The organism is Pseudarthrobacter sp. NIBRBAC000502771 (assembly GCF_006517215.1).
GTDB lineage: Bacteria > Actinomycetota > Actinomycetes > Actinomycetales > Micrococcaceae > Arthrobacter > Arthrobacter niigatensis.
The window spans coordinates 3,797,018-4,258,390 of the sequence record NZ_CP041187.1 but is presented as its reverse complement, the minus strand read 5'-3'; the positions used below and the strand labels follow the sequence as shown (position 1 = coordinate 4,258,390).

The window sequence follows — 461,373 nt, the reverse complement described above, 5'->3', positions numbered from 1 at the left end:
AGCAGTGTTTGCCTGCCGGGACTGTCCAGCACAAATAGTGGCGGCCCGGCAGGCTGCGTTTCAGGAGTGTCATGGCTACCCGCCGCCCCAAAGTTCCCAAGGTCGCCCCCACCCGTCCAGCCAAGGAAACGGCCGACGACGGATCCTCCGCCGGCGCCGAGGTCATCCGGGCGGATTTCCGGCCGGCCAAGGGCAGTGCCGCCGCGGCCCCTGCACCATCGACGGACCGGCACGGGCGGACAACCGCCGGGCAGCGCGCTGGGACGGCAGGGGAGGCCAGATCTCCGAAGCCCTCCGCCGCGCGCAAGGGCAGCAGTCCCGTTGACGGCAAGGATCCCGGCCGCGCCGACGAGGAACAGCATCCCGTCCCCGCCAAGGCGTTTTCCGGCCGCATGCTGGCTCTGGCTGTCGTGATGGTGGCCATTACCATCATGCTGGCGCCCACGGTCAAGATTTTCTTCGACAAGAAGGCCGAAATCGACGCCCTGAATGCCGACATCGCTGCACGCCAGGCCGAGGGCGATGCCCTCCGGCAGCAGGTTTCACGCTGGCAGGACCCCAACTACGTCAAGCAGCAGGCCCGTGACCGCATTAACATGGTTATGCCGGGCGAAACCGGCTACTGGGTTTTTGGCAGCGATGAGCCGGCCGGAGAAAGCAGTAGCCCCGCCGGCGCAGCAGCACAAGACCCCGCCGATCTGCCGTGGGTGGATTCCCTGTGGGAGTCCATCAGGCGCGCGGCCACAGACTGAACCGCACAGGAAGGACGGCCCGCGACAGTGGAACACAACACGGCAGCCGCCCGGGACGAATCCCGCCAACCAACAGCACACGACCTTGAAGTACTGAGCAGGCAGCTGGGACGCCCCGTCCGCGACGTCGTGGAGATTCCGGCCCGTTGCGTCTGCGGCAACCCGCTCGTGGCGGCCACCGCACCCCGCCTCAGCAACGGCACACCGTTCCCCACCACCTTCTACCTGACGCACCCGGTGATCACGTCCGCGGTTTCCAGGCTTGAAGCTGCCGGGGTCATGAACAGCATGAACGACCAGCTGGCCGGTGACGACAGGCTGGCCGCGGCCTACAGGGCAGCCCACGAGGAGTACCTGGCCGCCCGCGAAGCCATTGGGCAGCGTTCGGGCATCGGCCCGGTGCCGGAGATCGACGGCGTCTCCGCCGGCGGTATGCCCACCCGCGTCAAGTGCCTGCACGTCCTGGTCGGCCACTCCCTGGCCGCGGGCAGCGGCGTCAACCCCCTGGGCGACGAAGCGATCCGGATGATCAGCGAGTGGTGGACTGCTGACAAGTGCTACTGCGACGGCGCCTGGGACACCGCCGGTGAGGCACCTTCCCGCGACCTGAGCCGCCACGGGCCCCAAGGGCTGCCGGAGATCGTGGGCCGTCCCGCCCCGGTCCGGAATTCCGCCGGAACCACGGGGGTGCCAGAGTGACCCGCGTGGCCGCCATCGACTGCGGCACCAACTCCATCCGGCTCCTGATCGCCGACATCGACCGCAGCAACGGCAGCACGGTCCTTACCGACGTCCACCGCGAAATGCGCGTGGTCCGGCTCGGGCAGGGCGTGGACGCCACCGGCGAGCTGGCCCCGGAGGCGTTGGAGCGCACCCTCGCCGCAACAGCCGATTACGCCCGCCTCATCGAGGAGCACGGCGCAGGGCGGATCCGCTTCGTTGCCACGTCCGCCAGCCGCGACGCGCGCAACCGGGATGTTTTCGTGGACGGCGTCAGGGAACTGCTGGGCGTGGAACCGGAGGTCATCTCCGGGGCCGAGGAAGCGGCATTGTCCTTTGCCGGGGCCAGCAGCGTCCTGCCCGTCCTCGACGGCCAGCAGGTGCTCGTGGTGGACCTCGGCGGGGGAAGCACCGAGTTCGTCCTGGGCACCGCCGCAGGCGTCACGGCCGCCAAGTCCGTGGACATTGGCTGCGTCCGCCTGACCGAACGGCACCTGCGCAACGATCCGCCCACCGCTGGACAGATTGCCGCAGCGGAAGCCGACGTGGACGAGGCCATGGCCCGCGCCGGCCGTGACGTGCCGCTGGAACGCGCCACCGCCGTCGTCGGGGTGGCCGGCTCCGTCACCACCATCACCGCCCATGCGCTCCGCCTGCCGGAATATACGCCGGAGGCCATCCACGGCGTGGCGCTTCCCATTCGGAAGATTGGCGACGCCGCCACCGACCTGCTGGACATGACCCGCGTCGGCCGGGCAGCCCTGCCGTACATGCACCCCGGGCGGGTCGACGTCATCGGTGCCGGGGGACTGGTATGGCGGCGCATCCTGGAACGGATGGGGGAGCTGACCGGCGGAAGGATCACCGCAGCCACGGCAAGCGAGCACGACATCCTTGACGGCATCGCACTGAGCATCGGGTAGTCCATGCATTCCACCCCAGCTTCAACCCCGCTTGTCTCCCGTGCCGTGGCCGCCGCAGTGGCGGTCCTCCTGGCCGCCTGCTGCCTCTGTGCCGGCCTGTTTACCGCCCCGTCCGCGCGTGCCGACGAATGGCGGGACAAGGAGTACTGGCTGGCGGACTCGGGCATCACCAAGGCCTGGGAGGTGTCGAAGGGCGCGGGCGTGAAAGTGGCTGTCATCGACAGCGGCATCGATGCCCAGCACCCGGACCTGAAAGGCTCCGTTGTGGGCGGCTACGACGCGTCCGGCTCGGGCCAGCCGGACGGCCAGAAGAGCGTCGGCTCCAAGCCGGAACACGGCACCCTCGTAGCCACCATGCTGGCTGGGCGCGGGCACCAACCCGCCAGCGCCAGTCCCAGTCCCAGCCCGGGACCGGCCGTTCCTCCGGACGGCATCATGGGCGTGGCACCCGAAGCGCAGCTGCTCTCCGTCTCAACCTGGCTCGGTTCGGCCAACCCGTCCGGCAAAAGCGACCAGGACCAGATTCCGGAGGCGGTGCGCTGGGCGGTGGACAACGGCGCCAAGGTCATCAACATCTCGCTCGGCAGCACCACGCCGCAATGGCCGCAAAGCTGGGATGCCGCCTTCCTTTACGCCGAACAGAAGGACGTGGTCATCGTAGCCGCCGCCGGAAACCGGGTAGGCGGCAACACCCAGGTAGGCGCCCCGGCCACCATTCCCGGCGTGCTCACCGTCGCCGGCCTGGACCGCAAGAACGTGGCCAGCGTGGACGCGTCATCGCAGGGCATCAGCATCGGGGTGGCTGCACCCGCCGAGAACCTCCTCGGCGGCCTCCCCGGCGGCGGCTACGCGGAATGGGCCGGTACGTCCGGATCCACCCCCATCGTGGCCGGCGTGGCCGCCTTGATCCGGTCCAAGTGGCCGGACATGAGCGCCGAACAGGTCATCAACAGGATCGTCTCCACCGCCCAGGACGCCGGGGCCCCGGGCAAGGATCCGTTGTACGGCTACGGGATCCTCAATGCCGAGGCGGCGCTCAAGGCCGACGTCCCGGAGGCCACCGTCAATCCGTTGGGCACCATCGCCGAGTGGATCCGCGTGCACCGGCGCGGCAACGCCGCGCCTGCAGCCCCGCTCCCAACCGCGACGCCAGTGCCCAGCGCCGCACCCACGCTGCCGGAAGCCACCGTTCCCGCCGCCAAGGCCCCGTCACAGCGGGACAGCGCCATTGGCGCCGCCGTCGTGATCGGTTTTGCCGTCCTTTTCGTGGTGATCATCGCGGCCGCTGCCATCCAGCTCCGCAGGGCTGCCCGCAACGGCTCCCTGGCCGTTGAAGAACCGGATACCGGGGTGATGGAAAGCGTGCAAGCACCCCGGAACCAGCAGGTTACGGAGGCGTCCGACGGCTAGTGAAGATTTTCACAAACTCCTGTATCCTTGAACAATGGCAACCACCCCACAGCTCCAGGACCGTCCCAGGGTACTCGTCGTCGGCGGCGGGTACGTCGGCCTGTACGTAGCACTGAAACTGCAGAAGAAGATCGCGAATGCAGGTGGCATCGTCACCGTCGTTGATCCCCTGCCCTACATGACTTACCAGCCCTTCCTCCCCGAGGTGGCAGGTGGCAACATCGAAGCCCGCCACGCAGTGGTCTCCCACCGCCAGCACCTCAAGCAGACCGAGCTCATCCAGGGCCGCGTCACGTCGATCGACCACGTCAACCGGACGGCTGTGGTGGCTCCTGCCGACGGCGGCGAGAACTTCGAGGTTCCCTACTTCGACGTCGTCCTCGCAGCCGGCGCCATCACCCGCACGTTCCCCATCAAGGGCCTGGCGGACAAGGGCATCGGCCTGAAGACCATCGAGGAAGCTGTTGCCCTGCGCAACAAGCTCCTGGAGCGCATCGAGGTTGCCTCCACCATGACGGACCCCGCGGCACGCGCCCGGGCGCTCACCTTCGTGGTGGTCGGCGGCGGCTTCGCCGGCATCGAGTGCATCACGGAAATGGAAGACCTCGCCCGCGCCGCCGTGCGCAACAACCCCCGCATCAAGCAGGAGGAAGTCCGCTTCGTCCTGGTCGAAGCCATGGGCCGCATCATGCCCGAGGTCACCGCCAAGCAGGCCGACTGGGTGGTTGAGCACCTGCGCAGCCGCGGCATCGAGGTCCTGCTGAACACCTCGCTGGACAGCGCCGAAGGCACCCTGAAGCTGATCAACCTTCCGGACAAGACCCCTGCCCAGGAGTTCGAGGCAGACACCCTGGTGTGGACCGCCGGCGTGCAGGCAAACCCGATGGTGCGTTCCACCGACTTCCCGCTCGAGCCCCGCGGCCGCGTCCGCGTCCTGCCGGACCTGCGCATCGCAGGCGACGAAGGCATCGTGGAGAACGCCTGGGCAGCCGGCGACATCGCCGCAGTTCCAGACCTCACGGGCAAGGGCCTGCCGGACGGAACCTGCGTCCCCAACGCCCAGCACGCCCTGCGCCAGGCCAAGCGCCTCGCCAAGAACCTGTGGGCTTCCCGCTGGGACAAGCCCCTGGCGGACTACAAGCACAAGAACCTTGGTGCAGTGGCCGGCTTCGGCGAGTGGAAGGGTGTTGCCAACATCAACCTGCTGGGCCGGATCGGGCTCAAGGGCGGCCTCGCCTGGCTGGCCCACCGCGGCTACCACGGCATGGCCATGCCCACGGTGGAGCGCAAGTTCCGCGTCATCCTGAACTGGATCATCGGCTTCTTCGCCGGACGCGACACCACGCAGCTGATGGACCTGGACAACCCGCGCGGTGCCTTCGTCTCGGCGGCCACTCCCGCCCCCAAGCCAGCCGCTGCGCCCGCAGCAGTGCCGGCTGGCGGCTCCAGCGCCACGGCCACCGCCGCTCCCAAGGAAACCGTGGCGGCCAACGCCAAGTAGCGCATTTGTTCCACCACGCTTGACACCGTCCGACGGCGGCCGTCCCCTTTGCAGGGAACGGCCGCCGTCGGCGTTTCCAGCCAACGCGTCCCGGGCAGGTACCATGGACCCGGCGCCCCAGTAGCCCAATTGGCAGAGGCAGCGGACTTAAAATCCGCGTGTTGTGGGTTCGAGTCCCACCTGGGGTACACCTTGTTCCTTCCGGCGCCCTGAGGGTTTGCACACCGGGAAGCCGCCTGCACAGCAGGCGGCTTCCTGCGTTTAATTCCGCATAGGCAACGACTGTTATAAGGCTGTGACCTCTGTCACTCAGTTTCGCTGCTGTCTATGCACTAGCTTGAACCTAAATCAGGAATTCCTGGTCCCATTCCGGGCGCCGAAGCGCCCCATTGATCCGCACGCGCATCGCATGGCCCTGTTTCGGAAGGCAGACAAATGTACCGAAAGAAAGTCCTCACCTCGTTGGCAGCAGCAGCCACATTCAGCATGCTGCTGTCGGCCTGTGCCAACCAGGCGGGCCCCGGCACCACGGAAAGCTCAGGCTCGTCCGGCAAGGTGAACATCCCCGCCATTTCGAAAGTCGATGTCCCTGCCGGTGCGGTAAAGCCTGCCGGCGACGGGAAGGCGACCTGCCCCTCGACCACCACTCTCGCCTACGCAGGCGCGCAGACCGGCCCCAATGCCCAGCTCGGCGTCAACATCTTCAACGGCATCCAGCTGGCCATCGACCAGCACAACAAGTCCAACCCGGGGTGCCAGGTCCAGTTCAAGAAGTTCGACACTGAAGGTGACCCCAACAAGGCCACCGGCCCCGTTACCCAGCTGGTGAGCGAGTCTGACATCGTGGGTGTGATCGGCCTGCCGTTCTCCGGTGAATCCAAGGCCACGGGCAACATCTTCGAGCAGAAGGGCCTTGTCCACATCACCCCGTCGGCCACCAACCCCGGCCTCACCGGCAACGGCTGGACCACGTTCTTCCGGGGCCTCGGCAATGACGCCGTCCAGGGCCCCGCAGCCGCCAAGTTCCTCACCGGGAAGCTCGGCGCGAAGAAGGTGTACCTGGTCCAGGATGACTCCGACTACGGCATCGGCCTGGGAACCTCCACTTCCGCCGGCCTGGGCAGTGCCCTTGCCGGGACGGAAAAGGTGACCACAGGGCAGAAGGACTTCTCGGCGGTCATCTCCAAGATCATGAATGCCAAGGCAGACGCGGTGTTCTACTCCGGGTACTACGCCGAGGGCGCCCCGTTCGACCAGCAGCTGGTTGGAAAGGGCTTCACCGGAACGTTCGTGGCACCTGATGGCGTCAAGGACGACCAGTTCATCAAGCAGGCCGGTGACGCGTCCAACAACGCGTACTTCACCTGCCCGTGCCTCCCGGGTGAGCTGATTCCGGAATTCGCATCGGCCTACAAGGACGTTTCCAAGGGAGCCGAGCCCGGAACGTACTCCATCGAAGGCTACGACGCCGCAACCGTCCTCCTGTCCGGTATCGACGCCGGCAAGCAGAGCCGTGCTGACCTGCTGGCCTGGGTCAAGGCTTATGACAAGGACGGACTCAGCAAGCACTACAAGTGGGATGCCAAGGGCGAGCTCCAGGCCCCCACGGTTTACGGCTACAAGGTGGAGAACGGAAAGATCGTTCCGGTCGGTCCCATTGGGGACTAGCAACCACGCATGAACCGGCTGTGGGGGCCAGCATCAGCGGGCCCCCACAGCCTTTTCTTCGCTTGGCGCAGCCCAGGACCAAGCAACGTCAATAGACACAAGTCCCACGGCCGGGCCCACAAGGCCGCGTGCAACTGGATCAGGATGTTCCCATGCTTCCCTCTCTTGTCCCACTACTCCCGACGGAAAACGACTGGATCACCTTCGACATACCGTCCCTGGCCCAGAACTTCTGGAGTGCCACCTTTGACGGCCTTACCTTCGGGGCCATCTATGCGCTCGTGGCGCTGGGGTACACCCTGGTTTACGGCGTCCTGAACCTGATCAACTTCGCGCACTCGGAAGTGTTCATCGTTGGCTGCTACGCCGTTTTCTTTACCCTCAGCAGCCTTGGCTTCGGCCCCTCAGCTCCCAGGCTCGACATCTGGGCCATCATCCTGAACCTGCTGTTGGCGCTGGTTCTGGCCATGTTGGCATCCGCCGTAACAGCGTTCCTGCTGGAGCGGATCGCCTACAAGCCCCTGCGGCAACGGAACGCGCCCCGCCTGGTCTTCCTGATCACCGCCATTGGTGCTTCCTTCACCATCCAGTACCTCATTTACCTCTGGCGCGGTCCCAGCCCCGAACTGGCCCTGACCATGTTCCGGCCCACCCCCATTTTCGACGTCTTCGGCACCATCATCGATTCGCAGCAGCTGGTGATCATCATCGCCGCCGTGATCATGATGGTGGGCATCGACAGGTTCATCAGCAAGTCCCGCACCGGCCGCGGCATCCGGGCCGTTGCCCAGGATCCTGACACCGCCACATTGATGGGCGTCAACAAAGAGCGGATCATTATTACCACCTTCGTCATCGGAGGCCTCCTCGCAGGAGCCGCCGCCTTGTTCTACGTCATGAAAATTCCGTCCGGTGTCCAGTACAGCGGTGGCTTCGTCCTGGGCATCAAGGCCTTTGCCGCCGCGGTGCTCGGCGGCATCGGCAACGTCCGGGGGGCATTGCTGGGCGGCCTGCTGCTTGGCCTGATCGGCAACTACGGCCAGATCCTGCTGGGCAACTCGCAGTGGACCGACGTCGTGGCGTTCGTGGTGCTGGTGCTCGTGCTGCTGCTGCGGCCTGAAGGCATCCTGGGCACCTCCCTTGGAAGGAGCAAAGCATGAGTATGACGGACGGCCCCACGCCGCTGCAGACAGCTGCAGCCCAGCAGGCAGCCGAGGAACGTGAAGCTTCCGAGAAAGCCGCAGGCAAGAGCGACCACCGCCCAAGCGGAAAGCGCAGGTCCGGTTACCTTTCGGACCGCTGGCACGCCCTGTCCCGCCAGCAGCAGTGGGCCTTCCTGGTGGTTGTCGTGGTACTGGCCTACCTGCTTCCGCTGCTCAACCCGCCCATCATCACCACGGAGCCCGGCAACAACTTCGCGCTGGCCTGCTTCGATATGGCCCGGTTCGCGCTCATCGCCGTCGGCCTCAACGTGGTGGTCGGATACGCCGGCCTACTGGACCTTGGGTACGTCGCCTTCTTTGCGGTGGGCTCGTACGTTGCCGCCATGCTCACCAGCCCGGATTCGCCCTACCTGCACATCCCTTACCTCTGGACGCTTCCGGTGGCCATGGCAGTCACCATGTTCTTCGGTGTCATGCTGGGCGTGCCTACACTCCGGCTCAGGGGCGACTACCTCGCCATCGTGACGCTCGGCTTCGGGGAGATCATCCGCATCCTGGCCACCATCATTCCTGCGATGAAGGGCCAGGTGGGATTCCAGAACGTCGGCCACCCGCCGGGTGACGGTGCCGACGGAACGCCGATCTTCTCCAACTCAAACGGTGTGCCCTGGTACTGGCTGACCCTGACCATCATCATCATCGTCACCCTCCTGGTGGGCAACCTGGAACGCAGCCGGGTGGGCCGCGCCTGGATTGCCATCCGCGAAGATGAGGACGCGGCGGAAATCATGGGTGTTCCCACCTTCAAGTACAAGGTGTGGGCTTTCGCCATCGGCGCTGCAGTCGGCGGGCTTTCCGGTGCACTCTTCGCCGGGCAGGTGGGGTTCGTCAACAACCAGAAGTTCGACGTCACCACCTCCATCCTGTTCCTCGCCGCCGTCGTCCTGGGCGGTGCCGGCAATAAGGTGGGCGCCATCCTGGGTGGAGCGCTGGTCAGCTACATCCCGTTGAGGTTCACGGCCATCGCCGAGTACAAGTACCTGATCTTCGGGATCGCGCTGGTGCTGATCATGATCTTCCGCTCCCAAGGGCTCCTGCCCGCGCGGCAGCGGCTGCTTGCCTACGGCAGGACGGCGCTGAACAAGGTCACCAGCCGTGAAGGTTCGGCGCCGAAAGACAAACACAATCCACCGGCCGGCCCCGAAGCACCGGTGGCCGGACAGAGAGGAGCGGAGGCATGAGCTCCGAGGAAAGGCACGCGGGCTCCGGCAGGGTCGAGGAGCAGCCGGCGCAGCAAAGCCCGGGCCGGCACAGCGCGGACCAGGCCGGCCAGGTTCAGGAAGATTCGGTGGCACCGATCGCGCCGGAGCTGGACATGGACGCCCTTGCCGAGGCCGGCGTGGACCAGGAACTGGCTGAGAAGGTGGCCCCGGACCGCGACATCGCGGTCAAGGTGGGCGACAACATCGTGGAGGTGCAGAACCTGACCATCAAGTTCGGCGGCCTGGTGGCCCTGGACAACATCAGTTTCAACATCAAGCGCGGTGAGATCCTGGGCCTCATCGGGCCCAACGGCGCCGGGAAGACCACCTGCTTCAATGCCATGACCGGCGTGTACAAGCCCACCAGCGGAAAAGTGGTGCTGGAGGGGCAGGTCCTGAACGGCATCAAGCAGCACAAGATCACCCGGCTGGGCCTGTCCCGCACGTTCCAGAACATCCGGTTGTTCGGTGAGATGACCGCGCTGGAAAATGTGGTGGTGGGCCTGGACGCGCGGCACCGGACCAGCGTCGGCGGAGCGCTGCTGCGCCTGCCCACCCACATCAAGGAGGAAAAGTCGGCCATCGAGCGCGGCATGGCCCTGCTGGACTTCGTGGGCATCGGCAGCCATGCCCATGTCCTGTCCCGGCAGCTGCCCTACGGCTACCAGCGCAGGCTTGAGATTGCCCGGGCCCTGGCAACTGACCCGAAGGTCCTCTGCCTGGACGAGCCCGCAGCCGGCTTCAACCCGGCCGAAAAAGAGGAACTGATGGCCCTCATCCGCACCATCAGGGACGAGGGCTACACCGTGCTGCTGATTGAGCACGACATGAAACTCGTCATGGGCGTGACCGACCGGATCGTCGTGCTGGAATTCGGGAAGAAGATCGCGGACGGACTGCCCCGCGAAATCCGTGAAGACCCGCGTGTTATTGCTGCTTACCTAGGGGAGCCTGAAGATGACGTTGCTTGAACTTGCGGGAGTTTCAGTCCACTACGGCCGCATCCAGGCCCTCAGGGACATCTCCTTCACCGTCGACGAAGGCGAAGTGGTGGCGCTGATCGGTGCCAACGGTGCCGGCAAGACCACCACCATGCGGACCATCTCGGGCCTGCTGAACTGCTCCGAGGGCAGGATCACTTTCGAGGGCCAGGACATTACCAAGATGAAGGCCCACATCCGGGTGGTGCACGGAATCTCCCAGGCCCCGGAAGGACGCGGCATCTTCCCTGGCATGACCGTCATGGAAAACCTCGACATGGGAACGTTCGGGCGGAAGGACAGAAGTGGAGTGCCCAAGGACCTGGACCGGGTCTTCGACCTGTTTCCGCGGTTGAAGGAGCGGGAGAAGCAGTACGGGGGAACCATGTCCGGTGGTGAGCAGCAGATGCTTGCCATCGGCAGGGCCCTTATGTCCAACCCGAAACTGCTGCTGCTCGATGAGCCCTCCATGGGCCTTGCGCCACAGTTCATCCGCCAGATCTTCAAGATCATCAAGGAGATCAACAACCAGGGAACCACCGTCCTTGTGGTGGAGCAGAACGCCAACCAGGCCCTGGCCGGAGCACACCGGGCATTCGTGCTCGAGACGGGGGAGATCACCCACAGCGGCACCGGCAGGCAGCTGTTGGAGGACCCCTCCATCAAGGAGGCGTACCTGGGCGTGGGTTAGCCCTCCTGATGGGGCCCGGGCACCAACCGTGGCAACGGTCACGGTTCGGTTGCAACCGGGCCCCATGGGAACTTTCGCGTCGCCCCCCACGTGGGAATTGGTAGCGTAACAAAAAGCTCATCACCCACACCCACATGGAGGAATCCCGCAATGGCACTTGGCGGCAACCCGATCTTCAACGGAAAGAGTTTCCGTGGAGCCACCCAGGCACCGCCTGTCCCGCAGGCTCCCTATGGCGCTTCCTACGGCCAGCAGCCGTACGGCCAGGTACCCTACGGCCAGCAGCCGTATCCCCAGCAGGGCTGGGGCACCCAGCCGCAGAGCATGACGGACGAACAGCTGCGGCAGATGTACAGCCAGCCGTCGGCAGGGCCCGCGGACACCGGCCGGATGACGTTCGACGACGTCATCATGAAGACCGCCGCCTGCCTCGCCGCGGTGATCGCCGGCGCAGCAGTCACCCTGGTGGTGGCGCAGGGGCTGGCTTCCCTGCTGATGCTCGTCGGTGCCCTGGGCGGGTTCGTCCTGGCACTCGTCAACACCTTCAAGAAGCAGCCCTCGCCGGCGCTGATCCTGGCCTACGCTGCCCTGGAGGGCCTGTTCCTGGGCGGCCTGACCCGGATCCTGGACGGCATGTTCCCCGGTGTCGGGCTGCAGGCCGTGATTGGCACACTCTCGGTGTTCGCCGTGACCCTGGTCCTCTTCAAGAGCGGCAAGGTCCGGGCCACCCCGAAGGCCATGCGGTTCTTCATGATCGCCCTTATCGGCTATGCCGTGTTCGCGCTGATCAACATGGTCATGATGTGGACAGGCGCCGTGCAGAGCCCGTTCGGCCTGCGCACCTCCGTCGAGATCTTCGGCATCCCGCTGGGCGTCTTCATCGGCCTGCTGGCCATCGGCCTCGCCGCCTTCTCGCTGATCATGGACTTCACCAGCATCGAGGCGGGCGTCCGCAGCGGCGCCCCGCAGCGGTTCTCCTGGACGGCAGCGTTCGGCCTCACGGTCACGCTGGTCTGGCTGTACGTGGAGATCATCCGCCTGCTGGCCATCCTGCGCGGCGACGACTAGGCACCCCGGCAACTTCCGCCGTCGTACTCCAAAGGACGTGGGCCCCACCGAACCGGTGGGGCCCACGGCCATTTAACGCGAAGCCCGCCTAGGCGATGCGCATGGCTCCGGCTGCAGGGAAAACCGTGAAGATGTCCGGGACCGCAAACCCGGCGTCCGCGAAAGCCTTCACGACGGCGTCACGCACCTTTTGTTCGGCTTCCACCGGCGTGAGGGCAATGGCTGCCCCGCCGAACCCGCCGCCGGTCATACGGGCCCCGATGGAACCGTTGGCCCGGGAGGTGTCCACGGCCAAGTCCAGTTCAGGGCATGAAATCTCAAAGTCGTCCCGCATGGATGCATGGCTGGCGTCCAGCAGGGGGCCGATGGCGCTTGGGCCGGGGCCGCCCAGCAGCTCCACGGCCTGGAGCACCCGGCGGTTCTCGGTGACCACGTGACGCACCCGGCGGAACGTGACCTCGTCCAGCAGCCCGCTTGCCTCCTCAAGGTCCGCTACCTCCAGGTCCCGCAGGGCCTTCACCCCCATGACCTCGGCGCCGAGCTCGCACGATGCCCGCCGTGAGGCGTAGCCGCCGTCGGCGTGGGAGTGCGACACCTTGGTATCGATCACCAGGAGCACCAGGCCTGCGGGTTCGGTTTCAAACGGGACCAGGCGCGCCGCCTGGTCCCGGCAGTCCAGGAAGACTGCATGGCCCTTTGAGCCGCGCAGGGACGCGGACTGGTCCATGATTCCGGTGGGCGCACCCACAAAGTCGTTCTCCGCGCGCTGGGTCGCCAGCACCATGTCCTCGGCTGCCAGCCCGGCGCCGGTGAGGTCGTTGAGCGCGGTGATGACAGCGCATTCGATGGCGTGCGACGACGACAGGCCCGCACCCAGCGGGACGTTCGAGTCGAGGAGCAGGTCCACGCCCGGGACGTCGAGGCCCCGTTCCCGGAGGGCCCATATGACGCCCAGGGGGTATTTGGTCCATCCCTTGGCGGTTCCGGGCTGAAGTGACTCCAGCGAGGTGGTGACCAGGCCCTGGTCGCCGTAGGTCGACAACAGGCGGACGGCGGAGTCGGGCCGGGCTGCCACGGCCACCCTGGCGGTGCGGTCGATGGCGAAGGGCAGCACGAAGCCTTCGTTGTAGTCTGTGTGTTCGCCGATGAGGTTCACCCGCCCCGGCGCCTGCCACACGCCGTCGGGAGCGGCGCCGAACTCCTGTTCAAAACGGGCCGCCAGCTCCCGTGGCGCGGCGGCTCCGGCATCGGGGTGGTTTTGGGGGCTCACGCATGCACTCCTTCCGTGGTGGCCGCAAGGGCGGCAGCAGGCGTGGACGACGGCGGGACGGCAACGGTGCGCAGCCGTTCCGCCACGATTTCGGGGGTGGTGTCGTTGATGAAGGCGCCCATCGCCGCTTCCGACCCGGCCAGGTACTTCAGCTTATCGGCTGCCCTGCGCGGGGATGTCAGCTGGAGGTGGAGGTAGCCCGCCGGGCGCAGGACCGCGTCCAGCGGCGCCTGGTGCCACGCCGAGATGTACGGGGTGGGGGTGGGATGCAGGGCGTCAACCCGCTTGAGCAGGTCCAGGTAGACATGGGCCAGTTCATCCTTCTCCTCCCCGCCCAATGCGGCGAGGTCGGGGACCTGGCGGTGCGGAACCAGATGGATCTCCAGCGGCCACCGGGCAGCGAAGGGTACATAGGCGCTGAAGTGCTTTCCTTCCACCACCATCCTGCTGCCGTCCTCCCGCTCAGCGCGGAGCAGCGAGCCGGTGAGGGTATCCCGGCCGTCCTTGGCGTCGTAGTACCTCCGGGCCGCGGCACCCAGGACACCGGCGCGCGGCGTGACGTAGGGGTAGGCGTAAATCTGTCCGTGCGGATGGTGCAGGGTCACGCCGATGTCCGCGCCGCGGTTCTCGAACGGAAACACCTGCTGGATGCCCGCCATGGCGCTAAGGGCAGCGGTGCGCTGCGCCCACGCCTCGACCACGGTCCTGGACCGCTCCTGGCTCAGCCCGCTGAAGGCCCCGGTGTGGTCCGGGGTGAAGGACACCACCTCGCAGCGGCCATAGGCAGGGCCCTTGGTTCCCCAGGCGGCATCCTCCGGAATCGGTCCCAGCGCCGGTCCCAAGGAGGGGAACCGGTTTTCGAAGACCACCACGTCATAGTCGGCGGCAGGGATTTCGGAAGCATTCCCGGGGGTGGTGGGGCAGATGGGGCACTGGTCCGCCGGCGGCAGGTGGGTACGGGCCTGGCGGTGCGCTGCGATGGCCACCCATTCGTCGGTCAGTGCGTCGAAACGCACTTCGCCGGGTTCCGCCCGTGGCGGCAGGCCGCGGTGGTCGGTCGTCAAGTGAGCCGCACGTGGGACGCTGGTGCCGGCGTCGTCGAAGTAGAACAGCTCCCGGCCGTCGGAGAGATTGGTGCTGGTGATCCCTGTCATGAAAAAAGTGTGGCATAAACGATCAAGAATGAATAGTTAAGAACAAAAAGTAACAGAGTGGCGGGATGGAGGTACCCGGCCGCCCGTTGTACGGTAATCCCCATGACTGCCTTTTCCGAAGGGGAAGCCACAGCCCCCGCCCCAGCCCGGCCCTGTGCCACAGGCCGGCAATTCGAGCTCCGCCGCGGCGACGCCGTAGCCGTAGTGACCGAACTCGCCGCCGGCCTCCGTTCGTTCAGCCGGGGCGGGGTCCTCCTGACCGAGACCTACGGCGATGACGAGATTGCACCGGGCGGGGCCGGCATCACGCTGGCTCCCTGGGCCAACAGGGTGGAGGGCGGACAATGGTTCCTCGACGGCAAGAAGCAACAACTGGACATCACGGAAGTGTCCCGGAACAACGCCAGCCACGGCCTGCTTCGAAATGCCGGCTACGTCCCGGTCGGGGAATCCCCGCACGCTGTGGCGCTGGAGGCCACCGTGTTTCCGCAGCACGGCTACCCGTTCCTGGTGCGGCACCGGGTGGAGTACCAGCTTTCGGAAGACCTGGGGCTGCAGGTCCGGCAGACACTCACCAATGACGGTGCGGCGGCCGCACCTTTCGTCCTCGGCGCGCACCCCTACCTGCGGGTCGGTGACACTCCGACCGGGGACCTGCAGTTGACAGTGTCTGCCGGGACCCGCCTGGTAACCGATGAGCGCCTCATCCCGCGCAGTGCCGCTCCGGTGGACGGGGACGTTGATTTCCGGGCCGGCCGGCAGATCGCGGACCTTGCGGTGGACGTAGCCCTGACGGACCTCCGCTTTGAGGACGGTGTGGCCAGGCATACCCTGGCCGCGGGTGACGGCAGCAGCGTCTCGCTCTGGCAGGACGAATCCTGCCAGTACGTCCACGTCTTCGTGAGCACGGTCTATCCGGGCCGGACGCGGGCGGTCGCCGTGGAGCCGATGACGGGACCGGCCAATGCCTTCAACTCCGGCGAGGGCCTTCGGTGGCTGGCGCCGGGGGAGTCCTTCAGCATGGAATGGGGAATCGACTACACCCCCGGCACGGCAGGGCAGTAGTTTCCCATTGGAGCGGCGCTGGGGAAGTATTGGTACATGACGCCACAAGAGGACGACGTTACCTTTGCCCATCCAGCACCGGTGCCCCCGGTGCCGGCACCTGCCACCGCCGCGGCCCCCCTGCGGGTCCTCACCGACCGTGAACTGGACAAGGACATCCCGTACGGCATCCGCATCGCCGCCTCCTGGTCGTGGCGGCTGGGCCTGATCCTCCTGATGGCCGGGACGCTGGTGTGGCTGCTCAGCCACATCACCCTCCTGATTATTCCCATCATGGTGGCCGCACTCCTTGCCGGGCTGCTCAGCCCAGTCACGTCATGGCTGAAGCGCCGCGGGCTGCCCGCAGGACTGGCCGTCGCAGTGACCGTGATCGGTTTCATCGGCGTCATCGCCGGCGCGCTGGCACTGGTGGGCAGGCAGCTGGCGGTCGGTTTCGGCGAACTCTATTCCCAAGCCCTCGAAGGCGTCCGGCAGGTCCAGGACTGGCTGTCCAGCGGGCCCCTGCACCTGACCGCCACCCAGATCGACCAGTACGTCAAGGACGCCACCGACGCACTGCAGAACAACAGCAGCAGCATCCTCAGCGGCGCCCTGTCCTTTGGCAGCACTGCCGGACACTTCGCCGCCGGCATGCTGCTCTCGCTGTTCATCCTGATCTTCTTCCTCCTGGAGGGGGACCGGATCTGGGCCTTCCTGGTCAGGATGCTTCCCCGCAAGGCCCGGGCAGCAACCTTCGGTGCCGGCCACAAGGGCTGGGCATCCATGGTCAGCTACGCCCGCATCCAGATGTTCGTGGCCGCCGTCGACGCGCTGGGCATCGGTGTGGGCGCCGCCATCATCGGCGTCCCGCTCGCTCTTCCCCTGGGTGTGCTGGTGTTCCTCGGCTCCTTCATCCCCGTGGTGGGCGCCCTGGTGACCGGCGTCGTAGCCGTCCTCCTGGCCCTGGTGGCCAACGGTCCCGTGAATGCCCTGATCATGCTGGGCATCGTCCTGCTGGTCCAGCAGCTCGAGGGCCACATCCTGCAGCCCCTGGTCATGGGCAAGGCAGTGTCGCTCCATCCGGTCGCCGTGATCCTCAGCGTTGCGGCAGGCTCGTACCTCGCGGGCATTCCCGGCGCGCTGTTCTCCGTGCCGATTCTCGCCGTAGCAAACTCGGCCGTTCGCTACATTGCCGCCAGAACGTGGGAACATGAACAAGTGCCGGTAATCGCCGGGAGGCCCATCACAGCCGGAGCGGGCGGGGACAACACCATCGAGGACGTTGAACCGCCAACTGCATCCGACGCCGGGAACGGCCCGGAAACCGGCACGTCATCCGAGCACCGTGATGCCCGCGCCGCCTCTCCGGAGGGCACCGGGGCAAAACCCAGAGGAGAGTAGTCCGTGAAGATCCTTGAAACCCTTCCCGTCACACTGGACGATGTCCTTGAGGCGCAGAAGCTGCTTGACGGGATCATTGCGCGCACCCCCGTTGAATCGTCCCGGGCACTGGGAGGAATGGTGGGCGGCGACGTCCATTTCAAGTGCGAAAACCTGCAGCGTGCCGGTTCCTTCAAGGTCCGGGGCGCCTACGTCCGCATGGCCCGGCTCTCCCCGGAAGAGAAAAAGCGGGGCGTCGTGGCAGCTTCAGCCGGCAACCACGCCCAGGGCGTTGCCGTTGCCGCCAAAAGCCTTGGCATCAAAGCCCGTATCTACATGCCGCTGGGCGTGGCGCTGCCCAAGCTCGCCGCCACCCGGAGCCATGGCGCCGAAGTCATCCTGCACGGGCACAACGTGGACGAGGCGCTCGCCGAAGCCCAGCGCTACAGCGATGAAACCGGCATGGTCTTTGTCCACCCGTTCGACAATGTGGACGTCGTGGCAGGCCAGGGGACCGTAGGCCTGGAAATCCTGGAGCAGGTCCCCGACGTCGACACGGTCCTCATGGGCGTGGGCGGCGGCGGGCTCCTGGCAGGAGTCGCTGTCGCCATCAAGGCCCGCGCCAGGGAACTCGGCCGGGAGATCCGCATCATCGGCGTCCAGGCGGAGAACGCCGCCGCCTACCCGCCCTCACTCGCCGCTGACGCGCTGGTGCCCCTGAAGAAGGTCTCCACCATGGCGGACGGCATCGCCGTGGGACGTCCGGGACAGCTGCCCTTCAGCATCATCCGCGAACTGGTTGACGATGTGGTCACCGTCAGTGAAGACTCCCTGGCCCGCGCCCTGATCTTCCTGCTCGAGCGGGCCAAGATGGTGGTGGAACCCGCCGGGGCAGTGGGTGTCGCCGCACTCATGGACGGCAAGATTGAAAACCCCGGATCCACCGTGGTGGTCCTTTCCGGGGGAAACATCGACCCGATGCTGATGCTGAAAGTCATCCAGCGCGGCCTTTCCGCAGCCGGACGCTACATGACCGTGCGGATGATGCTCGACGACCGCCCCGGTTCGCTGGCAACCATCGCCCGCATCATCGCCGAAAACGACGCCAACGTCACCGGCCTGGACCACACGAGGGTGGGCGGCTCCATCAGCATGGGCGATGTCTCCATCACCGTAAACCTCGAAACCAAGGGCCACCAGCATGGCGAGCAGGTCCTCAGTGCACTTCGCGCCGAGGGTTTCCAGCCGATTGTCGTGCACTAGGAACGGCCATGGCCGGGCTGGGTAACGGACTGGGGAGCAGCGGGCGCGGCCCGGACCGGCAGACAATCGCGACGCGCGCCAAAGCCGGACTGCTGGTGCTTGGCGGATTCGTGGCACTCCTGTTCGCCATCGAAGTGGTGAACACGATGATGCTGGGCGCCCTTACACGCACCTTCGGGCTGCGGCCCAGGAGCGCCGACGGGCTGCTGGACATCTTCACCTTCCCGCTGCTGCATGCCAACCTGAACCACCTGCTGTCCAACAGCCTGCCCCTGGTCATCTTCGGGTTCCTGGTCTTCCTTTCCGGGCTGCGGGTCTTCCTCACGGCGCTGGCCTTCAGCTGGCTCGGCAGCGGAGTGGCCGTCTGGCTCATCGGCGACGGTGTCACGGTGGGCGCATCCGGGCTTGTCTTCGGGCTCTTTGCCTTCCTCCTGGTCCGTGGGTTCTTCAACCGCAGCTGGCGGCAGATACTGCTCGCAGTTGTCCTCTTCATGGGCTATGGAAGCATCCTGCTGGGCGCCCTTCCCTTTGTAGCGGGCTATGTCAGCTGGCAGGCGCACCTGGGTGGCGCTGCCGGCGGAGTAGTGGCGGCGCTGCTGCTGCGTCCCCGTGTCCCCGTGCTTCCGCGGGAGGCCTGACTCCGGTCCCGCCTCCCCACGGCACACCGTGCGCACATAAAAGCGGCGGCCGTCCCCTGGTGGGGGACGGCCGCCGCTCTCTGCAGGACCGGCTTCGTGCCGGTCCTGGCGGTTTTAGCCGGCGTAGGGCTTGGCGGAGAGAATCTCCACCTTGATGTCCTTGCCGTTGGGCGCAACGTAGCTGAGGGTCTCGCCCTCCTTGTGTCCCAGGATGGCCGCACCGAGGGGAGACTTCTCGCTGAAGACATCCAGGTCAGAGTCGCCCGCGATTTCGCGCGACCCCAGCAGGAACGTCTCCTCATCGCCGGCAATCCTGGCAACCACGATCATGCCGGGCTCCACGATGCCGTCATCGGCAGGCGCTTCACCCACGTGGGCGTCCCGGAGCAGTACCGTGAGCTGGCGGATGCGGGCTTCGATCTTGCCCTGCTCCTCCTTGGCCGCGTGGTAGCCCCCGTTTTCCTTGAGGTCCCCCTCTTGCCGCGCTGCTTCAATCTTCTGGACGATCTCCGCCCGGCCTGCGCCGGAAAGGTGGTCCAGCTCTGCCTTCAGGCGGTCAAAAGCTTCCTGGGTGAGCCAGGCTGCAGATGCGCTGTTGGTGGTAGACACGGACTTCTCCTCTAGTGGTCCTACATGCAAAAGACCCCGCCACGGTGGCCACTTGTGGAACAGTAACCAGCTCAGCGGGGTAAAGGTATCTCTCCATTGTAGTCAATCCTCTGGAGATAACCCAACAAGCAAGCGTCGCGCATCACATCCTTTACGACGCTCCGGCGGGAATCCAGCAGCTGTCCACCACGCCCGACACGGACGCCGACTCCGTACGCAACGTGACGCGCTGGGCCACTGTCCTGCCGCCGTCGGCCGTCCTGTCCGCTGCCGACGGCGGAATGTCCACCACCTTCCAGCCCACCACCGCGAACTTGGAGTCCAGCGCCTTCACGGCACACTTGACGGGGTTGGCCGGTTCCCTGGTGACCTGGAAGTCCACTTCCGCCAGCGTGGCATCGGTGGTGCTGTATCCCACGTCCTTGTACGTCACCCCTGACAGCGAGTTGGAAGTGGTCACCCATGCCAGGAAGCCGATTCCGACAACGAGCGCGGCGCCGATCGCAGTCCGGGCGGCTTTGGGGGAGAGCCGGCGCTTTTTAGCACCATACCGATTGGCTAGGCTAGTGTCTGCGGGCGCGGATTGGGCCGGCTGGTCCGGGGAAGTCACCAGACCAGTTTAGTGCCCTTTCCGCCGGGCTCTTCGCGGCGGCTGCGGCTGCCGCCCGGGCCGATGCACCCCGACCAACAACCATAAGCTGCCACAAGCCGCGCACAACGAATAAGGAGCCGTCCCCTCCATGACAGCGTCCAGCAACTCCCAGGTTCCGCTCCGGCTGCTCGCGGTCCACGCCCACCCGGACGACGAATCCAGCAAGGGCGCTGCGACCATGGCGATGTACGCGTCAGCCGGTGTCGACGTCCTGGTGGCAACCTGCACGGACGGGTCCCGCGGTGACATCCAGAACCCCGCCATGGAAGGCGTACCGCACCCCAAAAGGGACATGGCCGGCGCCCGGAGGCTCGAGATGCAGCAGGCCGCCGCAATCCTGGGCATTAAGCAGCGGTGGCTTGGTTTCGTTGACTCCGGCCTCCCCGAAGGGGACCCGCTTCCGCCGCTCCCCGCCGGATCCTTCGCCACCCTTCCGCTCCAGCAGGCAGCGGCGCCCCTGGTCCGACTGGTGCGGTCCTTCAAGCCCCACGTAATCCTGAGCTATGACGAGAACGGCGGCTACCCCCATCCGGACCACATCATGGCCCACCGGGTAGCCGTGGAAGCGTTCGAGGCAGCGGGCGATCCCGAACGCTACCCCGGGGCGGGGGAGGCCTGGGAGCCAAGCAAGCTCTACTACGACCGTGCCTTCAGCCCGGAAAGGTTCCGGGCGCTGCACTTTGCCCTCGAAGAGGCGGGGCTGCAGTCTCCCTATGCGGAGCGCCTGGCGGCCTGGCTGGAGTCGGATGCGGAGGGCCACACGCCACCCCCTGCCGCGCACCCCACCACCACCCAGGTGGACTGCGGCGACTTCTTTGAAATGCGCGACGACGCACTGCGCGCCCACCGCACCCAGGTGGACCCCCTGGGGTTCTTTTTTGCGGTGTCGCCGGACATGCAGCGCAGGGTCTGGCCCTGGGAGGACTATTCCCTGATCCACTCGCGGGTGCCCTCCGAACTCCCCGAGAAGGACCTGTTCGCCGGGCTAAGATAGACACGCAGGCTATTTCTATCTTGCGTAGAAGACAGGCGCGGCGAGGGGCCGTTTCCTCCGCGACCTGCTGCATCCGTTCCACCAGAAGGTATTTACCGTGCATTCTCTGCTCTTGAGCCTGGCCACCACGCCGAGCCCGCTGCCCACTCCGACGCTCCGGGACGGAATTTCCGAGGACCAGGTGACGCCGGGCCTGCTGGGCTTCATCATGACGGCGTTCTTCGTTGTGGCCACCGCCCTGCTCATCGTGGACATGGTGCGCCGCATCCGCAGGGTCCGCTACCGCGCCCAGGTGGAGGAAGAACGCCTGGCGGCCGCTGCCGAGGCAGACATCGACGCCGCGGACGCGCAGGACGGGCTCGACGGCGGCACGCGCCAGGGAGCGCCGAAGGCCAACGGAACCGGTCCCGCCGACGGGCTTTCACGGCCCCGCGAGTAGGGAAGGCCCGGCGGCGGTTCGGGCGAATCTACGCAAGGACCGCCAGGGCAATCGCCACGAAGTGGGCCGCGAAGGCAAGCACTGTCAAGGCGTGGAACAGTTCGTGGAAGCCGAAGTGGTGGTAACTGAAATTGGGCTTCTTCAATGCATAGAACACAGCGCCCGTGATGTAGAGGACCCCGCCTACGCACACCAGGACGGCTGCCGGCATGCTGGCCTGGAAGAACTGCGGCAGGTAGAAGAGCGCACCGCAGCCCAGTGCGATGTAGATGGGAACGTAGAGCCAGCGCGGTGCGTCGGTCCACAGCAGCCGGAACAGGACGCCGAGGATGGCTCCGGCCCAGATGACCCAGAGCAGCACCACCGCCTGCTGCCGCTCCAGCAGGGTCCAGGCCAGCGGAGTGTAGGTTCCGGCGATCACCAGCATGATGTTGGTGTGGTCCAGCCGCTTCAGGACCAGCTTGACCCGCGGGGACCAATTGCCGCGGTGGTAGACGGCGCTGACTCCGAAGAGCAGGACGCCCGTGGCAGCGTAGATGGCCGTGGTGATCCGCCGGTCCGGGGTGGGGGCAAGGGCAACCAGGAGGATCCCGGCGGCCAGTGCCAGCGGGGCCGTGATCGTGTGGATCCAGCCGCGCCATTTCGGTTTGATCATCAACAGTTCCGCCAGGCGGACCGCGGCGTCATCCACTGCGCTGGGCTCCGGATCTGCACCGGCGTTCCTGTCCTCCGGCCGGGGTGCCGGGGAGGCCTGCGGAGAGTCGCTGTTCATGGCACCAGAATAACTTACGGACCGGTAAGTTACCGCCGGGTAACTTCCTGCGAACCTCTCTCGCTCCGTGCCGCCTGTCCCGGGGGACGGCTGGCGGTAGCCTAGGATGTGGATGTACGTACGGCAGGAAAGTCAGGTGAGTGGACGCGTGGAGTTGCCCGGGTTCCTCTATGGCTATTACGAGCGCCGGCTGCTTAAGGATCTGCCCCGCGACCGCATTCCCCGGCACATCGGTGTCATGGTGGACGGCAACCGGCGCTGGGCCAAGCAGTTCAACGCCCCCACCGCCCAAGGGCACCAGGCCGGTGCGGACAAGATCCACGAGTTCTTGGGCTGGTGCCAGGAGCTGGGCGTCAAAGTGGTGACGCTGTACATGCTCTCCACGGACAACATGAACCGCTCCAGCGAGGAACTGGACCTCCTCATGGGCATCATCGCCAATACCCTCGACAGGCTGGACGAAGACGCCAATATTTCCGTCCATGCCATGGGTGCCCCGGAGCTGCTGCCGGACTACCTGGCCGAGAGGCTGAACAAGCTCACCGCCAGGACCCCGGTCCGGGAAAAAATCCACGTGAACGTGGCCGTGGGGTACGGCGGGCGCCGTGAGATCGTCGACGCCGTCCGGGAACTCCTCCATGATGCCGTGGCCAAGGGCATGGACATCTCCAAGCTCGCCGATGACCTGTGCGTCGATGACATCTCACGCTTCCTCTACACGCGCGGCCAGCCCGACCCTGACCTGGTCATCAGGACATCGGGGGAGCAGCGGCTCTCCGGGTTCCTGATGTGGCAGAGCGCCTACAGCGAGTTCTACTTCTGCGAGGCCTTGTGGCCTGCCTTCCGCAAGGTCGATTTCCTCCGTGCCCTCCGGGACTACGCCGGCAGGCAGCGGCGCTTCGGCGCCTGAAACAGCCGGTTCATCACGAGTTCATAGATCCGCCGGAGAAATCGCCGTCAAATAGTTGCGGAAATGGGCCGCCGTGGATTTACGTTATATCCATCAGCAGGCAAAACCGCCGGCTGATCGGGGAGGCCAATACATGGAGCGGAACATCGCGCCGGTTGTATGGGAGGCCGGACCCGGCCTCGTGGCCGAGCCGCCTCACCAATAACAATTCCGGGCTGGCGCCCGGGGCTGGAGTCGATGTGGCTACTTCTGAACAACTGCCCGAGGTCCTTGTTGGACAGGGCGGAAAAGCTACCTCTCGCGCCGAGCGAGCCACCTCTGAGGCCGGCGCAGCAACTGATGCTGCGGCCGGTTTTGCTGTCTCCGGAAGGGAAGCCGACATCCACACCTTCGTCATTGACACCTCCGTCCTGCTCTCCGACCCGCGGGCACTCCTGCGGTTCGCCGAACATGAGGTGGTGGTCCCCGTCGTCGTCATCACCGAGCTCGAAGCCAAGCGGCACGATCCGGAACTGGGATACTTCGCCCGCAATGCCCTGCGCCTCCTGGACGACCTCCGGGTCAAGCACGGCGGCCTGAACAAGCCCCTTCCCATCGGAGACGAGGGCGGCACCCTCATGGTGGAGCTGAACCACATCTCCGCGGAGGTGCTGCCCTTAGGGTTCCGCAGCGGGGACAACGACAGCCGCATCCTTGCCGTGGCCAAGAACCTGGCCAACGAGGGGCGCAACGTCACGGTGGTCTCCAAGGACCTGCCCATGCGCGTCAAGGCCTCCGCCATGGGCCTCACGGCCGATGAGTACCGCAATGAGCTGGTCAAGGACTCCGGCTGGACCGGCGTCGCGGAAATCGACGCGGACGAACAGGAGATCGCCACCCTTTACGGCCACGAGCCCGTCTTCATCCCCGCCGCCGCCGAACTGCCCGTCAACACCGGGCTGGTGCTGCTCTCCAACCGCGGCTCCGCACTCGGCCGGGTGGGCGCGGACAAACAGGTGCGCCTGGTCAAGGGCGACCGTGACGTCTTCGGCCTCCACGGCCGGTCCGCCGAACAGCGCCTGGCCATCGATATGCTGATGGATCCCGGCGTCGGCATCGTGTCCATCGGTGGCCGGGCCGGCACCGGCAAGTCCGCGCTGGCCCTCTGCGCGGGCCTCGAGGCCGTGCTGGAACGGCGCGAACACCGCAAGGTGATCGTCTTCCGGCCCCTCTATGCGGTGGGCGGCCAGGAGCTGGGCTACCTGCCGGGCTCGGAGTCCGAGAAGATGAACCCGTGGGCGCAGGCTGTCTTTGACACCCTCGGGGCCCTGGTCAGCCAGGAAGTGGTGGAGGAGGTCATGGACCGCGGCATGCTCGAGGTCATGCCACTCACCCACATCCGCGGACGCTCCCTCCACGACGCCTTCGTCATCGTGGACGAGGCCCAGTCCCTCGAAAAGAACGTCCTCCTCACGGTCATGAGCCGCATGGGCCAGAACTCCAAGATCGTCCTCACCCACGACGTCGCCCAGCGCGACAACCTCCGCGTGGGGCGCCACGACGGGATTGCCGCCGTCGTCGAAACCCTGAAAGGACACCCCCTCTTCGGCCACGTCACCCTCACCCGCTCCGAACGCTCGCCCATCGCAGCCCTGGTCACCGAACTGCTCGAAGGGTAGGTCGCTTAGTGAGGGGCCGTGGCCGGGTTCGCCGGGCCGCGGCCCTTCGTGCCTTTCGGTGGCTGGGTACGTCCGCCCCAAGCCCTTCGCCGTCGCTTAGACACCTCCCGGCGCGGTGCTTCGGTCGCTGGGCGACCTGCGCAACGCTCTGGTCGGCGATGCGCTCCTACGCGAAGGACTTGGGCCGGTCTCGTGCAGTCAAGTCACCTTAAGGAACCTTGCCACTGCCTCGTGGCCCTCGACCTGCAGCTCCCAGTCGGGGCGGTTGAAGGTTTCCGGGGTGAGGCGGACGTGCTGGAGTGTTTCGACTTTGGTGCCCCAGGCTCTGCGGGTGGTGCCGTTCAGTTCGTAGCCGAGGGAACGGGAGACGCCCAGGGAAGCGCTGTTCCAGGCCGCGGCTTCGGACTCGGCCACTTCGGCGCCCAGCCTGTCAAAGGCCCAGAGCACGACGGCGGCACGCATCTCCCTGCCCAGCCCGCGGCCCTGGACGGACTGCTTAAGCCACGAGCCGGTGGTGACGGTCTTCCGGACCGCAAACTCCTTGGCACCCACATCCTGGCACCCGATGAACTGCCCCTCATGCCAGATGCCCAGGAGCAGCGTCCAGTCCTCGGGGGTGAACCCGCCGCGGCAGCGCCAGTACCAGCGGGCCATGTTGGGGCCAAGCTCGTCGTCGGGCAGTTCTGTCCACGGCGTGCTGAAAGGGTTCCTGGCGGCCTCGTGGATGCCGCTGCGGGCGGCGGCGACCGCCGCCGGGATGTCCTGGTCAGTGATGGGTCGGAGCTCCAGCCGGGGCGTGGCCAGCCGGAGGTCGAACAGGGGCCAGAGTGTGTTCAGCGTGGTCATCCGCGAAGCCTAGCCGACGGGCGCGGACGGAGCCTGTCACGTTCAGGCCGGTATGTCCCAGCTGATGTGCCGGCGGACATCGGTGAGGTTCATGGACTGGGCCAGGAACAGGTCATCCAGCATGTACTCGTCCACGGCGATGATCCGGATCCAGTGGCCATATCCCTCCGTTTCCGCTTCCAGCGACTGGCTGGACACACAGACGCCGGTGTCCATGTCCACGCGGAGGAGGGACTTGCCGGGCAGGCACAAGGGAGCGGCAGGATCGGCGGGACGGTACGCAGGGTTGGGAACCACCACGGCTTCAAGGACTGGCCTGCCTTCGTGGTCGGCGTACCGCGCCTCCCGGATGTCCAGCGCGTTGCTGCCGGGAAATTCGATGGGCACCGGTGCGTTGCCCGCAAGCTCCACGGGATCCAGGGCGGCCGAGAAGCGTCCGTTGCCGAAGCCGGGCTCGCCGTAGGCTGCCTCGGGGCGGCGCCGCACCAGCCCGCGGTCGTCATAGACGGGCGTGACCAGGTGCGGAGGGAGGAGCCAGGATTTGCGTGTGGCGCTTACATAGAAAACGTCGCGGGAATCGTTAATGCCCGTGGTGCTGTGGAGGATCAGCCGCTCAGGGCTTTCCAGGCGGAGCGCGCCCGGACGTCGCAGCCAGGCGCGGATGAAGGGTGCACCCGGGGCAGGGGCTGAGGCGAAGGCCTGGTCCCAGTACTCGAACCGCAGCGACTGCCACTTCCAGGGGGAGGACCGGCACAGGTTCCGGAACACAGCGGCAAGGTCCGCCGGGGCGGCAGGAGAGTCCGGAGCCGGGCTGCGCCGGGAGTCCCAGGTCGACATATCCACATTTTACGCGGCAGCGCTACGGCGGGAATGGGGGGATCCAGTAGCATCCGAGGGGTGATCGGACGACTCGGTGAACTCTGGCAGCACACCCCGCTTGCCTTCTGGCTGGTTCTGGCGGCCTGCCTCTACTTCGCGGTGATGGCGGTCCGGCTGACCATCATCGACGTCCGGCACCACCTCCTGCCCAACCGGATCGTCTTTCCGTCCTATGGCGTGGCCGGGGTGCTCCTGCTGGCGGCAGCAGCCATCGCCTGGGCCAGCCCGCTTCCGGATGCGGGGGGCGGCACCGGCTTCCTTTCCACCCCGGCCGTGCGCGTGGTGGCGGGGGCAGGAATCCTGTGGCTCTTCTACTTCGTCCTCCGCTTTGTGTACCCGCCGGGCATGGGGTTCGGCGACGTCAAACTGGCAGGAGTGCTCGGCATGTACTTGGGTTACCTGAGCTGGGGGCACCTGTTCGCGGGAACCTTCCTGGCTTTCCTGCTCGGCGGCCTGTGGTCCCTGACCCTTCTGGCAGCCCGGCGTGGGACCTTGAAATCGTCCATCCCGTTCGGACCGTTCATGCTTGCCGGAGCCGCGGCCGCCATGCTGCTTCCCGCATGACCGCGGGGTATGCAGCCCCCGGGGGTTGGATAGGCTGGCCCTATGCCTGCCCCTGAGTATGTCCTGAAGCTGCGCAAGAAGATTGGCAACGATCCCATCTGGGTTCCTGGCGTGCGCGGCGTGGTGGTGGATGACGCCGGCAGGATCCTGCTGGCCCAGCGGGCTGACAACGGCCAGTGGGCCCTGGTCAGCGGCATGCTTGACCCCGGCGAGCAGCCGGCACGCGGGCTGGTCCGGGAGATCTTCGAGGAGACGGCCGTGGTGGCCGAGGCTGAGCGGGTGGTGTCCGTGGGCGCGGTAGGTCCGGTCACGTATCCCAACGGTGACGTCTGCGAATTCCTGGACGTGGTGTTCCTGTGCCGCTACGTCTCCGGAGAAGCCAGGGTCAATGACGACGAATCCCTGGCTGTCGGCTGGTTTACCCTTGACGACCTTCCCGAGCTGATGCCCGGCCACCTCACCAGCATCCGGCAGGCGCTGGCCCCCACAGCAGCGGTCCACTTCGAGCCGTAGCGGCGGGACGCTTAAAGAAACAGGGGCGCCGCAACCCCCAAAGATTGCGGCGACCCTGTTGGTCACTTCCCCCCGCCCAGCGTGCGCCTGGCACACAGCCAGCCGGGGCAAGCGGGGCGTTCGACGCCGTCAGCGGGCCTGGGAAACCAGCTCGCCGTCGTCGTCCTTCACAACGTCCCCGTCACCTGCGGCTTCCACGTCCCCGGCAGTGGTGCCGGGAAGCCCGGCGGCGAGCCGCTCGGCCTCCTCGCCGCCCACGGCCTCACCACGGGCCACCATACCGGCGGTGTCCGACAGCGGGATCTGCTTCAGCGTCAAGGCCAACAGCAGCGCGACGGCGATGAAGGGGAGCAGGTACCAGAACACGGGCGCCAAGGAGTCCGCATAGGCGTTTACTATGGCATCGCGCAGCTGCTCGGGGAGCTGGTTGAGTGCCTGCGGGTCCAGGGTCCGGGTGGACTGCCCGGCCTGCTCGGCGGAGGCTCCCGCGCCGGTAAAGGCGCTGGTCAGGGCCTCGGAGAGGCGGGTGGTAAAGATGGACCCGAAGACGGCCACGCCCATGGCGGCGCCCACTTCGCGGAAGTAGTTGTTGGTGCTGGTGGCGGTGCCGATTTGGTCGGCCGGTACCGAGTTCTGGACCACCAGGACCACCACCTGCATGATCAGGCCCAGGCCGGCTCCGAAAACGAACAGCTGCAGGCAGATGACCCAGATGGGGGTGCTGGCCGCAAGGGTGGTCATCCAGAGCATGGCCGCCATGGTGAAGACGGCGCCCAGGATGGGGAACATCTTGTACTTGCCGGTCTTGGAGATCCTGATGCCGGAGTAGATTGAGGTGCCCATGAGGCCGGCCATCATGGGGAGCATGAGGAGGCCGGATTCTGCAGCGGACGTGCCGGAGGACATCTGCAGGAACGTGGGGACGAACGCGATGGCGGAGAACATGCCCAGGCCCAGGGTGAAGCCGATGGCGGTGGCGTTGATGAAGATCCGGTTCCGGAACAGGCTCAACGGGATGATCGGGTCCTCGGCGCGCCGCTCCACCATGACGAACGCGGCGGCAGAAACCAGCAGGCCCGCGCCAAACGCCCAGGTGAGGGGTGAATCCCAGCCCTCGTCCTTCTTGCCGCCGAAGTCGGTGAAGAAGATCAGGCAGGTGGTGGCGGCGGAGAGCAGGACGACGCCGAGGACGTCGATCCGCTTCTCCGCTTTCTTGTTGGGCAGGGTCAGCGCAAACCAAGCGATGGCAAAGGCGGCAAGGCCAACGGGGATGTTGATGTAGAACGCCCATTCCCACGTCAGGTGGTCCACGAAAAAGCCGCCCAGCAGCGGGCCGGCCACGGCGGAGAGGCCGAAGATTGCACCGAGCGGACCCATGTACTTCCCGCGCTCCTTGGCGGGAACAATATCGGCGATGATCGCCTGCGAGAGGATCATCAGGCCGCCACCGCCCAGGCCCTGGATGGCGCGGAAGATGACGAATCCCCAGAAGTCGGTGGCCAGGGCGCAGCACACCGACGCGAGGGTGAAGAGCGCGATGGCCACCAGGAACAGGTTGCGGCGGCCCAGGATGTCACCGAACTTGCCGTAAATCGGCATCACGATGGTGGTGGCCAGCAGGTAGGCGGTGGTGATCCACGCCTGGTGCTCCACGCCGCCGAGCTTGCCCACGATGGTGGGCATTGCCGTGGAGACGATGGTCTGGTCCAGGCTGGAGAGCAGCATTCCGGCGATCAGCGCGGAGAAGATGATCCAGATGCGTTTTTGCGTCAACAGCAGGGGTCCTGCCGGCGGCTTGGCGGTTGCGGTGCTCATTGGTTTCCTTCTGCGGCGGTGGCCGTGCTGTCGAATGGCTGGGAGAAAAGGAGGCTGGCGGCGGAAATGTTCTCCAGCAGCAGGTCCGGATAGCTGCGGGTATTGCCGTCGGAGAAGTAGGCCATGCTGCTCTTGCGGGCGATGGTGCTGAGCAGGACCACTGCCATCTGCACCACTGGGTGGTCCGGCGCCACGCCCTCACGCCTGGCGACGTCCCGGGCGAACTGGGCTTCGCGCTGTTCCGTGACCCCGATGATTTTCAGGATGAGCTGCGGCTCCTTTTTGACCACCCCGATCAGCTGCCGGGTGTCTTCCTCGGACTCCGTCATGCCCTCGGCCAGGCGGAGGGAGAGCCGGACCAGGTCGCTGAACAGGGTGGGCGAAATTTCGCCGGCGCGGGAGCCGGCGGCACCGGCCACGAATTCCTCGATGGCATCGGCCGGAACGTCGTCCTCGGCGTGGCCGATGATGGCGTCTTCCTTGGTGGGGAAGTAGTTGAAGAAGGTCCGGCGCGAAATCCCGGCCACCTCGCAGACCTCCTCCACGGTGTAGCCGTTGAGGCCTTTTGCGGAGGTCAGGGCGCGGGCGGCAGAGGTGATGGCGGTCCGGGTGGCTGTCCGCTTGCGCTCGCGCAGGCTGTCAGAAGTTGCACTATCAGTCACAAAGTACATTTTTGCACTAAAAGCCATACAGTGCAAACTCGATGGCTGGCGGGCAGTTGCCTTAACGAGCGACGGCGGCCGGCGCCTTTCGTGCGAAAGGTGCCGGCCGCCGTCGGGCGTTCCCGAAGTGGTGGCGGGGTTAGGCCTTGTGGGCCGGGGCCGTCATGGTGGTGACGTCCAGTGCCTTGTCGAGGTCGGCCTCGGAGACCTTGCCGTCGCCTTCGCCGACAAAACCGAGCTGCTCGGTGGCCTGGCGGATGGTCAGGCCCTCCTTGACGGCGGTCTTGGCGATCTTGGCGGCGTTCTCATAGCCGATGTACTTGTTCAGCGGGGTGACGATCGAGGGGGAGGCTTCGGCCAGGAAGCGGGCGCGCTCCACATTCGCGGTGATGCCGTCGATCATCTTGTCTGCCATGACGCGGCTGGTGTTGGCCAGCAGGCGGATTGACTCGAGCAGGTTGGCAGCCATCACGGGAATGCCGACGTTCAGTTCGAAGGCGCCGTTGGTGCCGGACCAGGCGATGGCGGTGTCGTTGCCAATGACCTGGGCAGCGACCATGATGGACGCCTCGCAGATGACCGGGTTGACCTTGCCGGGCATGATGGAGGAGCCGGGCTGCAGGTCCGGAATCGCGATCTCGCCCAGGCCCGTGTTGGGGCCCGAACCCATCCAGCGGAGGTCGTTGTTGATCTTCATGAACGAGATGGCGATGTTGCGCAGCTGGCTGGAGGCTTCGATCAGGCCGTCGCGGTTGGCCTGTGCCTCGAAGTGGTCGCGGGCCTCGGTCAGCGGCAGTCCGGTGTCGGTGGCCAGCAGCTCGATGACGCGCTCCGGGAAACCGGCGGGGGTGTTGATGCCGGTGCCCACGGCGGTGCCGCCCAGCGGAACCTCGGCGACGCGGGGGAGCGAGGCGTTGATGCGCTCGATGCCGTAGCGGACCTGTGCGGCGTAACCGCCGAACTCCTGGCCCAGGGTGACCGGGGTGGCATCCATGAGGTGCGTGCGGCCGGACTTGACCACGTCCTTGAACTCAACGGCCTTGCGCTCCAGCGACTCTGCCAGGTAGCCCAGGGCGGGGATGAGGTCGTTGATCAGGGCGGACGTGGCGGCAACGTGCACGGACGTGGGAAAGACGTCGTTGGAGGACTGCGAGGCATTGACGTGGTCGTTGGGGTGGACCACCTTGTCGCTGCCCGCGGCCTTCAGCGCACGCGTGGCCAGCTCTGCCAGGACCTCGTTGGTGTTCATGTTCGAGGACGTGCCGGAGCCGGTCTGGAAAACGTCGATCGGGAAGTCGCCGTCGTACTTGCCGGCAGCCACCTCATCGGCAGCGTCTGCAATCGCCTTGGCCAGCTCGCCGTCGAGCACACCCAGTTCAGCGTTGGCCTGGGCGGCAGCCTTCTTGACCCGTGCCAGCGCCTCGATGTGGGTGCGCTCCAGGGTCTTGCCGGAGATGGGGAAATTCTCTACTGCCCGCTGCGTCTGCGCGCGGTACAGTGCGTTCACGGGGACGCGGACCTCGCCCATCGTGTCATGTTCAATGCGGAACTCTTCAGTGGAAGTCATGGGGCTAGCTTATGGCTCCCGGGCGCCCCATCGAAAACCGTTAAGGGAGCCATGCCGGCGGCCCGCCGGGCCGCCGGCACGGAGTTCTCAGAGCTCGCCGATTCCAGAAACAAGGTCGGCGCGGCCCTCTGCCAGGCGGTAGGAGAGGCCAATGACCGCGGTGCGGCCTTCCTCGATTGCGGTGGAAATCACACGCGAGCTGTCCGCGAGGCGCTGGGACATCTGCTTGACGTTCTCCACCACCATGTCGTTGACCTCGGGCTGGTTGTTCCGCAGGGAGGTCAGGACGGAGGGGGTGATGCGTTCCACGAGGTCGCGGATGAAACCTGCCGGCATTTCGCCGGTCTCCACGGCGTCCCTGGTAGCGGTGACCGCGCCGCAGTTGTCATGCCCCAGCACCACGATCAGCGGCACCCCCAGCACGGCGACGCTGTATTCGAGCGAGCCCAGGACGGCGTCGTCGATCACCTGCCCGGCGGTCCGGACCACGAAGACGTCGCCCAGGCCGACGTCGAAAATGATCTCAGCGGCAAGCCGGGAGTCGGAGCAGCCGAAGATCACCGCGAACGGATTCTGGGTTTCCACCAGCGACGAGCGCCGTGAAGCGTTCTGGTTCGGATGCGAGGACTCGCCGTTGACAAAACGTTCGTTGCCTTCGCGCAGGCGGCGCCAAGCCAGGGCAGGGGTGAGGTTAGTAGCCATGCTTACCAGATTAAGGCGCGGCAGGGCTGGAAGGGGAAACTGTGACGGCCGGGCCGGCGTCCAGGGAGCCCACGACGGCGGCCGCCAGTGTGGCGAATTCGTCCAGTTGCGCTGCGCCCGAGAGGACCACGGTGCTGCCGCGGTAGTTCAGGACCATCGACTTTTCGCCCTTGCCGGTGTCCCGCAGTTCCCATTCCCGGCCGCCGGCATTCCGCGAGCCGGTAACGGGGGCGTTCTTGGTCTGCTGGAGCAGCCAGGTGGGGTTGGCCTGCGTGGTCTGCACCAATGCGATGAACGAAGTCTTGGGGGTGACGTAGCCAACCTCCCAGGTGGGAACCCCGCTGCCCGTCCCTGCTTCCCACCGGGCATAATTCACGCGGAAGGCGTTGCCGGTATCCGGTGCAACGGGTGTGAATCCCGCCACATCAGCCGCGTTCCGTGCCACGGACGCCACATCGATGTCCGGGCGGTAGCCCTCGCTCTTCGGCTGCGGGTTCATGAGCACAACCGGCAGGAACGCCGCGATGCTCAGCACCAAGGCAATGATCATGCCGATCACCGAAGCGTTGGCGCGCTTGGCCGCCGCCGCCGGAATGACGGGCTTCACGGGGGTGTCAGCGCTGCTGTCCGCGGCGCGTGGCCGGCCGCTGGGGCGGGCCGGGCCGGAGCTGGGACTGGTGGCTTCCTGCATGTCGTTCACCCCTCTATAGTCGCCTATCCCGGAGCCCGACTTCCATTCGGTCCCGGCCGGCAGTCCGCCCCGGGCTGCCGTCCACATTGCGGGGTTGCGTCACGGGCCGCCCCCGTCGCGGCGCCGCGACTATGATCGGTAACAGAGGAATCACCGTTCTGCTGCACCGGCGGGCGGGTTCAATGATCGCCACTCGAAGAAGAGGTTCACGTGTCACCAGCGTCCATGACCCAGAAGTACTCCACGATTTCGCCGTCGCTTGCCGTGGGCCACGACGAGCCGGACCGCAACCTTGCCCTTGAACTTGTCCGCGTCACCGAAGCCGCGGCCATTGCCGGCGGCCACTGGGTTGGCTTCGGCGACAAGAACACCGCCGATGGTGCCGCCGTCGACGCCATGCGCTCCTTCCTGCAGACCGTCCACTTCAACGGCGTCGTGGTGATCGGCGAGGGCGAGAAGGACGAAGCGCCCATGCTGTTCAACGGTGAGCGCGTGGGGGACGGCACCGGCCCTGAGGTGGATGTCGCCGTCGACCCCATCGACGGAACCCGCCTGACCGCCCTGGGCATCAACAACGCACTGGCAGTACTGGCCGTTGCCGAGCGCGGCTCCATGTTCGATCCCTCCGCCGTGTTCTACATGGAAAAGCTGGTTACCGGCCCCGAGGCCGCCGACATGGTTGACCTGCGCCTGCCGGTCAAGCAGAACCTGCACCTGATTGCCAAGGCCAAGGGCGTGAAGGTCAACCAGCTCAACGTCATGATCCTCGACCGCGACCGCCACCGCCCGCTGGTGGAGGAAATCCGCGAAGCCGGTGCCCGAACCAAATTCATCATGGACGGCGACGTCGCCGGCGCCATTGCCGCGGCCCGCTCCGGAACCGGCGTTGACGCGCTGATGGGCATCGGCGGCACCCCCGAAGGCATCGTGGCGGCCTGCGCCATCAAATCCCTGGGCGGCGTCATCCAGGGGCGGCTGTGGCCCACCAGCGACGAAGAGAAGCAGAAGGCCATCGACGCCGGGCACGACCTCGAGCGGGTGCTTTCCACCAACGACCTCGTCTCCAGCGACAACTGCTACTTCGCCGCCACCGGCATCACGGACGGCGACCTGCTCAAGGGCGTCCGCTACTCCAAGGACAAGGTCCTGACCCAGTCCATCGTGATGCGTTCCAAGTCCGGCACCATCCGCTTCGTGGACGGCGAACACCAGGCCAGCAAGTGGGAAGGCTACGCCCGCAAGAACTGACCCGCGGCCCCCGCTGACCGAAAGCCCCTGGCGCACCACGCGCCGGGGGCTTTGGCGTTAAAGCCTTGGTATAGGGTTTAAGCCATGATTCCTGCTGTTGTGCCCTGTACTGACCGCGCCCTCTGGGACGAGCACGTTGACCGGTTCCAGGCGCATCCGCAGCAGCTGTGGGGCTGGGGCGAGACCAAGGCGGCGCACGGCTGGTCCGTGGACCGGGTCCTGGTCAAGGACGGCGACGAAACCATCGGCTGCGCCCAGCTCCTGGTCCGCAGGCTTCCCGTCCCCTTCCGCGCCCTGGTCTACATTCCCCGGGGCCCGATGTGCTCGCCCGGCAACGCGCAGGTGGTCCTGAACCGGCTGGCAGAGCATGCCGCACTCCGCCACCGGGGCGTTGCCCTGAGCATCGAACCGGACTGGGACAAGGACTCCGCCTTTGCCGGCGCCGTGGCCGCCGCCGGTTTCCGCGAGTCCACCAACACCGTCCTCATCCCGCGCACGCTCATCCTGGACCTCACCCGGTCCGACGACGAGCTGATGGCGGAGATGTCCAAGTCCACGCGGGCCAACATCCGCAAGGCCATGCGCAGCGACGTTGAATTCCGCAAGGTCAAGAACGAAGCCGAGCTGGAGCAGGTGCTGGCCATCTACCACCAGACGGCCGAGCGGGCAGGCTTTGGCATCCACGAGGACCAGTACTACCGGGACATCTTCCGGAACCTGGGCGACTCTTCCCCGATCATCGCCGCGTTCGACGGCGAGCAGATGCTGGCCTTCACCTGGCTTTCGCGCAGCGCAGCCACCGCGTTCGAGCTCTACGGCGGCGTCTCCGCCGAAGGGCAGAAGCAGCGGGTGAACTACGGAGTGAAGTGGGCGGCACTGCAGGCCATGCGGGAAGACGGCTGCAGCCGGTACGACTTCAACGGCCTCCTGAACGACGGCATTTCCGATTTCAAGAAGCAATTCGCAAAGCACGAAAACATGCTCCTGGGAACGTGGGAAAGGCCGCTGTCGCCGTTCTACCCTGCCTACGCCAAGGCCATGCCGCTCGCCCGCAAGGGTCTCCAGCAGGCGCGCCGGCTGCTGAAAGGCGCAGCCGGGCAGGTCCGCCCATTGGTTCGAAAGTTGCGTCCGGGCAACTAGCCGCGGCAATTGGCCCGGTCAAAGCCAAAGGGCGACGACGGCACTCACCAGAGTGCCGTCGTCGCCCTTCCTGCTGCTATGGCGCCGGACTAGAGTCCGGTGGTCACCGCGAAAGCCAGGGCCGGTCCGGTGCTGCCGGCCACCCGGTGGACGTTGACGGGCGCCTCGGCCGCGGCAATGAACGCACTGCCCCCCTGCTCCAGCTCCAGGTCGCCCTTGGGGGAGTCGAGGTACACGGCGCCGGCCACCACGATGACCACTGCCGCGCCTGCCTGCGCCAGCGGGACGGGACCGGAGTCCGGCCCGAGCTCAATGCGCTGCAGTTGGAACTCCCCGAACGGGGGCCGGAACAGTTCCTGGTCCAGCACGGAAGTTTCCGCGGTGAGCATCGGAACGGCCACCGGGTGGAAGTCGATGGTCTTCAGGAGCTCCGGCACATCGATGTGCTTGGGGGTCAGGCCGCCGCGCAGGACGTTGTCCGAGGACGCCATGACCTCCACGCCCAGGCCGTGCAGGTAGGCGTGCACGTTTCCGGCGGGAAGGTAGACGGCTTCCCCCGGCTTCAACGAAATCCTGTTCAGCAGCAGCGAGATCAGGACGCCGGGGTCGCCGGGATACTTTTCGTTGAGGCTGATGACGGTGCCCAGCTCTGCCTGGAAGGGCTCGAGGGAAGCACCGGACACCAAGGCCGCCACCACCAGCGCTGTTTCCTCTGAAACATCCTGGCCGCCGGTGATCAGCCGCTCAAAGGCGCGCCGGAGTCCTGCGCCTTCGTCCGAGGCGGTGAGATCCTCAAGGAGGGCCTGGAGCAGCGCAGGGACCTGCGCGGGCCCGGGAAAGGCATCCGCGATGTGCTGCAGGATCACGCGGGTTTCGGCGGCGGGCCGGAACCCACAGAGGGCCTCGAACGGAGTGAGCGCGAAGATCATCTCCGGCTTGTGGTTGTCGTCCTTGTAGTTACGGTGCGGCGTGTGCGGATCCACTCCGGCTGCGTTTTCCCGGGCGAACCCCTCACGGGCCTGTTCCAGGCTCGGATGCACCTGGAGGGAGAGCGGCTGCGCGGCTGCCAGGACCTTGGCCAGGAAGGGCAGCCGGGGCCCGAAAGCGGCCACGGAGTCCGCGCCCAGGAAATGCTCCGGATCGGAAGCGATCAGGGAGTCGAGCGGGCTCCGGGTTCCGTCCTCGGGCAGGTGCGCCACCGACGGCGAATCAGGGTGCGCACCGATCCACAGTTCGGCCTCCGGACGCCCCGACTCAGGGCGTCCCAGCAGCGAGGCGATGGCCGTCGTCGAACCCCAGGCGTAGTCACGCAGGACGTTCTCAATCTCGTACAAAACCGTTCCATTCCTTGGTGGGTGGGAGCTGGCGGGCGGCCGCTACAGCGGGGCGCACTGCCCGTTGGTGGCCACGAGTTGGCGGATGGCCTCTTCGTTGCCCTCCAGCTTGAGCTGGGTCAGCATCTCTTCGGTGATCGGCTCACCGTCGGACGTGGTGGTCACAGGCGTAAAGTCCGACGGCGAGGGCTGCTGGACGGCGTTTCCCGCGGCCGGCAGGGTGGCCGGGACGGTCCCGGCGGCCTGGACGTGTCCGGCGCCTGCCTGGGGAAGGGCCATTATGTCGTCGGCGATGCCGGCCGACTGTGCACCCTTGGCGGAAGCCGATGCCAGCAGCTGGTCCACGCGTTCGTGGATCTGGTCGAAGTCGGGGTTCGTGGAAAACGACGCGTCAAAGTCAGGCGGCCCGATGGTCAGCCGCTTGACGTCCTTGCCCCTCGCCTTGATGGCCAGGTCAAGGAAACTCCCCAGCTGGGCGGAGGAAATGTTGGACTCCACCACCTTGGTCCCGGCGCCGGCGATGTCCTCGAACTTGGACAGCAGGGTGGCCGGATCCAGCTGTTTCAGCATGGCCTGCTGGACACACTGTTGGCGCTGGATGCGGGAGTAGTCGTCAACGTATTCGCGCGACCGGCCGTACCAGAGGGCCTGGGCGCCGTTGAGGGTCTGGTCCCCGGCGGGAATCCAGCCCAGTGGCATGCCGTGGGTCTTGGTGGCCTCGTCAAAGTAGCCGCTCATGGGAACCCAGCCGCCGGCCTTGATTTTGATGCCGCCCATGGCATCGATCAGGGTGGAGAATCCCTCCATGTCGACCAGGACATAAGCCTGGATCTGCATGCCCAGGGTGCCGGAGACGGCTTCCATGGTGGCCTGCGCGCCGGGGTCTGCCACGCCCGGATACAGGTCCGCGTGTTCGTTGGTGACCTCGGTGTTGATGGCGTTGATCAGGCACTCGTCACCGCAGTTGTAGCCGTCCGGGTAGAGGGCACGCATGGGGGAGCCTTCGCTGAACTGGGCGTTCTGGAAGTTCCTGGGCACGGAGATGATGGCGGTCTGGCCCGTTTGGGCATCCACGCTGAGGATGGAGAGGCTGTCTGGCCGGCGGCCGGTGCGGTCATCGCCGGCATCGCCCCCCATCATGAGGAAGTTGTAGCGCCCTTCCACCGGCTCGATGGCCGGCCCGGATGAAAAGATGTCGCCGATCGCATTGCGGCCCACGTTCAGCAGGTAGGCGGCGTACCCCATCGAGCCACTGCCCAGGACCAGGGCCAGGACCAGGGCAATGCCGACGGCGGGCCGGGCCCGCGGTGCCAGCAGGACAGGGCGGATGAGCCGCAGGGTATTCAGGAACAGGAAGGCCCAGCCGAGGGCCAGCGCGGCGAGCACCACTACCAGCAGCAGCGACGTGATGGGGTTGGTCACGATGTTGATGACCAGGCTCCGGTTCAGCAGCAACAGGACCAGGGCCAGGAGCAGGACCGCCCATACGGCGAGCGTGACGCGGAGCGCCGTCCGGCCAAGCTTGCGGTCGCCTGCCACGAGCTGGGCGCTCCCGGGCACCAGCAGCGTCAGCAGGACCAGGACGAAAGCCCGCTTGGTGCGGACTTCGGGAGACGCACTGACCGGGTAGCGCACCGGGTCCGACAGCGACGGGCCGGAGCCGGTGTGGAGGACGCTGCTGCTGGCCATGCCGGGCGCCCTAACGGCTGCCCCGGAGGGGGCTGGACCCGCCGGGGAAGACTTCGCTGACCTTTTGGCGAAGGTTCGCACCCTTTCGGGTCGCCACTGCGTTCAGGTCGGCGGCGAAGTCGATCAGGTCCGCCCGCAGCGAGTCGGCGAGTTCATCGGTGCCGGAGGCCAGCATCCGCACAGCCAGGAGCCCGGCGTTCCGGGCTCCGGCGATGGAGACTGTGGCTACCGGGACGCCTGCCGGCATCTGGACGATGGAGAGCAGGGAGTCCATCCCGTCGAGGGTCTTCAGCGGAACGGGGACGCCAATCACGGGCAGTGGCGTGACGCTGGCGAGCATTCCGGGCAGGTGGGCTGCGCCGCCCGCCCCTGCGATGATGACCCGAAGGCCACGCTCGTGCGCCGTCTGGCCGTACCGGATCATCTCGGTGGGCATCCGGTGGGCGGAGACGACGTCCGCCTCGAAGGGAATGCCGAATTCGGCCAGGGCGTCCGCCGCGGCCTCCATGACCGGCCAGTCTGAATCGGAGCCCATGACCAGGCCCACCAGGGGGCCCGCGGCGGTACCAACTGCTGGGGTGGCTTCGGCGCTCATGCGTTCTCCTCGAAAATCGCGGACGGTTCGTCTGTTGTGACCCGCCCGTCGCGGATGATGCCGGCCACGGCCGTGGCGCGGCGGCGGACCGAATCAACCTCTGCCGTGGAACCGCCTGTCAGGTTGACGTGGCCAATCTTGCGTCCCGGCCGCACCGACTTGCCGTAGCAGTGGACCTTGGCCGCGGGTTCGGCGGCCAGTGCCATGGGGTAGGCGGCGTACAGGTCCTGGTTGTCGCCGCCCAGGAAATTCTTCATGACGGTAACGGGAGCCAGGGCATCGGTGGCGCCCAGCGGCAGGTTCAGGACCGCGCGAAGGTGCTGCTCGAACTGGCTGGTGATGGAACCGTCCTGGGTCCAGTGGCCGGTGTTGTGCGGCCGCATGGCCAGTTCATTGATCAGGAAGCCGGCACCTGAACCAGGGGTTTCGAACAGTTCCACGGCGAGCACGCCGGTAACGTCCAGCTCGGCGGCGATGCGCAGTGCCGCATCCTCCGCGGCGGCGGCGACCTCCAGGGGGATCTCGAGCGCGGGCGCAATCACCTCATCGCAGACGCCATCGACCTGGATGGTGTGCACCACGGGCCACGCCCGTGCCTCGCCATCCGGAGTCCGCGCCACGAGCGCGGAGAGTTCGCGGGTAAATTCGACCTTCGCTTCGGCCAGCAGCGGGCTCATGGAGGCAAACCAGTCCGCGGCCTCCGCGGCCTCTTCCGCAGATGCGACGATTCGCACTCCCTTGCCGTCGTAGCCGCCCCTGGGGGTCTTGAGCACCACGGGCCAGCCTGTCCCGTCGCCGAAGCGGACCAAATCATCAACGTCAGCCACCGACGCCCATGCCGGGTTGGGCAGTTCCAGCCGGTCGATGGCGGCACGCATCACCAGCTTGTCCTGGGCGTGGACCAGGGCGTCCGGCCCGGGCTGGACGTTGACCCCCGCGTCCTGCAGGGCGCGGAGGTGGCCGGTCGGTACGTGCTCGTGGTCGAAGGTCATGACGTCCAGGCCTTGGGCGAAGTCCAGGAGCGTCTGCAGGTCCTTGTAGTCGCCCACTGGAGTGGCGGGTACGGCCGACACCGCCGACACGTCCTCGCCCTCGGCGAGGACACGGAGTTCAAAGCCGAGTGCTGTAGCGGCAGGGGCCATCATTCGCGCGAGCTGGCCGCCGCCAACCACGCCTATCACTGGAAAAGTCACATGTGCCAGCCTACCGAAGACGGGCCCAATCCCGCTTTTGCAACCCGGCATGCCACCGCGGTTTCCGCCCCGCAGAGCCCAGGGTGACCAAGTTCTCCCGGGCAGCTCAAAGGTTTGGGGGCTAAAATGGAGCTTTGGCCACGTGGCCCACAGTTCGTCAGGCCATGGAGGGTCATGTTTAGCTCACTTGCAGATCGTATCCGGGGGCTCGCCTCACTTTTTTGGCGCGAGGTGGCCAAGTTCGGGGCGGTGGGCGGTGTGGCGTTCGTCATCGACAACGGCTTGACCTACTACCTCATGCACGGCCCCATGTCGGACAGCGAGGCGAAGGCACGTTTTGTCGGCGCCACCGTTGCCACCATCTTCTCGTGGGTGGCCAACCGTTTCTGGACCTTCCGCCACCGCCGCCAGGCCAACGTGCTCCGCGAGTTTGTCATGTTCGTCATCATCAACGGCATAGGCATCGGCATCTCCACCGGTTTTACGGCGTTGGCCAAGTACGGAATGGGAATCGACAACAAGAACCTGCTGTTCCTGGCGGGCGTGGCTGGCATCCTGGTAGCCACGGTTGTCCGTTTCTTTGCCTACCGCTTCCTGGTCTTCAACCAGGAGCTGGACCAGGAGCCGGAGTTCTCCCACGACCACGAGATCATCGAAGCCCATCCGCACCGCGAGTCCGCCCGCGCCGCGGAGCGTCCAGCTTCCACCACCGTGGACGGCGGCCCGCAGGCCTAGCAGGCGTACGTGGAGGTCAGCTGCCGTGGATGCGTTCGTCCGCCCGCAGTTTGTCGGTAAGCGCCACTCCGGGATGGGTCAGCACCACGGAGCCGTCCCGCTGCCAGGCCCCCAGCGCACTGGACAAAGCTGATTCGAGCCCGCGGTCCGCGGGGACATGCACCCTGGCACCCTCCTCGTGTGGAACGGCAAAGCCGGTCAACAGCTCCCGGTGGGGGACAGTACGCCCTTCGCTGGTGCGGACGGCGCATCCTTCCGGATCCGGGTCGGTGTGCGCCATGAACACGTCCCCGTGGGAACGCACCTCGGCAGCATAGTCAAGGCAGCCGGCGGGAAGCTCCCCGGGCCACCGCATGGCCAGTGCCGGGAGTGCAACGGCAATGACGGCGGCGTCCTCTCCCGTGGCCCCGGAAGGGTCGTCCGTGGCGAGGAAGTCCGCCGGACCGCCGTCGAGGACTGTTTCCAGGCCAAGCTGCCAGGACGCCAGCGCCCACACGATCGCTTTCCAGTGCGCCGGAAGGGCGAGGCGCAGCCGCATGCCGGGTTCGGCGTCCAGCTCATCCTGCAGAAGGTTGCTGGTCTTTGCCACCCAGTTGTCCAGGACCCGTCCCGAGAGCTCCACCCGCTCTGCATCGGGTCCGTACCAGGTGAGCCGTGGTGACGTTGAGTTGCCTGAGCGCAGGGTGCCCATTAGGTCAATTGCGGGGGTTGTCGTCATGGGTTCATCCTGCCACTCCGCAATGACAGGATCATCCGGCGATGGCTTCGGTTGCATGCCGCGGAAGCGTGAGTGATGTTAATCACTACAGGTGCTAAGTTTGCTTGCTATTTTGCCGGAGGCCGGGTATTTTCCCCGCCAGCACTGCGTTTTGACGGGTTTTTGTACACCTTCGGCCGGTTGCGGCCCGCGCCACGCCCGGGCCGGCAAGAATCCCGGGCGTGGCGTGCGCAAACTTCTGAACAAGGACTGTCTATTATCCCGGCAACGGCTTGACTAGCCCTAGTTACACACGTGTAATTAGGTAACTAAAGCAATTGCGTAAATACCGGCACACAACCGAGTGTCCACGTATCCAGGCAATGGCTGAAACATCAGGAGGGTCGCCGTGGGGCAAGCAGAGCGTATCCAGGAAGATGCCGTCGTGGCCGGCCAGGCAACGGCAAAGTACCGTGCGCGGGGGGTGCCCAGCGACTGGTACGTGGATCCCGCAGATCCTGATGCTGCGGAGAGGTACACCAGGAATTCCACCAGTGTCCTCGAGGACCAGGCCACCGCGTTCCTCGCGGCGCATGAAGCCCTGTTGGACGGGGGCGCCGAGCCGGAGGAGGATCTGGATCCGCCCATGGAGTTGGCCGCCGGGACTGTCCAGCCGGTATGGATTGGACTGCCGCTGCAGCAGGACTTCGATGACGAAGGCGAGCTCGGCTGGCAGACTGACGCCTTGTGCGCCCAGACCGACCCGGAAGCATTCTTTCCCGAAAAGGGCGGCTCAACGCGCGACGCCAAGAAGGTTTGCGGCGCCTGCAACGTAAGGTCCCAGTGCCTCGAATACGCGCTGGCCAATGACGAACGGTTTGGCATTTGGGGAGGCCTTTCCGAGCGCGAGCGCCGGCGGCTTAGGAAGCGAGCAATCTAATTCTTCAGGATGTCCATGTCACTGCCGTTGTGGTTGCCCACAACGGCAGTGCCTATCTGCCCAGAACCCTTTCGGCACTGGCCGCCCAAACGCGCCTGGTTGACCGCGCTGTCGGCGTTGACGCTGGCTCCGGCGACGATTCCTACAGCCTCCTCAGCCGGGCCTTGGGGGAGGCCGCCGTTGTCAGCCATTCGCGGGGCAAGGGCGGCATGGGTTCCGCTGTCTCCGCAGCGCTGGCAGCGCTCGTGCCCTTCGATGGAGATGCCGGTTCCGGCCGGACGGAGTGGATCTGGCTCCTGCACGACGACGCGGCGCCGGCGCCGGAAGCCCTCGCGGAACTCCTGGGCGCCGTGGAGCGGGCCCCATCTGTTACGGTCGCGGGCTGCAAGCAGCTGGACTGGCATTCGCCGCGGAAATTGATGGATGTGGGTCTTTCCACCAGCCGCTGGGCCGAGAGGCTTACCCTCATCGACGCGGACGAGATGGACCAGGGCCAGTACGACGGCCGCACGGACACGTTCGCGGTGAATTCCGCCGGCATGCTGGTGCGGCGGGATGTCTGGGAAGAGTTGGGCGGCTTCGACCCCGCACTGCCGGGCAGCGGAGACGACGTCGACTTCTGCTGGCGGAACCGACTTGCCGGCCACCGCGTAGTAGTGGTTCCTGCGGCCCGGATGTTCCACGTGGCGCACCGGCCCCATGCCCTGGGGAACCCGTCAGCCGCCCGAAAAGCGCAGGTCCACCTCCGCCTGAAGCACAGCCCGCTCTGGATGGTGCCCGTCCACGGCATCGGCGCGTTGCTCGGCAGCCTCTTCAAGCTGCTCCTGAGCATCGTCGTCAAAGATCCCGGACATGGCATTTCCCAGCTCCTCGCCACCTGCGCGGCGCTGGGCAGGCCCCGGGCCGTGGCCAAGGCCCGCAGGGCGGCCAAACGCACGCGGCGCATCCGCCGGTCGGTCATCCGCAAGCTCCAGACGCCCCGCCGGGAGGTGTGGAGCCACCGCCGGTCATTGATGGAGGCGCTGGGATCGGACGGGTCAGGCGCGGACCACCTTGTCCAGGACCCGCTCGCACACCAGCCCACCGGCGACGCCGCGGACGACTTCGCGGCCCTGGCCACCAGCAAGCGCGGCTGGGTGGGCAATGGCGCCCTGGCCGCCGTCATCATCGCGTCAGTGGCCTCGCTGCTGGCGCTGGCAGGACTGTTCCGTGCCGCCGCCGTCTCCGGCGGTGCCCTGATCCCGGTCTCCGCAGGCCTCGGGGATATCTGGCACAACGCCTCCAGCTGGTGGATCAGCCTCGGAGCGGGCCTTCCCGGCCGCGGCGATCCCTTTGACTACGTCCTCTGGATTATCGGCCTCGCGGGCGGAGGCGATGCCAACGCTGCCATGGCCTGGCTGCTCCTGCTCGGTGCCCCGCTGTCCGGACTCACCGCGTGGTTCGCCGCTGGCGGAGTCACCGAACGCCGGCGGCTCCGTTTCGCAGCCGCCCTCTTCTGGGCTGCGGCGCCGGCACTCCAGGCCGCGCTGAACCAGGGCCGGGCAGGTGCCCTGATTGCCCACATCATGCTGCCGCTGGTGGTCCTGGGCCTGCTGCGGGCCACGGGTTCGGCCATTGGCCACGGACGGTTCGGCGCCACTACGGCGCCCGGCTACCCGGCCGGTGAGCAACTCCCGGCGAAGGCGGGCATCAACGGTGTGCCGTCGTGGACGGCCGCTGCTGCTGCGGGCCTGGCGCTGGCGGTCACCACCGCCTCGGCGCCCTCCCTTCTTCTTCCCGCGACCCTGGTCATCGTGCTGTGCGGCGTCCTGCTGGGACGGCGCGGACGGACCGTGTGGTGGGCCCTGCTGCCCAGCGCGGCCCTGTTCGTCCCGTTCGCGCTGTCCACCCTCGACAGGCCACGCGCGCTCCTGGCAGACCCGGGCCTCCCGCTGGGATTCGAGGCAGCGCCTCTGTGGCAGCAGTTCATGGGCCAACCCCTGTCGTTCAACCCCGCCGGTGGCCTCCATGGACTGTCGGCCTTCGCGGGCGGCCCGGTGCCATGGGCCCTGCTGCTCGCCGTGCTCATTGCCGGGCCGGTGCTGGTCCTTGCCGTCGTGGGAATCTTCAGCGCAGGACGCCGGGCGCGGACTGCCAGGTGGTTCTGGACCGCGGCGATCATCGCCCTGGCCAGCGGCTGGTTCGCGGGCCACGTTGCCACGGGACTGAACTCGGATGTCATCGTGGCGCCGTTCCCCGGACCTGCCGTGTCCGCTGCTTCCTTTGCCCTCCTTGCAGCGGCACTGCTCGGTTGGGAGCAGCTCCTGGCCGCTGCGGACCGGACCTCCGGTGCCGGGGCGGGAACCAGGACTGCGGCCCGCGCCGGCCTGGCCGTTGCCCTGGTGCTGGTGCTGGCTGGCCCGCTGGCAGGGATGGCCGCCTGGTCCGCGCAGAACCTGCTGCGTCCGGCCACCCCGGCAGCTGCCGCACCGGCAGCGCAGGGCCCTGCAGCCGGCACAACCCCTACCGCTTCGGCGGACGGGGGAGCGCTGGGCATTCCGCGGCTCGTGGAGGCTGCCACCGGCCGCTCCCTTCCCGCCACCGCTGTTGACCGCGGTACCGGACCCGAGCAAACGCGGACCCTCCTCCTCGGCACCGGTGACGACGGGACCTTCAACGCCTCGCTCATGCGCGGGGCAGGCACCACGCTGGACAGCCTCTCGGCCATCGCCTCCGCCAGGAACATCATTGGCGGACCCGGTTCCGAAGAAATACGCGACGACGACGACGTCACCGCAGCCGTCCGCCGCGTTGTGGCCACCATGGTGGCCGGGCAGGGCGTGGACCCCCGTTCCGACCTCGAACAACTCGGCGTCGGCTTCGTGGTCCTGCGCTCCGCCGACACCGCAGCCCAGCTGACCGCAAGCCGCATGGACGCAGTCCCGGGCCTGGTGGCCGTGGGACAGACTGACGTCGGTTGGCTGTGGCGCATCAGCCCCCTGAACCAGCGCGGCACCCAGGCCGCTGATGTGGCCCACCGGGTCCGTATTGTCGACGCAGGCGGTACGGCCACGGCATTGGTGGCATCAAATGCTGAAGGCGTCGATACCGCCGTGTCCGCCGGGCCGGAGGGCCGGCTGGTGGTCCTCGCCGAGCGTGCCGATCCCGGTTGGACAGCCTGGCTCGACGGCCGGAAACTGACCTCCACCACCTCAGGCTGGTCACAGGCCTTCACCCTGCCTGCGTCCGCCGGCCAACTGACGGTCCGCTACGAGAACCCTTGGTCCCTTTGGGCTGCAGCCGGTCAAATCACGGTGATCGGGCTGACCGTCATCCTGGCAATCCCCATGCCGGCCCGGCGGCCACGGACCGGCCTCTCACGGGACGAGGGCTCCCTGCGTAAGGAACACCAACATGCATGAGCACACCCCACCTGCCGGCAAGGCCAATGCCAACGCCGACGCCGGAATCCGGGACACCGGAATCCCGCACACCGGCACGCCAGGGACCGGGACACCGGAGACCGGGACGCCGGACGCTGCTGGGCAGCCCCTGGCCGGCGGGCAGGCGGCGGCAACAGAAGAGCCCGGTCTTGGCGGCAAACCCAGCGCGGGCGTGCACAGAACCGGGAAGGGGCCGAGAGGCCCCGGCCGCGGCGCTACGCGGCTGCCGGGCGGGAAAGGCCGGGCGGCCTCGATCGCCGGGGTGGCCGCAGGCGTGCTGATCCTCGCCGGCGCCGGGGCCGTGGTCACGGCTGGATCGCTGGTGGCGGAACCTGCATCCAGCCGCACAGTGCCAGCAGCCAAAGCAGCCGTCCCTGCGGGGGCCAGCCTCGGCGTATGCCCCGGCCCTGCGCGGTTGCTGGAAGGCACGGACGCGGGGACGGACGCCCAGTTCCGGCCGGAGTCGGCCACGGCCGCAACCAGGGTCAGCGCCGCAGTGCTCAGCGCCGGCGGCGTGCTGCCTGGCAGCCGGCTGGCGCACCTGGACGGAACGGCCGCCGTCGAAATTGCCAAGGATCCGGGGCCAGCCCCGACTGCCGCAGCCCCGCAGGAACTCCTCGCCGGAGTGGTGGCAGACCGGACTGTGGACCAGGTGAACGTCGTGAGTGCCAACGCCGTCGCGAACCAGAACGCGTCGGCCGCCGGGGCCATGAAATATACAGCCACAGACGGTGACCTGCAGAGCAGTGCTGCCGCAACCTGCGGGCAACCTTCGAATGACCAGTGGCTTGCTGGTGCCAGTACCACGGTGGGCCGCACCTCCGTGCTCGCCCTGACCAACGCCTCCAGCACACCAGCTACCGTGAGCCTCGAATTGTTCGGGGGCCGCGGCCAGATCCAGGCGCCCGGCAGCCGTGGCCTGCTGGTTGCCCCCGGCACCACCCGCAGCGTGGTCCTCGCCGGGCTCGCCCCCAACGAGTCCCAGCTCAGCGTCCACGTCCGCAGCGCCGGTGGACCGGTCGCAGCCTCCATCCAACAGAGCTTCCTGCGCGGACTCACTCCCGGCGGCGTGGACTACATCAGCCCGGGGACTGCCCCAGGGGTACGCCAGGTGATGACGGGAGTGGATATCCAGGACCCTGCCGGGCTGGCTTCCCTGACGGCACAGCCCGGCTACCGGGATGCAGGCCCCGCCCTGGAACTGACGGTGCCCGGCGCTTCTGACGCCGTGGTGGAGATCAAGCTGTACGGACGCGACGGCCAGCACGCGCTTCCGTCCGGCGGCGTCATCACCGCAAAGGCCGGTTCAACAACTGAGGTTTCCCTGGCAGGGGTACCCGCCGGCCAGTACACGGTTGCTGCCTCTTCCGACGTCTCCTTCCTTGCCGCCGCCCGGATGACCCGCGGCCTCCAGGCCGGTCAGCCCTCGGATGTGGCCTGGGCAGCATCAGCCGTTCGGCTGGGCAGCCAGCACGTGGTCCCGGTTCCCAAGGGCGGCCAACGCCAGCTGGTGTTCGGCGTCCTGGACTCCAGGGCCACTATCACGTATTCGCCCATCACAGCCGATGGAAAGGTACGCGCCGCGGCCACTGCGGACATCGCCGGGGGAACCACAGCCTCCATCAGCATTCCCGACCAGGCCGGCGGGGCCGACGTCGTTGGCTACGTGGTGTCGGCGTCCGGGGATGCCGCCTACGGTTCGGTGCTCGTGGGGCAGGAAGGCCGCAACGACGTTTCCTCCCTGGCCTTCCTGGCCGCTGCAGCCGGGCAGGAAACCGTCCCGGTCAGCCTGGGCTACTAGTAAAGGCGACTCAGGCAGCCCGCCGTGCGGGCCGGCTCCTCAGTAGCGGCGGCGGTAAACCGGGTCCAAAGTTTCCGGCGCCACGCCAAGCATCTCCGCCGTGTGTTCCACCACCACGTCGTGGACCAGGTCCTGGAGTTCTTCGACGCTGGAGCACGCCTGCTCCACCACCCGCCGGTACACCGTAATCGTGGGGCCGTCCCCGTCCGCGGCCGGCGTGTAGGAGCCCATGGGCGGGGTGGACGCAGTCGCCGCCAACTGTTCCAGCTCCGGCGGGATTTCGTCCACGCCGAACCGCACGCCGTCCAGCGTCTTGCCCCAGATGTCGTGCAGCCGCTGGGCCGAGTCCAGCACCATGTCGTCAAAGCGGTCGGCGCGGGTCCGGTAGCCGGGATGGGTTGGCAGCATCACCTCGCCGCGGAGGCCGCGCCCGTGGCGGTTCCGGCGCCGCCGGGAGAAGCTCCTGCCACTGGTTTCCGCACCCATCGCCGCGGTGGCATCCGGGTCAGCCAACCGGACCGAAAAACCTGATTCATGGTTCGATGACTGCATACATCGACTGTAAACCCGGGGGAGGATTTACGCGATACATCCGCTGTGCCCCGCGGGCGCGTCGGCCGGAGCGGCAATGCGCGGCTTTTCGCCGGCGAAGGGGTAGTCTGTGATGTCGTGGGAGCTATCCGTCAATGTTCAAGGTCTGCCTGCCGCCAGTCGGCGGTAGCCACCCTGACGTACGTGTATGCCGACTCCACCGCCGTCCTGGGTCCGCTGGCCACCTACGCCGAACCGCACTGCTACGACCTCTGCGAGCAGCACGCTGATTCGTTGACAGTTCCCCGCGGCTGGGAAGTACTGCGGCTGGCCATGCCGTCCACCCCGCAACAACCTGGTCCCGACGACCTGCTGGCCCTTGCCAACGCCGTCCGCGACGCCGCCGCCCTCCCCGCGGAGCCGCAGGCGCCCGCCCAGCGGGCACACCACTCCGCCCTGGAAGCGCCAGCCGGCACCGAAGGCGCACGCCGTGGACACCTGCGGGTCCTTCGGGAACCGTCCTGAACCCCATCTGGCGGTAGGCTGGAACCTGCACATCTTTTCCGCCACCGGCGCGAGCGCGCCCGCCAGGGGAGCATGAACAAATGCCAAAGATCAGTCCCGAGCTGTTGTCCGTCCTGCGTTGCCCCGTGACCGGCTCGCCCCTGGTGCAGGAGGGGGACGAACTGGTGGGCACCGCCGCCGGGGACACGGGCATCAGGAACCGGTACGCCATCGAGGACGGGATCCCTTTGCTGCTGCCTCCGGAGCTGCTGGCGGCAGCCGCCTCCGCAGGTTCGGACCAGCATGATCCCGCTGCGGCAGGGCTCTAGTTCACCTGCCTCCGCACGCACAAACACAGCAGCACGGGGACTGGACCAGGACCCGGACCAAGCAAAGGACCACCCATGACTTTTGACTACAAAGTTGCCGACATCTCCCTGGCCGAAGCCGGCCGGCACCAGATCCGCCTTGCCGAGCACGAGATGCCGGGCCTGATGTCCCTCCGCGAGGAGTTCGGGGCCTCCCAGCCGCTCAAGGGCGCACGGATTGCCGGCTCCCTGCACATGACGGTCCAGACCGCTGTCCTGATCGAGACCCTCACTGCGCTGGGCGCCGAGGTCCGGTGGGCGTCCTGCAACATCTTCTCCACCCAGGACGAAGCCGCCGCAGCCGTGGTGGTGGGCAAGGGCACCGTCGAGGATCCCCAGGGCGTGCCCGTGTTCGCCTGGAAGGGCGAGACCCTTGAGGAATACTGGTGGACCGCCGAACAGATCCTCACCTGGCCGGGCGCCGAGGCCAACCCCGAGCTTGGCCCCAACATGATCCTGGACGACGGCGGCGACGCCACCATGCTGGTGCACAAGGGCGTGGAGTTTGAAGCCGTGGGCACTGTTCCCTCCACAGACCCCGAGGACTCGGAGGAATACGGTATCTTCCTTGACGTTCTGCGCCGCTCCCTGGCTGCAGACCCGCAGAAGTGGACCCGCACCGCCGCCACGATCAGGGGCGTCAGCGAAGAAACCACCACCGGCGTCCACCGCCTCTACCAGCTCGCAGACCAGGGCAAACTGCTCTTCCCCGCCATCAACGTCAACGACTCGGTGACCAAGAGCAAGTTCGACAACAAGTACGGCATCCGCCACTCCCTGCCCGACGGCATCAACCGGGCCACGGACGTGCTCATGGGCGGCAAGGTCGCCGTCGTCTGCGGCTATGGCGACGTCGGAAAGGGCGCCGCCGAGGCTCTTCGCGGCCAGGGCTCGCGCGTGATCGTCACCGAGATCGACCCCATCTGCGCACTGCAGGCAGCCATGGACGGCTACCAGGTGGCCAGGCTGGAGTCGGTCCTGGCGCAGGGCGATATCTTCATCACCACCACCGGCAACAAGGACGTCATCCTCGCCGAGCACATGGCCGGCATGAAGAACAAGGCCATCGTGGGCAACATCGGCCACTTCGACAACGAAATCGACATCGCGGGCCTTGCCCGGATCCCCGGCGTGAAGAAGGTTGAGATCAAGCCGCAGGTCCACGAGTGGGTCTTCGATGAGGGACAGGATGCCGAGCGCTCCATCATCGTCCTCTCCGAAGGCAGGCTGCTCAACCTCGGCAACGCCACCGGCCACCCGTCGTTCGTCATGAGCAACTCGTTCGCCAACCAGACCATTGCCCAGATCGAACTGTGGACCAAGCGGGACCATCACGAGTACGACAACAAGGTCTATGTCCTGCCCAAGGTCCTTGACGAGAAGGTGGCCCGGCTGCACCTTGACGCACTGGGAGTTGAACTCACTGAGCTGAGCAAGGACCAGGCGGAATACATGGACATTGACGTCGCAGGCCCCTACAAGCCCGAGCACTATCGTTACTGAGACGTAAGGGCCCGGGCGCGCAACGTGCCCGGGCCCGTTATTTTCTGCACGTAGGATCGAAAACATGGAGCCTGATGTAAAGCCCCGCCGCCGGGGGACTGCCAAGAAAATCATTGCCGTGGCTGCCGTTTGTATCCTGGCTGCCGTGGGCGGGGTTTTTGCCGCCGTCGCTCCCGGACTCGCAGGCGGGCCCCTTGAATCGGAAGCAGGCTCCGCGCTGCGCACATCCCCGGGCATCGCATCGCCCGTTGTCCCGCCGGTAAAGGTCGACGCCGCACCCGCCGACGGCGCCAAGCAGGTCAACCCCGCCGCGCCGGTTTCCCTGAAGGTGGGCAACGGGACCATTCAGCGCGTCACCCTGGCCAGCATCGCGGGGAAGAGCATCGACGGAAGCATCGACGCCGGCGGGACCTCATGGTCCGCTACCGCGCCTCTGGAATTCAACACCGGGTACAGCTACACCTATGTTGTCAAGGACAGTGCAGGGCGGGAGACCAGCACCACCCAGTCCTTCAACACCGTCTCCAGCTCACATGAGGCGGATGCCGCCATCTACCCCCTGAATGGCATGAAGGTGGGCGTCGGCCAGCCCCTCCAGATCATCTTCAGCGAGCCGGTGACCAACCGCGCCGCCGTGGAAAAGGCCATCAAGATCACCACCACGGCGGGACAGACCGGGGCGTTCCACTGGTACAGCGACACCATGGTCCGGTACCGTCCCGAGAACTTCTGGGCGGCGAACTCCACCGTCACCATGGACATGCAGCTCTTCGGCGTCGACCTTGGAAACGGCCAGATCGCCAACTTCAATAAGAAAGTCAACGTCAATATTGGGGACAAGAAGGTGGCCATCGCGGACGCCACGGCCCACACGTTCACGCTGAGCGTCAACGACCAGCCCGTCAAGACGCTGCCCGTGAGCATGGGGGACAAACGCTTCCCCTCCGCCAAGGGATATGCCGTGCTCATGGAGAAAAACCGCTTTGACCACTTCAGGGCGGCAAGTATCGGCCTGAAGCCGGACGATCCCGCGTACTACGGTGAGGCCGACGTCGAATACACCATCCGCCTGACCCTCAGCGGGGCCTACATCCACCAGGCACTGGAGTCCGCTTATCCGTATATCGGCAACGCGAATGTGTCCCACGGCTGCATCGGGTTCCTTCCGGACGGGGCAGCCTGGGTGTTCGACAATATGGGAACCGGCGACGTCGTCCAGATCATCAACACGGAGGGTGACTACGCGGCGAACACCGACGGATATGGCGACTGGAACATTCCGTGGAGTGAGTACGACAACTGAGTCACTCGGCGAACGGCAACCGTTGCAGCCGCTGTCCCATCTCCGTGTTCCGCCGGCGTGACTGGGACAACCTGGTGAACTCCCTGTTCCGTCGTTCAGCGACGACGGCGGCCAGGTAGTCATCCGGGCCCGTCCCCGGCGGTGGCGGCGGGGCCACATGGGCTGACAGTTCCCCGGCGATCGCCTGCGCCATGCCGGCCCTCGAAAGCGGAGCCATCCGGCCCGCCTGGCGGATGAACTGGGCAGCCCTGCGCGCCGTGGCGTCAGGGATCCGCCCGATGTCCGCCGCGGCCGCCCACGCCTGAAGGTAGGGCGGCACGAAAACCCGGAGGGCCGCTTCTGCATGAACCCTGCTTCGCACGGCGTACGTGCCGGCGAGCAGGTCGCCGAGCCGCTTGGATTTGTCGTTGAAGAGTGCGACGGCGAGGGCAAGCCCCCCGAACGTCAGGTAGATTTCAAGGAATCCGGTGAGGCCCCGGATCACGGCATGCCGGAACCGGATGGCACCGCCGTCCTCACGCACCACCCGCAGACCCGTGGCCAGTTTCCCCAGCGACCGGCCCCGGGTCAGGGTTTCGATTCCCACGGGCACCACCACCAGGCAGAAGACGACGGCGGCCAGGCCAAGGGCGCGCGCGGCCGCGCCGTCCAGGTCCCTGCCGGCGGCGGCCAGGCCAAGCATGATCAGCACGAGCAGGACCACGTGGAAAACGGCGTCGATGGCCAGGCCCAGTGCCCGGGCCGCAAAGCCCGCGGGCCGAAGCTCGAGGACCACGGCCTCGCCGGTGATGATCTGGCTCATACTGCGTCCTTTCCCTCCGCGGCTGATGATGTGGACCATCCGACGGTGCGGACGGTCAAAGTCTAGTGCGGCCGCTAGGCTGTAGCCGTGGACATGGATGCCTTCGCCGCCGTTAATGCGGACAAGTGGGCGCGGCTGCAGGAGCTTGCGGGCAAGCGGAGGCTCACCGGCGCCGAGTCGGACGAGCTGTTGACCTTGTACCAATCAGCGTCCGGCCACCTGTCGCTGGTCCGCTCCATGGCCCCGGAGGGTGGCCTGTCCGCTTCCCTCTCTGCCACCTTGGCGCAGGCGAGGACACGCTTTACCGGGGCGCGGTCCAACGCGATGGCCGACCTCGCCAGGTTCTTTGTGGTGGCGCTGCCCGCCGCGCTGTACCGGCTCACGTGGCTCACCCTGGCGTGCGGAACGGCTTTCGTGCTCATCGCCGCCGCGTACGCGGCCTGGATCGGGACGTCGCCGGACGCCCTCAGGGCCGTGGCGTCCGAGACCGCGGCCGCCCAGTACGTGGACCAGGACTTCATCAACTACTACTCGGAAAACCCGGCAGCGTCCTTTGCCGGCGCAGTGTGGACCAACAACGCGTGGATCAGCGCACAGGCCGTGGCCCTGGGGATCACCGGGGTCTGGGTACCGATGATCCTGTTCGGGAATGCCCAGGGAGTGGGCGTTGCTGCCGGAATCTTCGCCGCCGCTGGTAAGTCCGACATTTTTTTCAGCTACATCCTGCCTCATGGGCTGATGGAGCTGACCGCCGTGTTTGTCGCCTCTGCGGCGGGACTGCGGATCTTTTGGGCCATGGTCTCGCCTGGTCCGCAGACCAGGGGACGGGCGGTGGCCGAAGAAGGCAGGTCGCTGGTAACGGTGGCCCTTGGACTGGTCCTGGTCCTGTTCGTCTCGGGGCTGGTGGAAGGGTTTGTCACCCCCAGCCCGCTCCCTGCCTGGGCCCGGATAGGCATTGGCGCGGCGGTCCTCGGGGCGTACTGGACATACGTCCTGGTGTGGGGCAGGCGCGCTTTCCTCGCGGGGGAACGCGGAGACCTCCGCCGGGAAGATGCCGGGTACACGGAAATCGCTGCCTGAATCGTTGTAATCCAGCCGGGGTGGTTCCTCGCCCAGCGGAAGTTCCGGACGGTAGGCTCGTCAGCAGAATGAATCGCGTCGGCGGAATGGAACCGGCGCGGAACCCAACGGAAGTGACGCTGCTGTGAATGACGAAACACCGGTCCGCGCCAAAAGCGCTGCGCCGCAGCCGGAGCCTTTGCTGGATACGTCCGGGGATTCCGACGAGCCCGCGTTCTCCTGGCTGACGCCTGCTGACGCGGACACGAACAGTGGGGAAGAGCCCCGCGGGGACAAGCTTGGTGGGGAAGAAGCCGGCATGGACAAGGCGGCCCGCCAGGAACCTGCGGCAAAGGGCAAAACCCCGCAGCCGGAAACCCGGGCCCACCGCAAGGCCGCCGAAGCCGCCGTCGAATCCTCCGCTCCCGGAAGCAACACAGCCGGACGTCCGGGCGCCGCATCGTCGGCTGCCGCCTCTTCAGCGGATGAGCCGGCCGGCAGCCCCGGTTCGCCGGTGTTCAAGGAACCCCTTCCTACTTCTGCGCTCCACGTCCGTCCCCCGAAGAGGAAGTGGAGCGCCGCAACGCCCAGCGTGAAAGCGCAGCGAACGCCAAGCCTGTGGCGCCGCGCTTCATGCAGGTCCTGCTCGCGATCATCTACCCGTTCATCCTCCTGATCGTGGCCGTCCGTGCGGTCACCACCCCGCTCTTCCTTTGGGTGGAGTACAACCGTCCAGGGTTCCCGGGCGACGGCTACGGATTCAGCACCGACGACAGGATGACCTACGGCTCCTACGCCGTGGATTACCTCCTCAACTGGGCCGGCCCCAGGTACCTGGGCGACCTGGTGCAGCGGAGCGGGGAAAAGCTCTTCAAGGACGGCGAAGTCAGCCACATGGCTGACGTCAAGGCCGTCATCCTCTCCACCGTCGGCGCGGGTGCGCTGCTGCTGCTCCTGGCGTTGATCGCCATCCTGTACCTGCGCAGGCGCAGCACCGGCGGGGTCCGGCGAGGGCTCTTCGCAGGCTCCATCATCACGCTGGTCCTGATCCTGGGCCTGGGCACACTGGCGGCCCTGGGCTGGCAGCAGTTCTTCACCGAATTCCACCGCGTCTTCTTTGCCGACGGGTCCTGGACCTTCAGCCTGGACGACACGCTGATCAGGCTGTTCCCGAGCCAGTTCTGGATCGACGCCGGCATCGCCATTGCGGGCCTGGTTCTCCTGGCGTCCCTCGTGACGCTGGTGCTCACGTGGCCCACCCGGCGCCGCCGCGGCGTTGCGCCGGAGGCCCGGGAGGCGTTGGCGGAGCAGGAATTGGTGGATCAGCCGTAAATTTTGGCGATTTCCGCCTGGTACTCCGTCACCACGGCGGACCGCTTCAATTTGAGCGACGGCGTCAGGTGCCCGGACTCCACAGTGAACTCGGCGTCGAGCAGCCTGAAGGTCCGCACCGACTCGGCCTTTGACACCGTCCGGTTCGCAAGGTCCACCGCCTCCTGGAGGGCGGCCAGTATCAGGGGGTCACCGGCAGCTTCCGTGAGGGGGAGCGGGGGCAGGCCCCGCTCTAACCGCCAGTTGGCAACCCCTTCCGGGTCCAGGGTCAGCAGGGCTGAGATGAAGGGCTTGCCGTCGCCCACCACCACCGCGTGGCCTACCAGCTGGTGGGTGCGGATCTTCTCCTCCAGGGGTCCAGGCGCTACGTTCTTGCCGCCGGCGGTCACCAGCAGGTCTTTCTTCCTGCCCGTGATGGTCAAAAAGCCGTCCTTGTCCAGTGCGCCCAGGTCACCGGTGCGGAAGAACCCGTCCACGAACGATTCAGCATTGGCTGCCGGGTTGTTGTGGTAGCCCTTGAACACGCCAATTCCCTTGACCAGGATTTCGCCGTCCTCGGCCACCCGGATGGTGGTCCCGGGCACGGGGATCCCCACTGTTCCCACTTTGGTCCGGGACGGGGTGTTGGCTGTGCAGGGCGCTGTGGTTTCGGTCAGCCCGTAACCTTCGAGGACGGGAATGCCTGCGCCGCGGAAGAAGTGTGCGTCATCGGAGGCCAGGGGGCTGGCGCCGGAGACGGTGTATCCAACCTCTCCGCCCAAAGCCTGGCGCAGGCGGGGATACACCAGGCGGTCATACACGGCGTGCCGGGCCCTGCTGAGCAGGCCGGGGCCCGGACCGTCGCCCCGGCTCTGCCGGTCCTGTTCCCGGGAGTACCCGATGGCGGCGGCCGCCGCGGCATCGAACAACTTTCCCCTGCCTGCGACGGCGGCCTTGTGCGCGGCCGTCGCCCGGACCTTTTCGAAGATGCGGGGCACCACCAGCAGGAAAGTGGGCCGGAACGACCCAAGGTCTTCCAGGAGCTGCGCCGCGCCAGGGGTGTGCCCCAGGGTTGCCCCCGCTGCGAGGCACACCACCTGGACGGCCCGGGCCAGCACGTGGGCCAGCGGCAGGAACATCAGGGTGCGGGCCTGGTCCTTCTGCAGGATTTCCGGCAGGAACGCAACGATGTTCCTGGCCACCAGGGCGAAGTTACCGTGCGTGATCTCGCACCCCTTGGGTTTGCCCGTGGTGCCGGAGGTGTAGACGAGCGAGGCGAGATCGGCCAGCCCTGCGCGGCTCCGCTGGCGCTCCAGCTCGGCGTCGCTGACGCCCGTGCCCGCAGCGGCGAGGCTGGCAAGGTCCGGGGCCTCGCCGTCGTAATCCATCCGCACCACGTTGACCAGGCGGTCGCTGAGCTCGGCGGAACCTGCCACCACGCCGCTGACGAGCTGTACAATGGCGCGGTCGCCGGCGAACACGCGGCGGACTCCTGCGTCCTGGATGATCCACTGCACCTGGCTTGCGGAGGACGTTTCGTAGATAGGTACGGTGACGCCGCCGGCAAACCAGATGGCAAAGTCCACCAGAGTCCACTCATAGGAAGTTCGGGACATGACCGCCACGGTGTCGCCGGGCTCCAGGCCGCCGGCGATCAGGCCTTTGGCCAGGGCGCTGACGTCCTGCAGGAATTTCTGCGCGGAAATGTCCACCCAGCCGTTGGGCCCCTTCCGCCGGTACAGGGCGTGGGCCGGGTTGGCGGCGTGCTGCTCCAGCAGCAGGTCAGTCACGTTGCTGTTGGCGTCAAGCTCAACCAGCAGTTCCGTGCTCGCTTCTCTCACAGCAGGTCTCCGTTTCCGCTGCCACGCCGCGGCAGCGGCTCCTTCAGGTCTCCCTTGCCATCCTGCCCTAGATCCAGGATGGCATCCACATCCGCACCTTCCAGTCGACGTACGGGATCACTTCGGCGGTCCAGATCGGGTAGAAAAATGCCGACAGCAGGACTGCCGCCGCCAGGAACAGCACCACCAGGTACAGTCCCGAGCGCCGGCGCCACGGGGGATCCGAGGACCGGCCCAGGACCAGGCCGAGGCAATATACCAGGGCAAGGACCAGGAAGGGTTCGAAGGACACCGCGTAGAAGTAGAACATGGTCCGCTCGGGATACATGAACCACGGCAGGTAGCCCGCGGCGACTCCGGCGAGCACCGCCCCGGCACGCCAGTCCCGGCGTCCGGCCCACCAGAACAGCAGGACCAGCAGGGCAATGGCGGCTGGCCACCAGACCAGCGGGTTTCCCACGGACAGGATGGCAGAGGTGCATTTCTCCACATTGCAGCCGGGGGTGCCCTGGGGCGGGGACTCATAGAAGAAAGACGTGGGCCGCCCCATCACCAGCCAACTCCAGGCGCTGGCCTGGTAGGGGTGCTCGGAGCTCAGGCCCTGATGGAATTTGTACGCTTCCAGGTGGTAGTGGATCAGGGACCGTACGGAGTCCGGGAGCCAGCTCCATTCCGCCGCCGGGTTGCTTTCCGCCCAATGGCGGAAGTAGGCGTTGTCCGACAGGAACCAGCCTGTCCAGGTGGCCGAGTAGACGATCCCTGCCACGGGGACCATCCCCAGGAAGGCCGGGATCCCGTCCCGGATAGCTCCGCCGCTGATCCAGCCGCGGATGCCCGCCACACGCCTGGCATTGAGGTCCCACAGCACCGTGAGGATGCCGAACCCGGCCAGGAAGAACAGGCCCGACCATTTTGTTCCCACGGCCAGTCCCATGCAGACCCCGGCGGCAACCCGCCACCAGCGCACGCCCAGCCATGGTCCGGCCAGCAGCGCCGCGGCCGGGGGCTGGCCGCCGTTCGCGGCAGCGGCGCGGGCCAGCCGGTGGGCCAGGCGGCGGCGCCCGTCATCGCGGTCCATCAGCAGTGCCCCAAAGGCGGCGAGGATCCAGAACGTGAGGAAGACATCCAGCAGGGAGGTGCGGGACATGACCAGGTGGTGGCCGTCGACGGCGAGGAGCAGCCCTGCGGCGCCGGCCAGTGGAAGCGAGCGGAACAGTTTCAGGGCGATCAGTGAGACCAGCAGCACGGTCAGGGTGCCCGTGAGGGCCGCCGCGAAGCGCCAGCCAAAGGGGTTCTCCGGCCCAAAGAGCCACATGCCGGCCGCGATCATCCATTTGCCCACCGGCGGGTGGACCACGTATTCGGGGGTGTTCAGCAGGACGTCCGGATTTCCGGCGTTAAAGGAATCGTTGGCCTTGTCCGGCCAGCTGCGTTCGTAACCGCTGATGAGGTAGGAGTAGGCATCCTTGACGTAGTACGTCTCGTCGAAGACCAGCTTGTGCGGCACTTCCAGGCGGACGAAGCGGAGGAGGCCGGCGACTACCGCCGTGAGGCCCGGAACCAGGATGAACCAGAGCCGGAGTGATGCCGGATAGTCGCGCCACGAGGTGGCGGTGCCGATGAGCCTCGCCTTGAGCGCTTCGACGGTGAACGCTTCGTCCGGCCGGCTGATCCAGGCCCGGGAAGTCGTCCCGGCCGTCTCTTCCGCAGTGGCGCCGGTTCCGGTGGAGGATGCCGCCGGGCTGGGTTTCCCGGCCCCGGCGGGCCGCGTCGAGGTCTGCGTCACGAGCCCCATGCTACCTTTTGCGGCTGGAAGACCCGGCAGCAGTAGGCTTGGTGGGTGGACCCGAACCCCAGCACCCTTCCCGAGCCCGGCCCTGCGACGGCGGGGCGGATTGTCCTTGCCGCCACTCCCATCGGGAACACGGGCGATGCCTCCGCCCGGCTGGTGGAACTGCTGGGAACGGCGGACATCGTGGCGGCCGAGGATACCCGGCGCCTCCACCGCCTGGTCCAAAGCCTGGGTGTCGCGGTTGCCGGCCGCATCATCAGCTACCACGAGCACAACGAGGCCACCCGGACCGCCGAGCTGCTGGACCAGGTACGTGCAGGCAGCACGCTGGTGATGGTGACCGACGCAGGGATGCCTGCGGTCTCGGACCCCGGGTTCCGGTTGGTGGAGGGGGCCATCGCAGCCGGACTCCCCGTCACCGCTGTTCCTGGGCCATCCGCCGTGCTCACCGCCTTGGCGCTCTCCGGCCTGCCCACGGACCGGTTCTGCTTCGAAGGATTCCTGCCCCGCAAGGCAGGCGAGCGGGCCTCCCGCCTGGCTGACCTGGCGGGGGAGCGGCGCACCATGGTGTTCTTCGAGGCCCCGCACCGGCTCGAGGCAATGCTGCGGGCCCTGCGGGAAAGGTTCGGCCCGGACCGCCGGATCGCAGTGTGCCGCGAACTGACGAAAACCTATGAGGAAGTCATCCGCGGCACGGTGGGCGAACTCCTCCAGTGGGCCGAGGACAACGAGGTCCGCGGCGAGATTGCCGTGGTCCTGGGCGGCGCCCCCGAACAGGCGGCAGGCACCCCGGAAGACCATGTGGCGGCGGTCAACGAACTGGTGGCCCAGGGCATCCGGCTGAAGGAGGCGGTCGCCGCCGTCGCCGAAGACGTCCGCGTCAGCAAGCGGGAGCTCTACTCAGCGGTCCTCGCCGCCCGCTAAGGCCCTAACAGGACGCCCGGCAGCCAACTCTGGAAGCATGGTGCCGTGCTGTGCAGCTGCACAGCACGGCAGCGAATCCGCAGTGCGCAACGGCGTAGACCATGGCAGGGCCCCGCAGTAGTCTGGCTGTTAATCAGCCCCATGATCCCGGTCACTCCGGCCGCGGCGACGGGCTGCCACAACCCTACCGACGAGGGAGTCATCGTGACTGTCACTGCACAGCCGGCCGTTACCGCCGAGCGCGAAACCCGGCTTTTGGCCTCCGTTCCCACCGGGCTGCTCATCAACGGTGAGTGGCGCGACGCCGCTTCAGGCAAGACGTTCGACGTCGAGGATCCCGCCACCGGGAAGGTGCTGCTGAGCATCGCCGACGCCGGCCCCGAGGACGGTGCGGCGGCCCTGGACGCTGCCGCAGCAGCCCAGGAGTCCTGGGCCAAGGTCCCGCCCCGCGAACGCGGCGAAATCCTCCGCCGGGCCTTCGACCTGGTGACGGAGAGGGCCGAAGACTTCGCCCTCCTGATGACCATGGAAATGGGCAAGCCGCTGGCCGAAGCACGCGGCGAAGTGACCTACGGCGCTGAATTCCTGCGCTGGTTCTCCGAGGAAGCAGTGCGTGCCTTTGGCCGCTACTCCGTTTCCCCCGACGGCAAGTCCCGCCTCCTGGTCACCAAGAAGCCGGTGGGTCCGTGCCTGCTGATCACCCCGTGGAACTTCCCGCTGGCCATGGCCACCCGCAAGATTGCCCCCGCCGTCGCGGCCGGCTGCACCATGGTGCTGAAGTCGGCGAACCTTACCCCGCTGACCTCCCAGCTGTTCGCCGCAGTCATGCAGGAGGCCGGCCTGCCCGCTGGTGTCCTCAACGTCATTCCCACCTCCACGGCCGGGGCTACCACCGGACCCCTGATCAAGGACTCCCGCCTCCGCAAGCTGTCCTTCACCGGGTCCACCGAAGTTGGCCGCCGCCTGCTGGCCGATGCCTCCGAGAACGTGCTGCGCACCTCCATGGAGCTCGGCGGCAATGCCCCGTTCCTGGTCTTCGAGGACGCCGACCTGGACGCCGCCGTTACCGGCGCCATGGCGGCGAAGCTCCGCAACATGGGCGAGGCCTGCACCGCTGCCAACAGGTTCATCGTCCACGAGTCCGTCGCGGCCGAATTCGCGGAGAAGTTCGCCGCGAAAATGAAGGAGATGACCACGGCCCGCGGCACTGAGCCGGAATCCAAGGTGGGGCCGCTGATCGATGCGAAGAGCCGGGACAAAGTCCACGAACTGGTCTCCGACGCCGTCGCTTCCGGCGCCAAGGCCGTCCTGGGCGGCGGACCGGTGGAGGGGCCGGGCTACTTTTACCAGCCCACCATCCTGTCCGGAGTCGCCGAGGGAACGCGCATCCTGTCCGAGGAAATCTTCGGCCCGGTGGCCCCGATCATCACCTTCGGCAGCGAAGACGAAGCTGTCCGCCTGGCCAACAACACCGAATACGGACTGGTGGCCTATGTCTTCACCAAGGACATCAACCGGGGTATCCGGATGGGCGAAAAGCTGGAGACCGGCATGCTCGGGCTGAACGCCGGCGTCATCTCCAACGCTGCGGCGCCGTTCGGCGGCGTGAAGCAGTCAGGCCTGGGCCGTGAAGGCGGGCTGGAAGGCATCGAGGAGTACCTCTACACGCAGTACATCGGTATCGCCGACCCATACGCCGGCTGATTCCGGCTGGAGACCAGCACAGTGCCGGCCGGGAAATTTCCCGGCCGGCACTGTGCGTTCAGCCGCCGCGGGACCTGCTGCCGGCGTCGTCCGTTACTGGCTCCGCCCGCCCCCCGGGACGCGGCAGGTTCCGGATGGTACGGCCCGCTGCGCTGAACGGCATTCCCAGCAGCAGCCCCAAACGGCGCATGACGGACCGGGGGAGCCAGGAGGCCGCCCACCGCCTGGACCGGGTAGCGTTCGCCTGGAGGGACTCCTCCACGGCGGCAACCCCGGCAGCAAAGTCCTCGCCCGCCGGCCCTTCACTGCCGGGACGGCCGTACCTGTGCTGTTCGAAGGCCGCGGTAAGGGATGCCACCGCCACGTGGGCGTCCCGGTCCATACCGTCCGGCTCGCCCAGCAGCGCGCTGCGGAACCGGGCCGCATAGGTCCTCGGCGTCTCGCTCTCTCCGGGCGGCAGCCCATAGTCGGTGCCGAGGTCCCTCAGTTCGCTCCACGCCAGGGGGACTGCCAGGTCCGGACGCTTGGGGTGCAGCCGTCGCGACCGGGTGCCGGCGCGGACCATATGCGGGGCGCCGGCCAGGAGCAGCAGGGCGCCGGCTCCGGCCGTGCCGAGGAGCCAAGGCAGCAACTGCGGGCCGTCGCCGGTGCCGCTGCCGCCTGCACCGGGCACGGGCTGCGCAGTTGCCGTGCCGGCCGGTGAGGGCACCGGGGCAATATCAGGAATGAGTCCGTCGTTGTTGCCCAGGGACTCGGCACCGGATGATGCCGAAGCCTCGGTGGCGTAATCGGGAACAACTCCGCGGGAGGGCGTTGGTTCGAACGCCACCCAGCCAAGCCCCTGGAAGTACAGCTCGGGCCAGGCGTGGGCGTCGCGCGCATCCGCCTCGTACTCCGGGAGCGAACCCTGCCCGGCCACCGTGATGCTGGCCCCGGTCAGCCTGCCCGGCGCGTAACCCACGGCAATCCTGCTCGGAATGCCTTCCAGCCTTGCCATTACCGCCATCGCGGAGGCGTAGTGGATGCAGTACCCGCTCTTTTGCTGCAGGAAGTCGGCCAGGACCGAGAGCCCGTTGCCGTCGTAGCCGCCCTGCACCGGTGATTGGAGCGAGTAAGTGAACTCGGAGGACCGGAGGTACTTCTGGATGGCCATGGCCTTCTGGTATGGAGTCCCCGCGCCTCCAGCTACGCTCTGCGCCGTGGCTTTCACAATGTCCGGCACATTGCCCGGGACCCTGGTAAACACATCGGCGATGCCCCGGGCCTGACCCGAGGACTGGGCCAGCAGGGCTGAAGTGAGCTTGGGCACCGCCGAGGTCACCAGGTACTCCTGCCGCCGGGTGGTGGTGTCAGTGCCCTTGATGCTCAGCGTGGCGGGATCCCAGGTCCACTGGCCGCCCAGGCCGCTGACGGTTTCCGGCGCATAGGGGACCGGGAGGTACGGGCTCGTGAAGGACCCGGCGTCGATGGCGGTGACAAGGCGCACCTGCTCGTCGGTGAGGACCGGATAGCCGGGGTCGATCCGGCCGTCCAACGGCACCCTGGAGCCGGTACGGTCATCCGGGCCCCAGGAGTCGCCGTCGAAATTCTCCACCGTCACCGAGCGAAGGTAGAGAGGTACGGGCGAATTGGTGGCGTACGTGATCCTGCCGCTTCCGTCAGGGGTGCGCAGGCTGCTGCCCAGCGTGATCATCGGGTTGAGGCCGGTGGAGCTGCCCCACGGGTTCAGCCGTGATCCCTGCGGGAAGGTGCCACGGTCGAAGCCGGGAATGGCCAGGGGCAACACCAGGGTGGCGGCCAGGGCTACGGCGCCGGTGACGGCAGCCCGCCGCATCAGCCCCGGGCTGCGTGCCGACCCGCCCTGCACCCTGCCGTCCGGTGCGAACCACTGGCTGCAGGCAAGGATCAGCAGGTACCCCGCCGCCGTGGCAACGAAACTCCAGGCGCCCACACTCTGGGGTTTGATCATGGCCGGGACCACCAGCAGGGCCAGCAGCCCGACGCCGGAAGCCGCGGGCATGCCCAACGGCACCGCGAGGGCATCGACCAGGATGACGGCCAGGCCGAGAATGGCGCAGACCACCATGACAATTCCGGCGTTCGGCGCCACGGGCGCTGTCTCGGCCAGGACTGTTTCGCTGGCGCGCTGGATCAACTTGTCCAGCTCAGGCAGTGAGGCTCCGGTGGGGAAGACCCAAAGGAAACTGGAACTGCGGAAAAACGTCAGGGTCAGCACCCCGCCCAGGGCCACGAACCCGCCGGCGGTCACCAGCAGGGGCTGGGCGCGGACGGAACGGAGTGCTGCCATGGTGAAGGCCACCGCCACTACCGTGGTCATGGCGGCCCAGTACCAGTTCCAGCCGCGAAGGACGCCGTTCAGGGACAGGGCAGCGCCGCAGGCCGCCGCCGCAATGGCTGCCGCCATGGCCCAGGGATAGGCCCCCGGGCCCGTTCGCCGGGCAGGCACCCCGGGATTGTCGTGCGCTTGCTGCCCCTCACCCGTTGGCCGGGCCGGTGCCATGGTCATTTGGCCACCCCCGCTCCCCGGCGGACCTCCGACGCCGGCGCCACCGGGAGGGCCGGCTCCTGCCCGAACTGGCCCCACACCGCAGAAAGCCGGGTGTTGGGCCCCGCGGCCACTGCCCGCCAGCCGCCCTGCCGGAGTACCTCCAGGACATGCTGGAACTCCGCGGGACGTTCCACCGCCAGGAGGGCGAATGCGTCCGTGCCATATGCGGCAGCCGGAGCCAGGGCCGCCGCTTCCTCGCCGGTAATCCGGCCCAGCACTGCAATCAGCGGCCCCCGCATCCGGTGGGCGGAGAGCTTGTCCATCAAGTGGTCGTCAAACGCCGGCGGCCCCTGGTCGATGCCCGGATGCGGCCGCGTTCCCGCGGCCCGGTGCTCCGCGGCACGCCCGCCTTTGTCCGGGAGTACGCCGTCCCGCCGTGGGTGGAGCGGGCCGGAGAGGTGGATCGCAGCCAGGCTTTCGGCGATCGACTGCAGGCCGGACGGGCCGCTGTACTCCTCGGCCGCCGGCTCGGGGGAAGAGGGCGAGTGCAGGAACGCTGGTTCGCCTCCGGCATCCAGCAGGCGAAGGCCGTAATTGCGTTCGGCCAGGTGCGCGCTGACGGATATGGCAGCAACAACCGACCATTCATACGTGTCGCTGGTGGCCGGCGCATGCCCGTCGTGGCCCCGCAGCCCCGGGGACGAGGTGCCCGGCCCACCTGCGAACGCACCGGAACGGTGGTCCAGGATAATGGTCGCCTCCGGCGTGGTCACGGATTCCTCCTGCCGGACCATCAGGGCCCCGTGCCTGGCCGTGGCAGCCCAGTGGACCCTCCGCATCGGGTCGCCGTGGCGGTATTCGCGGGTCATGACGTCGTCATCGCTCGGGTTCGCCCGGACCCGCGTGGCGGTGACGCCGTCGTTGCCCCGGGCTCCTGCCAATCCAGTGGCAGGCAGGACGACGGCGGCAGGCGTCACGGTGAGGACGTCGCCGTCGTCAATGGACCGCCGGTGCAGCGACAGACCGAAGGGGTCGGTGAACTCGGCCGTGACCGGTCCAATCCTGAACTGCCCGCGATACCTGGACGTGAGGTGGTATTCGTAGCGGCTGGTGCCGCCGGTGGCGGCGCGGGACGGGAACCGGAAGGCGGGCGGGTGGCCGAACTGCGCCGGGAGCCGCTCCTCCATGACCACCCGCCCGCTGCCCGGGCCGGTCCTGGCCACCGCGAGGGAGACCACCGCCGGCGCCGAGGTTTCCACCGGGGAGGGGTTGAATTCCCGGTAGACCCGGAAACGCGGTTTGACGAGGCGGACGCCGGCAAGGGAGACAAGGGGCAGCAGAAGCAGCAGCAGTGCCAGGGTCAGGAGGTCACGGCGTCCCATGACCTGGGCCGCAGCGAGCGCGAAGGCGCCTGCTGCCAGCATGCCCCACCCGCGCCTGGTGAACAGGTGCCGCGGGAGCTTGTCCAGGAGGGCCATGGCATCCGCCTAGCGGTTCCTGCTGCCGGCGGCGGCCCCGGCCCGGTCGGGCTGCCCGGCGGCAGCCTGCGGCACGGGCAGCCTGGACAGGATGCCCCGCAGGACGCTGTGCGGTGTTTCGCCGGCGCCGGCAGCCTTCCGGTCAAGGATGATCCTGTGCGCCAGGACTGCCTCTGCCACGTCGCCTACATCGTCCGGAAGGACAAAATTGCGTCCGTCCAGGGCTGCTGTGGCCTTGGCGGCGCGCAGCAGCTGCAGCATGGACCGGGGACTCGCGCCGAGCCGCAGCAGCGGGCTTTCCCTCGTGGCCCTGCCCACTGACACCGTGTATTCCTTCACCGGCCCGGACACGAACACCTGCTGGACGCTGGCAATCATGGCGGCGACGTCGCCGGCTGTGACCACGGGGGAGACGTTCGCCAGCGGCGAGACCGCCTGATGGGTCTCGAGCATCTCGATCTCGGCGTCCATGTCCGGGTAGCCCATGGAAATCCTGGCCATGAAGCGGTCCCGCTGTGCCTCGGGCAGCGGATACGTCCCTTCCATTTCGATGGGGTTCTGGGTGGCCACCACCATGAACGGCTCATCGAGTTTGTAGGAGGTGCCGTCCACCGTCACCTGGTGCTCCTCCATGCATTCCAGGAGTGCGGACTGGGTCTTGGCGGATGCCCGGTTGATTTCGTCGCCGATAACAATGTTGGCGAACACTGCACCGGGCCGGAATTCGAAGAGCCTGGAGGCCTGGTTGTAGATGGACACCCCCGTGACGTCGGAGGGCAGGAGGTCGGGGGTGAACTGGATGCGGTTGACGGTGCAGTCAATGGTGCGGGCAAGGGTTTTTGCCAGCAGGGTCTTTCCGACGCCGGGCACGTCCTCCACCAGCAGGTGGCCCTGGGCGAGGAGGACAGTGAGCGCCAGCTTGGCGGCATCGGATTTGCCGTCGATGACCGTGTTGACGGTGGTCAGGATGCGTTGCGCGGCTGCGTGGAAGGCCCCGGACTCCATGGGTGCCGGCCTGTGGCCGTTCAGGTGGCTGACGGGATCGGCGACGCCGGCCAGGTTGAGGTTCGGTGCGCTTCCATTGTTGGCAGTGCGTCGGTGGGGTTCCATCGGCAACCTTTCAGCCCGGGTTTCACCTGGACGTGACAGCAAGCCTGCCTTCGCCCCTCGGTGGGCGTGCGCGTGTGTTCGTTCCAGACTACTAACACAACTGCCCTGCCTGACAGAGAGTTCCGGCAAATATGGGGGAGTCATGTGGCCGCTAGGCTGATTGGATGTGCGAATCGTCCATTCCCCCCGCCTACCGGGCGCCTGCCGCAGATGCAACCACGGATCCCGGCCCAGGACGCCGCAGGAATTTCCCGCCGGCGCCGGAACCGTTGCCGGTCCCGGTCATGGACAACCACACCCACCTGGACTTCCCGGAAGGAAAGGGCCCGGTAGGGGTCAAGGCTGCCCTCGACGCAGCAGAGGCCGTCGGGGTGCTGGGTGCTGTGCAGGTTGGCTGCGACCTGGAGTCCTCGCGGTTCACAGTGGAAGCGGTGGACCTGGACGAACGGCTCCTGGGAGCGGTGGCACTGCATCCCAACGATGCCCCGCAGTACGCGGCCCGGGGTGAACTGGAAGCGGCCCTTGCCGAGATCGAACAGCTCGCCGCGCATCCCCGCATCAGGGCCATCGGCGAAACCGGGCTGGACTTCTACCGCACGGAAGGGGCGGGGCTGCGGCACCAGGAGTACTCGTTCCGGCGCCACATCGATATCGCAAAGCGGCTGGACCTGACCCTGCAGATCCATGACCGGGACGCGCACGGTGACGTGGTCCGGGTACTCCGGGAGGAAGGGGCGCCGGAACGGGTGGTGTTCCATTGCTTCTCCGGGGATGAAGACCTTGCCAGGACGTGCAATGAGCAGGGCTGGTGGATGTCCTTCGCCGGCACCCTGACGTTCAAGAACGCTGCAAACCTGCGGGCCGCGCTCGCGGTCGCTGACCGGGAGCTTGTCATGGTGGAAACGGACGCCCCGTTCCTCACGCCGCACCCGCACAGGGGGCGTCCGAACGCGAGCTACATGGTCCCTTACACCGTGCGGGCCATGGCAGAATTGACAGGCTCCGACCTTGCCGCCCTGTGCACCGCAATCAGCGAAAATACCGTACGGGCATACGGATCCTGGTCCTGATCGCTGCCTGCCGCACCACCGCCGGCCGTATACCTGGTATGCAAAAATGTTGGCTGCTTTATAACGCTACGGTTACAGTGGACAACTATTAGCCGGGGTCGGGGAAGGCCAACGGGTAATTTCACTCCACTTGCAGCCGGCCCGGCTTGACCAATATCCGGCCATTCAGCTGTGCGGAGTGTGGCGGCGCACCGGTGCCCGGACCCTCCTTTCTTTCGAGGTTGCTCCGGGAATTTTATTGCGCATTCCCCGTGCCCGGATGGACCGAGAGTTACGGGCAATCGTGATCAAGTTCTTCACATCGGACGGCAAGTTCAGCTTTATTAAGGTTGGCGCCCAGCTGCTGGTGCTTTGCGGCCTGGTCGCAGGCCTCGTAGCCTTCGTGGGCAATAACAAAACAGTCACGCTCAACGTGGACGGCCAAGCGTCGTCCGTGCAGTCCTTTGGTGGAACAGTGGCACAGGTGGTCAAGAGCGCCAACCTGGACCTGAAGCCCGGCGACCGCGTCTCGCCCTCCCTGGACGCCACCGTTCAGGACGGCACCATCATCAACATCAACCAGGCCAAGGAAGTCAAGGTCAGCCTTGACGGGGCCGAGAAGACGGTCAACACCACGGCGCAGGACGTCGAGGACCTGGTGACCGAACTCGGTGTGGCCAGCGCCTCCTCCGTGTCGGCGCCGAAGGATGCCACCCTTGCGCTGGCTGGTTCCTACGTCGCCATTTCCACGCCCAAGACCGTCAGCATCGTTGCGGACGGCAAGGTCAACACGGCCACCACCACCGCCCCCACGGTGGGCAAGGTCCTTGAAGACTCCGGAGTGACCCTCGGCGCCAACGACCGCACCTCGCAGCCGGCCAACGCCAACGTGGTGAACAACATGGTCATCAAGGTTTCCCGGGTGGACACCGGCCAGACCGCGGTCACCAGCGAGGACGTCCCCTTCGATACGGTCACGGCCGAAAGCGCTGACATGCTTAAGGGTGAGAAGCAGGTGACCCAGGCCGGGACCGCTGGGAAGATCGAGCGCACCTTCAAGCTGGTGCTTGTGGATGGCCGGGAGGCCTCCCGCACCCTGGTGTCGGAGAATGTCGCAGTCCAGCCCGTCACCGAGAAGGTCACCGTGGGCACCAAAGCCAAGCCGGCCGTCCAGGCCGCGGCGGCCCCCGCCGCTGCAGGTGCCAACACCGGCGCGGCAGCACCGGCCATGATGAACGAGGCCATGTGGGACAAGATCGCCCAGTGCGAGTCCACCGGCAACTGGAGCATCAACAGCGGCAACGGTTATTACGGTGGCCTGCAGTTTGACATCCAGACCTGGATCGGCGCCGGCGGCGGCGCTTACGCCCCGAATGCGAGCCTCGCCACCAAAGCCCAGCAGATCGACATCGCCAACCGCGTCTACGCTCAGCGCGGCCTGTCGCCGTGGGGCTGCGGCTGGGCAGCCAGCCGCTGATCCGCACGGCACAAGCGCAGCTGACGGCAATGGCCGGCCCCGGGTACTCCGGGGCCGGCCATTGCCGTTAGCCGGAAGGGCCGGCGTGCCGCGCGGGATAGGATACCTAGGTGACTGAACCGATCCCCGCCGTGCCCGCACCGCTGTTCGGTGCCTCCGACATTCGGCGGATGGCAGCGGAAATCGGGGTCAGGCCCACCAAGACCCTGGGCCAGAACTTTGTCATCGACGGCAACACGATCCGCCGCATTGTTGCGGCCGCGGGCGTGCGGCCGGACGAAACGGTGCTTGAGGTCGGTCCTGGCCTCGGCTCCCTGACGCTGGGCCTGCTCGATGCCGCAGCGGCGGTCGTCGCCGTCGAGATCGATCCTGTCCTCGCCGCAAAGCTCCCCGAGACCGTGAAGGAATGGCGGCCCGCCGCCGCCAACGCCTTCCACCTGGTGCACGCCGACGCCATGAAGGTCACCGAACTGCCGGTGGATCCCACCGCCCTGGTGGCCAACCTGCCGTACAACGTGGCCGTTCCCGTGGTGCTGCACCTGCTGCAGCATTTCCCCAGCCTGAAGCACGGACTGGTGATGGTGCAGGACGAGGTAGCGGACCGCCTGGCCGCCGGGCCGGGATCCAAGACCTACGGTGTGCCGTCCGTCAAGGCCGCCTGGTACAGCCAGATGCGCAAGGCTGGTGTGATCGGCATGAACGTCTTTTGGCCGGCCCCGAAAATCCACTCGGGCCTGGTGGCCTTCACCCGCCGCGAACCACCGGCCACCACTGCCACGCGCGAGCAGGTGTTTGCCGTGGTGGATGCTGCGTTTGCGCAGCGGCGCAAGACGCTCCGTGCGGCACTGGCCGGCTGGGCCGGCGGAGCACCGGAAGCCGAACGCTGCCTGCTCGCGGCGGGCGTGGACCCCACCGCCCGCGGCGAAGTCATCGACATCGCCGCATTCGCCCGGATCGCCGAAGCCAGGGAAAACCGCCCGTGAGCGCGGCAGGGCGTTTCGCTGCCAGGACCGTCCGGGTCAAGGCGCCCGGCAAGGTCAACGTGTCCCTGGCAGTGGGGCCGCTGCGGGCGGACGGCTACCACTCGGTGGCCAGCGTCTATCTCGCGGTGTCCCTGTACGAGGAAGTGGCCGCCACCAGTACCGCTGCCCCCGGCATCACCATCAGCCTCAGTCCGGAAAGCACCCTGGACCTCGACGACGTCGACATCCCCCTGGACAGCAGCAACCTGGCCTACAAGGCGGCCGCCATCATGGCCGACGTCTCGGAACACGCCACCGGCGTGCATTTGGAGATCACCAAGCGGGTACCGGTGGCCGGCGGCATGGGCGGTGGTTCCGCCGACGCCGCTGCCACGCTCCTGGCCTGCGACGCCCTCTGGAACAGCGGGCTGTCCCGCGAGGAGCTGGCCCACCTCGCAGGGGAACTGGGCGCTGACGTTCCGTTCTCGCTCCTGGGCGGAACCGCCGTCGGCCTCGGCTTGGGGGACGAACTGTCTCCGGCCCTGGCCAAGGCGCAAACCCACTGGGTGCTGGTAGTGGCGGATTACGGCCTCTCCACGCCCGAGGTGTACCGGACCCTGGACCGCCTGCGCGGGGCCGGGGGAATCGACGCCGAAGAACCCACCGGGGTTGATCCGCAAATCCTTGCGGCCCTGCGGGGCGGCGACGCCGAGTCCCTGGGCCGCGTACTGGTGAACGACCTGCAGCGTGCCTCCATTGAACTCGCGCCTGCGCTGCGCGATACGCTGGGAATCGGTGAATCCCATGGCGCCATCGCGGGCATGGTCTCCGGATCCGGTCCCACCGTGGCGTTGCTGGCCGAGGACTCCGTTGCGGCCGCTGCCCTGGCAGAGGACCTGCAGCGCTACGGCCTGACGGCGCTCCCTGTCCACGGCCCGGTCCCGGGCGCGCGCATCATCTCCGACACCCTCCTTTAATACTTCCAGTCCGGCAGCAGAAAGCAGTTCCCTTGGCACACCTTCTTGGCGGCGAGAACCTCACGGTTTCCTACGCGACCCGCACCGTCCTGGACGGCATCACCCTGGGATTGGAGGAAGGGGACCGGATCGGCATGGTGGGCCGCAACGGTGACGGCAAGTCCACCCTGATGCGGCTGCTGGCCCTGCGCTCCACGCCCGACTCCGGCCGGGTCACCAAGCGCGGTGACGTCAATGTCGGGTACCTGGACCAAAGCGACGTCCTCGACGGCGACCTGACCGTCGGCGCCGCGATCGTGGGCGACCAGGCGGATTATGAGTGGGCGCGGAACCCGCAAATCCGCGAGATCATGGGCGGGCTGGTGTCCGACGTCGACTGGCACGCCAACGTGCACGCCCTCTCCGGCGGCCAGAAGCGGCGCGTGGCCCTGGCAAAGCTCCTCATCGAGGACCACGACGTCATCATGCTCGACGAACCCACCAACCACCTCGACGTCGAAGGTGTTGCCTGGCTGGCCCGGCACCTGAAGACGCGCTGGCGGCCCAACCAGGGCGCCTTCCTGGTTGTCACCCACGACCGGTGGTTCCTCGACGAAGTCTGCACCAAGACGTGGGAGGTGCACGACGGGATCGTGGACCCCTTCGAAGGCGGTTACGCCGCCTATGTGCTGGCCAGGGCCGAACGGGACCGGATGGCCTCCGTGGTCGAAGGCAAGCGCCAGCAGCTGGTCAAGAAGGAACTGGCCTGGCTTCGCCGCGGCGCCCCGGCCCGCACCGCCAAGCCGAAGTTCCGGATCGAGGCAGCCAACGCGCTCATCGCGGACGTTCCGGCTCCGCGCGACTCGATGGCCCTGAGCAAGATGGCCACCGCGCGCCAGGGCAAGGACGTCCTGGACCTTGAGAACGTGTCCCTGAACTTCCAGGGCGATGAGGGCAGGAAGCTCTTCGACAACATCACCCTCCGCCTCGCACCGGGGGAGCGGCTGGGCCTGGTGGGCGTCAACGGCGCCGGCAAGACCACCCTCCTGAAGCTGCTCAACGGCGAGATCACGCCCGACGCCGGCCGGCTGAAGCGGGGAAAGACCGTGGTCACCGCGGTCCTCACCCAGGAAGTCAAGGAGCTCGACGACGTCGCTGACCTGCGCGTCATCGAGGTCATCGAGCGGGAAAAGCGTTCGTTCAACGTGGGCGGCAAGGAATTCACGGCCGGCCAGCTGGTGGAGCAGCTCGGATTCACCAACCAGAAGCAGTGGACACCAGTGCGCGACCTCTCCGGCGGTGAGCGGCGACGCCTGCAGCTCCTCCGGCTGTTGGTGGGCGAACCCAACGTGCTGATGCTCGATGAGCCCACCAACGACCTCGACACCGATACCCTGGCCGCAGTGGAGGACGTCCTGGACGGCTGGCCGGGCACCTTGGTGGTGGTCAGCCACGACCGCTACCTGCTGGAGCGCGTCACCGACCACCAGATGGCCCTGCTCGGCGACGGAAGGCTCCGCGGCCTTCCCGGCGGCGTGGACCAGTACCTCGAACTGCGTGAAGCGGCATTGGCCGGTTCAACCGTCACGGGCGGCGGAAACCCCGTCACCAGTGCAGCCCAGGCCGCGGCAGCAGCGACTGGCACAGGCCCCTCCGAGGCGGAGAAGCGGGAGGCCCGCAAGGCCCTCAACCGGATCGAACGGCAGCTCAAGAAGCTCGACCAAGACGAAAAGAAGCTTCACGACCTGATGCTGAAGACCACCGAAGCCGGCGACTTCGACAAGCTCGCCGACCAGAACAAGCAGCTCAAGGACCTTACGGACGAAAAGGACGCCCTGGAGCTGGAGTGGCTGGAGTCCTCCGAGCTCCTGGGGGACTAGATCACCTTGGGTGCCGGAGACGGCCCTGCGCCGCGAAGGTGACCAGCGCCTAGAACTCTGACTGCAGCTCCGGGTCCTTTTTCAGGCCGGTGAGGCCGTTCCAGGCGAGGTTGACCAGGTGGGCGGCCACGGTGTGCTTGTCCGGCTGGCGGCTGTCCTGCCACCACTGGCCGGTCATGGCCACCATGCCCACGAGCATCTGGGCGTACATGGCGCCGTCCTCGCCGCTGAGGCCGCGGCGGGAAAACTCGTCGGAGAGGATGTGCTCCACGCGGGCAGTGACGTGGGAGAGCAGGGTGGAGAACGCGCCCTCGGGCTGCGACGGGGGAGCGTCGCGCATCAGGATACGGAAACCCTCCGTGCGCTCCTCGATATAGGTGAGCAGGGCCAAGGCGGCCCGTTCGACGAGGACGCGCGGTTTGGCCTGCTCGGTCAGGGCGGCGTTGACGGCGTCCAGCAGGATGTGGAATTCGCAATCCACCACTTCGGTGTACAGCCCTTCCTTGGAACCGAAGTGTTCGTAGATGACCGGTTTGGACACTCCCGCGCAGGCGGCGATTTCCTCAATGGTGGTTCCATCCAGCCCCCGGGCAGCGAAAAGGCCGCGGCCGACGTCGATCAGCTGGCTTCGGCGCTGCAGGCCAGTCATCCGCATCCGCGGAAGGTTGTTGCTCACCTTCCCATCATGCCCCACCGCCGGCGGCGGGATTCAGCCGGACGGGCGGCGGCCGAACGCCCCGTGTCGCGCAGGGCCCTGAACCCGTGGCAAAATAGGGACTTGTGCCCGGGGCTTGAGACTTCCGGCACGGTCCGCTCTGGTGTAACGGCAGCACCCCGGCCTTTGGAGCCGTGGAGTATAGGTTCGAATCCTATGGGCGGAACTGCTGCGCGGGGCGCGATCATGAGGATGGCACCCGGTGCCCGGCGGCTTGGCCCGCCGGGCACCGCCAAGCGCCAGCACAACGAAGCAAGGAGAGCCCGTACGTGATCCCCGAGAATGCCGGCCCGGCCGCTGTAATTGTTCTGGCAGCAGGCGCCGGTACCCGGATGAAATCGCGTACCCCCAAAATCCTGCATGAAATCGGCGGCCTGTCCATGGTGGGCCACGCCCTCCGCGCCGCCCGCAGCATCGCCCCCCAGCGCCTTGCCATCGTGGTGCGCCATGAACGCGACCTGGTGGAAGCGCACGTGGCGGCGCTGGATCCGCAGGCAGTGATCGTGGACCAGGATGATGTCCCGGGCACGGGCCGGGCCGTTGAAGCCGCGCTTGAGGCGCTGCACGCTGACCAGGACCTCACCGGCACCGTCGTGGTGACCTATGGCGACGTGCCGCTGTTGTCCGGCGGGCTGCTGACGGAACTCGTTGCCACCCATGAGCGCGACGGCAACGCCGTTACGGTCCTCACCGCGGTCCTGGATGACGCCGCCGGCTATGGCCGCATCCTCCGCGGAGAGGACGGCTCCGTCACCGGCATCCGCGAACACAAGGATGCCTCCGAGGCCGAACGGCTGATCCGTGAGGTCAATTCCGGGATCTACGCCTTCGACGCCGCCGTGCTCCGTGACGCGCTGGCCAAGGTGACCACGGACAACGCCCAGGGCGAGAAGTACCTCACCGACGTGCTGGGACTGGCACGCGAGGCAGGCGGCCGCGTGGCCGCCGTCGTCACCGCCGACCGCTGGCAGGTGGAGGGCGCCAATGACCGCGTCCAGCTGGCCGCCCTCGGTGCAGAGCTGAACCGCCGCACCGTGGAAGCGTGGATGCGTGCCGGCGTGACCGTGGTGGACCCTGCCACCACGTGGATCGATTCGTCCGTCACCCTGGACCAGGACGTCCGGCTCCTGCCCAACACCCAGCTTCACGGCACCACCACGGTGGCCAGGGACGCCGTCGTGGGCCCCGACACCACCCTGACCGACGTCGAAGTCGGCGAGGGCGCCACGGTGGTCCGCACCCACGGCTCCGGCTCGGTGATCGGCCCGCGCGCCGCCGTCGGCCCCTTCACGTACCTTCGCCCCGGCACCGTGCTTGGTGAAAAGGGAAAGATCGGCGCCTTTTACGAAACCAAGAACGTCACCATTGGCCGCGGCTCCAAGCTGTCCCACCTGGGATACGCCGGGGACGCGGAAATCGGCGAGGACACCAACATCGGCTGCGGCAACATCACGGCCAATTACGACGGCGAGAAGAAGCACCGCACGGTGATCGGCTCAGGTGTCCGCACCGGCTCCAACACGGTCTTTGTTGCCCCGGTCACCGTGGGGGACGGTGCCTACAGCGGCGCCGGCGCGGTGATCCGCAAGGACGTACCGGCCGGCGCCCTTGCCCTGAGCATCGCCGCCCAGCGCAACACCGAAGGCTGGGTCCCGGCGCACCGCCCGGGGACCCGCTCCGCCGAGCTGGCCCAGGCGGCCACCCACGACTCCTCAAGTACCCCGGCATCTACAGAAGAGGGCAAGTAACAATGAGCGAAATTACGGCGCACGGCGAGAAGAAGCTGGTGCTCGCCTCCGGGCGGGCACATCCTGAGCTGGCAAGGGAAATCGCCAAGGAGCTCGGCACCGAACTCCTCCCGCTGGATGCCTACGACTTCGCCAACGGTGAGATCTACGTCCGGGCCGGTGAAAGCGTCCGCGGTACCGACGCCTTCGTGATCCAGGCCCACCCCGCCCCGCTGAACAACCACCTCATGGAACAGCTGATCATGATCGATTCGCTGAAGCGTGCCTCCGCCAAACGGATCACCGTGGTTTCGCCGTTCTACCCCTATGCCCGCCAGGACAAGAAGGGCCGCGGCCGCGAGCCGATCTCCGCCCGGCTGGTGGCGGACCTCTACAAGACCGCCGGTGCGGACCGCATCATGAGCGTGGACCTGCACACCTCCCAGATCCAGGGCTTCTTCGACGGCCCGGTTGACCACCTGATGGCCATCCCGCTGCTGGCCGACTACATCCGCACCCGGGTGGGTTCGGACAACATCACCGTGGTGTCGCCGGACACCGGCCGCGTCCGTGTCGCCGAACAGTGGGCCGAACGGCTGGGCGGCGCGCCCCTGGCCTTCGTCCACAAGAGCCGCGACCTCACCGTCCCCAACCAGGCCGTCTCCAAGACCGTCGTGGGCCAGATCGAGGGCCGCACCTGCGTCCTGATCGACGACATGATCGACACCGGCGGAACCATCTCCGGGGCCGTCACCGTCCTGAAGAACGCCGGCGCCAAGGATGTCATCATCGCGGCCACCCATGCCGTGTTCTCCGAGCCCGCGGCCCGGCGCCTCTCCGAGTCCGGTGCCCGCGAAGTGGTGGTCACCAACACGCTGCCGCTGAATTCGTCCCAGCGCTTCCCGCAGCTCACGGTGCTTTCCATCGCGCCTTTGATTGCAAGGGCCATCCATGAAGTGTTCGACGACGGTTCGGTCACCAGCCTCTTCGACGGCAAGGCCTAGGACAGTACTTGACGAAACCCCGCCGGCAGGGTTCCCTGGGCGAGCTTGCGGGCTCAGGGGGCCGGTGGGGATTTAAGGAAAAGGTCCCCGTACTGGTAGTCTCTTAGGCGATACCTTGGCGAGGGAGGGCATAGCCTCCGTTATCGACTGGGTCTGCAGGTCCTTTCGCAGGGACCGCCTTCTTGAAGGGCCGCCTCCGGGCCGCCCGGCGTTGAAGGTCACACCAGACCTCCGCCCTTGCTGAACACCGTTTAGTCTTCAAGGAGTTTTCCATGTCTGAGCAGAAGCTCGCAGCAGAACTGCGCACCGAATTTGGCAAGGGCTACGCCCGCCGCGCACGGATGGCCAACCTGATCCCCGCCGTCATCTACGGCCACGGCGCAGAGCCCATCCACGTCACCCTCCCGGCCAAGGCCACCACCCTCGCGGTCCGCACCGCCAACGCCCTGCTGTCCCTGGACATCAACGGCGAAGGCCACCTGGCCCTGGTCAAGGACATCCAGCGCGATCCCGTAAAGCAGATCATCGAGCACATCGACCTCCTGACCGTCCGCCAGGGCGAAAAGGTCACGGTTGACGTTCCGGTCCACGTTGAAGGCGAAACCGCCCCCGGCACCGTCCACAACCTGGAACTGACCGTCGTGTCCCTCGAAGCCGAGGCCACCCACCTGCCCGAGTCCGTCGTCGTCAGCATCGAAGGCCGCGGCGCCGGCGAGCACATCCACGGCTCCGACCTGGTCCTGCCCAAGGGCACCGTCCTGCTGACCGACGCCGAGGCACTGGTCATCAACATCTCCGAGGCCGTTGAAATCGCCGAGGAAACTGAAACCGAAGCTGCCGCCGAGGGCGCAGCAGCGGAAGCTCCCGCAGCAGAAGAAGCCGCAGCAGAGTAACCACTCCGCACTTCCCGCAGTGGCCGGACCCCTCCCGGGGCCCGGCCACTGCCATGTCCGCAGCCCGGCGTCCCTTCGGTCTGCCATCCTGTCCACGCCGTCCCCCTAGGATTGAATCCATGACTGACACCTGGCTGATCGTTGGCCTCGGCAACCCCGGCACGCCGTACCACGGCAACAGGCACAACGTCGGCCAGATGGTGCTCGATGAACTCGCCGGCCGCATCGGTGCCGGCTTCAAGACCCACAAAGCCCGCGCCCAGGTCCTCGAAGGCCGGCTGGGCATCGGCGGCCCCAGGGTGGTCCTCGCGAAGCCAATGACCTACATGAACGTATCCGGTGGCCCCGTGTCCGCCCTGGCCAACTTCTATGGCATCCCCGCAGTCCATGTTGTCGCGGTGCATGACGAAATCGATATCCCCTTCAACACGGTCAAACTCAAACTCGGTGGCGGCGAAGGCGGCCATAACGGGTTGCGGGACATCTCCAAGGCGCTCGGCACCAAGGACTACCTCCGGGTACGCGTAGGGGTGGGACGGCCGCCCGGACGGATGGACACTGCCGACTTCGTTCTTCGCGACTTCGGCACCGCGGAGCACAAGGAATTACCCTTCCTGCTGGACGATGCCGCCGACGCCGTGGAGACCCTGCTCCGTGAGGGGCTCACCGCCGCGCAGCAGAAGTTCCACCCGGCCAAAACGGAAATACGCCCACCGGAATCGTAAAAGTTCCCTCCGGCCCTGTTTCCCTGTCTGTGGCACGGGGTACTCTTCTTCCTATGCGGGGGAGCAATGGGGCTACATCCCGCTATTGCAGGATGTAGGGGAAAAGTTCATGTCAATCGAGCCACTCAGCTGGGGACGTGGGTCAACGCCGCAAGGTGACGGGCTGCCCACGCCAACCTCCGGGGCCCCGGAGGGCCAGCAATGGTCCATGCCTGCACGAAGCGCCCACCTCGACGCCGTCCGCACCGCCCTGACCAGCGAAAACTCCCTGGGCGTGGTGATCACCGGCCCCAGGGGAGTGGGCAAGTCCTCCCTTGCCCGCGCTGCCGTGGCGGACCTTGGCCCCGATATCTGGTCCCTGCAGCTTCGGAGCGGGCCTTCGGGATCCGCCACCCCCTACGGTTGCCTGTCATTCCTGCTGGCACGGCTGCCGCAGGCCTACATGGGGTCGCCCACCGCCATCCTCAGGGGCATCACCTCACTGATCCGCAGCGACGCCGCCGGCAGGCCGTGCGTCATTACGCTGGACACCTCAGCCTGCATCGACGACATGAGCGCGGGCGTACTGCTGAACGTCCTGCTGACCGGCACTGCGAAAATCGTTGCCGTCGCCCCCAACTCCAGCGACCTCCCCGCTGACTTCCACTGGCTGCTGACGGACCGGAAGCTGACCGAAGTACGGCTCAGCAACCTCAACGAGCTCCAAACCAGGCAGGTGCTGCTGTCGCTGCTGGGACACCGGGTCGCTTCCTCCCTGGTCAGCACCTACCACCAGATGGTGGGCGGAAATCCGCTGCTGCTCAAAGCCCTTGTCACCGAACAGCAGCTCTCCGGAAACCTGGTCCTCTCCGATTCGGTCTGGACGCTGCGGGACAAGGTGGTGCTCGACGGCGCCGCCAGCCTTGATGACATCGTCCGCTCCCGCTGGTCACGGGAAACTCCCGAAGCCCGGGAGGTCATCGAGATGCTCTCCTGCGCCCGGCGGGTGGAATTGTCGAGCCTCACCGCGATCTATGGCGCGGATGTGGTTGCGGACATGGAGGACGGTGCGCTGCTCGAGATCGACGACTCCGAGAACCGCTGGGTGTCGCTGCGGGAGAAATACATCGGGGACGTTGTCAGGACCTGGCTGAGCATCTCCCGGCGGCGCGAGCTTCGCAACGTACTCCTGGGCGGCAGGGAGCCGGACCCGGCAACCATGACGGTGGATGAACTGATGTCGTTCGCTGCCTGGACCCACGAGTGCGAGGCCGAACTGGCTCCTGCGCTGGCGCTGGCAGCCGCCGAGGCCGCAGTCCAGCTCTTCGACCCCCGGTTCGCCCTGACTTATGCGGAGATGGTGCAGCGGACCGATGCCGGATGGGCGTCCGCGCAGCGGCAAAAGGCTGCGGCATACCTGCAGCTGGACATGCCGGACCAGGCCTTGGCAGCCTTGGAAAGTATTTCCTGGCCCGAGCTCGAGGCCCTCGATCCCGAAGAGTATGCCCAGGTGGTCGCCGCCAAGGCGCGGGTGATGCGCTACATCCCTGAGCATGAGGGCAAGGTCCCCGAACTGCTGGCCACCGCCAGGGAATGGCTTGACAGGACGGCGCAGCATCCGGTCTGGCCTGCACCGGCAGCCGTGGCAACCAACCGCATCTCCTTGAGCGAATTCGAATACCAGGCCCATACCGGCGATTACGCTGCCATGATTCCCGCGCTGGAACGGGCGGCCGATCCCGCGGCCAACCCGGACACCGCGTTCCGGTTCCAGTCAGCCATCACCCTCATGAGCGCCCTGGCGCTGACCGGGCGGGAGATGGACGCATTGAGCCTCATGCGCCAACTCGGCGGCCAGCTCACTGACGCCTCGCACGTCGTTGGGCTCCGTGAGCGCTACACAAGGGAGGCCTACTTCGTCCTGCTGGTGGCGGGCCAGTGGCGGCGCTGCATCGACCTCCTCAGCCCCTTCAGCACCGGGCAGCCCCACCGGCTGCCGTACCGGAGCGCCGCCACCGAACTCGCGGCCGGGGTGGCTTTCGCTTTCTCGGGTCGGGGCGAGGCGGCCCTTGAACCCCTGATCTCCGCCGCTGCGCAGCTGGAGCTGCAGCCGGTCCAGGCGGCCCTGCGAACGGCGTACGCTGCCACGGCCTTGGCCTATGCGCAGACCGGGAACGCCGCTTTTGCCCGCAAGTACCTGGCCAAGCTGCAAAGGACAACCGGCAAGGCAGGGTTCGCGACCGAGAGCATCATCGAGTTCTGCGCCCTCGTCGCCGGGCGCTGGCTGGGCGACTCCGAGGCCGTGGCCGGACTGAAACAGGGTGCCCGCCGCAACCTGGAAGCAGGCAGGCACACCCTGGGCGGCATGTACCTGTTGGCTGCAACCGTGAATGGCAGCGATACCGACTTCCGCCTCCTGGAAGACATCGCAGGCCACCGCCAGGGTCCGCTGGCCGAAGTTTCACGGCTGATTGCCCTCGGGAGCAGGACGAAGGATGCCAAGGCGCTGCTTGCCGGCGGCGAACTCGCAGCGACCCTGGAGCTGGATGCCGTTGAAGCCCGGTGCATGGCGTTGGCGGTTGATTTCGCCCGGCAGGACGGGGACGCCCTCTCGGCAAGGACTGCGCAGGCGCGGCTCGACATCCTGGCCGCCACCGTGTCCAACCTGCCCATCGTGCCCAGCAGCGGGAGCCCCCTGTTGACCAGCCGGGAACGGCAAATTGCCCGGATGGCCGGCCGCGGCGCCTCAAACCGTGACATCGCCATGGAAATGGGCGTGTCGGTCCGCACCGTGGAAGGCCACCTGTACCAGGTCTTCACTAAGCTGGGCGTGACTTCAAGGGGTGATCTGACTGGACTCGTCTAACGGGCACAAGCCGGCGGCTGCGCACCGGCTCCTTACCGGCCGCCGGGAGCCGGTGGAACGGATCTGCAACCTGGTCCGGAACGGCACGCACCAGGCGGTGTTCATCATGGCCGGCCCCGGCATCGGAAAGTCTGCCGTGACGAATGCCGTGACGGATCGGCTCGCAGGAACGATGAGCATCCTGCGCATCCATGCCAGTTCTGCCCTGGCTGGGGTGCCGTTCGGGGTGCTGACCCCCTACACGGGGGACCTCACCGCTGAAGAGTCCGTCTCACCTGTGGCAGTGCTCCGCTCCATGTGGTCCTATTTCGAGAAGCTCAAGGGCACCAGCAGCTCGCCGGTGCTGCTGGTGGTGGACGATGCCCACCACCTGGATGACGCCTCCGCGGGCGTTCTCGCCGAGGTGATTTCGGCCGGATGGGCAACGGTGGTGGCCGCCGCCCGCCCTCGGCCGGGCCTGCCGCAGCCCCTGGACCAGCTTTGGTATGACGGCCTGGCCGAGCGCGTGGACCTCCGTCCCCTCAACCATGAACAGATCGAGGAAGTCCTGGCCCACATCCTTGATGGGGCAGTGCCGGGTGCCACCGTGGATGCCATCTGGAATGCTTCCGGGGGAAATCCCCGGTTGCTTGATGCCCTTCTCCATGACGCCGCTGAAGCGGGCGTGCTGGCCAAGCGCAACGGAATCTGGATGCTGTTGGGTGAGCTGCCCGCGGACGGTGCCCGGCTCGCAGCAGTGGTGGCCAAAGACCATCTCCGGCGGGGGCCCGAGGAACAGGAAGCCCTGAAGCTCATTGCCTTGGCCGGGCCGGTGGGCCGAAAGGTCATCGAAGATATCAGCGGGGCAGCAGTGGTCCGTTCCCTGTTGGACCAGCAGATGATCGTGGAAGCTCCTGGCATCCCCGCTGAACTTTCCATGTGGAACGGGCTTTTCGCCGGGGCCATCCGGAACACCGTTTCCGTCTCCCGCAGCCTCCAGTTACTCGAAAAGGTCAAAGCCCACCAGAATCCCACCCTGCTGCAGGGGGAGGGCCGGCTGCGGTCGGTGGAATGGGCCCTGGAGTGTGGCATCCGGGTCAGCGACGAGGAAATGCTGGCGGCAGCGAAAGAGGCCTTGCTGAGGTTCCGCAACCACAGTGCGCGTTCCATTGCCGCCCGCATCCACCACCCCCCGCTGGTTCCGCTGGCCCAGGCCATCCAGGCCCGGGCGCTGTACAACGAAGGGGCGTATGCTGACGCAGCGGCACTCCTGGACGGATGCTGGCTTCCGTTGGCAGATGACACCGAGGGGCCGGCCGTCCTGATGCTCAGGGTTTCGGCGCACCAAGCCCTTGGCCGTTCCGTGGGTGTTGTGGCAGATGACGTCGAAAGACACCCAGCACTGTCCGGCGGTGAGGACAGTTGGCAGGAAGAGCTCCTGCACCTTCTGCATCTCGGCGCCGACGTGAATGTCGCGGCCTTGGAGGACGCCGTCAACGGGATGCGGACGCGCCGCACCGGAACAGCGGGGGAACCGCTGCGGGCCCTGGCTGAGGGGCTCCTTGCCCATGCCCTGGCCTCCGCCGGGCGTCCCGTGGAGGGTCTCGAGGCGGCCCTGCTGGCCGCCTCGGAGCTGCCACCGCTGGAAGGCAGCCTGTTCTTCTTCCCTGAATTCGTGCTGGGGAGGCTCGTCTCCGACTACCTGGCCATGGGCGAATGGGAGTCGGCGGAGCGGGAGATTAACCATTACGCCGCGGCCAACAGCCCGGGGGCAGCAACCTTCAACGGGAGCCTGCAGCTGCTCCAGGGCTACTCGCTGCTCCGCCAGGGGAGGATGGAGCGTGCCTACCAGGTCCTGCTGCCGGCCGTGGAGGCGCTGAGGCTCAACGACCCCCTGCAGCTGTACCGGTTTGGCAGTGCCCTGGGCTTCTATGCAGCAGCCCGGCTTGGGGATGCCGAACAGGCGCGGCGCCTGGAACAGGACCACAAAGACGCCGCAGCCGGCTGGCCCGCCCACGATCTCCTCGCCGAGGCCTATGTGGCAGCCGCCGCCGAGTACCTGGCCCGTGACGGCAAGGGCCTGGCCGCACTGCAGACCCTGATGACCACCACGGAGGCTTCCGCGCGCACCGGCAACCTCCTCGAAGTCCTGGCCATGTGCTGGGAGCTGGGGGATCCCTCGGTGGTGCCCATGGTGCAGGCCGCCGCCCGTGGCGTGGAAGGCCGGTGGGCGGAAGCCCTGCTGACCCTGGCCACCGCCTGGGAGGGTGCAGACGGCGATACCCTGATGGCAACGGCTGCCTCGCTGGAGGAGGCAGGCTTTGTGAACCTGGCCCGGGAAGCCTATGCCCGTGCCAGTACCGTGCTGGAGCAGGCCGGAGAACGGCGCAGGTCCCGGCAGGCCGTTGCCCAGCGGGAGAAGTGCGACCACGAACTGGGTGAACGGTTCCGGGAAGGCCGCTTCATTGCAGCGGCGCCGGCCGTCCGCCTCACCCGGCGTGAGCAGGACATCGTGGAGCTGGCAGTACAGGGCCTGACGGACCGGGAGATCGCCCAGCGGCTCATGGTCTCCGTCCGGACGGTGGAAGGCCACCTCTACCGGACCTACGTCAAGCTTGGCGTCCGGAGCCGCGACGAGCTCGAGTCGGCCCTGCCCAAGTAGAGTCCCGGCCAGGTCCTGTCCGCCCTGCCGCTGTTCCGCGCCTCTTCAGTCATTCCAGGGACCGTTATCAGTGCTGCCCCAGGCGTTTCGCCGCGCCATCGAGAACCGGCGGGTAGCCGCAGGGCGCCCCCGTAGTACTGCCTGGTGGATTCGAGTACTGCCTACTCGTGTACGGAAGGGCGCCGCGGGATTTACTTAAGGAGGCAAAGCAAAGCGGCCGGCTGGACGCCGCGGAGCAGCCGACAGGACATTGAGGCCCACTCAACTTCCGGCCCGCAGGGGCCGGGCTTAGACGGGGCCGGCGACGTCAGAGTCTTCTGAGACCGAGACTCTCCCCCCAGCCGTCGCCGGCCCTCTGCTCCCTCGGCTGAAGCCCGGGGCAGCGGTGGCGGCTGCCCCTCCCGGGCGGCCGCCACAGCCGTGTGTGGGACAATTGGGTGTCAGCCATTGGCAGCCCAAGGAGTTCGTTTTGGCCGTAGTATCAACGCCAGCCACGCTGGAACGTGCCGTCCCGGCCATGGATAACGCCGAGGTGCTGCGCATCCGCAACGACTTCCCGGTCCTTGACCAACTGGTCAACGGGCAGCCGCTGGTGTACCTGGACTCGGGGGCCACCTCGCAGAACCCGTTGAGCGTCATCGAAGCCGAGCAGGAGTTCTACGAACAGCGGAACGCCGCCGTTCACCGGGGTGCCCACCACCTGGCGGTGGAGGCAACGGAAGCCTTCGAGGATGCCCGGCAGACCATGGCCGACTTCATCGGCGCCGACTACGTGGAAACCATCTGGACGTCGAACGCCACCGAGGGCTTGAACCTGCTGTCCTACGCACTGTCCAATGCCGGGCTGTGGGCGGCCCAGGGGCGCGGGGACCAGGCGCTGAAGGGATTGGCGCTGAAGCCCGGCGATGAGATCGTGGTGACGGAAATGGAGCACCACGCCAACCTGATTCCGTGGCAGGAACTGGCATTCCGCACCGGGGCCACCCTCCGCTTCATACCCATCGCGGATGATGGCAGCCTCCGCATGGACCAGGCCGCGGCCATAATTGGCCCACGCACCAAGGTCCTTGCCTTCACCCACGCCTCCAACGTCCTGGGAATTATCAACCCGGTGCAGGAACTGGCGGCCCTGGGGCACGACGCCGGCGCCCTGGTGGTCCTGGACGCCTGCCAGTCCGCGCCGCACTTGCCCCTGGACGTCAACGAGCTGGACGTGGACTTCGCGGTCTTCTCCGGCCATAAGATGCTTGCCCCCACCGGAATCGGGGTGCTGTACGGCCGGCAGGAGCTCCTGGACATCCTGCCGCCGTTCCTCACTGGCGGATCGATGATCACCACGGTCACCATGGAACGGGCGGAGTACCTTCCGGCGCCCCAGCGTTTTGAGGCCGGGACCCAGCGCATTTCCCAGGCAATTGCCCTCGCGGCCGCCGCCAACTACCTGACCGAAACGGGGCTGGACCGCATCCACCGGTGGGAGGCAGACCTTGGCCAGCGCATGGTGGCGGGCCTGGAAGGCATCCCCGGTATCCGGGTCCTGGGCCCGGCCGCTGGGAAGGAACGGATTGGCCTTGCCGCGTTCGACGTCGAAGGTGTCCATGCCCACGACGTGGGGCAGTTCCTGGACTCCCGCGGCATTGCCGTCCGAGTGGGGCACCATTGCGCCCAGCCGCTGCACCGGCGCCTTGGCCTGACCGCCACCACCCGCGCCAGCGCCTACCTCTACAACACCACCGACGACGTGGACCGCTTCCTTGAAGCCGTGGCCGGCGTCCGGGCCTACTTCCGCGCCTAGCGGAGAACACGAAAGGTGACATCATGAGCCTTGACCAGCTGTACCAGCAGATCATCCTTGACCACTCAAAGGCCCGCCACGGCAGCGGCCTGGCCGCCACGGAAGCGCCGGAGGGCACGTCCACCGGGCAATCCCACCAGCTTAACCCGGTGTGCGGGGACGAGGTCACGCTCCGGCTTGCGGTCCAGGAGGGCAAAGTGGCCCAGATTGCCTGGGACGGGGCCGGCTGCTCCATTTCCATGGCGTCCGCATCTGTCCTGTCCGACCTCGCCGAAGGCATGACGGTGGCCGAACTCCATGAAGTTATCGACAGCTTCCGGGAAGTCCTGCGCTCCAGGGGCAAGGTCCACGCCGATCCCGAACTGCTGGGGGACGCCGCCGCCTTCGAGGGAGTGGCCCGCTACGCGGCCCGGGTCAAGTGCGCCATGATTTCCTGGGTGGCAGCCGAGGACGCGCTCAACCAGGCAGCGTGAGCCGGACAGCAAACAGCCCGGGCTTTCCCCGCTCAGGAGGGAAGCCCGGGCTGTTTCGTGCCAACACGGGTTGCAGCGGGGTCAGCCAAGCAGGCTGAGGACCCCGATCACGGCGGTGGCCAGCCCGAGCACCATGGAGATGCCCACCAGCACCACGTGCACGGTCAGGAACTTCGTTGCCTTGCCGGCGGCATCACGGGCGCGCGGATCCTTCATGACGCGGCGCAGGAACTGCGGCCACACCACCAGCGACCAAACGCCGGCAACAATGAGGACGAGCGCGGCGAAGACGGGAAGCTGCACGGGCTAGTGGCTTTCCAGCCAGGCCTGCGCCTGGGCGGCCTGCAGGTTCAGGGCCTTGGCCACCATGGGCTCGGCGGCGTCGGCGATCTTGCCGCCGAGGAACGGCACGGAGGACTTCACGGCGCCCTCAAGTTCCACGCGGGTTCCGCCGGCGTCGGCCACCAGCCGCTGGACGGCGGTGACGTCCACGGGAGCGCCGGCGATCTTCAGCGAGATGTTGCTCTGGCGTGACCCGTCCGCCGCGGGTGCTTCCCAGTTCTCCACCTGGGTCACCTTGAGGTTTTCGCCAACGAACTTCCGGGCGATTTCGGGCAGCCGGGTGGTGGGCAGGGTGCGTACGGAGGTGGTGTTGAAAGCCCCGGCGATGTCGCCGTCCACGGTGAAGGACTCGAGGCTGCCACCCACCAGCTGGCTGACGTGGCGCTGGAAATCCTCGTTCACCAGCACAGCGGCAACGCTGTCAACGGGGTGCGGAAGGGTGGTGGTTGCGCTCAGCGCCATGGGTCCTCCTGGGACGTGGGGAACGGATTAAGCCTCCAACATCCTACGGGGTGGTGGCCGCGGGCTCCGCATCGGCCAGTTTCCGGGCGGTGGTGGTGATGTTGCGGGCCATGGCCGGGAAGATCAGGCTGTGGAACGGCAGGACGGCGAGCCAGTACAGCCTGCCGCTCAGTCCCTTGGGGAAGAAGATGGCGCGCTGCCGGTAGCGGCTGCCCGTCCCGTCAGGTTCCACGGAGAGCTCCAGCCAGGCACGTCCGGGGGCACGCATTTCGGCGCGCAGCCGGAGCAGCCTGCCGCGCTCGATCCGTTCCACCCGCCACCAGTCCACTACCTCTCCCGCGGCGAGGGTGTGGGGATGCCGGCGCCCGCGCAGCAGCCCGGCCCCGCCGGTCAGCTTGTCCAGCCAGCCCCGGACCTGCCACGCCAGCGGCAGCGAGTACCAGCCGTTGCGCCCGCCAATGCCTTCGATGACCGTCCACACGTGGGCCGGGTCCACGTCGCCGTGGAACGTCCGTTCGTCGATGTACACCTTGTGTCCGGCCCACTCCGGGTCACTGGGCAGGGGGTCGGAATCCGCGCCGGCATTGGCCCAGGTGGTCTCCACCTGTCCGTCCCGCTCCTTGCCCAGTGCCAGGGCCACGGCGGTCCGGTACGGGGTCAGGCCGCCGTCGGGCAGCGGGATGTACTGGTCGATGTCGTGCTCGTTGGACACCGCGTCGTGCTGGAGTGACTGGACCAGCGGGACCGCCATGGACCACGGGATGGGCGTGGTCAGCGCCACCCAGATGCCTGCCAGCTTGGGCGCAGGGATGGGCAGCGCCAGCACCACCCGGTAGGGCAGGCCTGCTTCCGCAGAGTATTCCTGCATCATCCTGGCGTAGGTCAGCACCTGCCGGCAGCCGATATCGAACGTCCTGTTGATGGTGCCCTCCAGGGACGCGGCAGCAACCAGGTAGTACAGGACGTCGCGGACGGCGATGGCTTCGATCCGGTTGCGCACCCAACTGGGCGCCGGCATCAGTGGCAGCGTTTCGGAGAGGTGCCGGATCATCTCGAAGGAGGCGGAGCCGGAGCCGATCACCACGCCTGCCTGGAACACCACGGCGTCCACCGGGCTGTCCAGGAACACCTTGCCTACGGCCTCGCGCGAGCGCATGTGGGTGGAGAGTTCCACCCCTTGAGGGTGCAGGCCGCCCAGATAGACGATCCGTTGCACTCCCGCGGCAGCGGCAGCGTCCGCGGCGGTCCTGGCCATCGCCTTTTCCTTCGCTTCGAACCCGGCCCCGGCCGCCATGGAGTGGACCAGGTAGTAGAAGACGTCGACGCCGGACAGCGCTTCGCGGAGGGCGTCGCCGTCGTCGAGGCTGCTTTGCACCACCTCCACTTTGTCGCGCCAGGGGACGCCGGCGATCTTGTCGGGGGAGCGGACCAGCACCTTCACCGTGTGGCCGGCTTCGAGCAGCTTGGGCACAAGCCGGCCGCCGATGTAGCCGGTGGCCCCGGTAACGAGGACGGTCCTGGGTGTTGGCGTGGCACTCATTGCGGTCATGCTGGCTCCTGTTCGTCCCTTGGAATTCGCAGCGGCTGCCCTTACGGACTGCTGCGCTGCGGGAAAAGGCTGCGGAAATGGCTCGACGTTGCCAGCCTAGATCCATTCCCGCGCAGATGGTTCCGTGCCGGCAGGCCGTTCCTGCGCGGTAGGCTGGAAGCTCCCCGGGATTCGCAGCGAATTTCGGGTTTTCGCGTTGCCTGCTTGCTTTCGCTGAACACCACAGGAGCTTCTGCCATGAGTCTTCCCGGCCAGTCCGCCGCCGGCACATCCAGCACCGGAACGTCCGGCGCGGCCCCGTCGCTGGACGGGCTGCGCCGCGCTCTGGAACCGGACCAGACGTTCGCCCGTGTCGGGGCGGAGGCAGCGCGGGGCTTCGCCGTGCGCAGCCAGGACTACCAGGTCAGCGCCCCCGCCGGCCTGCGTCCGGTGCTGCTGGCGGAGATGGCGGACGGGCTCGCCGCCGCCGTGGCAGGACAGGCCGACGCCGCGGGGCCGGGCGTCGTGCTCGCTGTCACCGCCACGGGCCGTGAAGCGGAGGACCTGTCCGCAGCCCTGCGCGCCTACCTGCCCGCGGATTCGGTGGCCGAGTTTCCCAGCTGGGAGACCCTCCCGCACGAGCGCCTTTCCCCGCGTTCGGACACCGTGGGGCGCCGGCTGTCAGTGCTGCGCCGCCTGGCACATCCGGAAAGTTCGACGGCGGCCCGGCTGCGCGTCGTCGTCGCTCCCGTCCGCGCCGTGGTCCAGCCCGTGGTGGCCGGCCTGGGCGACCTGGTCCCCGTCACCCTCAAGGTGGGCCAGGATGTTCCGTTCACCAGCGTGGTGAAGAGCCTCGCCGACGCTGCCTACGCCCGGGTGGACATGGTGACGCACCGCGGCGAGTTCGCGGTCCGCGGTGGCATCATCGACGTCTTCCCGCCCACGGAGGACCACCCCATCCGGGTGGAGTTCTTCGGCGATGAAGTGGACCAGATGCGCTGGTTCGCCGTGGCCGACCAGCGCTCGCTGTCCGCCCCGGGCATCCACCACCCCACCGAACTGCACGCCCCGCCCTGCCGCGAAATTTTGATCACACCCTCCGTAATGTCCCGCGCCGCCACGCTGAAATCCCAGCTTCCAGCCGCCGCGGACATGCTGGAGAAGATCGCCGGCGGCATCGCGGTGGAAGGCATGGAGTCGCTGGCGCCGGTCCTGGTGGACGCGATGGTGCCGTTCGTGGACCAGCTGCCGGCCGATTCCATCGCCGTGGTGATTGAACCGGAGAAGGTGCGCACCCGAGCCCACGACCTCGCCGCCACCAACGAGGAATTCCTCGAGGCAGCCTGGTCCACCGCGTCCGACGGCGGGGCCGCACCTTTGGACCTCAGCTCCCAGGCCAGTGCGGCGCTTCATTCGGCGAGCTTCCGGTCGCTGGCCGAAACCCGAGGCTCGGCCCTGGCGCACGGCGTGTCCTGGTGGTCCATTACCTCACTGGCTCAGGATGCGGAACTGCTGCCGGAGATCGATGTCCTGAACCTGCACGCCCGTGAACCCCGCGGCTACCAGGGCGACGTTGCGGAGATGATGGACTTCATCGGATCGCACGTCCGTGACCAGTGGCGGATCGTGGTGGCCACTGAGGGCCCAGGGCCCGCGCAGCGCCTGGCGGAACTCTTCCACGAAAACGACATCCCCTGCGCCCGCGTCGACCGCCTTGACCACGAGCCCCAGGCTGGCATCATCGAGGTGACCACCGCCGCCGTCGGACGTGGCTTTGTCCTGGACGGGCTCAAACTTGGCCTGCTCACCGAAGCCGACCTGCTGGGCCGGACCTCCGCCGGGTCCACCAAGGACATGCGCCGGATGCCCTCCAAGCGGCGCAACGCCGTGGACCCCCTGCAGCTGGTCGCGGGGGACCACGTGGTCCACGAACAGCACGGCATCGGCCGGTTCGTGGAACTCATCCAGCGCAAGGTGGCGGGCGGCGGCGACGGCGTCCGGGAATACCTGGTGCTGGAATACGCACCCGCCAAGCGCGGCGCGCCCGGCGACCGCCTGTTCGTCCCCACGGACCAGCTGGACCAGGTGACCCGCTATGTCGGTGGCGACACCCCGGTCCTGAGCAAGATGGGCGGCGCCGACTGGGCCAGCACCAAGTCCAAGGCCCGCAAAGCCGTCAAGGAGATCGCCGGTGAACTGATCCGGCTGTACTCAGCCCGCATGGCCTCCCGCGGCCACGCCTTCGGCCCCGACACCCCCTGGCAGCGCGAACTGGAGGAAGCCTTCCCCTACGTGGAAACTCCGGACCAGCTGACCACCATCAACGAGGTCAAGGCGGACATGGAGCGGGAGATCCCCATGGACCGGCTGGTATCCGGCGACGTGGGCTACGGCAAGACCGAGATCGCGGTGCGCGCTGCGTTCAAGGCCGTGCAGGACGGCAAGCAGGTGGCCGTGCTGGTGCCCACCACGCTGCTGGCCCAGCAGCATTACGAGACCTTCACCGAACGGTTCTCCGGCTTCCCCCTCCGCGTCAAGCCGCTGTCCCGGTTCCAGTCTGCGAAGGAGTCCAAGGAAACCGCCGAGGGCGTCAAGAGCGGCGCCGTGGACGTGGTGATCGGCACCCACCGGCTGCTCTCCAAGGACTTCGAATTCAAGGACCTTGGCCTGGTGATCGTGGACGAGGAGCAACGGTTTGGCGTGGAACACAAGGAAGCGCTCAAGAAGATGCGGACCAACGTGGACGTCCTGGCCATGAGCGCCACCCCGATTCCCCGCACCCTGGAGATGTCCCTGACCGGCATCCGGGAAACGTCCACCCTGGCCACCCCGCCGGAGGAACGGCACCCGGTGCTGACCTATGTGGGCCCGTACACGGACAAGCAGACCTCCGCCGCCATCCGCCGCGAACTGATGCGCGAGGGACAGGTGTTCTTCGTCCACAACCGGGTCTCCACGATTGAGCGCACCGCCGCGAAGATCCGCGAACTGGTGCCTGAGGCCCGGGTGGAGGTGGCGCACGGCAAGATGTCCGAGAGCCGGCTGGAGCAGATCATCGTGGACTTTTGGGAGAAACGGTTCGATGTCCTGGTCTGCACCACCATCATCGAGACCGGGCTGGACATCTCCAACGCCAACACTTTGATCGTGGACGGCGCGGACAAGTACGGCCTGTCCCAGCTGCACCAGCTCCGCGGCCGCGTGGGCCGTGGCCGTGAACGCGCCTATGCCTACTTCCTGTATCCGTCAGAGAAACCTTTGGGCGAGGTGGCGCTGGAACGGCTCAAGGCCGTGGCCGCGCACAACGAACTGGGCGCCGGCATGCAGCTGGCCATGAAGGACCTGGAAATCCGCGGTGCCGGCAACCTGCTGGGCGGGGAGCAGTCCGGCCACATCCAGGGGGTTGGCTTCGACCTGTACATCCGCCTGGTGGGCGAGGCCGTGGCGGACTTCCGCGGCGAAGCCGAAGAGAAGGCCGCGGAAATGAAGATCGAGCTGCCGGTCAACGCGCACCTGCCGCACGACTACGTTCCCGGTGAACGGCTGCGCCTGGAGGCGTACCGGAAGCTCGCCGCCGCCCTCACCAACGAGTCCATTGACGAGGTCCAGGCGGAGCTCGTGGACCGCTACGGCGAGTTGCCGCTGCCCGCGCAGAACCTGGTGGAAGTGGCACGGTTCCGTGTCGCCGCCCGCGAGGCTGGCCTCTCCGACGTGGCCCTGCAGGGCAACTTCATCAAGTTCTCCCCGGCATCGCTCCCGGAGTCCAGGACCATGCGGCTGAACCGGATGTATCCGGGGTCGCAGTCCAAGCCGGCCATGGACGCCATCCTCATTCCCAAGCCCAAGACGGCACGGATCGGCGGCAGGGACCTCCAGGACGCCGAGATCCTGGAATGGGCCAACGGCGTCATCCGGAACATCTTTTCCGACGCCCCGCTGGCGGTGGGTTAGCACTTGATGGGAGGACACCACGCCGCGTCGGGAGCCGCGGCGTGGGTAGCTGTTGCGTCCACCGGCCCATACACCCTGGGCTGGTACCCGCTGGACCCCACGGGCATCCTTATCGGCGGCATGGCCACGGCCGGCACCGCGCTGGTGTGCGACTGGGACCACCGGTCCAGCACGGTGGCCCATTCGCTGCCGCCGCTGTCCAACGTGATCGCCCGGGGCATTGAGAACGCCAGCGGCGGCCACCGGCAGGGCACGCATTCCATCCTGGGGGCGGCGTTCTTCGTGTTCCTCGCCGGCCTGGCATCGCAGGTCCACCTGGACACCGGCTGGGGACGGCTGTCCATTGGCGCCGGGCTGCTGTGCATGTTCCTGATCAACATCGCGGCCAAGGCTCTGAAGCTCTTTCCCAAGAGCGGCTTCATCTCCAACTGGATCTTCGCCCTGGTCATGGCTGGCCTGGTCACGGCCTATGCACCGGAACAGTGGACCTGGCTGCCCACGTCCATGCTGATCGGGGTGGTGGTGCACATCGTCGGGGACCTCATCACCACCGGGGGAGTGCCGCTGCTGTGGCCACTGGTGGTCCGGTCGCCGAAGATGCTGCGCCGGCTGCCCTTGTTGCGGAGTGTCTGGCGTGCCAACGGCGCGCTGTCCGTTCCACTGCTGGGCCGGGCGGGTTCCAAGCGGGAATGGCTGGTGCTGATCCCGGTCAGTGCCTACGCCATGGTGGGGATGTCCGTGGCCGGCTGGGCCATCGCCCAGCACCACTGGGGCCGGGTAGCGGCGGCCGCGGGGGCGTGGATCAAGCTTTGGTTCTAGCCGCCGGAACCAGGCCCCAGCAGATAAGGGAGGGACCCCGGACAGTGTCCGGGGTCCCTCCCTGTGCTGCGTCCAGGGTCTTTAGTGCTCGCCGGCGGAGTCCGAGCGGCCAAAGATGGTCTGCGGAAGCCAGAACGCGAGGGCGAAGAGGAGCAGGCACACGGCCATGGGCCACGGGTTGTCCAGGGTGAGGAAGGACAGCGAGTAGATGGCGCCGAGGAACAGGGCGAAGCAGACCACGAACAGGATCACGCTGGTGGCGAGGTTGTTTTCGTTCTGCGGGGTCCGGACGGTCTCCTTGTTGGACGCCGTGTCCCTGCTGGACGCGTTGATCTGGCTGGACATGTGTTCCTCCTCGGCCCTAAAGGGCATGATCTGTGGCGGCTTCCGGCCAAGGTCAGTAAGCGGCTGAACCCTGTTCACCCTTGACGATGGCAATTCCGGAGCTGGCACCAATTCGTGTTGCACCTGCTGCAATCATAGCCTGAGCATCTGCCAGGGACCGTACGCCGCCGGAGGCCTTGACTCCCACGTCCGGGCCCACGGTCCGGCGCATCAGGGCCACATCCTCAACCGTCGCGCCCCCGCCGTTGAAGCCCGTTGAGGTCTTCACGAAGTCGGCGCCGGCCTCCACGGCCGCTTGGCACGCCAGTACCTTCTGCTCGTCGGTCAGGAGGGCTGTTTCGATAATGACTTTCAGGATGGCGCCGCCCGCGTGGACCGTCTCAGCCACCGCGGCGATGTCCTCGACGAGGGCGCCCTTGTCACCGGCCCGCGCGGCAGCGATGTTGATCACCATGTCCACCTCCGCCGCGCCGTCCAGGACCGCGCCGCGGGCTTCGAATGACTTCACATCCGTGGGTGTGGCCCCCAGGGGGAAGCCCACCACGGAACAGGTGAGGACGCCTGAACCCCGAAGTGCCGTGGTGACCGTCTTGACCCAGACCGGATTGACGCAGACCGACTTGAAGCCATATTCGGCGGCTTCCGCGCAAACCTTCAGCACATCGGCTTCAGAGGCTTCGGGCTTGAGCAGCGTGTGGTCGATGTAGGAGGCGATGTCCGCGGGCCGGCCCGGATCGGCGGTGCCTGCGTGAACGGTGGCTTCGTTGCTCATGATGGTCCTCTCGGAGGGCCTTGTGGGCCCGGCGTTGACTCGGTTTCGGGAACCATCTTGTCACAGCGGGCCGCGCCGCAGCAGGCCCCACGCAGGAGGCCCGCAGGCGGGCATGGGCGCTCAGGCCGCCTGCAGGGCCGGGGCCTCCGCCGCGGCACTCAACAACTGGGTGGCGCAGGCACCTGCCGCCGAAGCCGCCGCCACCAGCAGCCCCAGCCGCACGCCGTCGAACGCCGCCGCATCCCCAATCGCCCAGATCCCCTGGACGGACGTGCGGTAGTCCCGGCTGATCACGATGCCGCCCCCGGGTGCAGTCTGCAGCCCCGCGCTGGCGGCCAGGCCGTCGCGGGACACCCGCTCCTCCGCCATCACCACCAGGTCGCCGGTCATGCTGCTGCCATCCTCGAAGACGACGGCGGACGCGGCCTGCCGGGCGGATGTGCCGGACACAACGGCGGGGATGATGGCGGCGGGGCGGGCAGTGGTGCGAATGGGCCGCACGCCTTTGGCGCGCAGCACGGCTTCGGCCTGCCCGGCTGCCGCGCCGGTGCCCACCAGGATTCCCACCGGACGCCGTCCCAGCTCCCGGGCCACCTTTTGCACACCCTTCGCGACCCGCGGTGCGTCGTCGATGGTGGCATAGTTCAGGCATTGCGCGGCACCGTCCACCGGGCCTGCCACCGGGGCCGATCCGGTAGCGATGACCAGGTGGTCGTAGGCGAACTCCATGCCGTCGGCAGTGGCTACGGTGCGGTTGGCAGGGTCGATGTGGCTGGCAGGCTGGCCAAACCGCACGGACACCTGGGGCAGCATGGCAAGCTCCAGCAGCTCTTCGGGGGTGTCATCGCGGTTGCTCAGCACGGTGACGGTCCCGGTGAACCGGGCGCGGTCCAGCTGCGCTACAAGGGCCTGGGCCGCGGGGCCGGCACCCGCAATGACAATGCGGGTTGCGGTGGAGGTGGACGTTGAGGATGCCGGAGCGGACATGTGCTGGCCCTTTCGCTGGCGGCCGGTAAGCGGCCGGAACTTCGTGATGGAACACAGCGTAGGCCCGCGTCTTTTCCGGGGTGTTTCCCCGCAGTTGCTGTTCAGCGGGCCCGTGTTCGCCAGTATTTACCGGCCGGTAACAGAACCCGTGACGCATCTCTCATTCATCAGCCCGCCGACACAAAAGCCCTGGCCCCGGTCACCTAGACCCGGATCCGGTACCCGCGCTTCACCACGGTTTCAATCAGCTTGCCGTCCGGCAGCGAGGACCGCAGGCGGCTCACGGTCATGTCCAGGGCGTGCACCGAGCCGCGCAGCTCCAGCAGGTCGGACAGCGATTCGCGGGACAGGACCGCGCCGCCCGCGCCCAGCAGTGCACGCAGGAGCAGCAGGGGAGCGGGCGCCAGTTCCACCTGCTGGCCGTCGATGCGCAGGCTGCGTCCCCGCAGTTCGATGCTTCCGGAGCGGGTATCCAGCCGCCGGACGTGGTTCAGCGCCAGGTGCTCGCACACCAGCCGGATCAGCGCACCCATCCGGAAGCGCTCCGGGATCAGCGGCGTTATGCCCGCGTCCAGCAGGGGCTGGGCCGTGACGGGACCCACCACGGCCGTGGTGACATTCAGTTTCAGGCTCTCCACCAGCTGCTTGTAGAGCCCCATCTCATGGGCCGTGCTCCACATGGCGTCCACGGCGGGGGCGCTGGTGAAGGTCAGGACGTCCAGGTTCCCGGTGCAGGCGGCGTCGATGAGCCGCGGAAGCCGGTCCTCGCCGTCGGGCTTGACCCAGCGGTAGGGCGTGACGGTCAGGACGGTGGCGCCGGACATCCGCAGCCGTTCGATCTGGCGGACGTCGGTGTAGCCATGCAACTGCATGGCCACAGTCTTGCCCCGGACGCCTTCAGCCAGGAGCATGTCCACCAGGGTGGAGGTGGTTTCGTCGCTGCTGATCCCGACGTCGGCAAGGCCGGCAGCGCGCACCGCACCGCGGGCCTTTGGTCCACGGACGAACATGCGGCAGCTGCCCAGCGTTTCCAGCAGTTCGTCGCCAATTCCGAAGGAATCCGCGGCCTCGCACCAGCGGCGCATGCCATACGCCGTGGTCGCGATGCAGAGATCGGGCTTGGCGGCGATGATGGCCCGCGTGTCCTCGATGAGGCGCATGTCCTCCTGGACCGGGGCGATCTTCAGCGCAGGGGCGTGCAGCACTTCGGCGCCGCGCCGCTCCAGGGCTTCGATGAGGTCGCGGGAGCGCCGGTCCGAGGTGACGCCGATGCGGAATCCCTCCAGCGGCGACTCCGCGGCGTCAGTGGCTTCTTCAGCCTGCGTGGGTTCGGCCGGTGCAAGTGCAGTCATGGGGGTCAATCCTTTCATGATCCCAGCAGCGAGGCTGCCAGCCTGTCCAGGTCGGCTGCCGCACCGGCGTGCTGCCGGTTGGCTTCCGCCACCCGCACCACTTCGCCGATGACCAGTACGGCCGGGTTGCTGCAGCCGGCCGCGGCCGAGGTGATGGTGCCGAGGTCTGCGATGGTGGTGCGCTGGCCCGGCCGGTACCCGCGTTCCACCACGGCCATGGGCATGTCCGGGCGCATGCCGGCGCGGCGCAGCCCTGCCGCAAGCTGGTGGAGGGTGCCAATGCCCATCAGCACCACGATGGTGCCGCCCAGCCCGGCAAGGTGGTGGTGCTCCTCTTCGGTAAGCGGTGCATGCCCGGAAACCACAGTGAACATGTGGCTGACTTCCCGGTGGGTGACCGGGATGCCGGCCGCGGCCGGGACGGAGATGGCGCTGGTAACGCCGGACACCACGTGCACTTTGACGCCGGCGGCCACGCACGCGGCAACTTCCTCTCCGCCCCGGCCGAAGACGTACGGGTCCCCGCCCTTGAGGCGCACCACGTTGTTGCCGGCCAGGGCGCTTTCGACCATCAGTTTTTCGATGTCCGACTGGCTGACTTTGTGGTGCCCGGGCTTCTTTCCGACGTCCACGAGTTCGCCGGAGGTCAGCAGCGGCAGTTCCTGGTACGGGGCCAGCCGGTCGTAGAAGACGACGTCGGCATCGCGGAGTGCCTTGACCGCAGCCACGGTGAGCAGGTCACCGGTGCCGGGGCCGCCGCCCACCAGGGTGACGTGGCCGGCCGGGCCGGCGGCGGGCTCGGCAGCGACAGGGATGCCGGCGTGCCGGCAGCGGTCCAGGAAGGCGTCCCAGCCGTGCTGTCCGTCCTCGACGGCGGCGACCAGGAACAGCCGCTCCGGCACGTGGACGAGCCGCGCCTCGGCGGGGCTTCCAAGGCGGTGGACGACGGCGCCCGCGGCTTCGTACCGGCGTACCGCCTGCCGCGCGGCATCAGGGGCGCCGGCCACCAGGACGTTCCGGCCGGTGAGGTCGATACTGAGCTGCATGGTTATGCCTCGTTTCCAGGGGTTTCCGTGGTGGCGGAGCGGACCGGGATGGAAGCACCGATCAGGACCTTGCCTTTTTCCTCCGGGGTGGCGGGGCGCATCTGGCCGCGCTCATCCGGGACGAAGGTGATGGAGTCGTCCTTCTGGTCGGGTGCATTGACGAAGGAACGGAACCGGCGCAGGCGTTCGGGGTCCTTGAGGGTGTCGGCCCATTCATCCACGTACGTGTCCACGTGCTTGGCCATCGCGGCTTCCAGGTCCTCGGCGATGCCCAGGGTGTCCTTCACCACCACGTCCTCGACGTGCTTGATGCCGCCGTCGAGCTCTTCCTGCCAGCGGGCCGTGCGCTGCAGGCGGTCGGCCGTGCGGATGTAGTACATGAAGTAGCGGTCGATGTACTTGATCAGGGTTTCGTCGTCCAGGTCCTTGGCCAGCAGCTGGGCGTGGGCGGGGGTGGCCCCGCCGTTGCCGCCGACGTAGAGGTTCCAGCCGTCGGCGGTGGCGATGACGCCCACGTCCTTGCCGCGGGCCTCGGCGCATTCGCGGGCGCAGCCGGAGACGCCCATCTTGAGCTTGTGCGGGCTCCGCAGGCCGCGGTAGCGCAGCTCCAGCTGGATGGCCATGGCCACCGAGTCCTGGACACCGAACCGGCACCAGGTGGACCCGACGCAGGACTTCACGGTGCGCAGGCTCTTGCCGTAGGCCTGGCCGGATTCAAAACCGGCGTCCACCAGTTCCTTCCAGATCTCCGGCAACTGCTCCAGCCGGGCACCGAACATGTCGATCCGCTGGCCGCCGGTGATCTTGGTGTACAGGTTGTATTTTTCGGCGACGGCGGCGATGACGCCGAGCTTCTTCGGAGTGATCTCGCCGCCGGCGATGCGGGGGACCACCGAGTAGGTGCCGTCCTTCTGCATGTTGGCCAGGGCGCGGTCGTTGGTGTCCTGCAGCGTGCCGCGGCCGGCGTCCAGGACGTAGGCGCTGTTCTGGCTGGCCAGGATGTTGGCGATGGTGGGCTTGCAGATGTCGCAGCCCGCGCCGGTGCCGTACTTGGCCATGATCTCCTCGAAGGAGGTCAGCTCCAGGACGCGGATGGCATCGAACAGCTCCTGCCGGGACAGTTCAATGTGCTCGCACAGGGCCTTGGAGACCTCGACGCCGGACTTGGTCAGCTCGGTTTCCAGCAGCTTCTTCAGCATCGGCACACAGGAGCCGCACTGGGTGCCGGCGCGGGTGCAGCCCTTCAGCTCACCGAGTTCCTGGACGGGGGCATTGCCCTCGCAGGCGCCGCAGCCGTTGATGGCGTCGCGGATGGTCCCCGCGGTGACGTTGTTGCAGGAGCACAGGGTGGCGTCGTCGGGAAGCTCGGTTTCGGGAGCCTCGCCGCCGCCCGCCGCGGAGAGGAAGGCGCCGGGCTCGGCCGGAAGTTCGCGGCCCAGGAGCGGGCGCAGGCTCATGTACGGCGAGGCGTCGCCGACGAAGATGCCCCCCAGGAGGGTTTTGGCGTCATCGGTGGTGACGATCTTCTGGTAGACCCCGCGGGCGGGGTCGGCGTAGACGATTTCCAGGGCGCGTTCGGTCCGGGCGAAGGCGTCGCCGAAGCTCGCAACGTCCACGCCGGAGAGCTTGAGTTTGGTGGCGGTGTCGAAGCCGGGGAACGTGGCGTCGCCGCCGTGGAGCCGGTCGGCCACGATCTCGGCCATGGTGTTCGCGGGGGCCACCAGGCCAAGGCACATGCCGCCGAAGTTGGCCACCTCGCCGATGGCCCAGATGCCCGGTACTTCGGTGGCGCAGAAATCGTTGATGACCACCCCGCCGCGGGGGCCCAGGCTGAAGAGCTGGTCTTCGCCCTCAGCGGCGCGGAAGAGTTCGTCGCGGGGTTTGACGCCGACGGCGACAATCACCAGGTCTGCCGGGATGACGCGCTCGTCAGCCATCAGGACTCCGGTGACCTGGCCGTCGTCATCCGTCAGAATTTCGGACGGGAACACGCCGCCGTGGACTTCGAAGCCCTTGGCCGCGATGAGCCGGCCCAGGGCCTGGCCGGCGCCCTCGTCCAGCTGCGTGTTCATGAGCCAGGGCGCACCGTTGATGACCACGGGGGTGGCGCCGAGCTGCTCGGTGCCGGCGGCCGACTCGAGGCCCAGGAGCCCGCCGCCGATGGTCACCGCGTTGATCTTGCGGCCAAGCTTTGCCGTCAGTTCGGCAATGGCTTTGTTGATGGCCCACACGTCCTCGAGCGTCCGGTACACGTGGGCGTGCTCACCGCCGGGGATGGGCAGGCGCACAGCGTCCGAGCCCGTGGCCACCACCAGTTCGTCATATTCGTACGTGTTGCCGGCGGCCGTCTCCACGGTCCTGGCGTCGGCGTTGACCTTCACGACGCGCTCGCCGGTCTTCAGGGCCAATGACCCGTGGTCCCACATGGAAGCGGTACCCAGGGTCAGGTCCACGCCGGCATCGGTGAGGGCCTTGGAAAGTGCCACCCGGTCGTAGGGGAGGTGCGCTTCCTCGGTGAGGACCGTGACATGCCAGCCGTCGAGGCCGCGGGCATGCATGGCGTCCGCAAAACGGTGGGCCGCGGGGCCGCCGCCGGCGACGACGATGCGGCGCGGTGTCTCTGTGCTTGAAGTCTGTTCGGTCACTGTGGGCCTTTCGCATGGGCCGCAGACGGTGCTCTGCAGCTTGTGCCTCCAGCCTAGGAAGGGGCAGTTTCGCCTCAGTTTCCCATTTGTTTCGTCAACTTAACTTCTGCATCACGAACGCATTTCCGCCCGCGTTAGGTCTCTTTTACGCGCCGGACACATTCACCGCACCCCTTTGAAACACCCGGACCATAGCGTGGGACACGGCCGCAAAAGCTGCCAATGCAAGGGACAACAGGCACAGGGAAAGGAGCCGGACATGACGGCAACACTTGAACTTGGGGCGCTCGCCGCCGAATCAGACACCGCCGGGTTCGGGACCGGCTGGCACCGTGTCTGCATGGTGGATGACCTCGAACCGGCATGGGGTGAGGCAGCACTGGTGGCAGGCCGCCAGGTGGCGCTCTTCCGCACCGGCCCCAGCGAAGTCTTCGCCGTGGCGCACCAGGACCCGGCCACGGGAGCCCACGTCATGGCCCGCGGCATCCTCGGTTCCAAGGGGACCCGCCCCACCATCTCCTCACCGTTGCACAAGGAGGTCTACGACCTCGAAACCGGTGAATGCTTCACGGCCCCGGGCCTGCGGCTGGCAGCCTTCGGCACCCGGGTCAGGGACGGCGTCGTCGAGGTGCAGCTCTGACGCAGGGGAACCCATAAAAACAAAGGAGCAGGTGCCGGGCGTGCAGGAAGCCCGGCACCTTTTGGTAGCTGGGGCCGGCTACAGGCCCAGTGCCTCGCTGACGTCGTGGCGGACCTCATCCAGCGACGCGCGTGCCGCCTGGCGTGCCGCCGGCAGCTCCGCCGCGGAACCCACCTGGTGGATGACCTCCAGGTAGCACTTGAGCTTCGGTTCGGTGCCGCTGGGCCGGATGATCACGCGGGTCAGGTTCCGGGTGATGTAGAGCAGGCCCTCCGTGGGCGGCAGCTGCGCGCTGCCTTCAGCCAGGTCCGTGAAGACCTCCACGGCCGACTGCCCGAACGACTCCGGCGGGGAAACCCGCAGGCGGTTCATCATGGCGTCCAGCAGTCCCAGGTCGGCGACCCTGATGCTGAGCTGGTCGCTGGCGTGCAGGCCGTGCTGGAGGTACAGCTCGTCCAGGGTGTCGAAGACCGTCTTGCCTGCGGCTTTGGCGGTGGCTGCGAGTTCGGCAATCAGGACTGCGGCGGAAATGCCGTCCTTGTCCTTGACCTGCTCCGGCGCCACACAGTAGCCCAGCGCCTCCTCATAGCCGTAGACCAGCCCGGGGACCCGGGAAATCCACTTGAATCCGGTCAAAGTCTCCTCGTGGGCCAGCCCGGCCGCCGCGGCGATCCGTGCCAGCAGGCGCGAGGAAACAATCGAATTGGCGAACACGCCGCGGCCGTCCGTCTCCACTGCGGTGTCACCGTCGGCGAGCCGGGCCACCATGTGGGCGCCCAGCAGGGAGCCCACTTCGTCGCCCCGGAGCATGCGCCACGCCCCGGTATCGGGGTCCTTTGCCGCCACGGCAGCCCGGTCCGCGTCGGGGTCGTTGGCGATGACGAGGTCGGCGTCCAGCCGTTCCGCTGCTTCCAGGGCAAGGTCCAGTGCTCCGGGTTCCTCCGGGTTGGGGAAGCTGACCGTGGGGAAATCGGGGTCCGGGTCGGCCTGTTCGGCCACCACGGTGACGTCCGTGAAACCTGCCGCCTTCAGCACTTCCTGCGCTGTTCCGCCGCCCACGCCGTGAAGCGGTGTCAGGACAATCCGGAGGTCCCGTGCCGGAAAGCGGCCGGGCATGGCGAGTGCCGCCGTCGACCGCTGGTAGTTGGCGGCGAGCGAACTGTCCAGGACAGTCCAGCCATCTGCTGCCAGCGCGATGGAGTCCAGGGTCCCCACGGCGCTGATGCGCGCGGCGATTTCGGCGTCGTACGGTGCCACGATCTGGGCGCCGTCGCCATCTGCCGGCACGGCGTGCCGCCCCAAGTACACCTTGTACCCGTTGTCCTGCGGCGGATTGTGGCTGGCGGTGACCATGACGCCGCCGTCGCAGTCCAGGGCGCGGACGGCAAAGGCCAGCAGGGGAGTGGGGAGGGCTGCCGGCAGCATGAACGTCTCGATGCCGGCAGCGGTGAAGATCGCGGCGGTTTCGGCCGCAAAGATGTCCGAGTTGTGGCGGGCGTCATAGCCGACGACGGCGCGCGGCCGGGTGCCCGCGGCAGCCTTGGATACGGCGTCCACCAGGAACGCCGCGAGTCCGGCAGCTGCGCGGCGGACCACCACCCGGTTCATCCGGTTCGGCCCTGGGCCCAGCGCGGCCCGCAGTCCCGCGGTGCCGAACTGCAGTGTGCCGCGGAAGCTGTCTTCCAGTTCCTGCCGGGCCGCCGGATCGCCGTCCTCCGCAAGGCGGACCAGCTCGAGGAGCGATGCCTTCGTTGCGGGGTCCGGGTCCTGGGCAGCCCAATCGCGGGCTTCGGCGAGCAGGCGAAGTTCGGCATCGGAAGACGTCATGGGCATAACGCTATCGTCATTGCCCGCCCACGTGGCGCACCCCGGGCGGCTGGCCCGCTAGAGCCGGGCGATGATGCCGGCCAGCAGCCTGGAAATGCGCGGGCCCGCCGCCTGGCCGGACTCGATGACTTCCTGGTGGCTGAGCGGCTGGGGGCTGATGCCTGCCGCAAGGTTGGTGACCAGCGAAATGCCGAACACTTCCATGCCGGCATGACGCCCCGCGATGGCCTCCAGCGCCGTCGACATCCCGATCAGGTCCGCGCCGATCCGCTTGGCGTACTGCACCTCGGCAGGGGTTTCGTAGTGGGGGCCGGGGAACTGTGCGTAGACGCCCTCGTCCAGGGTGGTGTCCACTTCCCGGGCCAGCCCGCGGATCCTGGGCGAATAGAGGTCCGTCAGGTCCACGAAGGTGGCGCCTTCCAGCGGTGAGGCGGCGGTGAGGTTGATGTGGTCACGGATCAGGACCGGCGTGCCGGGCGTCCAGTCCTCGTTGAGGCCGCCGCAGCCGTTGGTCAGGACCAGGGTGCTGCACCCGGCGGCGGCTGCGGTGCGGATACCGTGCACCACGGCGCGGACGCCCTTGCCCTCGTAGTAGTGCGTGCGGGCGCCCAGGACCAGTGCCCGTTTTCCTTCCTTCGTCAGGATGGAACGGATGGTGCCCACATGGCCCTCCACGGCCGGGGCGTGGAAGCCGGGGACTTCCTCTGCTGACAGGGTGGCGGTGGTCTCGCCGATCAGGTCGGCGGCTTCGCCCCACCCGGAGCCAAGGACCAGGGCGGTGTCGTGGCGGTCCACGCCCGTTTCTTCCGCGATGTAGTCCGCGGCGGCGCGGGCGGCGGCGAACGGGTCGGTGTTCAGGAAGTCTGTTGTACTCACCAGTACAAGTTATCCTGCCGCCCCTGTTGCCCCGGTCACGGCAGGCCCGGAAAGCACCCTGATTTCTTGGTGGTCGGGCCGTCAATGGGAGAGAATGGATGACTGTGACTACGCATCCAGATTTCAGTTCCCCCCGGATCGCAATCCTGGGAGGTGGTCCCGGCGGATACGAAGCTGCCATGGTGGCCGCCTCGCTGGGGGCAACGGTCACCGTGATCGAGCGTGCCGGGCTCGGCGGATCCGCGGTGCTGACCGACGTAGTCCCCTCCAAGACCCTCATTGCCACGGCTGACCTGATGACCCGGGTTGCAGAGGCCGGCGAGCTGGGAGTGAAGTTCGACGTCGACGGCGGCGACTTCGTCCCGGTGATGCACGCCGACCTCAAGCACATCAACCACCGCCTCCTGAACCTCGCCCGCAACCAGTCCCGGGATATCCGCGACGGCCTGGAGAAGCAGGGCGTGCGGATCATCGAAGGCTCCGGACGGCTCCTTGACAGCCACCGGATCGAGGTCCTGACCGCTGACGGTTCCGAGACCGTCGAGGCCGACACCATCCTGCTGGCCGTCGGTGCGCACCCCCGCGAGCTGGAAACGGCACGTCCGGACGGTGAACGGATCCTGAACTGGACCCAGATCTACAACCTTGACGAGCTGCCCGAGGAGCTCATCGTGGTGGGGTCCGGCGTCACCGGCGCCGAATTCGCATCCGCTTACAACGGCCTGGGCTCGAAGGTCACGCTGGTTTCCAGCCGCGACCGCGTGCTGCCCGGCTCGGACGTCGACGCCGCCGTCGTCCTGGAAGAAGTCTTCGAACGCCGCGGTGTGCGGGTCCTGTCCCGCTCCCGTGCCCAAACCGTGGAACGCACGGACGACGGCGTGGTGGTCACCCTCTCCGACGGCACCAAGGTGACGGGCAGCCACTGCCTCCTGTGCCTTGGCTCCATCCCCAACACCGCGGGGATCGGCCTGGAGGAGGCGGGCGTGGCCGTCAGCGAAAGCGGCCACATTAAGGTCGACGGCGTCTCCCGCACCACGGCCCCGAACGTCTACGCCGCCGGTGACTGCACCGGCGTCCTGCCGCTCGCCTCGGTTGCTGCCATGCAGGGACGCATCGCGGTGGCACACTTCATGGGCGACGGCGTCACCCCGCTCAAGCTCCACCAGGTGGCCTCCAATATCTTCACGTCACCGGAAATCGCGAACGTGGGCGTCTCCGAGGCCGAGATCGAGTCCGGTAAGTACCAGGCCGACGTCATCAAGCTCTCCCTGCGCAGCAACGCCCGCGCCAAGATGCGCAACGCCAAGGACGGGTTCGTGAAGATCTTCGCGCGGAAGGGTTCGGGCACTGTGATTGGCGGCGTGGTGGTGGGCCCCAACGCCTCGGAGCTGATCTTCCCCATCTCCATTGCCGTCAAGCAGAAGCTGCACGTGGACGACGTCGCAAGCACGTTCACGGTGTACCCGTCGCTCACCGGATCCATCTCCGAGGCAGCCCGCCGCCTGCACGTCCACATGTAAGGGCCGAAGGGCCCGCATTCGGTGCGCGTTCCGTTGTTACACTCTGCGCATGATTGGGCTTCCCCTGGCGGGAAATGCGCTGGTGCATGCGGGCATGGTGGGGCTGGGCATCGGTGCAGCCCTCTTGTTCTACGCCTATGAGAAGCGCCGCCGTGGCCTCGCCGACCCCCGCTTGTGGCCCATCGCCGGTTTCGCCGTGGCGTTTGGCGCCATCGGGTCGCGGGTCCTCACGTGGGACATCTCGCGGCAGGTTTCCCTGGCCGACTGGTGGGGCAACGGAGACAGGAGCATCCTTGCCGGCCTGGTGGGTGCCTGGTTCGGCGTCCACCTTGGCAAGCGCCTCACCGGTTACAAGGAGTCCACGGGAGACCTGCTGGCGCCCGCAGTGGCCCTTGCAATGGTTATCGGGCGCGTGGGCTGCCTGCTCACCGAACTCCCGGGCACCCCTACCGGCGGTGCCTGGGGGATTGTCCTCACCCCTGCCCAGGCTGCGTTGGCCGGCGCACCGGCGGGAGTGGCCCTCCATCCGTCCTTCGCCTACGAGATCGCCTTCCACTTGGCCGCTTTTGCCCTGATGTGGCGTTACCGGGACGCCCTGCCCCATCCCGGTGACCTCTTCATTTGTTTCGTCAGCGCCTACGCCGTCTTCAGGTTCTTCGTGGAATTCGTCCGCGGAAACGAGGTCCTCTGGCTTGGCCTGAGCCGGCCCCAACTGTTCCTGCTGGCGGTCCTTCCGTTGCTGGCCTGGCGCGTCCGGCGCGTGTTCCGGAAGCCGGTCCGCGCCGAACTGGAAGGAACCGTGGCATGAGCGAAGAAACCCCCGGTGGGCAGCCTCCTCTTCCGCCGCCGGACATCCAACCACGGGGTGGGTCCCTGGGTTTGGGAGCCCTGGTTGGCGCCGTGGTCCTATACGCGGTTTATGTGCTCGGAACGATGGCCCAAGGGCCTTATGCCTGGTCTGTGACCTTCCTCGCCGTGCCCGCCGCCTTCATTCCCATCGTCCTGTACCTCGCAGTGGCGATCGTGCTCGCAGTACGGCGCCGGACGTCCCTTTGGGGGGCGGGGCTGCTGATCGGCCTGGGCGCTTTTGTCCTGCTCGGCGGGGGCCTCTGCATCAGCTTCCTTGTCCAGGTCCGGGCTTGAAAATGGACAACTACAGGGACGAGCCGCCACCGGCGAAGGAGCCCCCACCGCCCGGGCAGCGGGAACCGCGGCATGGCTACCTGGGGGCCGGAACCGTCTTCGGCGCCCTGGCGCTGTACATCCTGTACCTGTGGGCAACAATCGGCATCGGAGCACCAACCATCAGTCCACCGGTGGCATGGGGAAACAGCATCTTCGCGGGCCCCGCCGCATTCGTCCCCATCGCCGTGTACCTGGGAGTGGCAATTGTCCTTGCCGTCAGTCACCGCACTGCGTTGACCGGGGCGGGGATGCTGCTTGGGCTGGGCATCTTCCTGTTGCTCGGCGGGGGACTGTGCGTGGGTGTCCTTGCACAGGCCCGAATCTGAGAAGAGGAGCGCTGATCAATGAGGTCGAGAGAGCTGCCAGGGCCAGGCCAGCCGCTGCGGGGTGACCGGATCCACCGGTACGTCACGGCGTTCTGCCCCCGTTGCCACGAAACCAACCCTCCGCTCAGCGAGGTCCGCCGGCTGTCCGGGGCGCTGCTGATCCGCGACGGGCGGGTATGGCTTGAACGCGGCTGCCCGGACCACGGATTGGTCCGCACGCTCTACGACGAGTCCCCGGAGATCCTCAGCTACCTGGAGAAATGGCAGGCCCCCACCAAGCAGCACGTTCCTGACCGGGCAGGCAATTTCCGTCCCGTCCCCGAGGCGTATGCCTACGGGCTTCCCGCCATGCAGACCCAGCACACCTGCATCCTGCTCCAGGACATCATCGAGCACTGCAACCTGAAGTGCCCCACCTGCTTCACCGCCTCCGGACCGCAACTGCAGGGCGTGGCTCCGCTGGAGGAGGTGCTGGCCAATATCGATACCCGCCTGGCACGTGAGAACGACCGCCTCGATGTGCTGATGTTGTCCGGCGGTGAACCAACGCTGTACCCGTACCTGGCGGAACTGCTGGACGAACTCATGGCCCGGCCGATCGTGCGGATCATGGTGAACAGCAACGGCATGCTGATTGCCACTGACGACGAACTGCTTGCCCTGTTGGCGCGGCACCGTGACCGCGTGGAGGTGTACCTCCAATACGACGGCTCTTCCAGGGAGGCCTCAATCCACCACCGGGGCGGCGACCTGACCCGCTACAAGGACGCGGCCATCTCCCGGCTGTCCGCGGCCGGGATCTTCACAACCCTGACCATGACGGCATCCCTGGGCGTCAATGACAGTGAGATCGGTGACGTGGTGATGCGTGCGCTGGAGACCCCGTTCGTAGGCGGCGTTGCGCTGCAGCCCGTGTTTGGTTCCGGGCGCGGGCACGGCATCGATCCCCTGGACCGGCTCACGCACACAGGCGTCCTGGACAGGCTTGAGTCACAGACCGGGGGCGTGGTCTCGTGGCGCGACCTCACGGCACTGCCGTGCTCCCATCCGCACTGCGCATCGGTGGGCTACATGCTCAAGGATGACGCCGGTACCTGGCGTTCCCTGGCAGCCCTCATCGGCCACGACCAATTGCTGGCGTGGCTCGAACTCAATCCTGACAGCATCGCCAACAGGATTGCTGACAGCGCCATTCCGCTGGAACTGCGGAACCTGATGAAAACCTCGCTGCTGGACCTGCTGAGCGAGCAGTCGTCCCTGTCGCACCCACGGACCATGGATCTTTGGAAGAACATCTGCACGCAGTGCGATCTTGGCATCGGAACGCTGACCACCCTGGCCGCCGGCAAGCTGCCCGGCCAGCAGCAGCGCCTGCGCCGGCTCCTCGCCGAGCGGGTCACCAGGATCATGGTCAAGCCCTTCATGGACATGTCCACCATGATCGAGGAACGGCTTACGCAGTGCTGCGTCCACGTCGGCACCAAGGGCGACGACGGGGAGCACCAGTGCGCGCCCTTCTGCGCCGTCCAGGCATGGCCGGCGCTGGCGCAGCAGCGGATGAGCACGGCGACCGGAGTCCGGCTGCTCCCCGTGCGCCAGGCCTAGGGAGGATCCATGGACCAGGCCTCTGATGCCCGGCGCATTGCCGGCGGACTCCAGCCGTCCCAACTGGTGCGCAGGCACGCCGCAGCACACTCCACCCCGCAAGGTCCGGGCACCGCCGCACCCACCGGCCAGGCACCCTACGATCCGCTCCGGCTGTGCATCTTTGCCACCATTGCGCTGCTGGGGTGGCTGGCCGGTCCCGTCGCGCTCGTTGCCTTTGCCGCCCTCGGATTCGCCGGCTACTGGAAGGCAAGACGGCGGGGCCTGGCACGGTCCAAATGCTTCCTGCGCGACACGCGGCTCGTGCTCGCCTATCTGGGCGTCCTCCTGGCGGCGGGTCTCTACGGAACCTATCTCGTGGCGGGACGGCTCTTCGGCGTCTGAATGTGTGTATGCCGCACCCCGCCGTCGGCACCGTTCCTTGTCCGGTACTTTGGACCCTTGGGGCTGGCGGCGTGCACCGCCACACTGATGCCATGGTTGCTGTGCGGATATTGGTGGGCCGGCTCAGACGGCTCAGAATCGCGGTCGCGGTTGCTGTGCTCGGGCTGGTCCTCGCCTCCTGTGCCGGACCGTCCACCCCGGACAACCCGACCCAGGGGCCGTCCCCTGAACCAGGCAAGGGCAGCCCGGCCTGCAACCTCATCACCCCGGAGATCGCCGCGAAGGTGGATCCCGGGCTGGTGCCGATGGGCCAGAACAGCGAGCAGCGGCCCCCGGGAAGCAAGGCCTACCTGTGCACCTATTCGAACAAGTCGGCTGAGCGGGGCATGACCGGCCTTTCGGTTGCACTGACGTCCCCGGCCGTGGCCGCGGACATCGACAAAGCGAAGGCAACCTCCGACTGTTCACCCGTCATGGGCATCGGCGACTTCGCCTGCCTGCAGTGGACGGGGTACTTCCGCGGCGAGGCCGGCGGTGCCTCCGCGAACGTGGTCCTGACCGCCGTCCGGGGCAGCGAGGTCCTTGAAATGCCTTACGTCACCGGGCCGCCCATGAACGGAGGCACGGCGCCCGACGGCGACGCAATGGCCCGTACGCTGTCGCAGGCTGTTGTGGACGCCGGCTGGGGCAACGGAACAGAACTCAAAGTTCCGGCCGCTCCGCCGGTGGGTCCACCGGCCACAACCAACAATGCAGTCTGCGCCCTGCTCGATCCCGGCCAGGTCAAGCAGGCATTCGGGGCAACCACGGAGCCGCAGCTCCTGCCGGGTGAGGCCAGCTGCCGCTATACGTTTGCCACCCCTGGCACGCCGGGCCCGGACTCGATGGTCTTCTCGATCGAAGTCCTCAAGGCTGCGGGAACGGTACTGGGCATCCCGGGCAGGGGAGGCGAGGTGATTGATGGCATCGGCGACAGGGCAACGTTCTTCACGGGTACCGAACAGGCCGGTCCCAAGTCGCTGCGTCCGGCCGGAGATGTGCCCATTACCATCCTGTCCCTCCAAGTGGTCAGGGGACAGAACCTGGCCACTTTCACCGCGCAGGTCCTCATCTCCCCAACCGGGCCATCGGCGGCGCAAACGAAGGAACAACTCATCGGCCTGGTACGGGGCGTTGTGTTCTGACGCCGCCCAACGCCGGGGCACGCACAGGGTGCCGGGAACGCAGAAGGCCTGCTCCTAGAACGGGTAGGGGGCAATGTCCGGCCGCATGGTGAGCCACTGGATCTCGGTGAAAGACTCCATGTTGGCGTGGTGGCCGCCGATCCGCGAGCCGTTGCCGGAGTTCTTCGTGCCGCCGAAGGGCGAGTTCGCCTCGTCGGAAACGGTCTGTTCGTTGATGTGGACCTTCCCGGAGTCCAGCCGGTCGGCGATGGTCATGGCCAGTCCGACGTCGCCCAGGATCCCGATCGAGAGGCCGTACTCATTATCGTTGGCCAGCGCCACGGCCTCGTCCACGGTGGAGAACTTCATCACCGGGGCTACCGGGCCGAAGATTTCGTCCTTCCAGGCGGGGCTGCCGGTGTCCAGGTCAACCAGCACTGCCGGCTGGTAGAACCGGCCATCGTGGGTGCCGCCGGCGGCCAGCCGGGCGCCGGCCCGCACCGCATCCTGGACGATTCCGTCCACCCGCTGCAGTTGCCGTTCGTCAATCACCGGCCCCAAGGCCACGGTGCCGCTCTTCGGATCGCCCACAGGCAGGTGGGCGGCCTTCTCCGACAGCGCGGCGACGTAGTCGTCGTAGATGTCCTCATGCACGATGTGGCGTCCGGCGGCCATGCAGATCTGGCCCTGGTGCATGAAGGAGCCGAACGCCGCCGCAGAGGCCGCCTTGGCCAGGTCGGCGCCCGGGAGCACAATGAGCGCGTTGTTGCCGCCGAGCTCAAGGTGGGCGCGCTTCAGCAGCCGCCCGGCCGTTTCACCGATCTTCCGGCCGGCCGCCGTCGAGCCTGTAAAGGCGATGACGCGGACTTCGGGAGCTTCGACGACGGCGGCCCCGATGTCCGCGCCGCCGGGCAGCAGGGAAAGCAGGCCTTGCGGAAGGCCGGCCTCCTCGAAGATACGCATCAGGGTCACGCCGCCGCAGACCGCTGTCCGGGGGTCTGGCTTGAGCAGCACGCCGTTGCCGAGCGCCAGGGCAGGGGCCACGGCGCGGATGGAAAGGATCAAGGGGAAGTTGAACGGCGCGATGACGGAGACGACGCCTACCGGACGGCGACGGGCAAAGGACCAGCGGTTTTCGTTGGACGTGAGGACGTTCCCGGCAGGGAGCGAGGGCAGCGCCGACGCGTCATAGCATTCGTTGGCTGCGATATGCGTTTCCAGCGCTGCCTTGGGCGGAATGCCGCCGGATTCGCGCACGATCCAGTCCTGGACCTCGGCTGCGTGCTCTTCCCAGAGCTGCCCGGCGCGGCGCAGCACCGCGGCCCGGTCCTCGGGGTTGCGGGCGGCCCATTCCTTTTGTGCCTTCGCGGCAGCGGATGCGGCTTCGCGGACGTCCGCGACGGACGCGATGCCGTAACTGCCCAGCTGCCCACCGGTAGCCGGCTCCATGCTGGTGCCGGTACCGCCGCCGCCCGCCCGCCAGCCGTTGAGGTAGATCTTGCCTTCCCAGAGGGCGGGGTCGAGCAGGGACATGGGTGGGTCCTTTCGTTTGTTCCGAACGGCAGGCGTCCGGCCCGGAGGACGGGCGCGGGCCAGTCCCGTCCATCACATGCTGTGCGGACGCCGCCGTCAAGAGCCAGTCGGCGGTTCCCGGGCCGCGGGGGCGCCCGGAGAATGCCTAGGCTGGGACTGACCGGGCTTTCCGGGGTTCCGAACCCGGCCGGGCCAGCCGTGCGGCCAACAGGTAGGCAAAGCCGCTGATCACCGGGACCACACCTGCCGCCGCAAGCGAGGCCGCAGGCCCTGACCGGGCCAGGAGCGTGATGACTAATGGCAACGCGCCCAATACCAGCAGCAGCCAGCCAGCTGCGCCGGTCCGCTTCAATCCCAGAACGGAGGCCGGGAAGGCCAAGGCGACAACGCCGACGGCCACCACCGGCCCGTTCGAGTCCTGGATGCTGCGGGCCGCCGCCGGATCGAGGGCGAACCACACGCAGACCGCGACGAGCAGCGCGGCCAGCGCCACCAGGAGGAGAGAAGCCCCGGCCGGCCGGAACCAGGCGAGGGCCGCAAGGACCACCATTGGAGCAAACCAGGACAGGACCGCCATTAGCCCCGCCATCCCGCCGGGCTGATCCAAGGCGTCGCCGCTGATGAAAGCCACGGCGGCCACGGTGAAGACAGTCATCAGTGCCGCGCCTATTTTCACCAGTGCACCGGCCCGGCGTTGCGGATCCTTCTCCCGGGCCAGGACCGCTCCGGCCACGGCGGCGGCCACCACGGCGGCGAGGGCCAGGATGATGGGCAAGGACGTCGGTGCCTCCTGCTGACAGTGGAATCCTGGGACCATTCAAGCCCTGTGGAATCCCGACGCCAAGGGGCCAAAGCCCCGCAGCTGCCAGGCCGCGGCCGCCTGGGGCCGCGGCCGTCGGGTTCCCTGGCCGAGTTTGCGAGGTTAGGGCAAGGCTGGGGAGAAGTGCTGTTCGATGAGCCCCTTGATGTCCTCATGGCAGCCGCCGCAGCCGGTGCCCGCGCGGGTGGACTTGGAAACGTCCGCCACGGTGGAGCAGCCGCCGGTTGCGGCGGCAGCGATGGCCGCCCCGCTGACCCCCGCGCACCGGCAGACGGTGCCCGCGGGATCGGCAGCCCCGCCCCCGGGCAGCTGGTCCGGTCCATCCAGGCGCAGGAGCAGTGACCGGTCGGCGGGAAGCTCGGCACCCCGCTCAAAAAGCCCCACGAGTTCGGCGGCGGTCCGGGGCATGCCCACCGCCACCAGGCCTTCCAGCACGCCGCCGCGGGTGGTCATCTTGACGTACCGGCCGTGCTCCGGATCCGCCCACTGGGCGATCTGCAGGCGCGGCCTGCCGTTGACCGCTCCGGCCGTGAGGGCTTCCTCGTCCCACGGTTCGGCGGCGTTGTCCCCGGCCACGGCCAGGTTCATGCCCCGGGCTTTCAGGACCACGACGCCGGGCTGTTCGGGAGCCAGCGCGGGGAGCACGTCGGCTTCCGCTTCCGCCCCTTCGGCCAACAGGGTGAGGTAGCCGGCCAGCCATTCGGCCTGCCGCCATCCAGGACCCACCAGGCCGGAGGGACCCTTGGCGTTGCGGCAGGCTGCGCAGCGGGGATCCGGGCAGCGCACCTCTGCGCAGTCGCCAATGGCGAAGATATGCGGCTCGTGGTGGGCCCGCAGCCGGTGGTCCACCAGGATCCCGGTGCCGGTGGACAGCCCGCACCCCTCGGCCAGCTCCGTCCGCGGACGGACGCCGCAGGAGATGACCAGGAGGTCGCCGTCGATCGCTGAGCCGTCGTCGAGCAGCAAAGCCGAGAACCCGCCGTCGGGCGCGTTGTGCTCAACGCCGGTGGACCGGGCGTTGCCGGCCACGCGGACGCCGCAGCGGCGCAGCCCCGCAGCCAGGACGGCCCCGCCGCCGCGGTCGATGCTGCGGCCCAGCGGGTGCGGGCCGTTGTGGAGCACGGTGACCGTGGCGCCTTCCTCCGCGGCGGCCAGCGCCGTTTCCAAGCCGAGGACGCCGCCGCCCAGGACCACCACGCGCTTGCCGCCCGCCACGGCCTGCCGCAGCACTTCCGCGTCGCGCAGGTCGCGCAAGGCCGTGACGCCGGCAGGCAGCACGGGGGAGGAGGGGTCCGGATTGATGCCGGTGAGGTTGGGGATCACGGGCCGGGATCCGGTGGCAAACACCAGCCGGTCGTAGTGCACGGACGCGCCGTCGGACAGAGCCACCTGCTGCCGTGCCCGGTCCACGCGCTTAACCCGGACGCCCAGCCGGACGTCCACGCCCTCCGCAACCAGCTCTGCGCTGTCGGCGAGGGCGAGGGCGTCAGCGGTGGTCCGGCCCACGCCCAGGTCGGCCACCAGGACGCGGTTGTAGGCGGCCTCCGCTTCCTGGCCCACCACCGTGAGCCTGGCGTGTCCGCTGCGCACGGCGGGCAGGAGCTCGTCCACCAGCCGGGCGGCCACGGGGCCGAATCCCACAATGACAATCTGCTCGCTCATGAGGCCTCCGTCGTTTGCAGCATGCGGGCGGATTCGGGCGCGGCCACGGGCCGGACCCATACGGTGTTGAACTTGAACTCGGGCATCCCGGAGACCGGATCTGTCGTGGCTTCAGTCAGCCGGTTGGCGCTTTCGGCCCCGGGAAAGTGGAAGGGCAGGAAGACCGTCTCGGGGCGGATGGCGGTGCTGAGCTCCGCCCGGCACACCACCTCTCCGCGCCCGTTGGACACCGACACCAGCGTTCCGGCGCCGATGCCCATGGCGTCGGCCGCCCCGGGGTGGAGCTGCATCCTGGCCTCGGGCTGCGCGGCGGCCAGCTCGGGGACCCGGCGGGTCTGGGCCCCGGATTGGTAGTGCTCCAGGAGGCGGCCGGTGATGAGGGTCATGGCTGTGCCGGCGGGTTCCGTTGCGTGCCCGGCGACTTCAGCTGCGGGAGTACGACGGCGGTGCGGCGCCACCGGGACCATGACCGCCTTGCCATCGGGGTGCGCGAAGCCGTCCCTGAACAGGCGGGGCGTTCCGGTGCCGCCCGCAGGGTAGGGCCAGTAGGCGGCCTCGCCGCGGTCCAGCATGGCGTAGTCGATGCCGGAGTAGTCGGCCAGGCCGCCCGCGGAAGCCAGGCGGAGCTCCTCGAAGACAGTTTCCGGGTCCTCGCTGTAGGTGGAGGGGGCGTCCAGGCGCTCGGCCAGGCGGGCCATGATCCAGAGCTCGCTGCGGGCGCCGGCGGGAGGGGAGATGGCGCGGCGGCGGCGCAGCACCCGGCCTTCCAGGTTGGTCAGGGTGCCTTCCTCCTCGGCCCACTGGAGGACTGGAAGAATGAGGTCTGCCTCCGCAGCGGTTTCCGACAGGAAGAAGTCGCACACCACCAGGAAGTCGAGGCTCCGCAGCCCCTTGATGACGGCGTTGGCGTCGGGTGCCGCCACCGCAATGTTGGAGGCGTGGACAAAAAGGCACCGGACGCCGTCGGGCTGGCCCAGTGATTTCAACAGCTGGACTGCGGGCAGGCCCGGCCCCGGGATTGTCTCCTCCGGAACGCCCCAGACTGCGGCGACGTGTGCGCGGGCGGCGGGGTCTGTGATCTTCCGGTAGCCGGGCAGCTGGTCCGCCTTCTGGCCATGCTCCCGGCCGCCCTGGCCATTGCCCTGGCCGGTGAGGGTGCCGTAGCCGCTGCGGGCGGAGCCGGGCAGGCCCAGCAGGAGGCTGAGGTTGATGGCCGCGGTGGCGGTGTCCGTGCCGTCCACGTGCTGTTCCACGCCGCGGCCGGTGAGGATGTAGCTGCCGCCCGCGCGGGCACCGGCGGCGAGCAGGCGGGCGGTTTCGCGGATGAGGTCCGCCGGGACACCGGTGATGGACTGGACGCGTTCGGGCCAGAAGGCGTTCACGCTGCGGACCACGGCGTTGTAGCCCGAGGTGCGCTCCTGGATAAAGGCGGCATCCGCCAGGTTTTCGTGGATGACCACGTGGGAAAGGCCCAACAGGAGGGTGAGGTCGGTGCCCGGGAGGGGCTGGAGGTGGAGCCCGGCGCCGTCGGCCGTGAAGGCCGCGGTGGCGGAACGCCGCGGATCCACCACCACCAGGCCGCCGGCGTCGCGGGCCCCCTGCAGGTGCTGGACGAACGGCGGCATGGTCTCGGCGACGTTGGAGCCGAGCATCAGGATGGTGCTGGCGGTGTCCAGGGCTTCGAGCGGGAAGGGCAGGCCGCGGTCCACGCCGAAAGCGCGCATTCCCGCCGCGGCGGCTGAGGACATGCAGAACCTGCCGTTGTAGTCGATCCGGGAGGTGCCCAGGGCCAGCCGGGCGAACTTGCCCAGCATGTAGGCCTTTTCGTTGGTGAGGCCGCCGCCGCCGAAGACACCGACGGCGTCGGCACCGTACCGGGCGCGGGCGTCCTTCACTGCCGCGGCGGCGAGGTCCAGGGCCTGGTCCCAGCCGATGGGCCGGTGGACGCCGTCGGCGCCTTTCAACAGGGGTTCGGTGATCCGGCCCGCGTGGTTCAGGAGGCTGGCCGAGGTCCAGCCCTTGCGGCACAGGCCGCCTCGGTTGGTGGGGAAATCCCGGCCGGCAACCTCCAGTGCGGGCGCGGGATCCGGTGCAGGCACGGGGCCCGGCCCCGGCTGTGAAACCGGGGCCAGGTCCACCGGGGACGTGAGCGTCATGGCGCACTGCAGGGCGCAGTAGGGGCAGTGCGTGGCGGCGCTTTTGGCCATGTTAGACGTGTCCCATCGCGTTCCGGCCGGCGTTGCGGATGTAGCAGGTCCAGCAGACCACCAGCATGAGGACGTAGGCGCCGACGAACCCGTAGAAGGCCGGAGTGTAGGAGCCGCTGGCGGTGCTGGAGGCATTGAGCACCTGTGGGATCACGAAGCCGCCGTAGGCGCCGATCGCCGAGATCAGGCCGAGGGCGGAGGATGCGAGCCGCTGGGTGGCCACGGAGCTTGCACCCTGGCGCGCAGCCCGGCTGGACGTGGCGAAGATGACCGGAATCATCCGGTACGTTGCACCGTTGCCGAAGCCGCTGGCAGTGAAAAGCATCAGGAAGAGGACCAGGAAGAGCAGGAAGTTCTTGAGCGGAAGTGTCCAGATCATGGTCAGCGTGATTACGGCCATGGCGGCGAAGGCGGATACAGTCATCCGGGCTCCGCCCATGCGGTCCGCCATGCGTCCGCCGTAGGGGCGGGCCAGGGATCCCACCAGGGGGCCGAGGAACGCCAGGGACAAGGCCACGCTGCCCACGGCGATGGAGGAGAACGCGGGGAAGTAGTCCTTGATCAGCTTGGGGAACACGCCGGCGAAGCCGATGAAGGAGCCGAAAGTGCCGATGTACAGCAGCGCCATGATCCACAGGTGCGGTTCCTTCAGCGCCGCGACCGAACCGGCTACGTCGCCTTTGGCGCTGGTGAGGTTGTTCATGTACTTGAAGGCGCCGAAGGCTGCGAGCAGGATGAGCGGGACCCACATCCAGCCGGCCATCGGAAGGTTGACGGTGCCGGCGGCCAGCAGGGTGATGACGATGGGAACGGCAAGCTGTGCGACGGCGGCGCCCAGGTTCCCGCCGGCGGCGTTCAGGCCCAGCGCCCAGCCTTTTTCCCGGGCCGGGTAGAAGAACGTGATGTTGGCCATCGAACTGGCGAAGTTGCCGCCGCCGAAGCCGGCCAGGGCAGCCACCAGGAGCATGACGCCGAACGGCGTGCCCGGATTCGAGACGCAGAGGGCCAGCCCGGTGGAGGGGATCAGGAGCAGCAGGGCGGACACGATAGTCCAGTTGCGGCCGCCGAAGCGGGGGACCATGAACGTGTAGGGAATGCGGAGGGTGGCGCCCACCAGGCTTGGCATGGAGATGAGCCAGAAGATTTCCGAGGTGGAGAAGGTAAAGCCTGCAGCGGGGAGCTGGACCACCACGATGGACCACAGCTGCCAGACGACGAAGCCGAGGAACTCGGCGAAGATGGACCAGTTCAGGTTGCGGCGGGCGATGGCCCGGCCTGCGGCCTCCCACTGCTCCTTGTTCTCGGCGTCCCAGTTGGCGATCCAGCGGCCGGGGCGAAATTCAAGGGCAGGGGCGTCAGTAGTGCGGGTAGGGCCGGGCTGTGCGCTGGCGGATACGGCATCAACGGTGCGGTCAACAGTCACGGGTTACCTCCTTCGGGGGATGTTGTTCCTCCAAGGTAGGGACGGCTCGTTTCGCGGACGGTCGAGGTTTGTTAACGCGCTGTGACTTTTGCCTATCCGGGGCGGCCGGACGGCGTGAGGCGCCGGCGGGGGTCCGGCATATGGGATCCACAACACAGGTCCGCATTGTGGACGTTTCGTCCATTGACTGGACGTTGGGAAGTAAGATCAAACTCTAACTATTCGAGCCGGGAGGCAGTACTGCCTGCGCCCGGCCGGTCACACGAAAGCGTTTACCCATGTCATCCACCGATACCACCAAGGTGCCTGGTTCGCATCAGCCGGTGAACTCCCGCGGCCGCGTCATCGTGGCAAGCCTGATCGGCACCACCGTGGAGTTCTACGACTTCTACGTCTATGCCACGGCCGCCGTGCTCGTGTTCCCGAAGCTCTTCTTCCCGGGCGCGAACGAAACCACCCAGCTGCTGAGCTCCTTCGCCGTCTTCGGCGTGGCCTTCATCGCCCGCCCCCTCGGCTCGATTGTCTTCGGGCACTTCGGCGACAAGTTCGGCCGCAAGGGAACCCTTGTTGCGTCGCTGCTGACCATGGGCATCGCCACCTTCCTCATCGGCTGCCTTCCCACGGCGCTGGTTCCGGGCTGGGAGTTCTGGGCTCCGGCCATGCTGGTGGTCATGCGCTTCGCCCAGGGCCTGGCCCTCGGCGGCGAGTGGAGCGGCGCGGCCCTGCTGGCCACCGAGAACGCCCCGGCCAACAAGCGCGCCGTCTACGGCACTTTCCCGCAGCTCGGCGCCCCCATTGGCTTCATCATCGCCAACGTCATCTTCCTGGTGGCAAGCTACACGCTGACACCGGAGGCCTTCGCGGCCTGGGGCTGGCGCGTGCCGTTCCTGCTCAGCGCCGCCATGGTGATCCTGGGCCTCTACGTCCGGCTCAAGTTGATCGAAACCCCCGCCTTCACCAAGGTGGTGGAGTCCAACGAGGTAGCCAAGCTGCCGCTGGGACGCGTCTTCAAGTCCAGCTGGCGCCAGCTGATCCTGGGCACCTTCATCATGCTGGCCACCTATGTGCTGTTCTACCTGATGACCACGTTCACGCTGACCTACGGCACCAAGCCCACCCTGGCCGGCGCACAGGCGGCCGCAGAAAAGGCCGGCAAGCCCATGTCCGAAGCCGCCGCCGCAGCGTTCGTTCCCGGCCTGGGCTACTCCCGCAACGACTTCCTCTGGATGCTGATTGCCGGCGTCGTCTTCTTCGGCATCTTCACCCTGGTTTCCGGCCCGCTGGCCGAGAAGTACGGCCGCCGCAAGATGCTGATGGCCGTCACCGCCGGCATCTTCGTGTTCGGCCTGCTGTTCGTCCCCCTGTTCAGCGGCGGCTTCGTGGGCACCATGGGCCTGCTGATCCTCGGTTTCTCCCTCATGGGCCTGACCTTCGGGCCCATGGGGGCGCTGCTGCCGGAACTGTTCCCCACGAACGTCCGCTACACCGGCTCGGCCATCAGCTACAACTTCTCCAGCATCCTGGGTGCCGCGGTGGCCCCGTTCATCGCAGTGGCCCTGTGGGAAGCCGCCAAGGGCAGCCCGGTGCTGGTGGGCATCTACCTGACGTCCATGGCCGTGCTGACCCTGATCGCGCTGTTCCTGACGCGCGAGACCCGCGACCTTGACTACGAGAACAACGTGGCCTGATTCTCCAACGCCACAATGCCCGGCGCGGCCATCCGGCCCGCCGGGCATTTTCATGCTCACCGGGCGTAGCGGGCCACGAAGTTCTTCAGCACCGCCATGGGCTCGGTGATCGTGAATTGCCGTGCCGCGGCCATGAGCTCTTCAGCTGATTCCGGCGGAAAGTACCCGGCGTCCCGGTAGATATCGATCCGCGTCACCAATCCGTCGGCGTCCAGCTCCGGGTGGAACTGGGTGGCATAAAGGTTGGTCCTGACGCGGAACATGTGGACCGGGCAGGTGGCGGCCCGTGCCAGCAGGACGGCGTGCGGGGGCAGTGAGCGGACGGCTTCCTTGTGCCCGGTCAATGCCGTGAAGGTTTGGGGTACGCCCTGCAGGATGGGGTCCTGGAGGCCTTCGGCGGTCAGTTCCACCTCCACCGCGCCGAGGGGCTCGCCATAGGTCCGGTCGATCACGGCGCCCTGGTGGCTGCCCAAGGTGCCCACCCCGTAGCAGGCGCCAAGGAACGGAAAGTCGCGGGCCACCAGCTGGTCCAGCAGGGCGGCAAGCTCCCGCTCCACCCGGTGCTGGACCGGGGTCTTTTGCTCCGGCGGATCGCTGGAGGTGAACGGGCTGCCGCCGACGATGACGCCGGAATAATCCGCAAGATCCAGCGCGGGCAGGGGAGTGGCCTCAAGCCTGACCCGGCGGAGCTCCCGTTCCTCAAGCCCGCCGTACCTCAGGTAGGCGGCGTATTCATCCTCCGCGGCAGCATTTTCAGCACGTGATGCGAGGAGGAGGAATGGCAGCATGAGCTAAGTCTGCATCCTGGCGGCGCCGCCTGCCAGCACAGCCGTGCGCGTGGCAGCGCCGCATAGGTGGATGTCTAGCCGGGGCGGATGGTAGGCCCGGCGAACGCTCAGCCTGTGGGCTGCGCCAGGGAGCGGCGGGACTGGGACCGGGCCGCAGGGTCGGCGTGGCGGTGCACCAGCTTCCAGTAGCCCTCCTCGCGGCGGAAGATGCTGGTCACGCGCAGCGCGAACTCCTCGGTGGCGGCAGCGCCGTCCAGGCGGGCCCGGAAGTGTTCGGTCTCCACCAGGTACGCGGTGTCGCGGGCCGTGTAGGAGGTGACGGTATCGAAGCCGAGCATCTCGCCGTCGCGGAACTGCCGCGCCGCCTGGTCCAGCCGGGCCTCCACCTGGGCCCAGCCGCGGGCTATCCCGCCGAACGGGTTGGCCAGGGTGACGTCGTCCAGCCGGGAGTACAGTTCCTTGATCGGGGCGGTGTTGCCCCGGGTGATCTCGGGAACCGCCTGGTGGTAGCGGGCCACTTCTTCCTGGAAACTTGGTGCCAGCATCCGGCTTCCTAGTCTTCGATCGTGGCGATGATGGCGCCCGCGGACACCGTTTCGCCGGCGGTTGCCGTCAGGCCCGTAATGGTGCCGGACCGGTGCGCGGTGAGGGGCTGCTCCATCTTCATGGCCTCCAGGACCACCACCAGGTCGCCCTCGGACACCACGTCACCGTGCGAAACGGCGACCTTCACGATGGTTCCCTGCATGGGGGAAGTGAGGGCGTTGCCCGTGGCGGCAGCGGGACCTGCGGAACGTGAGCGCTTCTTGGACTTGCCGGGCTTGCCGGCGGCTGCGGCGGTGCCGGGGGTGCCCAGGGATGCCGGGAGCACCACTTCCAGGCGCTTGCCGCCCACCTCGACGACGACGCGCTGGCGTTCGCCGGCGTCGGCCTCTTCTTCCGCGGTGCCGCTGGGTGTCCAGGCGGGGATGTCGTTGACGAAGGCGGTCTCGATCCAGCGGGTGTGGACCTTGAACGGGCCGTCCGCGGGGGCGAAGTCGGGGTTGCTGACCACGGCGAGATCGAACGGGATGACGGTGGGAATGCCCTCGACCACCATTTCCTCCAGGGCCCGCCGGGAGCGCTGCAGTGCCTGGGTGCGGGTGGCGCCGGTAACGACCAGCTTCGAGAGCATCGAGTCGAAGTTGCCGCTGATGACGTCGCCCTGCTCCACGCCGGAGTCGATCCGCACGCCGGGCCCGGTGGGGTTCTTCAGGACACTGATGGTGCCGGGGGAGGGCAGGAAGTTCCGGCCCGGGTCCTCGCCGGTGATGCGGAACTCGATGGAGTGGCCGCGGACCTCGGGGTCGCCGTAGCCGAGTTCCTCGCCGCGGGCCAGCCGGAACTGCTCGCGGACCAGGTCGATTCCAGTGACTTCCTCGGAGACGCAGTGCTCCACCTGGAGGCGGGTGTTGACCTCAAGGAAGGAAATGGTGCCGTCCTGGCCCACCAGGAACTCGCAGGTCCCCGCGCCCAGGTAGCCGGCTTCCTTCAGGATGGCCTTGGAGGATTCGTAAAGCCGCTGGTTCTGTTCCGGGGTGAGGAACGGGGCCGGGGCCTCCTCCACGAGCTTCTGGTTGCGGCGCTGCAGGGAGCAGTCGCGGGTGGAGACCACCACGACGTTGCCGTGTGCGTCGGCGAGGCATTGGGTCTCAACGTGCCGGGGAGCGTCCAGGAAGCGCTCGATGAAGCACTCGCCGCGGCCGAAGGCGGCCGTGGCTTCACGGACGGCGGACTCGAAGAGCTCGGGGATTTCCTCGCGGGTGCGGGCCACTTTGATGCCGCGTCCTCCGCCGCCGAAGGCCGCCTTGATGGCCACGGGCAGGCCGAACTTGTCCACGAATTCCAGGATTTCCTCGGCGGATTCCACGGGGTCTGCGGTGCCGGGGACCTGCGGGGCGCCGACCTTCTCGGCGATGTGGCGGGCCTGGACCTTGTCGCCCAGGGCGGAGATGGCCTCGGGGGAGGGGCCGATCCAGGTGATGCCGGCGGCGATGACCTTGGCGGCGAAATCTGCGTTCTCCGCCAGGAACCCATAGCCGGGGTGGATGGCGTCGGCGCCGGACTGGCGGGCGGCATCAATGATCTTGTCCATCACCAGGTACGACTCGGCGGCCGTGGTGCCACCCAGGGCATAGGCCTCGTCAGCGAGCCGGACGTGCAGTGCGTCGCGGTCCGGGTCGGCGTAGACAGCCACGGAGGCGATGCCTTCGTCCCGGGCCGCCCGGATGATCCGCACGGCGATTTCGCCGCGGTTGGCGATCAGCACCTTTGTGAGGCTGGGCTGCGTGGTTCCTGCGGACTGCTCCAAATTTGCTGACAAGGCGTCTCCTTCTTTCCTTCAGGGAGCCTAGCGCGGTTTTGGAGGTTCCGCCGATATTACTTGCGGAATCCGCGTGTAAAGCAGCCGTCCTTTGTAGGGAAGCTACAAGGGTGCCTAAAAAAGCACACGCCTACCGCGGCGGCCAGAGATCCGTGATGCGCACATTGGCGGCGGCGAGCAGGCCCCGCAGGGTGGAGACGGAAAGGCCGACGACGGCGTGCGGGTCGCCGTCGACCTTGCGGATGAAAGCACCACCCAGGCCGTCGATGGTGAAGGAACCTGCGCAGTGCAGCGGTTCACCGGTGGCGATGTAGGCGTCAATCTCCTCCGGGGCCATGTCCAGGAAGGAAACCTCGGCGGAGGCGACCGCCCCGAGCGTGGCGCCCGAGCCGCGGCCGCCGCCGGCGTCGTCCGTGTCCCGGCAGTCCACCAGCCAGTGCCCGGTGTGCAGCACCCCCGCGCTGCCGCTCATGCGGAGCATCCGCTCGCGCGCGACGTCGGCCGTGTACGGCTTGCCGTGCGCCTCGCCGTCGAACTCGAAGACGGAGTCGCAGCCCAGCACCAGGGCGCCCTCCGCTTCGGGCAGGGACGCCACGGCCTCGGCCTTGGCCCGGGCCAGCAGCAGTGCGGTGTCGTGCGGGTCCGTCACGCCGTACCGTTCCTGGACGGCCGCCTCGTCGACGTCGGAAACCAGCACGGTGTGCCGGATGCCGGCCTCGGCCAGGAGCTTGGTGCGGGCGGGGGACTGGGACGCGAGGATCAGATGGAGCACGGTCCCAGCCTAGTGGACCAGTTCGCCGGGCACCGGCGTCCCCTGGCCACGGTTGAGCCTGGCACCTTCCACGTCCACATCCGGCAGGATCCGGTCCAGCCAACGCGGCAGCCACCAGGACCTGGCACCCAGCAGGTACATCACGGCCGGAACGATGGTCATCCGGACCACGAACGCGTCAAGCAGGACGCCAAAGGCCATTGCGAAGCCCAGCGGCCGGACCATGGTGAGGTGGCTGAAGATGAAGCCCGAGAACACGCTGACCATGATGATCGCGGCGGCGGTGACCACGGCGGCTGCGTGCCGGAACCCCACCCTGACCGCTTCCTTGGCGGATGATCCGTGCATGTAGGCCTCGCGCATGCCGGAGGCGATGAACACCTGGTAGTCCATGGCGAGGCCGAACAGCACGCCGATCAGGATGATGGGCAGGAAGCTCAGCACGGCGCCGGGGTTGGCCACGTCGAAGATATTCCCCAGCCAGCCCCACTGGTAGACGGCCACTACGGCGCCGAAGGCGGCCGACAGGGACAGCAGGAAGCCGCCCGTGGCCAGCAGCGGCACCACGATGGAGCGGAACACCAGCAGCAGCAGGACCAGGGACAGTCCGACGACGATCGCCAGGTAGGGCGGCAGGGCGTCGCCGAGCTTGGTGGAGACATCCACGTTGCCGGCAGTCTGGCCGGTCAGGCCCATGGCGACGTCGTAGTCGGCCTTGATCTCCCCGTTCAGGCCGCGGAGTTCGGCGACCACCTTGACCGTGCTGGCGCTGGCGGGACCTTCCTTGGGGATGACCTGGAAGACGGCGGTGCGGCGGTCTTCGCTGAGGGCCACCGGCACGGCTGCCACCACGTTGTCCACGGCACGGAGCTTGTCCGCGATGTCGTACTGCAGCTTCTGCGCCTGCGCCGCATCCAGGTTCGCGGGGAACTCGCCCACGGCCACGATGGGGCCGGTGACGCCCTCGCCGAAGCTGCGTGCCGTCAGGTCGTAGGCCTGGTAGGCCTCGGACTCCACGGGCTCGGATCCGCCGTCAGGCAGTGCCAGCTGGAGCTGGATGGCAGGCAATGCCAGGGTGCCCAGCAGGAGGACGCCGGCGACGAGCGCAATCCAGGGGTGCTTGGTGACCAGGCCGCCCCACCCGTGGGTGCTTCGTTCGCGGTCGGTGGCAAGGTCCGCCGCCTCGTGGCCCGGTTCGGCGTTGTGGGCCTCGGACTTGGCCCATGCCCGCCTGGAGATGATGCGGCGGCCGATCAGGGACAACATGGCGGGGGTCAGGGTGATGGCGACCAGTACCGCCACCGCCACGGTTCCTGCGGCTGCCAGCCCCATGACGGTGAGGAACGGCAGACCGGGGACCACCAGGGCGGCGAGGGCAATGATCACGGTGAGGCCGGCGAAGACGACGGCGTTGCCGGAGGTTCCGTTGGCCCGGGCCACGGATTCTTCAGGGTCCATGCCGCCCAGGAGCTGGGTCCGGTGCCGGTTGACGATGAACAGCGAGTAGTCGATGCCGACAGCCAGGCCCAGCATGAGGGCCAGCATGGGGGAGATGGAGCTCATGTCGAACAGGCCGGAGAGGGCAAAGGTGATGCCTACGCCCACACCGACGCCGATGATGGCCATCAGCAGCGGCAGGCCCGCCGCGATCAGCGTTCCCAGCATGAGGATCAGGACCAGGGCCGCGACGGCGATGCCGACGATTTCCGCTGTGCCGAACAGGGCCGAGATGTCTTCGGTGATTTCCTTGCTGGCAAAGGCCTTGACGCCTGCGGAGGACGTCTCGTGGGCGATTTCCTGTACCTGCTTGCGGACCGAGGGGGCCAGGCCGTTGATGGAGGTGTTGAACTGCACCTGGGCCACGGCGGCCTTGTTGTCCGCGGACACGAACCGGATGGCCGAGGCCGCCTGGGCCTGGCGCTTGCCAAGTTCCAGCTTCGCCTTGTTGGCCTGCAGTTCCTGTGCGCCGGCGTCGAGTTTGGCCTGGCCGGCAGCCAGCGCTGCCTTCTGCTGGCCCAGTTGTGCCTCGACCACGGCCGCGGGCGCACCGGCGGAGGTGAGCTGCTCTTCAGCCGCTGCCAGCTGCGCCTTGCCCGCCTCCAGCTGGGCGCGGGAGGCATCCAGCTGCGCCTGGCCGGCCGCCAGTTGCTGTTCGCCGTCGGTGATGGCCTTGCCGGCCTGGTCCACCTGGGCCTGGGTGGCGAACGGATCAACCGTGCCGCGGACCTCGGGGAGGGCTTGCAGCTTCTTCAGCGCATCCGTCACGGCCGCCCGGCTCCCGGCCGTGAATCCGCCGTCGGGGGCTTCGAAGACGATCGTGGCGCTTCCGCCCGAGGCTGCGGGCAAATCCTGCTTGAGCTTGTCCGCGATCCGCTGGGTCTCGGTGCCCGGGATCTGGAAGTTGTTGGACAGCGTGCCGTGGAAAGCCGCGGCGGAACCGCCGACGGCCACCAGGACGGCAAGCCAGAGGGAAATGACAAGCCAGCGCCGGCGGTACGAGAACTTGCCGAGGCGGTAAAGGAGGAGTGCCATGCGGGAGGACCGATCTGATCAGGAGGAACGGGTGGCGGATGGGAAAGCGGTGGTGGTGAAGCCGGCGCCCAGCAGGGCCATGGCATCGATGAGCAGTTGGCGGAGTTCGGCAAGGGAGGCGGGTGAGAGGTCCGGGCCGCGCCGGCTGAACCAGACCTCCATGGCGGCCTTTCCGCAGGAGATGATGGAGCCGGCCAGGGCGTGGACGTACAGTTCGTCCCGCTCGCCGGGGGTTCCGGCGAGGCGTTCGCGGGCCACGGTGAAGACCTGGGCCCGGCAGTGGTCCCACGCCTCCAGTTCCGTGTGGGACATCAGCGGACTCTGCTGGGTCAGCGAGAACAGTTCCGCGAGCGGGGCGATGGCCTTGGGGTCCGCCAGGGCCACCAGGGCGGCCTGGGCCGACTCCAGCATGGGTTCGCCCGCCGGCCGGAGGCGCAGCTGCTGGATGGCGTTGTCCAGGAAGCCGTGGACGATGGAGGCCAAGGCGGCGTCGGTGCTGCTGAAGTAGTTGAAGAAGGTACGGCGGGAGATTCCTGCGGTGTCGGCGATGTCCTCCACCGTGAAGTTTCCGGGGCCTTTGGAACGCAGGAGGCCCAGCGCGGCGTCGGTAATGGCCTGGCGCGTGGCGGCCTTGTTCAGCTCGCGGCGGGAAGGGGCGGCGGGCACGGCGTCCTGCGGGGTCTCCGGGGAGGAAAGCGGATCTGGCACAGGCTTACACTACGTGCAACTTTGCACTCTATGCAACTAATTTCCCGGGCGTAGTGATCTGGATTCACAGGAGAACGAAAGGTTCCCGACAGCCTTTCCTGAACCTGGTGGACGATGCTGGAAATGTCCCGCCGCGAGGCGTATCACCAGCAGCCGTCAGGCGACGGCGAATGAGGAGACAGAGAAATGACCCGCACGAAGAAGATGACCCTGGGCCTGTCAGCCGCGGCGCTGGCGCTCGGTGCAGGAATCGGCGTGGCCGGCATGGCATCGGCCACCACCACTGCGCCCACTCCCACCCCGAGCGCGAGTTCCAGTGCCTCGGCCGACGGCGCCGCCGGAACCGACCACGGCGGCATGGGCAGGCACGGCGGCCGCGGCGGCAACGGCATGGAGCAGGCATCTGCCCTGGCGGCGAAGCTAGGCGTGGACGAAGCCAAGGTGACGGACGCCTTGAAGGCCTTCCGCGAAGCCAGCAAGCCCACCACGCCGCCCGCCGACGGCCAGAAGCCGGATCCCGCGGCCCGCGAAGCCGCCCTCGCCAAATCGCTGGCGGCCTCGCTGGGAATCGACGAGGCCAAGGTGACGGCAGCCCTCCAGGAGATCCGCAGCGAGGAGCAGTCAGAACACGCTGCCGAACTCAAGACCCGCCTGGACAAGGCAGTGACGGACGGCAAACTCACGCAGGCCGAAGCCGACGCCGTGACCAAGGCGGTCCAGAACGGGGTGATTGGCGGACGCTGATTGTTGCCCGCCTGTTGCGGGCTGGGGCGAAGTCCTTAAGCAAAGACGTCCCCGGGAGCATATCCCGGGGACGTCTTTTTGCTGGCGCGTTATGCGTTGGCATCCTGCAGCTCGCGGGATGCGGTCCCGGCGCTGGTGCCGTCCGTTGCGGAACCATCGGCGGGAGCATCGCTGTCATCCACGAACGGGGTGCCGTTGCGGGGTGCGTTGTACAGCGATTCGTCCAGGATGCCCTGGCGCTTGGCCACGATGGTGGGGACCAGGGCCTGGCCTGCCACATTCACCGCGGTGCGGCCCATGTCGAGGATGGGGTCGATGGCCAGCAGCAGGCCGACGCCGGCCAGCGGCAGGCCGAGCGTGGAGAGCGTCAGGGTGAGCATCACCACGGCGCCGGTGGTGCCGGCGGTTGCGGCGGAGCCAAGGACGGAGACCAGGGCGATCAGCAGGTACTGGCTGAAGTCCAGGTGGATGCCGAAGAACTGGGCCACGAAGATCGCGGAGATGGCAGGGTAGATGGCTGCGCAGCCGTCCATCTTGGTGGTGGCGCCCAGCGGTACGGCGAAGGAGGCGTACGCGCGGGGCACTCCGAGGCTGCGTTCAGTCACGCGCTGGGTCAGCGGCAGGGTGCCCACTGAGGAGCGGGAAACGAAAGCCAACTGCACGGCGGGCCATACGCCGGAGAAGTACTGCTTGATGGACAGGCCATGGCTGCGGACCAGGATCGGGTACACCACGAACAGCACGAGCACCAGGCCGGCGTAGATGGCCACGGTGAACTTTCCCAGCGAGCCGATGGTGTCCCAGCCGTAGACGGCCACGGCATTGCCAATGAGGCCGACGGTTCCCAGCGGTGCGATGCGGATGATCCACCAGAGCACCTTCTGGATCACGGCGAGGGCTGACGCGTTCAGGTTCAGGAACGGCTCTGCCGCCTTGCCCACCTTGAGGGCGGCAACGCCCACCGCGATGGCGATGACGAGGATCTGCAGGACGTTGAAGCTGATGGACGTGGTGACGACGCCGGAATCGCCGACAGTGGAGCTGGCACCCAGGCCGAGGAAGTTCTTCGGGAAGAGGCCCACGAGGAAGGCCCACCAGTCACCGGACTTGCCGGTGTACTTGGCGTCTCCGCTGATGCCCGTGTTGGCGCCGGGCTGCAGGAGCACGCCCAGGCCGATGCCGATCAGCACGGCGATCAGGGACGTGATGGCGAACCACAGGAGCGTGTTCCATGCGAGCCGGGCGGCGTTGGACACCTGGCGCAGGTTGGAAATGGAACTGACGACGGCGGTAAAGATCAGGGGAACGACGGCGGTCTGCAGCAGCGACACGTAGCTTGAGCCGATGGTCTGCAGCGTGGCGCCGAGGGCGTTGGGGCTGGTCTTGGTGCTGCCGGTGTACTTGGCCAGCAGGCCGAGGCCTAGGCCCACGATGAGGGCGGCAATGATCTGGAAGCCGAACGAACCCGCCCACTTGGGGAGCTGGAATCCGGTCTTCCCTGCGGGGGAGGGGGTGCTTGTCTGAGTGCTCACCAGAACAAGCTAGACCCCCACCTCATACCACGTCGAAAGAATATTGAGAAATATTACGCATCCACATTTGCCCACGAACCTGGAAAACCCCGGAAATACAAGGCAGACGGTGGCTATTGTTACTTATTCCCGTCACGGATGTGCTTAATGTCTCGCCGGGCATGGGCGAGTCAGGAAAGCAGCGCCCGGCGGAGGGTGTCCAATCCTACGGAGCCGATGTTGAGGGCCTTGGTATGGAACTCCTTGAGGTCGAACCCCGGCCGCGCCTCGAGCTCGGCGCGGATTTGTTCCCAAAGCCGCTGTCCCACCTTGTAGGAGGGGGCCTGCCCGGGCCAGCCGAGGTACCGGGTGAACTCAAAGTTGAGCTGGCCTTCGCTGATGGGCAGGTTTTCCTTCAGGAATGCGTAGCCCTTGTCGGCGGTCCAGGTGCCGGTTCCCCAGCGTTCGGGCATCCCGAGTTCCAGGTGCACGCCGATATCGAAGACCACGCGCGCGGCCCGCATGCGCTGCATGTCCAGCATTCCCATATGGTCGCCGGGATCGTCCAGGTAGCCCAGTTCCTGCATGAGCTTCTCGGCGTAAAGGGCCCACCCTTCGCCGTGGCCGGAGGTCCAGCAGACGTTCCGGCGCCACTTGTTGAGCAGCTCGCGCCGGTAGGTTGCAGTGGCGACCTGCAGGTGGTGGCCCGGGACGCCCTCGTGGTACACGGTGGTGGTTTCGGCCCAGGTGGTGAAGGTGTCCTCCCCGGCGGGGACTGACCACCACATGCGGCCGGGGCGGCTGAAGTCGTCGGACGGACCGGTGTAGTAGATGCCGCCTTCGTCGGTGGGGGCGATCCGGCACTCGAGCTTCTTCATGACGTCGGGGATGTCGAAGTGCACGCCGGCGAGTTCGGCCACCGCCCTGTCCGAGACATCCTGCATCCACTTCTGCAGCGCCTCCGTGCCTTTCAACTGCCGGGCGGGGTCGTTGTTGAGGATGTCCTTGGCCTCGGCAATGGATGCCCCCGGCTTGATGGCGTGCGCCACCTGTTCCTGTTCGGCGATGAGGCGGTCCAGTTCCTGGACGCCCCACGCGTAGGTTTCCTCCAGGTCCACTTCAGCGCCGAGGAAGGACCGGGAAGCGAGGGCGTAGCGGGCCCGGCCGACGGCATCCTTTTCCGGCGCTGCGGGCAGCAGCTCTGTGCGCAGGAATTCGGCCAGGCCACTGTAGGCACGGCGGGCTGCGTCAGCACCGGCGTCGAGCATTTCCTGCAGGTTCGCCGGCAACGTGCCGGCGGAGGTGGAAGCGCCGGCCGCCAGTTTGGCGAAGAAGCCGTCCCCGGCGGCGTATTTTGCCACCTGTTCGATGACGATCCGCACCTGGCGTGCAGCGGCCACCTTCCCGGCATCCCTTGCCAGGCGCAGGGACTCGGTGTAGCCGCTGATGGCTGCCGGCACGTTGTGCGCGCGGCCGGCGATGTGCTCCCAGTCCTGCTCGGTTTCGGTGGGCATGAGGTCGAAGATGGCGCGGATGTCCTGGGCCGGCGACGCGATGTTGTTCAGCTCCGCGTATTCCCAGCCGGAAGCGTGGATCAGCAGCTGCAGGCCCAACCGTTCCTGCATGGCGTCCAGGGTGACGGCGTCCACGTCGTCTTCCGGTTCCAGGCCCTCCAGGGCCACGAGGGCAGCCCGTGCTGCCTCCGCGAAACCGGCGACGCCGGCGGGGGAGAAGTCCTGATACTCCGTCTCATGTCCCGGCAGGCCAAGGGTGGTGGCAAAGGTGGGGTTGAGCCTGATCAGGGTGTCCGTGTAGGTGTCCGCGACGGCGTCGATCCGGGTGTGCGGGCGCGCGGCGGGTGCAGTGTCGATAGTCACATGCCGAGACTACCGGGCTCCGCGCAGTCAGTGTGGCAGGGAGGAGGTCAGCCCCGGCTGCGTTTCCAGGCTCCCGGCCCGGGAGCGGGGGCGAGCCGCAACTGCTGCCTCCGGACCCAGTGCCGTACGCTGGTGGTCTTAGCCGGGGCGGGGGTTTCTCCGCCGAGGGAAAGCACGACGGCGGCCAGTGCGGCGAGTTCCTCGTCGCTGGGTTTTCCTTTGACAACAGAAAACAGCGGCGCGGCGGCTGCTTCTGCCGTTTCCGGGGTCTCGTCGGGCTCCGGCGCCCCTGGGGTGGGGATCACAGCGGGATGTTCCCATGCTTCTTGGCGGGAAGGCTGGCGCGTTTGTCGCGGAGGGCGCGCAGTCCTTTGATGATCTGGATGCGGGTGTCCGAGGGGGCGATGACGGCGTCCACGTAGCCAAGCTCGGCTGCCTGGTAGGGGTTGAGGAGCTCTTCCTCGTACTGCTGGATGACCTGGGCGCGGCGGGCCTCCACGTCGCCGCCGTCCTCGGCGACCGCTGCGAGGTCGCGGCGGTAGAGGATGTTCACGGCCCCCTGCGCGCCCATGACGCCGATCTGCGCCGTAGGCCAGGCAAGGTTCAGGTCGGCCCCGAGCTTCTTGGAGCCCATCACGATGTAGGCGCCGCCGTAGGCCTTGCGCGTAATCACCGTGAGCTTGGGGACGGTCGCCTCGGCGTAGGCGTAGAGGAGCTTGGCGCCGCGGCGGATGATCCCCTGGAACTCCTGGTCCTTGCCCGGAAGGAAGCCGGGAACGTCCACCAGGGTGATGATGGGAATGTTGAAGGCGTCGCAGTGGCGCACGAACCGGGCCGCCTTTTCGGAGGCGGCGATGTCCAGGGTGCCGGCGAACTGCAGCGGCTGGTTGGCCACGATGCCCACCGTGTGGCCCTCGACGCGGCCGTAGCCGATCATCACGTTGGGGGCGTACAGGGCCTGCATCTCCAGGAAGTGCCCGTCGTCCACGATCTGCTCCACCACGGCGCGCATGTCGTAGGGTTGGTTGGCTGAATCCGGAACCAGCGTGTCCAGGGCGAGGTCGTCGTCGTCGATCTCCAACTCCTGCTGGTGCCCCAGGACAGGCGCCTCGGACAGGTTGTTGGACGGAAGGAAATCCAGCAGTTCGCGCACGAACTCAATGGCGTCGGTCTCGTCGGAGGCAAGGTAGGTGGAGGTTCCGGTGGTGGCGTTGTGCTGCCGCGCACCGCCGAGGGTTTCCATGTCGACGTCCTCGCCGGTGACGGTCTTGATGACGTCCGGACCGGTGATGAACATGTGCGAGGTCTTGTCCACCATCACCACGTAGTCGGTGAGGGCGGGGGAGTAGGCGGCACCGCCGGCGGAGGGGCCCATGATGAGCGAAATCTGCGGCACTACGCCGGATGCGTGGACGTTGTTCCGGAAGATGTCTGCGAACATGGCCAGTGAGGCCACGCCTTCCTGGATGCGGGCGCCGCCGCCGTCCAGGATGCCGACGACGGGGCAGCCGTTGCGGAGCGCAAACTCCTGGACCTTGACGATCTTTTCGCCGTTGACCTGGCTTAGGGATCCGCCGTACACGGTGAAGTCCTGGCTGTAGACCGCCACCAACCGCCCGTCCACGGTGCCGTAGCCGGAGACCAGGCCGTCACCCAGCGGTTTCTTCTTCTCCATGCCGAAGGCGGTGGAGCGGTGCACGGCCAGGGCATCAAACTCCACGAAGGAATCCTCGTCCAGCAGCAGGGCGATGCGCTCGCGGGCGGTGTTCTTGCCGCGGGCGTGCTGTTTCTCGATGGCCTCGGGGCCGGAGGGCTGTTCGGCACGCGCCTGGCGGTCGCGGAAATCGGCAATCTTTCCCGCAGTCGTTGTCAGATCGTGGCTCATCAAGTGTCTCCGGCTCTGTAGCAGGTCAATTCTGTCGGCTGGCAGGTCTGGCTGCGCGGAGCGTTAAGTAGCATCCACACAAAAGACGAACCCTGCTGGCAAGTCTAGTAACGCTTTGGGCGCCAACGGCTGTAGGGAACCTACAATTTTCTGCCGTTCCAACAACCTCTCCACAATGTTACTCATGAGTAACTTAGTTGGGTTACAGTGTTCCCATGACTTCAAGCGACGATGCTTTGCATGCCTCCGAAAGCCCGTACCGGGCCGCCGGCTCCCTGGCGGGCCTGACCATCCTGCTGTCCGGCGGCAGCCGCGGGATCGGCCTGGCCATCGCCCTGCGGGCGGCCCGCGATGGGGCCAACATTGTGCTCCTTGCCAAGACGGGGGAGCCGCACCCCAAGCTCGCCGGGACGGTCCACACCGCAGCCCGCGAGCTGGAGGCGGCCGGAGGCCAGGCCCTGCCCCTGGTGGGCGACGTGCGGAGGGACGATGACGTGGCCGGCGCCGTAGCCGCGGCTGTTGACCGGTTCGGCGGCATCGACATCGTCATCAACAACGCCTCCGCCATCGACCTCTCCACCACGGACAAGGTGGACATGAAGAAGTACGACCTCATGCAGGACATCAACGTGCGCGGCACCTTCCTGCTGTCCAAGCTGGCGCTCCCGGCGCTCCGTGCCTCGGGCCGGGGGCAGATCCTGACACTCTCGCCGCCGCTGAACCTCCACCCCTCCTGGGCCGGGAAGCACCTTGCCTACACCATGGCGAAATACGGGATGAGCCTGACCACCCTGGGCCTGGCCGAGGAACTGAAGGCTGACGGGATCAGGGTCAACTCACTGTGGCCCTGTACCCTGATCGACACGGCTGCCATCCGCAATATGCCCCACGGCGAAACCATGGTGCTGGCCGCGCGCGGCCCGCAGATCATGGCCGACGCCGCCCACGCCATCCTGACCGGCAGCAATCTCGGTGCCGGTGCGCCGCCGTCGGGCAACTTCTACACGGACGAGCAGGTCCTGGCCGCCGCGGGCGTGACCGACTTCCGCCCCTACAGCCTGGGAGCACCGGAAGACCGGCTGGTTCCGGACATCTTCCTCTAAGGCGGGCCCTCATGCAGTCCCCGGTGCCCGTTCCGGGACTGCGGCAGGCTGGGTACGATCAGGCGCGGCTCGGTAGGATCTAGCTATGGATGACGCACACGCACCGGGTACCCCCCTGAACCGAGGGGACCTGGCCGACCAGCGTTTCCTCTCCGCCACGGGAATACCCCGGATCGACGTGGTGGACTCCACCGGCTCCACCAACGCCGACCTCCTGAGGGGCGTCACGGTGGACCCTGCGGCATGGCCTGACCTCTCCGTCCTGACGGCGGAGTACCAGACCGCGGCAAGGGGCCGGCTGGACCGGCGCTGGGAGGCACCGCCGCTGAGTTCCGTGTCGGTCTCCCTGGTTTTGCGCCCGGTGAACGCCGAGGGCAGGCCCCTTCCCACCCAGAGCTACTCGTGGCTTTCCCTGATCGCAGCCCTGGCGCTGCGCGAGACGCTCCTGGAAACGGCAGGCCTTCCCGCCGAGCTCAAATGGCCCAACGACGTCCTGGTCCGCGGCAGGAAAATTGCCGGCATCCTGGCCCAGCTCGGTCCCATGGTGGACGGCAGCGTGCCTCCCGTCATCTTGGGGACCGGCCTTAACGTCAGCCTGGGCGAAGACGAACTTCCCGTGCCCACCGCCACGTCCGTGGCCATCGAGGGTGCCACCACCACAGACCGCACCGCGCTGCTGAAAAGCTACCTGGCCCACTTCGCTGTCCTGTACCGCAGTTTCTGCAACGCCGACGGCGACCCCGCGGCGGGCATGGCCGGCGGCCCATCGCTGCACAAACGGGTGGAGGCCGTGATGGTCACCCTGGGAAAGCAGGTGCGCGCGCAGCTTCCCGGCGACCACGAAATCATCGGACATGCCTCCCGCCTGGATGACTACGGCTCCCTCCTGGTAGTGGACCGGGATTCGCGTGAGCATGTGGTCACGGCCGGCGATGTGGTGCACCTGCGGCCCTGGTCATCGCCGGACGCGCCGCAGCAGGGTGGTTATGCGTAGGTCCCTTGTTCCAGGGGAGCAGGTCATCGTCACTACCCGCCCGCAGCCGCGGAAGCTTGCCGGTCCCGCCGTGGCCTTCGTCCTGGCGCCGGCCTTGGCCGCCTTCGCCAGCGCCTGGGTTATCCGCGGCGGCCCCGCACGCGTGGCGCCTGCCCTGGGCCGCCAGTGGACGCCCTGGTTGGTGGGCGCCTGCGTGCTCGCGGCGGCGGCTGTGTGGCTGGGCTACTGCCTGCCCCGGCTTCTTCGCTGGCATGGCACCCGGTACACGCTGACCAGCCAGCGGATGGTGGCCCGGTACGGACTGTTGAACCGGCGGGACCAGCAGGTGAACCTGGCATCGGTGCGAAACCTGACGGTCCATGAATCGTTGCTGCAGCGCCTGGTGCGTTCCGGGAATATATCCTTGGAAACCGGGCACCAGGGCATGGTGACCTTTCGCGACGTGCCCGAGGTCGCCCGGTTCCGGGACTTCATCCTCGACGCCATCGGGGAACTGCCGGAGGACAGCGGGGCCCAGCCCGGCGCGACGTATTACCCAGCCGGTGCATTTCCGGAGGACATGAGAGAAGGTGGACGGGATGACCGATGAGGACCAGCAGGAACGCGTCGAGAGCATCGAAACCGGCGCCTTCGACGCGTCGTCCGACGCCGGCTCGCCTGACCCTTTCGCAACCGGGCCGGGTGCTGCCGCGGAGCTTCCCGGCGTCGACCGTCACCCGCCAACCGGCGCCATGTCCGCGGAACGCTTGGCCATGAAGGCGCTCGAAGCCCGCCTCCTGGGTGGGGAACGCAAGCTCCGCCGCCGTGAAGTTGCGGCCGGGGCCGGCCTCTCACTGCTTTCTGCCCGCAAGCTCTGGCGTGCCCTGGGATTCCCCAACTTCGGCGACGAGGACGTCGCCTTCACCGAACGCGACCAGGCGGCCCTGTCCACCGTGGTGGACCTTGTCCGCGCCGGCAAGCTCACGGAGGAAGCGGCGATCTCGGTGACGCGCTCCATCGGGCAAATGACCGACCGCATGGTGGTCTGGCAGATCGAGGCGCTGGTGGAGGACATGGTCCACGAGCAGGGCGTCACGGACGCCGTGGCCCGCAAGCGCCTGGTCAACGAGCTGCCCGCTTTGGTGGACGCACTCGAGGAAGTACTGGTCTACTCCTGGCGCCGCCAGCTCAACGCCGGCGTCCAGCGCCTCGCGGTCCGCGCCGAAGCCGGGCTGCAGGCCAGCGAGGAAGGCCGGGAAGGCGACGAGGACGACGCGCCGCTGCCCCTGGCCCGCGCGGTCGGTTTCGCGGACCTGGTGTCCTACACGAGCCTGTCCCGGCGGATGAACGAAAAGACGCTTGCCCGGCTGGTCCAGCGCTTCGAAAACAAATGCGCCGAGATCATCTCCGTCGGTGGCGGCCGGCTGGTCAAGACCGTGGGCGACGAAGTCCTGTACATCGCCGAAACCCCTGCCGCGGGTGCGGAGATTTCGCTGGCGCTGGCTGAAGCCTTCACCGAAGACGAAATCCTCCCGGAAGCCCGGGTAGCCATGGTCTGGGGAAGGATCCTGTCCCGCCTGGGCGACATCTACGGCCCCACCGTGAACCTCGCCGCCCGCCTGACCACCCTGGCGGACCCTGGTACCGTCCTGGTGGATTCCATGACAGCCTCCGCCCTGGAACATGACGAACGGTTCGTCCTGATTCCGCAGGACCCGGAGAATGTGCGCGGCTTTGGCGAGATCAATCCCGTCCGCCTGACCCGCGGGCGCGGCAAGGGCCTGGTCCTGGACTAGGCTCCGGCGGCTTTGGGTCCGGGACGGACCGGGCCGAAAGAATTTATCCACTTGTTGGCGTATGGCGGTATCGTTGTGGTGCCCGGGGTCCTGTGATGCCGGCAGCAGGCACGAAGCCTAGATTTACCGGGGGATTTCCACACATGACACGGCTCGGACAAACGCGCGCCCAGATCCCTTCTTCCGCCGCGCCCCGGTGGCGCCGCCTGCCGCGTTCCCGCTGGTTCACCGGTACGGCGTTTGGTGCTGTGGTGGCTGTGGTGGTGATGGGTGCTGTGTTGTATCCGGGGTTTAAGACCACTGAGGTGGAGTTGAATGACGGTGGTGTGTGGGTGGTTTCGAAGTCGAAGAATGCTGTGGGGCGGTTGAATTATCCGTCGCGGGTGTTGGATGGGGCGGTGACGCCGGCGTCGTCGACGTTTGATGTGTTGCAGCATGCGGGTGAGGTGTTCGTCGATGATGAGTCTGGTTCGACGTTGAACCAGGTGTCGCCGGCGAATATGCGTTTGGGTGGGGATAAGCAGTTGCCGGGGGCGGCTGATGTGAGTTTTGGGGCGCGGACGATTTCGGTGACGGATGCTGCGTCGGGGAAGGTGTGGGCGGTGTCGCCGTCCACCGTGAATGGTTTTGATAAGGAAGCGTCGGAGCCGGTTTTGGTGGGTTCGGCGGGCCTGGTGTCGGTGGTGGGTTCGGATGACCGGATTTATTCGGCGGATCCGAAGACCGGCAGCGTGACGGTGACCGGTGTTGATGCCGAGGGTGGTGTGGCGTCGTCGGAGTCCAGTACGTGGGATGGGCTTAAGGGTGCCGGGGATTTGCAGATGACGGTGGTGGGGGACCAGCCGGTGGTGTTGGATGCTGCCGCGGGAAACCTGTTCCTGCCTGGTGGGAAGCGGCTGCAGTTGGATAATGCGCGGGATGCGAAGTTGCAGCAGCCGGGGCCGGGCAGTGATTTCGTTGCCGTTGCAACGCGGAAGGCGTTGCTGAAGCAGCCGTTGGACGGGGCGACGGCGAAGACCGTGGGGTTCGACGGTGAGGGGGTTCCGGCTGCTCCGGTGCAGTTGGGTGGGTGTGTGCATGCGGCGTGGTCGGGTGCGAACAAGTATGTCCGGGACTGTGTCAATGATGGTGACGATAAGAATGTTGCGGTGCCCAAGGCGAGTGTGTCGCCGTCGTATGTTTTCCGGGTGAACCGGGACCTGGTGGTCCTGAATGATGTGAACTCGGGGAATGTGTGGTTGGTGAACCAGAACATGCAGCTGGTGAACAACTGGGACGACGTCATCCCACCGCAGCAGACCTCGGACGACGCCGACAAGGACTCCGCCGACGAGGTCCAGCAGACCGTCCTGCCGGACCGCACCAAACCCAACAGCGCCCCCGTGGCCAAGCCCGACCAGTTCGGCATCCGCGCCGGGAAGACCACCATCCTGCCCGTCCTGGACAACGACTCCGACCCCGACGGCGACGTCCTCACTGTCCGAACCCCCGAAGGCGTCAAAACGGGCGCAGTCTCGCCCATCTATGGCTCCACGGGCCTGCAGGTCGCCGTGCCCGCCGACAAGGCCGGCAGTGAGACCTTCAAGTACACCGTGGACGACGGCCGCGGCCTGTCAGCGTCGGCGGACATAACGCTCAACGTCATCCCGCCCGGCACCAACACTGCGCCGCGGCAAAAGCCCAACCGGAACACCACGCTGGTGGTCCAGTCAGGCAAGTCGGTCACGCAAAACATCCTTCCGGACTGGATGGACCCCGACGGCGATGACCTGTTCGCCGTCTCAGTGTCCAGCAGCGATCCGCTGGACCAGGCCCGGATCCGCCCGGACGGACAGCTGGCCTTCCAGGATTCCGGTGCCGCCCCGGGCCGCAAGGTCCTCACCGTGTCGGTCTCCGACGGCCAGTCCACCGCGGAAGGCAAAGTCACCGTCGACGTCAGGAGCCCAGGGGCCCTGCCGCCCATCGCCAACGCCGACCACGTAGTGGCCGTTGCCGGCACCGACACCGTCATCACCCCGCTCAAGAACGATTCGGACCCGCAGGGCGGGACGCTGCGGCTGGCGCAGGCCACCCCGGACGCCGAGACTACGGCAACCCTGAACCCGGACCAGCAGACGTTCACCTTCAACTCCCGGACCCTTGGTGCCCACTACGTCAGCTACCTGGTGACCAACGGACCGGCCAGCGCACAGCAGCTGGTGCGCGTTGACGTGGTGCCTGGCACCGACGAGGGCGCCCCGGTGGCCGTCCGGGACACCGCGCTGCTCCCCACCGGCGGGGATGTCCTGGTGGATGTCCTGGGCAACGACTCGGACCCCTCGGGCGGCGTGCTGGTGGTGCAGTCCGTGACGGCCGACGCCGGACTGCCGGTCAGCGTGGCCGTGCTGGACCACTCGGTGGTAAGGATCACCGACATCCGCGCCGAGGGCCAGCTGACGGTCCGGTACACCGTGTCCAACGGCCGGTCATCGGCCACCGGCGAGATCGCGGTGCTGATGGTTCCCGCCCCGGCCAAGCTCCAGGCACCCCAGGCAAAGCCGGACGAAGCAACGGTCCGGGTCAACGACGTCGTCACTGTTCCCGTCCTGGCCAACGACGCCGACCCCAACGGATCAAAGCTCACCCTCCTCCCGGACCTGGCCCAACAGCCCGATGCAGCCGATGGACGAATGTTCGTGTCGGGAGACCAGCTGCGGTTCGTGGCCGGGCCCGAGGCGAAAACCGTGTACGCCATCTACAAGGTTCAGAATGCCTCCGGGCAGGTGGACTCGCAGCAGGTGACCATCCGCATCCGCGCCCGGGACGATGACCGGAACACCCGGCCCGAGCCCCGAAACCTGACCGCGCGCGTGGTGGCCGGGATGACCGTCAAGGTCCCCGTGCCGCTGGACGGCATCGACGCAGACGGCGATTCCGTCCAGCTCATCGGCATCGACAAGGCACCCGCCATGGGAACCGCCGTGGTGCGCGACGGCTACCTGGAGTTCACAGCCGCCGGGGACGCTGCCGGCACCGACAGCTTCACCTACCGGGTTCGGGACCGGATCGGCGCCGAAAACACCGGCACAGTCATTGTCGGCATCGCCCCGCCGGAGGCCAACAACCAGAAACCCATCGCGGTGGATGACGCCGTGGACGTCCGGCCCGGCCGCAAGGTGGCCGTGGAGGCCCTGGCGAACGATTCAGACCCCGACGGCGACCCGCTGAGCCTGGTTTCCGACGGGTTCGAGGCCAGGCCCGACCTGCAGGTTGAGGCAACGGACGCTGCCAAAGTGCTGTTCACCGCCCCGGGCACCGCCGGCAACGACAGCATCAGCTACCGCATCCAGGACGACAAGAAGGCCTCCGCCAGCGCCGTGATCCGGGTCCGGATCAGCCCGGACGCCGAACTCCAGCGCCCCGTGGCCAAGGACGACCACGTGACGGTGGCCGAAACCCTCGGCAAGACCGCGGTGGACGTCCCCGTCCTGAAGAACGACTCCGATGCCGACGGCGTGGCCTCCGAGTTGAAGGTCAGCCTTCCCGACGGCAACCCGAACGCCCGGCCCGCCGGCTCTGGCAACGTAGTGGTGACTCTCACCCCGGAAGACCAGCTGATCCCCTACACGGTCACGGACGTCGACGGCCTCACCTCCACCGCCCTGATGTGGATCCCGGGCCAGGGCGCGCAGTACCCCACCCTCGCCAAGACCGACCCTGTTGAGGTCATGTCCGGCAAGGACGTCACCCTGGACCTGTCCGAATACGTCCGGGTCCGCAGCGGCCGCAGCGCCCGGATCACCGTGGCCGACTCCGTCCGCGTCCAGGGCGGCTCCCCGGATGGCATCATCCAGTCCGACGGCAAAGCCCTGCGCTACGCCGCCAGACCGGACTATGTGGGCCCGGGCTCCATCACCTTCGAAGTAACGGACGGCTCCGGACCTGACGACGCCGACGGCCTGAAATCCACCCTGGTCATCATGACCAAGGTGGTCCCGGACCCCAACGCCAACCACCCGCCCACGTTCAGCGGCACCTCCGTGGACGTCCCCAAGGCCGAAACGGCAACGGTGGACCTCGCCGGACTGGCCAAGGACGTGGACGAACGGGACAAGGACAACCTCCGCTTCGAACTGGACGGGACGCTTCCTGCCGGCTTCAGCGCAAAGGTCGACGGCGCCACGCTCGCCATCACTGCCGATGGTTCCCTTGGCATCGGCGTCACCGGGAACATCCAAGTGAAGGTCACCGACGGCAGGTCACCCGCCGTGGGCGCCACCATCGCCGCACGACACGTAGCATCCAACCGGCCCCTGCCAGTGGCCAACGACGATGCTGTGGACAAGGCCAACGCAGGAAAGACGGAACAGGTCAACGTCCTGGCCAACGACTTCAACCCTTTCCCGGATACGCCCCTGCGGATCGTGGGCGCCACCGTGGAGACGGGCGCCGCAGCAGGCCAGCCGTCCGTGTCGGGGGACAGCATCACCGTTACCCCGGCTGACGGGTACAAGGGCGTCATGGTGGTCCGCTACACCGTGGCCGACAAGACGGGCGATCTGTCCCGCCAGGTGGACGGCCGCCTGCGCCTCACCGTCCGCGGCAAACCCGACGCACCCTCCGCCCCCAGCGCCACCGACGTCCGCAGCCGAACCGCCGTGCTCAAGTGGGCGCCGCCGTCGGACAACGGCGCTCCCATCACCGGGTACACCGTCCGCTCGAACCACGGCTTCGAACAGAAGTGCCCCACCACCACCTGTACGTTGAGCGGGCTCACCAACAACGTGAAGTACGTATTCACGGTGCTGGCCACCAACGAAGTGGGGGACTCGCAGGCCTCGCCGCAGTCCAATGAAATCCGGCCTGACGAGAAGCCATCGCCACCGGAAGCCCCAACCGTGAAGGCGGGGGACAAGACCATGGCCATCACCTGGCCCGCGGCGAAAACCGAGGGCTCGCCGGTGAAGCACTACAACCTGGAGATCTCACCGCCACCGGCCAGCGGGGCAGCCCTCAAGAACGAGGTCGCCGGGCTGAACTACACCTGGACCGGCCTCACCAATGGCGTGAAGTACAAGGTGCGCGCCCAGGCCGTCAACGAGCTTGGCGCCTCCGACTGGGGGACCTATTCCGCGGAGGACAATCCCGCCGGAGTCCCTGCGGCACCTGCAGCACCTGCATCCGCCGTCGCAGCATCCGTGGGGACCCAGAACCAGCTTCGGGTCACGTGGGCCGAACCCAACACCAACGGTGATCCGATCAGCACCTATTACGTGACCATGAGCGGCGGCAACGCCCCTGCCCAGACGCAGACCGTCCCCGGTAACGTCCGCACCGCAAACTTCACCGCCAACAACTCTGAGGCCGCATACACGTTCACGGTGCAGGCTGAGAACAAGGCCGGCAAGGGCGCGGTCAGCCCGCCCTCCGCGCCCCGGCGCGCCACCGGCAAGCTGGCGACGGTCTCCGGGGTCACGGCCACGCCGGCGAACACCGGCGGAGCAGGACGCGCCGTGACGGTGGACTTCCGCAAACTGACCGCGGCGGAACGTAACGGTTCTGCCGAAAACGAAGTCAGCTACAGCTACAACGCGAGCAACGGTTCCCGCGGGCCCATCACGCCCGGCCAGACCATCGGCGGCTTCACCAACGGCAACGCCGTCAGTATCACCGTCGTCGCCAACTCCACGGTGGCCCCGAGTTCTGATGGGAGCGCCCCTGCCTCAGCCACGCCGTTCGGCTCCCCGGGCACCCCCTCCGCGTCCGGCCAAAACGGCGGCGTGAACCAGAAGTCGGCCACCCTGAATTGGTCCTCCCCGTCCACCAGCACCAACGACGTGGCGCAAACGAGGATCAGAATCAACAACGGCGGCTGGGAGAACGTTGCCCCCTCCGGCAGCAGGACGGTCAACACGACCAACTTCGGTGACACCGTCACCATCGCGGTCCAGACCTTCAACTCCGTCGGCACCGGCAGCGCGGTGGTTACCGCCAGCGCCACAGCGGGCAAGCAAGGCCTGTGGGAAACCCGGATCAAGACCTCCGACCCCAACTTCGTCAGGAGTTGCACCTTCACCCTGGGCGGATCGAACTACCGGCCAAGTCCCTATTTCGACTGTGTCGGCGTCAACGCCGACAGCCCACCCTGGTTCTACAAGGCGGACCAGGACCGCATCATGGTGGCGTGCTGGATCGACCAGAGCGACAACTGGTCCGGCAACGGCATCGTCCGGTGGTGGCGGGTTGAATCCGGCTCGGCACGCAATGTTGGCCGCTACGTGATCGCCGGCCACACCACGCTTGCCGATCCTGCCGGGCTGGGGGCACCGCATTGCTAGGCCTCCTGCCCGGCCACTGCCCGGGCAGTTGTCCCCATCGCGGCGGTTTCCGCTATTCGGTAGGCTTACCCCGGGGAAAAGGAAGCCTGCTGCCTGTCCTGCCACCAGGCCGCCATCTGGCTACACAATCTGAGGGAAATTAACGCTGTGACAACTCTGCTGGGGAAGCTTGGGCTGAAAAAGCGACACAAGAAACTCGTCACCGGTACGGCGTTTGGTGCTGTGGTGGCTGTGGTGGTGATGGGTGCTGTGTTGTATCCGGGGTTTAAGACCACTGAGGTGGAGTTGAATGACGGCGGTGTGTGGGTGGTTTCGAAGTCGAAGAATGCTGTGGGGCGGTTGAATTATCCGTCGCGGGTGTTGGATGGGGCGGTGACGCCGGCGTCGTCGACGTTTGATGTGTTGCAGCATGCGGGTGAGGTGTTCGTCGATGATGAGTCTGGTTCGACGTTGAACCAGGTGTCGCCGGCGAATATGCGTTTGGGTGGGGATAAGCAGTTGCCGGGGGCGGCTGATGTGAGTTTTGGGGCGCGGACGATTTCGGTGACGGATGCTGCGTCGGGGAAGGTGTGGGCGGTGTCGCCGTCCACCGTGAATGGTTTTGATAAGGAAGCGTCGGAGCCGGTTTTGGTGGGTTCGGCGGGCCTGGTGTCGGTGGTGGGTTCGGATGACCGGATTTATTCGGCGGATCCGAAGACCGGCAGCGTGACGGTGACCGGTGTTGATGCCGAGGGTGGTGTGGCGTCGTCGGAGTCCAGTACGTGGGATGGGCTTAAGGGTGCCGGGGATTTGCAGATGACGGTGGTGGGGGACCAGCCGGTGGTGTTGGATGCTGCCGCGGGAAACCTGTTCCTGCCTGGTGGGAAGCGGCTGCAGTTGGATAATGCGCGGGATGCGAAGTTGCAGCAGCCGGGGCCGGGCAGTGATTTCGTTGCCGTTGCAACGCGGAAGGCGTTGCTGAAGCAGCCGTTGGACGGGGCGACGGCGAAGACCGTGGGGTTCGACGGTGAGGGGGTTCCGGCTGCTCCGGTGCAGTTGGGTGGGTGTGTGCATGCGGCGTGGTCGGGTGCGAACAAGTATGTCCGGGACTGTGTCAATGATGGTGACGATAAGAATGTTGCGGTGCCCAAGGCGAGTGCGTCGCCGTCGTATGTTTTCCGGGTGAACCGGGACCTGGTGGTCCTCAATGATGTGAATTCGGGGAATGTGTGGTTGGTGAACCAGAACATGCAGCTGGTCAACAACTGGGACGACGTCATCCCACCCAAGAACCAGTCCGACGACCAGGACCAGGAGTCGGCGGACAACAACACCATTAACATCCTGCCGGACCGCACCAAACCGAACCGTCCGCCGGAAACCAAGCCCGACGCCGTCGGAGTCCGCCCCGGCCGCACCACCATCCTCAGCGTCCTGGACAACGACTCAGACCCCGACGGCGACGTTCTCACCGCAGCGGTGGGGGACGCCGGACCCAAATCGGGAACGCTGGAAAGCATCTACGGCGGCACCGCCTTCCAGATCACTGTCCCCGCGGACGCCAAGCCGGGCACCGAGACCTTCAACTACAGTGCCTCGGATGGCCGCGGCCTCTCCGCCACGGGACAGGTCACGCTCAACGTGGTGGGACCCGACGAAAACAAGCCGCCCAAGTTCAAACGCGGCGAAGACACCACCATGCTGGTTGAACAGGGCAAAACCGTCAGCCAGAACATCCTCACCGACTGGATCGATCCCGACGGCGACGACCTGGTCTTGCTGGACGCGAAGGCCGATAACGACCAGGACCAGGTCAAGGTGCGGCGCGACGGCCTGTTGACCTTCCAGGATTCCGGCGCAACTGCCGGCAAGAAGAACGTCCAGGTCAGTATCTGGGACGGCCGCGCCACCGTCACGGGCAAGGTAGTTGTCAACGTCCAGCCGCCAGGTGCACTGGCACCCGTGGTCAACGCCGACCACGTCACCGCCGTGGTGGGCCAGGATTTGGTCATTTCCCCGCTGAAGAACGACGTCGATCCCAACGGGGGTGCCCTCCGCCTGGCCCAGGTGGAAGCCAACGGCCCCGCCGAACTTGGCCCCGTCACCGACGGCGGCACTTTCACCTTCCGCAGCAGCACCCCAGGCCCCGTCTACCTGACGTACATCGCCAGCAACGGCCCCCAAAGCAGCCAGGGCCTCATCCGGGTGGACGTCGAATCCGGCAACGACGGCGGCGATCCCGTCGCGGTCCATGACGTTGCCCTGATGCCCACCGGCGGCAGTGTCCTGCTGGACCCCCTGGCCAACGACTCCGACCCCTCCGGTGGTGTCCTGGTGCTTCAGTCCGTGAAGCTCCCGGACAACGCGACGGTGTCCGTCAGCGTGATCAACCACAGCGTCCTGCGGATTACGGACATCCTGGGAACCAAGGACCCCATCCTGTTCGAATACACCATGTCCAACGGAAAGAAGTCCGCCACCGGCAGTGTCTCCGTGGTGCCCGTGCCGGCCCCCGCTGTCGTGGAAGCACCCCAGCCCAAGCCGGACGAGGTGAATGTCCGCGTCAACGACGTCGTCACCATCCCCGTCCTGGACAACGACACCCACCCGCAGGGGCAGGAACTGACCGTGGACCCGGTCCTGCCGCAGGCGGTTGACCCTGCCGACGGGAAGAGCTTCGTCTCAGAGAACACCCTCCGGTTCATAGCGGGCAGCCAGCCCAAGACCGTGCGCGCCATCTACAACGCGGTGGATCCGCAGGGCCAGAAGAGCGCCGCCGCCGTGACCATCCACATCCTCCCGCTCGAGGGCGCGGAGAACTCCCGGCCGCAGCCGCGGAACCTGACAGCCCGCGTGGTGGCTGCGGGCACCGTCCGCATCCCGGTTCCCCTCGACGGCATCGATCCCGACGGCGACTCCGTGCAGCTGACGGGCATCGACAGCACCCCTGCCATGGGAACCGCCACGGTGGGCAGCAACTTCATCGACTTCACCGCCGCCGGGGACGGTGCCGGCACCGACACCTTCCGCTACAAGGTGGTGGACCGCCAGGGGGCAGTGAACACGGGAACCGTCACGGTGGGCATCGCGCCCCGCGGTGACATGAACCAAAAGCCCACCCCGGTGGACGACGAGGTCCGGGTGCGTCCCGGCCGGCAGATTGCCGTCGACGCCACTGCCAACGACACCGATCCTGACGGCGACCGGATCCGCATCCTCACCGACGGCATCGAGGCCGACCCCTCCCTGCAGGCCACCGTCAGCAGGAACAGCGGCCGCATCATCCTCCTGGCCCCGAACGAGGCCGGAACCGTCAACGTGCGCTACACCATCGCCGACGACCGGGACGCCACCGCCCAGGCCACCATCCGCCTGGTGGTGGACAACGACGTGCCGCTGAAGGCGCCGATCGCCCGCGACGACAGGGTGACATCAGCCCAGGCCATGGGCAAGACCGCCGTGGACGTTCCCGTCCTCAAGAACGACGAGGACCCCGACGGCGTGGGCGAAAACCTGAAGATCAGCACCGAGGCCACCACTGCGCGGCCCGGCGGAAACGGCAACGTCCTGGTGGACCTCACCGAACAGCCACAGCTGATCCCGTACACGGTGGAAGACGTCGACGGCCAGCAGTCCACCGCCATCATCTGGGTGCCAGGCCTGGGCCAGCAGGTCCCCACACTGGCCAAGGACGAGGTCCTGGAGGTCGTGGCCGGACAATCCGTCGACGTCGACCTGAAGGAATGGGTCAAGGTCCGGGAAGGACGTTCACCCCGGCTGACCCAGGCGGACAGGATCAAGCTCATCGGTGCCGACGGCGGCGATCCGGTAACGCGCGACGGCACCGGCCTGAAGTACACGGCTGGTGCGGACTACGTGGGCCCCGGTTCACTGACCTTCGAGGTGACCGACGGTACCGGGCCGGACGATCCCGCCGGCCTCAAGTCCACCCTCAGCATCCGCACCAAGGTGTTGCCGGACCCCAACAAGAACAACCCGCCGGAGCTGCTTGGCGCCAACGTGGATGTTCCCAAGGGTGACTCGGCCAGCACCGACCTCGGCAAGCTCACCTCAGATCCCGACCAGGACGACGTCGAGAAGATGAAGTACGAACTGGTGGGAGACTCTCCCGGCGGGTTCTCTGCACGCATCGAAGGCAAGACGCTGAAAGTTTCGGCGGCCGACTCCACGGCAACCGGAACCCGCGCCGCCGTGCAGGTCAAGGCAATCGACCCCCGCGGGCTCGAGGCCACGGCCACGTACCAGCTTGCAGTAACCGCCTCCAACCGGCCCAAACCGGTGGCGAACGACGACGTGCAGGACAACGCCGCCGCCGGCAAGCCGGTGACCATCAACGTGCTCGCCAACGACGCCAACCCGTTCCCCGAAACACCGCTGAAGATCATCGCCGCCAATACCGAAACGGGGAGCGGCAACGTGGGCGTCAACGGTGACTCTGTGACCGTAACCCCCGCGCCGGGCTTTACCGGAACCATGGTGGTGGCCTACACGGTGGAGGACAAGACGGGGGATGCGTCCCGGCACGCCACTGCGCGGGTCCGGCTGACCGTCAAGGACAAGCCGGCGGCGCCCACCACGCCGCAGGCGCAGAGTGTGGGCGACCAGACGGCGCTGCTCACCTGGTCGGCACCGGCCGACCGGGGCTCGCCCATCACCAAGTACACCGTGTTCGGGGAGGGCGGATTCCGGCAGGAATGCCCGGCCAACACCTGCACCCTCAATGGCCTGACCAACAACACCACCTACCACTTCCAGGTGACGGCAACCAACGAGTTCGGTGATTCCGACCGGTCGCCGGCGTCCGCCGATGTCCGTCCGGACGTTAAACCGGATACGCCACAGGCTCCGTCGCTGAAGTTCGGCGATAAGCAGCTGACGGTCAACTGGGCCGCGCCGGCCAGCAAGGGGTCCCCGGTCAAGTCCTACGACCTGGAAATCTCGCCGGCGCCCGCTGGCCAAAACGCCCAGATCCAGGGACTGACGTCAGTCAGCTACGTGTGGAAGGGCCTGCAGAACGGCGTGTCCTACAAGGTCCGGGTCCTGGCCCGCAATGACGCCAAGGACCCGTCCGAATGGAGTCCCTATTCCGCGGCCGAGGTGCCCGCCGGAGTCCCCGCCACGCCGACGGCCCCCAGCGTCTCCCAGGCCACGCCGGTTGGTTCGCAGAGCCAGCTGCGCGTCGTGTGGTCGGCGCCCAACAACAACGGCGACGCCGTCTCCTCCTACACGTTGACCACGCTCAGGGGAGGGGCCGCCGTTGCCAGCCAGCAGGTAGCCGGCACCTCGCAAAACGTCACCGTGGACAATTCGGAAACGAACTACACCTTCACGGTTTCGGCAACGAACAAGGCCGGAACCAGTGCCACTAGCGCGCAGTCTGCCGCAATTCGGGCAGCTGGAAAGCCTGGCACTGTCAACTCTGGAACGGTGAAGGAGAACGGGACCAGCGGCCAGCTGGACGTGACATTCACGCCGTTGACCGATGCACAGCGCAACGGCTCCACCGCCTCCGAGATTGCCTACTCCTACAACGCCGACGGCAGGACCGGCTCGATCAAAGCCGGGGGAGGAACCATCGGTGGCATGACCAATGGGCGGGACATCACCGTGACCATCATTGCCACGTCCACCAAGAACAATATGGCCGGTGACGCCAAGGCCATCGGCACCGGAAACCCCTACGGTCCTGCCAACGCCCCCAATATCAACGGCGGCACCTCGGCCAAGGGCGATGGACAGGTGCATTGGACCTGGAATGACCCGGCGACGAACGGCAGGCCCCTCAGCTACTACGAGGTGAGCATGGATGGTGGCGGCTGGCAGAACGTCGGCAAGGCGAACAAGTTTGATGCCGGCGCCGGCGGCTGGAGCACGAGCCACAGACTGCGGGTCCGTGCCTACACGGTCACCCCGGGCGCCGTCGGCGGTCCGGTCACGTCAACGTCCGGCCCGGACAACACACCGCCCCCGCCCACGGACTGGTACGTCACGGCAAGCCCGGTCCGCAGCTGCACGGAGCCCCGCCAGGGGACTGACAGCTACATCGCCGGCAACCCCTCACAGTGCACCGGTGCCGGCAAGTGGCTCGATGCCGGTGCCCCGTCCACGGCGGACCGCTACCAGGTCTGGTACAAGACGTCCAACAACCCCAGCGGCATCTGGTACCACCTGAACTCCGGGATGGCGTCCGGTAACTGGCTCCGCTGCGACACCTCCAACGTGGGCTGCAATCCGCCGAATGGCATGCCTAACCGCTAGCAACCGCATCCATCGTGTGGGCCCGGGCCTCCCGGGCCCACACGACAACTTTCGACCCATCAAAAGGAAGCAACTTTCATGACCATGACCATTGAGCAGGCCGAGTGGTTTGCCGACACGTTCGAAAAGCTGGTTGCCAACGTGGGACAGGCGGTGCTGGGCAAGGAACACGTCATCCGGCTGACCTTTACCGCCATGCTGGCCGAAGGGCACGTCCTGTTCGAGGATGCACCTGGCACCGGCAAGACCTCCCTGGCGCGGGCCTTGGCTGCTACGGTGCAGGGCTCCAACAACCGCATCCAGTTCACCCCTGACCTGCTTCCTTCCGACGTCACCGGCGTGACCATCTACGACCAGAAGACGCAGAAGTTCGAGTTCCACAAGGGACCGATCTTCAACAACATCGTCCTGGCCGACGAAATCAACCGCGCCTCGCCCAAAACCCAGTCAGCCCTGCTGGAGGTCATGGAGGAATCACGGGTGACCGTGGACGGCGTCACGTATTCCGCGGGCCGTCCCTTCATGGTGATGGCCACCCAGAACCCGATCGAGCAGGCCGGTACCTACCGCCTGCCCGAGGCCCAGCTGGACCGCTTCCTGATCAAGACCTCCATCGGCTACCCGGACCACGCGTCCACCGTCAGGCTCCTGGGCGGCAGCAACCTGAAGGACCGCTCCAAGGAACTGTCCGCCGTCATCACCACCCAGGCTGTGGCGGACATGGCAGACCTCGCCGCAACGGCACACGTGGACACCGCAGTACTGGAATACATTTCCAGGCTGTGCGAGGAAACCCGCAACGCCCCGGAAACCCGCCTTGGGGTGTCCGTGCGTGGTGCCCTGGCCATGGTCCGGGCCGCCAAGGTCTGGGCAGCCTCGCAGGGCCGGAACTTCGTCCTGCCGGATGACATCAAGGAACTGGCGCCCGTGGTGTGGACGCACCGGTTCGTGATGGACCCCGAAGCGGAATTTTCCGGCGCCACGGCCGAGGCCGTACTGACCCGGATCCTGGCCGACGTCGCCGCCCCGCAGCAGCGCACCAACGCCTGAGCCGGCCGGCTGCGGCCGACCGCCGCAGCCCCCGCCATTCCATTCCAGCGCAACAACGAAGGCACCCCTATGTCCGACGGCACGTCCAGCGGCACCCCGTTGACCCGGTTCGCGGAGCGTTTCCGGCAACTCTTCCACCGGAACGGCCGCCCCACCCGGCTGCACCCTGCCGCGGTGTGGTCCGAAGCCAGCAGCACCGCACTCCAGGCCCTGACGCCCGCGTGGCGGTCCGTCCGGGACACCTGGCTGAAGTATGCATGGCCGGTGCTGTCCGTGGTCAGCATCCTGGGCTGGTCCGTCCTGGCTGCAGCTATCCTGCTCTGGGCCACCGGCCAGGCCTTCGGCTGGCAGGAGGCCACGGCGGCGGCCATTGCCGCCTTCGCCATGTTTGTGATCGCCGTTGCCTTCATCCTGGGCCGGTCGTCCTATGGCGTGGTCCTGGACCTTGCCCGGACCCGCGTGGCGGTGGGGGACAGCGCGGTCGGAAGCATCGCCGTCTCCAACACCTCCGCGCGGCCGTTGCTGCCTGCGGCCCTTGAACTTCCGGTGGGCAGCACCACCGCCGTGTTCCACCTGCCCCGGATGAAGCCGGGCCAGGTCCACGAGGACCTCTTCACCATCCCCACGGCACGGCGTGCCGTCATCGTGGTGGGACCGGTCCGCTCCGTCCGGGCCGACCCGCTGCACCTCCTGCGCCGGCAGGTCCTCTGGACCGACCCGGAGGACCTCTTCGTCCACCCGCGCACCGTGGCCCTGGCCGGCTCCGCCGCAGGCTTCATCCGCGACCTCGAGGGCATGCCCACCACGGACCTCTCCAGCGCCGACGTCTCCTTCCACGCCCTGCGCGACTATGTGCCGGGCGATGACCGCCGGCACATCCACTGGAAAACCACCGCCCGCACCAACAAACTCATGGTCCGCCAGTTCGAGGAAACCCGGCGCGCCCACCTGGCCATCTCGCTGTCCATTAACACCGAGGAATACGCCTCCGAGACCGAGTTCGAAATGGCCATCTCCGTGGCTGCCTCCATCGGCCGGCAGGCCATCCGCGAACAGCGTGAACTGGACGTCCTGACCCAAAAGGGCCCCCTGCGCTGCGAAACCGGCCGCAACATGCTGGACGACATGACCCGGATCGTCGGCGCCCCCATGCGCCGCACCGCCGTCGACCTCGCCCGGACCCTGGCCGACACCGTGCCCAACGCCTCGGTGGTCTTCTTCGTGGTGGGCAGCAACGTGACGGCAACCCAGCTCCGCTCCGCCGCCGCCTCCGTCCCGCCGGGTGTACGTAGCCTGGCGGTCAGGGTGGAAGCCGGGGTGGCCCCCACCCGGGCCAACATCGCAGACCTGACTGTCCTGACGCTCGGCGACCTGGCCGACCTTGCCATCGTGCTGAGAAAGGCGGCCGCATGAGCACCGCACCGGGCCGCTCCCCGCAAACGCAGATTCCCCCAACCCGTACCCGCCGCAAGGCGGCCACCACGGAGTCGGCCTTCGTGGACGGCCAGCCGCCATGGCATTTCCTGCTCGACGCCGGGGCACTGGTGGTCCTGCTGGGCCTGGGCCTGCTCGGTTTCGGCCTCAGCTTCGGCGGGGACCCGTACTACCTGCTGTCCGGGTTCGGCGGAATCGTGCTGGGCCTGGCCATCGGCGCAGCGAACGCCCACCTGCGGCTGGGGCTGTTGATCACTACAGCCCTGGCGCTCGCCGCCTACCTGGTCCTCGGAACCTGGCTGGCGGTACCCGGCGCTGCCATCGCCGGCTTCGTCCCCACCCTTGATTCGCTGCGGACCCTGCTCCTCGGCGTCGTCTTCGCCTGGAAGGACATGCTCACGGTCGGCGTGCCTGTGGGCACAGCCGGCGGGGTGCTCATTGTCCCCTTCCTGAGCTCCCTGATCACGGCGCTCGTCGCTGCGCTGCTGACCTGGCGCGCCAAAAGCCCCTACCTGCCCCTCCTGCCCGTGCTGGTCCTGTTCGTCACCGGAATCGCCTTCAGCACCAACGCCGCGTTCCTGACACTCGAACGCGGCATCGGCCTGACCGTCCTCGGCATCGCCTGGGCCACCTTCCGCCGCGACGCACTGCGGCGGAACAACACCCGCCGGGTGGCGGTCAACAACCCGCAAACAGACACGGCCGCTGCACGCCGGGCCAGGATCCGCCGGCTGGGCATGGCGGCAGGGGTCATTGCTGCCAGCGTGGGGGTCACCGCGGTGGCCGCACCGCTCGTCAGCGCAGGAGAAGACCGGAAAGTCCTCCGCAACGTGGTGGTGCCCCCGTTCGACCCCAAGGACTACATCACGCCCCTGGCAAGCTTCCGGACGTACGTGAAGGACAAAAAGGACGACACCCTGTTCGTGGTCAAGGGCCTCCCGAAGGACGGCCGGGTCCGGCTCGGCGCGCTGGATGCCTTCAACGGGACCAACTACAACATGGACCCCAATGGCTCCGGAAACTTCAGCAAGGTGGGGGATGCGAAATCCATCAACACCCTCGCCGACTCATCCGGCGTGGTGCCCACCAACGACTACTCGATCAGCATCAACATCGAGGACTACCAGGGCTACTTTGTCCCCGGCGGGCGAAAGACCACCGGCATCAGCTTTGACCAGTCCGGCTCCGCCGCTGCTGCCGGCCTCTACTTCAACCCCGGCTCCGACACCGCCGTGACCACCAACGGGCTGTCCCGCGGCGACTCCTACAGCGTCCAGGTCTCCGACCCCGTCAAGCTCGAGCACGGCCAGCTGACGCAATACGACTTCGCCAAGGTGTCGCTCCCGGACGCGTTGGAAGTGCCGCCGGTGGTGGGATCCCAGGCCAACGACCTGTCCGCCGATGCACCCACGGCCATCGACCGGGTCCGCCAGATCGAAGCCCACTTCCAGAAAACCGGGGCGTTCAGCAACGGCCTGGTCAGTGAGGGCCAGCTGCCCAGCGTCTCCGGCCACGGTTCCGCCCGTATCCGCAGCCTGCTCACGGCCAAGCAGATGCTGGGCGACGATGAACAGTACGCGGTGGCCATGTCCCTGATGCTCCGGCACTTGGGCATCCCCTCCAGGGTGGTGATGGGTTTCTACCCTGAACCGACCAGCCCGGAGAACGGTGCCGGCGAGGTGAAGATCACCGGCAAGGACGTCCACGCCTGGGTTGAGGTCGCCTTTGAACGGGTCGGCTGGGTCAGCTTCGATCCCACCCCGCCCAAGGACAACATTCCCATCCCGCCGGACCCCGAAAACAAGTCCAAGCCCAAGCCGCAGGTGCTGCAGCCGCCGCCCCCGCCGCAGGAACCGGCAGACCTGCCGCCGGATTCATCGCCGGACGCTCTGGACGCCGACCAGAAAAAGAACAACCCCTGGCTCTTCTGGGGTGCCCTCCTGGGCGCCCTGGGCGTCGTCGCGGTCCCGCTGGTGATCCTGGCGCTGCCGCTGCTGCTGATCGGCCTGTTGAAGGCGCGACGGCGGAAGTCGCGTTTCCGCGACGGGCACCCCGCCCAGCGTGTGGGCGGAGGATGGAACGAGGTGGTGAGCCTCGCGACAGACCTGGGCGCCGCCGTCGACACCCGCTCGACGCGGCGCGAAAGCGCCGCCGTGCTGGCCGAAGCGTTCCCTGCCACCCAGGGAACAACCACCATGCTGGCGCGGCGGGCGGACGCCTCCATCTTCGGAGCCGGGGAACCCACCGAGGAGGAGGTCCGCGAGTACTGGACCATCGTTGATGGTTCGCTCAAGGAAATGACCTCCGGCATGGGATTCTGGCGGCGGCAGCAGGCACGCTTCTCGCCCCGTTCGCTGCTGGCCGACGCCCGGACCGCGATGAACTCCGGCAATGGCCTCAAACTGCGCGGCGGCCGCGTGGCGCTCCCGGCGGTGGGCGGCATCCTTGCTGCGCGCCGCCGCCTCGCCGACGGCAACGCCGCGGGGGAGAGCGCCGGAACACCCGCCCCAACTTCGGCGCCCCAGCCGGAAACCCCGCAGCGCGAAGCGCCAGGGCCAGACCAGCAAGGACCCAGCCAGCAGTGATGCCTGATCCCGAACGCTGCCCGCGCTGCCAACAGCAGATCCGTGCGGGTGCCACCTTCTGCCCTGCCTGCGGTGCGCCGCTGCCCAACCGGGCGGCGCGCCGGACGCGCACCCCGGATCCTGTGGTGGGCTACGACAGGAGCGGTGCCCGGGAAGCGAGCCCCACGCATGCGCCCGGGATTCCCGGTACTATCCCGGTAGTAGAAAGCCCCCCGGCAGGTCGGCCGGCGGGCACAGCACAAACGGCCACCGCGGGCAGGAACAGCCACCACGCGGGCGCCGGGCCGGGCATGACCGGCGGTTCCACCAGGGTGGAAGCCGCTCCAGGGGGAGGAACGGGAATGGCAGTGAACCTTCAGCTTGTTCCGGCTGCGGCGGGCAAGCGGCTTGGCGCTGCCGTCATCGACTGGCTGCCCGGGGTGGCGGTGCTGGTGGTGACGTTCGCCATCGGATTCGCCGGGATCACCCGGACCAGGAGCGGTGGCTACATTGTGTACGACACCTCATCCCTGGTCCTCTTCGGCGGCGTTGGCCTGGGCCTCACCATGGCCTACCTCTTCGTGGTGCTCGGGCTGGAAGCCCGCACCGGCAAGACCCCCGGCAACCTGGCCATGGGCATCCGCAGCGCGGACCAGGACGGCTACGCACCAGGCGCCGGTGCCGTCTTCCTGCGCGGCCTCATCACCGGGGCAGGCATCCTCCTGGCCCTGCCCGCGGCGGTGCTGGTAGCGGTCTTCAAATGGTTTGACGCCGCCCTGTTCATCCTCGGCCCGCTGCTCGTGGTGGGTGCCGCCTGGGCAGTGCTGGTGGTCGTGTCCAACCGATGGGACAGGAACGGCGGACTCCGGGGCTGGAACGACACCGCTGCCAAGACCCTGGTGTTCGACGTCAAGGCCGGCAGGGACCCCATCACCACCGGCGGCATCCAGGGACCCTACAGCTTCGCGCCCCTGGACCTCCCGCCCGTGCAGCAGGTGCTCTCCCCGGTGGCCCAGGCAAACACGCCCCAAGCCCCCGCAGCACAATCTGCCGCCCGGTTCCAGGCTCCCCAGGCTTCCGCACCCCACGCGCCTGCGCCGTCGGCCACCATGCCCTCACAGACCATGCCCTACACCTCGCCGGCATCCTTCGCGCCGCCGGCCACCCCGGCCCAGGATGCCCCCGCAGGCCACCGGGTGCCGCCACAGCACGTGGACGACGACGTCGAACGCACCCAGGTGCGCCCCGGCAACGGCGGACCCGCCCAGGTGGCCGTTCTCCGCATCCGGCTCGATGACGGCCGCGATTTCCAGCTGGACCGCAGCGTCCTGGTGGGCCGCAACCCGGTGGGGCAAGCGGGCGAACAGCACGCCCAGCTGCTGGCCGTGGACGACCCCGGCCGATCCATCTCCAAGACCCACCTGCACCTGCTCACTGACGGTGCGGGCATCTGGGTGACGGACCGGCAGTCAACCAACGGAAGCGCCGTCACCACCCCGGACGGCCTGCGCACCCCCCTGGTGCCGGGCGTCCCCACGTTTGTTACCCCGGGATCCAGCGTGCACTTTGGAGACCGTACCTTTTACCTAGGACAGGCATGAACCAGCACCCCGCCAGTGTTTCCTCCACCATCCAGCCGGGGCCGGGCCTCAGCCTTACCTACGGCTACGGGACGGACAGGGGACTCCGCCGGGAGCTGAACGAGGATTCCTACATCGCCGCCGACCCCGTCTTCGCCGTGGCTGACGGCATGGGTGGACACGAGGCCGGCGAAATCGCCAGCGGCCTGTGCGTGCGCGCCCTGGCCGAAATGCCCCAGGTCAGCACGGGGGAGCGGAACATCACCGCCGCCCTCCTCCAGGAGTACCTGGTCCGCGCCGACGCCTCCATCCGCGAAGCCACGGGCGCCCGCGCCGGCACCACCCTTACGGGTGCCGTGGTGGTGGAGCAAATGGGCGTGCCGTACTGGCTGGTCCTGAATATTGGCGATTCCCGCACCTACCGGCTCAGCCAGGGCCGGTTCGAGCAGATCAGCGTGGACCATTCCGAGGTCCAGGAGCTCGTTGACGCCGGCGAGATTACCGCACAGGAAGCCACCGTCCACCCGCGGCGCCACGTGGTGACCCGGGCCCTGGGCACGGGCGATGAGACGGAGGCGGACTACTGGCTCCTCCCCGTGGAGGAAGGCGACCGGGTGCTGGTCTGCTCCGACGGCCTCACCGGGGAACTGGCGGACGACGATATCCTCCGGATCCTCAGCACCGTGGCTGATCCGCAGGAGGCGGTGGACGCCCTGATCCAGGCCGCCCTGCGCAGCGGCGGCCGGGACAACGTCACGGCCATCGTGGTGGACGCCCGGAACGTAGCGCACGACGACGGCGCCGGCACCACGGCACCGCGCCACGCCCCGGTGGACGGCGACGAAGTGACGCTGCCGCGGCCCCCGGCGTCTGAGGCGGTAACGCAGCCCCTGCCCGAACCTGTGGACGCCGGCGCGGACCAGGCCGGGGAGCCTGGCCGATGACGGGCGCAAGCTACACCCCCGGCACCTGGCTGGGCATTGTCCGGTCTGGGACCGCAGTCCTCCTGGGCCCGGAGACACCGGCGGAACTCGCCGGGGCCATCTGGGACCTCCTGGGTTCCCGCCCCGAGCCACACGAGGTCCTGGCCGCCGTCACCAGCAGCTCCGGTGGGTCACTGTCCCGGATACCGTCGTTTGCCATCCTCGATTTCAACGGTTCGCTCCGGGTTTTCCTGCGCGGCGAGCTCGACCTCGCCGTGGAGCAGCCCGGCGGACCGGTGGATCTGGACGGCCGCGACGTGACCACCTGGACTGAGCGCAGGTTCCTGGTGGCGGGTAAGTGCCGGCTGACAATCGCCGGCGGCACGGTTGCCACGGGACAGGGTGCCGGCAGTCCCGGCCGGCCGCTGGTTGAGCTGCCACTGCTTGAACTTCCTGAACTTCCGCTGCCTGAACTTCCACTGGTGGAGGGCGTGGTGCTGCTGCGGTCCCTGACCCTGGGTGCGCCGTCCGGCCCCGCCGCCGTCGTTGCTCCAGCTCCGGCTGACCGCGACGAATCGACGGGGACTCCGGCCGGTGGTGACGGCACCTTCGCCGTCAATTCTTCCGGGGAGGTGGACGGTCCCGCCGGCATCGACCAGCCCGTTGCCCCGGAAATGCCAACGGGTGGGGGCGAACCGGCCGCCGATGCGTCCGTGTGGACCGCCACTGCCATGCCGGCCGCAACCGCCGGTGACCTTCAGCAACCTGGCGCGCAGCCCGATCCGGAGTCCGCTGTGCGCCACCTTGATCCGGAAGCCACCATTGCCCCCGGCGCGATCATCGACGCCGACGGAGAGCTTCTCGAAGGAACCGGTACCCAAGACTCGGCAGGCCTTGGGGACCCGGGACCGGAGCTGCCCGGCCCCGTTACAACCGGGGCAGAGCCAACCGCCGCGGCGGGCCACGCCGATGCCGCCCCCGCCGCGGAGGTGACCACGTCCTACGACCACCTGTGGGACCGCACCGTGATGCGGAACATCGAGGACGCCGCCGTCCGCGAGGACCCCGATGCCGACTCCGGGCACGTGGTGCCGCAGCAACAGCCGGCGCTGGCCGCCGCCGAACCACTGCCCGCCCTCGGGACGGCAGAAGAGGCGGCGCCGGCAGGCTCCGCCACAGAACCGGGGCCAGCGGAAGCCGGAGCAGCAGAAGCCGGGCCTGCGCCTGCAAGTCCCGGCGATGCAGCGGGACCCGGGACCGGCCGGGACGATGCCGCTGCCGGTCCGCCCCGTCCTGCGTCGGCTGGAGTCCTCATCGACTCCGTCCCCTGGCGCACCGGGGGAACAGATCCCGCCCCCGCCCGCCCCGGGGGCCAGCCAGCTGTCCAGGAACCCGCTGCCCCGGAACCCGCGCCCGTCCCGGAACCCGCACCTGTCCAGGCTCCCGCGGCAGCCCATGGACCGCTGGCGCACCCGCCCGCCCCAGGCCAGCAGCCCGGCCCAGGCTTCGACCCTGACCACGACGGCCAGACAGTCATGAAGAGCAGCCTCGCCGGAACCGCGGGCCCGGCCTCGAACACACCTGCCGGGCAGCAGGACGCCGGGAGTGGCCCGCTGGTGCTGGCGCGCATCTGCGCCCAGGGTCACGCCAACCCGCCTACCCGTGCCCAGTGCAGCGTCTGCGGGGGCGCCCTGTTGCCCGATGCGGTGCAGGTGGCCCGTCCCCGGCTGGGGCGGATGCGGCTTTCCACCGGAGACCTGCTGGACCTCGACCAGTCCATGGTGATCGGCCGCCAGCCGTCGGTATCCCGCGTCCAGGGCGGGGTGATGCCGCGCCTGGTGCAGGTGGCAAGCCCGGGCGGTGACATCTCGCGCTCCCACGTGGAGGTGCGGCTTGAGGGCTGGCACGTGATGCTCTGCGACCTCAAGGCCACCAACGGCACCGTCCTGGTCCGCGAAGGCCAACCGCCGCGCCGCCTCGCCCAGAACGAGATGGCCATCCTGCTTGACGGCGACATCGCCGAACTGGGCGACAACATCTCATTGCGTTTTGAGGAGATTCCTTGAGTTCCAAACGGCCCGTTGCGCCGCCGCCCCGCATTCCGGGGTTCACCTACATCAGCCTGCTCGGTTCGGGCGGCTTTTCGGACGTCTACCTCTACGAACAGGACAGGCCGCGCCGGAAGGTGGCCGTCAAGGTACTCCTGTCCGACCTGAAGACGGAGGGTGCCCGCCGGCGCTTCGAGTCCGAGGCCAACCTCATGGCCCAGCTGTCCTCGCACCCCTACATCGTCACGATTTTCGAAGCGGAAGTAACAGACGACGGGCACTCCTACCTGGCCATGGAGTACTGCTCCCGGCCCAGCCTGGACGTGCGGTACCGGCGCCAGCGCTTCAGCGTTGACGAAGTCCTGGCCGTCGGCATCCAGGTGGCCTCCGCCGTCGAAACCGCCCACCGTGCCGGCATCGCCCACCGCGACATCAAACCCGCCAACATCCTGGTGACGGACTACAACCGGCCCGCGCTGACCGACTTCGGGATCTCCGGCACCCTTGCCGGGGACTCCGACGACGACTCCGGCATGTCGATTCCCTGGTCCCCGCCGGAGCAGTTCCGGGATGGCAGCGTTGACGGCGTCATGGTGGACGTGTGGGCCCTCGGCGCCACCCTGTACACCCTGCTCGCCGGCCGGTCGCCCTTCGTCATGCCAGGGGCGGACAACTCACAGCGCGAACTCATCAACCGGATCAGCAACACGCCTCTGCCCCGGCTGGGCCGCCCAGATGTGCCGGAGTCGCTGGAACTGGCCCTGGCAACCGCCATGGCCAAGTCGCCGCAGTCCCGGTACTCCTCCGCCCACGCCTTCGCCCTCGCCCTCCAGCGCATCCAGGCAGAACTCAACCTCTCCGTGACGCCCTTCGAGGTCCTTGAGGAACCCCAGCAGGAGGAGGGCCATCCGGACGACGGCACGGAGGAAACGCGCGTCCGCAGCATCGCCGCCATTGATCCCGAGCGCACCGGAAGCGCGCCCACCTTCCCGGCCCGCACCCGCCCCAGCGCACCCGGTGCCGGGACCGATGCCACGGGACGCCGCGACGGCGCCGTCCCGCCGTCGTCCTTCACGCCCGCCGGCCCCGGCCAATGGCGGCCGGCCCCCGCCGTGCCCTCCATCCCGGCGGGTGCCGCTGGAACGGATGGCCACGGAGCACGCGCGGCCGACGGCGGCGGCCAGGGGGAGTGGGCCCAGTCCACCGTCTTGCGCGGCAGCCCGGGCACGGCGAACTATGGTGCCCCGGTAAGGGACGACGCCGGGCCTGACACCTACACCGCCGACGCAACCGTGCACCGGCCCGTGAACGTGGACGAGCCCGCGGCGGAGCCGGCGGCAGACCATGGCAAGCGCAACCTTTGGCTCGCGCTGGCCGGCGGAACCCTCCTGGCCCTGGCGGCGGTGGTGGGCATCGTGGTGGCCAACACTGCCACCGGGACGCCCAAAGCGGTGGAAACCCAGCAGGCCAGCAAGCCGCCGGCGGACGCCGTGGACAGCGGGACCGTCCCCAGTGTTGAAGGCCTCTCGGCAGCACGAAAGCCCGAAGATCCAAACACCATCATCTTCTCCTGGACCAACCCCCAGCCCAGGGAGGGCGACTCATACAAGTACCGCTCCAAATCCGCCAAGGCGGACGGGCCCTACGAAACCACGAAAGTACCGAAGACTTTTGTTTCCGGGTTCGGCCCGACTCCCATTTGCCTGGAAGTGATCCTGGTGCGGGCCGACGGCAGCGCCTCGCCGGAAGGCCCGGACTCCATCGCTTGCCTGCAGGACTAGCCAGCTGATGACGCAAACACATTGCCCACTGAGGAGGCACAGATCATGGGGGATCTAGCAATAGATTTCTGTGGCGAATGGTACGAGCCATCGGACGAGGACATTTTCAATATCGGCCGCGAAGGCGACCTTGAAGTGGACGACAATCCGTACCTGCACCGGCAGTTCCTGCAGGTGGCCCGTTACGACGGCATCTGGTGGCTCAGCAACGTGGGCAGCATGTTGTCCGCCACCGTGGCTGACGCCTCCGGCGGCATGCAGGCATGGTTGTCGCCCGGGGCCCGGATTCCGCTGGTGTTCAGCCACACCAACGTCATCTTCACGGCCGGGCCCACTACCTACGAGTTCGCCGTGCACCTGAAGACGCCGTCCTTCCGGCAGGAAGCCCGGGACGGCGCCAGCAGCGGCGACACCACCATCGGCCCCGTGGTCTTCACCGACGCCCAGAAGGCACTGATCGTCGCCCTCGCCGAGCCGGTGCTCCGGCGCGAAGGCACCGGCTTCAGCACCATCCCGTCCTCGGCGGCCGCCGCCAAGACCCTGGGCTGGGCGCTGACCCGTTTCAACCGCAAACTGGACAACGTCTGCGACAAGCTGGACCGCGTTGGCGTGGTGGGCCTGCGCGGCGGCGGCGGGAAGCTCGCCACCAACCGCCGCGCACGGTTGGTGGAACACGCCGTCACCACCCACCTGGTGACCCCCGATGACCTGTACCTGCTCGAAAAGATGAGGGGCGTGGACGAAGGATGAGGATCCGGCTGACACTCCGCCGCGAACCCGCCGACGCCAAGGACCTGGCTGTCACGGTGGACGGCCTGGCCACGGTGGCGGACATCGCCACCGTGCTCTGGTCGGCGGACCCCGACCGTAAGGGCACGCCTGTGCCGGACAACCTTTCCCTGCGCATCGACGAAGCCTTCGTGGGCGCCGGCATCACCGGAAACATCCTGGCCCGGGAGGACAACCTCCTCGAGTCGGGCCTGCGCCCGGGCTCCGTGGTCTCGCTGGCGCAGGTGAGCGGGCAGTTCCACGAACCCGGAGCCAGCCGTGGGCCTGCAGCGGCCACGCTGCGCGTGTTGTCCGGGCCCGACGCCGGCCGCGAATTTTCGCTGCCCAGCGGCACCAGCTACATCGGCCGGGACCGGGACGTGGACATCCGCCTGACGGATCCGCTCACCTCCAAGCGGCACGCCCGGATCACGGTGGGCGAAAGCATCGAGATCGTGGACACCAACTCCGCCAACGGCCTCCTGATGGACGGGCTGCCCGTCACCCGCGCCACCCTGAACTCATCGGACACGGTGACCCTGGGGGACACCACCGTCACCGTGGTGCCGCTGGGGCACAACCACGCGGCAGCGCCGACGTGGCCCCTGGTGGACTTCAACCGCTCCCCGCGGGTGGTGCCCCGCTTCGACGTGCCCAAGCGCGTCCTCCCTGCCGGGCCCAAGCGGCCGGAGGACCAGCCGTTCCCGTACATCATGCTGGTGGCGCCCCTGATGATGGGCGCGGTCATCTTCGCGGTCACCCAGAACGTGCTCTCCATGGTGTTCATGCTGATGATGCCCCTGTTCATCGTGGGCCATTACGTTGACACCAGGATGCGGACGCGGAAGCAGCAGAAGGAACAGCTCAAGCAGTTCCGCGCCTCCATGGCCGCGTTCCGGCAGGACCTGACCGAACTGCAGCAGGTGGAACGGGCGGTCCGGCTCCAGGAAGCACCGTCCGTCAGCGACACCGTGGATGCCATCTACAAGCTGGGGCCTTTGCTGTGGACGCACCGGCCCGAGCACTCCTCCTTCCTGGGCCTGCGCTTTGGACTGGGGACCGCGCCGTCGCGGGTCCCGCTGGAAGAGCCGTCCAACAATGACACCGAGGTCCAGTACGCCCGCGAAATCCAGGACTGCATCAAACAGTTCAGCGAGATCGAGGGCGTCCCCGTGGTCTCCCAGCTGCGCACCTCCGGCGCCCTGGGCATCGCGGGTGCCCGCGGCCTGGTGGACGATGTTGCCCGCGGCATGGTGCTGCAGCTCGTCGGGCTGCATTCACCCGCCGAGGTGGTCCTGACGGCCATTACGTCCGCCCAGTCCCGCGAACGCTGGAACTGGCTGCAGTGGCTGCCGCACGTGGGCTCGGGGCACAGCCCGCTGGGCGGGGACCACCTGGCCGCCGGCTCGGCCGGCGGTTCGTCCCTGCTGGCCCGGCTTGAGGACCTGGTGGATGCCCGCGAGGCGGCGGCGAAGCGGACCGCCCCGGACCTCCGCCCCGGCATCGACCCCGCCAAGCATGAACTCGAAGAGCCGGTCCTTCCGTCGGTGCTGGTCATCGTGGAGGACGACGCTCCCGTGGACCGCGGCCGGCTGACCCGGCTGGCGGAACGCGGGCCCGACTCCGGCGTACACGTCCTATGGGTGGCCACCGACATCCAGGCCCTCCCGGCCGCCTGCCGCGACTTCATGGTGGTGGACGGCGACCACGGGACCACCACCGGCCAGGTGCGCCTGGGCCGCCACACGTATCCGGTCAGCTGTGAAAGCGTGGACGCGGAGCTCGCCGCCCAGCTGGCCCGGATGCTGGCCCCCGTGGTGGATGTGGGCAAGCCTGTCAACGACGACTCCGACCTGCCCCGTGCAGTGTCCTACGCGACGCTGATCGGCAAGGATTTCCTGGACAACCCGCAGTCGGTGGCCGAGCGCTGGACGGAAAACAACTCCGTGCATGCCACCGCCGTGGCGAACCGCAAGGACAACGGCACGCTCCGGGCCCTGGTGGGGTCCAAGGGCATCGAGCCGCTGTACCTGGACCTGAAGAACGAGGGGCCGCACGCGTTGGTGGGCGGCACCACCGGCGCCGGCAAGTCCGAGTTCCTGCAGTCCTGGGTCATGGGCATGGCCGCCGCCTACAGCCCGGACCGGGTCAGCTTCCTGTTCGTGGATTACAAGGGCGGCGCCGCATTCGCGGACTGCATCAACCTGCCGCACACCGTCGGGCTTGTCACCGACCTGTCTCCGCACCTGGTCCGCCGGGCCCTGACGTCGCTGCGCGCGGAGCTGCACTACCGTGAGCAGCTGCTGAACCGGAAGAAGGCCAAGGACCTGCTGGCCCTGCAGCGCGAAGCAGACCCCGAAGCCCCGCCGTACCTGATCATCATCGTGGACGAGTTCGCCGCCCTCGCCAACGATGTTCCGGAGTTCGTGGACGGCGTGGTGGACGTGGCCGCCCGCGGCCGCTCCCTGGGCCTGCACCTGATCCTTGCAACCCAGCGGCCGGCCGGCGTCATCAAGGACAACCTGCGCGCCAACACCAACCTCCGCGTGGCCCTTCGCATGGCCGATGAGGATGACGCCACGGACATCCTCGGCGTCCCGGACGCCGCCTACTTCGACCCCGCCATCCCGGGCCGCGGCGCCGCCAAGACCGGGCCGGGCCGCATCCAGGGGTTCCAGACCGGCTATGCCGGCGGCTGGACCACCGACAAGCCGCAGCGGCCCCAGATCGACATCGTGGAAATGGCCTTCGGCTCAGGTCCCAGCTGGGAAGCGCCGGCCCCTGACAAGCCTGTTGTCCAGGAACCGGCGGGACCCAACGACATCGCCAGGATGACCTCCACCATCGTGCACGCAGCGGACACCCTGGCCATCCAGCCGCCGCGCAAGCCGTGGCTGGATGAGCTGGCCAAGACCTACGATTTTTCCAAGCTGCCCAACCCCCGCACCGACGAACAGCTCCTGCTCGGCGTGGCCGACGACCCCGCGCACCAGGGCCAGCCCACCGTGTTCTACGAACCGGACCGGGACGGCAACATGGCCATCTACGGAACGGGCGGTTCCGGCAAGTCCGCAGCCCTGCGCGGCATTGCCATTGCCGCCGCGGTCACCCCGCGCGGCGGCCCGGTGCACGTGTACGGGATCGACTGCGGCTCCTCCGGGCTGCGGATGCTGGAGGAGTTGCCGCACGTGGGCGAGATCATTAACGGCGACGACGTTGAACGGGTGGGGCGGCTCCTGCGCCTCCTGCGGGACATCGCCGAGCTGCGGTCCGCACAGTTCGCTGAGGTGCGGGCATCCACCATCGTGGAGTACCGTAAGCTGGCCAACCGGCCGGACGAGAAGCGGATCTTCGTACTGGTGGACGGCATGTCAGCATTCCGCGAAGCCTACGAGCACAGCAAGCTGTCCGGGCTCTGGGACATTTTCCTGCAACTGGCCACCGACGGCCGCACCCTCGGCATCCACCTGGTGGTGACGGGGGACCGGCCCAACGCCGTCCCCGCTTCGCTGCTAGCCTCCATCCAGCGGCGGCTGGTGCTGCGGCTCTCCAACGAGGACGACTACATCTCCATGGACGTTCCCAGGGATGTCCTCACCGCAACATCGCCCCCGGGCCGCGGCCTGCTGGACGGGCTCGAAGTGCAGCTGGCCGTCCTGGGCGGCAACTCCAACCTGGCCCTGCAGGCCCGGGAAGTCCATAAGCTCAGCGAGGCGATGCTGCGCCAGGGCCTGGGTACCGCACCCGGGATCGAGCGGCTGCCCGAGCAGGTGGACCTGGATGTCCTGCCCGCGGGCAGCCCGGACCTGCCGGTGGTCGGCGTGGACGATGAGTCCCTGCAGCCCGCGGAGATCATGGCCCGCGGCCCGCTGCTGCTGGCAGGCCCCCCGGGCGCCGGCCGGACCGTGGCCCTGGTGACCCTGGCCTACGCCCTGCGCCGGTCAAACCCCGCTACCGAGCTGATCTACCTCGGATCCCGCCGGTCCGCCGTCGCCTCCCTCCCCATCTGGAACCGCTCCGTGGTGGGACCGGACGACCTCGCCGAGGTTGTGGAGGACCTGGTGGAGCATTCCACCGGGAATCCCGGGGCTGTGGCGTTCTTCATCGAAGGCCTGACGGAATTTACGGACACCCTCGCCGAATCAGGGATGGCACAGCTGGTCACCGCGTCACTGAAGGCGGACCAGTGGGTGGTGGGCGAGTCCGAGACCTCCACCTGGTCCAGCGCCTGGCAGCTTGCCCAGCCTTTCAAATCCGGGCGCCGGGGCCTGCTGCTCAACCCGGGCGACATCGAAGGCGACAGCCTGCTCAACACCTCGCTGGGCCGGGTCAGCCCCGACTTCATCCCGGGCCGCGGGTACGTGGTGGGCCGCGGCAAGGCCCGGAAGATCCAGGTGGCGCTGCCGCCCGAAAACCGGGACTGAGCAGGACCAACGACGGCGGGGCTGCTGCTGCGGCGGATTTGCGGCCCCGCCCGGCGCTGTAGAAGACTACCGGGGACACCAGAAAGCCGCGGTGGGGGGCTGCGCGCATCGAAAGGTAGCAATGACCCCGTCCGCTCCGATCCTCCGTGCCGTCCCGACGACGGCTTCAGCAGCTGCCCTGGCCCTGGCTCTTGGCTTCTTCCCGGCCGGGCCCGCGCTCGCCGCCGCCACCGCACCCTCGCCGACTCCGGCGTCGGACACCCAGGCCCCATCTGACTGCGGGCTGGTCTGCGTACCCATCCTCGCCAGCAGCCCCGACGCCGGCCAGACCGGGCGTCCGCGGAAGTCCAGGGACCCGGTCCCGCCGCCGAGCCAGCCGGCACCTCCCGCCGGAGCGCCTGCACCGACGGCCCAGCCCGGCCAGCCCCAACCCGCGCAGCCCGACGTCCCGGCCCCGGACCCCGCACAGCTTTCTGCAACGGCGGCGCCGGACCCGGAGGTGGCCGCTCCCACGGAATCGCCGTCAGCCACAGCGGGCTACCGCCCACCCACCGGCCCCTCAAGCGGGCAGGACTGGAACAGCCCCGTCACCCGCTCCAGCGGGCCCACCCAGATGGCTGCCGTGGCACCCGCCGGCGGTGAGGGCCCAGGCGGCCCGGCCCTCGGGCCCATCGCCCTGGGCACGCTGCTGGTGGGCACTTCCGCCGGTGCCTTCGCCGTGTGGAACCGGAACCGGAACCGGCTCCGCTCGCACTGAGCGGTCCATCCGGCCAAACAGGCGGGTGCCACGCCGCGCTGCCCCATGGCTGTCCGGGGTGTAGGGCAAGATAGGTCTGTGAGCACAGGACCAGGACCCGCAGAACAGACCGCCACCCGGACCACGGCACCGCACCAGCCCGAAGCGGTACCCACCGAAGCCATCCGCGAGGAGTACGAAAACCTTGCTGACCTGGTCCGGAAGTACCGGTTTGCGTACTACCAGGAGGACGCGCCCCTGGTATCGGACGCCGAGTTCGATTCGCTCTTCCGCCGCCTCGAGGAGATTGAGGCGCTGCACCCCGAACTTGTCGCCAACGATTCACCCACCCAGGAAGTGGGCGGCGAGGTCTCCGCCGCCTTCGCGCCGGTGGAACACCTGCAGCGCATGTACAGCCTGGAGGACGTCTTCTCGCTGGAGGAGCTCGAGGCCTGGCTCAACCGGGCCGAGGCCAGCATCGAAAAAATTGGCGACGGCGGCGCAAAGGCAGCGTGGCTGACCGAACTGAAGATCGATGGCCTGGCAGTCAACCTCCTGTACCGCGACGGCAAGCTGGTGCGCGCTGCCACCCGCGGCGACGGCACCACCGGCGAGGACATCACCCACAATCTGCTCACCATCAAAGAAATCCCGCAGGAACTGCACGGGACCGGTTTTCCCGCGGAAATGGAGGTGCGCGGCGAAGTCTTCATCCCGTCCAAGGCGTTCGCCGAGTTCAATGAGGCCCTGATCGAGGCCGGCAAGGCGCCGCTGGCCAACCCCCGCAACGCCGCGGCCGGTTCGCTGCGGCAAAAGGACCCGGCGGAGACGGCCAAGCGGCCGTTGAAGATGTTCGTCCACGGCATCGGCGCCCGCGAGGGCCTTGCCGCCGGCAGCCAGTCGGAAACCTACGGACTGCTGAAGGAATGGGGCCTGCCGGTCAGCCCCTACTTCGAGGTGCTGGCCGCCCGGGACGACGTCCTGGCCTTCATCAAGCGGTACGGGGACCAGCGCCACAAACTGCTCCACGAAATCGACGGCATCGTCATCAAGGTGGATGATTTCGCCACCCAGCGGGCCCTCGGAAACACCACCCGCGTTCCGCGCTGGGCCGTGGCGTACAAATACCCGCCGGAGGAAGTCCACACCAAACTGCTGGATATCCAGGTCAACGTGGGCCGCACCGGCCGGGTCACGCCCTACGGTGTCATGGAGCCGGTCAAGGTTGCCGGATCCACCGTGGAAATGGCCACCCTGCACAACCAGGACGTGGTAAAGGCCAAGGGCGTCAAGATCGGCGACATCGTCGTCCTGCGCAAGGCAGGGGACGTCATTCCCGAAATCGTGGGCCCGGTCCTGAACCTCCGGGACCAGCAGGACCCGCCGGTGCGCGACTTCGTGATGCCCACCGAGTGCCCGTCCTGCGGTACCCCGCTGGCACCTGCGAAGGAGGGGGACGTGGATGTCCGCTGCCCCAACGCCAGGTCCTGCCCGTCCCAGCTGCGGGAGCGGGTGTTCCACGTGGCCGGCCGTGGTGCCTTCGATATCGAGGCCCTGGGTTGGGAAGCGGCCATCGCGCTGACCCAGCCTGCCGAACCGGACACCCCTCCGCTGACCTCCGAAGCACGGCTGTTCGACCTCACCCCCGAAGACCTGGCCGGCGTCCGGATCCGGCGTGAGAAAAAGTCCAAAGGCGTCCCCACCGGCGAATATGAACTGGTGCCGTACTTCTTCAGCAAGGGCACGGCCAAGTCCCCGTCCAAGCCCACCGCCACCACCCAGAAGCTGTTCACGGAACTGGAAAAGGCCAAGACGCAGCCCTTGTGGCGGGTTTTGGTGGCGCTGTCCATCCGGCACGTTGGTCCCCGCGCATCACGGGCCCTGGCACAGGCGTTCGGCAGCATGGACCGCATCCGCGCCGCGTCCGAGGAGGAACTTGCGCATGTGGACGGTGTCGGCCCCACCATCGCCGCCGCGCTGAAGGAGTGGTTCGCCGAGGACTGGCACGTCGAGATCATCGACCGCTGGGCCGCCGCAGGTGTACGCATGGAAGACGAACGCGACGAGTCCATGCCGCGCACCCTGGAGGGGCTGACCGTGGTGGTCACCGGTTCCCTGCCCAACTTCAGCCGTGACGAGGCCAAGGAAGCCATCCTGCTCCGCGGCGGCAAGGCAGCCGGCTCGGTCTCCAGGAACACCAGCTATGTGGTGGCCGGCGAAAGCGCCGGCAGCAAGCTGGACAAGGCAGAGCAACTGGGCATCCGCGTCCTGGACGAGGACGGGTTCCGGCAACTGCTCGACGGCGGCCCGGCAGCATTGGGGGACTCGGCGGACGAAGACGTGACCGAGGAAGAGGCAATGGAAGTAGTGACTGGGGAGGACGCATGACGTCTGCAACGGAACTGCTGGAGGTGGCCAAACAGGCCGCCGCGGCAGGCGCAAAGGTCCTGTCCGGCCGTGACGGCAGCGCCCTGGACGCAAGCAACAAGGGAGCGGCCGGGGACTGGGTCACCGCCTTCGACCTGGCCGCGGAAAACGCCGTGCGCCGCGTCATCACCGCCGCCCGCCCCGGCGACAGCATCACCGGCGAGGAACAGGGAACCACCCGCTCCGCCCACCCCACCGGTTACCGCTGGTCCATCGACCCCCTGGACGGCACCACCAACTTCATCCGCAACATCGTCTACTACGCCACCTCGGTGGCTGTCGCCGATGCCGGCGGCGCCTGGCTGGCGGGCGTCGTCAACGCCCCCGCCCTGGGCCGGGTGTACTACGCTGCCCGCGGCCAGGGTGCGTGGCTTGAGGAACGCGGCACAGTCACCAGGCTCGATGGACCGGTACCGGGCCGTGCCGGGCAGATCCTGGCCACAGGGTTCAGCTACGAGCCCGAAATCCGCGCCCAACAGGCGGCTGCCTTCGGCACGTTGATGGACGGCTTTGCCGATGTCCGCCGGCTTGGTTCCGCCGCCCTGGACCTGTGCATGGTGGCCGACGGAACCCACGATGCCTACGGTGAGCGGGGGCTGAACGAGCATGACTTTTCAGCCGGTGCCCTGATCGCGGAGGAGGCCGGCTGCTGGGTGCGCAGGCCGCGGCTCACCAGCCCGCTCGACGGCGGACCAACGGACGACGAGCGCCTGGACGCCTGGACCTGCGCGGCCGGCCTGGAGCTGTCAGGGAAGTTTCCGCTGTAAGCGGGCCGCCCTGGATGGGCACTGGGCGGCCTCATCGAAGGAGCGGGTTGTCCGTTCTGATAGTTCTGTCACGGAAAGTGCCTTCCTGCCGTCCAGTGGGCGGGCCCGCCACTAGCATTGACGGGTGCAGCCGCAGATAACCATCCGTCCCGCCGTCGAGGCCGACTTCGCCGCCATTGCCCGCATCACCGGAGCTTCGTATCTTTCGGCAGGCTACTTCGACGACGCAGCCCACCCCTACATGGTGAAGATCATGGATGTGGCAGAGCGCGCGGAGCAGGCAACCATCTGGGTGGCGGAACGCGACGGAGTTGTGGTTGGTTCCGTCACGCTGGCGCTGGCGGGGGAGCCGTACGCGGACATCGCCCTGCAGGATGAGCTGGAATTCCGGATGCTGGTGGTGGACCCCGCCGTCCAGCGCAGCGGGGCCGGCAAAGCCATGGTGGAGGCCATCATCGGCCATGCCAGGACCCTCCCCGGCATCCGTGCGGTGGCCCTCACCACCGGCCAAACCTGGGAGAGCGCGCACGGGCTCTACCGCAAGACCGGCTTCCAGCGGGTGCCTGCACGGGACTGGCTGGTCCCCGGAACCGACATAAAACTGCTGGTTTACCGGCGCGACCTGTAGCAGCCCTACAGTGGTGGCGACCCATTCCAGCTTTGAAAGGCCCACCCATGCGCAAAACCTTCGGCAGCGGATCCGTCTGGGAACAGACCCTCGGCTATTCCCGCGCCGTCCAGGTGGACAACACCCTCTACATCTCTGCCACCGCTGCGAGCGGCGACGACGGAGTGGTGGGGGATGACTTCTACACCCAGACCCAGTACGTCCTGCAGAAACTCGGCAAGGTCCTGGCCGACGCCGGCTTCGGCTACGGGGACGTGGTGCAGTCCAAGCTGTACCTGACGGACATCAGCAAATGGGAAGAGGCCGGCCGGGCCCACGGCGAAGTGTTCGGTGACATCCGCCCCACCCTCTCCCTGGTGCACGTGCTCCCGTTCCTGGACCCAAAGATGCTCGTCGAGATCGAACTGGTCGCGCAGAAGAGCGCGTAGTTTCTCCGGCCCTACCGTGCCGGCAGGCCGTAGCGGTGCTCCGGCCTGCCCGTGGTGCCGTAGCGGAGCTGGATGTCCACCGCCCCGTCGTCCGCCAGCGAGGACAGGTACCGCTGGGCGGTGGCGCGGGAAACGCCCACCCGGGCGGCCACCTCGGCGGCGGAGTACTGATCGCCCGGGGCCAGCGATTCCAGCACAGCGGCCTCCGTTGCGGAACGTGGTTTCGACGACGGCGTGACATCCCCCGGAATCAGCGCACGTTTGGCGCGCTCCACGCCGTCCTGGTCCAGTGCCCCGGGCTGGCCCAGGAGGCGCCGGTACCTGGCATAGGAGCGCAGCTGCTGCGACAGTGACTCCGCCGTGAAGGGCTTGAGCAGGTAGCCCAGGGCGCCGCGGCGGAACGCCACCCGGACCGACGCGGTGTCGGAGGCGGCGCTGAGGATGATCGTGTCCACATCCAGCTGCTGCAGCAGGTCCAGCCCGGAGGCATCCGGCAGGTACACATCGAGGAGTACCAAATCCGGCCGCAGGCTATGGATGGCCTGCAGTGCCAGCGAGGCCGTGCCAACGGGGGCCAGGGCCAGGAACCCGGCCACCGAGTCCACGTAGGCTGCGTGCAGCTTGGCCACATGGAAGTCGTCGTCCACGATCAGGACCCGAAAATCATCAGCCATTCTTTTCCTTTCCGGCTTCCCCCGTGGTCTTTGCGGCGGCGCTTCCCGCCGTCGTATGCGGAAGGGTGGCCATGAACACGGCACCCGGCCCACCCGTGGCCCCGCGCTCCAGCACCTTCACATCGCCGCCGCGGCGCCGCGCCAGCTGGCGGGCCAGCGCCAGGCCGAAACCCTGGCCGCCGCCGGCGCGGACCGGGCCGGCAGCGGTGGTGAAACCTTCGGCGAACACGCGTTCCGTGTCCGTGCCTTCCGCCAGCCCGTCACCCGAGTCCGCCACCACGACGTGGAGCGTGCCGCCGTCGTCGCCCGGTTCATCCAGCACCTCCAGCTCAACCCAGCGGTCCGTGGACGACCCCGCCACGGCGGCGTTGACGGCGTTGTCGATCAGGTTTCCCAGCACCGTGGTCACATCCTGGGCCTCCGTCACCTGCCCGCGGACCAGGGTCTCCGGGCCGATGCGGAGGGCGACGCCCCGTTCGTCTGCCTCCACGCCCTTGGCACCCACGAAAGCCTGCAGGTAAGGGTCCTGCAGCAGCTCGGCCTGGTCCACCGGGAACTTCAGCGGGCCGGTGGCGGCCAGCCCTGCAAGGTAGTCGCGGGCTTCCTGGTGCTGCCCGATGCCCAGGAAACCGGCCAGGGTGTGCAGCTGGTTGGCGAACTCGTGCCGCTGGGCGCGCAGGGCGGTGGACATGGTGCCGACGGCATCGAGTTGCCGCGTGAGCTCCTGCAGTTCCGTCCGGTCACGCAGCATGACCACCCAGCCCAAATCCTCCCTGCGGTGCAGGGCCTTGCGCGCATTCACCACCAGCACCCGGCCGCCGGCCACCAGTTCGAGGGCGTCCTGGGTTGATCCGCCGCTACCCACCGCCGGACCGGCAACACCAGTTCCGGTGCGCGTGAGGGACTTCAGCTGTTCCGGGACGGGGGCGTCCTCCCACCGGGACCCCGACAGGTCGGGCAAAGCAAGCAGCCGCTGCGCTGCGGCGTTGAACACGCTGACCCGGCCGTCGGCACTGACGCCGATCACGCCGTCGTCCACGCCCTGCAGCACCGCCACCTGGTCGTGGACCAGCGTGCTGATTTCCTCCGGTTCCAGGCCCAGGGTGAGGCGCTGCAGGCGGCGGCGCAGCAGGAAGGACCCCAGTACCCCGGCCAGCAGGGCGCCGGCGGCGGTCAGGGCCACCGGGCCGATGTCGCGGCTCACGCTCTGTGCCACCGTTTCCATGGAGTAGCCGACGCTCACCTCACCCACCACCGTGCTGGTGCCCGGCGCGTACACCGGAACCTTCGCGCCGGCCGACGGGCCAAGCGTTCCGGTGTTCCGGGTAGTGATCTCCTGCCCGGACAATGCTTCGGACGGGTCGGTGCTCACCTTTTCGCCCAGCCGCTGCGGATCCGGGTGGGCCAGCCTGATCCCCGTTTCGTCGGTGATCACCACGAACAGCGCCCCGGTCCGGGTCCGCGCTGCCTCCGCGGACGCCTGCAGCGGGCCGGCCAGGAGCTCGGCCGGCGGGGGAGTGCCGGGCTGGTCGCTGATGGCCAGCACATCGGCGCGGACCTCCGGATCGGAGGCGACGGTCCGGGCCAACGTCAGTGCCTGGTTCTCCGCGTCGCTGCCCACCCGGTCGTAGGTCAGCCAGGCGTGAACGGCGGTGCTCAGCAGCACGACCAGCAGCACCACGGCCAGCTGGAGAAGCAGCGTCTGGGTGGAAAACCGCAGCGGCTGCCGGGGCACGGAACGCTGCATTCATCCTCCTTGACGGGTGGCAGGGGCCACGGTTCCGGCGCGGCGGCGCCGTGAGCACAATGAGCAAAATGCTCCCAATAAGCAGTATGCCAATCAATTGAGCCAAAGGCACTGTCGTGACGGCCGCCACCCTACAGTCTGTAGCACGCGTCACACCGCTGTGCCGCTGTTCACAAGAAGGAGCCGGCTGTGCTGGTAATACTTGGATTCGCCATGATCGCGGTATTCATGGTGCTGATCATGACGAAGAAGTTGACGCCAGTGCTGGCGTTGATCATTGTCCCTACTGTTTTTGGCCTGTTCGCAGGTGCCGGCCTGGGCATCGGCGACATGGTCATGGACTCCATGAAGTCCATGACCTCCACCGCGGCCCTGCTGATGTTCGCCATCATCTACTTCGGCCTGATGATCGACGTCGGGCTCTTTGACCCGCTGGTGAAGTTCATCCTCCGCAAGCTGGGCAACGACCCCGCCAAGGTTGTCCTGGGCACCGCCATCCTGGCCGCCGCCGTGTCCCTGGACGGAGACGGGTCCACCACCTTCATCCTCACCACCGCAGCCATGCTGCCGGTCTACCTGCGCCTGAAGATGAGCCCCGTGGTCCTCACCTGCGTGGCCGGCCTGGCCAACGGCACCATGAACATCCTGCCGTGGGGCGGTCCCACCGCCCGCGCCGCCACCGCCCTGAAGATCGACGTCAACGACGTCTTCGTCCCCATGATCCCGTCCCTCGTGGCCGGCCTGGTGGTCGTCTTCGCTTTCTCCTGGCTGCTCGGCCTGCAGGAACGCAACCGCCTCCGCGCCACCGCCCCCGAGATCTGGGGAACGCCGTCTACGGCAGAGCCCTTCACGGCGGAAGAGTTCGACGGCGGCACCACCGCCGGCGGTTCGCGCACCGGCGTGTCCGGCGCCGGCCGTGGCCGCAAGGGCGGCAACCCCGGCGGAGCAGCCCCCACCGTCGGCGGCTCCCCGGCAGGATCCTCCGTAGCCGTGCTGGAGCGCACCGACACCCTCCTTGAGGACAGCAGCGCCGGACTCACCGACACCGCGCTCGATCCCAACCGCAGCACCCTGCGCCCCAAGCTGTTCTGGTTCAACCTGGCCCTGACCGTCGCCGTCATGGTGGTGCTCGTCGCCAACGTCATCCCGCTGCCGTTCGTGTTCATGGTGGGCGCCGCGATCGCCCTCCTGGTCAACTTCCCCAAGGTCAAGGACCAGGGCGCCCAGCTCATTGCGCACGCACCTTCCATCGTCGCCGTGGTCAGCATGGTCATGGCCGCCGCCGTCCTCACCGGCGTCCTCAAGGGCACCGGCATGGTGGAAGCCATGTCCGCCTGGCTGGTCCAGATCATCCCCACCTCCATGGGCCCGTTCATGGCCGTCATCACGGGCGTGCTCAGCATCCCCATGACGTTCTTCATGAGCAATGACGCGTTCTACTTCGGCGTCCTTCCGGTCCTGAGCGAAACCGCGGCGCACTACGGAGTCGGCGCCGCCGACATGGCCCGCGCCTCCATCACCGGCCAGCCCTTCCACCTGCAGAGCCCGCTGGTTCCGGCCATCCTGCTGCTGGTCTCGCTGGCCAAGGTGGACCTAGGCGACCACCACAAGAAGGTCCTGTGGCGCACCGCCGTTATCTCCCTGGTAATGCTCGGCGTCGGGATGCTGACTGGAGCCATCGGTATCGGTTAGTCTGTAGCTGCCCGCGCTCCCTGTCCCCGAGGCAGGAGCGGGCTTCGAAGGTGCCCGTCTGACGCCCGCTGGGGGATGTCAGACGGGCATCTGCGTTTGGCGCACTAGACTGGATCGGAAAACAATTCGAACTTTGCAGGGGAGATCCATGGCTGCGATCAACCGTGACGACGTCGCGCACCTCGCGCGGCTCGCTCACATCGAGATGAGTGCCGAAGAGCTGGACAGGATGGCCGGCGAACTGGCCGTCATCGTGGATTCGGTCAAGTCCGTCAGCGAGGCCGCAGGGGACGACGTTCCGGCCACCTCGCACCCCATTCCGCTCACCAACGTGTTCCGCGACGACGTTGTGGGCCACACCTTCACGGCGGAACAGGCACTCTCCGGCGCCCCGGACTCCGATGACAACCGTTTCAAGGTTCCGGCAATCCTGGATGAGGCATAGACATGACTGACAAGAACACCAGCGCCGACACCCTGATCAGGCTTTCCGCCGCGCAGCTTGCCGAGAAACTCCACGCCGGCGAAGTCACCGCCGTCGAAGCCACCCAGGCCTACCTGGACCGCATCGCCGCCGTTGACGGCCAGGTCAACGCCTTCCTGCACGTCAACGCCGAAGAAGCGCTCGCCGTCGCCGCCGAGGTGGACGCCATCCGCGCCGCCGGCGGGGCGGAAGCCGAAGCACTGCACTACCTGGCGGGCGTTCCCATCGCCGTCAAGGACCTGATCGTCACCATCGGCCAGCCCACCACGGCCGGCTCCAAGATCCTCGAGGGCTGGCACAGCCCGTACGACGCCACCGTCGTAGAGCGGCTGCGTGCCGCGAAGATGCCCATCCTGGGCAAGACCAACCTGGACGAGTTCGCCATGGGCTCGTCCACGGAGCACTCCGCGTACGGTCCCACCCGCAACCCCTGGGACCTGGACCGGATCCCCGGCGGCTCCGGCGGTGGCTCCGCTGCCGCCGTCGCTGCTTTCGAGGCGCCCCTGGCCCTGGGCACGGACACCGGCGGCTCCATCCGCCAGCCCGGCGCCGTCACCGGAACCGTGGGCGTGAAGCCCACCTACGGCAGCGTCTCCCGCTACGGCGCCATCGCCATGGCATCCTCCCTGGACCAGATCGGCCCGGTCACCCGCACCGTCCTGGACTCCGCGCTCCTGCACCAGGTCATCGGCGGCCACGATCCCCGCGACTCCACCTCGCTGCCGGAACCGTTGGCTGACCTTGTTGCCGCGGCCAAGACCGGCAACGTCGAGGGGCTGCGGATCGGCATCATCAAGGAGCTGCACGGCGAGGGCTACCAGGCCGGGGTCGAGAACCGTTTCAACGATGCCCTGGAGCTGCTCAAAGAAGCCGGCGCCGAGATCGTGGAGGTCTCCTGCCCCAACTTCCAGTACGCCCTGGGCGCCTACTACCTGATCATGCCGTCCGAGGCATCCTCCAACCTGGCCAAGTTCGACGGCGTCCGGTACGGCCTGCGCGTCCTCCCCGTAGACGGCCCCATGACCATCGAACGCGTCATGGGTGCCACCCGTGCAGCCGGGTTCGGCGACGAAGTCAAGCGCCGCATCATCCTGGGCACCTACGCCCTGTCCGCGGGCTACTACGACGCCTACTACGGCTCCGCCCAGAAGGTCCGCACCCTGGTGCAGCGGGACTTCGAGGCCGCCTTCGCCGAGGCTGACGTCCTGATCTCGCCCACCGCCCCCACCACGGCGTTCCCGCTCGGCGAAAAACTGGACGATCCGCTGGCCATGTACCTCAACGACGTCGCCACCATCCCCGCGAACCTCGCGGGCGTCCCCGGCCTGTCGCTGCCAGGCGGCCTGGCGGACGAGGACGGGCTGCCCGTCGGCATCCAGCTGCTGGCCCCCGCGCGCGAAGACGCCCGTTTGTACCGGGTGGGCGCGGTCCTTGAATCGCTGCTCGAGGCGAAATGGGGCGGCCCGCTGCTGGCACAGGCTCCCGACCTTGCCGCCGCCGCTGCCGGAACCCTCGAAACCCAGGAGGCAAAATAATGAGCACTGACCACATCCTGAGCTTCGAAGAGGCCATGGAGAAGTACGATCCCGTCCTGGGGTTCGAGGTCCACGTGGAGCTGAACACCAAGACCAAGATGTTCTCCTCCGCGCCGAACGTCTTCGGCGACGAGCCCAACACCAATGTCAACGAGGTGGACCTGGGCATGCCCGGCGTCCTGCCCGTGGTCAACAAGACGGCCATCGAGTCCTCCATCAAGATCGGCCTGGCGCTGAACTGCAAGATCGCCGAGTCCTGCCGCTTCGCCCGGAAGCAGTACTTCTACCCGGACACCCCCAAGAACTTCCAGACGTCCCAGTACGACGAGCCGATTGCGTACGACGGCTACCTCGATGTTGAACTCGAGGACGGCACCGTGTTCCGCGTGGAGATCGAGCGCGCACACATGGAGGAGGATGCCGGGAAGCTGACCCACATGGGCGGTGCCACGGGCCGAATCCAGGGCGCAGACTTCTCGCTGGTGGACTACAACCGTGCGGGTGTGCCGCTGGTGGAAATCGTCACCAAGCCCATCGAGGGAGCCGGGTCCCGCGCACCGGAACTGGCCAAGGCCTACGTGGCGGCCGTCCGGGAGATCGTGAAGAACCTGGGCGTGTCCGACGCGAAGATGGAACGTGGCAACGTCCGCTGCGATGCGAACGTGTCGCTCCGCCCGCACGGCCGTGAGCGGTTCGGCATCCGTTCCGAGACCAAGAACGTGAACTCGCTGCGCGCCGTGGAACACGCCGTCCGCTACGAGATCCAGCGCCACGCCGCTGTCCTGGACTCGGGTGAACCGGTGATCCAGGAGACCCGCCACTGGCACGAGGACACCCGCACCACCACGTCCGGCCGCGCCAAGTCCGACGCCGACGACTACCGCTACTTCCCGGAACCGGACCTGGTTCCCGTGGTGGCATCCCGTGAATGGGTGGAGGAACTGCGCGCCACCCTGCCCGAGCCGCCCGCCGAGCGCCGCAAGCGCCTCAAGGCCGACTGGGGCTACTCCGACCTCGAATTCCGGGACGTGGTGAACGCCGGCGTCCTGGACGAGATCGAGGAAACCATCGCCGCCGGCGCCACGGCTTCCGTGGCCCGCAAGTGGTGGATGGGTGAGATCGTGGGCCGCGCCAAGGCCGCCGACGTGGACCCCGGCCAGCTGGGCGTTGAGGCTGCCACGGTGGTGGAGCTGAGCCGCATGGTTGAGGCGGGCAAGATCAACAACAAGATGGCCTCCCAGGTGCTGGACGGCGTTCTCGCCGGTGAAGGCACCCCGGAGGAGATCGTGGAGAAGCGCGGCCTGGCCGTCGTGTCCGACGACGGGCCCCTCCTCGAAGCCATCGACGCCGCACTGGCCGCGCAGCCCGACGTCGCGGACAAGATCCGCGGCGGCAAGGTGCAGGCCATCGGCGCGATCGTTGGCGGGGTCATGAAGGCCACCCGCGGCCAGGCCGACGCGGGCCGCGTCCGGGAACTCATCCTGGAGAAACTGGGCGTCACCGTCTAGTACCCGCACACCCAACTGGGTCGCAGTTGATGTCGTTTTGGGCGCCCATAACGACATTGACTGCGGCCCAGTTGGGCTTTAAGTACTCAGGTGCCGCCGGCCGCAAAGTACCCGTGGCCGCGCCGGCGTGGCGGACTTACACTGGAGCCCACAGGGCGCCGGTGCCCTGCCTGCGTGCGGGAGGAACAACCATGGTCCGGGAACCTAAGAGGATGCGCAAGGCGGTGCTGGCCGGTGCCGTAGCCGTGGCACTCACCGGGACGGGAGCCGCCCTCGCCTGGTCGGCAAGCGGGACGCCAACGCCGTCCCCCTCCCAGGCCGCGCCGAACCCCTCGCAGACCGCACCGGGCCAGCAGAAGGCACCCGGACAGCAGAAAGCGCCAGGCCAGCAGAAGGCACCCGGGCAAAAGTCCCAGCGCGCCCAGCCGCTGCATGGTGAGGGTGTGGTCAAGCAGCCCGACGGAACCTTCCAAACCGTCCTCGAACAGCGCGGAACCGTGGAGTCCGTCAGCGACTCCGCCATCACCGTCAAGAGCGAGGACGGCTTCACGCAGTCCTACACTGTCAACGCGGACACCAGGATCACCAAACTTCCAGCGTCCGGCGACGGTGCCAGCCGTAAGCCGGCAGACGGAACGCCAGCGGACATCGCCGCCGGCGACACCGTGCGGGTAGCCGGCGTAAAGGACGGGGACAAGGCCACCGCCAAGCGGATCGTTGACGGTGCCGGCGACGGCCCCGGCTTGGGGTTGGGACGCGGGCATGGCATGGGCCACAAGATGGGCGCCGGAGACGATCAGGATGGCGAAGGGGCGTAGCGGCGCCGGTCCGGCCACCCGGCAGAGCGCCCGCGGCACGCTGCCTACCCCTGCTGCACCAGTCCTGCCATGATGTCCTCCAGGGCCTCGCAGACCATCACCACGGCCCGACGCTTCAGGTTCTCAGGCCTGGCCAGCAGGTCGATCCTGCGCCGGGTGCTGATGCCCTCCAGCGGCCGCAGCACGATGTCCGGGTTCAGGACCGGGCCCGCCGTGTACCGGGGCAGCAGCCCCACCACGCCCCCGGCAGCCACCAGCGCCGCCACCGTGGAGTAGTCGTTGATGCGGTGGATGATGTTCGGCTCCCGGCTGGAGACGGCAGCGACGGCGGACAGGACATCGGCGGGGGAGTAGCCGGGGTGGCTGGTCACCCAGGCCTCGCCGCCGACGTCGTCCGCCGTGACTTTCTCCTGTCGGGCCAACCGGTGGCCTGCGGGCAGCGCCACGTCCAGCGGCTCATGCGCCAAGGGGATCACGGCAACCCGTTCCGCCGGCCAGCGCGGGCTGTGGTCCATCCGGTGTGCGAGCACCAGGTCATACCGGGCGGTGAGGGCGGGGAAGTCCTGCTGGGCAACGTCCTCGTCCGACAATTCAATGCGAGGGTGCTCCGGCCGGTCCAGCATGCGCGCCAGCGGCGCGAACAGGGCCTGCCCCGCGCTATGGAATCCACTGAGGGTCACCCTGCCGGCAGGGGAGCCGTGATAGGTGCCCAGCGCACCGCGGGCCTCGGCCATGGCGCTGACGACGGCGGCGCCCGCGTCCGCGAGCACCTGTCCCGCCTCTGTCAGCACCAGGTTGCGGCCCTCCTTGCGCGTCAGCGGAACCTCCACGGTGCGCTGCAGGTGCGCCAGTTGCTGCGACACGGCCGACGGGGTGACCATGAGCGTATCGGCCACCGCCTTCACGCTGCCCAAAGCGCCCAGCTCCCGCAGGATTTCCAGCTGATGAACCTCCATGCATCCACTCTAATCATTAGCAAACGCTACATCGTCGATTGAGAAGATCCCGGTTGTGCTAAAGCATCACCGGGGCTTCAATGGGGAGGTACCCCGCAGAGCGAACGCCAAGCAGTAAGGACGCCAATGAAGGCCCTGTATAAGGCCGGCCCGCACGCCGGCTTCGAGCTCGTCGACCGGCCCGAACCCGAAGCCGGCCCGGCCGACGTGAAGATCCGCGTCATGACCACCGGGATCTGCGGCACGGACCTCCACATCCAGTCCTGGGACGCCTGGGCGCAGGGGATCATCGAGGCGCCCCTGATTGCCGGCCACGAATTCTATGGCGAAGTGGTTGCAGTGGGCGAGGACGTCCGCGAAGTCAAAGTAGGTGACAGGGTGTCGGGCGAAGGCCACGTGGTCTGCGGCATCTGCCGGAACTGCCGGGCCGGGCGCCGCCAGATGTGCATCCACACGGTCAGCGTCGGCGTCCAGCGCGATGGTGCCTTCGCTGAGTACGTCGTCATCCCCGAAACCAACGTCTGGGTCCACCACGATCCCTCCGTCACGCCCGAACTCGGTGCCATCTTCGACCCCTTTGGAAACGCCGTCCACACCGCGCTCAGCTTTCCGCTGGTGGGGGAGGACGTGCTCATCACCGGCGCAGGCCCCATCGGGCTCATGGCCATCGCCGTGGCCCGGCACGCAGGGGCCCGCAAGATTGCCATCACGGACGTTTCCCGGCCGCGGCTGGACCTGGCCCGGCAGCTCGGGGCCGACCTTGCCATCGATGTCTCCACCACCCGGGTGCGCGATGCCCAGCGTGAGCTGGGCATGCGCGAAGGCTTCGACGTCGGAATGGAAATGTCCGGCCACCCCTCCGCCCTGCCTGAGATGATCGACAACATGAACCACGGCGGCCGGATCGCCATGCTGGGCCTGCCCAGCCAGGAGATCACCATCGACTGGGGCAAGGTGGTCACCCACATGCTCACGCTCAAAGGCATCTACGGCCGCGAGATGTACGAAACCTGGTACGCCATGAGCGCCATGCTCTCCTCCAACCCCGTGCTGCACGCCGGCATCTCTGCCGTGGTGACGGACACGCTGTCCGCCACGGACTGGGAAAAAGGCTTCGACATTGCCCGCAGCGGCGTGGGCGGCAAAGTTGTCCTCGACTGGACCCGACTGTAAGGAACCCCATGTTCACCTCCATCAAGGACCAGCTGCGCGAAGAGCTGGACGAGATCCGCACCGCCGGACTGTACAAGACCGAGCGCAGCATCAGCTCGCCGCAGTCCAGCCACATCACCGCCGGGCAGATTGGCGGCCCCGGAGCCGACGTGCTGAACTTCTGCGCCAACAACTACCTGGGCTTGGCTGACCACCCGGACATCATCCGCACGGCCAAGGCGGCCATGGATGAGCGCGGCTTCGGCATGGCAAGCGTCCGCTTCATCTGCGGCACCCAGGACCTGCACCTGCAGCTGGAAGCCAAGGTCTCCGCGTTCCTGGGCACCGAGGACACCATCCTGTTCTCCAGCTGCTTCGACGCCAACGGCGGCGTGTTTGAGTCCCTGCTCGGACCGGACGACGCCGTGATTTCCGACGCGCTCAACCACGCTTCCATCATTGACGGCATCCGCCTCTGCAAGGCCCGCCGCTACCGCTACGCCAACCAGGACATGGCCGAACTCGAGGCCCGCCTGCAGGAAGCACAGGATGCCCGGCGGACCCTGATCGTCACCGACGGCGTGTTCTCCATGGACGGCTACCTGGCCCCGCTTGAGGCCATCTGCGACCTCGCCGAAAAGTACGGCGCCATGGTCATGGTGGACGATTCCCACGCGGTGGGCTTCATGGGCGCCACCGGTGCGGGCACTCCCGAGCACGCCGGCGTCTCTGACCGGGTGGACATCTACACCGGCACCTTCGGCAAGGCTCTGGGCGGAGCGTCGGGCGGGTACGTCTCCGGACGCGGGGAGATCGTGGCCATGCTGCGCCAGAAGGCGCGGCCCTACCTGTTCTCCAATTCCCTGGCTCCCGCCATTGTTGCCGCGACCCTCAAGGCGCTTGACCTGGTGCAGAACTCGGCCGACCTTCGCCGCCGCCTGTTCGAAAACGCCGGGCTGTTCCGCCGCCGGATGACCGAGGAGGGCTTCGACCTGCTTCCCGGCGAGCACGCCATTGTCCCGGTCATGTTTGGCGACGCCGTCATGGCGGCCAAGGTGGCGGACCGGATGCTGCAGCACGGTGTCTTCGTCACGGCCTTCAGCTTCCCCGTGGTCCCCCGCGGTGCTGCAAGGATCCGGGTGCAGCTTTCAGCCGCACATTCAGCGGACGACGTCGAAGCGTGCGTGCGTGCCTTCGTCGCCAGCCGTGCCGAGGCGGCAGCCTGACAGGATTTCCCCTGAAACGGAGGGTACCGGGACGCATGATCTCTGTCAGGATGGACCAATGGCAGCACACTACGATGTCCTGATTGTGGGCGGCGGCATCGCCGGCCTGTCCCTCGCGTCCGCGCTCGCCGGCCGCTGCAGCGTTGCACTGGTGGAGGCGGAGCAGGAGTTGGCGTACCACACGTCCTCCCGCTCCGCCCGCCAGCTGATTCCCAGCTACGGGCCGCCCGTGGTGCAGGAGCTCACCGTCCGGACCCTCGAACTGCTCGCGGCCCGCGACGCCGAAGCGCCGGAAGCGGTCCTGGCGCCGCGCAGCTTCATGCTCGTGGGCTCGGCGGAGGATGTTGCCGCGGAGGCCAGCGGACATATGCAGCCCATTGCGGTGGACCGTGCCCTCGAGCTGTGTCCGGCCCTGAAGCCGGGAACCTTTGAAGCCGCTGGACTTGATACCGGCTCCTTTGGCTGCAATGCGCCCCTTCTGCTGGAGGACCACCGCAAGCGGGCTCTCGCCGCCGGAGCGGACATCATCACCGGTGCCCGCGTGCATTCGGCACAGCGGCTGGGTTCAGGGTGGCAGGTGGGGGCTGGCGCCGAGGGCTTTGAAGCCGCGGTACTGGTCAATGCGGCGGGTGCCTGGGCCGATGAGCTGGCGGTGCTCAGCGGCGTCGAGAAGCTGGGCCTCCAGCCGTACCGGCGCACTGCGGCGATTGCCGCCGTCGACAATCCCTTGCCTGCTGCCACCCCCATGGTGGCAGCGGCGGACAACACTTTCTATTTCCGCCCCGACGGCCATGACGTGCTGATTTCCCCATCGGAGACGGTGCCCAGCGGGCCCGAGGACGCACGGCCCAATCCAGGTGATGTGGAGCGCCTGGTGGAGAAGCTCAACGCGTTCACCAGCCTGGGGATCACCGGAGTGCGCCGGGCCTGGACCGGCCTGCGCACCGAAGCCGCGGACGGGGTGCCCGTGGCCGGGTTCGACGCTGAAGCGGCCGGGTTCTACTGGCTCGCGGGCCAGGGCGGCTACGGATTCCAGACGTCGGCGGCGCTGGCGGAGTTCGCCGCCGGCCAGATCCTTGCGGGGCTGGGCTCTTCCGGCGGCGCCGTCCCTGCCGATGGGGCTGTGGACGGTCCGGAATCCCGGACAGCGCAGGCCCTGGCAGCCACGCGCTGGTCCGTCAGACGCTGAAGAATGATTTCATGAGCACCTTGATCACCAATATCGCCGAGCTGATGACGCAGGACCTGGAACACCGGGTCCTGAGGGACGCGGCGGTGGTGGTCGAGGGTGAACGGATTTCCTGGATCGGGGCGGCGGCCGATGCTCCGCCGGCGGATGAAGCCGTCGATGCCGGCGGCCGGGCCATGCTGCCAGGATGGGTGGACTCCCACAGCCACCTGCTGTTCGCCGGGGACCGCACCGCAGAATTCGAAGCCCGGATGGCTGGGGAGTCCTACGCTGCCGGTGGCATCGCCGTCACCATGAACGCCACGCGCGCCACGTCCGATTTCGATCTCACCCGCCTGGCCATGGGGCGGGTTGCCGAAGCAGTCTCGCAGGGCACCACCTACCTGGAAACCAAGACCGGCTACGGCCTGGACGTTGAGCACGAGGCCCGGAGCGCGCGTATTGCCTCCACCATTGCGGACCAGGTGACCTACCTTGGGGCACACCTGGTTCCAGCCGGGCAGGACCCGGAGGAATACACAGACCTGGTCTGCGGGCCGATGCTCGCTGCGGTCCGCCCTTATGTCCAGTGGGCCGATGTGTTCTGCGAGGAGGGTGCGTTCAACGCCGAGCAATCCCGCCGTGTGCTCATGGCCTGCCGCGAGGCCGGCCTGGGCCTGAGGGTCCACGGCAACCAGCTCGGCGAGGGCCCCGGCGTACAGCTGGCCGTGGAGCTTGGCGCGGCCAGCGTGGACCACGTGAACTACTTAGCCGCGCAGGACGTGAAAGCCCTGGCGTCGTCCTGGTCCGGCTGGGACCCGGCCGTGGGAACGGGGGAGCGTGGCACCGTTGCCACGTGCCTTCCTGCCTGCGACCTCTCCACCCGCCAGCCGTTGGCTCCCGCCCGCGAACTTCTCGACGCGGGGGTGCAGGTGGCACTGGCGTCCAACTGCAACCCCGGCACGTCGTACACCAGCTCCATGGCTTTTTGCGTGACAACGGCAGTGCTCCAGATGCGCCTGAGCGTGCACGAGGCCGTCCGTGCCGCTACCTACGGCGGTGCGCTGGCGTTGCACAAGGAAGCCGGCCGGGACACCGACGGCGAACGCGCCGTGGGATCCATCGCCGTCGGACACCGGGCCGACCTGCACCTGTTGAATGCGCCATCCGCGACCCATCTCGCTTACCGGCCCGGGATGCCATTGACGTACGCTGTGTGGCGGGCGGGGGTGCGGGAGCGTTAGCGGGACTCCTGCTGTATGATTGTTCCTGATCTTTTCCGTATGGTTAGAATCAGGAAACGTCATCCCGAAGCGGTGGCTGATGTATCGAAAGGCCCGCTTGCATGACACGCACCGACCGGCTGACAGCGATTCTGGACCTGCTCGCCAGGACCGGCCAGGTAGAAGTCGACGAGATCGTCAGCACCCTCAACGTCTCCCCTGCCACGGCCCGGCGCGACCTGGACAGCCTTGCCAAGCGCCGCCTGCTGACGCGGACGCGCGGCGGTGCCACCGCCGGCGCCCTGGCGTATGACCTGCCCGGACGTTACAACCGCGACGACCATGCCGAAGCGAAGGAACAGATCGCGCAGTGCGCCGCGGCCCTAATCCGGCCGGGCGCCGTCATTGGTCTCTGCGGAGGCACCACCAGCACCGCGCTTGCACAGATCCTGGCCACCCGGGAGGACCTGAATGCACCCTCCAACCAGCCGACGCTCACGGTCGTAACGAACGCCATCAACATTGCGGGCCAGTTGGCGGTCCGGCCCAATATCAAGGTGATGGTGACAGGCGGCATCCTCAACCCGCGATCGTATGAGCTCGTGGGCCCCTACACGGACATCATCATGCAGAAGGTGGTGCTGGACATCGCCTTCATCGGTGTCAACGGCATCGACCCGGAGGTGGGACCCACCAACACGGGGGAGGGCGAGGCCTCCGTCAATGCCCTGCTGGCTTCCCGCGCCCGGGTGTCCTACGTCCTGGCTGATTCCTCCAAAGTCGGCGTGCGGGCCTTTGCCACGATGGACGGGTACGACTTCACCCGCCTGATCACCGATTCCGGGATCTCTGCGCGCGACAAGGCAGCCTTTGAAGCCAACGGCACGGAAGTGATCGTGGCACCTGCCTGATACTCCCGGGAGGCTGGGGGGAGTTCCGTCAGGCAGGATCCAGAAACTGAAGGCAAGATGGGAACATGCTGGTTCCCTCCCGCCGTCGACTGCGGCTCGAAGTCTGGATCGTCCTGGGACTGTCCCTGGGCCAGTCCGCCATCTACTCCGTGGTGCAGCTGCTCGACAAGATGACCCGCGCCCCGCTGGCCGAGGGCACGTCCACCCTGAACCGCTCGCAGAGCACCCGCGAGTATTTCGACCTGACGTACCAGCTGCTCGACATCATCTTTGCGCTGGTTCCTGTGCTGCTGGTTCTCTACTTCCTCACCGACCAGCGCCAAGCTTCCCCCGGCGACGCACGGAACTCCGGTTCAGCATTCCAGAAGCTGGGGTTCAACTTCGCCCGGCCCGGAATGGACCTGCTGCAAGGCCTGGGGCTGGCCGCGCTGATTGGGATACCGTCCTTGGGGCTCTATGCGGCCGGCCGGGCGCTCGGCATCACCACAGCCATCATCCCCAGTGCCCTGGACGCCTACTGGTGGACCGTTCCAGTCCTGGTCCTCTCGGCGATGCGCCACGCGGTGCTCGAGGAAGTCATCGTGGTGGGGTACCTGATGGACCGCTTCGGCAAGTTCGGCTGGAGCACGCCACTGGCCATCGCCGTGAGCTCCGTGCTGCGTGGCAGCTACCACCTTTACCAAGGCTTCGGTCCCTTCATTGGCAACGCTGTGATGGGGGTGGTCTTCGCCTGGCTCTATACGCGCACCAAGCGCGTCATGCCGCTGGTCATCGCCCATGCGCTGCTGGACATCGTGGCATTCGTCGGCTTCAGCCTCTTCGGCAAGGCCGTGGGGCTGGGGTAGCTGTACAGCTATGGCCGCCGCGGTCTGCCGGTACCCGACTGAACGACCGCTGGGCGGTGGTCCGGCCTGCAGTAGCCCTAGTTGCGGGTTCTTGTTGATTCCAAGCATGCCTTCGTGAAGTCTTGCAGCATGGGTGGGGGACTACGACACGGATTGGCCTTGGGGAGTGCCGTCTTGGCGTTGGCCGGATGTTTGCTCATTGGGCGATTGTGGAGCATTCATGAACAGACGTCGGACTGGGTGCTCTGGCCTCGAGAGGTTCCTTCCATAGTCCAGTTTGCCGGGCGCGAGTACAACTGCGGTCCTTACCCGGAGCCCGCACGGACTGATGTTTCCCTCCTGACGGTCCAAGGCAAAACCGCCGGTGGAGCCGACATCCTCGCCGCGCCCTCCTCCGACGAGGCCCGAGTATTCATCGTCGTGAGAACTGCCGAAAGAAATGTTGGCTGCGGCCTGCTGGGCGGGCCCTAGCTCCTGCCGCGGCCTGCGCGCTGTTTTCCGCCCTCACTTCAGGTGTAACAGCACTGCCAGTCCGCCTGCGGGTCAGCGGGCAGCTCGTAAAACCTTGCATGGAACTCATCCCACAGGGGATCCGCGGGGCGAAGCTCGCCGGGGTCCAGAAGGTCCTCACTTGGTGGTTCTTCGACAGGAGGATCAGACCACGGCGGCATCGATGCGAGGAGCTGCTGCCACTGCCCGTCCTCGACTGGCCCGGTGGCCCCCAATTCAACCCCTGCCACAACGGCACCCCGAACAGCGTGCGCCGGCAGGCTCCCCGGTGGCCAGTGGGTTGGTTCTGCATCCTGTTTTTCGGGTTTGTGGTGGCGTCCGGTGGGGGAGGTCCAGCCCGGTGGGTCCTTGCTCGTGGCCGGGCCGGGGGCCCATTGGCTGTGGTGTTTGAGCCGATGGTGCTTACGGCAGAGCTGGGCCAGGTTGCTGACGTTGGTGGTGCCGCCGTGTTCCCACGCGGTGAGGTGGTCGGTTTCGTTGTCGGGGGTCTTGTTGGTGCAGCCGGGGAACGTGCATTGGGCATCGCGCAGCCTGATCCAGCGTTTGATGGCCCCCGTGAGCCGGTAGTTCTTCCTGCCGATCTCCAGGGGCGCCCCGTCCCGCGGGTCGACGAGGACCCGGTAGAAGGAGTCCGCGCCACCGGCGAGGAGTTTGCGGGCCATGGACGCGGGGATCGGGCCGAAGCCGTCCAGCATTGCTGGTTCGTCGGTGAGGCCGAGGAGCGAGAACACGGGCACGGTGACCAGGACGTCGGCCCTCGGCGTGGGGACTTTCCCGATGGCGGTGACTCCTGCGGGTCCCGCGCCACTCTCCCCGCCAAGAGCATTGCCGGCGCCGAGCAGCAGTGATGCGGCGATGTCGGGGCGGAGTTGGGTGAGCGTGCGGGGTTCGTTGGGGCCTTGGAGGCCGCGGGCGGTGGCGGTGGTCCGGTTCCAGATGGCGCACGCGGTATCGCCGGGAAGGTAGAGGGAGATCCAGGCCATGCCGTCCCGGTCCGGGGTGTACTCCATCCGCCGGTTTGCCAAACCTTTTACATGGCGCTTTTGGATTGATTCGGGGTGGTGGCGTTCCCGCCAGCCCCGGATCTTGGCCCGGAACCGGGACGGGACCAGTTCACCGGGCGCGGCACCCCGGGCCGGATCGGGTGCGGCGGGGTCGAAGAAGTGCGCCACCAGCCCGGCAGCCCCGACAGCGTCAAGGCCTTCGGTTTCGTCCGCGACGACGCGGGCGTGCTGCCACGACATGGTTCCGGTGGACAGGGCCTCGAACACCGGCGGTAGGGAACAGACCCGGCGGGACTGCTCCACCAACGCGCCTGCTGCGGCGGAGCCGATGGTGAGGACCCCGGCGATCTCCTCCACCACCGACATCTGCGCGTACGTGCGGTCCTCGATCGAGGCGTCCGGCGGGGTCATCGCCTCCTGGAACCCGACCGCGTCGGCGGCGTCCTGCGCCTTCACTGCTGCGAGCTGCGCCTCCAAACGGGACGTAAGCTCCAGCCTTTCCAGCCGGATCTCATACCGCCGCTGCAGCACATCCACACCGGCACCCACACCCGCACCAAGACCGAAACCAACATCCAAACCGGAAGCCAGGGAAGCGTCCTCCCGCTCCAGCGCATCCAGGGCAGCAATAGAGGCACGAACACCCTCCAACACCACCCCAAGACCACCGCCGATTCCCATACCCACATCATCCAACGAGGGTCTGACAATTACAGATCAAACCGGTGCCGCTGCCTGCGCAGGTGAGCCGGCGCACCGAAGCGGGCCGCCGTCGTCGTACGTTTTCGAAGCGAAGGTTTCCTGTCGCAGCCCAAATGTGTGGTGCGAAAAAGAGCACGCGTGGCGTAGAAAAAGACGCGACCCGGCAGCCACTTAAATGGATTCGGCCGCCATTGGGTGGTGACGCCGTTGTCACCACCCAATGGCGGCCGAAGTTTGCCCGGGCACAACCCGGGGACCTCCCCGGAGTGGTCCGGGACGAATGGGAAGGGTCAGATGGTGACGGCTCCGTTGGCGGTCTCAAAGGTGACCGAGAGGATGCCCGGCGTACCGTGCGGGGCCACCCATTCCACCGCAACGTCCTCGAGCGGCTTCTCCACGGGCTCACCGAGCCACTCGGTGACGCGCGAGGCGGAACCGGCGATGGTCAGGCAGCTCATCTTGAGGTTGCTCTCGTACGCGTGGGACGGGTGGAGGGAGGGGTCGCCCTCCCACTTGAGCATGTACGGCACCTGGGGATCGGCGATGAGGCCCAGGATGCCAATTTGCTTCCAGACCAGCTCGCGGCCGTCCGGGAACTTGCGGTTGCCGTTCACGGCAGCGCGGCCCAGGCGTTCCTCGAAGGGGGCGAGGTCGTCCACTTCGACGCACCAGCCCATCCAGCCGCCACCGGCAGCGGAGCGGGCACGCACTGCCTGCCCGAACGGTGCCTTGTCCGACGCCGGGTGGTCGAGGACCTCGACGACTTCGAGGTACTTGTGGCCCGCCAGGGGGATGATCATATTCCGGGTTCCGAAGCGGGGGTGTACGCCACCCTTCACTGCCTCAACGCCGAGGGCAGTTGCAATACGTTCGGTAGTGGCCGCGAGGCCATCGTGTTCACAGGCGTAAGAGACGTGATCCATGCGCATGCGAACATCTTGGCACTTTGTGATCGGGCTCTCAGCTAAGGGTACCCTTACTGGCATTTTGGGTAGCCGCCGTCCCTGTCCAAATGCCCAGGGCCTGCGCCAAGACCATGTTCGTCACAATGCTGTCCGGGCCGGATTGAAGTTCCTAGACTGGGTCCAGGTCATGAGTGCCAGCGCCAAGCCCCGGCTCGCTGGCCGGCAACCCTCCATCCGCGGTGGGGTGCCCCGGGTGAGGACCAGGCTGTCCGGCAATGGCCGGAGAGCAAGCGCGGCCCGTGGTGCTCCCAGCATGCCGGGCCCATGTCATAGGAGACTGAGATGTCCAACGGATGGTCCTTCGAAACCCGCCAGATCCATGCCGGCCAGGAGCCCGACAGCGCCACCGGAGCCCGCGCCCTTCCCATCTACCAGACCACGTCCTTCGTGTTTCCCAGTGCCGAGAGCGCGGCCAACCGCTTCGCCCTGGCCGAACTTGCACCCATCTACACCCGCATTGGCAATCCCACCCAGGACGCCGTCGAGCAACGGATCGCAAGCCTTGAAGGCGGCCTGGCGGCATTGCTGCTGAGCTCCGGCCAGGCCGCGGAGACGTTCGCTGTGCTGAACATCGCCGAGGCAGGCGACCATATAGTGGCCAGCCCCAGTCTTTACGGCGGAACCTACAACCTGTTCGCCCACACGTTGAAGAAGTTCGGCATCTCGGTGACCTTCGTGGCTGATCCTGACAACCTGGACCAGTGGCGCGACGCCGTGCAGCCCAATACCAAGCTCTTCTTCGGTGAAGTGGTGTCCAACCCGCGCCAGGACGTCCTTGATATTGAGGGCATCTCCGAAGTGGCCCACCAGGCCGGCGTGCCCCTGATCGTGGACAACACCCTTTCCACCCCATACCTGATCCGCCCATTGGAGTGGGGCGCGGACATCGTCATCCACTCGGCCACCAAATACCTGGGCGGCCATGGCTCGGCCATCGCCGGCGTCATCGTCGATTCCGGCAGGTTCGATTTCGGCAAGGACCCGGAAAGGTACCCCGGCTTCAACACCCCGGACCCCACCTATAACGGCCTGGTCTACGCACGCGACCTCGGCGAAGGCGGCGCGCTCGGCGCCAACCTCTCCTACATCCTCAAGGCCCGGGTGCAGTTGCTGCGCGACCTTGGCTCGGCGGTCTCGCCCTTCAACGCGTTCCTGATTTCCCAAGGCCTGGAGACCCTGAGCCTGCGGGTGGAGCGCCACGTTGCGAACGCCACGGAGGTGGCGCGCTGGCTGGAGGCCAGGGACGACGTCGAATCCGTCGCCTACGCGGGGCTGCCGTCCAGCCCCTGGTACGAGCGTGGCCGCAAGTACGGGCCAAAGGGAACGGGCGCCGTGGTCGCCTTCAACCTGGCCGGCGGCGCGGAAGCCGGCAAGCGCTTCGTCGACGCACTGGAGCTGCACTCCCACGTGGCCAACATCGGCGACGTGCGCTCCCTGGTCATCCACCCGGCGTCGACCACGCACAGCCAGCTTTCGCCGGAGCAGCAGGTTGTGGCCGGCGTTCACCCGGGCCTGGTCCGGCTTTCCGTCGGTTTGGAGCACATCGACGACATCCTGGCTGACCTGGAGGCAGGCTTCCGGGCCGCCAAGGCCACCGGCGCCTAGCCCCAACCGCGAGGGCGCAGCACGTGCCGGCCGGCAAGCCGGGAAGTCACAACCAGTCATACTCTTGGCCTGGAGCGGGGGGTGTTTCGTACACTCGAACCAGGTCATGAGTGCCAGTGACAGCCCCGGCTTGCTGGCCGGCAACCCTCCATCCGCGGTGGGGTGCCCCGGGTGAGGACCTGGCCTGCCGGTCAGACGACGGCGGGCAAGCGCGTAGAAGAGGTCTTGCCATGACGGTTACCGTCGCCCGAACCGCCATCCCTGAACACGGAATTGTCCGTTACGCCTCCATCGGGGGACTGGAACTCGAAGCCGGAGGCTACCTCCCGGACGTCACCCTGGCCTACGAAACCTGGGGCACGCTCAACGCGGACGCCAGCAACGCCATCCTGATCGAGCACGCACTGACCGGCAGCACCCACGTGACCCGCGGCGACACCGACGAAGAAGGTTGGTGGGAGCAGCTGGCCGGCCCCGGAGCCCCCGTGGACACGGACCGTTTCTTCGTGGTGTCCATCAACATCGTTGGCGGCTGCTACGGGTCCACCGGGCCGTCGTCGCCCGCGCCTGATGGGAAGCCCTGGGGCTCCAGGTTTCCCCTGGTCACGCTGCGCGACAGTACTGTTGCCGAGGCCCGGCTGGCGGACCAGCTGGGCATCAAGAGCTGGTTCGCCGTCCTGGGCGGCTCCATGGGCGGTGCACGGGCCCTGGAATGGGCTGTGACGTACCCGGACAGGGTGCAGCGCTGCGCCGTGATCTCCGTCGGAGCCGCCAGTACTGCCGAACAGATTGCCTTCGCCCAGGCGCAGACCCTGGCCATCAGGCAGGATCCCAACTTCAACGGCGGGGACTACTACGGCGGCCGGAGTCCTGAAGAGGGACTGGCCCTCGCCCGCAGGATCGCCCACATCACCTACCGGTCCGCCACCGAGCTGGAAGGCCGTTTCGGACGGGAACCCCAGGCGCCGGAATCGCCACTGCGGGGGGAAGTCCTGGCCTCCCGCGGCCGCTACCAGGTGGAAAGCTACCTGGACCACCAGGGCAACAAGCTGGTGAAGCGCTTTGACGCCAACAGCTATATTGCCCTGACCGAAGCGCTGATGAGCCACGACGTCTGCCGGGGACGGGGAACATTGGCCGAAGCCCTGGCGGCATCCACGGCGCGGTTCTTTGTGGCCGCCGTCGACTCCGACCGGCTCTATTTCCCATCGCAGTCCCACGAGCTTGCCCGGGCCCTGCCCGGGGACGTGGATGTCCACCTCATCCGGGCGCCGATCGGGCACGACGGGTTCCTGACCGAAATTGGACAGCTGGGCAGCCAGCTCCGGAGCAGCTTCCTGGCGTAGCCGCCGCCGGGAGGACGGCCGGCAATGTGCATTCCTGCAGATGCCTTCTGCACTATTTGGCGTTGAGGTTGCACCGCGGGCAGACCATACTCAATCGAATCCGGTGTCCGTGGTGTGCATCACACCCCGGGCCCCATCGACTGGTCCCCGTGGCGTCGACGACGACGCCGAAGGAGTTCGCATGAGTACGGAAAGCTCCGCCGCAAGGCGTACAGAGGAACCCGACGTCAAGGCCTCAGGCCTGAAGAAAGTGGTGACGGCGTCCATGGCCGGCACGGTCGTGGAGTGGTATGAATTCTTCCTCTACGCATCGGCCGCCACCCTGGTGTTCGGGAAGGCCTTCTTTCCCAACGCCGGCACCGAACTGGACGGCATCATCGCCGCCTTCCTCACCTATGCCGTCGGTTTTGTCGCACGCCCCATCGGCGGCATTGTGTTTGGCCACTTCGGCGACAAGTTCGGCCGCAAGCAGCTGCTGCAGCTGAGCATCATCCTGGTGGGCGTCTCCACCTTCCTCATGGGCTGCCTGCCCACCTTTGGGCAGATCGGCTACTGGGCGCCTGCGCTTCTGGTCTTCCTCCGGTTCGCCCAGGGCTTCGCCGTGGGCGGGGAGTGGGGCGGCGCCGTCCTCCTCGTCGCAGAGCACAGCCCCAGCAAGTCCCGCGGCTTCTGGGCCAGCTGGCCGCAGTCGGCGGTGCCGCTGGGCAACCTCCTGGCCACGGCCGTATTGTTCGTCCTGTCCTCCACGCTGACCCAGGACGCGTTCCTGGGCTGGGGCTGGCGCGTGGCGTTCTGGCTCTCCGCCGTGATCGTCCTGATCGGCTACTACATCCGCACCAAGGTCAACGACGCCCCCATCTTCCTGGAGGCCCGTAAAGAAGTGGACGCCGGCCACAAGGGCTACGGCGTGGCTGAGGTGTTCCGGCGGTACCCGCGCGGCGTCTTCACTGCCATGGGCCTGCGCTTTGCGGAGAACATCCTGTATTACCTGGTGGTCACGTTCTCCATCACGTACCTAAAGACCGTTGTCCAGGCCGACACCACGCGGATCCTCCTGCTGCTGCTTGTTGCCCATGCCGTCCACTTCTCGGTGGTCCCCATGGTGGGCAAGTTGTCGGACCGCTTCGGCCGCAAGCCCGTCTACATGGCCGGCGCCGTCATGGGTGCCACCTGGGGCTTCTTCGCCTTCCCCATGATGGACACGAAGAACGACTTCGTCATCCTGGCGGCGATCATGATCGGCCTGGTGTTCCACGCCTTCATGTATGCCGGGCAGCCGGCCATCATGGCGGAAATGTTCCCCACCCGCATGCGCTACTCCGGCGTCTCCCTGGGGTACCAGGTGACGTCCATCGTGGCGGGTTCCCTGGCCCCGATCATCGCTGCCTCGCTCCTGGGCACCTACAAGTCCTCCGTCCCGGTAGCGGTGTACCTGCTCATCGCCTGTGCCATCACCGCCGTCGCGGTCTTCTTCCTGAAGGAAACCCGGGGCATCTCGCTGCACGATGTTGACGCCGCCGACGCCAAGGGCACGGCAGACCTGCTCGCTGCCAGCAAGAAGTAGGCCCATGAAGGCCGCCGTACTCTACTCCACCGTTCCCGCCCCGGCCGCCGCAGGGGTAAAGCAAAGCTATGCCGAGTCCCGGCCGCTGCTGGTGCAGGAACTGGACCAGCCGGAGCCGCGCACCGGTGAACTCGGAGTTTCCATCACCTACTCGAGCCTGTGCCATTCGGACCTGTCAGTGGTGGACGGTTCCCGCGTCCGGCCCCTTCCCATGGCCCTGGGACACGAGGCCGTGGGGCGGGTGGTATCCGTAGGAGACGGCGTCTCCGACGTGTCCGTGGGTGACCATGTGGTTTTGGTGTTCGTTCCCAGCTGCGGCCAGTGCCGGGCCTGCCTGGCAGGCAGGCCCGCGCTCTGCCACCGGGCAGCTGAGGTGAACGGATCCGGAGACCTGCTCCACGGTCCGGCGCTGTTGCGGACGCCGGAAGGCGGCCGCATCAACCATCACCTGGGCGTATCCGCCTTCGCTGACTACGCGGTGGTTGCCCGGGAATCAGTGGTGGTGATTGACGACGACGTCCCGGACACCGTCGCTGCGATGTTTGGTTGCGCCGTGCTCACCGGAATGGGCGCGGTGTTCAACACCGCAGGAGTCGGCCCGGGCCAGTCCGTGGCAGTGTTCGGCCTGGGCGCGGTGGGCCTGTCCGCCGTGATGGCAGCCCGCCTCGCCGGGGCCACCAGCGTCATCGCCATCGATCCCAATCAGGGGAAGCACCAACTGGCCCGCGACGCCGGGGCCACCGCGGTGGGGACGCCGGAGGACGCGGGACGGCTGATCGGGGAAGCAGCCGGCGACGGCGTCGACGTTGCCGTCGAGGCGGTGGGCTCGGCCGCTGTGATCGCGTCCTGCCTCGAGCAGGTCACCAGGGGTGGCGCGGTGGTCTCGGTGGGCCTGCCCCACCCGTCCGCCGAATTGACCGTACCTGCCCTGCAGTTCGCCGGCGCCGGCAAGCGGCTGCTGGGCTCCTACATGGGTGACGCCGTTCCCGCACGGGACATCCCCAAGTACCTGGCGTACTGGCGGGAAGGCAAGCTGCCCGTTGAGCTGCTGCACACCGACACCCGGCCACTCAGCGAGATCAACGAGGGCCTTGATGCGCTCGCAGCGGGACAGGTAGTGCGGCGGCTCTTCCAGGCCTGAACCGTCGCGCCTGAACCGTCGGGCCTGACTCCTCAGGCCTGACCCGTCGGACCGGATCTTCAGCCGGCGAGCAGCACAGAGCGCTCCTTCACCTCTTCCTTCAGGGCCGCGATCACGGCCTGTACCCGGACCGAGCGGAGCGATTCCGGCCTGGCAACGGCCCAGATGGGCAACTGGCGCTCAAACTCACCCGGCAGCACATGGACGAAATCTTCGCGGTCTCCCACCATGAAGTTCGGCAGCAGCCCTATGCCGGCGCCCTGGCGCACCGCCTCCACCTGGGCGAACACGCTGGTGGCCTGGAAGCTCGTCCTGGGCGTCGGAAGCTGCGATGACCAGCGGGGCCCAAGCTCCGCCACCTGGAGCGCAGACTCCACGTAGGAGACGAACGCGTGCTGCCCCACGTCGTCGAGCGTTTCCGGCAGGCCCTGCTGCGCGGCGTAGCCGCGGCTGGCGTAGAGGCGCAGGTAGTAGTTGCTCAGGAAGATGGTCTGGGCGGTGCTGACGTCGGCCCGGCCCACCACGATCTCCAGGTCCACCCCTGACCGGTTCTGGCTGACTTTCCGGGTGGCGCTCAGCATTTCAATGTTCAGCTGCGGGTTCTGCTGCTGGAGCCGCACCAGCGACGGGGTGACAAACACGGCTCCCACTCCGTCGGTGGTGGCCACGCGCACCAGGCCGGCCAGGGCACTCTGGTCCTGGCTGATCAGGCCTGACAACGAGCCAAGAGTCCTTTCGATCGCCTCCGCCGCCTCCACTGCGGACGCACCAAGCTGGGTCAACTCCCAGCCGTGCGGGCTGCGTTCCAGGGTCCGGCCGCCCAGCTGTTTGTCCAAGGCCAGGATGCGGCGGGAAATGGTGGTGTGGGTGGTGCCCAGGGTCTCGGCCACGGCGTTGAACCGGCCCAGGCGCGCCACCGTCAGCAGGATGAGCAGGTCGTCGGGGCTTGGCAGCCGTCTGGAGTCCACGCGTAGCCTTCCTCTTATGTGCATCGATGCACAGAGCGTCTGTAATTTTTCCCCTTGATTGCACTCTAGCAAGGTGTGATCGTAGACACAGGCATGCCGGCAGTAACGCCGGAATGGAAGCAAAGGAGCTTACGCATGGCAGTTATCGGATGGATCGGCCTGGGAAACATGGGCGGCCACATGTCAGTGAACCTGGTGAAGGCCGGGCACGACGTGCGCGGGTTCGACCTCAACTCCGCGGCACTGGCAGCCGCCGAGGCAGGTGGCGTCAAGCGCGCAGCCAGCATCGCCGAAGCCGTGCGCGGCGCGGACGCCGTGTTTACCATGCTGCCCAAGGGCGAACACGCCCGGGCCGTCTACCTCGGGGAGGACGGCGTGCTCAAGCACGCGGATACCCGCACGCTGCTCATCGACTCCTCCACCATCGATATCGCCTCCGCGCAGGAACTGCACGACGCCGCTGCTGCCGCCGGCTTCCGCTTCGTGGACGCCCCGGTGTCCGGCGGAATGAGCGGCGCGGAAGCAGGGACCCTGACCTTCATGGTGGGCGGCGAAGAGGGCGCCGTCAAAGACGCCTCGGACTACATCGGGCCCATGTCCGGAAACATCATCCCCACCGGCGGCCCCACCACGGGCCAGGCGGCCAAGATCTGCAACAACCTGATGCTCTTCATCAACCTTGCCTCCACCGCGGAGGGCGCTGTCCTGGCTGACCGGCTGGGCCTGGACAAGCAGGTCTTCTGGAACATCGCCTCGGTCTCCTCGGGAGACTCTTGGGCGCTCCGGACCTGGTACCCGGTCCCCGGCGTGGTGCCCACGGCGGCGTCCAACAACGACTTCGCACCCACCTTCACTACCGAGCTTGCCAACAAGGACATCGGCCTGGCCATCAGCGCCGCCGAGGACACGGGCACGCCCCTGGAAATCGGCAAGCACGTCCAGCAACTGTTCCAGCGGCTCATTGACGCCGGGGACGCAGGCAAGGACTGCTCCATGATCATCAAACTCGTGGACGGCTCGCTCCAGCCAGCCGACCAGGCACCGTCCAACTAAACACGCCGCCCAACTGGCCACACCGCCAGCACCGCAGGAAAAGAGACTCCCTTGGAAACCATCCCGCACTACATCAACGGCACCCGCGTCACCGATGCCGACCGTTTCGGCCCGGTCTTCAACCCCGCCACCGGCCAGCAGGAAAAGCAGGTGGCGCTCGCCTCCGCAGCCCGGACAGAGGAGGCCATCGCGGCAGCCCGCGCCGCGCTGCCGGAATGGCGCGCCACCAGCCTGGCCAGGCGCACCACCATCTTCTTCAAGGTCCGCGAAATCCTGACCCAGCGCAAATCGGAACTCGCTGCGATCCTCACCAGCGAGCACGGCAAGGTCCTCTCCGACGCCGAAGGTGAAATTGCCCGCGGCCTGGAAAACATCGACTTCGCCACGGGCCTGTCCCACATGCTCAAAGGCGAACGCTCGGAGCAGGTCTCCAGCGGCATCGACGTCCACTCCGTCCGCCAGCCCGTTGGCGTGGTGGCGTGCATTACTCCGTTCAACTTCCCGGCCATGGTGCCGCTGTGGATGATCGGCAGCGCGCTGGCGTGCGGCAACACGGTGTTGCTGAAGCCCAGCGAGAAAGATCCGTCCGCCGCCGTCTTCATCGCCGAAGCCTTCGCCGAGGCGGGACTGCCGGCCGGCGTCCTGAACGTGGTCCAGGGGGACAAGGAAGCCGTCGACGTCCTGCTGGAGCACCCTGAGGTGAAGGCAGTCAGCTTCGTCGGCTCCACCCCCGTGGCCCAGTCCATCTACAAACGGGCTGCCGAGCACGGCAAGCGGGTGCAGGCCCTGGGCGGTGCGAAGAACCACATGGTGGTGCTTCCCGACGCCGACCTGGACATGGCCGCCGACGCTGCGGTTTCCGCCGCCTATGGTTCCGCCGGCGAACGCTGCATGGCCGTCAGCGTCCTGGTGGCCGTCGGACATATTGCCGATGACCTGGTCAAGGCGATCTCCAGCCGCATGGCAGACCTGAAAATCGGTGCCGGCACCGATCCCGCTTCCCAGATGGGTCCCCTGATCACCGCGGAACACCGGGACCGGGTGGCGTCCTACGTCACGGGAGCCGAAGGCGAAGGAGCCACCGTGGTGGTGGACGGCAGCTCCCAGCAGTTCGACTCCGACGGGTTCTTCATCGGCGTCAGCCTGGTGGACCACGTCAAGCCGGGCATGAAGGTCTACGACGACGAGATCTTCGGCCCGGTCCTGTCGGTGGTCCGCGTGGACACCTACAGCGACGCGGTACAGCTGGTCAACGACAACCAGTTCGGCAACGGCACGGCCATCTTCACCCGCGACGGCGGGGCGGCACGGCAGTTCGAGTTCGACGTCGAGGCAGGCATGGTGGGCGTCAACGTCCCCATCCCGGTCCCGGTGGGTACGTTCTCGTTCGGCGGCTGGAAGAACTCACTGTTCGGCGACACCCACATGTACGGGCCCGACAGCATCCGGTTCTACACCCGCGGCAAGGTAGTCACCACCCGCTGGCCGGACCCGTCCACCTCCGTGATCGACCTTGGCTTCCCGCAGGTGGACTAGCCAGGTGCACTGAGCGCGACGACCAAGCAACAACAGGCCGGGGACCGTCATTCGGTCCCCGGCCTGTTGTGTGCAGGTGGTGCTAGCCGTTCATGATGTCGCCACGGCGCTTCATGTACTCCTCCATGGACAGCTCACCGTTGCTGTACTGCTGGTCCAGTTCAGCGAGCTTCCGCGCCCGGTACCCCTGGGGAGCTGCCGGCGGCGGCGGTGCAGCCGGTCCGGAGGAGGGCTCGTGTCCATAAGGTTGCTGCCCGTAAGGCGGTTGCTGGGGCTGCTGCTGGAACGGGGGTTCCTGCCCGAATTCCTGCGACGGAGCGTCGTAACGGGGGTCCGCCATGGGCGGCTGCCCGTACTGGTAGGGCGGCAGCTGCTGGCCGCCAATGGGGCCCTGCGGCTGGCCGGGGTGGCGGAAGCCGCCGGAGAAGTAATCCTGCTGGGTGTAGCCGTCACGCGGCTGGTTGCTCTGCGGCCCGGCGGAGCCAGGGAACTGGCCGTAGCCCGGGAACTGGTTCGGACCGGGGAACTGGCCCGGCAGGCCCTGGTCCCGGTCCCGCCGTGCCATGGAGCGCCGGTACGCCCGCATGGCCATGGGGACAACGAAGGACAGGATGATAATCCAGAAAAACAAGCTGCTCACGGTGCCGCGCCTCTCGAGTGTTGTCCTTCCAGCGTAACCCCGGCAGCCTTACCGGCGGCTGGGTTCGGAGGTTCCCAGCGGACCCTCGCCCGAACCCATCGGAACGCCCGGGCCAAAGACAGGACCCGGCGTCGGACGTTTTGCCGTGATGCCGTCGCCGGAGGACTGGTGGCGCAGGCGGCGCAGCACCCATGGCACGAAGTATTCCCGCGCCCATACCAGATCGCCGCTCCTTGCCTCGCGCCAGGTCCGGGGCGGCAGCGGCTTGGGCTGCAGGGGTTTCAATGAATGCTCCACGTTGAGCGCGTCCAGCACCATGGCCGCGATGGTGTGGTGGCCCAGGGGGGAGAAGTGCAGCCTGTCCTGGTCCCACATCTGCGGGTCGCTCAACTGCCGCAGGGACCACATGTCGGCAATGACGGCGTCGTGCCGGGCCGCCACCGTCCGCAGGTTTTCGTTGTAGATGGCCACCTTGCTGCGGATCCTGCCCAGCACCGACGACCCCGTGTCCGGCCCGTTGAACAGCACCACCGTGGCGCCGCCCATGGAAAGGATCTGGACCACGGAATCCAGTTTTGCGGCCAGCGCGTCCGGGTCCCCGCCGGGGCGGATGAGGTCGTTCCCGCCGGCGGACAAGGTGACCAGGTCCGGCTTCAGGTCCAGGGCGGGTGCCAGCTGCTGGTCCACGATCTGCTGCAGCAGCCTGCCGCGGACGGCAAGGTTGGCGTAGGCGAAGTCCGGCTGGGTGCGGCCCAATTCCTCCGCAACGCGGTCGGCCCAGCCGCGGTGGCCACCGGGGCTTGAGGGTTCGGGGTCGCCGATGCCCTCGGTGAAGGAATCGCCCATTGCCACGTACCGGGTCCAGGGATGGGAACCGGCGGGCGAAGGAGTAGTGGAAACGGCACTTGCATCAGTCACGGTCCTATCCTGCCTTCCGCTCCGCTGCCTACGCGAACGTAGGTTGTTACTTTCGGGTAACTGTAAGAATGGAAACCATGACTGACGCCGAAGTATTTCCTGCCCCCGTTGTCCTGTGGTCCCATCCGGAAGACCAGCGCGCCGGCAAGCCGCTGCTGGTGCTCCTCCACGGCTACGGAGCCAATGAGCAGGACCTGCTCAGCCTGGCCGACATGCTGCCCGGGGACTTCGCCGTCGCGTCGCTGCGGGCGCCCATCGCCATGGGTCCCGGCTTCACCTGGTTCCCGCTGACGGCCTCGATCGAGTACTCGCTGGAAAGGGTCAAGAAGGCGTCCACGTATGTGCTGGAGTGGATCGACAGCATCCGCGCCGGGCACCCGTCCGTCACCCTGCTGGGTTTCTCCATGGGCATGGCCATGGCCACCACGCTCCTGCGCCAGCGGCCCACGGACTTCGCCGCCGTCGTCGGACTCTCAGGGTTCGTAGTGGACGCCGCCGGAGACCCCAGCTTCAGGGACGACGAACTGGACGGCACCGTGCCCATGTTCTGGGGACGGGACCAGCAGGACCCCGTGATCACCCAGGACAAGATCGAGTTCACCATGGGCTGGGTGCGCAGGCACGTCAAGCTCACCAAGGTCCTCTACACGGGCATGTGGCACGGCATCAACCAGCAGGAGATCGGGCACGTGGGGGAGTTCCTCACGCATGAGGTGCTGAACAAGTAGAACGGACGACGGCGGCGCGGCGGCCGGGCGCTTAGTCCGCCGTGGGTGCCACGACCCGTACGGTCTGGCCATTGACGGCGACAGTGTCCCCGTTGTGCAGCTGCCGGCCCCGGCGGTCATCGATCTCGCCGTTGACCTTGACCAGCCCGTTTTTGATGAGCTCCGCAGCCTCCACCCCGTCCTCGACGAGATTGGCCAACTTCAGCAGCTGGCCGAGCCGGATCATGGTGTCGCGGATGGGGACGTCCTCAATGGGGTTGCTCATAGAGCAATAATGCCTGAACTAAGGTGGATTCAATGACCTCCCCTTCCCGCCTGCCGGCACTGGCGGGCCTGCCCCTGGCCGTAGGTTCAGGCCTGGCCATCCCCGTCCAGGGCCGCATCAACGGCGCCCTGGGGGCGCGCCTGAATGACGGAATTGCCGCCGCGGCCGTGAGTTTCAGCACAGGCCTGCTGGTCATGATCCTCATTTCCCTGGTGTTGCCACGGGGCCGGGCCGGCCTGGCGGCCATCATCCCGGCCGTCCGCAGCCGCGCGTTTCCCCGCATCTATGTGGTGGCCGGCGCCATTGGAGCCCTGTTCGTCTTTGCCCAGTCCTTCACCGTCGGCATCCTCGGCGTGGCGCTGTTCACCGTGGCCACCGTCACCGGGCAGACCGTCAGCGGCCTCGTGGTGGACCGGCTGGGCATAGGGCCGGCCGGAAAGAAGTCGGTCACCGCCATCCGGATCGTCGGCTGCGTCCTGACCATCGCCGCCGTGGCCTGGGCGGTTTCGCCGAGGTTCAGCGGCGGCGGTTCCGGGGACGGGGCGGCCGGGTTGCTGCTTCCCCTCATACTGCCTGTGGCGGCGGGATTCCTCATGAGCTTCCAGCAGGCCATGAACGGTACCGCCACGCTCCACTACGGCACTCCCATTGCCGCCACCCTGGTGAACTTCGTGGCCGGCTGCATCGTGCTGTGGGCCGCGTTCGCCGTGAAGCTCGCCGTGGCCGGCCCCGGCAACCCGCTGCCGGGGGAGTGGTGGTACTACCTGGGCGGCCCCATGGGCTGCATCTTCATTGGGCTGGGCGCCCTGCTGGTCCGCAGCCTGGGCGTACTGGTCACCGGCCTGGGAATGATCGCGGGCCAATTGCTTGGCTCGCTGGCCCTGGACCTTGCCCTGCCCGCCCCGGGAACCGTCGTCGCGCCGGCCACCGTCCTGGGAACGCTGCTCACGCTCGGCGCGATCATCCTGGCCACCCTGCCCTGGCCCCGGGGCGCGCTTCGCAGGCAGCGGCCGGTACGCTAGGACACAAGCTTTCCCCTGATCTTCCTTCATCCGCCCCGACCCGTTGCCGCTGTGCCGCAGGCACATGGCAGCCGGGGCCTGACAACCCGCGGACCGCACCCAGCGGCCCTGTAGAAATTGGAGTTACCCCATGGCAGCAAAATCCGTCCTCGACCAGGTCATTTCCCTTTCCAAACGGAGGGGCTTCGTGTTCCAGGCCGGTGAGATCTACGGAGGTTCGCGCTCTGCCTGGGACTACGGGCCCCTCGGAGCCGAACTCAAGGAAAACATCAAGCGCCAGTGGTGGCAGTCCATGGTCCGCGGCCGGGAGGACGTGGTGGGCCTGGACTCCTCGGTGATCCTGCCCCGCCAGGTATGGGAAGCGTCCGGCCACGTGGAAGTCTTCTCCGATCCGCTGGTGGAGTGCCTCTCCTGCCACAAGCGCTACCGCGCTGACCACCTCGAGGAAGAATACGAGGAAAAGAAGGGCCGCCCCGCCGAGAACGGCCTGAAGGACATCGCCTGCGCCAACTGCGGCACCCGGGGCCAGTGGACCGAGCCGCAGGAGTTCTCCGGCCTGCTCAAGACCTACCTGGGACCGGTGGCCAGCGAGGAAGGCCTGCACTACCTGCGGCCCGAAACCGCGCAGGGCATCTTCGTGAACTTCAACAACGTGCTCACCACCTCGCGGAAGAAGCCGCCGTTCGGCATCGGCCAGATCGGCAAGTCCTTCCGCAACGAGATCACGCCCGGAAACTTCATCTTCCGCACCCGCGAGTTCGAGCAGATGGAGATGGAATTCTTCGTCGAGCCCGGCACGGACGAAGAGTGGCACCAGTACTGGATGAAGGAGCGCATGGCCTGGTATACGGGCCTGGGCATCCGCGAGGAGAACCTGCGCTTCTTCGAGCACCCCAAAGAGAAGCTCAGCCACTACTCCAAGGGCACCACGGACATCGAGTACCGGTTCGGCTTCCAGGGTTCCGAGTGGGGTGAGCTGGAAGGCATCGCCAACCGCACCGACTTTGACCTCTCCACCCACGCCAAGGCCTCCGGCACGGACCTGAGCTACTTCAACCAGGCCACCAACGAGCGCTACACCCCCTACGTGATCGAGCCCGCGGCCGGCCTCACCCGGTCCTTCATGGCGTTCCTGGTGGACGCCTACACCGAGGACGAGGCCCCCAACGCCAAGGGCGGCGTGGACGTGCGCACGGTCCTGAAGCTGGACCCGCGCCTGGCCCCCGTCAAGGCCGCCGTGCTGCCGCTGAGCCGCAACGAGGACCTGTCCCCGAAGGCCAAGGCCCTGGGCGCGCAGCTGCGGAAGAACTGGAACATCGACTTCGACGACGCCGGCGCAATCGGCCGCCGCTACCGCCGCCAGGACGAGATCGGCACCCCGTTCTGTATCACGGTGGACTTTGACACCCTCGAGGACCAGGCCGTCACCATCCGCGAGCGGGACACCATGAGCCAGGAACGCGTCTCCCTGGACAAGGTGGAAGGCTACCTGGCGGCACGGCTGATCGGCGCCTGAGCGTGGCCATCGAATACCGTGAATGGCGGGATGGCGACGACCTCGCGCTGCTGGAAATCTGGGGCGGCCCCGAGACTGCCCAGGCCCGCCAGTTCCGTGGCGCCCTGGCCGTGTCCTCCAACGGAGGGAACGGCACGCCGTGGCGGCGCTGCATCGTAGCCGAGGACGTCGTTGACGGCGTCGGCATCCCGGTCGCGGCCGGCGTCGTCTATGAAGCGTCCCTGCACCCGGAACGCCTCTGGGCCTACATTGAAGTCGCCAGGGACCACCGCCGCAACGGCATCGGAGCCACCCTCCTGGCCATGCTGCGCCGCGAAGCCGGACACGCGCCGTCGGGCGTTACCAAGCTCCGCGCCAAAGTGGAACCGGGCACGCCCGGGGCCGCATTCGCCGAAGCGGCCGGGCTGGCACCCATCCAGCGCTCCCGGCTGGTTATCGTTGAGCCCGGAGCCCTCCGGCTGCCCGTCTTCCCGGACAAGGACCACGGCGGCCGCCCCATCGATGGTGAAAACGCCGGTTCCGACATCGTCATGGACCTGGCTACCGGCTCGGTGGAGTTGACGGACGTGGTGGGCCGGTACTACACCTCCATCCACGGCTGGGACTCTCCTGGTGTTCTGTCCGTGGGCCAGGTGCAGAAACTCTTCCTGGATGAGCTCACCGGAGCCCACGGCGCCATCGTGCTCCGGGCCCAGCCGGAATCTGCGTTCGGCCAGGGCGTGGCACCCAGCAGGAAGGGCCGCATCCGGGCGTTCGCCGTCAGCTACGCAGCCCCTGCCGGCCCTGACGACGCACCGCAAACGGAAGTGGGCACGGGACCGGACACTCCCACGGACGTTTTCGTCGGGCACGAGCCCTCGCTTGCTGCCGACGATGCGGCCGAGGCCGTCCGGGACATGCTTGCGCTGATCGCCTACCAGCACCCCGTCATGCTGGAACTGGACGACTCGATGGCCGCGCTGCGCGCCGCCGTCGAACCCCTCCTGGCAGGCGGCAAGGCCCGCCTGGCCGGCGCCGAGACCCTGGTGGTCTCCGACTAAGCGCGCTCCCGCTTCCCAGCTGGGTAGCGCCAGGTGCCGTTTTGAGCCGTCAAAACGGTACCTGGCGCTACCTGCTTGGGCTGCGATGCTACCTGGTGCGGGGAGCCCGACGGCGGCCCGCGGCGGCGTCGGCAGCGTCCAGCAGTTGCCGCTCGGCATCCGTGGGCGCACCACCACCCAGCCGCGCCGGCATCCACCAGGCTCCAGGCCCCGGCCGGAGCGGAAAGCCGGCGATGCAGCGGTCGATCCCCGCCTGCAGGGTGCCGCGCAAAGCTTCCGTTGCCGCCTCAACGTCAACGCCGGCCGGAAGCACCACCGGCGCGTCCACGTGGACCCGGACCGGCGCCCGCCAGCTGCGGCGGAAGGAAAAGCCGTGCCCCCGGGTCAGGATGCGGTGGGCGCCCCAGATGGATACCGGGATGACCGGAACCCCCGCCTCCGCCGCCATCCGGACAGCACCCGTGCGGCATTCGCGGACCGTGAAGCTCCTGCTGACCCCCGCCTCGGGGAAAACAGCCAGGTATTCGCCTTCCCGCAGCCTGGCAACGGCAGCCGCGTAAGCGTCTGCGCGGCCCGTATATCCCACCACCACGTGGCCGCTGGCGCTGATGGCCGGGCCGGCCAGCCAGTGGTCCGCTGCGCCCTGGTGAACCAGGAACCGCAACTGGGCGCGTGCATGGCGCCACAGGAGCAGTTCCAGCACGGCAAAATCCACATAGCCGAAGTGAGTCACGGCGAAAACGGCCCCTTTCCCGCGGACCGGCTGCCGGGATGGCCCCGTCCGCGGCCCGGGATGGGGCAGGTGCTCCACGCCCGTGGCTCGGAGGTCCAGCTGGAGGGCCCAGCGGAGGAACTGCCCCGTGCGGACGATCAGCCGGTAGAAGCGGTCGTTGGGCGGGGGACGCCACGTCACAGGACCGGTCCCTACAGGGTGACGTGTACGGCGGACTCGGGCAGCAGCTCCACGAACGCACGGGACGGCTGGACGCCGGCGCCCGTGCTTTCGGCGAAGGATTTGATGACAAACCCGGTGGCCAGGGTGTGCCACACGCGGACTTTCCGGAGCATGAAGTGCCCCACGCCCTTGAGCGAGACGTACTGCATGCTCGCCGCGTCCGCGGACGCCCGGCGGGCAAAGGCCAGCGACTGCGAGGGGCTGGTCATATGGTCGGTGGTGCCATGGATGATCAGCACCTTCCGGCCGGCGACCCGGTAGGCAGGGGTTTCGGGGCTCAGCCATGGTGCCAGTGCCACCACGGCCTCCACCTGTGGGTGGTCCGCCGCGCACATGGCGGTCAGCCCGCCCATGGAGTGGCCCAGCAGGAACACGGGAACGCCCGGGTGGCGGTCCGCAATCTGCTGCAGCGCCCAGCGGGCATCCTGGAGCGGGGACATGTCGGAGCCGTTCCAGCCGCGGACGCTGTTGCGCAGGGACCACACCGCCAGCCCATGCTTCCGGCCGGCACGGTGCAGGTCCCTGGCGAAAGGGACCATCCTGGCCGGGCTAAGGTGCCGGGCCTCCACCGGATCCCGGCTGTGGGCCTTGCCGCCATGCAGGACCAGGACCACGCCCCGGGTGTTGCCGGATGCTTCAAGGACGCTCAGGACCGGCCGATGGGCGGAAACGCGCGGCACCTGCCCAGCCTGTACACCGCCCTTGTCGGGTGCTCCGTTTCTGCCGCCCCCATGCCCACCACGGTTGTCCATGCCAGGTTCCTCCCCATCCGATGGTCCATTTATAAACCCTATGGCGCCGCACGTAGAGTTCAACCATGAGGTTGTACTGCTGATGGGCGCCGGTCACTCCCACGCTTCCTTGGATCATTCGGAGCCGACGCCCCAGGCGATGGCTGCCCGCAGCAAGGCGAACCGGATCCTGGCCGCCGTGCTCATTCCGCTGGCACTGCTGACCCTGGCCGGAATGGCGGCGCTATGGCCATCCGGCAGCAAGGAAGGGGTTTCGCTCGCCAACCCGTACTCCACCGCCCCCGGCGTCACCTTCGATACCGGCACCATCCAGAGCGTGGTGACCGGGAACTGCATGCAGGGGAGTACCCAGCAAGGGCCGGCCCAACAGGCGCCCGGCCAGCAAGGGGGAGGCCAGCAAGGCGCGCAGCAGCCACCGGGCAAAGGCTCGGACTGCACGTTCGCCTACACCGAGCCCGACAAGGGCGGCAGCCCGGTCAAAGTGGTCATCAACCCGGATGTGGCCTCATCGCACGGGGTCAAGCCCGGGGACCAGATCCGCTACCTGAACCTGTCCAACGCCCAGGGCGCCGGCGGATCGCAGGGATCGCCGGCGTATATCTTCGTGGACTTCGTCCGGACCCTTCCCATCATCCTGCTCGCCGTGCTGTACGCCGTGGTGGTCATCGCCGTCGCCAGGTGGCGCGGACTCCGGGCCCTGATCGGGCTGGTGGGGGCATACTTCGTGCTCGCGAACTTCCTGCTCCCGGGCCTGGTGGAGGGCAAACCGCCGCTGTTGTTGGCCCTGGTGGGATCCACCGTGATCATGATCGGGGTGCTGTACTTCGCCCACGGGTTCTCCGCGCGCACGTCCACGGCGCTCCTGGGCACGGTCTTTGGACTGGCCATCACCGCCCTGCTCGCAGCGTGGGCTACGGATGCGGCCAACCTGGCCGGCGTCGGGAGCCACGACGCCGCCACCCTGGTGAACACGTCGTCCAACATCTCCATCTCCGGCGTGATCCTCTGCGGGCTCATCATTTCCGGCCTGGGCGTCCTCAACGATGTCACCATCACCCAGTCCTCAGCCGTGTGGGAGCTTTACGAGCTTGCACCGGCCAGCAGCGCCCGGAAGCTGTTCACTTCCGCCATGAGGATCGGCCGCGACCACATCGCATCCACGGTGTACACCATCGCGTTCGCCTACGCGGGCGCCGCGCTGCCCATCCTTATCATCGTCATGCTCTACGACCGGCCCCTGCTGGACACGCTCACCAGCGCCGAACTCTCCGAGGAGGTGATCCGGACGCTGGTGGGTTCCATCGGGCTGGTCCTGGCCATTCCGGTCACCACGCTGATCGCCGTGCTGGTGGTGAAGGCCACCGGGGTTCCGGTGCCGGGTCCCGTCCCGGCAGGCGGAGTCCATCCGCCCGTCGCCGGGCCAGGGGACGGAAAGCACGACGACGGGCACAGCCACGCGGACGACGTCGCGGACACCGGGGCGCTCGCCGCAGCCGTGCTTGAGGAACGCAGCCGGCGCGCCGCCGTCGAACCCGCCGCCGCGCACACCGACGCACCGGTGCCTTTGGAAGTACCCGCCACCCGCCGGGGCCGGCGGGCGGACCGCGGCTGACCTGCGGACCAGGGGCTGGACCGGCGTTCGCTGGAGGCGGCTACTGGTAGTCGGCCAGCCAGAGGTCCGGTCCGAAGACTTCGTACTGGATGTCCTTCGCCCGGACACCTGCCCCCACCAGGGCGGACCGTACGGCCTGCATGAAGGGCACGGGACCGCAAAGGTAATACTCGGCGTCGGACGGCAACGAGATGTCCTTGACGTTCATGAACCCCGGGTGCACCGTACCGGCGTCGCTGTCCGCGGAGGAGCCTTCACCGGCCGGCTCCAGGAACCACGACGTGAGGGAGGCGTCAGCCAGCGCCGCAAGGTCGGCCGTCACCTGGTTCCGCAGGGCAAAGGAGGCCGGGGAGTCGGCCGCATGCAGGAACAGGACCTTCCGCTGGGACCCGGACTTGACCAGGTGGGACAGCATGCCGGCCATGGGCGTAATGCCGATTCCCGCGCTCGCCAGCACCAGGGGCCGGTCCGTGTATTCCAGGACGACGTCGCCGAAGGGGGCAGAGAGGGTGACCTCGTCGCCAACCTTGACGTGGTCGTGCAGGAGGTTGGACATTTCGCCGTCCGGCGCCCCCTCCGCGCGCACCCGCTTGACGGCGAAGCGCCGGTGCTGGCCGTCGTCTGCCTGGGTCAGGCTGTACTGGCGGGGCTGCAGGACGCCGTCGGGCATCTGCATCCGGAGGGTGACGTACTGTCCCGGCAGCGATGGCTTGACTTCGCGCTCGTCGGTCCGCTCCACCACGAAACTGACAACGTCCTCGGTTTCCTGGATCTTTTCGGCCACCCGCCATGTGCGCCACACAGTTTCCGGGCTGAGCCGGACGGCGTCGTACAGCCCGCGTTCCTTGTTGATGAGCATGTTGGCCATGAGCCAGTAGACCTCGTCCCAGGCCGCGGCCACCTCGGGTGTCACGGCGTCGCCCAGGACATCCACGATGGCCCACATCAGGTTGTCGTGGACCACCTGGTATTGCTCAGGACTCAGTCCCAGGGAGACGTGCTTGTGCGAAATGCGGGACAGCAGATGGTCCGGCAGGTGGGTGGGGTCGTTGACCAGGAAGCCGGCGAAAGCGGCAACCGAACCGGCCAGCGCCTGTTGCTGCCGGCCATCTGCCTGGTTGCCGCGGTTGAACAGGCCGTTGAGCAGCTCGGGGTGTTCGCCGAACATGTGCTTGTAGAAACGGGACGCGATTTCCTGGATGTGTTCGCCCACCACGGGAAGGGTGGCCTGGATGACGGGATATGAGGTCTCTGACAGCATGGGTAAGTCTCCTTGAAGCGTCCTGGCTGGTGGTCCGTCCCCGCGCCACGCTAACAGCCGGCCGGAACGGGGGGTCAGGTACTTTGGCACTGGCCGGAAGCACCGATTTGCCCGGCTTTGCAACAATGGACAGGTGACTGTTGCTGCAACTCCTCCCGCCCCCAAGCTGGAACTCCCGCCCCTAAAGCTGGGACCCATCACGGTGGACACCCCGGTGATCCTCGCCCCCATGGCCGGCATCACCAACTCCGCCTTCCGCAGGCTCTGCCGTGAATACGGCGGCGGCATGTATGTGGCGGAGATGGTCACCTCGCGTGCGCTGGTGGAGCGGACCCCCGAATCCCTCCGCATCATTTCGCACGACGACGACGAGAAAGTGCGCTCCGTCCAGCTCTACGGCGTGGACCCCGGCACGGTCGGCGCTGCCGTGCGGATGCTCGTGGAGGAAGACCGGGCCGACCACATCGACCTCAACTTCGGCTGCCCTGTCCCCAAGGTGACCCGGCGCGGCGGCGGCTCGGCACTGCCCTGGAAGATCGATCTCTTCACCTCGATCGTGCTGACCGCCGTCAAGGAAGCCTCCAAGGGCAACGTTCCGCTGACCATCAAAATGCGCAAGGGCATCGACGATGACCACCTGACGTACCTCGACGCCGGCCGCATCGCGCGCGACTCCGGTGTCGCCGCCGTCGCACTCCACGGCCGGACGGCCGCCCAGTTCTATTCCGGCAAGGCCGACTGGTCCGCCATCGCCCGGCTCCGCGAGGCGCTGCCCGACATTCCGGTGCTGGGCAATGGCGATATCTGGTCCGCCGAGGACGCCGTCCGGATGGTCCGCGAAACCGGCGTGGACGGCGTGGTGGTGGGCCGCGGCTGCCAGGGCCGGCCGTGGCTCTTCGGTGACCTGCAGGCCGCGTTCGAAGGCAGCGACGTCCGGCACCGGCCCAACCTGCGCCAGGTGGCCGAAGGCGTGTACCGCCACGCCGAGCTCATGGTGGAAACCTTCGGCGACGAAGGTAAGGCGCTGCGTGAGATCCGCAAGCACATTGCCTGGTACTTCAAGGGCTACGTGGTGGGCGGGGAACTGCGCACGCGGCTTGCCCTGGTGACCAGCCTGGAGGTACTCCGGGACACACTGGCCGAACTGGACCTGGACTCGCCCTACCCCGGGGTGGACGCCGAAGGCCCCCGCGGCCGCGCCGGCGCCCCGAAAAGGCCGGCCCTGCCCAAGGACTGGCTGGACTCCCGGGCACTCAACGAGGACCAGTCCAAGGACATTGCGGCAGCAGAACTGGACGTTTCCGGTGGCTGAAGCTTCGGTTGCCGGGCACCGGCCCGCGGGAACCCCCACCGCGGCCCTGGCGCTGCCCGGTTACGACACGCACGATTCCGCCCGCTGGGTGGAGGAGCCGCCCAAGAACACGTACCGCTCAGACTTCGAACGGGACAGGGCAAGGGTGCTGCATTCCTCCGCGCTGCGCCGGCTGGGCGCGAAAACCCAGGTGGTGGCCCCGGACACGGACGACTTCGTGCGCACCCGCCTTACGCACAGCCTGGAAGTGGCGCAGGTGGGCCGCGAACTGGGCCGGGCCCTGGGCTGCGACCCGGACGTGGTGGACACGGCCTGCCTCAGCCACGACCTGGGCCACCCGCCTTTCGGCCACAACGGCGAGTCGGCGTTGAACGAGGTGGCACATGCCATCGGCGGCTTCGAGGGCAACGCCCAGACCCTCCGCCTGCTCACCCGGCTCGAGCCCAAGGTGCTCACGGCTGACGGCCGGCCCGCGGGCCTGAACCTCACCCGCGCAAGCCTTGACGCGGCGTCGAAATACCCCTGGTCAGCCCTGGAAGCGCCGGTGATCCATGGCCAGCGGACCAGCAAGTTCGGAGCCTACGAGGACGACCTCCCCATCTTCACCTGGCTCCGCGAAGGCGCCCCGGAACGCCGGAGCTGCCTGGAAGCCCAAGTCATGGACCTCGCGGACGACATCTCATACTCGGTGCACGACGTGGAGGACGCGATTGTTGCCGGCCACTTCCAGCTTCGCTGGATGGACAACCCGGACCACCGCGCCCGCGTGGTGGGCTACGCCAAGCAGTGGTACCTGCCGCACAACGACCCCGCGGCCATCGATGCCGCACTGGCCCGGCTGGAGGCCACGGATGTCTGGGTGCGGGAGGCCGATGGCAGCCGTAAATCGATGGCGGCGTTGAAGAACATGACCAGCCAGCTGATTGGCCGGTTCTGCCAGAGCGCCCTGGAAACCACCCGTGCCGTCTACGGGCCGGAAAACCTGACGCGCTATAACGCCGAACTCATGGTTCCCGACGAAACCGTCATGGAAATCGCGGTGATGAAGGGCCTGGCCACCACGTTCGTGATGACCACCGAGCACCGGCAGCCCATCTACGAGCGGCAGCGGGAAGTGCTCCACGCCCTGGTCACCGCCCTCAGCGCTACGGGGGACCGGCACCTGGAGCCGATGTTCGCGGCAGACTGGCGGGCGGCGGACGACGACGGCGCGCGCCTGCGCGTCGTCATCGACCAGGTGGCGTCCCTGACGGACGGCTCCGCGCTGGCCATGTACGAGCGCCTGGTGGGAAGCCTGCCCTCGCTCTGGTGACCAGCCCTGGTGCGGCCGGACGTCCCTGCGATCAACAGCTTCCTTAAAGCATCTTCACAGGAAGGAGGCGCACCATGGGAGGAAAGACAGGCCGCTAGGAACGGGAGCTGGTCATGAGTACTCGCAGCAGGGGCAAGCGCCTTGCCACCGGGATCACCGCGGCCGTGGGCGTTGGCAGCTTCGCCGCCGCCGGGGTCGCGGCATCCGCCGTCTACGCCGCAACGCCCTCCGTGATCGCCAGGACCACTCCCGCCACCGACACCAGCACCACACAGTCAAGCACGCCCAAATCTGACGACGATAACCGCGGGACCACCAAGAACAACACCTCACGCCGCTCGAAAACCTACGGCAGTTCCGGCAGCACCACGCCGGTCCAGCCGGGAAAAGGCAGTACCGTCCATGGCCGGTCATCGGGGTCCTGACATGGCAGGCTCCGGCAGGGCCGCTCCCGGCGCAGCCGGCACCTGGACCGCCGAACAACCTTCGCATGCGAGCAACACTGCGTCGCCGGACAACACAGCACGGGCCAGCTGGACTGTCTGGGAACTTGAGGCATCGGTCACCGTCACCGATCCAGAACTGCTCGCCGCCGCCGAAGAGGCCGTCCGCGGCGTTGTAGCGGCAATCGACCTCGCCTGCAGCCGCTTCCGGGAAGACTCCGAACTGATGATGGTCCAGTCCCGGATGTCGCAGGGCGTAGGCGTCAGCCCCCTGTTCCGGCTTCTGCTCGAGCGCGCACTGGAGGCGGCCCGGCTCACCGGCGGCGATGTGGACCCCACCCTCGGAGCTGAGCTGGCCGCCTTGGGCCATGGCCCGGAATGGCAGAGGCCCGGGCTCACCAGCATCCCGGTGCCGCTGCAGCCCGCACCTCCCCGGCGGCCTTCGGTACCGCGGGCACCCGGCTGGACCCGCCTGAACCTCGACGCCTCGACCCTGACCCTCCCGGCCGGCCTCCGGCTGGACCTGGGAGCAACAGCGAAGGCAGTCGCAGCCGACCTCGCCGCTGCCGCCGTGCACCAGGCACTGGGTTGCGGGGTGCTCATCAACCTGGGCGGCGACCTGGCCAGCGCAGGCCCGGGGCCGCGGGAGGACAGCGGGCCCGGCCAGTGGCAGGTCATGGTGCAGGACCTTCCTGCCGACCCCTGCCAGCAGGTCTCCCTGGCCCCGGGCTTTGCCCTGGCCACATCCAGTACGCAAAAGCGCCGCTGGAAGCACCAGGGGACCGAGGTGCACCACATCCTTGACCCCCGTTTTGGCCTGCCGGCCGAGCCGGTCTGGCGGTCGGTGACCGTTGCCGCCCCCACCTGCCTGGAAGCGAACGCGTTCAGCACGGCGGCAGTCGTCCGCGGCTTCGCTGCCGTGGACTGGTTCCGGGCCGAAGGCATAGCTGCCCGCCTGGTGGACAGCCGGGGCAGGGTGGTCACCACCGGGGACTGGCCTGCCGACAACGGCAGCCCTTCCCTGGCCGCCGGCGGAAGCTCCCATGCCGGGGGTGGCCGCCGTGGATGAAGCAATGTGGGCGTTCGGGCGGGTCAGCGGCTTCGTGTCCCTGGCACTATTCACCGTGTCCGTGCTGCTGGGGATCCTCAACAGGTCCGGCCGCCCGCTGCTGGTGCTGCCCCGGTTCTCCATCAGCCTCCTGCACCGGAACATAGCGCTGCTCGCCACGGTGTTCCTGGGGCTGCACGTGGGATCCCTGCTCCTGGACTCGTTTGCCAAGCTGAACCCGGTGGACGTCGTCGTCCCGTTCCTGGGCTCGTACCAGCCGTTTTGGCAGGGACTGGGGACGGTGGCCCTGGACCTCGTCCTCGCGGTGGTGGTGACGGGCCTGCTGAGGCACCGGATCGGGCAGCGCAGCTTCAAGGCCGTGCACTGGCTCAGCTACGGCGTCTGGCCGGTCGCCATGGCGCACGCCCTCGGCAACGGCACCGACGTCTCCAGCGGATGGTTCCTCCTGCTGGCCGTCGCGTCAGCGGTCGCCGTAGCGGCGGCCCTGCTGTGGCGCCTGAGCCCTTCCTTCCTCGAAACCTCCCACGCCAGGCAAGGACGCGTCCTGTGACCCACCCCCATGACACCCACCAGCCGGTGCCGCTCCACGCGGAACAGGACAGCCTGCGGCAGCAGCCGCGGCTCCTGGCCGCAGGCCCAGGCGCAGGCTGGTCCCAGCATCTTGAGGCGTTTGGGCCCTGGGAAGCGCAGGCTGCCGGACCCGGGCTGCTGGACACGCTTGCCGCAGCCGGGCTCACCGGGCGGGGCGGCGCCGCGTTCGAAACCTGGCGCAAAGCCAGTGCCGCTGCAGGGTCCGGACGGAAAGGCATGTTTGCGGCCAGGCCTGTGGTGATTGCGAACGGTGCAGAAGGCGAACCCCTGAGCTTCAAGGACCGGACCCTCCTGGCCCATGCACCCCACCTGGTCATCGACGGGCTCGTTGCCCTGGCCGAAGCACTGGGCGGCGCAAGTATGTACATGTACGCGCCTGCGGCCAGTCTTCCCCGCGTGGAACAGGCCGTCGGCGAACGTCCCCGGGGCAAGCGGATCCGCATGGTCCAGGCTCCCGAAACCTTCATCTCCGGTGAGTCGAGCGCCGTCGTCAACATGATTGCCAACGGCAGCGCCATCCCCACGGACCAGCGGCCCCGCCTCAGCGAATCCGGCCTCAACGGCCGGCCCACGCTGGTGGTCAACGTCGAAACCCTTGCCCAGGTTGCCCTGATTGCCCGTTACGGAGCGCCGTGGTTCCGCCAGGCGGGGACACCGGCTGACCCCGGCACCCGGCTCGTGTCCGTTTCCGGCCCTGCCCCGGTACCGGACGTCGTGCTGGAAGTGCCCGGCGGTGCACAACTTTCGGCGGTCCTGCAGGAGGCCGGGATGGATCCTGCCGCCCTGTCCGCCGTCCTGGTGGGTGGCTATCACGGGCGGTGGGTGCGGCCCGCCGCGCACGCGCTCTCTCCAGCGGGGCTGCCCGGCCGGACCGTCCGGCTGGGAGCAGGCGTGATCCATGCCCTGGACCTGCAGGCGTGCGGCATCCAGGCCACTGCCAGGATCGTGGGCTACCTGGCCGACCAATCCGCCCGGCAATGCGGACCCTGCATGTTCGGGCTGCCGGCCATGGCGTCCATCCTGAACCGGATCGCCGGCGGGGAAACCAATCACCGGCTTGCTTCCGAGCTTGACCGGCTGGGGAAGCTGGTTTCGGGACGTGGCGCGTGCCGGCACCCGGAGGGGACCGCCGGCCTGGTCGGCAGCGCCCTGGAGGTCTTCGCCGGCGACTTCCGCGCCCACCTTTCCGGCTACTGCACGGGCCCGGGAGGAGCAGCGGCATGAAAACCCACCTGCACATCGACTGGACCAGCTGCGACGGCCGCGGCCTGTGTGTCGAACTGCTTCCCGGCGTACTGGACCGGGATGACTGGGGGTACCCGGTGGCACGGGGGAAGGTGGGCCGGGACCGGACAGATGTTCCGCTGCGTGATGCCGACCGGGAAGCCGCGCAGGAGGCCGTCATCCTGTGCCCCAAGCTGGCGCTGAGCCTGCTGGAGGGAAAGGCTCCGGAACCACAGAAGCGGGCGCCGGGGACGTGAAGCCGGGCGGTGACACTAAGATTGCTGTGTGGCTGGGCTGATTAAACGTGAAGATATCGACGAAGTACGCCAGCGCACGGACATCAAGGAAGTGGTTGACGGCTACGTCACGCTCAAGGGTGCGGGGCTGGGAACCTTCAAGGGCCTGTGCCCCTTCCACGACGAGCGCTCGCCGTCCTTCACCGTCCGTCCCCAGGTAGGCCGCTACCACTGCTTCGGCTGCGGCGAGGACGGCGACGTCATCGCCTTCGTCCAGAAGCAGGACCACAGCTCCTTCCAGGAAGCCGTGGAGAAGCTTGCATCCCGGATCGGCTACGAGTTGCGCTACGAGGACGGCGGCACCGGCCCCAACCGTGAGGAAGTGGGCCGGCGCCAGCGGCTGCTGGACGCACATAAGATCGCGGACGAATTCTTCCGGGCCCAAATGCTCACCCCCGGCGCCGCCACGGCCCGCAACTTCCTGTTTGGCCGCGGCTTCGACCGGGCCGCCGCGGAACACTTTGGCTGCGGTTATGCACCCCAAGGGTGGGATGCGCTGCTGAAGCACCTCCGCGGCCGCGGCTTCACCGACGCCGAGCTCAAGCTGACCGGCATGTTCAGCGAAGGAAACCGGGGCATCTACGACCGTTTCCGCGGCCGCCTCATCTGGCCCATCAAGGACATGGCCGGCGACACCATCGGCTTCGGCGCGCGCAAGCTGTATGAGGACGACCAAGGCCCCAAGTACCTCAACACCCCGGAGACCACCCTCTACAAGAAGTCACAGGTCCTCTACGGCATCGACCTCGCCAAACGCAGCATTGCCAAGGACCGGCAGTTGGTGGTGGTGGAGGGCTACACGGACGTCATGGCGTGCCACCTCGCCGGGATCACGACGGCGGTGGCCACCTGCGGCACGGCGTTCGGCACCGAACACATCAAGATCGCCCGCCGGCTTTTGTCCGACGACGGCACCGGGGGAGAAGTGGTGTTCACCTTCGACGGCGACGCCGCCGGGCAGAAGGCCGCCCTGCGGGCCTTCGAAGAGGACCAGCGCTTCACCGCCCAGACCTACGTGGCCGTGGAACCCACAGGCGCCGATCCCTGCGACCTGCGCCTCAGCCGCGGGGATGACGCGGTGCACGCCCTGATCCAGTCCCGCCGGCCGCTGTTCGAATTCGCCATCCGCAGCACCTTGAAGCAGTTCAACCTCGATACCGTTGAGGGCCGCGTGCAGGGCCTCAAGGCTTCCGTGCCGGTGGTGGCCGCCATCCGGGATGCCTCCACCCGGACGGGTTACTGCCAGGCGTTGACCGGCTGGCTGGGCATGCCGGACCCCAACGAGGTCCTGCGCATGGTCAACGCAGAAGTGAAGAACGCCGGAAAGCGTGGCGACCCGGGACGGTCCCCGGTTCCGGGCCAGCCGCAGCCAGGCGGTCCCTCCCGCCCGGCTCCCGCCCAGCCCGGGGCGCCGGGCGTAGCTGCCGGGCCGTCGTCGGGCGTTGTCCCGTCCTTCCACCGGCCGGAACCCCGCGATCCCGTGGCCTCCATGGAGCGGCAGGCGCTGGAGGTGGCGCTGCAGCAGCCTGCGCTGCTGGCGGGCGGGGTGTGGGACCGCTTTGCCGCTGCCCGGTTCGCCATCCCTGCCTTCCAGGCCGTCCACGATGCCATGCGTGCCACGGGCCCCGGCCTGACCGTTGATCCGGTGCGCTGGGTGGAACACGTGATGCACGCGGTTCCAGAGCCCCTCCGGCCGCTGGTGTCGGAACTCGCCGTGGTGCCCCTGCCGGCCCATACCGAGGAAGCGGTCCTGAAGTACTGCCGCGACATTCTGTCCCGGCTGTTCGAACTGCAGATCACCCGGATCAAGGCTGACAAAATGGGCCAGTTGCAGCGCCTTGACGCGGCGGCGGAGCCGGAAACCTACCAGCGGCTCAACCGGGAACTGATGATGCTGGAAATGGAACGCCGGGCCCTGCGGGCCGAGGCGTAGGGGGGCCGGGCCGCGGACCCGGGGTGGGCCAAGTCACGGCGGTCCGATTTCGTTTCCCCGCCGGGTGTTTGCTAGGCTGGTACCCGCTTCATTCCTCCTTAGCTCAATTGGCAGAGCATTCGACTGTTAATCGAAGGGTTGCTGGTTCAAGTCCAGCAGGAGGAGCTTCCAATCCCCGTTCCGGCTTCCGGAACGGGGATTTTTGTTTCCCCGCAAGGCAGGCTGGGCCTGGGGAACTGCCGATTTCCCTGTGCCGGAATCCTTTGCTAATGTCATACCTGCTTCATTCCTCCTTAGCTCAATTGGCAGAGCATTCGACTGTTAATCGAAGGGTTGCTGGTTCAAGTCCAGCAGGAGGAGCGCAACGAAAAAATCCCCGTTCCTCCGGTTGGAGGAGCGGGGATTTTCTTATGCGGTGCTGCAGTGGTCAGACGAAGTCCATTTCCACCTGCAGGAACCTTTCGGCTTCGGCGATGGCCGCCTGGAAGGCTTCCTTCTCGGTCGGCGACTTCCGGGGCTCGCGGGGGTTCCATTCGTGCGGCGCGGAGTGGATCCTCACGAAGCCGGCGTCCGGGGGAGCGTAGAAGATTCCGAAGCGCTGCACCGGCCATTCCGGGGAGGTTTCCGGCGCCACCAGCAAGGCCGCGTTGAAGGCGGGATTGAACCATTGGGCGATGGGCCGGCGCCGGTCTTCGGTGAACAGTCCCGCAGCGTACAGGGCCGCCGACTGCTGGCCTGCCTGCGCACACAGCCGCTCCCACCACAGTGGCAGGATCCGGGCGTCGCACCGTTGCCATGTGGCCGGAAGTGGCGGTTGGTTCTGCCAGTTGGGCACGGCATCATTTTATCGCGGGAGGGACCCGGACGGCAGGGAATGCCGCACCGGACCGGCCATAACAATCAGTGCCGGGAAGTCAGCGGCGCCGGCGGGAGCCCGGGTTGACCCGGTACAGGAGCGCGGCGCCTGCCAGCGTCCCCAGGATGATGCCCCAGCCCGGGTTTCCCAGGAGACGGCCGGCGAAGTAGCCGACGACGGCGCCGAGCACCGCCCCGAGGAACAGTCCCCGTCCGTTACGGTGCGGTTTGCGGCTCACGGGCTGCCTTTCGATTGGAGGCAAAGGGGCTGGCATGCGCCCCTGATGATGGCCTGGCTCAGTGGATCGAGGGTACCGTGCGCGGCCGGACCACCAGCCACAGTGCGGCGGCCGCCAGGAGGATGCAGGCTGCCTGCACCCCGCCCATGGGCGCGGCGCTGGTGATGCCGAGCCAGCCCACCACCGGGGAAATGAGCCCGGCCATCAGGAACGTCGCGGCACCCAGCAGCGACGCTGCCGTTCCCGCCTGGGCCGCGTGTCCGGCCAGGGCGAGCACCTGGACGCAGGGGAACATGAAACCGGTGCCCAGGATGTAGAACCACAGCGGGACCATGACGCCCCACAGTCCCAGGCCGGCGCGGTCAAAGACCACGATCAACATGGCCATCAGGAACATCCACGCCGTGGCGCCGGCCAGGATCCACTGTGGCGGGACGATCCGGATGAGCCGCGCACTGGTCTGCACGCCGGCCACGATGCCCAGGGAGTTGATGCCAAACAGCAGGCCGTACTGCTGGGCTGAAAACCCGAAGACGTCCTGGAACAGGAATGGCGAGGCCGAAAGGTAGGTGAACAGGCCGCCGAAGTTGAATCCCGCAACCATCAGCAGCCCCACGAAGATCCGGTCGCTGAACAGCGCTTTGTAGCGTTGCCGGGCTGTCATGCCGGTCCGCCCGCGTTTTTCCGGAGGCAGCGTTTCGCGCACCAGGAGGAGCGCGGCGACAACCACGAGGGTTCCGTATGCTGCCAGGAACACGAAGATGCCCGGCCATGGCATCACCAGCAGAAGCTGTGAGCCGATGACCGGGGCAAGGATGGGCGCCAGCCCGTTGACCAGGGACATCCTGGAGAACATGCGCACCATGGCGTAGCCGGAAAACAGGTCGCGGACCATGGCCATGGCCACCACGCCGCCGCCGGCCGCGCCAACCCCCATCAGCACGCGGAAGATCCCCAGCGCGGCGATGTCCGCGGATACTGCGGCGCCCAGCGATGCCGCGATGTGCAGTGCCGTGGCCAGGATCAGCGGGGTCCGGCGGCCGAACTTGTCGCTGAAGGGGCCAACCACCAGTTGCCCGAACGCGAATCCGACCGTGGTGCCGGCCAGGGTGAGCTGAACCTGGGCCTCCGTCACCCCCAGGCTTGCCTCCAGCGCCGGAAAGGCGGGCAGGTAGAGGTCGATGGTAAATGGACCAAGGGCGGTCAGGGCGCCCAACAGGAGGATGTACAGGAGCTTCCGGCGGCGGCTCAGCAGGTCGCCCGGATTGGGGGGATTGGTCACGGAGTACAATCCTAGGCCCGCGCATGCCGGTTTTTGCAGCGTTGTAGGCCGCGCCCACCGGCAAGCCCCCAAGTTCGCCCTGAACCTGAATGGTAGTTTTGGTGGCGTGGACTGTGCGGCTGCACATTCCACACCCAACGGATGCAGTATCGACCCATGAACCAGTAAGGCGGAACCGATGAGCGGACGTCACAGCGGGCGTACCAGCCCGGGATTGCGTATCACTGCGCTGCCCGGGACGGCAAGACTCCTTTTCCGGTTGGCCCCCCGCCAGCTCAATGACGAGATCGCCTTCGCCAAGATCGAACTCAAGCGCAAGGGAATCCAGGTGGGGGTGGCCGCGGCCTTCTTCGCCGTCGCGCTGCTCTTCCTCGCATTCCTGGTGGTTGGACTGATCGTTGCGGCCATCATGGGCCTGGCCACCATCATGCCCGCCTGGCTGGCAGCCCTGCTGGTCTCCGCCGCTTTCCTGCTGATAGCCCTCATCGGCGGCCTGGTTGGCCTCGCGAGGTTCAAGAAGGCCATGCCGCTGATGCCGGAAGAGACCATCCGCGGCATCAGGCACGATATCGGGGTGGCCCGCGAGGGCTCGGCCTTCAACCCGGCCATCCTTGACCCGGAGAGCCCCGAGGCCAAGGCTGCCAAGGCCGCCAAGGCCGACGCAGCCGCCAAGGCAAAGGCGGAGAAGGAAGCCAAGGCCGCCCAGCACGCGCAGGAATTCCCGCACGCGTCCGAAGCAGATCTGGTGCGGCGCCTGGGCCAGCGCCGCCACCACCTCACCGAGGTCCGGGACGAACTCGGCACGGAGCTGGATGTGAAGACCCAGGCCCGCTACCTGCTCGCCGCCGCCCAGGTCAAGGCGCGCGAGGGCCAGGTGCTGGCGCGGCACGGCATGGAATCGGCGGGGCAGCGGTTCGCGGCAGTATCCGGCTCCGCCGACCTGTCCAGGCGCTGGAAGCCGCTGGCCGCCTTCGTCGCGGCAGGCACGGTCCTGGTGGTCCTCCTGCGCAGGCTCTTCCGCGCCAACTAGGTCCCCGTTCCGCCACGCAAGATTCCGGCGGACGCTGTTTCCGCCTGTAAAGGCACAACCGAAAGACCGCGCCGCGGCGCTGCAGGAAGGAGAGGGGACGGGTGAAGTTCATTGGTGCAGGCGCCCGCCCCGGCCGTCCCCAGGTGGACCATGACCGCGTGGCCACCATCCCCAACCTGCTCACCGTGGTGCGGTTCATGGGCGTTCCGCTCTTCATCTGGCTTGTGCTGGCCCAGAAGGAATACGGGGCCGGCGTGGCTGTCCTGGCTGTCATGGCCGGGACGGACTGGATCGACGGCTACATCGCCCGCCGGTTCGACCAAGCCTCCAAGCTCGGCCGGGTCCTTGACCCCATTGCCGACCGCCTGGCCCTGCTGGCGGTGGCCTTCACCCTGGTGATTGCCGGCGTCGTGCATTGGCTTTACCTGGCGGCACTCGTGGTTCCCGATGCCGTCCTGCTGGTATTGACGCTCTCCCTTTTCCACGGACACCCGGACCTCCCGGTCAGCGTGGTGGGCAAGGTACGGACCGGGCTGCTGCTGCTGGGCACGCCCCTGCTGCTCCTATCCCGCCTGGATACCGTCATGTCCGCCACCCTCCTCACCGCCGCCTGGGTGGTGCTGGGCCTGGGCCTGGTCGGCCACTGGATTGCCGCGTACAACTACTTTTGGGCCATGCTGCGCAAGGGCCGGGAACAACAACAGCACGACGGCGGGAACAGCTGATGGTGTGGCTTGCCGTCGGCCTGGCGGTGCTTGGCGCCTTCTGCCTTGCCCTGGGTGCCCAGCGCCAGGGGAGCGCGGTCAAGGCCGACACCGGTGGCCTGGCCCTCAGTTCGAACGGTTTCCTGCGCCTCCTGCGCAACCCCCGGTGGATGCTGGGGCTCCTGCTGTTGTGCACCGGCATGGCCATGAATGCCGTAGCCCTGGTCTCCGCGCCGCTTACCGTGATCCAGCCCATTGGTGCCATTGCCCTGGTGATCACCACAGTGGTCAACGCCAGGGACCAGGACCTGACGATCAACCGTGCCACGGCGGTCTCCATCGCCGCGTGCGTCACTGGGTCCGCGCTGTTCGTCCTCCTGGCGGTCAACGTGACCCAGGAGAACCACCATGTCAGCCCGGAAGACGAGCTCACCATCGTGCTGCTCCTGGCCCTGGCGGTGGGGCTGTTCGGCACGCTGGCCGTGATGTTCAGGCACCGGATGAACGCGTTCATCTATATCCTCGGCGCCGGCATCCTGTTCGGTTTCGTGGCGGTGCTCACCCGGATCATCGGCAAGCACCTTTTGGACCCGAATGGGCTCTTCCTGCTGAACGTCCAGTGGTATTCCGTGGTGGCCATCATCGCGGCCGGCGGCCTGGGGTCATGGTTCGTGCAGAGCGCCTACTCCACGGGGCCGCCGGACCTGGTGATCGCCGGACTAACGGTGGTTGACCCCATGGTGGGCATTGCCATCGGCATCATCATCCTGGGTGAACTGCGGCCCGACGTCCATGCGGTCATGGCCATTGCAATGGGAACGGCGGCCTGCCTTGCTATCGTTGGAGTCATCGCCCTTTCCCGGCACCACCCGGAAGTTACCAAGCGCAAGAAGGACGCGCGGAAGGCTTCCGGAAGGCCCACCCACTAGTTCACTTCCAGTCCAACGTCACCAGCAATTCCACGAAGCCCGGCGCCCCCTGCGCCAGCGGCCAACCGTGCTGTCAGTTCCACGCTGTCCGCACCGTGACCATCAGGAGTACTCCCCATGACCACGCCAGCCGACCAGCGACCCCTGACCATCCTGATCGCCGCAGACACCTATCCGCCGGACGTGAACGGTGCTGCCCAGTTCGGATACCGGCTGGCCAAGGGGATGACGGCCCGGGGCCACAACGTCCATGTCCTGGCTTCCCGCGACAGCAAGGGAAAGAGCTTCACCGAGTTCCGCGAGGAAGCCACGGTTCACCGGCTCCGCTCGCACAAGGCATTCACGCACGAGAGCTTCCGCCTCTGCTTCCCCTGGGAAATCAAGAAGGAAATCAGCCTCCTCTTCGACCGGGTCAACCCGGACGTTGTGCACATCCAGAGCCACTACATGATTGGCGAGCATGTGCTGTATGAGGCCGTGAAACGTGGCGTCCGCATTATCGCCACCAACCACTTCATGCCCGAGAACCTCAACCCCTTCCTGCCGTTCCCGCAGTGGTTCAAGGACATCATCGGGCGGGTCTCCTGGAAGGACATGGGCAAGGTCATGGGCCAGGCCGACGTCGTCACCACCCCCACCCCGCTTGCCGCCCGGGCCATGCACGAGCACGCGTTCCTGCGCAAAGTCCTGCCGTTGTCCAACGGCATCGACTCCGCCGCCTACGAACTGAAGCCCGGCGAGCACATCGAGCCGCACCCGCACCCCACCGTCCTGTTCGCCGGCCGCCTCGCCGAGGAAAAGCACGTGGACGTCCTGATCGAGGCCATCGGCAAGACGCCGCCGGAGCTGAACGTGCACCTGGAGATCGTGGGCGGCGGCGAAGTGCGGTCTGCCCTGGAGGACCTGGTGCGCCGGCTCGGGCTCACCGGGCGGGTCAAATTCCTGGGCCTGGCCAGCGACGAGGAACTGCGGACCGCCTATATCCGCGCCGACCTGTTCTGCATGCCCGGAACCGCGGAGCTGCAGTCGCTGGTGACCCTGGAAGCGATGTCCGCGTCAACACCCGTGGTCCTGGCCGACGCCATGGCGCTGCCCCACCTGGTCCGCGACGGCGAGAACGGCTACCTGTTCACGCCCAACGACAGCGACGACCTTGCCAAGAAGATCACCCAGGTCCTGGAACTGCCCAAGGAGGAACAACACGCCATGGGCCGGGCAAGCCGGCAGATGGTGGAACCCCACAGCATCCAGGGCACGCTGCAGACCTTCGAGGACCTGTACCGCGGCGCGTCCTACGAGGACAAAGTGGTCTGAACCCTTTCCCGTGTTTGCTAGAGTGTTTTTGCCCTGCCGGAGCACGGCGGTCCACCGCCCGCTCCCCGGGGCAGGGGGCTATAGCTCAGCTGGTTAGAGCGCGGGACTCATAATCCTAAGGTCCTCGGTTCAAGTCCGAGTAGCCCTACCCATAGACCGCGGCCGACAATTTCTGTTGGCCGCGGTTTTCTTGGTTAACCCCACACCCTGCGGTATGTTACTGACCAGTAACATACCGTGCTCCGTTCCGCGGCATGGTCAGCGCTGATCACCCAAGAAGGTAACCATGGCCACCTCCACAGCCGACTTTCCCGAGCTTCCCTACGCCGACGGCGACTTCTTCGCGTTCGAGCAGCTTCTCTCCGGCAAGGAGCAGGACCGGCTCGCCGAAGTCCGCGGGTTCCTGGACCGCGAGGTCAAGCCCATTGCCGTGGACTGCTGGAACCGCGGAGAGTTCCCCATGGACCTGGTGCCGAAGCTTGCCGGGCTGGACCTGGTCAGCCCGGTCCGGCGGCAGGGGTACTCCAACCTCTTCGCCGGCATGCTGCACGCCGAAGCCACCCGGGCCGACGCCTCCATCGCCACCTTCCTGGGGGTGCACGACGGGCTCTTCACCGGTTCCATCGAGTTGCTGGCGTCCCAGGAGCAGAAAGATGAATGGCTCCCCGACATCTACGCACTGAAGAAGATCGGCGCGTTCGGCCTGACCGAGCCGCTTGGGGGCAGTGACGTGGCCGGCGGAACGCGCACCACAGCGCGCAGGGACGGCGGCAACTGGATCCTCAACGGCGCAAAGCGGTGGATCGGCAACGCGACCTTCTCCGATTGGGTGGTGGTGTACGCCCGCGACGTGGCGGACAACCAGGTCAAGGGCTTCCTGGTGGACACCACGCTGGCCGGATACAGCGCAACAAAGATCGAGAACAAGATTTCCCTCCGGACTGTCCAGAATGCCGACATCGTCCTGCAGGACGTGGTGGTCCCGGATCACTTCAAGCTCGCCAATGCCAACAGCTTCCGCGACGTCAACAAGGTACTCAAGGTCACCCGCCTGTCGGTTGCCTGGCAGGCCGTGGGGCTCCAGATGGCCGCCTTCGATGTGGCCCGGCGCTACGCCGTGGAGCGCCGGCAGTTCGGCCGTCCCCTGGCCTCCTTCCAGCTCATCCAGGACCAGCTGGTCCGGATCCTGGGCAATACCGTCAGCTCCATGGGCATGATGGTCCGGCTGTCGCAGCTGGAGGATGCCGGGGAAGCCAAGGATGAGCAGTCCGCGCTGGCCAAGGCGTTCGCCACCGACCGCATGCGGGAGAGCGTGGCGCTGGGCCGCAGCATCCTCGGCGGAAACGGCATCGTGACCGACTACGGGATGGCCAAGATCTTCGCCGACGCCGAAGCCATCTACTCCTACGAGGGCACGGCCGAAATCAACACCCTGGTGACGGGCCGCGCCATCACCGGCATCTCGGCCATCGTCTAGGCGGGGCGCTCCCACGGCCAGTTGCCCGATCGGCTGATGCTCCGGATCCATGCCTGCGTTTAGTGGTCATGGTCCACCCGCGAGTGGCAGCAAAATGGATGGCCGCAGGTCCAGGACGAACTGCAGGGGATTGACGTAGTCCCCACCGTCCCGGACTCCCCAATGGAGGCACTGCGCCGGCGGGCAATGCCCCGGCAGTACAGTGCCAATCACCTGGCCCGCAGCCACGGCGGCGCCCTGCGGCAGCGTGCTTTCCACCGGTTCGAAACTGCTGCGCAGGCCCCCGCCATGGTCGATGGTGATCACGGGCCGGTCCACCACCACGCCGGCGAAGCTGACCGTTCCCGCGGCCGGGGCGTGGACCTCGGTTCCGGCCCCGGCAGTGCCGAGATCCACGCCCCGGTGTCCGCTGAGCCACGGTTTCGGTGGGGGATCAAATCCGCGGAGTACCCCGGGCCGCGGAGCCAGCGGCCACTGCCAGGACGCCCGGGCACCTGGCCGGGCCGCCGTCGTCGGCATTCCTGCCTGGCCCGGACCGGCCTCCTGGCCCGGACCCGCTGCCCGGGCCGTGGCGCCGGCGGTGATCGGTGCGAGCGGGACGCCGGTGCCCACGGAGGCGACGGAGGCCGGCAGCAGGAGGATTGCCGCCAGCAGGACTGGTGTCTTCATGCGACCAGAATGCCCGCCCTGGCCCGTAGGCGGCAGGGCAGAATCCGGCTATGTGGACAACGGGCCGTTCAGCGCGCAGTGTCCGGCGGTCGGGGCCGCCTGTAGTACACTTGGTGGAGCAGTTTGCTGCGCCCTCAACGCTTTCCGTCCCAGTGGTCCACCCCATCGGTGCACCGCCCTGCCCGGACGGCGTCGGCACATCTCATTCAGGAGTGTGGGGGAGCGGCGGCTGACTACGCGCATCCGGCCTTCCGGCAGACAACGCTCCGGCGTTGTCCACGGAGGACCGCGCTTCCTGCGGTCAGGCTTTGGTCCTGATGGGAAGGGCGGTGGATGCCAGGAGCACGGCCCGCCCGGGCCACGCTGATCAACCGTCAACTATTGGCAGGGTAAGAAGCCTCCGGGTTTTCTCATGAATGACCTGCCGGAAAATAAGGAGCGCCGGAATGCCCGTCGTAACCATGCGCCAGCTGCTTGACAGCGGCGTCCACTTTGGACACCAGACCCGCCGTTGGAACCCGAAGATGAAGCGCTTCATCTTCACCGAGCGCAACGGCATCTACATCATCGACCTGCAGCAGTCGCTGTCCTACATCGACCGCGCCTACGAGTTCGTCAAGGCCACCGTTGCCCACGGCGGCACCGTGCTCTTCGTCGGCACCAAGAAGCAGGCCCAGGAAGCAATTGCCGAGCAGGCAACCCGCGTGGGCCAGCCCTACGTCAACCAGCGTTGGCTCGGCGGTATGCTGACCAACTTCCAGACGGTTGCCAAGCGTATCCAGCGCATGAAGGAACTCGAAGAGATCGACTTCGACGACGTCGCCGGTTCCGCCTACACCAAGAAGGAACTCCTGCTCCTCAAGCGCGAGCTGACCAAGCTGGAGTCCAACCTCGGCGGTATCCGCAACCTGACCAAGGCTCCGTCCCTGCTGTGGGTTGTTGACACCAAGAAGGAACACCTCGCCGTTGACGAGGCCAAGAAGCTGAACATCCCGGTTGTGGCCATCCTGGACACCAACTGCGATCCGGACGAAGTCGACTTCCCGATCCCGGGCAACGACGACGCCATCCGCTCCGTGAACCTGCTGACCCGCGTTGTGGCCGACGCCGTTGCCGAGGGCCTGATCGCCCGCAACAACCGCGGCACGGGCGCTGCTGAAGCTCCGGAAGAGCCGCTGGCCGAGTGGGAGCGCGAGCTCCTCGAAGGCAGCAAAGCAGAAGCCGCTGCAGCTCCGGCAGAGAACGCTGAAGCTCCGGCAGCCGAGGAAGCCCCGGCAGCTGCCGAGGCTCCCGCCGAAGACGCCAAGTAGTCACGCAAAAAAATCCGGATTCTCCGCGCTGTCCGCAGCCGGAGCTGCTGACAGGATGGCAGCCCACCTCCGTGGGCTGCCGTCCTGTCGGTCCGTACACCACCACACATTTCTAGACAGAGGGGTTCACATGGCGAACTACACTGCCGCGGACATCAAGGCCCTGCGCGAGCGCACCGGCGCCGGCATGATGGACGTCAAGAAGGCTCTTGACGAAGCCAACGGTGACGCCGAAAAGGCCATCGAGATCATCCGCATCAAGGGCCTCAAGGGCGCTACCAAGCGCGAAGGCCGCTCCACCGCCGAAGGCCTCGTGGCCGCCAAGGTCAGCAACGGCGTCGGCGTCATGATCGAGGTCAACTGCGAGACCGACTTCGTCGCCAAGGCTGACAAGTTCATCCAGCTGGCCGACAAGGTCCTGGCTGTCGCTGTCGAGTCCGGCGCTGCCGACCTCGAAACCCTGCTGGCCACCGACGTTGACGGCAAGCCGCTCTCCGAGGTTGTCGTCGAAGAAGGCGCCATCCTGGGCGAGAAGGTCGTCGTCCGCCGCATCTCCCGCGTTGAGGGTGCGACGGTTGACGCCTACCTGCACAAGACCTCCAAGGACCTCCCGGCCCAGGTCGGCGTGCTGTTCGCCGTCGACGGTGAAGGCGAAGCCGCCACCGCCGCCGCCCACGACGTCGCCGTGCACATTGCCGCCATGGCCCCGAACTACCTCACCCGTGAGGACGTTCCGGCCGAGCTCGTCGAGTCCGAGCGCCGCATCGCCGAAGAGACCGCCAAGGCCGAGGGCAAGCCCGAAGCTGCCCTCACCAAGATTGTGGAAGGCCGCGTAACCGGCTTCTACAAGGGCGAGGTCCTGGTTGACCAGGCATTCGCCAAGGACGCGAAGAAGTCCGTGGCACAGGTCCTCGAAGAGGCCGGTGTCAAGGGAACCGCGTTCACGCGCTTCCGCGTCGGCTCCTAGTCGAAACTGCAAGGGGGTGGCCACTTCGGTGGCCGCCCCTTTTGCATGCGCCCAAACGGACGCAGCAACAGTCCGCTTGGACCACTGCCGGTTCCGACCACCGGAGCCGGCAGGATACCCTTTTTTCAGAGTCACCAACGGGAAGGCATCATGGAAGCCGTCAACACTGTCACGCATTCGGAGAAGAACCGGCGGCGGGTCCTCCTGAAGCTCTCCGGAGAGGTCTTCGGCGGCGGGAAGCTCGGTGTCGATCCCGAGACCGTCCGCAACGTCGCCAAGCAGATTGCCGCAGCCGTTCCCGAAGTGGAGGTGGCCATTGTGGTGGGCGGCGGAAACTTCTTCCGTGGCGCCGAACTGTCCCAGAGCGGCATGGACCGGTCCCGTGCCGACTACATGGGCATGCTGGGAACGGTCATGAACTGCCTGGCCCTGCAGGACTTCCTGGAGCAGGCGGGCGTGGAAACCCGAGTCCAGAGTGCCATCACCATGGGCCAGGTGGCCGAGGCCTACATCCCGCGCCGCGCCATCCGCCACATGGAAAAGGGCCGCGTGGTCATCTTCGGCGCAGGCGCAGGCCTGCCCTACTTCTCCACCGACACCGTGGCAGCCCAGCGTGCCCTGGAAGTCCACGCCGACGTGGTCCTTATGGCCAAGAGCGGGGTGGACGCTGTCTACACCGCCGACCCCAAGAAGGACCCCACCGCGGAACGGCTGGAAACGCTCAGCTATGACGACGCCCTCCGCCGCGACATCCGCGTCATGGACCAGACGGCCATGACCATGTGCAAGGACAACGACCTCTCCATGGTGGTTTTCGGCATGGAAGGTGAAGGCAACGTCACCCGCGCCATCCTTGGCGAAAAGCTGGGCACCCTGGTCACCGCCTAGCTGCGGCTAGGATGATTTCAGGACAGTTCCGTCCCCGCCCCACCGGCGGGGACGGAAACGGCAACATAGAACCACGTGAGTGCAGGGAACCGGCTCCCCGGACTGCACCAGAACCGTCAGGAGAGACCGTGATCGAAGAAACCTTGCTCGAAGCCGAAGAAAAGATGGACAAGGCGGTAGAGGTAGCCAAGGAAGACTTCGCCGCCGTCCGCACCGGCCGCGCCAACCCCGGCCTTTACAACAAGGTCCTGGTGGACTACTACGGCTCGCCCACGCCGCTGCAGCAGCTGGCCTCCTTCGCCATCCCGGACGCCCGCACCATCCTCATCACTCCGTTCGACAAAACCGCCATGCGGGACATCGAACGCGCCCTTAGCGATTCCGAGGTCGGCGCCAACCCGTCCAACGACGGCAACGTCATCAGGATCACCATCCCTGAGCTGACCAAGGAACGCCGCAAGGAATACGTGAAGATCGTCAAGACCAAGGGCGAGGACGCCAAGATCTCCATCCGCAACATCCGCCGCAAAGCCAAGGAAACCCTTGACCGCCTGGTGAAGGACGGCGAGGCCGGCGAGGACGAAGGCAACCGCGCCGAAAAGGAACTGGACAGCCTCACCAAGGCCCACGTGGACGGCATCGACGAGCTGCTCAAGCGCAAGGAAGCAGAGCTGCTCGAAGTCTGATGGGCCAGGCAGATCAGGCCCCCGCACCACGGGCGCGCACACGGGGGAAGCAGCCCAGGAGCAACCCGACGCCAAAGGCCGGGCGGAACCTGCCCGCCGCCGTCGTGGTGGGCCTGTCCATGCTCATCGCCGTGCTGGGCGGCCTGCTGTTCGTCCCGCTGGCCTTCGTAGCCATCGTCACGGCCTTCGCAGTCTTTGGCGTATGGGAGATCTACCGGGCGCTCGAGGCCAACGGCACCAGGATGCCCATCGTGCCGGTCATGACCGGCACACTGGCCATGCCGTTCGCCGCCTATTTTGGCGGCATCGAGAGCCAACTGTTCGCCCTGCTGCTCAGTGCCGTGGCCGTGCTGTTGTGGCGGTCGATCGAAAGTGCCGCCGGCTCGGCCAACAGCATCTTCGCCGGCGTGTTCACGCTGGGGTGGGTCCCGTTCTTCATCAGCTTCGCGGCACTGCCGCTGCACGCGGCCGGCACCACCCCGCTGGGGCTGTGGCCCGGGGGCCTGGCCCCCCTCGGGGCGTGGGAGATCGCCGTCATGCTGCTGCTGGTGGTCTCCAACGACACCTTCGGCTACCTGGTGGGAGCGTCCCTCGGGAAGCACCCGATGGCACCGAAGATCAGCCCCAAGAAGTCCTGGGAAGGCTTCGCCGGGTCGGTGGCGGGTGCCATGCTGATTGGCGTCCTGGCCGCCCTCTTCGTACTGGACAAGCCGTGGTGGGTGGGTGCGGTCCTGGCCGTAGGAACCGTGGCAGCGTCCACCGCCGGCGACCTCGCCGAGTCCATGGTCAAGCGTGAGCTGGGAGTCAAGGACATGAGCAGCATCCTGCCCGGGCACGGTGGAGTGATGGACCGGCTGGACTCCATCGTCTTCGCCTCGCCGGTGGCCTTCATCCTGTACGGCATGGTGGCCGGCGCATAACCCCTCCGGCGCATCACCCTTCCGGCGCATAAAGCCGGAAATGACACACAACGGGGGACCCGCGGCCGCGCTGGTCCCGGCACCCTAAACTGGTGCGGAAGCACTACCGGCTGAAGAGCATTGAAGGAATCGAAGTGGCATTGGACATTCATCGGCAGATCCCTGCGTCCTTTGAGCGCGTGCAGCGCAGCGAGTACGGGTACAACGCCCGGCAGGTGGACCAGTTCCTGCAGCGGGCACGCATCTCCCTGGAAACTCCCGAGTCAGCCACCGAGCCCGTCAACAGCGCCGACGTGCGGGCCGTGTCCTTCGACCCCGTCAAGGGCGGCTACTCCGCCGCCGTGGTGGACGCCGCACTGGACCGGCTCGAGGACGCGTTTGCCCGCCGGGAGCGCGACGAGCTGATCGCGGCACAGGGGGAAGAGGCCTGGCTGCGGGAAATCGGCAGCCTGTCCGGCATCCTCCGCGGACGCCTGCACCGGCCCGACGGAGACCGCTTCCGCCGGCCCAGCAAAAACAGGGCGCGCAGCTACAACACCGACGACGTCGACCGGCTGTGCCGCGAACTCGTCGCCTACCTCGAACAGGACAAGCCGCTGAGCGTGGACAGTGTGCGCCGTGCAGTCTTCCGCCCGGCCGTCGGCCGGGAAGGATACGAGGAATCGCAGGTGGACGCGTTCCTGGACCGCGTTGTCGAGCTGATGGCAGCCATCGACTGACGGGGCTGCTGCGGGAAGGGCCTCAGTCCCCGTCCGGCGGGGTGGGGGAGAGCGGCGTGAAGCGGCGCCACACCTCCCGGTAGCTCCGGTACCCGCGAACAGCGGACACTGCGAGGAATGCCAGTCCGCACAGCGCCCCGACGATGAGCCCGCCTGATGTCCCCGCCCCGGCCAGGGTGACCAACAACCCGGCAACGATGGCAATCAGGGCGGCGTTCGCCGTCGTCATGAAGATCATGCTGCTGCCAGCGACGTGGCTGAAGGAGCCGCGGTTGCCGAAGAAGTAGTAGGTCTGCCGCGAACCGGCCTCGTCGTCGTGGTACGCGGCCATCAGGTAAGGCGCCACGCCCGGATCCAGGTCCACGTAGGCAGCACGCAGCCTGTTCATGGCCGTCACGTACATCAGGTCCTCGTGGGCCACGTTCATCACCCGGAGCTGGGTCAGCAGCCCGATCGCCGTGTCGATGAGCAGGACCACGACTGCCAGCAGGACGAATGCATCCGAAAAGCCCGTGGCCTGCCCTACCAGGGCCACGCTGACAATGCTGGCCGAGGTGAACGTCAGGAACATGCTGATGCGGGTCAGGACCTCGCCCTGGGCCGTACTGCGCGACGCCAGCAGGCCCCAGTGTTCCGTGGCGAGCAACTGGGCGCGCACGGAGGGAGGGACCCCGCTTTGCTGGTGGGAGGCACCGCCGTCCTCGATGGACATGGCGCTATTGTCCCCCGGTCACCGCTCGGTTGCCAGCGGCCGCTCCGGGGTGTGAAGCCGCGTCATGATGCGCGGCATGGTCCCGGGAATCCGGTGCGAAGTGGCCCGGGACACGATGACCGTCACGGCGAATGCGGCCGGGACGCTCCAGGCCGCAGGCTGCGCCAGCCAGGGCGGCGTCGGGCCGGATCCCGACAGTGCGCCGGCGATCATCGCCCCGCCGCACAGCACCCCGCCGGTCACCATGCCGGCAATGGCTCCGGCGTCGGTCAGGCCCCGCCACCAGATGCCGAGCAGCAACACGGGGCAGACCGTGGACGCCGTGAAGGCGAAGACCAGGCCCACACTGCCCGCCAGGGCCAGGGAGCCGGTCATGAAGGCAAAGCCAAGCGGGACGACGGCGGAGATGACGGCGGCGAGCCGGAACCCGCGGACGCTGCCGCCCAGGACATCCTGGCTGATGACCCCTGCCAGGGACACCACCAGGCCGGAGGTGGTGGACAGGAACGCTGCGAAGGCCCCGGCCACCACCAGGGCCGAGAGCAGGTCGCCCGCCACCCCGCCAATGAGTTCACCTGGCAGCCGCAGGACCATGGCGTCCGGCTGCCCGGAACGGGCAAGATCGGGGGCAAACATCCTGGCCACCAGCCCGAACGCCGTGGGGAAGAGATAGAACACGGACAGCAGTCCAAGGACGATGAGAGTGGTCCGCCGGGCTGAATGCCCGTCCGGATTGGTGTAGAACCGGACCAGCACGTGCGGCAGCCCCAGGGTGCCGAAGAGCAGCGCCACCAGCAGGGACACGTTCTGGTAGAGCCCGGCGGGCGCCGCGCCCGTGGGGTTCACCGCGGGAGCGGACTCGGGTTCGGCTCCCTGGCCGGCCAGCACGAAAATGATGAACAGGATGGGCACGGCCAGCGCCGTCAACTTAAGCCAGTACTGGAACGCCTGGACAAACGTGATGGAGCGCATGCCGCCCGCCACCACCGTGAGGCATACCACCACCACGACGGCCAGCGAACCCACCCAGTTGGGCAGCCCCGTGGCGATATGGATGGTCAGGGCCGCACCGTGCAGCTGCGGCACGATGTACAGCCACCCCACCATCACCACCACCAGGCTGGTGACCCGGCGGACTGTCCGGGAGGCGAGCCTGGACTCGGTGAAGTCAGGGATGGTGTAGGCGCCGGACCGGCGCAGCGGGGCGGCGACGAAGAGCAGCAGCATGAGGTAGCCGGCGGTGTAGCCCACCGGGAACCACAGCGCGTCGGTCCCGGACACCAGGATCAGCCCGGCGACGCCAAGGAAGCTGGCCGCAGAGAGGTACTCGCCGCCGATCGCCGACGCATTCCACCAGGGCCGCACGGTCCTGGACGCCACGTAGAAATCCCCGGTGGTGCGCGAGATGCGCAGCCCGTAGAACCCGATGATGGCAGTGGCGAGGGACACCACCGTGACGGCAGTGATCGCGATGCCGGCATTCACGGCCGCGTCACTGGTCCCCGGCCAGGTCCCGGTAGCGCGCCTCATTGCGCGCCGCGGTCCTGACATAGAGCCAGGCGCCCAACCCGATCACCGGGTAGATTCCCACGCCCAGCAGCAGCCAGCCGAACGGGATGCCTGCGATGGTGGTGTCCGCCAGGCCGGGAACCAGCACCAAAGTCAGCGGGAACGCCGCCAGGATCAGCAGGAAGCCGGCTGCCACCACCAGGGCCAGCCGCAGCTGGGACCTGATCAGCGACCGGACGAACACCTGGCCTACCTCGGAATCCTGCGCGGCTTCCCGCGACTCAAACGGACGCGGGGCACCATGGACAGCGGTGCGGGCAGCTGCGCTGGGGGCCGTAACCCGGACCCGGGTCATGTGTGCGGCCTGATCCTGGTTGCCTCCAGCTTCTCCCGCACAATGGGCAGGTGCCGCCGGCTGATGGGCAGCCCGGCGCCGGCCACCGTGACGCGCGGCCCGTCGGCGGCCAGCTTCATGGAGGACACGTGTTTGAGTGCCACCAGGTAGGAGCGGTGCGTGCGGATGAAGCCGGCGTCCGCCCATTGCTGTTCCAGGTCAGCCAGCGGCACCCGGATGAGGTAGCTTGCGTCGGCTGTGTGCAGCCGGGCGTAGTCGCCCTGGGCCTGCACATAGGTGACGTCGTCGCGCCGGATCATCCTGGTGGTCCCGCCTTGGTCCACCGTGATCATCTCCGGCGCCGCTCCGCCCTCCCGCAGCTCGCAGATCCGCCCAACCGAACGCGCGAGGCGCTCCGCACGCACCGGCTTGAGCAGGTAATCCACGGCGGCAAGTTCGAACGCGGCCAGGGCGTGGTCCTCGTCGGCGGTGACAAAAACTACGGCCGGCGGATTGCTGCTCCGGGCGATGGCGGCGGCGATGTCCAGGCCCGAGACCGCAGGCATGTGGATGTCCAGGAAAACAGCGTCGATGCTGCCGCCGGACAGGGCCGTGAGCGCCTCTGCGCCGGACGTGGCCCGCAGGACCTTGCCGATGCGCTCATCCCTGCCCAGCAGGAAGGCCAGCTCCTCAACGGCGGGCAGCTCATCATCAACGACGAGGACGTTTATCATTCTCCTAGGTTACGTCCAGCGGCAGGCCGGCCTTACGCATCATGCCCCGGCTGGGACTTCGGCACCCGCATGGTGATCAGCGTTCCCTCGCCCGGCGCCGTTTCCACCACCAGCCCGTGGTCGTTGCCGTACACCTGGCGCAGGCGCGCATCCACGTTCCGCAGCCCCACGTGGTCCCCGTCGGTATGGCCCGCCAGCACGGACCTCAGCTGCTCCGGATCCATCCCCACGCCGTCGTCCTCAATGGTGACTTCGGCGAACGCCCCCGCGTCCTCCGCCGTGATGGTGATGTGCCCCGGCCCCTCCTTGGCCTCGAGCCCGTGCCGGACGGCGTTTTCAACCAGCGGCTGCAGGCTGAGGAACGGAATGACGGTGCCCAGCACTTCCGGCGCTACCCGGAGGCTGACCTGGACGCGCTCGCCGAACCGGGCCCGCTCCAGGAGCAGGTAGCGGTCAATGCAGCGGAGCTCCTCGGCGAGGGTGGTGAAGTCGCCATGCCGCCGGAAGGAGTAGCGGGTGAAATCCGCGAACTCCACCACCAGCTCCCTGGCCCGTTCCGGATCGGTGTTGATGAAGGAGGCGATGGCGTTGAGCGAGTTGTAGATGAAGTGCGGGCTGATCTGGGCCCGCAGCGCCCGGACTTCCGCTTCCATCAGGAGCGTCCGGGAGGCGTCCAGCTCGGCGAGCTCCACCTGGACCGCCACCCAGTCGGCCACTTCCCCGGTTGCCCTGACCAGGCCTGCCCCGGCGGACGGTGCGAAGGCTGCCAGCGCGCCCACCACCCGGGTGCCGGCGCGTACCGGGGCGATGACGCCGGAAAGGTGGCCGCCGGTTCCCTCCGCGCCGGCGGAGAGCACTGCTGTCCGCCCGGAGGCCAGGACATCCGCTGCGAGGTCCATCAGGCGCGGCCGGATGTCCTCGGCACCCCCGTCCCAGGCCAGGACGCCGGAGGTGTCGGTGATCGCCAAGGCTTCGCAGGCGAGGAGGGTCCGCAGCTGGCGGCTGGCTTTCGCGGCGCCGGCGGGGTTCAGGCCGCGCCTCAGGTGCTGCCCGGCCTGGGAGGCGGCGTGGAGCGTGTGGTACGTGGCGCGCTCTGCGTCGGTGCCCAGTTCCCGGAAGGAGCGGAGCACCTTCAGGCCCACGCCGACGACGACGGCAATGGCCATGGCGATCACCGCAACGGCCGCGGCGGTAAGGAGGGGGGAGTCCGGCATGGTGCCCAGCGTAGCGCGGGTGCCGCTTGCCGCAGCATCGCAGCCGTTGAGCGACGGCGGGCGGCCAAGTGCTGGAACAGGGCCACTGCCGGGCGGCACAGTGATTGGTGTCACATCTGCGGTGCCCCCGCGTGGTGCTGCCGGCCAGGTACCTGTCCGGCAGTCCGGGGCCCTCCGCCCGGTGTGTTCCGGCAACTCAATGAGGAGGAACGATGGGTAATGATGCCCATACTCCGGACGCAGCGGCGTCCGTGGACTTCGAGCAGGTCCAGTCGACCGGGCAGTTCCAGGAATTGCGCAAGCGTCACCGCAGCTTTGTCTTCCCCATGGCAGTGGCCTTCCTGCTGTGGTACTTCGCCTACGTCCTGCTCGCGGACTATGCGGTGGGCTTCATGTCCACCAAGGTCTGGGGCAACATCAACGTCGGTCTGATCCTGGGCCTGCTCCAGTTCATCTCCACGTTCGCGATTACCGGCTGGTACGTGCACTACTCCAACAAGCGGCTGGACCCCATTGCCACGGAGATCAGGCACGAGATCGAGGGCCACGAATTCGACAAGAACCCAAACCGAGTGGGCGGAGCCAACAAATGATCGCAATTCCCGCTGCGGTGGATGTCGCCGCGCTCAAGGACACCACCCTGCTGAACATGGGCATCTTCGGCCTGTTCGTGGCCGTGACCATGGTGATCGTGCTGCGTGCCAGCAGGAACAACAAGACCGCCGCCGACTACTATGCCGCCGGGCGCTCGTTCACCGGGTCGCAGAACGGCACCGCCATCGCAGGCGACTACCTGTCCGCGGCATCCTTCCTGGGCATCACCGGCGCCATCGCCATCAACGGCTACGACGGCTTTATGTACTCAATCGGCTTCCTGGTCGCCTGGCTGGTGGCATTGCTGCTGGTGGCTGAGCTGTTGCGCAACACCGGCAAATTCACCATGGCGGACGTGCTGTCCTTCCGGCTCAAGCAGCGCCCGGTCCGGATCGCGGCCGCCATTTCCACCCTCGCGGTCTGCTTCTTCTACCTGCTGGCCCAGATGGCCGGCGCAGGAAGCCTCATCTCCCTCCTGCTGGGCATCAGCGACTGGGGCGGACAGGCCCTGGTGATCATCGTCGTCGGCGCCCTCATGATCATGTACGTCCTGATCGGCGGCATGAAGGGCACCACCTGGGTCCAGATCATCAAGGCCATGCTGCTGATCGCCGGCGCCGCCGTGATGACCCTCTGGGTCCTGGCCATTTACGGCTTCAACCTCTCGGCCCTGCTGGGCGGCGCCGTCGAAACCGCCAACAATCCCGCAGTCCTCAACCCGGGCCTGCAGTACGGGAAGACCGAAACCTCCAAGCTGGACTTCATGTCCCTGGGCCTGGCGCTGGTCCTGGGCACGGCAGCCCTCCCGCACGTGCTGATGCGCTTCTACACCGTGCCCACGGCCAAGGAAGCCCGCAAGTCCGTGGTCTGGTCCATCTGGCTGATCGGCCTGTTCTACCTGTTCACCCTGGTGCTGGGCTACGGCGCAGCTGCCCTGGTGGGCGCGGACACCATCAAATCCGCACCGGGCGGTGTCAACGCTGCCGCACCTCTGCTGGCCTTCCACCTTGGCGGGCCGCTGCTGCTCGGCTTCATCTCCGCGGTGGCGTTCGCCACCATCCTGGCGGTGGTGGCCGGTCTGACCATCACTGCCGCAGCATCCTTTGCGCATGACATCTACGCCAACGTCATCGCCAAGGGCAAGGCCGACGCCGCCACGGAAGTCCGGGTGGCCCGGCGCACCGTGGTGGTCATCGGCATCCTGGCCATCCTGGGCGGCATCTTCGCCAACGGCCAGAACGTGGCCTTCCTGGTGGCGCTGGCCTTTGCCGTCGCTGCGTCGGCGAACCTGCCTACCATCATCTACTCACTGTTCTGGCGGAAGTTCACCACCCAGGGCGCGGTGTGGAGCATGTATGGCGGCCTGGCTTCGGCCATCCTGCTCATCGTGTTCTCCCCGGTGGTTTCGGGACTGAAGACCTCGATGATCCCGGGTGCCAACTTCGCCCTCTTCCCGCTGAGCAACCCCGGCATCGTGTCCATCCCGCTGGCCTTCTTCCTGGGCTGGCTGGGCACCACCCTGGACAAGCGGCGGGAGGATCCTGCCAAGCAGGCAGAGATGGAGGTCCGCTCCCTGACCGGCATCGGTGCCGAAAAGGCTGTGGACCACTAAACCGGGCCACCCCTGAAACCGGGACCACAACAACCAGCGCCGCGACTGTTCCGGCGCAACGTGAAGAGCCTCCTGCCGCGGATGCGGCACGGAGGCTCTTTCGTTGGGACGGACCCGGTGTGTTTTCCGGTGGCCGATCAGGGATGGTGGTGGCCGCCCGGTGCCAGGTTCCCGTGTTCACCGTGTGGCACGGCGTACTGTCCCGCCGTCGAGGCGGCGAGGCCCGGCGTCGTAATGCCTGCCACCAGCACCGCCCCGGCGAACGCTGCCAGCAAGAGCCTGCCGGGGCGCATGCCGACCCCTGCTGGCTGCGGCGTCCCGTCCGCCGGGGTGCTGTGCCGCTGGAGCCACCCGAGCGAGGCGATGATCATCAGCGTCAGCAGCAGCGCCGAAAGCTGCGTCAGGCTGAGCCGGGAGGTGGCGGAGATGGGGAAGGCTATGGCGGCCACGTGGGTGGCGGCCGCACCGGCCAGGGCGTACCGCGCCCACCTGTTGCCGGCCAGCCGGTCCTTGGCCAGGAAGGCCACGGTCCCGGCCAGCAGCCCGGCGCCCCAGAGGCAGGCCGCCACGCCCGCAAGGAGCGCTGCCGGTCCAGAAGCGCCTCCTGCGAGGAAGCTGGAGGAGATGGCCAGGTTGACCGAGCCTGCGCCGAAGCCGGCGAACCCGGTGACCAGGCGGACCAGAGAGTCCGCCCGGGGCGCCGTGGACTGCACCACCACCGGGTGGGCGCGCGGTGCGGTGGGCCGGAGCGAAACCATGCCGGACCGTGCCATGCTAGGCGCGGGCAGCGGCCGGCGACTTGTCCAGGGACAGGCCCACGCCGAGGAGGAGCACGGCGCTGGCGAGGTGGAGGACGTTGTCGGCACCGTTCAGGGCGATGATGTTCAGCGGCGAATCCAGCAGGAACAGCCCCACGATGCCGACCAGGAGGTAGACGGCGCCGACGGCGGCGTTCACGGTGCGTGCGCTGTCAACCCCGCGGAGCCCGGCGAAGAGCAGTGCGGCGCCGATGGCCAGGTGGATCACGTTGTGCAGCGGGTTCACCTCGAAAATGATGAGGTTCGCGCCCTCGGTGGCCGCGAAACCGACCCCGGACGTAACGGCGAAGCCCAAGAGGCCCACCAGCAGGTAGACGGCTCCGAAAGCGGAGGCGACGAGGCGGTTGGGTGAATTTCGCATGACCCGAATCCTTCCTTCAGGGCGGGTGGATTGTCCCGCCGGATATGGCCCCCGGGTGGGGCCCTCGGAAGCGATTCGGATCATTGCCGGGGGCGGATGGGTGGAAAGGTCAGTACCCTTTCCATTTTTCCGCCGGCTGGACCTGCCTAGGCCGCGGGCCGAAGCTTGATGTTGGTCATCAGCAGCCTGTCAGTGCCCTGGAACCGGTAGGCGAGGTCCACTTTCTTGCCGGTGCAGCTGATCTGGCCCACCACCTCGGCCGATTTGACGCCGTTCTCGGTGGCCACTTTGAGGTCGGTGTAGGCGGGCTTGCAGGAACTGTCCATTTCCAGGCTCTGCACGCCGGAGATGAAAGCCTCCTTGGAAAGCTGCTTCTGCAAGGCAGGGTCGAGGTATTGGTCGTAGGCGCCCGAGGTATCGCCGGCAATCACCTTTTTGGTGAAATCGTCGGCCAGGCCCCGGGCCTGGTTGGTGGCACTGCCCACCACATTCACCAGGATCACGACGCCGAGGATCACCAGGAGCAGCACCCCGCCAATGCTCCCCAGGATGATCCATAGCCTCCTGCGGCTCCTCGGCGGTGGTGGTTCCCCCGGGAGGCCGAACGGCGCCGGCCGGGCCGGCATCGGGGGCAACCCCTGTGGGGTGAAGCCCTCTTGGCCCTGCCGGTACGGATCCTCGGGACTGCCCGGACCGTGGGGACTGCCCGGACCGTGGGAACTGCTCAAAGGGGGAGCCTTTCGTCGAACAGGCGCTGCGGCGCCGGCGAAGTGGCCGGACCCTCCCGGCCCGGCGCATGACTGGACCAGCCTATAACCCTGCCTGCCGGCGTCGTGCCTGAAGCTGCGTCCTGACGCTGCCGCTACCCGGCTTCGGAGCCCCGGTCCAGCAGCGGCTGCACCCGGAAGGGGATCAACTCGCCCATGGCAAGGGCCGTATCTGCCCGCTCCACGCCGTCGCAGGCCAGGATCTTGCCGTTGATGCGGAAAAGGTCCTCAGCGTCTTTGGCCACCACGCGCAGCAGCAGGTCTGCCGAACCCGTCAGCCCGTAGCCTTCCAGGACCTCGGGGATGGCAGCGATTTCCTCTGCCAGCCGCCCGAGTTTCTGCTGCTGCACGTGGACCGAGATGAAGGCCATGAGCGGATAGCCCAGGGCTGCCGGGTTGAGGCGCCGCTCGAAGGACAGGAAGACGTGCTTCTTTTCCAGCTGGGCCATGCGCGCCTGGACGGTATTGCGGGACAGGCCCAGCTTCTGGGCGAGGGCCACCACGGTCCGGCGGGGGTCCTGCGCCAACGCCGCCAGCAGGCGGGTGTCTGTGCCATCCAAAGCTCGCATAATGCGCAACGCTAGCACGGTGGAGCGGATCGTGACAGGGCACTTTGCTCAGAAATAGCGGCGGTGGTTGTACCTCCTGGCTGTTGTGAGTAGGGTCACAGTATCTGGGGCAATGACGCCCGGAAGGCCGGTGGCAGCCGGAGCCAAAAGCCCCAAAACCACAGGTCAACGACGTTCGAAGGTTGCGGCAATCGTGTCTACAGACCAAACGGGCCATAGCGGCGCAAGTACCCCCGAAAGCGCAGGAAATCCTGGTGCAGCCGGGCCGGAGTTCCTCCAGCTGATCACCCCGGCCGGTGAGCGGATCAGCCACCCGGAGTTCGATTTCTGGGTCAGGGACATCACGGATGGACAACTGTGCTCCCTCTTCGAGGACATGACCGTCATCCGGCGGATCGATGTTGAGGCCACGGCGCTGCAGCGCCAGGGTGAGCTTGCCCTCTGGCCGCCACTCCTGGGGCAGGAAGCAGCCCAGATCGGCTCCGGGCGGGCCCTGCGCGCCGACGATTTCGTGTTCTCCAGCTACCGCGAGAACGGCGTGGCCTACTGCCGCGGCGTGGACCTGACGGACCTCCTGCGGGTCTGGCGCGGCAACGCCTCCGGCGGCTGGGATCCGTACAGCATCAACATGGCCACCCCGCAGATCATCATCGGCGCCCAGACCCTGCACGCCACGGGCTACGCCATGGGCATCCAGAACGACGGTGCCGACGCCGTGGCCGTCACCTACTTTGGCGACGGTGCCACCAGCGAGGGCGACGTCAACGAGGCCATGGTGTTCGCGGCCAGCTTCCAGGTCCCGGTGGTGTTCTTCTGCACCAACAACCACTGGGCAATCTCCGAGCCCGTGCGCCTGCAGTCGCACATCCAGCTCGCGGACCGGGCCGCCGGATTCGGCATTCCCAGCCTCCGGGTGGACGGCAATGACGTCTTGGCGGTCATGGCGGCCACACGGCTGGCCCTGGACCGGGCGCGCCGCGGCGGCGGCCCCACCTTCATCGAGGCCGTCACCTACCGCATGGGCCCGCACACCACCGCCGATGATCCCACCCGTTACCGTGACGCCAACGAGCTGGAGGACTGGGCCGCCAAGGACCCCATTTCCCGGCTGGCCGGCCTGCTGGAGCGGAAGGGGCTGCTGACCGGGGAGCTGCAGCGGCAGGTCAAGGAGAAAGCCGACACCGTGGCAGCGCAGATGCGCCGTGGATGCACCACCATGCCGGAGCCCCAGCCCATGGACATCTTCAAGCACGTTTACAGCACGCCCAATTCCTGGCTGGAACGCCAGCAGGACCACTATGCAAGGTATCTGGCCTCCTTCGGTGATCCCGCAGGAGCCGTTCAAGAAGAAGGTGTCCGCTGATGACCCAGTTGACCTTTGCCCGTGCCATTAACGCCGGGCTCCGGAAGTCCCTTGAAAACGACTCCAAGGTGGTTCTCCTCGGGGAAGACATTGGCGCCCTGGGCGGCGTCTTCCGGGTGACGGACGGGCTGCAGAAGGACTTCGGCACCCACCGGGTAGTGGACACGCCCCTGGCGGAGTCCGCCATCGTGGGAACCGCCGTCGGCCTGGCCTATCGCGGCTACCGGCCCGTGGTGGAAATCCAGTTCGACGGTTTTATCTACCCCGCCTTCGACCAGATCGTCAGCCAGGTGGCCAAGCTCCACTACCGAACCCGGGGTGCCGTGAAGATGCCCATCACCATCCGGGTGCCCTTCGGCGGCGGCATCGGCTCGCCCGAACACCATTCCGAATCTCCCGAAGCCTATTTCACGCACACGTCCGGGTTGCGCGTGGTCACTGTTTCCAACCCGCAGGACGCGTACACGGTGATCCAGCAGGCCATCGCCTGCGACGACCCCGTCCTGTACTTCGAGCCCAAGCGCCGCTACCACGACAAGGGGGACGTGGACGAGGCCGCCGGACTGCAGTCCGCCGAGCCCATGGGCAAGGCGCGGTTGCTCACCGACGGGACGGACGTCACCCTGGTGGCTTATGGTCCGCTCGTGAAGACCGCGCTCGACGCCGCTTCCGCCGCCGCTGACGAGGGCATATCGATCCAGGTCATCGACCTGCGCTCGCTGGCGCCTGTGGACTACGAACCCGTGGTGGCGTCCGTGCGGAAGACCGGGCGCCTGGTGGTCACGCACGAGGCAGGGCAGTCCGGCGGGCTCGGCGCGGAAGTGGCGGCCAGCATCACCGAGCGGTGCTTCTACCACCTCGAGGCGGCCCCGGTGCGCGTCACGGGCTTCGACATTCCCTATCCGTATTCCAAGTTGGAAATGCATCACCTGCCGGGCCTGGACCGCATCCTGGACGGCGTGGACCGCGCCCTGGGACGTCCCAATTCCCTGAGTGGACTGGAAGGATGAGCGCCACCATGATCAAGGAATTCCGTCTCCCGGACCTGGGCGAGGGACTCACAGAATCCGAAATCCTTAGCTGGAAAGTGGACGTTGGCGACACCGTCAGCCTGAACCAGGTCATCGCCGAAGTGGAAACCGCCAAGGCCGTGGTGGAGCTTCCCTCGCCGTTCGCCGGGGTCATCAAGGAACTTCACGAACAGCCCGGTTCGGTCGTGGAGGTGGGCAAGCCGATTGTCTCCTTTGAGGTGGCGGACGACGCCGGCGCCCCACCTTCGGCGTCGTCCGGCGCCGCGGGCACGGGGTCCGGGGAGACCGTGGCGGAGACGCCGAAACGGGAACCTAACCTCGTGGGGTACGGGGCCGTCGTCGAAGGTTCCGGCCGCCCCACGCGCCGGGCGCGGACGTTTGCCCCAGTGGTTGAGCCTGCCGAAACCAAGCCTGTCGCAACCGGTCCTGGTGAAACGCCGCCCGCTGACAGCGGGCGAGCCGAACGTCCCCGGTCCACGCCTCCTGTCCGCAAACTGGCCAAGGACCTGGGGCTGGACCTCGCACAGGTTCCGGGGACCGGTCCCGGCGGACTGATCACGCGGGAGGACGTGCAGGAGTTTTCCGGCCACGCCGCGGAACCTGTCCCGCAGCAGCGGCGGGAATCGTCTTCAGATGGAGCCGGGACGGGGGAGCGGGAAACCCGGACGCCCATCAAGGGGGTGCGTAAGCACACCGCTGCCGCCATGGTGCAGAGCGCCTTCACCGCGCCCCATGCCACGGAGTTCCTGACCGTGGACGTCACACCGAGCCTTGATCTCCTGGCCAAGCTCAAGACCAGCAGGGAATTCTCGGGAATCAAGCTGACCCCGTTGACGCTGGCCGCCAAAGCCGTACTGATCGCCCTGGGGCGGAATCCGGCGCTGAACTCCCGCTGGGACGAAGAAAACCAGGAGATCGTCACCTTCAACTACGTGAACCTGGGCATCGCCGCCGCCACACCGCGCGGGCTAATGGTTCCCAATATCAAGGACGCCCACGCCCTGCCTTTCCCGCGGCTGGCGCAGGAGCTCACGGCGCTCGCCGACGCCGCACGGGCGGGCAAGACCACGCCGGCTGACCTGTCCGGCGGCACAATCTCCATCACCAATATCGGCGTCTTCGGCATCGACGCCGGTACCCCTATCCTCAACCCGGGGGAGGCAGCGATCCTTGGCCTCGGAGCGGTCCGGACCATGCCATGGGAATACCGGGGCGAGGTGGCGCTGCGCCAGGTGGTCACGCTGAGCCTGTCCTTCGACCACCGCCTGGTGGATGGGGAGCAGGGTTCCCGGTTCCTGGCGGACGTGGGAGCCATCCTGGCCGAACCCGGCATGGTAATCACCATGGTCTAGCGGAGTCCGCACCGCCGGCCCCGGCCCGCACAAGCGGTGCTGCCCGGGGCCGGTGGTGCGGCCTGCGGCCGTTGGTGTCCGGTGGGCGGTTGGGTCAGGCCGAGGGCACGGTCAGGGCGGCCATGGCCATGGCCTCCAGGAGGGGCCGCGCGGTCCTCGAGGCCATCCGGCGGCCATGGCTGCGGACGGAGTGCGGGGTGGAATTGATCAGCCCGAACGTGGCATGGGCCCGCATCCGCAGGTCCGAAACGTCGGTATCGGGATGGATCCGCGCCAGGACGTCCACCCAGATTTCCACGTAGCTGCGCTGGAGCGTCCGCACGGCCAGCTGGTCCTGCTCCGACAGGTTCGGAAGATCCCGGTCCTGCACCCGGATCACGTCCGGCTTGCCGAGGGCGAAGTTGACCTGGAACTCCACCAGCTGCCGCAGTGCGGCCATGGGGTCGGCCGTGCGCTCCACGACCTGCCGCCCGCCGTCGAGCAGTTCCTGGCTCACGGTGACCAGCAGGCCGGCCAGGACTGCCTGCTTACCGGAAAAGTGGCGGTACACGGCAGGTCCGCTGACGCCCGCAGCCGCGCCAAGGTCTTCCAGTGAAACCCGGTTGAAGCCGTTGGCCGCGAACAGTGAGGCGGCAGCGGAGAGCAACGCCTGGCGCCGGTTCTCCTTGGCCTTGCCGCGCTGGGTGGTGGGGGCCTGGGCGGCAGGGGCCGGCTGCGCGGTATTGCTGGACACTTTTCCTCCTTGGGCCGTCCCAGAGTCTAGCAACGCGATGCTGTGTTGGACATCACAGTTAATCGAGACTAACCTGAATTTCAGTTATTAGTCACTAACCGAGTTGGCCTGGCGGCCGCCCGGCCCGCACCCAAGGACGGAGCGTCGATGGAGACCCTGGCCACCCGGCTCGACCCGGCAAGCGAGTCCTTCCGCGCCAACCGGGAGGAACAGTCATCGCTCGCGGGGGAGCTGCGGAAGAAGCTGGCAGATGCTGCACTGGGCGGCCCCCTAAAGTCGCGGGACCGCCATGTAGCCCGGGGCAAGCTGCTGCCGCGGGACCGGATCGACCAGCTCCTCGATGACGGCAGCCCTTTCCTCGAAATCGCCCCGCTCGCCGCCAACGGCATGTACGGCGGCGACGCTCCCGGTGCCGGGGTTATCGCGGGGATCGGCCTGGTGCATGGCCGGCAGGTCCTGGTCATCTCCAACGACGCCACCGTCAAGGGGGGCACCTACTACCCCATGACGGTGAAGAAGCACCTCCGCGCCCAGGAGATCGCCCTGGAAAACAGGCTGCCCTGCATCTACCTGGTCGATTCAGGCGGGGCCTTCCTCCCCATGCAGGACGAGGTCTTCCCGGACAAGGACCATTTTGGCCGGATCTTCTACAACCAGGCACGCCTGTCCGCCGCCAAGATTCCGCAGCTCGCCGCCGTCATGGGGTCCTGCACTGCCGGCGGAGCCTACGTCCCCGCCATGAGCGATGAAACCGTCATTGTCCGGAACCAGGGCACCATCTTCCTGGGCGGGCCGCCACTGGTGAAGGCAGCCATCGGTGAAATCGTCACCGCCGAGGAACTGGGCGGGGGCGAGGTGCACTCGAAAATCTCCGGAGTCACCGACCATCTGGCAGAAAACGACGAACACGCCCTGCAGATCATCAGGGACATCGTTGCCACCCTCCCGCCGCCGGCCGCGCCGGCCTGGCAGGTGGAGCCCGGCGTCGAACCGGCCGTGGACCCGGAAGGGCTCTACGGCGCCGTGCCCACGGACGTCAACGCCCCCTACGACGTCCACGAGGTCATTGCCCGCCTGGTGGACGGCAGCAAGTTCCACGAATTCAAGAAGGATTACGGCACCACCCTGGTCACCGGATTCGCCCGGATTGACGGACACCTTGTAGGGATCGTGGCCAACAACGGCGTGCTGTTCAGCGAGTCCTCGCTCAAGGGTGCGCATTTCATTGAACTCTGCGACCAGCGCGGCATCCCGCTGCTCTTTCTGCAGAACATCTCCGGCTTCATGGTGGGCAGGGACGCCGAGCAGGGCGGCATCGCCAAGAACGGTGCCAAGATGGTGACCGCCGTCGCCACCGCCCGCGTCCCCAAACTGACGGTGGTCATTGGCGGCTCCTTCGGCGCGGGAAACTACTCCATGTGCGGACGGGCCTATTCCCCGCGGTTCCTGTGGATGTGGCCGGCCGCGCGGATCTCGGTGATGGGCGGCAACCAGGCAGCCAGCGTGCTGGCCACCGTCAAACGGGACCAGTACGAAGCCGCAGGGGAGGAATGGGCTGCCGGGGACGAGGAAGCCTTCAAGGCACCCATCCGCCGGCAGTACGAGGACCAGGGCAGTCCCTACTACTCAACCGCCCGGCTGTGGGACGACGGCGTCATTGACCCGGCCGATACCCGAACCGTCCTGGGCCTGGCGCTCGACGTCGTCTCCCGCACCCCCTTCCCGGAGACTTCCTTCGGCCTCTTCCGGATGTGAGCCAGCAATGACCATGCAGACCAACACCGCAACGCAGCGGTTCGCCGCAGGCACGCCGGTCGGTGAAGCCGTTAGCGCGCAAACCGGCGGCGCACCCCTCTTCAGCACCGTCCTGGTGGCCAACCGGGGGGAAATCGCCTGCCGCGTCATCCGCACGCTGCGCGCGCTGGGAATCCGATCGGTGGCCGTTTACAGCGATGCCGATGCCGGCGCCCGCCACGTCCGTGAAGCTGACACAGCCTTACGCATCGGCCCGGCAGCGGCAACCGAAAGCTACCTCAGCATCGACGCCATCCTTGAGGCCTGCCGGCAGTCCGGGGCGGAAGCGGTCCACCCCGGCTACGGCTTCCTGAGCGAGAATGCGGACTTCGCCCGTGCCCTCGAGAAGGCCGGCATAGCGTTCATAGGTCCCGGCGTGGACGCGCTGAATGTGATGGGCGACAAGATCCGCGCCAAAAACCACGTGGCAGGCTACTCCGTGCCGGTAGTCCCCGGCATCGCCAGGCCCGGCATGACGGACAGTGAGCTCGAGGAGGCCGCCGGCGCCGTCGGCTTCCCGCTTCTCATCAAGCCCTCCGCCGGTGGCGGCGGGAAAGGCATGCACGTGGTGGAGAAGCCGGCGGACCTGCCCGCCGCCCTGGCCACCGCACGGCGGGTGGCCGCCGCCGCTTTTGGTGACGACACCCTCTTCCTGGAGCGGCTGGTGACCACACCACGGCATATCGAAGTCCAGGTCCTCGCGGACGGCCACGGCAATGTCATCCACCTGGGCGAACGCGAATGCTCCCTGCAGCGGCGGCACCAGAAGGTCATCGAGGAAGCCCCCTCGCCCCTGCTGGAGGGCCTGCCGAACGGTGCGGACGTGCGTGCGCGGATCGGCGAGGCCGCCTGCAACGCCGCCCGCAGCGTGAACTACACGGGGGCCGGAACCGTGGAGTTCCTGGTCTCGGACAATGCGCCGGATGAGTTCTTCTTCATGGAGATGAACACCCGGCTGCAGGTGGAGCACCCCGTCACGGAAATGGTGACGGGCGTCGACCTGGTGGAATGGCAGGTTCGGATCGCCGCCGGTGAGCCGCTCACCATCCGGCAGGCCGACGTCGGGCTTTCCGGCCACGCGGTGGAGGCCCGCGTCTACGCCGAGGTGCCGGAAAAGAACTTCCTCCCATCCACCGGGACGGTGCTCCGGCTGGCCGAGCTGCCACCTGCGGACGACGGCCGGGTCCGGGTGGATTCCTCGCTGCTGGAAGGGCTGGAGCTCTCCGCCAACTATGACCCCATGATTTCCAAGGTCATCGCCTGGGGCGGAGACCGTGCAGAAGCCTTGGAAACCCTGGACAAGGCGCTGGCCGGGTACACGGCACTGGGCATCGAGACCAACGTCGAGTACCTGCGGCTCCTGCTCAGCGATCCCGATGTCCGGGCCGGGCTACTGGACACCGGACTGATCGAACGGAAGATGCCGGCGCTGGAATTCAGGCGCATTGGCGATCACGAACTGGTGGCTGCAGCGCTGTACTCACTCGCACAGGAGGATGGGAACCATCCCACTCCCGCCCGCGGACCGTGGCACTACAGGAGCAGCTGGCGGCTGGGGGCACCGGCGCCCCGCCGGATCAGCCTGGGAACGCCCGACGGCGGGGTGGCCACCGTTGCGGTGACGGACAGTCCGACTGGTGGAGGCACAGCCGTGGCCGCCGTCAACGGGGGCGCGCCGCAGGAAGCGTCGCTGCGCAGGGCGGAAGACGGCAGCGCAGTCCTTACCCTTGGCGGGGCAGCCCGGGAGTACCGGGTGGCCGTGGCCCCCGGGCAGATCTTCCTCGGCAGGGGCGGCTGGTCCTGCCGGCTGGAACTCCTCACCCGGGAAGCCCGGCTGGAGCGGGTCCTCGCAGCAGTCCAGCGACAGGAAGGTGCCGCCGATCCCGAGGTGCGCTCGCCGATGCCCGGAACCGTCGTGGCGGTCCCGGTCAACGACGGAGATGCGGTGGAAGCGGGGGAAGTCCTGGTGTCCGTCGAGGCCATGAAGATGGAACACCACCTGGTGGCCCCCCTTGCCGGCACCGTCCACCTGACCGCCCGTACCGGTGACCTTGTCAAGGCCGACCAAATCCTGGCCACCATCCACCCTGCGGATGCGGAACCCGCACACACCGACGCAGACACCGTTACAGGCGAAGCTGCAGAACAAGGCGAAGGAGCCTGACCATGACCGGTTTTGAACTCACCGAGGAATACCAGGACCTCAGCGACACCGTCCGCGACTTCGCGGACAACGTCGTGGCCCCGGTGTCCGCCAAACACGACGAAGAGCACAGCTTCCCCTATGAAGTGGTGAAGCAGATGGCGGAAATGGGCCTGTTCGGGCTGCCGTTCCCCGAGGAATACGGCGGAATGGGCGGGGACTATTTCGCCCTGGCGCTCGCACTGGAACAGCTTGGCCGGGTGGACCAGTCTGTCGCCATCACCCTGGAGGCGGGCGTGTCCCTCGGTGCCATGCCGGTGTACCGGTTCGGCACGGACGCGCAGAAACAGGAATGGCTGCCCATGCTGGCCTCCGGCCAGGCGCTCGCCGGGTTCGGGCTCACCGAGCCGGAGGCCGGCTCGGATGCCGGCGGCACCAAGACCCACGCCCGGCGGGAGGACGGCCAGTGGGTGATTAACGGGAACAAGGAATTCATCACCAACTCCGGAACCGACATCACCCGTCTGGTCACCGTCACCGCCGTCACCGGACAGCAGGAACGCCCCGATGGCAGCATCAAGAAGGACATCTCCACCATCCTGGTCCCCATCGACACGCCCGGTTTCAAGGCGGAAAAGCCCTACAACAAGGTGGGCTGGAACGCCTCGGACACCCACCCCCTCACCCTGAAGGACGTCCGGGTGCCGGAGGAAAACCTGCTGGGGACCGAGGGGCGCGGGTACGCCAACTTCCTGTCCATCCTGGACGAGGGCCGGATTGCCATCGCCGCCCTGGCCACCGGTGCCGCGCAGGGCTGCGTTGACCAGTCCGTCAAGTATGCCCGCGAACGCCGGGCTTTCGGCCACGAAATCGGCAAGTACCAGGCCATCTCCTTCAAGATCGCCCGGATGGAGGCCCGCGCCCACACCGCCCGCCTGGCGTACTACGACGCGGCCGCCCGGATGCTTGCCGGCAAGCCGTTCAAGACCCAGGCGGCCATCGCTAAGATGGTCGCAGGCGAGGCAGCCATGGACAATGCGCGGGATGCCACCCAGGTATTCGGCGGCTATGGCTTCATCAACGAGTTCACCGTGGCGCGCCACTACCGCGACTCCAAGATCCTTGAAGTGGGGGAGGGCACCACGGAGGTCCAGCTGATGCTGATTGCCCGCGAACTGGGACTCTAGCCGGCCCGAAAGGATCAATGATGATTGACAAGGTTGTTGCCAGCGCTGACGAAGCCGTCGCGGACATCCCCGATGGCGCCTCGCTGGCGGTGGGCGGATTCGGGCTCTGCGGGATCCCGGTGGCCCTAATCGATGCCCTCCACCGGGCCGGCACCTCGGGCCTGGAGACCGTCAGCAACAACTGCGGCGTGGATGACTGGGGGCTCGGCATCCTGCTCCGCGACGGCCGCATCCGCCGCACCATCAGCTCCTACGTGGGCGAGAACAAGGAGTTCGCCCGCCAGTACCTTGCCGGCGAGCTTGAGGTGGTGCTCACCCCGCAGGGCACGCTGGCCGAGAAGCTGCGGGCCGGCGGGGCCGGGATCCCGGCGTTCTATACCAAGGCGGGGGTTGGCACGCAGGTGTCCGACGGCGGCCTGCCGCAGAAGTACGACGCCAACGGCGGGATCGCGGTCGCCTCCGCGCCGAAGGAAGTGCGCCCCTTCGGGGGAGTGGACTACGTCCTGGAAGAGTCGCTCACGCCGGACTTCGGGCTGGTGCATGCGTGGAAGGGAGACCGCCACGGCAACCTGGTGTTCCACGCCACGGCCATGAACTTCAACCCGCTGTGCGCCATGGCAGGGCGCATCACCATCGCCGAGGTGGAGGAACTCGTGGAACCCGGCGAACTGGACCCCGAACACATCCACACCCCCGGCATCTTCGTCCAGCGGGTGGTCCTGGCCCAGGACGGGGAAAAGCGGATCGAAAAGCGGACGGTGGCACTCAACCAGGCAGGAGCATGACCATGGATCCCAACAGCCCCGACGCCCCGCGGCCAGAAGCCGTACGCCCGGAATACCGGCGTGGCGGCGAGCACCAGCCCGGACCCGGCGGAGCAGGCGCCGCCGAAACCAAAGGCTGGACGCGAAACGAGCTTGCCGCCCGGGTGGCCAAGGAACTCCGCAACGGCCAGTACGTGAACCTGGGCATCGGGATGCCCACCCTGATCCCCAACTACATCCCGGACGGAGTGGAGGTGGTGCTGCACTCGGAGAACGGGATCCTCGGCGTCGGCCCCTACCCGGCCGAGGACGCCATCGACCCCGACCTCATCAACGCCGGCAAGGAGACCGTGACCGTCAACAGGGGAGCGGCGTTCTTCGATTCGGCGACGTCCTTCGGCATGATCCGCGGCGGCCACGTTGACGTGGCCGTGCTCGGCGCCATGGAGGTGGCAGCCAACGGGGACCTCGCCAACTGGATGATCCCGGGAAAGATGGTCAAGGGCATGGGCGGGGCCATGGACCTGGTGTTCGGGGCCAAGCGGGTGATCGTGATGATGGAGCACGTCGACCGCAACGGCAACCCCAAGATCGTCCAGGAGTGCTCATTGCCGCTGACCGGGAAGGGCTGCGTGGACCGGATCATCACGGACCTGGCCGTCATCGACGTCGTGCGGGACGGCGGCGGATCGCGGCTGGTCCTGAGCGAACTGGCCCCCAACGTCTCCGTGGAGGATGTAGTGGCCGCTACCGGGGCGGACCTGTTCGAGGAAGACCGGGAACTCACGGTATGACCGGCAGCAACTCCGCGGAGGGCAACTCCGGGGTCGGCGCCGCTGCCGGCCCGCAGGTCATCGAACAGCGCGGGCTGTACTTCGATGAGCTGGAGGAGGGGCTGGTGTACGCCCACCGTCCCGGCAGGACGGTGACGGAAACGGACAACGTCCTGTTCAGCACCCTGACCATGAACACCCAGGCGCTGCACCTGGACGCCGCCTGGAGCGCCGGCCAGCCGTTCGGGCAACGGCTAATGAACTCCATGTTCACCCTGGCCACCATGGTGGGCCAGTCCGTCACCCAGCTGACCCAAGGGACCATCATTGCCCAGCTGGGCCTGACGGACGTTTCCTTCCCGCACCCGCTGTACCACGGGGACACCCTGTACACGGAGACCGTCATCACCGGCAGGAGGCTCTCGGCCTCACGCCCCGGCCAGGGCATCGTGACCATGGAACACACCGGCCGCAACCAGGACGGCGCCGTGGTGGCACGGGCCACCCGCAGCTGCCTGATGTGGACGCGGGAGGCGCATGGGAACGCACAGGGCAGCCAAAACGTCGGAGAATAGCCTTATGACCTTTGTGATGGGCCCCGCCCTGCTCTTCTGCCCCGCCGACCGTCCCGAGCGCTACCAAAAGGCCGCCGCGCGTGCGGACGCCGTCATCCTGGACCTCGAAGACGCGGTGGCGCCGGCGGACAAGCAGCGGGCCCGCGGCGCCATCCTGGCCCAACTGGGCACCACCGGCGTGGAACCCGAGCTTGAACCCAGCTGCACCATTGTCAGGGTCAACCCCGTGGGCACCGAGGACTTTGAAAAAGACCTCCACTGCCTGGCGCACACGCCCTACCGCACCGTGATGCTGGCCAAGGCGGAGTCGGCCGACCAGCTCAAGGCGCTGGAGGGATACCAGGTGATTGCGCTGTGCGAAACGGCCGTGGGCGTGCTCAACGCCCCGGCCATCGCTGCTGCCCCCAACGTCGTGGGCCTGATGTGGGGGGCCGAGGACCTGCTGGCCTCCCTGGGCGGTACGTCCAGCCGGAAGGACGACGGCGGCTACCGGGCAGTGGCGCTGCACGCCCGCTCGTCAGTCCTCCTGGCAGCGCGGGCCCACGGCAAGGAAGCAGTGGATGCCGTCTACACCAACATCCCCGACCTCGACGGGCTGGCTGCTGAAGCGGCCGACGCCGTGGCCTCCGGCTTCAGCTCCAAGGCCTGCATCCATCCCAGCCAGGCAGCCGTGGTGCGGAAGGCCTATGCGCCCTCGGCCGACGAGGTGGCAGCGGCCACGGCCCTGCTGGACGCTGCCGCGTCGGCGGGATCCGGGGTCTTCAAGTACCAGGGCAAAATGATCGACGGCCCCATCCTCAAGCACGCCCAGGAGATCGTCCGCCGCGCCGCCGTGGAGGCATAACTACCGCTGCCGTCCCTTGGGCCGGCGGAGGGACGTGGCCGGGATCGGCTCGGAAAGCAGGGTCCGCACCCAGCGGTTCCCTGTTTCGCGGAACTCCTTCCGGCTGGCGAAGCGGTAATGGAAGCTGCGCACGCGCACCCAGCGTGGCGCGGCGCCGTCGAACGGGTCCTTCCGCAGCAGCCGCAGCACCTGCCGGTCAGCGGCCAGGAGCTTGCCGAGGAAGGCGTAGAACCATTCCTCGTGGACGGTCCGCAGCGGCAGGAACCACATCAGCCAGTCCAGCCGCAGGTGGTAGGGGGCCCACTGGCGCGGGAGCCGGCGGACGTCCCCCGGCTTGCCTTTGAAGCCGTACTCGCGCCAGTCTGAACCGTCACCGGGGTCCTCGTCCAGCGTGCCCTCCACCACGATCTCGATGCGCTGTTTGGTCACTGTGCCGAAGGCCCCGTAGGCGTTGACCAGCTGCCACCGGTTGAAGCTGGCATTCATCAGCTGCCGGCGGGAGAAGAGGTTCCGCAGCGGCCAGTAGCTCAGCACCAGCAGCAGGATCGACGCCGCCAGGGTGATGGCCAGCCACCACAGCGGCGTTTCCGTCCGGGCGCCCGTGGCGGCATTCCAGTCCGCCGGGATGGCAGGTATCACGGCGTGCGCCACAGGGTCGCTGACCGCCGCGAACGCCAGCACGATCGCCATCCAGTTCAGCCAGGCGAAGTTGCCGGTGGCCACCAGCCACAGCTGGGTCAGCACGACCACCCCCGCCGCAACGCTTGCCACGGGCTGGGGGGCGAACAGCAGGAACGGCACCACCAGCTGGGCGATGTGGTTGCCCACCACCTCGATCCGGTGCAGCGGCTTGGGCAGCAGGTGGGCCTGCCGGCTCAGCGGGCCGGGCATGGGCTGGGTTTCGTGGTGGTAGTACAGGGCGGTCAGGTCGCGCCACTCCCTGCCGCCGCGGATCTTGATCATTCCCGCGCCGAACTCCAGCCGGAACACCAGCCACACGACCAGGACCAGGATGGTCCGGGGCGGATCCGTCTGGTTGGAACCGAGGAACCCAACGGTGAAGCCCGCCTCAAGGAGCAGCATTTCCCAGCCGAACCCGTAGAAGGTCTGGCCCACGTTCACGATGGACATGTACAGCAGCCACAGGGCCAGGAACGCAAGCAGGGGCACCCAGGGCGGGCCCAGCTGCGGGAGTCCGGCCACCAGCAGTGCCGATACCACCAGGCCGGCGGTGCAGACTCCGCGCAGCAGCCCGTCCGAGTACCGCCAGCGGAACAGCGTGGGCCGGCGGAAACGGGGGAACGCGGCAAGGAACCCGGGCACCGGGAGGAGGCCGCGCTCGCCGAGCAGGGCGGGGAACTGGTTCATCGTGGACAGGAACGCAACAAAATACAGTGCCGCCACACCCCGTTGCAGCACCTGGCGGGCGAACCCGTATTCCGGCGCGTCAAACCACCACAGCCAGTCCACGGATTCCACGTTACGCCCGGTCACGCGGGGGTCAAGGTGCATCATCAGGCCGGGCACGGCAGGATCGGGGGCGTCAAAGGGGCCGGACTGGTGCGGGATACTTAACCCATGCAGCCACGCAGAATCGTCCTCCTCGGATCCACTGGTTCCATCGGCACCCAGGCGATTGACGTCGTCGACGGCGCCCCGCACCTGTTCGAAGTGGTGGCCCTCAGTGCCGGGGGCGGCAACCTGGAGCTCCTGGCGCAGCAGGCGGTCCACACCGGCGCCACTGTGGTGGGGATTGCCGGCGGGGATCCTGCCCGGCTGGCATCGCTGATCAGCGACGCCGCGGCTGCGGCAGGCCGCCAGGGGTACCGGCCGGAGATCGTGGCAGGCCCGGACGCCTCCGCCCGCATCGCGGCGGTGGAAGCGGACGTGGTGCTCAACGGCATCACCGGATCAATCGGCCTGGCCCCCACCCTCGCGGCACTCAAGTCCGGAGCCACGCTGGCCCTTGCCAACAAGGAATCCCTGATCGTAGGCGGCAGCCTGGTCAAGGCAGCGGCCCGCGAAGGCCAGATAGTCCCCGTCGATTCGGAGCACTCGGCCATCGCCCAGTGCCTGCGCTCCGGCACTGCCGTTGAGGTGGACAAGCTTATCCTCACAGCTTCAGGGGGGCCGTTCCGGGGCAGGAGCCGGGAAGAGCTCCACTCCGTCACCCCCCGGGAAGCCCTGGCCCACCCCACCTGGGACATGGGCGTCATGGTCACCACCAACTCCGCCACGCTGGTGAACAAGGGCCTGGAAGTCATCGAGGCGCACCTGCTGTTCGATATTCCGCTGGACCGGATCGACGTCGTGGTGCACCCCCAGTCGGTGGTCCATTCCATGGTCCAGTTCGTGGACGGCTCCACCATCGCCCAGGCTTCCCCGCCGGACATGCGCCTGCCCATCGCGCTGGGGCTCGGCTGGCCCGCCCGGGTGCCCAACGCCGCCAGCCCCTGCGACTGGACCCAGGCCGCCGCGTGGACCTTTGAACCGCTGGACACCGAAGCTTTCCCCGCCGTCGGACTGGCCAAGGACGCCGCCAAGCAGGGGAGTACCTACCCTGCTGTCTTCAATGCGGCCAACGAGGAAGCGGTCACGGCGTTCCATGCCGGCCGGATCCGGTTCACGGACATCGTCGACACCGTGGACAGTGTGCTCAGCGAACACTCAGGTTCCTCCGGGCTGACGGTGGAATCCGTGCTGGATGCTGAAAGCTGGGCACGCGCACGGGCCCACGAACGTTTAGCAGTCAGCAGACTCTAGGAAGCAGCAGCACCTCCATGACCCCTGTCCTACTTTTCATTCTCGGCGTCGTCTTCGTCGCCCTTGGCATCGCCGTGTCCATTGCGCTCCACGAAGTGGGCCACCTGGTGCCCGCCAAGCTCTTCAAGGTCCGTGTCACCAAGTACATGATCGGGTTCGGGCCAACGCTCTGGTCTCGCCGGAAGGGCGAGACCGAGTACGGCGTGAAAGCTGTGCCGCTGGGCGGCTACGTCTCCATGATCGGCATGTACCCGCCCAACAAGGAGGACGGCTCAGTCCGGCCCTCCAGCACCGGCATGTTCCAGACTTTGGCCACCGAGGCACGTTCCATGGCCCATGAGGAAGTGGGGCCGGGCGACGAAAACCGGGTCTTCTACCGGCTGCCCGTCTGGAAGAAAGTCATTGTGATGCTGGGCGGCCCGGCCATGAACATGATCCTGGGCGTGCTGCTCACCGCCGTGCTGCTGATGGGGTTCGGTGTTGCCACGGCCACCACCACCATCTCGGACGTCTCCAAGTGCCAGGTGGCAGCGGGACAAACCGTTGATCCTGACTCCGCCGACTGCCAGCTGACGCCCGCAGCCGCGGCAGGCCTGAAGCCCAATGACACCATTACCTCCTTCGACGGCAAACCCGTCACCCGGTGGGACCAGTTGACGGAGTGGATCCGCGCGTCGGCCGGCAAGGAGGTGGCCATCACCGTGCAGCGGGACGGCCAAACGGTCTCCACCACCGTGACGCCGGTGCTGTCGGCCCGGCCGGTCATCGGAACCGACGGGCGCCAGGCCACCGACGCCGCCGGCAACCTCCAGTACCAGGACGTCGGATTCCTTGGTATCGGTGCGCAGACCGCACTGGTGCCCCAGCCGGCGTCGACCGTCCTGCCCATGGCGGGGGAGAACATCCGCCAGGTGGCCGGTGTGGTCCTCAACCTGCCTGCCCGCGTAGTGGGGGTGGCCAAAGCTGCGTTCAGCGAAGAGCCGCGCGACCCCAACGGCCCCATCAGCGTGGTGGGCGTCGGACGGGTGGCAGGCGAGGTGGCAGCCATGGAGGCTGTTCCGATGCAGTCCCGGGTGGCAACCCTCGTTGGCCTGCTGGCCGGCCTGAATTTCGCCCTCGCGGTGTTCAACCTCGTCCCGCTCCTGCCGCTGGACGGCGGGCACGTTGCCGGCGCCCTGTACGAGGGCGCCCGGCGCAGGGTGGCGAAGCTGCGCGGACGGCCGGACCCGGGGGCGTTCGACATTGCCAAACTGCTTCCCGTCACCTATGTGGTCGCAGCCCTGTTGATGGGCATGAGTGCGCTGTTGATCTACGCGGACATCGTCAAGCCGGTCAATTTGTTCGGCTGATCGGCCCCTAATGGTTGACTACAAGAAATCAGTCAAATCTGATTGATTGATAGGTATCAACCATCTATGGTTGAGGTATGTTCGTCATGACCATCGACCAGCGGGGAAGCACTGGAGACCAGGACCGCGTACCGGCCCTGCTCGAACAGCTGGCACGCCTCGAACTGCCGGGAACGGACAAGCCCATCTTCGACCGCTCCGTGGGGGATGAAGTCCAAGGCGTCGTGCGGGACGCGGCCGCCGTGGTGGAGATAGCCCTGCACGCGCTCCGCGGCGGACGCTGGTACGTCGGAATCGGCGTCGGAACTGTAGCCCTGCCACCCCATGCCAGCCCCCGGGAAGGCACGGGAACGGCCTTCGTTGCCGCCCGCCGGGCGGTTGAGCTTGCCAAAGGAGCCGGCTCCCAGGTGCCGCTGTCAGTGGTGCCCGGCATTATGGCTGGGGAAGCGGCCAGGGGCGCCGCCGGGGAAGGAGTGCAGGCATGCGCCAATGCGGAAGCGGTGCTCAGGCTGCTCGGCAGGCTCGTCCAGGACCGTACGCAGGCCCAGTGGCGGGTAGTGGATGCCCTGCGCCGCCTGGGCACCCCCGGGCAGCGGCAGGGCCGGCACGGAAGCCAGAAGCACGTGGCTCTTGAACTCAGAATCTCGGAACAATCGGTGAGCCGAACCGTCATCCGCTCCGGGTGGCAGGAAGAATGGGCAGCCAGGCCGGCCGCGTCCATGCTTCTTGGGTATGCCGACTCCCGGCTCGGCCAAGCCCCGGAGGACGCTCCGGGCCGGAAGGAAGCCCCGGCCGGCCAGGAGCCGGCGAACAGGACTGAAGGAGACAGGTGACCGCACTGTGGGTGGCAGTGGCCTTGGTAATGGCAGGTTTCGCCGGCTGGCCGGTGACTGCGCTGGTCTTCAGGCTCGCCCGGACCATCGACGACAAGGCCGATGCCGCCAAGGCCGCCGAGGATGCCCGGGCGGCTGAAGAGGACCCCTCGGCTGACGTCACCCTGGACCCCGTCCCGGACGCCGGGGGCGGAGGCGGCGGCCAGGCGGTGGACAACGAGCTGACCGCCCCTCCCGGCCGGACGCCGTCGAACGCCCCCGCGGCCGGAGCTGCCGCACCCAGCCAGCGCATCCTGCGCGGCGGGGCCATCATCGGCGTACTGGAGCGGCTGGGGGTGTGCCTGGCCATCCTCACCGGCCAGCCCGTGGCCATCGCCTACATCGTTGCCATCAAGGGCCTGGGCAGGTTCGCTGAACTGAAGGAGACGCCGGTAGCCGCCGAGCGTTTCATCATTGGGACCCTCACTTCCATGCTCTGGGCGGCCGGCACTGCTGCAGCGGTCAAAGTCCTCTTCCTGCACTGACCGCAGCCCGCGGTGCAGGCGTGTGCTCCGCCCCGGCACGTCCTCCGGCATGGGAGATGGGGACGGTACCAGGCCGGCCATGGAGATAGGGTAGCGGTATGACAGTTTTTGCCGTTGAGTACGTTTATGCCGCCAACTCCACTGAAACCCGCAACGAGGTCCGCCCCGCGCACCGGGAATGGACAGGCAGGCTGGCGCAGGACAGCGTCATCGTGGCCAGCGGACCCTACGGCGACGGCGCCGGTGCCCTGCTGATCTTCAAGGCATCAGACGAAGCCGCCCTTAACTCGATCCTCAAGCAGGATCCTTTCGCCCAAGCCGGCGTGATTGCCGGAACCCGCATCACGGAATGGTCCCCGGTAACCGGCATGCTGGCCGGGATCGCCGCGTAGCCGCTTTTCTACCCTTTCAACTCAAGGAGTCCACGTGACCTCGGTCAGCCTGGGAATGCCGTCAGCACCACCGCCCGTCCTTGCCCCCCGCCGCAAGACGCGCCAAATCAAAGTCGGCTCGGTAGGCGTCGGATCTGATTTCCCCATCAGCGTGCAGTCCATGACCACCACGCCCACAACGGACATCAACGCCACCCTGCAGCAAATCGCCGAACTCACGGCGTCCGGCTGCGACATTGTGCGCGTGGCCTGCCCCTCCGCCGACGATGCCGAGGCGCTGCCCATCATCGCCCGGAAGTCCCAGATCCCCGTCATCGCGGACATCCACTTCCAGCCGAAGTACGTCTTCGCGGCCATCGAGGCCGGGTGCGCGGCAGTGCGCGTGAACCCCGGAAACATCCGCAAATTCGATGACCAGGTAAAAGAAATCGCCGCCGCGGCCAAGGACCACGGAACCTCCATCCGCATCGGGGTCAACGCAGGATCCCTGGAGCCGGGAATCCTCAAGAAGTACGGCAAGGCCACCCCGGAGGCGCTGGTTGAATCGGCAGTCTGGGAAGCTTCGCTCTTCGAGGAGCACGGCTTCCACGACTTCAAGATTTCCGTGAAGCACAACGACCCCGTAGTCATGGTGGCCGCCTACGAAATGCTCGCCGAAAAGGGCGACTGGCCCCTCCACCTGGGCGTCACCGAAGCCGGGCCTGCCTTCCAGGGCACCATCAAGTCCGCCACCGCGTTCGGAGCACTCCTCTCCCGGGGCATCGGCGATACCATCCGGGTGTCCCTTTCCGCGCCGCCGGTGGAGGAAATCAAGGTAGGCAACCAGATCCTCCAATCGCTGAACCTGCGGCCCCGCAAACTTGAAATCGTGTCCTGTCCTTCCTGCGGCCGCGCCCAGGTGGACGTGTACACCCTGGCCGAGCAGGTCACTGCCGGGCTGGAAGGGATGGAGATCCCGTTGCGCGTGGCGGTCATGGGCTGCGTCGTGAACGGGCCCGGTGAGGCGCGCGAGGCTGACCTCGGTGTCGCCTCCGGCAACGGCAAGGGGCAGATCTTCGTTAAGGGCGAGGTCATCAAGACTGTTCCCGAGAGCGCAATTGTTGAGACACTGATCGAAGAGGCTATGCGTATCGCGGAAGAGATGGGGGAGGCCGATGGCGAAGATGCTGTCAAAGGTAGCCCCGTGGTTAGCGTCTCGTAGGGACGCGGCAGACCCCGCGGGGCTTTCCGTCCGCATCCTGGACGGCCAGGATACCCCGGCGCTGACACTGCTGGCCCAGCGGGATCCGGTGACCAACGTCTTCATCCTCTCGCATCTCCGGGCCACGGGGACGGCGGCGCCCACCAGCGGTGGGGCCGGGGTCATTGGGGTTTTCGACGACGGCATCCTCACGGGCGCGTGCTGGGCCGGAGCCAACCTGGTTCCGGTTCAGCTTGATCCCGCCCTTGCCCCGCTGGTGGCGGAGGCCGCCAACACTTCCGGGCGCCGGTATGCGTCCGCTTTTGGGCCTGCTGACGCGGTGCTCGCACTCCATACCCAACTCGCCGGGCTGGGCCACCGGGCCCATGAGGTCCGGGACGACCAGCCCCTGATGGTTATTGAGGGGCCGGCGTTGGTACAGCCCAACCCCGGACTGGCCCTGGGCAACCTCGCCGATTTCGACCGCATCCTGCCCGCCTGCGCCGCAATGTTCGAGGAAGAGGTAGGTTATTCGCCCTACCTGGGCGGCAGGGAGTTCTACAGCCGCCGCGTGGAGGGCCTCATCAGGCAGGGGCACTCCATGGTCCACCTCAACGACCAGGGGGACGTGGTGTTCAAGGCGGAGCTTGGGGCGGTCACGGACCACGTCACCCAGGTCCAGGGCGTGTGGATGAACCCGGTCTTCCGTGGCCAGGGGCTCAGTGCCGGCTACATGTCCGCCGTGGTGGAAAAGGCCCAGCAACTGGCCCCCGTGACCAGCCTCTACGTCAACGGATTCAACACCAGGGCGCGGTCCACCTACGAACGCGTAGGCTTCCGCCAGGTGGGCACCTTCGCTACAGTTCTCTTCTAGCCGGCGATCACCGGCAGTACGCAGAATATTGGGGGAAATTTGAAGACGTCGGTGCTGGGAACTTTCGCGGTCTCTGTCCTTCTTGCCACAGCAGTCTCCGCCTGTGGTGGAACACCCGAACCGAAAGCGGCCGGGTCCACACCCGCAGCCCCTGCCGGCCCCGCCACAACTGTTGCCGCCGCCCCCACGCCATCCCCATCCCCGACAGCCAAGGCGTATACCGCCGGAGAACTCGCGGCCATCGTCGGGCAGGTGAGGGACGCCGCCGACCGGAGGCTGACCGTCCTGCCCAGCGCAGACATTGCCACCACGCTGGAGCAAACGAAGGCAATGCTTTCCTCCATCGACGTCAAGCCGGCCGAGTGCAAGGAACTCGCAGCCTCGAGTACTGTCCCGTCCGTCGATGGTGCCGCCATGGCCGTGGGCATGAGCACCGACGCTGCCACGGGGGCCGTCACTGCGCTGTCCCTGGTGTCCGGCCTGGACCAAAGCTTCCTTGCCAGGCTCAAGGGCCAGCAGGACCAGCTGGCAACGTGCTCCTCAATGACAATGACGGCCTCGGGCATGGAGGTGGCCGTCACCGTCACGGCGCTGCAGGGAGTCAGCAGCCGTCCCGGCACCATTGCCTACCGCACCGACACCGCGTTGCCCGATGGGCAGAAGCAGTCCACGGTCACGGCGCAGGTTGTCCAGCAGGGCGTAGTGCTTACCTCGGTGGCTTCCGGCGGCGCCAGCGAGGCAGACGCCGTGCAGCGCGCGGGGGCGCTCCTCGAATCGGCCGGTGCGCTGGTCAAGTAAACACCCGGCGGCTGAAGAACAATGTGCGTCAATCGCAGGCAAGCGGATTCCAAAAAATAAAAACTCTTGTCAAACGTGCGCACGATCACATAAGTTCGATCTAGCTGCGCTGGAAGTGGGGTGGGCGGTCTCACCAGTCCTCACCAGTACTAAGGCGATAACGGCGTCGAGCCACGCCCGGATGCGATGACCAGCCCTATTGGGGGGCCAGGGGCTTTGCATTCCCGGGCGTGGCTCTACTGTTTTCCCGGCGTGGCCCTGGGCGGCTGCGGCCCGCCAGTCCGTACCGTTCGTTCCCTGCCGGTAGATTAGTACCCAGACGAATTGTCCGGCCCTGCTGACCCAGCACTTCCCCAGAAACGGATACCACCCGTGGTCCTACGACTGTCCCAGCTTTTCCTGCGCACGCTGCGCGAAGACCCCGTCGATGCCGAGGTCGCCAGCCACAAACTCCTGGTCCGCGCCGGCTACATCCGCCGCGCCGCCCCCGGCATCTACACCTGGCTGCCGCTGGGGCTCAGCGTCCTGCGCAAGGTCGAGGAGATCATCCGCCAGGAAATGGCCGCCATCGGTGCCCAGGAAGTCCACTTCCCCGCCCTGCTGCCCCGGGAACCGTATGAGGCCACCAACCGCTGGACCGAGTACGGCGAAGGATTGTTCCGGCTGCAGGACCGCAAGGGCGCAGACTACCTGCTGGCCCCCACGCACGAGGAGATGTTCACACTCCTGGTCAAGGACCTGTACTCGTCCTACAAAGACCTGCCGCTGAGCCTCTACCAGATCCAGAACAAGTACCGCGACGAGGCGCGCCCCCGCGCGGGACTCCTCCGCGGCCGCGAATTCATCATGAAGGACTCCTACTCCTTCGACGTGGACGACGCCGGCCTGGACGCCAGCTACGCCGCGCACCGCGCCGCCTACCTGAAGATCTTCGAACGCCTGGGGCTCGAGGTTGTGCCGGTCGCGGCCACCGCCGGCGCAATGGGCGGGTCCAGGAGCGAGGAATTCCTGTTCCCCACCGAGATCGGCGAGGACACCTTCGTCCGCTCCGCAGGCGGCTACGCGGCCAATGTGGAGGCCGTGACCACGGTGGTTCCCGAGGAGATCGACTTCACCAACGCCCCGGCTGCGGAGGTCCTGGACACCCCGGACACCCCCACCATCGAGACCCTGGTTGCCGCGTCCAACCAGATCGCCCCGCGCGCGGAGGCCGACGGCGGCGCCTGGACGGCCGCCGACACGCTTAAGAACGTGGTCCTCGCCGTCACCCTGCCCACGGGTGAGCGGCAGCTGGTGGTCATTGGCGTCCCGGGCGACCGGGCCGTCGACCTCAAGCGCGTCGAAGCGAACATTGGCTCGTTCCTGCCCATCGCGGGCGAGATCGGACTCGAGCAGGCCGGCGAGGAGGACCTGAAGAAGCAGCCGCTGATCGTCAAGGGCTACCTGGGACCGGGCCTTACCCTGGACCAGGCACTTCTCGGCGCCGAAAGCGCAACAAAGCTCCTGTACCTGGTGGACCCCCGGGTGGTTCGCGGAACCGCCTGGATCACCGGCGCGAACCAGCCCGGCAAGCACGTCTTCGGCCTCGTGGCAGGCCGTGACTTCACCTGGGACGGCGTCATCGAGTGCACCGAAGTCCGCGCCGGCGATCCCTCTCCGGACGGCTCCGGCCCCCTGGAAACCGCCCGCGGCATCGAAATGGGCCACATTTTCCAGCTGGGCCGCAAGTACGCCGAAGCGCTGGACCTGAAGGTGCTCGACCAGAACGGCAAGCAGGTGGTGGTCACCATGGGTTCGTACGGCGTCGGTGTCACCCGTGCCGTGGCCGCGCTGGCTGAGGCCAACCATGACGAGCGCGGACTGGTCTGGCCCCGCACCGTGGCCCCTGCCGATGTGCACGTGGTGGCCGTGGGCCGGGGTGAGGAGATCTTCCAGGCAGCGGAGAAGCTCTCGGCAGACCTTGAAGCAGCAGGCCTTTCAGTCATCTACGACGACCGCCCCAAGGTCTCGCCCGGCGTGAAGTTCGGCGACGCGGAACTGGTGGGCGTCCCCACCATCCTGGCAGTGGGCCGCGGCCTGGTGGACGGCGTGGTGGAGATCAAGGACCGCCGCAGCGGTGAGGCCGAGAACATCGAGGTGGACAAAGCCGTCGACTACGTGGTCAACGCCGTCCGCAACCAGTGATCTCCGGCTTCGAGTCGATCCAGCTCACCACGATCATCCTGATTGTGGTGGCTGGATTCGCAGCCGGCTGGGTTGACGCGGTGGTGGGCGGCGGAGGACTCATCCAGCTTCCGGCGCTGCTCCTGGTGTCCGGCATCGCGCCCGTCCAGGCGCTTGCCACCAACAAGATGGGCTCCATTTTCGGAACCGCCACCAGCGCCGCCACGTACTACCGGAGGGTGGGGCCGGACCTCCGGACGGCCGTCCCGATGGCCGTCATTGCCCTGGCGGGCAGCTTCGGCGGAGCCAGCCTGGCGGCCACCCTGCCGGCCGGGGTCTTCAAGCCCATCATCGTGGTGGCGCTGGTCGCCGTCGCGCTCTTCACCGCCCTGAAACCGAATGTCGGTGAGCTGACGGCGCTCCGGCACGCGGGCCACCGCCACTACGTCGTCGCCTGCCTCATCGGTGCCGTGATCGGCTTCTACGACGGACTCATCGGGCCCGGGACGGGATCCTTCCTGGTCATCGCCCTGGTGTCCGCCATGGGATACGCCTTCCTGGAGGCCAGTGCCAAGGCAAAAATCGTCAACATGGCCACCAACGCCGGGGCGCTGCTGTTCTTTGCCCCGCACGGGTCCATCCTGTGGGGGATCGGCCTGGTCCTCGGCGCGGCGAACATGGCCGGCGGCTACCTCGGTGCCCGGACCGCGGTGCAGCAAGGCAGCAAGTTTGTGCGGGTGGTCTTCCTTGTGGTCGTCGCGGCTTTGATCCTCAAACTCGGCTACGACGTCTGGCAGGAAAACTTCGCCTGACCCCTGGCCAGGACTCGTCCTCGTGGCACTCGCCCGCCCGGCGTAGCATGCAGGTATGGCACACGGCGATGACGAGTATGCCGCGGCACTGGCGGCCGCAGCAAGGCACTCGCAGGCCTGGCTGGCCAGCCTCCGGCACCGCCCCGTGGGACCAAGGCTGCATGCGTCAGACCTTGGCGGGGTGTTCGGTGGTCCGTTGCCCGAAGCGGGCGTGCCGGCCGCTGAAGTGATCGACTTCCTGGCCACGAACGCCGAGCCCGGACTGATGGCAATGCCCTCCGGCCGGTTCTTCGGCTGGGTCATCGGCGGCACCCTGCCTGCCGCCCTGGCGTCCGACTGGCTGGTCAGCGCCTGGGACCAGAACGCAGGACTCCGCTACGCCACCCCAGCCACCGCCGCCATCGAGGAAGCCGCCGGACAGTGGGTACTGGAATTGCTGGGCCTGCCGTCCGGAGCCGATGTCGGATTCGTTACCGGCGCCACCATGGCAAATTTCACGGGGATGGCTGCTGCCCGCTGGCGGTTGCTGGCCGACGCCGGCTGGGACCTTGACCGCGACGGGCTCTCCGGTGCACCACGCATCCGCTGCTTTGTGGGCCGCGAACGGCATGACACCGTTGACCTTGGCCTGCGCTACCTGGGCCTTGGACGGCCGGCGCAGGTCGACGCTGACGGCCAGGGCCGCCTTGATCCCGAAGCACTCGATGCCGCCCTTGCTTCCGGGAGCGGTCCGGCGCTGGTGTGCCTCCAGGCCGGCAACCTGCACTCGGGCGCCTTCGATCCCTTTCCCGAAGCCATCGCCGTGGCGCGCAAACATGGCGCTTGGGTCCACATCGATGGCGCCTTCGGCCTGTGGGCGGCTGCCGCGCCGGACCTGCGGCACCTCACCCAGGGGTTTGAAGAAGCGGACTCCTGGGGCACGGATGCCCACAAGACCTTGAACGTTCCCTATGACTGCGGCATTGCCATCGTCCGGGACCCGTCTGCACTGCGGGCCGCGATGGGACTGCACGCGAGCTACTTGGTGCACGACGCCGAAGGCCCCGGAGATCCTTTCGAGAAGGTCCCGGAGCTGTCCCGCCGCGCGCGGGGAGTGCCGGTATGGGCGGCCCTGAAAAGCCTGGGCCGGGACGGTGTGGCGGCCCAGGTGGGCGGCCTGGCCGCTGCGGCCAGGGCCATCGCTGCGGGGCTGGCGGCACTGGACGGGGTGGAGGTCCTCAACGACGTCGGCTACACCCAGGTGTGCCTGGCGTTCGGGGACGATGCCACCACCCGGGCGGTCACCGCCCGCATCATCGAGGAGGGAAAGGTCTGGATGTCCGGTTCGCGCTGGCAGGACCGGGACATCCTCCGGGTGTCGGTGAGTAACTGGCACACGGCGGGCGAGGACGTGGCCACGGCAGTGGACGCTGTCCGGTCAGCGCTGGCCGCCGTGAAGGACCCGGCCTAGAGGACTCCTGGGCCCGCCGGGCGTCCGGACCGCGTGTGGTGCCGGACTGCCCCGGGCGGTGCCGGACCTTATCCGTCCTGTCCGGGCTCGGGAAGGGAATGTGGGTGGGGAAGGCCGGCCAGGGTGTTCCCGGCGAGGGTGCTGGCTACCCAAAGCGAGCGGGCCAGGTCTCCCCGGTGCCCGTTCCGGAAATACCACAGCGCGTTGTCAACTTCCCTGGCGATGGCCCATTCCCGGGCCGCGTCCGGGTCCAGCCCTGCGGCGGCACTGAAGTTCTGGCAGCGCTCCACCAGCGCAGGACCCGGCAGGGCAGCAGGGAGGTCTTTGAGGCGGTTCCACAGCAGCGGAGCAACCGCGAACCCGGCCTCGCCGACCATGGGCTGGGGGTCGATCGCCGCGTAGCCGGCCGAAGTTGCCCCCGCTGTCCCCGGCCGCGCCAGGACGTTGTCGAAATGCAGGTCCGTGTGGACCAGGACATCGTATGCGGACCTGCGTCCCACCGCGCCGCGCTTCTGGCACACCTCCAGGGCCGCCTCCAACAGCCACCTGGGAAAAGGACGGCCCAGTAGATCCCAGTCAGCGGGCAGGTCGTCGCTCCATTGCTCAGCCCGGGCGGCTATGTGGCTGAATTCCTGCCACTCCGGGCGGTGGTCCGGGACCAGCCCCAATTCCCGTACCAGCCCGCCCCACACGTGCACGGCTTCATCGACCGGCAGGGCGGCCAGCGAGCGGCCGCCCTCAAGGCGCTCCAGCAGCATGGCGCACGACGCGCCGTCCGAGGCCAGCAGGAGAACGGCGCCGCGGCCGCCCCAGAGCGCCAGTGCATGCCGCTCCACCTGGGCCTCGTCATGCGGGAAAGCGATTTTGAGGGCTGCGGGGGATCCGTCGTCCTGCCGCACCGGGACCACGAGGCCGCCGTGGCCGCTCCACGGGAAGCTTCCTGGCTCCAGGTCCACCTCCAGGTGCCACTGCTCCAGGCGATCGGCCAGCAGGCCAGGCAGGCCGCCAAGCCAGTCCCGGCCGGCGCTGCTGCGTGCATAGCGGGCAGCGAGCCTGGGCGGGATGGGGACCGCGGGCACCACGGGGCGTGGCACTGCGGGATCAGACAACACCGGAAGCGCCGAGCAGGTTGCCGATCATGAACGTCGCCGCCAGCGCGAGGGCCCCGCCCACCACCACCCGTACTGCTGCCCGGGTCTTCGACCCGCCGCCGATCCAGGCCCCGAGGGCGCCGGTCAACGCCAGGGCCACCAGTACCGAGATGAACGTAAGTGGTACCCGGATGCCCGGCGGCGGCAACAGGATGGCCAGCATGGGCAGGATGGCCCCGATGGTGAAGGCGATTGCCGAGGCAAAGGCGGCATGCCAGGGGCTGACGATGTCAGCTTCGTCGATGTTGAGTTCGGCAGACAGATGCGCCGCCAGGACGTCGTGGGCCGTCAGTTCCTTGGCAACCTTGGCCGCCGTTTCGGCGGTGAGGCCCTTCTCCTGGTAGATGGCGGCCAGCTCCGCCAGTTCAGCTTCCGGATCCTCGGCCAGCTCACGCCGTTCCTTCTCGATCAGCGCCCGCTGGCTGTCGCTCTGGCTGCTGACGGAAACGTACTCACCCAGCGCCATGGACACTGCCCCGCCCACCACACCGGCCACACCCGCGGTGAGGATGGGGGCCACCTCAGGAGTGGCCCCGGCAACGCCCACCACGATCGCGGCAACCGAGACGATGCCGTCGTTGGCGCCCAGGACACCGGCACGCAGCCAGTTAAGCCGGTGCGCAGTGTCGTCACCGTGCGGTTCCGCCTGGGGGTGCCGGCCCAGGCCCCGGCCCGCTGCCGTGGGTTCCGGACGTCCGGCCGGTTCGTCCGCATTCATCCCTTCAGCAAACCATCCCGGCCCGCCCAACGCCACCCTACCGGAGGCCTTCCCTGCGGGACTGCGCCAAGGGCCGGAAAGCTGCGCGGTTGCGGACCGGGTTCAGGATGCAACGGACGACGACGGCCGGGGTCCGGCGGGAAGCCCAGGCAATTGGCCTGCGTCCAGGGTGAGGCCCGGAACGGGGCCCGGATCCGCACCCCACCGAAGGGTGCGGGCGGCGGCTGACCGAAGGGCTGCCAGCGCCCACTTCCGGTCCTGGCCCTGCGCAGCCGCCACCAAATCGCCATAGGCCACCACCGTGGCCGCCTCAAGCCTGCCCAGCGCCGCCGCCGGGGCAGCCAGGAAACCGGGATCAAGGACGTACCCGGGCTGTTGCGGTACCTCCGTACCGCAGGCCAGCCGCAGGCGTTCCACCGCCGCGGCAGCCAGTTCCTTGTGCGCACCCAGGAATTCCGACGCCGGGCCGGCGTCGGCGGGTGCGAGGCGGGGGAGCGCTGCCTGGTAGCCGTAGACGGCCTGCTGTTCGGCGGACACGGCGGCGGCCAATGCGGCGGGGGATGAAACAGCGGGAGCCGGCGCGGCAGCCCGGGCAGGTGGGGACGGGCACGGCGACGCAGGCTGTGCTGTTGCCTGGACCTCGGTGCCGGGTCCTGCCGCCTCCGGCGGCACGGGAACCCCGGCTGCGGAAGCCAACTGGGCGGCGGCGAGGAGCTGTGCGGTGCCGGTGCCGGCCAAAAGCCGGGCCATGCCGCCGTCGGCCGTCTCCGCGTCCTTGAGGCGGGCTGTCCCGCTGACGGCCAGGGCCCGGACCAGCTCGGCGGTGTTTTGCGGACCGGCGTCTGCGGACGGCGTCGCCGCTGCCGGTGGCGGGGACGCCTCCGTGGGTGCGGACGGGGACCCGGACGCGGGGGCCAACAGGGCCCTGGCCTGAATGGTCAGCAAGGTCACAACAGGGCCCAGCGCAGTGGATTGGCTGGTGTCTGCTGATGCAAGGGCCAATCCTGCAGTGCGCATTTCCAGGACCGCACTGAGGGCCGCCGCCCGGGCCCGCTCGGAAAACGGCGGCTCGGCAGGGACAGGTCTTTCCGCGGGAATCAGGGCAAAACCGAGGCTCAGGACAACCAGGGCGGCAAGGGCAAGGACGGCATATCGGAACGGGCGCATGCCGTGCTTGGGGTCCGGGCGGCGGTCTTTCACAACAGACCATGGTGTCACGCTGAGGGGGCACCCGGGTGCACCACTGGGCCGGTAAAATAGCTACGCTAGTAAACACCACATCATCTATAGGGAGGGCGGCCGGCATCGTGAGCAATGCAGAAGCCACAGCTTCACCAGACGACACCGGTACGGGAAGCGGATCCGCGCCGGCCCACAATCCCGAAGCCGCCCGGCTCCGGGCCCTCCTGGAACCCGCCGTACAGGCCAACCGCCTGTACCTTGAGGACGTAGCCATCATCCCCGGCTCCCACCGCGTGGTCCACGTGGTGGTGGACCTGCCGCAGGAAGAGACCGGCGGAGTCAGCCTGGACGTCATTGCGGACATCTCCAAGGTGCTCTCCGATGTCCTGGACAACGACCCCAACGACGACGGCCGCCCCTATGACCTCGAAGTGTCCTCACCCGGCGTCGGGCGTCCCCTCACCGAACCCCGGCACTGGCACCGCGCCCGCGGCCGGATGGTCAAGGTCAACGTCATCCAGGGCGAAAACGTCACCGGCCGCATCCAGGCCGTGGACGGCGGGGGAGTGACGCTCATCCCCGAAGTGCCCGTCAAGAAGGGCATGAAGCCCCGGCAGGGCGAACCAGTAACGCTTCCTTTCGACAGGATCCGCAACGGAAAAGTCGAGATCGAATTCAGCCACCTCCCGGAGGATGGTCTGGAACCTGAACACAATGGACCTTCCGAGGAGGCCTGATGGATATTGACATGAGCGCACTGAGACTTTTGGAGCGTGAGCGTGAAATCCCGCTGGACCTCCTGATCCCCACCATCGAGCAGGCGCTCCTGGTGGCGTATCACAAGTCGCCCGGCGCCTTCGAAAAAGCGCGCGCCGAACTCGACCGCAAGAGCGGCCACGTCACCATCTGGGCTGTCGAAATTGACGACGACGGCGCCCCCATCGGTGAATTCGAGCACACCCCCGAAGGCTTTGGCCGCATCGCCGCAAGCACCGCACGGCAGATCATCCTGCAGCGGCTCCGCGACGTCGAGGACGACAACGTCCTGGGCGAATTCAAGGGCCGTGAGGGCGAACTGGTATCCGGCACCATCCAGCAGGGAAACAACCCGCACATGATCCAGGTCAACCTTGGATCGCTGGAGGCGCTCCTGCCGCCGCCCGAACAGGTTCCCGGTGAAAAGTACATCCACGGCAACCGGCTCCGCGCCCTGGTCATTGACGTGCACCGCGGCACCAAGGGCCCGTCCGTGACGCTGTCCCGCTCGCACCCGGGCCTGGTCCGTAAGCTCTTCGAACTCGAAGTACCCGAAATCGCCGACCATTCGGTGGAAATCGTGGCGCTGGCCCGCGAAGCCGGGCACCGCACCAAGATTGCCGTGAAGGCCAACACGCCGGGGATCAACGCCAAGGGCGCCTGCATCGGTGAAATGGGCTCCCGCGTCCGCGCCGTCATGAACGAACTGAACGACGAAAAGATCGACATCGTCGACTTCAGCGAGAACCCGGCAACCTTCATTGCCAGCGCCCTGTCGCCGTCGCGCGTGAATTCGGTCACCATCACGGACGAGGCCACGCGCTCCGCCCGGGTCGTGGTCCCGGACTACCAGCTGTCCCTGGCCATCGGCAAGGAGGGCCAGAACGCCCGCCTGGCGGCCAAGTTGACCGGGTGGCGCATCGACATCGTCTCCGACGCCGCGGGCAACCGCGATAAGTGAGGTCCGGCCCGGGCGGCTGATGCAGCGCAGCAGCCGCCCGGTTTCGGGCATAACGGCCTGAAGGGGCTAGAATAGACAAGACCGCGCCTAACGGCCGGCAGCCGTGTGCCTTGGGCGTGCTCGTTTCCGTGACTGCGGAGGCGGACAACCTCTGGCCAGCAGAAAGAACGTCAGGACGATGACCGTGGCAGAAGTGCTTTCCACCGGGAATCAGCCCCAGCGTACCTGCATCGGATGCCGGAAAAAGGGCCCGCGGTCGCAGTTGCTCCGGCTCGTCGCCGAAGGCAGCGGGTCAACCGCTGTCCTGGTGGATGAACGACGCCGGATGGCTGGCCGGGGTGCATGGCTGCACCCCAGCACATCGTGCCTGGCTCTGGCGATCAAGCGGCGAGCCTTCGGACGTGCCCTCCAGGGCGCAACCGGGACCGCCGCCGTCGAACACCGGGTCACGTCAGGCCCGAACGTTGACGCCGCCCCGGTGGCTGCAACACCAACCGTCCAACCTGAAAGCGGGTCAGAAATCTGATGGAAACCCGATGAGTTCCCAGCGATGAGTGCGTAACGATGACAACTTTGTTGCGCTCTGCAATGGGCCCCTTCGCATCAACAGCGGCTGGGGTCCGCAGTAAGAAGTAGACGGTTCGTGCCTGGCTCGGTGCGGACCGAGACAGGAGAAATGTGGCCAAGGTCCGCGTACATGAGCTCGCCAAAGAGCTCGGTATAACTTCCAAAGATGCAGTAACCAAACTGCAGGAACTGGGCGAATTCGTTCGCTCCGCCTCGTCAACCATCGAGGCCCCCGTTGTGCGGAAACTGCGCAACGCCTTCCCCGACGCTGCCGCAAAGTCGGCGGCACCGGCCGCAGCGCCCGCCGCTGCCCCCAAGGCACCCGCCCCCGCAACAGGCAACCGTCCTTCAGCACCGGCTCCCGGCCCGGCTGCGCCCAAGGAGCCGGCCCCCAAGGCAGAGGCGCCGGCTCCGGCAGCCCCCGCCGAGCCGGCAGCGAAGGCAGCCGCACCGGCAGCCCCGGCTCCCGCAGCCCCGGCAGCACCGTCTGCGGGTGCTCCGTCCACCGGTGCCAAGCCCGGTGCACGTCCGGCCCCCAAGGCCGAGACCCCTGCTCCGTCCGCACGTCCGGGTGGTTCAACGCCCGGTGGTTCCGGTCCCCGTCCCGGCGGTCCCCGTCCGGGCAACAACCCCTTCGCCACCTCACAGGGCATGCCCCGTGGCCGCGGCGGAGACGGTGACCGCGCCCCGCGTCCCGGCAACAACCCGTTCGCCACGTCCCAGGGCATGCCCCGTCCGGGCGGCGGCCGCGACGGCGACCGCCCCGGTGGTCCCCGTCCCGCAGCCGGTGCCGGCGGACCGCGTCCCGGTGGGCCGCGTCCCGCAGCCGGTGCCGGTGGTCCCCGCCCCGCCGCAGGCGCAGGCGGACCCCGTCCGGGTGCACCGCGTCCCGGCGGTCCCCGTCCCACTCCCGGCATGATGCCCAACCGCACTGAGCGTCCCGCACCGGCAGGTGCAGGCCGTCCCGGCGGCGGCCGCGGTCCCGGACGCCCCGGTGGCGCTCCCGGTACCGGTGGTCCCGGTGGCGGCGGTGCTCCCGCCGGCGGCGGCTTCGGCAAGGGCGGCCGCGGCCGCGGCGGCACCCAGGGTGCCTTCGGCAAGGGCGGCGCAGGCCGTGGCAAGCAGCGCAAGTCCAAGCGCGCCAAGCGCCAGGAACTTGAGCAGATGAGTGCCCCGTCGCTGGGTGGCGTGAGCGTACCCCGCGGCGACGGCAACACCGTCATCCGCCTTCGCCGTGGCTCGTCCATCACGGACTTTGCCGACAAGATCGAGGCAAACCCCGCCGCACTGGTCACCGTGCTGTTCCACCTCGGTGAAATGGCCACCGCGACCCAGTCGCTGGACGAAGACACCTTCGCCCTGCTCGGCGAGGAGCTGGGCTACAAGCTCCAGGTCGTTTCGCCGGAAGACGAAGAGCGCGAGCTGCTCTCCAGCTTCGACATCGACTTTGACGCCGAACTCGAAGCCGAAGGCGACGAGGAACTGGAAGCACGTCCTCCAGTAGTCACCGTCATGGGCCACGTCGACCACGGTAAGACCCGGCTGCTCGATGCCATCCGCAAGTCCGACGTCATGGCGGGCGAACACGGCGGCATCACCCAGCACATCGGTGCCTACCAGGTCACGCACAGCCACGAAGGCACCGACCGGAAGATCACCTTCATCGATACCCCGGGCCACGAGGCGTTCACCGCCATGCGTGCCCGTGGTGCCAAGGTCACCGACATCGCCATCCTGGTGGTCGCAGCGGACGACGGCGTTATGCCGCAGACCGTTGAGGCCCTCAACCACGCCCAGGCGGCCAACGTGCCGATCGTCGTGGCCGTGAACAAGATCGACAAGGAAGGCGCCAACCCGGAGAAGGTCCGCGGCCAGCTGACCGAGTACGGCCTGGTTCCCGAGGAATACGGTGGCGACACCATGTTCGTGGAGGTCTCTGCCCGCCAGAACCTCAACATCGACGAGCTGCTCGAGGCCGTCCTGCTCACCGCGGACGCTGCCCTGGACATGCGCGCCAACCCGAACAAGGACGCCCGCGGCATCGCGATCGAAGCCAACCTGGACAAGGGCCGCGGTGCGGTTGCCACCGTCCTGGTGCAGTCCGGTACCTTGCGCGTCGGCGACACCATCGTGGCAGGCACGGCCCACGGCCGCGTCCGTGCGATGTTCGACGACGACGGCAGCGCCCTGACCGAGGCAGGCCCGTCCCGCCCCGTGCAGGTGCTGGGTCTGTCCAACGTCCCGCGCGCCGGTGACACCTTCTTCGTGACCGCTGACGAGCGCACCGCCCGCCAGATCGCCGAGAAGCGTGAAGCCGCCGACCGCAACGCCGCCCTCGCCAAGCGCCGCAAGCGCATCAGCCTGGAAGACTTCGACCAGGCCGTCGCCGAAGGCAAGATCGACACCCTCAACCTCATCCTCAAGGGTGACGTGTCCGGTGCCGTGGAAGCCCTCGAAGACGCGCTGCTCAAGATCGACGTCGGCGAAGGCGTGCAGCTGCGCGTCATCCACCGCGGTGTGGGTGCCATCACCCAGAACGACGTCAACCTGGCAACGGTCGACTCCGCCGTCATCATCGGCTTCAACGTCAAGCCCGCCGAGCGGGTTGCCGAACTGGCAGACCGCGAAGGCGTGGACATGCGCTTCTACTCCGTCATCTACGCAGCAATCGATGACATCGAAGCAGCGCTCAAGGGCATGCTCAAGCCGGAGTACGAAGAGGTCCAGCTCGGCACGGCCGAGGTCCGCGAAGTCTTCCGCTCCTCCAAGTTCGGAAACATCGCCGGCTCGATCGTCCGCTCGGGCATCATCCGCCGCAACGCCAAGGCACGCGTCACCCGCGACGGCAAGATCATCGGTGACAACCTCACGGTCGAGTCGCTCAAGCGGTTCAAGGACGACGCCACCGAGGTCCGCACGGACTTCGAATGTGGTATTGGCCTTGGCTCGTACAACGACATCACCGAAGGCGACATCATCGAGACCTTCGAGATGCGCGAGAAGCCGCGCGTCTAGGCTGGTCCGAGGGCGGGGTGCCTCCAAGTTTTGGGGGCACCCCGCGCTTTTCCGCCGTGAAGGGGGCCCCGCCCCTACGACGGGTTGCTGGCGATCTACGATCGCCAGCAACCCGTCTCCGGCAGGCCCGATGCCACTCGCGGGCCCCCTTCACGGCTCCAGAGCGCCGCCGGAAGAACCCGCCGGCATCGCCCTTGGCCCGCCTTTGGTGCGTGGCACATAACTGAAACGTTCGACGCCGGCCCCTCGCCGCCGTCGTACGTCCCAAATTTTTCTTCTTTAGGAGTTGTTCATGGCTGATCCGGCACGTGCTGCCAAGTTGGCGCAGCGGATTAAGGTTGTTGTTGCTGAGGCTCTGGGCCGGAAGGTCAAGGATCCCCGGCTCGAGGGCATTACTGTCACCGATGCCCGTGTGACCAATGACCTGCAGCACGCCACTGTCTACTACACCGTGCTTGGCGACCAGGCCGTCCAGGCGGATGCCGCCAAGGGGCTTGAGAAGGCAAAGGGGGTGCTTCGGCAGGAGGTTGGACGCAACATTACCGTGCGCCTGACCCCCACCCTCGAGTTTGTGGCTGACCAGATCCCGGTGGTCGCTTCAAACCTCGAAGAACTCCTTCGTGAGGCGAAGAAGCGCGATGCCGAGGTAGCCGCGCTTGCTGCCAACGCGCAGCACGCGGGTGACGCAGACCCCTATAAGACCGATGCCTCCGGTGAGGTCGAAATCGACGAAGACGACTTCGACGAGGAAGACACCGACCTCAGCGTTGACGGAGACGTCGAGGAAGACAGCAACAAGTAGGACCCGGCAACACCCACACAGCATGGAAACGGCAGGACCGCGTGCGGTCCTGCCGTTTTCCTGTCCGGGTCAGCGGTGGTCGACTTCGATCAGTCGGCCCCCGGGTTGGGGCGTCGGACCGCCGCTGGGCGCCATGGGATCGGGTGCACCCACCAGTGCGTCAACCGTGGCAAAGACGTCGCCGTTCCTGAACTCAACGTCGGCGGGCTGGTTGACGGCCAGGAATTGTGACCGGTGTCCCTGGCAGTCGAACTTCAGGATTTCGCCGCCGAAAAGGGACGCGACATACACATCGTCATCGTCACCCACAGCGAGGCCGGTGGGGCTCATGATGTGGTCCGCCCAAACGTCCGCGTCGCCGCTCCACGGATTGATCTTGAAGACGGCTCCACGGGCACCGAGCGACGGGTCCTCGGGTCCACCCGGCAACGACGTCACGTACAGCCAGCCGTCCGTACCGATTTCCACGTCCGTTGGCACGGGCTCAAAAGCGTACGAGAAGCCGGCGCAGTCCGGGGCGCCCAGGGTCGCGGCAATTTTCTTGGTCAGGGTCAATGGGCGCGGCGGAAGGACTGCCACGGTGGAAATCTTCCCGGACTCCAGGTCGACTTTCAGGATGGCGTTCATGCCCGCGTCCGCGACGTAGGCCGTGTCTTTCCAGAGGGCCAGGGCGTAAGGATGTGAGTCCACGGTGCCCGTGTACTGCGGCGGGGGCGCGTCCGGCAGGCCACCAGCCTCCGTGAGGCACTGCTGGCTGGCGTCCGGTTCCAGGCCATAATGCTGTTTGGCGTCTGGATTGGCCTTCCGCTCGTAGTCGGCGAAGTTGGCGATCGTCTCCACGTGGCCCTTGGCGTCGATGGACTTCAGGTATCCGTGCAGTGCGGCCGGGTCACCTTGGCCCGCTCCAATGCTTTCCAGGAAATAGGTCTTGTCGCCGCGGATCTCTGCCCCGGCGACTTCCCACCCTTTCTTGGCGGTGTAGACGTCGTGGCGCTCTCCATCGTGCTCGACCTGCGTGAGCATTCCGGAAAAATCCTGGCTGACCTTTACGGATTCGCCATCGCCTACCGCCAGGTGCAGGGGTGAAAGCAGGCCGGTGGCCATGACTTCATAGTCCTGGCGGGGATCAGAGGCGAACGCCGGCGCGGCCTGGACCACCAGGCCGGCGGCCACGCAGGCGATAAAAGTGAGTTTTCGTTTCATGGGGTACTCCGGGGTGCGAGGCCCTTGCGGGCTGGATATGGAAGCCTCGGTAGAGGCGAAATACATCCCCGGGCGCCAGCGTAGGCCGCTACCAGCCAGTAGTCCTGAGGTGAGCCTCCCCTTCTTGGCCCCCAATTCATCCCCCAACGGGGTCCCCGTGGCTAGGATCGTGCTATGACCTCCGCGGACCCCGGTAACAGCCCCTCCCGCCACCCCGACTCGAGCCGGTATCTTGGGCAGGCCGTGGACCTCGCCGTGCAGAATGTCGGTCAGGGCGGTGGCCCCTTCGGTGCGGTGGTGGTGACGCCTGACGGGCGGGTCCACACCGGCGTGAACAGGGTGACCCGGGACAACGACCCCACCGCCCACGCTGAGGTGGTGGCCATCCGGGCAGCAGCGGCGGCAACGGCGGACTTCGACCTCAGCGGCTCCGTCCTCTATGCCGGCTGCGAGCCGTGCCCCATGTGCCTGGCGTCCGCTTTGTGGGCCAGGATCGGCCACGTCTACTTCGCCGCGGACCGGCACGGGGCCGCGGCAGCAGGTTTTGATGACGCACTCTTTTACGACTACTTCAGCGGCGCCGCGCCGGAGTTGATGCCGGTCACCCGGGGTGAGGTCCCGACGTCGGACCTCCCCTTCCAGGCGTGGCGCGGCTTTGACAGCAGGAAGGAATACTAGGCATGGAAACCACACTCCTCAGCTGCCCCCAGTGCGGGAAGACCAACCGGGTGCCGGCACAGGCTGCCGGCCACCCCCGCTGCGGGAACTGCAAGGCGGACCTGCCGTGGATCGTGTCGGCAGGCGATGCCGACTTCGCTGCCGTGGCGGAGCAGTCGTCAGTTCCGGTGCTGGTCGATTTCTGGGCGGCCTGGTGTGGGCCCTGCCGGATGGTCAGCCCCGTCCTGGACAGGCTGGCACGGGAACGGCCGGGGAAGATCAAGCTGGTGAAGGTGGACGTGGACACGTCGCCGGGCCTTTCGCGGCGGTTCGACGTGCAGGCCATCCCAACGCTGATGGTGCTCGTGGACGGCAGGGTCGCGGCACGGCAGGCCGGTGCCGCCCCGGCCGAGGCGCTCCGTACCTGGCTGGACAAAGCGCTGGCCGGCACCCGCCCCTGATACCCCTTTTAGCGGCCGCCGGCGGCCGGTAACCGGGACAGTCCTTCCAACAGGTCCTGCTTCCGGCCGCACAGCGCAATCCGCACCCACCCCTCGCCAATGGACCCAAACGCAGTCCCGGGGGCCAGCGCCACCCCGGAGTCGGCCAGGAACCGCCGGACCCAGCTGCGCACATCCCCGCCGGTCACATGCGACATGTCCGCCCACAGATAGAACGCCCCCTGGGCCGGCAGGTAACGGATCCCCTTCGCAGCCAGCACCGCGGAGGCCGCATCCCGGTTTTCCCGGTAGTGCCGGTGCGCGTGACGCACGTATTCCTGCGGCCCGGTGAGGGCTGCGAGCGCGGCGTACTGCGGGGCGGACGCCACGCAGGAGACGATCGATTCCATGACGTTGTCCATCTTCTGTCCAAGCCCCGGCGGGCAAATCAGCGCGCCAATCCGGAGGCCCGTCAGGCCGTAGGTCTTGGACAGCGTCAACGAAGTGAACACCCGCGCATCCTCCGCCGTGCCGCCGTCGAACCTTGCCGGGCTGACGTGGGGGACATCGTAGGTGAATGCCTCGTAGCACTCGTCCGAGATGACCCAGATGTCATGCCTGCGGGCCAACTCCACCAACTCCCGGACCAGGTCTTCACTGAGCACAGCGCCCAGCGGGTTTGACGGGGAGTTGAGCACCAGGACGCGGGTGCGGCTGGTGATGAGGGCTTCCACGTCGGCGACCCGGGGCTGGAATCCGTGGTCCGGGTGCAGGGGGTAGCCCACCGGAACGGCGTTCAACAGCCGGCCGGTCATGGCGAAGGTGGGGTAGCCCGGGTTCGGGATCAGGACCTCATCGCCGGGGGAGAGCAGCAGGCTCATGGCGAAGTGCAGGCCCTGCTGCGCGCCGGACACCACGTACACGCGCTCCGCGCCGACATCCACGCCCTGCTCCTCGCGGAACCTGGCGGCGAACGCCTCGCGCAGGGCCGGTATCCCGGCGTTGGGCGTGTAGTTGGTCTCATCCCGGTCCAGGCAGGCGATGCCCGCGTCCAGGACATGGCGGGGGAGGGGGAAACCGGGCTCCCCGATGCTGAGCACCACGGCGCCGGGAGTGCGCCACGCGGCCTCGGTGATCTCACGAATCTGGTTGATGGGCACGTCGCGGACATGGGCGGCAAGCGCAGGCATGCCAGCCATCCTAGCCGTCCCCTGCCCTGCCTCCGTCCCGCCCGGTGACGTGGCCGCGTGGTGGGGCGCCGCCGTCGTCCGCACCCTGCCGGTTCCCTGCACATGCGCCCCAACCTGCGCCCATATACTGGGAGGCGTGCTTTCTGGACTGGTGATAGTGGACAAGCCGCAGGGATGGACCAGCCATGATGTGGTTGGCCGGATGCGGCGCCTCGCAGGGACCCGGAAAGTGGGGCACGCAGGAACCCTCGATCCCATGGCCACCGGTGTCCTGGTGCTTGGCATCAACAAAGCCACCCGGCTGCTGACCTACATCGTGGGCACCTCCAAGACCTACACCGCCACCATCCGGCTGGGGCAGTCCACAGTGACCGACGACGCGGAGGGCGAGGTCACGGCCACCACCAGCGCTGCCGGCATCACGGACCAGCAGATCGACGACGGCGTTGCGGCGCTCACGGGCGACATCCAGCAGGTGCCCAGCAGCGTCAGCGCGATCAAGGTCAACGGCGAACGGGCGTACGCGCGCGTCCGGTCCGGCGAGGACGTCAAGCTCGCCGCGCGCCCCGTCACCATCCACCGCTTTGATGTCCACGGCATCCGCCGGGACGATGCAGCAGGGGTGGTGGACCTGGACGTGACGGTCGAATGTTCGTCCGGCACGTATATCCGCGCCCTGGCCCGGGACCTCGGAAACGGCCTTGGCGTCGGAGGCCACCTCACGGCGCTCCGCCGGACCCAGGTGGGCCCCTACTCCCTTGAGCAGGCGCGTACCCTGGAACAGCTCGCCGGTGAACTCAACGTCCTGGACATGTCCCTCGCCGCCAGGGCGCTGATGCCCAACCGCGAACTCACCGCCGAAGAAACCGCCGAAATCTCCTTCGGACGGCGGATCGCGGCCGGTGCCGCCCCCGGCACCGCCGGCGCCGCCACGGTGGAACACCCTGCCGCGGCCTTCGCTCCGGACGGCAGCCTGATGGCCCTTCTTGCCGACGCGGGCAGCTACGCCAAACCGGTCCTGGTTTTCGCCCCAGGCACCGGCCCGGCCGCAACCGCGCCTGCGGAGGCATAGCGGATGGACGCATATTTTTGGATCATCCTGGTGGTCGGCCTGGCATCAACCCTGCTGTGCCTGGGCGCCGGAATCCTGAAGAAGGCACCCAACGACATCACCATCCTGTCCGTCGTGGCCGTCGAAGTGGCCCTGGTGGTCTACCTGGTGGGGTCCATCGTCCGCGTGATCGCCGGCGAACCAATCGCGGGGGAAGCCTGGGAGTTCTGGGGCTACATGGCCACCGCGATGCTCCTGCCGCCCGCCGCCATCTACTGGTCCATCCTGGAGCGCACGCGGTGGAGCAACTTTGTCCTGGCCGCCGTCGGCGTCACAGCGCTGGTGATGGCTGCCCGAATGAACCAGATCTGGTACTGAAGTGGAAGAAGCAGCAGAAATGAAAGACCAGCAGGCCCAGCCGGCCACCGGAGAAACCGTCCGCAACACCCGCAACACGGGACCGGGACGCCTCCTGATCGCGGTGTACGGTGTGTTCGCCATCTCGGCCACCGCCCGCGCCGGCTACCAGATCCTCACCAAGTTCTCCGAGGCACCCCTGGCCTACCTGCTGTCCGCCTTTGCGGCCCTGGTGTATATCCTGGCCACCGTGTCACTGGCCAAGGCCGGAACCACATGGTTCAAGGTTTCGGTTGCGGCGGTGCTGGTTGAACTTGCCGGCGTCCTGGTGGTGGGCACCCTGAGCATCCTGGACTCCGTGCAGTTCCCGCATGAAACCGTCTGGTCGCTGTTCGGACGCGGCTACGGCTTCATCCCCCTGCTGCTGCCCATCCTTGGGTTGGTGTGGCTGTACCGGCGCCGGCCATCACGCGCCAAAGCTGCGCAGTGAATCCGGGTAACCTTGAAGAGTTCCGCGGCCGGAAGGGTCCGGGAACGTTGAAGCTTTCAGGCAGCTTAAGGCGAGGGTGATGGTTTACATCTGGAACGATCCGTCCGATGTCCCGGCGGACTTCGGCCCATCCGTTGTCACTTTCGGCAACTTCGACGGCGTTCACCGCGGCCACCAGCAGGTGCTGTCCCAGCTGATCCGGTCGGCCCGCCTGTCCCATGCCAAGGCAGTGGCCGTGACGTTCGACCCCCACCCGGCAGTAATCCACCGCCCGGAGGCCGCGCCGGAACTGATCATGGGGCTGGATGACAAGCTGGACGCGCTGGGTGAGCTGGGCCTGGACGCCATCCTGGTGGTCAAGTACTCGCTGGACCTCGCCAGCCTCACGGCCGAAGAGTTCGTGGAGCAGTACCTGGTGGACTGCCTGCACGCCAGCCACGTGGTCATCGGCCACGATGCCAGGTTCGGCCGCGGCAACTCCGGTGACCTGGACACCATGAAGGCGCTGGGCGAAAAGTTCGGCTTCGATGTCCAGGTGATCAGCGAATTCGGGGCCGAAGGCTACCCCCTGCATGACGACGGCGGCACGGACCGCCGCTGTTCCTCCACCTGGGTGCGGGAAGCACTGCAGGCCGGAGACGTCACCACCGCCGCCTCGGTCCTGGGCCGGCCGCACCGGATGCGCGGCGAGGTGGTCCACGGCGCCGCCCGCGGCAGGGCGCTGGGGTTCCCCACGGCCAACCTCGCTTCCAATGCCACGGGGCTGATTCCCGCCGACGGCATCTACGCCGGCTGGCTGGTGGACCAGGCCGGCAAGCGCTGGCCGGCAGCCATCTCCGTAGGCTCCAACCCCACCTTCGACGGCGTCAGCCGCCAGGTAGAGGCCCACGTAATTGACCGGCCCAAGGAGGCCGTTGAGGACTTCGATCTGTACGGCCAGACAGTGATCGTCGAATTCGTGGAACGGCTTCGGGGCATGGTGGCCTACCGTGGCCCTGAGGCCCTGGTGGAACAGATGCGCCTGGACGTGGCGCAGGCCCACCAGCTCCTGGCCGGCCACTGACAAGACTGCCCGGTGGCAGCAAGCGAAAGGTAGGACGTGTCCGTCGAGAAGAACACCCGCACGCTGGATGAGGGGATCGTCCGCGACTTCAGCTCCCGGATGAGCTACGCCTCCTACCTGCAGCTTCCCACCCTGCTCAGCGCGCAGCAGCCGGTCAGCAAGCCTGAGCACCACGATGAGTTGCTGTTCATCATCCAGCACCAGACCACTGAACTGTGGCTGAAGCTGGTCCTGCATGAACTCCGCAGCGCAGCCGCCTGGCTCCGGGAGGACGACCTCGGTTCGGCGCTCAAGGGCATCGCCCGGGTCAAGCACATCCAGAAGACCCTCACCGAACAGTGGTCCGTGCTGGCCACCCTCACGCCCACCGAGTACTCGCAGTTCCGCGGCTTCCTGGGCAACTCATCAGGTTTCCAGTCCGCGCAGTACCGGGCCGTCGAGTTCGTCCTGGGGAACAAGAACCACAGGATGCTGCCGGTTTTCGAATCCGATCCTGAGGCGCACGGCATGCTGGCGGAACTGCTGGCCGCCCCCAGCATTTACGACGAGTTCCTGGCCTACCTCTCCCGGCAGGGGTTCGATGTCCCGCCGGCAGTCCTGGACCGGGACGTGACCCTGGCCCACGAGTTCGTCCCGGAGCTGGTACCGCTCTTCAAGCACATTTACGAAAATGCGGCGGACAACTGGGCGGCCTACGAGGCCTGCGAGGAACTGGTGGACCTGGAGGACAATTTCCAGCTCTGGCGGTTCCGGCACCTGCGCACAGTCCAGCGGACCATCGGCATGAAGACCGGCACCGGCGGATCCAGCGGTGTGACCTTCCTGCAGAAGGCCCTGGAACTGACGTTCTTCCCGGAACTATTCGCCGTCAGGACGGAGATCGGACAATGAGCATCCACCAGGAAAACCACCTCGACGTGTCTGCTGAAGCGCTCCGGGGGCGCGCTGAAGAGCTGGACCGCCGGGACGCCCTGGCGCGCTACCGGGACCTTTTCATTGGTACCGACACCCCGCTGTCCTACCTGGACGGCAACTCCCTGGGCCGGCCCCTGAAGCGTACTGCCGACGACGTCTCCGCCTTCATCCGGGAAGAGTGGGGCGGACGCCTCATCCGGGGCTGGGACGAACAGTGGCTTAGCATGCCGCAGGCCATCGGGGACCAGCTCGGACGTGCCGTCCTCGGGGCAGCGCCGGGGCAGACCATCATTGCCGACTCCACCACGGTGGTGCTGTACAAGCTGATCAGGGCTGCCCTGGCCGCCGTACAGGATCCAGACCGCAACGAGCTGGTGCTGGATACGGAAAACTTCCCCACGGACCGCTACCTGGTGGAGGGCATCGCCCTCGAGGAAGGCCTCACCCTGCGCTGGATCGAGCCCGACCCGGCCGCCGGGGTGACCCTTGACCAGGTGCGCCAGGCCACCGGGCCGCGCACCGCCGTCGTCCTCCTCAGCCAGATCGCCTACCGGTCGGGCCACCTGGCGGACCTGCCGGGCATCACCGCGGCAGTGCACGACGCCGGCGCCTTGGTGGTGTGGGACCTGTGCCATTCCGCGGGGTCGGTGGAGATCGACCTGGACCGTGCCGACGTCGACTTCGCTGCGGGCTGCACCTATAAGTACCTCAACGGGGGCCCCGGCTCCCCGGCGTTCGCCTACGTCAACGCCCGCCACCTGCCCTCGCTGAACCAGCCCATCTGGGGCTGGATGGGACGCAAGGACGCCTTCGAAATGGCGTCCGGTTATGAACCGGCCCAAGGGATCCGCGGGTTCCTCAGCGGCACTCCCGCCATCTTCGGCATGATCGCCATGCAGGCCACGCTGGACGTCATCGAAGAAGCCGGCATGGCGGCCGTCCGTTCGAAGTCCGAAGACCTCACCGCCTTCGCCGTCGAGGTCTTCGACGCGTGGCTGGCACCGCTGGGGGCCGGGCTTGCGTCGCCGAGGAACCCGGAGGAGCGGGGCGGGCACATCACGGTGGACCATCCCAACTTCACCAAGGCCACGGTCGAGGCCCTGTGGGACGGCGACGTCATCCCGGACTTCCGCTCGCCGCACGGCATCAGGGTGGGTTTGTCGCCGCTGAGCACCAGCTTCGCCGAGGTGCTGCACGGCATGGCGGCGATCCGGGACAGGCTGCAGGGCTGAGCGCCCTGCGAACCTGGCGGGCGTGTTTCGACAAGGTTAGGCCGCGCCCGGTAAACTGGACGATGGATCCGGCTGCAGTCCGTGGCGGCTGGTTCCTGTTGTAGTCGGCCTTCTCCGGTTATCCGGATCAGGACCAACACGGCAGACCCGGCAGTGAGTTACTGACCTGGGCCCGCACGGCACATCCCAAGGAGATATTGTGGCACTTGACGCCGCTGTAAAGCAGTCCATCATCAAGGAATACGCAACTGGCGAAGGTGACACCGGTTCACCCGAGGTCCAGGTTGCCGTCCTGACCCAGCGGATCAAGGATCTGACTGAGCACATGAAGGAGCACAAGCACGACTACCACACCCAGCGCGGTCTGCTGGCCATGGTTGGTCGCCGCAAGCGCATGCTGAGCTACCTCAAGAAGACTGACATCGCCCGCTACCGTTCGCTCATCGAGCGTCTCGGCCTGCGCCGCTAGTCACACTTTGGGGCGGCCCTTTCCCTCCGGAACGGGCCGCCTTCTTCAAATAAAAACTAAACAGGAGGATCAACCGCATCACGCATTCGCGGTCCTCGGTAGTGATCCCCGGGAACGGCTTCGTTGACTGAAGCCGGCGGCCCGTGGGTCTCGATCGATGACCGGGTGCAGGGCCAGTAGACAGATGCTGGCTGGGTTGATGCGGCTGGACTTCCGTAAAAAGAAACGGAGGTGACTCTCTTGGAGGGTCCCGAAATCCAGTTCTCGGAAGCAGTCATTGACAATGGCCGTTTCGGCAAGCGCGTAATCCGCTTCGAAACCGGCCGCCTCGCCAAGCAGGCCGCCGGCGCAGCCATGGTGTACATCGACGATGACACCGCACTGCTGTCCGCAACCACCGCCGGCAAGCACCCGCGTGAAGGCTTCGACTTCTTCCCGCTGACGGTCGACGTCGAAGAGCGCATGTACGCTGCCGGCCGCATCCCGGGCTCGTTCTTCCGCCGCGAAGGCCGCCCGTCCACCGAAGCCATCCTGGCCTGCCGCCTGATGGACCGCCCGCTGCGCCCCGCCTTCATCAAGGGCCTGCGCAACGAGGTCCAGATCGTGGTCACCGTCCTGGCCATCAACCCCGATGAGCTGTACGACGTCGTTGCCATCAACGCTTCCTCGATGTCCACCCAGCTGTCCGGCCTCCCGTTCTCCGGCCCCATCGGCGGCGTCCGCGTTGCCCTGGTCAACGACGAAAACGGATCGCAGTGGGTTGCCTTCCCCAAGCACTCCCAGCTGGAAAACTCCGTGTTCAACATGGTGGTTGCCGGCCGCGTTGCCGGTGACGACGTCGCCATCATGATGGTCGAAGCCGAAGCAACCGACAACTCCTGGAACCTCATCAACGAACAGGGCGCCACTGCCCCCACCGAAGAGGTTGTGGCCGAGGGCCTCGAAGCTGCCAAGCCGTTCATCAAGGCACTCTGCGACGCCCAGGCCGACCTCGCCGCACGCGCTGCAAAGCCCACGGTCGAGTTCCCGGTCTTCCTGGACTACGAGGACGACGCTTACGCCGCCGTCGAATCCGCCGCTGCCGACAAGCTCGCCGCCGTCTTCCAGATCGCCGACAAGCAGGAACGCGACAACGCCTCCGACGCACTCAAGGACGAGGTCCTCGCCAACCTCGCCGGCCAGTTCGAAGGCCGCGAGAAGGAACTGTCCGCAGCCTTCCGCTCGGTCACCAAGCACGTTGTGCGCCAGCGCATCCTCAAGGACCAGGTCCGCATCGACGGCCGTGGCCTGACGGACATCCGCCAGCTGACCGCCGAGGTCGAGGTCCTGCCCCGCGTCCACGGCTCCGCCATCTTCGAACGCGGCGAGACCCAGATCATGGGTGTCACCACGCTGAACATGCTCAAGATGGAGCAGCAGATCGACTCGCTGTCTCCCGTGACGCGCAAGCGCTACATGCACAACTACAACTTCCCGCCGTACTCCACCGGTGAAACCGGCCGCGTGGGCTCGCCCAAGCGCCGCGAAATCGGCCACGGTGCCCTGGCCGAACGTGCACTCGTGCCCGTCCTGCCGTCCCGCGAGGAATTCCCCTACGCCATCCGCCAGGTATCCGAAGCCCTCGGTTCCAACGGTTCGACGTCGATGGGTTCCGTCTGCGCCTCCACCCTGTCCCTGCTGAACGCCGGTGTGCCCCTGAAGGCCGCCGTCGCCGGTATCGCCATGGGCCTGGTCTCCGACCAGGTGGACGGCCAGACCCGCTACGCGGCGCTGACCGACATCCTGGGCGCCGAAGACGCCTTCGGTGACATGGACTTCAAGGTTGCCGGCACCGCCGAGTTCGTCACGGCCATCCAGCTGGACACCAAGCTCGACGGCATCCCCGCTTCGGTGCTCGCGGCAGCCCTGAAGCAGGCCCGCGAAGCCCGCCTGCACATCCTCGAGGTCATCAACTCGGCCATCGACACCCCGGACGAGCTCTCCGAGTTCGCACCGCGCGTCATCGCCGTCAAGATCCCCGTGGACAAGATCGGCGAGGTCATCGGCCCCAAGGGCAAGATGATCAATCAGATCCAGGAAGACACGGGCGCCGACATCTCCATCGAGGACGACGGCACGGTCTACATTGGCGCCACGAACGGTCCGTCTGCCGACGCAGCACGCTCCGCCATCAACGCCATCGCCAACCCGCAGGTTCCGGAAATCGGCGAGCGCTACCTGGGCACGGTCGTCAAGACCACCACCTTCGGGGCCTTCGTGTCGCTGACCCCGGGCAAGGACGGCCTCCTGCACATCTCCGAGCTGCGCAAGATCGCCGGCGGCAAGCGGGTGGACAACGTTGATGACGTTGTTTCCGTGGGCCAGAAGATCCAGGTGGAAATCACCAAGATCGATGACCGCGGAAAGCTGTCCCTGTCTCCGGTCGTGGCTGAAGAGGAAGGCGCCGACGAGACCGAGCGCGTTCACGCCACGGAGCCTGCTGAAGGCGCTGAGGTCTAACAGCAGGGGCTTCCCGGCATAAGCATGAATCGGCGGGACCGGTGGATGATCCACCGGTCCCGCCGCTGTTACGATGGCAGCCAGATCCGGCTGCCCGTCCTGAAAGGCATCAATGACTGTTGTACCCCTGCCGCTTGAGCAGAACCACGCCGGCGACACCCTGGTCCACGGCTCCGACGGCGGGTCCGAGGTCCGGCGTTCAGTGCTGCCAGGGGGAGTGCGGGTACTGACCGAGGCGATGCCGGGCCAGCGGTCTGCCACGATCGGGTTCTGGGTGGGCGTCGGATCCCGTGACGAGGCTCCCGGCCAGCACGGGTCCACCCACTTCCTTGAGCACCTGCTGTTCAAGGGGACCAGGCGCCGCACGGCCCTGGAGATTGCCTCCGCCTTTGACGAGGTGGGCGGCGAATCGAACGCGGCCACTGCCAAGGAAAGCACCTGCTACTTTGCCCGGGTGCTGGACTCGGACCTTCCCATGGCAATCGACGTCATCGCGGACATGATCACCGGCGCCGTGCTGGACCCTGACGAGATGGAGCAGGAACGGGACGTCATCCTCGAGGAAATCGCCATGGACAGCGATGACCCCACCGACGTCGCCCACGAGCACTTCGTCGCCGCGGTCCTGGGCAGCCACCCGCTGGGCCGCCCCATCGGCGGCACTCCCGCCGCCATCAAGGCCGTGGCCCGGGACTCCGTGTGGGAGCACTACCGCAGGTACTACAAACCGGAGGAGCTGGTCATCACCGCCGCGGGCGGGCTGGACCACGACGTCGTCTGCGGACTCGTGGTGGATGCCCTCCAGACCGCGGGCTGGTCGCTTGGGCCCGACGCCGCACCGGTGCAGCGGCGCTCCACCGAACGCGCCCTCATCACCGGGACCGCAGGCCTGCACGTGGTCAAGCGCGCTGTGGAGCAGGCGAATATCATCATGGGCTGCCCCACCATCGTTGCCACCGATGAACGCCGCTACGTCATGAGTGTGCTGAATGCGGTCCTGGGGGGCGGCATGTCCTCCAGGCTGTTCCAGGAAGTCCGCGAGAAGCGCGGCCTGGTGTACTCCACCTACTCCTTTGCCTCGTCCTACGCCGACGCCGGCTACTTTGGGATGTACGCGGGCTGCACGCCGTCCAAGGTCAGGCAGGTGCTGGACCTGCTGGCTGTGGAGCTGGACAAGCTCGCCGAACACGGCATCTCCGACGACGAGCTCCGCAAGGCCGTGGGACAGCTCGGCGGCGGCATCGTCCTGGCCCTGGAGGACACCGGCTCACGGATGTCCCGCCTGGGCAGGGCCGAACTGGTCTCCGGCGAATACCAGGACATCGACGAAACCCTGCGGCTCATCAAGGCGGTCACCGCAGAACAAGTCCAGGAATTGGCCGCCGAACTCGCCGCAGCCCCGCGGACCGTCACCGTGGTTGGCCCGTTCGAGGAGACGGAGACGTTCGGGTTGTAGCAACCTGGCGCCGCGGAGACGCTGGCGGCCCGGCCCTCCAGAGTCCATCCTAAGTTGGGGAGCGATCTTCGTTTGGGAAGGCGGAACGGTGAACGGGGCGGGAGTGCGGCACGGACCTCATGCGTTATCCGGCCTGCTGGGTCACTGGCGGGGACGGACCCAGGTCGCTGCAGGTCCGTGGGGGCCCGAACGCAGCGTTGATGCAGAAGTGACCTACAGCCAGGTGGCCGGAGGTCTCGGCGTCGTGCAGAGCTACCGCCACGCTGAACCCGACGGCAGCCATTTCGAAGGCCACGGCATCTTCACGATCGATCCGGTCCACAACGATGTGCTGTGGTACTACGTGGACAGCGCCGGCGTTCCGCTCGGCAGCGCCACCCGCTGCACTTGGCGCGACGGTGTCCTCCGCGTTGAACGCCGCACTGCCGGAAGCTGGACGCGCCACTCCATCGAGGTGGCGGACGGTGTCCTGACGCACGTCACCGAACTACGTTCTGCCGGGCAGGACGACGGCGGCGACACCCCGGAGGCTGGAACCGACGGTAATGAATCGCCGTACAAGCCATTCATGCGCTCGGAGTTCCACCGCGCGTGAGGCATGGGCTAGGATGCCGCCTCGATGATGCGCGTTTTCGGCGCACCGGCGAGGGCAGGGGCGTTGGCGGGCGAACGCCATACCTGTGTTCGAAGGTTCTTGAGCAGCTGCTCTGCCAGGGCCAGGTCCGCGAAGTCGAGTTCCACAACAATGTATTGCAGTTCGCCCACGGGCCGGCCTATCCGGTGCGCGAGAACCCCTGACGCGGACCGGCCCACCGGATCACGGTCGAATGGCGCCTTCCACGTGCTGAAATCGGTGATGCTGTGTTCGATCTGCAGGGTGAACATCCCAGTCTCCTTACTCGTCCCGCCAGGTTGGAGGACGCTCCACGCTGCTAAAGCTAAACGGTCGGGCTGCGGCGGGTATCCCAGAATTCTGGGTGGCACCGCCTCCGGGTTGCCCGGGATGGCCGGAGCATACTTGGAACATGACCAAGGGCTGGGCTGGAAACCGGAGCCAGGAGCGCATCCGACTCCTGGCAGGCTCGGACCTGGATCACCAAGCTCTCCGGACAGCGATTCTGGCAGAAGTGGCCACCATGGTGCCTTTCGATGCATTCGTTTGGCCGTTGTGTGATCCCGACACGACGGTGGGGATGGCTCCGAGGGCCAGGATTCCCTGCCCCCAGGAATTGCCCACACTTATCCGCCTCAAGTACCTCTCCGGGGCCAGCCGCTGGACCGAGCTGATGCATTCGCCGGAGCCGGCGGAGTCCCTCCTGACGGCAACGCAGGGAGAGCCCTTCCGCAGCCCGGTGTGGAGTGGCGTGTTGCAGCGCTATGGGGTCCGCGATGTCCTGTCCGCCGTCTTTGCCGACAAGTATGGGTGTTGGGTCTGGCTCGATTTGTGGCGTACCGGCGTTCGGTCCCCTTCACGGACGAAGAAACTGCGTACCTGGGCGAGCTCGCAGCGGCAGTGACCGCGGGTCTGCGGAGGTCCGTAGCCAGGCAATTTTGGATTCGACCGCCCCCGGAACCTGGCCCGGACCACGCATCCGGGACAGGAGCCGGGCAGCCCGGATTGCCGGAGCAGGCTGTCCTCACCCTGGACGACGATCTGGCGATAGCTGGCCGAACGGCGTCCGTGGACGACTGGCTCCAGCTGCTTCAGCCTGGTCCGGTTCCTCACGATCACGTGCCGGCTGAGGTGTTGAACGTTGCGGCCCAGCTGGCGGCAAGGGAAGCGCTGGTGGACACCCACCCCGCGGAATGCAGGGTCTACGTCGGGGCGGGCCGCTGGGCCTCCCTGCGGGCCAACCGCATGGAGTCGGGGGGGTCCGGACCCACTCCACCGGTGGCCGTGACGATTCAGGCCAGCACGCCTGCCGCGAGGCTTGACATGTTTGCCCGGGCGTTTGGCCTGACACCCCGGCAGGGGGAACTGCTCTGGCTCACTGCAGCAGGGGCCGGTACGGCAGCCATGGCGGACGCCCAGGGAGTGACGCCGTACACGGTCCAGGACCAGTTCAAGCAACTCTTCAAGGCTTGCCGAGTCCACAGCCGGGCGTCACTGCTGGCCATGGCACTGGCAACGGGGCCCGCGTCCAGCGGGGGGCCATCGGCCCCTGTACCCACCCGCTGACACACACCCCTGGGGAAGTACTACGACAGGAGCACGTCCCAATGTCCCGCCGGGTCTGGTGGCAGCAGGAACGGCATGGCGTAGAAATCGTCCCACAAAGGATCTGTCGGCGGGAGTTCATCCGGCTCAAGCAAGTTGCCGCCAGGCGGTTCCTCGGCTGGCTCGTCCGGCCACTCCAGCGTGTCTGTCACTAACTGGCGCCATAGCGGCAGTTCCACCGGCAGTTCCGATGGTGGTTCCATTGGTCCCACTTCGTCCGCTGTCGCCGGTGCGCCCAACCCGGCTGGGCCCACCCCTGGTGCGTCCAACGCTGTCGGTGCGGACTTCCCGGAGACGATGGCCTTCGGCGCCAGGATTCCTGGTGGCCAGTGGGTTGGTTGGGAGTCTGCTTGTTCGGGTTTGTAGTGTCGGCCGGTGGGTGAGGTCCAGCCGGGCGGTTCATTCGGGGTCGCCGCGTCAGGGACCCAGGTGCTGGTGTGTTTGAGGCGGTGGTGTTTTGGGCAGAGCTGGGCCAAGTTTCGGATGTCTGTTTTGCCGCCGTGTTGCCAGGCGGTGAGGTGGTCGGTGTCGTTGTCGGGGGTGTGGTTGGTGCAGCCTGGGAAGGTGCATTTGCAGTCCCGCAGCCGGATCCATTTCTTGCTGGTCTCCGGGAGCCGGTAGCGGGTGCGTCCGATCTCCAGGGGTGCCCCGTCGCGCGGGTCGACCAGGACCCGGTAGAACGATTCCGCCCCGCCGGCGACGAGCCTCCGTGCCATGGATGCCGGGATCGGCCCGAATCCGTCCAGCACCGCGGGCTCATCGGTGAGGCCAAGCAGTGAGAACACCGGGACCGTGACCAGGATGTCGGCCCGCGGTGTGGGGATTTTCCCAATATCACCGGTGCTCCTGGCAGCTTCACCCGCGGCCGTCGTGTTTCCGGCGCCGAGGAGCAGTGACGCGGCGACGTCGGCGCGGAGCTGGGTGAGGGTCCGCTCCTCCGTGGGGTTTTGGACGCCGCGGGCGGTGGCGGTGCTGCGGTTCCAGATGGCGCACGCGGTATCGCCGGGAAGGTACAGGGACAGCCAGGCCATCCCGTCCCGGTCCGGGGCGTAGTCCATCCGCCGGTCCGCCACCCCCTTCACATGCCGTTTCTCCAAGGACTCAGGGTGGTGGCGTTCCCGCCAAGCCCGGACCTTCGCCCGAAACCTGGACGGGACAAGGTCACCGGGCGCGGCGCCCCGGGCCGGGTTGGGCGCGTCAGGGTCAAAGAAATGCGCCACCAGGCCGGCGGCAGAGTCGGGGGTGAGGCCTTCGGTTTCGTCGGCCACGATCCGGGCGTGCTGCCACGACACCCCACCCATGGACAGGGCCTCAACCACAGCCGGCAGGGAACAGACCCGCCGGGACTGCTCCACCAACGCACCGGCCGCCCCCGAACTGATGGTGAGGATCCCGGCGATCTCCTCCACCGCGGACATCTCCGCAAACGTGCACTCATGGACCGGGGCGTCAGGTGCAACCTGTGCCAGCTGGATTTCGACGGCTTCGGCAACATCACTGACCTTGACCGCTGCGAGCTGGGCCTCCAACCGGGCCACGACTTCAAGCCGCTCCAACCGGATCTCATACCGGCGCCGCAACACATCCACGTCAGCACCAACATGAGCGCCCGAAGCCAAGGAACAATCATCCAGAACCAGCCCGCTCAGGGCAGCAACAGAGGCAGAAACACCCTCCATCACCACCGCGAGATCCGCACCGATTCCCATGAAAACATCATCCAACAGGGGTCTGACATTCAAAGCGGACGCAGCCTTGGCAGGGCTGGCCAGCCGCTGCCCAGACGCCCGGACATGCTTGTATTACCTACCCGCCAGCAAAGGGGGGAAGCACGTCGACCACGTCGTCGGCCCCAAGAACCGTTGACTGGTCCCGGACGGCCACCTCGTTGAGCAGGAAGCTGCTGCGGGACAGGAGCCGAGCGAGCGGAGGAGTGCCTGCCGGCGGCTCGGCGCGAGGCACCCCCAGCACAGCTTCCAAGAGATGGGCGACCGTGGCACCGTCGGGCAGGTCGAACTTTTCTTCCTCGGAGCCGGCGGCAGCGCGCGCGGCAGCAAAATAACGTACAAGCATCCGTGTCAGCCCCCGATGGCGCTCATGCTGCGGTCCGGCTGGACGAAGTCCGGAGCGTCGAGTCCCACGTGGTCCATGCCGTGGGCCTTTGGTTTGATCCACATGGCATCCTGCCACCGCTGAGCCAGCTCGTCGTCGCCGGCACCAGTGCGCAGCAGGCCCAGCAGGTCGAACTCCTCCCGGGAAAACAGGCAGCTCATGATCTTGCCTTCGGCAGTGATCCTGGTCCGCCTGCAGTCAGCGCAGAACGGTTCGGTGACGGAGGCGATGATCCCCACCGTCCCAAGGAGGGGACTGCCGGCGCCGTCCGCCGGACCGTCCTGCCGCCGTCGTACCTCAAACCGCTCCGCAGGAGCGCCGTCACGCGCCCGGGGATCGGGGGTGAGGACGTAGTCCCGGGACAGCAGGGCGCGGATTTCGGCGGCGGTGATCATATTGCGGCGGGTCCAGCCGTGATCGGCGTCGAGCGGCATCTGTTCAATGAACCGCAGTTCGTATCCGCGCTCCAGCGCCCAGGCCAGCAGCTGGGGCGACTCGGCGTCGTTAATGCCCCGCATCAGGACAGCATTCAGTTTGACCGGACCCAGGCCGGCGGCCCAGGCGGCGTCCACTCCGGCCAGGACCTGGCCGAGGAACGGGCGCCGGGTCAGTTTGGTGAACGTCTCCTCATGCAGTGAGTCCAGCGACACATTGATGCGGGTCAGCCCTGCATCCTTCAGCGCGGCAGCCTTCCTGGCCAGGCCCACCCCGTTGGTGGTCATGGAGATCGGCAGGTCCGGGTGGTTGGCCCGCAGGGCGGCGATGATGTCCACCAGGTCATGCCTGACCAGCGGCTCACCGCCGGTGAGCCGCAGTTCCCGGACCCCCAGCTGCTCCACGCCGACTTTCACGATCCGCACGATTTCCGCTGCGGACATCACTGCCTGCTTGGCGAGCCATTCCAGGCCTTCCGCGGGCATGCAGTAGGTGCAGCGGAGATTGCACTTGTCCGTTAGGGACAGCCTCATGTCCGTGGCGCGGCGGCCATACCGGTCCGCCAGCCCGGCCGGCGCGTCAGCGGGGCGGCGCGCCGGAACGCCTGGCAGCGCAGGGGCTGTTTCCTCGCGCGGCTGCGGCATTCCTAGCTGGACACTCATGATTTCAGGCTACGCCACGTTGCGCTGCGCATCACACCCGTGACCGGCGCAGAACCACCGGACGGAACCTGCGCCGGGGACCGCCGCCGAACCTATGCTGGAAGTTGTGAAGAGTTCCCCGCAACAGCACGGGGCGGACGACGACGGCGCCGGCCCCGGGGAGCGTGCGGAAAGTCCCGTCCAACACCAGGCAGTCCCGCACCAGTCAGTCCCGCGGCCCGGGGCACGGTGGGGTGCGGCCGCCGGGATCGCAGCGGCCGCCGGCGGCCTCGCGGCGGGGGAGCTGCTGGCGGGTTTTGCCAGCCCCTCCCTTTCGCCCCTGACCGCTGTGGGCGGCGCTGTCATCGATGCCGTCCCGCCCGGAGTCAAGGACTGGGCCATCACCCTCTTCGGCACTGCGGACAAGGCCGCGCTCCTGGCGGGCATGGGGCTGGCCATTGCCGCTCTGGCGGCCCTGGCCGGGGTCCTGGAGCTCCGCCGCCGGTGGGCCGGTGCCTTCGTGATGGGGATTTTCGGGCTGGCGGGACTGGCTGCGGTCCTCACACGGGCCCAGGCGACCCCCTTGGCCCCCATGCTGCCGGTCCTGGCCGCGGCAGCCGCCATCGTGCTGTTGCGATTCCTGGTCCGGCGGCTGCAGTCGTGGGAAGGCTCCGCCCCGGGGAAGGCAGGGCCCGGAGGAACCGCCGGTTCCCGCCGCGGCTTCCTCCAGGCTCTCGCCGCCACCTCAGCCGCCTCAGCCCTGGGGGGAGTGCTGGCGGGATTCTGGCGCGGAGCCGCCATCGCCGCCACCGAAGCCAGGGCACGGATCACCCTGCCGGCCCCTGCGTCCGCGGCACCGCCCATTCCGGCGGCCGCAGAGGCGGGCGTACCCGGGATGCCGCCGCTGGTCACCCCCAACCCTGGTTTCTACCGGATCGACACTGCCCTGGCTGTTCCTACGGTCAACCCGGAGACCTGGGTCCTGAAAGTCACCGGAATGGTGGCCCGGGAAGTCCAGCTCTCCTTCGCCGACCTCCTGGGGAAGCCCCTGGTGGAACGCCACATGACCATTGCCTGTGTTTCCAACGGGGTGGGCGGGGACCTGATTGGAAACGCCCGCTGGCTCGGTTGGCCGGTCCGCGAACTGCTGGCCCTGGCTGTTCCGCACCAGGGGGCCGACATGGTCCTCTCCCGCAGTGCCGATGGCTGGACTGCCGGAACGCCACTGGAGGCCCTAACCGACGACGGCAGGGACGCGCTCCTTGCCGTAGGCATGAACGGTGAACCGCTGCCGCTGGAGCACGGATTCCCGGTACGCCTGGTGGTCCCGGGCCTCTACGGGTATGTGTCGGCCACCAAGTGGGTTACTGAACTCAAGGTCACCAGGTTCGCCGACGACGCCGGGTATTGGACGCCGCGGGGCTGGTCGGCGCGCGGTCCCATCAAGACGTCGTCGCGCATCGACGTACCCCGCAGCGGGCGTCCGGTCAGTGCCGGAACCGTACTCCTGGCGGGCGTTGCCTGGGCCCAGCACACCGGCATCCAAAAGGTGGAACTGCGGGTCAACCGAGGGCCGTGGCGGGAAGCCGAGCTGGCCCCGGGCATCTCCATAGACACCTGGTACCAGTGGAAGCTGGCGGTCAGCCTGGTCCCGGGGCAGTATGAGGTCCAGGTCCGCGCCACCGATCTCAACGGTGTGGCCCAGGATGAAACTGAGCGGCCTCCCGCGCCGGACGGAGCCACGGGATTCCACACCGTTAGAGTGGACGTGAAATCCTGACGGCCGCGACCAAAGGCGTACCCATGACCAGCCACCCCCACGGCAAAGCAGGCCCGGCCCACCACGCCCGCTCCGTTGCTGAGCATCTGGCGGCGGTCACGGACCTCCTGGCCCGGCTGGCGGCAGAGTCCCGCGCTGAAGTCCTCCCCTTGACCGGTGCGCTCGGCCGGGCACTGGTGCACGGCTTACTGGCGCCCATCAGCCTTCCCCCATTCGACAACTCCCAAATGGACGGGTACGCCGTCCGGTCAGTGGACATCTCCGATGGCGGAGCTGACCTGCGCATCATGCCCCCGGTTCCCGCCGGGTCCAGCCCGCAGCCGCTGCGGCCCGGGACCGCGGCGCCCATCATGACCGGTGCCATGATCCCGGCGGGGGCGGACGCCGTCGTCCCCATCGAAAAGGCGGTGCCTGACCACTTCCGCACGGAGGGCAGCGATGGGCTGGTGAAGCTGCCCGCAACCGTTCCGGGGACCTACGTGCGTACCGCCGGCAGCGACATTGCGGCGGGGGAGCGGGCCATGGCCGCCAGGACGTGCCTGGGACCGGCGCAGCTGGGACTTCTCGCAGCCCTCGGTATGGCTGAGGTGGAGGTGTACCGGGCAGTGACTGTCCTGCTCGTCACCACCGGGGACGAGGTAGTCCAACCGGGACAACCACTGCCGCAGGGCAAGATCTACGACTCCAACGGAACCCTCCTGGAAGCGGCCATGAAACAGGCTGGACTCAACGTCCGGCGCACCGGCATCTCCACCGACAACCCCGCCGAACTCCAGGCCCTGCTGCGGACCGCCGGCCATGACGTGGACCTGATCGTGACCACGGGCGGGGTCAGCAAGGGCGCGTATGAGGTGGTGCGCCAGGCCATGGCGGACCAGCCCGCCGAGTTCCTGCACGTGGCCATGCAGCCGGGCGGACCCCAAGGGATAGGACTGTTCGACGGCGTCCCCTTCCTGGGGTTTCCCGGCAACCCGGTCAGCTGCCTGGTGTCCTTCGAGATGTTCCTCCGCCCCGCCCTGTCGGGACTGCTCGGGTCGCCGGCGGCCAGGCAGCCGCTGCGCGCCCGCCTGGCCCAGCCCTTGAAGTCACCCGGGCACAAGCACCAGGTCCGGCGGGGAAGCCTGCAGCCCGACGGGACCGCGCAGCTGGAGGGCGGCGAGGGCTCGCACCTGATGCACGCGCTCGCGGGATCGAACTGCCTGGTCCACGTCCCCGTTGGCGTAACGGAGCTCGCCGCCGGCGACGAGGTGGAAGTATGGATGCTGTGAACGCAGAACAGACCCCCGCGCTGACGCACCTGCGCCAGGACGGCAGCGCCCAGATGGTGGATGTTTCCGCCAAGGCAGAAACAACCCGCGAGGCCACGGCCACCGCCACGGTCCGGACCACACCGGAGGTGATGCGGCTCCTGGGCGCCGGCGGCCTCCCCAAGGGGGATGCCCTGGCCGTTGCGCGCGTGGCAGGCATCATGGCCGCCAAGAAGACCCCGGACCTGATTCCGCTGTGCCACCCGCTGCCGCTGTCCAAGGTGACGGTCGATTTCGACCTTGGCCTGGACGCCGTCGCCATCAGCTCCACCGTCAAGACACGGGGCGTCACCGGAGTGGAAATGGAGGCCCTGACAGCGGCGTCCGTGGCTGCGCTGAGCGTCTACGACATGATCAAGGCCGTGGACAAACATGCCGTCCTCACGGACATCAAGGTGCTGGCCAAGAGTGGCGGCAAGAGCGGAGACTGGGCCCTGTGACTACCCCCAACACCCTTCGGGTTCCCGAACCGCACCGGCATGGCGACGTACAGGGACGGAAAGCCGGCGTCGTCATCGCCTCCACGCGCGCCGCCGCCGGCATCTACGACGACGAAACCGGGCCCGTGATCACCGACTGGCTCACCGAACACGGCTTTGACGTGTTTCCCGCCATGGTGGTCCCCGACGGCGACCCCGCGGGCGCAGCCATCCGCGCGCTCCTTACCCAGCGCCCCGCCGTCGTCATCACCAGCGGCGGCACCGGCCTCAGCCCCGACGACCGGACTCCCGACGTCACCCTGCCGCTGCTGGACCGGGAAATCCCCGGAATCATGGAGGCCATCCGGCGGGCCGGAGCCGCCAAAACCCCGCTTGCTGCCCTGAGCCGGGGGTATGCCGGCGCCGCAGGGCGGACCTTCATCGTGAACCTGCCCGGCTCCCCGAAGGGCGTCATGGACGGACTGGGCGTCCTGGACCCGCTCATCGGGCATGTGTGCGACCAGCTGGAGGGCGGACATGGGCACTGAAGCATTCGAAGTAGTCAGCGCGGTCCTGAGCGCTGAGCCCATCTCGGTGGACCAGGCGATTGCCGCTGTGGAAAGCGATACAGCCGGTGCCGTGGTCAGCTTCAGCGGCGTGGTGCGCAACCACGACGGCGGCAAGGCCGTCAACCGCCTCAGCTACAGTGCGCACCCCACAGCGCACCAGGTCATGGCAGACGTCGTCGGGCGCCTGGTTGCCGAGCAGAACGCCGAAGCAGGTGCCGGGCCCGGACAGCCCGTCCGGATCTGGGCGGCGCACCGGATCGGAATGCTGGAGATTGGGGACCCGGCCCTGGTGTGCGCGGTGTCCGCAGCCCACCGCGGGCAGGCGTTCGCCGTCTGCTCCGAGCTGGTGGACCGCATCAAGGAACAGGTGCCTATCTGGAAGGAACAATTCTTCACTGACGGCACCGTGGAATGGGTTGGCGCAGGCAGCTAATGCGGCACTGTCCGGAGCGCCCCCGGGACTGCGAGGTAACGCACGCCGCCCGGTTCCTGCGCGCGCAGGTCCCGCCGGTAGGGTTAACGGCATGACCGAACAACACTCCGTTCCCAAGCTGGTGGCCGTCCTGGGCGCCAACGGACGCATGGGCGCCGAGGCCGTCAAAGCCGTCGACGCCGCGCCCGACATGAAGCTCGTCGCAGCCCTGGGACGGGGTGACTCGCTGGAGCAGCTGGCCGCCTCGGGCGCCCAGTATGTGGTGGACCTGACGGTTCCCGAAAGCACCGAAGCCAACGTCCGCTTCGCCGTCGAGCACGGCATCCACACCGTGGTGGGCACCACCGGCTGGGACGCGGGACGCTTGTCAGACCTGGAGTCTTTGCTGGCAGCGCACCCGGGCACCGGTGTCCTCATTGCGCCCAACTTCGCCCTGGGCTCGGTCCTGGCCTCGGCCTTCGCAGCGAAGGCCTCGAAGTACTTTGAATCGGTGGAGATCATCGAACTGCACCACCCGGACAAGGTCGACGCCCCGTCCGGCACCGCTGTCCGCACCGCCCAGCTGATCGCCGCCGAGCGCGCGGCGGCACAGGTTCCGCAAAGCCCGGATGCCACCACCAGCGAGCGTGCCGGGGCCCGCGGCTGCGAGGTGGACGGCGTCCGCGTCCACAGCGTCCGGCTCCGCGGCCTGGTGGCACACCAGGAAGTGCTCTTTGGCGGTCCGGGGGAGCAGCTGACCCTTCGCCACGATTCCTTCGACCGCGCCTCGTTCATGCCCGGCGTGCTCCTGGGCGTGCGCAACGTTGCGGCGCACCCGGGCCTGACAGTGGGCCTGGATGGATACCTGGACCTGGGACTCTAGGCCATGAATGGTCTCCTAGCCGGCTTCCGGAAAAACCGCACCAAGATTTGGGTGGGTGCGGTCACCCTCCTGCTGGTCTTCTACCTGGTGGTCTCCTTCCAGCGTTCGCTCCTGCTCCTGACGGACAGCAACCTGACAGCCAAGGCCATCGGCGCCGCCTACCTGGTGCTGCCCGTTGTGGGCGCCTGGGCCCTGATCCGGGAGCTCATGTTCGGCGCCCGCACCGAGCAGATGGCCAAAGTCCTGGAAGCCGAAGGCGGGCTGCCCGTCGATGAGCTCCCACGCACGCCCGGAGGCCGGATCGTTCGGGCCGCAGCAGACGCGGAGTTCGAAAAGTACCGGGCCGAAGCCGAAGCCGCCCCCAACGACTGGCGTTCCTGGTTCCGCCTCAGCTGCGCCTACGACGCCGCCGGCGACCGCAAACGTGCGCGGGCGTCCATGCGTGACGCCGTTAAGCTCTTTACCGCCGCCTCCTGATCCACCGCCGGCGCCGGCCCGGCCCCAGCCTCGCGGTGGCGCTGCGGGTAACTGCGATGGGCATTTCTGCCCATCGCAGTCCGCCTCCGCCCGCGGTAGGTTTATTTAGTAAATACTCTTTAGCTTTGGGGGAAAGCATGAGGCTGGCCGTATCTGTGCCACGGTTCCGGCTCTTCGGAACCGAAGGCAGGGCCCCCGCCCCTCAACCCCACCACTTCGCTCCTCCACGCCGTGCCGCCCGAGGCTTCCTGACGCCGCGCGCAGTTACTCCTGGGCCCAGCCGCGCCCTGCGTGCCGCACCGCACCCTTGACCAGAAGGACCATCAATGAGCCACCCAAATTTCCCGCAGCCGCCCCACAACGGACCGGCCGCTCCACCCATTCCGCCGGCACCATCCACCTACGGCGGACGGCCCAATTTCCAGGGGCAGTTCCCGGCAGGTCCGCAGGGGGAATACCAGCCCGGGCCCCACGGCAACGCTTTCTACTCCGGCGGCCCCGGAAAGTCCTTCATCACCACCTGGATCCTGTCCCTGCTGCTGGGAACATTTGGTGCGGACCGCTTCTACCTGGGCAAGACCGGCTCGGGTGTCGCCAAGCTCTTGACCGCCGGTGGCCTGGGCATCTGGGCCCTCGTTGACCTGATCATGACCTTGACGGGGAACACCAGGGACAAGGAAGGCCGCCCGCTGGAGGGCTACCCGGAGAACAAGAAGAAGGCCTGGATCATCACCGGCATCCTCTGGCTGGTGAGTATCATCACCGCTATCCTGCTGACCCTCGTGTCCCTTGCAGTGGCCGGCGCCGCCCTTGAGAAGCGGACGATCCCAGGAGCGCCCGATGTTCCGTCGGCCTCACAGGCCGCCCCGGCGCCGTCCACTGGATCCGCCCCACCCAGTGGATCGGCTGCCGGCGCGAATTCCTTCGTGGCCACCGTCTCGGAAGGAAATACCGTCAAGGTCAGCGTCCTCGACTCCATCTACACCACGGAAATTCCGCGCATGACGTACCTGCAGCCCAAGAATGGCGGATTCCTGGCCGTCAAGGTCTCCTGGGAGACGCTGACCGGGAGCAGCTTCGCCAGCCCCTCGAACTTCACGGTCTTCGACGCTGACGGCAAAGAGGGCGAACTGGTTTACCTCGATGACGGCATGGGCGCCCTGCCCACCGATGAGGTGGGTGCCGGCGATCGCCGCCAGGGCGTCATCGCGTTCGATGTGAAGAAGGGCCCGGTCCAGGTTGTCCTCAACGATGACTTCGGCGACAAGGCGGCCGCCTTCACGCTGACGCCGCAATAGCAGGCGGCCCCGGCGCCGGAACCGGACCCGCGGCCCCACCCGGGGGCGCGGGTCCTTTCATTCCGGCCGGCGCTTTGGGCAGCGGGAGGGTCAGGGAAGGGCCTTGAAGCCTCCGCGGCCCACAAGCGAGGCCGTATGGCCTACCCACTCCAGCGGGCCGCGCCACCGCAGCCGGGCGAAAACGATGCCGATCGTGACGGCGGTGGCCGCCTGGGCGAAGAACATCCCGTCCTCGGTCCAGCCGGCGGGAAGGGGCTTCAGGTAAAACCCGGAGACAACCCAGACGTGGACGGTGTAGAGAGTCAACGTCATGGCGCCGGCCCCGCGCAACGGCAGCAGCAGGTCCAGGTCCACCCACTCCGCGAGGCGCTCCAGGAGCAGGCAGGCGCCGATGACGGCAGTGGCCACCGCCGAGGTATGCAGCAGGTCAAGCGGGGTTCCCGAGTGCGGTGCCGCTGACGCCAGCCACCACCAGGAACCCTCCTGCTGGATGCCTGTCAGGTTGACCTGCAGGACGCTGCCCAACGGGTACCCCGGAGCGTTGAGGACCTGCTCCAGCGCTGCACGGCCGCCCCAGTCTTCCATGGCCGCCGTACCCAGGGCCTTGGCCGCCACGGCCACCACGGTTCCGCTTACCAGCAGCAGCACCGGGGTGACTGCTTTGGTGAGCACCAGGCGGCCTATCACCAGTCCCACCAGCAGGTAGGACAGCCATTGGAACACGGGGTAGTAGCCGGTAAAGAAGACATCCGCGAGCAGCCGTGTTGGCGTAGCCAGGTCATCCCAGGCGGGGTTGTGGCCCAGGTTCAGCGGGGGTTCGGGGGCCAGCAGCCATGGCCGCAGGAGGTACGCCAGCACCGGCGACGCAAGGATCCATCCCGCGGCCCACGCGCACAGCGGCTTCACCCCGAGCCCCAGGAAAGGCAGGATACACAAAAACAGCACGGCGTAGTGCACCAGGATGATGGCCACATTCACTTCGAGTCCGCCCAGGGTAAGTCCGACGGCGGCAACCACCAGGGCGCGCAGTGCCACGCCGCGCCGGGCGGCGGAGAGTTGGGCACCCTCGAGCGGCGTGTTCTTCCCGGTGGACAGGGCGAGCCCCACGCCCGCCAGCACGGCGAAGAGGGCAGCAGCGCGGCCGGAGAAGGTGAGGCCGATCCAGGTCGGCGTGAGGTTTGCATTCGATTCGAAGGTGGGCAGCAGGTGGGTGGCCATCATGCCCAGCAGGGCCACGCCCCGCGCAGCGTCGATGCCCCGAAGACGCCCCGGTTGCCGGCTTCCAGTGGCCTTGCGGGACCGGGTGGCCGCGGATCGGGACGTCATGACCAGATCGTCTCACATGCGCCGCCGGCGCAGCTTGTCACAGCACGGCAGGACCGGCCCCGGGCCCTGAAAGGCCGGACCGTCCGGGCAGCCACGCACCATCCAGAGGATACCTGGACATCCTTGTTTTCGAATATATGTTCGAATATCATGGCAGCCATGGAGATCAGACCAGCAGGAATCCCCGCACCCCGGGAGCAGGGGCGCCAGCAGCACGGACCCGGGCGGGCTGGGGCAGCGCGTCCCGGGAACCAGCCGGCGGACAATCCGCAGTCCGCCGGCAAGCCGCGCCGGATTGGCCCCGCCACCCAGTCAGCGGTGGATAACGGCTCCGGCGGTGGGCCCCTGAGGGCGATGAGTCCGGGAGTGGTGGATTACCTGTTCCGCCAGCTTGTTTCCGGCCGGCCGGCGGAGGACGTGGCATGGGAACGGGAGGGCATCAGCCTGGCTGCCCAGCCCGAAGGGGCGGAACTGGCCCGGCGGCTTGCTGAAACGGACCTTGATGCGCTGACGCCCACGGAGTTGTTCCACTATGTGCGCGCGGCGCAGCGTCTCGCGGCATGGGCAGAGGGCCTGCGCCAAACCGCCGTCGGCCGCTATTGCCATGCCGGAGCGGACGCACCGCGGCCGGACCGGCGCGGTATTTGACGCTCGTCACGCCCGTGGCATTGTCCTAACCAGCCGGGGACAGGGTAACGTTTTTTCCATGGCTGACTCTTCCGCGCACATCCCTGCCCTCGGTACCCTCCTGACCGCCATGGTCACGCCGTTCACCAAGGACGGCGCAGTGGATTACGACCAGGCGGCAGCGCTGGCCAGCAAACTGGTTGACGACGGCTGCGACGGCCTTGTGGTCACCGGCACCACAGGCGAAACCTCCACGCTGACAGACGAAGAGAACCTCGGCATGTTCCGCGCCGTCAAGGATGCCGTGGGCGGCCGCGCAGCCATCATTGCCGGTACCGGCACGAACGACACCGCGCACTCGGTGCACCTTTCCCAGCAGGCAGCCGCCCTCGGCGTCGACGGCCTCCTCCTGGTGACCCCTTACTACAACAAGCCCAGCCAGGCCGGCGTCCGCGCGCACTTCGAGACCATCGCCTCCGCAGTGGACGTCCCCGTCATGCTCTACGACATCCCCGGGCGTTCCTCCATACCGATTGAGCCCGACACCATGATCCGGCTGGCCCAGCACCCCAACATCGTCGCCGTCAAGGACGCCAAGGCGGACTTCACCGCAGCCACCCGCGTCATGGCCGAAACGGACCTCCTCTTCTACTCGGGCGATGACGGGCTGACCCTTCCCTGGATGGCGCTGGGCGCAGTCGGCCTGGTCGGGGTCACCACCCACGTCGCCACCCGCCGCTTCCGCGAGCTCATCGACGCCGTCAACGCCAATGACCTCGGGACTGCCCGCAAGATCAACTTCGAGCTGCAGCCCGTCGTCCGCGCCACCATGACCCGCGTCCAGGGGGCCGTGGCGGCCAAGCAGATTCTTAAATGGCAGGGAGTCCTGCCCAACTCGATTGTCCGTTTGCCCCTCGTGGAGCCGGACGAAACCGAGATCGAAACCATCCGCGGGGATTTGGCGGAAGCGGGGCTGGTCTTCTCCTGAGGCTAAGACCGGCACCCTTCCGCCTGGAAAGTAGTGCACTATGACCCAAACTGCCCTTACCGGCCTTGTCACCCCTCCGCGCCTGCCCCAGGGCACGCTCAGGATCGTTCCGCTTGGCGGACTCGGGGAAATCGGCCGGAACATGGCCGTGTTCGAAATCGACGGCAAGCTGCTGATCGTGGACTGCGGCGTCCTCTTCCCCGAGGAAACCCAGCCCGGCGTTGACCTGATCCTGCCGGATTTCTCCTACATCGAGGACCGGCTGGACGACGTCGTGGCCGTCATCCTCACCCATGGCCACGAGGACCACATCGGCGCCGTGCCGTACCTGCTGCGCCTGCGCAATGACATTCCCCTGGTCGGTTCCCAGCTGACGCTTGCCCTGATCGAGGCAAAGCTGCAGGAGCACCGCATCCGGCCCTACACGCTGACGGTCGAAGAGGGCCAGGTGGAGAAGTTCGGGCCGTTCGAATGCGAATTCGTCGCCGTGAACCACTCCATCCCGGATGCCCTCGCCGTCTTTATCCGCACCGCCGGCGGCACTGTCCTGCACACCGGTGACTTCAAGATGGACCAGCTGCCGCTGGACGGACGCATCACCGACCTGCGCCACTTCGCCAAGCTGGGCGAAGAGGGCGTTGACCTCTTCATGTCCGACTCCACCAACGCCGACGTCCCCGGCTTCACCACGGCCGAGAAGGAAATCGGGCCGACCCTGGAGCGCCTCTTCGGCCAGGCCACCAAGCGCATCATCGTGGCGTCTTTCTCCTCCCACGTGCACCGCGTGCAGCAGGTCCTCGACGCCGCCGCCAAGCACAACCGCAAGGTGGCCTTCGTGGGCCGCTCCATGGTCCGCAACATGGCCATTGCCGAAAAGCTGGGCTACCTGGACGTCCCGGCCGGGCTGATCGTCGACATCAAGAACATCGACAACCTGCCGGACAACCGGGTGGTCCTGATGTCCACCGGTTCGCAGGGCGAGCCCATGGCGGCCCTGTCCCGGATGGCAAACGGTGACCACCGGGTGGTGGTGGGGGACGGCGATACCGTCATCCTGGCCTCCAGCCTCATCCCGGGCAACGAGAACGCCGTGTTCCGGATCATCAACGGCCTCCTCAAGCTTGGCGCCGACGTCATCCACAAGGGCAACGCCAAGGTCCACGTCTCCGGCCACGCCGCGGCCGGCGAACTGCTCTACTGCTACAACATCCTCGAGCCGCTCAACGCGATGCCGGTTCACGGCGAAACCCGCCACCTGATCGCCAACGGCAAGATCGCCATCGAGTCCGGCGTTCCCGAAGCCAGCGTCATCCTCGCGGACAACGGCACCGTCATCGACCTTCGCGACCACCAGGCAGACATCGTGGGCCAGGTGGAGGTGGGCTTCGTCTACGTTGACGGCTCCAGCGTTGGGGAGATCACGGACGCCGACCTCAAGGACCGCAGGATCCTGGGCGACGAAGGCTTCATCTCGATCATCACGGTGATCCACCGCGCCACCGGCAAGGTGGTGTCCGGCCCCGAGATCCATGCCCGCGGCGTTGCCGAAGACGACTCCGTCTTCGACGACATCATCCCCAAGATCAACGCGGCACTGGAAGAAGCGGTCCAGAACAATGCGGACCACACCAGCCACCAGCTCCAGCAGGTGGTGCGCCGCGTCGTGGGCACCTGGGTCAACCGCAAGCTGCGCCGCAAGCCCATGATCATCCCGGTGGTCCTCGAGGCCTGATGGTCCACCCCGCCGGCTCCGGCCCGCCCTCCCCGCCGCAGGCAGGAGTGCGGGCCGGAGGCCTTTAACAGCGGGGAGCGGGGATGCTCCCGGCCCCGATATCCCCGGAATCACCGCATGCTTCCGGTAGCGTAACTACTATGGCCACACGTACTACTTCCGCGCCCAAAGGTACCGGCAGGGGCAGCTCCGGCAGCAAATCCGGGAGCCCCACAGGCCGCGGAACCGGCTCCACCGCCGGCAGGGCGGGGCGTGGCGGCTCATCAAGCACCGCACGCACCCGCCAGCTTCCCGCCGTCGAACACCACCAGCCGTGGCTGCTGCGCGTAGTGGGCGGCGCATGGCTTGGCGTGGGGCACCTGGTGGGCGGGGGAGTGCGCCGCATCGGCCACGACGTCAGCGACCTCCCCGCCGAGGACCGCCGCGACGGAGCCGCCCTGTTCAACCTGGCGCTCGGCGTCTTCATCGCCACGTTCGCCTGGTGGGGCCTGACAGGCTGGTTCCCCGACGCCGTCTACGCCGTGGTGAACGGCACGTTCGGGTGGATCTCCCTGCTGCTTCCGCTCATGCTCTTCGTCTGCGCCTTCCGGCTGTTCCGGCAGCCCTCCGATGGCCGGGGCAACAACAGGGTGGGCATCGGCTTCCTGATCATGACATTCGCTGGCTGCGGCCTGGCACACATCCTGGGCGGCCAGCCCACGGTGGCCGACGGCTTCGACGGGCTCCGCAGGGCGGGCGGCATGCTCGGTTTCCTGGCCGCCACGCCGTTGGCCGCCATCCATCCCGCCGTGCCCGTGGCCCTCTACGGCCTGCTCGCATTCGTATCCCTGCTGATCATCACGGCCACCCCGTTCACCGCCATTCCGCGCCGCATCCGCGGAGCGTACGAGCACCTCATGGGCATCGACCTGATGGATCCGGAACGCGCCGACGTCCACGACCGCAGCTACCTCGAGCGGACGGCGCCGCCCGCACCCCGGAAGAAGAAGCGGAAGCTCTTTGGGAAGGACCAAGAGGCCGGGGCAGGCCTTGAGGGCTACGTGGGCGACGAAGCCTTCGAGCACGCTGTGATTGACGACGACGAGGGCGAACCGGCGCGGCCCGCGCCCGGAGTGCGGCGGCCCACCCAGGCGGAGATCGCCGTCGAGAAGATCAAGGCCGCCCAGGGCCTGGGCGCCGGTGCGCAGGCGGCCCCGCCGGAAAACGCCACCGAGGCCATCCCCCTGGTCATCCCCGGTGCCGCGGCTCCCGGCAAGCCTGCCGCCGCGCCCACAGTGCCATCGAACCCGGTGGCGCCCGCGCCGCCGCCCGTTCCCATCCCGCAGCGGACCGAGCAGCTCTCGCTGGCCGGCGACGTGACCTACACCCTGCCGGCCTCGGACTTCCTGACCCCCGGGTCCATCCCGAAGGAGCGCACGGAAGCCAACGACGCCGTCGTCGCCGCCCTCACGGACACCCTGACCCAGTTCAATGTTGATGCCACGGTCACCGGGTTCAGCCGCGGCCCCACCGTCACCCGGTACGAAATCGAGCTCTCGCCCGGCACCAAGGTGGAGCGCGTCACCGCCCTGTCCAAGAACATCTCGTACGCCGTTGCCTCCAGCGACGTCCGGATCCTCAGCCCCATCCCCGGTAAGTCCGCGATCGGCATCGAGATCCCCAACACGGACCGCGAAACCGTCTCCCTGGGCGATGTCCTCCGCAGCCAGAACGCCCGCCGCACGGACCACCCCATGGTGATGGGCGTCGGCAAGGACGTCGAAGGCGGCTACGTGGTGGCCAACCTCGCCAAGATGCCCCACCTCCTGGTCGCCGGTGCCACCGGTGCCGGTAAGTCGTCCTTCGTGAACTCGATGATCACCTCGATCCTGATGCGGGCCACCCCGGACGAGGTGCGCATGGTCATGGTGGACCCCAAACGCGTGGAACTGACCGCGTACGAGGGCGTGCCGCACCTCATCACGCCGATCATCACCAACCCCAAGAAGGCCGCCGAGGCACTGCAGTGGGTGGTCCGCGAGATGGACGCCCGCTACGACGACCTCGCCAACTACGGCTTCAAGCACATCGACGATTTCAACAAGGCCGTCCGTGCCGGGAAGGTCCACCCGCCGGTGGACTCCAAGCGCGTCATCCGGCCCTACCCATACCTGCTGGTGATCGTGGACGAACTCGCCGACCTCATGATGGTCGCGCCGCGCGACGTTGAAGACTCGATCGTCCGCATCACCCAGCTGGCCCGCGCCGCAGGCATCCACCTGGTCCTGGCCACCCAGCGCCCGTCCGTGGACGTGGTCACCGGCCTCATCAAGGCCAACGTGCCTTCGCGCATGGCCTTCGCCACGTCCTCCGTCACCGACTCCCGCGTGGTCCTCGACCAGCCCGGCGCCGAGAAGCTGATCGGCCAGGGCGACGCCCTCTTCCTGCCCATGGGCGCGTCCAAGGCGATGCGTGTCCAGGGCGCCTGGGTCACCGAATCCGAGATCCATAAAGTGGTGGAGCACGTCAAGGGGCAGCTGCAGGCTGTCTACCGGGACGACGTCGCCCCCGAAGCGGAAAAGAAGCAGATCGACGACGACATCGGGGACGACCTCGAAGTGCTGCTGCAGGCCACGGAGCTTGTGGTCACCACCCAGTTCGGCTCCACCTCCATGCTGCAGCGCAAGCTCCGGGTCGGCTTCGCCAAGGCCGGCCGGCTCATGGACCTCCTTGAGTCCAGGGGAGTGGTGGGACCTTCCGAGGGTTCCAAGGCCCGGGACGTCCTGGTCAAGCCGGACGACCTCGCCGCGGTCCTCGCCGCGATGAAAGGCCAGGAGCCGCCGGCCGTGGCCGATTCACAGACGGCCGCGCTCAGTGACAACGCCAACGCCAACATCGCCCAGGGCGGCTACGCCGAAGACCTGGTGGCCGCTGACCTGGACCAGCGGAAGCAGAACGTCGAATATTTCGACGGATCGGATTCCGCCCCGGGCGACGACGACGGCTCCGAGGACGCCTGGTCCCTCACCGGACGCTAGCCCGGTAGCCTAGGAACGTGACTAGCACCGATGCAACCGCCGCCGGCCAAGGCCGTGCCGGGGTCTGGAACCTCCCCAATGTCCTGACCATGATCCGCATCGCGCTGGTCCCGTTCTTCGTGTGGTTCCTCGTGGCCGACGCCCCCGGGCTGCACAGCACCTCCGGACCGTGGCGCTGGGCAGCGGTGGCCGCGTTCGCCGTCGCCATCTACACGGACAAGCTCGACGGCGACATCGCCAGGAGCCGGAACCTGGTCACTGACTTCGGCAAGATTGCCGACCCCATTGCCGACAAGCTGCTCATCGGCTCCGCGCTGGTGATGCTGTCCTTGCTGGGCGAGCTCCCCTGGTGGGCAACCGTGGTGATCCTGGTCCGTGAATGGGGCATTACGGCCCTGAGGTTCTTCGTGATCCGCTACGGAGTCATCCCCGCCTCCCGCGGCGGCAAGCTCAAAACCGTTGTCCAGACCGCGGCAATCTTCCTGTACCTGCTGCCGCTCGGGGCATTCGCGCCCTGGATGTCCTGGGTGGCATTCGCCGTCATGATGGCAGCGGTGGCGATCACGCTGTGGACCGGCGTCGAGTACGTGGTTGAAGCCCTGCGCCTGCGCGCCAGGGGCAAGCGGCAGGCGGGAACCGAGGGACGGGAACAGGCATGAGTAACCTTCACCGGCTGGCGGCACAGGCCGTCCGGCAGGCACTTGACTCCGGACGGACCGTTGCCACTGCGGAGTCGTTGACGGCCGGCATGGTGTCCGCTGTCCTGGCTGACACCCCGGGCGCCTCCGGCATGCTGCAGGGCGGGGTGGTGGCATACCAAAACTCGGTGAAGGAGGCGGTGCTGCACGTGCCCGCCGACCTGCTGGCCCGTGCCGGCTCCGTCGATCCCGACGTCGCCCGGGCCATGGCCGCCGGGGCGCGCACTGTCCTGGGCGCCGACGTCGGGCTTTCCACCACCGGCGTCGCCGGTCCCGAGGCCCACGACGGCAAACCCGTGGGCCGGGTCTACATCGGCATCGCTACAGCGGCAGGCACCGCCGGTTTCGAGTACTCCTTCACCGGAAACCGGCCGGACATCCGCGCCGCCGCCTGCGCCGCCGCCCTCGAAAGACTCCTCGAAGCCCTTGCCGGCTAAGCCGCGCAGGCCGCCAAGTTACCGCGCGTAAAGTTGCCGGGAACAAAAGCCATTACCGATTAGTTATTACATTGTGTCGCTTCCGAAGAGCGGAGGCGCCTAGGATGAAATGACCAAGACAGGTTCGCCGGCGGCGGACCTGACCAATGAGGGAGCAAGGCGATACAGATGGTAAAGCAGCCCGTATCCGTAAACGGCGTTGTCCGCTGGAAGGATGTGGGCCTCGCCGAACAGGCTAAGAGCGAACAGAAGGAGCGCAAGATGGTAGTACTTCGTCACGAAATCGGTGATGTCCTGCGCGATGTCCGCCAGCGTCAGGGGCGCACGCTCCGTGAAGTTTCGCACAGCGCCCGCGTCTCCCTGGGATACCTCAGCGAAGTGGAGCGCGGCCAAAAGGAAGCATCGTCAGAGCTCCTGTCCTCGATCTGCTCGGCACTGGATGTTCCGCTGTCAAGCATGCTCCGCGAGGTCAGCGACCGCGTGGCAGTAGCCGAAGGCGTCGCCGTTCCGGACACCGTTCCGCAGGAATTCTCCCAGCGTTACGGCCGTGACCTGGAACGCGACCTCAACACTGAACTGAACGACGAACTCTCCACGGGACTCCTCTCCGGAGCCCGGTAAGGAGCCCCACCGCAGGGTGGGCGCCGGACAACAGGAAGCCCCCGGCCATGCCGGGGGCTTCCTGCTGTCATGAGTCCTGCTGCGCCCGCTCCGGCGAGCCCGGCCCGTCGGCGGCTTCCCTGGGGAATCCGTCACGCTCATAAGTGGAGTTCAACCTGGCCATACAGCGGGCCAATTCCTCAAGGTCCTCCACCGGCCACTCGCGCAGCCGCTCCTGGAAGACCTGCCGCCTGGCGTCCTGGACCTGGTGCATCTTCTCTTCGCCCTTGGGCGTCAGCCGGATCGACTGCGCCCGGCGGTCCAGGGGGTCCGCCTCCTTGGACACCAGGCCCAGACCTTCCAGGAACGCGATCTGCCGGCTGACCGACGGCTTGCCCACACCGATGTTCATGGCCAGCTCAGTCAGCCGGATGGGGCCTTCCCGGCGGATAATCGTCAACAGCCCGTACGCCGCTGGCTCCATGTCCGGGTGGACCTCGCGCGAAAGCTGGTTGGAGATGGCCCGCGCCCGCCGCCAAAAAAGGCTGATCTGGTGTTCAACATTTTGCAGCGCGGCATCGGCGGCGTCATTGCCTGTGTCCTGCCGCGGCGGGAGGTCCGGGGAGTTGCTCATGGCAACAATTCTAGGGTCCACAATCATGAGAGGATTTACCGATGCGAATCAGCGAGTACTGGCGTCTGATGGATGACGAGTTCGGCGCGGGATACTCCCGCGTGCTGAGCAGCACCCTGGTCCTTGCCGGCGTCGGTGGGCGCACCGCTGACCAGGCCCTGGCGGCCGGGGTTGAGCCGCGCCGGGTCTGGCTTGCGGTCTGCGACGTCCAGGATGTCCCGTCGGAACGGCGGCTGGGCCGCGACATCGCCCCGCGCCGCGACTAGCGGAGGGCACGGCGCTGCCGGGGCGGGGATCCTGCCGGCGGACACGCCGCAGGAGCTCCACTCTTCGAATACCTGTTCGGATAAGGCTATGATTTTTTCATCGGGTTTATCCACATAGCCGTTGTCTTCCGGCCGGAATGTCAGTGGGTCCCCTTAGCGTCAGAGATGACCAACACAATGGCCGCGAAGGCCACCATCGAGAAAGCATTAGAGGTGTCAACCATGGCGGCAGCCCCGGATCGTGCAAAAGCGCTGGAAGCAGCACTTGCCCAGATTGACAAGCAGTTCGGCAAGGGCTCGGTCATGCGCCTGGGCGACGAAGTCCGCGCTCCGATCGAAGTCATCCCCACCGGCTCCATCGCCCTGGATGTCGCCCTTGGCATTGGCGGGCTCCCGCGCGGCCGCGTCATCGAAATTTACGGTCCTGAATCCTCAGGTAAGACCACCGTGGCCCTGCACGCGGTGGCGAGTGCCCAGCGCGCGGGCGGGATCGCAGCCTTCATCGACGCCGAGCACGCCCTGGACCCCGACTACGCCGCCAAGCTGGGCGTGGACACCGATGCCCTCCTGGTTTCGCAGCCGGATACCGGCGAGCAGGCCCTGGAAATCATGGACATGCTGGTCGGCTCCGGTTCGCTGGATGTCATCGTCATCGACTCCGTGGCCGCCCTTGTGCCGCGGGCAGAAATCGAAGGCGACATGGGCGACAGCCACGTCGGCCTCCAGGCCCGCCTCATGAGCCAGGCCCTGCGTAAGATCACCGGACGCCTGAGCCAGACCAAGACCACCGCCATCTTCATCAACCAGCTCCGGGAAAAGATCGGCGTCTTCTTCGGTTCCCCCGAAACCACCACAGGCGGTAAGGCCCTGAAGTTCTACGCGTCGGTCCGCATCGACGTCCGGCGGATCCAGACCCTCAAGGAAGGCGCCGACTCGGTCGGCAACCGGACCAAGGCCAAGATCGTCAAGAACAAGATGGCTCCGCCCTTCAAGGTGGCCGAGTTCGACATCATCTATGGCCAGGGCATCTCCCGCGAAGGCGGCATCATCGACATGGGCGTGGAGCACGGCATCATCAAGAAGTCGGGTTCCTGGTTCACTTACGACGGCGACCAGCTGGGCCAGGGCATGGAAAACTCGCGCCGTTTCCTCCGTGACAACCCGGAGCTGGCCGCCGAGCTGGAGCGCCTGATCAAGGAGAAGCTCGGTGTCGGCGTCAAGCCTGCCGAGGATGAGTCCAAGGACGCGCCAAAGCTGAAAGCCGTCGACGGGTTCTAGCCCTTGACCGGCCCACGAACACGGCGGACCCGTTCCGGCAGCCCCTCAACCGGGGCGCCGGACGGGTTTGCCGCCCCTGAGGACCCGCAGGCCGCGGACGCCGAACCGGATCCGTTCTCGGTTGCCCAGGCCATCGTGTACCGGCAGCTCACAGCCGCGCCCAAGAGCCGGCTCCAGCTTGCCCGGAAATTGGCGGAGCGGAACATCCCGGAACCCGTCGCCGAGGCCGTGCTGGACAAGTTCCAGGAAGTCCGGCTGATCAACGACGCCGAATTTGCCGACATGTGGGTCAGGAGCCGGGCCCAGTCCAGGAAGCTGGCCAAGGGTGCGCTCCGGCGGGAGCTCGCTGAGAAGGGCATCGACCAGGAAACGGCTGCCTCGGCCCTGGAGCAGCTGACCGACGCCGACGAGGAAGCCGCAGCCCGTGCCCTGGTGGAACGGAAGCTCCGCCCTGGGACGGACCTGGCCGGCCCCGGCGAGCGGGACAAAGCCGTACGGCGGTTGGCGTCAATGCTCGCACGCAAGGGCTACCAACCCTCCCAGGCGTTCCGGATCGTCAACGAGGTCCTCGATTCCCGGCAGGACCCCGACAACGACCGCCTCCAGAGCCGGTACCCTTAACGGGTGAGTTTGACCATTCCTTCCCCCCAATCCGACGCCACCCCTTCCGTCGAAGCAGGGGCGGTGCCGCAGTCCGGAGCGATGCCCCGCACCTACCAGGTGCGCACCTTCGGCTGCCAGATGAACGTTCACGACTCCGAGCGGATGTCCGGCATGCTTGAGGTCGCCGGTTACGTGCCCGCGGAGGGCGGGCATGCCGACGTCGTGGTGTTCAACACGTGCGCAGTCAGGGAAAACGCGGACAACAAGCTCTACGGCAACCTGGGTATCCTGGCCCCGGTGAAAGCGGCCAACCCCGGCATGCAGATTGCCGTGGGCGGTTGCCTGGCACAGAAGGACCGCGAAACCATCCTCAAAAAGGCGCCCTGGGTGGATGCCGTCTTCGGTACCCACAACGTGGGTGCCCTGCCGGCCCTCCTGGACCGGGCACGGCACAACAATGAAGCGCAGCTGGAGATCCTGGAGTCCCTGGATGTCTTCCCTTCCACGCTGCCCACCAAACGCGACTCCGTCTACTCGGGCTGGGTGTCCATCTCCGTAGGCTGCAACAACACCTGCACTTTCTGCATCGTGCCGGCCCTGCGCGGCAAGGAAAAGGACCGCCGGCCCGGAGAGATCCTCGCGGAAATCCAGGCACTCGTGGACGACGGCGCCATCGAAGTCACCCTGCTTGGCCAGAACGTCAACTCCTACGGGGTGGAATTTGGGGACCGGCAGGCATTCTCCAAGCTCCTGCGTGCGTGCGGCGGGATTGAGGGGCTGGAGCGCGTCCGCTTCACCAGCCCGCACCCGGCCGCGTTCACCGATGACGTCATTGACGCCATGGCAGAGACTCCCAACGTCATGCCGCAGCTGCACATGCCGCTGCAGTCCGGGTCGGACAGCATCCTCCGGGCCATGAAGCGTTCCTACCGGTCCACCAAGTTCCTGGGAATCCTGGACAAGGTCCGTGAAAGGATCCCCCACGCCGCCATCTCCACCGACATCATCGTCGGCTTCCCCGGCGAAACGGAAGAGGACTTCCAGGCAACCCTGGACGTGGTGGAACAGTCCCGCTTCGCCACCGCCTTCACCTTCCAGTATTCAAAGCGTCCCGGCACGCCGGCGGCCGACCTGCCCGACCAGCTCCCCAAGGCCGTGGTCCAGGAACGCTTCGAACGCCTCACCGCCCTGCAGGACCGCATCGCCGCGGAAGAAAACCGGAAGCAGCTTGGCCGCCGGCTCGAAGTCATGGTCACGGCCCAGTCCGGGCGGAAGTCGGAGGAGACCCACCGGCTCTCCGGCCGGTCGCAGGACCAGCGGCTGGTACACTTTTCGGTCCCTGAGGGCGCACCCGCCCCCAGGCCCGGGGACCTCGTCACCGTCACCATTACCGAAGCGGCGGCCTTCCACCTGGTGTCCGATCCCACGCTTGAGGACTACAGCCTGCGCCGGTCCCGGGCAGGGGACGCATGGGACAGGTCCCAGGCCGACTCCTGCGGGGCACCATCCCCGGCTTCACCCGGGGAACGCAAGGGCGTCTCCCTCGGCATGCCCGCACTGCCGCTGCGCACCCGCTGACAGGTGGCTGCCCCGCCCGTCATCGCCGTCGTCGGTCCCACCGGCTCAGGCAAATCTGACCTCGCCGTCAACCTTGCCCTTGCCCTGGACGGCGAGGTCATCAACGCCGACGCCATGCAGTTCTACCGCGGCATGGACATCGGCACCGCCAAAATCACCTTGGCCGAGCGCAGGGGAGTGCCGCACCACCTCCTGGACACCCTGGACGTCACCGAGGAAGCCAGCGTTTCCGACTTCCAGTCCCAGGCACGCAAGACCATCGACGACATCCATCGGCGCGGCAAGCGCGCCATCCTGGCCGGTGGCTCCGGGCTGTACGTCCGGGCCGCGCTGGACGTCCTGGAGTTCCCGGGGACCGATCCCGCACTGCGGGCCCGCCTTGAGGCGGAGCATTCCGAACTCGGTACCGAAGCACTCCTTGCAAGGCTCCGGACCGTCGATCCCGCCTCCGCCGCCCGCGTCTCCGATGCCCGGCGCATCATCCGGGCCCTCGAGGTGCACGAACTCACCGGGCGGCCCTTCAGCTCCTTCATGCCCCGGCGGGAGTACCACCAGCCCGCCATCCAGCTGGGCCTCAGCGTGGACCGCGAGGTCCTGCGGGAGCGCCTGGCAGAACGGGTGCACCGGATGGTGGACGCCGGCCTGCTGGACGAAATCCGGATGCTCGACGCCAGCGGCCTGCGCCGCGGCAAAACCGCGTCCCGGGCGCTTGGCTATTCACAGTTCCTGCGCGTGGTCGATGGCACGTCCACCGTTGCAGACGCCGCCGAGGAAACCATCGTGGCCACCCGGCAGTTCGCCCGCCGCCAGCTGACCTGGTTCCGCGCCGACCCCCGCATCACCTGGCTGGACTGGCAGGAACCGGGACTCGTTGGCAAGGCAGCGGAGTTGTGCCGGTAGCTGCAGTTTCAGCGCCGGCGGCATGCGCCGCTACGCTTGGGACCATGAATGCAACCCCCGCCGAAACCACCGGACCCATCCTGCGCACGCTGAGCGGGCTCCGCTTTTCCAAGGGGCACGGAACCGGCAACGATTTCGTCCTGGTGGCCGACCCCGAGGGCGTCCGTGCCATCGGCGCGGACCAGGCCGCGGCGCTGTGCGACCGGCACCGCGGGATCGGGGCCGACGGCCTGATCAGGGCGGTCCCGTCCCGCTTCCTGCCCGAGGGCCGGGAACTGCTCACGGAAGCCCCGGACGCGGAATGGTTCATGGATTACCGCAATGCCGACGGCTCCCTGTCCGAGATGTGCGGCAACGGGGTCAGGGTCTTCGTCCATTTCCTGCGGACGGAGGGCATGATCGACCTGCCCGACGGCGGATCCCTCACCATCGGCACCCGCGGCGGGGTCAAGACCGTGGTCCGCACCGGAGACGGCTATGCGGTGGACATGGGACCCTGGGAGTTCATCTTCCCCGGGGAGGCAAGCGCCAAAGCCATGGATTCCCTGGTCACCGCCGACGGGCTGGAAGTTGCCCGGCCGGCCCTCTCCGTGAGCATGGGCAACCCGCACACGGTGGTGGCCCTCGCCGAACTCTCGGAGCTCACGGGGACCCGGCTCTTCACCGCTCCCAAGGTCGATCCCGTTCCTGCAAACGGGACCAACGTGGAATTCGTGGTCCCGGCAGAACCGTTGGTCCATGACGGTGTGGGCTCTGTGACCATGCGGGTGCACGAGCGCGGCGTGGGGGAGACCCAGTCCTGCGGGACCGGCGCCTGCGCTGCCGCCGTCGCCATCCGGCACTGGGCCGGGGCGGAGGCGCCGGACGCCTGGCGGGTCCACGTTCCCGGCGGAGTGGTGGGCGTGAAGTTCTTTGCCGGTCCCGGCGGCCACGAGCACGTGGAGCTCAGCGGCCCTGCCGTCATTGTGGCGAGTGGGACGCTTTCGTGACCTTCAGGATCCGGAAGGACTTTGACGTGGACTCGCGGGTCACGGTGAAGGAGCCGTCCAGTTCGGCCGCCAGCCAGCGCTGAAGCGAGTCGGAGCCCAGGTTCTTCTGCACCACCAGCCACGCGGTCCCGCCATCTGCCAGGCGCGGCAGCCACAGTTTGAGCAGGGCGTGCAGTTCGTCCTTGCCGATCCTGATGGGCGGGTTGGACCAGATGGTGTCGAAGCGGATGTCCGGATCCACGGCCGCGGGTGTGCTGGCGACCACGTTGGCCAGTCCCAGGGCGGCTGCGTTTTCATTGGTCAGGGTGATGCAGCGTTCGTTGACGTCCACGGCATAGACCTTGGAACCGGGGGCCAGCAGCGCCATGGTGAGCGCCACGGGTCCCCAGCCGCATCCGATATCCAGCAGGTTCCCCTGGGGGTGCGGCGCCGGAACATCGGCGAGGAGCACTGCGGTGCCCTTGTCGATCCCGTCCGGGCTGAAGATTCCCGCGGAGGTGTGGAGCCTGCGGGTCTCGCCGGCCAGCTCCACCGTGAGTGGCTTACGGGTAAAGGGGCCGGCGGGGGACGTGCTGAAATAGTGTGCGGACTCCATAACTGGCCAGAGTAGTTCCCCCTGCAGCGTAATGGGAAACCGTGCAGAACCCCCTCTGCTACGCTGGATGGCATGTTCCTGATCTTCGAGTAGCCGGCACGGGCCACGCCCGTCCCCGCAGCCTGTCCTCCAGCGACAGCCCGTCCCGCAGCGATGCAGGTTTTTCAGCCTTCCGCTTGTGCACCGGCCAGACGCATCTGTTCTGCCCGGCCGCCGGACGATACTCGAAAGTCAGCCTCCTGCTGCACTTCCCGCTATTTTTCCGGCTTTTTTAGCCCTGCCGCTCTTCTGACGCGGCATCCCGGCCCCGGCATCGCAGCCGGCCGCGAGACAACCAGGAGAATTTCATGACCGCAGGCCGTCAGCCCAGCGCGAATACGTTCCAACTTCCAAGCAATCAGCACTATTCTGGAATTGCCGAATCTTCAAAGGAGACCATGACCAGCCAGCCCAACACCGGTTCCGATCCAGCCGCCCAGGACATGAGTCCGCAGGAAATCCAGGCTGTTATCGACCGGATCCTCGCCAAGGACGTCCCGGCCAAGAGTGTCAGCACGCCCGGCGGTGAGAGCAGCGGCAATGGAAAAGCGGTGCTTGGCAAGGCCCAAGCCATTTCCCGGCTCGACGAAGAACATTCAACGTACGACGGCGACCAGCAGGACCTCGAGGAACGCCGCGCCCTGCGCCGCAGGGCGGGTCTGTCCACCGAGCTTGAGGACGTCACCGAAGTTGAATACCGGCAGCTGCGCCTGGAACGCGTGGTCCTGGCCGGGCTTTGGTCAGAGGGAACGCTGGCCGACGCCGAAAACTCACTGCGGGAGCTGGCCGCCCTGGCCGAGACTGCGGGCTCGGAAGTCCTCGACGGTCTGGTGCAGCGCCGCGACAAGCCGGACCCCGGGACGTTCCTGGGTTCCGGCAAGGCGCAGGAACTCAAGGACATCGTCATGGCCACCGGCGCGGACACCGTAGTGGTGGACGCCGAACTGGCTCCTTCCCAGCGCCGTGGCCTTGAAGACATCGTCAAGGTCAAGGTCATCGACCGAACAGCCCTGATCCTTGACATCTTCGCCCAGCACGCCAAGAGCCGCGAAGGCAAGGCGCAGGTGGAGCTGGCGCAGCTGGAATACCTGCTTCCCCGCCTGCGCGGCTGGGGTGAGTCGATGTCCCGCCAGGCCGGCGGCCAGGTGGGCGGCGCCGCCGCCGGCATGGGCTCCCGTGGTCCAGGTGAGACCAAGATCGAACTCGACCGGCGCCGGATCCGTACCCGGATGGCCAAGCTGCGGCGCGAAATCGCCGCCATGAAGCCGGCACGGGAGACCAAACGGGCCAACCGGCGTCGTAATGAAGTGCCCTCCGTGGCAATCGCCGGCTACACCAACGCCGGCAAGTCCTCGCTGCTCAACCGGCTCACCGACGCAGGGGTCCTCGTGGAGAATGCCCTCTTCGCCACCCTTGATCCCACTGTCCGCAAGGCCGAAACCGCTGACGGCCTGGGGTACACGCTGGCGGACACCGTCGGGTTCGTCCGTTCACTGCCCACCCAGCTGGTGGAAGCCTTCCGCTCCACCCTCGAGGAGGTGGCGGACTCGGACCTGATCCTGCATGTGGTGGACGTGTCGCACCCCGACCCGGAAGGGCAGATCGCCGCGGTCCGGAAGGTCTTCAGCGAAGTCGACGCCCGCAAGGTGCCTGAAATCATCGTCCTGAACAAGGCCGATGCGGCGGACCCCTTTGTGGTGGAGCGGCTGAAGCAGCGCGAGCCACGGCACGTGGTGGTCTCGGCCAGGACCGGGGAAGGCATCCCGGAATTGCTGAAGGCCATCAGCGAGTCCATTCCCCGGCCATCGGTCAAGATGGAGCTGCTCATCCCGTACGAGCGCGGGGACCTGATCAGCAAGCTCCATGAGTCCGACGCCGAGATCCTCAGCCTGGACCACCTCGAGGCCGGTACCAGGGCTGCGGTGATGGTCCGGGAGGGCCTCGCGTCCGAACTGGAACAATTCGTCGTCAATGACTGACCTCGCAGCCGGCGAAGCTGCGCAGACGGCGGGCGAGCAGTTCGTTATCGAACTGCTCGACCGCGCCGTCGCCGGCATGGGCGGACAAAGCCGCACCGGACAACACGAAATGGCCCGCCAGGTGGCCAGGGCCATCGAAACCGGCAACCACCTGTTGGTCCAGGCAGGTACCGGCACCGGCAAATCGCTGGCCTACCTGATACCGCTGATCGCCCACGCCCTGGAAAGCAACAAGCCTGCGCTGGTCTCCACGGCGACCCTGGCGCTCCAGACCCAGATTGTCGGCAGGGACCTGCCCCGGCTCCTGAAGAACATCACGCCGGCGTTGGACCGGCCGGTCAAGGTTGCACTGGTCAAGGGCAGGTCCAACTATGTGTGCCGCCACAAGCTTGAAGGCGGGTTCCCTTCCGAGGAACCGTCGGAAGGGCAGCTGTTTTCCCTGGGGGAGGACACCAGCGTTCCGCATTTCGCCGCCTCCGTGGGCGGACCGTCGTCACAGCTGGGCAAGGAAGTGGTGCGGCTCCGCGAATGGGCGGAGAAGACGGCCACCGGCGACCGTGACGAGCTGCTGCCTGGAGTGACGGACCGTGCATGGCGGCAGGTTTCCGTCACCTCAATGGAATGCCTCGGCGCCCAGAAATGCCCGATGGCCGCTGAATGCTTCAGCGAGCTCGCCCGGCAGGATGCCGCCGAGGCTGACGTGGTGGTGACCAACCACGCCATGCTGGCCGTCAGCGCGTTCGAAGGACTGGCAGTCCTGCCCGAATACGACGTCGTGGTGGTGGACGAAGCGCATGAGCTGCAGGACCGTGTGACGGGAGCCGTATCCGGGCAGCTGTCCGTGGCCATGGTCCACGCGGCCGCTTCCGGCGCACGGAAACACACCGCCATCACCGTTGACGCCCTGAACGCCGCAGCTGCCAACTTGGAAATGGCCCTCGCGGGCGCGCCCAACGGACTTCTCCCCAACGGACTGAACGAGGAACAGCTTGACTGCGTGGACCAGCTGCGTGAAGCGTGCAGGGCTGCGTTGTCCGATTCCAAAGGGGACAGCAATACCACGGCCGACGGCGGGCGGCAGCTGGCGCGTTCCCGGCTGATGCTCATCCTGGAACTGTGCGAGCGGCTGATCGCTGCCCGGGAAAACCGGGAAGTGGTGTGGTTCTCCCGCGCCAGCACCTTCGATCCCGGCCAAGGCTATTCGCAGCCCGATGACAGCGCGCCGGTCCTGATCAACATTGCGCCGCTGTCCGTCGCCGGGAGGCTGCGGGAGGGGCTCTTCGCCGGCCACACCGTGGTGCTGACCTCTGCCACCCTTGCGATCGGTACCGCCTTCGAACCGGCCGCAGGAGGCCTGGGCCTGATCGGTGACGGAGCGCCCAGCTGGACGGGCGTGGATGTTGGCTCGCCCTTCGACTACCCCAAACAGGGCATCCTTTACGTTGCCGGCCACCTGCCCAAGCCCGGCCGAGGTGTTTCACCGGAAGCCCTGGCCGAACTCGAAGCGCTCATCAAGGCCTCCAACGGGGGAGCGCTTTGCCTGTTCTCCTCGCGGCGGGCGGCCGAGGAAGCCGCCGATGCCCTCCGCCCGATGCTCAACATGACTGTCCTCTGCCAGGGCGAGTCGACCATGACCGCCCTGGTCAAACAATTCGCGGACGAACCGGACACCTGCCTCTTCGGAACCATGTCCCTGTGGCAGGGTGTGGATGTTCCCGGTGGATCCTGCCGGCTGGTAGTGATTGACCGCATCCCGTTCCCGCGGCCGGACGACCCCCTCATGACGGCGCGTTCGCGTGCCGTGGCGCAGGCCGGCGGGAACGGTTTCATGTCTGTTTCGGCAACCCACGCTGCCATCCGGCTTGCCCAGGGGGCCGGCCGCCTGATCCGGTCAACCGGGGACAAAGGAGTGGTGGCAGTCCTGGACTCGCGGCTGGCCACCGAGCGCTATGCGGGATTCCTGCGCGGCGCCCTCCCGCCGTTCTGGGCCACCACTGACCGCGCCAAAGCGCTGGCAGCCCTCACCAGGCTGGGCGCCGACGCGTCCTGAGAACGGCCGGATAGCGCCTGCACGGATGCCGGGCAGGCGTGCGCAGGCTAGAGCGAACGCAGGACTGAGACGACCTTGCCCATGATGGTGGCATGGTCGCCCAGGATCGGTTCGTACTGGGTGTTCTGCGGCAGCAGCCAGGTGTGGCCGTCGCGCTGGCGGAAGGTCTTGACCGTCGCCTCGTCATCCAGCAGTGCAGCGACGATGTCCCCGTTGGCAGCGTCAGCCTGGCGCCGCACCACCACCCAGTCACCATCGCAAATGGCGGCATCCACCATCGAATCGCCGGCCACCTTCAGCATGAAAAGTTCGCCCTGGCCAACCAGCTGGCGGGGCAGCGGCATGACATCTTCGACGAGCTGTTCGGCAAGGATGGGGCCGCCGGCGGCAATCCGGCCCACCAGCGGAACCATGGCCGTATCCAGAGCAGTAGGCAGCTCCGTGACGGTGGCGCTGTCCCCTGCGGCTTGGGGCGCACGGGACGTGCCCGCACTCTTTCCCCCGCCGTCCAGCGTCAGCGGCATCAACACTTCCATGGCACGGGGCCGCTTGGGGTCGCGCCGAAGATAGCCCAGCTTTTCCAGCTGCGAGAGCTGATGGGTCACGCTTGACAGGCTTGCAAGGCCGACCGTGTCGCCGATTTCCCGCATGGACGGCGGATACCCGTTCTCGTTAACGGAGCGCTGGATGGTCTCGAGGATCTTCTTCTGCCGGGGCGTCAGCCCTTTGGTGGTCCTCTTGGATTGCGGGGCGGTCCTGCCCCCGGCGGCTGCTGCTGCCATATTCGCCATTGCCTTTCGCTTGCCGCCGGAACTTCCGCCGGGCGCTGTTTCCGCCGTGCCGGTGGAAGGACTCCCACTGTCATTGTCAGACCCTGCTGGTCAACTTCAGGAGTGGTTGTTCTTGGTTCCAAAACTAGGCCAGCCATAGTGGTTTTTCAAACATTTGTTCTAGCGAGTCTCGACAATGTTCGTTGATAGGTGCTAAAACTTAACCAGCAAAGTTCGAATATGTGTTCTAACCAGCAGATGCCTCCTTCGAATACCCGGCCGGAAGATGTGCCCGGCGGCGGTTTGGAACGGCAAGGGCGTTGCGGGCGGACACCCGGGCAGCACGGCAAGTCCAGGAGGGCTTAGTTCATGTCAGCTTTAACTCTTCACCAGGTTTCACCATCGCCTGCACCGCTGCGGCTCACCCGCCGGGGGAGGATCGTCCTGATTGGGGTCCCGCTTGTAGTCCTCGCTGTTCTCCTGCTGTCACTCGCCGGGTTCTTCCATTCCCCGGCCAAGGCCTCGGATTCGGTTGCGGACCTCGCGGTGACACCCACCGTTACCGTGACGGTGCAGCCCGGACAGTCGTTGTGGGCCATTGCCGGTACCGTCGCGCCGGGCCGGGACGCCCGCGACGTCGTGGCGGACATTGTCCAGCTCAACAACCTTGACGCCGGCACCGTCCTTCCAGGCCAGCAGCTGTTCGTTCCCACCCACTGAGTGGGAAGCCGCGGGAACCGTCACATTTTCCGGTAGTTGCCGCGGCAACTAAACTGTTCAGGTGAACCAGCAGCTAGAACGTCTGAACCGGCTTCCCCTCCGCAGCAACCTTCGCGGACTGACTCCCTATGGGGCTCCCCAGCTGGACGTCCCCATCCTGCTGAACGTCAACGAAAACACCCATGGGGTTCCTGCCGATGTGCGGGCCGCCATCAGCGCCGCCGTTACGGAAGCCGCCGCAGGCCTCAACCGCTACCCGGACCGCGAGTTCACCGCGCTCCGGAAGGCCCTGGCGGAATATCTCGGGCATGGGCTCGACGAAACCAACCTGTGGGCAGCCAATGGCTCCAATGAGGTCCTGCAACAGATCCTCCAGGCCTTCGGCGGGCCAGGGCGCACGGCCTTGGGCTTCCCGCCGACGTACTCCATGTACCCGTTGCTGGCCAGCGGAACGGACACGCAGTACATCACCGGGGAACGCGCGGAAGGCTATGACCTCAGCGCAGAGTCCGCGGCCCGCCAGGTTAAGGAAATCCAGCCCAACATCGTGTTCCTCTGCTCGCCCAACAATCCCACCGGGACCGGGCTTGGGCTGGACGTCGTGGAAGCCGTCTATGACGCCGGCGCGGACAGCCAGGCCATCGTGATCGTCGACGAGGCGTACCACGAGTTCGCACACGACGGAACGCCGAGCGCACTGACACTCCTGCCCGGCCGTGAACGTCTGATCGTCTCCCGCACGATGAGCAAGGCCTTCGCCCTGGCGGGGGCACGGCTCGGTTACATGGCCGCAGCCCCCGAGGTCGCCGATGCCCTGCGTCTCGTGCGCCTGCCGTACCACCTCTCCGCCATCACCCAGGCCACCGCCCTGGCGGCCCTCGAACACCGCGAAGCGCTGATGGCCGACGTCGAGGACATCAAGAAGCAGAGGGACCGCATCGTGGCCGAGCTGACCAGGATGGGACTCAAGCCCGCAGCATCGGACTCCAACTACGTTTTCTTCGGCGGCCTGGAAAACCCGCACCAGGTCTGGCAGGAGCTCCTTGACGCCGGCGTGCTCATCCGCGATGTGGGCATCCCGGGCCACCTCCGCGTCACGGCGGGCACTGAGGCGGAAACCACAGCCTTCCTGACCTCCCTAGAACGCATCCTTGCCGGCCACGCCGCGCTTCACGCCTAGACTTGATACGGCGGCGCTGGACGCCTTGAACCACTTCTTCTCGCACAAAGGATCCTTCACCATGAGTTCAACCGGATCGAATACGGCTGCAGCCCGGACCGCCCGCATGGAGCGTGCCACCAGCGAGTCCTCGGTACTCGTGGAGATCAACCTGGACGGTACCGGAGTCTCGGACATCGACACCTCGGTGCCGTTCTACGACCACATGCTGACGGCCCTGTGCAAGCACTCCCTGATCGATATGACGGTCAAGGCCACCGGGGACACCCACATAGACGTCCACCACACCGTTGAGGATGTCGCCATCACCTTCGGTGAAGTCCTGCGGACGGCCCTCGGCAACAAAGCGGGCATCCGCCGGTTTGGCGAGGCCACGGTGCCGCTGGACGAGGCCCTCGCCAACGCGGTGGTGGACGTTTCCGGCCGCCCCTACCTGGTGCACGGCGGTGAGCCCGCCGGCCAGGAATACCACCTCATTGGCGGCCACTTCACCGGGTCCCTGACCCGCCATGTCTTTGAGGCCATCACGCTGCACGCCGGAATTTGCCTCCACATGAACGTGCTGGCCGGCCGGGACCCCCACCACATCGTCGAGGCCCAGTTCAAAGCCTTTGCGCGCGCGCTCCGCGCCGCCGTCGAACCGGATCCCCGGGTTGAGGGCATCCCCTCCACCAAGGGTGCCCTGTGAGCGGCCCGGAGCTGAAGGACGGGGCCATCATCGACCCCTCGGCGTCCCGCAGGCTGCCGTCGCCTGAGGGCAAGCCCACCGTCACGGTGCTGGACTACGGTTCCGGGAACGTCAGGTCCGCGGTGCGTGCCCTGGAACGCGCCGGCGCGGAAGTGATCCTGAGCGCCAAACCGGAGGACGTCCTGAACGCGGACGGCCTGGTGGTGCCCGGCGTCGGCGCATTCGAAACCGTGATGCGCGAACTCAAGGCCGTGGACGGCATCCGGCTCATCGGCCGGCGCGTGGCCGGCGGGCGCCCGGTACTTGGCATTTGCGTGGGCCTGCAGGTCCTGTTCGAAGCCGGCGTCGAACACGGCACTGAAGCCCAGGGCATCGGTGAATGGCCCGGAAAGGTGGAGGCCCTCCCGGCGGAGGTCGTACCCCACATGGGCTGGAACACCGTCAAGGTCCCCGAAGGCTCGAAGCTCTTTGCCGGCGTCGAAAACGAACGGTTCTACTTCGTGCACTCCTACGGCGTGCAGGAATGGAACTTCGAAGTCATCCAGCCGCGGATGGCACCGCCACTGGTGACCTGGTCCGAGCACGGCGGCCCGTTCATCGCGGCCGTGGAAAACGGCCCGCTCTGCGCAACCCAGTTCCACCCCGAAAAATCCGGCGATGCCGGCGCGCGGCTCCTGCGCAACTGGGTGGAGGGCCTGCGCAGGCCGGCCGGCGCCGATTCCGGCGGCCCTGCCAGCGCCGGCAGTGGCGCCTAGATGTGGTCCGTACTCCTGATGGGCCTCGCCGGCCTGCTGATTGGCGGCGGCATCTCGTTCCGGCAGCAGGCCAGGCCCCTGTGGCTCCAGGTGTCGTTCTACGCCCTGGCTGCCATGTCACTGGTTGCCGCCTACCTGCTCACGCTGCCGGGCAATTGACAGTCCGGGGGCGGCACGGAGCATAAACGGTTGCCGGCCGCCCCCGCTTTAGTCCCAACCGAAGAACCAACACCGAGGATGAGTATGACCACCGCACATGACCTGCCGGTACTTGAACTCCTGCCAGCCGTCGACGTTGTCAACGGCCAGGCCGTCCGGCTGGTCCAGGGCGAGGCGGGCAGCGAAACCAGCTACGGCACCCCCCTCGAAGCCGCGTTGAACTGGCAGCAGCAGGGTGCCGAATGGGTCCACCTGGTTGACCTTGACGCTGCTTTCGGGCGCGGTTCCAACGCCGACCTGCTCCGCGAGGTGGTGGGCCGGCTGGACATCAAGGTAGAGCTCTCGGGCGGCCTCCGCGACGATGAGACGCTGGAGGCAGCGCTCGACCTGGGCGTCGCCCGGGTCAACCTGGGGACCGCAGCACTGGAGAATCCCGACTGGACCGCGCGGGCCATCGAGCGCTTCGGCGACAAGATCGCCGTCGGACTGGACGTTCGGGGCACCACCCTGGCCGGCCGTGGCTGGACGAAGGAAGGCGGGGACCTGTGGGACGTCCTGGGCCGCCTGGAGGAGGCTGGCTGCGCCCGCTACGTAGTCACCGATGTGACCAAGGACGGCACCCTGCAGGGCCCGAACGTTGAACTCCTGCGCCAGATGGTGGAGAAGACCGGTAAGCCCGTGGTGGCGTCAGGCGGCATTTCCAGTTTGGACGACCTCAAAGTCCTCCGCTCGCTGGTCCCCTTGGGCGTCGAAGGCGCCATTGTGGGCAAGGCACTCTACGCCGGCGCCTTCACGCTGCCCGAAGCCCTCGACGTCGCCGGCCGCCGGTAGGCGCGGGGAAGCAGCCCGGCCATGCCCAGCTCCGAAGAACCGGTAAGCCCTCCCGCCCGCCAACTCCCCGGCCATATTGCGGCGGCCCTGGCCGGCGCCGGTGGTGCCACGGACTCCGCGGGCCAGCCATGGGCCGGCCGCAGCCTGGCTGGAGATGATGCGAAGATCCACAACTTCGAGGACGACGACGGAACGGCCGACGCCGGCTACCTCACCGCAATTGCCGCGCTCCGGGAGGGGCGGGGCGACGAGGCGGACGTCGTTGCCGCGCTGGCCACGGCCCGCGTGTTCATTCCCATCGTGGCCCAGCTCGCCGAAGAGGCCGGGACAGCGCATGGGCTGCACGCGGACAAGCAGGCGGACATGGCGCTGGTGACGCTGAAGGCCGCCGACGGCAGGACCGCGCTGCCGGCGTTCACTTCTGCGGCCGCACTGGCCGCATGGCATCCCGAGGCCCGGCCGGTCGCGGTCTATGCCGCCCGGGCGGCCCTCTCTGCGGTCGCCGAAGGGGCAGAACTCCTGGTACTGGATCCGGGTGCGGATGTAACCTTCGTGGTGCGCCGCCCCGGTGTCTGGGCCCTCGCCAAGCAGCACGCCTGGACCCCCTCCTACAGTGACCGGGCCCTCGCCGCCGAAATGGGCAACGCTGCCGCCGGCTTCGCGGCCGTCCGCGGCGTCGAACTGTTGCCCGGCAGGGGAGTCGTCGCCAGGGCGGCCGACGGGTCCCTGCTCCCCGGTGGCGGTACCGGGCCGGAACTGCAGGTGGTGCTGTACCTCGAGGACGGCCTGGACGCGGCCGGTGTCCAGGATCTGGTAGCCGGCCTGCAGGCCGAGTGGTCCCGGAATGTATTGTTTGGGGAGCGCGTCGATTCCCTGGAAATCAAACTGAGGCGCGCTCCCGACTAGCCGCCAGCCGGATGGGTGATCCCCAAGGGGCTGCGGCGCATCCTGAAGGACCGCTTTCGTGAATTTCGCTCTCTACCGGGAGTTGCTTGCCGTCCGGCCCATCCGCCGGCTGCTGCTGGTGGGCATGGTTGCCCGGATCCCGCACTCAGCCGCCGGTGTTCTGCTCACCCTGCACATCGTCCTTACCCTGGGCCAGGGCTATGCCGCCGCCGGTGCCGCCGCGGCTGTCATGACCATCGGCATTGCGTTGGGTGCGCCATGGCGCGGCAGGCGCGTGGACACGGCGGGGCTCCGGACCGCGCTCATCCCATCGGTGATCTCGGAGACGGTGATCTGGTCGGTGGTGCCGCACGTGTCCTACCAGTGGCTCCTTCCGCTGGTCTTCGTCGGCGGCCTGCTCACGCTCCCCATCTTCAGCGTGGTCCGGCAATCCCTGGGCGTCCTGGCGGAGGGCGAGCAGCGCCGCACCGCGTTTGCCCTCGACGCCATCACTACGGAGGTGGTCTTCATGATCGGCCCGGCGGCCGGCGCCGTGGTGGCCACCAGCGGCTTCACCACCGCAGGGCTAACGGTGGTGGGCGTTTCAACATCGCTGGCCGGCCTGTTCCTTATGTGGTTCAACCCGCCCACCCGCAGCGAAGGACTGAGCCTGGAGTGCGCGGCGGATGAGCAGCATGCCGCCGAGGCCGCGGTGGTGTCCACGGCCCCGGGGCATGTGCAGGAAGCCGCCGCGGAACTGGCGCCCGCCGGGGCGGCCACCAGCGCCGCGCAGGGCCTCAGGGGAAGACTGGCGGGCGGCTTTTCCTGGTTCACCGCAACAGTCGCGGCCCTCTTCGCCGTTGCCGCGGGCGCCGGAATGGTCCTCAGCGGCACCGACGTCGGCATTGTGGCCGCGCTGGAAATCGACGGCCACCAGAGCGAGATCGGGATCGTCTTCGTCTTCTGGTGCGCGGCTTCGGTGGTGGGCGGTTTGGTCTACGGGGCCATGCACCGGCCCATTCCGCCGATCTTCCTGCTGCTCGGCATGGCCGCGCTGACCCTGCCCATGGCCTTCGCCCACGACACCTGGACGCTTGCCTTTGTCTCCGTCCTGCCAGGGCTGCTGTGCGCCCCTGTGCTGTCCGCGGCCTCCGAAAAGGTCGCGGAGCTGGTCCCGGAGGAGCGGCGGGGGGAGGCAATGGGCTGGTACGGCTCCGCGTTGACCGCCGGAGTTGCGTTCGGTTCGCCGCTGGCCGGGGTCTTCATCGACGTCATGGGCCCTTCCGGCGGTTTCGTCTCCGTCGGAGCCGCCGGCGTGGTGCTCTGCGTCGTCGGGCTCGCGCTTCAGCAGCGGCGCCGCAGGCCGGCCCCTGGGTCTCCCGGCCAGCCGCTTTAAAATGCGACGGCGGGACGGCCCGCAAAGGGGGCGTCCCGCCGTCGGACGGTGCTTGGGGGAGTTGGGCTTTAGTTGACTGCCCCGGTGAACTTTTCGCCCGGACCCTTGCCCGGTGCATCCGGAATCAGCGACTCTTCGCGGAAGGCCAACTGCAGGGACCGCAGGCCGTCGCGCAAGGGTCCGGCGTGCTGGGACCCGATTTCCGGGGCGGCCGCGGTCACGAGGCCGGCCAGTGCGGTGATCAGCTTCCGGGCCTCGTCGAGGTCCTTGAGTTCGGCTGCGTTGTCCTCTTCGGCCAGGCCAAGCTTCACCGCTGCGGCGCTCATCAGGTGCACGGCCGCCGTGGTGATGACCTCGATGGCGGGAACTTCGGAGATGTCGCGGATCTGTTGTGAGACGTCTGCGCCTGCGTCGCCGGGCTCGAAGACGTATGAATTACTGTCTGGGGTGCTCATACTGGTAAGCTTGACACAGACCGACTGGATGTAGTTATTTCAGGGATTGTCCTAAACGATCAGGTTCCCAGCAGCGCTTCGCGGCGTTGACGGGAATTTTTTCTGTAGAATGGCATCCAGTTTGCAAGCGGAGTTCTCTCCCACCCGCGTCAGCCGTTGTCCCGCCCGTTCCTTTGGAACCCGCAGGGACGCAAGGTTGCCGGGTACCTGGTTGGGCATGGGCCGGCATTTGCCGGGACTGTGCACGTGCAGCCCTTAGCGGGTTGCCGGTCCAACCTCTTTGAGGCCTTCGATTGCTCCGGCAATTGGGGGCCTTCTTCATTTGCCGGACTCAACAACAAACACAGGAGCTTTAACATTAGCGAGCCAAGAATCAATGAGCGTATCCGCGTCCCCGAGGTGCGGCTGGTCGGCCCTGCAGGTGAACAGGTAGGAATCGTCCGTATTGAGGATGCCCTGCGCCTGGCTGCCGAGTCCGACCTTGATCTCGTTGAAGTTGCACCTCAGGCGAAGCCTCCGGTGTGCAAGCTGATGGACTTCGGCAAGTACAAGTACGAGGCCGCGGTCAAGGCACGTGAGGCCCGGAAGAACCAGACGAACACCGTTCTGAAGGAAATCCGCTTCCGCCTGAAGATCGACACCCACGATTACGAGACCAAGCGCGGCCACGCCCTGCGCTTCCTCGGTGCCGGGGACAAGGTCAAGGCCATGATCCAGTTCCGTGGCCGTGAGCAGCAGCGTCCGGAGATGGGCATCCGCCTGCTCCAGCGCTTCGCGGACGACGTCGCCGAAGTCGGCGTGGTGGAGTCCAGCCCCCGCATCGACGGCCGCAACATGGTCATGGTGGTTGGCCCGCTGAAGAACAAGGCTGAGGCCAAGGCGGAGGCACGCCGGGCAACCCAGCGCGCCGAGGCCAAGGCCCAGAACGAAGCCAAGGCTGCAGGACGCGTTGACACCTCCGGCCAGGACCAGACCCCCATGACGCAGTCACTGGCGGACCTCCTGCCGGAAGGCTTCACCGTGTCCACCGAGCCGGAGGCACCTGCCACCGACAACGCTCCGGCCGAAGCGCCTGCTGCCGCTCCTGAGCAGGACGCTCCGCAGCAGGAGGCTCCGAAGCAGGAAGCGCCCAAGGCGCAGGCTCCGAAGCAGGAGGCCCCCAAGGCTCCGGCTCCGAAGCAGGAAGCCCCCAAGGCTCCGGCTCCGAAGCAGGAAGCGCCGAAGGCTGCTGCACCGAAGGCCGCCGCGCCGGCGCCCAAGCCTGCAGCTGCCGCCAAGCCGGAAGCGGCTGCGCCGAAGCCGGCCGGTGTGCCTGCGCCGCCCAAGCCGGTGGCCAGGCCTGCTGCACCGAAGCCTGCTGCACGTCCTGCCCCCAAGGCAGTGCCGAAGCCGGCCGGTAAGAAGACCAACTAGTTCACAGCTGCCGGGCCTGTTCCGGCAGTCAGCAACCAGCATGCTGCCCGCGGGGGTGGCTGCGCGATAGAACTGCCGGCCCTCGGGCCCGCAGAAACGTAAGGAGATCGGTTCCCATGCCGAAGATGAAGACCCACAGTGGTGCTAAGAAGCGCTTCAAGCTGACCGGCAGCGGCAAGCTGCGCCGCCAGCAGGCCAACCGCCGCCACTACCTGGAGCACAAGTCCAGCCGCCTGACCCGCCGCCTTGCCGGCGACAAGATCGTCTTCAAGGGCGACGCCAAGGTCATCCGGAAGATGCTCGGCATCTAGTTTCCAAGTTTATTGATGGACCGCCCGCCGGTGGTCCGTCACCTGCCAAACAGCCTTCTCAGGCCGCCGGGACACCGGCAACAGATGCTTGGGATCAGATTTTCGAAGGAGTACGCACGTGGCACGTGTGAAGAGGGCGGTCAACGCCCACAAGAAGCGCCGGGTTGTTCTTGAACGGGCGAAGGGTTACCGCGGACAGCGTTCGCGCCTGTACCGCAAGGCCAAAGAGCAGCTGCTGCACTCGTTTGTGTACAGCTACGGTGACCGCAAGAAGAAGAAGGGCGACTTCCGCCGCCTGTGGATTCAGCGCATCAACGCTGCGTCCCGCGCCAATGGCCTCACCTACAACCGCCTCATCCAGGGCCTGAAGGCCGCCGAGGTTGAGGTTGACCGCCGCATGCTGGCCGAGCTTGCCGTCTCCGACGCCAACGCTTTCGCCGCACTGGTCCAGGTGGCCAAGGACTCCCTGCCGGCAGACACCTCCGCCAAGAAGGTTGCCGCAGCCTAGCAGCCGCTGCCGCCCCTCGCCTGAGGGGCCAGTTCAGGAACTGGAAGCGTCAGCTACTACAGTTCTTGTATGAACGAATCCGGGCGCCCGCAAGATCTTCCACTGTCCAACCCCCGAGCCGATCGGGTCAGGGACGTGGCAAAGCTTGCAGGGCGCCCGGCCCGTTTAAAGCGCGGCCAGTTCCTTGCGGAGGGGCCGCAGGCTGTCCGGGAAGCCCTCAAGCTCCACCAGCAGCGCCTCGCGGCGGGAGCGCCCGGAGTGGTCACCGAGGTCTTCGCCAGCGAAAGCTGCCTGGACCGCTTCCCCGAATTCGAAGAGCTTGCCGAAGGCACCAACGCCCGGCTGGCCACCGACGAGGTCCTGGCAGCCATGGCGGACACCGTCAACCCGCAGGGAATCGTGGCCGTCTGCAGGTTCGTGGACGTTGCCTTGGCGGACGTGCTCGACGCCGGCCCGCGCCTGATTGCCGTGCTGTGCCAGGTCCGGGACCCGGGAAACGCAGGCACCGTGCTGCGTGCGGCCGATTCGGCGGGCGCGGACGCCGTCATCTTCACAGCGTCCAGCGTTGATATCTACAACCCCAAGGCTGTCCGCTCCACCGCGGGGTCGCTGTTCCATCTGCCGGTCGTCCTGGCCGCAGATCCCGCGGAACTTGCTGCCGCCTGCAAGGCCCGGGGCATCGGCGTCCTCGCTGCCGACGGTTACGGGCAGCTGGACCTCGATGTCCTGCAGGACGAGAACGCCCGCCGCAGGCTCACCGGAGCCGGCCCCGGATCTGACTACGACCTCGCTGCACCGACCGCCTGGTTCTTTGGGAACGAGGCCCAGGGGCTCTCCGAGGAGGAGCTTGAACTGGCGGACCACCGGGTTGCTGTTCCGGTGTACGGCGCGGCCGAAAGCCTCAATCTTGGGACCGCAGCCACCGTGTGCCTCTACGCCAGCGCCCGTTCCCAGCGCCGGCCCGCCCCGCTCGACCAGGACCACAACGGCTAGTGCGTCCGGGCACAAAGAAAGGCCCCGGAAATCCGGGGCCCATTGAGTGTTGCTGGACAGATTAATCAGGGTGCGCGAGTGGCTTTCCCGCGTCCGGTGACGGCTCCGTAGATGCCGGCGACAACCAGGCCGCCAACAATAGCGAGAATCCAGGTGCCGAGGTCGAAGAAGGCAAGATCGCCCTTGTTGAACAGGAGGCTGCCAATCCAGCCGCCAACGATGGCTCCAACGACACCCAGGATGAGGCTGGTGACCCAGCCGCCGCCGACCCGTCCGGGCATAACGGCCTTAACGATGGCCCCGACAATCAGGCCCAGGATAATCCAAGCAAGAAAACCCATGTCTCCTCCTTATTGTGACCGGGATTAATAGTCCCGATGAGCCTCAAGCTAACATACCCACCCGGCAAAGTCAGTAGCTCCAAAGCGGGCGTTGCCGCATCGTTAAGACCCGTCACGGGAGGTCTGTTCACTGCTGCCGCACCGGCGAAGGGACGGCCGGGACCAGAGCCCGGGCCGCTCAGGCAGCGAGCGGCCTTTTGCGTTCCAGCAGTCCGCTGAGCAGGGCGACGCCGAAGCCGAGGACCGCAAGGACAGCGCCCACCAGCGCGGGGGCGACGAAGCCCCACCCGAGCGCAATGACAAGCCCCCCGAGGAATGCGCCGAGTGCGTTGGCAACGTTCAGCGCGGCATGGTTGAGGGACGATGCCAGCGACGGTGCGTCGGGCGAGGCGTCGAGGAGGCGGGTCTGGAGTGCCGGGATCAGCATGGAGCCGGAGGCGCCCACCACGAATACCATCACCATGGCGCTCCACGGCCAGTGGGCTGCCACCGCGTAAACCACCAGGGCCACGGCAATGGCCGGGAGGACGCGGTAGAGCGTGCCCATCACGGATTTGTCGGCCAGCCTGCCCCCCACGATGTTTCCGGCCACCATGCCCAACCCGTAGAGAGCCACCACCAGGGGGAGCAGCCCCGACGGGATGCCGGCAACAGCCGTCATGGTGTGCGCGATGTAGGTGTAGGTGGCGAAGAAGCCGCCGAAGCCGACGATGCCCACCAGGAGGGCCAGCCAGACCTGGAGCCGCTTGAGGGCGCCGAGTTCACGGCGGATGCTCGCGTCAGGGTGCGCGGCCTGGAACGGGACAAACTTCCACACCATTAGCAGTGCCACCAGGCCGATGGCGCCCACCAGGACAAACAGCAGGCGCCAGCCGAAAGTCTGGCCCAGCCACGTGGCGAACGGTACGCCCACCACGTTGGAGACGCTGAGGCCGGCCATGACCATGGAGATGGCCCAGCCCCGCCGGGTGGGGGGCACCAAGGATGCAGCGATCACGGCGGCAACTCCGAAGAACGCCCCGTGGGGCAGCCCGGCGGCAAAGCGGGACACGAGCATCGACCCGTAGTCGGGGGCCATGAATGAGGTCAGGTTGGCCACCGTGAAGAGCAGCAGCAGGCCCAGGGCCAGGCTCTTGCGGGGCAGTTTGGCGCCGACGGCGGCCAGCAGCGGAGCCCCGACCACCACTCCCAGCGCGTAGGCGGAGATCAGGTGCCCGGCTTCAGGGGTGCTGATCCCAAGGCCCTGCTCCACTTCCTTGAGCAGGCCCATCATGGTGAACTCGGTGACGCCGATGCCCACGCCACCCATGGCCAGCGCAAAGATGGCCATGCCGACGCGGGGAGTCGTGGTGCGGGCTGCCGTGGACGGGGAGAGGACGCTGCTCATATGCCTGCTTTTCTGAAGGTGGAACCGGAAAGGGGACGGACGCCACGGCAATGGGGCAGGAAGGTCCGGACAGTGGGGCAAACCCTGGGGGGCGGGCCACTATTCCCCCTGAGGGAGATGCCGTTCCGGGCCCCTCCCATTGTCGCCCATAGAATGGGGCGGTGACTGGACTGATACAGGTGGTTGGCGGGGCAGTAGTGGATACGCTGGCCAATCCGGGGGCGTTGCTGGTGGCACGGCGGAGCGCTCCGGAGCATTTGGCCGGGCTGTGGGAGTTCCCGGGCGGCAAGGTGGAACCCGGTGAGGCTCCCAAAGCGGCGCTGGTGCGCGAACTGGCCGAGGAGTTGGGAATCGGCGTGCGGCTGGGAGCAGAGCTGCCGGCGGAAACCCCGGCCGGCTGGCGCCTCAACGACCGGGCCAGCATGAGGGTGTGGTTCGCCGAGGTGGCCAGTGGCGAACCCGCGCCGCTTGAAGACCATGACGAACTGCGCTGGATCCGGCTGGAGGACCACGCCGCTGTCCTTGGCCTGCCTTGGATACCGGCCGACTATCCGATTGTGCACGCACTCCTGGACTCTGTGTCGGCGCTGGTGCCGCAGTCCCCGGTAGAGGACCGGCCTGCAGGCGGGGCCAACGCCAAAACCGGCTAAAAGAGGGAACCCTGCACGGCTGTCCCGGCCACCGAAGAAGTCGTCGCGGGGGAGCCTGCAAGGGGTCCGCCGGGAACCGCGGTGGGAATGCTCCCCGCCGGGTACGCCGCTTCCTCGGCCCGTGGATCGTCAAGGTCCCTGTGGCTGAAGCCGGAGGAGTGCGTAAAGCCGTAGCGGGCCTTGAAGTAGCGGACCTTGCCCGCAAGCCACGTCCGGTACTCCTTGGATGCATAGGAACCGGTGCCGTAGAGCCGCCGGTAGCGCCCGGCCAGTTCAGGATGGTTGGCGGCGATCCACTTCATGAACCATTCCCTGGTGCCCGGCTTCAGGTACAGGGCGCCGGCGGTGACGCCGGTTGCTCCGGCGGCGGCCAGGGAAGCGAACAGGGCATCCAGGGCTTCGTCGCTGTCGGAGAGCCACGGCAGGATGGGCATGGCCATCACACCACACGGGAGCCCGGCTTCGCGCAGCCGGGACACCAGCCTCAGCCGCGCCCTGGGCCCGGGAGTGCCGGGTTCGATGGCCTCGGAGAGAGCTTCGTCGGTCATGGCCAGGGAGATGCCAAGTCCCACGGGTACCTGGGCAGCGGCGCGCTTGAGCAAGGGAATGTCACGTGCCAGCAGGGTCCCCTTGGTGAGGATGGACAGGGGAGTGCCGGATTCCGCCAGGGCATTGATGATGCCAGGCATGAGGCGGTACCTGCCCTCGGCCCGCTGGTAGGGGTCGGTGTTGGTGCCCAGCGCCACCTGCTGGCGCGTCCAGGAGGCCTTGTTAAGTTCCTTCCGGAGGACTTCCGGGGCGTTGACCTTCACCACCACCTGGCTGTCGAAGTCCATGCCGGCGTCGAAGTCCAGGTAGGTGTGGCTCTTGCGGGCAAAGCAGTAGACGCAGGCGTGGCTGCAGCCGCGGTAGGGATTCACTGTCCACTCGAAAGGCATCTTCGATCCCGCCGGGACCCTGTTGAGCACAGATTTTGCGGTGACCTCGTGGAACGTGATCCCGGCGAACTCGGGGGTGGTGACGGACCGGACCAGACCGGCCAGCGGAAGCAGCGCGGGACCGGGTCCTCCTGCGGCATCCGGCGTGGGTACCAGTGCTTGCGCTTCCCATCTCATGGCACCATTCGAAAACATGTTCGAATTTAAGTCAAGGCGCCACGCAGTCCAGCCCAGGCGAAACAACGGCTCGACGCGGCGGGTACGGCTGCGGGCTAGGGCAGCAGCTCCCAGGTGACGGTGACGGCTGCCTCCACCCGGTTCAGGCCCAACTCAACCTGTGGCCCTTCCATGGCGGATGCCCGCTGCAAACCGGCAAGCGGCACCGGTTCCGGGGCCGGGCGCTGGTCGGTGACGGACAGGACACTGCCCAGGCCGGCCGAGGCCAATGCGGCATACTGCGCAGCGGAACTGAGCGCGTCCTGCCATGCAGCGTCACGGGCCTGTGCCCGGACCACCGAGTCGTCCGAAAGGACCAGCTGCAGGCTGTTGAGGCGGACATTGTCCCCGGCCGTGTGGACGGCTGCGGAAACGGTGGCGGCCGCGCTGCCTGGGTCCCGCAGCCTGACCGCGAGGCTGCTGGAGGCTATGTAGCCCACAAGCCGCTGGCCTTCACCGTCCCGCCAGGCGAGGTCGGCGCGGACAGCAAGGCCCGCCGAGCGGATATCGTCCGGCCCAACACCCCGGCTGCGGAGGGCCGAGCCAACTGCCGCCAGGTCCTTGCCTGCTGCCGCGTAAGCTTCAACGACCGATTCGGCGCGGCACTCGACACCTATGGAGACAAGCATCAGGTCCGGTGCGGCTTCCGCCCATCCGGTCCCCGTGACGGTGATGGTCCCCGGATCCCGGCTGGCCTGCGGGTCGCGGCCCGTCACGGATGCCTCGCCGCCCGGAGCGGGTAGCCGCCGGCGGCCAGGCCGGCCCGACGCTCAAAGATGTTGGCTGTCCCCGGATTGCCGGTCCGCAGCACGGACCAGCCGGCGGCCACCAGGTATAGGGGGATGAAGGGCAGCCCCAGGCACCACGCGTACTGGCTGCAATGCCGTTCCTCGTGTCCCAGCAGGGCAGGCCGGGACAACAGGTCCTCGGCCGTGCCGCGGCACAGCACCACGTTGCCCAGGGTGTAGGCGCCGGCGAAAGGCAGCCGCCAGCGGTAGCCGGCCGCAATGATCAGCCCGCGCGGGCCGTGCCTGATGTGTGTCCTGGCGGCAAGGGCGACGGCGAGCCCGGCCAGGGTGCTCCCGTTGAGGAGGTTAGCTGCCCGCCTGAGCCGCTGGGCCGTCGTCGGGCCATTCACCGAACCTGCGTGCTGCCGCAAAGTCATGAGGCCATGGTAACTGGAGGGTTCTACTAGACTGGAGGGCAGTGGCCGCCGGTCCTTCCGGCGAGCCCTGACCTGGTCATTGAATGACACTGACGTTCAGCGCATTCATCCATGACCTGCCGGCGACGGACGGGCCGCGCGGGAAACCGTGCATGGCTGACCGGCTGCCGGCAGCCACGACTCGTAGCTAAGAACAGTAGATGACTGAAACTTTGCCGGGCGCCGCCATCCCGAACCCCACGGATGAGGCCGCCATCAACGCCGCTGTAGACCAGGCCATCACCGCCATCGCCGGTGCGGCCACCCTTGACGAGCTGAAGGCGGTACGCCTTGCCCACAGCGGCGAGAAATCCCCGCTCAGCCTTGCCAACCGCGAAATCGGCCGGTTGCCCAAGGACCAGAAGGCGCTCGCCGGAAAGCTCATGGGTGCCTCCCGCGGCCGGGTCAACAAGGCGCTCGCCGAGCGCGCCGAAGTGCTCGAAGCCGAGAACGACGCCCGGATCCTGGTCGAGGAAACCGTTGACGTCACCGCCGCCCCCCGCCGCCGCCGCGCCGGTGCGCGCCACCCGCTGTCCACCCTGCAGGACCGCGTCGCGGACATCTTCGTGGGCATGGGCTGGGAGATCGCCGAAGGCCCCGAAGTGGAATCCGAATGGTTCAACTTCGACGCCCTGAACTTCAAGCCCGACCACCCGGCCCGCGAAATGCAGGACACCTTCTTCGTGGAGCCGCCCGAAGCCCACCTGCTGATGCGCACGCACACCTCCCCGGTGCAGGTCCGCTCCATGCTGGAGCGCGAAGTTCCCATCTATGTGCTCTGCCCGGGCAAGGTGTTCCGCACCGATGAACTGGACGCCACCCACACCCCGGTGTTCCACCAGTTCGAAGGCCTGGCCATCGACAAGGGCCTGTCCATGGCGGACCTGCTCGGCACCCTGGAGCACTTCACCCGCCAGATGTTCGGTGAGGAGGCAAAGGTCCGCCTGCGGCCCAACTACTTCCCGTTCACCGAGCCGTCCGCCGAGCTGGACATCTTCCACCCCGGCGCCAAGGGCGGCCCGCGCTGGATCGAGTGGGGCGGCTGCGGCATGGTCAACCCCAACGTCCTGCGCGCCGCCGGCATCGATCCGGACGTCTATTCAGGTTTTGCCTTCGGCATGGGCATCGAGCGTGCCCTCATGTTCCGCAACGAGGTTGCCGACATGCACGACATGATCGAAGGCGATGTACGGTTCAGCGAGCACTTCGGGATGGAGATCTAACAGTGCGTATCCCACTTTCCTGGCTGCGGGAATTCGCAGCAGTACCGGCCGGAGCAACGGCCGAAGACGTCATGGAAGAACTGGTCAAGGTCGGCTTTGAAGAAGAAGCCGTCCACCGCCCCACGGACACCCTCCAGGGCCCCGTGGTGGTGGGCCAGGTCCTGAGCCTGGTCAAGGAACCGCAGACCAACGGCAAGACCATCAACTGGTGCCAGGTCCGGGTTGTCCCCGAAGGCAAGGAACAGACCCTCACTGGGGACGGCATCGACCCGTCCGGCGTCCAGGGCATCATCTGCGGCGCGCACAACTTCGTTGAGGGCGACAAAGTGGTGGTCACGCTGCCAGGCGCCGTACTGCCCGGCGACTTCCGCATCTCCGCCCGCAAGACGTACGGCCACCTGTCCGCCGGCATGATCGCCTCGGTCCGCGAACTGGGGATCGGCGAGGACCACGACGGCATCCTGGTGCTTTCCCGCATCGGGCTGGACCCAGAGGTGGGCACCGACGCCATGGAGCTCCTGGGCCTCTACGACCAGGCGGCCGAAATCAACGTCACCCCCGACCGCGGCTACGCCTTCTCCATCCGCGGCGTCGCCCGCGAATACGCGCATGCCACCGGCACCGCCTTCACGGATCCCGCCTCCAGGGTCCAGGCACCGGCCGAACTTTCCGGCGGCTACGGCGTCAAGCTCAACGACGACGCCCCCATCTACGGCAAAGCCGGCTGCGACCGGTTCGTGGCCCGCACGGTGCGCGGCGTGGACGCCACCCGGCCCACCCCGCCGTGGATGGTCTCCCGGCTCCGGCTCGCCGGCATCCGCTCCATCTCCCTGCCCGTGGATATCTCCAACTACGTCATGCTCGAACTCGGCCAGCCCACGCACTGCTATGACCTGGACAAGCTCTCCGGCGACATCGTGGTGCGCCGCGCAACCGCAGGGGAGAAGATCACCACCCTGGACGGCAAGGAACGCACCCTTGACGCCGAGGACCTGCTCATCACTGACAACTCCGGGGCCATCGGCATCGCAGGTGTCATGGGCGGCGCGGCCACCGAGGTGAGCGACTCGACGTCGAACATCCTGGTTGAGGCGGCGCACTTTGACGACGTCTCCATCGGGCGTTCCCGGCGCCGGCACAAACTGCCGTCCGAGGCGTCCAAGCGGTTCGAGCGGGGCGTGGACTGGCAGGTGGCCGGCGTCGCCGCCCAACGCGTGGTTGACCTCCTGGTGGAACTGGCCGGCGGCACCGCTGACGAAGCGGGAACCGACGTCGGGACCGCCCCGGACACCGTCACCATCGAGCTGCCCGCAGGCTTCGCCGCTGCACGGATCGGCATCGACTTCACTGGGCAGCAGATTGTCACGTCCCTCGAGGACCTGGGCGCCGTGGTAGCAAAGAACGACGCCGGGTGGACGGTTACGCCGCCGAGCTGGCGCAGCGACTTGGAGACCAAGGAAGACCTCACCGAGGAAATCGCCCGGCTGGTGGGCTACGACAAGATCCCCGCCACCCTGCCGGTCGCCCCTCCGGGCCGTGGCCTGACCCGCGTTCAGCAGCAGCGCCGCCGCCTCATCCAGGCTCTGGCGGACGCCGGACTCACAGAGGTCCTGTCCTACCCCTTCGTGTCCAAGGCGGCCAACGACACGTTCGGCGTGGCTGACGAAGGAGGGGCGCGGACCGCCCTCAAGCTGGCCAATCCGATCAGCGAGGAGCACGGCTACCTGCGCACGTCCATCCTGCCTGGACTGATCGAGGTGGCCAAGCGCAACCACTCCCGGGGCTTCCGGGACCTGGCCCTGTTTGAATCCGGCCTGGTGTTCCTGCCGGAGGGGACCGTGGGAACTGCTGACATCCCGCCGCTGGGCGCCAAACCTGCCGATGAGGTTCTGGACGCACTGTACGACGGCGTCCCGAACCAGCCATTCCACATCGCGGCGGTCCTCACCGGCCACGATTCCCCGGCCGCCGCGAACCACACGCCCCGCGTGTGGGACTGGGCCGACGCACTGGACGTAGCCCGCCTTGCCGGCGATGTGCTGGGAGTGGACCTGGTGGTCAGCCAGGGCAGCCACCAGGCGTTCCACCCCGGCCGCACCGCCCGGCTGGCGCTGCGCACGGGGGAGACCATAGGCTATGCCGGCGAACTGCACCCCAAGCTGCTGGCCGCCTCGGACATGCCTGCCCGTTCGGTGGCACTGGAACTTGACGCCGATGCCCTGTTCGAGGCCGCACCCGATGTGATTGTGGTGCGCCACATTTCCACGTTCCCGGTGGCCACCCAGGACGTGGCGCTCGTGGTCCCGGCCGACGTACCGGCAGACGACGTCCTTGCCGCCCTGCGGGAAGGCGCCGGAGAGCTGCTGGAAGACGTGGCACTGTTCGACGTTTACGCCGGCAAGGGCATTGAGGACGGCAAGAAGTCGCTGGCCTTCGGGCTCCGGTTCCGGGCCGCCGACCGCACCCTGACCGCGGACGAGGCCTCGGCAGCGCGTGAAGGCGCCGTGGCCCTGGCAGCGGAACGCTTCGGAGCCGTCCAGCGCTAGATACTGTTCGGAGCAGGAAGGGCGGGTCATGGCGCAATGTGAAATGCGTGCAGTCCCGCCCTTCCTGCTGCCCGGGGAAGCGGCCGCGGTGCAGCGGGACGCCGAACGCCTCCTGGACAGCGCCGAACTCACGCGGGCCGCGGCCATGGCACCTGCCGCGGGCTGGATGTTCCTTGCCGGCCGCGTTTCCCAGAGGGTCTTTGCAGGCCAATTGCTCTCAGTTCCCGCCGCAGACCTCACCGTGGCCTACAGCTGCCCGCAGTGCGGAACAGGCCCCGGTCTCGGCCACGGCCGGCCGGGATACAGCTACCGGGGTGCCCCTGTGCCCCTGGCGCTGAGCCTGTCCCGGGCCGGTGGCTGGACGCTGCTCGCGGCTGTGGTGGACGCCTCCCCTGGAACGCGGCTGGGCGCCGACATCGAGGAGCCGGCCCGTACCGGCTTCGACGGGTTTGACGAGGTGGCCCTGACGCCCGCGGAGCGGCGGACCCTCCGGGACGTCAAGGCCGAACTGCTGCCGGCGGCGAGGGCGAGGCTCTGGACACGCAAGGAAGCCTGGCTGAAAATGGCTGGCGACGGGCTCCGCACTGCTCCTTCCACCGTGGATGTGCGGGAACGTCCCGGCCTGCGTGACCTGGACCCGGCCGAAGCCGGGTTGCCTCCACACTTTGCGGCCGCCGTCGCGCTTTCCGTGCGCGCTCAGGCCAGCGGCAGTGGCGGCAGCGGCTCCTCGTAAAGCCAGGGGTGCAGCAGCGTCTCCGCATCGACGGCCGTGGCACCACTGACGGCCACGATGAAATCCTGCGTGGTGACCGAGCCGTGCCTGTGGCCGGCGGTCCATTCCTGCAGCACCGCGAAGAAAGCGAGGTCGCCCACGGCCATCCGGACCGCGTGCACGGCCAGCGCGCCGCGCTTGTAGACACGGTCGTCGAACATCCGCTCAGGACCGGGATCGCCCACCAGGATGTCCTGGTCCTCCGCCGCCAGCCTGCGCCAGGCCGCCGCGGCCCGCTCAGCCACGCTCATAACGCCTGCCTCCTCGGACCAGATCCACTCGGCATAGCAGGCGAAGCCCTCGTGCAGCCAGATGTCCTGCCACCCGGCAGCGGTCAGGGAATTGCCGAACCACTGGTGCGACAGCTCATGCGCAATCAGCCGCTGGGACTCCCACTCCAGGTCCAGGTGGTTGGGCCCCAGGATGGCCAGCGACTGGGCCTCCAGCGGAATCTCCAGTTCGTCATCCGTTACCACCACCGTGTAACCGGGGAACGGATAGGGCCCGAAGCAACTGCTGAACGTGCGCATCATGGCCGGCTGCCAGGCCAATCCCGCGATGGCACGCTCTGCCAGCGCGGGGGAGACGGCCACGGATTGCGGAACTGGCATCCCGTGCCGTCCACTGTCCAGCGCCAGCAGTGCGTAGCGGCCAATCTGCACCGTGGCCAGGTACGCGGCCATCGGCTCCGACTGTTCGTAGACCCAGGTTTCCCGGCTGGCGCGGGGAGTATGCGATTGCAGAACGCCGTTGCACACCACCCGGTAGTTCGCTTCAGTGGTGACCGTGAACCGGTAGCTGGCCTTGTCCCCGGAGTGGTCGTTGCACGGGAACCAGGAGGGCGCACCGTTGGGTTGCCCGGCCACCAGGACACCGTCCGTAAGTTCCTCCCAGCCCACCTCGCCCCACGGCCCGCGGCGGGGCCTCGGACTGCCCTCGTAGCGCACCTCCAGGGTGAAGGGCTGTTCGGGTTCGAAGGGGCGCGGCGCAGTCACCACCAGCTGCCCGGCCCGCTGGCTGAACCGGAGCGGCTTGCGGCCATCCAGCAGGACCTTCGTTGCCCGCAGGCCAACAAGGTCCAGGACAATGGCCGACGTCGGAGCGCAGGTCACGCCGTGCAGCACCGCTTTGCCGCTGAGACGGTTGCTGGCCACGCGGTAGTCCAGGTCCAGTTCGTACCGCTCGACGCGGAAGGCATGTGTCCCGGCGCCGGGCAGGTACGGGTCCGGGGAGGTTCCGGCGGCTGCGGGAGTAGTGCCCCGGGCGGCTGATGCTGAAGAACTCATGGGACCTTCGGTTAGGTGGCAGACGGCGATCCGGGCCCGCTCCATGGGCTGACCGGGTTACCCATCCAGTACGTTGCGGCGGGCACTGCTTCGCCGCGCATCACCAAGGATGCCGGCCCCACCGTTCCGCCTGCGCCGATGCTGGCCTGGGGGAGGATGACCCCGTGCGGGCCCATGGTGGCCCCGTCCTCGAGCGTAACAGCGTCAATGCTCATGACCCGGTCGTGGAACAGGTGCGTCTGCACCACGCAGCCCCGGTTGACCGTGGAATTCCTGCCAAGGGCCACCAGGTCGGCCTCAGGCAGCCAGTAGCTCTCGCACCATGTGCCGCTGCCGATTTTCGCCCCGAGCGCCCGCAGCCACCAGACCAGCGCCGGGGTGCCCGACGCTGCCCGGGCGAACCACGGCGCCGTGACCAGTTCGATGAAACTGTCCACCACTTCGTTCCGCCAGATAAAGGAGCTCCACAGTGGATGTTCGCCGGGGCGGATCCGCCCCACCAGGACCCACTTCGCGGCGACGGACGCCGCTGCTGCCACAAGGCCCGCCAGCAGCATTACGACGCCGGTGAGCAGGGCGGCGGCGGCGTAGCCCCAGGTCGCTGCGATCCAGTCGAAGGCCAGCATGGTGCCGGCCGCAATGGCGACCGTGAGCATGACAGGCAGGAAGCGGCCCAGTTCCCACAGGGAGCGGGCGACTTTCAGCCGCGCCGGGGGCTGGAAAGTGCGCGAATCGTCGGAGGCGATCGCGGTCCGCCGCAAGCGGACGGGCGGGCTGCCCAGCCAGGAGGTGCCGGATTTTGCCTTCGCCGGTGTAGCGGACAGGACGGCTACGAGTGAGTTCTTGGGAACGCTGCGGCCGGCGGCGGTCATGCCCGAATTGCCCAGAAACGACCTTTTGCCGATCTTTGCCGGTGCCACCCGCAGCCAGCCGCCGTCGAGCTCGTAGGAAGCCACCATGGTGTCATCGGCGAGGAACGCCCCTTCACCCACGGTGGTCATCTTCGGGATCAGGAGCACCGTGGAGGCCTCCACGTTCCTTCCGACCTTGGCGCCCAGCAGGCGCAGCCATACCGGCGTGAACAGGCTCGCGTAGATGGGGAAGAGCAGGTCCCTGGCCAGGTCCAGGACCCGCTCGGTGGCCCAGATCTGCCAGCCCACCCGGCTGCGGATCCGGTAGTAGCCCTCCGTGATCCCGGTGGACAGGAGGCGCGTGGCAACCAGGACCAGAACGGCGTTCGTGGCGAACCACACCAGTGATGCCGGGGCTAGGGCCGCCAGCAGCCGGGGGAGGGCCCCGGTCAGCGAGGTACTGCCCTGGATGAAGGTGAACGCGACCCACAGCGCGGCGGCAGCAGACAGGTACGGCATGAAGGACAGGCCCGCAGACGCCAGGGCAAATCCGGCAAACCAGGCACGTGCGGCAAACCTGCCCTGGGCCGGGGCACTTGGCACGCTGTGCTTGGCCTTGCCCTGCCGGCGGGCCGGTGAACCTGCCGCAAGTTGGCCTGCCTTCACCTTCCCCAGCACCGCGGAACCTGCTTCCACCTGCGACCCGGCCCCGATCGAGGCGCCGGGCATCAGCGTGCTGCGCGCACCCACGCTGGCGCCGCGGCCAATGCGGATGGCCCCGATGTGCACGTCGTCGCCGTCGATCCACCAGCCCGACAGGTCCACCTCCGGTTCCACGTTGGCTCCGCTGCCCAGCGTCAGCAGTCCCGTGACGGGCGGCAGCGAATGAAGCTGGACGTCCTGGCCGATCTTCGCCCCCAGCGCCCGGGCATAGTACGGCACCCACGGCGCACTGGCGAGGCTGATGGCTCCTGCCAGGTCCTGGATCTGTTCCGCAAGCCACAACCGCAGGTGGACGCGCCCGGACCGGGGATAGATGCCTGGCCTGACGCCGCGGAGGAGGAGCCTTGCAGCCGCGATGGACAGCAGCATTCGTCCGGCCGGGCTGACGAAGACCAGCCAGGACGCCGCCACCCACCACCATGAAATGGTTGGTGCGGCCGTAAATCCGGCGAGTCCTGCCAGCAGGTTGTTGACGGCCATGAGGTAGGTCAGCCACCGCATGCCCACCAGGATGTGCAGCGGCACGCCCATCAGCGTCTGGAAGACCTGCGACTTCCTGGCAGTTGGCCGCACCGTCCGCTCCCGCGCCGGAGCGGAGTCGCCGCCCTGGTTGACTTGCCGCGCCAGCTCCACCAGCGCCCCCACCCTCGGCGTCGCGTAGACGTCGGCCACCGTGATGGTGGGGTAGCGGGCCCTCAGCGCGGAGACCAGCTGGGCGGCGGACAGCGAACCGCCGCCGTAGGCGAAGAAGTCGGCGTCCAGCGAGGTGACGGGGCTGCCCAGCACGCTGCTCCATTGCTCCACGATCCACCCGGCATCATCCGGAAGGTTCAAGGGAGCCGCATCCGCCTCTGCGGCGCCCGCACCCGCCAGCGGCCACGGCAGGGCGTGCCTGTCCACTTTTCCGCTGGTCTTGGTGGGCACCGAGTCAACAGTCGTCAACAACGGCACCAGCGCCGCCGGAAGGCTTGCCGCCAGCTGTTCCCGTGCCGCACCCAGGTCCATGTCATGGCCCGGGGCGGAGGCAAGGTAGCCCACCAGGATTTGGTTGCCTGCCGCGGTGGTCTGCACGGCGGCCGCGGCGCCGGCCACCCCGGGGAGGGCCTGCATGGCTGCGTCGATCTCACCGAGTTCGATCCGGCGGCCGCCCAGCTTGACCTGATCGTCCGCGCGGCCCTGGAAGATCAGACCTGCCTGTTCGAACCGCACGAGGTCGCCCGAGCGGTAAGCCCGGTCCCACCCCAGGCTGGGCATCGGGGCGTACTTTTCCGCATCCTTGGCCGGGTCCAGATAGCGGGCCAGGCCCACCCCGCCGATGATCAGTTCACCCGTTCCGCCCTCGGGCACCGGAACGCCGGCGGCATCGACAACGGCAAGGTCCCAACCCGCCAGGGGCAGCCCGATCCGTATTGGTCCAGGCCCGCCCAGCGGCGCCGCGCAGGCCACTACCGTCGCTTCCGTGGGCCCGTACGTGTTCCAGACTTCCCTGCCCTCCACGGCCAGGCGTTCGGCGAGTTCCGGCGGGCAGGCTTCGCCGCCGAAGATCAGGAGGCGGACGTTTTCGAGGGATTCCGCGGGCCACAGTGCTGCGAGCGTGGGCACGGTGGAGACGGCGGTGATTGCGTGGTTGATCAGCCAGGGGCCTAGGTCCATGCCGGTGCGGACGAGGGCGCGCGGTGCGGGTACCAGGCAGGCGCCGTGGCGCCAGGCGAGCCACATTTCCTCGCAGGAAGCGTCGAAGGCAACCGAAAGGCCGGCCAGGACGCGGTCCTGCGGGCCCAGCGGATCATCCTGGAGGAACAGCCGGGCCTCCGCATCGACGAAGGCTGCAGCCGACCGGTGCCGGACGGCCACCCCTTTGGGCGTTCCCGTGGACCCCGACGTGAAGATGATCCAGGCGTCGTCCCCGGGTTCGGGCGGGCGCGCACCCTTGAACGGGCCGCTGCGTACCGTGCCCGCCGGCCCTGGCTCGATCGAGCCCCCGGCCCCAAGGATCGCTGCCACCCCGGCTTCGCCAAACACGAGCCGGGCCCGTTCTTCGGGATCGTCCGCATCCACGGGAACGTAGGCCGCGCCCACCAGGAGGATGGCAAGGATGGAGACGTACAGTTCGCTGGTTCCGGACGGGATCCGCACGCCGATCCTGTCACCGGCGCCCAGTCCGGCAAGGTGGAGCCGGCGTCCCGTGGCTCGGACCTCGTCCAGCAATTGGGCGTAACTGAGCGACGTGCGGCCGTCGTCCAGGGCCGAGGCGTCGGGAAACCGTGCGGCCGTGTCCTGCAGCACATCAATCAGGGTGCGGGCAGGCGGTGCCGCGGGAGCCCCGGCCAGCTGGGGTCGGTGGACGGCAATGCCGTGGCCGGCGTCCCCGGACGCCTGGTCCCGGCCACCGGCTCCTGCGCCGTCCCGGATGATGCTGGCTGGCTCCACGCCGGAACCGGAATCCCCGAAGGGGACCTGCTGCTGAGTCACCTGCGCATTGTGCCGGGACAAGATGAACGGAAGGTGTCGCGCGCACCTGGACGGTCCGATTCATGCCGTTCGGGCGTTTGCCTGTTGTTCACGTCGCCCCGCGGCTATGGCACCAGGAGGACTTTCCCGGTGGTCTTGCGGCCCTCGAGGTCGCGGTGCGCCTGCCCGGCCTGGCTGAGCGGGTAGCGTGCGCCGATCCGGACCTTCAGGCTGCCGTCGGCCGCGGCAGTGAACACCTCGTCCGAGCGCCAGCGCCGTTCCGCCGCGTCCCGCAGGTAGTGGCCCATGGTGGGGCGGGTCAGGAACAGGGAGCCCGCGGCGTTGAGGCGCTGCGGGTCAAACGGCGGGACGGGCCCGGATGCTGCTCCGAACAGCACCAGCATGCCCCGGATCCGCAGCGCTGACAGGGAGCCGTCGAACGTATCCTTACCCACGCCGTCGTAGGCGACGTCGACGCCGGTTCCGCTGGTGATGTCCCGGACCCGCTCCGCGAAGCCGTCGTAGCGCAGCACGTGGTCCGCGCCGGCGTCGAGCGCAAGCTGTTCCTTTTCGTCGGTGGAGACCGTGGTGATGACTTCCGCGCCACGTGCCTTGAGCAGCTGGATCAGCAGCAGCCCCACGCCGCCGGCGCCCGCGTGCAGCAGGACCTTGTGGCCTGGTTCCACCTTGAAGGTGGAATTCATCAGGTAGTGGGCGGTAACGCCCTGCAGGGGGAGCGCTGCGGCAGTGAAGACATCCAGGCCTTTGGGTACCGGCAGTGCCGCATCCTCATCCACCAGGGCGTAGTCCGCGTAGCAGCTGACGCCTTCCGCGGTGGCTACCCGGTTGCCCGCGGCGAAGCCGGTCACGCCCTCGCCCACTGCCTCCACCGTGCCCGCTGCCTCCGAACCGGGAGTGAAGGGGTAGGAGACTTTGTAGGTGCCGCTGCGCTTGTAGGTATCGATGAAGTTGACGCCCGCCGCGCCGACCTTGACCAGCAGCTGCCCCGGGCCCGGAACGGGGGGCTCCGACTCCGTGTACTCAAGGACTTCCGGTCCGCCTGCCTGCCGTGCGACGATTGCGTGCGTCATGGCGCTCCTTTCGCGGGTCCCGGCGTCTCCGGCCCCGGCTGCCGAACCCATCCTAGGGACACAGTGGGATGGCAGGACAAGTACCAATCGCCTGATAGCCATCCTATATGCATAATTATCGGTAGCAATGCATAACTATTGCTGTATAGTCGAAGCATGACTATTTCTGTTGCGGTTTCGGGAGCCAGCGGCTACGCCGGGGGAGAGGTCCTCCGCCTGCTTGCCGGGCACCCCGGTGTGACCATCGGCGCCATCACAGCCCACAGCAACGCCGGTTCCCGCCTCGGTGAACTCCAGCCCCACCTGCACGGACTGGCCAGCCGCATCCTCGAGGACACGACGGTGGAGAACCTCTCCGGCCACGACGTCGTCTTCCTTGCCCTGCCCCACGGTGCTTCCGCGGAGATCGCCGCCCAGCTGCCGGAGGGGACGGTGGTCATCGACGCCGGCGCAGACCACCGGCTCGAGGACCCCGCCGCCTGGGAAAAGTTCTACGGCTCCGCCCACGCCGGCACCTGGCCCTACGGTCTTCCGGAGCTGCCCGGCCAGCGCGAAGCACTCAAGGGCGCCAAGCGCATCGCCGTTCCCGGGTGCTACCCCACGTCCGCCCTCCTCGCCCTGGCTCCCGGCTTCGCGGGGCACCTGCTGGAGGCCGACGACGTCGTGATCGTTTCCGCTTCCGGGACCTCAGGTGCGGGCAAGGCCGCCAAGGTCAACCTGATTGGCTCCGAGGTCATGGGCTCCATGAGCCCGTACGGCGTGGGCGGCGGCCACCGGCACACTCCGGAAATCGAGCAGGGCCTGTCCAATGCTGCGGGGGAGCAGGTCTCCGTTTCCTTCACGCCCACCCTTGCCCCGATGAGCCGCGGCATCCTGACCACCGCCACCGCCAAAGTCAAAGCAGGCACCACGGCCGCGCAGCTGCGCCTGGCCTGGGCCGAGGCGTACGACGACGAGCCGTTCGTCCACCTGCTGCCGGAAGGCCAGTGGCCGACGACTAAATCGGTCCAGGGCTCCAACCATGCCGCCATGCAGCTGGCCTTCGACGCGCATACCGGACGGGTCATCGTCACCTGCGTGATCGACAACCTCACCAAGGGCACTGCCGGCGGCGCCGTCCAGTCCATGAACATCGCACTCGGCCTGCCGGAAACCGACGGCCTCAACCTGCAGGGAGTAGCCCCGTGACCATCACCGCCCCCCAGGGATTCCGGGCAGCCGGCGTCACCGCCGGCCTCAAGGCTTCCGGCAACCCGGACCTCGCCCTCGTGGTCAACGACGGCCCGGCCAAGGCAGCCGCCGCCGTGTTCACCAGCAACCGCGTGGCAGCCGCCCCGGTCCACTGGTCCCGCCAGGTGGTCTCCGACGGCCGCGTCGACGCCGTGATCCTCAATTCCGGCGGAGCCAACGCCTGCACGGGCCCCACAGGCTTCCAGAACACCCACAGCACCGCGGAGAAAGTGGCGAAGGTCCTCGGCATTTCGGCCACCGACGTCTTCGTCTGCTCCACCGGACTGATCGGCGAGCAGCTTCCCATGGACAAGATCCTGCCGGGCGTGGAGGCTGCCGCGGCGGCGCTGAGCACCGATGGCGGTCCCGCCGCCGGAACCGCCATCATGACCACGGACAGCGTGCCCAAGTCAGCGCTCTTCATCGGCACCGACGCCGACGGCCAGGAGTTCAGCATCGGCGGCATCGCCAAGGGAGCCGGCATGCTGGCCCCGGGCCTGGCCACCATGCTGGTGGTGCTCACCACGGACGCCGACGTACAGCCGGAAATGCTCGACGTCGTCCTCCGCGACGCCACCCGTGTCACCTTTGACCGCGCCGATTCGGATGGCTGCATGTCCACCAACGACACCGTGGTCCTGCTGGCCTCCGGCGCTTCCGGGGCTGTGCCGTCCGCCGAGGCGTTTGGTGCCGGGTTGACGCAGGTCTGCGCCGAGCTGGCACGCAAACTGATTGCCGATGCCGAAGGCGCCAGCCATGACATCGCCATCCGGACCTTCAACGCAGCCAGCGAAGCCGACGCCGAGACGGTCAGCCGCTCCGTGGCCCGCTCCAACCTCTTCAAGGCCGCCATTTTCGGCAAGGACCCGAACTGGGGCCGCGTGCTCTCCGCCGTGGGCACCACCGATGCCATCTTCGAACCGGACAAGCTGAACGTCGCCATGAACGGCATCCAGATCTGCCGGAACGGCAGCATCGGCGATGACCGCTCCCTGGTGGACCTGGAACCCCGCGAAGTCCTGGTGGAAATCGACCTGCAGGCAGGCGAGGCCGAAGCCACCATCTGGACCAATGACCTCACCCACGACTACGTGCACGAAAACAGCGCCTACTCCAGCTAGGAATCCCAGCCGGCGCGCGACCCGCCAGGCCTAAACTGCCGTGGAAAGTGACACCATGAATACCCAGACGCGTGAAACCACCAGCATGTCCGCTGCCCAGGACAAGGCAGAAACCCTGATCGAGGCCCTGCCTTGGATCCAGCGGTTCGCCGGCACCACCATGGTGATCAAATACGGCGGAAACGCCATGGTCAACGACGAACTCCGGCGTGCCTTCGCCGAGGACATCGTCTTCCTGCACCACGTGGGCATCCACCCCGTCGTGGTCCATGGCGGCGGCCCGCAGATCAACGCCATGCTGGGCCGCCTGGGCATCGAATCCGAGTTCAAGGGCGGCCTGCGCGTCACCACCCCGGAGGCGATGGACGTGGTCCGCATGGTCCTCACCGGCCAGGTGGGCCGCGAACTGGTGGGCCTGATCAACTCCCACGGGCCCTACGCCGTCGGCATGTCCGGCGAAGACGGCGGCCTGCTCCGCGCCGTCCGCACCGGCACCGTGGTGGACGGCAAGGAGGTGGACCTGGGGCTGGTGGGCGAGGTGGTCGGCGTCGACCCCGCAGGCATCATGGACATCCTCGCCGCGGGCCGCATCCCCGTGATTTCCACGGTGGCCCCGGAAATTGTCGACGGCGGTGACAGCGTGGCGGGGGCCGCGCGGTTCCAGCCCACCGGCCAAGTCCTGAACGTCAACGCTGACACGGCAGCGGCCGCCGTGGCCGCGGCGCTTGGCGCCTCCAAGCTGGTGATCCTGACCGACGTCGAAGGCCTCTACGCCAACTGGCCGGACAAGTCCTCCCTGATCTCGTCCCTCACCGCGTCGGAACTGCGGAAGATGCTTCCGAAGCTCGAGTCGGGCATGATCCCGAAGATGGCCGCGTGCCTCAAGGCCGTCGACGCGGGCGTGGAACGCGCACACATCGTGGACGGGCGGCTGGCCCACTCCATGCTTCTTGAAACATTTACGACGGCGGGCATCGGCACCCAGGTAGTCCCGGACGAGGAGATCAACGGATGAACACCATGGAAAAGTCCCCCGTGACTGAGCTCGTGGAAACCACGGGCCACGCAGGCTCCGAGTGGCTCTCCCGCTACTCCAGTTCGCTGATGAACGTGTTCGGCACGCCGCAGCGGGTTCTGGTCCGCGGCGCCGGCTGCCTGGTCTGGGACGCGGACGGCAAGGAGTACCTGGACCTGCTCGGCGGCATCGCCGTCAACGCCCTGGGCCACGCGCACCCGTTCGTGACCTCGGTGATCGCCAGCCAGTTGGCCACCCTGGGGCACGTCTCCAACTTCTTCACCAGCCCCACCCAGGTGGCGCTGGCCGAAAAACTCCTTGACCTGGCCCACGCGCCCGCCGGTTCCAAGGTGTTCTTCAGCAACTCCGGCACCGAAGCGAACGAGGCCGCATTCAAGCTGGCGCGCCGCAACACCGGCGACGGGCCGGTGAAACGGGCCAAGATCATCGCCCTTGAAGGTGCCTTCCACGGCCGGACCATGGGGGCGTTGGCCCTCACCGCTAAGGAAGCCTACCGGGCACCCTTCGAGCCGCTGCCCGGCGGCGTGGTGCACATCCCGTTCGGTGACATCGCCGCACTGGAAGCCGCCGTGGACGACACCGTCGCCGCTGTCTTCCTGGAACCGATCCAGGGCGAAGCAGGCGTCCGTCCGCTGCCGCCCGGTTACCTGAAGGCGGCGCGGGAGGCCACCAGCAAAGTGGGCGCCCTGCTCATCCTGGACGAGGTCCAGACCGGCATCGGCCGAACCGGCAAATGGTTCGCCAGCGAGGACGCGGGCATCGTGCCCGACGCCATCACCCTGGCCAAGGGGCTGGGCGGGGGCTTCCCCATCGGCGCCCTGGTCACCTTTGGTGAGCAGACGTCGTCGTTGTTGTCCGCAGGCCAGCACGGGACCACGTTTGGCGGAAATCCCGTGGCGACCGCAGCGGCCCTGGCCACCCTCCACGTCGTGGAAAGCCAGCACGTGCTGGCCAATGCGGCGGCGGTGGGGGAGCACCTCCGCTCCGCGCTGGCCGCCATCCCCGGCGTTACCGAAGTCCGCGGCGAAGGACTGCTGATCGGCTTCGACCTGGACGGCGACGTCGCGCCGGCCGTGGTGCAGGCCGCCCTCGACGCCGGATTCATCGTCAACAGCCCGGGTCCGCGCACCATCCGCCTGGCACCTCCGCTGATCCTCACCACAGCGCAGGCCGATACCTTCCTCTCCGCTTTCCCGGCAATCCTCCAAGCAGCTAAGGACGCCCAGTGACCCCCACAGCTTCATCCCTTGGTACGGTGCCTGGCAGCACCCGGCACTTCCTCAAGGACACCGACCTCAGCCCCGCCGAGCAGGCAGAGGTGCTGGAACTCGCAGCCCGGATGAAGGCCGCCCCGTACAGCGTCCAGCCCTTCGCCGCGGAGGGCAGCGGCCGCAAGACCGTGGCTGTCATCTTCGACAAGACCTCCACCCGGACGCGCGTCTCGTTCGCCACGGGCATCGCGGACATGGGCGGCAATGCCCTGATCATCAACCCTGGCGAAGCACAGATCGGGCACAAGGAATCCGTGGAGGACACCGCCAAAGTCCTCGAGCGGATGGTCTCCACCATCGTGTGGCGCACCGGCGCGCACGACGGCCTGGTGGCCATGGCCGCCAACTCCAAAGTCCCGGTCATCAACGCCCTGTGCGACGATTACCACCCGTGCCAGTTGCTCGCTGACCTGCTCGCCGTCAAGGAACACAAAGGCGACCTCAAGGGGCTCACCATGAGCTACCTGGGCGACGCCGCCAACAACATGGCCAACTCCTACCTGCTGGCCGGCGTCACGGCCGGGATGCACGTCCGCATTGCCGGCCCGGAAGGCTACCTGCCTGCCGCGGAGATCGTGGCGGCCGCGAAGGAACGGGCGGCCGAAACCGGCGGCTCCGTGCTCATCACCACCGATGCCAAGGAAGCGCTGCAGGGGGCGGACGTCGTGGCCACCGACACCTGGGTGTCCATGGGCCAGGAAGCCGAGAAGGAAGCCCGGATGCAGTTGTTCCGCGAGTACTCCGTGGACTCAGGCGCCATGGCACTCGCTGCGGATGACGCCGTCGTGCTCCACTGCCTGCCCGCCTACCGCGGCTACGAAATCTCCGCCGACGTCATCGACGGCCCGCAGTCCATCGTGTGGGACGAAGCCGAGAACCGGCTCCACGCCCAGAAAGCGCTGATGGCCTGGCTGATGCACCGGTCCGGCCTGGCCTTCGTGGACGGCCTTTCGCCCGTCGAGGGCACCGGGGAGAGCACGTTCTAGTGTCCTCCCAGCCGTCCTCCCCGGGCACCAGCCCCGCCACCAAGACCGCCCGGCAGGCGCGCATCACCGCCATCCTCACCGGGCAGTCCGTGCGTTCCCAGGCGGAACTGGCGGCGCTGCTGGCGGACGACGGCGTGCAGGTCACCCAGGCCACGCTGTCCCGTGACCTCGTGGAGCTGGGGGCCGTCCGTGTCCGCGGCAAGGAGGGCGTCCTGGTGTACGCCGTCCCCGGCGAGGGGGGCGAACGGGGCGCCAGGAGCGGCGTCACCCAGGAGATCCTGGACGCCCGGCTCGCCCGGCTGTGCAGCGAACTGCTGGTCACCGCCGAAGCCTCCGCCAACATCGCCGTCCTGCGGACCCCGCCCGGTGCCGCGAACTTCCTGGCCCTGGCCATCGACCACTCGGTGATGCCCTCCATCCTGGGCACCATCGCCGGTGACGATACCGTCCTGCTGGTCTCCCGTGACCCGCTGGGCGGCCCGGACCTCGCCGCCCGCTTCCTGCAACTCGCCGAGGAAGCCGGGCAATAAGCTTGAAGACAACGAATCAACCAACCCCAACAAGGAGCATTTAAAGTGACTGAACGCATTGTGCTGGCCTACTCCGGCGGCCTGGACACGTCCGTCGCCATCGGCTGGATCGGTGAAGCCACCGGTGCCGAGGTCATCGCCGTGGCGGTCGACGTCGGGCAGGGCGGCGAATCGCTGGAAACCATCCGCCAGCGCGCCCTCGGTTGCGGCGCCGTCGAGGCCTACGTCGCGGACGCCTCGGACGAGTTCGCCAACGAATACTGCGTGCCCACGCTGAAGGCCAACGCCCTCTACCAGGGCCACTACCCGCTGGTGTCCGCCATCTCCCGCCCCGTCATCGTCAAGCACCTGGTCAAGGCAGCCCGCGAATTCGGCGCCACCACCGTGGCGCACGGCTGCACCGGCAAGGGCAACGACCAGGTCCGCTTTGAAGTGGGCATCCAGACCCTCGGCCCGGACCTGAAGTGCATCGCACCGGTCCGCGACCTTGCCCTCACCCGCGACAAGGCCATCGCCTTCGCCGAGGAAAAGGGACTGCCCATCGAGACCACCAAGAAGAACCCGTACTCCATCGACCAGAACGTCTGGGGCCGCGCCGTGGAAACCGGCTACCTCGAGGACATCTGGAACGCCCCCACCAAGGACATCTACGACTACACCGCCACCCCGGAGTTCCCGCCGGCACCGGATGAAGTCACCATCTCCTTCGAAGCCGGCGTCCCGGTAGCGATCGACGGCGTCAAGGTCACCCCGCTGCAGGCCATCAAGGAACTGAACCGCCGCGCCGGTGCCCAGGGCGTGGGCCGGATCGACGTCGTCGAGGACCGCCTGGTGGGCATCAAGTCCCGCGAAATCTACGAAGCCCCCGGTGCCATGGCCCTGATCACCGCGCACAAGCACCTCGAGGACATCACCGTGGAGCGCGAGCAGGCCCGCTTCAAGGCCACCGTTGGCCAGCGCTGGGCCGAGCTGGTCTATGACGGCCAGTGGTTCTCCCCGCTGAAGCGCTCCCTGGACGCCTTCATCGAGGACACCCAGAAGTACGTCTCCGGCGACATCCGCATGACCCTCCACGGCGGCCAGGCCATCGTCAACGGCCGCCGCTCCGACACGTCGCTGTACGACTTCTCGCTGGCCACCTACGACACCGGCGACACCTTCGACCAGTCCCAGGCCAAGGGCTTCATCGAGCTGTGGGGCATGTCCGCCAAGGTTGCCTCCGGCCGCGACATCCGCGTCGCAGGGAAGTAGCCCGCGTGGCTGAGCAGAAAACGGAGGCTACGAACGCAGGTGCCCTGTGGGGCGGCCGGTTCGCCGGCGGCCCCGCGGACGCCCTCGCGGCGCTGAGCAAGTCCACGCACTTCGACTGGCGGCTGGCCCGCTACGACATCGCCGGCTCCAAGGCGCACGCCCGCGTGCTGCACAAAGCCGGCCTGCTGGACGACGCGGAGCTCGAAGGCATGCTCGCGGCCCTGACGCAGCTGGACGAGGACGTGGCGTCCGGCGCCTACCTGCCGGCGGAGTCCGATGAGGACGTGCACGGTTCGCTGGAACGCGGCCTGATCGAGCGCGCCGGTGCCCAGCTGGGCGGCAAGCTCCGCGCCGGCCGGTCCCGCAACGACCAGGTGGCCACCCTGGGCCGCATGTTCCTGCGCGACCACGCCCGGATCATCGCCCGCGGTGTCCTGGCCACCGTGGACGCGCTGGTGGAGCAGGCCAAGGCGCACCATGGCGTCGCCATGCCGGGCCGCACCCACCTGCAGCACGCCCAGCCGGTCCTGCTCAGCCACCACCTCCTGGCCCACGCCTGGGCTTTGCTGCGGGACGTGCAGCGGCTCCAGGACTGGGACAAGCGGGCAGGGGTTTCGCCGTACGGCTCGGGCGCGCTGGCCGGGTCCTCGCTGGGCCTGGACCCGGAGGCCGTGGCCGCGGAGCTCGGGTTCTTTTCCGCCGTGCACAACTCGATCGACGGCACCGCCTCCCGCGACGTCTTCGCCGAGTTCGCGTGGGTCTGCTCGATGATCGGCGTGGATCTGTCCCGGATCTCCGAGGAAGTCATCTTCTGGGCCACCAAGGAGTTCTCCTTCGTCACGCTGGATGATTCGTACTCCACGGGGTCCTCGATCATGCCGCAGAAGAAGAACCCGGATGTGGCCGAGCTGGCCCGCGGCAAGGCAGGGCGCCTGATCGGCAACCTGACCGGGCTGCTGGCCACGCTCAAGGGCCTGCCGCTGGCGTACAACCGCGACCTGCAGGAGGACAAGGAACCGGTCTTCGACGCCGCCGACACCCTGGAGCTGCTGCTCCCGGCCGTCTCCGGCATGATCGCCACCCTGAAATTCAACACGGAGCGGATGGAGTCCCTGGCGCCGCAGGGCTTCGCGCTGGCCACGGACATCGCCGAATGGCTGGTCCGCCAGGGCGTGCCGTTTCGCGAGGCGCACGAGCTCTCCGGTGCCGCGGTCAAGCAGGCCGAGTCCCGAGGCGTGGAGCTGTGGGATCTGTCGGATGAGGAGTATGCCGCCATTTCGGAGCACCTCATACCCGAGGTGCGCACGGTCCTGTCCACCGAAGGCTCGCTCAACAGCCGCAACTCCCAGGGCGGAACAGCACCGGCCGCCGTCGAACGCCAGCTGGCCGCGCTGGAAGGCGAGCTTGCCGGCGTCCGGGAGTACGCAGGGTAGTCAGCCGTGTTTGAGGGGCCCGGCGGTTTCCGCCGGGCCCCTTGGCGTCTGTGGTTAGCTGGCTCCATGAGCGAAACCTTCCGCAAGTTCCTTCGCACGCTGCCCGACTTTCCCTCCGACCTGCCCGGCTTCGACCCGGCCAGTGCACCGCAGGACCCGGCGCTGCTCTTCAAGCAGTGGCTGGACGAGGCGCTGGATGCGGGGGAGCACCAGCCGCATGCCTTCAGCCTGGCCACGGTGGGCGCGGGGGCTGGCGGCGCCCCCCAGCCTTCGTCGCGGATGCTCATCCTGAAGAACATTGACGACGACGGCTGGCACTTCGCTACGTCCCGCACCTCCCGCAAGGGCCGCGAACTGTCGGAGTCACCGCGCGCGGCGATGAACTTCTACTGGGCGGCCCTGGGCCGTCAGGTGCGGGTGGTGGGAGCGGTGACAGAACTGTCCGCCGAAGCCTCCGCCGTCGACTGGCACGAGCGGCCCCGGGCCGATGGCAGCGACAATCCGGACTGGCAGCTCTACGCCCTCCAGCCGGCCGAAATCGAGTTCTGGCAGGCCAGCAACGACCGCCGGCACGTCCGCCACCGTGTCGGGCCGGACGGAAGCCCCCTGGACTGACCGCTCCGCTAGGCTGGCCGAATGACCTCACCTTCCCCTGCCGCCCTCCCCGCTGAACTGCACAAAGCCGCGGACGCACTCACCGCTGCGGTGGACCGGATTCCGGCCGGCGGCGAAAAGGCCTCCTCCACCCTTCCCGGCTGGAGCCGCGGCCACCTCCTGGCCCACGTCGCCGGAATCTGCAATGCGCTGGCCCGGCAGGTGGAATACGGACGCCGCGGCGAAACGGTGGAGCTCTACGACGGTGGAGTGGACGGCCGCAACCGGGCCATCGAGCTTGCCGCCGGCCACAGCCTGGAGGATCACCGGGAGGACGTCGCGGCCGCGGTGCAGCGGGCATTGGCTGCCTTCGATGCGCTGGGGGAAGACGAATGGTGGACGCGCATCGCCTTCCGTGACGGCGTGATCTTCGACGCCGGTTTGGCCCTGTGGCGCGAACTGGTCATCCACACCGCGGACCTGGACACCGGCGCGGGACCCGAAACCTGGAACAGGGCCTTCTGCTCCCATCTTTTCGACTTCCTCGCCGCCCGGGTGCCGGCGGAAACCCGGCTGGTCCTGCAGCCCATGGCACTGCCGCCGCTGACCCTCGGAACGGGCGGCAGCACCGTCGTCGTCAGCGGGATGGTGACGGACATCGCCGCCTGGCTCGCGGGCCGGGAGCCGTCACTGGACAGCTTGCGGGCCACGGCCGCCGGGGACGGCACCGATCTTCCCGGCCTGCTGCCCTGGCCGTCGGCGATGCCGGACCCCAAATAGCCAGGGGAGCGGTCAGGCGGCCTCGCGGGCCAGCAGGCTCTCCTTGATGCGCAGGCCCCAGCGGAAACCGCCCAATGAGCCATCGGTCCTGATGACCCGGTGGCATGGCACGAACAGGGCCGCGGCATTAAACGCGCAGGCGCTGGCGGCGGCCCGCACGGCGCGTGGATTCCCGGCCAGCGCGGCGTACTCCGTGTACGTAACGGGTGAGCCTGGCTTGACCTGGCGCAGCACATCCCAGGCGTGGGCGCGGAACGGTCCGGACTGCTGGCGGACCGGCACTGCCATGGCCGGGGCAGGGTCGCCGGCGTAGAAGGCCTCCACGGCCGATGAGATCCCGCCAAGGTCCGTTACCTCTTCCACGGCGTCGGGCCGCAGTGTGGGATGGACCTGGCCGGTGAGTTCCGCCATCCCGGCCGTCCAGCCGGACGCAAGGACCACGCCGTCCTGGGCGAGGACAGTAAACGGTCCGTCAGGCGTGGACAGCTGGACAAGTTGGGCTTTCATGGCGTCCCTTTCGCGGGAATGGTGGTTGGCGCGGCGGGCCGGGCGGCGGCGCGCCAGAGGTGCATGGTGGCGTAGGAGCGCCAGGGGCTGGCCTCCCGGAAGTCAAGGCTCAGGGCGCTGGTTCCATTATCGAGGGCGCGGATGCCGTTCCGCACGGCGGCGTCATTGGCGAGGAAGATGTCAGGGGCGCCCAGGACACGCATGGCGGCGTACCCCACGGTCCAGGGCCCGACGCCGGGAAGCGGCAAAAGCGCTGCGGTGAGGCTGGGTACGTCGTCGCCGTAGCCGAACTCCAGGCGGCCGCCAGCCATTGCGGACGCGGCGTGCAGCAGCGATTCGGTCCTGCGCCGGGGGCCGCGGAGCAGGTGTCCGGCGGCCGCGATTTCCGCTGGGGTGGGAAACAGGCGGTCCAGTCCGTCGCCGGGTGCACTGGTGGGACTGCCCGCGGCGGACAGTTGGGTCAGGGCGGTCCTGGCGGCTGCCACCGTGATCTGTTGCCCCACCATGGCCCGGACCAGCAGTTCCTGCGGATCCACGGCGCCCGGCAGGCGCATCCCACGCACTCCTGCGACGGACCCGGCGAGCCGGGCATCAGCGGCCAGGGTGCCGTCGATAGCTTCAGGGTCCGCGTCCAGGTCGAAGAGCCGGCGGACGCGGCTGAGCAGCGCAGGAAGGTCGCGAAGGTCCACCGCGCCGATGGTGAGTGTCAGCGGACGTTCCCTGGCCCCGCCGTCGTACTCCACCCGGAACCGCGCGTCCCCGTGGGGGAGGCGAAGGGTCCTGGCATAAGCGGTTGAGGTTCCCTCCTCGATCCCCGGGATGGCGCGGACCGCCAGGAAGGAGAAGATGCCGGGATCGAAGGGCGGCCGGTAGGGCAGGTCCAGGATCAGGGCCGCAGCGCCGGCGCCGGTCACCGGATGACGGACGGTCTTCCTGAGCGCCGTGGGAGTTATATCGAACACCTCGGCGATGGTTTCGTTGAACTGCCTGACGCTGCTGAAGCCAGCTGCAAAGGCGACGTCAGCGAGCTTCATGGACGTTGAAACCAGCAGGGTGCGGGCAGTCTGGGCCCTTGCGGCGCGGGCCAATGCCAGGGGGCCGGCACCGAGTTCCTGGCCCAGGATCCGGTTCAGCTGGCGCGGCGAATATCCCAGCCGGGCGGCCAAGCCCGCCACGCCGTCGCGGTTGACCACGCCATCGCTGATCAGGCGCATTGCGCGCCCCGCGATGTCCTGCCGCACGTTCCAGGCCGGGGTGCCCGGGACCGCTTCCGGCAGGCAGCGTTTGCAGGCGCGGTAGCCTGCCTCGTGTGCCGCGGCGGACGTCTCGTAGAACGTCACGTTGGAGGCCTTGGGCGTCCGGGCGGGGCAGGAGGGGCGGCAGTAGATTCCCGTGGTGCGGACGGCTGTGAAGAACTGGCCGTCGAACCGGGTATCGCGGGCGTCGATTGCCCGGTAGCGCTGCCAGAAGTCCATGGCTCCATCCTGCCAGCCGGCGGCAGGCGCTGCTAGCGGAAATCGGACATGGCCGTCGGCCCCGAAACGGCTCCCCGGACCACGTGCAGGGGACGGATGAAGACCGCAGCATCCGGGTAAGGTCAAGCAATGAACCACAGCACTGGGGCGCGGGAACACCTGCGGGATTTCCTGTCCGCAGACGCCCGCGAACTCGCACCGCAGCTGCTCGGAGCCCTGCTCACCCACGAGTCCCGCGACGGCTCTGTGTCCATCCGGCTTACGGAGGTGGAGGCCTACATGGGGCCGGAGGACTCCCTGCACCCGGACCCCGGATCGCACACCTACCGTGGCCCGACTCCGCGCAACGCCCCCATGTTTGGGCCGCCCGGGCACCTCTACGTCTATTTCACGTACGGGATGCACCACTGCACCAACATCGTCTGCGGTCCCGCCGGCGTCGCGTCCGCGCTGCTGCTGCGGGCGGGGGAGGTCGTGGACGGGCTGGCGCTGGCCCGGCGCCGCAGGCCGACGTCGAAAACTCCTGCGGACCTGGCCAGCGGGCCCGCCCGCCTTGCCAAGGCCTTAGGCCTGACGACGGCGGACAGCGGCCGCGACGCGCTGGCTCCGCCGTTCCGGCTGGAACTTCCGTCGGTTCCCGCCGGCGCGGTCAGTTCCGGTCCCCGGGTAGGGGTGTCCGGAGCCGGAGGCACGGACGAATACGCCTGGCGGTTCTGGCTCACCGGCGACCCCACTGTGTCAAAGTACAAGGCGGCAAAACCGAGGAACCGAAACACCGCCGGTGCGCCGCCCGGGTTTCACGAGCGTTAACGGAAATGGTTGTAGAATGGACGGTCTGTCTTTCGCGATAGGGGAACGTTAATGCACGACGCCGAATTGGCCCACGAACGGGAGTATGTAGCCGGCCTGTACGCCCGGCTGGAGGAACTCCGGGAGGAGAAGCGCGGCCAGCTGGCACAGGTCCGCCGCGCTGGAGCCGTGGGCACCATGCAGAACGTTTCGGAACGTGACGCGTTCGCCGCACTGTATGAGGACCGCCTCGCGCAGCTGGACGCGGTGGATGACCGGCTGGTCTTTGGCCGCCTGGACCTGGACTCCGGCGAAGCCCAGTACATCGGCCGCATCGGCCTCACCACCGAAGACCTCCAATGGCTCATGGTGGACTGGCGTGCCCCGGAGGCCGGGCACTTTTACCAGGCTACGGCCTTTGACCGGCAGGGCGTCCGCCGCCGCCGGCACCTGATCCTGCAGGGCCGTGAGGTCAAGGCCATCGAGGACGATGTCCTGGACGCGGGAATGCTCACGGACGACGCATCGCTCCAGGGCGAAGGTGCCCTGCTGGCTGCCCTGAACTCCAAGCGGACCGGCCGCATGTCGGATATCGTCAGCACCATCCAGTCGGAGCAGGACAGGATCATCCGCTCGTCCATCTCCGGCGCCGTCGTTGTCCAGGGTGGACCCGGCACGGGCAAGACCGCTGTGGCCCTGCACCGCGCCGCCTACCTGCTCTACACCCATCGTGACCGCCTCAAGAGTGCCGGCGTGCTGCTGGTGGGGCCATCGTCGTCGTTCATGAAATACATCGAACGGGTGCTGCCCTCGCTGGGTGAGACCGGCGTGGTCATGGCCAGCCTGGGCCGCCTGATGCCCGGCATCCATGCCGTGCCCGAAACAGACGCCGGCGTCGCAGCCATCAAGGGGCGGCTGGACATGGCCACCATCGTGGCCAACGCCGTCTCCAACCGCATGCGCGTCCCCGCCCAGAACAGGATCCTCGAGGTGGACGGCCGCAAGCTGACCCTCACGCCCCGGCAAGTGCGCCGCGCGCGGGAACGCGCCCGCGCCACCGGAAAGCCTTACAACGAGGCCCGCGTGACGTTCGTCAAGATCCTGCTGCGCGAACTGACCGAGCAGATGACCGAGCTCGTCGAGGCCGGAAACATCGGCAACAACGCAGACCGCTCCTACCTCGCCGAGGACGTCCGGACCGCGCGCGACGTGCGGATCGCCCTGAACCTGTGCTGGATGCCCATGACGCCGGAGAAGTTGATTTCGGATCTCTTCAGCAAGCCGGAAATCCTGGAGTTCTGCACCCCGCACCTGACACCTGCCGAGAGGGCGCTGCTGCAGCGTCCGGCCGATGCGCCGTGGACCGAGTCCGACGTCCCGCTGCTGGATGAAGCCGCCGAACTGCTCGGGGAGCTGGACCCGGCGGCTGGCCGCGGGCTGGCCCAGCAGGAGCACGACCGGGCCCGGGACCTCGCCAACGCAAAGCAGACCCTGGTCAACATGGAGGCCGCCGGAGTTGATCCGTTGATGTCCGCGGAAGAACTGGCGGAGCAGAACCGGGAGCAGGAAGCCAGGCAGACGGCGGCCGAACGCGCAACGAGCGACCGCACGTGGGCCTTCGGACACATTGTGGTGGATGAAGCCCAGGAGCTTTCCCCCATGCAGTGGCGGCTTCTGGTACGCCGGTGCCCGCTGAAGTCCTTCACGATCGTGGGTGACATCGCGCAGACAAGTTCAGTGGCAGGCGCCAATTCCTGGCAGGGCGCGCTGGCCCCGATGTTCGGTGACCGCTGGCAGCTGGAGGAGCTGACCGTCAACTACCGCACCCCGTCTCAGATCGCCGAGGCTGCCGTGAGGATGGCCAACGCCGCCGGCCTGGTGGTTTCCGCGCCGAAGGCTGTCCGCGAGGGCCGCTGGGACCCCATTATCGACGAAGTGTCCGCCGGCGCGGTGGTGGAGCGGCTGGTGGAGGTCCTCCCCGAGGAGCTTGCGGCGCTCGACGGCGGCCTGCTCGCCGTGATTGCCGACGGTGACCTCCTGCCCCAGGCATCGGCAGCCCTGCGCGAGGTGTATGGGCGCAGGATTGGCAGCGGCGCCGGCAGCTACGAACAGGACATCGTGGTGATCAGCCCGCGCGAGGCCAAGGGCCTGGAGTTCGACGGCGTCGTGGTCCTGGAACCATCGGTCATGCTCAACCACGAGCACGGCAAGGTGGGGGACCTGTACGTGGCCATGACCCGGGCCACGCAGCGCCTGCGGCTGATTGCCTCGCAACCCGTGCCTGCCGGGATTGCCGGCTGACCGGGCGTTGGGCGTTACTGCTAACTTAGGAAGCGTGCCTGAACTGAACAACCTCGAACCGCAGCGCAACGACCCCACTTTCGCCAACATTTGGCAGGAACTGAAGTGGCGTGGGCTGGTCCATGTCTCCACCGACGAAGCGGAGCTCGAAAAGCTCCTCGCCAACGGGCCGGTCACGTACTATTGCGGCTTCGACCCCACCGCGCCAAGCCTCCACCTGGGTAACCTGGTTCAGCTCCTGGTCATGCGGCGGCTTCAGCTGGCTGGTCACAGCCCACTCGGCCTCGTGGGAGGCTCCACCGGCATGATCGGGGACCCGCGTCCGACGGCGGAACGCACCTTGAACACCAAGGACACGGTAGCGGAGTGGGTTGGCTACCTGCAGGCCCAGGTTCAGCGCTTCCTCAGCTTCGACGGGGACAACGCCGCCAGGATGGTGAACAACCTGGACTGGACGGCGCCGCTGAGCGCCATCGACTTCCTGCGTGAGGTGGGAAAGCATTTCCGCGTGGGCACCATGCTTCGCAAGGACGCCGTGGCATCCCGGCTGAACTCGGATGAAGGCATCAGCTACACCGAGTTCAGCTACCAGATCCTGCAGGGCATGGACTACCTGCAGCTCTACCGCGACTACGGCTGTGTACTGCAGACCGGCGGCTCGGACCAGTGGGGCAATCTCACCAGCGGTACGGAGCTGATCCGCAAGGTTGAGGGCAAGAGCGTCCATGCCCTGGGAACCCCGCTGATCACCAACTCTGACGGAACCAAGTTTGGCAAGAGCGAAGGCAACGCCATCTGGCTCGACGCCGGCATGTGCAGCCCCTATGCGTTCTACCAGTTCTGGCTCAACACCGCCGACGCGGACGTGGTGGACCGGCTCAAGGTGTTCACCTTCCTGACGCGCGCCGAGATCGAAAAGATCGCAGTGTCGGTGGCGGAGCGTCCGTTCGCCCGCGAAGGCCAGCGGAAGCTCGCCTTTGAGGTGACCTCCCTGGTTCACGGCGTTGACGCCACCGAAAAGGTCATCGCCGCTTCGGCTGCCCTTTTTGGGAACGGCGACTTGGCTGCGCTGGATAAGGCAACGCTGCAGGCTGCCACCTCCGAGCTTCCTTCCACCACAGTCCAGGTGGACGAAATGGGAATCGTGGACCTGCTGGTGGCCTCCGGCCTTTCCGAGAGCAGGTCCGCCGCGCGCCGGACCGTGGGCGAAGGGGGAGCTTATGTGAACAACGAAAAAGTCTCCGATCCTGAAGCCGTGATTGCGGAGTCGGAACTCCTGCATGGCCAGTACCTGCTCCTGCGCAGGGGCAAGAAGAACCTGGCAACCGTCGAGGTTCTTGTTCCCTGACGCGGGAGCGCAACCTACCACCTGCACGCCCCTCTGCAGCCGATTTGCGCGGCCGCGGAGGGGCGTGTATTGTTTTCTGAGTCGCCGCCGCTGAGTGGTGACAAACCCCCAACTGATATTGAGAAGCAATTCTCGGCCATGCGGTGCATGGAACGAAAATTGCTCCCCTTTTTGCTGGGCGGATTCATTCCGTTGAGTGAATTCCGGGAAAATAGCCGGATTTGCAAAAGCGAACAAGAATGAAATAAGATAAAAACATCGCAGCGAAGAAATACGGAAAAGAAATTCTTTCTGAATTGTTCCGGGAATATTCGAATGTGTCTGTTGTTTGAGAACTCAATAGTGTGCCAAGTTTGTTGATACCGATTATGTAATGTGATTGGTTGAATTTGCCGAATCGTGCCGCCCCTGTGGTGTGGTTTGGTGTTTTTGGCTGGTTTCAAATTTTGTGCAGCCTTTGGCGCCGTTATTTCCGGTGGTTTTGGTTGTGTCTGTTTGTTTTCAACGGAGAGTTTGATCCTGGCTCAGGATGAACGCTGGCGGCGTGCTTAACACATGCAAGTCGAACGATGATGCCCACTTGTGGGTGGATTAGTGGCGAACGGGTGAGTAACACGTGAGTAACCTGCCCTTGACTCTGGGATAAGCCTGGGAAACTGGGTCTAATACCGGATATGACCTTCCATCGCATGGTGGTTGGTGGAAAGCTTTTGTGGTTTTGGATGGACTCGCGGCCTATCAGCTTGTTGGTGGGGTAATGGCCTACCAAGGCGACGACGGGTAGCCGGCCTGAGAGGGTGACCGGCCACACTGGGACTGAGACACGGCCCAGACTCCTACGGGAGGCAGCAGTGGGGAATATTGCACAATGGGCGCAAGCCTGATGCAGCGACGCCGCGTGAGGGATGACGGCCTTCGGGTTGTAAACCTCTTTCAGTAGGGAAGAAGCCGCAAGGTGACGGTACCTGCAGAAGAAGCGCCGGCTAACTACGTGCCAGCAGCCGCGGTAATACGTAGGGCGCAAGCGTTATCCGGAATTATTGGGCGTAAAGAGCTCGTAGGCGGTTTGTCGCGTCTGCCGTGAAAGTCCGGGGCTCAACTCCGGATCTGCGGTGGGTACGGGCAGACTAGAGTGATGTAGGGGAGACTGGAATTCCTGGTGTAGCGGTGAAATGCGCAGATATCAGGAGGAACACCGATGGCGAAGGCAGGTCTCTGGGCATTAACTGACGCTGAGGAGCGAAAGCATGGGGAGCGAACAGGATTAGATACCCTGGTAGTCCATGCCGTAAACGTTGGGCACTAGGTGTGGGGGACATTCCACGTTTTCCGCGCCGTAGCTAACGCATTAAGTGCCCCGCCTGGGGAGTACGGCCGCAAGGCTAAAACTCAAAGGAATTGACGGGGGCCCGCACAAGCGGCGGAGCATGCGGATTAATTCGATGCAACGCGAAGAACCTTACCAAGGCTTGACATGAACCGGAAAGATCTGGAAACAGGTCCCCCACTTGTGGTCGGTTTACAGGTGGTGCATGGTTGTCGTCAGCTCGTGTCGTGAGATGTTGGGTTAAGTCCCGCAACGAGCGCAACCCTCGTTCTATGTTGCCAGCACGTGATGGTGGGGACTCATAGGAGACTGCCGGGGTCAACTCGGAGGAAGGTGGGGACGACGTCAAATCATCATGCCCCTTATGTCTTGGGCTTCACGCATGCTACAATGGCCGGTACAAAGGGTTGCGATACTGTGAGGTGGAGCTAATCCCAAAAAGCCGGTCTCAGTTCGGATTGGGGTCTGCAACTCGACCCCATGAAGTCGGAGTCGCTAGTAATCGCAGATCAGCAACGCTGCGGTGAATACGTTCCCGGGCCTTGTACACACCGCCCGTCAAGTCACGAAAGTTGGTAACACCCGAAGCCGGTGGCCTAACCCCTTGTGGGAGGGAGCTGTCGAAGGTGGGACTGGCGATTGGGACTAAGTCGTAACAAGGTAGCCGTACCGGAAGGTGCGGCTGGATCACCTCCTTTCTAAGGAGCGCCTACAACAACCGGTCACCAGCGCATGTTGGTGGTGTGGTGTTGTCAGGAAGCAAGCCCGTAGCACGGACGATTGTTCCGTGGCGGGTGCTCATGGGTGGAATATCAACAAATAGCGGCCGCGTGTTTTTGTGTCCTTTCCTAGTACGAGCCAGTGATGGTTCTGGAACGGTGGGCGTGGGGATGCGTGGTTTTGTGTTTGGCACACTGTTGGGTCCTGAGGCAACAGGGCCGGGGTTTTTTGCCTCGGGTTTGTTTGTTTCTGGTTTCCCTGCCATGACGGTCCGCGCACGTGTGTGTGTGGTGTGGGGTTGTTGTTTGAGAACTACATAGTGGACGCGAGCATCTTGTATAAGAAGCAATTTCCAAGAATATGAACCTGGATCTGGTTCGTGCGCCCTTTTGGGTGTGCTGGGCAGTTTTTGTGGTTCTCTCGAGTGTTTTTTGTTTTTGATCTTTGTGGTCAAGTTTTTAAGAGCACACGGTGGATGCCTTGGCATTAGGAGCCGAAGAAGGACGTAGGAATCTGCGATAAGCCTGGGGGAGTCGATAACCGGACTGTGATCCCAGGGTGTCCGAATGGGGAAACCCCGCTGAGCGCGCGAGTGACTTGGTGACCCGTACCTGAACACATAGGGTGCGTGGGGGGAACGCGGGGAAGTGAAACATCTCAGTACCCGCAGGAAGAGAAAACAATAGTGATTCCGTTAGTAGTGGCGAGCGAACGCGGATCAGGCTAAACCGTTCCATGTGTGATAGCCGGCGGGCGTTGCATGGTCGGGGTTGTGGGACTTTCCGTACCAGTTCTGCCGGGCTGGTGGGGTGTGATGTGCGCGCATAGGTGAACGGTTTTGAAAGGCCGGCCAGAGAGGGTGTTAGTCCCGTAACCGTAATGTGTTTGTACCGCCTGTGAGAGTATCCCAAGTAGTACGGGGCCCGAGAAATCCCGTGCGAATCTGTCAGGACCACCTGATAAGCCTAAATACTCCCTAATGACCGATAGCGGACCAGTACCGTGAGGGAAAGGTGAAAAGTACCCCGGGAGGGGAGTGAAACAGTACCTGAAACCGTGTGCTTACAATCCGTCGGAGCCGGCTCTGTTCTGGTGACGGCGTGCCTTTTGAAGAATGAGCCTGCGAGTTAGTGTTACGTCGCGAGGTTAACCCGTGTGGGGCAGCCGTAGCGAAAGCGAGTCTGAATAGGGCGTGTGAGTGGCGTGATCTAGACCCGAAGCGAAGTGATCTACCCATGGCCAGGTTGAAGCGACGGTAAGACGTCGTGGAGGACCGAACCCACTTCAGTTGAAAATGGAGGGGATGAGCTGTGGGTAGGGGTGAAAGGCCAATCAAACTTCGTGATAGCTGGTTCTCCCCGAAATGCATTTAGGTGCAGCGTTGCGTGTTTCTTGCTGGAGGTAGAGCTACTGGATGGCTAATGGGCCCTACAAGGTTACTGACGTCAGCCAAACTCCGAATGCCGGTAAGTGAGAGCGCAGCAGTGAGACTGTGGGGGATAAGCTTCATAGTCGAGAGGGAAACAGCCCAGACCACCAACTAAGGCCCCTAAGCGTGTGCTAAGTGGGAAAGGATGTGGAGTTGCCCAGACAACCAGGAGGTTGGCTTAGAAGCAGCCACCCTTAAAAGAGTGCGTAATAGCTCACTGGTCAAGTGATTCCGCGCCGACAATGTAGCGGGGCTCAAGTACACCGCCGAAGTTGTGGCATTCACATATTTTCCAAGCCTTTGTGGTTCAGGAGTGTGGATGGGTAGGGGAGCGTCGTGTGGGCGGTGAAGCTGCGGTGTAAACCAGTGGTGGAGCCTACACGAGTGAGAATGCAGGCATGAGTAGCGAAAGACGGGTGAGAAACCCGTCCGCCGAATGATCAAGGGTTCCAGGGTCAAGCTAATCTGCCCTGGGTAAGTCGGGACCTAAGGCGAGGCCGACAGGCGTAGTCGATGGACAACGGGTTGATATTCCCGTACCGGCGAAAAACCGTCCATGTTGAACAGGGGATACTAACCGCCCGAGACCTGCCTGACACCCCTTGTGGGTGAAGGGTTTTGGTGGAGCGCGGGACCTGATCCTGGGAGGCAAGCGTATTAACAGGTGTGACGCAGGAAGGTAGCCGAGCCGGGCGATGGTTGTCCCGGTCTAAGGATGTAGGGCGAGTGGTAGGCAAATCCGCCACTCATGGTGCCTGAGATCTGATGGGACCCCCGTTGGGGGGGATTTGGTGATCCTATGCTGCCGAGAAAAGCATCGACGCGAGGTTTTAGCCGCCCGTACCCCAAACCGACACAGGTGATCAGGTAGAGAATACTAAGGCGATCGAGAGAATTATGGTTAAGGAACTCGGCAAAATGCCCCCGTAACTTCGGGAGAAGGGGGGCCCCAACCTTGATACACCTTCGCGGTGTGGAGGGGATCGGGGCCGCAGAGACCAGGGGGAAGCGACTGTTTACTAAAAACACAGGTCCGTGCGAAGTCGCAAGACGATGTATACGGACTGACTCCTGCCCGGTGCTGGAAGGTTAAGAGGACCGGTTAGCCGTAAGGCGAAGCTGAGAATTTAAGCCCCAGTAAACGGCGGTGGTAACTATAACCATCCTAAGGTAGCGAAATTCCTTGTCGGGTAAGTTCCGACCTGCACGAATGGAGTAACGACTTCCCCGCTGTCTCAACCATAAACTCGGCGAAATTGCAGTACGAGTAAAGATGCTCGTTACGCGCAGCAGGACGGAAAGACCCCGAGACCTTTACTATAGTTTGGTATTGGTGTTCGGAGTGGCTTGTGTAGGATAGGTGGGAGACGTTGAAGCTCGGACGCCAGTTCGGGTGGAGTCATCGTTGAAATACCACTCTGGTCACTTTGGACATCTAACTTCGGCCCGTAATCCGGGTCAGGGACAGTGCCTGATGGGTAGTTTAACTGGGGCGGTTGCCTCCTAAAAAGTAACGGAGGCGCCCAAAGGTTCCCTCAGCCTGGTTGGCAATCAGGTGTCGAGTGTAAGTGCACAAGGGAGCTTGACTGTGAGAGAGACATCTCGAGCAGGGACGAAAGTCGGGACTAGTGATCCGGCGGTACATTGTGGAATGGCCGTCGCTCAACGGATAAAAGGTACCTCGGGGATAACAGGCTGATCTTGCCCAAGAGTCCATATCGACGGCATGGTTTGGCACCTCGATGTCGGCTCGTCGCATCCTGGGGCTGGAGTAGGTCCCAAGGGTTGGGCTGTTCGCCCATTAAAGCGGTACGCGAGCTGGGTTTAGAACGTCGTGAGACAGTTCGGTCCCTATCCGCTGCGCGCGCAGGAAATTTGAGAAGGGCTGTCCTTAGTACGAGAGGACCGGGACGGACGAACCTCTGGTGTGTCAGTTGTACTGCCAAGTGCACCGCTGATTAGCTACGTTCGGATGGGATAACCGCTGAAAGCATCTAAGCGGGAAGCTCGCTTCAAGATGAGATTTCCATACACTTTATGTGTGAGAGGCCCCCAGCCAGACCACTGGGTTGATAGGCCGGATGTGGAAGCGAGGACTAACGACTCGTGAAGCTGACCGGTACTAATAGGCCAACAACTTACACCACACAGATACATACAAAACTCTGCTTGCGTCCACTATGTGGTTCCCAACCAACAACCCTGTTGGCGGAACCTAACAATTGAATACAACACCACCCCCTGCCCACGGGCAGGGATGTTGTAACCACAAGACTTCCCAACCCCCTGCGGGTTTCGGGTACAAGGGTTACGGCGGTCATAGCGTGGGGGAAACGCCCGGTCCCATTCCGAACCCGGAAGCTAAGACCCACAGCGCCGATGGTACTGCACCCGGGAGGGTGTGGGAGAGTAGGTCACCGCCGGAACAACTATTCACGGTCGAGGCCCCAACCACACGGTTGGGGCCTCCCACATTTAAACACCAAACACCAACGGGAGACACCAACGACGTCCGGCAGGCGGAGCCCATGGCCGGCGGCTCGGTTGCAGCGGGCAGCGGCCACCGCAGGCTGTCGCCGTTGTGAAGATGGCCACGATACCGCTCCCAGGGCCCGCGCTGTCCGGGGGGATTTGGTGGCTCCACTAGAATTGATGAAGATGTACGGACTTCGAAGCGCTTGATTTCGGGTTGCGTAGGAAACGAAAAGAGCGGCTGCAGTTGCGCCAGTGGTCGGCTCACAACAGGAGGAATCCAAATGGCCGAGCATAACGGTGGCAACCGAGGCAACGACCGGGGCGCGTTCCGCGGCAACAACAACTCCGGCGGTGATCCCCGCGGATTCCGGTCCCGCTCCGACCGCGATGGCAACAATTTCTCGCGCGGCGGCTCTTCCGGTGGTGGCGAGCGTAAGCCGTTCGGTGATCGTGATCGTAAGCCGTTTGCTGATCGTCCGCGCCGTGAGGGTGAGGGTGACCGTCGCGGTTTTGGTGGCGGTGCCGGTGGTGGCGAGCGTAAGCCGTTCGGTGATCGTGACCGTAAGCCGTTTGGTGACCGTCCGCGCCGTGAGGGTGAGGGTGACCGCCGTGGTTTTGGTGGCGGTGCCGGTGGTGGCGAGCGTAAGCCGTTCGGTGATCGTGACCGTAAGCCGTTTGGTGACCGTCCGCGCCGTGAGGGTGAGGGTGACCGCCGTGGTTTTGGTGGCGGTGCCGGTAATGGCGAGCGTAAGCCGTTCGGTGACCGTGACCGTAAGCCGTTCGGTGACCGTGACCGTAAGCCTTATGGTGATCGTGATCGTAAGCCGTTTGGTGACCGTCCGCGCCGTGAGGGTGAGGGTGACCGCCGTGGTTTTGGTGGCGGTGCCGGTGGTGGCGAGCGTAAGCCGTTCGGTGATCGTGACCGTAAGCCGTTTGGTGATCGTCCGCGCCGCGATGGTGAGGGTGACCGCCGTGGTTTTGGTGGCGGTGATCGTGACCGTAAGCCGTTTGGTGACCGTCCGCGTCGCGATGGTGAGGGTGATCGTCGTGGTTTTGGTGGCGGTGATAACCGCAAGCCGTTCGGGGACCGGCAGGATCGCGCACCCCGCAGCTTCGACCGTGGTGATTCCCTCGCCGAGTCAGGCCGTGGCTCCGGACCCCGCAGCTTTGGCCGCGACCGGCAGGAAGACCGTCCTGTCCGCGTGCCCAACGCTGCCGACCTCCGCAGCGCCAACCGTCCGGACCGGGAACGTTCCCCCGAAATTGATGAAGACGTCACGGGCAAGGAACTGGACCGCGCCACGCAGCACCAGATCAAGACCCTTGAAGCCAAAAGCTCAGAGTGGGTGGCACGCCACCTGGTGATGGCGGGCCGCCTCATTGACGACGAGCCGGAGCTGGCATTCCAGCACGCACTCGCCGCCAGCCGTCGTGGGGGCAGGCTCGCCGCTGTCCGCGAAGCCGTGGGCCTCACGGCCTACGCAGCCGGCCACTATGGTGAGGCGCTGCGCGAGTTCCGCACCTTCCGCCGTATCAGCGGCTCCAACGTTCACTTGCCCGTCATGGCCGACTGCGAACGTGGCCTGGGCCGCCCGGACCGCGCCCTCGACGTAGCCCGCTCGGAGGAAGCCCAGGACCTGGATGCCCCCGGCAAGGTGGAACTGGCAATCGTCGCCGCCGGTGCGCGCACCGACCTGGGCCAGCTTGACGCGGCAGTAGCCGAACTTGAAATCCCGCAGCTGGACATGAACCGCGCGTTCTCCTACAGCCCGCGCCTCTTCCGCGCCTATGCCGATGCGCTGGCTGCGGTGGGACGCGAAGACGAGTCGCAGAAGTGGAGCCGGCAGGCCGTCGTGGCAGAAAATGCCCTGGGCCTGGGCGCTGACGAAGAACCCGAAATCATCGACCTCGGCTGGGACGAGGAAGAGGAAGCCCGGGAAGAGGCAGAACGCCGGCGGATGCTGGACCGGGCCTCCAAGGGCGCTGGGGCCGAAACGCCCGCAGCAGGTTCCACGGAAGCAGCTGCCGGGAGCGCCCGCGCAGCCGAGGCGAAGTCCTCGCAAGACAGCAGCATCGACGACCAGGATGCCGACTACTTCGTTTCCGACGACGCAGAATCGGACCAGGACTCGGTAGAACACGACGAGTTCCACTCCGTGGCCGCCGACGACGCCGGTGCTGACGACACCAGCGCAGCCGACACGGCTGCCCAGGACGATGCAGGCACTGAGCACAACGAAGAGCGCCGGGAAGACTGACCACAGATGAGCGATGTTTCCCTGGTTTCCCGCTTCGACGCACTCCTCGCCGACCTGGACGGCGTGGTCTACGCCGGTCCCCACGCCATTCCCGGAGCTGTTGAGTCGCTGAAGCAGCTTTCGGGGCTGGGCATCGGACTGGGCTATGTCACCAACAACGCATCCCGGTCACCTGCGGACGTGGCAGCGCATCTCCGTGAGCTTGGTGCACCCGCAGAGGACAACCAGGTGGTGAGTTCGTCCCAGGCGGCGGCCGAGCTGCTTGCCTCGATGCTCGCGCCCGGGTCCAGGATCCTTATCACTGGCAGCCCGGCCCTGGCCCGGGAAATTGAGCTGGTGGGCCTGGTACCGGTAGCCGGGCAGGATGAGGACCCGGTCGCCGTGGTCCAGGGGTTCAGCCCCGCCATCGGATGGAAGGACCTGGCCGAAGCCACCTATGTGGTCAATGCCGGTGCCCTCTGGGTGGCCACCAACACGGACATGTCCATCCCGCAGGCGCGCGGCATAGCGCCGGGAAACGGCACCCTGGTCGCCGCAGTCGCCGCAGCCACCGGCCAGCAGCCCCGGGTTGCGGGCAAGCCGGAGGCGCCGCTGTTCCATTCGGCAGCCAAGCGCCTCGGGGCCGAGCGTCCCCTGGTGGTGGGCGACCGGCTGGACACGGACATCCTGGGCGGCAATAACGCCGGTTTCGCCACGGTGGCGGTACTGACCGGGGTCGACACGCGCGAAACCATCCTGGCGGCCAGGGCGGCGGAACGCCCCGAATACATCATTGCGAACCTTGCCGACCTGCACCGTCCATATCCGGACGTGACGCACGACGACGGCACCTACACCTGCGGGCAGTCAACGGCGCGCGTGGCCAACGGAGCCGTGGGCATCATTGGCGGCCAGGACAACCTGGACTCGTGGCGGGCGGCGTGTGCCGCCTGGTGGGCCGCGACGCCTGACGCCGCAGCCCCGCAGGCGCCCAAGCTGGTGTGGCTGGATCACTAGACTGGTTCCATGACCGAGCTGACTGAACCGGAAGACCCGACAATCCAGCCGGCACCGGAATGGCCGCAGGCCGACCGGCAGGACCTAACGGATCCGCAGGTGGCGCAGTCCGTCGCCCGGCTCCTGGACCTGCCCGGGCTTCCCGCAGCGGACCACGAGTCCGTCTACAACCTGCTTCACGATGACCTGCTCGCCGCGCTCAACAGCGATCCCGCAGACGTAGCTTTCCCAGGCACTGTGCCTGATGGCGGGGCCGCCTGATGCCGGTACGCCTCGACCAGGCCCTGGTGGCCCGCGGGCTGGCCAGGTCGCGAACGCATGCAGCCTCGTTGATCGCCGAAGGCAAAGTGAGTTCCGGTGGCCAGGTCCTCGGCAAGGCATCCCTGCAGGTTGACGAGAGCAGGGACCTGGCCGTCGAGCGCGATGAGCAGGACACCTACGCCAGCCGTGCCGGGCACAAGCTGGCCGGCGCCCTGGACGCGTTCCCCGGCGTTTCGGTCCAAGGCAAACGGTGCCTTGACGCCGGTGCCTCCACCGGCGGCTTCACGGACGTCCTGCTGAGGCGGGGGGCCGCGCACGTGGTGGCGGTCGACGTCGGGCACGGCCAGCTGGTGCCGCACCTCCGGGACGACCCGCGCGTGGAAGTCCACGAGGGCATGAACGTCCGGTACATGGCGCCCGCCGATATCGGCGGCCCCGCGGCCCTGACCGTCGCCGACCTTTCCTTCATCTCCCTCACCCTTGTGGTTCAGCCCCTGGCTGACTGCACCGGGCCCGGGGGCGACCTGGTGCTGATGGTCAAGCCGCAATTCGAGATCGGCAAGGACCGCCTGGGCCGCACCGGCGTGGTCACCTCGGAGCGTGAGCGGCGGATGGCCGTGGAGAAGGTGGCCAGGGCAGCGCTCGACGCCGGCCTGGACCTGTGCGGCCTGGCGGCCAGTCCGCTGCCCGGGCAGGACGGAAACGTCGAATACTTCCTGTGGATAAAACGCAGGATCACCCAAGACTTGCCTAAGATCGAAGAGCGAGAGGCGGCAGCCGCTGCCTTGCTCGGACAAATCTGGCCTAACCACTAGAGAGCGGAACCTGATGAGCAGGCGTGTACTGGTCCTTGCCCACACCGGCCGCGAGGAGTCACTGAAGGCCGCCTGGGAAGCCTGCGCCCTGCTGCATGCGTCCGGCATGGTCCCGGTGATGCAGGAGTCCGAGCTGGGCGACATGGAACGGTTCTTCGGCCACCTGGCCCAGCCGGTGGAGGTGCTCCACGACCATGTCCAGCTGCCCGACGTGGAACTTGTCATGGTCCTTGGCGGCGATGGAACCATCCTGCGCGCCGCGGAGCTGGTGCGCGAGGTGGATGTGCCGTTGCTGGGCGTGAACCTGGGCCACGTGGGCTTCCTGGCGGAAAGTGAGCGGGCGGACCTTGCCCAGACCGTCGAATGGATTGCCAGCCGGGAATACACCGTCGAAGAGCGCATGACCATCGATGTCCAGGTCTGGGTCCGCGGCCAGAAGATTTGGCACACCTGGGCTTTAAACGAAGCCGCCATCGAAAAAGCCAACCGGGAACGCATGCTGGAAGTCGTCACGGAAGTGGACGAGCGCCCGCTGACGTCCTTTGGCTCCGACGGCATTGTGCTGGCCACCCCCACGGGCTCCACGGCTTACGCGTTCTCCGCCGGTGGACCCGTGGTCTGGCCGGAGGTGGAGGCTCTGGTGATCGTGCCGATCAGTGCCCACGCGCTCTTCGCCAAGCCCCTTGTCGTGTCGCCCAGGTCCAGGCTCGCCGTCGAGGTTCTGGGCCGCACCGACGCCCAGGGGGTGCTGTGGTGCGACGGCCGGCGCTCCGTGGACCTGCCGCCGGGCGCGCGGGTGGAAGTGACCAAGTCGGCCACCCCGGTCCGCCTGGCCCGCACCCACCAGACGCCCTTTTCGGCACGGCTGGTCCGCAAGTTCGAGCTGCCCATCCACGGCTGGCGCGGCCCGGTCCCCAAGTCCGATGCCGTGCACACCGGCCCTATCCCCATTGTGCGGACGCCCCGGCCCATGCCGCCGCTGCCGGTCCCGAATGCGGAGAACCCCGGCAGCGATCCCGATCCGTCGACTGCGAAGTGAATCCATGCTTGAAGAACTGAGAATCCGCGACCTCGGCGTCATCACCGATGCAACGCTCCCGCTCGGCCCGGGACTGAGCGTGGTGACCGGTGAAACCGGCGCGGGCAAGACGATGGTGGTCACCGCCGTCGGACTGTTGCTGGGGGCGCGCTCCGACGCCGGAGCCGTTCGGAGCGGCGCGAAAAGTGCCACCGCGGAAGCGGTGCTCAAGCTCGACGCCGGGCACCCGGCCATTGCCCGGGCCCTTGACGCCGGCGCCGACACGGAAGAGTTCGACGGCGGCGCCGAGCTGATCCTGGCCCGCCGCCTGGGTGCCGACGGGCGCAGCCGCGCCTTCCTCGGTGGGCGGGCTGCCCCGGTGGGCGTCCTGGCCGAAATCGGCGAATCATTGGTAGTGGTGCACGGCCAGTCGGACCAGATCCGGCTCAAAAGCGCCACAGCACAGCGGGAAGCCCTGGACAAGTTCGCCGGCGACAACCTCGCCGGCCCCCTGGCCGCGTACCAGGAGCTGTACAGCCGGTGGAAGGCCAACCAGGCAGAACTGGACAGCCTGCGGAGCGCCGCGCGGGACAGGCTGCGCGAGGCAGAATCCCTGGAGGCAGCCCTCGCCGAAATAGACGAGGTGGATCCGCAGCCGGGGAGGACGAGCTCCTGAAGGCGGAGGCCGTCAAGCTGGCCAACGTGGAGGAGCTCCGGATCGCGGCCAGCACGGCCCACCAGGCCCTCATCGCCGAGGACTTCGGCGAAACCGGTGACGCCACCACCCTGGTGGACTCCGCCAAACGCACCCTGGAGCATGTGGCCGAGCACGACGCCGAACTCGGCTCGGCGGCCGCCCGGCTGGCGGAAGTTGGCTTCCTGCTCAACGACATCGCCACCGAACTGGCGAGTTACCAGGCCGGCCTGGACACCGAGGGGCCGGAACGGCTCGCCGAAATCGAGGACCGCCGGGCAGCATTGGCCAAGCTGGTCCGCAAGTATGCCCCCACCATCGATGAGGTGCTGGCGTGGGCCGAAACCGCGCGCGTCCGGTACGACGAACTGCAGGACGACTCCTCCCGCATCGAGGCCCTGGACGCGGACGTGGTCCGCGCCGAAGCGGAACTGACCAAGCAGTCCGCAGCCATCAGCAAGATCCGCACCAAGGCGGCCAAGGACCTTTCTTCCCGGGTCAGCGCCGAGCTGAAGGCGTTGGCCATGGCAGACGCCACCCTGGTGATCAACCTCGAGCCCGCCGGGCAGCTGGGTCCGCACGGTGCGGACGACATCAGCTTCCTGCTGCAGCCGCACTCCGGTGCCCCGGCCCGTCCGCTGGGCAAGGGCGCGTCCGGCGGTGAGTTGTCCCGCGTGATGCTGGCCATCGAAGTGGTGCTGGCGGCCGTCGACCCCGTTCCCACGTTTGTGTTCGACGAGGTGGATGCCGGTGTGGGCGGACGCGCCGCCGTCGAGATCGGCCGCCGCCTGGCCATGCTGGCGCAGCACGTGCAGGTTCTGGTGGTCACCCACCTTCCCCAGGTTGCTGCCTTTGCGGACCAGCACATCACCGTGACCAAGACGTCCACCAGGGGAGCCGACGGGGGCACCGCCACCGGATTCACCTCCAGTGACGTCCGCCTCCTTGACGGCCCGGAACGCGTGCGTGAACTCGCCCGCATGCTGGCCGGCCAGGAGGACTCCGAGTCCGCCCGGGCGCACGCCCAGGAATTGCTGGACGACGCCAAGCTCCTGCCGCAGCGGGCCTGACGGGAACAGCCACGGGACGGCGCAATTGATGATAGGCTCGAATTCCGTGGTGCAGCGATCAAATTCCCGTGTAAATTCCCGGTTCCCGGGCTCCTCCAAGATGACTAAGCACATCTTCGTCACCGGCGGTGTGGCATCCTCCCTCGGCAAGGGACTGACGGCATCCAGCCTCGGTCACCTGCTCCGGGCCCGCGGCCTGTCCGTCACGATGCAGAAGCTCGATCCCTACCTGAACGTGGATCCGGGCACGATGAACCCCTTCCAGCACGGTGAGGTCTTCGTCACGGACGACGGCGCCGAGACGGACCTGGACATCGGGCATTACGAGCGCTTCCTTGACGAAAACCTCGAAGGTTCGGCCAACGTGACCACCGGGCAGGTCTACTCCACTGTGATCGCCAAGGAACGGCGCGGCGAATACCTCGGCGACACCGTCCAGGTCATTCCGCACATCACGGACGAGATCAAGCGCCGCATGCGGCTGCCCGCCGAGGGCAAGAACGCCCCGGACGTGATCATTACCGAAATCGGCGGCACCGTTGGCGACATCGAGTCCCAGCCGTTCCTCGAGTCGGCCCGCCAGGTCCGCCAGGATGTTGGCCGCGGCAACGTCTTCTTCGTGCACGTCTCGCTGGTCCCGTACATCGGACCGTCCCAGGAACTGAAGACCAAGCCCACGCAGCACTCGGTGGCAGCACTGCGCTCCATCGGCATCCAGCCCGAAGCCATCGTGATCCGGTCCGACCGCGAGATCCCCGAGGCCATGCGCGCCAAGATCGGCCGCATGTGCGACGTCGACCTCGAAGCAGTCATCGGCTGCCCGGACGCTCCCAGCATCTACGACATCCCCAAGACGCTGCACTCCCAGGGCCTGGACTCCTACATCGTCCGCGCCCTGGACCTGCCGTTCAAGGACGTGGACTGGACCAGCTGGGACCGCCTCCTGGAGGCCGTCCACAACCCCAAGCACCAGGTCGAAATCGCGCTGGTGGGCAAGTACATCGACCTTCCGGATGCCTATCTCTCGGTCACGGAGGCCCTCCGCGCCGGCGGCTTCGCCAACGAGGCCAAGGTCAAGATCCGGTGGGTTCCCTCAGACGAGTGCGAAACCCGGGAGGGTGCCATCAAGGCGCTCGACGGCGTGGACGCCATCTGCGTGCCGGGCGGCTTCGGCATCCGCGGCCTCGAAGGCAAGCTCGGTGCCTTGAAGTTCGCCCGCGAAACCAAGCTGCCTGTGCTGGGCCTGTGCCTTGGCCTGCAGTGCATGGTCATCGAGTATGCCCGCAACGTGGTGGGCCTGGAAGGTGCCTCCTCCAGCGAGTTCGAGCCGGATTCCAAGTACCCGGTCATCGCCACCATGGAAGAGCAGCTGGAGTTCGTCGAAGGCCGCGGCGACCTCGGCGGCACCATGCGCCTCGGACTCTACGAAGCCAAGCTGGACGAGGGCTCGGTCATCGCCGGCACCTACGGCAAGACCACGGTCAGCGAACGCCACCGGCACCGCTACGAGGTCAACAACAAGTACCGCGAGCAGATTGCCGGGAAGGGCCTGGTTTTCTCCGGCACCTCCCCGGACGGCAAGCTCGTCGAATTCGTTGAGCTGCCTGCCGACGTCCACCCGTACTACGTCGCAACGCAGGCGCACCCCGAGCTGAGCTCGCGGCCCACCCGCCCGCACCCGCTGTTCACCGGCCTGATCAAGGCGGCCCTGGACCACCAGGGCGCGGGCCAGCAGGCCACTGCCGACACGGCTGCCCCCGCGGCGGAGGAGCCTGCAGTATCGGGTAGCGTTACCGCTAAGTAGTCAACAGAACAAAAAGGACGGCGCGATGCCTGGTACACCTGAAGCCACCCCTGCCAAACAGGTTTCGGATGCACCAAGCCCGCGCCGTCTTTTGTCCACGGAGAAGGTCTACCAGGGCAGGATCTGGGACGTCGTCAGTGATACCTTCCAGCTCTCCGAGTCCGGCGACGCCCTCACCCGCGACTACATCGACCACCCGGGCGCCGTCGCTGTCCTGCCCATGAATGACGAAGGCCAGGTCCTGCTGCTGAAGCAGTACCGGCACCCCGTTGGCATGGACCTTTGGGAAGTCCCCGCGGGCCTGCTGGACGTCGAAGGCGAGGACTTCGTGGTGGGGGCGGCGCGGGAACTCGCCGAAGAAGCGGACCTGGCGGCAGGCACCTGGAACGTCCTGGCCGATGTCTTCAATTCCCCCGGATCGTCCAGCGAGGCCATCCGCATCTACCTGGCCCGCGACCTCACCGAGGTGCCGCACCACGAACGCCACGAGCGGACGGACGAGGAAGCGGAGATCGAATTCCACTGGATCAGCCTGGACGATGCCGTGGCCTCCGTCCTGGCCGGCCGCCTGCATAACCCTTCCGCCGTCGTCGGGATCCTTGCCGCTGCCGCTGCCCGTTCTTCCAGCTATGAGGGACTCCGCCCCGCCGACGCCCCCTGGCCCGCCCACCCCAGCCAGCGCTGATGGTGCCTGGTCCATCGGCTGAAGCGGTCCCGGAGGCCGAGCGGGCCCCGGACGCCGCCTCAGCGGACGGGGCAACAGCAGGCGGCGCCCCGGACCCCGTCCCGGCCGCGATCGACCGTGGAATCACCGACTATCTCCAGCACCTCGGCGTCGAACGCGGGCTGGCCGCGAACACGCTCGCAGCCTACCGGCGGGACCTGGCCAGGTACGCCCGCTACCTCGCCGGAGCCGGCTGCACACGCCCCGGTGACATCACCCGGCACCACGTGACGGGGTACGTCCGTGCCCTCTCGGACGGGTCCGACGGCGGCTCGGCCCTGGGCGTGCGTTCCGCCGCCCGGACCGTGGTGGCCGTCCGGGGCCTGCACAAGTTCTGGGCCCTGGAGGGCCACACCACGGCGGATCCAGCCAGCGAGGTACACCCGCCCATGGCCGGCAAGCGGCTCCCCAAAGCCATCAGCGTCGCTGAAGTGACCCGCATCCTCGAAGCGGCAGGAACTGACACCGCCACCGGGCTGAGGGACCGCGCCCTGCTTGAATTCCTTTACTCCACCGGGGCCAGGATCAGCGAAGCGGTGGGACTGGACGTTGACGACATCTCCCTCGCCGAACCGGGATCCGGGCCCGCGATCGTCCGCCTGTTCGGCAAGGGGTCAAAGGAACGCCTGGTGCCGCTGGGCTCCTACGGGGCCCGGGCACTCGATGCCTACCTGGTCCGCGGGCGTCCGCTGCTTGCCGCCAAAGGCAAGGGCACGCCCGCGCTGTTCCTCAATGCCCGCGGCGGGCGGATCAGCCGCCAGAGTGCCTGGACCATCCTGAAGGCGGCGGCGGAGAAGGCCAACATCACCCGCGACGTGTCACCGCACACGCTGCGCCACTCCTTCGCCACCCACCTTCTGGAAGGCGGCGCGGACGTCCGCGTGGTGCAGGAACTGCTGGGCCACGCATCCGTGACCACTACCCAGGTGTACACCCTGGTCACCGCCGATACGCTGCGCGAGATTTACGCCGCGGCCCACCCACGGGCACTGGGCTAGGACCCGCGGACACGAACGACAGGGGCGGTCACCGGCGCCCGCCCTGACATTAAGCTGGTGCCATGACCGCAGCCGCTGTGACCCTATGCTTCCTTCTCCGTGATGGGGAGAACGGTTCCGAGGTCCTTCTGGGGCTCAAGCAGACGGGGTTTGGCAAAGGCAAAATCGTGGGCATTGGCGGCCATGTGGAACCGGGGGAGTCGCACGCGCAGGCCGTGGTGCGGGAAGTCCTGGAAGAAACCGGTGTGGTCCTGCGGCAGGAAGACCTCCGTGATGCCGGCAGCGTGCACTTTGTCTTCCCGTCCCGGCCTGAGTGGGACATGGAAACCAGCCTGTTCACTGCCCGCACCTGGGAGGGCGAACCGGAACCCAGCGACGAAATCCTCCCCGGCTGGTTCCGCGTGGACACCCTTCCCGTGGACCGGATGTGGCAGGACGCGGACCACTGGCTTCCGGTGGTGCTGGAAGGCCGGAAGGTCAACGTGGTGGTCACCATGGCCACGGACAATGAGTCGGTCGCCTCATCGCGCAGCCTCCTGGGCCAGGCGGGCCGCCCACTGGACAGCTAAACCGCCGACGGCGGGGCAGGCACCAAAGTGCCCGCCCCGCCGTCGGGCGTTCCACGCCAGCGCTAGGGAAGGTGCCGTTCCTCCACGCCGTTGTATTCGCTCAGCGGCCGGATCAGGGAGTTGGCGTCCAGCTGCTCCATGATGTGCGCGGTCCAGCCGGTGATCCGGCTGGCCACGAACAGGGGAGTGAAGGTTGGGGTGTCGAAGCCCATCAGGTGGTAGGTGGGCCCGGCCGGGTAGTCCAGGTTCGGCTTGATGGCCTTGGCCTCGTCCATCGCAGTTTCCAGGCCGTTGTACAGGCCCAGCAGTTCGGGGCGGCCGTAGTGGGCAATCATCTTGTCCAGGGCGGCCTTCATGGTGGGAACCCGGGAATCGCCGTGCTTGTAGACGCGGTGGCCGAAGCCCATGACCTTCTTCTTTTGCGCCAGGGCGTCCTCCATCCAGGCCTTCGCCCGCGCCGCAGCCTCCTCGAGGGACTCCTCCTGCCGGATGCCGATCTCGTCGAACGTGTGCATCACAGCTTCGTTCGCTCCGCCGTGCAGCGGTCCCTTGAGTGCACCAATGGCTCCGGTCACTGCCGAATGCAGGTCCGAAAGCGTCGAGGTGATGACGCGGGCGGTGAACGTGGATGCGTTGAAGGAGTGCTCGGCGTAGAGGATCATCGAGACGTTGAAGGCCTCCACCACCTCCGGAACCTGCTCCTCGCCGAAGGCCATCCACAGGAAGTTGGCCGAATAGCCCAGGTCATCGCGCGGCTCCACGAGCTCCTGGCCGTGGCGGCGGCGCTGGTCATAGGCCACCACTGCCGGCATGGCGGCGAACAGGTCAACGGCCTTGGCCATGTTGGCCTCGCGCGAGGAGTCCTCTGCCTGCGGATGCCTGGCACCCATCACGGAGGCCGCGGTCCGGCAGACGTCCATCGGGTGCGAGGTCACAGGCAAGGCGTCGATGACCTGCTTGACCACCGGGTCAAGGGCGCGGCCCGCGCGTTCCCTCGCGGTGAACTCCGCCAACTGCTCCGTGGTTGGCAATTCGCCGTTCCAGAGCAGGTAGGCCACTTCCTCGAAGCTGCACCGGGCGGCCAGCTCCTGGACCGGGTACCCGCGGTAGAGCAGGGAGTTGGTGTCAGGGTTGACCTTGGAGACGGCGGTGTAATCCACCACGACGCCGGCGAGGCCCTTTTTGATCTCATTTTCAGCCATTGCTGAAACTCCTTTGTTCCTAAAGCCAGGTGTCCGGCAGGTGCCGGCGTTCCGGTGTGGTGCCAGGGCGGATGTCAGGTTCCGGGGATCCGGAAGTTGAAGACCCCGGTGTCAAAGTGGTTGTAGGCCTCGTAGTCAACAAGGTCGTAGAGCCGGGCACGGGTCAGCATGCTTGGAACCTGTGCCTCCTGGGTGCCGTCGGATTTGATCGATTCCAGAGTACGCTCAGCAGCGCCCATGGCACTACGGAGCAGGGTGACCGGATAAATGACCATGTTGACGCCCACGCCGGCCAGTTCATCCACGGTAAACAGTGCGCTCTTGCCGAACTCGGTCATGTTGGCCAGGATCGGCACATCCACCGCGTCCCTGATGGCCTTGAACTCGCTGAGGTCCTTCATGGCCTCGGGAAAGATCGCGTCTGCGCCGGCTTCGACCAGGGCTTTCGCCCGCTGCTGCGCCGCCTCCAGCCCATCGGTGGCGCGGATGTCGGTGCGGGCCATGATGAGGAAGTTCGGATCGCGGCGGGCATCCGCTGCGGCCCGGATCCGCTTGGTGGCGGTATCCAGGTCCACCACGTTCTTGCCGTCCAGGTGGCCGCAGCGCTTCGGGTTGAACTGGTCCTCGATGTGCAGGCCGGCCAGGCCGGCGTTTTCCAGCTCCTGCACCGTGCGGGCCACGTTCATCGGCTCACCGAAGCCGGTGTCGGCGTCGACGATCGAAGGCAGGTCGGTCATGCGGGCGATCTGCCCGGCCCGGGTGGCTACCTCGGTCAGGGTGGTCAGGCCGATGTCCGGCAGGCCAAGGTCGTTGGCAAGGACCGCGCCGGAAATGTAGACCCCGGCGAAGCCCTTTTCCTCGATGAGCCGGGCGGAGAGCGGATTGAACGCGCCCGGAAACTGCTGGATGGTGCCGGAGGACAGCAGTTCCCGGAACCGGATCCGCTTCTGCTCGGGGGTGGTCTTCGAATACAGCATCAGAAGAGTCCCTTCGGTGCCGCCGCCAGGTCGATGACCCCGGGCGCTGCAGTGATGTTCAGCTGGTCCAGCTCGCCGGCGGCCAGTTCGGGGAGGCGTTCGACGGCGGCGAGGAACCTTTCGATTTCAGCCTCCTCCACCAGCCCGGCGGCGAGGGTGCGGAACTTGTTGACGTACTGTTCGCGGGCGAACGGCCGGGCGCCCAGCGGGTGGGCGTCGGCGACGGCGATCTGGTCGGTGATGACCGTACCGTCCTTCAGCGTGATCTCCACGGAACCACCGAAGGCCTTCTCTGCGATGTCCAGGGAGTGGTAGCGCCGGGTCCACTCCGCGTCCTCCTCCGTGGTCACCTTGTGCCACAGTTCCACGGTGTCCGGCCGTGCGGCGCGTTCCGGTGCGTAGGAGTCCACGTGGTGCCACGCGCCGTCCTGCAGGGCAACGGTGAAGATGTACGGGATGGAGTGGTCCAAGGTTTCCCGGCTGGCGGTGGGGCTGTACTTCTGGGGGTCGTTGGCGCCGGAGCCGATCACGTAGTGGGTGTGGTGGCTGGTCTTGATCAGGACTGATTCGACGTTGGCCGGGTCAGTCACCTCAGGATGTTCACGGTGCAGCTTGCGTGCCAGGTCGATCCAGGCCTGCGCCTGGTACTCGGCGGAGTGTTCCTTGGTGTAGGTGTCCAGGATGGCACGCTTGGCTTCGCCCGGGGTGGGGAGCGGGACCAGGTAGGACGCGTCCGGACCGTCGAGCATCCAGGCGATGACGCCGTCTTCGCCTTCGTAGATCGGCACCGGTGAGGTCTGGCCGCGCATGGCCCGGTCGGCTGATTCGATGGCCATCTTGCCGGCGAACGCCGGGGCGTGGGCCTTCCAGGTGGAGATCTCGCCCTTGCGTGACTGCCGGGTCGCCGTGGTGGTGTGCAGTGCCTGGCCCACTGACTGGAAGATGGTTTCGACGTCGAGGCCCAGCAGTGTGCCGATACCGGCGGCAGCCGAGGGACCGAGGTGCGCGACGTGGTCGATCTTGTGCTTGTGCAGGCAGATCGCCTTGACCAGGTTGACCTGGATCTCGTAGCCGGTGGTGATGCCGCGGACCAGGTCGTGGCCGCTGGCGCCAACGTGCTGGGCAACGGCAAGGATCGGGGGAATGTTGTCACCGGGGTGGGAGTACTCGGCTGCCAGGAAAGTGTCGTGGTAGTCGAGTTCGCGGACGGCTACCCCGTTTGCCCAGGCAGCCCATTCCGGTGCAACCCGTTCCTCGATGCCGAAGACCTTGGAGCCCTTGCCGCCGGTGCTGGGACCGTGGGTAAGGGCCTGGGCCCGGGCCGCGACGATCGGAGCACGGTTCAGTGAGGCGATGGCCACCGAGGCGTTGTCGATGATGCGGTTGATCACCATGTCCGTCACTTCGTCCGTGACGGCGACGGGATCTGCCGCCACCTGGGCGATCTTGTAGGCAAGCTGGTCCTCGCGGGGGAGGTTTTCTTCGCTCTTGTAGACGCGGACGTGGTGTTCCTTAACCATGGTGCTCCTTCGGGTGGGATGCGTGGGTCGCTTTGACGTGGGAGAGGCTGCGGTGCAGGTGGACGATCGTTGCCGCCTCGGCGAGTGCCGGGTTGCCGGCGGCAATGGCCTCCGCGATGGCGGCGTGCTCGGCTGCCGCGGCGGTCAGGCGGTTGGCGTCGTCGGCGGCCAGCCGGCGGATCCGGACCAGGTGCACGCGCAGGCTGCGCATGGCCTGGGCCAGGTAGGAGTTTGAGATGGCGGCGTCGATGGCTGTGTCCAGCCTGCCCACCAGTTCGTAGTAATCATGCAGGGCGGGGTCCCCGCCGCTGATCAGCGCGGGGGCATTGAGCAGCTCGCACTGCAGGCGCTCAAAGGTGGCGGTATCCCCGCGCCGGGCAGCCAGTGCCGCGGCCTTGCCCTCCAGGGTTTGGCGCAGTTCGAACAGTTCGTCGATGTCCTCCAGGGAGATGTCGGTGACGACGACGCCGCGGCCGCCCGCCGTCGTGAGCCCTTCCGCCGTGAGGCGGCCCAGCGCCTCCCGCAGCGGTGTGCGCGAGACGCCAAGGCGTTCGGACTGTTCCACCTCGGCCAGGACGGTACCGGGCGCAAGGCGCCATTCGATGATGTCGTCCCGCAGTGCCGCGTAGGCCTTGTCGCTGGCTCGCATGGTGTCCTCCTTCCTCGGTGACACCATCAGTGTATACACAGCCGAAGAAAAGAGGCCAGCAGTTTTTAGAAATAGCGGAGTTGGGCGCAACTCTGTATACAAAACTCTTGTCGGCTGCCCCTGCCGGCGTCTACCATGGGCAGCATCACAACGTCGTGGACGGGATAACCTCATGGTCACCAACAGCTACCGGGACAGCTACCGCCGCAGTGTCGAACAGCCGGAAGAATTTTGGCTGGAGGCAGCGCAAAAAATCTCCTGGACGTCTCCGCCCGGCAGGGCCCTGGACTCCAGCCGGGCGCCGCTGTACAGCTGGTTCCCTGACGGAGCCCTGAATACCTGCTATAACGCCCTGGACCGGCACGTGGCAGAAGGCCGCGGAGGGCAGGACGCCCTGATCCATGACTCCGCCATGCTGGGAACGCAGCAGCGCTACACGTATGCGGAACTGACGGACCTCGTGGCACGCTTTGCCGGCGTGCTGCGGAGCCACGGGGTCGGCAAGGGAGACCGTGTGGTGATCTACATGCCCATGATCCCGGAAGCTGCCATCGCCATGCTGGCCACCGCCCGGCTTGGTGCGGTGCACTCAGTGGTTTTTGGCGGCTTCGCACCGAAGGAGCTTGCCGCGCGCATCCGCGATGCCGCCCCCGCTGCGGTGGTCACCGCGTCCGGCGGCATCGAACCGTCCCGGCGCATCGAGTACCTCCCGGCGGTCGCCGAGGCCCTTGGGCTGGCCGGCGCGCCGGACATCCCCGTCCTGGTCAAGGCACGCGCCGGCTTCGTGTCGGCCGCTGCGGACCACGCCGGCTGGCTGGACTGGGACACGGCCATGGACTCGGCCCAGCCTGTGGCCCCTGTCGCCGTGCAGGCCACGGACCCGCTCTACATCCTGTACACCTCCGGGACCACCGGCGCGCCCAAGGGGGTAGTCCGCGACAATGGCGGCCACGCCGTCGCCCTGCGCTGGACCATGGAAAATATCTACGACATCGGCCCCGGTGACGTCATGTGGACTGCGTCGGACGTCGGCTGGGTGGTGGGGCATTCCTACATCGTCTATGGGCCGCTGCTGGCCGGGGCCACCACGGTGATGTACGAAGGAAAGCCGGTTGGCACGCCCGACGCCGGGGCGTTCTGGCGCGTGGTGCAGGACCACCGGGTCAACGTGCTGTTCACCGCACCAACGGCACTGCGGGCCATCCGCAAGGCCGATCCTGAAGCATCGCTGCTGCGAAACTACGATGTCTCCAGCCTGCGGACGCTGTTCGCCGCAGGCGAGCGGCTGGACACGGACACGTTCCACTGGGCCTCCCGGGTCCTGGGCGTGCCCGTGGTGGACCATTGGTGGCAAACGGAGACCGGCTGGGCCATTTGCGCCAATCCGCGTGGACTGGAGCCGCTGCCCATCAAGGCCGGTTCCCCTACCGTTCCGATGCCAGGGTTCCGGCTGCAGGTCCTTGACGGCGGGGGCGGGGAAGTCGAACCGGGGATCGAAGGCAATATCGTGCTGGGGCTGCCCCTTCCGCCGGGCACCCTGACCACCCTGTGGGGAAACGACGAACGTTTCATCTCGTCCTACCTCCAGGCTTTCGACGGCTGCTACGCCACAGGCGATTCCGGCTACCGCGATGAGGACGGGTACCTGTTCGTCATGGGCCGCACCGACGACATCATCAACGTTGCCGGCCACCGGCTGTCCACCGGCGCCATGGAACAGGTGATCGGCCAGCACCCTGCCGTCGCCGAGTGCGCCGTGATCGGGCTCGCCGACCCCCTCAAGGGCCAGCGCCCCAGCGGCTACGTGGTGCTCAAATCCGGGGTCGACATCCCCGAAGACGTCCTGGCCAAGGACCTGGTGGCACTGGTTCGGCGGGACATCGGTGCCGTGGCGGACTTCAAGCATGTGACGGTGGTGGACGCGCTGCCTAAGACCCGGTCCGGAAAGATCCTGCGCAAGACCATGCGCCAGATCGCCGACGGCGACGAATATACGGTGCCCTCCACCATCGAGGATCCGGGCGTCATTGACCAGCTGATCGGCGCCCTCCGGGGCGGGACGGACGCCGGCTGACGGCACCGCCGGGAAATCCAGCCCTGCAATTCGTCAGCGGGCGTTCCAGCGGTACTCGTTTTCCGGCCGTCCCGGGGTTCCGTAGCGGGCGGTCCGGGAAACCGTGCCGGCGTCGGCCAGATACTCCAGGTAGCGCCGCGCCGTCACCCGGGACATGCCCAGCGAATCCATGACCTCGGTGGCGGACACTGCGTCGGGCTGGCCCCGGAGGAACTCCTGGACCGAGCCGAGGGTCGAGGTGGAAAGGCCCTTCGGGAGCGGAAGTTCCGACGGCGCCCGCAGGCTGGCGAACGCCTGGTCCACTTCGCTTTGCGAGGCGCCGCCCTTGCTGGGACCGCTGCCCGGATCCGCCAGTTGCTGCCGGAACTGGCGGTAGTTCTCCAGCTTGTCGGAGAACGTGGCGAACGTGAACGGCTTGATCAGGTACTGGACCACACCGATGGCAACGGCGCTGCGGACAATTGCCAGCTCACGCACGGCGGTGATGGCGATGATGTCCGCCAGGATCCCCGCCGACCGCATCCGCCGGGCGATGTCCAGGCCATGCAGGTCGGGCAGGTTCATGTCCAGCAGGACCAGTTCCACCGGCTTGCCCGCCGCAACGAATTCGTTCAGGAGCCGCAGTGCGGACTGGCCGTCCGGGGCGGTGCCCGCCAGCTCAAAACCGTCCAGCCGGCCCACGTAGGCGGCGTGGGCCGCCGAAGCGATGGCCTCGTCTTCGACGACGAGGACCCGGATGCTGCTCACTGTCTGTGCTCCTTCTCCGCGGACACCGCTGCAGGCAGGAATACTTCGAACTTGGCGTCGCGCCGGCCGTTAGTGGCCAGCGTACCGCCCAAACGCTGCACCGCCTGCCGGACCAGTGCCAGGCCAATGCCGCGGCCGCCCGCCCCTGCAGGCTTGGTGCTGAATCCGTGCCGGAAGATCTTTTCGGAATCCCCGGGGTCGATGGGAGCCCCGGAATCGTTCACGGCGATGTCCAGCCCCTCGTCGTCCGCCTCCAGCGTCAGCACCACGCGCCGCGGCGGCGGCGCATCCGCGGCCGCATCGATGGCGTTGTCCAGCAGGTTTCCCAGGATCGTCACCAGGTCCTGCACTGCAATCCCGGGTGCCGCGCCGGAGCCGAGGGTGGAGACATCCAGCTGGACGCCCCGCTCGTGGGCCTCGGCCACCTTGCCCATGACCAGTGCGCCCACCACGGGTTCGTCAATCGAGCTCACCATGTCGTCCGTCAGCTGCTGGCTCAAGGCCAGGTCCCGGGTGGCAAATTCGAGGGCTTCCCCGGTCCGGCCAAGTTCCAGGAGCGAGACCATGGTGTGAAGCCGGTTGGCGTGTTCGTGGGTCTGGGCCCGCAGCGCGTCGGACAGCGTGCGCATGGTCTGCAGTTCGTTGCCGAGGGCCTCGATCTCCGTCCGGTCCCTGAGGGTGGCCACCGTCCCGTAGACCGGAACCTTCCCGCGCGCCCCGGGGGATTCGGGGCCACGGGCAGGCCCCTGGTTCACCACCAGCACGCGCGAACCGGTCAGCACCATCTCGTCCTTGGTGGTGCGCCCGGAATCAAACAGGGCGCGCAGTTCGCTGTCCAGCGGGAGGTCCGCCAGCGACGGGGGCCGGGTGGGATCGTTACTGCCGTTGTCGGCCAGGCCAAGGAGCTCGGCAGCCTGGTCGTTGTACATCACCACGCGCTTCCTGGCATCGATAAGGATCAGCCCTTCGCGTACCGAGTGCAGGACCGATTCGTAGTAGGTGAAAAGCTGCGCCAGCTGCTCCGGCCCCCAGCCGCGCGTCACCCGGCGGAGGTACCTGCCCAGCAGCCAGGACGCAAGGGATCCGCCCACCAGCAAGGCAATGCCGACGGCGAGCAGGACCGGCAGGCGGCCGGTGAACGCAACATCGACGCTGCGGACGGTCACCCCGGCCGCCACCAGGGCCTTAACCGTTCCGCCCGCGTCCTTGACCGGAACAATGGTCCGGACCGAAGGGCCAAGGGTGCCGGCGGTGACTTCGGTGTAGGTGTGGCCGCGCAGTGCTTCATCAATGGAGCCGATGTAGGGCCGGCCCAGCTCCTCGTCCCGGGGGTGCGTCCAGCGGGTCCGGTCCGGAGCCATGATGGTGATGAAATCTATGTGGGCGGCGCTGGTGACGTCCTTGGCGTAAGGCTGCAGCAGGGCGGACGGGTCCGGCGTGGCAGCGGCCTGGAGCACCAGGGGATTGGCTGCGATCGAGGCAGCCACTCCCTCCATGCGGCGCCCCGCTTCGTCATACGTACGGTCCCGTGCATCCACGTAGGCCGCAGTCCCCACGATGGCAATGAAGGATACGACGATCAGCAGGTTCGCCAGGAAGAGCCGGCGGGCGATACTCCAGCGGTGGATCATGCTGCCTCCATCTGAATCCCGGGACTACTGCGACCAATATGAACGCAACGGTGAGCTGGATCACGGGGTGCCCAATGATGGATATCACATTGTACGGACGTGTTGAGCCCAGAGACTGCGCCGCAGCGTCTATCAGAATATCCACAAGGAGACACATCATGGCTTCTCAACGAGGAGAGTCGCTCGAGACCGCGACGCCGCGGCGCAAGGGACTGGACAAGTCCCACTACCTCTACATTGCCGTCATCGCCGCCGTCGTCCTTGGCGCGGTGGTGGGCCTGCTCTTCCCGGAGGTTGGCAAGTCGCTCAAGCCCCTGGGTGACGGCTTCGTCAAGCTCATCAAGATGATGATCGCGCCGGTCATCTTCTGCACCATCGTCCTGGGCATCGGCTCCATCGCCAAGGCGGCCACCGTCGGCAAGGTGGGCGGCCTCGCCCTGGGCTACTTCATCATCATGTCCACCTTCGCGCTGGCCATCGGCCTGGTGGTGGGCAACCTGATCCACCCGGGTGAAGGCCTGAAGCTGACGCCCTACGATCCCAACAAGAAGGCCGCCACGGACAGCACCGTGGACTTCCTGATGGGCATCATTCCCAGCGACATTCCGGTGCTGCCCACCCTGCTGGCCGCAATCCTGGTTGGCTTCGCACTTCAGAAGATGGGCGCCCAGGGCACCCCCATCCTCAAGGCCATCGGCCATGCCCAGGCCCTTGTCTTCCGCATCCTGATCATGATCATGTGGCTCGCCCCGGTTGGCGCCTTCGGCGCCATCGCCGCCGTCGTCGGAGCCACCGGCGTCCAGGCCATCGTGAGCATGTTCACCCTGATGATCGCCTTCTACATCACCTGTGCGCTGTTTATCGTCGTCATCCTGGGCGGCCTGCTGCAGGTTGTTGCCGGCGTGAACATCTTCAAGCTGATGAAGTACCTGGCCCGCGAATACCTCATCATCTTCTCCACCTCGTCTTCCGAAGCGGCGCTGCCCCGCCTGATCGCCAAGATGGAACACCTCGGCGTCTCCAAGCCCGTCGTCGGCGTCACTGTTCCCACGGGCTACTCCTTCAACCTGGACGGCACCGCCATCTACCTGACCATGGCGTCCCTTTTCGTGGCCAACGCCATGGGCACCCCGCTGGACCTCGGTGCCCAGATCTCCCTGCTGGTGTTCATGATCATCGCCTCCAAGGGGGCTGCAGGCGTCACCGGCGCCGGCCTGGCCACCCTCGCAGCCGGCCTGCAGGCACACCGCCCCGAACTGCTCGGGGGAGTGGGCATCATCGTCGGCATCGACCGCTTCATGTCCGAGGCACGGGCACTGACCAACTTCACCGGCAACGCCGTGGCCACCGTCCTGGTGGGCACCTGGGTCAAGGAGATCGACGGCGGCCAGGTTGCCCGCGTCCTCTCCGGCGAGGTTCCCTTCGACGAGCAGACCATGATCGCCGGCCACGGCGGGATGGCACCCAAGGAAGAGGGCGCACGGGAAGCCGCCAAGGCGTAGCCCCAGCCGCTCAACGACACGGAACCGCCCCCGCAGCCACGCTGCGGGGGCGGTTTTACGTTGTCCCCGCGACGAACCTTCGACCTCAGCTAGAGGTTCAAGGCTCAACATTCGCGGAAAGTCAAGCTCCGTCAAATACCGTGTCGGGCGCTGTAGCCTAGGGAACAGAACGAACGGCGCTGGTACGCCAGCGGCAGGAAATCACCGTCATCGAAAGTGTGGACAGATACGTGAGCAGCGAACAGGGTTCAGCAACTCTGGAGGGCACGGAATTCGACCTGGAAAACGCAGTGATGGGCCCCACTGGACGCCCATACCGCGAGTTCCCGGAACCTGCGCCGCTGCCCTCCCACGGTCCGGCCCGCGTCATCGCCATGGTTAACCAGAAGGGCGGCGTCGGGAAGACGACCTCCACCATCAACCTGGCCGCCGCGCTCGCCGAGTACGGCCGCCGTGTCCTGCTGGTGGACTTCGACCCCCAGGGCGCGTTGTCCGCGGGCCTCGGCGTCAACCCGCATGAGCTTGACCTCACCGTTTACAACGTCCTGATGGACCGCAAGGTGGATATCCGCGACGCCATCCACCAGACCGGTGTCGAAAACGTCGACCTGCTGCCGGCCAACATCGACCTTTCCGCGGCAGAGGTGCAGCTGGTCAATGAGGTGGCGCGCGAACAGGTCCTGGACCGTGCGCTGAAGAAGGTCGAAGACGACTACGACGTCGTGCTTATCGACTGCCAGCCTTCCCTGGGGCTCCTGACCGTCAACGCGCTCACGGCGGCCCACGGCGTCATCATTCCGCTCATCTGCGAGTTCTTCGCACTGCGTGCCGTTGCACTCCTCGTGGAAACGATCGACAAGGTGCAGGACCGGCTGAACCCCCGGCTTCAGGTGGACGGCGTGCTGGCCACCATGTACGACGCCCGGACCCTGCACAGCCGCGAAGTGATCACCCGGCTGGTGGAGGCGTTCGGCGACAAGGTCTTCGAAACCGTGATCAAGCGCTCCATCAAGTTTGCCGATGCCACCGTGGCTGCCGAGCCCATCACCAGCTATGCCGGAAACCACGTGGGTGCCGACGCCTACCGCCGGCTCGCCAAGGAGCTGATCTCCCGCGGCGGCGCACCCTAAGCACGCCGTGGCCGAATCCAAGCCCGGCTTCGAGGTCCGGCTGGCCAACTTCACGGGTCCGTTCGACCTCCTCCTGGGACTGATTGCCAAGCACCAGCTGGACATCACCGAAGTAGCCATCGCCACGGTTACGGACGAGTTCATCAAGTACATCCGCAAGCTGCAGCAGCTCGGTGAAGAATGGGCCCTGGACGAGGCAAGCGAGTTCCTGGTGATAGCCGCTACCCTCCTCGACCTCAAGGCGGCCCGGCTTCTCCCGGCAGGTGAAGTCGAGGACGACGAGGACATCGCCCTGCTGGAGGCCAGGGACCTGCTCTTTGCCCGGTTGCTCCAGTACAAGGCCTTCAAGCAGGTGGCGGGAATCCTGGGCGAAACCCTGGACCAGGAAGGGCGCCGTTTTCCACGCCAGGTGGCCCTCGAAGAGCATTTTGCGGCCATGCTTCCCGAACTCGTCTGGAAGCACACACCCCACCAATTCGCTGCCCTGGCCGAGGCGGCCCTGAGGCCCAAGTCGCCTGCGCAGCCACCGCAGGTAGCGCTCGGCCACCTCCACGGCAGCAACGTCAGCGTCAAAGAACAGGCCGAAGTGCTGGGCCGCAGGCTGCGGGAGGAGTCGCCGCTGACCTTCCGCTCGCTGATTGCCGATGCCGGTTCTACCCTGGTGGTCGTGGCCAGGTTCCTGGCACTCCTGGAACTGTTCCGGGACCGGGCCGTCTCATTCGACCAGCTGTCCCCGCTGGCGGACCTCGCCGTCCACTGGACGGCCGACCGCCCGGACTGGTCGGCGGAAAACCTAAGCGAAGAATTCGAGGAGCAACTGTGAACCCGTCACAGGACACGCCGCAGCAGGACGCCACCGGCCACGGGCCGGACTTCGCCCACCTTCCCGGCGGGGCCAAGGCTGCCCTGGAAGCGGTCCTCATGGTTCTGGACGAGCCGGCCACTGAGGAGGAGCTGGCGGCGGGGGTAGGGCTGACGGTCCACACGGTCCGCTCCCTGCTGGCAGAACTGGAACACGAGTATAACGGCTATACTGTTAAAGCCCCGGAGGTGGAGAGTGCCAGCAGCGCTGGTATCGGATCCAGTCCCCGGGGTTTTGAATTGCGGAACATCGCCGGTGGCTGGCGCATCTACTCCCGCGCGGAATTTGCCGACATTGTGGGCAAGTACGTGCTTGAGGGGCAGACTGCCAGGCTTACGCAGGCGGCATTGGAAACACTGGCAGTCATCGCGTACCGCCAGCCCGTTTCCCGGGCGCGCGTGTCTGCAATTCGCGGGGTCAATGTTGACTCTGTCGTACGGACGCTGGCCCAACGAGGGCTGGTCGAGGACGCGGGAACGGATCCCGAGTCCGGCGCAATCCTCTACCGGACTACCTCGTATTTCCTCGAACGGATGGGGATCAGTTCAGTGGAGGACCTGCCCCAACTGTCGCCGCATCTTCCGGGGCTCGACGGGATCGCAGAGTTCTACGACGCCGGGACGATGTAGGCAGGACACCCCTGCCTGCACCATCCATCCAGCAAGGGTTATTTATCAGGGCAGACGAAGTCTGCGCGGCTGGCTAAGGTTGTTTTTGGACATCTCAGCCGGCCAAAACATATTGAAGGACGGGTCATGACACAGGCGGGACGCCAGGGTTCACCACGTAACAGTTCGGGACGCGGCGGGAACGAACGCAACAGTTCCCAGCGCAACCCGGCACAGGGCGGCAGCTTCAGCGGGGGCTCCCGCGGCGGAGCAGGCAAACGTGCCGCAGGATTCGGTGGGGACCGCCCGCACCGTGCGCCCAAGCCGCGCGAAGAGCGATTCATCGATCCCGACCTGGCAGGGGACCAGCAGGGACGCGGAGCTGAGGCTGCCCGGGGCGCCAAGCCGTCGTCGCGCAAGCCGGCTGCCCGCAAGCCCGGTGCCAAGAAGGCTCCCGGCACGCCGGGTGCCCCCAAGCCCAAGCCACGTACCGGCGCACCCGGTGCAGCCGCCTCACGTGCCTTCGGCAGCGAACGCTTCGGCCAGAACCTGGGTCCGGTCCGAAAGCCCGTCCGGAAGAAAGGCCCCCGGGGCAACGTTCCCCAGTCTGAACTCCACGATGCCGACGGCGTCCGCCTCCAGAAGGTGATGGCCTCCGCAGGGGTTGCCTCCCGGCGCGTCTGCGAGGAGATGATCGCCGAGGGCCGGGTCGAAGTCGACGGCCAGGTAGTCACCGAACTCGGTGTCCGCGTGGACCCCAAGACTGCCGTCATCCACGTTGACGGGCTGCGGATCCAGCTGGACGAAAACCTGGTCTACATGGTGTTCAACAAGCCCAAGGGCGTGGTGTCCACCATGGAGGACCCCGAAGGCCGGCCCTGCATCAGCGACTTCCTGAAGAACAACAAGAATACCGGCGAACGCCTCTTCCACGTTGGCCGGCTCGACGTCGCCACCGAAGGCCTGCTGCTGCTGACCAACGACGGCGAACTCGCCAACCGGCTGACCCACCCTTCCTATGAGGTACCCAAGACCTATCTGGTACAGGTGCGTGGGCCGTTCCCGCAGGGCGTCGGCGCCCAGCTGAAGGCCGGCGTCGAACTGGAGGACGGGTTCGCTTCCGTTGACTCCTTCCGCCTGGTGGACTCCACCCCGGGCCACGTGCTGATTGAGGTTGTGCTCCACTCCGGCAAGAACCGCATTGTCCGGCGCCTGTTCGACGCTGTTGGCTTCCCGGTCCAGCGGCTGGTCCGCGTCAAGGTGGGCCCCATCGGGCTCGGCGACCAGCGACAGGGCAGCATCCGCAACCTTGGCAAGCAGGAAGTCGGCCACCTGCTGGCATCCGTAGGGCTGTAAGGCATGTCCGCGTTCAAAAGCCAGGGCCGCGGCCACCTGGATGGCCCGGTGGTGGTCATCGGCACCGGGCTGCTGGGCACCAGCATTGGGCTGGGCCTGAGGGGGCGTGGCGTACCCGTGTTCCTGTCGGACCCGTCGCCCACCAACCAGGCGGTGGCCGTGGACATCGGTGCCGGCCGCCCGCTGCCGGAACTGGGCGACGCGTCGCCGCAGCTGGTGGTGGTAGCCGCTCCGCCGGACGTCACGGCCGGCGTCGTCCTTGCCGCGCTGTCCAGCTACCCGGATGCCGTGGTCATCGATATCGCCAGTGTGAAGGCGCACATCCTGGCCCGGCTGCGGGGAACCGGCGTCGACCTGTCCCGCTACGTAGGGACGCATCCCATGGCAGGACGCGAAAAGTCCGGCCCGGTAGCTGCACGCGGCGAGCTGTTCACGTCCATGCCGTGGGTGCTCTGCCCCTCGGAAGAAACCTCCGGCCACGCGTTGCAGGTGGCCCGATCGCTCGCCTCCGACCTCGGGGCTGTCGTCTCGCAGTTCACCGCCGATGAGCACGATGAAGCTGTGGCACTGGTCTCGCACCTGCCCCAGGTCATGTCCTCGCTGCTGGCCAGCCAGCTGCAGGGAACTCCGCTGCACGCACTGTCCCTGGCGGGCAACGGCCTGCGCGACGTCACCAGGATCGCAGCCAGCGACCCCACCTTGTGGGTCCAGATCCTCGGCGGCAACGCGGCCAAGGTGGTGGAGATCCTCTACGGTGTCCGGGACGACCTGAACCGGCTGATCGGCACGTTGGAGAATCCCGCCGCGCCCGGCGCCAGGCTGGACCTCGCCCAGCTCATCAGCGAGGGGAACGCCGGACAGGCGCGGATCCCCGGGAAACACGGCGGGCCCCCGCAGGCCTACGCGTGGCTCACCGTCCTGGTGGATGACAAGCCCGGCCAGATCGCACAGCTGCTTACCGAGATCGGCGAGATCGGCGTCAACCTGGAGGACATGCGGCTGGACCACTCGTCGGGCCAAAACGTAGGTATGGTGGAAATCTCCGTGTTGCCGAACAAGCACGACCATTTGATCGAAGCCCTTAACGACCGCGGATGGCGGGTACTTCAGTAATGACACAGGAACTCCTCGAATCCATGCGCGCCCTGCGCATCGGCCGCCCGCTGGTGGTGGCCATCGACGGGCCGTCCGGTTCCGGAAAATCGAGCGTGAGCAAGGAAGTTGCCCGCAGGCTCCGGCTGGCCTACCTGGACACCGGTGCGATGTACCGGGCCCTGACCTGGTACTGCGTCACTGAAGGCATCGACCTCGAGGACGGTGCTGCCGTGGAGCAGGCATCCCGGGACTTTGTGCTTGAACTGAGCACCAGTCCGCTCGAGGAATATGTCCGGGTGGGTGGCGTAGACGTCACGGACGCCATCCGGGAGCCGGCTATCTCAGCCGCCGTCAGTGCCGTCGCCACTACCCTTGGCGCACGGACAGAACTGATCCGGCGGCAGCGGGACCTGATCGAAAAGCACCACCGCCGGATGGTGGTGGAAGGCAGGGACATCACCACCGTCGTCGCGCCCGGGGCCGAGGTGCGCATGCTCCTCACCGCCAGCGAGGAAGCCCGGCTGCGCCGTCGCGGCCTCCAGCTGGGCGGGACGCAGGACGCCGAGCAGCTGGCTGCCCAGGTCACGCACCGGGACGCCAAGGACTCCACCGTAGTGAACTTCACCCAGGCTGCCTCCGGCGTCGTGACTCTGGACTCCTCGGACCTGGACTTCGAACAGACCGTGGATGCAGCCCTCGTGATTGTCACCAAGGTCCTCAACCGTGACTGACGCCGGCACCGGCCTGCCGTCCGGGCTGACCATGGCGTGGAGCAGGCCGGTGGGATGGGTCCTGGACCATCTGGTCTACCGGACCACCGTGACCGGCAGGACCAACGTGCCCACGGGCGGGCCGGTGATCTTCGCGGGCAACCACATCAGCTTCCTTGACGGGCCGGTGATGTTCGGTGCCGCGCCGCGGCCCATGCACATCCTTGTGAAGCAGGAGATGTTCAAGGGTTTGCTCGGCCGGGTGCTCACCGCTTCCGGGCAGCTGCCCGTGGACCGCCGCGGCGACCGTGCCGCGCTGCAGCGCTGTAAGGACGTGCTCGACGCCGGGCGTTGCGTTGGGATTCTCCCGGAAGGTACGCGGGGGAGCGGCGCAGCCTCGGACATCAACGGCGGAGTGGCGTGGCTGGCCCTGAATTCCGGAGCCCCCGTGGTACCGGTCGCCATTCTGGGCACCCGGCAGGGTGATGAGCACCTTGACTTCGTTCCACGGCCCGGGCGCCGCTTCCACGTCAACTTCGGAGCGGCCCTTACCCTGGCCCGCCGCGCCGGCGAAACCGGCCGTGCTTCAATGGACAGGGCCGCGCAGGACATCCGTGCAGCGCTGGCAGGGCACGTCCAGGACACCATTCAACTCAGCGGGCAGCCCTTGCCGTCCGCTGGAGACCAAGACTTGACAGCAGTAGCCGGGGACGCCGGCAGATGACCCCTAAGGACAGTGCAATGAGCGACACCACCCAGGCTACCGGGCACTCCGGCGCCGACGACGAATACACGCCCACCGGAACCGACCAGGTTGCCGAACGCCTGGCTGCGATCGGCGACGACGAAGCGGAGCTTCGTGCCGCCTCGCTCCGCGCAGGCCTGGAAGACTACGAGCTGGACGAGGACGACGCCGCCCTGCTGAGCGGTGAGTACGGCGACGAGGACCTCGAAGGCCCCCTCAAGCTGGACCCAGTCCTGGCCATCATCGGCCGTCCCAACGTGGGCAAGTCCACACTGGTGAACCGCATCCTGGGCCGCCGCGAAGCAGTGGTTGAGGATACCCCCGGCGTCACCCGCGACCGCGTGATGTACTCCGCGAACTGGAACGGACGCAACTTCACCCTGGTGGACACCGGAGGATGGGAACACGACGCCCGCGGCATCCACGCCAGGGTCGCGGAGCAGGCCGAGATGGCAGTGGAACTCGCTGACGCCGTGCTGTTCGTGGTGGACTCGGCCGTCGGCGCCACCGCCACGGACGAAGGCGTCATGAAGATGCTGCGCCGCAGCAAGAAGCCGGTCATCATGGTGGCCAACAAAGTGGACGACTTTGCCCAGGAAGCCGACAGCGCAGCACTCTGGGGCCTTGGCTTCGGCGAGCCCTACCCGGTGTCAGCCCTGCACGGCCGCGGCGTGGCCGACCTCCTGGACCACGTCATGGATGTCCTGCCCGAGTTCTCCACCGTTGAAGGCGTGGAACGCTCCGGCGGTCCGCGGCGCATCGCACTGATCGGCCGCCCGAACGTGGGCAAGTCCTCACTGCTGAACAAGCTCGCCGGATCCGAACGCGTGGTGGTGGACAACACCGCCGGCACCACCCGTGATCCCGTCGACGAATTCATCGAACTCGGCGGCCGCACCTGGCGCTTCGTGGACACCGCCGGAATCCGCCGCCGCCAGCACATGGCGCAGGGCGCGGACTACTACGCCTCCCTCCGGACGCAGGCCGCGCTCGAGAAGGCGGAAGTCGCCGTCGTGCTCCTTGCCGTCGACGAGGTCCTCAGTGAACAGGACGTCCGCATCCTCCAGCTGGCTATCGAATCCGGCCGCGCCCTCGTCCTGGCCTTCAACAAGTGGGACCTCCTGGACGACGAACGCCGCCGCTACCTGGAACGCGAGATCGAACAGGACCTGGCACATGTCGACTGGGCGCCGCGGGTCAACATCTCCGCAAAGACGGGGTGGCACAAGGACCGCCTGGTCCCGGCCCTGGACCTGGCCCTGGAGAACTGGGACCGGCGCATTCCCACCGGGCGCCTCAACGCCTTCCTGGGTGAGCTCGTTGCCGCCCACCCCCACCCGGTCCGCGGCGGCAAGCAGCCCCGCATCCTCTTCGGTACCCAGGCCTCCAGCCGCCCGCCGAAGTTCGTGCTCTTCACCACCGGATTCCTGGACCCGGGCTACCGCCGCTTCATCACCCGCCGCCTGCGGGAGACCTTCGGTTTCGAGGGCACGCCGATTGAGGTAAGCATGCGCGTCCGCGAGAAGCGTGGCCGCAAGCGTTAATTGCGACACACCTTGGTACTGATCACCGGAAAGTGTCACTGGCACCCCTTCGGATCGTGTAAGCTCTTCTAGGTGGTTCGGCCGGACTGCTGATGAAAACCTTCGGGTTGGGTTCAGCGGAGAACGGCGGAACCAGCGGGCTGTAGCGCAGCTTGGTAGCGCACTTGACTGGGGGTCAAGGGGTCGCAGGTTCAAATCCTGTCAGCCCGACCAGAGTCGCTTTATTCGAATCATGATTCGAGTAGATCGACGCAAGGTTGAACAACAGGGATGGCGTCGAGAAATCGGCGCCATTTTTGTTGCCTTGAAACCGACGTTCGCGGGCGTCCAAATGGCCGTCAGGCGCCGTCTGGACGGTCGCGCGGACCAGTTGGTCCGCCGTCGTGATTTTGGCGGTCCTGGCGGCACGGTAGGCCCGCTGAGCGGCGTATATCCCGTCGAACGGGTCGTCTAACGTCGCCACTACGGAACCGCGCTCATCCACTCGGAAGTACTTGTAGTAGCTCTCGTTGAGGAGGCGACGCGTCTTCTCGGATGCAGCCAAGTAGGCCTGCTTGGGGTTGGTCGCCTGAGTCAGCGCCGCGTCGAGCACCCGGCCGCCGGTAACCAGCTGTTCGGTTAGGTTAGCTAGCCGATCCTCCACGCGGAGACGCTGAACGCGGAGTTCGTGAAGCTTGGCACGAATCTTCGACTGCGGCAGCATGTCGTCGACCAGCATATCGATGAGGCGTGCCTCCTTGAGTTCGATCTCGCGCTGCTCGTTGGTCAGCTGCGCCCGGACAGCCCTGAGGTCCGTCTGTTCTCCCTCGATCACAGACGTCAGCTTCTGCCGGGCATCCGCTTCGAAGTCCGGGTCGAGGCGAAGCGAGTCATAGGTTTTCGCCACCTCATCCTCGATGACGTGAACTGGAATGTGCGGAAGGTCGCATTCTCCTTCCTGCCGAGCGCGGCAGAAATAGTACTCGTACATAGTGTCGCCGCGCCCCTTGGCACGGACATAAATCATGCGGCTCACTCGTCCTGCGCGGTGACATTTGGCGCAAAACATCATCCCCTTGAGGTAGTGATTGTGGACGCGGTCCCTCGTCCCTGCCCCGCTTCGCGCGGCCATGACGTCTTGAACCTCGTCAAAGAGATCCTGCCCAACGATCGGCTCATGACGGCCCGGATAGATTTCACCCTTGTAGACCACGTACCCGACATAGGAGGGATCCTTCAGCATGGCGTGGAGCTTGCTCGCAGACACAGGCTGTTCGGGGGTTCTGGCCGTGCGGCGGGTGGTGAGCCCAAGATCCGCCATGGTCGCTTCAAGTCGTTCGATGGTGTAGTTGCCCGTCGCGTAGAGCTCAAAGGCCTTGACGACAAGCGGGGCTCGCTTCTCGTCCAGGCCAATGCTGTTGATCATGCGTCCGTCGATATCCTTCCGGATGTTTAGGTAGCCCAGTCGGGCCTTACTCACCGTGCCGCCGTTGATCGCTTTGTTGCGCATCTTGATGCGGATGTCTTCGCCGCTGAGCTGGTTTTGGACCTGATTCATGATGTCGGTGACAGCTTCCATAGCTTCGGCATAGGTGCCTTCGCCGAAGTCTTCACGGGCAGAGACGAGACGGACATCGAGTTTGTCGAGGTGTCGGCGCGTGATGGCAGCGTCCACGAAGTTGCGGAAGGCGCGGGAGCGAGCGTAGACGATAACGAAGTCGACGTCGCGGTGCTCGTTCAGATACGCGAGAAGTGCCTTGAACACTGGCCGCTTTTCGATCGTCTGGGCCGAAACCCCCGGCTCAACGAATTCCTCGACAATGTCCGCGTTCAGGGCGTTGGCCTTCTCGCGACACACATCGCGCTGGGTCGCAATTGAGTTGCCGTCTTTGTCGATGTCAATGGCAGTTTCCGTCTGCCGCTTACTGGACACACGGAGATAGAGCACGGCCTTGCGGGGCTTGAGCTGGTCAATCTCTTCGATGGTCATGGTTAAACCCCTTGTGGTCGGGCCGAGCGGTTGAAGCGGTACTGCCAGGAACGGCTGAAGGGCGTGCTGGCGGGCGTGCAGCGCGGCGCTGGCTCGACGATGCCTGTCTGGCGCAGCCGCACGGCCATCGCCGCTTCGGAAACCTGGAAATGGGCGGCGAGATCAGCCGTGCGCTGCATACCGCCGTAGTATGCGCGCTTCAGTAGCTTCTTAGGAACCAGCAGACAGCCGGCGAAGTAGTCGGCAGCTTGCTCGGCTTGTTCGGCAGGTGACGCCTCGCGGCTGCCGACATACAAAGTGTCGGCGCGGTTGTGGTCGATGATGTGCTTGTACTCGTGGGCCAAGGTGAATCGCTGGCGACAGTAGCTCTCGTGCTTGTTGAGCTGAATGATCCAGTTAGTGCCGTTCCAGAAGCTGGCGCCCGAGACCGGCGCTTCCACGATCTCGATTTCAATCTTGGGCAGATCAGCAATGAATTCAACTGGGACTGGACCAGTCTCGATCTGATGAAGCTCCAGAAGTCGGGTCGCCTGGTGTTCGGCAACTCGCTTAGCCTCCGCGTGCGAGCGGACTTCCCTGTTCGGAATGAGGCCTCGGAGAGTAGCCAGGACGCTCCGTTCGATATATGTAGAAATATGTTCGTTGGTCATGGCTTTCTCCTTTCTGAGAAGTCGTTTGGTTATTCGTCCTCGCCTGGGGCTGGACCGGTATTTATATCGATGCCATGCCGGGCGGCGACATCACGGAAATGATCTTCAATTTCACGGACGGCACTGTCGGGCATATCTTTGAACTTCGTCCGGAGATAGGGACTGAGTGTCGGGAGGTCGGAGCCGCGCAGCAGACTCGACTCAGCCAGGATGTCGGTGAGCGGAAGCTGGAGAACGTCGGCGATGGCGCGCAGGTTATCCATACGAGGATTGGCAATCTGCCCCAGCTCCAGCCGCGTGATGGTCCCTTTGGCCACCCCTGCCTGTCGGGCAACCTCACTAGCTGAAAGGCCGAGCTTCTGACGCTGAGTTCTGATGGTTTCAGCCAAGCCTTGTATATCTTTTTCCTGCATTTCTTCTATCTCCAATTTCTGTTTGTATTATGAAACGCCCGTTCAATTCGTTCAACGATTTAAGCGAATTCCACAACAGAAATTTCGTCAAGAAAGGAAGGGCTTCCTAACGCCTTGGTGGTCAAATGCGACTATTAAAGACGTAGACGCCAGAGTCAGACTCGAGCACGTATATTTCGCCCCCGAGCCGCATGTCCTCGGCCATCGCTTCGGCGTCAATCCTGGTGTACGGCTTCAGTGACTCAGGCAGGAGTGCATCAACTTGTTGCTGCCAACCCATGTCATCGATGATCTGCTCAGCGTATGCCGTGAGTGTGGGATATTCGCCCAAGTAGGCCGCCTCAAAATAGTGCCAGTCTTCGGCCTCCAAACCGGAGTAGTCCACCCACGCGGCAAAGGCAGGGCCGTACTTGGCGATGCCTTCTGCTAGCGCGGCGACTTCCTCGATTCGTTCGAATTCGCCGAGCTGTTTACTGCCGAAGCCTTCGTAGTCGTGGATCGCCCATTCTTCCGGTGCGGGTTCGCGGGACCGCGACAGCATCGCCTGGATCTGCTCATAAATGGCGTCGGCCCCTATGGTGGCGTCAATCCAAGCGCCAACTAGTCGCCCATTGTTGTAGTCAGCCAGCGATGCAACGTAGATAGACGGGCTCGTGCGCTTCTCCCGTTCCGGGCTGGACTCAGGTTGTGGTTCGTGGTTCATATATCCTCCTTTCGTTAGGCCGTTGGATGTCCGGCAAGGACAGCGGAGGCGCTCATTCGAGCGCGGCTCACGCTGCCCCTGCCGATGGGCTCGAACTACCGTCCGCGTGCCGGGCGAGTTTTGGTCACCTCCGCATCACTACCAAACAACTGAGCGATCGCTTCACGGCGAGCAGCAGCTTCGCGCTCGATCTCCGCCATAGCGGATTCCGCCTGCGACGCGAGATCGGCACTGCCCTTGATGCCATCTATGTGTGCCATCAGGGCTTTTCTGATCTCGTCAGTGATCGTGCTGTTCCGCAACTGGGCAATCAGCGTCAGCTGGGTGTGGACGTCCGGTTCGAGCCGGATGGCAAGAGTTTTGATTCCTGCCGGGTTCTGGCGATCGCCGCCAGTGGTGGGTGTCGTCATGACAACTCCTCGGTGTGTGCGACCGGCGGGACTCCGGGATGGAGCCCTAGTCACCGGACGCAGTGCACCGATGAGCTGCCTTGCCCGCTCATGCGGCGCGGGCACCCTGAATGCGCTGTGTGGCTTCGCTGGCGTAGGTCGGGTTGAGCTCGATGCCAATCCAGTTCCGGCCTAGCGCCTCAGCGACCACCGCAGTGGTGCCACTGCCCATAAAGGGGTCGAGCACGACGCCAGGCTCGGGGGCTCCTGTGTGAGTGCACTGCCGCTGTAGAGCAAGACGGACGGCGGTATGCCCGAGTCGCCTGACAGGACTCACCCAGGGGGCACGGCAAGTGCGGCAGCGGGCGACAGGAGTTCCCGCGAGTATGCAGCGTTCAGCCAATGCGCGCGGGAAAGTGGCGTGGTGACTGCCGCCACCTCGGACGGTCGGGATAGTCCAGACGTCGCCCGGATTTTTGCCGAGCGGGTGACCCGGTCTGCCCTCGCGGTGAAGGGTAGCGAGCCCGTTTGTGCGGTTCGCGTTCGGGCCACGCCAATCCTGATGACGGGGTGGCTGGCGACTCCGCGGGGAGCCCGGCTTCCGGGAGAGGCTGATATGCGGAGCGCGGATGGCATCGAGGTCGAAATGGTAGTGCGGCTGCTTGGTCAAGAAGTAGACGACTTCATGGGCCGCGGTGAGCCGGTCGCGGACACTGGAAGGCATGGGGTTTGGCTTGGCCCAGACAACCTTGTTGCGGAGGATCCAGCCATCTTCCTGCAACAGCTGAGCCACGCGTTCAGGTGCGAGCAGCAGACTCTTGCCCGGCGCACCCTGCTTGGTCTGTGTGGCGTAAGTGTCGCCGAGATTGAGCCAGAGGCTGCCCGTGGGGACCAGGACGCGGTGGATCTCCCTGGCGACATCGCGGACGGCACTGGCCCAATCGCCAACGGCATCCTCAAGCCCCAGTTGGCCATCCTCGCCGTAGTCTCGCAACCGGAAGTACGGCGGGCTGGTCAGGCACATGTCGACACTGCTGGACTTCAGCCGGCGAAGAGTGGCCAGAGCGTCGCCCACCACGATGCGGTTAAGTGGTTCATTCACGGCCATAGCTCTCCATAAGGCAGGTTGCCGTTTCGTGCAGCGGAGCGATGATGTAGGCACCGGGTGGGTAGCTGGGACTGCCGTCGAGGCCTTTCCGGAGGCTGTCGCGGCGACGTTCGGCTGTTTGGATGCGGGTGGCATCCATTGCCCAGACGATCCGAGGGAAGCTGCCATAGGCGCGCTGCTCCGTTCCGGTGCGCCGGTAAGCCTCGTAGGCATTGCACTTGCCCAGTAGCGTGGGTAGGCTCTCCTGCCCGAGGTCGACTTCGACGAAATACGCCTCGACGTCCTGATCCCCAGGGTGCTCTGCCAGCTCAACATAGAGGTCGGGTTTTAGCGTCTGGGGCGCCCCAAGAAAGTCTGTATAACGCCGTCGAGCCTCATGCTCAGGAGCGAGACGGACGACCTCCGCGCCGCGAGTGTTAGCCTCCTGGAGGAAGTTGACTGCAAGGTCGGCGATGGCCAGGGTGTGGTCGACAAATCGAGCCGACGGCTCCTCCGGTCGTTTGCGCGTGCGGCTGGGATGCTGCTGGCGAAGGATGCGGTCACCGACGGCATCGACATAGTAGATCATCCCCTCAGATCCCGAGCGGATCCCACCGATGCGTCGGCTCAGCACTCCGAGGACTCGCAGGCCGCGCAGCCGCGCTAGGACGCGACGGCAAGTTCGCGCTGCCGAGGCATCTGTCTGGTGGTCCATGAAGTGAAATGCCCGCAAATGCGCCGCTGTAAGGAAGCGGTACCGCTCGACGGAGGCAAGGACGGCCAGATCCCGGGCGCCCAGCTGGGCAGCGATGTCTCGCAGTCGACTGGGGCTAGCTCTCTTCCCTGCATGCGGAGCGGGATGCGAAGAAGCCCCGGTATTCGGCGCCACTGTTCCGCCCGTTCTGGCTCCGGCCTGCGAAGATACGTGCACTGGAGATGACTCGAGTGGGTAGCCGGTCGGTAGGGTCTCGCGTCCGCTCATGACTGGGTCCTCCGCCGCTTCGTGGTGTCGCTAGTGCTAGTGATAGTTGAAGTAGCGACGTCGTGAAGCTGCTGATCAACAGTGCTGGCGCGAGTGCCGTAGTTTGTTTGACTTGCTCGCCGGATCATGTCGGGCGAACTCATGGCAGGCGGCGTATCTAGGGTGCGGCCAGAAGCCCAGTCAGTGACGGCGCCGCGACGAACGAGCTGGGCGTAGACGTGGCGTGCCGGTAAGGCCATGAAGTCCTCGGCCTCAAGTCCGGGCGCCATGGTGGCGGCCGCCTTGGCGTCACGAGATGCGAGCTGGAAAAAGACCCGGGAGCGACAGTTGGCCTCGAAGGCAGTCCGCATGGACTGGGGGAGCTGGTCGAGGTACTGGTGGGCAACGTGGAATGCCACGCCGAGACTCCTGGATGTCGCGAGGGCGTCGCTGAGGTCGGTCGGCAGACGTAGGTACTCCTGAACTTCGTCAAGCACGACGCTGACAACTTGACGGTCGCGGACAGTAATGGCAGCGCGTTCCTGGATTGCCTGCCAGAGTTCGGCCACGACGAGGGCACCTAGCAGCTGGGCAGCCTCAGGTCCGATAACGCCCTTTTGCAGCGGTACGAGCAGGATTTTCTGCTCCGTTAGGACTTGACGGATATTGAAACGCGGTTCGGGCTGGGCCAGGATGCGCCGCAAGTGCCTGGTAAGCAGCGGGCGGACTTTGTTCATAAGGGGCGAGACGACCTGGGCTGCGGCATCCGGCGAGAGCTGGTCGAACCAGTGCCAGAACGGCCCTGCCGAGATGGGGTCGGCGGCGGCGATTGGCTGGACAATCCGCTCACGGAAGCTCCGGTTTCCAAGCAACAGCGGCAGCTGAGCCAAGCTTGCGCCCTCAGTCTGGGCCAGGGCGGCGAGTGCGTGGCGGAGGATGTCACTGCTACGAGGGCCGAGTTGATCGCCGTAGAGTGCGCGGAAGGTGCCGTAAAGCTGGTCGGCAACGAGCTCGGGGCTCCGCCCGTGTCTGTCGAGCGGGTTGACTCCCACAGGCGCCTCGTCGAGTGGATCGACCAAGACAACGTCGTCGACACGGTCCGCCGGGATATGGCGCAGCAAATCGCCGATGAGGTCCTTTGGCTCGATGACGACGAGGGCCCTGCCCGCTTTCATATCGGCAATTAGCAGGTTTAGTAAAAGCGACGACTTGCCCACACCGGTGGGTCCCATTAACCACAGGTGTCGTGTGCTGTCGCCCACGGAGACTCCGAGCGACGTGTGTTCGGTCCCTGGAGCCGTTGATTCAGCCACGATCCGGTCCCCAGTCGAGGCGGCGAAGGACGGCCGGATGGGACGCGGATGGGCTGGAGGCTGGCCCGGATAGACAGCATCAGTACTGGCGGTCGGCCAGGCACTGAGCCGGCCGACTTCTGTTACGGTCAAATGCTGTCCTGTCGGTGTGAGCAGCGGCCAGGTGTTGCTGGGTTGGTTGATCCGGGCTGGTCGCTCGGGCCGGAAGCTGAAGTGCACCCCGGGGGCGCTCAGGGAGCGGAAGGCGTTCACGACGCCGCGGACCAGATTGAGCGCACGCGCCTCATCCCCGGCGTGGACGCCGAGGCGGACGATGGCCGCAAAGCCAGGTTCAGCACGCTTGAGCGCGACGTTATGTCGGACCTCAGTCCGCCGCTCCGGCCGGACCCCTGTCGTAAGCAGCGACACGAGGCCTTGGTCAACTTCGGGCTGGTCCTTCGGCGTTAGACGCGGGGCGATGCGCGGACCAAGAACAACCTGGACAACGATGCGCTCCGAGCCCGTCACCGCCGTAAGAGCGGCGAGAATGGTGCGCGTCGAGTTGTCGGCTTGATAAACCTGGAGCGGCTGGACCGCGGGGGAGAAGGCTACCCTTCCTGCTGAGGCCGCTGGGAGGCGATCGTCGTCCGCCTCGACGACGAGCGCGTCTTGGACGAGCTGCTCGATGTCGCGGCGGACGGCTGCAGCATGGCGCCGCTGGGTGCCGACAAGATACTGCACGCCGGTGCGGTCGGCACGGGCCTCCAGGACGATGAGCGGAGCGTGGATTTGGGCAGCCCACGAGCGCAGTAAGCCAACCGCCTGGACGTCGCCAAGAGGCTGAGGCCAGTGGATGCGCTGCCACATCAGGCGGTCGAGGTGGTCGTCACGGCTACTCACGGTTGTGGCCCTCCCGCTGCCGCATGGGCCTCTGAGCCTTGTGCTGGGCCTGGGCTTCTCGCTCGGCTTCGGCCTGCGCCAGGGCAATCACGGCCCGGCCGAGCTTGCGCAGGTCAGGCCGATCGCGTTGGATCCCTTCGACAATGATGCGTCGCTGCTTCTGTGACTGCGGGCGGCGACTACGGGTGTTCTTGGTCATGATGTTGTTCCCTCCTTTCTGTCGGTGTCGTGGCTTAGGCCGACAAGGTCGTTCAATTAGTTGAACGATTCCTGCCGTCCACTATGCGTTCAATAAGTTGAACGTTCAAGAGATTTTGTCCAAACCACAACACCGACAGGTAGAGCCTGCTTGCCCACTACGGGCGGTGCGATTTCAGTAGCGGCCACGCAGGTAGCGCACCAGCGCCCAGACGGCCCAGGCGAGGGTGACGACACCCGCAGCGGCGACGAGGAACGGCAAAATAGCCTGCAGGACCTGCGTTGCGCAGTAGAGAGCGACGGCAGCGAGTAGAACTGACAGGCACGCCCCGATAGCGCGGTCAAACCACGACCTCGGGTCGTACTCTTTCACCGGTGGCGCTCCATCTCCAAGTGAAGCCCGGTGGGCAATCCGTGACGGACGCAGTCGAGGGCGAACTGGAGCTGATCAAGGACGTACTGCTTGGTCAGCGCGTAGTAGATGACCTGCCCGAGCGCGTCAGCCTGCAGCAGGTGCCACTCAAGATCATCCTGACTAAACCCGGCGCGCTCGAAGCGGCGCATCTGCCAGCGAGCCAGGTCATACTCGTCCGGGCTTGAGAAACTCAGGCCCATCTCGACATGGCCGACATCGTGAAGGTATCGGTAAGCCATGTTGGCATCGGGCGAACCGAAGACCACGCTGCTGGTGTTCTCGTCCGAAACTGGCAGCGGCCTGCCCTCCTTGTGCGATCGCCAGAACGCCTCGCACAGGTCTTTGAAGCGGCCGGGCGCGTCGTGGGCAGGTGTCCAGCCGAAGAAAAGTCGTCGCTCGGTGCGATGTGCTTCTTCCATGATCCAATCGCTGAGCCGCCCTTGCGCGGTGGCCAGCTCGGCGGGCGTGAAGTTTTCGGGCATGACGAATAACCCCTCTCTAAAGGCATGAGTGGAAAGAAATGTTCGAAAAGACCCCAGGGGCCAGCTACTTGCGGCGGCGCATCTCGCGCACTGCATCCTGGTAGCGGGAGCGAAGCCGTGTGACAGCAGCGTCGGCGTCGCGGCGAGAGCGTAGCCGATGCCTATAGGCAGCCACGGCGTAACCGAAGGACAGCGCCGCCAGGACGGCGGTGGTCGCGACGATCAAGACGAGGAGCGTAGTCACGGCTCCGGGCGGTTCGTTTTGGGCCAGGTCTCCAGCGCCGTGAGCGCCAGAGCGGCCATTTGTTGCGAGACCAGGGCAATATGTCGCGCAGTGGCCGGGGCTTCGAACAGAAGCGTAGCGGACGCGTGGTCGAGTTCGTCGACGAGGCTGGTCAGGCGGCTGATGAACGCCCGTGCGACCTCTTCGTGGTCGAACGTGGCGGAGACAGGTTCGGAGCGGAACGGGGTGCTGAACAGATGGCGCATCGCCCGTTCCTACCGCTGGAACCGGCGCACTTCCCACGCCGCATACTCGGCGAAGGAATCGGCAATGTAGTTGAGTCGCTCGGCAGCCCGAGGGTCGCCATTTGCCTGGAACTCAGCCTCACGGCTGAGCATACTGGTCAGGTGCATGCCAGTAGCGGCGACAAAGCCGGCAGCCTGAACACGGGCCGCCGTGACGAGCCCATTGGCGACCTCGGCATTCTGACGCCGCTGGAGCGACTTGCCCTCCGAACGGCTAAAGCCTTCGGGAGCGCTGAAGGGGGAGATTTTGCCACTTGGGCGAGGGATAAGCTCAGACATCGGTCTACCTTCCTGGTCAGATGTTCGGTTCGCTCTCTTTGATTGGGAGCGATACATCCAGCATGGAGGGCACGTAGTGGCGACGTCACTGACAATAAACTGACACCACTTGGGGCGGCCCGACGGCATCTAGCGACGGCGAACCGCAAGTGATGAGCCGTTTATGGGAGGCGGAACAGCCGATGGTTGATGACCCACTTCGCGAGGAGCTCCACAAGGAGCTGCGGACGTTTCGGCGTGGCCCAGGACCACTCACGCAGCAGCGACTGTCTGGGCTCTATCAACTAATGGACTTCGTCGGGCACGGCAGTATGGAACAGGCGTTCGATGTCCTGATGCACCTCGCAGTAGTGCACGACGACGGCGAGGACGGCACAATACGCGCATTCTTCGAGTCAAGCGGGCTGAATACCGCTGGAGACAACCTCGATCAACGACTGGGAGAATGTGCCAGAAAGCGCTTCGTGACGGAAAGGACAATTCTTCGTCGAAGCGACAGAGGTGCCATTCAGCTCAGTGAACTAATTCGCGACGGTTATCTTTATGACCGTCCGCTCGGGAATGTGTATGCTGCTCAGGTTGGTAATTTGCTGTCGATTCGCATCAGTATCGAGGTGCCGGACGGTATGGCATACCGTCGTCCCAAGGTGTCCATCGGCGGCGTGATACAGGATCTCGCCTTCGCACTCAGGGAATCAAAAATAGCCGACATGCTGCGAGCTGAGGAGTCGCTCGACATCCCTCTGGATCTCTCCGGGTCGGATCCCGCCAAGCGGATCGCTACCGTTGAAATTTATTGGATTATGCCCGTGTGGGTAAGTTGGATGCTTGGTGCCCACATGGAGGATCCCGGGATATTTGCGACCGTGAGTGTCGAGCGTACGAGTTCGGCGCGGATAGATATTCGTCGCGTGGAGTTTATGGATAAATAGATAAAGTCTGGGGTGATTTACGAAAACAGCAAATCAGGTTAAAATCAGGGCAGATGTCAGGCCCGCCTGGAGCAAAGCTCCTGGGCCGTGACGCTCCGCCTGAAGTACACACGACGCATCGCTGCACGGAACCGCCGGTGCCCGCTGCTAAGTTGAGAGCACAGCCTCAGGGGATCAACGTAAGCGCGCTCAGGCGCAAGGAGCACAGACACGACCATGGCCGACGCCACCAAGGAAGCGCAGCGCGCGGAGCTACACAAGACCATCTGGCGGATCGCGAACGACCTGCGCGGCAGCGTGGACGGCTGGGACTTCAAGAGCTATGTACTCGGCATCCTCTTCTATCGCTTCGTATCCGAGAACCTCACCGTGTACCTGAATGACCTCGAAGTGGCAGCCGGCGACGCCGACTTCGACTACACCAAGCTCTCAGACAGCGACGCCGAGTTCGGCCGCAAGGACACCGTTGCCGAGAAGGGCTTCTACATCCTGCCCTCCGAGCTGTTCGTCAACGTGCGCAAGCGTGCCGCCCAGGACGAAAATCTGAACGAGACGCTGGCAGCCATCTTCAAGAACATCGAGGGCTCGGCCTCAGGGACCGACAGCGAGGATGACCTCAAAGGCCTATTCGACGACCTCGACGTCAACAGCTCCAAGCTCGGCAACACGGTCGACAAGCGCAACAAGAAGATCGTCGGCTTGCTCGACGCCATTGGAGACCTGCCGCTCGGCAACTTCCACGACCACACCATCGACCTGTTCGGCGACGCATACGAGTATTTGATGCAGATGTACGCCTCACAGGCTGGTAAGTCCGGTGGTGAGTACTACACGCCCCAGGAAGTCAGTGAGCTGCTGGCCCGGATCACCGTCGCGGGCAAGACCTCGGTCAACAAGGTTTACGACCCAGCAGTCGGCTCAGGATCCCTGCTGCTGAAATTCGCGAAGGTGCTCGGCAAGGACAACGTCCGCCAAGGCTTCTACGGTCAGGAAATCAACCTGACGACGTACAACCTGGCGCGAATCAACATGTTCCTGCATGACATCAACTACGAGAAGTTCGACATCCGGCACGGCGACACGCTGACCGATCCCCAGCATGAAGATGACGAGCCGTTCGAGGCGATCGTGTCCAACCCGCCCTACTCGATCAAGTGGGAGGGCGATGCCAACCCGCTTCTGATCAACGACGCGCGCTATTCACCTGCCGGTGTGCTCGCGCCCAAGTCAAAGGCCGACCTGGCGTTCACCATGCACATCCTGTCGTGGCTGGCCGTCAACGGTACTGCTGCGATTGTCGAGTTCCCTGGCGTGCTCTACCGCGGGGGAGCGGAACAGAAGATCCGCAAGTACCTCGTCGACAACAACTACGTCGACACCGTCATCCAACTGCCGCCCGATCTCTTCTTTGGCACCACCATCGCCACATGCATTCTCGTGCTTAAAAAGTCGAAGAAGGACAACTCGATCCTCTTCATCGATGGCAGCTCCGAGTTCATCCGCAATGGCAACAAGAACAAGCTCACCCAGCACCACCAAGACAAGATCCTCGATCTGTTCACCAACCGGAAGAACGTCGAGCACTTCAGCAAGCTGGTCTCGAGCGAGGACATCGCTGCCAACGACTACAACATCGCGGTCTCCTCGTACGTTGAGCAGGAAGACCTCCGCGAAGCAGTCGATATCGACGAGCTTAACGCCGAAATCGCCCGCATCGTCGTCCGTCAGCAGCAACTGCGTGCCTCGATTGATGAGATCGTCGCCGATCTAGAGGGTTCTTCACTATGACAGGAATACCCACGTGGGAAGCGTTCATGATTCCGACTCTGCGTGTGATGAGCGACGGCATAGTCCGCACACGGCGTGATCTCTGCCTCGCCGTTGCTGCAAACGCACAGCTCACAGAAGAACAGACGAAGGAATCTCTGCCATCCGGCCAACTGACCTACGAAAACCGCATCGGCTGGGGCCTTTCCTTTCTCACAAACGTCGGAGCCCTTGACCGTCCCTCGCGCGGTTACTACGTAATTACCGAAGCAGGCAGGCAGGTGCTCAGCCAGTTTCCCACCGGTGTTCGCGAGCAGGATATCAATGTGCTGGGCGAGGACGCCTCGTCACCGATCCGCCCCTACGCTGCATCAGCCGGGCGAAAAACAGAAACAGTCGAACTGCCGAGTGAGTCCGCCGCGCTCACACCGACCGAGCAGGTTCAGAGCGGCATTAAACGCATCCACAGCGAGGTGGCCGACGAGTTGCTTTCTCGACTTCAAGGCAAAGACCCCTCTTTCTTTGAAAATGCTGTCGTCCAGCTTCTCGTGGCGATGGGATACGGCGGCACCAATGGAAGCGGCTCCGTCACGCAACTTACTAATGATGGTGGAATCGACGGCGTGATCGATCAGGACATCCTCGGACTAAGCCGCGTATATATTCAAGCAAAGCGGTACGCCAGCGATAATTCAGTCCAGCGGCCCGAAGTGCAGGGCTTTGTGGGCGCCCTCCACGGCAAGGCCGACAGTGGGGTCTTCATTACAACGAGCCGATTCTCACAGGGAGCACAAGATTACGTTGCAATTTCCCCAACAAGAATTGTGCTGATCGATGGCAAGCGTCTCACTGATCTTATGATTCGCTACAACGTAGGCGTTCAGGTCCGCGAGACATACAACATCGTCGCAATTGATGAGGACTTCTTCGCATGAGCCGCATTGACGACCTGATCGCCGAGCTGTGTCCGAGTGGCGTGCCACGCAAGCTCCTTGGCGATATTGCAAAGCTCGTGCGTGGAAACGGGATGCCGAAGACTGATCTTATCGACACTGGCGTCGGAGCCATCCACTACGGGCAGATTTACACCAAGTACGGAGTGTGGACACGCTCAACGCATTCATTCGTTAGTCCCGAGACGGCAGCAAAGCTAGCAAAGGCTGATCCGGGCGACGTCATTATCACGAACACGAGTGAGAACCTTGACGACGTCGGCAAGGCAGTGGCCTGGCTTGGCGACGATCAGATCGTCACTGGTGGGCACGCCACGATTATCAAACACTCGATGGATCCCAAGTATCTTTCGTACTGGTTCCAGTCGCCGAGCTTCTACGAGCAGAAGAAGCGATTGGCGTCTGGAACGAAAGTTATAGACGTCTCAGCTAGGCAGCTTGAGAAGATTGTCATTCCCGTGCCGCCGCTTGAAGTTCAGCGCGAAATCGTGAGGATACTGGATCAGTTTACGGAGCTGGAAGCGGAGCTGGAAGCGGAGCTGGAAGCGGAGCTGGAAGCTCGGCGGCGCCAGTACGAACACTACCGCCGTAGCCTTATTGAATTCGACGGTGAAGTCGAATGCGCATTCCTTGGCGACATTGCGACCATTGGAACGGGGAGCCACGACACGAAGGATGCCGTTCCCGATGGCGCTTATATTTTTTACGCGCGTGGTCGTGAGACCCTCCGTCTCGACTCATTCGACTTTGACGAGCGTGCCATCATCACCGCCGGCGACGGCGTGGGGGTCGGCAAGGTCTTTCATTTCGCTAACGGACCGTACGCGCTGCACCAACGTGCATATCGGATTGTGCCAAACGAGAACGTCGACCCACGGTATCTCTATCACTATATAGTTGCCGATTTCGCCCAGTATCTTGAGGGCACTTCGGTTCACGCGTCTGTGACATCATTGCGACGGCCCATGTTTCTCAAGTATCCCGTGAAATTGCCGCCACTCGAGGAGCAAGTCCGGATATCTTCGGTGCTCGATGATTTCGATTCGCTGGTGAACAATATCAGCGTCGGTCTCCCGGCCGAGATTACTGCTCGGCGCAAGCAGTACGAGCACTACCGCGACCGCCTCCTGAGCTTTGAGGAGGTGTCGGAATGAGCGAATCAACTTTGCGCAAGTACGACCCGATCGCCGTCTCCTCTGAGAGTACGGTCGTCGCCGAATATCTCCCGGATACGCACTCTTCGGAGTCCTACCAGTCCGAGGCCGACCTCGAGCGCGAGTTCATCAAGCTGTTGGAGTCGCAGGCGTACGAGTACCTTCCGATCACCACGGAGGCTGATCTCACCGCGAACCTGCGCCGCCAGCTTGAGCTGCTCAATGACATGACGTTCTCTGATGTGGAGTGGCAGCAGTTCTTCACGGAGCGGATCGCCGGTGCGAACGACGGCATCGTCGAGAAAACGGTGCGCATCCAAGAGGATCACGTTCAGCTGCTGACGCGCGACGACGGATCGACAAAGAACATCAGCCTGATCGATAAGAAGAACATCCACAACAACCGGCTGCAGGTGATCAACCAGTACGAGGTTGGCAAGGGCGGAAGCGGTGGCAAGTACGCCAACCGCTATGACGTGACGGTGCTGGTCAATGGGCTGCCGATGGTGCACGTTGAACTAAAGCGTCGTGGTGTCGATATCCGCGAGGCGTTCAACCAGATCAACCGGTACCAGCGCGACAGCTTCTGGGCCGGCTCTGGCCTGTTCGAGTACGTGCAGCTGTTCGTGATCAGCAACGGCACGCTGACGAAGTACTACTCGAACACGACGCGGCGCCAGCACATTTCGGAGAGCGTCAGCGCGAAGAAGGCCAAGCGCCCGACGTCCAATTCATTCGAATTCACGTCCTGGTGGGCGGACGCGGCCAATCGACCGATCCAGGATCTGACGGCCTTCGGCAAGACGTTCTTTGCCAGGCACGCGCTGCTCAACATCCTCACCCGCTACTGCGTGCTGACGGCGGACCGGATGCTGCTCGTCATGCGCCCGTACCAGGTGGTGGCGACCGAACGCATCCTGCAGAAGATCGAGATCTCGACCAACTACAAGCAGCTGGGCAGCGTCGCAGCTGGTGGGTATGTCTGGCACACCACCGGATCAGGTAAGACACTCACCTCGTTCAAGACGGCACAGCTGACGAGCAAGCTGGAGAGCGTCGATAAGGTGCTGTTCGTGGTCGACCGCAAGGACCTGGACTACCAAACGATGCGCGAATACGACCGGTTTGAAAAGGGTGCGGCCAACTCCAACACTTCGACCGCGGTACTCAAAAAGCAGCTTGAAAATCCGAGTGCGAAGATCATCATCACGACGATCCAGAAGTTGGCAACGTTCATCAACGCCAACAAGGGCCACAGCATCTTTGATGGCCACGTCGTCATCATCTTTGACGAGTGCCACCGCTCGCAGTTCGGCGACATGCACACTGCTATTACCAAGGCGTTCAAGCGCTACAACCTGTTCGGCTTCACTGGCACCCCGATCTTCTCCGCCAACTCGGGCAGCGGCGGCAATCCGCGCTTGAAGACGACCGAGCAGGCGTTCGGCGACAAGCTACACACTTACACGATCAAGGACGCGATTAACGATAAGAACGTCCTGCCCTTCAAGGTTGACTACATCAGCACGATCAAGGTCGGCACACCTGACGACAAGCAGGTCTCTGCCATCGACACTGAACGAGCGCTACTGGCGCCCGAGCGCATCCGGCAAGTTGTTCAGTACACGCTCGAGCACTTTGACCAGAAAACCAAGCGCTCCAGCGGCTACAGCCACTCAGTGATCATCAACGTCGAAGACCTGGTCGGACGTAACCCAAAGGTTGCCGACGAGATCAAGCAAAGCAAGCGCGTGAAAGGCTTCAATGCACTGTTTGCGACCGCATCGATCGACGCTGCGCGTCGCTACTACAACCAGTTCCAGCTACAGCAGGAAGCGCTGACGCCGGACCGCCGGCTCAAGGTTGGCCTGATCTACTCGTTCGCCGCTAATCCGGATATGGAAGACGGTGCGCTAGACGAGGAGGACTTCGACACCGACACCCTAAGTGGCGATGCGCGCTCGTTCCTGGAGGATGCCATCCAGGACTACAACGACATGTTCGGAACGAGCTACGACACCTCGGCCGACCGCTTCCAGAATTACTACAAGGACCTGTCGCTGCGGATGAAGAACCGCGAGATCGACCTGGTCATCGTGGTCAACATGTTCCTTACCGGGTTCGACGCGACGACGCTCAACACGCTGTTCGTCGACAAGAACCTCCGCTCGCACGGCCTGATTCAGGCCTACTCCCGTACCAACCGCATCCTGAATTCAGTCAAGACCTACGGTCACATCGTCACCTTCCGTGACCTTGAAGAAGAGACCAACGACGCGATCGCCTTGTTCGGCAACAAGGATGCCAAGGGCATCGTGCTGCTAAAACCGTACGGCGACTACTACAACGACTACACCGAGAAGGTTGACGAGCTACTGTCCCATTTCCCGCTCGGCATGCCGATCGAGGGTGAGGCTGCCCAAAAGGCATTCATCAAACTACTCGGCGCCATCCTGCGTCTACAGAACATCCTGACGTCGTTCGATGAGTTCGCCGGAAACGAAATCCTGAGCGAGCGACAGAACCAGGACTACCGCAGCATCTACTTGGACCTGTACGCCGAGTTCCGCAAGGGCGGAGACTCCGAGAAGGAGTTAATCAACGAGGACGTGGTCTTCGAGATCGAGCTGGTCAAGCAGGTCGAGATCAACGTTGACTACATCCTGATGCTGGTCCAGAAGTACCGCGACCTGCACGGCGACGGAGAGGACAAGGAACTGCGCGCCGAGATCACCCGCGCCATCGACTCCAGCCCGAGCCTACGCAACAAGCGCGACCTCATCGAAGACTTCGTGGACCGCGTCTCAGCCAAGGGCGACGTCGACGACGAGTGGCAGCGCTATATCGCTGAACGCCGCGAAGCCGAACTTGTACAGATCATCGAAGATGAGAGTCTGCGTTCGGAAGAGACGAGGAAATTTGTTGACGACTCGTTCCGGGAAGGTGCACTACGCACCACGGGTACCGCGATCACGAAGGTACTCCCACCTGTGTCGCGCTTCTCTGCGAAGGGCGGTCACAGCGAGAAGAAGCAGCTAGTGCTCGCAAAGCTAGGAGTATTCTTCGACAGATTTGCTGGGCTTGGCACGAACGGAAGGGCTGATCGATGACAAAGAACACGACGACCGAGCGTGGCCAGTATCCGCTGTTCCTCGACGAGCCCACTGACGTTGACTTGCTGTCCTTTGATGCAGTCGCATCGACTGTCGTTGAAGCGGTCCTGGATCCCCGGCTCGACCCAATCGCGCTGGGTCTCTCGGGAAGCTGGGGGAGCGGCAAGACTTCCGTCCTTCGCTTGATTGCCCGCCAACTTCGTGAGTCCACGGGCGAAGTGGGCACGTGCCTTGTGATCGAGACCGACCCGTGGCGTTATGACCCACAGCTAGGTATCAAGGAATCCCTGATTGGCGAGATCCTTACCGCAATTGAGGCTGCTCTGCCGGCCGACGGGGTCGGAGAGAAGTCAAAGGCGCTACTGAAACGCCTCATGAAGCGGGTTGATTGGACCAAGGCGATGAAGCTGGCGGCAACATCTGCCATCACAGTGAGTCTTCCTTCAGTCGATAAGGTCCTCGACCTCGTGAAACCGAAGAGCGAGGTTGAAGGTGAGGATCAGCCTGAGCCAATCACCGACATGGTGCAGTTCCGTGCTGAATTTGCAGCTTTGCTCGAGTCGGACGGGCTCGCCGAGATAGAAAATGTGGTCGTCCTCGTCGACGACCTTGATCGGTGTCTTCCCGAGACGGTAGTTGAGACGCTCGAAACCATCCGACTGTTCTTGTCTGTGCCGAAGATGTCCTTCGTCATCGCAGCAGACGAAGAGCGCGTGGCCGAGGCCATTGCGACGCGATTCTCTGATTCTGGCGAGATCGGCGAAGAGTCGCCGGCACGTTTGTACCTCCACAAGATCGTGCAGACCTCAGTCCCCGTCCCTGCACTCAGTGATTTTGACACTGAGGCCTATCTCGTCCTGCTCCAGATTCGATCGCTGGTGTCGTCGGACGCTGACTACGACACCATCGTTGCGGAGGTGGCGGAGGCACGTCATGCGGCCGTCATGATTGAAACAGTGAAGTCGCTGCAACGCACTGAATTCGTAGAGCATCGCAACAACGCAGCCCGCATCCGGCCAATCATTCACGAGAAGACTCGCGGTAACCCGCGCCGCATCAAGCGGTTCCTCAACGACCTCTCCGTTCGACTCTCGATCGCCGCAAAGCGTGGTATTTCCCTTGATGAGGCCACGATTGCCAAGCTGATGGTGCTCGAGCAGTACTTCCCTCAGGAATTCAAGACCGTCACCGATTGGCTCCGCGAGCGAACACTGAGGTCTAACCTTGAGGCGCTTGAAGTGCAGGCCGGAACTCCCGAATCGACCGAAACGACTTCACACGACACCACAGAGGTCGATAGCGAATCGGCAGGGGAAGCTGAGCCGGACGATACCGAGAAGTCGCCAAAGAAAGCTGCCAAGGCAGATACGCCCAGCGCCAAACCACAGTTCAGCGAGGGTCTCATTAGATGGGCGCGTCTCTCACCTGCCCTTGCAAATAAGGACATAGCGCCCTACCTTGTCTTCGCCGCGAGCTTCAAGAGTGTATTTCTGGAGTCAGATGCGCTTCCTGAGTCAATTCGCGATATGGCAACACAGTTGCTCTCCCGTTCAACGAGTGAAGCACGGCGCGTCTCCGACGATATGCTTCGGAATCTTGAGCCATCCAACGCCAACCGACTCGTCACGTACATCGGTGGCGTTATTGTGGACGAGCCGCAGCGCCAAACAGGAGGTGTTATTGCTATGCTCCGCATCTCTCGCGTACAACCAGGTGCGGTGAAATCGGTAGTTAATGCACTCAAGCGGATCAAACCATCCGACCTCAAGGTGGCAGCGTTCACGACACTCCAAGCAACCGATGCGCCAGAGATCATGGCACAGTTCGATGCCATGGCTACTGCGAGTGGCAAAGGTGAACTCACCGGCGCTATGGCTGCCGTGAAAGAGGATGTCTAGCCGTGGGTACCAGCTCGTCGTATAAAGGCTCGACGAGCAAGGTGTCGAGTGCGCTTCGTGATGGCGTCGACAAATGGTCGCAGTCCCAAACGGACGACACGAAGACACCTGTCCCAGAGAGCCTCGTCGCCCAGGCGCTAAAAATTCCCATCTTCCGCCGTTCGAGCGGAGACGGCCCTGGTAGTGGAGGCGCGGGTGCAGGTGGCGGCGGTGGCCAGGGTGGAGGCCAAAAACAGAGCTCGCCGCGCCGCGACGCCCGAGCCTATTCTTCAACCGCGAGCCGTGCGGCGAGTCTGGCTCGAGCATTCCGCGAGGGCGACCGTGAGGCGCTTGCGAAGGCGGGACTGGATTTCGACCAACTGGCCGCTCTGCCTTCACGCTCGGAGCTAGTTCGAGCAATCCTTGACATCGTTTGCGGTGCAGATATGGGAAGTGACATTCCTGCGGAAGAGCAGCGCGAGATCGCTGCGCATCTTTTGGACTGGATGCTCGACACCGAAATGAATCCGACGCCGCCTGATGCTGTGGCAGTGTCGGAGCACGCGATCGGCCTTATTATCGCGGAAATGTTTCTTTCTGAAGCTGATGAGTTCACTTCGACTCCTGAGGTAACCCGCGCGGAGTTCGTGGAGGGCGTATACGAATCGAGTCAGCATCTGGCAGCCCGGTCCAACCTGTCCCAGGCTAGTGTGAGTCAGCAAGAACTCGACAAAGCGATCCAGAAGGGACTGAAGTGGCTTCGCCGAACCTACGCGAGGGATGACGGTTAGCCATGTTTCAGTACCGACTCTCTGTTCTACCGCCGAGCGACCCGCTGACACCCGACGTCGCAACGACATTCTTCTGGCACAGCAAACAGACCATGCCTTATTTCCACGCTAACGTCGGCCCTTTACTTGGGGAGTACGGCCCAGTGAAAAGCCGCAACATCGACCTCGTTCGCATCGCCGCAGCAGTGTTGGCAGCGGATCGGTCGGCAAGTCGTTCGGGACGCTTGTCAAGTTGGAATCAGCGTGAAATCGCCCTCACGATTGATGTCTTGGCCGTGACGCCGTGGAACGAGGTGAAAGACGATGTTGAGCGACTCCTCGGCTTCCTGACTGGCGATGTATGGTCACTCACCTTCCGCCGCGAGCACGGTCTGCCCGAGCAGATGGGACGAGTTGGCATCGATGCAGCGCGTGTAGTGCTGCTCAGCGGTGGTGCAGATTCGGCAACCGGTGCGCTCCTCTCGGCCAGAGAGCTCGTCGGCCGCAACGAGCAGCAGATCCTTGTCTCTCACTGGGCTTCGACCAACCTCTCCCACCTCCAGCATGAGGTTGCGAACGAGATCGAGCGCTTGGCACCAGGATCCACCGCGGACCATGTTCGGGCTCATATCGCGCGCGGGCGGCACGCACCGGACGGCACAGCCTATGGACGCGAGAATTCTACGCGATCCCGCTCACTCCTATTCATTGCCGTCGGACTCGCCATCGCATCGGTGGACGAGTTGCCTCTTTGGTTGCCCGAGAACGGCTATGCCTCAATCAACCCACCGCTCTCAAAGAGTCGGCGAGGCAGTCTCTCTACTAAGACCACCCATCCGAAGTTCATCGGCGACTTGGTACGCATTCTCAAACGCGTCGGCGCCCACCATGACGTCACCAATCCATATGCCGATCGCACCAAGGGGGAGATGTTCTCGCAGGTAACGGATGCGATTGGAACGGCGGCAGCGAGCACCTACCTCTCGATGACGTCCTCGTGCTCCCATACCGGCGCGCGATCGTACGGAATCGGCCCCGGCGTCTTCTGCGGCGTTTGCTTTGGATGCGTACTTCGGCGGGCATCATTTATTGCGAGCGATCTCCATGACGGCAGCCAATACCTCGAGCCGCAGGATGACAAGCAACGAAACTGGCTGACCAGGAAGTCTGTCATCCCGCCGATGCGAGACTTCCTGGCGGAATCCTTCGGCGAGGACGACTTGGCGCGGCTTCAGATTCCGCCGGACCTTCCACTTGCCGATGTCGCGTCACTGATTGAACGTGGCCGCAACGAACTAAGGCGACTGGATCTATGAAAACACCACCACCACTAGACACACACGCCCACATCGCCGCTGACATTGAAGGACACGAGATTCGAGCGCTCGGCGCCTTCATCTTCGCGATGACTCGCTCTGTCGACGAGTTCACGAAGATCTCCGCACGCCGTGACACTCGAGCCGTCTGGGGTGTCGGTGTACATCCGGGCTTGGTGCGGATCAACAAGGCATTCGACGCAGCCGACTTCGGCAAGGCGCTCTCGTCTGCCACCTTTGTAGGCGAAGTGGGACTCGATGGATCCAGCCGCGTTGCGCAGTCGGACCAGATTCGTGTGTTTCGTGCCGTACTAGCCGAACTACAGCGTCAACCTCGAATTGTGAGCATTCACAGCTCAGGCGCGCACTTTCAGGTGCTGCGTGAACTCCACCGCACCCCGGTGGATGGGGCGGTTCTTCACTGGTGGACAGGGTCACCCGAGCTCACAGAGGAGGCTGTGCGCCTGGGGTGCTACTTTTCCGTACCTCCGGCCATGATGTCATCGCTTGAAACACTCAAGCGCATCCCGATCGAGCGGATCCTTCCGGAGACTGACCACCCATACGGTGATCGGCGAACAGCAGGCGCTAGGCGTCCGGGCGGGGTGGCCGAGGTTGAGCGGCGGGTGGCGAAGCTTCACGGGCAGGAGTCGCGAGACATTCGCATCCAATTGTGGAAGAACCTCCGAACGCTGGCCGACGTGGCCGATAGTCGACACCGCTTCGGAACCGAATGGCAGGCCGTGTTCAACAACCTGGATTGACATTCAGATATGCCCCACATCAAAGCTCTGACAGCTTGCCGTTGTCGGTAGGGCGACCAATGCACCCCTGACCGTATGATGACACAATTAACGAGACGTTAGATTCGACTCCATCTTGAAAAAGGCCTGGGCAGTGCCATAGCTGCAACCTACCTCTACAGCGATAGCACGGATCGCATTCCCTTGCCGCCGAAGCTGTTTCATGCGCAGCGCCTGATCCTCTGTCAGGCTTTGTTGACGCATCGAGACACCCCGCTCTTTTAGCAAACGAAGCAGCGAAGACTTCGCAATGCCGAACTCGGTGGAAAGCGTGGTGGTCGGCTCACCTGCCTCGTAGCGCGCAACAATCTGATCCAGGGCGTCAGGGCCGAGACGGTCAACTAGACGGTAGCGCTGGCGGCTGAGCCTCATAGCCGGCGGCGCGTTATTAACAGTGTCCGAGGTCTGGGCTTCGAGGGCTGCTTGGACAGCATCGAACCTCTGAAGATAGTGGCGGGCACGCTTGGAATAGTGTCCGAGGACCTCGACCAGAAAGCGGAAAGCGCCGGAGAATTTCTCCGGCGCTTTCCGCTTTTTTGGTCAGCCGAGGGCGGCGTCCAGGGTGACGAAGCCGTAGCCTGCAGCCCGGAGTTGGGAGATCAGCTGGGGGAGGGCCGCGGCGTCGAGCGTTGAGCCGTCATCCGGGTTGGAGCCGAGGTGCATCAGGACGATCTCACCGGGCTGCGCTGAAGCCATGACGCGCTGGACGATAAAGTCCGGGCCGCGCGTTCCGTTCATCGTGCCTTGCCAGCCGAGGGTGTCAACTGTCCATCGGATCGCTGCGTAGCCGTCGGCGTTAACGGCCGCGATCGTGCCGGAATTGCGGGCACCGAACGGGAAGCGGAAGAACGGAAGCGGGTCACCTCCAGCGGCTTCGATGGTCCCCTGCGCGCTGCTGATCTCGGCTGCGATCCGGGCGTCGGTCAAGGTGGTGAAGTCCGGATGGGTCATGGAGTGGTTGCCGATCCTGTTTCCCGCGTTGTAGATAAGCGCCGGGTCGGAGGGGAACTGGCTGACCCAGTCTCCCGTGAGGAAGAACGTGCCGGGGACGCCGTTGGCTGCGAGGGTGGCAAGGATCGATCGGAGGCCGGCGTCGTTGGCGCCGGCGTCGAAGGTGAGCGCGACAACCTTCTGCGTAGTCGGAATGCGCTCGAGGTCTACGCCCAGGAGTGCCGCAGGGATAGTGGCATGGATGACCTCAATCCTGCTGCTGGCCTGGTGCCACAGGATCGAACCGTGCTGGAAGTCGCTGCGGCGTCCGCCCGTGATGCCGTACTCGTCGCTGGTCGGGTAGCCGAGCCTGCTGTGCTCCCAACCAAGGGCCGCCCACTGCCCCCGGATGGCTCCATGCACCTCATGGGCTCCGGTGGCGGGGCTCCAAAAGATCGAGCCCCCGGCGAAGTGATTGAACCTGCCAACGCCGTCGGGGGTTCCGGTCTCGTCCGTGACGGGGAAGCCGAGGAAGCCGGCTGGGCCGCCGAGTTCTGCGTAGTGTCCGCCGATTGAGCCGTGTATTTCGTGGGCTCCGGTGGCGGGGCTCCAGTAGATGGACCCGCCGGCGAAGTTGTTGTAGCGGCCGGCGGCGCCGGGGGTTCCGGTTTCGTCGGTGCGGGGGAAGCCGAGGAAGCCGGCTGGGCCGCCGAGTTCTGCGTAGTGTCCGCCGATTGAGCCGTGTATTTCGTGGGCTCCGGTGGCGGGGCTCCAGTAGATGGACCCGCCGGCGAAGTTGTTGTAGCGGCCGGCGGCGCCGGGGGTTCCGGTTTCGTCGGTGCGGGGGAAGCCGAGGAAGCCGGCTGGGCCGCCGAGTTCTGCCTAGTGTCCGCCGATTGAGCCGTGTATTTCGTGGGCTCCGGTGGCGGGGCTCCAGTAGATGGACCCGCCGGCGAAGTTGTTGTAGCGGCCGGCGGCGCCGGGGGTTCCGGTTTCGTCGGTGCGGGGGAAGCCGAGGAAGCCGGCTGGGCCGCCGAGTTCTGCGTAGTGTCCGCCGATTGAGCCGTGTATTTCGTGGGCTCCGGTGCCGGGGCTCCAGTAGATCGTGCCGCCTGTATATCTCTGGGCGCGGCCCCCAGCGATATCGTACGGGCTGCCGACAGGCGTGCCGAGGAACGATGCGCCCCCGCCGAGCTGCTCATAGTGCTGGATGATGGCGTCGTCGCCAACCTGCAGGACCGCCATAGACGCCGGAACGCCTGGTTGCGAGGCTGCCGCTGACGCACTGGCCGCCGGCTGGCCCAGGGCCGCATCCCCGAGGGCACCGCCGAGGGCGATGGCCAAGGCCATTCCGAGGACGGCGGGTCGAGACCTGCGCATGGTTGCCCCTTCGTGTTGACCGAGACTTGCGAGCCTTGATCAAGACGCTACGCCCGGGGGGCGTGCCCGGGCAGGACCGGAAGTCCCGAATCTTCCTACTTCAGGAACTTCGACGTCCTCCGGTCAGCCAGGATCTTCCCCTTGGTCTGGCAGGTGGGGCAGTACTGCAGTGCGGTGTCCGCGAACGACACCTCCCGGACAGTGTCGCCGCACACGGGGCAGGGCTGGCCGGCCCTGGCGTGCACCCGCATGTGGCTTCGTTTGACGTCCTTGAGATCCTTGGGCGGCTTGCCCGCAGCCTCCTTGAGGGCTTCGCCCAGGACGCTGTGGATGGCTTCGTACAGCACCTGCACGCTCTCCCGGTCGAGTGACTTCGCGATGGCGAACGGTGAGATCCGGGCGGCGTGAAGGATCTCGTCGCTGTAGGCGTTGCCAATTCCCGCAATCACGCTCTGGCTGCGCAGGAGTCCCTTGATCTGCTGGGAACTGCCGCCCAGGATCTCTGCCAGCATGTCGGCGTCGAACGCTTCCGTAAAAGGATCGGGACCCAGCGAGGCGATACCCGGTACCTCCTGCGGATCACGCACCACGTAGACGGCCAGGCTCTTCTTGGTCCCCGCCTCCGTCAGATCCAGGCCGCGCGGTCCGTTGGGCCCTGAGAACGCGCACCGGACTGCGATGAGGCCCTTGCCCATTCGGAGCTGGCTGTCGGCGGGGGAGTCGGTGAAGCGCACCCAGCCCGCGCGCGCCAGGTGGAACACCAGGGAAATGCCGCCGGTATCGATGCTGATGAACTTCCCAAAGCGCCGGACGCCGGAGACCGTGCGCCCTTCAAGGGCGTCGAAGGGCGGATCCGCCGTCTTGAGCACGGCGAAGGAGACGACCTGCAGTTTGGTGACCACGCAGCCCCGCAGCTGTTCGTCAAGGAACCCGGCGAGGCCGGCGACTTCAGGCAGTTCCGGCATGGCCTACCTGCACTGTCCCAAGGATGCTGCACCGGTGCTTGCGCTCATGGCTCCCATCTTGTCAGAAACGCCGGTGCCGGCCCTGGCAGATGTGCCTATACTTTCAGCGGCGGCCCGATTTCCGGGCCCCTTGTGACATAGGCGCGTACACCGATGAAAGGCCTCCCATGAGCAACATTCCCGAAGACCTGTCCTACACCGCCGAACACGAGTGGGTCACCTCCCCGAATGCCGACGGCGTGGTCCGCGTGGGAATCACCGATTTTGCCCAGGACGCCCTTGGGGATGTCGTCTACGCCCAGATGCCAGAGGTTGGCACGAAGATTACGGCAAACGAAGTGGTGGGCGAGGTCGAGTCCACCAAGAGCGTCAGCGACATCTACGCCCCGGTTTCCGGTGAAGTTGTGGCCCGCAACGAGTCCCTGGACAGCGATTCGGCCCTGATCAACAGCGATCCCTACGGTGATGGCTGGCTCATCGAGATCAAACTGGCCGAAGCTGACGCCGTTGAGTCCCTGCTCAGTGCATCCGAGTACGAACAACAGGTAGGCTAAAGCTAACCGGTATTTCCGGTCCGGCCCCGCGTCGCGGGCACGGCGTCTCCGCACGTCAGAGCCCGGATCGGGAGCCGGTGCCGGACCTGCCGGGCAGGGCCGGAGACTAACCGTTAGTTGCAGGTTCCATGCCCGCAACGTCTAAGAGGAGGAATCCATGGCTGGCCACAGACACAACCCTGCCGATGGGGATTACGGCACGGGTGCGGCTAGGGCGTCGGAGACCACCTCGATCCACCTCACCCCCGTCACTGACGAACCCACCATCGCCCCGAGGCTCTCCTCTGACGAGCGCAACTCGGTGGAGGCCCTGCCTGCCGGCTCGGCGCTGCTGGTGGCCCACAGCGGCCCCAACGCCGGTGCCCGGTTCCTGCTGGATTCGGATGTCACTACTGCGGGCCGCCACCCGGATGCGGACATCTTCCTGGATGACGTCACGGTATCGCGGCGCCACGTGGAGTTCCGGCGCACCGCCCGCAGCTTCGAAGTGGTGGACAAGAACAGCCTCAACGGCACCTACGTCAACCACGACCGCGTGGACAGCGTGGAACTGAAGTCCGGCAGCGAAGTCCAGATCGGCAAGTTCCGCCTCACCTTCTATCTGAGCCCTGCCACGGCTGCAGGCCGCAGCTGAACCGGGGACCGCTGCCTGTGGCAATGGCACAACCGGAACGCCGGGGCCCCCAGGTCCTGAACATTGGTGAGGTCCTCGCCCAGTTGAGCGCCGACTTCCCCGGCATGACCGCGTCGAAGATCAGGTTCCTTGAGGAAAAGGGACTGATCAACCCCCGCCGCACCCCTGCGGGCTACCGTCAGTACTCCGACGGCGATGTGGAGCGGCTGCGCTTCGTGCTGGCCCTGCAGCGGGACCAGTACCTGCCCCTGAAGGTCATCAAGGACTACCTTGACGCCATCGACAGGGGCGAGCGGCCGGAGAACCTCCCGCCCGGCGTCGTGGTTTCCCCCCGCATTGTTTCCGATGAACTGGCTGCCGAACTCCAGAACCGGGGCCGCAAACTGAGCGAGGAGCAGCTTCGCGCCGAGTCCGGTGCCAGCGTCCCCCTGCTGCAGTCGCTCCTGAGCTTCGGCCTCATCAGCCACAGCAACGGCCAGTTCGACGAGCATGCCCTGCAGGTTGCCCGCGCCTGCGTCCAGCTGGAAAGCCACGGACTGGAACCCCGTCACCTCAGGCCCTTCCAGGCGGCAGCCGAACGGGAATTCGGCCTGGTGGAGCGTGCTGTCGCACCCCTCGCCTCCCGCAAGGACTCGGCATCACAGGCACGCGCGGCTGAGGCGGCGCGCGAGATCAGCGATCTTTGCCTCACCTTGCACCGGGCCCTGGTGCAGGACCATATCTCACGCATGGACATCTGATGATCGAAGTCGAGATTGTTGGCGTTCGCATTGAACTGCCTTCCAACCAGCCCCTGGTCCTGCTCAAGGAGATGCATGGCGAACGCCACGTCCCGATCTGGATTGGCACGCCGGAAGCCAGTGCCATCGCCCTGGCCCAGCAGGGCGTGGTGCCGCCGAGGCCCATGACCCATGACCTCCTCGTGGACGTCGTGGAGTCGCTGGGCCACTCCGTGGTCAGCGTCAACATCGTCGCCGTGGAGGACAACATCTTCTATGGCCAGCTGCAGTTTGAAAACGGCACCACGGTGAGTTCCCGCGCCTCGGATGCGCTGGCGGTTGCCTTGCGGGCCAAGTGCCGGATCTGGTGCGCCGATTCCGTGATGGACGAGGCCGGGGTGCGCATTACGGAGCACGATGAGGGCGAAGACGCCGAGTCGGGTCCCACCGTCGATGAGGAGCGTGAACTGCGGCGCTTCCGGGAATTCCTGGATGACGTCGAACCCGAGGATTTCGACGGCTAAGGTCACGTTAAGGTTAAAGTTGAGGCTGAAAGTTTCGACACGCCTCTTCTAAGCCCCGAGGTCTTTGACCTCGGGGCCCGCCGGGCCTAACGTCGAGGTATCAAGTTCCCTTGCTTACGGCAGCCGCGCAAGTCACACTGGAAAGTGCGCCCCGCGGAGAAATTACACCCATGGCCTTACTGCCACGGCTGCTGTGCCAGTTCCGGGGGAGCGTACGACAAGGAGGATCCAGGTGAGTCCCAAAGGCGAAGCAGGCGGGCTTAAACAGCCCACGGCCGGTGTTGCTGTGCCCGTGAGCGGTGCACAGGGCCTCCTGTTCACCGAAGACCTGCCGGTACTGGATGAAGACGCCGGCTACCGGGGTCCCACCGCCTGCAAGGCCGCCGGTATCACCTACCGCCAGCTGGACTACTGGGCGCGCACCGGCCTGGTCGAGCCTGCTGTCCGCGGCGCAGCAGGATCGGGGTCCCAGCGGCTTTACGGGTTCCGCGACATCCTGGTGCTCAAGGTGGTCAAACGGCTCCTGGACACCGGTGTCTCGCTGCAGCAGATCCGCACCGCCGTGGAACACCTGCGGGAACGTGGAGTTGAGGACCTGGCCCAGATCACGCTCATGAGCGACGGTGCCAGCGTCTACGAATGCACCTCAGCTGACGAGGTCATTGACCTGGTTCAAGGCGGCCAGGGCGTCTTCGGCATCGCCGTAGGACGTGTATGGCGCGAGGTCGAAGGAAGCCTTGCCTCGCTGCCCAGTGAGCACGCCGCCGAGCAGTCCTTTCCGGACGACGAACTGAGTAAGCGGCGGGCAGCGCGGAAAATCAGCTGACACAGAGTTCAAGAAGTAAGGGCCACCCTCCTGATGGAGGGTGGCCCCTACTCGTTGGACGTGTTCCTAGCGGGCGCGGCTGCGCAGCCCGGATCCTGCAGCCATCAGGTTGGACAGCAGGTCATCGAACAGGGCGGCTGCGGACTTGGCCGAATCGCCGGGCCAGTTGTGCACGGGGTGGGCGGCGCCCTGGATCTGCTGCCAGTTGGCCTGCTCGGGAATTCGCGGGCTGAGCAGGAGTTCGCCGAACATCGACTCCATCTCCGCCAGCCGGTAGGTGTGTTCCGAGGAACCGCTCCGGACCCTGTTGGCCACGATTCCTGCGGGTGAAAGGTTGGGCGCGAACTCCTGCCTGAACAGCTGGATGGCTCGCATGGTCCGTTCGGTACCGGCCACCGAGAACAGGCCGGGCTCGGCGACCAGGGCAACCTTGTCACTTGCTGCCCAAGCCATGCGGGTCAGGCCGTTGAGTGAGGGAGGGCAGTCCACCAGGACAAGCTGGTAATCGTCTGCGCCGGCGAGTACGGAGGACAACCGGCGGAGATCGCGGCGGCCAAGGTCCGGACGGTCATAGATTCCGGTGTAGGCAGAGCCGACGGCGACATCGAGGACGGCAGGTCCGGAACCGTTGGACGTGGCACGGTCGGCCCAGCTGCTGCGCACTACATTCTCTGCCAGCTTGGCCCGGCGCGGGCTCTTCAGCATTCTGCCGATATCCAGCTGGTCGCCTGGCTGGACGCCGAGGGCCGTGGTGGCATCGGCGTGCGGATCGAGGTCCACCACCAGCGTGCGGACTCCTGCGGCCAGCGCCGCAGACGCCAATCCTGTGGTGACGGAAGTCTTGCCGACTCCACCCTTGAGGCTGCTGATGCTGACTACTTGCACTTGAGAGACCAAAACCTAACGCCGGATGCCGTGTTGGGGGTAATGTTTGCCTCGGCAGAGCCGAAGCCGGACGGTCCTGCCGCCCTACTCATCATATGTTGATGCGTCGGCGAATCCTGCTTTATCGGGCGTCGGCATGGCACCGACTGTGCTGCCGGGGCGGTTTCCGCCAGCCAGGCTCAAAGCGTTCGGTCCATGACGGGAAAATCTGTGACCGTGGCCACAAAGATTTGTGTTTGTCCTTGCAGGTCCTAGACACTGTGACCACTCATCGATCCACCCGCAATGATGCAGGAGAAGTATGTTTTCCAAAGTTCTGGTGGCCAACCGCGGCGAGATCGCGATCAGGGCCTTCCGCGCCGGCTATGAGCTGGGCGCAAAGACCGTTGCCGTTTTTCCCCAGGAGGACCGTAACTCGATCCATCGGCAGAAGGCGGACGAAGCCTACTTGATTGGCGAGGAAGGTCACCCCGTCCGGGCATACCTGGACGTGGCCGAGGTGGTGCGGGTCGCGAAAGAGGCCGGCGCAGACGCCATCTACCCGGGCTACGGTTTCCTCTCGGAAAACCCGGAGCTGGCACGTGCGGCGAAGGCGGCCGGTATCACTTTCGTGGGTCCGCCCGCCGAGGTGCTGGAGCTTGCCGGCAACAAGGTGGCGGCGCTGAAGGCCGCCCGCGAGGCAGGCGTGCCGGTCCTTAAGTCCAGCGAGCCGTCCAAGGACCTGGACGAACTCCTGGCTGCGGCCGATGAGATCGGGTTCCCCATTTTCGCCAAGGCCGTTGCCGGCGGCGGTGGCCGCGGCATGCGCCGCGTTGATACCCGCGAGGCACTCCCCGAAGCGCTGAAGTCGGCCATGCGCGAAGCCGATGCTGCCTTCGGCGATCCCACCATGTTCCTGGAGCAGGCGGTCCTGCGGCCGCGGCACATCGAAGTGCAGATCCTCGCGGACGCAGAGGGCAACGTCATGCACCTCTTTGAGCGTGACTGTTCCATCCAGCGGCGGCACCAGAAGGTCATTGAGATCGCGCCTGCCCCTAACCTGGACGACAACATCCGCCAGGCCCTGTACCGGGACGCGGTGAAATTTGCACAGGCGCTCAATTACGTCAACGCCGGTACTGTCGAGTTCCTGGTTGACACTGAAGGCGAGCGGGCGGGCCAGCACGTCTTCATCGAAATGAACCCGCGTATCCAGGTGGAGCACACGGTCACCGAGGAAGTCACGGACGTGGACCTGGTCCAGGCCCAGATGCGGATCGCCGCCGGCGAGACCCTTGCCGATCTTGGCCTGTCCCAGGACACGGTCCGGCTTCGCGGCGCTGCCCTCCAGAGCCGCATCACCACGGAGGACCCCGCCAACGGGTTCCGCCCCGACGTTGGAAAGATCACCGGTTACCGCTCGGCCGGTGGAGCCGGTGTCCGCCTGGACGGCGGCACGGTCTACTCCGGCGCCGAGATCAGCCCGCACTTCGACTCCATGCTGGTCAAGCTCACCTGCCGCGGCCGGGATTATCCTGCCGCGGTTGCCCGCGCCCGCCGCGCCCTGGCGGAGTTCCGCATCCGCGGCGTCTCCACGAACATCCCCTTCCTCCAGGCCGTCCTTGATGATCCTGACTTCATCGCCGGGGATGTGGCCACCAACTTCATCGACCAGCGTCCGGAACTGCTCAAGGCCCGGGTCTCGGCCGACCGGGGCACCAAGCTCCTGACATGGCTTGCCGACGTCACTGTCAACAAGCCAAACGGCGACCTGGCGGTGCACTCGGACCCCGCCCGAAAGCTGCCCGACGTCAAGGACCTGCAGGCGGGACCCGGTTCACGCCAGAAGCTCCTTGAGCTGGGCCCGGAAGGTTTCGCGAAGGCACTGCGCGAACAGAATGCCGTTGCCGTCACCGACACCACCTTCCGGGACGCGCACCAGTCCCTGCTGGCCACGCGTGTCCGCACCCGCGACCTCGTCGCCGCCGGCCCCGCCGTGACGGCGCTCATGCCGCAGCTGCTGTCCGTCGAGGCCTGGGGCGGCGCCACCTACGACGTCGCGCTGCGCTTCCTGGGCGAGGACCCCTGGGACCGGCTCGCGGCCCTGCGCAAGGCCATGCCGAACGTCTGCATCCAGATGCTGCTGCGCGGCCGCAACACTGTCGGCTACACGCCCTACCCGGAAGAAGTCACCGAAGCCTTCGTCAACGAGGCGGCCGCCACCGGCATCGACATCTTCCGCATCTTTGACGCCCTGAACGATGTCAGCCAGATGGCTCCGGCCATCCGCGCCGTCCGGGCCACCGGCACCGCCGTGGCAGAGGTGGCCCTCTGCTACACCGGCGACATGCTGGACCCGGAAGAGAAGCTGTACACCCTGGATTACTACCTCGGGCTGGCACAGAAGATCGTCGACGCCGGAGCCCACATCCTTGCCATCAAGGACATGGCCGGGCTGCTCCGGCCCGCTGCCGCCGCCAAGCTGGTCGCCGCGCTGCGTGAGCGCTTCGACCTGCCCGTCCACCTGCACACCCACGACACCGCAGGTGGCCAGCTGGCTACGCTCCTGTCCGCTGTCGACGCCGGCGTGGACGCGGTAGACGTGGCCTCCGCATCCCTCGCGGGAACCACCAGCCAGGTGTCGGCGTCGGCCCTTGTTGCTGCCTTGGCCCACACGCCGCGGGACACCGGCCTCAGCCTGGATGCCGTCAGCTCGCTCGAGCCCTACTGGGAAGCGGTCCGCCGCGTCTATGCCCCGTTCGAGTCCGGCCTGCCAGGCCCCACCGGCCGCGTGTACAAACACGAGATCCCGGGTGGCCAGCTTTCCAACCTGCGCCAGCAGGCCATGGCCCTTGGCTTGGGGGAGCAGTTCGAGGCGATCGAGGACATGTACACCGCAGCGGACCGGATCCTGGGGCACCTGGTGAAGGTCACGCCGTCCTCCAAGGTGGTTGGCGATCTCGCCCTGCACCTGGTGGGCCTCAACGCCGATCCCGCCGACTTCGAAGCGAACCCGCAGAACTACGACATCCCGGACTCCGTCATCGGCTTCCTTTCCGGCGAACTCGGCGACCCTCCCGGGGGCTGGCCGGAGCCGTTCCGCACCAAGGCCCTGCAGGGCAGGAGCGTGAAGGTCCGCGACGTGGAGCTCAGCGCCGAGGACAGCGCAGCGCTCAAGTCCGACTCCAAGACCCGGCAGCACACGCTGAACCGGCTGCTTTTCGATGGCCCCACCAAGGACTACCTGAAGAGCGTGGAGACGTACGGCAACATCTCGGTGCTGGATACCCGTGATTACCTTTACGGCCTCCAGCGCGGCACTGAGCACGAAATCCAGCTGGAACGCGGAGTACGGTTGATCGCCTCCCTGGAGGCCGTGTCGGAGCCGGACGAGAAGGGTATGCGCACCGTCATGTGCACCCTGAACGGCCAGTCCCGCCCCGTGGTGGTCCGCGACCGTTCCGTGGTCAGCAACGTCAAGGCCGCCGAGAAAGCCGATCCCGCCCAGCCGGGCCAGGTGGCCGCTCCCTTCGCCGGAGCCGTCACTGTCACCGTCAAGCCGGGGGAGACGGTCAAGGCAGGAGATACCGTGGCCACCATCGAGGCAATGAAGATGGAAGCATCCATTACGACGCCGGTGGCCGGCAAGGTGTCCCGCCTCGCCATCTCCGCGGTAGAGCAGGTCCAGGGCGGGGACCTGCTGCTGGTCATCGAACAGTAGGAGGGGCCCGAAGGCGCCGAAGGAATCAACCCGTTCGTTGGCTGCTCCCCGAAGACTGCACCGGGTAATCCAGTGCAGTCTTCGGGGAGCAGTTCCATGACGGTCTCTATCCGCGAACCCAGCACTGCGTGCAACCGGGGTGGGGGCCGGTCAGGCCAGCCAGCGCCACCACTTTGACTGCCCCGGTTCCGGTACCGGCTCAGCTTCCAGCTCCGGCTCTTCGCCCAGGGCCGTTGCGGCTCCGGCAATGTCGTCGGCCGTAAGGGTCATGACAGCTTCCCGGTCAAGCGACTCGAGGCTTTGGTCCTCGTCGAGCGAGAGCCGCAGGGCCTGCCGGTTCAGGGCCTGCTCAAACAACGTGCGCGCGAACCGTGCGTTGCCGGAGTCCTCGCCCGCGTGCAGCCCGGTAAAGATGCGGCGCAGCATCTGGTCCGCCCCCGGCTCCAGCATGTACTCGTGCTGGGCCAGCATCTGGTGGAAGATCGTCTGGAGTGCTTCAACAGAGTAGTCGGGGAAGGTGATCTCGCGGGCGAAGCGGGAGCGCAGCCCGGGGTTCGAGAGCAGGAACGACTCCATCAGCCGCGGGTACCCGGCAACGATCACCACCAGGCGGTGGCGGTGGTCCTCCATCCGCTTCAGCAGGACCTCGATCGCCTCGGGGCCGAAGTCCATCCTGCCGTCTTCCGGGGCCAGCGCGTAGGCTTCGTCGATGAACAGGACTCCGTCCAGGGCACGCCTGATCACCCGGTCGGTCTTGATGGCAGTCTGCCCGACGTATTGCCCCACCAGGCCCGAACGGTCCACCTCCACCAGGTGGCCCTTCTGCAGCAGGCCCACCGCCCGGTACATCTCGGCCAGGAGCCGCGCCACGGTGGTCTTGCCGGTGCCCGGGTTTCCGAGGAACACCAGATGCTGGGAGGTGGCCACCTCCGGCAGGCCGTGCGCTTTGCGGCGCGCCTGGACCTGCAGCAGTGCGACGAGGGCGCGCACCTGTTCCTTCACAGTCTCCAGCCCAACCAGCGCGTCGAGCTCCGCCTGCAGCTCGGACAGCGGCCGGGCCGGCCCGGGCCTGGCACCCATGAGGTCGCCCACAAGATCGTCCACGCGCTCCGATCCGGGCAGCTTGAGCTGATCGGCCAGGTGGCCGAGCGTTTCACGCAGGTCGTCGAGCGGTTTGCGGCTGGCAGCCATGCCACCACTGTAGTCCCCGATCCCCGGCCAGGGGCGGACAGTTAAAGGAGAAAGGGCCCTCCCTTGCGGAAAGACCCTTTCATCGCTGCCGGCGTCAGGGGCGCGGGGCCGAGTACATCTCCTCGATGACCGTTTCGAAGTCCTTCATCACCTGCGCCCGCTTCACCTTCATGGACGGGGTGAGGTGGCCGGAGGCTTCCGTGAAGTCGGCCGGGACGATGCGGAAGGACTTGATGGCCTCGGCCTGGGAGACCGAGGTGTTTGCTGCGGTAACCAAATCCTGGACTGCCGCCTTCACCACCGGGTTGGCCGCTGCCTGCTCGAGGGTGGTGTCCGCGGGGAGGCCGTGGCGCTGGAGCCAGCCGGGCAAGGCCTCCTGGTCGAGGGTCACCAGGGCGCCGATGAAAGGCCTGTTGTCACCCACCACGAGGACCTGCGACACAAGGGCGTCGGCGCGGATCTGGTCCTCAAGCAGGGCCGGGATGACGTTCTTGCCGCCCGCGGTGACGATGATTTCCTTCTTGCGGCCGGTGATCCAGACGAACCCCTCGTCATCGAGCTGTCCAATGTCCCCGGTATGGAACCAGCCGTCGGTGAAGGCTTCCGCGGTCAGGTCGTCACGCCTGTAGTACCCCCGCATCACGCACACTCCCTTGGCCAGGATCTCGCCGTCGTCGGCAATCCTGACGGAGTTGCCCGGGAGGGGCTTGCCCACGGAGCCGATCTTGATCCGCGACGGGGTGTTCACGGTGATGGGCGCGGTGGTTTCAGTTAGCCCGTATCCCTCCAGCACCTGCAGGCCGATGCCCTGGAAGAAGTGCCCCAGCCGCTCGCCCAGGGGACCGCCACCGGACACGGCGTGGGCAACGTGCCCACCCATGGCCGCCCGCAGCTTGCCGTAGACCAGCTTGTCGAACAACGCGTGCCGCAGTTTCAGGCCCAGCCCCACGCGTCCGTCCTGCCTGGCCTTCGAGTAGGCGATGGCAGTCTCGGCGGCCCGGTGGAAGATGGCGCCCTTGCCGCCGTCTTCGGCCTTGGTGAGGGCCGAGTTGTAGACCTTCTCGAACACCCTGGGCACCGCCAGGATGAACGTCGGTTCGTAGCTTTGCAGGTCACCCAGGAGGTTCTTGATGTCCGGGGTGTGGGCCACCGTGGTTCCGGCAGCCATGGCCAGCACCGAGATGTACCGGGCAAACACGTGCGCCAGCGGCAGGAACATGATGGTCTTGGCCTTCTCATGGACAATCTCGCCGATGATGGCCAGGGCATTGTCCGAGAGTTCCACGAAGTTGCCGTGCGTGAGTTCGCACCCCTTGGGGCGTCCCGTGGTTCCGGAAGTGTAGATGATGGTGGCCACGTCCTCCAGCCCGGCTGCGCTGCGGCGTGCCTCGAGGTCTTCGTCACTGACGCCGCGCCCCGCCTCCCGGAGGCTGTCCAGTCCCTGGCCCTCCAGCTGCCAGACATGCTGCACGTCGGTAAGCCCCTCGGCTGTCACCGCCTGCCGGATGACATTTTCATGGTGGGCGGATTCGCCGAAGGCTGCAACGGCACCGGAGTCACCGAGGTTCCAGGCCACCTGGGAAGGGGAGGAGGTTTCGTAAATGGGAACCGAGACGGCACCGGCGAACCAGATGGAGAAGTCCACCAGCGACCATTCGTAGCGGGTACGGGACATGATGCCGACCCGGTCGCCGGCGCCCACTCCGCTGGCGATGAGCCCCTTGGCCAGCGCTTTGACGTCCGCGAGGAACTCGGTGGCGGGAACGTCGCGCCAAGTGCCCGCAGCATCCAGGCGCGAAAACAGTGCCGGGTTGCTGGGCTTGACCGCCTGGCGCAACACCAGATCCGTGATGTTGGTTTCGGGTGGGACAACAACCAGGGGCGGAACACTGAATTCGCGCACTATAGCTCCTTTGATATCTGAAGTCCCGCGCAGGGGTTGCCTAAAGACTAGTACCCCGGCCGGAACAGTGCAGTACACAAACCTACTGGCCAGTAACTTATGCGTCAATGGACACCGCGAAGCACGGCTTTTGTCAAGGCAATCCTGCCTCCCGGCCTAGAATGGTGGACTATGTACGGACCGTTGCCCGGCGATCAGGCCGGCCCCCTGAAAAGACCGGCACCCTGGCGCCGACGTCCCGCGAGCCACCGTGCCGGGCAACTGCATGGGGGCGTCGGCGGGCACCTCCGACTGGGCCGCAAGGGACTGGCCATCGGGATCGACATCGGCGGAACCAAGGTGGCCGCAGGCGTGGTGGACGCCGAAGGCCGGATCCTCAGCGAGGCCCGCCGCTCCACCCCCGGGACCGATCCACGGGCGGTGGAGCAGGTCATCGTTGAACTCGTGGAGGAACTGGGCCGGGGGCACCGCATCTGGTCTGTTGGCATCGGTGCTGCCGGCTGGATGGACCTGGCCGGCGGCACCGTCCTCTTCAGCCCCCACCTGGCCTGGCGCAACGAGCCGCTGCGTGAAAACCTCCAGCGGCTCCTCCGGCGCCCGGTGCTCCTGACCAACGACGCCGACGCGGCAGCCTGGGCGGAATGGCGTTTCGGCGCCGGCCGGGGGGAGGACCGCCTGGTCTGCATCACTCTGGGAACCGGCATCGGCGGGGCCATGGTGATGGACGGCAGGGTGGAACGGGGCCGGTTCGGCGTCGCAGGGGAGTTCGGCCACCAAATCATCATGCCGGGCGGCCACCGCTGTGAATGCGGCAACCGCGGCTGCTGGGAACAGTACGCCTCCGGCAACGCCCTGGGACGGGAAGCCCGGCTACTGGCCCGGTCCAATTCGCCGGTAGCCCAGGACCTGCTGGCGGCCGTGGACGGACATCCCGAAGCAATCACCGGAGCCATCGTGACCGAGCTGGCCCTGGCGGGGGACCCTGCCTCCCGGGAGCTGATTGAAGAGGTCGGTGAATGGCTCGGGCTCGGGCTGGCCAATCTGGCCGCGGCCCTGGACCCTGGCCTGTTCGTCATCGGCGGCGGGCTGTGCTCTGCCGGTGACCTGCTGGTGGGGCCGGCCCGCAAGGCGTTCGCGCGGAACCTGACAGGGCGGGGATTCCGCCCGGCGGCAGGGATCGAACTGGCGGCCCTGGGCCCCAATGCGGGCCTCATCGGAGCGGCCGACCTGTCCCGCGTCAGCAGCCGCGTCCACGGCTGACGACGACGGCTGGCTGGCTGCAGGGGCGCTAAACCCTTGCGCCGTCGTCGTCGCCGTTCTTTTCCTGTGGCAGCTTCATGATCAGGTACACCGTTGCCAGCACGAAGACGGCCACGATGCCGACGATGGCCAGCAGGGGTGCCGACCGCCAGAACATGGCCGAGAGCAGCAGTGCCACTGGTCCGCCCACGGCCCCGAGCCAGGCGAGCATGGTCAGGGGATCCGTGCCGGCCAGGCTGGGCGGCTCCTCCGGAACGAACTCCCCGCCGTCGTCGTCCACGTCATAGTCCCTGGGCCCCGCTGCGGGCACATCCGCCTCAGGGCCGGCCTGCGACCCCGCCCCACGTTCAGCTGCAGGCTTTTCGGCAGGCGTAGTCCCCGCCAGCCCGAGGGGGTCAAAGTCGCGGAAGGAGGGCTGTGCCGGCGCATCGGGCGCAGCCGCCGCCGTGCCGGTGGGGGCTTGTTCCCGCGGGGCGGCATCGGGCCGGATGGCCACGGTGTCCGATTCGAGGCGGGCCACGAGGTCCAGCCACACGGCGTCGTCCTGGTTGGCGCCCTGGTCCGGCTGGTCGGAGTCAGGCCTGTTCACTGCGGACCTCCTGGCCCGGTCCCGCCGGGCGGCCGGCTGAGTCGCGCAAGACCCGCTTGATGAAGTCCACGGACCCTTCGAAGATGCGGTCGGCGTCGTTGTCGAGGGTGGCCACGTGGTAGCTGTTCTCCAGCCGCACCACTTCCAGCGGAGCGTGGGTGAGCCCCCGCCGAAGGACGTTCATGCTGGCGTCCGACACCACGTGGTCCACGGTGGAGCGGTAGACCTGCACTGGCGCGGTAACCCTGGGAAGGAGCCGGGCCGTATCCCGGACCATCTTGTTCAGTTCGTGGGCGGCCGCCACAGGCGTGCGCGCATACGCGCCCTCGTCCATCCCGGCCTTGAGGATGTCATTGCCGATGGACGGGGTGCTTTTGAGCACCAGCTTCAGGATTCCTGCCAGCGGCGCGCGGGGATCGTCGATCATCAGGCACGGGTTCACCAGGAGAACTCCGGCCACGGACCGCGTGGCGGCGATGCGCAGTGCCAGGGCTCCGCCCATGCTCAGGCCGGCCGCGAACACCTGGTCGCATTCGGCATCCAGTTCCAGGAAGGCGTCATCCAGGGCGCCGTGCCATTGCTGCCAGCGGGTGCGTGCCAGGTCCTGCCACGTGGTGCCATGGCCCGGAAGCAGCGGCATCCGGACAGCGAAGCCCGCATCAGCGAACGCCGACGCCCAGGCGCGCAGGCCATGGGGGCTTCCCGTAAACCCATGGGACAGCACCACCCCGGCGCGGGGTCCTTCGCCGCTGAAGGCGCTGGAAAACGGGCTGTGGTCCGGTCCGGAGGTCATGGCGTCTCCAAGGTACTGGTGCGGCGGGCATGGGCGGCGACGAATTCGCCCGACTTGGCGAAGATCGAGGGCGCGTCAACGTCCAGAGTAGCCACATGTCCGCTGCTGGCAAGGTCCACCACCTCGGCGAGGTTTCCGCCCAGCCCTTTCCGAAGCAAGGCCAGCGACGTCGGCGGGACCACAGCGTCCGTGCGCGACTTGAAGACCTGGACGGGGACGTCCACGGCTGGCAGGGAGCGTACGGCAGCGCGAAACAGTTTTTTGAGCTCATGCACGGCGGCCAGCGGGGTCAGCGAATAGTCGCCGTCGTCGGTGGCGGGGGCGCCGGTCTGGTCTTCCTGGAGGGGGACGGTGGTGCGCTGGACATACTTAAGGAGTCCGATGATCCGGACCCGCCGGTCGTAGAAGCTCAGGCCAGGGTTGACCACGCTGACCCCGGCCACCGGATGGCGGGACGCCGCAAGCAGCGCGATGGCGCCGCCCATTGACAGGCCCGCGGCGAAACAGGAATCGGTCCGGTCCGCCACATCCTGCAGGGCCTGCTCGTAGCTGCGGCACCAGTCCTGCCAGCCTGTCCGCGCGAGCTGGCGCCAGTCCGTGCCGTGCCCCGGCAGGAGGGGGACGGAGACTGCATATCCCAAGTCCGCCAGGTGCTCTGCCCACGGCATGACACTCAGGGGACTGCCGGTAAAACCGTGGCAAATGGCGACCCCGGTGCGCGCATTGGCGCCATGGCCCGGGTAACTGAAAGCGGCCGGACGGGACGGGGTGCTGCTTTCAGTCATGAGTCCATCGTGTCACTGTTCCAGCCAAATCTCACTAGAGTAGGGTTGCATTGAATCGCTGGCCAGGCCCGACGCAGGGCCTGGGGCTGCCTTCCGGAGAGGTTCACCACGTGTTCTATTGGGTCATGAAACGGATCTTCCTCGGTCCAGTGATCAAGTTGCTTTTCAGGCCGTGGGTCAAGGGCCTGGACAACATCCCGGCGCAGGGGGCCGCCATCATCGCCTCCAACCACCTGTCGTTCTCGGATTCGATCTTCATGCCGCTCATGGTGCGGCGCCCGGTGGTCTTCCTTGCCAAGTCGGAATACTTCACCGGAACCGGCATTAAGGGCCGGCTTACGGCAGCGTTCTTCCGCCTGACCAACCAGTTGCCCATGGACCGCTCAGGGGGCGCCGCTTCCGCAGCGTCCCTGAATGCCGGGATGGACGTGCTGGAGGCCGGCGGCCTGCTGGGCATCTACCCGGAGGGCACGCGAAGCCCGGACGGGCGGTTGTACCGCGGAAAGGTTGGGGTTGCCAGGCTGGCGCTGCAGGCGGGGGTCCCCGTGATCCCGGTTGCCATGATCGGCACTGACAAGGTCCAGCCCATTGGCAAGCGGCTGCCCAATATCCGCAGGATTGGCATGATCTTTGGCGAACCGCTGGATTTCACCCAGTACCGGGACCAGGCTGAGGACCGGGCAGTGCAGCGCCAGGTAACGGACCAGATCATGTCCAGGCTGCTGCGGCTCTCCGGCCAGGAGTACGTGGATGAATATGCGGCCGTGGTGAAGCTGCGGCTTGCCGGCAAGCCCGTGGAACCCCAGGCGGCGGCCGAGCCCCTTGCCGCCCTTGCGGCCTCCGGCGCAGGGTTCGTCCAGGAGGCCGGTGCCGGCGAAGCGGCTCCACAGCCGGCGGTCAAGGACGACGACGGCACCAAGGCCAGGTGATAGCGGAACCCTTTGGCAGGCCCGGCGGCAGTTGTGACGGGGACAGCGGGCAGCGTGACGGTCCGGTGCCCGCCGCTGCCGCGCTGCCGCTAGTCTTAGAGGGTGACTGAGCTATCTGCAAAACCAGCCTTTTCTCTGTCCAGCACCGCCCAGAGCGGAGCGGCCAACTATCCCGGACTGGACCACTGGCGGGACCTCCCCATCTCCCAGCAACCCAGCTGGCAGGACCGGGATGTGTTCGAGGCTTCCGTGAAGGAATTGTCGATCCTTCCGCCCCTGGTGTTTGCAGGTGAAGTGGATGTCCTGCGCGAGCGGCTGGCCGCCGCCGCCCAGGGCAAGGCGTTCCTGCTGCAGGGCGGCGACTGCGCGGAGACCTTCGATGCCGCTACGGCGGACAAGATCAGCGCCCGCGTCAAGACCATCCTCCAGATGGCAGTGGTGCTCACCTACGGCGCCGCGATGCCGGTCATCAAGATGGGCCGGATGGCCGGCCAGTTCGCCAAGCCGCGTTCATCCAATGACGAGACCCGCAACGGAGTGACCCTGCCGGCGTACCGCGGGGACATTGTGAACGGCTATGAGTTCACTCCCGAGTCCCGCGGCCATGACGCCTCCCGGATGCTCCGGGCCTACCACACCTCCGCTTCCACGCTGAACCTGATCAGGGCCTTCACCCAGGGCGGCTTCGCGGACCTGCGCTCGGTTCACCAGTGGAACAAGGGTTTCACCGAAAACCCGGCGCATGCCCGTTACGAATCCCTGGCCCGGGACATTGACCGTGCCATCAAGTTCATGGCCTCCTGCGGTGCGGACTTCGAAGCCCTCAAGCGCGTGGAGTTTTTCGCAAGCCATGAAGCCCTGCTGCTGGACTACGAGCGGGCACTGACCCGCATCGATTCCCGCACCGGCTTCCCCTACGACACCTCCGCCCACTTCCTGTGGATCGGGGAGCGGACCCGCGGGCTCGAGGACGCCCACGTCGACTTCCTCTCCCGCGTCCGCAACCCGATCGGTGTGAAGCTGGGGCCCTCCACCACCGGGGACGACGCCCTGCGCCTCATCGACAAACTGGACCCGGAACGCGAACCCGGCCGCCTGACCTTCATCACGCGCATGGGCGCGGGCAACATCCGCGGGAAGCTGCCCGCCGTCGTCGAGAAAGTCACCGCCTCCGGGGCACAGGTCCTGTGGGTCACCGACCCCATGCACGGCAACACGGTCACCTCGCCCAACGGCTACAAGACGCGCAACTTCGACGACGTCATCGACGAGGTGCGAGGCTTCTTCGAAGTGCACCACGGACTGGGCACGGTACCGGGGGGCCTGCATGTGGAGATGACGGGAGACGACGTGGCAGAGTGCCTGGGCGGCGCCGACCCGATCGACCAGGATGCTTTCCTGGACCGTTACGAATCTGTCTGCGATCCACGTTTGAACCACATGCAGTCACTCGAGATGGCCTTCCTGGTGGCCGGCGCCCTGGCCAAGCACTAGGGACGGAGCCCGCGCGTCCCGGTGGGCCGGCATGGCCGGCCCACCGGACTACACCACGGTGATGGTGACCACGGAGCCCTCCGGGACTTCCCGGTTCGCCGGCGACTGGTCCCGGACTGTGCCGAAGAAGCCGCCCAGGATATTGTTCCGGCGGACTTCGAATCCCAGCTTCTTCAGGGCCTGTTCCGCCTCGGCGGCCTGCTTGCCGATAAAGCTGGGGACCGCCACCATTTTGGGACCCTTGGAAATGCTCAGGGTAACGGTTCCGCCCCGGGTGAGCGTCCCGTCAGCCGGGGTTTGGCTGACGACGGCGCCCTCCGGAACATTCCGGTCGAACACCCGGTCCGGTGCCACCTTTGCCGTTAGGCCTGCTGCCTCAATGGCCGCAACGGCATCGTCCCCCTTCTTTCCCACTACCGACGGCACCGGAAGTGGCTGCGGACCTTTGGAAACGGTGATCCCCACCGGTGTCCCGTGGCGGGCGGGAGTGCCGGCGGCTGGATCCTGGGACAGGACGCTTCCGGCCGCTGCCTGGTCGTCGAACTTTTCCGTGACCGTCCCCAGCGCCATCCCCGCCCCGTTGAGGGCCATCTTCGCGTCGTCCAGGTTCCCGTGGGTGAGGTCCGGCAGGGGGAAAAGCTGCGGACCCTTGGACACCAGCAGGGAGACCGGCTGGAACTTCCGTATTTCCGTTCCCGCCGCCGGCTCGCTGCCCACCACGAGTCCCGTGGGCACGTCGTCGTCGAAGACGTCGCTCGTGGTGGAGTGGAAGCCCACCGTGTCCAGGAGCTGCTGGGCCTGGGCCACGGTCTTGTTGGCCACCGCGGGAACCGCGGCGGCTGCACCGGGACCCATGCCGAAAAACCATCCCGCGCCCGTTGCCAGGAGGGCCGCGAGGAAAAGGATCACGACCCACACAAGGCCGCGCCGGCGCGGATTTCCCTCCCGCAGCGTTCGCACCGGTGTGGCGGCCGCTGCGGCGCGGAGTTTCTCGCTTTCCCGGTCCACTTTCCGTTGTGCCCGCTTGCCCAGCCGCGGCGGCGGGGGAGACCAGCCGCTGCCGGCCTCGTCGTCGTCGGGCAGCGTAAGTCCCGGACGCTGGTGGTAGGCCACCTGCTCCGTCGGGTTGGCCTCCGCCTGCCGGTACTGCCGCGGCGGGTAGGCGGGTGCAGCCGGCCGGGAGGGGGCATCAGGGTTGTCGGGTTGCCGGCGCGGCCAAGGACCTCGGTCTGGTGCATACCGGCAGCCGCCGCGGCTGCCGGGGGCTGCAGGTCCAGTTCCGCGTCGGTGAGGTTGGTGCGAATGTGGCGCAGTTCCTGGAGCAGCGCATTGCCGTCCACGGGCCGGTTCTCCGGATCGTTGGCGGTGCACCACTGCACCAGTTCGTCCACCTCGCCGGCCAACCGCGGGACCAGGTCCGACGGCGGTCCCACCACGTCGTTGACGTGCTGGTACGCCACCTGGATGGGTACTTCACCCTCGAAGGGCTGCCGCCCGGTCAACATTTCGTACAGCATGATGCCTACGGCATAGACATCACTGCGGGCATCCGCCGGCTTGCCCAGGACCAGTTCAGGCGAGATGTACGCCACTGTTCCAATCAAGGCGCCGGTGCTGGTTGAGCTGGTGACGGCACGGGCCAGGCCAAAGTCACCGATCTTGATCCGGCCGTCGTCGGCGATCAGGACGTTTTCCGGTTTAACGTCGCGGTGGATGAAGCCGGCCGCGTGGGCGGCGGCCAGGCCCTCCACCACCGGATCGATCAGGGCCAGCGCCAGGCGGGGTGTCAGGGCGCCCCTCTCCCTGAGGAGGTCCCTGAGGGTATGGCCTTTGATGTATTCCATGACCAGGTAGGCGGTATTGCCGTCGTTGCCCTGGTCGAGGACTCCCACCACGTGCGGGTGGGACAGCCGGGCAGCAGCTTTGGCTTCACGGCCCAGCCTGCCCAAAAAGTTTTCGTCGGCAGCGAGGTGGGGATGGAGCACCTTCAGCGCCACCTCACGGTCCAGCCTTTGGTCCACCGCCAGGTAGACGGTGGACATCCCGCCACGGGCAAGCCTGGAAGTGACTGCATAGCGGTTGTCCACCAGCGTCCCTACAACTGGGTCTGACACGTGTTCCTGCACCTTACGATCCTAGTCCCGCAGCAAAACGCGTCCGAAATGAAAGCGGGTCCGAACCGGTAACGGTTCGGACCCGCAGACTTGCAGCTGTCAGTGGCCGAAGCTCAACTGAAGTTCTTCTGGTGTGCCTTGATGGCCGCGAGGTACGCCTTGGTGTCGTCGTACATGCCGTACTTGCTTACGGAGTATTGGCCCTGGTAGTAACCAGCAATGGCGGTGTCCTGGTCTTTGCTGGTGGCCAGCAGCTGCCGGATGATGGCCACGCCGGCTGTGGCATTGTCATACGGGTCCAGAAGGTTCAGCTTCCGTCCCACCAGGTCTGAGGCCCACTGTCCGGAGCTGGGAATGACCTGCATGGTGCCGATCGCATTGGCCGGCGAGACGGACCGCTGGTTGAAACCGGATTCCTGGTATGCGAAAGCCAGGGCCAGCGAGGGATCCACACCCATGCGGCGTGCAGTGTCGGCAACGATGTTCTTCATTTCATCCCGGGAAGGAACGGGAGAAGCGTTCAGGAGTGCCTTGTTTTCGTTGGCTGAGCTGACAACAGCGGCCGGGTAGCTGAATCCCAGGAAGGAGCTTGGCACCAGGGGTGCGGCAGCCGGCTGGGGTGCTGCCGCGGGCTGTGCAGCCGGCTGGCTGGCACCCCCGGGAATGACCAGCTTGCTGCCCGGGTAGATGACGGTGGTCATTCCCAGCTTGTTGGCTGCGAGGAGGTCCGACAGTTTGACGCCGTGCCGGGACGCAATGGCGGAGAGTGTATCGCCCGCCTTGATGGTGTAGGACCCTGTTGCCGGAGCGGAGGTGTTTGCCAGCGCAGGTGCCGGCGCGGCCGGGGCTGCCGGTGCCGGGGCTGCGGGGGCAGGAGCGGCGTCGCCGCCGCCCACCTTGACCTTCTGTCCCGGATAGATGATGGAGCGCATGGACAGGTTGTTCCAGGCAAAGACGTCCGAAAGGGACACGTTGTGCTTTGCGGCGATGGCCCCCAGGGTATCCCCGGCCTTAACCGTGTAGGTTGCCCCGCCCGCGGGTGCCGGCGCTGCAGGGGCCGCGGCCGGTGCGGGAGCGGGAGCGGCAGGCTCCGCCGAGCCGGACAGCTTAAGCTTCTGGCCCGGGTAAATGATGGTGTTGGCCTGCAGGTTGTTCAGCTTCAGGATGTCCCCGGTAGCCAGCCCGAAACGGCCGGCGATCCCGCTGACGGTATCCCCGCGGACGATCGTGTACTCCGCGGGTGCTGCCGGCTGCGCGGGCTGGAACGCTGCGGGAATGGTGGTGGAGACAACGGCGGCAGGAATGATGGCACCGGCCGCTTTCGCTTCGGCCTGGGCCTGCATTGCTGCCGCGAGGCTGCTGGGAATGTTCCCCACGGGCTGCTGGGCCGTGGCCGGCTCGGCGAGGGCCAATGATGACAGGACGACCGCTGGCAGCGCCGCTGTGGTAGCGGCAATCATGGGCAGACTCGGCTTGGGGGGCTGCTTGCGCGAGCGGGACATCGTCATCGGAAAGAATCCTCTTCTCAACTGCGGGTGCGGACGCGGACGGGGATGCCGCTGTCAATCTTGATACTACTGTGACTTAAGTTAATAGTGTTACAACTGTGATGTGTGTGAATCTCTCATGAATTTGCGGATAGCACAAGAAGTATCAGAATTCGGGTAAAGGCTTCTTTTCGGGAGTGTCCGCAGGCCAGGGGCGCATTCCATTGCCCCGACTAGGCGCCGGGGCGGCCGGCGTGGCAACCTTGATCCGTGAGTAATGTAGAAAACCTGGTGGGCCAATGGCTGCCGCTGCCCGACGTCGCCCGTTTGCTGGATGTTTCAGTCACCAAGGTGCACAGCCTGATTGACGAGCGTTCCCTGGCGGCCCTGCGCGTGGGCGAGCGGAAAATCCGGTCGGTGCCCGCGGAGTTCATCCAGGACGGCCAGGTGGTGGACAGCTTAAAGGGAACCATCGTGGTGCTGGCCGACGCCGGCTACTCGGATGAAGACCTTATCGTGTGGCTGTTCACCGAGGACGAATCCCTCCGCGGCCGTCCCATCGACGCCCTGCGGGAAGGCCGCAAGACGGAAATCCGGCGCCGGGCCCAAACCCTGGCCTGGTAACAGCCTCCTTCAGGAGGCTCGGCTGACCGTTGCCTCAGCCAGCCGCCGGAGGGCGGTTTTAGGCAAGTCTTCCAATTCAAGCCCGTCGAGAGCCTCGAAAGCTGCCGCGCCGAATTCGCTGATGAGGACTTCGGTGGCCTGCAGTGCACCGGAATCCTCGATGATCCGCCGGATTTCCAGGATGTCAGCGTCAGACAAATCGGGGCTGCCGAGGCTTGCATCAATAAAGGCCGACTCCTCCGGGGACGCCTGGTCCAGGGCCAGTGCCACCAGGACCGTCCGCTTCCCCTCGCGCAGGTCATCGCCCGCGGGCTTGCCGGTGGTCAACGGATCGCCGAACACACCCAGGACGTCGTCCCGCAGCTGGAATGCCTCGCCCAGCGGCAGGGCAAACGCTGAGTAGCCCCGGAGCAGATCGTTGGTGGCGCCCGCCAGGGCCCCGCCCAGGGCCAGGGGGTGTTCCGTGGAGTACTTTGCGCTCTTGAACCGGATGATCGACTGTGCCCTTCCAACGGCACCGGCCCGGTCCCGGACCGGACCAGCCACCTCCTCCAGGATGTCCAGGTACTGGCCCGCCATGACCTCGGCCCGCATGAGGTTGAAGATCAGCCGCGCCCTGCTTCCGGACGCGGCCCGCTCGCCGATGTCAGTGAACGCCTCCTCACTGAAGGACAGGCAAAGGTCGCCCGCGAGGATGGCAGCCGCCTGGCCAAACCGTTCGCTGTCCAAGGCCCAGCCCTGCGAGGTGTGCAGCTGGCTGAAACGGCGGTGCACGCTGGGGCCGCCCCGCCGGGTGTCTGAACGGTCGATAATGTCGTCGTGGATCAGGGCGGCCGCCTGGAACAGCTCCAGCGCTGCGCCGGCCGTCACCACCTGCCCCGCACCCGCCTCGCCGCCGGCGCCCCGCCAGCCCCAGTAGCACATGAGGGCGCGGAGGCGCTTCCCGCCGGTCACCAGGTTGGAGATCGAGCCCATGATGGGTTCGATGTCGGGGGAGATGCCGGACATCACGGATTGCCGTGCCGTCAGGAAGCCGGTGAGTTCACCGGCCACCCCCGCCACAAAGTCGGCCTGTTCGTTCCTCAGCTGCTCGGCGGCCGTCACTTGGCTGACTCAGCTGCCACGTTGGCACCGATGGTGAAGGTAGACACGCCCGCGGCTTCAACCACGGAGAGGTTGACAGTCTCGTTGTCACCGCGGACGAAATCCTTGGAGGCCACGCCGCCCACCTTGTCTCCGGGGACGGCCTTGAAGCCCTGGTCTTCCAGAGCCTTGGTGTAGAAGTCGATAACGGCTGCGGTGGGAGCCGTCACAGTGCCCACAAGTGCCGCCGTTGCTGGAGTGGAAGCCTTGTCAAAGCTGCTGGATACCACCGTCGCCCCCGTCATGAGCGGGAGCAGCTGCTGCGGGAAGCCCGCCACCACGGCGCCCACGGTGGCGGACGTATTGGGCGACGCCGAGGGACTGGGTGAAGCTGTAAGGGCGGATTGGGAGGCGGAGACGGACGGGGACGGCTGGGCTTGTCCGGACGGTGTCTGGCTGCATCCGGCCAGGACCAGCGCCCCAACAGCGGCAAGCGCGGCCAGGCCAGCTGGCTTCAAATATCCAATAGCCGTCACGAAGACTTTCCTCCTGGTGTTGTTGGCGGAACCAGCCTCCAGTTTAGCCAGCATGCAATGCGCTCCCGACAAACCGGTCCCGCCCTGACAAACGGATAGGATTGCAGCCGTGGGGCCAGCAGGTATGAACCAGGTATCCGCCGAGCGCCTTCAGGGCCGCCGGCGTACCTGCATCATGCACGTCGACATGGATGCCTTCTTCGTTTCGGTGGAGCTGCGGACGCGGCCCGAACTGCGTGGCAAGCCGGTGATCGTCGGCTTCCCTGGTGAGCGTTCAGTAGTCCTCTCCGGCTCCTACGAGGCCCGGGACTTCGGCGTTAAATCTGCGATGCCCATGGCTGTGGCGCTGCGGATGTGCCCTCAGGCCGTGGTGATCGAGCCGCGGCACAAGCTCTATTACGAAGTCTCCGGGCAGCTGATGGCCATCTTTGAATCCATCACCGGATTGGTCGAGCCGCTCAGCGTTGACGAGGCCTTCCTTGACGTCACAGGTGCGCTCCGCAGGCTGGGACCGCCCCGCGGCATCGGGGAGCTGATCCGACGCCGGGTGGCAGCCGAGCTCGGCATCACCGCCTCGGTGGGCATTGCGGAGACCAAGTTCGTGGCCAAGATCGCGTCCACCCGGTGCAAGCCGGACGGGTTGCTGCTCATCGGCCCTGACCAGACGGTTCCCTACCTGCACAGCCTGCCCGTGGGTGCCCTCTGGGGGGTGGGCGCCAAGACCAAGGAGGTGCTGGCGAAGATGGGAATCAGTACCGTGGCTGACGTCGCCGCAACTCCGGTGTCATCGTTGAAGAAGGTCCTCGGCGCAACGGGGGAGCACGTCCACCAGCTCGCCTGGGGCATCGATCCCCGACCGGTGACGCCGGTGCGGCTTGAAAAGAGCATCGGCGCGGAGGAGACCTTTGCCACAGATACCGACGACGATGCGCTCCTTCGACGGGAGCTGCTTCGCCTTTCCCACCGCACCGCCGGCCGCCTGCGGAGTTCCGGAATGGTGGCCCGCACTGTGGCCCTGAAACTGCGCTTCGCCGATTTCTCCACCATCACCCGCAGCCGGACGGTCCAGACCCCGGTGGACAGCGCCCAGCTGCTCTACGCCGTGGCACTCCAGCTCCTCGAGTCCGTCGGAACCAGGGCCATGGCCGTGCGGCTGGTGGGAGTCAGGGCTGAACAGCTTGAGGAAGCAGCACGGACCTCGCTTCAGCTGAGCATCGACCGCAGGGATGACAACTGGCGCGTGGCCGAGCAGGTACTCGACCAAGTGGCGCTTAAATTCGGCGACAAATCGGTCCTTCCCGCCCGTCTGATGGAGCCCGGAAACCGGCCGGACGGCAGTACCGAACGGCCCGCCTGACGGGGTCCGCCGAAGTCATTGCCGTCTTTCAGATCAGCCCTCGACAATCTATCCTTATAGATACATAGTTTCGAGTGAATGGACTTACTGCCGGACCCTCTTGGACATGCTCCCGCTCCCGCGACCGCGTGCTGGGTTCCCCTGTTGGCCAAGGCCGGCCAGGCGGGAACTTTCCAGCAATGGCAGGCGTTCTACGGAGTAGAAGTAGTGGCTGGGATCAGCCCGGACGTTGGCCTACAAAAGGAGGTCGTGATGCCGCTGTCGGAGCACGAACAGAAGCTGCTTGAGCAGCTTGAGAAGCAGCTTCACGAGGACGACCCGAAATTCGCGAACTCCATGGGTTCGGATCCCGGGCGTTCATGGTCAACCAGGCATGTGGTCATCGGCGTCCTCGCTGCGCTGGCCGGCGTGTTCCTGCTGCTGGTGGGCGTCACACTGCAGAGCATCCTTGTGGGTGTGCTGGGATTTGTGGTCATGGGCGGCGGGGTTTACTTCGCCACTATGCGCAGCTCCCGCGGCAAACCCGGATCCAAGGCGGGGGGCGGAAAGACCGGCAAGCAGCGCAGTTCTTTCATGAGCAGCCTGGAAGAGCGCTGGGATGAACGTCGCAGGGGTGAACCCTAACCCCCGGCACGGGGCTGGCCGCGTTCCGGCTCCAGGCTCCTCCATTTCGCTCCCCTGACCATGGGGATTGATGCGAAAAGACCCGCTCCGGCGGGTCTTTTCGCATTTAAGGGGCAATTTCCTGCGAATACCGCCTGCCCCTCAGTCCCGCCGCAATCCGCGGGCGCCGCTGGCGGGAAATTCCTCCACTTCCCACCACCGCCTCGAATCCGCGGCATTTCGCGGGATGATTCCCAATATTTGCCCTCGTCGGGGGCGGTTTTGCGTTGACTGTGGTGGAAAGTGGAGTAATGTGGAGGACATAAGAGGGTGGTTGCAACACAGGGGATGTGCAGTTCCTGACGGCGGACAGGCGGTGGGCCAGTGTTTCTGGGCACTCACTCGCCGCGTCTGGATGAAAAGGGACGGATCATTCTCCCCGCTAAGTTCCGCGATGAACTTGCCAGCGGCCTGGTGCTCACGAGGGGCCAGGAACGTTGCATCTACGTCTTCAGCGAGAAGGAATTTGCGCGGGTCCACGAGCAGATGCGGGAGGCTCCAATCTCCTCCAAGCAGGCACGTGACTACATCCGCGTTTTTCTCTCTGGAGCCTCGGACGAGGTACCTGACAAGCAGGGGCGCGTGACTATTCCACCGGCGCTCCGGGAGTATGCAGGACTCGGAAGGGAACTTGCCGTCATCGGCGCCGGTTCCCGCGCCGAGATCTGGGATGCCCAGGCTTGGAATGAATACCTCGCGGAGAAGGAAACAGCCTTTTCCGAAACTGACGATCCCATCCCGGGCATTCTCTGAATCCCGGAGGGAGCGGCAGGGACGTTTCTTGGATGAGATCTCCAGCCGGCCCATCGGCTGCCAACCTGGCTCACCTTCCCCGGAGCCAGGCGGGCAGGACGGTAGGCGCGGATGGGGATCTGATCCCAGGAACAGCAGGGGACAACGACGGCGGGAAAGGAAAAGGCATGACCGATCAACCCAAGCCCACGTCGGAACGCCATGTACCGGTCCTTCGCGACCGGTGCATTAATTTGTTGGCACCTGGATTCGAGGCGGCGAGACTGCGCGGCGAAACCCCCATTGCCGTCGACGCCACGCTGGGCATGGGCGGCCACTCGGAGGCCATGCTCCAGCGGTTCCCTGACCTCCACCTCATCGGCATTGACCGCGACGAGGAAGCCCTGGCACTCGCCGGGGAGCGGCTGGCACCGTTCGCAGCGCGGACTGACCTGGTCCACGCGGTGTATGACGAGATCCAGGATGTCCTGGCCGACCTCGGCGTGGCCGAGGTACATGGAATCCTCATGGATCTGGGTGTCTCCTCCCTGCAGCTTGACGAACGTGAGCGGGGATTCGCCTACTCCTTCGACGCGCCACTGGACATGCGAATGGATACCAGCCGCGGCCAAACCGCCGCGGACGTGGTCAATACCTACAGCGAAGAAGACCTGGTCCGGATCATCCGCAAATGGGGCGAGGAGAAGTTCGCCGGCCGGATCGCCAACAGGATCGTAGCGGCGCGTGCCGTGAAGGAATTCACCACCACCGGCGAACTCGTGGAACAGATCCGTTCCGTGGTGCCGGCCTCCGCTGCCAAGTCGGGTGGACATCCCGCCAAGCGGACCTTCCAGGCTTTGCGGATCGAGGTCAACGAAGAACTCGACGTCCTGGAACGCGCCGTTCCTGCCGCCGTCGAATCCCTGGCCCTGGGCGGACGCATCGTGGTCATGTCCTACCACTCGCTGGAAGACAAGATCGTCAAAGGCGTCTTCCAGTCCCGCTCCAAGTCTTCGGCTCCGCTCGGTTTTCCGGTGGAACTGGAGGAACACAAACCCGAACTCAAGACCCTGACCAAAGGCACCGAGGTGCCCACCGCCGTCGAAATCGCCGAAAACCCGCGTGCTGCCTCCGCCAGGCTTCGTGCGGCAGAACGAATCAGAGCCAGGAGAGCTGCATGAGCACCGCCGCCGTCAAGAACTTTCCCGTTGTTTCCGGTAGCTCGGCGCCCGCCACCCGGCCGGCGGGCAAACCCGGCGGGGGACAGAAGGCCCGCACACCGCTCTCGGTGGTCCGCTCGGCCCCGCGGAAGCGCCGTGCACCCTTCGTCGTGCTGTGCTTCGCCATGCTCGCAGTGGCCCTGGTGGCAGTGCTGGTCCTGAACATCTCGGTGTCCACCGCCCAGTACCAGCTGGTGGAGCTGCGCGCCAAGCAGAGCTCGCTGACAAAGACCAACCAGGACCTGACCCAGCAGGTACAGAGCTTCGAAGCTCCCCAGAACCTCGCTGCCAAGGCCACCGAGCTCGGAATGGTCGCCTCCACCGTCAAGGGCCAGATTGACCTCTCCACGCTCTCGGTAACTGGAAAAGCCACCCCCGCAGTCAAAGGGGCACCCGCGGGAGCGGTAATCCCCGCGCCGGCCGTCGCAGGGCAGCTGATCGTACCGTCCGCCAAGGACGCCGCCGCCGGCAACGCACCAGCTCCCGTTGCAGGCCGCACTTCCTCCGCCCCCGCGGCGGAAGCGGCCCAGGCGGCAGCACAGGCCCAGGCCGCTGCCCAGGCCGCAGCCGCACAGGCGGCAGCAACTCCGGCCCCTGAACTTCACGGCGGCTCGGTGCCGGCTCCCCAGCAAAAGGTCCCCGGCCAGTAGGCTGGCACGCAGGCCAGGCAGCAGCGTCGAGCAGCAAGGAAATTCACGGTGGCGAAGACGACCGGCAAAGCAGTAAAAAGCAAGGTACCCAACGCCACAAAGCGATTGCGCCTGGGACTGGGTATTATGCTCACACTCCTGCTGGTGGTGGGCGGCAAGCTCTTCCTGGTCCAGGGGTTGGATGTCGGCGGCATGGCCGAAGCTGCCCTGAACAGCCGCATGACCTCGGCCATCCTGCCCGCCGAGCGCGGCAGCATCCTGGACTCGCGGGGCACCGTCCTGGCCAACAGTGTGATCCGCTACAACATCGTGGTTGACCAGCGGGTCAACACCAAGACCGACTCCTACAAGCGGTATGAGCCGCAGGCTGACGGCCGTGACAAGCTGGTGGATGTCAGCCGGGCCCAGGCCATCTCGGAGCTGGCGGGCGCGCTGGGCATGGACACAAATGCCGTCCGCGACGCGGTCACCGGAACGCAGCCGTATTACATTGTGGCCAAGGACGTGAAGCCGGACGTCGAGGACCGTATCTCCAAGCTCCAGGTTCCAGGCATCGTCGCCGAGGGCGTCAGCAAGCGCGTATACCCCAACGGCGCCGTGGCCGGAGGAGTAGTGGGATTCCTCCAGGACGGGACCACCGGGCAGGCCGGCATTGAGCAGACGCAGGATGACAAGCTGAAGGGAACGGACGGCAAGAGACTGTTCGAGATCGGCGCCGACGGGCTCCGCATCCCGGTTGGTTTGGACGAGCTGACGCCGCCCCAGAACGGCAAGGATGTCAAACTCACCCTCAACTCCGATCTCCAGTACTTTGCCCAGCAGGCCATCCAGAGCCAGGCAGACAAACTGAGCGCTGAGTGGGGCGTCATCATCGTGATGGATGCCAAGACGGGAAACCTGCTGGCCCTGGCCGACACGAACGCCCCCGACCCCAACAACCCTGGCGCTGTGGCCGCCAAGGACCGCGGAGTCCGTTCCGTGACCGCGGCATATGAGCCAGGTTCGGTTGAGAAGATGATGACGGCAGCAGCCGTGATCGATGAGGGCCTGGCCAAGCCGCTGGATACGTTCACCATTCCACCCACCTACACGGTTGACGGCCAGACGTTCAGCGACGCGTTCACCCATGGCACGGAGGAACGGACGCTGGCCGGAATCATCGGGTACTCCATGAACACCGGGACCGTGATGGCGGGCCAGCGGCTCAGCAAGGAACAGCGCTACGACTGGTTGAAGAAGTTCGGCATTGGCGAAGCCCCGGATATCGGGCTGCCCGCCACCGCATCGGGCATCCTGACACCCTCGGACCAGTGGGACGGGCGCCAGCAGTACACCGTCCTGTTTGGGCAGGGCGTATCCCAATCCACGCTCCAGACGGTCCGCGCCTACCAAAGCATCGCCAACAACGGCGTCATGCTGCAGCCGCGGTTGATCGATTCCTACATTTCGCCGGACGGCACCGAGGAGAAAGTGCCCGCCCAGCCGTCCCGGCAGGTCGTTTCGGACAGCACGGCCCAGCAGGTCCAGGACATCCTGGAAAGTGCCGTCACCGAGGGCGAAATCAAGGATGCGGGCATCGACGGTTACCGGGTGGGGGCCAAGACCGGTACGTCCGAATCGCCCTGTGACGACGGCAAGCCCGGCTACTGCGGCTACACCGCCTCCATCGTGGGAATGGCACCAATGGATGATCCGCGGTTTATTGTGGAGGTGGTGCTCCAGCGGCCGAAGGGCAGCATTTACGGCATCACCAACGGGCCGGTGTTCCGGTCCGTGATGAGCCAGGCGCTGCGGACCTACAACGTCCAGCCTTCAACCGGCGAGCCGGCCAGGCTGCCCCAGTACGCCAAGTAGCAGCTGTTCCAGGCCGGAAGTACCAGCAGCATCCAGCGCATCACAGTGCCCGGGGAGAACCATGCCGGGCACGAACTAGCACCATCGGAGATCCCCTTGTCAGAGTTCACCACGCCCGGCAGCGACGCTGCCCGGGATGAGAAAGCAGGCCGCTTCCGCCCTGCAGCCGTAGCGCCCGTTCCGCTGGCCGCCGTCGGGCAGGCCCTCGGCGTGGCGATACCCGCTCCGGCCGCCGACATGGAGATCACCGGCATATCCCTCAACTCGCGCACCGTGGAGCCCGGGGACCTCTACGTGGCGTTGCCCGGTGCCAGCAGGCACGGGGCCGACTTTGCCACTGACGCCATCGGCGCCGGGGCTGTGGCCGTTTTGACGGACGACGCCGGAGCGCGCCTGCTCGCGCTCTCGGCGGAAACGCCGGTACCCGTGCTCGTCGTCGAGAAACCCCGCAACGTGGTGGGGCCGCTCTCGGCCATGATCTATGGGAGCCAGCCCTCAGACGGGGACCCGTTGCAGCTTTTCGGTGTCACGGGTACCAACGGCAAAACCACCACCACCTACTTCATCACCTCGCTGCTGCGCGCCCTGGGCCGGAAGACCGGGCTGATCGGCACCATCGAGATCCTGGCCGGCGGGGAGCCGATTCCAAGCCTCCTGACTACTCCGGAGTCGACCGAGGTGCACGGCCTTATTGCCCTGATGCGCGAACGTGGGCTCGACGCGGCAGCCATGGAAGTGTCCTCGCACGCCATTTCATACCAGCGCGTGGATGGGCTCCTCTTCGACGTCGCGGGGTTCACCAACCTCACCCAGGACCACCTGGACCTTCACAACACCATGGAGGAGTACTTCGCCACCAAGGCAGAGCTTTTCACGCCGGGCCGTGCCCGGCGGGCAGTTGTAACGGTCGACGACGAGTGGGGCCGGCGGCTGGCCGGCACCGCCCAGGTGCCGGTCACCACGCTCAGCACCACGGGATCGGGCCCGGCGGACTGGACCGTCACTGCTGCTTCGCCACGGGGCCTGGGGACCGGGTTCACGCTCAGGGGACCCGGCGGCGCCATTCTCGAGGTCCACACCGGGCTGCCCGGCAGCTTCAATGTCGCCAATGCCGCCCTGGCCGTCCTCATGGTCCTGGCCTCCGGCGTCGATACTGCTGCCCTGCAGGCTGCGCTGGACACCGCGGACCCCTTCACGGTAGCGGTGCCCGGACGGATGCAGCTGGTCTCCGACCGGCCGGCCGCCGTAGTGGATTTCGCCCACAACACCGATGCCCTGGCGCGCGCGCTGGAAGCGGTCCGCTCACCGGAACCGGATTCGCGCCTGATCGTTGTCTTCGGTGCCACAGGGCAGCGGGACCAGGGCAAACGGCCGGCCATGGGAGCCATCGCCGCCCGCCTCGCCGACACCGTGATCATCACCGATGACGACCCCCATGACGAGGATGCTGCGGCGATCCGCGCCGATGTCATGGCAGGCGCCCGTGCAGCCCTCGACAACGAGTCCCTTGGCTCCGAGCTGCAGGAGGTCTTCCCGCGGGCGGAGGCCATCCGGCACGCTGTAGCCCTTGCACGTCCACAGGACACCATTCTTGTGGCGGGCCGCGGCCACGAAGTATGGCAGGAAGTGAAGGGCGTGAATATCGCCCTGGACGACAGGGTGGAGCTGCGGACCGCCTTGACAGGCAGGGGATTCAACGTTCTCCACGACGACCGGATAGAGTCCTAGACCGAGATGATTGCATTTACTGCGGCGGAAATCGCCGAAATCACCAGCGGGCGCCTGGACGCCGATCCCGGAATTACGCCCCTCTCGGTGGTGACGGATTCACGCGAAGCCACCCAGGGTTCGCTGTACGTCGCGAAGCCGGGCGAGCATGCCGATGGCCACGATTTCATTGACGCGGCCTTCGCTGCCGGTGCGGTCCTGGCCCTGGTCGAGCGTCCCGTGGCCGGCCCCGACGGTACTGCCCGCCCGTCAATCGTGGTGGCCGACGCCGTCCTGGCCATGGGGGCCCTCGCCGCCGAAGCAGTCCGCCGCATCCGCGCCGCCCGTGCTGAAGCCGGCAGCCAGCTGACGGTCGTCGGCATTACCGGTTCGGCCGGCAAGACCACCACCAAGGACCTGCTTGCCGGCATCCTGGCGACGCAGGGCAACACCGTGGCACCCAAAGGTTCCTACAACGGCGAGGTGGGCGTCCCGCTCACGGTCTTCCGGGCAGGCAACGACACCCGCTACCTGGTTATCGAGATGGGGGCCACCGGCATCGGCCACATCCGCTACCTCGCAGAGATGGTCAAACCGGACATCGGCGTCGTCCTCGCAGTGGGTACCGCCCACGCCGGCGAGTTCGGCGGCGTGGAAAACATCGCACTGGCCAAGGGGGAAATGGTGGAGGGCCTCACGGCCGGGGGGACCGCCATCATCAACCTTGACGACGAACGCGTCGCAGCCATGCGCAGCCGCACCCATGCCACGGTCCTCGGCTTTTCCGCGGAAGGCCGCCCGGACGCACAGGTGCAGGCGCTGAACGCCGACACCAACACCGGAGGCGGCCCCGAATTCGACCTCCTGCTGCCCGACGGGGCCGCGCCCCGGCACGTCAGCAGCAGGCTCATTGGAGCGCACCACACGGGTAACCTGCTGGCAGCCGCAGCGGCCGCCTGGGCTGCGGGCGTCCCGGGAGACCACATCGCCCAGTCCCTGGGCAACCAAGCTGCCGCCAGCCGTTGGCGCATGGAACGCACGGAGCGGCCGGACGGCGTCACCATCATTAACGATGCCTACAACGCCAACCCGGAATCAATGCGCGCCGCCCTGCGCACCCTCGCCGATCTTGGCCGGGGACGCCGAACCTGGGCCGTGCTCGGTGCCATGCTGGAACTGGGCAACGACTCCATCCGCGAGCACACCGCCGTGGGAACCCAGGTAGTGCGGCTCAACATCTCGCGGCTGCTGGTGGTGGGCCGGGAAGCGCGGGCCCTCTACGTCTCCGCAGTGCAGGAGGGATCCTGGGGCGACGAATGCCTCTTCGCGGAAACGCTCGATGAGGCCTACGACGTCCTTGACGCGGAACTCCAGCCAGGTGACCTGGTGCTGTTCAAGTCCTCCAACAGCGTGGGACTTCGCCACTTGGGCGATCGGATAGCATTACCCCCAGCCCCGACCCCTGCCGACGAAAGGAGCACTCTGCTGTGATTGCTCTGCTGATCGGCGCAGGCCTTGCCCTCCTCTTTGCCCTGGTGGGCACCCCGCTGTTCATCCGCTTGCTGGTGCGCCGCGGCTACGGCCAGTTCATCCGTGACGACGGCCCCACATCGCACCACACCAAGCGCGGAACGCCCACCATGGGCGGCACCGTGGTGGTGGCTGCGGTCCTGCTGAGCTATGGGCTCACCCACCTCATCATGCTGATGATGAACCCTGATTCCCCCGGTCCCTCGGCCTCGGCCCTCATCCTGCTGTTCCTCATGGTGGGCATGGGCCTGGTGGGCTTCCTGGATGATTTCATCAAGATTTCCCGGCAGCGGAGCCTTGGCCTGAACGCCAAGGCAAAGCTCATCCTGCAGGCAGCCGTCGGCATCATCTTCGCCATCCTCGCTTTGAACTTCCCCAACAACGCCGGGCTGACCCCTGCGTCAACAAAGATCTCGCTGGTCCGGGACGTGCCCTGGCTCGACCTTGCCTTTGGCGGCACCGTCCTGGGCGCGGTGCTGTTCGTGATCTGGTCCAACCTGATCGTCACCGCCGCCACCAACGGCGTCAACCTCACCGACGGACTGGACGGCCTCGCCGCCGGAGCTTCCATCATGGTGTTCGGCGCCTACACCCTCATGGGCATCTGGCAGAGCAACCAGGCCTGCGGTTCCCCCCGGGAAGCCGGCAGCGGCTGCTACCTGGTCAGGGACCCCCTGGACCTGGCCCTCCTGGCCGCCATCCTCAGCGCCGCGCTGGTGGGCTTCCTGTGGTGGAACACGTCACCGGCAAAAATCTTCATGGGCGACACCGGATCGCTGGCCATCGGCGGGGCCGTGGCCGGATTTGCCATCTTGTCCCGCACCGAACTGCTGCTTGGCATCGTGGGTGGCCTCTTCGTGCTGATCACGCTGTCCGTCATCATCCAGGTGGGCTACTTCAAGGCAACCGGCGGGAAACGCGTGTTCAAGATGGCGCCTCTGCAGCACCACTTTGAGCTGAAGGGCTGGGCCGAAGTGACCGTCGTGGTCAGGTTCTGGATTCTGGGCGGACTTTTCGTCGCTGCGGGCCTGGGCATTTTCTACGCTGAATGGGTTGTACTGCTGTGACTGTTTCCCCGCGCTTGGCAAACCTCGTTTCCTGGGACTCTGACTGGGCCGGCCTGCGCGTCGCCGTGACGGGTATCGGCGTGTCCGGATTTGCCGCCGCGGATACCCTAATCGAGCTCGGTGCCCGCGTGGTGGTGGTGGATGCCGCCACCAGCGACACAGCCCGCGCACACGCCGACACCCTGAAGATCGTGGGTGCCGCCGATGTCCTGCTGGGTCCGGACGCGGTGGCCCACCTGCCGAGGATCGATGGCGAACTTCCGGAACTGATCGTGACCTCGCCGGGCTGGCGGCCGGACCAGGCGCTGCTTGCCGCAGCGGCACGGGCGCACATCCCGGTCTGGGGCGACGTCGAACTTGCCTGGCGGGTAAGGGTCAGGGAAGGCCGGAAGACGGCGGACTGGCTGGCCATCACCGGCACCAACGGCAAGACCACCACTGTGGGCCTCACAGAATCGATGCTGCGGGCCGCGGGCCTGAAGGCCATCGCCGTCGGCAACGTGGGCACCCCCATCCTCGATGCCCTTCGTGACCCTGTGGAGTACGACGTCTTCGCCGTCGAACTTTCCAGCTTCCAGCTGCACTGGGCTGAATCGGTCTCGCCGGTGGCCAGCGTGTGCCTCAACGTGGCCGAAGACCACGTCGACTGGCACGGCTCCTACGATTCCTACCTGGCCGACAAGGCAAAGGTCTACGAGCGCACCCAGAAAGCCTGCATCTACAACGCCGAGCAGGTGGAAACCGAGCGCATGGTGGAAAACGCCGACGTGGTGGAAGGCTGCCGCGCCGTTGCCTTCACCACCCTGACGCCCGCCATCAGCATGCTCGGTGTCGTCGAGGGGCTGCTGGTGGACCGGGCCTTTATCGAAGAACGCCGGGACAGCGCAGCGGAGCTTGCCTCGATGGCCGACCTCGGCCCGCTGGCCCCCCGACACATGGTGGCCAACGCCCTTGCAGCTGCCGGCCTGGTGCGCGCGTACGGCGTGGACGCCAAGGCCGTCCGCCAGGGCATCCTCGACTACGTGCCCGGCGACCACCGCATCCAGCCCGTCGCCCGGATGAACGGTGTCCTGTGGGTCAACGATTCCAAAGCGACCAACCCCCATGCCGCGTCGGCGTCCCTGTCGGCCTTCAGCAAGGTGGTCTGGATCGCCGGCGGCCTGTCGAAGGGCGTGAGCTACGACGACCTGGTCCGTGACCACGCAGCACGGCTCAAGGCGGTTGTCCTGATCGGCACCGACACCTCGCACCTTCGGGAAGCCCTGCAGCGACACGCGCCAGATGTCCCGGTGATCGAACCGGGGGCAGGTGACACTGAAGGAGTGGAGACTGCTTCGGCGCCCGGTGGCACCCCTGCCGGTACCCCCGGCAACGGCGAACAGGTAATGGCCTGGGCTGTTGCTTCAGCGGCCCGGCTCGCCGAATCCGGCGACACCGTGCTCATGGCTCCGGCAGCTGCTTCCATGGATCAGTTCTCTTCCTACGCTCACCGTGGTGGTACTTTCATCGATG

398 protein-coding genes, 6 tRNA genes, 3 rRNA genes, 5 pseudogenes and 2 riboswitches (1 of these 414 running past the window's edge) are annotated in these 461,373 nt (G+C 66.8%); of the genes and pseudogenes, 275 read left to right on the top strand and 137 right to left on the bottom strand.

The window, feature by feature from the left end; all coding sequences use genetic code 11:
- The first annotated feature begins 71 nt into the window (after positions 1-71).
- The 12 genes from NIBR502771_RS19725 to NIBR502771_RS19670 all read left to right on the top strand — a co-directional run bounded on the left by NIBR502771_RS19725 (position 72) and on the right by NIBR502771_RS19670 (position 12,138).
- Positions 72-752, top strand: coding sequence for a septum formation initiator family protein (locus NIBR502771_RS19725; protein WP_141161196.1), 681 nt, complete (start codon positions 72-74; stop codon positions 750-752).
- Positions 753-779: 27 nt separating this feature from the next.
- A complete protein-coding gene (locus tag NIBR502771_RS19720; protein WP_141161195.1) occupies positions 780-1,451 on the top strand; it encodes a DUF501 domain-containing protein in 672 nt (223 codons plus the stop codon).
- Positions 1,448-2,395, top strand: coding sequence for a Ppx/GppA phosphatase family protein (locus tag NIBR502771_RS19715; RefSeq protein WP_141161194.1), 948 nt, complete (start codon positions 1,448-1,450; stop codon positions 2,393-2,395). The genes NIBR502771_RS19720 and NIBR502771_RS19715 overlap by 4 nt, the downstream gene beginning before the upstream one ends.
- 3 nt (positions 2,396-2,398) lie before the next feature.
- Positions 2,399-3,805: a S8 family serine peptidase gene (locus NIBR502771_RS19710; protein WP_141161193.1), complete on the top strand. Its 1,407-nt coding sequence runs from the start codon at positions 2,399-2,401 to the stop codon at positions 3,803-3,805.
- 34 nt (positions 3,806-3,839) lie between these two features.
- Positions 3,840-5,306, top strand: a complete 1,467-nt coding sequence (locus NIBR502771_RS19705; RefSeq protein WP_141161192.1) for an NAD(P)/FAD-dependent oxidoreductase — start codon at positions 3,840-3,842, stop codon at positions 5,304-5,306.
- 114 nt (positions 5,307-5,420) lie between these two features.
- Positions 5,421-5,494 (top strand) — tRNA-Leu (locus NIBR502771_RS19700).
- A gap of 247 nt (positions 5,495-5,741) precedes the next feature.
- Positions 5,742-6,974 carry a branched-chain amino acid ABC transporter substrate-binding protein gene (locus NIBR502771_RS19695; protein ID WP_141161191.1) on the top strand — a complete coding sequence of 411 codons (1,233 nt, stop codon included), beginning with the start codon at positions 5,742-5,744 and terminating at the stop codon, positions 6,972-6,974.
- A 152-nt stretch (positions 6,975-7,126) separates the two neighbouring features.
- Positions 7,127-8,134 carry a branched-chain amino acid ABC transporter permease gene (locus tag NIBR502771_RS19690; protein WP_141161190.1) on the top strand — a complete coding sequence of 336 codons (1,008 nt, stop codon included), beginning with the start codon at positions 7,127-7,129 and terminating at the stop codon, positions 8,132-8,134.
- Positions 8,131-9,378 carry a branched-chain amino acid ABC transporter permease gene (locus NIBR502771_RS19685; RefSeq protein WP_141161189.1) on the top strand — a complete coding sequence of 416 codons (1,248 nt, stop codon included), beginning with the start codon at positions 8,131-8,133 and terminating at the stop codon, positions 9,376-9,378. The genes NIBR502771_RS19690 and NIBR502771_RS19685 overlap by 4 nt, the downstream gene beginning before the upstream one ends.
- Positions 9,375-10,370 carry an ABC transporter ATP-binding protein gene (locus NIBR502771_RS19680; RefSeq protein ID WP_141161188.1) on the top strand — a complete coding sequence of 332 codons (996 nt, stop codon included), beginning with the start codon at positions 9,375-9,377 and terminating at the stop codon, positions 10,368-10,370. The genes NIBR502771_RS19685 and NIBR502771_RS19680 overlap by 4 nt, the downstream gene beginning before the upstream one ends.
- Positions 10,363-11,070, top strand: coding sequence for an ABC transporter ATP-binding protein (locus NIBR502771_RS19675; RefSeq protein ID WP_370871405.1), 708 nt, complete (start codon positions 10,363-10,365; stop codon positions 11,068-11,070). Before NIBR502771_RS19680 ends, NIBR502771_RS19675 begins: the two co-directional genes overlap by 8 nt.
- Before the next feature lie 150 nt (positions 11,071-11,220).
- On the top strand, positions 11,221-12,138 hold the full coding sequence (locus NIBR502771_RS19670; protein WP_141161186.1) for a Bax inhibitor-1/YccA family protein: 918 nt from the start codon (positions 11,221-11,223) through the stop codon (positions 12,136-12,138).
- 88 nt (positions 12,139-12,226) lie between these two features.
- Here the strand turns inward: NIBR502771_RS19670 and galK are convergent, their stop codons facing one another.
- Both galK and galT read right to left on the bottom strand, forming a co-directional pair.
- A complete protein-coding gene (gene galK, locus NIBR502771_RS19665; RefSeq protein WP_210411269.1) occupies positions 12,227-13,408 on the bottom strand; it encodes a galactokinase in 1,182 nt (393 codons plus the stop codon).
- Complete coding sequence (gene galT / locus NIBR502771_RS19660) at positions 13,405-14,562, bottom strand: galactose-1-phosphate uridylyltransferase (RefSeq protein WP_141161185.1); 1,158 nt, start codon at positions 14,560-14,562, stop codon at positions 13,405-13,407. Before galT ends, galK begins: the two co-directional genes overlap by 4 nt.
- A gap of 102 nt (positions 14,563-14,664) precedes the next feature.
- Here galT and NIBR502771_RS19655 point away from each other — a divergent pair, with 102 nt between their 5' ends.
- From NIBR502771_RS19655 to NIBR502771_RS19640, 4 genes are read left to right on the top strand one after another with little or no spacing between them, the layout of a single operon-like run.
- Entirely contained in the window at positions 14,665-15,627 is a 963-nt protein-coding gene (locus NIBR502771_RS19655) for an aldose 1-epimerase family protein (RefSeq protein ID WP_141161184.1), read from the top strand.
- A 36-nt stretch (positions 15,628-15,663) separates the two neighbouring features.
- Complete coding sequence (locus NIBR502771_RS19650) at positions 15,664-17,007, top strand: AI-2E family transporter (RefSeq protein ID WP_210411266.1); 1,344 nt, start codon at positions 15,664-15,666, stop codon at positions 17,005-17,007.
- Between the two features lie 3 nt (positions 17,008-17,010).
- The gene (gene ilvA / locus NIBR502771_RS19645; RefSeq protein WP_141161183.1) at positions 17,011-18,249 is read left to right on the top strand and encodes a threonine ammonia-lyase; all 1,239 of its coding nucleotides are present in this window, start codon (positions 17,011-17,013) and stop codon (positions 18,247-18,249) included.
- Between the two features lie 8 nt (positions 18,250-18,257).
- The gene (locus NIBR502771_RS19640) at positions 18,258-18,887 is read left to right on the top strand and encodes a rhomboid family intramembrane serine protease (RefSeq protein ID WP_141161182.1); all 630 of its coding nucleotides are present in this window, start codon (positions 18,258-18,260) and stop codon (positions 18,885-18,887) included.
- A gap of 114 nt (positions 18,888-19,001) precedes the next feature.
- On the opposite strand, the gene greA is transcribed toward NIBR502771_RS19640, so the two are convergent.
- Together greA and NIBR502771_RS19630 are read right to left on the bottom strand one after the other, a co-directional pair.
- Entirely contained in the window at positions 19,002-19,496 is a 495-nt protein-coding gene (gene greA, locus NIBR502771_RS19635) for a transcription elongation factor GreA (RefSeq protein WP_141161181.1), read from the bottom strand.
- A 151-nt stretch (positions 19,497-19,647) separates the two neighbouring features.
- Positions 19,648-20,106 (bottom strand): DUF4307 domain-containing protein, encoded by a 459-nt coding sequence (locus NIBR502771_RS19630; protein ID WP_141161180.1) that lies wholly within the window; start codon positions 20,104-20,106, stop codon positions 19,648-19,650.
- A 130-nt stretch (positions 20,107-20,236) separates the two neighbouring features.
- Between NIBR502771_RS19630 and mca the strand changes: the two genes are divergently transcribed.
- Both mca and NIBR502771_RS19620 read left to right on the top strand, forming a co-directional pair.
- A complete protein-coding gene (mca, locus tag NIBR502771_RS19625; RefSeq protein WP_141161179.1) occupies positions 20,237-21,142 on the top strand; it encodes a mycothiol conjugate amidase Mca in 906 nt (301 codons plus the stop codon).
- Between the two features lie 97 nt (positions 21,143-21,239).
- The gene (locus NIBR502771_RS19620; protein ID WP_141161178.1) at positions 21,240-21,581 is read left to right on the top strand and encodes a hypothetical protein; all 342 of its coding nucleotides are present in this window, start codon (positions 21,240-21,242) and stop codon (positions 21,579-21,581) included.
- A gap of 28 nt (positions 21,582-21,609) precedes the next feature.
- Here the strand turns inward: NIBR502771_RS19620 and NIBR502771_RS19615 are convergent, their stop codons facing one another.
- Positions 21,610-22,353: a hemolysin III family protein gene (locus NIBR502771_RS19615; protein ID WP_371706609.1), complete on the bottom strand. Its 744-nt coding sequence runs from the start codon at positions 22,351-22,353 to the stop codon at positions 21,610-21,612.
- A 148-nt stretch (positions 22,354-22,501) separates the two neighbouring features.
- Here NIBR502771_RS19615 and NIBR502771_RS19610 point away from each other — a divergent pair, with 148 nt between their 5' ends.
- On the top strand, positions 22,502-23,263 hold the full coding sequence (locus NIBR502771_RS19610; protein ID WP_141161648.1) for an isoprenyl transferase: 762 nt from the start codon (positions 22,502-22,504) through the stop codon (positions 23,261-23,263).
- A gap of 239 nt (positions 23,264-23,502) precedes the next feature.
- Positions 23,503-24,921: a PhoH family protein gene (locus tag NIBR502771_RS19605; protein WP_141161177.1), complete on the top strand. Its 1,419-nt coding sequence runs from the start codon at positions 23,503-23,505 to the stop codon at positions 24,919-24,921.
- Between the two features lie 198 nt (positions 24,922-25,119).
- Here the strand turns inward: NIBR502771_RS19605 and NIBR502771_RS19600 are convergent, their stop codons facing one another.
- Positions 25,120-25,767, bottom strand: coding sequence for a GNAT family N-acetyltransferase (locus NIBR502771_RS19600; protein WP_141161176.1), 648 nt, complete (start codon positions 25,765-25,767; stop codon positions 25,120-25,122).
- Between the two features lie 42 nt (positions 25,768-25,809).
- Positions 25,810-26,604, bottom strand: a complete 795-nt coding sequence (locus tag NIBR502771_RS19595; RefSeq protein ID WP_141161175.1) for a hypothetical protein — start codon at positions 26,602-26,604, stop codon at positions 25,810-25,812.
- Between the two features lie 60 nt (positions 26,605-26,664).
- Between NIBR502771_RS19595 and NIBR502771_RS19590 the strand changes: the two genes are divergently transcribed.
- Positions 26,665-27,210 carry an A24 family peptidase gene (locus tag NIBR502771_RS19590; RefSeq protein ID WP_141161174.1) on the top strand — a complete coding sequence of 182 codons (546 nt, stop codon included), beginning with the start codon at positions 26,665-26,667 and terminating at the stop codon, positions 27,208-27,210.
- A 42-nt stretch (positions 27,211-27,252) separates the two neighbouring features.
- The gene (locus NIBR502771_RS19585; protein ID WP_141161173.1) at positions 27,253-27,723 is read left to right on the top strand and encodes an NUDIX domain-containing protein; all 471 of its coding nucleotides are present in this window, start codon (positions 27,253-27,255) and stop codon (positions 27,721-27,723) included.
- 129 nt (positions 27,724-27,852) lie between these two features.
- Here NIBR502771_RS19585 and NIBR502771_RS19580 read toward each other — a convergent pair whose 3' ends face one another.
- The 5 genes from NIBR502771_RS19580 to NIBR502771_RS19560 all read right to left on the bottom strand — a co-directional run bounded on the left by NIBR502771_RS19580 (position 27,853) and on the right by NIBR502771_RS19560 (position 33,160).
- Positions 27,853-29,538: an MDR family MFS transporter gene (locus NIBR502771_RS19580; protein WP_141161172.1), complete on the bottom strand. Its 1,686-nt coding sequence runs from the start codon at positions 29,536-29,538 to the stop codon at positions 27,853-27,855.
- Positions 29,535-30,200, bottom strand: a complete 666-nt coding sequence (locus NIBR502771_RS19575; RefSeq protein WP_141161171.1) for a TetR/AcrR family transcriptional regulator — start codon at positions 30,198-30,200, stop codon at positions 29,535-29,537. Before NIBR502771_RS19575 ends, NIBR502771_RS19580 begins: the two co-directional genes overlap by 4 nt.
- 139 nt (positions 30,201-30,339) lie before the next feature.
- On the bottom strand, positions 30,340-31,767 hold the full coding sequence (locus tag NIBR502771_RS19570) for a class II fumarate hydratase (RefSeq protein ID WP_109863457.1): 1,428 nt from the start codon (positions 31,765-31,767) through the stop codon (positions 30,340-30,342).
- 87 nt (positions 31,768-31,854) lie between these two features.
- Positions 31,855-32,469, bottom strand: coding sequence for a carbonic anhydrase (locus NIBR502771_RS19565; RefSeq protein ID WP_141161170.1), 615 nt, complete (start codon positions 32,467-32,469; stop codon positions 31,855-31,857).
- Positions 32,470-32,479: 10 nt separating this feature from the next.
- On the bottom strand, positions 32,480-33,160 hold the full coding sequence (locus NIBR502771_RS19560; RefSeq protein ID WP_168225802.1) for a DUF4245 domain-containing protein: 681 nt from the start codon (positions 33,158-33,160) through the stop codon (positions 32,480-32,482).
- Positions 33,161-33,385: 225 nt separating this feature from the next.
- Between NIBR502771_RS19560 and glpX the strand changes: the two genes are divergently transcribed.
- Both glpX and NIBR502771_RS19550 read left to right on the top strand, forming a co-directional pair.
- A complete protein-coding gene (glpX, locus tag NIBR502771_RS19555; protein ID WP_210411426.1) occupies positions 33,386-34,408 on the top strand; it encodes a class II fructose-bisphosphatase in 1,023 nt (340 codons plus the stop codon).
- A gap of 84 nt (positions 34,409-34,492) precedes the next feature.
- On the top strand, positions 34,493-35,548 hold the full coding sequence (locus NIBR502771_RS19550; RefSeq protein ID WP_141161167.1) for a peptidoglycan bridge formation glycyltransferase FemA/FemB family protein: 1,056 nt from the start codon (positions 34,493-34,495) through the stop codon (positions 35,546-35,548).
- 89 nt (positions 35,549-35,637) lie between these two features.
- On the opposite strand, the gene manA is transcribed toward NIBR502771_RS19550, so the two are convergent.
- The 4 genes from manA to NIBR502771_RS19530 are packed head-to-tail and all read right to left on the bottom strand — an operon-like array spanning position 35,638 to position 40,311.
- Positions 35,638-36,882 carry a mannose-6-phosphate isomerase, class I gene (manA, locus tag NIBR502771_RS19545; RefSeq protein WP_141161166.1) on the bottom strand — a complete coding sequence of 415 codons (1,245 nt, stop codon included), beginning with the start codon at positions 36,880-36,882 and terminating at the stop codon, positions 35,638-35,640.
- A gap of 42 nt (positions 36,883-36,924) precedes the next feature.
- Complete coding sequence (locus tag NIBR502771_RS19540) at positions 36,925-38,571, bottom strand: LCP family protein (protein ID WP_141161165.1); 1,647 nt, start codon at positions 38,569-38,571, stop codon at positions 36,925-36,927.
- A 10-nt stretch (positions 38,572-38,581) separates the two neighbouring features.
- Positions 38,582-39,166 (bottom strand): 5-(carboxyamino)imidazole ribonucleotide mutase, encoded by a 585-nt coding sequence (purE, locus tag NIBR502771_RS19535; protein ID WP_141161164.1) that lies wholly within the window; start codon positions 39,164-39,166, stop codon positions 38,582-38,584.
- Entirely contained in the window at positions 39,163-40,311 is a 1,149-nt protein-coding gene (locus NIBR502771_RS19530; RefSeq protein WP_246839924.1) for a 5-(carboxyamino)imidazole ribonucleotide synthase, read from the bottom strand. The genes purE and NIBR502771_RS19530 overlap by 4 nt, the downstream gene beginning before the upstream one ends.
- Before the next feature lie 222 nt (positions 40,312-40,533).
- Between NIBR502771_RS19530 and NIBR502771_RS19525 the strand changes: the two genes are divergently transcribed.
- Positions 40,534-41,094 (top strand): GtrA family protein, encoded by a 561-nt coding sequence (locus tag NIBR502771_RS19525; RefSeq protein WP_141161162.1) that lies wholly within the window; start codon positions 40,534-40,536, stop codon positions 41,092-41,094.
- 16 nt (positions 41,095-41,110) lie between these two features.
- Here the strand turns inward: NIBR502771_RS19525 and NIBR502771_RS19520 are convergent, their stop codons facing one another.
- Positions 41,111-41,812 carry a TIGR03089 family protein gene (locus NIBR502771_RS19520; protein ID WP_141161161.1) on the bottom strand — a complete coding sequence of 234 codons (702 nt, stop codon included), beginning with the start codon at positions 41,810-41,812 and terminating at the stop codon, positions 41,111-41,113.
- A 388-nt stretch (positions 41,813-42,200) separates the two neighbouring features.
- On the opposite strand from NIBR502771_RS19520, the gene NIBR502771_RS19515 reads away from it, so the two are divergent.
- From NIBR502771_RS19515 to NIBR502771_RS19505, 3 genes are read left to right on the top strand one after another with little or no spacing between them, the layout of a single operon-like run.
- Positions 42,201-42,731, top strand: coding sequence for a WhiB family transcriptional regulator (locus NIBR502771_RS19515; RefSeq protein WP_141161160.1), 531 nt, complete (start codon positions 42,201-42,203; stop codon positions 42,729-42,731).
- A 29-nt stretch (positions 42,732-42,760) separates the two neighbouring features.
- Positions 42,761-46,132, top strand: coding sequence for a glycosyltransferase (locus NIBR502771_RS19510; protein WP_141161159.1), 3,372 nt, complete (start codon positions 42,761-42,763; stop codon positions 46,130-46,132).
- On the top strand, positions 46,125-47,954 hold the full coding sequence (locus tag NIBR502771_RS19505) for a DUF5719 family protein (protein ID WP_246839744.1): 1,830 nt from the start codon (positions 46,125-46,127) through the stop codon (positions 47,952-47,954). Before NIBR502771_RS19510 ends, NIBR502771_RS19505 begins: the two co-directional genes overlap by 8 nt.
- A gap of 39 nt (positions 47,955-47,993) precedes the next feature.
- On the opposite strand, the gene NIBR502771_RS19500 is transcribed toward NIBR502771_RS19505, so the two are convergent.
- Positions 47,994-48,506 carry a metallopeptidase family protein gene (locus NIBR502771_RS19500; RefSeq protein ID WP_141161158.1) on the bottom strand — a complete coding sequence of 171 codons (513 nt, stop codon included), beginning with the start codon at positions 48,504-48,506 and terminating at the stop codon, positions 47,994-47,996.
- Between the two features lie 117 nt (positions 48,507-48,623).
- On the opposite strand from NIBR502771_RS19500, the gene NIBR502771_RS19495 reads away from it, so the two are divergent.
- The 4 genes from NIBR502771_RS19495 (at position 48,624) to NIBR502771_RS19480 (ending at position 52,163) form a co-directional block, all read left to right on the top strand.
- Positions 48,624-49,010, top strand: a complete 387-nt coding sequence (locus NIBR502771_RS19495; protein ID WP_141161157.1) for a DUF3499 domain-containing protein — start codon at positions 48,624-48,626, stop codon at positions 49,008-49,010.
- An 80-nt stretch (positions 49,011-49,090) separates the two neighbouring features.
- Positions 49,091-49,318 (top strand): Trm112 family protein, encoded by a 228-nt coding sequence (locus NIBR502771_RS19490; protein ID WP_141161156.1) that lies wholly within the window; start codon positions 49,091-49,093, stop codon positions 49,316-49,318.
- A gap of 75 nt (positions 49,319-49,393) precedes the next feature.
- On the top strand, positions 49,394-50,860 hold the full coding sequence (gene ahcY / locus NIBR502771_RS19485; RefSeq protein WP_141161155.1) for an adenosylhomocysteinase: 1,467 nt from the start codon (positions 49,394-49,396) through the stop codon (positions 50,858-50,860).
- A 64-nt stretch (positions 50,861-50,924) separates the two neighbouring features.
- Positions 50,925-52,163 carry an Ig-like domain-containing protein gene (locus NIBR502771_RS19480; RefSeq protein ID WP_141161154.1) on the top strand — a complete coding sequence of 413 codons (1,239 nt, stop codon included), beginning with the start codon at positions 50,925-50,927 and terminating at the stop codon, positions 52,161-52,163.
- A gap of 1 nt (position 52,164) precedes the next feature.
- Here NIBR502771_RS19480 and NIBR502771_RS19475 read toward each other — a convergent pair whose 3' ends face one another.
- The gene (locus NIBR502771_RS19475) at positions 52,165-52,965 is read right to left on the bottom strand and encodes an RDD family protein (RefSeq protein ID WP_141161153.1); all 801 of its coding nucleotides are present in this window, start codon (positions 52,963-52,965) and stop codon (positions 52,165-52,167) included.
- An 87-nt stretch (positions 52,966-53,052) separates the two neighbouring features.
- Between NIBR502771_RS19475 and NIBR502771_RS19470 the strand changes: the two genes are divergently transcribed.
- On the top strand, positions 53,053-54,045 hold the full coding sequence (locus tag NIBR502771_RS19470; RefSeq protein ID WP_210411262.1) for a stage II sporulation protein M: 993 nt from the start codon (positions 53,053-53,055) through the stop codon (positions 54,043-54,045).
- Positions 54,046-54,169: 124 nt separating this feature from the next.
- Positions 54,170-55,356: pseudogene (locus tag NIBR502771_RS19465) on the top strand (TIGR01906 family membrane protein).
- On the opposite strand, the gene NIBR502771_RS19460 reads toward NIBR502771_RS19465, so the two are convergent.
- Positions 55,347-57,176, bottom strand: coding sequence for a long-chain fatty acid--CoA ligase (locus tag NIBR502771_RS19460; RefSeq protein ID WP_141161152.1), 1,830 nt, complete (start codon positions 57,174-57,176; stop codon positions 55,347-55,349). The pseudogene NIBR502771_RS19465 and the gene NIBR502771_RS19460 overlap by 10 nt on opposite strands.
- Positions 57,177-57,243: 67 nt before the next feature.
- Positions 57,244-58,971 (bottom strand): dolichyl-phosphate-mannose--protein mannosyltransferase, encoded by a 1,728-nt coding sequence (locus tag NIBR502771_RS19455; protein WP_141161151.1) that lies wholly within the window; start codon positions 58,969-58,971, stop codon positions 57,244-57,246.
- A gap of 45 nt (positions 58,972-59,016) precedes the next feature.
- Here NIBR502771_RS19455 and rsmI point away from each other — a divergent pair, with 45 nt between their 5' ends.
- Positions 59,017-59,892, top strand: coding sequence for a 16S rRNA (cytidine(1402)-2'-O)-methyltransferase (gene rsmI, locus NIBR502771_RS19450; RefSeq protein WP_141161150.1), 876 nt, complete (start codon positions 59,017-59,019; stop codon positions 59,890-59,892).
- A 204-nt stretch (positions 59,893-60,096) separates the two neighbouring features.
- Positions 60,097-61,596, top strand: a complete 1,500-nt coding sequence (locus NIBR502771_RS19445; protein ID WP_141161149.1) for an NAD-dependent succinate-semialdehyde dehydrogenase — start codon at positions 60,097-60,099, stop codon at positions 61,594-61,596.
- 58 nt (positions 61,597-61,654) lie between these two features.
- Here NIBR502771_RS19445 and NIBR502771_RS19440 read toward each other — a convergent pair whose 3' ends face one another.
- Genes NIBR502771_RS19440 through NIBR502771_RS19430 form a run of 3 tightly spaced genes read right to left on the bottom strand, consistent with a single transcriptional unit; the run spans position 61,655 to position 66,693 of the window.
- Positions 61,655-64,123, bottom strand: coding sequence for a DUF3488 and transglutaminase-like domain-containing protein (locus NIBR502771_RS19440; protein WP_141161148.1), 2,469 nt, complete (start codon positions 64,121-64,123; stop codon positions 61,655-61,657).
- Positions 64,120-65,583 carry a DUF58 domain-containing protein gene (locus NIBR502771_RS19435; RefSeq protein ID WP_141161147.1) on the bottom strand — a complete coding sequence of 488 codons (1,464 nt, stop codon included), beginning with the start codon at positions 65,581-65,583 and terminating at the stop codon, positions 64,120-64,122. The genes NIBR502771_RS19440 and NIBR502771_RS19435 overlap by 4 nt, the downstream gene beginning before the upstream one ends.
- Before the next feature lie 9 nt (positions 65,584-65,592).
- Positions 65,593-66,693: a MoxR family ATPase gene (locus tag NIBR502771_RS19430; protein WP_141161146.1), complete on the bottom strand. Its 1,101-nt coding sequence runs from the start codon at positions 66,691-66,693 to the stop codon at positions 65,593-65,595.
- A gap of 164 nt (positions 66,694-66,857) precedes the next feature.
- Between NIBR502771_RS19430 and NIBR502771_RS19425 the strand changes: the two genes are divergently transcribed.
- The 5 genes from NIBR502771_RS19425 (at position 66,858) to NIBR502771_RS19405 (ending at position 73,017) form a co-directional block, all read left to right on the top strand.
- Positions 66,858-67,763 carry a TatD family hydrolase gene (locus NIBR502771_RS19425; protein ID WP_141161145.1) on the top strand — a complete coding sequence of 302 codons (906 nt, stop codon included), beginning with the start codon at positions 66,858-66,860 and terminating at the stop codon, positions 67,761-67,763.
- Between the two features lie 283 nt (positions 67,764-68,046).
- Positions 68,047-69,219, top strand: coding sequence for a resuscitation-promoting factor (locus tag NIBR502771_RS19420; protein WP_141161144.1), 1,173 nt, complete (start codon positions 68,047-68,049; stop codon positions 69,217-69,219).
- Positions 69,220-69,329: 110 nt separating this feature from the next.
- Positions 69,330-70,202, top strand: a complete 873-nt coding sequence (rsmA, locus tag NIBR502771_RS19415; protein ID WP_141161143.1) for a 16S rRNA (adenine(1518)-N(6)/adenine(1519)-N(6))-dimethyltransferase RsmA — start codon at positions 69,330-69,332, stop codon at positions 70,200-70,202.
- Positions 70,199-71,158 carry a 4-(cytidine 5'-diphospho)-2-C-methyl-D-erythritol kinase gene (locus NIBR502771_RS19410; RefSeq protein ID WP_141161142.1) on the top strand — a complete coding sequence of 320 codons (960 nt, stop codon included), beginning with the start codon at positions 70,199-70,201 and terminating at the stop codon, positions 71,156-71,158. Before rsmA ends, NIBR502771_RS19410 begins: the two co-directional genes overlap by 4 nt.
- A 32-nt stretch (positions 71,159-71,190) precedes the next feature.
- A complete protein-coding gene (locus NIBR502771_RS19405; RefSeq protein WP_141161141.1) occupies positions 71,191-73,017 on the top strand; it encodes an ABC-F family ATP-binding cassette domain-containing protein in 1,827 nt (608 codons plus the stop codon).
- 49 nt (positions 73,018-73,066) lie between these two features.
- On the opposite strand, the gene NIBR502771_RS19400 is transcribed toward NIBR502771_RS19405, so the two are convergent.
- The gene (locus tag NIBR502771_RS19400) at positions 73,067-73,693 is read right to left on the bottom strand and encodes a TetR/AcrR family transcriptional regulator (protein WP_141161140.1); all 627 of its coding nucleotides are present in this window, start codon (positions 73,691-73,693) and stop codon (positions 73,067-73,069) included.
- 133 nt (positions 73,694-73,826) lie between these two features.
- Here NIBR502771_RS19400 and NIBR502771_RS19395 point away from each other — a divergent pair.
- The 9 genes from NIBR502771_RS19395 (at position 73,827) to sufU (ending at position 85,835) form a co-directional block, all read left to right on the top strand.
- Positions 73,827-73,898, top strand: a tRNA-Gln gene (locus NIBR502771_RS19395).
- 103 nt (positions 73,899-74,001) lie between these two features.
- Complete coding sequence (gene glmU, locus NIBR502771_RS19390; RefSeq protein WP_141161139.1) at positions 74,002-75,480, top strand: bifunctional UDP-N-acetylglucosamine diphosphorylase/glucosamine-1-phosphate N-acetyltransferase GlmU; 1,479 nt, start codon at positions 74,002-74,004, stop codon at positions 75,478-75,480.
- Between the two features lie 2 nt (positions 75,481-75,482).
- Positions 75,483-76,463, top strand: coding sequence for a ribose-phosphate diphosphokinase (locus NIBR502771_RS19385; protein WP_141161138.1), 981 nt, complete (start codon positions 75,483-75,485; stop codon positions 76,461-76,463).
- Positions 76,464-76,735: 272 nt separating this feature from the next.
- Positions 76,736-77,356 carry a 50S ribosomal protein L25/general stress protein Ctc gene (locus NIBR502771_RS19380; RefSeq protein WP_141161137.1) on the top strand — a complete coding sequence of 207 codons (621 nt, stop codon included), beginning with the start codon at positions 76,736-76,738 and terminating at the stop codon, positions 77,354-77,356.
- Positions 77,357-77,475: 119 nt separating this feature from the next.
- Positions 77,476-78,081, top strand: coding sequence for an aminoacyl-tRNA hydrolase (pth, locus tag NIBR502771_RS19375; RefSeq protein WP_141161136.1), 606 nt, complete (start codon positions 77,476-77,478; stop codon positions 78,079-78,081).
- A gap of 208 nt (positions 78,082-78,289) precedes the next feature.
- Complete coding sequence (locus NIBR502771_RS19370) at positions 78,290-80,926, top strand: LuxR C-terminal-related transcriptional regulator (protein ID WP_246839743.1); 2,637 nt, start codon at positions 78,290-78,292, stop codon at positions 80,924-80,926.
- Positions 80,927-80,978: 52 nt separating this feature from the next.
- Positions 80,979-83,567, top strand: a complete 2,589-nt coding sequence (locus NIBR502771_RS19365) for a LuxR C-terminal-related transcriptional regulator (RefSeq protein ID WP_246839742.1) — start codon at positions 80,979-80,981, stop codon at positions 83,565-83,567.
- Positions 83,568-84,036: 469 nt separating this feature from the next.
- Complete coding sequence (locus NIBR502771_RS19360; RefSeq protein ID WP_141161134.1) at positions 84,037-85,362, top strand: SufS family cysteine desulfurase; 1,326 nt, start codon at positions 84,037-84,039, stop codon at positions 85,360-85,362.
- Between the two features lie 23 nt (positions 85,363-85,385).
- Positions 85,386-85,835, top strand: coding sequence for a Fe-S cluster assembly sulfur transfer protein SufU (gene sufU / locus NIBR502771_RS19355; protein ID WP_141161133.1), 450 nt, complete (start codon positions 85,386-85,388; stop codon positions 85,833-85,835).
- An 81-nt stretch (positions 85,836-85,916) separates the two neighbouring features.
- On the opposite strand, the gene NIBR502771_RS19350 is transcribed toward sufU, so the two are convergent.
- Genes NIBR502771_RS19350 through NIBR502771_RS19340 form a run of 3 tightly spaced genes read right to left on the bottom strand, consistent with a single transcriptional unit; the run spans position 85,917 to position 88,188 of the window.
- A complete protein-coding gene (locus tag NIBR502771_RS19350; protein ID WP_141161132.1) occupies positions 85,917-86,138 on the bottom strand; it encodes an SCO4848 family membrane protein in 222 nt (73 codons plus the stop codon).
- A 3-nt stretch (positions 86,139-86,141) separates the two neighbouring features.
- On the bottom strand, positions 86,142-86,639 hold the full coding sequence (locus tag NIBR502771_RS19345) for a DUF2505 domain-containing protein (RefSeq protein WP_141161131.1): 498 nt from the start codon (positions 86,637-86,639) through the stop codon (positions 86,142-86,144).
- Positions 86,640-86,682: 43 nt separating this feature from the next.
- Positions 86,683-88,188, bottom strand: a complete 1,506-nt coding sequence (locus tag NIBR502771_RS19340; RefSeq protein WP_141161130.1) for an SDR family oxidoreductase — start codon at positions 88,186-88,188, stop codon at positions 86,683-86,685.
- A gap of 237 nt (positions 88,189-88,425) precedes the next feature.
- Between NIBR502771_RS19340 and mfd the strand changes: the two genes are divergently transcribed.
- Together mfd and NIBR502771_RS19330 are read left to right on the top strand one after the other, a co-directional pair.
- Positions 88,426-92,118, top strand: a complete 3,693-nt coding sequence (gene mfd / locus NIBR502771_RS19335; protein ID WP_141161129.1) for a transcription-repair coupling factor — start codon at positions 88,426-88,428, stop codon at positions 92,116-92,118.
- Positions 92,119-92,124: 6 nt separating this feature from the next.
- Positions 92,125-92,937 carry a metal-dependent hydrolase gene (locus NIBR502771_RS19330; protein ID WP_141161128.1) on the top strand — a complete coding sequence of 271 codons (813 nt, stop codon included), beginning with the start codon at positions 92,125-92,127 and terminating at the stop codon, positions 92,935-92,937.
- An 81-nt stretch (positions 92,938-93,018) separates the two neighbouring features.
- Here the strand turns inward: NIBR502771_RS19330 and NIBR502771_RS19325 are convergent, their stop codons facing one another.
- From NIBR502771_RS19325 to nirB, 6 genes are all read right to left on the bottom strand, one after another.
- Complete coding sequence (locus NIBR502771_RS19325) at positions 93,019-93,282, bottom strand: hypothetical protein (RefSeq protein ID WP_141161127.1); 264 nt, start codon at positions 93,280-93,282, stop codon at positions 93,019-93,021.
- A gap of 52 nt (positions 93,283-93,334) precedes the next feature.
- A complete protein-coding gene (gene deoC / locus NIBR502771_RS19320; protein WP_141161126.1) occupies positions 93,335-94,054 on the bottom strand; it encodes a deoxyribose-phosphate aldolase in 720 nt (239 codons plus the stop codon).
- Between the two features lie 120 nt (positions 94,055-94,174).
- Positions 94,175-95,041 carry an FAD-dependent oxidoreductase gene (locus NIBR502771_RS19315; protein ID WP_141161125.1) on the bottom strand — a complete coding sequence of 289 codons (867 nt, stop codon included), beginning with the start codon at positions 95,039-95,041 and terminating at the stop codon, positions 94,175-94,177.
- 203 nt (positions 95,042-95,244) lie between these two features.
- On the bottom strand, positions 95,245-96,393 hold the full coding sequence (locus NIBR502771_RS19310; protein WP_141161124.1) for a uroporphyrinogen-III synthase: 1,149 nt from the start codon (positions 96,391-96,393) through the stop codon (positions 95,245-95,247).
- Between the two features lie 14 nt (positions 96,394-96,407).
- Positions 96,408-97,439 (bottom strand): uroporphyrinogen-III C-methyltransferase, encoded by a 1,032-nt coding sequence (gene cobA / locus NIBR502771_RS19305; protein ID WP_141161123.1) that lies wholly within the window; start codon positions 97,437-97,439, stop codon positions 96,408-96,410.
- Positions 97,440-97,441: 2 nt separating this feature from the next.
- Positions 97,442-100,084, bottom strand: a complete 2,643-nt coding sequence (gene nirB / locus NIBR502771_RS19300) for a nitrite reductase large subunit NirB (RefSeq protein ID WP_141161122.1) — start codon at positions 100,082-100,084, stop codon at positions 97,442-97,444.
- Positions 100,085-100,343: 259 nt separating this feature from the next.
- Here nirB and nirD point away from each other — a divergent pair, with 259 nt between their 5' ends.
- Positions 100,344-100,724, top strand: coding sequence for a nitrite reductase small subunit NirD (gene nirD / locus NIBR502771_RS19295; RefSeq protein WP_141161121.1), 381 nt, complete (start codon positions 100,344-100,346; stop codon positions 100,722-100,724).
- A gap of 78 nt (positions 100,725-100,802) precedes the next feature.
- On the opposite strand, the gene NIBR502771_RS19290 is transcribed toward nirD, so the two are convergent.
- Positions 100,803-102,551, bottom strand: a complete 1,749-nt coding sequence (locus NIBR502771_RS19290) for a phospho-sugar mutase (protein WP_210411260.1) — start codon at positions 102,549-102,551, stop codon at positions 100,803-100,805.
- A 57-nt stretch (positions 102,552-102,608) separates the two neighbouring features.
- Positions 102,609-103,427: a purine-nucleoside phosphorylase gene (locus NIBR502771_RS19285; RefSeq protein ID WP_141161119.1), complete on the bottom strand. Its 819-nt coding sequence runs from the start codon at positions 103,425-103,427 to the stop codon at positions 102,609-102,611.
- A gap of 104 nt (positions 103,428-103,531) precedes the next feature.
- On the opposite strand from NIBR502771_RS19285, the gene NIBR502771_RS19280 reads away from it, so the two are divergent.
- From NIBR502771_RS19280 to NIBR502771_RS19250, 7 genes are all read left to right on the top strand, one after another.
- Positions 103,532-104,947 (top strand): NAD(P)H-quinone dehydrogenase, encoded by a 1,416-nt coding sequence (locus NIBR502771_RS19280; RefSeq protein ID WP_141161118.1) that lies wholly within the window; start codon positions 103,532-103,534, stop codon positions 104,945-104,947.
- Between the two features lie 49 nt (positions 104,948-104,996).
- On the top strand, positions 104,997-105,755 hold the full coding sequence (locus NIBR502771_RS19275; protein ID WP_141161117.1) for a prolipoprotein diacylglyceryl transferase: 759 nt from the start codon (positions 104,997-104,999) through the stop codon (positions 105,753-105,755).
- Complete coding sequence (locus NIBR502771_RS19270; protein WP_141161116.1) at positions 105,752-106,090, top strand: hypothetical protein; 339 nt, start codon at positions 105,752-105,754, stop codon at positions 106,088-106,090. The genes NIBR502771_RS19275 and NIBR502771_RS19270 overlap by 4 nt, the downstream gene beginning before the upstream one ends.
- Before the next feature lie 2 nt (positions 106,091-106,092).
- The gene (locus tag NIBR502771_RS19265; protein WP_141161115.1) at positions 106,093-106,458 is read left to right on the top strand and encodes a hypothetical protein; all 366 of its coding nucleotides are present in this window, start codon (positions 106,093-106,095) and stop codon (positions 106,456-106,458) included.
- Positions 106,459-106,476: 18 nt separating this feature from the next.
- Entirely contained in the window at positions 106,477-108,063 is a 1,587-nt protein-coding gene (locus tag NIBR502771_RS19260) for a radical SAM protein (protein ID WP_141161114.1), read from the top strand.
- Between the two features lie 9 nt (positions 108,064-108,072).
- Positions 108,073-108,447, top strand: coding sequence for a hypothetical protein (locus tag NIBR502771_RS19255; protein WP_141161113.1), 375 nt, complete (start codon positions 108,073-108,075; stop codon positions 108,445-108,447).
- A gap of 92 nt (positions 108,448-108,539) precedes the next feature.
- Positions 108,540-109,631, top strand: coding sequence for a hypothetical protein (locus NIBR502771_RS19250; RefSeq protein WP_246839741.1), 1,092 nt, complete (start codon positions 108,540-108,542; stop codon positions 109,629-109,631).
- Positions 109,632-109,685: 54 nt separating this feature from the next.
- Here NIBR502771_RS19250 and NIBR502771_RS19245 read toward each other — a convergent pair whose 3' ends face one another.
- The 5 genes from NIBR502771_RS19245 to NIBR502771_RS19225 all read right to left on the bottom strand — a co-directional run bounded on the left by NIBR502771_RS19245 (position 109,686) and on the right by NIBR502771_RS19225 (position 117,255).
- Complete coding sequence (locus NIBR502771_RS19245; RefSeq protein WP_141161112.1) at positions 109,686-111,143, bottom strand: benzaldehyde dehydrogenase; 1,458 nt, start codon at positions 111,141-111,143, stop codon at positions 109,686-109,688.
- Positions 111,144-111,288: 145 nt separating this feature from the next.
- The gene (locus NIBR502771_RS19240) at positions 111,289-111,918 is read right to left on the bottom strand and encodes a hypothetical protein (RefSeq protein WP_141161111.1); all 630 of its coding nucleotides are present in this window, start codon (positions 111,916-111,918) and stop codon (positions 111,289-111,291) included.
- Positions 111,919-112,065: 147 nt separating this feature from the next.
- Complete coding sequence (locus tag NIBR502771_RS19235; RefSeq protein WP_141161110.1) at positions 112,066-113,625, bottom strand: FAD-dependent oxidoreductase; 1,560 nt, start codon at positions 113,623-113,625, stop codon at positions 112,066-112,068.
- On the bottom strand, positions 113,622-115,832 hold the full coding sequence (locus NIBR502771_RS19230) for a molybdopterin oxidoreductase family protein (RefSeq protein WP_141161109.1): 2,211 nt from the start codon (positions 115,830-115,832) through the stop codon (positions 113,622-113,624). Before NIBR502771_RS19230 ends, NIBR502771_RS19235 begins: the two co-directional genes overlap by 4 nt.
- 1 nt (position 115,833) lies before the next feature.
- Positions 115,834-117,255, bottom strand: a complete 1,422-nt coding sequence (locus tag NIBR502771_RS19225) for an MFS transporter (RefSeq protein WP_141161108.1) — start codon at positions 117,253-117,255, stop codon at positions 115,834-115,836.
- A 278-nt stretch (positions 117,256-117,533) separates the two neighbouring features.
- Between NIBR502771_RS19225 and NIBR502771_RS19220 the strand changes: the two genes are divergently transcribed.
- The gene (locus tag NIBR502771_RS19220) at positions 117,534-118,943 is read left to right on the top strand and encodes an MFS transporter (RefSeq protein ID WP_141161107.1); all 1,410 of its coding nucleotides are present in this window, start codon (positions 117,534-117,536) and stop codon (positions 118,941-118,943) included.
- A gap of 56 nt (positions 118,944-118,999) precedes the next feature.
- On the opposite strand, the gene NIBR502771_RS19215 is transcribed toward NIBR502771_RS19220, so the two are convergent.
- The 6 genes from NIBR502771_RS19215 to NIBR502771_RS19190 form a co-directional block, all read right to left on the bottom strand.
- Complete coding sequence (locus NIBR502771_RS19215) at positions 119,000-119,731, bottom strand: glutamine amidotransferase (RefSeq protein ID WP_141161106.1); 732 nt, start codon at positions 119,729-119,731, stop codon at positions 119,000-119,002.
- 107 nt (positions 119,732-119,838) lie between these two features.
- Entirely contained in the window at positions 119,839-120,276 is a 438-nt protein-coding gene (locus NIBR502771_RS19210; protein ID WP_141161105.1) for a nuclear transport factor 2 family protein, read from the bottom strand.
- Between the two features lie 8 nt (positions 120,277-120,284).
- A complete protein-coding gene (locus NIBR502771_RS19205; RefSeq protein ID WP_141161104.1) occupies positions 120,285-122,093 on the bottom strand; it encodes a biotin carboxylase N-terminal domain-containing protein in 1,809 nt (602 codons plus the stop codon).
- 130 nt (positions 122,094-122,223) lie between these two features.
- Positions 122,224-122,865 (bottom strand): nucleoside triphosphate pyrophosphatase, encoded by a 642-nt coding sequence (locus tag NIBR502771_RS19200; RefSeq protein ID WP_141161103.1) that lies wholly within the window; start codon positions 122,863-122,865, stop codon positions 122,224-122,226.
- A gap of 9 nt (positions 122,866-122,874) precedes the next feature.
- On the bottom strand, positions 122,875-125,397 hold the full coding sequence (locus NIBR502771_RS19195; protein WP_141161102.1) for an MMPL family transporter: 2,523 nt from the start codon (positions 125,395-125,397) through the stop codon (positions 122,875-122,877).
- Positions 125,398-125,415: 18 nt separating this feature from the next.
- Complete coding sequence (locus tag NIBR502771_RS19190; protein WP_141161101.1) at positions 125,416-126,105, bottom strand: TetR/AcrR family transcriptional regulator; 690 nt, start codon at positions 126,103-126,105, stop codon at positions 125,416-125,418.
- Positions 126,106-126,291: 186 nt separating this feature from the next.
- Between NIBR502771_RS19190 and NIBR502771_RS19185 the strand changes: the two genes are divergently transcribed.
- Entirely contained in the window at positions 126,292-126,849 is a 558-nt protein-coding gene (locus NIBR502771_RS19185; protein WP_141161100.1) for a hypothetical protein, read from the top strand.
- Between the two features lie 89 nt (positions 126,850-126,938).
- Here NIBR502771_RS19185 and NIBR502771_RS19180 read toward each other — a convergent pair whose 3' ends face one another.
- From NIBR502771_RS19180 to NIBR502771_RS19165, 4 genes are all read right to left on the bottom strand, one after another.
- Positions 126,939-128,381, bottom strand: coding sequence for a dicarboxylate/amino acid:cation symporter (locus NIBR502771_RS19180; protein ID WP_141161099.1), 1,443 nt, complete (start codon positions 128,379-128,381; stop codon positions 126,939-126,941).
- 170 nt (positions 128,382-128,551) lie between these two features.
- A complete protein-coding gene (locus tag NIBR502771_RS19175) occupies positions 128,552-130,237 on the bottom strand; it encodes a DUF885 domain-containing protein (RefSeq protein ID WP_141161098.1) in 1,686 nt (561 codons plus the stop codon).
- Between the two features lie 47 nt (positions 130,238-130,284).
- The gene (locus NIBR502771_RS19170) at positions 130,285-130,542 is read right to left on the bottom strand and encodes an acyl-CoA carboxylase subunit epsilon (protein WP_246839740.1); all 258 of its coding nucleotides are present in this window, start codon (positions 130,540-130,542) and stop codon (positions 130,285-130,287) included.
- Complete coding sequence (locus NIBR502771_RS19165) at positions 130,539-132,122, bottom strand: acyl-CoA carboxylase subunit beta (protein ID WP_141161097.1); 1,584 nt, start codon at positions 132,120-132,122, stop codon at positions 130,539-130,541. The genes NIBR502771_RS19170 and NIBR502771_RS19165 overlap by 4 nt, the downstream gene beginning before the upstream one ends.
- A 215-nt stretch (positions 132,123-132,337) precedes the next feature.
- Between NIBR502771_RS19165 and NIBR502771_RS19160 the strand changes: the two genes are divergently transcribed.
- From NIBR502771_RS19160 to NIBR502771_RS19065, 21 genes and pseudogenes are all read left to right on the top strand, one after another.
- A complete protein-coding gene (locus tag NIBR502771_RS19160; RefSeq protein WP_141161096.1) occupies positions 132,338-133,225 on the top strand; it encodes an NAD(P)-dependent oxidoreductase in 888 nt (295 codons plus the stop codon).
- 85 nt (positions 133,226-133,310) lie between these two features.
- Positions 133,311-134,219 carry a biotin--[acetyl-CoA-carboxylase] ligase gene (locus NIBR502771_RS19155; protein WP_141161095.1) on the top strand — a complete coding sequence of 303 codons (909 nt, stop codon included), beginning with the start codon at positions 133,311-133,313 and terminating at the stop codon, positions 134,217-134,219.
- Entirely contained in the window at positions 134,212-134,808 is a 597-nt protein-coding gene (locus NIBR502771_RS19150) for a PH domain-containing protein (protein ID WP_141161094.1), read from the top strand. Before NIBR502771_RS19155 ends, NIBR502771_RS19150 begins: the two co-directional genes overlap by 8 nt.
- Complete coding sequence (locus tag NIBR502771_RS19145; RefSeq protein ID WP_141161093.1) at positions 134,798-135,994, top strand: adenylate/guanylate cyclase domain-containing protein; 1,197 nt, start codon at positions 134,798-134,800, stop codon at positions 135,992-135,994. The genes NIBR502771_RS19150 and NIBR502771_RS19145 overlap by 11 nt, the downstream gene beginning before the upstream one ends.
- 143 nt (positions 135,995-136,137) lie before the next feature.
- The gene (locus NIBR502771_RS19140) at positions 136,138-142,311 is read left to right on the top strand and encodes an Ig-like domain-containing protein (RefSeq protein WP_141161092.1); all 6,174 of its coding nucleotides are present in this window, start codon (positions 136,138-136,140) and stop codon (positions 142,309-142,311) included.
- Between the two features lie 147 nt (positions 142,312-142,458).
- Positions 142,459-148,569, top strand: coding sequence for an Ig-like domain-containing protein (locus tag NIBR502771_RS19135; protein WP_141161091.1), 6,111 nt, complete (start codon positions 142,459-142,461; stop codon positions 148,567-148,569).
- 78 nt (positions 148,570-148,647) lie between these two features.
- Entirely contained in the window at positions 148,648-149,619 is a 972-nt protein-coding gene (locus tag NIBR502771_RS19130; RefSeq protein WP_141161090.1) for a MoxR family ATPase, read from the top strand.
- 69 nt (positions 149,620-149,688) lie between these two features.
- On the top strand, positions 149,689-151,032 hold the full coding sequence (locus tag NIBR502771_RS19125; protein ID WP_141161089.1) for a DUF58 domain-containing protein: 1,344 nt from the start codon (positions 149,689-149,691) through the stop codon (positions 151,030-151,032).
- Positions 151,029-153,638, top strand: coding sequence for a transglutaminase family protein (locus tag NIBR502771_RS19120; RefSeq protein ID WP_141161088.1), 2,610 nt, complete (start codon positions 151,029-151,031; stop codon positions 153,636-153,638). The genes NIBR502771_RS19125 and NIBR502771_RS19120 overlap by 4 nt, the downstream gene beginning before the upstream one ends.
- Positions 153,638-153,691: pseudogene (locus NIBR502771_RS21310) on the top strand (hypothetical protein); the annotation flags it as partial. The gene NIBR502771_RS19120 and the pseudogene NIBR502771_RS21310, both read left to right, overlap by 1 nt.
- 288 nt (positions 153,692-153,979) lie before the next feature.
- Entirely contained in the window at positions 153,980-155,218 is a 1,239-nt protein-coding gene (locus tag NIBR502771_RS19115; protein ID WP_246839739.1) for an RDD family protein, read from the top strand.
- On the top strand, positions 155,215-156,141 hold the full coding sequence (locus tag NIBR502771_RS19110; RefSeq protein WP_141161086.1) for a PP2C family serine/threonine-protein phosphatase: 927 nt from the start codon (positions 155,215-155,217) through the stop codon (positions 156,139-156,141). The genes NIBR502771_RS19115 and NIBR502771_RS19110 overlap by 4 nt, the downstream gene beginning before the upstream one ends.
- Positions 156,138-158,186, top strand: coding sequence for an FHA domain-containing protein (locus NIBR502771_RS19105; protein ID WP_141161085.1), 2,049 nt, complete (start codon positions 156,138-156,140; stop codon positions 158,184-158,186). The genes NIBR502771_RS19110 and NIBR502771_RS19105 overlap by 4 nt, the downstream gene beginning before the upstream one ends.
- The gene (locus tag NIBR502771_RS19100) at positions 158,183-159,949 is read left to right on the top strand and encodes a serine/threonine-protein kinase (protein ID WP_141161084.1); all 1,767 of its coding nucleotides are present in this window, start codon (positions 158,183-158,185) and stop codon (positions 159,947-159,949) included. The genes NIBR502771_RS19105 and NIBR502771_RS19100 overlap by 4 nt, the downstream gene beginning before the upstream one ends.
- Before the next feature lie 45 nt (positions 159,950-159,994).
- Positions 159,995-160,699: a hypothetical protein gene (locus NIBR502771_RS19095; protein WP_141161083.1), complete on the top strand. Its 705-nt coding sequence runs from the start codon at positions 159,995-159,997 to the stop codon at positions 160,697-160,699.
- Positions 160,696-165,141 (top strand): FtsK/SpoIIIE domain-containing protein, encoded by a 4,446-nt coding sequence (locus tag NIBR502771_RS19090; protein ID WP_141161082.1) that lies wholly within the window; start codon positions 160,696-160,698, stop codon positions 165,139-165,141. The genes NIBR502771_RS19095 and NIBR502771_RS19090 overlap by 4 nt, the downstream gene beginning before the upstream one ends.
- A gap of 121 nt (positions 165,142-165,262) precedes the next feature.
- A complete protein-coding gene (locus NIBR502771_RS19085) occupies positions 165,263-165,898 on the top strand; it encodes a hypothetical protein (protein ID WP_141161081.1) in 636 nt (211 codons plus the stop codon).
- A 78-nt stretch (positions 165,899-165,976) separates the two neighbouring features.
- Positions 165,977-168,265, top strand: a complete 2,289-nt coding sequence (gene ligA / locus NIBR502771_RS19080; RefSeq protein ID WP_141161080.1) for an NAD-dependent DNA ligase LigA — start codon at positions 165,977-165,979, stop codon at positions 168,263-168,265.
- The gene (locus NIBR502771_RS19075) at positions 168,262-169,071 is read left to right on the top strand and encodes an inositol monophosphatase family protein (protein WP_141161079.1); all 810 of its coding nucleotides are present in this window, start codon (positions 168,262-168,264) and stop codon (positions 169,069-169,071) included. Before ligA ends, NIBR502771_RS19075 begins: the two co-directional genes overlap by 4 nt.
- Before the next feature lie 124 nt (positions 169,072-169,195).
- Complete coding sequence (locus tag NIBR502771_RS19070) at positions 169,196-169,699, top strand: GNAT family N-acetyltransferase (RefSeq protein WP_141161078.1); 504 nt, start codon at positions 169,196-169,198, stop codon at positions 169,697-169,699.
- A gap of 47 nt (positions 169,700-169,746) precedes the next feature.
- Entirely contained in the window at positions 169,747-170,127 is a 381-nt protein-coding gene (locus tag NIBR502771_RS19065) for a RidA family protein (protein WP_141161077.1), read from the top strand.
- A gap of 11 nt (positions 170,128-170,138) precedes the next feature.
- Here the strand turns inward: NIBR502771_RS19065 and NIBR502771_RS19060 are convergent, their stop codons facing one another.
- Entirely contained in the window at positions 170,139-170,801 is a 663-nt protein-coding gene (locus NIBR502771_RS19060) for a response regulator (RefSeq protein ID WP_141161076.1), read from the bottom strand.
- Entirely contained in the window at positions 170,794-172,548 is a 1,755-nt protein-coding gene (locus NIBR502771_RS19055) for a sensor histidine kinase (protein ID WP_141161075.1), read from the bottom strand. Before NIBR502771_RS19055 ends, NIBR502771_RS19060 begins: the two co-directional genes overlap by 8 nt.
- Before the next feature lie 189 nt (positions 172,549-172,737).
- On the opposite strand from NIBR502771_RS19055, the gene NIBR502771_RS19050 reads away from it, so the two are divergent.
- The 5 genes from NIBR502771_RS19050 to NIBR502771_RS19030 all read left to right on the top strand — a co-directional run bounded on the left by NIBR502771_RS19050 (position 172,738) and on the right by NIBR502771_RS19030 (position 178,585).
- Positions 172,738-174,240 (top strand): CitMHS family transporter, encoded by a 1,503-nt coding sequence (locus NIBR502771_RS19050; RefSeq protein WP_141161074.1) that lies wholly within the window; start codon positions 172,738-172,740, stop codon positions 174,238-174,240.
- A 148-nt stretch (positions 174,241-174,388) separates the two neighbouring features.
- Positions 174,389-174,685, top strand: coding sequence for an Asp-tRNA(Asn)/Glu-tRNA(Gln) amidotransferase subunit GatC (gene gatC / locus NIBR502771_RS19045; protein WP_018763018.1), 297 nt, complete (start codon positions 174,389-174,391; stop codon positions 174,683-174,685).
- Between the two features lie 2 nt (positions 174,686-174,687).
- Positions 174,688-176,259 (top strand): Asp-tRNA(Asn)/Glu-tRNA(Gln) amidotransferase subunit GatA, encoded by a 1,572-nt coding sequence (gene gatA / locus NIBR502771_RS19040; RefSeq protein WP_141161073.1) that lies wholly within the window; start codon positions 174,688-174,690, stop codon positions 176,257-176,259.
- Positions 176,259-177,767 (top strand): Asp-tRNA(Asn)/Glu-tRNA(Gln) amidotransferase subunit GatB, encoded by a 1,509-nt coding sequence (gene gatB / locus NIBR502771_RS19035; RefSeq protein WP_141161072.1) that lies wholly within the window; start codon positions 176,259-176,261, stop codon positions 177,765-177,767. Before gatA ends, gatB begins: the two co-directional genes overlap by 1 nt.
- A gap of 191 nt (positions 177,768-177,958) precedes the next feature.
- Positions 177,959-178,585, top strand: a complete 627-nt coding sequence (locus NIBR502771_RS19030) for a DUF5666 domain-containing protein (RefSeq protein ID WP_246839738.1) — start codon at positions 177,959-177,961, stop codon at positions 178,583-178,585.
- 44 nt (positions 178,586-178,629) lie between these two features.
- On the opposite strand, the gene NIBR502771_RS19025 is transcribed toward NIBR502771_RS19030, so the two are convergent.
- Complete coding sequence (locus tag NIBR502771_RS19025; RefSeq protein WP_141161071.1) at positions 178,630-179,541, bottom strand: LysR family transcriptional regulator; 912 nt, start codon at positions 179,539-179,541, stop codon at positions 178,630-178,632.
- 126 nt (positions 179,542-179,667) lie between these two features.
- On the opposite strand from NIBR502771_RS19025, the gene tdh reads away from it, so the two are divergent.
- From tdh to NIBR502771_RS18995, 6 genes are all read left to right on the top strand, one after another.
- On the top strand, positions 179,668-180,714 hold the full coding sequence (gene tdh, locus NIBR502771_RS19020; protein WP_141161070.1) for an L-threonine 3-dehydrogenase: 1,047 nt from the start codon (positions 179,668-179,670) through the stop codon (positions 180,712-180,714).
- 8 nt (positions 180,715-180,722) lie between these two features.
- The gene (locus NIBR502771_RS19015; RefSeq protein ID WP_141161069.1) at positions 180,723-181,919 is read left to right on the top strand and encodes a glycine C-acetyltransferase; all 1,197 of its coding nucleotides are present in this window, start codon (positions 180,723-180,725) and stop codon (positions 181,917-181,919) included.
- A gap of 58 nt (positions 181,920-181,977) precedes the next feature.
- A complete protein-coding gene (locus tag NIBR502771_RS19010; protein WP_141161068.1) occupies positions 181,978-183,108 on the top strand; it encodes an FAD-binding oxidoreductase in 1,131 nt (376 codons plus the stop codon).
- An 11-nt stretch (positions 183,109-183,119) separates the two neighbouring features.
- The gene (gene hutI / locus NIBR502771_RS19005; RefSeq protein WP_141161067.1) at positions 183,120-184,331 is read left to right on the top strand and encodes an imidazolonepropionase; all 1,212 of its coding nucleotides are present in this window, start codon (positions 183,120-183,122) and stop codon (positions 184,329-184,331) included.
- Between the two features lie 101 nt (positions 184,332-184,432).
- A complete protein-coding gene (locus NIBR502771_RS19000) occupies positions 184,433-185,221 on the top strand; it encodes a DeoR/GlpR family DNA-binding transcription regulator (RefSeq protein WP_141161066.1) in 789 nt (262 codons plus the stop codon).
- A 65-nt stretch (positions 185,222-185,286) separates the two neighbouring features.
- Complete coding sequence (locus NIBR502771_RS18995; protein WP_141161065.1) at positions 185,287-186,066, top strand: CPBP family intramembrane glutamic endopeptidase; 780 nt, start codon at positions 185,287-185,289, stop codon at positions 186,064-186,066.
- A gap of 509 nt (positions 186,067-186,575) precedes the next feature.
- Here the strand turns inward: NIBR502771_RS18995 and NIBR502771_RS18990 are convergent.
- A complete protein-coding gene (locus tag NIBR502771_RS18990; RefSeq protein ID WP_141161064.1) occupies positions 186,576-188,261 on the bottom strand; it encodes an HNH endonuclease signature motif containing protein in 1,686 nt (561 codons plus the stop codon).
- Between the two features lie 311 nt (positions 188,262-188,572).
- Positions 188,573-189,211 (bottom strand): VOC family protein, encoded by a 639-nt coding sequence (locus NIBR502771_RS18985; protein ID WP_141161063.1) that lies wholly within the window; start codon positions 189,209-189,211, stop codon positions 188,573-188,575.
- 159 nt (positions 189,212-189,370) lie between these two features.
- A riboswitch (SAM riboswitch) is annotated at positions 189,371-189,486 on the top strand.
- Positions 189,487-189,529: 43 nt separating this feature from the next.
- On the opposite strand from NIBR502771_RS18985, the gene NIBR502771_RS18980 reads away from it, so the two are divergent.
- The 4 genes from NIBR502771_RS18980 to NIBR502771_RS18965 all read left to right on the top strand — a co-directional run bounded on the left by NIBR502771_RS18980 (position 189,530) and on the right by NIBR502771_RS18965 (position 194,903).
- Positions 189,530-190,852 (top strand): bifunctional o-acetylhomoserine/o-acetylserine sulfhydrylase, encoded by a 1,323-nt coding sequence (locus NIBR502771_RS18980; RefSeq protein WP_141161062.1) that lies wholly within the window; start codon positions 189,530-189,532, stop codon positions 190,850-190,852.
- A 102-nt stretch (positions 190,853-190,954) separates the two neighbouring features.
- Positions 190,955-191,070: riboswitch (SAM riboswitch) on the top strand.
- A gap of 12 nt (positions 191,071-191,082) precedes the next feature.
- Positions 191,083-192,198 carry a homoserine O-acetyltransferase gene (locus tag NIBR502771_RS18975; protein WP_141161061.1) on the top strand — a complete coding sequence of 372 codons (1,116 nt, stop codon included), beginning with the start codon at positions 191,083-191,085 and terminating at the stop codon, positions 192,196-192,198.
- Positions 192,199-192,379: 181 nt separating this feature from the next.
- Entirely contained in the window at positions 192,380-193,762 is a 1,383-nt protein-coding gene (locus NIBR502771_RS18970; protein ID WP_141161060.1) for an MFS transporter, read from the top strand.
- A 4-nt stretch (positions 193,763-193,766) separates the two neighbouring features.
- Positions 193,767-194,903, top strand: a complete 1,137-nt coding sequence (locus NIBR502771_RS18965) for a zinc-binding dehydrogenase (protein ID WP_141161059.1) — start codon at positions 193,767-193,769, stop codon at positions 194,901-194,903.
- A 59-nt stretch (positions 194,904-194,962) separates the two neighbouring features.
- On the opposite strand, the gene NIBR502771_RS18960 is transcribed toward NIBR502771_RS18965, so the two are convergent.
- Positions 194,963-195,895, bottom strand: coding sequence for a LysR family transcriptional regulator (locus NIBR502771_RS18960; RefSeq protein WP_141161058.1), 933 nt, complete (start codon positions 195,893-195,895; stop codon positions 194,963-194,965).
- A gap of 111 nt (positions 195,896-196,006) precedes the next feature.
- Between NIBR502771_RS18960 and mmsB the strand changes: the two genes are divergently transcribed.
- Together mmsB and NIBR502771_RS18950 are read left to right on the top strand one after the other, a co-directional pair.
- Positions 196,007-196,924 carry a 3-hydroxyisobutyrate dehydrogenase gene (gene mmsB, locus NIBR502771_RS18955; protein WP_141161057.1) on the top strand — a complete coding sequence of 306 codons (918 nt, stop codon included), beginning with the start codon at positions 196,007-196,009 and terminating at the stop codon, positions 196,922-196,924.
- 51 nt (positions 196,925-196,975) lie between these two features.
- A complete protein-coding gene (locus NIBR502771_RS18950; protein ID WP_141161056.1) occupies positions 196,976-198,460 on the top strand; it encodes a CoA-acylating methylmalonate-semialdehyde dehydrogenase in 1,485 nt (494 codons plus the stop codon).
- An 82-nt stretch (positions 198,461-198,542) separates the two neighbouring features.
- On the opposite strand, the gene NIBR502771_RS18945 is transcribed toward NIBR502771_RS18950, so the two are convergent.
- Complete coding sequence (locus tag NIBR502771_RS18945; protein ID WP_141161055.1) at positions 198,543-199,100, bottom strand: hypothetical protein; 558 nt, start codon at positions 199,098-199,100, stop codon at positions 198,543-198,545.
- A 48-nt stretch (positions 199,101-199,148) separates the two neighbouring features.
- Positions 199,149-199,946 carry an SGNH/GDSL hydrolase family protein gene (locus NIBR502771_RS18940; protein WP_246839922.1) on the bottom strand — a complete coding sequence of 266 codons (798 nt, stop codon included), beginning with the start codon at positions 199,944-199,946 and terminating at the stop codon, positions 199,149-199,151.
- A 149-nt stretch (positions 199,947-200,095) separates the two neighbouring features.
- Between NIBR502771_RS18940 and NIBR502771_RS18935 the strand changes: the two genes are divergently transcribed.
- Positions 200,096-200,746 carry an alpha/beta hydrolase gene (locus NIBR502771_RS18935; RefSeq protein ID WP_141161053.1) on the top strand — a complete coding sequence of 217 codons (651 nt, stop codon included), beginning with the start codon at positions 200,096-200,098 and terminating at the stop codon, positions 200,744-200,746.
- Between the two features lie 31 nt (positions 200,747-200,777).
- Here the strand turns inward: NIBR502771_RS18935 and NIBR502771_RS18930 are convergent, their stop codons facing one another.
- Entirely contained in the window at positions 200,778-201,011 is a 234-nt protein-coding gene (locus tag NIBR502771_RS18930; protein ID WP_141161052.1) for an RNA-binding S4 domain-containing protein, read from the bottom strand.
- A gap of 32 nt (positions 201,012-201,043) precedes the next feature.
- On the opposite strand from NIBR502771_RS18930, the gene NIBR502771_RS18925 reads away from it, so the two are divergent.
- The 3 genes from NIBR502771_RS18925 (at position 201,044) to NIBR502771_RS18915 (ending at position 204,589) form a co-directional block, all read left to right on the top strand.
- Positions 201,044-202,033 (top strand): DMT family transporter, encoded by a 990-nt coding sequence (locus NIBR502771_RS18925; RefSeq protein WP_141161051.1) that lies wholly within the window; start codon positions 201,044-201,046, stop codon positions 202,031-202,033.
- 130 nt (positions 202,034-202,163) lie between these two features.
- Positions 202,164-203,549, top strand: coding sequence for a glycine--tRNA ligase (locus NIBR502771_RS18920; protein WP_141161050.1), 1,386 nt, complete (start codon positions 202,164-202,166; stop codon positions 203,547-203,549).
- A gap of 2 nt (positions 203,550-203,551) precedes the next feature.
- Positions 203,552-204,589, top strand: a complete 1,038-nt coding sequence (locus NIBR502771_RS18915) for a GNAT family N-acetyltransferase (RefSeq protein WP_141161049.1) — start codon at positions 203,552-203,554, stop codon at positions 204,587-204,589.
- Positions 204,590-204,677: 88 nt separating this feature from the next.
- Here NIBR502771_RS18915 and NIBR502771_RS18910 read toward each other — a convergent pair whose 3' ends face one another.
- Complete coding sequence (locus NIBR502771_RS18910; protein ID WP_141161048.1) at positions 204,678-205,502, bottom strand: 1-acyl-sn-glycerol-3-phosphate acyltransferase; 825 nt, start codon at positions 205,500-205,502, stop codon at positions 204,678-204,680.
- Positions 205,503-205,513: 11 nt separating this feature from the next.
- On the bottom strand, positions 205,514-206,296 hold the full coding sequence (locus NIBR502771_RS18905) for an alpha/beta hydrolase (RefSeq protein WP_141161047.1): 783 nt from the start codon (positions 206,294-206,296) through the stop codon (positions 205,514-205,516).
- 139 nt (positions 206,297-206,435) lie between these two features.
- On the opposite strand from NIBR502771_RS18905, the gene NIBR502771_RS18900 reads away from it, so the two are divergent.
- A complete protein-coding gene (locus NIBR502771_RS18900) occupies positions 206,436-207,908 on the top strand; it encodes a YibE/F family protein (protein WP_141161046.1) in 1,473 nt (490 codons plus the stop codon).
- A gap of 40 nt (positions 207,909-207,948) precedes the next feature.
- Here NIBR502771_RS18900 and NIBR502771_RS18895 read toward each other — a convergent pair whose 3' ends face one another.
- Positions 207,949-209,169 carry a globin domain-containing protein gene (locus NIBR502771_RS18895; RefSeq protein WP_141161045.1) on the bottom strand — a complete coding sequence of 407 codons (1,221 nt, stop codon included), beginning with the start codon at positions 209,167-209,169 and terminating at the stop codon, positions 207,949-207,951.
- A gap of 133 nt (positions 209,170-209,302) precedes the next feature.
- On the opposite strand from NIBR502771_RS18895, the gene dusB reads away from it, so the two are divergent.
- The 10 genes from dusB to NIBR502771_RS18845 all read left to right on the top strand — a co-directional run bounded on the left by dusB (position 209,303) and on the right by NIBR502771_RS18845 (position 217,709).
- A complete protein-coding gene (dusB, locus tag NIBR502771_RS18890; protein ID WP_141161044.1) occupies positions 209,303-210,481 on the top strand; it encodes a tRNA dihydrouridine synthase DusB in 1,179 nt (392 codons plus the stop codon).
- Positions 210,474-211,793, top strand: a complete 1,320-nt coding sequence (locus tag NIBR502771_RS18885) for a deoxyguanosinetriphosphate triphosphohydrolase (protein ID WP_370871401.1) — start codon at positions 210,474-210,476, stop codon at positions 211,791-211,793. Before dusB ends, NIBR502771_RS18885 begins: the two co-directional genes overlap by 8 nt.
- A gap of 113 nt (positions 211,794-211,906) precedes the next feature.
- Positions 211,907-212,218 carry a hypothetical protein gene (locus NIBR502771_RS18880; protein ID WP_141161043.1) on the top strand — a complete coding sequence of 104 codons (312 nt, stop codon included), beginning with the start codon at positions 211,907-211,909 and terminating at the stop codon, positions 212,216-212,218.
- A gap of 1 nt (position 212,219) precedes the next feature.
- Positions 212,220-213,305 (top strand): FAD:protein FMN transferase, encoded by a 1,086-nt coding sequence (locus tag NIBR502771_RS18875; protein WP_141161042.1) that lies wholly within the window; start codon positions 212,220-212,222, stop codon positions 213,303-213,305.
- The gene (locus tag NIBR502771_RS18870; protein WP_246839737.1) at positions 213,298-213,855 is read left to right on the top strand and encodes a ferric reductase-like transmembrane domain-containing protein; all 558 of its coding nucleotides are present in this window, start codon (positions 213,298-213,300) and stop codon (positions 213,853-213,855) included. The genes NIBR502771_RS18875 and NIBR502771_RS18870 overlap by 8 nt, the downstream gene beginning before the upstream one ends.
- Entirely contained in the window at positions 213,852-215,120 is a 1,269-nt protein-coding gene (locus NIBR502771_RS18865) for an NADH-ubiquinone oxidoreductase-F iron-sulfur binding region domain-containing protein (protein WP_246839736.1), read from the top strand. Before NIBR502771_RS18870 ends, NIBR502771_RS18865 begins: the two co-directional genes overlap by 4 nt.
- Positions 215,117-215,377: a ferredoxin gene (locus tag NIBR502771_RS18860; RefSeq protein ID WP_141161040.1), complete on the top strand. Its 261-nt coding sequence runs from the start codon at positions 215,117-215,119 to the stop codon at positions 215,375-215,377. Before NIBR502771_RS18865 ends, NIBR502771_RS18860 begins: the two co-directional genes overlap by 4 nt.
- A gap of 28 nt (positions 215,378-215,405) precedes the next feature.
- Positions 215,406-217,349 (top strand): DNA primase, encoded by a 1,944-nt coding sequence (dnaG, locus tag NIBR502771_RS18855; protein ID WP_141161039.1) that lies wholly within the window; start codon positions 215,406-215,408, stop codon positions 217,347-217,349.
- Between the two features lie 92 nt (positions 217,350-217,441).
- Positions 217,442-217,514, top strand: a tRNA-Asn gene (locus tag NIBR502771_RS18850).
- A gap of 122 nt (positions 217,515-217,636) precedes the next feature.
- A tRNA-Asn gene (locus NIBR502771_RS18845) sits at positions 217,637-217,709 on the top strand.
- 67 nt (positions 217,710-217,776) lie between these two features.
- On the opposite strand, the gene NIBR502771_RS18840 is transcribed toward NIBR502771_RS18845, so the two are convergent.
- The 3 genes from NIBR502771_RS18840 to NIBR502771_RS18830 form a co-directional block, all read right to left on the bottom strand.
- On the bottom strand, positions 217,777-218,184 hold the full coding sequence (locus NIBR502771_RS18840; RefSeq protein ID WP_141161038.1) for a hypothetical protein: 408 nt from the start codon (positions 218,182-218,184) through the stop codon (positions 217,777-217,779).
- A gap of 79 nt (positions 218,185-218,263) precedes the next feature.
- Entirely contained in the window at positions 218,264-218,443 is a 180-nt protein-coding gene (locus tag NIBR502771_RS18835; protein ID WP_141161037.1) for a glycine zipper 2TM domain-containing protein, read from the bottom strand.
- 58 nt (positions 218,444-218,501) lie between these two features.
- A complete protein-coding gene (locus NIBR502771_RS18830) occupies positions 218,502-219,725 on the bottom strand; it encodes a multidrug effflux MFS transporter (protein ID WP_141161036.1) in 1,224 nt (407 codons plus the stop codon).
- 178 nt (positions 219,726-219,903) lie between these two features.
- Here NIBR502771_RS18830 and NIBR502771_RS18825 point away from each other — a divergent pair, with 178 nt between their 5' ends.
- From NIBR502771_RS18825 to NIBR502771_RS18800, 6 genes are all read left to right on the top strand, one after another.
- Positions 219,904-220,755 carry a phage holin family protein gene (locus NIBR502771_RS18825; RefSeq protein WP_141161035.1) on the top strand — a complete coding sequence of 284 codons (852 nt, stop codon included), beginning with the start codon at positions 219,904-219,906 and terminating at the stop codon, positions 220,753-220,755.
- 101 nt (positions 220,756-220,856) lie between these two features.
- Positions 220,857-221,480 carry a CDP-alcohol phosphatidyltransferase family protein gene (locus NIBR502771_RS18820; RefSeq protein ID WP_141161034.1) on the top strand — a complete coding sequence of 208 codons (624 nt, stop codon included), beginning with the start codon at positions 220,857-220,859 and terminating at the stop codon, positions 221,478-221,480.
- Entirely contained in the window at positions 221,480-222,388 is a 909-nt protein-coding gene (locus NIBR502771_RS18815) for a DMT family transporter (RefSeq protein WP_141161033.1), read from the top strand. Before NIBR502771_RS18820 ends, NIBR502771_RS18815 begins: the two co-directional genes overlap by 1 nt.
- A gap of 117 nt (positions 222,389-222,505) precedes the next feature.
- Complete coding sequence (locus tag NIBR502771_RS18810) at positions 222,506-223,702, top strand: glycosyltransferase (protein ID WP_141161032.1); 1,197 nt, start codon at positions 222,506-222,508, stop codon at positions 223,700-223,702.
- A 74-nt stretch (positions 223,703-223,776) separates the two neighbouring features.
- Positions 223,777-223,850: transfer RNA gene (locus tag NIBR502771_RS18805), tRNA-Ile, on the top strand.
- A 138-nt stretch (positions 223,851-223,988) separates the two neighbouring features.
- Positions 223,989-225,179 (top strand): acyl-CoA dehydrogenase family protein, encoded by a 1,191-nt coding sequence (locus tag NIBR502771_RS18800; protein ID WP_141161031.1) that lies wholly within the window; start codon positions 223,989-223,991, stop codon positions 225,177-225,179.
- A gap of 66 nt (positions 225,180-225,245) precedes the next feature.
- On the opposite strand, the gene NIBR502771_RS18795 is transcribed toward NIBR502771_RS18800, so the two are convergent.
- Positions 225,246-225,848, bottom strand: a complete 603-nt coding sequence (locus NIBR502771_RS18795) for a M23 family metallopeptidase (protein WP_141161030.1) — start codon at positions 225,846-225,848, stop codon at positions 225,246-225,248.
- A 446-nt stretch (positions 225,849-226,294) separates the two neighbouring features.
- Here NIBR502771_RS18795 and rpsB point away from each other — a divergent pair, with 446 nt between their 5' ends.
- From rpsB to NIBR502771_RS18765, 6 genes are all read left to right on the top strand, one after another.
- Entirely contained in the window at positions 226,295-227,158 is an 864-nt protein-coding gene (rpsB, locus tag NIBR502771_RS18790; protein WP_141161029.1) for a 30S ribosomal protein S2, read from the top strand.
- Positions 227,159-227,288: 130 nt separating this feature from the next.
- Complete coding sequence (tsf, locus tag NIBR502771_RS18785; protein WP_141161028.1) at positions 227,289-228,125, top strand: translation elongation factor Ts; 837 nt, start codon at positions 227,289-227,291, stop codon at positions 228,123-228,125.
- Positions 228,126-228,275: 150 nt separating this feature from the next.
- Positions 228,276-229,013: a UMP kinase gene (pyrH, locus tag NIBR502771_RS18780; protein ID WP_141161027.1), complete on the top strand. Its 738-nt coding sequence runs from the start codon at positions 228,276-228,278 to the stop codon at positions 229,011-229,013.
- A 128-nt stretch (positions 229,014-229,141) separates the two neighbouring features.
- Positions 229,142-229,699, top strand: coding sequence for a ribosome recycling factor (gene frr / locus NIBR502771_RS18775; protein WP_141161026.1), 558 nt, complete (start codon positions 229,142-229,144; stop codon positions 229,697-229,699).
- Positions 229,699-230,619 (top strand): phosphatidate cytidylyltransferase, encoded by a 921-nt coding sequence (locus NIBR502771_RS18770; protein WP_141161025.1) that lies wholly within the window; start codon positions 229,699-229,701, stop codon positions 230,617-230,619. The genes frr and NIBR502771_RS18770 overlap by 1 nt, the downstream gene beginning before the upstream one ends.
- Before the next feature lie 134 nt (positions 230,620-230,753).
- On the top strand, positions 230,754-231,338 hold the full coding sequence (locus NIBR502771_RS18765; RefSeq protein WP_141161640.1) for a DivIVA domain-containing protein: 585 nt from the start codon (positions 230,754-230,756) through the stop codon (positions 231,336-231,338).
- Between the two features lie 22 nt (positions 231,339-231,360).
- On the opposite strand, the gene NIBR502771_RS18760 is transcribed toward NIBR502771_RS18765, so the two are convergent.
- From NIBR502771_RS18760 to NIBR502771_RS18740, 5 genes are read right to left on the bottom strand one after another with little or no spacing between them, the layout of a single operon-like run.
- A complete protein-coding gene (locus NIBR502771_RS18760) occupies positions 231,361-232,050 on the bottom strand; it encodes a hypothetical protein (protein ID WP_141161024.1) in 690 nt (229 codons plus the stop codon).
- Between the two features lie 18 nt (positions 232,051-232,068).
- Positions 232,069-233,535: a cation acetate symporter gene (locus tag NIBR502771_RS18755; RefSeq protein ID WP_141161639.1), complete on the bottom strand. Its 1,467-nt coding sequence runs from the start codon at positions 233,533-233,535 to the stop codon at positions 232,069-232,071.
- Positions 233,536-233,542: 7 nt separating this feature from the next.
- Entirely contained in the window at positions 233,543-233,914 is a 372-nt protein-coding gene (locus tag NIBR502771_RS18750; RefSeq protein ID WP_141161023.1) for a DUF485 domain-containing protein, read from the bottom strand.
- Positions 233,911-234,627 carry a LytTR family DNA-binding domain-containing protein gene (locus NIBR502771_RS18745; RefSeq protein ID WP_141161022.1) on the bottom strand — a complete coding sequence of 239 codons (717 nt, stop codon included), beginning with the start codon at positions 234,625-234,627 and terminating at the stop codon, positions 233,911-233,913. Before NIBR502771_RS18745 ends, NIBR502771_RS18750 begins: the two co-directional genes overlap by 4 nt.
- Positions 234,628-234,659: 32 nt before the next feature.
- The gene (locus tag NIBR502771_RS18740) at positions 234,660-235,841 is read right to left on the bottom strand and encodes a sensor histidine kinase (RefSeq protein ID WP_141161021.1); all 1,182 of its coding nucleotides are present in this window, start codon (positions 235,839-235,841) and stop codon (positions 234,660-234,662) included.
- Between the two features lie 212 nt (positions 235,842-236,053).
- On the opposite strand from NIBR502771_RS18740, the gene NIBR502771_RS18735 reads away from it, so the two are divergent.
- The gene (locus tag NIBR502771_RS18735) at positions 236,054-236,434 is read left to right on the top strand and encodes a DUF485 domain-containing protein (protein ID WP_141161020.1); all 381 of its coding nucleotides are present in this window, start codon (positions 236,054-236,056) and stop codon (positions 236,432-236,434) included.
- Positions 236,431-238,047 carry a cation acetate symporter gene (locus NIBR502771_RS18730; protein WP_141161019.1) on the top strand — a complete coding sequence of 539 codons (1,617 nt, stop codon included), beginning with the start codon at positions 236,431-236,433 and terminating at the stop codon, positions 238,045-238,047. The genes NIBR502771_RS18735 and NIBR502771_RS18730 overlap by 4 nt, the downstream gene beginning before the upstream one ends.
- Positions 238,048-238,184: 137 nt before the next feature.
- On the opposite strand, the gene NIBR502771_RS18725 is transcribed toward NIBR502771_RS18730, so the two are convergent.
- The 4 genes from NIBR502771_RS18725 to NIBR502771_RS18710 all read right to left on the bottom strand — a co-directional run bounded on the left by NIBR502771_RS18725 (position 238,185) and on the right by NIBR502771_RS18710 (position 240,562).
- On the bottom strand, positions 238,185-238,805 hold the full coding sequence (locus tag NIBR502771_RS18725; RefSeq protein WP_246839735.1) for a hypothetical protein: 621 nt from the start codon (positions 238,803-238,805) through the stop codon (positions 238,185-238,187).
- A 16-nt stretch (positions 238,806-238,821) separates the two neighbouring features.
- On the bottom strand, positions 238,822-239,226 hold the full coding sequence (locus NIBR502771_RS18720; RefSeq protein WP_141161017.1) for a DUF4383 domain-containing protein: 405 nt from the start codon (positions 239,224-239,226) through the stop codon (positions 238,822-238,824).
- A 146-nt stretch (positions 239,227-239,372) separates the two neighbouring features.
- A complete protein-coding gene (locus tag NIBR502771_RS18715; protein WP_141161638.1) occupies positions 239,373-239,852 on the bottom strand; it encodes a hypothetical protein in 480 nt (159 codons plus the stop codon).
- 236 nt (positions 239,853-240,088) lie between these two features.
- The gene (locus NIBR502771_RS18710) at positions 240,089-240,562 is read right to left on the bottom strand and encodes an Lrp/AsnC family transcriptional regulator (RefSeq protein ID WP_141161016.1); all 474 of its coding nucleotides are present in this window, start codon (positions 240,560-240,562) and stop codon (positions 240,089-240,091) included.
- 193 nt (positions 240,563-240,755) lie between these two features.
- On the opposite strand from NIBR502771_RS18710, the gene pdhA reads away from it, so the two are divergent.
- The 3 genes from pdhA to NIBR502771_RS18695 are packed head-to-tail and all read left to right on the top strand — an operon-like array spanning position 240,756 to position 244,308.
- The gene (gene pdhA / locus NIBR502771_RS18705) at positions 240,756-241,925 is read left to right on the top strand and encodes a pyruvate dehydrogenase (acetyl-transferring) E1 component subunit alpha (RefSeq protein ID WP_141161015.1); all 1,170 of its coding nucleotides are present in this window, start codon (positions 240,756-240,758) and stop codon (positions 241,923-241,925) included.
- Positions 241,925-242,935 carry an alpha-ketoacid dehydrogenase subunit beta gene (locus tag NIBR502771_RS18700; RefSeq protein WP_141161014.1) on the top strand — a complete coding sequence of 337 codons (1,011 nt, stop codon included), beginning with the start codon at positions 241,925-241,927 and terminating at the stop codon, positions 242,933-242,935. The genes pdhA and NIBR502771_RS18700 overlap by 1 nt, the downstream gene beginning before the upstream one ends.
- The gene (locus tag NIBR502771_RS18695) at positions 242,932-244,308 is read left to right on the top strand and encodes a dihydrolipoamide acetyltransferase family protein (protein ID WP_141161013.1); all 1,377 of its coding nucleotides are present in this window, start codon (positions 242,932-242,934) and stop codon (positions 244,306-244,308) included. The genes NIBR502771_RS18700 and NIBR502771_RS18695 overlap by 4 nt, the downstream gene beginning before the upstream one ends.
- A 94-nt stretch (positions 244,309-244,402) precedes the next feature.
- Here NIBR502771_RS18695 and NIBR502771_RS18690 read toward each other — a convergent pair whose 3' ends face one another.
- Complete coding sequence (locus NIBR502771_RS18690) at positions 244,403-245,041, bottom strand: TetR/AcrR family transcriptional regulator (protein ID WP_141161012.1); 639 nt, start codon at positions 245,039-245,041, stop codon at positions 244,403-244,405.
- Positions 245,042-245,188: 147 nt separating this feature from the next.
- On the opposite strand from NIBR502771_RS18690, the gene NIBR502771_RS18685 reads away from it, so the two are divergent.
- Genes NIBR502771_RS18685 through NIBR502771_RS18655 form a run of 7 tightly spaced genes read left to right on the top strand, consistent with a single transcriptional unit; the run spans position 245,189 to position 253,121 of the window.
- Entirely contained in the window at positions 245,189-246,796 is a 1,608-nt protein-coding gene (locus NIBR502771_RS18685; protein WP_141161011.1) for a carboxyl transferase domain-containing protein, read from the top strand.
- A gap of 7 nt (positions 246,797-246,803) precedes the next feature.
- Positions 246,804-248,999, top strand: a complete 2,196-nt coding sequence (locus NIBR502771_RS18680; protein ID WP_371706608.1) for a biotin carboxylase N-terminal domain-containing protein — start codon at positions 246,804-246,806, stop codon at positions 248,997-248,999.
- A 2-nt stretch (positions 249,000-249,001) separates the two neighbouring features.
- On the top strand, positions 249,002-250,165 hold the full coding sequence (locus NIBR502771_RS18675; RefSeq protein WP_141161010.1) for an acyl-CoA dehydrogenase family protein: 1,164 nt from the start codon (positions 249,002-249,004) through the stop codon (positions 250,163-250,165).
- Positions 250,166-250,185: 20 nt separating this feature from the next.
- Positions 250,186-250,950 (top strand): CoA transferase subunit A, encoded by a 765-nt coding sequence (locus NIBR502771_RS18670; protein ID WP_141161636.1) that lies wholly within the window; start codon positions 250,186-250,188, stop codon positions 250,948-250,950.
- Complete coding sequence (locus NIBR502771_RS18665; RefSeq protein ID WP_370871403.1) at positions 250,947-251,723, top strand: CoA transferase subunit B; 777 nt, start codon at positions 250,947-250,949, stop codon at positions 251,721-251,723. Before NIBR502771_RS18670 ends, NIBR502771_RS18665 begins: the two co-directional genes overlap by 4 nt.
- The gene (locus NIBR502771_RS18660) at positions 251,720-252,277 is read left to right on the top strand and encodes a MaoC family dehydratase (protein WP_141161008.1); all 558 of its coding nucleotides are present in this window, start codon (positions 251,720-251,722) and stop codon (positions 252,275-252,277) included. Before NIBR502771_RS18665 ends, NIBR502771_RS18660 begins: the two co-directional genes overlap by 4 nt.
- 4 nt (positions 252,278-252,281) lie before the next feature.
- Positions 252,282-253,121: a CoA ester lyase gene (locus tag NIBR502771_RS18655; protein WP_141161007.1), complete on the top strand. Its 840-nt coding sequence runs from the start codon at positions 252,282-252,284 to the stop codon at positions 253,119-253,121.
- Here NIBR502771_RS18655 and NIBR502771_RS18650 read toward each other — a convergent pair whose 3' ends face one another.
- A complete protein-coding gene (locus tag NIBR502771_RS18650) occupies positions 253,122-254,591 on the bottom strand; it encodes a lipase maturation factor family protein (protein WP_141161635.1) in 1,470 nt (489 codons plus the stop codon).
- 108 nt (positions 254,592-254,699) lie between these two features.
- On the opposite strand from NIBR502771_RS18650, the gene dxr reads away from it, so the two are divergent.
- The 11 genes from dxr to NIBR502771_RS18595 all read left to right on the top strand — a co-directional run bounded on the left by dxr (position 254,700) and on the right by NIBR502771_RS18595 (position 266,259).
- A complete protein-coding gene (gene dxr / locus NIBR502771_RS18645) occupies positions 254,700-255,884 on the top strand; it encodes a 1-deoxy-D-xylulose-5-phosphate reductoisomerase (RefSeq protein WP_141161006.1) in 1,185 nt (394 codons plus the stop codon).
- Between the two features lie 17 nt (positions 255,885-255,901).
- A complete protein-coding gene (locus NIBR502771_RS18640; RefSeq protein WP_141161005.1) occupies positions 255,902-257,233 on the top strand; it encodes an RIP metalloprotease in 1,332 nt (443 codons plus the stop codon).
- 77 nt (positions 257,234-257,310) lie between these two features.
- Entirely contained in the window at positions 257,311-258,066 is a 756-nt protein-coding gene (locus NIBR502771_RS18635; RefSeq protein ID WP_246839734.1) for a MarR family transcriptional regulator, read from the top strand.
- Positions 258,063-258,590, top strand: coding sequence for a hypothetical protein (locus NIBR502771_RS18630; RefSeq protein WP_141161004.1), 528 nt, complete (start codon positions 258,063-258,065; stop codon positions 258,588-258,590). The genes NIBR502771_RS18635 and NIBR502771_RS18630 overlap by 4 nt, the downstream gene beginning before the upstream one ends.
- Before the next feature lie 98 nt (positions 258,591-258,688).
- A complete protein-coding gene (locus NIBR502771_RS18625) occupies positions 258,689-258,982 on the top strand; it encodes a YciI family protein (RefSeq protein WP_141161003.1) in 294 nt (97 codons plus the stop codon).
- Positions 258,983-259,016: 34 nt separating this feature from the next.
- Positions 259,017-260,183 (top strand): flavodoxin-dependent (E)-4-hydroxy-3-methylbut-2-enyl-diphosphate synthase, encoded by a 1,167-nt coding sequence (gene ispG, locus NIBR502771_RS18620; protein WP_141161002.1) that lies wholly within the window; start codon positions 259,017-259,019, stop codon positions 260,181-260,183.
- On the top strand, positions 260,146-261,036 hold the full coding sequence (locus NIBR502771_RS18615; protein ID WP_141161634.1) for a GNAT family N-acetyltransferase: 891 nt from the start codon (positions 260,146-260,148) through the stop codon (positions 261,034-261,036). The genes ispG and NIBR502771_RS18615 overlap by 38 nt, the downstream gene beginning before the upstream one ends.
- 252 nt (positions 261,037-261,288) lie before the next feature.
- A complete protein-coding gene (locus NIBR502771_RS18610; RefSeq protein ID WP_246839733.1) occupies positions 261,289-261,834 on the top strand; it encodes a hypothetical protein in 546 nt (181 codons plus the stop codon).
- 372 nt (positions 261,835-262,206) lie between these two features.
- Positions 262,207-264,018, top strand: coding sequence for a proline--tRNA ligase (locus NIBR502771_RS18605; RefSeq protein WP_141161000.1), 1,812 nt, complete (start codon positions 262,207-262,209; stop codon positions 264,016-264,018).
- Positions 264,015-264,809, top strand: coding sequence for a TSUP family transporter (locus tag NIBR502771_RS18600; protein WP_141160999.1), 795 nt, complete (start codon positions 264,015-264,017; stop codon positions 264,807-264,809). Before NIBR502771_RS18605 ends, NIBR502771_RS18600 begins: the two co-directional genes overlap by 4 nt.
- A 55-nt stretch (positions 264,810-264,864) precedes the next feature.
- On the top strand, positions 264,865-266,259 hold the full coding sequence (locus tag NIBR502771_RS18595) for a pyridoxal-dependent decarboxylase (RefSeq protein ID WP_141160998.1): 1,395 nt from the start codon (positions 264,865-264,867) through the stop codon (positions 266,257-266,259).
- A 68-nt stretch (positions 266,260-266,327) separates the two neighbouring features.
- Here the strand turns inward: NIBR502771_RS18595 and NIBR502771_RS18590 are convergent, their stop codons facing one another.
- From NIBR502771_RS18590 to NIBR502771_RS18580, 3 genes are all read right to left on the bottom strand, one after another.
- Complete coding sequence (locus tag NIBR502771_RS18590) at positions 266,328-267,353, bottom strand: aminoglycoside phosphotransferase family protein (protein WP_246839732.1); 1,026 nt, start codon at positions 267,351-267,353, stop codon at positions 266,328-266,330.
- 7 nt (positions 267,354-267,360) lie between these two features.
- Positions 267,361-268,128, bottom strand: coding sequence for a VIT family protein (locus NIBR502771_RS18585; protein ID WP_141160997.1), 768 nt, complete (start codon positions 268,126-268,128; stop codon positions 267,361-267,363).
- Between the two features lie 102 nt (positions 268,129-268,230).
- Positions 268,231-269,328, bottom strand: a complete 1,098-nt coding sequence (locus NIBR502771_RS18580; RefSeq protein ID WP_246839731.1) for a DUF4439 domain-containing protein — start codon at positions 269,326-269,328, stop codon at positions 268,231-268,233.
- 107 nt (positions 269,329-269,435) lie between these two features.
- Here NIBR502771_RS18580 and rimP point away from each other — a divergent pair, with 107 nt between their 5' ends.
- The 5 genes from rimP to rbfA all read left to right on the top strand — a co-directional run bounded on the left by rimP (position 269,436) and on the right by rbfA (position 275,411).
- A complete protein-coding gene (gene rimP / locus NIBR502771_RS18575; RefSeq protein ID WP_141160996.1) occupies positions 269,436-270,047 on the top strand; it encodes a ribosome maturation factor RimP in 612 nt (203 codons plus the stop codon).
- Complete coding sequence (gene nusA / locus NIBR502771_RS18570) at positions 270,047-271,027, top strand: transcription termination factor NusA (protein WP_141160995.1); 981 nt, start codon at positions 270,047-270,049, stop codon at positions 271,025-271,027. Before rimP ends, nusA begins: the two co-directional genes overlap by 1 nt.
- Positions 271,028-271,205: 178 nt before the next feature.
- Positions 271,206-271,553 carry a YlxR family protein gene (locus NIBR502771_RS18565; protein WP_141160994.1) on the top strand — a complete coding sequence of 116 codons (348 nt, stop codon included), beginning with the start codon at positions 271,206-271,208 and terminating at the stop codon, positions 271,551-271,553.
- 152 nt (positions 271,554-271,705) lie between these two features.
- The gene (infB, locus tag NIBR502771_RS18560; protein WP_141160993.1) at positions 271,706-274,609 is read left to right on the top strand and encodes a translation initiation factor IF-2; all 2,904 of its coding nucleotides are present in this window, start codon (positions 271,706-271,708) and stop codon (positions 274,607-274,609) included.
- A 292-nt stretch (positions 274,610-274,901) separates the two neighbouring features.
- Positions 274,902-275,411: a 30S ribosome-binding factor RbfA gene (gene rbfA / locus NIBR502771_RS18555; protein ID WP_141160992.1), complete on the top strand. Its 510-nt coding sequence runs from the start codon at positions 274,902-274,904 to the stop codon at positions 275,409-275,411.
- A gap of 69 nt (positions 275,412-275,480) precedes the next feature.
- Here rbfA and NIBR502771_RS18550 read toward each other — a convergent pair whose 3' ends face one another.
- Complete coding sequence (locus tag NIBR502771_RS18550) at positions 275,481-276,614, bottom strand: ScyD/ScyE family protein (protein ID WP_141160991.1); 1,134 nt, start codon at positions 276,612-276,614, stop codon at positions 275,481-275,483.
- 174 nt (positions 276,615-276,788) lie between these two features.
- Between NIBR502771_RS18550 and NIBR502771_RS18545 the strand changes: the two genes are divergently transcribed.
- Together NIBR502771_RS18545 and trxA are read left to right on the top strand one after the other, a co-directional pair.
- Positions 276,789-277,292, top strand: a complete 504-nt coding sequence (locus tag NIBR502771_RS18545; RefSeq protein WP_141160990.1) for a nucleoside deaminase — start codon at positions 276,789-276,791, stop codon at positions 277,290-277,292.
- Positions 277,293-277,294: 2 nt separating this feature from the next.
- A complete protein-coding gene (trxA, locus tag NIBR502771_RS18540; protein WP_141160989.1) occupies positions 277,295-277,732 on the top strand; it encodes a thioredoxin in 438 nt (145 codons plus the stop codon).
- An 8-nt stretch (positions 277,733-277,740) separates the two neighbouring features.
- Here trxA and NIBR502771_RS18535 read toward each other — a convergent pair whose 3' ends face one another.
- Entirely contained in the window at positions 277,741-278,901 is a 1,161-nt protein-coding gene (locus NIBR502771_RS18535; RefSeq protein WP_210411258.1) for a pyridoxal phosphate-dependent aminotransferase, read from the bottom strand.
- 136 nt (positions 278,902-279,037) lie between these two features.
- Between NIBR502771_RS18535 and truB the strand changes: the two genes are divergently transcribed.
- The 10 genes from truB (at position 279,038) to NIBR502771_RS18485 (ending at position 289,028) form a co-directional block, all read left to right on the top strand.
- Positions 279,038-279,973 carry a tRNA pseudouridine(55) synthase TruB gene (truB, locus tag NIBR502771_RS18530; protein ID WP_210411256.1) on the top strand — a complete coding sequence of 312 codons (936 nt, stop codon included), beginning with the start codon at positions 279,038-279,040 and terminating at the stop codon, positions 279,971-279,973.
- Between the two features lie 3 nt (positions 279,974-279,976).
- Positions 279,977-280,330 (top strand): hypothetical protein, encoded by a 354-nt coding sequence (locus NIBR502771_RS18525; RefSeq protein ID WP_141160986.1) that lies wholly within the window; start codon positions 279,977-279,979, stop codon positions 280,328-280,330.
- A gap of 19 nt (positions 280,331-280,349) precedes the next feature.
- Positions 280,350-280,799 (top strand): hypothetical protein, encoded by a 450-nt coding sequence (locus NIBR502771_RS18520; RefSeq protein ID WP_141160985.1) that lies wholly within the window; start codon positions 280,350-280,352, stop codon positions 280,797-280,799.
- 79 nt (positions 280,800-280,878) lie between these two features.
- Positions 280,879-281,862 carry a bifunctional riboflavin kinase/FAD synthetase gene (locus tag NIBR502771_RS18515; protein ID WP_141160984.1) on the top strand — a complete coding sequence of 328 codons (984 nt, stop codon included), beginning with the start codon at positions 280,879-280,881 and terminating at the stop codon, positions 281,860-281,862.
- Between the two features lie 36 nt (positions 281,863-281,898).
- Positions 281,899-282,753: a tryptophan 2,3-dioxygenase gene (gene kynA, locus NIBR502771_RS18510; RefSeq protein ID WP_141160983.1), complete on the top strand. Its 855-nt coding sequence runs from the start codon at positions 281,899-281,901 to the stop codon at positions 282,751-282,753.
- On the top strand, positions 282,750-284,009 hold the full coding sequence (locus NIBR502771_RS18505) for a kynureninase (protein WP_141160982.1): 1,260 nt from the start codon (positions 282,750-282,752) through the stop codon (positions 284,007-284,009). The genes kynA and NIBR502771_RS18505 overlap by 4 nt, the downstream gene beginning before the upstream one ends.
- A gap of 199 nt (positions 284,010-284,208) precedes the next feature.
- The gene (rpsO, locus tag NIBR502771_RS18500) at positions 284,209-284,478 is read left to right on the top strand and encodes a 30S ribosomal protein S15 (protein WP_013600532.1); all 270 of its coding nucleotides are present in this window, start codon (positions 284,209-284,211) and stop codon (positions 284,476-284,478) included.
- A gap of 240 nt (positions 284,479-284,718) precedes the next feature.
- A complete protein-coding gene (locus NIBR502771_RS18495; RefSeq protein ID WP_141161631.1) occupies positions 284,719-286,977 on the top strand; it encodes a polyribonucleotide nucleotidyltransferase in 2,259 nt (752 codons plus the stop codon).
- 112 nt (positions 286,978-287,089) lie between these two features.
- Complete coding sequence (locus NIBR502771_RS18490) at positions 287,090-288,433, top strand: pitrilysin family protein (protein ID WP_141160981.1); 1,344 nt, start codon at positions 287,090-287,092, stop codon at positions 288,431-288,433.
- 88 nt (positions 288,434-288,521) lie between these two features.
- Complete coding sequence (locus NIBR502771_RS18485; RefSeq protein WP_168225761.1) at positions 288,522-289,028, top strand: DUF1579 family protein; 507 nt, start codon at positions 288,522-288,524, stop codon at positions 289,026-289,028.
- Between the two features lie 8 nt (positions 289,029-289,036).
- Here NIBR502771_RS18485 and NIBR502771_RS18480 read toward each other — a convergent pair whose 3' ends face one another.
- Positions 289,037-289,318 (bottom strand): hypothetical protein, encoded by a 282-nt coding sequence (locus tag NIBR502771_RS18480; protein ID WP_141160979.1) that lies wholly within the window; start codon positions 289,316-289,318, stop codon positions 289,037-289,039.
- A gap of 140 nt (positions 289,319-289,458) precedes the next feature.
- Between NIBR502771_RS18480 and NIBR502771_RS21075 the strand changes: the two genes are divergently transcribed.
- Positions 289,459-289,950 carry a hypothetical protein gene (locus tag NIBR502771_RS21075; RefSeq protein WP_246839730.1) on the top strand — a complete coding sequence of 164 codons (492 nt, stop codon included), beginning with the start codon at positions 289,459-289,461 and terminating at the stop codon, positions 289,948-289,950.
- A gap of 101 nt (positions 289,951-290,051) precedes the next feature.
- Positions 290,052-290,612, top strand: coding sequence for a hypothetical protein (locus tag NIBR502771_RS21070; RefSeq protein WP_246839729.1), 561 nt, complete (start codon positions 290,052-290,054; stop codon positions 290,610-290,612).
- 20 nt (positions 290,613-290,632) lie between these two features.
- Here the strand turns inward: NIBR502771_RS21070 and NIBR502771_RS18470 are convergent, their stop codons facing one another.
- From NIBR502771_RS18470 to moaA, 3 genes are all read right to left on the bottom strand, one after another.
- The gene (locus NIBR502771_RS18470) at positions 290,633-292,360 is read right to left on the bottom strand and encodes an HNH endonuclease signature motif containing protein (RefSeq protein ID WP_141160978.1); all 1,728 of its coding nucleotides are present in this window, start codon (positions 292,358-292,360) and stop codon (positions 290,633-290,635) included.
- Between the two features lie 97 nt (positions 292,361-292,457).
- Positions 292,458-292,724, bottom strand: coding sequence for a MoaD/ThiS family protein (locus NIBR502771_RS18465; RefSeq protein ID WP_141160977.1), 267 nt, complete (start codon positions 292,722-292,724; stop codon positions 292,458-292,460).
- Positions 292,725-292,729: 5 nt separating this feature from the next.
- The gene (gene moaA / locus NIBR502771_RS18460) at positions 292,730-293,860 is read right to left on the bottom strand and encodes a GTP 3',8-cyclase MoaA (RefSeq protein ID WP_371706607.1); all 1,131 of its coding nucleotides are present in this window, start codon (positions 293,858-293,860) and stop codon (positions 292,730-292,732) included.
- A gap of 247 nt (positions 293,861-294,107) precedes the next feature.
- On the opposite strand from moaA, the gene NIBR502771_RS18455 reads away from it, so the two are divergent.
- From NIBR502771_RS18455 to NIBR502771_RS18420, 8 genes are all read left to right on the top strand, one after another.
- Positions 294,108-295,619: a molybdopterin-dependent oxidoreductase gene (locus NIBR502771_RS18455; RefSeq protein WP_246839920.1), complete on the top strand. Its 1,512-nt coding sequence runs from the start codon at positions 294,108-294,110 to the stop codon at positions 295,617-295,619.
- Positions 295,620-295,642: 23 nt separating this feature from the next.
- A complete protein-coding gene (gene glp / locus NIBR502771_RS18450; RefSeq protein WP_141160975.1) occupies positions 295,643-296,887 on the top strand; it encodes a gephyrin-like molybdotransferase Glp in 1,245 nt (414 codons plus the stop codon).
- Positions 296,875-297,366 carry a cyclic pyranopterin monophosphate synthase MoaC gene (gene moaC / locus NIBR502771_RS18445; protein WP_141160974.1) on the top strand — a complete coding sequence of 164 codons (492 nt, stop codon included), beginning with the start codon at positions 296,875-296,877 and terminating at the stop codon, positions 297,364-297,366. The genes glp and moaC overlap by 13 nt, the downstream gene beginning before the upstream one ends.
- Positions 297,363-297,893: a MogA/MoaB family molybdenum cofactor biosynthesis protein gene (locus tag NIBR502771_RS18440; RefSeq protein WP_141160973.1), complete on the top strand. Its 531-nt coding sequence runs from the start codon at positions 297,363-297,365 to the stop codon at positions 297,891-297,893. Before moaC ends, NIBR502771_RS18440 begins: the two co-directional genes overlap by 4 nt.
- A complete protein-coding gene (locus NIBR502771_RS18435) occupies positions 297,883-298,347 on the top strand; it encodes a molybdenum cofactor biosynthesis protein MoaE (RefSeq protein WP_141160972.1) in 465 nt (154 codons plus the stop codon). The genes NIBR502771_RS18440 and NIBR502771_RS18435 overlap by 11 nt, the downstream gene beginning before the upstream one ends.
- Positions 298,348-298,438: 91 nt before the next feature.
- Positions 298,439-299,209 carry a 4-hydroxy-tetrahydrodipicolinate reductase gene (gene dapB / locus NIBR502771_RS18430; protein WP_141160971.1) on the top strand — a complete coding sequence of 257 codons (771 nt, stop codon included), beginning with the start codon at positions 298,439-298,441 and terminating at the stop codon, positions 299,207-299,209.
- A 3-nt stretch (positions 299,210-299,212) separates the two neighbouring features.
- The gene (locus tag NIBR502771_RS18425; RefSeq protein ID WP_141160970.1) at positions 299,213-299,686 is read left to right on the top strand and encodes a hypothetical protein; all 474 of its coding nucleotides are present in this window, start codon (positions 299,213-299,215) and stop codon (positions 299,684-299,686) included.
- Positions 299,687-300,012: 326 nt separating this feature from the next.
- Positions 300,013-300,984: a TM2 domain-containing protein gene (locus tag NIBR502771_RS18420; protein WP_141160969.1), complete on the top strand. Its 972-nt coding sequence runs from the start codon at positions 300,013-300,015 to the stop codon at positions 300,982-300,984.
- 90 nt (positions 300,985-301,074) lie between these two features.
- Here NIBR502771_RS18420 and NIBR502771_RS18415 read toward each other — a convergent pair whose 3' ends face one another.
- On the bottom strand, positions 301,075-302,310 hold the full coding sequence (locus tag NIBR502771_RS18415) for a heparan-alpha-glucosaminide N-acetyltransferase domain-containing protein (protein ID WP_141160968.1): 1,236 nt from the start codon (positions 302,308-302,310) through the stop codon (positions 301,075-301,077).
- A gap of 159 nt (positions 302,311-302,469) precedes the next feature.
- Here NIBR502771_RS18415 and NIBR502771_RS21065 point away from each other — a divergent pair, with 159 nt between their 5' ends.
- The 7 genes from NIBR502771_RS21065 (at position 302,470) to NIBR502771_RS18380 (ending at position 310,430) form a co-directional block, all read left to right on the top strand.
- Positions 302,470-302,958 carry a hypothetical protein gene (locus tag NIBR502771_RS21065; RefSeq protein ID WP_246839728.1) on the top strand — a complete coding sequence of 163 codons (489 nt, stop codon included), beginning with the start codon at positions 302,470-302,472 and terminating at the stop codon, positions 302,956-302,958.
- A 58-nt stretch (positions 302,959-303,016) separates the two neighbouring features.
- A complete protein-coding gene (dapA, locus tag NIBR502771_RS18405) occupies positions 303,017-303,925 on the top strand; it encodes a 4-hydroxy-tetrahydrodipicolinate synthase (protein WP_141160967.1) in 909 nt (302 codons plus the stop codon).
- Between the two features lie 40 nt (positions 303,926-303,965).
- Entirely contained in the window at positions 303,966-305,657 is a 1,692-nt protein-coding gene (locus NIBR502771_RS18400; protein ID WP_141160966.1) for a ribonuclease J, read from the top strand.
- Positions 305,658-305,797: 140 nt separating this feature from the next.
- A complete protein-coding gene (locus tag NIBR502771_RS18395; RefSeq protein ID WP_141160965.1) occupies positions 305,798-308,674 on the top strand; it encodes a DNA translocase FtsK in 2,877 nt (958 codons plus the stop codon).
- A 17-nt stretch (positions 308,675-308,691) separates the two neighbouring features.
- Positions 308,692-309,333 (top strand): CDP-diacylglycerol--glycerol-3-phosphate 3-phosphatidyltransferase, encoded by a 642-nt coding sequence (gene pgsA / locus NIBR502771_RS18390; RefSeq protein ID WP_141160964.1) that lies wholly within the window; start codon positions 308,692-308,694, stop codon positions 309,331-309,333.
- The gene (locus NIBR502771_RS18385) at positions 309,330-309,809 is read left to right on the top strand and encodes a CinA family protein (RefSeq protein WP_141160963.1); all 480 of its coding nucleotides are present in this window, start codon (positions 309,330-309,332) and stop codon (positions 309,807-309,809) included. The genes pgsA and NIBR502771_RS18385 overlap by 4 nt, the downstream gene beginning before the upstream one ends.
- Positions 309,810-309,977: 168 nt before the next feature.
- On the top strand, positions 309,978-310,430 hold the full coding sequence (locus NIBR502771_RS18380; RefSeq protein ID WP_018771597.1) for a helix-turn-helix domain-containing protein: 453 nt from the start codon (positions 309,978-309,980) through the stop codon (positions 310,428-310,430).
- Positions 310,431-310,497: 67 nt separating this feature from the next.
- On the opposite strand, the gene NIBR502771_RS18375 is transcribed toward NIBR502771_RS18380, so the two are convergent.
- Positions 310,498-311,043: a MarR family winged helix-turn-helix transcriptional regulator gene (locus tag NIBR502771_RS18375; protein ID WP_141160962.1), complete on the bottom strand. Its 546-nt coding sequence runs from the start codon at positions 311,041-311,043 to the stop codon at positions 310,498-310,500.
- Positions 311,044-311,084: 41 nt separating this feature from the next.
- Here NIBR502771_RS18375 and NIBR502771_RS18370 point away from each other — a divergent pair, with 41 nt between their 5' ends.
- From NIBR502771_RS18370 to dapF, 6 genes are all read left to right on the top strand, one after another.
- The gene (locus NIBR502771_RS18370) at positions 311,085-311,309 is read left to right on the top strand and encodes a DUF3046 domain-containing protein (protein WP_141160961.1); all 225 of its coding nucleotides are present in this window, start codon (positions 311,085-311,087) and stop codon (positions 311,307-311,309) included.
- A gap of 222 nt (positions 311,310-311,531) precedes the next feature.
- Complete coding sequence (gene recA / locus NIBR502771_RS18365) at positions 311,532-312,587, top strand: recombinase RecA (RefSeq protein WP_141161628.1); 1,056 nt, start codon at positions 311,532-311,534, stop codon at positions 312,585-312,587.
- 132 nt (positions 312,588-312,719) lie between these two features.
- A complete protein-coding gene (locus NIBR502771_RS18360) occupies positions 312,720-313,208 on the top strand; it encodes a regulatory protein RecX (protein ID WP_141161627.1) in 489 nt (162 codons plus the stop codon).
- Positions 313,209-313,211: 3 nt separating this feature from the next.
- Positions 313,212-314,768: a tRNA (N6-isopentenyl adenosine(37)-C2)-methylthiotransferase MiaB gene (gene miaB, locus NIBR502771_RS18355; protein ID WP_210411254.1), complete on the top strand. Its 1,557-nt coding sequence runs from the start codon at positions 313,212-313,214 to the stop codon at positions 314,766-314,768.
- Positions 314,769-314,771: 3 nt separating this feature from the next.
- The gene (gene miaA, locus NIBR502771_RS18350) at positions 314,772-315,668 is read left to right on the top strand and encodes a tRNA (adenosine(37)-N6)-dimethylallyltransferase MiaA (protein WP_141160960.1); all 897 of its coding nucleotides are present in this window, start codon (positions 314,772-314,774) and stop codon (positions 315,666-315,668) included.
- Between the two features lie 44 nt (positions 315,669-315,712).
- On the top strand, positions 315,713-316,657 hold the full coding sequence (dapF, locus tag NIBR502771_RS18345) for a diaminopimelate epimerase (protein ID WP_141160959.1): 945 nt from the start codon (positions 315,713-315,715) through the stop codon (positions 316,655-316,657).
- On the opposite strand, the gene NIBR502771_RS18340 is transcribed toward dapF, so the two are convergent.
- Positions 316,629-317,252 (bottom strand): class I SAM-dependent methyltransferase, encoded by a 624-nt coding sequence (locus tag NIBR502771_RS18340; RefSeq protein ID WP_141160958.1) that lies wholly within the window; start codon positions 317,250-317,252, stop codon positions 316,629-316,631. The two genes, dapF and NIBR502771_RS18340, sit on opposite strands and share 29 nt — an antisense overlap.
- A gap of 437 nt (positions 317,253-317,689) precedes the next feature.
- On the opposite strand from NIBR502771_RS18340, the gene hflX reads away from it, so the two are divergent.
- Both hflX and NIBR502771_RS18330 read left to right on the top strand, forming a co-directional pair.
- Positions 317,690-319,270 carry a GTPase HflX gene (gene hflX, locus NIBR502771_RS18335; RefSeq protein ID WP_141160957.1) on the top strand — a complete coding sequence of 527 codons (1,581 nt, stop codon included), beginning with the start codon at positions 317,690-317,692 and terminating at the stop codon, positions 319,268-319,270.
- Positions 319,263-321,320, top strand: a complete 2,058-nt coding sequence (locus NIBR502771_RS18330; RefSeq protein WP_141160956.1) for an ATP-dependent DNA helicase — start codon at positions 319,263-319,265, stop codon at positions 321,318-321,320. Before hflX ends, NIBR502771_RS18330 begins: the two co-directional genes overlap by 8 nt.
- A gap of 47 nt (positions 321,321-321,367) precedes the next feature.
- Here NIBR502771_RS18330 and lexA read toward each other — a convergent pair whose 3' ends face one another.
- Positions 321,368-322,102 (bottom strand): transcriptional repressor LexA, encoded by a 735-nt coding sequence (gene lexA, locus NIBR502771_RS18325; protein WP_141160955.1) that lies wholly within the window; start codon positions 322,100-322,102, stop codon positions 321,368-321,370.
- A gap of 357 nt (positions 322,103-322,459) precedes the next feature.
- Between lexA and NIBR502771_RS18320 the strand changes: the two genes are divergently transcribed.
- The 8 genes from NIBR502771_RS18320 (at position 322,460) to NIBR502771_RS18290 (ending at position 328,704) form a co-directional block, all read left to right on the top strand.
- Positions 322,460-322,810 (top strand): LysM peptidoglycan-binding domain-containing protein, encoded by a 351-nt coding sequence (locus NIBR502771_RS18320; RefSeq protein WP_141160954.1) that lies wholly within the window; start codon positions 322,460-322,462, stop codon positions 322,808-322,810.
- A 61-nt stretch (positions 322,811-322,871) separates the two neighbouring features.
- Positions 322,872-323,990, top strand: coding sequence for a histidinol-phosphate transaminase (locus NIBR502771_RS18315; protein ID WP_141160953.1), 1,119 nt, complete (start codon positions 322,872-322,874; stop codon positions 323,988-323,990).
- A 61-nt stretch (positions 323,991-324,051) separates the two neighbouring features.
- Positions 324,052-324,678, top strand: a complete 627-nt coding sequence (hisB, locus tag NIBR502771_RS18310; protein WP_141160952.1) for an imidazoleglycerol-phosphate dehydratase HisB — start codon at positions 324,052-324,054, stop codon at positions 324,676-324,678.
- Positions 324,675-325,433 carry an imidazole glycerol phosphate synthase subunit HisH gene (gene hisH / locus NIBR502771_RS18305; RefSeq protein WP_141160951.1) on the top strand — a complete coding sequence of 253 codons (759 nt, stop codon included), beginning with the start codon at positions 324,675-324,677 and terminating at the stop codon, positions 325,431-325,433. The genes hisB and hisH overlap by 4 nt, the downstream gene beginning before the upstream one ends.
- Complete coding sequence (locus NIBR502771_RS20790; protein ID WP_168223112.1) at positions 325,434-325,592, top strand: hypothetical protein; 159 nt, start codon at positions 325,434-325,436, stop codon at positions 325,590-325,592. It begins immediately after the preceding gene.
- A gap of 84 nt (positions 325,593-325,676) precedes the next feature.
- A complete protein-coding gene (priA, locus tag NIBR502771_RS18300; protein ID WP_141160950.1) occupies positions 325,677-326,423 on the top strand; it encodes a bifunctional 1-(5-phosphoribosyl)-5-((5-phosphoribosylamino)methylideneamino)imidazole-4-carboxamide isomerase/phosphoribosylanthranilate isomerase PriA in 747 nt (248 codons plus the stop codon).
- A gap of 21 nt (positions 326,424-326,444) precedes the next feature.
- Positions 326,445-327,329, top strand: a complete 885-nt coding sequence (locus tag NIBR502771_RS18295; protein WP_141160949.1) for an SseB family protein — start codon at positions 326,445-326,447, stop codon at positions 327,327-327,329.
- Positions 327,330-327,387: 58 nt separating this feature from the next.
- Positions 327,388-328,704, top strand: coding sequence for an MFS transporter (locus tag NIBR502771_RS18290; protein WP_141160948.1), 1,317 nt, complete (start codon positions 327,388-327,390; stop codon positions 328,702-328,704).
- 68 nt (positions 328,705-328,772) lie between these two features.
- On the opposite strand, the gene NIBR502771_RS18285 is transcribed toward NIBR502771_RS18290, so the two are convergent.
- The gene (locus NIBR502771_RS18285; RefSeq protein WP_141160947.1) at positions 328,773-329,159 is read right to left on the bottom strand and encodes a DUF1844 domain-containing protein; all 387 of its coding nucleotides are present in this window, start codon (positions 329,157-329,159) and stop codon (positions 328,773-328,775) included.
- Between the two features lie 399 nt (positions 329,160-329,558).
- Between NIBR502771_RS18285 and infC the strand changes: the two genes are divergently transcribed.
- The 4 genes from infC (at position 329,559) to NIBR502771_RS18265 (ending at position 332,384) form a co-directional block, all read left to right on the top strand.
- The gene (infC, locus tag NIBR502771_RS18280; protein ID WP_246839727.1) at positions 329,559-330,572 is read left to right on the top strand and encodes a translation initiation factor IF-3; all 1,014 of its coding nucleotides are present in this window, start codon (positions 329,559-329,561) and stop codon (positions 330,570-330,572) included.
- Positions 330,573-330,688: 116 nt separating this feature from the next.
- Complete coding sequence (gene rpmI, locus NIBR502771_RS18275; RefSeq protein ID WP_009358635.1) at positions 330,689-330,883, top strand: 50S ribosomal protein L35; 195 nt, start codon at positions 330,689-330,691, stop codon at positions 330,881-330,883.
- Between the two features lie 118 nt (positions 330,884-331,001).
- Entirely contained in the window at positions 331,002-331,391 is a 390-nt protein-coding gene (gene rplT, locus NIBR502771_RS18270; protein WP_018763610.1) for a 50S ribosomal protein L20, read from the top strand.
- A gap of 69 nt (positions 331,392-331,460) precedes the next feature.
- Positions 331,461-332,384, top strand: coding sequence for an RNA methyltransferase (locus tag NIBR502771_RS18265; protein WP_141160946.1), 924 nt, complete (start codon positions 331,461-331,463; stop codon positions 332,382-332,384).
- Between the two features lie 65 nt (positions 332,385-332,449).
- On the opposite strand, the gene NIBR502771_RS18260 is transcribed toward NIBR502771_RS18265, so the two are convergent.
- Together NIBR502771_RS18260 and NIBR502771_RS18255 are read right to left on the bottom strand one after the other, a co-directional pair.
- Positions 332,450-332,725, bottom strand: a complete 276-nt coding sequence (locus tag NIBR502771_RS18260; protein ID WP_141160945.1) for a GlsB/YeaQ/YmgE family stress response membrane protein — start codon at positions 332,723-332,725, stop codon at positions 332,450-332,452.
- Between the two features lie 178 nt (positions 332,726-332,903).
- Positions 332,904-334,112 carry an MFS transporter gene (locus tag NIBR502771_RS18255; RefSeq protein ID WP_141160944.1) on the bottom strand — a complete coding sequence of 403 codons (1,209 nt, stop codon included), beginning with the start codon at positions 334,110-334,112 and terminating at the stop codon, positions 332,904-332,906.
- Positions 334,113-334,273: 161 nt separating this feature from the next.
- On the opposite strand from NIBR502771_RS18255, the gene NIBR502771_RS18250 reads away from it, so the two are divergent.
- Positions 334,274-334,762 carry a (deoxy)nucleoside triphosphate pyrophosphohydrolase gene (locus tag NIBR502771_RS18250; protein WP_141160943.1) on the top strand — a complete coding sequence of 163 codons (489 nt, stop codon included), beginning with the start codon at positions 334,274-334,276 and terminating at the stop codon, positions 334,760-334,762.
- Here the strand turns inward: NIBR502771_RS18250 and NIBR502771_RS18245 are convergent.
- The 3 genes from NIBR502771_RS18245 to NIBR502771_RS18235 form a co-directional block, all read right to left on the bottom strand.
- Positions 334,759-335,877, bottom strand: a complete 1,119-nt coding sequence (locus tag NIBR502771_RS18245) for an Rv2578c family radical SAM protein (protein ID WP_141160942.1) — start codon at positions 335,875-335,877, stop codon at positions 334,759-334,761. The genes NIBR502771_RS18250 and NIBR502771_RS18245 overlap by 4 nt on opposite strands.
- Positions 335,878-335,972: 95 nt before the next feature.
- On the bottom strand, positions 335,973-336,632 hold the full coding sequence (locus NIBR502771_RS18240; RefSeq protein ID WP_246839726.1) for an SIMPL domain-containing protein: 660 nt from the start codon (positions 336,630-336,632) through the stop codon (positions 335,973-335,975).
- Positions 336,629-337,081 carry a hypothetical protein gene (locus NIBR502771_RS18235; protein ID WP_141160941.1) on the bottom strand — a complete coding sequence of 151 codons (453 nt, stop codon included), beginning with the start codon at positions 337,079-337,081 and terminating at the stop codon, positions 336,629-336,631. Before NIBR502771_RS18235 ends, NIBR502771_RS18240 begins: the two co-directional genes overlap by 4 nt.
- Before the next feature lie 200 nt (positions 337,082-337,281).
- On the opposite strand from NIBR502771_RS18235, the gene pheS reads away from it, so the two are divergent.
- Genes pheS through NIBR502771_RS18220 form a run of 3 tightly spaced genes read left to right on the top strand, consistent with a single transcriptional unit; the run spans position 337,282 to position 341,622 of the window.
- Positions 337,282-338,343, top strand: a complete 1,062-nt coding sequence (gene pheS, locus NIBR502771_RS18230) for a phenylalanine--tRNA ligase subunit alpha (protein ID WP_141160940.1) — start codon at positions 337,282-337,284, stop codon at positions 338,341-338,343.
- Between the two features lie 2 nt (positions 338,344-338,345).
- Positions 338,346-340,889: a phenylalanine--tRNA ligase subunit beta gene (gene pheT, locus NIBR502771_RS18225; RefSeq protein WP_141160939.1), complete on the top strand. Its 2,544-nt coding sequence runs from the start codon at positions 338,346-338,348 to the stop codon at positions 340,887-340,889.
- Positions 340,890-340,917: 28 nt separating this feature from the next.
- Entirely contained in the window at positions 340,918-341,622 is a 705-nt protein-coding gene (locus NIBR502771_RS18220) for a 4'-phosphopantetheinyl transferase superfamily protein (RefSeq protein ID WP_246839725.1), read from the top strand.
- Here the strand turns inward: NIBR502771_RS18220 and NIBR502771_RS18215 are convergent.
- From NIBR502771_RS18215 to NIBR502771_RS18205, 3 genes are all read right to left on the bottom strand, one after another.
- Positions 341,586-342,947 (bottom strand): M1 family metallopeptidase, encoded by a 1,362-nt coding sequence (locus NIBR502771_RS18215; protein ID WP_141160938.1) that lies wholly within the window; start codon positions 342,945-342,947, stop codon positions 341,586-341,588. The two genes, NIBR502771_RS18220 and NIBR502771_RS18215, sit on opposite strands and share 37 nt — an antisense overlap.
- 11 nt (positions 342,948-342,958) lie before the next feature.
- Positions 342,959-346,873, bottom strand: a complete 3,915-nt coding sequence (locus NIBR502771_RS18210) for a Pls/PosA family non-ribosomal peptide synthetase (RefSeq protein WP_141161622.1) — start codon at positions 346,871-346,873, stop codon at positions 342,959-342,961.
- Positions 346,874-347,097: 224 nt separating this feature from the next.
- On the bottom strand, positions 347,098-348,063 hold the full coding sequence (locus NIBR502771_RS18205; RefSeq protein WP_141160937.1) for a quinone oxidoreductase: 966 nt from the start codon (positions 348,061-348,063) through the stop codon (positions 347,098-347,100).
- A 156-nt stretch (positions 348,064-348,219) separates the two neighbouring features.
- Between NIBR502771_RS18205 and argC the strand changes: the two genes are divergently transcribed.
- The 10 genes from argC (at position 348,220) to NIBR502771_RS18155 (ending at position 358,295) form a co-directional block, all read left to right on the top strand.
- The gene (gene argC / locus NIBR502771_RS18200) at positions 348,220-349,251 is read left to right on the top strand and encodes an N-acetyl-gamma-glutamyl-phosphate reductase (RefSeq protein WP_141160936.1); all 1,032 of its coding nucleotides are present in this window, start codon (positions 348,220-348,222) and stop codon (positions 349,249-349,251) included.
- Positions 349,248-350,414: a bifunctional glutamate N-acetyltransferase/amino-acid acetyltransferase ArgJ gene (argJ, locus tag NIBR502771_RS18195; protein WP_141160935.1), complete on the top strand. Its 1,167-nt coding sequence runs from the start codon at positions 349,248-349,250 to the stop codon at positions 350,412-350,414. The genes argC and argJ overlap by 4 nt, the downstream gene beginning before the upstream one ends.
- A gap of 55 nt (positions 350,415-350,469) precedes the next feature.
- Entirely contained in the window at positions 350,470-351,429 is a 960-nt protein-coding gene (argB, locus tag NIBR502771_RS18190) for an acetylglutamate kinase (RefSeq protein ID WP_141160934.1), read from the top strand.
- A complete protein-coding gene (locus NIBR502771_RS18185; RefSeq protein WP_141160933.1) occupies positions 351,426-352,679 on the top strand; it encodes an acetylornithine transaminase in 1,254 nt (417 codons plus the stop codon). The genes argB and NIBR502771_RS18185 overlap by 4 nt, the downstream gene beginning before the upstream one ends.
- A 26-nt stretch (positions 352,680-352,705) precedes the next feature.
- On the top strand, positions 352,706-353,707 hold the full coding sequence (gene argF, locus NIBR502771_RS18180) for an ornithine carbamoyltransferase (protein WP_141161621.1): 1,002 nt from the start codon (positions 352,706-352,708) through the stop codon (positions 353,705-353,707).
- On the top strand, positions 353,707-354,237 hold the full coding sequence (locus NIBR502771_RS18175) for an arginine repressor (protein WP_141160932.1): 531 nt from the start codon (positions 353,707-353,709) through the stop codon (positions 354,235-354,237). Before argF ends, NIBR502771_RS18175 begins: the two co-directional genes overlap by 1 nt.
- A gap of 45 nt (positions 354,238-354,282) precedes the next feature.
- Positions 354,283-355,488 carry an argininosuccinate synthase gene (locus NIBR502771_RS18170; RefSeq protein ID WP_056338239.1) on the top strand — a complete coding sequence of 402 codons (1,206 nt, stop codon included), beginning with the start codon at positions 354,283-354,285 and terminating at the stop codon, positions 355,486-355,488.
- A gap of 5 nt (positions 355,489-355,493) precedes the next feature.
- Positions 355,494-356,921: an argininosuccinate lyase gene (gene argH / locus NIBR502771_RS18165; protein ID WP_141160931.1), complete on the top strand. Its 1,428-nt coding sequence runs from the start codon at positions 355,494-355,496 to the stop codon at positions 356,919-356,921.
- A 66-nt stretch (positions 356,922-356,987) separates the two neighbouring features.
- Positions 356,988-357,536 carry a pyridoxal 5'-phosphate synthase gene (locus NIBR502771_RS18160; RefSeq protein WP_141160930.1) on the top strand — a complete coding sequence of 183 codons (549 nt, stop codon included), beginning with the start codon at positions 356,988-356,990 and terminating at the stop codon, positions 357,534-357,536.
- A gap of 21 nt (positions 357,537-357,557) precedes the next feature.
- Complete coding sequence (locus tag NIBR502771_RS18155; protein WP_141160929.1) at positions 357,558-358,295, top strand: maleylpyruvate isomerase family mycothiol-dependent enzyme; 738 nt, start codon at positions 357,558-357,560, stop codon at positions 358,293-358,295.
- 12 nt (positions 358,296-358,307) lie between these two features.
- Here the strand turns inward: NIBR502771_RS18155 and NIBR502771_RS18150 are convergent, their stop codons facing one another.
- Together NIBR502771_RS18150 and NIBR502771_RS18145 are read right to left on the bottom strand one after the other, a co-directional pair.
- Positions 358,308-358,802 carry a methylated-DNA--[protein]-cysteine S-methyltransferase gene (locus NIBR502771_RS18150; RefSeq protein ID WP_141160928.1) on the bottom strand — a complete coding sequence of 165 codons (495 nt, stop codon included), beginning with the start codon at positions 358,800-358,802 and terminating at the stop codon, positions 358,308-358,310.
- Positions 358,799-360,277, bottom strand: coding sequence for an AlkA N-terminal domain-containing protein (locus NIBR502771_RS18145; RefSeq protein ID WP_141160927.1), 1,479 nt, complete (start codon positions 360,275-360,277; stop codon positions 358,799-358,801). Before NIBR502771_RS18145 ends, NIBR502771_RS18150 begins: the two co-directional genes overlap by 4 nt.
- 129 nt (positions 360,278-360,406) lie before the next feature.
- Between NIBR502771_RS18145 and NIBR502771_RS18140 the strand changes: the two genes are divergently transcribed.
- The 17 genes and pseudogenes from NIBR502771_RS18140 to NIBR502771_RS18065 all read left to right on the top strand — a co-directional run bounded on the left by NIBR502771_RS18140 (position 360,407) and on the right by NIBR502771_RS18065 (position 381,873).
- Positions 360,407-361,087 (top strand): DNA-3-methyladenine glycosylase, encoded by a 681-nt coding sequence (locus tag NIBR502771_RS18140; RefSeq protein WP_141160926.1) that lies wholly within the window; start codon positions 360,407-360,409, stop codon positions 361,085-361,087.
- Positions 361,088-361,138: 51 nt separating this feature from the next.
- Positions 361,139-363,367, top strand: a complete 2,229-nt coding sequence (locus NIBR502771_RS18135) for an AAA family ATPase (protein WP_141160925.1) — start codon at positions 361,139-361,141, stop codon at positions 363,365-363,367.
- A gap of 34 nt (positions 363,368-363,401) precedes the next feature.
- Positions 363,402-364,715 (top strand): tyrosine--tRNA ligase, encoded by a 1,314-nt coding sequence (gene tyrS, locus NIBR502771_RS18130; protein ID WP_141160924.1) that lies wholly within the window; start codon positions 363,402-363,404, stop codon positions 364,713-364,715.
- A 501-nt stretch (positions 364,716-365,216) separates the two neighbouring features.
- Positions 365,217-366,740, top strand: a 16S ribosomal RNA gene (locus NIBR502771_RS18125).
- Between the two features lie 470 nt (positions 366,741-367,210).
- Positions 367,211-370,338: ribosomal RNA gene (locus NIBR502771_RS18120) — 23S ribosomal RNA — on the top strand.
- Positions 370,339-370,500: 162 nt separating this feature from the next.
- Positions 370,501-370,617 (top strand): 5S ribosomal RNA (rrf, locus tag NIBR502771_RS18115).
- Together the 16S, 23S and 5S rRNA genes form the textbook arrangement of a ribosomal RNA operon.
- Positions 370,618-371,017: 400 nt before the next feature.
- A complete protein-coding gene (locus tag NIBR502771_RS21060) occupies positions 371,018-372,031 on the top strand; it encodes a hypothetical protein (RefSeq protein ID WP_246839724.1) in 1,014 nt (337 codons plus the stop codon).
- Positions 372,013-372,924, top strand: a complete 912-nt coding sequence (locus tag NIBR502771_RS21055; RefSeq protein ID WP_246839723.1) for a hypothetical protein — start codon at positions 372,013-372,015, stop codon at positions 372,922-372,924. The genes NIBR502771_RS21060 and NIBR502771_RS21055 overlap by 19 nt, the downstream gene beginning before the upstream one ends.
- 6 nt (positions 372,925-372,930) lie before the next feature.
- On the top strand, positions 372,931-373,920 hold the full coding sequence (locus NIBR502771_RS18105; protein ID WP_141160922.1) for an HAD-IIA family hydrolase: 990 nt from the start codon (positions 372,931-372,933) through the stop codon (positions 373,918-373,920).
- 9 nt (positions 373,921-373,929) lie between these two features.
- Positions 373,930-374,181, top strand: a complete 252-nt coding sequence (locus NIBR502771_RS18100) for a hypothetical protein (protein WP_141160921.1) — start codon at positions 373,930-373,932, stop codon at positions 374,179-374,181.
- Positions 374,181-374,996: a TlyA family RNA methyltransferase gene (locus NIBR502771_RS18095; protein ID WP_141160920.1), complete on the top strand. Its 816-nt coding sequence runs from the start codon at positions 374,181-374,183 to the stop codon at positions 374,994-374,996. Before NIBR502771_RS18100 ends, NIBR502771_RS18095 begins: the two co-directional genes overlap by 1 nt.
- 13 nt (positions 374,997-375,009) lie before the next feature.
- The gene (locus NIBR502771_RS18090; protein ID WP_141160919.1) at positions 375,010-376,035 is read left to right on the top strand and encodes an NAD kinase; all 1,026 of its coding nucleotides are present in this window, start codon (positions 375,010-375,012) and stop codon (positions 376,033-376,035) included.
- A 4-nt stretch (positions 376,036-376,039) separates the two neighbouring features.
- Positions 376,040-377,778, top strand: a pseudogene (gene recN, locus NIBR502771_RS18085) (DNA repair protein RecN).
- A 28-nt stretch (positions 377,779-377,806) separates the two neighbouring features.
- The gene (locus NIBR502771_RS18080) at positions 377,807-379,582 is read left to right on the top strand and encodes a CTP synthase (RefSeq protein ID WP_141160918.1); all 1,776 of its coding nucleotides are present in this window, start codon (positions 377,807-377,809) and stop codon (positions 379,580-379,582) included.
- A 25-nt stretch (positions 379,583-379,607) separates the two neighbouring features.
- Positions 379,608-380,267, top strand: coding sequence for an NUDIX hydrolase (locus tag NIBR502771_RS18075; protein WP_141160917.1), 660 nt, complete (start codon positions 379,608-379,610; stop codon positions 380,265-380,267).
- A complete protein-coding gene (gene xerD / locus NIBR502771_RS18070) occupies positions 380,267-381,304 on the top strand; it encodes a site-specific tyrosine recombinase XerD (RefSeq protein ID WP_210411252.1) in 1,038 nt (345 codons plus the stop codon). Before NIBR502771_RS18075 ends, xerD begins: the two co-directional genes overlap by 1 nt.
- Positions 381,305-381,366: 62 nt before the next feature.
- On the top strand, positions 381,367-381,873 hold the full coding sequence (locus tag NIBR502771_RS18065; RefSeq protein WP_141160916.1) for an 8-oxo-dGTP diphosphatase: 507 nt from the start codon (positions 381,367-381,369) through the stop codon (positions 381,871-381,873).
- A 62-nt stretch (positions 381,874-381,935) separates the two neighbouring features.
- Here NIBR502771_RS18065 and NIBR502771_RS18060 read toward each other — a convergent pair whose 3' ends face one another.
- From NIBR502771_RS18060 to NIBR502771_RS18045, 4 genes are all read right to left on the bottom strand, one after another.
- Entirely contained in the window at positions 381,936-383,075 is a 1,140-nt protein-coding gene (locus tag NIBR502771_RS18060; RefSeq protein WP_141160915.1) for a bifunctional 2-methylcitrate synthase/citrate synthase, read from the bottom strand.
- A 74-nt stretch (positions 383,076-383,149) separates the two neighbouring features.
- Positions 383,150-384,052: a methylisocitrate lyase gene (gene prpB, locus NIBR502771_RS18055; RefSeq protein ID WP_141160914.1), complete on the bottom strand. Its 903-nt coding sequence runs from the start codon at positions 384,050-384,052 to the stop codon at positions 383,150-383,152.
- Positions 384,052-385,572, bottom strand: coding sequence for an MmgE/PrpD family protein (locus tag NIBR502771_RS18050; RefSeq protein ID WP_141160913.1), 1,521 nt, complete (start codon positions 385,570-385,572; stop codon positions 384,052-384,054). Before NIBR502771_RS18050 ends, prpB begins: the two co-directional genes overlap by 1 nt.
- Positions 385,565-386,221: a GntR family transcriptional regulator gene (locus NIBR502771_RS18045; protein ID WP_141160912.1), complete on the bottom strand. Its 657-nt coding sequence runs from the start codon at positions 386,219-386,221 to the stop codon at positions 385,565-385,567. The genes NIBR502771_RS18050 and NIBR502771_RS18045 overlap by 8 nt, the downstream gene beginning before the upstream one ends.
- Before the next feature lie 172 nt (positions 386,222-386,393).
- Between NIBR502771_RS18045 and NIBR502771_RS18040 the strand changes: the two genes are divergently transcribed.
- Positions 386,394-388,295 (top strand): propionyl-CoA synthetase, encoded by a 1,902-nt coding sequence (locus NIBR502771_RS18040; protein WP_141160911.1) that lies wholly within the window; start codon positions 386,394-386,396, stop codon positions 388,293-388,295.
- 33 nt (positions 388,296-388,328) lie between these two features.
- On the opposite strand, the gene NIBR502771_RS18035 is transcribed toward NIBR502771_RS18040, so the two are convergent.
- Positions 388,329-389,042 (bottom strand): response regulator, encoded by a 714-nt coding sequence (locus tag NIBR502771_RS18035; RefSeq protein ID WP_141160910.1) that lies wholly within the window; start codon positions 389,040-389,042, stop codon positions 388,329-388,331.
- Positions 389,039-390,673, bottom strand: a complete 1,635-nt coding sequence (locus NIBR502771_RS18030) for a sensor histidine kinase (RefSeq protein ID WP_141160909.1) — start codon at positions 390,671-390,673, stop codon at positions 389,039-389,041. The genes NIBR502771_RS18035 and NIBR502771_RS18030 overlap by 4 nt, the downstream gene beginning before the upstream one ends.
- Positions 390,674-390,831: 158 nt before the next feature.
- Between NIBR502771_RS18030 and NIBR502771_RS18025 the strand changes: the two genes are divergently transcribed.
- From NIBR502771_RS18025 to NIBR502771_RS17980, 10 genes are all read left to right on the top strand, one after another.
- Entirely contained in the window at positions 390,832-392,175 is a 1,344-nt protein-coding gene (locus NIBR502771_RS18025) for a cation:dicarboxylate symporter family transporter (protein WP_141160908.1), read from the top strand.
- A 230-nt stretch (positions 392,176-392,405) separates the two neighbouring features.
- Complete coding sequence (locus tag NIBR502771_RS18020; protein ID WP_056331794.1) at positions 392,406-393,305, top strand: ParA family protein; 900 nt, start codon at positions 392,406-392,408, stop codon at positions 393,303-393,305.
- A gap of 7 nt (positions 393,306-393,312) precedes the next feature.
- Entirely contained in the window at positions 393,313-394,128 is an 816-nt protein-coding gene (locus NIBR502771_RS18015) for a ScpA family protein (protein WP_141160907.1), read from the top strand.
- Entirely contained in the window at positions 394,125-394,796 is a 672-nt protein-coding gene (locus tag NIBR502771_RS18010) for an SMC-Scp complex subunit ScpB (protein ID WP_141160906.1), read from the top strand. Before NIBR502771_RS18015 ends, NIBR502771_RS18010 begins: the two co-directional genes overlap by 4 nt.
- A 126-nt stretch (positions 394,797-394,922) precedes the next feature.
- A complete protein-coding gene (locus NIBR502771_RS18005) occupies positions 394,923-396,131 on the top strand; it encodes a pseudouridine synthase (RefSeq protein WP_141160905.1) in 1,209 nt (402 codons plus the stop codon).
- A gap of 3 nt (positions 396,132-396,134) precedes the next feature.
- Positions 396,135-397,244: a prephenate dehydrogenase gene (locus NIBR502771_RS18000; RefSeq protein WP_141160904.1), complete on the top strand. Its 1,110-nt coding sequence runs from the start codon at positions 396,135-396,137 to the stop codon at positions 397,242-397,244.
- The gene (gene cmk, locus NIBR502771_RS17995; protein WP_141160903.1) at positions 397,244-397,957 is read left to right on the top strand and encodes a (d)CMP kinase; all 714 of its coding nucleotides are present in this window, start codon (positions 397,244-397,246) and stop codon (positions 397,955-397,957) included. Before NIBR502771_RS18000 ends, cmk begins: the two co-directional genes overlap by 1 nt.
- A gap of 49 nt (positions 397,958-398,006) precedes the next feature.
- A complete protein-coding gene (locus tag NIBR502771_RS17990; protein ID WP_141161619.1) occupies positions 398,007-398,660 on the top strand; it encodes a 1-acyl-sn-glycerol-3-phosphate acyltransferase in 654 nt (217 codons plus the stop codon).
- Between the two features lie 17 nt (positions 398,661-398,677).
- Complete coding sequence (der, locus tag NIBR502771_RS17985; protein WP_141160902.1) at positions 398,678-400,225, top strand: ribosome biogenesis GTPase Der; 1,548 nt, start codon at positions 398,678-398,680, stop codon at positions 400,223-400,225.
- A gap of 136 nt (positions 400,226-400,361) precedes the next feature.
- A tRNA-Pro gene (locus NIBR502771_RS17980) sits at positions 400,362-400,438 on the top strand.
- Here NIBR502771_RS17980 and NIBR502771_RS17975 read toward each other — a convergent pair.
- The 14 genes from NIBR502771_RS17975 to NIBR502771_RS17910 all read right to left on the bottom strand — a co-directional run bounded on the left by NIBR502771_RS17975 (position 400,401) and on the right by NIBR502771_RS17910 (position 410,491).
- Positions 400,401-402,194, bottom strand: coding sequence for a recombinase family protein (locus NIBR502771_RS17975; RefSeq protein WP_141160901.1), 1,794 nt, complete (start codon positions 402,192-402,194; stop codon positions 400,401-400,403). The two genes, NIBR502771_RS17980 and NIBR502771_RS17975, sit on opposite strands and share 38 nt — an antisense overlap.
- A 2-nt stretch (positions 402,195-402,196) precedes the next feature.
- The gene (locus tag NIBR502771_RS17970; protein ID WP_141160900.1) at positions 402,197-402,844 is read right to left on the bottom strand and encodes an ImmA/IrrE family metallo-endopeptidase; all 648 of its coding nucleotides are present in this window, start codon (positions 402,842-402,844) and stop codon (positions 402,197-402,199) included.
- A 29-nt stretch (positions 402,845-402,873) separates the two neighbouring features.
- Entirely contained in the window at positions 402,874-403,272 is a 399-nt protein-coding gene (locus tag NIBR502771_RS17965; RefSeq protein ID WP_210411251.1) for a helix-turn-helix domain-containing protein, read from the bottom strand.
- Between the two features lie 106 nt (positions 403,273-403,378).
- A complete protein-coding gene (locus tag NIBR502771_RS17960; RefSeq protein ID WP_141160899.1) occupies positions 403,379-403,960 on the bottom strand; it encodes an antirestriction protein ArdA in 582 nt (193 codons plus the stop codon).
- A gap of 95 nt (positions 403,961-404,055) precedes the next feature.
- Positions 404,056-404,370: a hypothetical protein gene (locus NIBR502771_RS17955; RefSeq protein WP_141160898.1), complete on the bottom strand. Its 315-nt coding sequence runs from the start codon at positions 404,368-404,370 to the stop codon at positions 404,056-404,058.
- A gap of 88 nt (positions 404,371-404,458) precedes the next feature.
- Positions 404,459-405,451 carry a site-specific DNA-methyltransferase gene (locus tag NIBR502771_RS17950; protein WP_210411250.1) on the bottom strand — a complete coding sequence of 331 codons (993 nt, stop codon included), beginning with the start codon at positions 405,449-405,451 and terminating at the stop codon, positions 404,459-404,461.
- Positions 405,444-406,151: a replication-relaxation family protein gene (locus tag NIBR502771_RS17945; RefSeq protein WP_246839721.1), complete on the bottom strand. Its 708-nt coding sequence runs from the start codon at positions 406,149-406,151 to the stop codon at positions 405,444-405,446. Before NIBR502771_RS17945 ends, NIBR502771_RS17950 begins: the two co-directional genes overlap by 8 nt.
- Before the next feature lie 263 nt (positions 406,152-406,414).
- Entirely contained in the window at positions 406,415-408,589 is a 2,175-nt protein-coding gene (locus tag NIBR502771_RS17940) for a type IV secretory system conjugative DNA transfer family protein (RefSeq protein WP_141160895.1), read from the bottom strand.
- Positions 408,582-408,788, bottom strand: coding sequence for a hypothetical protein (locus tag NIBR502771_RS17935; protein WP_141160894.1), 207 nt, complete (start codon positions 408,786-408,788; stop codon positions 408,582-408,584). The genes NIBR502771_RS17940 and NIBR502771_RS17935 overlap by 8 nt, the downstream gene beginning before the upstream one ends.
- Positions 408,789-408,962: 174 nt before the next feature.
- A complete protein-coding gene (locus NIBR502771_RS17930; protein ID WP_141160893.1) occupies positions 408,963-409,160 on the bottom strand; it encodes a hypothetical protein in 198 nt (65 codons plus the stop codon).
- Complete coding sequence (locus NIBR502771_RS17925; protein ID WP_141160892.1) at positions 409,157-409,684, bottom strand: hypothetical protein; 528 nt, start codon at positions 409,682-409,684, stop codon at positions 409,157-409,159. The genes NIBR502771_RS17930 and NIBR502771_RS17925 overlap by 4 nt, the downstream gene beginning before the upstream one ends.
- Positions 409,685-409,748: 64 nt before the next feature.
- Complete coding sequence (locus NIBR502771_RS17920) at positions 409,749-409,928, bottom strand: hypothetical protein (protein WP_141160891.1); 180 nt, start codon at positions 409,926-409,928, stop codon at positions 409,749-409,751.
- Positions 409,925-410,173, bottom strand: coding sequence for a hypothetical protein (locus tag NIBR502771_RS17915; RefSeq protein WP_141160890.1), 249 nt, complete (start codon positions 410,171-410,173; stop codon positions 409,925-409,927). Before NIBR502771_RS17915 ends, NIBR502771_RS17920 begins: the two co-directional genes overlap by 4 nt.
- A gap of 9 nt (positions 410,174-410,182) precedes the next feature.
- Entirely contained in the window at positions 410,183-410,491 is a 309-nt protein-coding gene (locus tag NIBR502771_RS17910; protein WP_141160889.1) for a hypothetical protein, read from the bottom strand.
- A 287-nt stretch (positions 410,492-410,778) separates the two neighbouring features.
- Here NIBR502771_RS17910 and NIBR502771_RS17905 point away from each other — a divergent pair, with 287 nt between their 5' ends.
- The 9 genes from NIBR502771_RS17905 to NIBR502771_RS17865 all read left to right on the top strand — a co-directional run bounded on the left by NIBR502771_RS17905 (position 410,779) and on the right by NIBR502771_RS17865 (position 423,137).
- Complete coding sequence (locus tag NIBR502771_RS17905) at positions 410,779-411,423, top strand: hypothetical protein (RefSeq protein WP_141160888.1); 645 nt, start codon at positions 410,779-410,781, stop codon at positions 411,421-411,423.
- A gap of 216 nt (positions 411,424-411,639) precedes the next feature.
- Positions 411,640-413,211 (top strand): type I restriction-modification system subunit M, encoded by a 1,572-nt coding sequence (locus tag NIBR502771_RS17900; protein ID WP_141160887.1) that lies wholly within the window; start codon positions 411,640-411,642, stop codon positions 413,209-413,211.
- A 26-nt stretch (positions 413,212-413,237) separates the two neighbouring features.
- Complete coding sequence (locus tag NIBR502771_RS17895) at positions 413,238-414,125, top strand: restriction endonuclease (protein ID WP_371706606.1); 888 nt, start codon at positions 413,238-413,240, stop codon at positions 414,123-414,125.
- Positions 414,122-415,297, top strand: coding sequence for a restriction endonuclease subunit S (locus NIBR502771_RS17890; protein ID WP_141160885.1), 1,176 nt, complete (start codon positions 414,122-414,124; stop codon positions 415,295-415,297). The genes NIBR502771_RS17895 and NIBR502771_RS17890 overlap by 4 nt, the downstream gene beginning before the upstream one ends.
- Complete coding sequence (locus NIBR502771_RS17885; RefSeq protein WP_141160884.1) at positions 415,294-418,407, top strand: type I restriction endonuclease subunit R; 3,114 nt, start codon at positions 415,294-415,296, stop codon at positions 418,405-418,407. Before NIBR502771_RS17890 ends, NIBR502771_RS17885 begins: the two co-directional genes overlap by 4 nt.
- On the top strand, positions 418,404-420,308 hold the full coding sequence (locus NIBR502771_RS17880; protein WP_110504060.1) for a P-loop NTPase fold protein: 1,905 nt from the start codon (positions 418,404-418,406) through the stop codon (positions 420,306-420,308). The genes NIBR502771_RS17885 and NIBR502771_RS17880 overlap by 4 nt, the downstream gene beginning before the upstream one ends.
- 2 nt (positions 420,309-420,310) lie before the next feature.
- Entirely contained in the window at positions 420,311-421,078 is a 768-nt protein-coding gene (locus NIBR502771_RS17875) for a hypothetical protein (protein ID WP_141160883.1), read from the top strand.
- Between the two features lie 2 nt (positions 421,079-421,080).
- The gene (locus NIBR502771_RS17870) at positions 421,081-422,373 is read left to right on the top strand and encodes a hypothetical protein (RefSeq protein WP_141160882.1); all 1,293 of its coding nucleotides are present in this window, start codon (positions 421,081-421,083) and stop codon (positions 422,371-422,373) included.
- Positions 422,370-423,137: a TatD family hydrolase gene (locus NIBR502771_RS17865; RefSeq protein WP_141160881.1), complete on the top strand. Its 768-nt coding sequence runs from the start codon at positions 422,370-422,372 to the stop codon at positions 423,135-423,137. The genes NIBR502771_RS17870 and NIBR502771_RS17865 overlap by 4 nt, the downstream gene beginning before the upstream one ends.
- A gap of 87 nt (positions 423,138-423,224) precedes the next feature.
- On the opposite strand, the gene NIBR502771_RS17860 is transcribed toward NIBR502771_RS17865, so the two are convergent.
- The 5 genes and pseudogenes from NIBR502771_RS17860 to NIBR502771_RS17840 form a co-directional block, all read right to left on the bottom strand.
- The gene (locus NIBR502771_RS17860; protein WP_141160880.1) at positions 423,225-423,548 is read right to left on the bottom strand and encodes a hypothetical protein; all 324 of its coding nucleotides are present in this window, start codon (positions 423,546-423,548) and stop codon (positions 423,225-423,227) included.
- Between the two features lie 168 nt (positions 423,549-423,716).
- Positions 423,717-424,529, bottom strand: a complete 813-nt coding sequence (locus tag NIBR502771_RS17855) for a polysaccharide deacetylase family protein (RefSeq protein ID WP_141160879.1) — start codon at positions 424,527-424,529, stop codon at positions 423,717-423,719.
- 12 nt (positions 424,530-424,541) lie between these two features.
- Positions 424,542-424,901, bottom strand: a pseudogene (locus tag NIBR502771_RS21305) (LGFP repeat-containing protein); the annotation flags it as partial.
- Positions 424,902-424,988: 87 nt separating this feature from the next.
- Entirely contained in the window at positions 424,989-425,486 is a 498-nt protein-coding gene (locus NIBR502771_RS17845) for an LGFP repeat-containing protein (RefSeq protein WP_141160878.1), read from the bottom strand.
- 95 nt (positions 425,487-425,581) lie between these two features.
- The gene (locus NIBR502771_RS17840; RefSeq protein ID WP_141160877.1) at positions 425,582-426,451 is read right to left on the bottom strand and encodes an Fpg/Nei family DNA glycosylase; all 870 of its coding nucleotides are present in this window, start codon (positions 426,449-426,451) and stop codon (positions 425,582-425,584) included.
- Positions 426,452-426,618: 167 nt separating this feature from the next.
- Here NIBR502771_RS17840 and gcvH point away from each other — a divergent pair, with 167 nt between their 5' ends.
- The 5 genes from gcvH (at position 426,619) to NIBR502771_RS17815 (ending at position 429,708) form a co-directional block, all read left to right on the top strand.
- A complete protein-coding gene (gene gcvH, locus NIBR502771_RS17835) occupies positions 426,619-427,005 on the top strand; it encodes a glycine cleavage system protein GcvH (RefSeq protein ID WP_141160876.1) in 387 nt (128 codons plus the stop codon).
- 157 nt (positions 427,006-427,162) lie between these two features.
- Positions 427,163-427,639 carry an FHA domain-containing protein gene (locus NIBR502771_RS17830; protein WP_141160875.1) on the top strand — a complete coding sequence of 159 codons (477 nt, stop codon included), beginning with the start codon at positions 427,163-427,165 and terminating at the stop codon, positions 427,637-427,639.
- 23 nt (positions 427,640-427,662) lie between these two features.
- Positions 427,663-428,379: a MerR family transcriptional regulator gene (locus tag NIBR502771_RS17825; protein WP_141160874.1), complete on the top strand. Its 717-nt coding sequence runs from the start codon at positions 427,663-427,665 to the stop codon at positions 428,377-428,379.
- Positions 428,379-428,882: a bifunctional nuclease family protein gene (locus NIBR502771_RS17820; protein WP_141160873.1), complete on the top strand. Its 504-nt coding sequence runs from the start codon at positions 428,379-428,381 to the stop codon at positions 428,880-428,882. The genes NIBR502771_RS17825 and NIBR502771_RS17820 overlap by 1 nt, the downstream gene beginning before the upstream one ends.
- A gap of 232 nt (positions 428,883-429,114) precedes the next feature.
- Positions 429,115-429,708, top strand: a complete 594-nt coding sequence (locus tag NIBR502771_RS17815) for a MerR family transcriptional regulator (protein ID WP_018763528.1) — start codon at positions 429,115-429,117, stop codon at positions 429,706-429,708.
- Between the two features lie 66 nt (positions 429,709-429,774).
- On the opposite strand, the gene NIBR502771_RS17810 is transcribed toward NIBR502771_RS17815, so the two are convergent.
- Positions 429,775-430,593: a ParA family protein gene (locus tag NIBR502771_RS17810; protein ID WP_141160872.1), complete on the bottom strand. Its 819-nt coding sequence runs from the start codon at positions 430,591-430,593 to the stop codon at positions 429,775-429,777.
- Positions 430,594-430,894: 301 nt separating this feature from the next.
- Here NIBR502771_RS17810 and NIBR502771_RS17805 point away from each other — a divergent pair, with 301 nt between their 5' ends.
- The gene (locus tag NIBR502771_RS17805; RefSeq protein ID WP_141160871.1) at positions 430,895-434,293 is read left to right on the top strand and encodes a pyruvate carboxylase; all 3,399 of its coding nucleotides are present in this window, start codon (positions 430,895-430,897) and stop codon (positions 434,291-434,293) included.
- A 150-nt stretch (positions 434,294-434,443) separates the two neighbouring features.
- Here the strand turns inward: NIBR502771_RS17805 and NIBR502771_RS17800 are convergent, their stop codons facing one another.
- Together NIBR502771_RS17800 and NIBR502771_RS17795 are read right to left on the bottom strand one after the other, a co-directional pair.
- Positions 434,444-435,484, bottom strand: a complete 1,041-nt coding sequence (locus NIBR502771_RS17800) for an AAA family ATPase (RefSeq protein WP_141160870.1) — start codon at positions 435,482-435,484, stop codon at positions 434,444-434,446.
- Positions 435,485-435,578: 94 nt separating this feature from the next.
- Positions 435,579-437,387 carry a long-chain fatty acid--CoA ligase gene (locus NIBR502771_RS17795; RefSeq protein ID WP_141160869.1) on the bottom strand — a complete coding sequence of 603 codons (1,809 nt, stop codon included), beginning with the start codon at positions 437,385-437,387 and terminating at the stop codon, positions 435,579-435,581.
- A gap of 171 nt (positions 437,388-437,558) precedes the next feature.
- Between NIBR502771_RS17795 and NIBR502771_RS17790 the strand changes: the two genes are divergently transcribed.
- Positions 437,559-438,647, top strand: a complete 1,089-nt coding sequence (locus NIBR502771_RS17790; RefSeq protein WP_246839720.1) for an ROK family glucokinase — start codon at positions 437,559-437,561, stop codon at positions 438,645-438,647.
- A 28-nt stretch (positions 438,648-438,675) separates the two neighbouring features.
- On the opposite strand, the gene NIBR502771_RS17785 is transcribed toward NIBR502771_RS17790, so the two are convergent.
- The 3 genes from NIBR502771_RS17785 to NIBR502771_RS17775 are packed head-to-tail and all read right to left on the bottom strand — an operon-like array spanning position 438,676 to position 440,814.
- Positions 438,676-439,236 carry a hypothetical protein gene (locus NIBR502771_RS17785; protein WP_141160868.1) on the bottom strand — a complete coding sequence of 187 codons (561 nt, stop codon included), beginning with the start codon at positions 439,234-439,236 and terminating at the stop codon, positions 438,676-438,678.
- Positions 439,223-440,029 (bottom strand): carboxylesterase, encoded by an 807-nt coding sequence (locus NIBR502771_RS17780; RefSeq protein ID WP_141160867.1) that lies wholly within the window; start codon positions 440,027-440,029, stop codon positions 439,223-439,225. The genes NIBR502771_RS17785 and NIBR502771_RS17780 overlap by 14 nt, the downstream gene beginning before the upstream one ends.
- Complete coding sequence (locus tag NIBR502771_RS17775) at positions 440,026-440,814, bottom strand: carboxylesterase (protein ID WP_141160866.1); 789 nt, start codon at positions 440,812-440,814, stop codon at positions 440,026-440,028. Before NIBR502771_RS17775 ends, NIBR502771_RS17780 begins: the two co-directional genes overlap by 4 nt.
- Before the next feature lie 110 nt (positions 440,815-440,924).
- On the opposite strand from NIBR502771_RS17775, the gene NIBR502771_RS17770 reads away from it, so the two are divergent.
- Together NIBR502771_RS17770 and NIBR502771_RS17765 are read left to right on the top strand one after the other, a co-directional pair.
- Positions 440,925-441,743, top strand: coding sequence for a 1-acyl-sn-glycerol-3-phosphate acyltransferase (locus tag NIBR502771_RS17770; protein ID WP_141160865.1), 819 nt, complete (start codon positions 440,925-440,927; stop codon positions 441,741-441,743).
- Positions 441,744-441,845: 102 nt separating this feature from the next.
- The gene (locus tag NIBR502771_RS17765; protein WP_141160864.1) at positions 441,846-443,237 is read left to right on the top strand and encodes a class II 3-deoxy-7-phosphoheptulonate synthase; all 1,392 of its coding nucleotides are present in this window, start codon (positions 441,846-441,848) and stop codon (positions 443,235-443,237) included.
- Between the two features lie 48 nt (positions 443,238-443,285).
- On the opposite strand, the pseudogene pknB reads toward NIBR502771_RS17765, so the two are convergent.
- A pseudogene (gene pknB / locus NIBR502771_RS17760) lies at positions 443,286-445,363 on the bottom strand (Stk1 family PASTA domain-containing Ser/Thr kinase).
- A gap of 101 nt (positions 445,364-445,464) precedes the next feature.
- Positions 445,465-446,859: a lytic transglycosylase domain-containing protein gene (locus tag NIBR502771_RS17755; protein ID WP_141160863.1), complete on the bottom strand. Its 1,395-nt coding sequence runs from the start codon at positions 446,857-446,859 to the stop codon at positions 445,465-445,467.
- Between the two features lie 249 nt (positions 446,860-447,108).
- On the opposite strand from NIBR502771_RS17755, the gene NIBR502771_RS17750 reads away from it, so the two are divergent.
- The gene (locus NIBR502771_RS17750) at positions 447,109-447,462 is read left to right on the top strand and encodes an Rv2175c family DNA-binding protein (RefSeq protein WP_168223113.1); all 354 of its coding nucleotides are present in this window, start codon (positions 447,109-447,111) and stop codon (positions 447,460-447,462) included.
- Positions 447,463-447,471: 9 nt separating this feature from the next.
- Here NIBR502771_RS17750 and NIBR502771_RS17745 read toward each other — a convergent pair whose 3' ends face one another.
- Together NIBR502771_RS17745 and NIBR502771_RS17740 are read right to left on the bottom strand one after the other, a co-directional pair.
- Positions 447,472-448,566: a polyprenyl synthetase family protein gene (locus NIBR502771_RS17745; protein WP_141160862.1), complete on the bottom strand. Its 1,095-nt coding sequence runs from the start codon at positions 448,564-448,566 to the stop codon at positions 447,472-447,474.
- Positions 448,563-449,081: a hypothetical protein gene (locus tag NIBR502771_RS17740; protein WP_141160861.1), complete on the bottom strand. Its 519-nt coding sequence runs from the start codon at positions 449,079-449,081 to the stop codon at positions 448,563-448,565. Before NIBR502771_RS17740 ends, NIBR502771_RS17745 begins: the two co-directional genes overlap by 4 nt.
- Before the next feature lie 124 nt (positions 449,082-449,205).
- On the opposite strand from NIBR502771_RS17740, the gene dinB reads away from it, so the two are divergent.
- From dinB to murD, 10 genes are all read left to right on the top strand, one after another.
- The gene (gene dinB / locus NIBR502771_RS17735; RefSeq protein WP_141161616.1) at positions 449,206-450,438 is read left to right on the top strand and encodes a DNA polymerase IV; all 1,233 of its coding nucleotides are present in this window, start codon (positions 449,206-449,208) and stop codon (positions 450,436-450,438) included.
- Between the two features lie 252 nt (positions 450,439-450,690).
- The gene (locus NIBR502771_RS17730; protein ID WP_141160860.1) at positions 450,691-451,062 is read left to right on the top strand and encodes a DUF3040 domain-containing protein; all 372 of its coding nucleotides are present in this window, start codon (positions 450,691-450,693) and stop codon (positions 451,060-451,062) included.
- Between the two features lie 363 nt (positions 451,063-451,425).
- On the top strand, positions 451,426-451,854 hold the full coding sequence (gene mraZ, locus NIBR502771_RS17725) for a division/cell wall cluster transcriptional repressor MraZ (RefSeq protein WP_141160859.1): 429 nt from the start codon (positions 451,426-451,428) through the stop codon (positions 451,852-451,854).
- A 167-nt stretch (positions 451,855-452,021) separates the two neighbouring features.
- Positions 452,022-453,014, top strand: coding sequence for a 16S rRNA (cytosine(1402)-N(4))-methyltransferase RsmH (gene rsmH, locus NIBR502771_RS17720; protein WP_141160858.1), 993 nt, complete (start codon positions 452,022-452,024; stop codon positions 453,012-453,014).
- On the top strand, positions 453,011-453,703 hold the full coding sequence (locus tag NIBR502771_RS17715) for a hypothetical protein (protein ID WP_141160857.1): 693 nt from the start codon (positions 453,011-453,013) through the stop codon (positions 453,701-453,703). Before rsmH ends, NIBR502771_RS17715 begins: the two co-directional genes overlap by 4 nt.
- A 48-nt stretch (positions 453,704-453,751) precedes the next feature.
- Positions 453,752-455,557 carry a penicillin-binding protein 2 gene (locus tag NIBR502771_RS17710; RefSeq protein ID WP_141160856.1) on the top strand — a complete coding sequence of 602 codons (1,806 nt, stop codon included), beginning with the start codon at positions 453,752-453,754 and terminating at the stop codon, positions 455,555-455,557.
- Between the two features lie 96 nt (positions 455,558-455,653).
- Positions 455,654-457,285 carry a UDP-N-acetylmuramoyl-L-alanyl-D-glutamate--2,6-diaminopimelate ligase gene (locus NIBR502771_RS17705; protein WP_141160855.1) on the top strand — a complete coding sequence of 544 codons (1,632 nt, stop codon included), beginning with the start codon at positions 455,654-455,656 and terminating at the stop codon, positions 457,283-457,285.
- A gap of 6 nt (positions 457,286-457,291) precedes the next feature.
- Positions 457,292-458,755, top strand: a complete 1,464-nt coding sequence (gene murF, locus NIBR502771_RS17700; protein ID WP_141160854.1) for a UDP-N-acetylmuramoyl-tripeptide--D-alanyl-D-alanine ligase — start codon at positions 457,292-457,294, stop codon at positions 458,753-458,755.
- Positions 458,752-459,861, top strand: coding sequence for a phospho-N-acetylmuramoyl-pentapeptide-transferase (mraY, locus tag NIBR502771_RS17695; RefSeq protein ID WP_141160853.1), 1,110 nt, complete (start codon positions 458,752-458,754; stop codon positions 459,859-459,861). Before murF ends, mraY begins: the two co-directional genes overlap by 4 nt.
- Positions 459,843-461,373: the 5' portion of a UDP-N-acetylmuramoyl-L-alanine--D-glutamate ligase gene (gene murD / locus NIBR502771_RS17690; protein WP_210411249.1), read on the top strand. It continues 47 nt past the right edge of the window; 1,531 of the gene's 1,578 nt are visible here — the first part of the coding sequence; the start codon lies at positions 459,843-459,845; its stop codon lies off the right edge, out of view. The genes mraY and murD overlap by 19 nt, the downstream gene beginning before the upstream one ends.

Coding starts and splice junctions, on each gene's coding strand:
- NIBR502771_RS18815 (WP_141161033.1), top strand. CDS start 221,480: ATGGTGTGGCTTGCCGTCGGCCTGGCGGTGCTTGGCGCCTTCTGCCTT.
- cmk (WP_141160903.1), top strand. CDS start 397,244: ATGACACAGGAACTCCTCGAATCCATGCGCGCCCTGCGCATCGGCCGC.
- NIBR502771_RS19580 (WP_141161172.1), bottom strand. CDS start 29,538: ATGAGCACCGCAACCGCCAAGCCGCCGGCAGGACCCCTGCTGTTGACG.
- xerD (WP_210411252.1), top strand. CDS start 380,267: ATGGTGCCTGGTCCATCGGCTGAAGCGGTCCCGGAGGCCGAGCGGGCC.
- dinB (WP_141161616.1), top strand. CDS start 449,206: ATGAACCAGGTATCCGCCGAGCGCCTTCAGGGCCGCCGGCGTACCTGC.
- NIBR502771_RS17945 (WP_246839721.1), bottom strand. CDS start 406,151: ATGGACCACCAGACAGATGCCTCGGCAGCGCGAACTTGCCGTCGCGTC.
- NIBR502771_RS19235 (WP_141161110.1), bottom strand. CDS start 113,625: ATGAGCGAGCAGATTGTCATTGTGGGATTCGGCCCCGTGGCCGCCCGG.
- deoC (WP_141161126.1), bottom strand. CDS start 94,054: ATGAGCAACGAAGCCACCGTTCACGCAGGCACCGCCGATCCGGGCCGG.
- NIBR502771_RS19530 (WP_246839924.1), bottom strand. CDS start 40,311: ATGATGGCCCCTGCCGCTACAGCACTCGGCTTTGAACTCCGTGTCCTC.
- NIBR502771_RS19030 (WP_246839738.1), top strand. CDS start 177,959: ATGGTCCGGGAACCTAAGAGGATGCGCAAGGCGGTGCTGGCCGGTGCC.
- cobA (WP_141161123.1), bottom strand. CDS start 97,439: ATGCAGCTCAGTATCGACCTCACCGGCCGGAACGTCCTGGTGGCCGGC.
- NIBR502771_RS19370 (WP_246839743.1), top strand. CDS start 78,290: ATGCCTGCACGAAGCGCCCACCTCGACGCCGTCCGCACCGCCCTGACC.
- mmsB (WP_141161057.1), top strand. CDS start 196,007: ATGGCAGTTATCGGATGGATCGGCCTGGGAAACATGGGCGGCCACATG.
- NIBR502771_RS17925 (WP_141160892.1), bottom strand. CDS start 409,684: ATGCCCGAAAACTTCACGCCCGCCGAGCTGGCCACCGCGCAAGGGCGG.
- pyrH (WP_141161027.1), top strand. CDS start 228,276: ATGGAAGCCGTCAACACTGTCACGCATTCGGAGAAGAACCGGCGGCGG.
- NIBR502771_RS18235 (WP_141160941.1), bottom strand. CDS start 337,081: ATGACTTTGCGGCAGCACGCAGGTTCGGTGAATGGCCCGACGACGGCC.
- NIBR502771_RS19310 (WP_141161124.1), bottom strand. CDS start 96,393: ATGACTGCACTTGCACCGGCCGAACCCACGCAGGCTGAAGAAGCCACT.
- NIBR502771_RS18895 (WP_141161045.1), bottom strand. CDS start 209,169: ATGCTGTCAGAGACCTCATATCCCGTCATCCAGGCCACCCTTCCCGTG.
- NIBR502771_RS18045 (WP_141160912.1), bottom strand. CDS start 386,221: ATGCGAGCCAGCGACAAGGCCTACGCGGCACTGCGGGACGACATCATC.
- NIBR502771_RS18185 (WP_141160933.1), top strand. CDS start 351,426: ATGAACACCATGGAAAAGTCCCCCGTGACTGAGCTCGTGGAAACCACG.
- NIBR502771_RS18395 (WP_141160965.1), top strand. CDS start 305,798: ATGGCCACACGTACTACTTCCGCGCCCAAAGGTACCGGCAGGGGCAGC.
- NIBR502771_RS17840 (WP_141160877.1), bottom strand. CDS start 426,451: ATGCCGGAACTGCCTGAAGTCGCCGGCCTCGCCGGGTTCCTTGACGAA.
- NIBR502771_RS17955 (WP_141160898.1), bottom strand. CDS start 404,370: ATGACGACACCCACCACTGGCGGCGATCGCCAGAACCCGGCAGGAATC.
- lexA (WP_141160955.1), bottom strand. CDS start 322,102: ATGGCAGCAGCAGCCGCCGGGGGCAGGACCGCCCCGCAATCCAAGAGG.
- NIBR502771_RS19290 (WP_210411260.1), bottom strand. CDS start 102,551: ATGACGTCTTCCGATGCCGAACTTCGCCTGCTCGCCGAAGCCCGCGAT.
- NIBR502771_RS17820 (WP_141160873.1), top strand. CDS start 428,379: ATGATCGAAGTCGAGATTGTTGGCGTTCGCATTGAACTGCCTTCCAAC.
- NIBR502771_RS18220 (WP_246839725.1), top strand. CDS start 340,918: ATGGCGCAATGTGAAATGCGTGCAGTCCCGCCCTTCCTGCTGCCCGGG.
- purE (WP_141161164.1), bottom strand. CDS start 39,166: ATGAGCGCCGAAGCCACCCCAGCAGTTGGTACCGCCGCGGGCCCCCTG.
- NIBR502771_RS19455 (WP_141161151.1), bottom strand. CDS start 58,971: ATGGGGCTCGTGACGCAGACCTCGACGCGGCCCGCCGGGGCCGGGAAA.
- NIBR502771_RS19270 (WP_141161116.1), top strand. CDS start 105,752: ATGAGCGAAGAAACCCCCGGTGGGCAGCCTCCTCTTCCGCCGCCGGAC.
- gcvH (WP_141160876.1), top strand. CDS start 426,619: ATGAGCAACATTCCCGAAGACCTGTCCTACACCGCCGAACACGAGTGG.
- NIBR502771_RS17755 (WP_141160863.1), bottom strand. CDS start 446,859: ATGACGATGTCCCGCTCGCGCAAGCAGCCCCCCAAGCCGAGTCTGCCC.
- NIBR502771_RS18065 (WP_141160916.1), top strand. CDS start 381,367: ATGACCGCAGCCGCTGTGACCCTATGCTTCCTTCTCCGTGATGGGGAG.
- NIBR502771_RS19110 (WP_141161086.1), top strand. CDS start 155,215: ATGAACCAGCACCCCGCCAGTGTTTCCTCCACCATCCAGCCGGGGCCG.
- NIBR502771_RS19520 (WP_141161161.1), bottom strand. CDS start 41,812: ATGACGACAACCCCCGCAATTGACCTAATGGGCACCCTGCGCTCAGGC.
- NIBR502771_RS18965 (WP_141161059.1), top strand. CDS start 193,767: ATGAAGGCCGCCGTACTCTACTCCACCGTTCCCGCCCCGGCCGCCGCA.
- NIBR502771_RS18905 (WP_141161047.1), bottom strand. CDS start 206,296: ATGGACAACCGTGGTGGGCATGGGGGCGGCAGAAACGGAGCACCCGAC.
- hisB (WP_141160952.1), top strand. CDS start 324,052: ATGAGTTCAACCGGATCGAATACGGCTGCAGCCCGGACCGCCCGCATG.
- NIBR502771_RS18025 (WP_141160908.1), top strand. CDS start 390,832: ATGGCTTCTCAACGAGGAGAGTCGCTCGAGACCGCGACGCCGCGGCGC.
- rpsB (WP_141161029.1), top strand. CDS start 226,295: ATGCCCGTCGTAACCATGCGCCAGCTGCTTGACAGCGGCGTCCACTTT.
- NIBR502771_RS17805 (WP_141160871.1), top strand. CDS start 430,895: ATGTTTTCCAAAGTTCTGGTGGCCAACCGCGGCGAGATCGCGATCAGG.
- NIBR502771_RS19065 (WP_141161077.1), top strand. CDS start 169,747: ATGCGCAAAACCTTCGGCAGCGGATCCGTCTGGGAACAGACCCTCGGC.
- NIBR502771_RS18075 (WP_141160917.1), top strand. CDS start 379,608: ATGCCTGGTACACCTGAAGCCACCCCTGCCAAACAGGTTTCGGATGCA.
- NIBR502771_RS18385 (WP_141160963.1), top strand. CDS start 309,330: ATGAGTAACCTTCACCGGCTGGCGGCACAGGCCGTCCGGCAGGCACTT.
- NIBR502771_RS19060 (WP_141161076.1), bottom strand. CDS start 170,801: ATGGCTGATGATTTTCGGGTCCTGATCGTGGACGACGACTTCCATGTG.
- NIBR502771_RS19655 (WP_141161184.1), top strand. CDS start 14,665: ATGACTGCCTTTTCCGAAGGGGAAGCCACAGCCCCCGCCCCAGCCCGG.
- NIBR502771_RS19210 (WP_141161105.1), bottom strand. CDS start 120,276: ATGCTGGCACCAAGTTTCCAGGAAGAAGTGGCCCGCTACCACCAGGCG.
- NIBR502771_RS19670 (WP_141161186.1), top strand. CDS start 11,221: ATGGCACTTGGCGGCAACCCGATCTTCAACGGAAAGAGTTTCCGTGGA.
- hutI (WP_141161067.1), top strand. CDS start 183,120: ATGAGCACCTTGATCACCAATATCGCCGAGCTGATGACGCAGGACCTG.
- NIBR502771_RS18005 (WP_141160905.1), top strand. CDS start 394,923: ATGACACAGGCGGGACGCCAGGGTTCACCACGTAACAGTTCGGGACGC.
- NIBR502771_RS18160 (WP_141160930.1), top strand. CDS start 356,988: ATGAGCGAAACCTTCCGCAAGTTCCTTCGCACGCTGCCCGACTTTCCC.
- NIBR502771_RS18795 (WP_141161030.1), bottom strand. CDS start 225,848: ATGAAGACACCAGTCCTGCTGGCGGCAATCCTCCTGCTGCCGGCCTCC.
- NIBR502771_RS18465 (WP_141160977.1), bottom strand. CDS start 292,724: ATGCTTGTACGTTATTTTGCTGCCGCGCGCGCTGCCGCCGGCTCCGAG.
- recA (WP_141161628.1), top strand. CDS start 311,532: ATGGCGGCAGCCCCGGATCGTGCAAAAGCGCTGGAAGCAGCACTTGCC.
- glpX (WP_210411426.1), top strand. CDS start 33,386: ATGACCCAGAAGTACTCCACGATTTCGCCGTCGCTTGCCGTGGGCCAC.
- NIBR502771_RS18090 (WP_141160919.1), top strand. CDS start 375,010: ATGAGCAGGCGTGTACTGGTCCTTGCCCACACCGGCCGCGAGGAGTCA.
- NIBR502771_RS18505 (WP_141160982.1), top strand. CDS start 282,750: ATGAGCATCCACCAGGAAAACCACCTCGACGTGTCTGCTGAAGCGCTC.
- NIBR502771_RS19490 (WP_141161156.1), top strand. CDS start 49,091: ATGCCAAAGATCAGTCCCGAGCTGTTGTCCGTCCTGCGTTGCCCCGTG.
- rsmH (WP_141160858.1), top strand. CDS start 452,022: ATGACCGATCAACCCAAGCCCACGTCGGAACGCCATGTACCGGTCCTT.
- NIBR502771_RS17825 (WP_141160874.1), top strand. CDS start 427,663: ATGGCACAACCGGAACGCCGGGGCCCCCAGGTCCTGAACATTGGTGAG.
- NIBR502771_RS18550 (WP_141160991.1), bottom strand. CDS start 276,614: ATGAAACGAAAACTCACTTTTATCGCCTGCGTGGCCGCCGGCCTGGTG.
- NIBR502771_RS21065 (WP_246839728.1), top strand. CDS start 302,470: ATGGAGATCAGACCAGCAGGAATCCCCGCACCCCGGGAGCAGGGGCGC.
- dapA (WP_141160967.1), top strand. CDS start 303,017: ATGGCTGACTCTTCCGCGCACATCCCTGCCCTCGGTACCCTCCTGACC.
- NIBR502771_RS18615 (WP_141161634.1), top strand. CDS start 260,146: ATGCTGTCAAAGGTAGCCCCGTGGTTAGCGTCTCGTAGGGACGCGGCA.
- NIBR502771_RS18415 (WP_141160968.1), bottom strand. CDS start 302,310: ATGACGTCCCGATCCGCGGCCACCCGGTCCCGCAAGGCCACTGGAAGC.
- NIBR502771_RS19230 (WP_141161109.1), bottom strand. CDS start 115,832: ATGGCCAAAAGCGCCGCCACGCACTGCCCCTACTGCGCCCTGCAGTGC.
- NIBR502771_RS19600 (WP_141161176.1), bottom strand. CDS start 25,767: ATGACCACGCTGAACACACTCTGGCCCCTGTTCGACCTCCGGCTGGCC.
- NIBR502771_RS18810 (WP_141161032.1), top strand. CDS start 222,506: ATGACCACGCCAGCCGACCAGCGACCCCTGACCATCCTGATCGCCGCA.
- NIBR502771_RS19275 (WP_141161117.1), top strand. CDS start 104,997: ATGATTGGGCTTCCCCTGGCGGGAAATGCGCTGGTGCATGCGGGCATG.
- NIBR502771_RS18900 (WP_141161046.1), top strand. CDS start 206,436: ATGGCTGCCCGCAGCAAGGCGAACCGGATCCTGGCCGCCGTGCTCATT.
- NIBR502771_RS18735 (WP_141161020.1), top strand. CDS start 236,054: ATGGGTAATGATGCCCATACTCCGGACGCAGCGGCGTCCGTGGACTTC.
- NIBR502771_RS18635 (WP_246839734.1), top strand. CDS start 257,311: ATGTTCGTCATGACCATCGACCAGCGGGGAAGCACTGGAGACCAGGAC.
- NIBR502771_RS18875 (WP_141161042.1), top strand. CDS start 212,220: ATGGCAGGCTCCGGCAGGGCCGCTCCCGGCGCAGCCGGCACCTGGACC.
- NIBR502771_RS19585 (WP_141161173.1), top strand. CDS start 27,253: ATGCCTGCCCCTGAGTATGTCCTGAAGCTGCGCAAGAAGATTGGCAAC.
- NIBR502771_RS18520 (WP_141160985.1), top strand. CDS start 280,350: ATGAAAGACCAGCAGGCCCAGCCGGCCACCGGAGAAACCGTCCGCAAC.
- hflX (WP_141160957.1), top strand. CDS start 317,690: ATGACCAGCCAGCCCAACACCGGTTCCGATCCAGCCGCCCAGGACATG.
- NIBR502771_RS19680 (WP_141161188.1), top strand. CDS start 9,375: ATGAGCTCCGAGGAAAGGCACGCGGGCTCCGGCAGGGTCGAGGAGCAG.
- murF (WP_141160854.1), top strand. CDS start 457,292: ATGATTGCATTTACTGCGGCGGAAATCGCCGAAATCACCAGCGGGCGC.
- NIBR502771_RS19010 (WP_141161068.1), top strand. CDS start 181,978: ATGGCAGCACACTACGATGTCCTGATTGTGGGCGGCGGCATCGCCGGC.
- NIBR502771_RS18435 (WP_141160972.1), top strand. CDS start 297,883: ATGGGCACTGAAGCATTCGAAGTAGTCAGCGCGGTCCTGAGCGCTGAG.
- NIBR502771_RS19155 (WP_141161095.1), top strand. CDS start 133,311: ATGGATGACGCACACGCACCGGGTACCCCCCTGAACCGAGGGGACCTG.
- NIBR502771_RS21075 (WP_246839730.1), top strand. CDS start 289,459: ATGACCAAGGGCTGGGCTGGAAACCGGAGCCAGGAGCGCATCCGACTC.
- NIBR502771_RS17975 (WP_141160901.1), bottom strand. CDS start 402,194: ATGACCATCGAAGAGATTGACCAGCTCAAGCCCCGCAAGGCCGTGCTC.
- NIBR502771_RS18960 (WP_141161058.1), bottom strand. CDS start 195,895: ATGCACATAAGAGGAAGGCTACGCGTGGACTCCAGACGGCTGCCAAGC.
- moaA (WP_371706607.1), bottom strand. CDS start 293,860: ATGAGTGTCCAGCTAGGAATGCCGCAGCCGCGCGAGGAAACAGCCCCT.
- NIBR502771_RS18715 (WP_141161638.1), bottom strand. CDS start 239,852: ATGCCGGCCCGGCCGGCGCCGTTCGGCCTCCCGGGGGAACCACCACCG.
- NIBR502771_RS18215 (WP_141160938.1), bottom strand. CDS start 342,947: ATGAGTTCTTCAGCATCAGCCGCCCGGGGCACTACTCCCGCAGCCGCC.
- NIBR502771_RS19215 (WP_141161106.1), bottom strand. CDS start 119,731: ATGCTGCCATTCCTCCTCCTCGCATCACGTGCTGAAAATGCTGCCGCG.
- argC (WP_141160936.1), top strand. CDS start 348,220: ATGACTATTTCTGTTGCGGTTTCGGGAGCCAGCGGCTACGCCGGGGGA.
- NIBR502771_RS17910 (WP_141160889.1), bottom strand. CDS start 410,491: ATGTCTGAGCTTATCCCTCGCCCAAGTGGCAAAATCTCCCCCTTCAGC.
- trxA (WP_141160989.1), top strand. CDS start 277,295: ATGGAAACCACACTCCTCAGCTGCCCCCAGTGCGGGAAGACCAACCGG.
- tsf (WP_141161028.1), top strand. CDS start 227,289: ATGGCGAACTACACTGCCGCGGACATCAAGGCCCTGCGCGAGCGCACC.
- NIBR502771_RS18985 (WP_141161063.1), bottom strand. CDS start 189,211: ATGCGCATGGATCACGTCTCTTACGCCTGTGAACACGATGGCCTCGCG.
- NIBR502771_RS18375 (WP_141160962.1), bottom strand. CDS start 311,043: ATGAGCAACTCCCCGGACCTCCCGCCGCGGCAGGACACAGGCAATGAC.
- NIBR502771_RS18935 (WP_141161053.1), top strand. CDS start 200,096: ATGACTGACGCCGAAGTATTTCCTGCCCCCGTTGTCCTGTGGTCCCAT.
- NIBR502771_RS19380 (WP_141161137.1), top strand. CDS start 76,736: ATGTCTGAGCAGAAGCTCGCAGCAGAACTGCGCACCGAATTTGGCAAG.
- NIBR502771_RS19085 (WP_141161081.1), top strand. CDS start 165,263: ATGACCCCGTCCGCTCCGATCCTCCGTGCCGTCCCGACGACGGCTTCA.
- NIBR502771_RS18800 (WP_141161031.1), top strand. CDS start 223,989: ATGGCCACCTCCACAGCCGACTTTCCCGAGCTTCCCTACGCCGACGGC.
- NIBR502771_RS17865 (WP_141160881.1), top strand. CDS start 422,370: ATGAAAACACCACCACCACTAGACACACACGCCCACATCGCCGCTGAC.
- NIBR502771_RS19500 (WP_141161158.1), bottom strand. CDS start 48,506: ATGCAGTCATCGAACCATGAATCAGGTTTTTCGGTCCGGTTGGCTGAC.
- NIBR502771_RS19330 (WP_141161128.1), top strand. CDS start 92,125: ATGGGAGGACACCACGCCGCGTCGGGAGCCGCGGCGTGGGTAGCTGTT.
- moaC (WP_141160974.1), top strand. CDS start 296,875: ATGGATGCTGTGAACGCAGAACAGACCCCCGCGCTGACGCACCTGCGC.
- NIBR502771_RS18695 (WP_141161013.1), top strand. CDS start 242,932: ATGAGCGCCACCATGATCAAGGAATTCCGTCTCCCGGACCTGGGCGAG.
- NIBR502771_RS18255 (WP_141160944.1), bottom strand. CDS start 334,112: ATGAGCAGCGTCCTCTCCCCGTCCACGGCAGCCCGCACCACGACTCCC.
- NIBR502771_RS19725 (WP_141161196.1), top strand. CDS start 72: ATGGCTACCCGCCGCCCCAAAGTTCCCAAGGTCGCCCCCACCCGTCCA.
- NIBR502771_RS18660 (WP_141161008.1), top strand. CDS start 251,720: ATGACCGGCAGCAACTCCGCGGAGGGCAACTCCGGGGTCGGCGCCGCT.
- NIBR502771_RS17915 (WP_141160890.1), bottom strand. CDS start 410,173: ATGCGCCATCTGTTCAGCACCCCGTTCCGCTCCGAACCTGTCTCCGCC.
- NIBR502771_RS19095 (WP_141161083.1), top strand. CDS start 159,995: ATGGGGGATCTAGCAATAGATTTCTGTGGCGAATGGTACGAGCCATCG.
- NIBR502771_RS19185 (WP_141161100.1), top strand. CDS start 126,292: ATGACCCGCACGAAGAAGATGACCCTGGGCCTGTCAGCCGCGGCGCTG.
- NIBR502771_RS18680 (WP_371706608.1), top strand. CDS start 246,804: ATGACCATGCAGACCAACACCGCAACGCAGCGGTTCGCCGCAGGCACG.
- NIBR502771_RS18940 (WP_246839922.1), bottom strand. CDS start 199,946: ATGGGCGATTCCTTCACCGAGGGCATCGGCGACCCCGAACCCTCAAGC.
- gatC (WP_018763018.1), top strand. CDS start 174,389: ATGGCTGCGATCAACCGTGACGACGTCGCGCACCTCGCGCGGCTCGCT.
- NIBR502771_RS18480 (WP_141160979.1), bottom strand. CDS start 289,318: ATGTTCACCCTGCAGATCGAACACAGCATCACCGATTTCAGCACGTGG.
- NIBR502771_RS19025 (WP_141161071.1), bottom strand. CDS start 179,541: ATGGAGGTTCATCAGCTGGAAATCCTGCGGGAGCTGGGCGCTTTGGGC.
- NIBR502771_RS18675 (WP_141161010.1), top strand. CDS start 249,002: ATGACCGGTTTTGAACTCACCGAGGAATACCAGGACCTCAGCGACACC.
- NIBR502771_RS17790 (WP_246839720.1), top strand. CDS start 437,559: ATGTACGGACCGTTGCCCGGCGATCAGGCCGGCCCCCTGAAAAGACCG.
- NIBR502771_RS18975 (WP_141161061.1), top strand. CDS start 191,083: ATGACGGTTACCGTCGCCCGAACCGCCATCCCTGAACACGGAATTGTC.
- mca (WP_141161179.1), top strand. CDS start 20,237: ATGACAGCGTCCAGCAACTCCCAGGTTCCGCTCCGGCTGCTCGCGGTC.
- NIBR502771_RS18060 (WP_141160915.1), bottom strand. CDS start 383,075: ATGGCTGAAAATGAGATCAAAAAGGGCCTCGCCGGCGTCGTGGTGGAT.
- NIBR502771_RS18640 (WP_141161005.1), top strand. CDS start 255,902: ATGACCCCTGTCCTACTTTTCATTCTCGGCGTCGTCTTCGTCGCCCTT.
- NIBR502771_RS18930 (WP_141161052.1), bottom strand. CDS start 201,011: ATGAGCAACCCCATTGAGGACGTCCCCATCCGCGACACCATGATCCGG.
- NIBR502771_RS18720 (WP_141161017.1), bottom strand. CDS start 239,226: ATGCGAAATTCACCCAACCGCCTCGTCGCCTCCGCTTTCGGAGCCGTC.
- NIBR502771_RS17775 (WP_141160866.1), bottom strand. CDS start 440,814: ATGACTGAAAGCAGCACCCCGTCCCGTCCGGCCGCTTTCAGTTACCCG.
- NIBR502771_RS18400 (WP_141160966.1), top strand. CDS start 303,966: ATGACCCAAACTGCCCTTACCGGCCTTGTCACCCCTCCGCGCCTGCCC.
- NIBR502771_RS18100 (WP_141160921.1), top strand. CDS start 373,930: ATGACCGAGCTGACTGAACCGGAAGACCCGACAATCCAGCCGGCACCG.
- NIBR502771_RS19160 (WP_141161096.1), top strand. CDS start 132,338: ATGACTTCAAGCGACGATGCTTTGCATGCCTCCGAAAGCCCGTACCGG.
- NIBR502771_RS19195 (WP_141161102.1), bottom strand. CDS start 125,397: ATGGCACTCCTCCTTTACCGCCTCGGCAAGTTCTCGTACCGCCGGCGC.
- NIBR502771_RS19690 (WP_141161190.1), top strand. CDS start 7,127: ATGCTTCCCTCTCTTGTCCCACTACTCCCGACGGAAAACGACTGGATC.
- NIBR502771_RS18565 (WP_141160994.1), top strand. CDS start 271,206: ATGACCGTGGCAGAAGTGCTTTCCACCGGGAATCAGCCCCAGCGTACC.
- NIBR502771_RS17880 (WP_110504060.1), top strand. CDS start 418,404: ATGACAAAGAACACGACGACCGAGCGTGGCCAGTATCCGCTGTTCCTC.
- NIBR502771_RS17970 (WP_141160900.1), bottom strand. CDS start 402,844: ATGACCAACGAACATATTTCTACATATATCGAACGGAGCGTCCTGGCT.
- NIBR502771_RS19015 (WP_141161069.1), top strand. CDS start 180,723: ATGTTCACCTCCATCAAGGACCAGCTGCGCGAAGAGCTGGACGAGATC.
- NIBR502771_RS18000 (WP_141160904.1), top strand. CDS start 396,135: ATGTCCGCGTTCAAAAGCCAGGGCCGCGGCCACCTGGATGGCCCGGTG.
- NIBR502771_RS19560 (WP_168225802.1), bottom strand. CDS start 33,160: ATGCAGGAAGCCACCAGTCCCAGCTCCGGCCCGGCCCGCCCCAGCGGC.
- NIBR502771_RS18420 (WP_141160969.1), top strand. CDS start 300,013: ATGAGCCACCCAAATTTCCCGCAGCCGCCCCACAACGGACCGGCCGCT.
- priA (WP_141160950.1), top strand. CDS start 325,677: ATGACCACCGCACATGACCTGCCGGTACTTGAACTCCTGCCAGCCGTC.
- NIBR502771_RS18515 (WP_141160984.1), top strand. CDS start 280,879: ATGGTTTACATCTGGAACGATCCGTCCGATGTCCCGGCGGACTTCGGC.
- NIBR502771_RS18030 (WP_141160909.1), bottom strand. CDS start 390,673: ATGATCCACCGCTGGAGTATCGCCCGCCGGCTCTTCCTGGCGAACCTG.
- NIBR502771_RS18745 (WP_141161022.1), bottom strand. CDS start 234,627: ATGATAAACGTCCTCGTCGTTGATGATGAGCTGCCCGCCGTTGAGGAG.
- NIBR502771_RS18730 (WP_141161019.1), top strand. CDS start 236,431: ATGATCGCAATTCCCGCTGCGGTGGATGTCGCCGCGCTCAAGGACACC.
- NIBR502771_RS19165 (WP_141161097.1), bottom strand. CDS start 132,122: ATGAGCCACGATCTGACAACGACTGCGGGAAAGATTGCCGATTTCCGC.
- dxr (WP_141161006.1), top strand. CDS start 254,700: ATGCAGCCACGCAGAATCGTCCTCCTCGGATCCACTGGTTCCATCGGC.
- NIBR502771_RS17830 (WP_141160875.1), top strand. CDS start 427,163: ATGGCTGGCCACAGACACAACCCTGCCGATGGGGATTACGGCACGGGT.
- NIBR502771_RS19540 (WP_141161165.1), bottom strand. CDS start 38,571: ATGGCCAGCAGCAGCGTCCTCCACACCGGCTCCGGCCCGTCGCTGTCG.
- NIBR502771_RS19220 (WP_141161107.1), top strand. CDS start 117,534: ATGTCATCCACCGATACCACCAAGGTGCCTGGTTCGCATCAGCCGGTG.
- NIBR502771_RS19475 (WP_141161153.1), bottom strand. CDS start 52,965: ATGAGCCAGATCATCACCGGCGAGGCCGTGGTCCTCGAGCTTCGGCCC.
- NIBR502771_RS19325 (WP_141161127.1), bottom strand. CDS start 93,282: ATGTCCAGCCAGATCAACGCGTCCAGCAGGGACACGGCGTCCAACAAG.
- der (WP_141160902.1), top strand. CDS start 398,678: ATGAGCGACACCACCCAGGCTACCGGGCACTCCGGCGCCGACGACGAA.
- NIBR502771_RS19250 (WP_246839741.1), top strand. CDS start 108,540: ATGGTTGCTGTGCGGATATTGGTGGGCCGGCTCAGACGGCTCAGAATC.
- NIBR502771_RS19385 (WP_141161138.1), top strand. CDS start 75,483: ATGAGCGAAATTACGGCGCACGGCGAGAAGAAGCTGGTGCTCGCCTCC.
- nirD (WP_141161121.1), top strand. CDS start 100,344: ATGACGGCAACACTTGAACTTGGGGCGCTCGCCGCCGAATCAGACACC.
- glp (WP_141160975.1), top strand. CDS start 295,643: ATGACCAGCCACCCCCACGGCAAAGCAGGCCCGGCCCACCACGCCCGC.
- NIBR502771_RS18670 (WP_141161636.1), top strand. CDS start 250,186: ATGATTGACAAGGTTGTTGCCAGCGCTGACGAAGCCGTCGCGGACATC.
- rbfA (WP_141160992.1), top strand. CDS start 274,902: ATGGCTGATCCGGCACGTGCTGCCAAGTTGGCGCAGCGGATTAAGGTT.
- NIBR502771_RS18205 (WP_141160937.1), bottom strand. CDS start 348,063: ATGACGCACGCAATCGTCGCACGGCAGGCAGGCGGACCGGAAGTCCTT.
- NIBR502771_RS19565 (WP_141161170.1), bottom strand. CDS start 32,469: ATGGCTACTAACCTCACCCCTGCCCTGGCTTGGCGCCGCCTGCGCGAA.
- NIBR502771_RS19090 (WP_141161082.1), top strand. CDS start 160,696: ATGAGGATCCGGCTGACACTCCGCCGCGAACCCGCCGACGCCAAGGAC.
- NIBR502771_RS19345 (WP_141161131.1), bottom strand. CDS start 86,639: ATGGCGCTGAGCGCAACCACCACCCTTCCGCACCCCGTTGACAGCGTT.
- NIBR502771_RS18665 (WP_370871403.1), top strand. CDS start 250,947: ATGACCATGGATCCCAACAGCCCCGACGCCCCGCGGCCAGAAGCCGTA.
- NIBR502771_RS18760 (WP_141161024.1), bottom strand. CDS start 232,050: ATGTCCATCGAGGACGGCGGTGCCTCCCACCAGCAAAGCGGGGTCCCT.
- gatA (WP_141161073.1), top strand. CDS start 174,688: ATGACTGACAAGAACACCAGCGCCGACACCCTGATCAGGCTTTCCGCC.
- NIBR502771_RS18135 (WP_141160925.1), top strand. CDS start 361,139: ATGCACGACGCCGAATTGGCCCACGAACGGGAGTATGTAGCCGGCCTG.
- NIBR502771_RS18140 (WP_141160926.1), top strand. CDS start 360,407: ATGAACCACAGCACTGGGGCGCGGGAACACCTGCGGGATTTCCTGTCC.
- NIBR502771_RS17780 (WP_141160867.1), bottom strand. CDS start 440,029: ATGACCTCCGGACCGGACCACAGCCCGTTTTCCAGCGCCTTCAGCGGC.
- NIBR502771_RS17960 (WP_141160899.1), bottom strand. CDS start 403,960: ATGAACCACGAACCACAACCTGAGTCCAGCCCGGAACGGGAGAAGCGC.
- NIBR502771_RS18265 (WP_141160946.1), top strand. CDS start 331,461: ATGAACGAATCCGGGCGCCCGCAAGATCTTCCACTGTCCAACCCCCGA.
- NIBR502771_RS19120 (WP_141161088.1), top strand. CDS start 151,029: ATGAGCACCGCACCGGGCCGCTCCCCGCAAACGCAGATTCCCCCAACC.
- NIBR502771_RS18245 (WP_141160942.1), bottom strand. CDS start 335,877: ATGAGATGGGAAGCGCAAGCACTGGTACCCACGCCGGATGCCGCAGGA.
- NIBR502771_RS19125 (WP_141161089.1), top strand. CDS start 149,689: ATGTCCGACGGCACGTCCAGCGGCACCCCGTTGACCCGGTTCGCGGAG.
- NIBR502771_RS19130 (WP_141161090.1), top strand. CDS start 148,648: ATGACCATGACCATTGAGCAGGCCGAGTGGTTTGCCGACACGTTCGAA.
- galT (WP_141161185.1), bottom strand. CDS start 14,562: ATGACAGGGATCACCAGCACCAATCTCTCCGACGGCCGGGAGCTGTTC.
- NIBR502771_RS19265 (WP_141161115.1), top strand. CDS start 106,093: ATGGACAACTACAGGGACGAGCCGCCACCGGCGAAGGAGCCCCCACCG.
- NIBR502771_RS18490 (WP_141160981.1), top strand. CDS start 287,090: ATGACTGTTGTACCCCTGCCGCTTGAGCAGAACCACGCCGGCGACACC.
- NIBR502771_RS18050 (WP_141160913.1), bottom strand. CDS start 385,572: ATGGTTAAGGAACACCACGTCCGCGTCTACAAGAGCGAAGAAAACCTC.
- NIBR502771_RS18470 (WP_141160978.1), bottom strand. CDS start 292,360: ATGGGAATCGGTGCGGATCTCGCGGTGGTGATGGAGGGTGTTTCTGCC.
- pth (WP_141161136.1), top strand. CDS start 77,476: ATGACTGACACCTGGCTGATCGTTGGCCTCGGCAACCCCGGCACGCCG.
- NIBR502771_RS18525 (WP_141160986.1), top strand. CDS start 279,977: ATGGACGCATATTTTTGGATCATCCTGGTGGTCGGCCTGGCATCAACC.
- NIBR502771_RS18970 (WP_141161060.1), top strand. CDS start 192,380: ATGAGTACGGAAAGCTCCGCCGCAAGGCGTACAGAGGAACCCGACGTC.
- NIBR502771_RS19435 (WP_141161147.1), bottom strand. CDS start 65,583: ATGGCCCTCCTGGACAAGCTCCCGCGGCACCTGTTCACCAGGCGCGGG.
- NIBR502771_RS19550 (WP_141161167.1), top strand. CDS start 34,493: ATGATTCCTGCTGTTGTGCCCTGTACTGACCGCGCCCTCTGGGACGAG.
- NIBR502771_RS17905 (WP_141160888.1), top strand. CDS start 410,779: ATGGACTTCGTCGGGCACGGCAGTATGGAACAGGCGTTCGATGTCCTG.
- NIBR502771_RS18080 (WP_141160918.1), top strand. CDS start 377,807: ATGATAGGCTCGAATTCCGTGGTGCAGCGATCAAATTCCCGTGTAAAT.
- NIBR502771_RS19710 (WP_141161193.1), top strand. CDS start 2,399: ATGCATTCCACCCCAGCTTCAACCCCGCTTGTCTCCCGTGCCGTGGCC.
- NIBR502771_RS19640 (WP_141161182.1), top strand. CDS start 18,258: ATGGCCGGGCTGGGTAACGGACTGGGGAGCAGCGGGCGCGGCCCGGAC.
- NIBR502771_RS17715 (WP_141160857.1), top strand. CDS start 453,011: ATGAGCACCGCCGCCGTCAAGAACTTTCCCGTTGTTTCCGGTAGCTCG.
- NIBR502771_RS19105 (WP_141161085.1), top strand. CDS start 156,138: ATGACGGGCGCAAGCTACACCCCCGGCACCTGGCTGGGCATTGTCCGG.
- NIBR502771_RS18295 (WP_141160949.1), top strand. CDS start 326,445: ATGCCCAGCTCCGAAGAACCGGTAAGCCCTCCCGCCCGCCAACTCCCC.
- NIBR502771_RS18825 (WP_141161035.1), top strand. CDS start 219,904: ATGAGCGGACGTCACAGCGGGCGTACCAGCCCGGGATTGCGTATCACT.
- NIBR502771_RS19340 (WP_141161130.1), bottom strand. CDS start 88,188: ATGACCGCAATGAGTGCCACGCCAACACCCAGGACCGTCCTCGTTACC.
- NIBR502771_RS19140 (WP_141161092.1), top strand. CDS start 136,138: ATGACACGGCTCGGACAAACGCGCGCCCAGATCCCTTCTTCCGCCGCG.
- NIBR502771_RS19705 (WP_141161192.1), top strand. CDS start 3,840: ATGGCAACCACCCCACAGCTCCAGGACCGTCCCAGGGTACTCGTCGTC.
- NIBR502771_RS18710 (WP_141161016.1), bottom strand. CDS start 240,562: ATGCGAGCTTTGGATGGCACAGACACCCGCCTGCTGGCGGCGTTGGCG.
- NIBR502771_RS18625 (WP_141161003.1), top strand. CDS start 258,689: ATGACAGTTTTTGCCGTTGAGTACGTTTATGCCGCCAACTCCACTGAA.
- NIBR502771_RS19315 (WP_141161125.1), bottom strand. CDS start 95,041: ATGTCCGCTCCGGCATCCTCAACGTCCACCTCCACCGCAACCCGCATT.
- NIBR502771_RS19480 (WP_141161154.1), top strand. CDS start 50,925: ATGGAGCCTGATGTAAAGCCCCGCCGCCGGGGGACTGCCAAGAAAATC.
- NIBR502771_RS19685 (WP_141161189.1), top strand. CDS start 8,131: ATGAGTATGACGGACGGCCCCACGCCGCTGCAGACAGCTGCAGCCCAG.
- argB (WP_141160934.1), top strand. CDS start 350,470: ATGAATACCCAGACGCGTGAAACCACCAGCATGTCCGCTGCCCAGGAC.
- NIBR502771_RS19650 (WP_210411266.1), top strand. CDS start 15,664: ATGACGCCACAAGAGGACGACGTTACCTTTGCCCATCCAGCACCGGTG.
- tdh (WP_141161070.1), top strand. CDS start 179,668: ATGAAGGCCCTGTATAAGGCCGGCCCGCACGCCGGCTTCGAGCTCGTC.
- NIBR502771_RS19525 (WP_141161162.1), top strand. CDS start 40,534: ATGTTTAGCTCACTTGCAGATCGTATCCGGGGGCTCGCCTCACTTTTT.
- NIBR502771_RS18860 (WP_141161040.1), top strand. CDS start 215,117: ATGAAAACCCACCTGCACATCGACTGGACCAGCTGCGACGGCCGCGGC.
- NIBR502771_RS18380 (WP_018771597.1), top strand. CDS start 309,978: ATGGTAAAGCAGCCCGTATCCGTAAACGGCGTTGTCCGCTGGAAGGAT.
- NIBR502771_RS18260 (WP_141160945.1), bottom strand. CDS start 332,725: ATGGGTTTTCTTGCTTGGATTATCCTGGGCCTGATTGTCGGGGCCATC.
- NIBR502771_RS18880 (WP_141161043.1), top strand. CDS start 211,907: ATGAGTACTCGCAGCAGGGGCAAGCGCCTTGCCACCGGGATCACCGCG.
- NIBR502771_RS18105 (WP_141160922.1), top strand. CDS start 372,931: ATGAGCGATGTTTCCCTGGTTTCCCGCTTCGACGCACTCCTCGCCGAC.
- nusA (WP_141160995.1), top strand. CDS start 270,047: ATGGATATTGACATGAGCGCACTGAGACTTTTGGAGCGTGAGCGTGAA.
- NIBR502771_RS17890 (WP_141160885.1), top strand. CDS start 414,122: ATGAGCCGCATTGACGACCTGATCGCCGAGCTGTGTCCGAGTGGCGTG.
- NIBR502771_RS18095 (WP_141160920.1), top strand. CDS start 374,181: ATGCCGGTACGCCTCGACCAGGCCCTGGTGGCCCGCGGGCTGGCCAGG.
- NIBR502771_RS19260 (WP_141161114.1), top strand. CDS start 106,477: ATGAGGTCGAGAGAGCTGCCAGGGCCAGGCCAGCCGCTGCGGGGTGAC.
- NIBR502771_RS19255 (WP_141161113.1), top strand. CDS start 108,073: ATGGACCAGGCCTCTGATGCCCGGCGCATTGCCGGCGGACTCCAGCCG.
- NIBR502771_RS17730 (WP_141160860.1), top strand. CDS start 450,691: ATGCCGCTGTCGGAGCACGAACAGAAGCTGCTTGAGCAGCTTGAGAAG.
- NIBR502771_RS18145 (WP_141160927.1), bottom strand. CDS start 360,277: ATGGACTTCTGGCAGCGCTACCGGGCAATCGACGCCCGCGATACCCGG.
- gatB (WP_141161072.1), top strand. CDS start 176,259: ATGAGCACTGACCACATCCTGAGCTTCGAAGAGGCCATGGAGAAGTAC.
- NIBR502771_RS18425 (WP_141160970.1), top strand. CDS start 299,213: ATGAATGGTCTCCTAGCCGGCTTCCGGAAAAACCGCACCAAGATTTGG.
- NIBR502771_RS19150 (WP_141161094.1), top strand. CDS start 134,212: ATGCGTAGGTCCCTTGTTCCAGGGGAGCAGGTCATCGTCACTACCCGC.
- NIBR502771_RS18920 (WP_141161050.1), top strand. CDS start 202,164: ATGGCAGCAAAATCCGTCCTCGACCAGGTCATTTCCCTTTCCAAACGG.
- NIBR502771_RS19145 (WP_141161093.1), top strand. CDS start 134,798: ATGACCGATGAGGACCAGCAGGAACGCGTCGAGAGCATCGAAACCGGC.
- NIBR502771_RS17845 (WP_141160878.1), bottom strand. CDS start 425,486: ATGCGCAGGTCTCGACCCGCCGTCCTCGGAATGGCCTTGGCCATCGCC.
- dapF (WP_141160959.1), top strand. CDS start 315,713: ATGAATGCAACCCCCGCCGAAACCACCGGACCCATCCTGCGCACGCTG.
- NIBR502771_RS18770 (WP_141161025.1), top strand. CDS start 229,699: ATGGGCCAGGCAGATCAGGCCCCCGCACCACGGGCGCGCACACGGGGG.
- sufU (WP_141161133.1), top strand. CDS start 85,386: ATGAGCCTTGACCAGCTGTACCAGCAGATCATCCTTGACCACTCAAAG.
- NIBR502771_RS19245 (WP_141161112.1), bottom strand. CDS start 111,143: ATGTCCCTGCTCGACCCCGCCCTCTGGGAAGGCAAGATCTACCTCAAC.
- NIBR502771_RS19505 (WP_246839744.1), top strand. CDS start 46,125: ATGCATGAGCACACCCCACCTGCCGGCAAGGCCAATGCCAACGCCGAC.
- NIBR502771_RS18150 (WP_141160928.1), bottom strand. CDS start 358,802: ATGAAAGCCCAACTTGTCCAGCTGTCCACGCCTGACGGACCGTTTACT.
- NIBR502771_RS18535 (WP_210411258.1), bottom strand. CDS start 278,901: ATGCCTGCGCTTGCCGCCCATGTCCGCGACGTGCCCATCAACCAGATT.
- NIBR502771_RS18685 (WP_141161011.1), top strand. CDS start 245,189: ATGGAGACCCTGGCCACCCGGCTCGACCCGGCAAGCGAGTCCTTCCGC.
- NIBR502771_RS19430 (WP_141161146.1), bottom strand. CDS start 66,693: ATGGAACCCCACCGACGCACTGCCAACAATGGAAGCGCACCGAACCTC.
- mfd (WP_141161129.1), top strand. CDS start 88,426: ATGAGTCTTCCCGGCCAGTCCGCCGCCGGCACATCCAGCACCGGAACG.
- NIBR502771_RS18980 (WP_141161062.1), top strand. CDS start 189,530: ATGTCCAACGGATGGTCCTTCGAAACCCGCCAGATCCATGCCGGCCAG.
- NIBR502771_RS19570 (WP_109863457.1), bottom strand. CDS start 31,767: ATGACTTCCACTGAAGAGTTCCGCATTGAACATGACACGATGGGCGAG.
- NIBR502771_RS17885 (WP_141160884.1), top strand. CDS start 415,294: ATGAGCGAATCAACTTTGCGCAAGTACGACCCGATCGCCGTCTCCTCT.
- NIBR502771_RS19440 (WP_141161148.1), bottom strand. CDS start 64,123: ATGACCATGGCACCGGCCCGGCCAACGGGTGAGGGGCAGCAAGCGCAC.
- rpmI (WP_009358635.1), top strand. CDS start 330,689: ATGCCGAAGATGAAGACCCACAGTGGTGCTAAGAAGCGCTTCAAGCTG.
- NIBR502771_RS18595 (WP_141160998.1), top strand. CDS start 264,865: ATGGCACACGGCGATGACGAGTATGCCGCGGCACTGGCGGCCGCAGCA.
- NIBR502771_RS18040 (WP_141160911.1), top strand. CDS start 386,394: ATGGTCACCAACAGCTACCGGGACAGCTACCGCCGCAGTGTCGAACAG.
- NIBR502771_RS18585 (WP_141160997.1), bottom strand. CDS start 268,128: ATGAATGCGGACGAACCGGCCGGACGTCCGGAACCCACGGCAGCGGGC.
- NIBR502771_RS19695 (WP_141161191.1), top strand. CDS start 5,742: ATGTACCGAAAGAAAGTCCTCACCTCGTTGGCAGCAGCAGCCACATTC.
- NIBR502771_RS20790 (WP_168223112.1), top strand. CDS start 325,434: ATGTGGTCCGTACTCCTGATGGGCCTCGCCGGCCTGCTGATTGGCGGC.
- NIBR502771_RS19615 (WP_371706609.1), bottom strand. CDS start 22,353: ATGAACAGCGACTCTCCGCAGGCCTCCCCGGCACCCCGGCCGGAGGAC.
- NIBR502771_RS19075 (WP_141161079.1), top strand. CDS start 168,262: ATGACGTCTGCAACGGAACTGCTGGAGGTGGCCAAACAGGCCGCCGCG.
- NIBR502771_RS19055 (WP_141161075.1), bottom strand. CDS start 172,548: ATGCAGCGTTCCGTGCCCCGGCAGCCGCTGCGGTTTTCCACCCAGACG.
- NIBR502771_RS18155 (WP_141160929.1), top strand. CDS start 357,558: ATGACCTCACCTTCCCCTGCCGCCCTCCCCGCTGAACTGCACAAAGCC.
- NIBR502771_RS18545 (WP_141160990.1), top strand. CDS start 276,789: ATGACCTCCGCGGACCCCGGTAACAGCCCCTCCCGCCACCCCGACTCG.
- NIBR502771_RS18655 (WP_141161007.1), top strand. CDS start 252,282: ATGACCTTTGTGATGGGCCCCGCCCTGCTCTTCTGCCCCGCCGACCGT.
- NIBR502771_RS19425 (WP_141161145.1), top strand. CDS start 66,858: ATGTGCGAATCGTCCATTCCCCCCGCCTACCGGGCGCCTGCCGCAGAT.
- NIBR502771_RS17900 (WP_141160887.1), top strand. CDS start 411,640: ATGGCCGACGCCACCAAGGAAGCGCAGCGCGCGGAGCTACACAAGACC.
- NIBR502771_RS17860 (WP_141160880.1), bottom strand. CDS start 423,548: ATGAGGCTCAGCCGCCAGCGCTACCGTCTAGTTGACCGTCTCGGCCCT.
- NIBR502771_RS17935 (WP_141160894.1), bottom strand. CDS start 408,788: ATGACCAAGAACACCCGTAGTCGCCGCCCGCAGTCACAGAAGCAGCGA.
- NIBR502771_RS18340 (WP_141160958.1), bottom strand. CDS start 317,252: ATGGAGTCCGCACACTATTTCAGCACGTCCCCCGCCGGCCCCTTTACC.
- NIBR502771_RS18925 (WP_141161051.1), top strand. CDS start 201,044: ATGACCTCCCCTTCCCGCCTGCCGGCACTGGCGGGCCTGCCCCTGGCC.
- NIBR502771_RS18990 (WP_141161064.1), bottom strand. CDS start 188,261: ATGGGAATCGGCGGTGGTCTTGGGGTGGTGTTGGAGGGTGTTCGTGCC.
- NIBR502771_RS18330 (WP_141160956.1), top strand. CDS start 319,263: ATGACTGACCTCGCAGCCGGCGAAGCTGCGCAGACGGCGGGCGAGCAG.
- NIBR502771_RS17895 (WP_371706606.1), top strand. CDS start 413,238: ATGATTCCGACTCTGCGTGTGATGAGCGACGGCATAGTCCGCACACGG.
- NIBR502771_RS18725 (WP_246839735.1), bottom strand. CDS start 238,805: ATGGTTTCGCTCCGGCCCACCGCACCGCGCGCCCACCCGGTGGTGGTG.
- NIBR502771_RS19595 (WP_141161175.1), bottom strand. CDS start 26,604: ATGTCGACCTGGGACTCCCGGCGCAGCCCGGCTCCGGACTCTCCTGCC.
- NIBR502771_RS18750 (WP_141161023.1), bottom strand. CDS start 233,914: ATGACCCGGGTCCGGGTTACGGCCCCCAGCGCAGCTGCCCGCACCGCT.
- prpB (WP_141160914.1), bottom strand. CDS start 384,052: ATGCTGTATTCGAAGACCACCCCCGAGCAGAAGCGGATCCGGTTCCGG.
- NIBR502771_RS18285 (WP_141160947.1), bottom strand. CDS start 329,159: ATGAGCACCCCAGACAGTAATTCATACGTCTTCGAGCCCGGCGACGCA.
- NIBR502771_RS18370 (WP_141160961.1), top strand. CDS start 311,085: ATGCGAATCAGCGAGTACTGGCGTCTGATGGATGACGAGTTCGGCGCG.
- pheS (WP_141160940.1), top strand. CDS start 337,282: ATGACTGAAACTTTGCCGGGCGCCGCCATCCCGAACCCCACGGATGAG.
- NIBR502771_RS19000 (WP_141161066.1), top strand. CDS start 184,433: ATGACACGCACCGACCGGCTGACAGCGATTCTGGACCTGCTCGCCAGG.
- NIBR502771_RS17800 (WP_141160870.1), bottom strand. CDS start 435,484: ATGGCTGCCAGCCGCAAACCGCTCGACGACCTGCGTGAAACGCTCGGC.
- NIBR502771_RS18700 (WP_141161014.1), top strand. CDS start 241,925: ATGACCCAGTTGACCTTTGCCCGTGCCATTAACGCCGGGCTCCGGAAG.
- NIBR502771_RS17870 (WP_141160882.1), top strand. CDS start 421,081: ATGTTTCAGTACCGACTCTCTGTTCTACCGCCGAGCGACCCGCTGACA.
- NIBR502771_RS18995 (WP_141161065.1), top strand. CDS start 185,287: ATGCTGGTTCCCTCCCGCCGTCGACTGCGGCTCGAAGTCTGGATCGTC.
- dapB (WP_141160971.1), top strand. CDS start 298,439: ATGACCGAACAACACTCCGTTCCCAAGCTGGTGGCCGTCCTGGGCGCC.
- NIBR502771_RS19115 (WP_246839739.1), top strand. CDS start 153,980: ATGGCAGTGAACCTTCAGCTTGTTCCGGCTGCGGCGGGCAAGCGGCTT.
- ahcY (WP_141161155.1), top strand. CDS start 49,394: ATGACTTTTGACTACAAAGTTGCCGACATCTCCCTGGCCGAAGCCGGC.
- NIBR502771_RS18740 (WP_141161021.1), bottom strand. CDS start 235,841: ATGCCGGACTCCCCCCTCCTTACCGCCGCGGCCGTTGCGGTGATCGCC.
- NIBR502771_RS18320 (WP_141160954.1), top strand. CDS start 322,460: ATGTCAGCTTTAACTCTTCACCAGGTTTCACCATCGCCTGCACCGCTG.